Here is a 458,233-nt window from a genome sequence, read left to right on the forward strand (position 1 = left end):
GAGGCCGGGCCGAGCCGCAGTCCGGCCCCGCCCAGGACTGCGCTGAATTCCTGGTCGTGGGTCACGGAAACCACGGAGGTCCCGGCGTCGAGCAGTTCTGAGAGGAACGAGGCGAGCTCGGCCCAGGTGTTGGCATCCTGGCCGAACGTCGGCTCGTCGAGGACCAGCACACGAGGGTGGGCCGCGAGGACAGTGGCCACCGAGAGGCGCCGCTTTTCGCCTCCCGAGAGCGTGTATGGATTGGCGTCCACCAGGTGCGTCAGGCGCAGCCGTTCCAGCAGCTCATCCACCCGCTCCTCGCCATGCCCCAGGTGCCGCGGGCCGAACATCAGCTCGTCCAGCACGCGGCCGGTCACGAACTGGTGCTCAGGCTCCTGGAACACGGTTCCGATGCGGGAAATCAGCTGGTTGGCTTTCCATTTGAAGGGATCGATCCCGGCCCCCTCGGAAAGCTCGACGGCGGCGGACACCTTCCCCGCCACCGGCGCCAGAAGCCCGGCGAGCGTCAGCGCAAACGTTGACTTGCCGGCGCCGTTGGGCCCCGTGACGGTGAGTGCCTGGCCGGAACGGACCTGGGCCGTGATGCCCAGCTGCACCGGTACGGGCGGGATGGTCCGGAAGCCGCGGCGCCGCGGACGCTCGCGGGAGACGGCCAGGTCCTCGGCCGCCAGCAGCAGGTCACCTGAGCCTGCGGACACGCGGCGGCGGGTTGCCGGAACATAGCCCGGCACCCAGACGCCTGCGCCGATCAGCATGTCCCGTGCCTCCGCGAGCACCTGGTCCGGCGGCCCGTCCAGCAGGACTGCGGACGTAGCGGAGGAAGCAGCGGAACCCGCTGCCGAGCCCGGCTGCAGCACCACAATCCGGTCCACCAGGTCCTTCCAGACGGACACGCGGTGTTCCACCACAACGAGGGTGGCACCGGTTTTGTCCAGGCAGCGGCCCACGGCGTCGCGGACTTCCAGCACGCCGGCGGGATCCAGGTTCGCGGTGGGCTCATCCAGCAGGATCAGCCCGGGCCGCATCGCGAGGATCCCGGCCAGCGCCAGACGCTGCTTCTGCCCGCCGGACAGGGCCGACGTCGGGTGGTCCAGCGGGAGCCGGCCCGCACCAGCGCCGCCGTCGGCGTTCAAACCGGAGCCCGCACCAGCGCCGTCGCTGGCGTTCAAACCGCCGCCCCCGGCACTCCGCAGCCCGACGTCGTCGAGCGCTTCATGGACGCGCCGCCAGATCTCGTCCCGTGGAACGGCGAGGTTCTCGGCGCCGAAGGCGACGTCGTCACCCAGGCGCGACAGAACAACCTGCGTTTCCGGATCCTGCTGCATCAGGCCCGAGCGGCCGCGTTGCCCGCGGGGCACCACACCGTCGATCAGCAGCGAACCGGTTTCGTCGGCGTCGTCCTCTTCATCCCCCAGCACCCCTGCGAGCGCGTGCAGCAGCGTTGACTTGCCCGCGCCCGACGGGCCCAGCAGCAGCACCCGCTCGCCGGGAGCGATGTCGAGGTCGAGCCCCCGGACGGCGGGGGCGGAACGTCCGGCATGCCGCCAGCCCCAGGCACGGGCGGACACCGCGGCGGGTCGTACTCCGTAAGCGCCGGCGTCGGAAGCGGTCATCAGTTGAAGACGGGCTCCGACGCTGCCTTCCGGGACGCGAACGAGCTCAGCACACCGGTCCTGGCCAGGCCGCGGGTGGCGATCCAGGACAGCGCGCCCGCAATCACCGCGCCGGAGATGGTGCAGAACACGATGTACGCGAGCTTGTCGCCGGGCTCGTAGGCGATGTTCCAGCCCCACGGCAGGAACGAGTCATTGAGGCCGCAGAACAGGCCCGCGCCGGCACCGGCCAGCAGCGCGGCGATGAGGTTGTACTTCTGGTGCAGGAAGGACTTGAACCGGAAGTTGCCGTACACCAGCAGGAAGAACACCAGCTCGGCGCCCAGGCCCTGGAGGAGTCCGGAGATCAGCACGGTGGCGCCGTACTGCGAGCCCATGATGAGTTCGCCGGTGGCGGCCACCGCTTCGCAGAAGAGCGCCGCGCCGGGTTTGCGGATGATGAGCATGCCCAGCACTGCCGGGATCATCCAGCCGCCGGCGATCAGGCCGGTCAGCGGGGGGTAAACGGCGTTCATGGGGGCGGAGACGATGCCGGCGCCCTGGGACCAGGCCCAGAAGATCACGCCGCCGGTGATGGCGATGAGTGCCGCCACCACGATGTCCACAACGCGCCAGGTATTGCCGGGTTTTTTGATTGCTGCAGTTGTCATTTTGGTCCTCCTGAGGAACAGGAGGGGAAAGTGCCCCGGCGTGCGGCGCTGCCGCCGTTTCCGGACACTTCGAGAACTCGACTCCCTTGCGCCGGTACTAACCGGATCAGGTTCGAGGGTCTGCGGCTGTCCGCACTCTCAGCGCCCACCTGCGGTTCCCTGGCAATGCCAGTGATGTCCGACGGCGGCGCTCCCCTGTCGTAAATAAATCTGCCCTGATGGGCGTGCTCCAGTTTACACCGCGGGCGGGGTAGATTGTGGGCCATGACTGCCAACAACCCGACTGTGACTGCGTTCAATCCTGATTCGACGGTGCCCCAGCCGGCGGGGCTGCTTGAGGCCCTGATTGCCCGGGTCGAAGCCGAGATCAACGAGCTGCAGTTTCCGCATTTCAGCAAGGACGACTCCCTCAACCTCGGGCTGCTCCTGGTGGAGCTGGGCAAATCGCGCCGGCTGCCTATCGCGATCGACATCACCAAGGGCGAGCAGGTCCTTTTCCATGTTGCCCTGGACGGCGCCACCCCCGACAACGAGCACTGGATCCGGGCCAAGCAGCGCACCGCCGCCAGGTATGAGATCCCGTCGCTGCTGGTGGGCCTGCGCGGCAGGCTGCACGGCGGCCGGATCGAGGACCACGGCTGGTTCGACGAGTCCACCTACGCCCCGCACGGCGGCTGCTTCCCGGTCTACGTCGCCGGTGTGGGTGCAGTGGCCACGGTGACGGTCTCGGGCCTGCCACAGCAGCAGGACCACGATCTGGTGGTGGAAGCCCTGCGGGAGATTCTGGAGTCCATGCAGCCGGGTTAGGCTAAAGGAAGTCCCGGATCCGCTCACAAGGAGTTCAACGAATGAACCTGTTCATCAAGCTGCTCGGCACTGCAATCAGCATCGGCGCCGGGTTCGTCGGCACCAAGGTGGTCAATACCGTGTGGGAAAAGTCCACCGGCCGGAAGCCTCCCACCGGCAAGGACGAAGACACTCCCACCACCCTGCGCTCGGCCCTGACGTTCGCGCTCATTTCGGCCTCGGTCAGCACCATCATCCAGGTGCTCGCCAACCGCGGCACCCAGCGGGCCATCACCCGCTTCGCCAAGTCCCAGGACATCGTCTAACCGCACCACCAGCCCCTGAGTTCTTGTCCAGATAATCGGTTCAGACCGGCCGAGATACCCGATTATCTGGACAAAAACTCACACGGGACGCTGGGGCTGCGCGTGTCGCTCAGTCCCGCCGGCCGCCGTCGGACGCTTCATCCCTGGACGATTCATCCCGGGCCGATTGGGCCGCCTTCTGAACCACGGCTTCGAGTTCATCGGAGCTGAGCAGCTCACGGTGCAGGTGTTTGGTCCGGTAACCGGCGCGGCCCACCATATGGGCGGAAACCGGCACCGTCAGCAGCTGGAAAATCCAGGCCACCAGCAGCACCGGCCACACCCACCAGGTGCGCAGCTGCAGGCCGATGGCCGCCAGGAGCAGGAACAGCCCCAGCACCTGCGGCTTGGTGGCCGCGTGCATCCGGCTCAGCAGGTCCGGGAAGCGGAGCAGGCCCACGGCGGCGGCGAGCGACATGAGGGCACCCACCACCAGGAACACCGCCGACACGGCATCGATGACGTTATCAACCACGCTGGCCTCGGGATTCATTGGCTTGCTCCCGCCGGTCGGCCACGTAGCGCGCCACGGTCACCGACCCGATGAAGCCGACCACGGACAGCGCCACCAGCAGCATCAGGTTGTTCAGGTGCCGGTTGACGGCCATGTCGATGCACAGGGCCGCACCGAGGATCGCGAGCAGTACGTCGGAGGCCAGCACCCTGTCCAGCAGCGACGGGCCGCGGGAGATCCTGATGATGGCTCCCGCCGCTGCCAGCGAAAGAATGACTGCGGTGACAGCCAGGACGGTCTGCATCATGCTGCGGCCTCCTGCCGGATTGCTTCGAGTTCCTCGCGGGTGCCCATGATCCTGATCAGGCCCGCTTCGATGGAGCGGACTTCCTTGCGCAGGCTTTCCACTTCTTCCGGGCTGCTGACATTGAGCGCGTGGAGGTACAGGGTGGACGTTGACCGGTCCACTTCCACCACCAGCGAGCCCGGGATCAGCGAAATCACGTGTCCGGTGGCGGTGACCATCAGATCCTGGTGGCTCCGCAACGGCACCGCGACGACGGCGTTGATGACCCGCGGGCCGCGGACAGCCGCCAAGTACATCACCTCAACGCTGGCTGCCGCCACCCTGCCCAGGAAACGCAGGGCAAATGGCACTGCATAAAGAATGTTGAACCTGCCGCTGAGTTCCACCGGCGGCAGGTAGAAGATCCGGGCCACGAGCACGGCCAGCAACGCGCCGAAGAGCAGGTTGCCGGGGCTGAAGTCCTGCCACAGGGCGCCCCAGACAATCACCAGCCATACCAGCAGGGGCAGTTCCTGGCGGAGGGAAATCCGGCGGCGGCTCATTTGCCCCCACCGTCTTTCAGGGCCAGCGGGGGAACGTCCGTGTCCTCGCCCAGCACGGCCTGGATGTAGGCGGACCGGTCCAGCATTTCGTGGGCGGCCTGGTCCGAGACAGTGAACAACGGGCCCGCAAAAACAGTGAGTGACACGCCCAGGACCACCAGGCCCAGGGTTGACCCCACCATGGTGCGGGGCAGCAGCGTGACGTTTTTGCGGCCGGCCCGGCTGCCGGTATCCGAATCCTTGGGCTCGGCCAGCAGGACGGGGTCCGGGTGCTCGGCGTCCGAGGGCTTGCGCCAGAAGGCGCGGTTCCAGACCCTCGCAACGGCCAGCAGCGTCAGGAGGCTGGTGACCACGCCGCCGACCACCAGGGCGTAGGCCAGGGGCGTGCCCAGTTCGATGCCCGCCTGGATGAGCCCCACTTTCCCCAGGAAACCGGAGAACGGCGGGATCCCGGCCAGGTTCATGGCGGGGATAAAGAACAGCAGGGCCAGCATGGGTGACAGCTTGGCGAGGCCTGCCAGCCGGTCCACGGAGGAGCTGCCGCCGCGGCGTTCGATCAGGCCCGTAACCAGGAAGAGGCTGGTCTGGATGGTGATGTGGTGGGCCACGTAGAACACGGCGGCGCCCAGCCCGGCCACCGAGGACATCGCCAGGCCGAACACCATGTAGCCGATGTGGCTGACCAGGGTGAAGGACAACAGACGTTTGATGTCGCTCTGGGCCAAGGCGCCGAGGATTCCCACCACCATCGTCAGCAGCGCCGCCACCATCAGCGGAGTGTTCAGGCTGTCCCCGGGGAAGAGCAGGGTCTCCGTGCGCACCATCGCGTAGACGCCCACTTTGGTCAGCAGGCCGGCGAACACGGCGGTGACCGGCGCGGGCGCCGTGGGGTAGGAGTCAGGCAGCCAGAACGACAGCGGGAACACGGCCGCCTTGATACCGAAGGCCACCAGGAGCAGCACGTGCAGCAGGGTCCGGGTTCCCTCGTCCAGGTCCGCGAGCTTGATGGCGAGGTCGGCCATGTTCACGGTTCCGGTGGCGCCATAGACCATGGCGATGGAGATCAGGAACAGCACCGAAGACACTACGGAGACCACCACGTAGGTGACGCCGGCGCGGATGCGGGGGCCGGTCCCGCCCAGTGTCATCAGCACATAGCTTGCCGTCAGCAGGATCTCGAAGCCGACGTACAGGTTGAACAGGTCCCCGGACAGGAACGCGTTAGAGACCCCGGCCACCAGGATCAGGTAGGTGGGGTGGAAGATCGACACCGGCGCGTCCTGGTCGCCGTCGGCCATGCCCTGCCCCGTGGCGTAGACCAACACAGCGAGGCTAATGGCCGACGACACCACGAGCATGAGGGACGAGAACTGGTCCACCACCATGGTGATGCCCCACGGCGGCAGCCAGCCACCGATGGTCACGGCGGCCGTTCCGCCGTCCCACACGGAGGCCAGCAGCAGGCACTCCAGCAGGAGGGTCAGGGACAGCACGCCGATGCTGACCGCGCGCTGGGCACGGGAGTGCCGGATCAGCAGGAAGGCCAGGGCGGCACCGAGGATGGGAAGTACGACGGCGAGCGGGGCAAAGCTTGCGATGTTCACTTCACACCTCCTTCGGGACCAGGGGTTACGTTCCGCGAGCCGGGTTGCTCTTCGGCGGCGGCATCCGCGGCAGGAATCTTCTTGGCACCGGCCGTGACGGAACCCCCGGCCCCTTCCGGGCCGTCCGCAGCCGCTGGGTGGTCCGAGACCGTGCTCCCGTCGCCGCCAAGCATGGTCAGGGGAAACTCGGAAGTCTCGGCCGGGATCGGGGCGTCGTCCTCCGCGTCGAAGCGGGGGGTCTCGGCGACCCGGAGGTCCTCGACGTCGTCCTGGATCTCGTCCTGGCGGGCCAGGACCCACGTGCGGTAGATGATGCCGAGCATAAAGGCCGTCACGGCGAAGGAGATCACGATCGACGTGAGGATCAGGGCCTGTGGCAGCGGGTCCGCGTACTCATGCGCGCCGGTGTCCTTGTTGTACAGGGGTGCCAGGCCGGCATAGCCGCCGGTGGCCAGGATCAACAGGTTAGTGGCGTTCGCCAGCAGCATCAGCCCGAGCAGGACACGGGTGAGGCTGCGTTCCAGGATCAGGTAGATGCCGCACGCATACAGGGCACCCATCACGGTCAGCAGGGTCAGGTTGACGCTCATCCTCGGCCCCTCGCAGTGGTTTCGGCGGGGACGCCCACGGGTTCCCGCACCTGGGCAGTCGCAGGGGCGTCGTCGTCTGGCGAGTCCTCGGCGGGCGCAGTTCTCTGCTCTTCAAAGTGTTCATCGATCTCGGAGCCCAGGCTGCGGAGGACGTCCAGCACCAGGCCGATCACCACAATGTAGACGCCGATGTCGAAGATGGTGGACGTAACGAACTTGATGTCCCCGAACACCGGCAGCCAGAGTTCGATGATGGCGGTCTGGAATACCTGGCCGCCCAGCAGCAGTGGCACCACACCGGACGCCGCCGCAGTGGCGAGCCCGATCCCCAGCAGCGTTCCGGCGCCGACGGGCGTGGCCTCGCGCAGTTCGAACCGGCCGCCGGCCAGGTAGCGGATGGCCAGGGCAAGTCCGGCAGTCAGGCCGCCGGCGAAGCCGCCGCCGGGCAGGTTGTGGCCGGCCAGGAGGAGGTAGAGCGAGAAGATGATCAGGGAGTGGAAGATCAGCCGCGTGACCACTTCAAAGATGATGGAACGCCGTTCCGGTGCCAGGGTGCGCCCCGCCACGATCCAGGCATCCCGGGCGGAGGCGGCGAATTTGCGGCTGATGGCCAGGGCCGCGGCTTCCCGCGACCCGGGATCCACTGCGACCTGGCGGCCGACGCTGCCCTCGGCAATAGTTGCAGAGACCCTGGTCCGGTCGCCGCGGCCGCGGACGAAGATGAGGCTGGCAACACCTGTGGCGGCCAGTGCAAGGACGGATATTTCACCGAAAGTGTCCCAGGCGCGGATGTCCACCAGAGTCACGTTGACGATGTTCAGCCCGCCGCCGCCTTCATAGGCAAGGCGCGGGAATTCCAGGGACACGGGGACGGCCACCCGGGCGCCCATGGCGTGGATGGCGGCGAAGACCATGGTGACGCCGAACGCCGCCCCGATGATCACGCGGACCACCCGGTACTTGCCGCCGGTGCGGTCACGGAGTTCCGCGGGCAGGCTTCGCATGGCCAGGACAAAGGCCACCAGGATGATGGTTTCCACAAGCATCTGCGTGAGGGCCAGGTCCGGCGCGCCCTGGAGCGCGAACATCAGGGCAATCCCGTATCCGGTGACGGACACCATCAGCACGGCGAGGAACCGTTTGTTGGCCTTGACCGCGGCCAGCGCGCCGATCACAATTCCCGCCCCGACCACGGGCTGCAGCGGCGAGTAGGGATCGATGAAGTACAGGTTGTCCGGCAGCGGCTTGCCCGCCAGCACCATCGCGGTCAGCGGCAGCGCAAACGCCATCGTGAGGATCACGGCGAGGTAGAAGTACAGGGAACCACGCTGCGTGCGGCCCGTAATCCAGACCGCGGTGTCGTCCAGGGCGCCGATGGTGAGCTGGTACATGCGGTCGCCGTCGATCCAGCCGGGAACGCGGGACTGCGCGCGGGCCACCAGGTTCCGTCCGAAGTACATCGCCAGGCCGAGGGCAAACGTGAGGGCGGTCAGTCCCAGGGCGGGGGTGAAACCGTGCCACAGCGCAAGGTGGCCGGCCTGCTCGGCCGGTGTGCCGGCGTCGGACGCGGTGGAGGCGAACAGCGCGGCGTAGGGCTGGACCCAGGCGTCCACTGACGCCGGCCAGAGGCCGTAGACGATGCTGAGGACGCTGAGGACGGCCGGGGCTGCCAGGAAGGAAGGCTTGACCGCCTTGAACGTTGTCCGCTCAATCCCGGGCTTCACCGCGAACGCTCCCCAGATAAAGCGCGCACTGTAGGCGAACGTGAGAACGGACCCGAGGACGATGCCCACGAGCACCACCAGGCTCCAGGCCTCGCCGCCGGAAGCGTGGTGGACAAAGGCTTCCAGCACTGATTCCTTGGCCACAAATCCGGCGAGCAGCGGGACGCCTGCCATCGAGGCGGCACCGATGCCGGCCACTATTCCGAGCGCGCGGGACTGCCCGAACACGCCGGACAGCTGGCGCACATCGCGGGTCCCGGCCTGGTGGTCGATGATGCCCACCACCAGGAACAGGGTGGCCTTGAACAGTCCGTGGGCCAGGAGCATCGCGAGGCCGGCGAGGGCCGCATCCGGAGTGCCCAGCCCCACCACCATGGTCAGGAACCCCAGCTGGCTGACGGTGCCGTAAGCCAGGATGAGTTTGATGTCGGTCTGCCGGAGCGCCCGGTAGCCGCCAACCAGCATGGTGGCAAGTCCCAGCCCCAGCACAATGGACTGCCAGTAGGCGGTGTCGGAAAATCCCGGGGCGAGCCGCGCCACCAGGTAGATCCCGGCCTTCACCATCGCCGCGGCGTGGAGGTACGCGCTCACCGGGGTTGGCGCTGCCATGGCTCCGGGAAGCCAGAAGTGGAAGGGAACCAGCGCGGACTTGCTGATGGCGCCCACCAGGATAAGTACGACGGCGGCGGCGACGATTGCTCCGGAAGGTCCGCTGATCAGCGTGGGAGCCTGAGCCAGGATCGCCGAAATCCTGTACGTGCCGGCGCTGTGGCCCAGCATGATCAGGCCTACCAGCATGGCCAGCCCGCCCGCGGTGGTGACCATCAGTGCCTGCAGCGCCGAACGCCGGGCCGCCAGCCTGGTGCGGGCGAAGCCGATCAGCAGGTAGGACAGGATGGTGGTGAGTTCCCAGAAGATGAACATCAGCAGAAGATCGTCAGCGATCACCAGGCCGAACATTACTCCCGCGAAGGCGAGGAACTGGGCGCCGAAGCCTCCGAGATCCTGGTCCTTGAGGCTGAAGTACCGGGCGCAATAGACGAGCACCAAGGCGCCGACGCCCAGGATCAGGAGCGACATCACCCAGGCAAGGGGATCGAGCCGGAAGGCGAACTCAAGATCCAGCCCGGGAATCCACGGGATAACCTCCGAGACCGCGCCGGCGTCCGAGTACACGGCGCCGTGCTGGAACAGCAGCCAGACAAAGGACGCTGCGGGCGCAGCCGCCAGCGCGTAGAACGCGTTGCGACCCCAGGCCCTGAAGAGAAACGGCGCCACGGCAGCCACCGCAAAGTGCACGGCAAGGACTGTGATCACTGGTATCTCCGCAACGTCAGGGATTCGATTGTCAAAAGTTAGGGCAGGCGGTCATTCGTCAGGTTCGGTGGCCACAGTTTATCAAGGCACCACTGGCACTTTTCCCGCCCCGGATCGCGGTACCTGCAATCTCCCCGGTGTCCGGCGTACTATCACCGCGATGTTCGCCAGGGGCGGATACGATTCAGCCTATGAACACCGCCAGCGCTCCTGAGGCCATGCAGCCGTCATCGGAACTCGCGTCCGGAACCCAGGCCACCGCCAAGGCCCGGGTCCTCGCCTGGGCCGCCTGGGACTGGGGATCTGCGGCCTTCAACGCGGTAATGACCACCTTCGTGTTCACGGTCTACCTCACCTCCAATGCCTTCGGCGGCGAGGATCAGGCTTCGGCCGTTCTTGGCGGTGCACTGGCCATTGCGGGGATCGCCATCGCGCTGCTCGCTCCGGTGACCGGGCAGCGCTCGGACAACGGCGGGCGCCGCAAACTGTGGCTGGGAGTCAATACGGCTGCCGTCGCCATCCTGACGGGCCTGTGCTTCTTTGTGTTCCCGCGGCCTGAGTTCCTGCTGCTGGGCGTTTCCCTGATCGCGCTGGGGAATGTGTTCTTTGAGTTTGCCGGCGTCAACTACAACGCCATGCTGGCCCAGATCTCCACGCCGAAGAACATCGGCAAGGTCAGCGGATTCGGCTGGGGCATGGGCTATCTGGGCGGCATCGTGGCCCTGCTGATTGTGCTGCAGCTGTTTGTGCAGCCGAGCTTCGACTGGTTCGGCGCCTCCACCGAGGACAGCCTGAACATCCGGCTCGTGGCTGTGTTCTCCGCCCTGTGGTTCTTCATCTTCGCCCTGCCGGTGCTGTTCGCGGTCCCGGAACTCCCGCGCCCGGAGCGGGCCCGGCCCTTGGGTTTCCTGGCCTCCTACGGCCTGCTGATCCGCCGGATCAAGGCCATCTATGCCACCAGCCCGCACACCATATACTTCCTCCTGGCCAGCGCAGTGTTCCGGGACGGCCTCGCTGCGGTGTTCACGTTCGGCGGGATCATCGCGGCCGGCACGTTTGGCTTCGAGTTGTCGCAGGTCATCTTCTTCGCCATCTTCGGCAACGTCGTTGCGGCGGTCGGCGCCGTCATCGGCGGGTTCCTGGACGATCGAGTGGGGCCCAAGGCCGTGATTATGGGTTCCCTGGTGGGGCTGCTGGTCGCCGGGACCATGATCCTGGTCCTCGGCAACGAAAACTACATCTTCTTTGGCACGGCGTGGGCCGGCAGCACCACCTTCTGGGTCTTCGGGCTGTTCCTGTGCCTGTTTGTGGGGCCTGCCCAGTCCTCGTCGCGGGCTTACCTGGCCCGGCTGGCACCGCACGGCGAGTCCGGCGAGCTGTTCGGCCTTTACGCCACCACCGGCCGTGCCGTCAGTTTCCTGGCCCCGGCGCTGTTCACCCTGTGCATCACGCTGGCCACTCCGCTGGTGGCCCCTGGCGAGGCACAGCGCTGGGGAATCCTCGGCATCATGGTGGTGCTGCTCGCCGGCCTGCTGGTCCTGCTCCCGGTCAAGTCCCCGGACAAGACCGCCATCGCCGTCGTTCCAGCCTCCTAGCGCGAACGGGCACTTAAGCCCGAAACCGGCCTGCAAAGACTAGGCTGGTGGTATGAACGTGGACGAGACTGACCTCCCCGGCCTGGGCCGTCGGAAGGACTTCATGACGACTTCCGGCCGCCGCATCGGCGTCGTGGAGTTGCGCGAGGGCACGATGGAACTCATCGTTTCCACTTGGGACGATCCCGACACCTGCCAGGCGTCGATTCCCCTGACCGGTGATGAGGCCGCCACCCTGGGTAACCTCCTGGGCGGGCAGCACCTTGCCATGAAGCTGACTGAAGAGCACCGGGAGATCCCGGGCATCGTGACCAGGCAGTTCTCCATCGCCCCGGAATCCCCGTTCCAGAACCAGCCCATGGGGAAGGCCTGCATCCGCACCCGCTGCGGAGTCTCGATCGTGGCGATCATGCGTGAAGGCGAAGTGCTCCCGTCGCCGGGACCCGACGTCGTACTTCACTCCGGTGACCTCCTCGTTGCAGTTGGAACGCAAGAAGGCCTCGATTCGGCGGCCGACATCCTGCGCAACGGCTGAGCGTCATGGACCCGCTGGCCCTGACCCTCATTGAACTGGGGGCCGTTGTGTTCTGCCTTGGCCTCCTGGCCAGGCTGGCCGGACGGATCGGAATGTCACCCATCCCGCTCTACCTCGTTGGCGGACTCGCCTTCGGCGCAGGCGGTGTGGTCAAACTCGAAGGTATGCACGAATTCGCACATCTCTCGGGCGAAATCGGCGTGATCCTGCTGCTGCTTATGCTCGGTTTGGAATATACGGCTGCCGAGCTTTTCACCGGTCTGCGCAGGTCCTGGCAGGCCGGTGTTCTTGACCTGGTGCTGAATTTCCTGCCCGGCGCGGCGCTGGCGCTCCTGCTCGGCTGGGGAACGGTGGGCGCCATGGTTATGGGCGGTGTCACGTACATATCGTCCTCAGGGATCGCCGCTAAAGTCATCACGGACCTGGGCCGGATCGGTAACCGCGAGACCCCCGTGGTGCTGTCCATCCTCGTGTTCGAGGACCTGGCCATGGCTGTGTACCTGCCCATCCTCACCGCCACCCTCGCGGGCGTGAGCTTCCTGGGCGGGCTCACCACGGTAGCAATCTCGCTGGCCGTGGTCACCGTCGTGTTAATGGTGGCGCTGCGGCACGGCCACCGTGTATCAAAAGCGGTGCACAGCGAAAACTCCGAAGTATTCCTGCTCAACCTGCTCGGCGCCGCACTGCTGGTGGCCGGCGTCGCGTCAGCCCTGCAGGTTTCGGCCGCAGTGGGCGCGTTTATGTTGGGTATCGCGATCTCGGGAGCTACCGCCCACAGCGCCACCCGGATCCTGGAACCGCTGCGGGATCTCTTTGCGGCCATCTTCTTTGTGGCCTTCGGGCTCAACACAGACCCGTCGACCATCCCGCCGGTACTCGGCTGGGCTCTGATCCTGGCGGCCATCACTGCCACCACCAAGATGCTCACGGGCATCTGGGCTGCCAAACGGGCCGGAATTGCACGCCGGGGCCGCTTCCGTGCAGGCGCCGCCCTGATTGCCCGCGGCGAGTTCTCCATTGTGATCGCCGGCCTGGCCGTGGCGTCTGGCGTGGTCCCGGACGATCTCGCCGCCCTGGCAACCGCCTACGTGCTGATCATGGCCGTCCTCGGGCCGCTTGCCGCGCGCTATGTGGAACCGGTGCTCAAGGCGTTCGGCGGGCCTGTCCGGTTGGCCGCGAAGGCGTAGGCCACCACGCTCCCCGCACCGAGAGGTTAGATCTCGGCGCTATAGCGCTAAGCCCGGGCCTGAGCGCCGGGATCTCACCCCTCGAAGGAAAAGGCTCAGACCTCGGTGCGGTGGAAGTTCAGGTGGCTTCGGCTGGCCGTCGGCCCGCGCTGGCCCTGGTAGCGGTTGCCGTATTCGCCGGAACCGTACGGGAACTCAGCAGCAGAGGTCAGCCGGAAGAAGCACAGCTGGCCGATCTTCATGCCGGGCCAGAGCTTGATGGGCAGCGTGGCCATGTTGGACAGCTCCAGCGTGACGTGGCCGGAAAATCCCGGATCAATGAACCCGGCCGTGGAGTGCGTCAGCAGGCCCAGACGGCCCAGGGAGGACTTGCCTTCCAACCGCGCAGCAATGTCGTCCGGCAACGTGACGGCCTCGTAGGTGGAACCCAGGACAAACTCGCCGGGGTGCAGGATGAACGGCTCACCGCTCTCCACCTCCACAAGCCGCGTCAGCTCGGGCTGCTCTTCGGCGGGGTCGATGTGCGCGTACTTATGGTTGTCGAAAAGTCGGAAGAACCGGTCGATCCGCACGTCCACCGAGGATGGCTGGACCATCGCGGGATCGTACGGTTCGAGGACGATCCGTTGGGTGTCTAGTTCGGCACGAATATCGCGGTCAGAGATCAGCACGCCTCCCAAAATACCGCATTATCCACAGCCCACAGTTTTTCGTTGTTGCTGTCGCCTAGTGGGGCTAATGTTGCCTCAGCATGTCAGCCGCCGGATGGTCTCCCGGCTGGTACAACTGAACTGATCTGGGGTTGGTTTTGAATAAATTTGCGGCGCCCGCCGTTGTGGCCATGTTGTGCGCGCTCGCCCTCGTGTCCCCGGCCGCCGGCATGTATTCCGGCCCGCCGGCGAATGCGCCGTCCGTCCAGGCAAGTGCCTTTGGACCGCGCACGGTCACGTTGGGACCGTCGGGAACAGCGGACGAAGGCGGCGCACCCGACGTTGAGACCGGCACCGGTTCCCCGCTCGCCCCAGCCGTGGAACCGGTGATCACACCGGCATCACCCGCCGGAGAAGGCACGTCAGGGACGGCGGCGCCGACGACGGCGACGGTGGCTGCGCCCGAGACCACCACGTCCGACCCAATCGCGCCCGAGCCGCCCTCCCTGCCACCCCTCTGGGCCCCCGAATCCGAACTGGCCCACAACAAAACCGCAGCTCCCACCCTGTCGGCTCCCACCGCTCCAGCCCCCGCAACGGAATCACTTACTACCGAATCCCTTGGCACTGAGGCCCTCGTGCCGGACAGCAACACGGCCGCCATCCTCACGGTTTTCAACGAAATCAACAACTACCGGGTGTCCAAGGGCCTGGCCCCGGTCAAGTACCACCCCACGGTGGCCGGCATGGCGCAGGAATGGTCCGACAGCATCGCGTCCCGGGACGTCATTGAGCACCGTGCCAGCTTCTGGACCGACCCCCGCGCCCTGAACCCGAGCAGCGGCGGTGAGGTCATTGCCATCCGCACGGACCGCAACGCGGCCCAGCTAGTCGAGTGGTGGAAAAGCTCCGCCGGCCACAACGCCATGCTGCTGGACCCGCGCTTCAACGTCATGGGCGCCGGGATCTCGTACACGAACAATCTGTACACCATCTGGGGTGTGGTGAACTTCTTCGGCTACACCACTCTCCCTGCCGGCACCGTCACGTCGCCCGGGGGCAGTTCCGCCGGCGGGGGCGCCTTCCCCCCTCCGCCGCCGACCCTGTGCGACCCGGCCGTCAAACACATGCCGCCCACCCTGGATTTGAGCAGCGCGGCGATCAACAGTGCCGCTGATCTGGTGACCATCAACGCCTCGGGCCAGCTCATCAACCGCCCCTCCACAGGGAACAGGACCTTTGGTGCTGCCAAGGTCATCGGCTCCGGTTTCGGGACGGCCAAGGAAGTGTTCACCCCCGACTGGGACCGCGACGGCGTCTATGACCTCCTGACCCAGTGGACCAACGGCAACCTGACCCTGCACCGGGGCATCGCCACCGGCGGGTTCCAGGCGTCGGTCACCCTGGGCGGTGGCGGCTGGGAAACCCTCACGCTGGCCGTCGGCGGCTGGTGCGCCAACAACCGGCTCCCCCAGCTGGTCGCCCTGGATACCGGCGGCAACCTGTATCTCTACCCGAACGTGGGCCTGGCCGACATGTCCTCGCGCACCGTCATGGCGACCGGCGTGACGGCCAGGAAGCTGAGCATGGTGGATTATGACGCCGACGGTTTCCAGGATCTCCTGGCCATTAGGTCCGACGGCGGTGTGCAGCTTTACCGCGGAGCTGGCACTCCGGCGCCACGCGCCGAAGCCCGGCTCACCGTCGCCACTGGCTGGACCGATGTCACCGGGATCCGTCCGCTGCGCGACGTGACAGCCCTGAACTCCACGGGGGTGGCACTGCGCCGGGCCAATGACGTGGTGCAGTACTGGAACCTGAGCACCGGAACCCTGGCGTCGCCGTCGAACATCACCGGAAGCTGGGCGGGCCAGCGGCTGGCGCAGTAGCCCTCAGGCGGCCGTCCGTATTTCCAGGACATCCTTGAGCCGTGCGAGCTGGGACACTTCGGCCCTGATGGTGCGCTGGATGCCGGTGTTCATCAGGCCCAGGAGGCCTTTGGGCTGGTATTCGAGGGCGAACCTGACCCGGGTGCCGGCCGGTTCGGTGCTGAGGTAGTACCCGCCGGTGGGCTGCGAGGGTCCGGAGATCACACGGAACTGGATCTCGGCGCCCGGCCTGGCCTGCGTTATTTCAAAGTCGGCGGGGATTGTCCGTCCTGACCGGCCCGTGGTTGTCTGCCGGTACACAGCGCCCTTGGTTCCGGCGGCACCGGACATCAAGTCGATGCTGCGGATGCCCTTTCGCCATAGGGGAAGGTTCATTCCGTCCACCAGGAACGCGTACACGGTCATTGCGTCGCACCGGATAAGCACCTCGTGCTCTGCAAATACCATGGGAGTCCTTAGTTAGCGGCTGGTCAGGTGGTAGCCCGCCCCACCCCCATGACACCGCAGCTAACGGGTTCAGAGTAGCCACTCGGCCCGCCCCGGACCTAGCCACTGACAGCGCCGTTATTGAAGAGTTACTGGATGACGCGGCCGGTAGCGGCCATCCCGGCGGACACGGGTCCAGTGCGTGGTCACTGTTGCTGGCGCGTGATCGCATCTGCGCTAAGCTAAGTTCTGCCCCGCTCAAAACGGGGCGATGCGGCTGTAGCTCAATGGTAGAGCGCTAGCTTCCCAAGCTTGATACGCGGGTCCGATTCCCGTCAGCCGCTCCAATCTTTCTCACCACCGTTTTTCGCACCACAGCAGCTGGCCCGCCGGCGCGGCGACTCCCACTCCATACGGCCATCACCCGGGGGCTGTTAGGCCCGGCCGTGTATCGTCAGAAGTCAGGAACCTCTTCGGTTCCGCTACAGGAGCAATCATGGCTGACAAGTCCCCGCGTCAAGCAGCATCCAAAAAAGCCGGCAAGTCCATCAAGGAAAAGCGCGCCGACAAGCGGGCCGCCGGAGCGCCGGCCACCTCCCTGGACATCACGTCCAAGGCCGCAAAAAAGAAGTGAGTGGCCAACAGAGCCACCTGACCCTCGGCGTCCTGGCATCCACCCGGAAACCGGACGAACGCCGCCTCCCCATCCACCCCCTGCATTTCGAGCGGATCGCTCCGGAACTGCGCCAGCGCATCATCCTGGAGCAGGGCTATGGTGAGCGCTTCGGCGTCTCGGATGACCAGCTCTCAACCCTCGTGGGCAAAATGGCCACCAAGGAAGCGCTGCTGGCGGAGGCCGACGTCGTACTCCTGCCCAAGCCGCAGCCGGAGGACCTCGCGGAACTGCGCGACGGCCAGATCCTCTGGGGCTGGCCGCACTGCGTCCAGGACCGCGCCATCACCCAGCTGGCCATCGACAAGAAGCTCACGCTCATCGCCTTCGAAGCAATGAACCACTGGGCGAGCGACGGCGGATTCGGGCTTCACGTGTTCCACAAAAACAACGAGCTGGCCGGCTACTGCTCGGTGCTTCATGCGCTCTCGCTCACCGGCTCCACGGGTGACTACGGCCGCCGGCTCAGTGCCGTGGTGATCGGCTTCGGCGCGACCGCCCGCGGCGCAGTGACCGCGCTGAACGCGCATGGCATCCACGACGTTCAGGTGCTGACCAACCGCGGAGTTGCGGCAGTTGGTGCCCCGATCCACTCGGTCAACATCGTCCAGTTTGATCACGACGACAAGGCACCCTTCCTGAGCCAGGTCATCACCGAGCGGGGCCGGGTTCCGCTGGCGCCGTTCCTGGCCGAGAGCGACATCGTGGTCAACTGCACGCTGCAGGATCCGAACAATCCGCTGACGTATTTGCGGACTGAGGACCTCGCGGCGTTCAGCCCGGGCAGCCTGATCGTGGATGTTTCGTGCGACGAGGGAATGGGCTTCAGCTGGGCGCGGTCCACCACGTTCGCAGAACCGATGTTTACCATCGGCGACCACATCAACTATTACGCGGTGGACCACAGCCCGTCCTACCTCTGGAATTCCTCCAGCTGGGAGATCAGCCAGGCCCTGCTGCCGTTCCTTGAGACGGTCATCGGCGGCCCCGCGGAGTGGGATGGGAACGAAACCATTTCCCGCGCCATCGAAATCCGCGAAGGCGTGGTCCTCAACAAGGACGTGCTGGAGTTCCAGCGGCGCGAGGCCGAGTACCCGCACCTGCCGGCTTAGGCTCTGCCGCTGTGGGCCGCGGCGTAGACGCCGCGGCCACCCGTCTGACGATCCGCAGCGGGTGGCGGCGGTCCTTGAGGTCCACCCTGAGCGCCAGCGCGCCTTTTCGGGCCAGGACGACGGCGACAGTCACCGCGGCGAGCGCCGGCACCCCGCCGGACACCATGAGTGCCACGTGCGGGTCCACGTGCTCGGCGATCCACCCGAGCATGGGCCCGCCGATGGCCTGGCCGCCGATCAGCACCATGATGTACAGGCTCATGACCCGGCCGCGGATGCCCATGTTGGAGCTGATCTGGACCAGCTGGTTGGAGCCGGTCAGGAACATCAGGCACCAGAATCCGGACAGGACCATCACCACGCTGAACCAGAGCATGGACGGCGCCAGGGCGGCCAGGCACAGCATCAGGCCATACATTCCCGCGCAGAACACCACGGAGCGGAGCCGCAGGTGGCGGCGCCGTGTGGACGCGACAGCACCGGCCAACGCCCCCAGTGCCACCAGGGCGTTCAGCAGGCCATAGCCGCCGGCGCCGACGTCGAACACGTGGTCCGCGAACGCGGCGAGCAGCACGGGCAGGCTCATGGCGAAGACGGAGATGAAGCCGGCCATCAGCCACGGCCAGTAGATGGTGGGCTTGCTGAGCGCGTACTGCAGTCCTTCCCGCAGCATGCCCTTCTTCTTGGGCGCGGGAGCACTGACGAACAGTTGGTCCTTGCGCAGGAGCAGCAGCATGGCCACGGTGGAGCAGCAGGCCAGCGCATTCGCGGCGAAGGCCCAGCCGGCGCCGACGGCGGTGAGCAGCAGTCCTGCCAGTGCCGGACCGATCAGCCCGCCCAGCTGGAACGTCGTGGAGTTGACGCTGATGGCGTTCCGGAGGTATTTGGGGCCCACTAGTTCGTTGACGAACACCTGGCGCGCGGGCTGGTCCAGCACGGTGACCAGGCCCAGCAGCAGCGCGATGACGTACACGTGCCACACTTCGATGGCGCCGGTCAGGGCAAGTGCCGCGAGCGCTGCGGCGAGGACCGCGGCCAGGCTCTGGCACAGGATGAGGATCCGGCGCTTGGCGAACCGGTCCGCCATCATGCCGCCCCACGGCCCCAACAGCAGCGACGGCATGAACTGCAGCGCCACGGTGATGCCCACGGCGGTGACGGAACCGGACAGTTCCAGCACCAGCCAGTCCTGGGCGATCCGCTGCATCCAGAGGGCGACGACGGCGACAAAGTGCCCGATCGCGAAGATGCGGAAATTGGGGACTTTCAGGGAGATAAACGTTTGCCGCCAGGGGAGGTGTTCACTGACGACGGCGATGGGTTGGGTCTGGGCAGAGGCGGCGGTAGCGGAGTCGATGACGGGCTGGCTGACGGTTGCCGACGTTGGCGGTGGGGGTGCCACAGGGATGTCCTCAGGGAAGCGGGCGGACTGGGATGCTTCCCACGCTAGGCTGGTTCCAGGTGATTATGTAGCCCTATCTCGCCTATAACTACCATTGCAAAGCGTAATAACGCCCACTCTGACGTGGGTGGACAGTCAGCCCGCAGCCAAAGGAGTCCACTGTGTACGAACCCACCCAGCTCCGTTCCTTCCTGGCCGTAGCCGAGACGCTCAGCTTCACCAAGGCCGCGGAGCGCCTGGGCCTGGCACAACCCACCGTCAGCCAGCATGTCCGCAAGCTGGAGACGGCGGCGAAGCGCATCCTCATCAGCAGGGACACCCGCGACGTCCGGCTCACGGACAACGGTGACGCGATGGCCGGCTTCGCCCGCACCATCCTTTCGGCCCACGATGCCGCCACCCGTTACTTCTCCGGCTCGGCCATGCGGGGCCGGCTGCGGTTCGGCACGGCGGACGACCTTGCCATCACCGGCCTCCCCCGGATCCTTCGGGAGTTCCGCCAGGTCTATCCACAGATCAACCTTGAGCTCACCGTTGGCCAGAGCGACCAGCTGTATAAGAAACTCAATGCCGGCCAGCTGGACCTCGTGTTTGTGAAGTGGGTGGCTGGCGTCAAGGACGGCACCGTGGTCCAGCACGACACGTTTTCCTGGGTGGGACTGGAACAGACGTCACTGGAGCCGGGGCATCCCGTACCGCTGATCTCATACCCCTCCCCCAGCCTCAGCCGGAAGCTGGCCATCGATGCACTGGAATCAAGCGGCCGGACCTGGCGGATCACGTGCACTACCCGGCAGATCAGTGGTGTCCTGGCGGCACTCCGGGCAGGCATCGGCGTGGCTGTGATGCCGACGTCGCTGGTTCCCGAAGACCTCAAGATCATCACCCGCCGGTTCGACCTGCCTCCAGTGGGCGATGTGGATTTCACCCTGATCCGGAACCCGCTGGCCAACGCCGAAGTGATCGATGCGCTGACCCAGACCATCGTCGGGCGGACGCTCAAGAAGTCGGTTTGACCGAATTTGCCGCAGGAATCAGGGCTGGAAACGAACCATTGAAGTAAAAGCCCGCCTCGCCTATGCTGGAATATCCATGGGTCAAGCAGTGGCCGGTTCAACACTACGAGTGCGCCATGCAGCCCATGATGCGGCCGCACTCGGGATAGGCAGCCAATGACGACAGCCGAGAACACCCATTTACACACTGTATATACCCAGCGACATAGCACCGTACGGCCGCTGGTCACGCATCATTCCAGCCACAACGCCGGCATTTCGCGGGCTGCCGAGTACATCGGCAAGCCCACGTGCGACAAATGTGGCACGGATGAATTCATCTATCTCGAGTCCTACATTCCACCGGTTTACCGGCGTGACGGGGCGGTCAGGACACTGGGCGAAGTCGCCTACACCTGCACCCGTTGCGAAGATTTCTCAGCCCACAATGTTCCTGCATCGTGGACTCCCCCAGGCTGGTATCTGGGCTAATTTACGCACGGTCTCCCGGCTCGCTCCAGGCTCGCCGAGCGCAGCCACCGGATCACCACTCAACTATTCACTAGCGAAGGCCCGGCACCCGCCACGATGGCGGCCACCGGGCCTTTCGTTTAGTTGGGTTCCGGCCCGCCCTAGATCAGCTCATCGGAGAGGTGGTTCGGGGTGCCGAAGCGGTGGGCCGTGATGCTGATGGCCTGCTCGTGCAGGAACGGCAGAAGCTCTACCCGTCCGGCTTCGGTGACCGCGTGGGCGTAGATCGCCAGGTCAGGACGCCCGTCCGTGGCCTCCGCGAGGGCGGTGGCGTCGCCGCCGATCAGGCGGATTCGCGCGCCGGACAGTTTGCCCGCCGCGGCGAGGCGTGCCGCCGAAGCCAGCCAGCCGGCGTCGGACTCCACAGCGACCGTGATGTCCAGTCCGGTGAGCACGGCGCGCAGCTGTGCGGGAAGTTCGACGGCGGTGGACACCGTCAGTGCCGAACCGGCCAGGACACCGGCCGCCACGGTCCGCACGAGGTGAGCCAGCGGGGCGCCTTCGGAGAGCCGCACGGTGACCGGCAGCGCACGGTAGCGGAAGATGTTCCGTTCCGCGCTCAGGCCGGAAACGTCCTTGGCGGTGCCGAACTCATCGGCCCAGGCCAGGGCATCGGACCCGAGGGAGCGCTGCAGCGACTCAATTTCAGCCGGCTGCAGTTCGCCTGCGGCGGCGTTCTGGATGCGGCCGACACCCGCGTGGGTGACGGCTCGCGTGGCTGAGGCGTCCGCGCTAACCCAGTCGCCGAGGCCGGTGAGGTAGTTGGGTCCGCCGGCTTTGGTTCCGGCGCCGACGGCGGATTTCTTCCAGCCGCCGAAGGGCTGGCGCTGCACGATGGCGCCGGTGATGCCGCGGTTCACGTAGAGGTTGCCGGCCTGGATGGTCTCCAGCCAGGTGCCGAGCTCGTCCGGGTCCAGGGCGTGCAGGCCGGCGGTGAGGCCGTACTCGACCTGGTTCTGGATGGCGATGGCTTCTTCGAGCGTGTCAGCGGTCATGACGCCGAGGACCGGTCCGAAGAATTCGGTGAGGTGGAAGTATGATCCGCGGCGGACGCCGTAGCGCACGCCGGGGCTCCACAGGCGGCCGGTTTCGTCGAGCTTCTTCGGTTCCACCGCCCAGGTTTCGCCTTCGCCCAGGGTGGTGAGGGCGTTCAGGAGCTTGCCGTTGGCGGGCTCGATGATGGGGCCCATCTGGCTGGTGGGGTCCTCCGGGTAGCCCACCTTCAGCGAGGTGACGGCGTCGACGAGCTGGTTGTGGAACCGCCTGGACTTGGCAACGGAGCCCACCAGGATCACCAGTGATGCTGCCGAGCACTTCTGGCCGGCATGGCCGAACGCCGAGTACGCCACGTCCTTGGCCGCCAGGTCGAAGTCGGCGCTGGGGGTAACGATGATGGCGTTCTTGCCGCTGGTTTCGGCCAGCAGCGGCAGGTCCTTGCGGAAGGAGCGGAAGAGTTCCGCGGTCTCGTAGCCGCCGGTGAGGATCACGCGGTCCACGGCGGGGTGGGAGATCAGTTGCTGGCCGAGTTCACGCTCGCCGAGCTGGACCATGGTCAGCACGTCGCGCGGGACGCCGGCTTCCCAGAGTGCTTCGATCATCACGGCACCGCTGCGGCGGGCCTGCTTCGCGGGTTTGATCACGACGGCGGAGCCGGCGGCGAGTGCCGCGAGGGTGGACCCTGCCGGGATGGCGACCGGGAAGTTCCACGGCGGGGTCACCACGGTGAGTTTGGCCGGGACGAACGTGGCGCCGTCGATCTTTTCCAGCTTCCGGGCAGACTCGGCGTAGTAGTGGGCAAAGTCCACGGCTTCGCTGACCTCGGGGTCGCCCTGGTCGATGGTTTTGCCGGTTTCGCTGGCCATGACCTCCAGGAGGTCGGCGCGGCGGGCCTCGAGGACGTCGCCGGCGCGGTGCAGGATCTCGGCGCGCTCGTCGCCGGACAGGGCGCCCCAGGCCTTGCCCTTCTCGACAGCGGTGGCGATGACGGTGTTGAGGGTGTCCGCGTCACTGATGGTGGCGGCGTCGACGGCGGCGTTGCCCAGCGTGGAGGACGGGACACGGTCCAGGATGGCCCGCCCCCAGGTGCGGTTGGCGGGCAGCGACGGGTCGGTGTCCGGGGTGTCCTTGAACGAATCGTGCGGCAGGGGCTGCGGCGGGAGGCTGCGGTTCTGCTGCCGGTTGGCCGGGGGGATCTCGTCGTCGAGCCTGTCCAGGGAGGCGAGGAAGCGCTGCTTCTCGCGCTCGAACAGCACGTCGTTTTCACTGAGCTCAAACACCGCGGACATGAAGTTGTCCTGGCTGGCGCCCTCTTCGAGGCGGCGGATCAGGTAGGCGATGGCGACGTCGAACTCGGCCGGGTGCACCACCGGGGTGTAGAGCAGCAGCGAGCCGACGTCCTTCTTGACCGCTTCAGCCTGGCCTTGCGCCATGCCCAGCAGCATCTCGAATTCGATGCCGGACTCCACACCGCGCTGTTTCGCGAGCAGCCAGGCGAAGGCGATGTCGAAGAGGTTGTGGCCGGCCACGCCGATCCGGACGTTGTTGATCCGGTCCGGGTGCAGCGAGTAGTTGATGACGCGCTTGTAGTTGGTGTCCGAGTCCTGCTTCGTGCCCCAGGTGGCCAGCGGCCAGTCGTGCAGCGAGGACTCCACGTGTTCCATGGGCAGGTTGGCGCCCTTGACCACGCGGACCTTGATGGCGGCGCCGCCGTTGGCGCGGCGTTCGGCAGCCCAGTCCTGCAGGCGGATCATGGCGGCGAGGGCGTCCGGGAGGTAGGCCTGCAGCACGATGCCGGCCTCAAGGTTCTTGAACTCGGGCTTGTCCAGGATCCTGGTGAAGACCGCGATGGTCATGTCCAGGTCCTTGTATTCCTCCATGTCCAGATTGATGAACTTCGCCGCCTGGCCGCCATGGGCGAAGGAGGCGGCGCGTTCGAACAGCGGCGTGAGCTTCTCGACGACGTGCTCCACGGCCTCGTCGAACGCCCACGCGGAGTGCGGGGCCACGGTGGAGGAAACCTTGATGGAGACGTAGTCCACGTCCGGGCGGGCCAGGAGTGTGTGGGTTCCCGCGAGCCGGCGGGATGCCTCGTGCTCGCCCAGGACGGCCTCGCCGAGGAGGTTCACGTTGAGCTTGATGCCGTCCTTGCGGATCTTGGCGATGGCCGGGCCCAGCTTGGCGTCGGTGGCGTCGACGATCAGGTGGCCCACCATTTCGCGGAGCACGCGGCGGGCGATCGGGATGACCACCTGCGGCAGGACCGGTGCCATGGTGCCGCCAAGGCGGACGGCGCTGCGCATGTACCAGGGCAGGAACGCCGGGACCTTGGGCGCCAGGGCGGCGAGGTTGCGGGCAGCGACGTGGAGGTCTTCGGGGCGGACCACGCCGTCCACGAAGCCAACGGTGAAGTCCAGGCCGTTCGGGTCCTTCAGCACACCGGCGAGCTGCTCGGCCGAGGCATCAACGGGAACTTTCGAAGCCTCGGTGAGCCAGCGGCGCACCAGCCCGATTGCTTCCCCGGCCAAGGCCTGGGCTTCGGGCACGTGGGACGTGGCGGCAACGGCCGGTTCGGTGGCCGTCTTCCCGGTGAAGACGCCGGGCTCCGTTGAAATGTTGGTCATATCTAACACTCGTTCTTTCCGTTGGTGAGGTCGCTCTTTCCATCAGTATGATCTTCCGGTCACGTAAGATAAAGCGATGTTTTCTGAGCAATACAGGTTAGAAAACTCAACGATTCAAAATCCCGTCCGAACGGTCAGGAAATCCCCGATTTTTGGCAACGCTCTCTCACTTAATGCGGGTTCTTGGGCAACCCTCTCGCACTCGATCAAAAACGACCAGTAACGGACGAACCCTCCCCCACAGAATGTGAGAGAGGGTTCGTCGTTCGCGCCCCGAAAGGTGAGAGAGCGTTTGGTGAAAACGTGCAGGAAGTGAGAGAGCGTCCGGTGGCGGGCGGGTGGACGCCCGGGAGGCCGGTGTCAGCCGATGGGGCGGTGCATCTCCACGGCTTCCTCGTGGCGCGGGCTGTCCGGGTTCATCAGGGAGTGTTTGCGGCCGTAGAAGAAGTAGATGGCCAGGCCGATGACCAGCCAGATGAGGAAGCGCCACTTGGTGTCCGCCGGAAGCTGCCAGATGAGCAGCGCAGAGGCCAGGACACCGAAGGCCGGGATAAACGGCATCAGGGGCAAGCGGAACGTACGGGGTGCATCAGGCTTCTTGTAGCGGAAGACGATCACGGCGAGGCAGACCACCACGAACGCGGCCAGGATCCCGATATTGGTGAGGTCGGCGACGGCCTTGATCGGGAACACGCCGGCCAGCAGGGCGGAGGAGACGCCGGCGATCCAGGTCACGCGCTGCGGGGTTCCGTGCTTGTCCGTTCCCGCGAACCAACCGGGGAGGAGGCCATCGCGGCTCATGGAGAACCAGACGCGGGTGACGCCGAGCAGGAAGGTCAGCATCACGGTAAGGATGGACAGGACCGCGAACACCGAAATGATGGTGGCAATCACGGGCAGGCCCACGCTGGTGAAGGCGGAGGCGAATCCGGCGGCGGGATCGATGTCCTTGTAGTTCTGCATGCCGGTCAGGACGAGGGTGGCCGCGACGTAGAGCAGCATGGCGATGATCAGGGACAGGACGATGGCCTTGGGCATGTGCTTCTTGCCGTCCGTGGCCTCTTCGGCCGCGGTGCTCATAGCGTCGTACCCGAACACGGCGAAGAACACTGTTGCAGACCCTGCCAGGACCGGGCCGAACCCGCTGGGCATAAACGGGTTGTAGTTGTTGGTGTCGATGTAGAAGACGCCCAGGCCGATGATAAAGAGGATCAGGACAACCTTGATGGCGACGGCCACAAGCTCGAACCGGCCGAATGCCTTGGTTCCGCGGGACAGGATCCAGGTCACCAGCAGGCAGACCAGGATGGCGGGAATGTTGACAATGCCGCCCGTGCCCTCATCCGCCGTCGAGGTCATCCAGACAGGAAGGTGGATGCCGATTCCGGACAGGAACGCCTCAAGGTAACCGGAGATGCCAATGGCCACTACGGCCACGATCGCGATGTATTCGAGTAGCAAGTCCCAGCCGATAAACCAGCCGATCACCTCGCCCAGCGCAACATAGCCGTAGGTGTAGGCAGAGCCTGCCCGTGGAATCATGCCGGCGAATTCCGCGTACGACAGGGCCGCCGCGGCGGATGCCAGGCCGGCAATAAGGAACGAGATCAGCACCGCGGGCCCCACACCCGGGTTTTCTTCACTGCCCGCCGCCACCAGGCCCGCGAGGGAGAAGATCCCGACGCCGATGATGCCGCCGACGCCGATGGCCGTGAGCTGCCACAGCCCCAGGGACTTGAACAGACCGCTGTGCTTGTTCTCTTCTTCGATGTCATCGAGTGGCTTGCGCCGCATGATCGACTGGGACATATCTTTAGGGCTCATCGGGAACTCCTGCGTGGGGTGCGGCCCCATCACGGCGCCCCGGAAGGGGCTGTGACGGGGGTAACTCAGGTACACCAGTATGCAAGCGCAATTGCATTAGATAAAGTGACTACTTCTAACCAATATTCATTAGATTCACCAAGGAATGTGGCCATGCTCGATGTCCGTCGCCTGCGGCTTCTCCGCGAACTGAAGATCCGGGGCACGCTGGCGGAGGTGGCGGAGGCTCTGCAGTACAGCCCGTCGTCGGTCTCCCAGCAGCTTGCGCTGCTGGAAAAGGAAGTGGGAGTGGAGCTACTCCGGAAGACGGGGCGGCGCGTGCAGCTGACGCCCCAGGCCGAAGTCCTGGTGGCGCACACCGCCCAGCTGCTCGAAACCCTGGAGCAGGCGGAGGCGGACCTGGCGGCGTCGCTGACCACCGTCACGGGCACGGTACGGATTGCGGTGTTCCAGTCCGCGGCCCTGGCGCTGATGCCGGACACACTCTCGCGGATGACGGCGGAGTACCCGGAGGTCCGGATCGAAATGATCCAGCGCGAACCCGAAACGGCCCTTCATGAGACGTGGGCACGCGATTTTGACCTGGTCATCGCCGAACAGTATCCGGGCCACGCCGCCCCGCGGTACCCGGAGCTGGACCGCATCAAGCTGACCACTGACGCGATCAGGCTGGCCGTTCCGCCGGCGGATTCCAGCCGGCCGCCCATCACGTCGCTGGAGGACACTGCCGCGCTGCCCTGGGTTATGGAGCCCCGCGGCGCAGCCTCCCGGCACTGGGCGGAGCAGGCCTGCCGGAGTGCAGGATTCGAGCCCGATGTGCGCTTCGAAACAGCGGACCTGCAGGCGCAGATCAGGCTGATCGAGTCCGGAAATGCCGTGGGGCTGATGCCGGACCTCGTCTGGACGGGACGGGGCACCACCGCCCGGCTGCTGGATCTGCCGGGGCATCCGCGAAGGACCGTGTTCACGTCGGTGCGCCGCGCCAGCGCGCAGCGGCCCGCCATCCTCGCCGCCCGCGAGACGCTGGCAGCCACCGCCATCTCGGTAGCAAGGACGGACGACGGCGGCACATCCGGTTAGGTGCCGGATCGCCCGGTCACGTGCGTGTAGGCGGGAAACAGCTTCCGCCTCCATGTTCAGTGCGTCACAGCGCGATCCGGGCGCCAACGCTAGACTGGGCGGGTTATGAATCGCACAATGTTCAAGTCCAAAATCCACCGGGCCACCGTCACGCATGCCGACCTGCACTACGTAGGATCGGTCACCGTTGACCTGGACCTGCTGGACGCTGCCGATATCCTTCCCGGCGAGCTCGTGGCCATCGTGGACGTGACCAACGGTGCGCGCCTGGAGACCTATACCATCGCCGGCGAGCGCGGCTCCGGCGTCATTGGCATCAACGGGGCAGCAGCCCACCTGATGCACGAGAACGACATTGTCATCCTGATCACTTATGCCCAGATGACCACGGAAGAGGCCCATGCCTACACCCCGAAGGTCATCCATGTGGATAAGGACAACAAGATTGTCCAGATCGGAAACGACCCCGCCGAGTGCCACACGCCGGGCCTGATGCGTCCGCCCTTCGCCCTGAACAACGCCGCCCTGTAGCCGGAGCGTGAGTCCGGGCAGACACCGCCGCCGCAGCCTCGGAGGCTTTTCGTGGTAGGTGTGCTGCAGGGCTTCTTTGTTGTCTGGTTCATCATCATGGTGGGCTGGTTCGTCGGCCGCCAACGGATCCTGGGCGACAACGCCCGCCAGGTCCTCAGTGGCCTGACCTTCTTTGTGGCCAGCCCCGCCCTCCTCTTCGAGACGCTCAGCAAGGCAGAGCTGCGGGAAGTCTTCGCGGAACCGTTGCTGGTCACGGCTGTGTCCGCCGTCTGTACCGCCCTTATCTTCTTCAGCATCGTCAAGTTCGTCCTCATGCGCGCTTTGCCGGAAGCACTGATGTCCTCGATGGCCGCTTCCCTGGCCAACTCCGCGAACCTCGGTATTCCCATCGCGGTATATGTCCTGGGCGACGCCAGTTACGTGGCTCCGCTGCTGATCTTCCAGCTGGCGTTCTTCACGCCGATTTTCCTGATGATCCTGGACGCCAGTACCAGCTCACACCGCACCACGCCCTGGGGATTCATTCTGATGATCCTGCGGAACCCGATGATTGTTGGCTCGGGCCTTGGCCTGCTGGTGGCGGGGACCGGTTGGGAGGTTCCGCCGCTGCTCCTGGAGCCGATCCACCTCATTGGCGGCGCCGCGATTCCGGCCATGCTGATCGCCTTCGGCATGAGCCTGAACGGCAGCCGGCCATTGCAGGCCGCCGCCGGCAGGCGCGTGGACACCCTCCTGGCCAGTGCCTTCAAACTGGTGGTCCAGCCGGCCATCGCCTACGTTTTTGCCCGCTTTGCCGTAGGGCTCGACGGCCCGGCCCTGTTCGCTGCCGTCGTAGTGGCGTCCCTCCCCACCGCGCAGAACGTTTTTGTTGCCGCCAGCCGTTACCAGACCGGCCTCACCGTGGCCAAGGACACCGTCCTGATCACCACGGTGGTGGCGGTACCCGCCATGATCGGCGTCGCGCTGCTGCTGAACTGACCAGCGCGAACGAGCAGTTGGGGCCCTCCCGACAGGGCCTCAAGTGTACGTTCGCGCCGGGCTATGTCCTTTTGGCCTCTGGCTTGTGCCGGTCCAGGATCCGGGCGCAGCGGATGAACCCCAGGTGCGAGTACGCCTGCGGGTGGTTCCCCAGGTGCGTCTCCGTGCTGGGATCGTATTCTTCGGGCAGCAGGCCGGTGGGGCCGAAGAGGTTCACCAGCTGGTCGAACAGGTCCCAGGCCTCCTCGATCCTGCCCACCGCAACGTAAGCCTCAATCAGCCAGGTGGTGCAGATGTGGAAGCCGCCCTCCAATCCCGGCAGGCCGTCGTCGTACCTGTACCGGAACACGGTGGGGCCCACCCGCAGTTCCCTTTCCACGGCGGTGACGGTGTCCAGGAACCGCTGGTCCGTGACATCCAGCAGGCCGGAGAGCCCGATGTGGAGGACGGCTGCATCCAGGTCGGGGCTGTCGTAGGCCACGGTGTAGGACGCGGCCGAATCATCCCAGCCTTCGCGCAGGACTTCCTCCCGGATGATCCGGGCCGTGGGTTCCCACGACGGATCCGGCGTCCTGCCGTGCCGGTCGGCGGTCCGCAGTGCGCGGTCCAGCGTCACCCAGCACATCACCTTGGTGTAGACGTGGTGCCGCGGCGGCCGCCGGGCTTCCCAGATGCCGTGGTCAGGCTCATGCCACCGGGCCAGGACGGCGGCCGCCATCTGCACCATCAGGTCCCAGTGGCCGTCCTCGAGGCCACCATTCCGTGAGCTGACGCCGTGGATCAGCTCAGCCACCGGCCCGAAGACATCCAGCTGGACCTGGTGGTCCGCGGCGTTGCCGATCCGGACCGGCCGGGACCCCGCATACCCGGGCAGGCTGTCGATGACGGCCTCCGTGGACAGCGGCGCCCCCGTCACCGAGTACAGCGGATGCAGCCATTCAGGGCCCGGTGCATGTTCGAGGATCCGGCCCAGCCAGCTGAGGAACCCGGCCGCCTCCGCCGTGGAGCCCAGGTCCACCAACGCGTTCACCGTCATGGAGCCGTCCCGCAGCCAGCAGTAGCGGTAATCCCAGTTCCGTGTGCCGCCGATTCCTTCGGGCAGCGACGTGGTGGGCGCGGCCAGCACGGCACCCGTGGGCTCGTGCACGAGGGCGCGGAGGACCAGCGCTGAGCGGCGGACCAGCGATGGCTTCACCGAGGGCAGTTCCAGTTCCTGCACCCAGCGGCGGGAGTGGAGCGCCACGCCCGCCCGCCGGTCCATCTCCCCGCGGGGATCCGCCAACGCAGGCTCGGTGTCGCCGCAGCGCAGGTTGAGGACCACCGGCCCGTCCTGGAGGTTGACCGAAGCGGTGGCGGTGGCATGGAGGCCGTCCGAGGTGATGGTGAAACTGACGCCAGGGGCAAGAAGGAAAATGGGATCGGAGGTTCCCACCACATGGAGTTCATCGCCGCGGGCCTCCATGCTGAACGGCGCGTTGGCGTAATCCGGCCGGGGCGCGAAGACGATCTTGGCGCCGCCGGTGCCGGAGAGCACCCGGACCAGGCTGGTGATCCCTTCCGGTGCCGGCTCCAGGTAGTCCGTGACGGTTACGTCCGCCCAGCGCGTCTCCACGATCATGGTGCTGTCCACGTAGCGCTGGCCCAGAACCGGCGAGGCCTTGAGCGGCTCTACGGAGAAGTGCCCGGCGGCGTCCCCGCCCAGGATGTGGGCGAACAGCGATCCCGAATCCGGGAGCGGGTGGCTCATCCAGCAGACCTTGGCATCCGGAGTGACCAAAGCGGTGGATGATCCGTTGCCGATCATCGTGTGGCGCTCGAGCCCCACTGCGTCCTCGCCGAAAAGCCAGGCCCGCCGCAGCTCGAACAGGAGGGCCAGGACGCGGGCGAAGGATTCCGGGTTCCGCAGCCGGTGGGACGCCCGGGTCTCCCCCGGGCCCACTCGCAACCCCAGGTCCGGGCCGCGGAGCGTGGCGATGGCCAGTTCGTCGCTGTGGGCGTCACCTGCGTACAGCGCAGCACTCGCGCCCAGCCGGGACCGGAGATTTTCCAGGGCGTCCGCCTTGGCCGGTTCCGTTACCGAGAGGTCCAGGACCGAACCGTCCACGATGAAGAACAACCCATGGGCCCTGGCGATCTCCCGGGCCGTTTCCGTCACCACCTGCACCACCGCCGGCGAGGCCGGCCGGGTGTGCACCGACACAGCCACCGGCTTCCGCTCGATCCAGATGCCCTCCTGGAAACCCACGGCCTCAGTCAGCGCCGTGCCTACCTTGTGGAGCGTGGCTTCGGTGGCGAGGTCCTGGACGTGGGCGAAGGCCATGTCCGACTCCGCGCCATGCGATCCGATGAGATGCACCTCCGCGGGCAGCCGGGACACTGCGGCGAGGTCACGCAGCGAGCGCCCCGAGATGACGGCGGCATGGGTGTTGGGCAGGGCGGCCAGGGCGCGGAGCGCGATTGCGGCGCTCCCCAGGGGAAGGGTCTCGGTGGAGATTCCCTCGGCGTCGCACAGTGTTCCGCCGTAGTTGCAGGCCACCAGCAGTCCGGGGACACGGGCGAGGACCTTCAGTTCGGCCAGGAGGGTGGGCGTGAACCCTTCGTCCGCCAGGTCCGACTGGATGAACGTCCGCAGCAGGCCCAGCGGCAGCGATCTGGTCAGCAGGGCGGAATCCGCCACGCTCTGGTTCAACGGCGTAGCCATGCTTGCACTCCTTCAGCAGAGCCTGGCCCGGAAAGGCCGGAGGGGCCGTATCCCATTTTTCCGCCCGGCGGTTTCGCCTGAATGTCCCGGCTATTGCCACCGTGTAACGTCCGACGGCGGGACCCACCCTCCGCCGCCGGCGTCGTGTCGTGTCACGCCGGGCAGGCTTTAACACCCGACGACGGCGCCCCACCGCGCGAATCCGCGGCAGGGCGCCGTCGTGCTTTCCAAAAGGCTGCCGTGCGTGACGCCGGCCCGTTGGAAGTGAATCTCGGCCGGCAGCGCCAAACCTCAGCCGACCTAACCTCAGCCGGCGGTCAGTGTCGCCATCGTGAAGCCGCCCGGGGCCACCGTGACGCGTCCGGACGTGGCGCCGGCGCTGCCGTTGGAGCCCTTGACGGGCTGGCCGGCGGAGTCATACTGGCGCTGGACCAGCACAAACCCTTCCGGCACGCTGACCTGCTGCACGGTAACGGACTTGGCCGCGCTGACGTACAGCGTGGAGTCGCCGCCCGAACCGGAGACGGACACCGTGGAGATCAGCGGCTGGACCAGGAGTGCGTCCAGTGCCGCCTGGCCGTCGGTGCTGGCGGTGACCGCGGTCAGGCCGGCAGCGAGGGCGCGCCGCAGGGTGAACGGGATGAGGATGCCGGGTGCGTCGGTGATGCCCTGCGCCCCTGCCCCGCCGTTGGCCGTGGTGCCGAGCAGGCCCTTGGCCGAGGTCCAGGTGGTGGTGCCCGAGGGCGCAATTGCCTGGTTCACGATGGGGAAGACATTGCTGGGCTGGTCCGCTGCCGGCAGCGGGATGGAAAGACTGCCGCCGGAGTTCAGGTCGACATATGCCCCGCCGGATATATTCGCTTCGCCGGTCCAGGACGACGGCGGCCGCACCACGGTGCCGCTGCCTGTGATTGCCCCGGCCTCGGCTTCCACCACGCTGAGTCCGTTGGTCCCCTCGGTCACGCTGATCCCCAAGGCCTTGGCCCGGAGGGCCGGGTCGGCGTCGAGGGCCAGCATGGTGAGCAGGGCGTGGATGGTGGATTCGGCGCCGGAGTTGGGGTTGATCCGGCCGTCCGTTTCGATCCCGTCGATGGCCGTGCCGGTGGCCGGGTCGTAGGCGGGGGCGCCGTTGGGGTTGGCGCCGAAGAACCAGCCCGCGGCGATGGCGGCCACGTCCAGGAGGCCCGGGGCGTCGGCGGCTTCCGCCGTCGCCACCAGGCTTTGGACGCGGGAGTCCACGCCGTAGGCGATCTGGGCCTCGCCGGGAGCGGGGCTCCAGGCGTTGTCCGGACCGCCGGCTGCGAGCAGTTGCGGCGTGAACTGCGCGGTGTCCTTCACGGCTGCCGTCAGCAGGTCGGGCCGGTCCAGGACAGTGGAAGCGGTGGCAACAGCGGCCGGAGCCATGCCGCCCCACGCATGCCAGAGGCTCTGCGACTTGTTCCACGGCATGATCGCGCCGAACGGCCATTGCGTGGCCGAGCCGGAAGACATCGCGGCCACGCCCTCGCTCAGCCGGGACAGCGCCGTGGTGGCCACGGCATCGGATGGAACGGTCTCCACATAGGCGGCCAGGCCCAGCACGGCCTCCGCGGAGGCATCCGCGCCGCCGGCGATGAGCCAGGCCGGGACCTGGACGCCGTCGGCGGTGTCGAACGTTCCGTACTTGGCGAGGGACTGACGGTTCAGGGCACCCAGGGACAGGTGCAGCCGGTCCTGCAGGAAGGCGGCGAACTCCGGATCGGACTCCGCAAACCCTGCGAAACCTTCGCCCAGGGCCCACACCGTGCGGGCCAGCCAGTAGGACTCCGCGGAGTCGGACGGATCCGGCAGTTCCACGGGAATGGCGCTGGGGTTCAGGCTGCCGTCCGCCTGCTGCCAGAGGATGACGTTGCCGGCGTTCGGGCCGTCCACCGTCTGCAGGTACGTAAGCGTACGGAGGTTCTGGAAGGCGTGCTCCTTGCTCGCCAGGTCCCCGGTCTGCTTCCAGTGCCGCAGGTACACCACGGCGGTGCGGGCAATATCGTCCGCGTTGTAGGCACCCTGGGTCCAGTCACCCGTGGCCGGATCCAGGTCGCCGCCGCCCACTCGGTCGTAGCTGCCGTCGTCGTTCTTGTCGGCGTAGGTCCACGGCGCTTCGGCCTCGGGGTCCTGCTCCTGCTGGTAGGTGGTGTGCCCGGGCACCGGAGCCAGCGGCACCGTGTCCAGCAGGAAGTCCAGGTGGTCCAGGTTGGTGAGGCTCCCGCCGTCGGCCAATGCGGGTTCCAGGACGGGTGCCGCCGATGCAGTGTGCGCAGTGGCGGCCGACGGCGGCGCGGCAGGGGCCGCCGTGACGGCGCCTGCCTGCAGCGAAACAGCCAGCAGGGAAACGGCCACCGCCGTCACCACCGGCCGTGTGGCCTTCGGTGAAGGCAGCACCCTCAGATCCGGTCCAGTTTGGCCACGCCGATTTTGGAGTCGGCCATCCCGTAGAACACAAACAGCTGGTCGCCGATTTTTTCGATCGCGGTGGGGAACACCACGTTCGGCACGATCCCGGAGATCTCGTCCTCGGTTTCCGGCGCCAACAGCGGCTTGTCGCTGCGGGCGATCACCGTGGAGGGATCGTCCGCGGACAGGATCATGGCCGCGGCGGTGTAGTTAACGTTCTGCTGCTGTTCGAAGGCGGAGGCGGCCATCTTTCCGGCCACGCCGTGGTGGATCAGGAGCCAGCCTTCGTCCACGCGGATGGGGGGCGGGCCGCCGCCGATCTTCAGTTCCTCAAAGGGGAACTCGCTGAGGGCCACCAGCCGGTGCTTGCCCATGTGCACCAGGTTGCGCAGGTCGCGTTCGACGTCGGCCACGGCCACGTATGAAATCCAGATGCCGGGGCGGTTGTCCGTGACGCCTGCGGGCAGGTGCTCGCCTTCGCCGGGACGGATCCAGCCCAGGTCCCACATGGGGCGGTGCAGCATGGCGTAGGAGGGCACACCGTCGGGGTCGTTCACCGGCTCCGGGAAGAACACCGCATCCTTGTTGGGAAACAGGTTCAGGTCCATGGAGAGATCGGCCTGGTACTCGAAGAAGCAGGGGCCAAGGCGCTCCCAGTTCCGGAGGTCCTCGGAGTGGGCGAACGCGAGGCGGGGACCCAGCGGGCCGTAGGCCACGTAGGTCATGAGGTGCTTGCCAAGGGCGGCTACCCAGGTGGTGCGCGGATCCTCGGTGCCGGCGTTGTTCATGCCGCGTTCCCAGCCCTCGTCCGGGGCCAGGACCACGCCCTCGCGTTCCACGCCGGTGGGCACGCCGTCGTCGTTGATGACCACTTTGGCAAGGCCCACGCGGGACACGTTGCCAGTGGCCACAAGCCGCGGCAGCAGGTACAGCTCGCCGTCCGGGCCGCGGCCGCTGGCGGGGTTGAGGACGCCCTCGGCCTCGAAGTCGTTGCCGGGTTCGGGGGTCATGATGACGCCGGCGCGGGTGAGGGTGAACGGGACAGTGGGGAGTGCAGAAGTGTGGGGGGAAGTCATTGATTAGCCCTTTACGCTGGAACCGATATTGGTGGAAATGAACTGGCGCTGGAAGAAGATGAACAGCGCGACGGCGGGCGCCGCCAGGACGCAGGCACCGGCAAGGATGGCACCGAACGGGTTGCCGGCCTGGCCGGCGATGTTGGAGATGAAGTTGGCCAGTGACACGGCCAGTGGCTGCAGGGACTGCTCCTTGGTGACCAGGAACGGCCACAGGAACTCGTTCCACGGGCCGATGAAGGTCAGCAGCACGGCAGTGACGATGGCAGGACGGACCAGCGGGATGGCGATCTGCCACAGGATCCGAAGCTCCGAGGCGCCGTCGATCCGGGCGGCCTCAAACAGCGTTGAGGGCAGCTGGAGGAAGTACTGGCGGAACACAAACACCGCCGTGGAGTTGATGGCGAACGGCAGGATCATGCCCAGGAAGCTGTCCGCCAGGCCGTAGTCGCGCACGATCATGACGTAGAGCGGGATGAGCAGGAGCTGGAACGGGATCATCTGCACCAGCAGCATCATGCCAAACACCACGCCGCGGCCACGGAACTTCATCTGCGCCAGGGCGTAGCCCACCAGCAGCCCGAAAATCACCGTGAAGAGGATGACACCGCCGGTGAAGATGCCGGAGTTGAGCAGGCCGCGGAACAGGTTGATGGACTCGTTGATCTGCACATAGTTGGCCCCGGTGATGTTGGCCGGATTGGGGAACGCGCCGAAAATCGAGGTGTCCGGGGCGGTCTGCAGCGAACCGATGAGCATGTAGTAGAACGGGAAGAGGAACACGAAGGCGCCCACGCCCAGCAGGATGAAGCTGCCCACGCCCAGGTTGCGGCGTTTTTCGACGCCCGAGTCGGGACGCAGGACGGGTTCCGCTTGCTCGGGGAGCCGGCTCGCGTCGTCGTCGTTCTTGGCGTTTTGTGCGTTGGTGACGGACATGTCAGTCCTCCTTCCCGCCCACGAGGCGTTTCTGGATCAGGGCGATCAGCAGGACGCCGATCACCAGCACCACGCCCAGCGCGGCCGCGACGTCGGGGTTGCCCTGCAGGAGTCCCCGCTGGTACATGATGAACACCGGGGAGGCCGAGGCCCCGTCCGGCCCGCCGCCGCCGGTCAGCAGGTACGGCTCGGTGAAGAGGTTCGCGCCGGTGATGGTGGCCAGCAGCGTGACCAGGACGCTGGCGGGCCGGACGCCGGGAACGGTGATGTTCCAGAACTGGACCCACTTGTTGCCGCCGTCCACGGACGCTGATTCATAGAGCTCATCGGGGATGTTCTGCAGCGCCGCGAGGTAGAGCAGGATGAAGAATCCCAGCTGTTTCCACGTCACGTACAGGGCCACGGTGGGCATGGCCAGCCACGAATTCACCAGCCAGGAAGGGGCTGGGGCCAGGGGCCCCAGCAGTGTGTTGATCAGCCCGTTTCCCTGGAACAGGAAAAGCCAGACACCCACGACGGCGACGCTCGCCGTCACGTATGGGACGTAGTAGCTGAGGCGGAAGAAGGTCTTGAGCCGGGTCACGCGGTTCAGGGCGTTTGCCAGCAGCAGGGACAGGCCCACCGTGAGCGGGACGTTGATGATGAGGAAGACGCCGATGTTCAGGAAGGAGCGCTGGACGGCGGGGTCTGACAGGACGGTGATGTAGTTTTCGAACCCTACAAACGGCCGGTCCACCTTGACCCGCGGTGCTGTGAAGAAGAAATCGTGGAAGGAAATGTAGACGGCGTAGCCGAGGGGGAACGCCAGGACGGCCAGCACGTAGATGACGTAGGGGGCGCTGAACAGCAGGCCCAGCGGCTGGGGGCCCAGGAAGTTCTTACGCTTCCTGGGCACCAGCCGCCGGTCCGCCGTTCCACCAGCCGGTTTCCCCGTGACGGGGTTCCCACTAGAAGAGCGGAGTGACATTGGGGGTCACGCTACTTCTGGGCTACCAGTTGGTTGATCTTGTCCGCCGCGCCCTTGAACGAGGTGTCGATGCTTTCGTTGCCGAAGATCACGGCCTTGGCGTAGGCGGTGCGGAAGGTCTGCCACACTTCAACCGAGTTGGAGACGTTGGGGACCTCCACGGTCCGCGCAGCCTGATCGGCAAACTGCGTGTAGGCCGGGTTCTTGGCGAAGTAGTCCGCGTAGACCGTGGGAAGGTCCTTGCGCATGGGCATCTGGCCGGTGTCGGTCAACAGCTTGCCGTCCTGCTCCTCGCTGGTGGCGAACTTCATGACCTCCCAGGCGGTGCCCTGGTTCTCGCAGGCCGAGTACATGGCCACGTTCTTGGCGTCGGAGAAGGTTGAGGCATCAGCCTTAGCCGCGGCAGCGGGGACCGGGACTGCGCCCCAGTTCACCTTGTCCTTGTAGGCGGCGATGGCCCACGGACCGGCCATGGACATGGCCGCCTTGCCCTCGGCGAATGAATCGCCCTGGTAGACCTCCTTGGAGGCCAGGTTTTCCTTGTAGAGCGTCTCGAACATCGTGGCGACCTGCTTGCCCTCCTCGCTGTCGAACGTGGCCTTGCCGTCCTTCACCAGCGGGGTGCCGTCGGAGTTGGCTGCATAGAAGGAGTAGAAATCGAACCAGGCCTGGAAGAAGTCACTGGCCGGTGATGGCCACATGGCGTTGGTGGCAGCACCTGAGGACACCAGAGTCCGGGCGGTGTCCAGCAGTTCCTGGTGCGTCCCCAGCTTCGGGTTCTCCGGATCCAGCCCGGCCTTGGCAAACATGTCCTTGTTGTAGAAGAGGACAACGGGATTGGACTTCCACGGCAGCTGGTACATCTTGCCGTCCGCGGACTTGTACTGGTCCGCCAGGTCACCGGTGCGGTCCTTGATGTACTGGAGCCCGTCCGGGAACTCATCCAGGGCCACCAAACCACCCTGCTTCTGGAACTGGGGAACGGCGACAGGCGCGGTGTTGAAGACCAGGCAGGGAGCGTTGCCGGCCGTGATGGCTGCGCCGATGACTTCCTCGGAGCTCTTGCCGGCAGGGATCTCCTGCGCATCGATCTTCTCGTCCGGGTGGGCGGAGTTCCAGGATTCCACCATGGCCTTGCCCCACTTCACCTCGAACTCGTTGTTGGAGTACCAGATCTTGATGGGGCCCTTGGCGGACGTGGCGGAACCGCCATCGCCGCCGCCTCCGCTGCCGCCGCAGGCAGCCAGGCCAGCCCCCATGACGGTCAGGGCGGCCACTGACAATATTCGCGTGGCTTTGGTAAAGCGCTTCATTGCGACTCCTTGATACTGGTCCCGGTGGGGACCTGCTACGGGTTGGTGTGCTTTTTTGCTTGCTCTGGGGATTGCTGGGGGACTGGCTTGCTGGTTGTGGATGGGGCGGGGCCGGTGGAGGCGCGGACCAGCAGGGAAGGTGCCTGCAGGTCCGTATCCTCACCGGAGTGGGTGCCGTTGAGCTGGTCCAGGAGGGCCTGCGCGGCAACTCTGCCCCAGCGCATGGGGTCAGTGGAGATGGTGGTGAGCGGCGGGTTGAGGTATTGGGTGAACTCTGCGTTGTCGTAGCCGGTGACTGACAGGTCACCCGGGACGTTCAGGCCCTGGGACTGGGCGAAGGACTGGCCGGACGTGGCCATGAGGTCGTTCGCATAGACAATCGCGGTGGGGCGGTCCGGCCGGCGGAGCAGTTCCGCGGTGGCGGCCACTCCCCCGGCCGCCGTGAAATCAGCCTCCGCGAACAGATCCGCTGCCAGGCCGGCAGCGGCCATGGCCGCCTCCCAGGCCCGGCGGCGGCTGCGGCCGTGGATGTATTCCTGGGCGCCGCCCACGTGGCCGATCCGGACGTGGCCCAGGGCCAGAAGATGTTCGACGGCGGCCGTGATGCCGTCCGTGTCATCCATGGACACCGCGGGGAAGGGGGAGTCCGAATCCGGCCTGTTGAGCGTTACGGCCGGCAGCTTGAGCTCGCGCAGCAGGCCGATCCGGGAATCATTGTGCCGCACATCGGTCAGGATCACGCCGTCCACGCGGCCGCCGTCGGCCAGTTTGCGGTAGGCCCGCTCTTCGGCGCCGGGGGCGGTGGCAACGCTCAGGACCAGCGTGTAATCGTGCTCGGCGAGGGTGGTCTCGATGCCCGCAATGAACGCCGGGAAGAACGGGTCCGTGCCGAGGAGCTTGGGGTCGCGGGCCACCACAAGGCCCAGCGCGTAGGCCTTCGCGGAGGACAGGCCCTTGGCTCGGAGGCTCGGCTTCCAGCCAAGCTCTTTGGCGACCTGGAGGATCCGGCCCCGGGTGGCGTCGCTAACGCCGGGCTGGTTGTTCAGCGCATACGAGACAGCACCCTTGCTGACGCCGGCCGCATGGGCGACGTCGCTGATGGTTACTGCCATGATGTGGGACCCTTCAGGTTTTGGGTCCCGTGACTCACGCCACTGAACCGGTTCAGTAGACTCTACTTAACCGGTTCAGTTGAGGGATGTCAAGGGCCCGCCGCCGCATTGGTGGGCGCGTCACCGCTTGCTGGCGGCGCCGGACCTAGACCCGGGCCAGCCCGGCAACCTCCGCCAGCAGCTCCACGGAGCGGATCCTGGCCTCGGTGCCGGTGTTCTGGTGCGCCACGATGAGTTCGTCGGCGTCGGAGTGCCTGGCGAACTCCTCGAGGTAGTCGTTCACAACGTCCGGGGTGCCGATGGCCGAGTACGTCATCATCTGCGAGACGTGCTGGCCCTGCGGGGAGTCCAGGATCATGTCCGCTTCGTCGTCGGTGAACTCGCGCCCGCCGCCAAAGAACAGACCGACGCGGGCGCGCAGCGTGGCCCGGAAAGCCGTCTGGGCTTCGGCTGCGGAATCGGCTGCGATCACGTTGACGCCGGCGATCACGTGCGGGGCATCGAGCTGCGCCGACGGCTTGAATTCGCTGCGGTAGAGCGCCACGGCATCCTGCAGGGCGTTGGGAGCGAAGTGCGAAGCGAAGGCGTACGGCAGGCCCAGCTGGGCGGCGAGACGGGCGCCGAACAGGGACGATCCGAGGATGTACAGCGGGACGTTGGTGCCCTTGCCGGGCGTGGCCTCCACGCCCTGGATTCGCGTGGGACCGGTGAGGTAGCCCTGCAGCTCCAGGACGTCTTGGGGGAAAGTGTCCGCGGACATGGGGTCCCGGCGCAGCGCGCGCATGGTGTTCTGGTCGCTGCCGGGGGCGCGGCCCAGGCCAAGGTCCATCCGGCCCGGGTGCAGCGTTTCCAGGGTGCCGAACTGTTCGGCGATGGTCAGCGGCGAGTGGTTGGGCAGCATAACGCCGCCGGCGCCGAGCCTGATGGTCTTGGTGTGGGCGGCCACGTGGGCGATCAGCACGCTGGTGGCCGACGACGCGATGGCGGACATGTTGTGGTGCTCGGCGTACCAGATCCGCCGGTAGCCCAGCTCCTCCGCCCGCTGTGCCATGGCCACGCTGCCGGCGAAACTCTCCGCCGCCGTCTGGCCTTTGCCAATGGTTGCCAGATCAAGGATGGAGAGGGGAAGCGTCACGTCGGTGCCGGCCTTTCAATGCGTTGCGTAGGGTGGCCGGCCGGGTCGCGGCGGGCACACTGTGGACAACGACGGCGGCGTCCGGGTTATTTCTGCGGCCTGCGGTGGGGTGGCCCACAAGCCAACGCGGGGTCACATCGCGCCGGTCCCGGAGGACTTTATGGGCGCGATGTGACCCCGCGTTGGGGTTGATTGTTTGTGTGGGCTACTTCAGCTTGAAGTTGGCCTTGATGGTGCTGCCGTCGGCCGCTGTCATCGCGAGCTGGTAGCAGGTCCCCGCACCGGTGGGCGTCTTCCAGTTGTAGATGAACTGGCCACCGGTGGTGTCGTAGCGGAGGGACGTGCTGCCAGTTGCCGTCGTTTCAATGGCGTCCTGGAGAACAGTCAACGAGCAGGTGATCCTGGCCATACTGAACGACATCAGGCCGGGGTCGGTGATCTCAGTGTCGCCCGCAAACACCTCGAACTTTGCCGGCACCGTGCTGCCGCCCTTGACGGTGTTCAGCACGCCGCCCATGTCGACGGGCTGGTAGAAACCCTTAAGGGTCCAGGCGAGGACCTCGTAATTCTGGGTGATGGTGGTTGAGTTGCCAGCTTGGTCAGTGGCGGTAGCGGTCAGGGTGTGGGGTCCGACCGAGGTGCCGTAGCCGCTGACAACGCACGTTCCGTCAAGCCCGGAAAGGCTGTCCGATGCGACGCACGTGGGCGCCGCTGCGGTGGATCCGAAGTAGCCAGTGGGCACCAAGGAGCTGAAGTTGGCCGTCGGAGGAGTCTTGTCGATCTGGAACGACTCGGTAAGGGCGCCCGCAGGGGTCATGTTTCCAGCGACGTCCTCGAAGGCCGGGCTCTGGACGAGCACTGCGACGCCTTCACCACTGGAGGTGACAGGTTGTGTCGCTGCGGACACCAGGCCCGAGGTCGCGTCGCTGCCACCGAAGGTGGCCACGACGTCGGTTTTGTACCAGCCGTTGGTGTTGGGGGCGGCCGGGTTGGCACCGGTGTAGGAGACGGCCGGAGCCGTCTTGTCGATCTTGAACGTCGGGCTCACGGCACCGGCGGCGGTGGTGTTGCCCGCGTTGTCCGTGAATGCCGGGCTCAGGACGACGACGGCGGATCCCTCACCGCTGGAGGTCACCCAGTCGCTGGCCGAGGCCGGGCCGGAGGTGGCATCCGTCGCGGTAAAGGTGGCCGTGACGTCCGAGGTGTACCAGTCCGCGTTGCCGGCGGTGCCGCTGGCGTCCGTAAGCGCCACGCCCGGAGCGGTTCCGTCCTTCTTGATGGACACGGTGACCGGGCCGGCGCTGCCGCCGCCGCTCGTGGCGGAGCAGCTGTAGTCTCCGGGCAGCTGGTCCAGCGTGATGACCGCGTCCACACAGCCCACAGAGGACAGGGTGGTGGGCGAATCGTTCTCCGTGACCGTCCAGGCCAGATGCACGGCACTCCGGTACCAGCCGTTGAAACCGTCCGGAGTGGCTGGGCTGAGCGTGTAACTGACGCCGGGTGCAGTCGCGTCGGCGATGCTGTAGCTCAGCGAGCTGGCGGCTTCGAGGCCGCCCAAGTCGCTATGGAAACAGCTGGCCTCCTGTGATCCGACGCCGGTGGCTGCGTCGGGACCAGTGATCGCGCCCAGCGTGGCGGGGAAGGTCTTGAGCCCGTCCTCGGCGTCGGTCACGTTGCACACAGCGGGCGGCACGGAGCCCTTGGCATACGTGGCGCCGGCAGCGACGCCGGTGATCGTCAGGACAGGTGCCGTGTTGGACGGCGCGGCTGCGGTCACGTTAACCCGGAAATTCACGGGAGCAACGTCGTAGACATCGCTAGTGGTATTTCCAGTTGGAGTCGCATAAATCAATGTAGTTCCAACGCCCAAGGGGGTCACAGTAACGAGCGTCTCAGCACCACAGTTCACGAAGCTCGCTGTGGCTGGCGTCACGGTGGCCACCGCCGCGTTCGAGGACGACAAACTCAAGGAGACTTGTTCCCCGCCCTGGATGGTGCAGCCGTTGTTGCCATCGTCTTTGATCTTCACGACATACAGATTGGTGGTGCCTGCGGGCCCGCCAAGGTTGAGGGGCATGACCTCCGCCACGAGGTCGACAGTGGTGTCCAATCTGTTGGAGATCGCGTCCGCGTAAACCATCCCCGCGCTTGCCAGTAGAAGGCTCCCCGCCGCCATAGCGGCCGCCGCCTTGAATGCTGCTCGACGAAGCAGTCTCTTGCCCGGCCCCGTGTCCTGGCGTAGCGCTGAATGGTTCATGTCATGCCCCTCCCTCATGGCGCTGCGGCCAGCCGTGGCCGCAACGTAGTTTCACCGTAGATGCCACGTCAGAAGGGCACACGCGTAGTAGGCACCTGTCTTTGCGGCGTGAGTACTCACATTCCCGGAGCCCACATCGAGCACTACTTGGATTGGCCGGGCAGAGCCGCCAAAGCACATCCCGGGTACTCCGAAAGCCTCCAAATGTGACCGCCGGGGACGCCCCGCGAACCGCCGTCACTCCCGGTATCGCACCGTTTCGGCGGCCTTTGATCCCGCACCAGCGGTCCCGGATAGTTGCTGCCAAGAACACCGTTCCGTTCCGAAATTCAGCAACTTGCAGGGGGAAACCATGGCGAAAATCAAGACAAGGCAGGCTGCCGGTGCAGCAGTCACGCTGCTGGCGCTGGCCGCCTGCTCGGACCCGGGCGCGACGGCGGCGACAGCACCGTCGTCGGGCTCTACGGCGAGCGCAGCAGGCAAGACGTTCAACCTGGCCCCGGAAGCAGAACCGCGTCAAGGTGGCCGTGGACGCGAAAGCCGCTGCCCTGGTCCCCGACGCCATCAAGGCGGACGGCAAACTGACCGTGGTCACTACCGGCGGCACGGCCCCGCTGAGCCTGTTCGCCACCGACAACAAAACGCTCATCGGCAGCGAAGTGGACATCGCTTATGCGGTGGGCGAGACACTGGGGCTGACCGTGGAGGTGCTGCCCGTGGCCTGGGCCGACTGGCCGCTGGGCGTTGAATCCGGCAAGTACGAGGCCGTGCCCTCCAACGTCACCGTCACCGAGGCGCGCAAGGAAAAGTTCGACTTCGCCAGCTACCGCAACGACCTCCTGGGCTTCTACGCGAAGACCGATTCCACCATCGGCGACATCAAGGCAGCCAAGGACGTTGCCGGCAAGCGCATCATCGTGGGCTCCGGCACCAACCAGGAAGCGATCCTGGTGCGCTGGGACGAAGAGAACAAGGCCAAGGGCCTGGCGCCGGTTGAGTTCCAGTATTACGACGACGACTCCGCCTCCACGCTGGCACTCCAGCCCGGCCGTGCGGACCTGACGTTCGGCCCGAACGCCGGGGCGGCTTACAAGGCCGCGAAGGACGGCAAGAGCAAGGAGGTGGGCACGCTCAACGGCGGCTGGCCGCTGACCGCCGAAATCGCCTTCACCACGCAGAAGGGCAACGGCCTGGCCGTTGCTGCCCAGGCTGCCCTCAACCAGCTGATCGGGAATGGCAGCTACGCCGAGATCCTGGACCGCTGGGGCCTGTCCTCGGAGGCCATCAAGTCCTCCGAGCTGAACCCGCCCGGCCTGCCCAAGAAGTAGGCCCGCCTATGGGTTAATGGTCCGGTGACTGCCGACTTCTCCCTCCGCCCCAGCCTGGACACCGACGGCCCGTGGATCGCCGAGCTCCGCGCCGTCGTGATGCGTCCGGACCTTGAGCGGCTGGGCCGCTTTGACCCGGTCCGCGTCCGCGAGCGCTTCCTCAACGGGTTCCAGCCGGAGTACACCTTCGTCGTCGAGGTGCCGGGCCAGAATGCGGGCGTAATCGCTGTCCGCCCGGAGCCCGACGCCGTGTGGATCGAACACTTTTACCTGGCCCCTGAGCATCAGGGAAAGGGCCTCGGCGGCGCCGTGCTCCGGCAGGCCATGGACCGGTCCCGGGACCACCGGCCCTTCCGCCTGAACGTCCTCCAGGGAAGTGCCGCCCGGCGGCTGTATGAGCGCCATGGCTTTGAGATCGAATCGGAGGACGCTGTGGACGTTTTTATGGCGGCACCGGTCCCTTGACAGATGCCGCGTTCCTGGAGTTCCGGGACGAGGTGGCCGACGACGTCGTCCGCCTGCTCCGGAAAATGCACTCACGGCGGGTTTGGCAATAGTCTGGCCAGATGGGGACAAATACCGTGAACTCCGGCGAACAGATCGACAGGCAGTCCCGCATTCTCGAAGCGGCACTGGAATTGCTGTCCCGGCACGGTATTTCAGGCGTGAGCATGCGCGCCGTGGCTCGCGAAGCCGGCGTCGCACTGGGCCTGGTGAATTACTACTACGACGACAAGACGAGCCTGATCCGGGCGGCCCTGCACCGGGTGGACGAGCACGACCTCCAACTGGTGGCCCAAGACTCATCGCTGGCCCCGGACGAACAGCTGCGCAAGGCCCTGCGGCGGGTTGCGGGAGCGGAATTGCTGACCACACGGTATCTGTCCCTGCGCCTGCATCTTTGGGCCCTCGCGCAGGCCGACGAAGGCTACGCCGAGATCAATTCTGCTGCCTTCGACCGGTATCTAGACGGGGTCGCCGCACTCGTGTCCAACGCCAAAACCGAGCTCTCCTGGGAGGAATGCCGGGAACGGGCAGCCGACATTGTCGTTATCCAAAACGGCATGTGGCTGACGTCCCTTCTTGGCGTGGACAACGCCTCCATCCAGCGGAGCATTGCCCGCACGGAACAGATCGCTTTCGCCCCGCCACGAGACAACACCAGCCACGGCACCGGGCTTCAGGAGCACTAAAAACAGACGCCGCCAGGCGGCAACGGCTCGCCTGCAACATTGAACGTTTGTTCAAAATTGCATTGAACACTTGTTCAAAGTGCACTACTCTCCTTCGTATGACTTACGCCACACCAGACCATGACACAGCATCCACCCTGTTCATCAACGGCTCGTGGGAGGCGGCCGCCTCCGGCTCGGTGCGCCACATCCACAATCCCGCCGACGGCGAACTGACCGCCACAGTGTCCGAGGCTGGCCGGGAAGATGCCGAGCGTGCCATCGCTGCGGCCCGGGCGGCCTTCGACTCCGGCGTCTGGGCTTCGGTTCCGGCACCCGAGCGCGGCACTTTCCTGCTCAAGGCCGCCGCGGAACTGCGCGAACGCCGGGAAAAATTTGCTCGCGCCGAGTCACTGGACACCGGGAAGCGGATAGCCGAAAGCCGCATCGACATGGACGACATCGCCGGCTGCTTCGAATACTTTGGACGGCTGGCCGGGCAGCAGGCAGGCCGTGTGGTCGACGCCGGGGACCCCGCCGTCGTCAGCAAGATCATTTATGAGCCCGTGGGTGTCTGCGGCCTGATCACGCCGTGGAACTACCCCCTGCTCCAGGCAGCCTGGAAGATCGCACCTGCTCTGGCCGCCGGCTGCACCTTCGTTCTTAAGCCGTCCGAGCTGACGCCGTCCACCGCCATCCTGGCCATGCAGCTGCTGCAGGATCTGGGCCTGCCGGCCGGCGTCGCCAACCTCGTCACCGGGCCCGGCGCGGAGGCGGGCGCACCGCTCTCGGAACACCCCTCCGTCGATCTCGTCTCCTTCACTGGCGGCCTGGAAACCGGAAAGCGCATCGCCGCGGCCGCAGCCGGAACGGTGAAAAAAGTGGCGCTGGAGCTCGGCGGCAAGAACCCCAACGTGGTGTTCGCCGACGCGGACTTCGACGCCGCCGTCGACAATGCCCTGAACGGGGCCTTCGTCCACTCAGGGCAGGTCTGCTCCGCCGGGGCGCGGCTGGTGGTGGAGGAATCAATCGCCGAGCGCTTCGTCGATGAGCTGGTCCGCCGTGCGCGGGAAATCCGTCTCGGAGGGCCGTTTGACGACGACGCCGAAACCGGGCCGCTGATCTCCGGGGCGCACCGGGACAAGGTTGATGCCTACGTCCGGCGCGGCGTCCAGGAGGGGGCGCGGCTGCGGTGCGGCGGCGCCGCCCCTGAAGGGCAGCAGTACGACGCCGGTTTCTACTACCAGCCCACAGTCCTGGACCGCGTGCAGCGGGGGATGTCCGTGGTCATCGACGAGGCGTTCGGCCCGGTGGTGACGGTGGAAACGTTCCGCACAGAGGACGAAGCGGTAGCGACCGCCAACGACACCATCTACGGGCTGGCCGGCGCGGTCTGGACCCAGGACGCCGGCAAGGCGCAGCGCGTGGCTTCCCGGCTGCGGCACGGGACGGTCTGGATCAACGACTACCACCCCTACCTCCCGCAGGCCGAGTGGGGCGGATTCGGCCAGTCCGGCGTCGGCCGCGAGCTGGGCCCCACGGGCCTGGCCGAATACCAGGAAGCCAAGCACATCTACCAGAACACCAGCCCCCAGGTGACCGGCTGGTTCGCCGACCACGGGAAGGAGAACTAGATGCACTTCGACAACATCGACAACCTCACTCAGCGCGGGTTCGACTACATCGTTGTCGGCGGCGGATCCGCGGGGGCCGCAGTCGCCGCTCGGCTGAGCGAGGATCCGGAGGTGTCCGTTGCCTTGGTGGAGGCCGGCCCGGATGACCGGAACCTTCCCGAGATCCTGCAGCTGGACCGCTGGATGGAACTGCTGGAATCCGGCTACGACTGGGACTACCCGGTGGAACCGCAGGAGAACGGCAACTCCTTCATGCGGCACGCCCGGGCGAAGGTCATGGGCGGCTGCTCCAGCCACAACTCCTGCATCGCATTCTGGGCCCCGCGCGAAGACCTGGACGAGTGGGAGTCCAAGTACGGCGCCACCGGCTGGAACGCTGACGCCGCCTGGCCGCTCTACCGGAGGCTGGAAACCAACGAGGACGCCGGCCCGGACGCGCCGCACCATGGTGACTCAGGTCCTGTGCACCTGATGAACGTGCCTCCGGTGGATCCGGCCGGCGTCGCGCTCCTGGACGCGTGCGAACAGGCCGGGATCCCCCGCGCAAAGTTCAACACCGGAACCACTGTGGTCAACGGCGCCAACTTTTTCCAGATCAACCGCCGCGCGGACGGCACCCGTTCCTCCAGCTCGGTGTCCTACATCCACCCCATCGTGGAGCGCGAAAACTTCACACTGCTGACCGGCCTCCGCGCCCGCCAGTTGGTGTTCGACGCGGACAAGCGCTGCACAGGCGTGGACGTGGTGGACTCGGCGTTCGGCCGGACCCACCGGCTCTCCGCGCGCCGCGAGGTCATCCTGTCCACCGGCGCCATCGACTCGCCCAAGCTGCTGATGCTCTCCGGCATCGGCCCGGCAGCGCACCTGGCCGCGCACGGCATCGAGGTCCTGGTGGACTCCCCCGGCGTGGGCGAGCACCTGCAGGACCACCCCGAGGGCGTGGTGCAGTTCGAGGCCAGGCAGCCGATGGTCCAAACTTCGACGCAATGGTGGGAAATCGGCATCTTCACCCCCACCGAGGAGGGCCTGGACCGCCCGGACCTGATGATGCACTACGGTTCCGTCCCGTTCGACATGAACACGCTGCGGCACGGCTACCCCACCACGGAGAACGGCTTCAGCCTCACCCCGAACGTCACGCACGCCCGGTCCCGCGGCACCGTCCGGCTGCGCAGCCGCGACTTCCGCGACAAGCCCATGGTGGACCCGCGCTACTTCACGGACCCGGACGGCCACGACATGCGGGTCATGGTGGCCGGCATCCGCAAAGCCCGTGAAATCGCCGCCCAGCCGGCCATGGCCGAATGGACCGGCCGGGAACTTTCGCCCGGCGTCGAGGCCCAGACTGACGAGGAACTGCGGGACTACATCCGCAAGACGCACAACACCGTGTACCACCCCGTAGGCACCGTCCGCATGGGCCCGGCCGACGACGGGATGTCGCCGCTCGATCCCGAGCTGCGGGTCAAGGGCGTCACCGGCCTCCGCGTCGCGGACGCCTCAGTCATGCCCGAGCATGTCACCGTCAACCCCAACATCACCGTCATGATGATCGGCGAGCGCTGCGCCGAGCTCATCCGCGCCGGACGGTCCGGCAGCATAACGCCGGATGAGGTGCAGCTCAGCGCATCCTTCGCCTAAGCGCCTGCGCACAGTTGCGGGCGGAACGGCCAGCCATTCCCGGGGGTGGCACCAGGCCATTGACCTTCCCTGCCACAGGGGCGGCCGGTCATCACTATCGTGCTTTTCTGATTGAGGAGTCCAAATGATGGAACCCAGCAAGAGTATTGATTCAAGCGGCATGGACGAATTCGGCTATACCCAGACCCTGGACCGGAGCATCGGCAAGTTTGCCAGTTTCGCCGCAGGCGTCAGCTACATCTCCATCCTCACCGGCGTTTTTCAACTGTTCTATTTTGGTTTTTCCATGGCCGGCCCGGCATATGCCTGGTCCTGGCCCATTGTCTTCGTCGGCCAGCTGATGGTGGCGCTGTGTTTTGCCGAGCTGGCCGGCCGCTACCCCGTTGCGGGGTCGGTCTACAACTGGGCCAAACGGCTGGCGTCCGGAACCTCGGCATGGCTGGCCGGCTGGCTGCTGCTGCTGTCCTCCATCATGGCGCTGGGGTCTGTGGCACTGGCGCTGCAGCTCACCCTGCCGCAGCTCTGGTCCGGCTTCCAGTTCGTCGGTGACGGCACCGGCCCGTACGACTTCGCCATGAACGGCGTTGTGCTGGCCACGATCATGATCACCATCTCCACCCTCATCAACGCGTTCGGTGTGAAGCTCATGACCAGGATCAACAGCGTCGGCGTTTTCGTGGAGCTGGTCGCGGCCGTCCTGCTGATCCTCGCCCTGGGCTGGCATGTGGTGCGCGGGCCTGAGGTCTTCTTCGACACCGCCGGTTACGGGGAAGGCCATGACCTGGGCTTCTTCGGTGTCTTCCTGATCGGCGCCATGGCCTCCGGCTATGTCATGTACGGCTTTGACACCGCCAGCTCCCTCGGGGAGGAAACCAAGGACCCCAAACGTACGGCGCCCAAGGCCATCCTGCGGGCCGTCACGGCTTCCTTCCTGCTCGGTGGCCTGATCCTGCTCTTTGGCATCCTGGCCGCGCCGGACCTCACCGATCCCAAAGTGGGCTCTGTCGATGGCGGCCTGCAGTACATCGTGCTTTCCGTCCTCGGCGGACCCTTCGGCAAAGCCTTCCTCGTGTGCATCGTGGTGGCCGTGGTGGTCTGCACCCTGTCCGTCCACGCGGCCGCCATCAGGATGATGTTCGCCATGGCCCGGGACAACAACCTGCCGTTCAGCCGGCAGCTCAGCAAAGTGGATCCGGTCCGCAGAACCCCGACTGTCGCGGCCATCGTCATCGGCGTCCTGGCCATAATGCCACTGCTCATCAACGTCATGCAGCCGGCGATTTTCACGATTTTGTCCAGCATCAGCATCGTGCTGATTTACCTGTCCTACCTCTTGGTCACCGCACCCATGCTGCGCAACCGGCTCCTGGGAACGTGGCCGGGTGATGATTCCGACGCCGGATTCAGCATGGGCAAATGGGGGCTTCCGGTGAACATCCTCGCGGTCCTGTGGGGCGGCGCCATGACGGTGAACCTGGTCTGGCCGCGCCCGGAGATCTACAACTCGGTGCCGCCGTTCGAATGGTACCTGCAGTGGGGCGGGGTGCTGTTCGTTGCCGCCGTCACCGCAGGCGGGGCCCTACTGTACCGCCTGAAGATCCGCCACCAAACGGGCGTGCTGCCCGAGCACGCCGCGTCCGTCGCAGCCCATCCGTCGTCGGGCTCCGCCCAACAAGCAGGCTTCGCCCAACAGGCATCATCGGCCGAAACCGGCGTGGAGGACGCCAAAGTCCCTTAGAGTCGCTGTTCCCACACCGTCAGCTGCAGCTGCACACTCCCCAAGGAAGGGCCTGCCGAACCCGCCGCCGTCGGAAGGGCCTGAAAAATGAACGTGAAAACCAACATTTCCAGCCCGGCTGCACTGAACCAGGGCGCCCCCAAGCAGCCGCCGTGGACCCCGGCAGCACCAAACCCGGCAGCCCTGAACAGGTCGGCACTGGACAGGTCCGCGCTGACCGTCCTCAACCTTCCCATGCACGATCCGCGGGTCCGCCCGCTCCTCGATGAGCTGGCCGTGGAATACGACTCCCGCTACGGCCACCTCTTTGGCCGCGGAGCTGCGGCCGACGAACTCAACCGCTACCCGGCGTCGGAATTCAAGGGACCGGGCGGTGCGCTCCTGGTGGTCCAGGAATACGGCGAGTCCATAGCCGGCGGCGCGTTCCGCCGGTACAACAACGACACCGCCGAGTTCAAGCGGATCTGGACCCACTCGGCGCACCGCCGCCGGGGCCTGGCCCGTTTCGTCCTGGCGGAGCTGGAGGCCCTGGCGGCCCGGCGGGGCTACCGTCGGGTCTTCCCGACCACCGGTCCGCGCCAGCCTGAAGCCAAGCACCTGTACCTCACATCGGGGTATGAACCGCAGTTCGACCTGGACCTGGATCCGGAGATCATCAGGTCGCTCGCGTTCACCAAGAATTTGCCAGTGCCGGTTTCACCAGGTCGGTAGCACCGGCACCGGACCGTCAATATCAACATGTTCGGCGTCCGCGCGTGCCAGCCACTGGAGCAGGCCCTCACGGTCAGACACAACCCGCAATCCGCCGTCGCCGATGACCCACTCGTCACGCTCTTCGGTCACCAGCGTCATGCCGGGAGCGCCCTTGGCGCGCAGCGACCGCACCACGGCTTCGAGGGCATTCAGCAGGGAATCCGGATCGGCCTCCTCGATGGTCCAGGCAGTGTCGAGGTCATGGTGATGCACCACCACCTCGGCAATCCGGAGCGCCACGATGGACGTGGCGGGGACCGCCTTGCCACTGACCTGCACTTCCGTGGCCGCGAGTTCCCCGCTGAGCCGCTGTGCCTGCTCGGCAAAGTTCCGGGCAGACTCCCGCACTTCCGCAATGAGCTCCTCGCGCGGCAGTGCGGCCAAGGTAGCGATCTCTTCGGCGCGGGCCTCCCGTGAGGCGTACAGGGGGCGTTCCTCGCCGGAGGTTGCCCAGTCGATGAGCTTCACCAGAGCACGGCCGCTGGATGCGACGTGGGCAATGACATCGGCCCGGCTCCACCCTTCGCACAGCGAGGCCACGGTCATCTCGTCGTCGGCAAGGGACTCAACGGTGGCCAGGAACATGTCCGTTTCCCTGCCGAGGCGGGACAGGTCCGAGTAAAGGCGTGCAGGGTTGATCATTTTGCCAGCCTACCCATGAGCCAGTTTCCAAACCACTGTTCCAGCCCGCCGTTCCATATCCAGATCGTCTGGACTGAGACGGGCAGAACTGCCGAGGGCCCGTTTCCGCAAAACAGCCGTTTGAGACCAACAGCATATGGATACCCCCCGGGCGGAAAGCCGGGCATTCCCCTCATATGTCGCGCGTCACACCTCTGTCAGGCTGGAAGCACTCGGAGGTCGGCCCCTCGGATTCTCCCGGTGCCGCAGGCCTCCACTTAAGTCAGAGAGGACTTGGGGACCATGTCACAACCGCACGCCGTTACAGCCGAAAATCCACAAAAGGAGGCGCGCACTGCCAACTGGGTGGCCTTCATCATCTGCACAGCCCTCCTGTTCGACGGCTACGATCTCGTCATTTACGGCACCGTCCTGCCAGGGCTGCTCGCAGACCCGGGCCAGATCGGAGCGTTTGATGCAGTCACCGCCGGGCTCCTCGGATCCTGGGCCCTCATCGGGGTACTTGTGGGCTCACTGGTTTGCGGCGCTGTCGGCGACTTCTTCGGCCGGCGCCGGCTGATGCTCCTGGGCATAGCCTGGTTCTCCGTCGGCATGTTCGCCACAGCCTTTGCCACCACCGTTCCGGCCTTCGGCGCCCTGCGGTTTGCGACCGGACTCGGCCTCGGAATAGTTATCGCCAGCGCAGGTGCCACCATGGCCGAATTCGCACCCGCGGGAAAGCGGCAGTTCTACAACGCCATTGTGTATTCGGGCATCCCGGCGGGCGGCGTCCTGGCCTCCATCCTGGGCATTCTTTTCCTCGACAGCATCGGTTGGCGCGGGCTGTTCATCATCGGCTCACTGCCGCTGGTCGTTCTCCTGCCTATTGCCTGGCGCAAGCTCCCTGAATCACCGCGGTGGCTGCTGTCCCGGGGCCGCGAACAGGAGGCCCTCGCCGCCGCACAACGTACCGGAGTTCCGCTCATCGAAGAGCGAGTCATCCTCGAGGTCGGCGCCGCGCCGCAGAAATCAGGGTTTGCAGCCGTATTTTCCCGCCAGTTCGCCGTAGCGTCCATCCTGCTGGGCCTGATGTCCTTCTGCGGTCTGCTGCTGACATACGGACTCAACACATGGTTGCCCAAAATCATGGAGGGCTACGGCTACGGGCGGACATACTCCCTGTTCTTCCCGCTGGCACTGAACCTCGGCGCAGTGGCGGGCGGCCTGCTCGCATCCCGCCTGGCGGACAAGAGCGGCCCCCAGCGGGTCATCGCGGCCACCTTCGCGCTGGCGACCATTTCCCTGGCACTCATGACCTTCAACTTTCCGCTGCCATTGCTTTTTGCTTTCATCGCCCTTGCAGGCGTGGGAACGCTGGGAACCCAGGTATTGATCTACGGGTTCCAGTCCAACTACTTCACCACCAACGCCCGAGCCGCGGGTGTTGCTTGGTGCGCCAGCGTGGGGCGGCTTGGCGGGGTACTCGGTCCCATCATCGGCGGGTGGCTGGCCGCCGCGGGCATCGGCGGATCCACGGCCTTCTACCTTTACGGGGCCGTGGCCCTGGTTGGCGCTCTGGTCACCGTCATGGTGCCCCGCCAGCGCAAGTTGGAGGAGGCAGAGCACAAAGTGGAGGAGATCGCAGAAGGACAGGCAGAAAAAGGCATTCCTGCTGCACAGCTCAAATAGCCCGCCGTCTGCCCACAATCCACCGTCGCGCCGGCAACATTACGCCTGCAAAATATCCTAGTAGGGCTTATTATGGTTATTCTGTGAATCAATTTAGAGTCCCCGGCAGCATCGGGGGCCGGTTAGCCGAAGGACGGGACCATCTTGGACATCCGCCAGCTGAACTATTTCATCGCGGTTGCCGAGGAGCGGCACTTCGGCCGCGCCGCCAAACGCCTGCACATGGCGCAGCCGCCTCTCTCGCAGCAGATCCGGCAGTTGGAAGACCAGCTTGGCGTCAAGCTGTTCAACCGGACCACCCGCAGGGTGGACCTCACCGCGGCCGGCCAGCTCCTGCTGGACCGTGGACGGCAGATCGTCAACGACGTCGCCACCCTCCAGGCCGATGTTTATCAGGTGGGGCGGGGCGCCACGGGTGTCCTGCGGGTGGGCTTCTCAGGGTCTGCAACCTATGGCGTCATGCCCCGGATCGCCCGCCTTGCGAAACAGGTCCTGCCAGGCCTGTCCCTCGCGCTGCACGGCGAAATGCTCACGCCCTCCATGGAAGCGGGGCTGCGGGACGGCACCCTGGACGCGGCGCTGCTGCGCCCGCCGGTCGCTTCGCAGGACATCGACTACAGGACTGTGACACGGGAGCCGCTCGTTGTCGCGCTTCCCTCGTTCAGCGCCCTGGCCGTGGACCGGCCCGTGGCAATGCACGAACTGCAGGACCAGGACTTCATCGCCTACGGGCCCGAGTCCGTGCTTTACCGCACCACCGCAGACCTGTGTCGCCAAGCGGGTTTCCAGCCACGAATCACCCAGGTGGTGGGGGAGACCTCCACGATGCTGGCGTTCGTAGCTGCGGGCGGCGGGGTGGCGGTCATGCCGTCCAGCGTGCAGGCGTTCCAGCTTGAAGGCGTGGCCTACCGGGAGATTGAAAACGTCCCCGAAGTGGAGCTCGCTGTCGCCTGGATGCGCGGGCATCATTCTGCGCTGCTCCACAACTTCCTGGAGGTCGTAGTGACCGCCACTGCGGGAGCCACGGCGCCTGCCCCGGCCCCCGGCACTGCGCCGTTTCCCACTGATGAAAGGCTTAACAACGCATGAAGATCGCAGCCATTGAGGCGATTCCGTACTCGATCCCTTACCTTCATCCACTGCACTTCGCTTCCGGTTCCGCGCACGAGGCAGACCACGTGCTCATCAGGCTGCGAACGGATGACGGCGTGGTGGGCACCGCTGACACGCCGCCGCGCCCGTACACCTATGGCGAGACGCAAAAGTCGATCGTTGCGGTGGTGCAGGACATCTTTGCTCCGCAACTGATCGGCGTCGACATCTTTGACCGCGAAAAGGTCCAGGCAATCCTGTACCGGACGGTGCACAACCAGACCGCCAAGGGCGCTGTGGACATCGCACTCTGGGACGTCGTTGGCAAGACGCTCGGTCAGCCGGTGACAAAACTGCTGGGCGGGTACACGGACTCGCTGCGCGTCTCCCACATGCTCGGTTTCAAGCCCGCAGAGGAACTGCTGGCTTTGGCGTTGGAGTTCCGCGAGACGTACGGCATCAACACGTTCAAGCTCAAGACCGGCCGCCGTCCCCTCCACCTCGACGTTGAGGCCGCCCGGGTATTGCGGGAGGGACTGGGCGAGGACGCCGAGCTCTACATGGACGCCAACCGCGGCTGGTCTGCCAACGAGGCAGCCGAGGTCCTTCGCCGCACGGCGGATCTGGGCCTGCAGTTCCTTGAGGAGCCCGACGACGCCCGCGAAGTCCTGGGCCGCCGCCGCCTGGTGGCGAACTCCCCCATCCCCATCGCCGCAGACGAATCTGCCGCCAACCTTGGTGAGGCCGCACGGGAAATCCTCACCGGCGGCGCCAACTTCCTGGCGGTGAAGACGGCCCGGTCCGGATTCACGGAGGGGGCCAAAATCGTGGGGATGGCCGAGGGCATGGGCATCGACGTTTACATAGGCAATCAGATCGACACCCAGGTCGGCACGGCCGCCTCGGTGACCTTCGGCGCCGCGTTCGCCCACACGGCTAAACGCGCAGCGGAACTTTCCAACTACCTGGACATGGCCGACGACCTGCTGGCTGAGCCTTTGGCCATCACCGGCGGACGCATCCGTGTCCCCGAAGGCCCCGGCGTGGGCACCGCCGTTGACGAAGACAAGCTCTCCCTCTACCGCACCGACAAATAGCAACCGCTTTTACCGAAGGGACACTCATGAAGTACCTGGTCCACATGGACGTCAACCTGCCCACCGATCTGCCGGCCGATGATGCCGCGGAGATCAAGGCCACGGAGAAGACTTACTCGCAGCAACTGCAGCGCTCCGGCAAATGGCCGGAAATCTGGCGGGTAGTGGGCGAATACGCCAATTACTCGATCTTCGACGTCGATTCGAACGACGAACTCCATGAGATCCTGCAGAACCTGCCGCTGTTCCCCTATATGGACATCTCGGTGGTGCCGCTCGCGAAGCACCCCTCAGACGTCAAATAGACACCGGCGTCGAATAGATACCGGCGCAAAAGCCTAAGGCCCGGCCGTGTTCCGGCGTCAGTCCTTGGCCCGGAACACGGCCGCGAGCTCGCTGCGGGAGCGGATTCCCATTTTCCGGTAGAGCCGGGTCAGGTGGTACTGCACGGTCTTCTCCGCCAGGAACAGCGCCCGGGCCGCCTCCTTGTTGGTGGCGCCGCCCGCCACCAGGTCGGCCACCGCCCGTTCCTGCGCCGTGAGCTGCAGGTGGTGGGTGCCGACTGCGGTGAGCACGGGGTCGGCAGGGTCCGGCACGTTCCCGGCGTCGAGCCCTGTTGCTTTGAGTTCCCTGTCGCACCGTTCCACGTAGGTGGCCGCCCCCAGGGTGTCGTATAAGTCGCGGGCCGCGCGCAGGACGGTCGACGCCAGGCGCCGTTTGCCCGCCCGGCGCATGCTCTGGCCGAAGGCAAAGCTAACCCGCGCCCGCAGATACGGCCGGTTGAGCCCCCTCAGGTGGCCCAGGGATGCCTCAAAATGTTCCCTGGCAGTGTCCGGGTCTCCCTGCGCGGCCACGAGCCGGCCCCTCGCCCATGCCATCCGTGCCATGTCCGAGGGTATTTCCCGTTCGCGCGGCACACGCTCGAACGCCGTGAGGAACGAGTCGGCGGCCTCGAGCTGGTCGGTCATGACAAGGGCGTTGACGTAGGTGTCCTGCCAGGGCCAGAAGGACACCCGGTGCTCGGTCCACGGGTCCAGCTCCGTCAGCGGCTGCAGGACAGCCAAAGCGCCTTCATAGTCCGCCCTCGCCTCGTGGAAGCGGGCACGGGCGAGGCTCGCCGGCACCTGCATGGCGCGGTAGGTTCCGGGCTGCACTGCGGCCTGGGAAACGTAGTACCGGGCCCGCTCCCAGTCTCCCCGCATGGACCAGAGCTCCGCCGCGGTCCAGTAGAGCAGTGGGCGGATCAGCGGCATCCGCGAGGTCTCCAGGCGCACGGATGCGCGCGCCACGGTGGCGGCCGCCGCATCCCAATTGCCGAGTACCAGGTGGGTCCGCGCAAGCCATGCCTCGGCCCAGAGGGAAATCCGCATCGAGCCGCCGCGGTCAGTGGGGGCCGCGGACTCGAAGTTCACCAGCGCCGTCTCAACGTTGTCGAGGCGCAGAGCCAGCCAGCCCGCGCCCATCTGGACCCGCTGTTTCTGGGCGTTCTCGTCGGCATGTTCGAAAGCCCGGTGATAGGAGGCCTCAGCCTCCGCAACCCGGCCCTGTGCATACAGGCCCAGGCCGTAGATGGCCTCTGATTCAATGTGGGCGGGGGTTTCCGGCGGCGTAAGTTCCATGGCCCGTTCCGCCCAGGTGGTAATCATCGGGCCGTCCCAGGACGCTACCCCGTGCAGGACGAAGCGCTGCGCCACCTGCGCGGCGGCGGACGGATCATGCTGCGGGTTGGAGGTGCGCCAGGCCATCTCCAACTGCGTCTGCGCGCTGTCGTTCTGTCCCGACGCGGTGGAGAGGTAGCCCAGGACGGAGGAGCGAAGCGGCGACGGCGGCAGGGCGTCCACTGCCGCCGTCCACATCTGGGCCTGGGAAATGTTGCCGGAACCCACCAGGGCATCCACCGCCCGCAGGAGCCTGTCGTTCCGGGAGCGGATGTCCAGGGAAAGCCGGGACGCGGAGAACAAAGCTGTTGAGGCATCCTGCCACGCTCCTACCCTGGCCTGGCGCCGGGCGAACTCCTCCAACTCCTCCGCCAGGGCCTCGTTCGCGCCGGGGGTGGCGGAGACCCGATGGCCCAACCGGTCACCCTCGGGCTGCACCGCTTCAGCGGCCAGCCGATGAAGCGCAATGCGCCGGCTGGGAACGATCTGTTCGTAGATGGCCTCTGAGGTGCCTGGTTCAAAGAACACGACGGCGGAGCGGGCCTGATCAACAGTCAGCCCCAGCAGCCCGGCACGGTGTCCCTCATCGAGTGCCTCCATGACGGACCCCACCCCGCTGACTTCGGAAACCTCTGCCACGCTTGCGGCGCTCCCGAGCACTGACGCGGCCTCCGCCACAGCAACCAACACCGGGGATGCTGCGCCCAGGACACTACGCACCCGGGCGCGCACACGGGAAGTCGGCGGGAGGGAGGGAAACCACGTCTGCCAGGTTTCCGCCGGCAGCTCATGGAGCAGCTCCACGATCGGTTGAGCAAGCCCTCCGGTGTGTTGGACAAGGCCATGGGCCGCCGTCGCGCTCAGTTCGACGCCGAGCGTCCTTCTCGCGAGATCCTGCACCTGCTGCGGGGTGAGCGGATCCAGCGGGATGGTGGCCACCTGGTGGCCTGTCAAGAAGTCCAGCGCACCGGTAGGGACGCGCGCAGCGTCATCGGGGTTGAGGGTGAGCACGAACAGGATTCGTTTTCCGTGCAGCCGGCGCATGACGAAGGTAAGGATGCGCAGGCTCTCCACGTCGAGTCTGTGGACATCATCCACGGCGACAACTACGCTGCCGTGCGACTGCAGCCCTTCCAGGTGGGTACTGAGGGTGGAAGCGTAATTAACAACCTGGGCGGGAGTGAGGGCCGCGACGGGGCCGGCGGGCAGGGCCGGGCCGCCGCCGTAATCCTTTGCCGAACGCAGCGGCGAAGTGAGCATGAGCTGGGAGTAGCCGGCGAGGGGGAACTGCGCCTCCCACTCATCGCCCATGGCGGACAGCACACGGACACCACGGACCCCGGTGCGGCAGTGCTCAAGGAATAAGTCCAGAACCGCGGTCTTCCCGGACCCGGAGGGGCCGGAGATCACCACGGCACCCACTTTGCCTTTGCGGACGGTCCGGAAAATCTCCAACAGTTCCGCAAAGACCGTCCTCCGGCCAACAAGCGGTGAGTCCTCCGCCATTTCACCGTGTATGGAGGCCGCCGTCATGGCGGCAACTCTACCGGAGCCGTCCTGCCGGCCCCGGCGGCGGCCTTCCATCACGGTGTCCTCAGCCCAGGTCCCCGCCGGCGACCGGGAGGATGCTGCCGGTTACGTAGGACGCTTCATCTGATCCGAGGAACACGATGGGTGCAGCCTGTTCGTCCAATGTCCCGTAGCGCTTTATGAAGGACGAGTCCACGGTTTGGTCAACGATCACCTGGTACCAGGCCTTTTCCGTGGCGGATTCTGCCTCGGGTCCGCGCTTGACCCTGCGGGCCGGCGCCTCGGTGCCGCCGGGGGCTGTCGCCACCACGCGGATGCCGCGTCCTCCCACCTCCATCGCCAATGATTGGGTGAGGGCGTTGACTCCACCCTTTGCTGCCGCATACGGCACGCGATGCATGCCGCGGGTAGCCACCGAGGATACGTTGACGATGGTGCCTGAACCCTGTTCCAGCATGGCCGGCAGCACGGCCCGGCAGGTCCAGAGGGTGGGGAAGAGCGAGCGGCGGATCTCCTTCTCGATCTTCTCCTCGTCGTACTCTTCATACGGGCGTGCCCAGATGGTGCCGCCAACATTGTTAACCAGGACGTCCACCCGGCCGTGGGCGGCCAACGCCGCGTCCACGGCCTGCTGCGCACCCGCGAAGGTCTCAAGGTCTGCGGTCACCGAGGTAGCCGAGCCTCCCGAACCGGAAGCCTGCGCGGCCGCCTGGATCCCCTGAGCCACCTCATGGACCAGCTCGGCCCGGTCTACGAGGACGACGGCGCCGCCCTCGGCACCGATGCGCTCGGCCACCTTCTGGCCAATGCCCTGGGCGGAACCGGTCACCAGCGCGACCTTGCCGGCGTACCGGCCGGGAGTAACGAACTGTCCCGCATATGGCCGCGTCATAAGCGGCCCGTCTTGGCGTCGATCGCTCCGGCCATGGTGTCTTTGGCATCGCGTGCGTGGGCCATGATGACCTCCCGCACCCGTACCTTGTCCTGCCGCTCAAAGGCATCAACCACATCAAGATGGTCCTGCGTGACCCGCTCGAAGATGGGGGTTCCGGCTTCGAAGGCCGCGGCCATCTGGGCGTGGACGTCGAGCCGTCGGTAGGACTCAAGCAGCATGGGATTGTCGCAGACCACGAAGAGGTATTCGTGGAACTCTTCGTTGGTCCGTGCGAACTCCTCCGGTTCCCGGACGGTGCCGGCTGCTACTGAGCGGATGGTGGCTTCGGCGAGCCGCCGGAACTGGTGCAGCTGCTCCTCGCTGAGGCGGCCCAGCATCAGCTCGCTTACCGCAAGCTCCAGGCCCATGCGCGCGTCCAGCTGGGCGAAGCTGTCCTCCTTGCGGAAGTCCAGCCAGCCGGTCTCCAGGGAAGAGACCGCCTCGCTGCGGCTCATCGCGTCGCCTTCGGCCTCGATTTTTTCCGCAGGTGCCGGTGCACCCGTTTCCGCGTCACCCCCGGTGGTTTCCTTGGGGGCAAACCGCTCGAAGTAGAAGTTGGCGGGCTTGATGCCCTCAGAATCCAGCCACTTCGACACGGCGTTGACCATGGGAGGCGGACCGCACAAGTAGATGTCGACGTCGCCGTCGTTCAGGTGCTTCGGCTCGATGATCTGGGTGACATAGCCCGTGTGGGGAGCAGATGTGCCCGGCTCGGAGGCAATGTAGTCCCAGGTGAATGCGGGCAGCTTCGCCCCATACTCGCGCAACCAGTCCAGGCCGACGATGTCCGCCTCACGGGTCAGGCCATAAATGAGATGGACCGGTACCGACGGCGGGTTCTCGGAAAGCTTCTCGAGGATGGACAGGAGCGGGGCCAGGCCGGTGCCGCCTGCCAGGAGCAGCAGGGGTCGCTTGGGCTCACGGAGGAAGAACGAGCCGTAGGGGCCGGTGAACTCGATGGTGTCGCCCACCGCTGCCTTGTCCCGCAGGTATTCGGACATCGCACCCTGCGGCGTCACCCGCACCATGAACGACGCATCCTGCACCTCGGGGCCGCTGCTGAACGAATAGGAGCGCTCCGCGTCCGTTCCGGGGACCTTAATGTTGACATACTGGCCCGGGAGGAAGGCCAGGGCGTCCCGGTTTTCCGCCTCCAAGGTGAAGGAAACTGTCGTTTCCGAGTGCTTGTTGAGTTCCTTCATGGTGGAGGTGAAGGTGGTGGCTGAGGTTTTCGCCGATTCCGACGTTGCAGGGATCTGAATGGCCAGGTCCGACTCCGGAACCGCCTGGCAGGTGAGCAGGTATCCCTTTTCGAGCTCCTCCTCCGTCATCGCATCGTCAATGTAATCGCCCGGATCGAAGGAGCCGGAATCGCAGAAGGCCTTGCAGGTGCCGCACGCCCCGTCCCGGCAGTCCGACGGAATGTTGATCCGTGCCTTGTACGCGGCGTCCATCACGGTCTCGTAATCGCCGACCTTGATGACCTTGGTGACGCCATCCTCGAAGCTGAGGGCTACTTTGTGGCCCATTGTTTCCTCCTGGGTGGGGGCGCGTCGACGCGACCCGGGGTAGTGCGGATGTGCCCTACGGGCACGGGTTTTGAAACGGCCAAGGCCGGTGCCGGGCAAATGCCCGGCACCGGCGCGGGGCCGTCAGATCATGTAGACGTCCACTACGTGGTGGATGTAGTCGTTCTTGAGGACAACCTTCTTTTTCATGATGACCGGCTCGGCGCCGGCGAGGTCGATCGTGTAAAAGCTGGTGCCGAAGTACGTGTCCGTGGTGTTGTACCGGAAGTACAGGGTGAACCAGTTGAAGCGCACCTTCACCTGGCCGCCGTCGTGCTCCATGATTTCGACGTCGGTGATGTTGTGCCCGGTGCGGGGCTCCGGCAGGGAGGTGGCCGAGGACCGGTCCGTCTTGATCCGGAAGACGCGGTCCTCAATGCCGCCGCGGTTGTCATAGTAAATGAGCGAAATCTCGTTCTGCGGGTCCCCGGTCAGCCGGTCATCGACGTCCCATGCAGGCATCCAGAACTCCGAGTCCGGGTGATAGCACTGAAGCCACTCATCGAACTGGCGGTCATCCAGCAGGCGGGCCTCCTTGTAGAGGAAGGCGCGGACGGTTTCGAGGGTGGCGATCTCCTCGGCGCTCTTGAGCGCCGCAGCGGGCTGTGTCAGGTTGGTCATGGGTTCTGCGCTCTCTCTGGTTCCACGTGGACGGGGTCAGGCGGTGACTGGAACGGCGTCCAGCGCGGAAGTCTCTTCCTCCGCCAGAGCCCGGTCCATGACTTCTTTCCAGTACCCGTGCTGGATGGGGTAGAGCCCCTCGTCCTCGGTGCGCACCCCGGACGCGATGACCTTGGTCATGCCCAGCGCCTGGGCCTGCTCGTCGGGGCCCGCGATCTCATGGGTGGAACCGCGGGTCATGTCATTCCAGGGCGCCGAGGTGGCCCAGTAAGTCTTGTTGCAGGACCGGAACTCCTCGAGGTCATCGGGAGTGGCCATGCCGGTGGCATTGAAGAAGTCCTCGTACTGGCGGATCCGCTTGGACCTGTTCTCCTGCGATTCGCCCTTGGGCGCGATGCAGTAGATGGTCACCTCGGTCTGGTCCGCCGAGATGGGCCGGAAATGGCGGATCTGCGAGGAGAACTGGTCCATAATGTAGACATTCGGGTACAGACAGAGGTTCCGCGAGATGTTGATCATGAAGTTGGCCATCTCCTCGCCGTACTTCGCAACGAGCTCGTCGCGGCGGTCCCACAGCGGGCGGTCCTCCGGGTTGGTCCATTCCTGCCACAGCAGCAGGTGTCCGTGGTCGTAGGAGTAGAAACCCCCCTTGACCTTGCCCCACTTGCCGGCGTCCATGGCCTTGGTCTTGTTGGCGGAGTCGCCGGCGGTGCGGCGGGCCGTGGTGGCCGCATAGTTCCAGTGCACGGCGGTGACGTGGTAGCCGTCTGCACCGTTCTCGGCCTGCACTTTCCAGTTGCCGTCGTAGGTATAGGTGGACGCCCCGCGCAGCACCTCAAGCCCCTCCGGGGACTGGTCCACGATTGAGTCGATCACCTTGGTGGCATCACCCAGGTGTTCTTCGAGCGGGAGCACGTCAGCCTTCAGGGAACCAAAGAGGAATCCGCGGTATGACTCGAAGCGGGCCACTTTGGTGAGGTCGTGGGAGCCCTCTTTGTTGAAGGTCTCCGGGTAGCCGGCGTTGCGCGAGTCCTTCACCTTCAGCAGTTCACCGGAGTTCTTGAATGTCCATCCGTGGAAGGGGCAGGTGAAGGTGGTGCGGTTGTCCGTCTTGCGGCGGCACAGCATGGCGCCCCGGTGTGAGCAGGCGTTGACGATGCAGTTAAGGTTTTCGTCCTTGTCGCGGGTGATCACCACGGGAGTGCGGCCGATGTTTGTGGTGAAGTAGTCCCCCACGTTGGGGATCTGGGATTCGTGGGCGAGATAGACCCAGTTGCCTTCGAAGATGTGCTTCATCTCCAGTTCGAAGATCTCTTGATCGGTGAAAATTTCGCGCTTCGCACGGATGACGCCGTTCTCACGGTCGTCGATCACGGCGTCGGCAAGGACCTCGCGGACATGGGCCAGGTTCTCGGTCATGGCGTGCTCCTTCATTGGAGGGTGCTGGACGGATAGGCGGGGGGTCCGGGCCAACCCGCGGTGCCCAGGGGGACGTTGTCACGCCAGTCTTCCTTACGGTGACCGCACTCACATCAGGCAAACACCTAGCTTCGGCCAAGGGTGTCTTTATGTCTGGTTAATGACAGAAAACAGGCCAAATCGATATTTGTAGCGTCCTTATTTGAGGCCTACGATGAGACGGTCATCACGCGAGCTGCGTCGCGACAGGTTCAGATCCTGCCCCCACCGGTTCGCACCGGGTTCAGGAGCAGTTCCTGTCCCCTATTCAAAGAGGAGTATGGACATCACCATGACCGAGACCCAAGCAGACACCCGCCTCGAGGACGAGGGCACTGCAGTCGAAGCCGGCTCCAAAGCCACCGAACGCTTCGCCGCCTCAGGCAAGCTCGCCAACCTGGATGTGCCGAAGGAAAGAGTGAGCCTGCTGGCGGGGGCACTCATCAAGGCCGCCAACGACATCGTCGTTGAGCACCAGGTCACCTACGAGGAATACAACGCACTCAAGGCCTGGCTCATCAAGGTTGGAACTGACGGGGAATGGCCGCTGTTCCTCGACGTGTGGCTGGAGCACACCGTGGAGGACACCAACTCCCAGGACCGCCCCGGCACCGTGGGCACCATCGAAGGGCCCTACTATGTGCCGGGCTCGCCGGTGCTCCAAACCCCGGGCACCGTCGAAATGCGTGAGGACGAGGAAGGCACCCCGCTGCACTTCAGCGGCCGTTTCACCGACACGGACGGTAACCCGATCCAGAACGCCCAGGTGGAAATTTGGCATGCGGACAGTGCCGGGTTCTACTCCCAGTACGCGCCGGGCCTGCCCGACTGGCTCTTCCGGGCCACGGTCACGGCAGACGACGACGGCCGCTTCGAAATCAACACGATGCGCCCGGCGCCCTACCAGATTCCCACGGACGGAGCTTGCGGGCAGCTGATCAGTGCGGCAGGCTGGCACGCCTGGCGCCCGGCACACATTCACATCAAGGTTTCCGCGCCCGGCTTCCAGCCCGTAACCCAGCAGCTTTACTTCCCCGGCGACCCGCACAACGCTGACGATATCGCCTCGGCAGTCAAGCCTGAACTGATGCTCGACCCCAAGCCGCGCACGGATGGCGGCACCGGCGAAGCAGTGGTCTATGACTACGTCCTCGCCAAGGAAGGCCAGCACAAGTAAGAACCACCGCTGACAATCCGCGCCGGCGCCTCGGCCCGGCACCGAAGGCGCCCTGGAGTGCAAACTCCAGGGCGTCTGTCTTTTTTGCCGCCGTTGCCAGGAGCCCGAATGCTGCCATCCCGTCAGGACCCACCCGCCACCCCCCTAGTGGAAACTGTTGCGGCCCATGCACGCCAGCCCCTGCTGGAACGCCCGGGTGTCCGCCCCGCCTTCGTGCGCCAGGTCTTCCGTGACCTGGGCCTGCCCTATGTTTCCAACGGGGTGATCGGCCTTATCTTCTCCGCCTCCGGCCCGATAGCTGTAACCCTTGCAGTGGGAGCGGCGGGAGGACTTACCGAAGCCCAACTCGCGTCCTGGGTGTTTGGCATCCTATTTTCGGGCGGGGCAGCCACTCTGGCCATGTCCCTCCTCTACCGACAGCCTCTGGGCTTCGCCTGGTCCATTCCCGGTACGGTGCTCATGGGTCCGTCCCTCCAGCACCTGTCCTTCGCGGAAGTGGTGGGGGCCTTCTTCACGTCCGGAATTCTGGTCCTCGCGCTAGGCGCCACCGGAGTGGTGCGGCGAATCATGGCAGTGGTTCCGATGCCCATCGTCATGTCCATGGTGGCCGCCGTATTCCTAAAATTCGGCACGGACATCGTCGCCTCCACACAGGCGAACCCGGTGGTGGCCGCACCAATGGTGGTCGCATTCCTGGTCCTCACGGCCGTGCCCGTCCTGGGCAGGTTTCTTCCACCAGTGCTCGGCACCCTTGCGGTCGGGTGCCTCGCCGTGGCAGTAAGCGGTCAATTCTCCTTTCAAGGGGGCGGACCGATCCTGGCCACTCCGGTCTTCACCCCTCCCGAGTTCACCTGGGCCGCCCAACTCGAGCTCGTTGTTCCCCTGGCCCTCACCGTGTTGTTCGTTCAGAATGGCCAAGGCATCGCCGTCCTCCGTGCCGCCGGCCACAATCCGCCGGTCAACGTCTTCGCCATCGTGTCTGGCGCATTTTCGTTGCTCAACGCGGGCTGCGGCGCTGTCTCAGCCTGCGTGACTGGCCCTACCAACGCCCTCATGACATCATCAGGAACCAGGCAGCGCCAGTACACTGCTGCCGTGGTGTTCGGCCTCCTGGCCATGACCTGCGCCCTATTGGCTCCCGCCCTCACCCGGCTCATGCTCGCCACACCCACGGAATTCATCCTCGCCCTGGGCGGCATTGCCATGCTGCGGGCTCTCCAGCAAGCCTTCGTGACCGCCTTCGCCACGACCTTCACCTTGGGGTCCCTGGTGACGTTCGTGGTGACCATGTCCGGCATGAGCCTTTTCAACATCCATCCGGCGTTCTGGGGCCTGGTCATCGGCTACACCGTGTCCCGGGTCCTAGAACACGCGGACCATGCCGGGCCAAAAGCCAGGCTGAAAAGCGCGACGTCTGCACCATCTGTGAAGGCGTCGGCCAACTAAGCTAACGGCATGGCCAACAAAACCACTGCCGAAAAACTCGCCACCATCCAGAAGGGCTACACCCTGGAAGGCGCCACCATCGAGTTGGGAGCCGCCATTGTGGACGGCGAACTCCACAAGGAAGCCCAGGTCCGCCTGCCGCTGGCCATGATGAACAGGCACGGCCTGGTAGCCGGCGCCACCGGCACCGGCAAGACCGTCACGCTGCACATGATGGCCGAGCAGCTGTCCGTGGCCGGAGTTCCCGTGTTCCTCGCGGACATCAAGGGCGACCTGTCAGGCCTGGCCACCGCGGCCGCCGGCAGCGAGAAGCTGAAGGCCCGCACCGACAGCATCGGCCAGGCCTGGGCCGGCAAGACGTTCCCCGTGGAGTTCCTGGCCCTGGGCGGCGACGGCAACGGCATTCCCGTCCGTGCCACCATCACCTCGTTTGGCCCCATCCTGCTCTCGCGTGTGATGGAGCTCAACGACACCCAGGAATCCAGCCTGCAGCTGGTCTTCCACTTTGCGGACAAAAACAACCTTGAGCTGATCGACCTCAAGGACCTCCGCGCGGTCATCCAGTTCCTCACCTCGGACGAGGGCAAGGACGAGCTGGAGGAACTGGGCGGCCTGTCCAAGGCCACCGCCGGCGTCATCCTTCGCGAACTGGTGAACCTTGAAGCGCAGGGCCTGGAACGGTTCTTCGGCGAGCCTGAGTTCGACACGGCCGAGCTGCTCCGGACCGCCCCGGACGGGCGCGGTGTCATCACCTGCCTGGAGCTGCCCACGCTGCAGACCAAGCCGATGCTGTTCTCCACCTTCCTGATGTGGCTGCTGGCTGACCTGTTCGAGGACCTCCCCGAGGCCGGCGACCTGGACAAGCCCAAGCTGGTGTTCTTCCTCGATGAGGCCCACCTGCTGTTCAACGGCGCGTCCAAGGCCTTCCTGAACGCCATCACCACCACCGTCCGGCTGATCCGTTCCAAGGGTGTGGGGATCTTCTTCGTCACCCAGACCCCCAAGGACGTCCCCGCCGACGTCCTGGGCCAGCTGGCCAACCGCATCCAGCACGCCCTCCGCGCCTTCACCCCGGAGGACGCCAAGGCCCTGAAAGCCACCGTGTCCACGTTCCCGATGAGCGATTATGACCTCGAGGAGACCCTCACGTCCGCGGGGATCGGCGAGGCCGTCATTACCGTCATGAATGAGAAGGGCGCCCCGACCCCGGTTGCCCACACGCGCCTGCGCGCCCCGGAATCCGTCATGGGCCCCAGCGCTGAGGAGCTCATCAAGAGCACGGTGGGCGGGTCCGCATTGCTCGCCAAGTACGGGACCGCCGTGGACAACGTCTCCGCCTACGAGAAGCTCACCGGCAAGGGCGCTGCGCCTACCGGCGGAGCCGCGCCCGGCGAGCCCCCGGTTCCGGGGACTTCCGGGCAACCACGTTCAGGGCAGGCCGACGTCGACGCCGAGGCCCGCAGGATCGAGGAGGAAATCCTGGGCCGGCCCAGCAGCCGGCCCGCTCCGGCGCCCGACCGTGGTACCGGCTCTGATGCGCCCTCGCGGCGTGCACCGGAACCTGCTGCCCCTGCGGGCGGCGGGATGGTGGGCGACCTCGCCGGAGCACTCGGCGGGGCACTGGGCGGCGGGCTGAAGAGCATGGTCCGGTCCTTGGGCACACAGCTTGGCCGGGAGCTGCTCCGGGGCGTCTTCGGCACCTCGTCCCGGCGGCGCCGGTAGGCAAAACCGGACGATGTCCCGTCCTGGACTTCCCGCCGTCGGGCGTCAGGAAAGCCGCCGCACCCTGCTACACGGGGCGGCGGCGACACCTGTGTTCGGCGGGCTTGCAGGTAACGTAAGGGAAGTGCAGATGAGTCAGGCGTTGGTGAGGATGGCAGCAGGGTGGCTGCTTGGCCTCATGCTTGCCGTGGCCGCGGCCGTAGTTGGGGTCAACGTGGTGAACAATACAGTGGCGAGTCCACAGCAGCCTGTGCGGGAGTATCTGGACGCCCTCCACGAGGGCGACGGCGGCAAGGCGCTGGGTCTGTTGCGGGCCACTGTGCCGCCCAGCAACGCCGCCATGCTCGACGGCACAGCGCTGCAGACGGCCTCTTCCCGGCTGGCGAACGTCAGCATCGGCGATGCCGAGGAACGCTCAGGCAACCAGGTCATGGTGCCCGTGCAGTACACGATCGATGGCAGCAGGCTTCGCACCGAGTTCCTGCTGGAGAGGACCGGCACCGAATGGCTGTTCTTCAACACGTGGGCGTTTGTGCCGTCGCGGCTGCCCACGGTGGGCCTGACAGTGGTGAACGCCAGCGAAGCCAACCTCAACGGCGTCCCGGTGAACATGCCCCAAGGCAGGAATTCGTTCGCCGTGTTCTACCCGGGTGAATACGAAGCCTCCCTGAACGGTGAATACTTTGCCGCGCCCGCCACACGAGCCACGGTGACATCCCGCGATGTCCCGGCGGCTCCGTTGAACCTGCTGACCGAGGCCACCGACCAGCTGCGGAAGGATGTGGGCGCGAAGGTCAAGGAATTTCTGGACACCTGCGCCGCCGAAGCCGTGAAGCAGCAAAAGCTGCAGCCGGACTGCCCCTTCTACTTCGCCAGCACCAACAACGTGGACGACGGCACCATCAAGTGGACCATCACGGAGTACCCGGAGATATCCATCGAGCCCTTTGGCGGCCGCTGGGTGGTTGCACCCCTCGACGGGAAGGCCAAGGTGGAGGCGGTCCAGCAGAGTTCCTTCACGGGCGCCTGGTCCCCGCTCAACGCAGAGGTGGACTTCAGCTTCACCACCCGCCTGGATGTCGCCGGCGACACCATCAGGGTCACCCCGCTCCTGAGCTACTAGCCGTAGCCTCTTGATCTAAACCACGGCGGCGGTGATCAGTCCATTCCGCGCAGGTCCAGGACCAACTCGGTGTCGCCGTCGTCCGTCAGGAGAACCGGGATACCCCAGTCCTGCTGGTAAAGGTGGCAGGCGGCGTGGTCCGGGATCTCGCCGTCCGCATCCTCCGGGCCGTCGCAGGCCGCGGCGCGGGCGGTGATGTGCAGGATGCCCTCGGGAATGTCGGAAGCCAGTTCCAGCGTCCGAAGCAGGCCTACAGAGGTTCCTCCGCCGGCCACAAGCAGCTCCGGCGGGGTGGAGGAGATCTTCAGCTGCGTGGGGTCGCCCCAGCGGTCGTCGAGCTTCTGGCCGGTGGGCGCGGTGAAACGCACGGTGAGCTCGAGCAGCCCGGGGGCTACCGGGCTCTTGGGCCGGTGGGTCTGCGAGGCGCCCTCGTCCACTTGCTGGGCTTCCTTGGGGATGGGCACGTAGACCAGCTGATGCTTGTTGGCCTCCACCACTACCAGCAGCGGTTCGGAGCCTGCGGCGTGCGTGTGGTCCACAATCACGTCGGAGGGTTCCGAGAGCCCGCGGGCCAGCGTGGACACGGTGCCCGCGGCGGGGTCGTAGCGCCGCACGGCACCGTTGTAGGTGTCGGCGATGGCAATGGAGCCGTCAGGCAGGACGGTGACGCCGAGGGGGTGCTGGAGGCGTGCCTCGGACGCGGGGCCGTCGCGGAAGCCGAAGTCGAACAGGCCCTTGCCCACGGCGGTCTCCACGGTGACCGTGCCGCCGTCGTCAATGACCAGCTTGCGGAGGGCGGACGTTTCGGAGTCCGCCACCCAGATGTTGCCGTCGGCGTCCTCGGCCAGGCCGGACGGCTGAGCGAACCAGGCCTCGTGGGCGGGCCCGTCCAGCAAACCCTCCAGGCCGTTGCCGGCAATAATTGCCACCGCGCCTGTGAGGGGCTCGAAGCTGAAGATCTGGTGCGTGCCGGCCATGGCGATCACCACTGCGTTGAGCTTGGTGGACCAGACGACGTCCCACGGCGAGCTGAGGGACACCTCCAGCGGATGCTCGCTGAGCTGGCCCGTGAAACCGGCAGCGTCCTCGTCCACCCGGGCGGGCCCGGTTTCCAGCAGGCGCTGCACGCCGTTGCCAACAATTGTTGTGGCCTTGCCGTCCGTGAGCGAGAGTCCCCGGAGGCGGTGGTTGACTGAGTCTGCAATGACGACGTCGTAGCCCGCCTTCGCTGCCACGTCTTCCGGAAGCAGCACGAGGCCCTGCGGCTCATTGAACCGTGCGGCGGGCTCGACGGAGTCGACGGCGGCGGCCTGGCCGTCAGCGTGGCCTCTGGTCCCGGAGCCGTAGGTGCGCAGCACCGTCTGGAAGTCGTTACCCAGCTCAACGAGACGGTGGTGCCCGGTGTCAGTTACCAGCCAGGAGCCCCCCGTGACGGTATCAGCGGCGGCGTTAGTCCCGCCGTCGGACGTTCCCTGGGCGCCTGAACCCTGCGCGCCTGAACCGGGTCCGGCGGAGCCTCGTCCGGCGGGCAGGAACAGAGCCTTCCCGGGGAAGCGCAGCGTGCCCGAGGTGGCTTCCGGCGCCACGTAAGGGCCGGAACCGCGGTGCAGCGTGCCTTTGGCCTCGTGCTCGGCGATCAGTTCTGGGATGAGCACGGCCAGGCCGTCAGCGTGGCCTTCACCGGACAGGTGCGCCACGATGTAGCCCTCGGGGTCGATGACCACCAGGGTGGGCCAGGCGCGCGCCGTGTAGGCCTTCCAGGTCTCCAGCTCGGGGTCGTCCAGGACGGGGTGGTGGATCTCGTAGCGTTCCACGGCGGCGGCCAGGGCCACGGGATCTGCTTCGTGCTCAAACTTGGGCGAGTGGACGCCCACGGTGACCAGGACGTCCGAGTACTGTTCCTCGAGCGGGCGCAGCTCATCGAGGACGTGCAGGCAGTTGATGCAGCAGAAAGTCCAGAAGTCGAGCAGCACGATCTTGCCGCGCAGGGCTTCGAGGTCCAGCGATTTGCCGCCGGTGTTCAGCCAGTTACGGCCCACCAGTTCGGAAGCGCGGACCCGGAGTTGGGTGCGTACGGTTTCGCTCATCAGCGTCCTTCCAGCTTTGAGTTGCGTTCAGCCAGTCTGGCATCGCGTTCAGCCAATTTGGCAAACATATCGTTGTAAGCAGTGAGATCGGCGTCGTTATTCCTGTCCGCCGCCCGATCGGTGCGCTTGGACTCCCGGGCATCGGACCGGGACCACATGATGGCGACGCCGATGGCCACCAGGAGGGTGGGCACTTCGCCGATGCCCCAGGCCACGGCCCCGCCCATTTGCTGGTCCAGGAGGGCGGACGGCCCCCAGGCCCGGCCAAGGTTGCCGAAGTAGTCGGCCGCCAGCAGGCTGGTGCCGCCCATGATGGCGACGCCGAAGAACGCGTGGAAGCCCATGGTCGCAAGCAGCAGGAGCAGGCGCATGGGATACGGTGCGCGGCGGGGCAACGGGTCCGTGCCGATCATGGTCAGGATGAAGATGTAACCGGTGAGCGTGAAGTGCAGGATCATCAGCTCGTGGCCTACGTGGTCCCGCATGGCGAAACCGAACGCGTCCGAGTAGTAGAACAGCACGATGGAGCCCGCGAAATTGGCCGCCGCGAAGATGGGGTGCGTGACCAGTTGGGAGAACTTGGAGTGGATGAACACGAGCAGCCACTCGCGCGCCCCCCGGGTGCCGTCGCCGCGGGCAGGCAACGCCCGCAGGGCCAGCGTCACCGGGGCGCCGAGCACCAGGAAGATGGGTGCCACCATGGTCAGCGCCATGTGGTCCACCATGTGCGCGGAGAAGAGGATCCTGCCATAGACCGACGGCGGCCCTGACGTGATGAAGGTCAGCACCATCAGGCCGATCACCCAGTTCACGGCGCGGAACCACTGCCACTTGTCGCCGCGCCGGACCACCTTGGCGACGCCCAGGAAGTACGCCACCAGCCCGAAGAGCACCACGGCCACCCAGAGCCAGTCAAAGCGCCACTCCGTCAGCCAGCGTTCCGGCGTCAGTTCAGGCGGCAGCTCGTAGCCCGTGAGGATGAAGGCCGGCGACGCGTCCGGTGCAAACGTGGTGGGCTGCGGCGGTGCCGACCGGCTCAGGGCCACGGCGACGCCGGAGGTGGCTCCCATAACCAGGAGTTCCACGAGCACCAGCTGCCACAGCACGCGGCGTGAGGACATTGCCGAGCCTTTGCGGCCCAGCTGGGGGATGACCCATTGCCGGTGCATCAGGCCGATGCCGCCAAGGACCAGGGTGGCTGCCGATTTCGCGAGGATCAGCTGTCCGTAGGGGGAACCAAATAGGTCACCCCAGCTGGTGATGCGGATGCTGGCATTGATGACGCCGGAGGCAAAGACGAGCACAAACGCAAAGCCGGCCAGCGAAGAGAACCTCCGCAGCGTCGGTTCGGTGATGTCGGCGGCGGCACCGGGCTTCGAGCCGGTCAGGATTCCGGACAGCAGCGCCAGGACGACGATGCCGCCAACCCACGCGCTGACGCCCACAAGGTGCAGGCCCAGGGAGTTGATGGCGCCTTCGTGGTCCGACGAGCTTGAGGAGTGGCCGATCAGGGCGGCGGGAACCAGCCCGGCCAGCGCCAGGATCAGCGTGAGGGCAAGGCCGCCCAAGGATCTGACGCCGAACAGCGCTGTGGTCACCACGGCCGCGATGATGGTCACGCTCAGCCATGCCCGGCCGGTCTCGATGTCCGTCATGAAGTACACCAGGGCGCGGGTGAACTCGGCGTCCCCGCCGACCGCCTGGCCCGCAACGTCTGAGTAGGTGAGGACCAGTACGGCCACCGCCGACAGTGTCCAGGCAACACCCGCAGCGGCAGCAATGGCCAGGGCCCGGGCGAACGCCGGATGTTCTGGAGCGTCGCCGGTGTGGGTCCGGGACCGGGGACCCGGAGTTCTGGGGAGGATGCCGACGGCGAAGATCAGTCCGCCGATCACCGTCGCCAGTGCCACGTTGTGGATGGCCTTGCTGACCGGAAGCCCCCAGCGGACCAGTGCCCCCGGGTCAGAGACCTCACGGGCCGCGGCGGCGCCGGAGAAAAGGAGTGCCGCTGTCAGCCCCAGGAAGAGGGCTGCAAGGCCCGCGAGCTGCCACGGCCGGGAAATCCCCACGACGCCGCCAGCCCTGGCCGGGGCGCCCCTGTCGGGGCCTGGCTGGGGTGCTGCGGGATGGGATTTTGCTGCAGAAGGCACCTATCCATTGTCCGCTACGGGTGCCCGCGCGGCGAATCGGGTTAAAGCAGAATCGGGTTAAAGCAAAGGAGCGGCAACCCTGGGGTTGCCGCTCCTTTGCTGCTGTTGCTGAAGAAGACTACTTCTTCTTGGCGACTGCAGCCTTCAGCTTGGAGCCGGCGGTCAGCTTGACGCTGTGGCCTGCCGCGATCTGGATGGTCTCGCCGGTCTGCGGGTTGCGGCCGGTGCGTGCTGCACGGTCGGTGCGCTCAACTGCGAGCCAGCCCGGGATGGTGATCTTCTCGCCGGCGGCGACGGAAGTCTCGAATACCTCGAACAGTGCATCGAGGACGGAGTTGACGGCTGCCTGGCTGGTGCCGGCCTTGCCTGCTACCTCTGAAACAAGTTCACTACGGTTCTTAGCCATTGATGTCCTCCTGGACGGTCACGATTTCTGGAGCCTGAACGCGGCATGCGTGCAAGCCACTGTTCGAAAACTTACCAGCTTGGGCCCCCGAGGTCCGCAAATTCCGCGTGTTTCCGCCATTTTTTGACTAAAATCACCGGTTTTCCAAGGAATTGCGGGGGAATTGCGCCCTCAGCGGACGCTCTCGCAGTTCCTGCAGTGTTCCGCCGGATGCTCTCTGAGTTCGTGCGACGTTCAGCCGGACGCTCGGTCACTTCGGGTGCCGGGTTGTGTGGTGCACGACGGCGGAGCGTCTGGTGGGTGCGACGGCGGCGGGTGTGTTGGGTGCCGTGTCTTTGGTGGGGTGCGGGTTCGGGGGTGTTTGTGGTGTGGTGGTTAACGTGGGAGAGCCCCCCAACCTGGTGGTTGGGGGGCTCTCGACCATTTAATGATGTTCCGGCGGTGACCTACTCTCCCACACCCTCCCGGGTGCAGTACCATCGGCGCTGTGGGTCTTAGCTTCCGGGTTCGGAATGGGACCGGGCGTTTCCCCCACGCTATGACCGCCGTAACCCTTCTACCCGGCCTCCACGGTTTTGGGCGTGGGGGTGGGAAATCTGTGGTTACAACATGCTCCTGCCGGTTAAGGCAGGTGTGGTGTTGTTATTGTGTTGTGTTTTTTGTTCCCTGTGCAACAAACCTGTGTTGGGTTTGTTGTTTGGGAACCACATAGTGGACGCAAGCAGTCTTGTTTTCTTTTTACCACCCCGTGGTTGCAAACGCTTTTGAACCGTTTGCGGGGGTGGTGTGTGGTGTAAGTTATCGGCCTATTAGTACCGGTCAGCTTCACGAGTCGTTAGTCCTCGCTTCCACATCCGGCCTATCAACCCAGTGGTCTGGCTGGGGGCCTCTCACACACAAGGTGTATGGAAATCTCATCTCGAAGCGAGCTTCCCGCTTAGATGCTTTCAGCGGTTATCCCATCCGAACGTAGCTAATCAGCGGTGCACTTGGCAGTACAACTGACACACCAGAGGTTCGTCCGTCCCGGTCCTCTCGTACTAAGGACAGCCCTTCTCAAATTTCCTGCGCGCGCAGCGGATAGGGACCGAACTGTCTCACGACGTTCTAAACCCAGCTCGCGTACCGCTTTAATGGGCGAACAGCCCAACCCTTGGGACCTACTCCAGCCCCAGGATGCGACGAGCCGACATCGAGGTGCCAAACCATGCCGTCGATATGGACTCTTGGGCAAGATCAGCCTGTTATCCCCGAGGTACCTTTTATCCGTTGAGCGACGGCCATTCCACAATGTACCGCCGGATCACTAGTCCCGACTTTCGTCCCTGCTCGAGATGTCTCTCTCACAGTCAAGCTCCCTTGTGCACTTACACTCGACACCTGATTGCCAACCAGGCTGAGGGAACCTTTGGGCGCCTCCGTTACTTTTTAGGAGGCAACCGCCCCAGTTAAACTACCCATCAGGCACTGTCCCTGACCCGGATTACGGGCCGAAGTTAGATGTCCAAAGTGACCAGAGTGGTATTTCAACGATGACTCCACCCGAACTGGCGTCCGGGCTTCAACGTCTCCCACCTATCCTACACAAGCCACTCCGAACACCAATACCAAACTATAGTAAAGGTCTCGGGGTCTTTCCGTCCTGCTGCGCGTAACGAGCATCTTTACTCGTACTGCAATTTCGCCGAGTTTATGGTTGAGACAGCGGGGAAGTCGTTACTCCATTCGTGCAGGTCGGAACTTACCCGACAAGGAATTTCGCTACCTTAGGATGGTTATAGTTACCACCGCCGTTTACTGGGGCTTGAATTCTCAGCTTCGCCGTAAGGCTAACCGGTCCTCTTAACCTTCCAGCACCGGGCAGGAGTCAGTCCGTATACATCGTCTTGCGACTTCGCACGGACCTGTGTTTTTAGTAAACAGTCGCTTCCCCCTGGTCTCTGCGGCCCCGATCCCCTCCCACCAGCAAGTGGTGTTCAAGGTTGGGGCCCCCCTTCTCCCGAAGTTACGGGGGCATTTTGCCGAGTTCCTTAACCATAATTCTCTCGATCGCCTTAGTATTCTCTACCTGATCACCTGTGTCGGTTTGGGGTACGGGCGGCTAAAACCTCGCGTCGATGCTTTTCTCGGCAGCATAGGATCACCAAATCCCCCCGTGAGGGGGTCCCATCAGATCTCAGGTATCATGAACGGCGGATTTGCCTACCGTTCGCCCTACATCCTTAGACCGGGACAACCATCGCCCGGCTTGGCTACCTTCCTGCGTCACACCTGTTAATACGCTTGCCTCCCAGGATCAGGTCCCGCGCTCCACCAAAACCCTTCCACCACAAGGGCGGTCAGGCAGGTTTCGGGCGGTTAGTATCCCCTGTTCAACATGGACGGTTTTTCGCCGGTACGGGAATATCAACCCGTTGTCCATCGACTACGCCTGTCGGCCTCGCCTTAGGTCCCGACTTACCCAGGGCAGATTAGCTTGACCCTGGAACCCTTGATCATTCGGCGGACGGGTTTCTCACCCGTCTTTCGCTACTCATGCCTGCATTCTCACTCGTGTAGGCTCCACCGCTGGTTTACACCGCGACTTCACTGCCCACACGACGCTCCCCTACCACTCCAGACGCCTGAACCAACCCACAAGGGGCGGCTTAGCTAATATCTGAAATCCACAACTTCGGCGGTGTACTTGAGCCCCGCTACATTGTCGGCGCGGAATCACTTGACCAGTGAGCTATTACGCACTCTTTTAAGGATGGCTGCTTCTAAGCCAACCTCCTGGTTGTCTTCGCAACTCCACATCCTTTCCCACTTAGCACACGCTTAGGGGCCTTAGTTGGTGGTCTGGGCTGTTTCCCTCTCGACTATGAAGCTTATCCCCCACAGTCTCACTGCTGCGCTCTCACTTACCGGCATTCGGAGTTTGGCTGACGTCAGTAACCTTGTAGGGCCCATTAGCCATCCAGTAGCTCTACCTCCAGCAAGAAACACGCAACGCTGCACCTAAATGCATTTCGGGGAGAACCAGCTATCACGAAGTTTGATTGGCCTTTCACCCCTACCCACAGCTCATCCCCTCCATTTTCAACTGAAGTGGGTTCGGTCCTCCACGACGTCTTACCGTCGCTTCAACCTGGCCATGGGTAGATCACTTCGCTTCGGGTCTAGATCACGCCACTGCAACGCCCTATTCAGACTCGCTTTCGCTACGGCTTCCCCACACGGGTTAACCTCGCGACGTAACACTAACTCGCAGGCTCATTCTTCAAAAGGCACGCCGTCACAACTACAAGGCTGCTCCGACGGATTGTAAGCACACGGTTTCAGGTACTGTTTCACTCCCCTCCCGGGGTACTTTTCACCTTTCCCTCACGGTACTGGTCCGCTATCGGTCATTAGGGAGTATTTAGGCTTATCAGGTGGTCCTGACAGATTCACACGGGATTTCTCGGGCCCCGTGCTACTTGGGATACTCTCCAGGCGGCACAAAACATTTCGGTTACGGGGCTCACACCCTCTCTGGCCGGCCTTTCAAGACCGTTCACCTATGCCTGCACATCACACCTCACCAGTCCGGCAGAACTGGTATGGAAAGTCCCACAACCCCGACCATGCAACGCCCGCCGGCTATCACACATGGAACGGTTTAGCCTGATCCGCGTTCGCTCGCCACTACTGACGGAATCACTATTGTTTTCTCTTCCTGCGGGTACTGAGATGTTTCACTTCCCCGCGTTCCCTCCACGCACCCTATGTGTTCAGATGCGGGTCACCAGGCAGCTCGCGCCCCTGGCGGGGTTTCCCCATTCGGACACCCTGGGATCACAGTCCGGTTATCGACTCCCCCAGGCTTATCGCAGATTCCTACGTCCTTCTTCGGCTCCTAATGCCAAGGCATCCACCGTGTGCTCTTAAAAACTTGACCACAAAAGATCAAAAACGCTAATTTTCGAGAGAACCATGAAAACCACCCACACCCAAAAGAGTGCAGACAGATCCAGGTTCATAATTCTTGGAAATTGCTTCTTATAAAAGATGCTCGCGTCCACTATGTAGTTCTCAAACAACAACCCCAAACCACACACCCCACACACAAAAAAGTGCGCGCTCGATGCAGCCAGGAAACCAGAAACAAACAAGTACCGGGAAAACCCGGCCCTGTTGCCTCAGGACCCAACAGTGTGCCAAACACTAAACCACCCACCCCCAACCCACACCGATCCAGGAGAAGCTTCCGAGGAAACCATCCGTACTGGGCGAGGAAAGAAACAAGCGGCCGCTATTCATTGATATTCCACCCTTGAGCACCCGCCGCAGAACAATCGTCTGCGCAACGGGCATATACTCCTGACAACCCCACCACACGGACATTGCATCCGGCAGGGTGGTTGTAGGTGCTCCTTAGAAAGGAGGTGATCCAGCCGCACCTTCCGGTACGGCTACCTTGTTACGACTTAGTCCCAATCGCCAGTCCCACCTTCGACAGCTCCCTCCCACAAGGGGTTAGGCCACCGGCTTCGGGTGTTACCAACTTTCGTGACTTGACGGGCGGTGTGTACAAGGCCCGGGAACGTATTCACCGCAGCGTTGCTGATCTGCGATTACTAGCGACTCCGACTTCATGGGGTCGAGTTGCAGACCCCAATCCGAACTGAGACCGGCTTTTTGGGATTAGCTCCACCTCACAGTATCGCAACCCTTTGTACCGGCCATTGTAGCATGCGTGAAGCCCAAGACATAAGGGGCATGATGATTTGACGTCGTCCCCACCTTCCTCCGAGTTGACCCCGGCAGTCTCCTATGAGTCCCCGCCATAACGCGCTGGCAACATAGAACGAGGGTTGCGCTCGTTGCGGGACTTAACCCAACATCTCACGACACGAGCTGACGACAACCATGCACCACCTGTAAACCGACCGCAAGCGGGGCACCTGTTTCCAGGCATTTCCGGTTCATGTCAAGCCTTGGTAAGGTTCTTCGCGTTGCATCGAATTAATCCGCATGCTCCGCCGCTTGTGCGGGCCCCCGTCAATTCCTTTGAGTTTTAGCCTTGCGGCCGTACTCCCCAGGCGGGGCACTTAATGCGTTAGCTACGGCGCGGAAAACGTGGAATGTCCCCACACCTAGTGCCCAACGTTTACGGCATGGACTACCAGGGTATCTAATCCTGTTCGCTCCCCATGCTTTCGCTCCTCAGCGTCAGTTAATGCCCAGAGACCTGCCTTCGCCATCGGTGTTCCTCCTGATATCTGCGCATTTCACCGCTACACCAGGAATTCCAGTCTCCCCTACATCACTCTAGTCTGCCCGTACCCACCGCAGATCCGGAGTTGAGCCCCGGACTTTCACGGCAGACGCGACAAACCGCCTACGAGCTCTTTACGCCCAATAATTCCGGATAACGCTTGCGCCCTACGTATTACCGCGGCTGCTGGCACGTAGTTAGCCGGCGCTTCTTCTGCAGGTACCGTCACTTTCGCTTCTTCCCTACTGAAAGAGGTTTACAACCCGAAGGCCGTCATCCCTCACGCGGCGTCGCTGCATCAGGCTTTCGCCCATTGTGCAATATTCCCCACTGCTGCCTCCCGTAGGAGTCTGGGCCGTGTCTCAGTCCCAGTGTGGCCGGTCACCCTCTCAGGCCGGCTACCCGTCGTCGCCTTGGTGAGCCATTACCTCACCAACAAGCTGATAGGCCGCGAGTCCATCCAAAACCACAATAAAGCTTTCCACCCCCCACCATGCGATGAGGAGTCATATCCGGTATTAGACCCAGTTTCCCAGGCTTATCCCAGAGTTAAGGGCAGGTTACTCACGTGTTACTCACCCGTTCGCCACTAATCCCCCAGCAAGCTGGGATCATCGTTCGACTTGCATGTGTTAAGCACGCCGCCAGCGTTCATCCTGAGCCAGGATCAAACTCTCCGTTGAAGTAAAACAGACACAACCACCAACCCCGGAAATAACAGGATAAAATGGCTGCACAAAATTTGAAACCAGCTGTAAAAACCAGACCACACCACGGGGTGGCATAATCCAGTCAATTCAACCAATTCAATACAATAAATTGGTATCAACAAACTTGGCACACTATTGAGTTCTCAAACAACAGACACACCCGGCACCACCACAACCATTTCAATCGGCCGTGGATCGCTCCGGAGCAACTTTTCAAAGTTACCCGGTTTCCCGCCCCGATGCAAATCCATATTCCAGGACCCGCACCAGCAGAAAACACATCCCCACCAAACAAAGGCGCTCAAAAGAACAACCAACATTTGGTCTTGAATTAGGGGGTTTGGCCGCCCGCGGTAACCAGCTCTTCGCTGTTCCCCTCGCGGCGACTTAGAAAACAATACACCCACCCAACCCCCACCGCAAATCCACCCCACAACAGGCCCTATGCCCCAAGATCCGCGTCGTGGCGGGGAATCTGAGGGGCTCACCGGAGTCCCGGTGCACTATTCGGCCAGAACGGGTTTCTGTTGACTGGATCACATCACGCAGGGAATGGCCAGCAGCCGAGACGACCAAGGCTGTGGACTCTCCGGTGGCAGCTCGGAACCTCTGCCGTGTCGTAGGTTCGCCCTATCGTGAACCTCTGTGCGCGTCCCTGCCGGCCATGTCGACTAAGAACGGCTCAGGCGTGCAATGATGGCGGCGTGCGGCCGATGACCAGGATCAGTTCTTCTCTGATGGGAGACGGTTTCGAAGCCGGCTGCACTAGGATGCATATCCTTCGGGAACTCCGAGACTCGTGAGGGAGGCGACGCGGAATGGGATGCCGGGGAAGGATGCTTCTGCTTGCTTGATAAACGCCGGCACCAAATCGATTCCTTCGGCCGCCGCCCCTTGGTCCGCGAGGAACCTGGCCCAATGGCCGGGCCGCATCCCACATCCAGCACTGGCCCCACCAGAGGTGCGACCCACTCAGCTACGAGCCTCCATTCAGCCGGATGTGTAGACTCTACAGGCCCAAATCTGGCAATGTACTCGGCGGCTCTCCATGAGTACGCGGTCTCGACCGCTGCATCCGTCATGCAGCCACCCTATGGCGGGCAGCAGGAATCGATGCATCCGGGCAGAGTTGCCTATTCGTTTGGAGTGCCCTCTATAGACCGGTACGGCCGCGGTGGCCACGGATGGCCTGCTGGACCCGACGCCGGCACTCATCGAGTGCCCACCAGGCGGGCGGTTCCGGTGCCCACCCGGATCGGAGTGAGGTCGACGATCACGGTAACGTACTTGTCGCCACTCCTGGTCTGGTGCCACATGTACCCGCAATCGATACACCGGTGCCGGCGGATAGTGACCTTGGAACGACAGCCCACCGGCTCGAGCGATCATGTCGAAGAGATCCATGGCTGCTGTTAACGCCAACCCCTCCCTCGCGGGCGCGCGCTTTAGAGCGTGCTCTCAGACGGTGCCGATCGAGCAGGTTCTGCGGGTCGGCCGAGGCGCAGAACCTTGACCACATGTCGGGCGTCGGAGCCATAATCAGGTTGGGCACTAGCGCGGTGCCGCAGAGAAGAGCCGACGGACGGCGCCGCCGGAGCAGAGGAGTCCTCGAATGACGAAGTACCTGATCTCGTTCCCTGGTGAGGCCATGGTGGTCCCCGAGGAGGATTTCGAGGCGGTGGTCGAAGCCTCGCATGCAGTCATCGAAGAGGCCAAGGCGGCGGGCGTGTACGTCTTCGGCGGCGGGATCGATGAAAACGTACACCCGGTGCTCGTGGCCGGTGACGGCACCGTCACCGAGGGCACATACCCAGGCCATAAGGTACCCAACGGCGGCTACACCGTTCTCGAGCTGCCCTCGCGGGAGGCGGCACTCGGATGGGCTGCGAAGATCGCGGTCGCCTGCCGCTGCTCACAAGAAGTCCGGCAGTTCCACTACGACCCGGCCAGCTGACGAGTGCAACCCCAGTCAGCGCCGTTCGTACGTCGCGCGCCCACAACGAGAGGCGTACACCGGCACATAGGGCGGGTGATTTCGACCGACGGCACCCGCCGGCCAACTGGTCGATCGGAGCCGGTCGGCCTCCGGTGTACGCCAGCCGGCAAACCAACATGCCGCCACCGGTCATTGCTGTGGGGGTGTCCGAATTCACTGCAGGATGAGAGAGGGTCCGGGTTTTCGCTGGATTAAGTGAGAGAGCGTCCCCGGTTCGGGGGTGTTTGTGGTGTGGTGGTTAACGTGGGAGAGCCCCCCAACCTGGTGGTTGGGGGGCTCTCGACCATTTTTTAATGATGTTCCGGCGGTGACCTACTCTCCCACACCCTCCCGGGTGCAGTACCATCGGCGCTGTGGGTCTTAGCTTCCGGGTTCGGAATGGGACCGGGCGTTTCCCCCACGCTATGACCGCCGTAACCCTTCTACCCGGCCCGCCAGTTTTGAGGCTGGGGGTGGGAAATCTGTGGTTACAACATTGTGGTGTTGTTATTGTGTTGTGTTTTTTGTTCCCTGGGCAACAAGCCCGTGTTGGGTTTGTTGTTTGGGAACCACATAGTGGACGCAAGCAGTCTTGTTTTCTTTTTACCACCCCGTGGTTGCAAACGCTTTTGAACCGTTTGCGGGGGTGGTGTGTGGTGTAAGTTATCGGCCTATTAGTACCGGTCAGCTTCACGAGTCGTTAGTCCTCGCTTCCACATCCGGCCTATCAACCCAGTGGTCTGGCTGGGGGCCTCTCACACACAAGGTGTATGGAAATCTCATCTCGAAGCGAGCTTCCCGCTTAGATGCTTTCAGCGGTTATCCCATCCGAACGTAGCTAATCAGCGGTGCACTTGGCAGTACAACTGACACACCAGAGGTTCGTCCGTCCCGGTCCTCTCGTACTAAGGACAGCCCTTCTCAAATTTCCTGCGCGCGCAGCGGATAGGGACCGAACTGTCTCACGACGTTCTAAACCCAGCTCGCGTACCGCTTTAATGGGCGAACAGCCCAACCCTTGGGACCTACTCCAGCCCCAGGATGCGACGAGCCGACATCGAGGTGCCAAACCATGCCGTCGATATGGACTCTTGGGCAAGATCAGCCTGTTATCCCCGAGGTACCTTTTATCCGTTGAGCGACGGCCATTCCACAATGTACCGCCGGATCACTAGTCCCGACTTTCGTCCCTGCTCGAGATGTCTCTCTCACAGTCAAGCTCCCTTGTGCACTTACACTCGACACCTGATTGCCAACCAGGCTGAGGGAACCTTTGGGCGCCTCCGTTACTTTTTAGGAGGCAACCGCCCCAGTTAAACTACCCATCAGGCACTGTCCCTGACCCGGATTACGGGCCGAAGTTAGATGTCCAAAGTGACCAGAGTGGTATTTCAACGATGACTCCACCCGAACTGGCGTCCGGGCTTCAACGTCTCCCACCTATCCTACACAAGCCACTCCGAACACCAATACCAAACTATAGTAAAGGTCTCGGGGTCTTTCCGTCCTGCTGCGCGTAACGAGCATCTTTACTCGTACTGCAATTTCGCCGAGTTTATGGTTGAGACAGCGGGGAAGTCGTTACTCCATTCGTGCAGGTCGGAACTTACCCGACAAGGAATTTCGCTACCTTAGGATGGTTATAGTTACCACCGCCGTTTACTGGGGCTTGAATTCTCAGCTTCGCCGTAAGGCTAACCGGTCCTCTTAACCTTCCAGCACCGGGCAGGAGTCAGTCCGTATACATCGTCTTGCGACTTCGCACGGACCTGTGTTTTTAGTAAACAGTCGCTTCCCCCTGGTCTCTGCGGCCCCGATCCCCTCCCACCAGCAAGTGGTGTTCAAGGTTGGGGCCCCCCTTCTCCCGAAGTTACGGGGGCATTTTGCCGAGTTCCTTAACCATAATTCTCTCGATCGCCTTAGTATTCTCTACCTGATCACCTGTGTCGGTTTGGGGTACGGGCGGCTAAAACCTCGCGTCGATGCTTTTCTCGGCAGCATAGGATCACCAAATCCCCCGTGAGGGGGTCCCATCAGATCTCAGGCATCATGAACGGCGGATTTGCCTACCGTTCGCCCTACATCCTTAGACCGGGACAACCATCGCCCGGCTTGGCTACCTTCCTGCGTCACACCTGTTAATACGCTTGCCTCCCAGGATCAGGTCCCGCGCTCCACCAAAACCCTTCCACCACAAGGGCGGTCAGGCAGGTTTCGGGCGGTTAGTATCCCCTGTTCAACATGGACGGTTTTTCGCCGGTACGGGAATATCAACCCGTTGTCCATCGACTACGCCTGTCGGCCTCGCCTTAGGTCCCGACTTACCCAGGGCAGATTAGCTTGACCCTGGAACCCTTGATCATTCGGCGGACGGGTTTCTCACCCGTCTTTCGCTACTCATGCCTGCATTCTCACTCGTGTAGGCTCCACCGCTGGTTTACACCGCGACTTCACTGCCCACACGACGCTCCCCTACCACTCCAGACGCCTGAACCAACCCACAAGGGGCGGCTTAGCTAATATCTGAAATCCACAACTTCGGCGGTGTACTTGAGCCCCGCTACATTGTCGGCGCGGAATCACTTGACCAGTGAGCTATTACGCACTCTTTTAAGGATGGCTGCTTCTAAGCCAACCTCCTGGTTGTCTTCGCAACTCCACATCCTTTCCCACTTAGCACACGCTTAGGGGCCTTAGTTGGTGGTCTGGGCTGTTTCCCTCTCGACTATGAAGCTTATCCCCCACAGTCTCACTGCTGCGCTCTCACTTACCGGCATTCGGAGTTTGGCTGACGTCAGTAACCTTGTAGGGCCCATTAGCCATCCAGTAGCTCTACCTCCAGCAAGAAACACGCAACGCTGCACCTAAATGCATTTCGGGGAGAACCAGCTATCACGAAGTTTGATTGGCCTTTCACCCCTACCCACAGCTCATCCCCTCCATTTTCAACTGAAGTGGGTTCGGTCCTCCACGACGTCTTACCGTCGCTTCAACCTGGCCATGGGTAGATCACTTCGCTTCGGGTCTAGATCACGCCACTGCAACGCCCTATTCAGACTCGCTTTCGCTACGGCTTCCCCACACGGGTTAACCTCGCGACGTAACACTAACTCGCAGGCTCATTCTTCAAAAGGCACGCCGTCACAACTACAAGGCTGCTCCGACGGATTGTAAGCACACGGTTTCAGGTACTGTTTCACTCCCCTCCCGGGGTACTTTTCACCTTTCCCTCACGGTACTGGTCCGCTATCGGTCATTAGGGAGTATTTAGGCTTATCAGGTGGTCCTGACAGATTCACACGGGATTTCTCGGGCCCCGTGCTACTTGGGATACTCTCCAGGCGGCACAAAACATTTCGGTTACGGGGCTCACACCCTCTCTGGCCGGCCTTTCAAGACCGTTCACCTATGCCTGCACATCACACCTCACCAGTCCGGCAGAACTGGTATGGAAAGTCCCACAACCCCGACCATGCAACGCCCGCCGGCTATCACACATGGAACGGTTTAGCCTGATCCGCGTTCGCTCGCCACTACTGACGGAATCACTATTGTTTTCTCTTCCTGCGGGTACTGAGATGTTTCACTTCCCCGCGTTCCCTCCACGCACCCTATGTGTTCAGATGCGGGTCACCAGGCAGCTCGCGCCCCTGGCGGGGTTTCCCCATTCGGACACCCTGGGATCACAGTCCGGTTATCGACTCCCCCAGGCTTATCGCAGATTCCTACGTCCTTCTTCGGCTCCTAATGCCAAGGCATCCACCGTGTGCTCTTAAAAACTTGACCACAAAAGATCAAAAACGCTAATTTTCGAGAGAACCATGAAAACCACCCACACCCAAAAGAGTGCAGACAGATCCAGGTTCATAATTCTTGGAAATTGCTTCTTATAAAAGATGCTCGCGTCCACTATGTAGTTCTCAAACAACAACCCCAAACCACACACCCCACACACAAAAAAGTGCGCGCTCGATGCAGCCAGGAAACCAGAAACAAACAAGTACCGGGAAAACCCGGCCCTGTTGCCTCAGGACCCAACAGTGTGCCAAACACTAAACCACCCACCCCCAACCCACACCGATCCAGGAGAAGCTTCCGAGGAAACCATCCGTACTGGGCGAGGAAAGAAACAAGCGGCCGCTATTCATTGATATTCCACCCTTGAGCACCCGCCGCAGAACAATCGTCTGCGCAACGGGCATATACTCCTGACAACCCCACCACACGGACATTGCATCCGGCAGGGTGGTTGTAGGTGCTCCTTAGAAAGGAGGTGATCCAGCCGCACCTTCCGGTACGGCTACCTTGTTACGACTTAGTCCCAATCGCCAGTCCCACCTTCGACAGCTCCCTCCCACAAGGGGTTAGGCCACCGGCTTCGGGTGTTACCAACTTTCGTGACTTGACGGGCGGTGTGTACAAGGCCCGGGAACGTATTCACCGCAGCGTTGCTGATCTGCGATTACTAGCGACTCCGACTTCATGGGGTCGAGTTGCAGACCCCAATCCGAACTGAGACCGGCTTTTTGGGATTAGCTCCACCTCACAGTATCGCAACCCTTTGTACCGGCCATTGTAGCATGCGTGAAGCCCAAGACATAAGGGGCATGATGATTTGACGTCGTCCCCACCTTCCTCCGAGTTGACCCCGGCAGTCTCCTATGAGTCCCCGCCATAACGCGCTGGCAACATAGAACGAGGGTTGCGCTCGTTGCGGGACTTAACCCAACATCTCACGACACGAGCTGACGACAACCATGCACCACCTGTAAACCGACCGCAAGCGGGGCACCTGTTTCCAGGCATTTCCGGTTCATGTCAAGCCTTGGTAAGGTTCTTCGCGTTGCATCGAATTAATCCGCATGCTCCGCCGCTTGTGCGGGCCCCCGTCAATTCCTTTGAGTTTTAGCCTTGCGGCCGTACTCCCCAGGCGGGGCACTTAATGCGTTAGCTACGGCGCGGAAAACGTGGAATGTCCCCCACACCTAGTGCCCAACGTTTACGGCATGGACTACCAGGGTATCTAATCCTGTTCGCTCCCCATGCTTTCGCTCCTCAGCGTCAGTTAATGCCCAGAGACCTGCCTTCGCCATCGGTGTTCCTCCTGATATCTGCGCATTTCACCGCTACACCAGGAATTCCAGTCTCCCCTACATCACTCTAGTCTGCCCGTACCCACCGCAGATCCGGAGTTGAGCCCCGGACTTTCACGGCAGACGCGACAAACCGCCTACGAGCTCTTTACGCCCAATAATTCCGGATAACGCTTGCGCCCTACGTATTACCGCGGCTGCTGGCACGTAGTTAGCCGGCGCTTCTTCTGCAGGTACCGTCACTTTCGCTTCTTCCCTACTGAAAGAGGTTTACAACCCGAAGGCCGTCATCCCTCACGCGGCGTCGCTGCATCAGGCTTTCGCCCATTGTGCAATATTCCCCACTGCTGCCTCCCGTAGGAGTCTGGGCCGTGTCTCAGTCCCAGTGTGGCCGGTCACCCTCTCAGGCCGGCTACCCGTCGTCGCCTTGGTGAGCCATTACCTCACCAACAAGCTGATAGGCCGCGAGTCCATCCAAAACCACAATAAAGCTTTCCACCCCCCACCATGCGATGAGGAGTCATATCCGGTATTAGACCCAGTTTCCCAGGCTTATCCCAGAGTTAAGGGCAGGTTACTCACGTGTTACTCACCCGTTCGCCACTAATCCCCCAGCAAGCTGGGATCATCGTTCGACTTGCATGTGTTAAGCACGCCGCCAGCGTTCATCCTGAGCCAGGATCAAACTCTCCGTTGAAGTAAAACAGACACAACCACCAACCCCGGAAATAACAGGATAAAATGGCTGCACAAAATTTGAAACCAGCTGTAAAAACCAGACCACACCACGGGGTGGCATAATCCAGTCAATTCAACCAATTCAATACAATAAATTGGTATCAACAAACTTGGCACACTATTGAGTTCTCAAACAACAGACACACCCGGCACCACCACAACCATTTCAATGGCCGTGGATCGCTCCGGAGCAACTTTTCAAACTTACCCGGTTTCCCGCCCCGATGCAAATCCATATTCCAGGACCCGCACCAGCAGAAAACACATCCCCACCAAACAAAGGCGCTCAAAAGAACAACCAACATTTGGTCTTGAATTAGGGGGTTTGGCCGCCCGCGGTAACCAGCTCTTCGCTGTTCCCCTCGCGGCGACTTAGAAAACAATACACCCACCCAACCCCCACCGCAAATCCACCCCCACAACGGGCCCTAACCCCGCCATTCCGGGCCCAAAGCCGATATCGGCACCCAAATTCGGGCGCCGCCGTCGTAAGTGAGTTCTGTGTGCTGCGGCACAACGGCCGACGCCTCTCACGGATCTCGACACGCTCGATCACCGGAGGCCCGATCGCCGGAGGCCTTAAACGCAGAAGGGCCGGCAACCAAACGGTTGCCGGCCCTTCTCAAGCAGCTGGAATCAGCGGTGCTGGATTACCAGGAAGACTTGGTGATGCCCGGGAGCTCACCGCGGTGAGCCATGTCGCGGAAGCGAACACGGGAGATACCGAACTTCTGGAAGGTACCGCGGGGACGGCCGTCGATGATGTCGCGGTTACGCAGACGGACGGGCGACGCGTTGCGGGGAAGCTTCTGCAGGCCGAGGCGTGCTGCTTCGCGAACTTCGTCGGTCGAGTTGGGGTCAACCAGAGCCTTCTTCAGTTCGAGGCGCTTTGCAGCGTAACGCTCAACGATGACTTTACGCTGTTCGTTCTTTGCGATCATTGACTTCTTAGCCATGTGTTTAGCGCTCCTCTCGGAATTCGACGTGCTGACGGATCTTGGGATCGTACTTCTTCAGAACCATACGGTCCGGGTCGTTACGACGGTTCTTCCGCGTCACGTAAGTGTAACCCGTGCCCGCAGTCGACTTGAGCTTGATGATCGGACGTACGTCCTTGTCCTTAGCCATTAGAGCTTCACTCCCCGAGCAAGGATGGCGGCGACGACTACGTCGATGCCGCGCACGTCGATGGTCTTGATGCCCTTTGCAGAAAGCTGCAGAGTGACGTTACGGCGCAGGGACGGAACCCAGTAGCGCTTCTTCTGGATGTTCGGATCGAACCGACGCTTGTTGCGACGGTGCGAGTGCGAAATGCTGTGCCCAAAGCCCGGCTCGGCTCCGGTCACTTGGCAGTGTGCTGCCATGACTTCTCCTCAAGAATTGAATGTAATGATCCGCATATCTGCTGCAGGATCATGCGGCTAAGTGCGACCCAAAGTGATCAGGGTGAACGGTTAGTCACGCAACTTGAGCCCCTAACTACCGGCTACCCTGGAGAAAATTACCGGGCCACCGGAGCAATTGCGCACGCTCCGCGCACTTAGCGCTCACCAAGTCTACGAGTTCGCGCAATTAAAGACCAATCCGGGCTCGGACTGTGGATAAGACGGTGTATAAGGGGGGCTGCCTCAGAGGCGGGTGAGCTGGGCGTACTTGGGCTCCAGTCCGTCACCCGAGGACTTGCCGGTGACGCGGCGGACCACCCACGGGCCGGCGAATTCGCGGACCCAGCGGGCGTTGGCGCGGATGGCTTCGGCCCGGTTCAGTTCCGGCACCGGGGTCATGGGCGGGACTTCAATCGAGTGGTCGTGCTCCAGGACGGTAAGGACCCGCTTGGCCATGTTGGCGTGCCCGGCGGCAGACATGTGCATCCGGTCCTGGGCCCACATGCCCCAGTCGTAGTACTCGTTGAAGCGCCAGTAATCCACCAGCAACGCCCCATGGTCCCCGGCAATGCCGCGGACCAGCTCGTTATAGATGGCGGTGCGGCCGCGCATGGTGCTAAAAACCTTGGAGCCGCGCGCGTCGAAGCCGGTGAACATCACCACGGTGGCGCCGGTCGCCGCCAGCTTGCGGATGCCGGCGTCGTATTCCGCCAGCAGATCGTCGATGTCGATCTTGGGCCGCAGAATGTCGTTGGCGCCTGCGTAAATAGTCACCAAAGTGGGGTTAAGGTCGACGGCGGCGTCCACCTGTTCTGCCATGATCTGGCGGAGCTTCCTGCCGCGGATGGCCAGGTTGGCGTAGCCGAAGCCGGGATCCGCCGCGCCCAGTTGCTCCGCCACACGGTCCGCCCAGCCGCGGACACCGTTGGGACGGCCGGGATCGTCATCCCCGACGCCCTCCGTGAAGGAGTCGCCGAGCGCTACATACCGTGCGGAAAAGTCCATGGCGTCAGTCTTTCACCTGTTGCCGGGAGCAACCAAGACGGAGCCCGTCCGGAGGGTGTCCGTCAGAGCTGCGGCCTACGGCCGGCTTTCGGTCTCGCGCAGGATCCAGTGGTCATCGTCCAGCCGGGCCACGATCTTTTCGCCGATGCGGGCGAGGTCATTGACGTCGCGTTCCGTCAGGGCGTCCAGGAACTTGGTACGCACTGCCTCCACGTGCCCCGGTGCGAGCGCCTCCAAAGTGGCCATCCCGACGTCGGACAGGTGTGCGGTGGTGACCCGGGCATCGCGGGGGTGCGGACGCCGCTCCAGCCATCCGCGCTTCTCCAGTTTGGCAACCACGTGCGAGAGCCGGGACAGCGAGGAACTGGTGCGGGCCGCCAGCTGGCTCATCGGCAGGAAACGGCCTTCGGCCTCGGACAGCATGGCCATGACGTTGTAATCAAACAGGGACACCTTGCCGGCGGTGTGGAGCTGGTTGTCCAGGGCAGCAGGCAGCAGCGTGTTGATGCTCAGGAGTGCCAGCCAGGCACGTCGTTCGTCGGCATTGAGCCAGCGCGGTTCGGTCATGCGTCCATTCTAGAAGCAGAGCGTGGTTGAGCGTTCAAGTGACGCACCAGTTCCCCTGGACCCATCCGAGTAGGCTGGCCCTATGTTTGTTGTATCGCTGACCTACAAGGTGCCCGAAGACATTGTGGACTATCACCGCCCCGCGCATATGGCCTGGGTTAAGCAGGCGTTCGACGACGGCGTGTTCCTGGCGTCCGGACGCCAGGTTCCCGCGGTGGGCGGTGTGCTGTTGTCCAAGGCCGACCGAACCACACTGGATGCTGCATTGGCCAAGGACCCCTTCTACAGCAACGGTGTGGCCGAGTTCGAGGTCATCGAATTCACTGCCACGACCGTGGCGGAGGGCTACGAAAACCTGCTTGACACCTAGACCCCTGGCCCTGCGGCGGCAGGCTCCGGGGAACTGCCCGGCATCCCCGGCAGCTCCCCGGGCGGACCTACTGCTCCAGAACCAGCAGCTGGGCCTTGTCCGGCTCCCAGGTCACGAACAGCTCCGCGCCTGGCGCGGGCCGACCCGTCGCATCTGAACTGAGTTCGCGCACCTGCAGCTCGTGGCCGCCGGCCGTGAGGCGGTGGCGCACGGTGGCGCCCAGGTTGGTCGAGGAAACCAGCGCCGCCCTGCCGCAGTTATCCGTGCCTGCTTCGGAGCTGAACTTGAGGTGTTCGGGACGGATGGACACGGCGTAGTTCTCGCCGGTGACGCCGCGGTCGCGAACCCTGCCCAGGCCCAGACCGCCGAGGTCAACCAGCGCCTCGCCGTCCTTGCGTTCCAGGACGGTGCACGGGATGAGGTTGGTGTCGCCCAGGAAGCTGGCCACCCAGTCCGTGAGCGGGTGGTTGTAGACCTCTTCGGGCGGGCCCGACTGGACGATCCTGCCGTCCTTCATCACCACGATCCGGTCGGACATGGCCATCGCCTCGTCCTGGTCGTGCGTGACGAAAAGGACGGAGATGCCCAGGCTCTTCTGCAGCGTCTTGATCTCTTCCTGCATGTGTTCGCGGAGCCGCTTGTCGAGGGCGGCCATGGGCTCGTCCAGGAGCAGCGCGGCCGGGTTGAACACCAGCGCGCGGGCCAGGGCGACGCGCTGCTGCTGTCCGCCGGAGAGCTGACGGGGCTTGCGGTCGCCCATCTTGCCCAGGCCCACTCGTTCCAGCGCGCTATCGGCGCGTTGACGCCGTTCGGTCTTGGGCACCTTGCGCATCCGGAGCGCGAACTCCACGTTTTCGCGGGCGCTCATGTGCGGGAAGAGGGCGTAGTTCTGGAACACGACGCCCAGGTTCCGGTCCCGGGGCGGGAGCGAATCCACGGGCTTGCCGTCGATCAGGACGCTCCCGGACGTGTGCTCCTCGAAGCCGGCCACCATCATCATGGTGGTGGTCTTGCCGGATCCGCTCGGTCCCAGCAGGGTGACGAATTCGCCGGGTTCCACCACCAGGTCCAGCTCGTCGACGGCTACGACGTCGCCGTACGTCTTGCGGACCTGCCGGAGTTCAATGGAACCCTGCGCGGACGCCGTCGTCCGGGTGCTTGCTGCTGCGGAAATCACTGAAGTAGTCATGGGCCTTCCTTAGTTTGGTGCGGACACGGCCAGCGGCAGCATCCTGGCGGTGGAACGCCGTTTGAGAACGAACATGACCTGGAACAACAGCCCCAGGGTGGCCACAGTGACCAACAGGGCCGAGGACACCGCGATCTTGGGGGTCAGGTTGAACTGGATGTCGGTGAACATCTTCACGGGCAGGGTGGTGGCGCTGGGCGACTGCATGAACAGCGACATCACGGTCTCGTCGATGGAGACCGAGAAGGCGAACAGCGCCCCGGAAACCAGCCCGGGCAGGATGACCGGCAGGTAGACGTGCCGGAACACGGACAGCCATCCGGCGCCCAGGCTCTGCGCCGAATTGACCAGCGCCGGGTTCAGTCCGGCAAGGCTGGCACGCGTGGTCAAGTACACGTAAGGGGTGGCGATGACGGCATGCGCCAGGCCGATGGGGAGGATGCTGCCCAGCACACCGAGCGAGATGAAGAACTGGTAGAACGCCAGCGCCAGCACCACGGTGGGGACGATCATCGGCGCCAGGATCAGCCCGACGACAGCCTGCTGGCCCGGGAACTTGCGTCCGTGCAGGCCGATCGCCGCGGTCGCGCCGAGAATCACACCGATCACGACGGCGATCGCTGCAGATTGGAGGCTGGCTGTCAGGGCCGAGGTCCATGCCTTGTCAGCGAAAAAGCCGGCGACGGCGGCGAATGAGATTCCTTCGGGCGGGAACGTGATGTAGCGGCTGTCATTAAGGGCAACAGGCACCACGATCGCCGTCGGGACCACCAGGAACAGGAACACCGGGATGGAAAGCAGCGTCAGCAGCCGCTGCCGGGGATTAGTTGTCTGCATGTTGGCCTCCCGCCCTGAGCACTCGCTGGTAGATGGCAACGAGGATGCTGACCAGCACTGTCAGAATCACGGCCAGGGCCGCGGCCCCGGAGAAGTCGGTGAGCTGGCGCGCGTAGTAGTCGATCTGGTTGGCGATCATCATGTCGCCGGGTCCGCCCATGACCACCGGGGTGATGAAGAAGCCGGTGCTGATGATGAACACGAGCAAACCTGCCGCGGAGATGCCCGGCATGCTGAGCGGCAGGGTGATCCGGCGGAAGATTGAGGCTTCCTTGGCCCCGAGCGAACGCGCCGCCAGGGCAAGCCGGTCATCGATCGAGGTCAGCGAGGAGAAAATCGGGAACACCGCATACGGGAGCAGGCAGTGAACCATGCCGATGATCACGGCCAGCCGGTTGTGCAGCAGCTCAATGGGAGCATCGGTGAGGCCCGCCGCCTGGAGGAAGGAGTTCACGATGCCGTTGTCCTGCAGGAGCACGGCCCACGCGAAGTTCTTCACCAGGATGCCGGTCCAGAAGGGCAGCAGCACCACGGCGAACAGGATCACGCGGGTCACCGTGCCGGAGCGCCACAGCACCAGGGCAATGACGTAGCCCAGGACCACGGTGACGACGGTGGATGCCAGGCTGATGCTCAGGGTGTTGATCAGGGAACGGACTACCAGCGGGTCTTCGAGGACGCGCTGGTAGGCGTTGCCGGTGAAGCTCGAGCCCACCAGTTTGCCCAGCGGGCTGAGGAACAGTACGACGTCGAAGGCCAGGATCGGGGCCAGCAGCAGCCACCAGGTGGTGCGCCGCCGTCGGGGTTTCTCCGGCTCCGGTGCCGGGGCACGTCCCTCCGGACGCGCGCGTTGCAAGGTTGCGTTGCTCATGTCAGCTGGCCTGCCACAGCTTGAACTGCTGCTCGGTCTTCTTCAGGTTCTCCGACCACCATTTGTCGTCACGGACCAGGATCTTGTCGGCCAGGCGCGGGCTGGTGGGCAGGGTGTCTGCGACCTCCTTGGGCAGCTTGGACAGCGCCGCGGTGTTGGCCAGGGTCAGGTTGGTGACCGTGTCGAAGGCAGCGCCGGCCTCGGCGTCGTTGGACATGAAGTTCATCAGTTTGAAGGCGGCTTCCTTGTTCTTGGCCCCCTTCGGCACCACGAAGTAGTCGCCGGCCAGGACTGCGTTTTCCGCGCTGAAGTTCAGCTTGGCGCCGTCATTGCGGGCCGCGTTGATGCGGTTGTTGAAGCTCGTGGACAGCGAGACCTCGCCCGAGGTGAGCTGCTGGATGGGCTCCTGGTTGGCCGCGTGGTAAAGCAGGCGGTCCTTGCCGGGGTGGTGGCCCAGCACGCGCAGGGCCCGGTCGACGTCGAGCGGGTAGATCCGGTCGAACGGCACGCCGTCGGCCAGTAGTGCGGCCTCAAGCACGGAGCTGTCCGAGAGCTGGTTGTAGACCGAGCGCTTGGTATCGTACTTGCCCTGGTCGAAAAACTGCGCCCAGTCCTTGGGGGCCTGCGCATCGGGGATGGCCTTCTGGTCCCAGGCCATCACGAACAGGAAGCTCAGGTACTTGATGCCGTACTCCGCCTTGGCGTAGCCGGGCAGGCCCTTGTCGCTGATGATGTCGTAGTCGAACGGCTCCAGGAGGCCTTCTGCCACGGCCGTTTCGTACTCCGGGGCGGTGATTTCCACGAGGTCCCACTGCACGTCCCCGGACTGCACCTGGGCCTTGAGCGCGGCCAGGCTGGTGTTGGCCAGCAGCGTGGTTTGGATCCCCGACTGCTTGGAGAAGGGGTCCAGAATCGTCTGGGTCAGCTGGTCATTGTAGGAGCCGCCGTAGGAGGTGACCGTGACTGTCTTGTTGGCTGCCGCGCTATCGGCGGGCTTTGCCCCGCAGCCGGACAGTGCCAGGCCTGCAAATGGGGTCAACGCTGCTGCTTTCAGGAGTTTCCTGCGGTCAAAATGAAGGGAACTGTCAGTCATCGCGGTGGTGCCTCTCAAGGCTGGGGCCCTCCCGGCGCACGCCAAAGGGCGCCGTGTGCCGAAGGGGCAGGTTGGGGATTCCGCGTTCACGCTGGCATCCCGACGGCGGCGGTTCACGCCCCGAACGGCCCACACAGCGCTGAGCGGACTAGAGCTGACGCGTTGAGTCGTCGTCAGTGCCGCAACAGTATCTGTGATGTTGCACACAAGTCAACAGCTGTTTACAAACCACTTGCTTTCGGACTGTTCTTGAGCACCGCGTCCCGGTCCATCAGCTTCTTCAGCCCGCGCTTCCGCGGCACCCTGACGGGTTCCGGCCAGCGCGGCGCCAGTGCATCCCCGAGGGTGACGCCCCTGATTTTGCGGCCAAAAAGCGGCAGCACCCAGTCGTTAACCCAACGCCGCTGCCGCTGTTCCCACTCCCGGAGGCTGAGCCGCTCCGGTGGGTCCCAGTCCTTGAGCCGGATTTTGTGGGGCACCCCGAGCTGGTCCAGCACCTGTCCGGCCAGGTACTTGTGGCCCGCTTTGGACATGTGGAGGCGGTCCGAGTCCCACATCCGCCGGTCATGGAAGGCATCCAGGCACCAGTAATCCACCAGGACCGTCCCGTATTTCACAGAGATCTCGCGGACGCGCTGGTTGTAGACCGTGTTCCGCTTCTTCAGCAGCTCCAGAACGGCCGAGACTTTGACGTCGAAGCCGGTGAAAAGGACCACCGTGGCCCCGGTCCCGGCCAGTCGCGCCACGAGGTCCTCGTACTCGTCCATCAGGGCAGCCATGTCCGTGCCGATGTCCAGGATGTCGTTTCCGCCGGCGTACAGCGTGATCAGCGTGGGCTTCATGGCCAGCGCCGGTTCCAGCTGCTCGATGATGACGTGACGCAGGCGCTTGCTCCTGATGGCAAGGTTGGCATATTCCCACCCCGGCTCAGCCTTGGCCAGTTTCTCCGCCACCCGGTCAGCCCACCCCCGGACGCCGTTGGGCAGCCGCTCATCCCGGTCCCCAACACCTTCTGTAAACGAGTCCCCCAAAGCAACAAACACCCGCCGGCCCTCACGGTCCGAGAGTAAAGGATTAGAACCCATCCACTGAAAGTAACCGGCCAAAGAAACGCCAAGGTAAACGGACAGCAACAGGACGTGCAGAAAGGTTGCGACCCAGGGGCAGAGTGCGGGGGCGCGATTGCAGCGCCGCGTGCTAGGCGTGTCCATCAAGCCGCCGCCTCTGATCATCGGCAGTTGCTCAGCCTTTGTCACATTTTTGCGACCTATGGTCACGATCAGGTAACGTTGGCGGCTGGCCCCAATGCAGGGCCCCGGGCGCCCGATCACTGGACCCCCGATGCGCCCCTTCGGCGCCTGCTAGCTCCGGCCCTGCCAAGGGGCCCAAGGATGCTTTCCGCACTCGTCATCGTCTCAAGTGCATCAGTAGTTTCTTCCAGTCCTAGCCCGGAGGTATCTTGTTCAAGAAAATAGCCATCATAACGACCATGGGTGCTTTGTCCCTGACAGGTTGCAGCCTAGCCCCTACGACCAATGGAGCGTCTGCCCCATCCTCGGCTGGCCGCGCGTCCGCACCTGCCACTCCAGCCCCAACTGCCGCAGCCACGGCGTCTTCAGCCGCAGCGTCTCCGGCGCCCACAGCTTCGAGCAGCGGCCAGACCCCCGCTTCGGCGGAGGCAGCCCCGGCGGCAGCCGTCACTCCGGCGCCTGCGCTGGCCGCGGCCCCGGCCCCGGCCCAGCCGGGGCCCGCAGCCGGCCAGGCTCTCGCCACGACGGGTGACGGTGCGCAGGCAGCTACCGCCTTCGGTTGGGGCCCGGTCCTGACGGGCGACGAATTCTCCAACACCGGCGCACCGGACCGGACAAAATGGAGTGTCTATAACAGTGCAGGGCATGCCGGCAAAGGCCTGCGCAGTCCCCAGGCTTGGTCGGTTGCCAACGGCGTGGCCACCGTCAGCGGAGACGCAGCCGGCACCACTGGCGGCATGTCGGCAAAGTTCGCGGAACAAAGGTATGGCCGCTGGGAAACGCGCATGAAAACCAATTCACGGGACCCGAAATACCACCCGGTCCTGATCCTTAACAACAACGCTGCCCCGAACTGTGCCGAGATCGATTATGCCGAGGGCAGCTCAGTCACCTCCGTAATGAGGTTCTTCCTGCACTACGCCTGTGGTGGAGCGGATTTCCAGACCACAGCGGCGACGCCCGTCGATGGCACACAGTGGCACAACTACGCGGTGGAGTGGACCCCGGCCGGCATCAGCGGATACGTCGACGGAGTAAAGACCTTCACTGACACGAACCCGGCGCACCAGCCCTCTGTCGCCATGAAGCAGACATTGCAGCTGGATTGGTTCCCGGACGGCTCCGCCACCAAGCCGTCGCAGATGCAGGTCGACTGGGTCCGCGTCTACAAGTAAGAAAAACCCACCAGGCCTGGCGAGTTCCAGCGGTCGTTGCGACACCCTGACTTTCGGGAGTGGCAACGACCGTGGTTCGTTAAGGTGATGATTCATCAAGATCCCGGTGGCAGGGGAAGGCCCAGAAGCGCTCGGCTAGACCTCGGCCTTACCCTGGCGCCAGTACCCCATGAAGGCAACCTGCTTCCGGTCGATCCCCACGTCCCGCACCAGGTACCGCCGCATGTCCTTGATGACGGCAGCCTCACCGGCGATCCAGGCGTAGAAAGGCATGGCGCCGGCAGGCATGGCGGGGTTCTTGGTGGCCTCGATTTCGGCTGTCTCCATCCGCGCGGGGGTCTCCCAGAGGATGTCCACGTCCACATTGACGTCTTCGGGCTCCGGGCCCGCGCCGGCGTCGGACGCTTTGATGCCCACCCAGCCGGGAACGGGAACTGCAGTGCGCACTGCATGCTGCAGCAGCTCGCCGTGCGGGCGTGAGCGGCCAATGGCGGCGCCGCGGGCAAGCCAGGTGATGTCGATGTCGGCGTCCGTCTTGAGATCGAGGAAGTCGCCGGCTTCCGGTACTTCCAGGAGGGCGTGGCCGGTCATGTAGGACGGCAGGCTTTCGAGGATGGCGGAGATAGCGGGGATGGCGGTTTCATCGCCGGCGAGCAGGACACGCTGGGCCATTCCGGGCCGCCACTCGATGCCACCGTAAACCTCGGCGGTGTAGCACTGGGCGGCTCGGCTGTTGGGGCCGATGATAGTGATGGCGTCGCCCGGCTGGGCGTTCTGGGCCCAGTTCGCGGCGGGACCGCCGTGGCCGTCGGCGTCGAAGTGCATCACAAAGTCGACGTCAATTTCCGGATAAACGGCATCAAGCCGGGACTGGCGGACCGTGTACGTGCGCATGGAGCCGCGTACGGCGGGGTCCATGGCCAGCCATTCCCGGTACCAGCCCGCCTGCTCCATTTCGAAGACCGGCAGGGGCAGTTGCGTGCCGTCGGACGCCAGGGAAGGGATCATCAGTTTGATCCGCAGGTCGAGCGTATCTCCGTTAACGCCGAAGTCACGCAGCGAGTAGCCGCCGAAGGTGATCCGGCGGAAGTTGGGGCTCAGCTCCTGCACCGAGGAAACGGTCACCTCGAAAGCCAAGGTCATGGGCTCGGTGGCGGCGATGTCGCGGGTCTTCATGAAACGAGCTCCAGTTCGGTTGCGGCGGTGTGGTGGCGGCCGATGGGGATGATCAGGGGTGTGCCCGAGACGGGATCGGGAATCACTCGGGACTCAAGGCCGAAAACGTCGCGGACCAGCTTTTCGGTGACAACAGTTATGGGGTCACCCAGGGCCACGATCTCGCCGCCCTTCATGGCGATGACATGGTCCGCGTAGCGTGCCGCGAGGTTCAGGTCGTGCAGGACGATGGCCACGGTAGTGCCGCGCTTGCGGTTCAGGTCCATGACCAGGTCCAGGACTTCCACCTGGTGCGCCAGATCCAGGTAGGTGGTGGGTTCGTCCAGCAGGAGCACGTCGGTTTCCTGGGCCAGTGCCATGGCGATCCAGACGCGCTGGCGCTGGCCGCCAGACAGTTCATCGACGTTCCGCTCAGCGAGTTCCAGCGTTTCCGTGGCTTCCAGCGCACGCTGCACCGCGGCGTCGTCACCCGTGCTCCAGCTGCGGAAGAAGCCCTGGTGCGGATACCGCCCACGGCCCACGAGGTCGCGGACAGCGATGCCGTCCGGCGCGGTGGGGTGCTGCGGGAGGAGCCCCAGGGTGCGCGCCAGTTCACGGGCCGGCCGGGCGTGGATGTCCTTGCCGTCCAGGGTCACCGTCCCGGAGGCGGGTTTGAGGAGCCGGGACAGGCCGCGGAGCAGCGTGGATTTACCGCAGGCGTTGGCGCCCACAATCATGGTCACCTTGCCCTCGGGGATTTCCGCCGTGAGGCCGTCCACCACGCAGCGCTGGTCGTATTTGAGGGTGAGGTCCTGGGCGCTGAGAACGGGCATGTCAGGCATCCTTTCGGTTGGCCGTGACCAGAAGCCACAGCAGGAACGGGGCACCGAGCGCGCCGGTGATAACACCGACGGGCAGCACGGTGCCGTCCAGCAGCAAGGGGGCGAGGTTGGCCGCGACGTAATCGGCCGTGAGGACAATCAGCGCACCCACCAGGGCCGACGCCGGGAGGCTGGCTTTGCGGGTCAAGCGCCGCGCGATGGGACCGGCCAGGAAGGCGACGAACGAGACCGGCCCGGCGGCCGCCGTCGCCACTGCGGCGAGTGCGACGGCGGTGACCACCACGGCGAGGCGGGTGAACCCGACGCGGATGCCCAGCCCGGCCGCGGCGTCGTCGCCGAGTTCCAGGATGCGCAGCGGCCCGGCAAGGGCCATGACGGCGGGGACCAGGACCAGCAGCGCCAAGGAGAGCATGCCCGCCCGGTCCCAGTTGGCGGAGTTGAGGGAGCCGTTGAGCCAGATAAGTGCGTCGGCTGCCGTGCGGATGTCCGCACGGGTCATCATGAAGTTGACCACCGCGTGCAGTGCCGCGGCGATGCCCACGCCGGCCAGAATCAGCCGGTTGCCCGCGGCGTTCCCCCGGGTGCCGCCGCCGGAGCCCAGTGACGGTCCGCGGGAGATGGCATAGATCAGCGCTGCGATGCCCAGCGCGCCGCCAAGTGCCGCCCCGGACACGGCGGGACCGGTGGCGCCGAAGATCACGATGGCGGTGACCGCGGCCGCGCTGGCTCCGTAGCTGATGCCGATCACGTCCGGGCTGGCCAGCGGGTTGCGGAGCATGGTCTGGAACAGGCCGCCGGAGAGGCCGAACGCGGCGCCGATCATCACGCCGATGACGGCCCGGGGCAGCTTGTTCTCCATAACAATGAAACTTGCGCCCGGGATTCTCTCGCCGCCGGTCAGGTGTCCGATGAGGATCTTGAAAAAGTCCGGGACGGTCACGGTGTAGCTGCCCAGCAGCACATAGGTGGCGAACATAACCACGACGCCGAGGGCGAGGAAGGCGGTCCGCCAGTGTTGCGCTATCAGTTTTGGTCGCTTAGACCCTGTTTTGGCAACCGGAAGTGATAGGTCAACGGGGGGTTTGGTTTCGACGAGGTTCACAATCCGGCTCCCTTGCCACGGCGGATGAGCCAGACGAAGACGGGCGCACCCACGAGTGCGGTCATGATGCCGGCCGGGACCTCGCCGGGAAGCAGCACAACGCGGCCGATAATGTCCGCGCCAAGCAAAAGTGCCGGCGCGAGGACCAGGGAGAACGGCAGGATCCAGCGGTAGTCGGGGCCGGTGAGTGAGCGGACCGCGTGCGGAATGACCAGGCCAACAAAGCCGATGGGCCCTGCCAATGCAGTCGCGGAGCCGCACAGCAGCACGATGCCCAAAGCTGTCACTGCACGCGTCAGGCCCACACGCTGGCCGAGGCCGCGGGCGATGTCATCGCCGAGCGCCAGGCTGTTGAGGATGCGGCCGGTGCCAAGAATAATGAGCGCACCTACGGCCAGGAACGGCAGGCCGGGGAGCACCACGGCCCAGTCGCGGCCGGAGATTCCGCCCACCTGCCAGAAACGGAAGCGGTCCAGGGTGTCCTGGCTGGAGACGAGGATGACGCTCATCAGGGAATAGAGCCCGGCGCTGAGCGCGGCGCCGGCGAGGGCGAGCTTGACCGGCGTCGCACCGTCCCTGCCCATCGAAGCGATGAGGTAAACCACGACGGCGGCAGCTCCGGCGCCGATGAATGCGAACCAGATGTAGCCGCTCAGGGAGGTGACGCCGAAAAGGTAGATGCCAGTGACCACGGCCAGCGCGGCGCCGGCGTTAACACCCATGATGCCCGGATCTGCCAGCGGGTTGCGGGCAACGCCCTGCATGGCGGCGCCGGCCAGGCCCAAGGCACCGCCCACGAGGATTCCCAGGACGGTGCGCGGGATGCGCGCGTGGACCACGGCGTGGTCGCCGTTGGCGGGATCAAACTGCGTGAGGGCCTGCCACACGGTGGCCAGGGAAAGGCCGCGGGCGCCGATGGCCAGGGAAGCGGCGGCTAACAAGGAAAGTACGACGACGGCAGCCAGCAGCCAGGCGGCCTGCCTGGTTCTGGCCTTCCCGCCGGCGATAGCCCATCGACCGGCGCGAACGGACACTTGGGGCCCTCGTTGCGACCCGACCGGGGCCCCAACTGTCCGTTCGCGCTGTCCGGCGGGTGCCGTAGTCGTACTTTCCGTCATGGAGCGGTGCTTACTTCACTGCATCCGCGGCGGTGGCGAGCTGCGGGAGGAAGGTGTCCAGCGCCCACGGCAGGCTCAGCGGCGAGGAGGCCGAGATTGCCAGGACCAGGCTCTTGTCCGCGTCGGCAACGAACGCACCGTCCTTGATGGCCGGAATCTGGCCCAGCAGGGGGTCGCTCTTGACGGCCTCGGCGGTGGCGGCATCCTCAACCGAGCTCAGGAAGATATCGGCGTCAAGTTCGTTGGCCTTCTCGGCGGCCCACGTCACGAAGAAGTCCTTGGAGCCGGCTGAAGCCTTCTCGGCGACCGGGGCCAGCTTCATCCCGATGGCTGAGAGGAACTTCGGACGGTTGTCATTGGCGGTGTAGAAGCCCGTGGCAGTGAGGTCTGCGGGATCGGTGTAACCGTAGACGAAGCTCTTGCCGGCGATCTGCGGGTACTTGGCAGCTTCCGTCTTGACGGTGGCCTCGGTGTCGGCGATGAGCTTGGTAGCTTCAGCCTCCTTGCCCAGGGCCTTGCCGATGATGGAGGTTGAATCCTGCCATGAGGTTCCGTAGGCAACCTCGGGGTGCGCCACCACGGGGGCGATCTCGCTGAGCTTCTTGTAGTCCTCGTCGGTCAGGCCGGAGTAGGCGGCCAGGATGACGTCCGGGGTGAGCTTGGCGATCTCGGTGAAGTTGATGCCGTCGGCCTCGGAGAACTGGACCGGAGCCTTGTCGGAACCGAAGCTCGCGCCGAGTTCCTTCAGCGCCGCGTCCTTCCACGGCGTGGAGCCCTGCTCGTTGCCGCCCCATTCGTTCTTGGGGACGCCCACCGGGACCACGCCGAGGGCAAGGGCAACGTCGTCGTTGACCCAGGAAACGGTGACTACGCGCTTGGGCTGTTCCTTGACGGTGGTTTCACCGAAGGCGTGCTTGATGGTGACAGGGAACTGCGAGCTGCTGGAGCTGGAGCTGCTGGCGTCCGAGGTGGAGGACGCGGGGCCGGTGGAGCAGGCGGACAGTGTGAGTGCCGCGGCGGCCAGAACGGCCGTTGCCTTGCCGGCTGACTTGAACAGCGTGCGGCGGGTGGCTCTCGGGCCGGAGAAGAGGGGGGAAGTCACGGAGCTCCTTAGGTGAATGATGCGAACCTAAGTAAGGGTAGCCTAGCCTGCTCGTAATTAGAAAAGCTTTGTATTGCGTAATTGATCATGTGACGCAATATATAGCGCCAGGTCATTGCCGGCACGGGGTGAACGATGGTTCACTCTTAAGGGGTAAACACGCGTTCACCGTGCCGCGTGACCCATCCCAATCCACACTTGAAAGCACCTGATGCCGCGTTCCAAAGCCCTGAACACCAACCGAGGCCCGTCCCCGTCCGCCATCACCGCCGTACTTGCCCTCAGCGGCACGGTGGTGGCCCTCATGCAAACACTCGTTGTGCCGCTCCTTCCGGATTTCCCCCGGATCCTGGGTATCACCGCCGACGACGCCTCCTGGCTGGTGACCGCCACCCTGCTCGCGAGCGCCGTGGCAACACCCATCGTGTCCCGCAGCGCGGACATGTACGGCAAGCGCAAGATGATGGTGGTTTGCCTGGCAATCATGGTGGCCGGTTCGGTCATTGCCGCGGTTGGCGGATCCTTCCTGTGGCTGGTCATCGGCAGGACGCTCCAGGGCTTCGCATCTGCCCTGATTCCGGTGGGCATCAGCATCATGCGCGATGAGCTGCCCAAGGAGAAGATGGGCTCCGCCGTTGCCTTGATGAGTGCCACCCTGGGAATCGGCAGCGCCATGGGCCTGCCCCTGGCCGGGGTGCTGTACGAGAGCCTGGGGTGGGCCTCGATCTTCTGGGTGTCCGCTGCGGCCGGCGCACTGCTGCTTATTGCCGTGGCCCTGGTGGTCCCGGAATCCAAGGTCCGCACACCCGGGCGCTTCGATTACGCGGGGGCGCTGGTGCTCTCCGCAGCCCTGGCTGCCCTGCTGCTGGCGATCTCCAAGGGTGGCGCGTGGGGCTGGGGCTCGGAGCCGGTGCTGCTGCTGTTCCTCACGGCCGCAATACTCCTGGCTGCTTGGGTCCCGTACGAGCTGAAAGTCAGCCAGCCGATGGTTGACCTGCGGACATCGGGCCGCAGGCCGGTGCTCATGACCAACGTGGCCTCGCTGCTCATCGGCTTCGCCATGTTCGCCAACATGCTCCTCACCACCCAGCAGCTCCAGCTGCCTACCGCCACGGGCTACGGTTTCGGGCTGAACGTCATCACCGCAGGGCTGTGTATGGTCCCCTCCGGGCTCGCGATGGTGATTTTCGCGCCTGTTTCCGGACGTATCATCCGCGTCTTCGGCGGCAAGTCTGCGCTGATCGCCGGCGCCGTCGTGATGACTGTGGGCTACGTGAGCCGCGTCTTCTTCTACGACTCCATCGCATGGGTGATCATCGGTTCAACCGTTGTCAGCGTGGGCACCGCAATCGCCTACGCGGCCATGCCCACACTGATCATGGGCGTGGTGCCGATCACCGAGACAGCCTCGGCCAACGGGCTGAACAGCCTGGTCCGGTCCATCGGCACCTCGACGTCGAGCGCCGCGGTTGCCGCGGTCCTGACCTCGGTCAGCATGACGGTGGGGGCCGTGCAGCTTCCGTCCTTCGATGCCTTCAAGGACGTGTTCTGGCTGGCCGCGCTGGCAGCGGCCGCATCGGTGGCGGCCACGGTCATCATCCCGAAGGCCACGGCAGCCCGCCGGCCATCCGCAGCTGACACCGCCGCCTCCGTCAATACGGCCGAAATCGTGGTGCAGGGCCGCGTCCTTGCACCGGACAACCGCCCAGTCACTCCCGCAGTCGTGACCGTACTTCAGACCGCCGGCGAGCCGGTGGACTGGAGCCGGGTGGATACGGAAGGCAACTATTCGGTGGCCCTCCCCGGCGCCGGGAAGTACCTCATGGTGACCAATGCGGCAGGCTGGGCGCCGATGGCCGAGGTCTTCGACTTCGACGGCCGCACCCGGCACCAGAACTTCCTGCTTCGGGACCGGCTGGAGATCAGCGGACTGGTCACGGCCGGAAGCGCGGCTGTGGCCGGCGCCGTGGTGACGCTCCTTGAGGCAAGCGGGGGTTACGTGCACACCACCCTTTCGGACGACGACGGCGCGTATGCGTTTCCGCTGCCCCTCGCCGGCCGCTACATCGTGACCATGGTTGATCCGGCGACGCACCAGGCCATGGCGCGGAAGCTCGCGGTGGACAACCGCTCCGTCACCGTTGATCTCGCCGCGCCGCGTGTGGAGGAAAAGTCCATGGCGCCGGTGGGCGCATGAGCAGCCGCAGCCACGACGCGATCTTCAGCGCCGCCGGACGGCTTTTCGGGGAACGCGGCTACCGCGCCGTCACGGTGCGGGACATAGCCGCCGACGCGGGCGTTTCGGCGGCCCTGGTCATGAAACTCTTCGTCTCCAAGGAAAAGCTCTATGCCGCCGTCCGGCCCGACGAATCGCAGCTCGCCGAACTTGAGGTCCCGACGTCGGAACTCGGCAGGGCCCTCGTCTTCCGTGTGTTGATGCGCCGGGAACGCGGAACGCAGGAGCCGTGGGCCATCATCCCGTTCGCCGTGCTGGACTCCCCCGACCCCGAGGCAGCCCGGACGGATGTCCGCGAAAGGTACCTCGCCGCCATCGCGAGCCTGATCGGGGACACAACACCGGAGCGGCGGTTCGCCTCCACCGTGGTGGCCCTGATGACCGGATTCGGCGAGTCCGTCCGCACCCTGGGCCTCTTCGACGGCTGGAACTTTGACGAGCTGGTGGGACACTACGGCGCAATCGTCCAGGCCCAGATCGACGCGTGCACGGCTGCCCTCAATCAATAGCAACGCGGGGTCACATATGGCCCTTCCCGGCGGGAATTTTGGGCGTAATGTGACCCCGCGTTGGGGTATTGAAGACTGGTCAGCGGAGCACGATGTCCACGGGGTTCGCCTCGGACCGCCACTGGCCTTCCGCGCCGGGCCTGGGCCGGATCACCGGGGCGGTGAGCACGCCGGAGCGGTTGGTGCGCTTGTCCCGCAGGATCTCCGTCACCGAGCCCAGGTGCCGGGACAGGTCGATCACGTTCTCCGGAGCGGCCAGCAGCAGCTGGAAACCGAACTCGTGCAGCGCCTTGATCCCGGCGCCGGCAAACTCCTCCGACGCCAGCACAAACGCCTCGTCCATCATCACGGTGCCGTAAGTGGTGAACCCCTGCTCGGCGATGCCCAGCTGGTAGCTCAGCGCCGCGGCCATGATGAACGCGGTGAAGCGCTGCCGCTCGCCGCCGGACATGGAGCCGGTGTCGGCGTGCATGTAAACGTCGGTCCGCTTGCCGCCGCCCTTCCTGCCCGACGCCGGCCCTGTCACCTCACGGTGCTCCTTGCACTGGATAAACAGGTGCCCGCGGACATCCAGCACTTCGGCGCGCCAGCGCCGGTCCTCGGGGGTGGGCGAGCCGAGCCGCTTTACGAGCGTTTCGAGGGTCTTGTACCGGGCGGTGAGCTCGGCGTCGTCGCCTCCCCCGCTTTCCGGGCCGGAACCCGGGCCGGATCCGGCGCGGGCGGGTCGCGTGTGCCGGGCCTTCAGCGCGTTCTGGATGGCGTCCTTGAACTGCTTGGCCGTGGCCGGCAGGGTCTGCTTGATGTCCAGTTCCAGGAAGCTGCCTTCGTGGAAGTTGACCTCCGACAGGATGCCGTTGAGCGGCAGGATGCGGCTGGTGATGGACCGCCGCTCCTCGTCCAGCAGGTGTAGCAGCGTGCTGAAGGATTCGTGCGTGCGCTGGTTGAAGAACTGCCGGAACTCGGACTCCTGGGCGGGCAGGCCGTCGCTGATGATGGCGTGGTAGCGGCCTTCGAACTCCCCGGCCGCACCGATGGAAGTGCCGTGGTCCGCGGAGATCGCGGAGCCCCACTCGCGCACAAAACCCTCGAAGATCCGGGTCAGCCGCTCGGAGGTTGCCTGACCCCGCGTCTCGGCGGCGTGCAGCTCCCCCAACAGCGCCGTCCGGACGCGGTTGGCCAGGTTGTCCAGCTCATGCATCTCGCTGACGTCGCCGAAGTCGGTGAAGTACGGTTCCAGCGCTGTCACTGTGGCGTCCGACGGCGGCGCTTGCTCCAGGCGGGCACGCGCGGCTTCCAGCAGCGAATCGGCGGCGCTCATTTGCCGGTCCAGTGCCTTGTATTCGCTTTGCAGGACTGCTGCGGCTTCGGTGCTGGCCTGGTGTTTCTGGCGGGCCGTCTCGATGTTGGCCCGCAGCGGTTCCAGGTCGGCCTGGGCCGCGAGGGCATCCTTGAGCCGCTGTTCAATCCGGGTAAGTTCATCGGCGGCGACGGCAGCGGACACCTGTTCCCAGGGCCGGTGGTCCTCTGCGATCCGGCGGAGGGCATCGAGCTGCCGGCTCATGCCCTGGTGCGACTCTTCACGGCTCTGCGCCAGCTCGGCGGCCTTGGCGAGTTCCTGCTGCAGGTCCTCCACCTGGGCGGCCACGAGTTCCAGCTTGGCGGCGTTGTCGAACCCGAGCACGTAGTCCTGGCGGCTCGTGAAACGGTCGTCCTTCTCTACCGTGTGCCGGTTGCGTTTGACCACACCGCCCAGGCTCAGGCCCTTGTCCAGTGTGGCCAGCTCGTTGGGGTCCTCGACGCACGGGTAGGCGAAATCGAGGGCGATCCGCTCCCGGATCCATTCCCCGGCGTCGGCCACCGCGCCGCTGGCGAGGATGTCCAGCTTGGTGAGCAGGTCGCCGTCGCGCGCGTCCTCCACAGCGAGGGCGCCGCCCGCGAGCGGCTTGGATACGTCCACCGCGCGCAGGGCGCCGCGTACTTTGTTGTCGTTCAGGTAGCGGGTCACCGCGGCGAAATGTTCGCCGGGGACCAGCAACGTGGTGGCGAGGTTCCGGAGGGCACGCTCCGCGGCCGGCCGCCAGCGTTCCTCCCCCTCGGCGAGGTCCATCAGCTCGCCGCCGAACGGCATCCGGTCCTCAGGAACGCCGGTGGCGGCGGCGATGGCCGCACGGTTTTCAATGCTCGACGGCGGCAGCAGGGACTTGCGCGTCTTCAGTGACAGCAGCTCCTGCTGGGCTGCCGCCAGCTCACGCTTCTTGGTGGCGTGGCCGTCGAAGGCTTCGAAGCGGAGCTCCTGCAGGGCCTGCGAGTCGTCTTTGAGCTCGGCCGACCTGGCGGCAGCCTGCTCGTGGGCCTGTTCCCAACCGTCAGCGGTCCACTCCAGCTGCAGGCCGGCGTCGGACAGGGCCTTGCGGGCCGCTTCCTCCACCTGCTCGCGCAGCCGCAGACCCACCTTGGCGTTGTCCAGCGATTGCTCGATCGCGGAGATAGCGTTGCCGCCCTGGTTGTTGTAATCGGTCTCCAGCTGGCGCAGATCCTTGGCCAGCCCGTCGCGGACCGAGCGTTCCGCGCCCAGCTCCTTGGCTTTCGCCTGGGCCAGCTCCTTGAACCGGGCCAGCGTTTTCTGGTGCACGGTGACGGCGAGCTGCTGCTTGTACGCTTCGAACTCCTCGCCGGACAGCTCACGGAGCCGGTTTGCGTCCAGGAGCGACTGCGCGTATTCCTTGTTCAGGCCGGGCACGGGGGCCAGCTGGTCCCGCTGCTGCCGCACGTCCTCCAGCCGCTGCCGGATGGACATGAGGTTGCTGAATTCCTCCACCACGTCATCGGCCGCGGCGAGGGTGGCAGGGGCGTCCAGGACCTGGTCGCGGAAGAACGTATTGACGCTGCCGCCCAGGCCCTTGCCGGCCTGGATCACGCGAAGCAGCGGCAGAGCCTGGTCCGAACTGATGCCGAGGAGGCGGCGGAAACGCTCCGCAAAGGCCTTGTGGACATCGAAGATCTGGGCGTCCGGGAAGATCGTCTCCAGCGCAGCCTTGGTGAAGCGCTTGTCCGCGATGTCCTCGATGGCCGGCAGGTCCAGCGGCTTGCTGTCGATCACGTAGAAACGCCCAACGCTGGACTCCGCGCCGTTTTTGGGCAGGTCGAACAGTGCGGACACCGTGATCCGGGTGCCCGCGGCGTTATCAAACGTCAGGGCGACGGCGGACCAGGTGGCACCGGGGCGCTGGAACGCACTGGCCGAGCCTTCGCCAACGGCCTTGTCGCCCACTTTGCCGCGCATGTAAGTAAACGTGGTCCTCTTGTCCTCCACAGCGCCGCCGGCACGCTGGGCCGCGGCCTCGTTGGAGCGCGGCCGGGCATCGAACACCCGCAGCATGGCATCAAACAGCGTGGACTTGCCCACACCCGAGTTGCCCGTCAGCAGGGTTCCTTTCCGGTCCACGTGCATCGTGTGCGCCCCATGGAACGTGCCCCAGTTGACCACCTGCACCAACGCCAGGCGCATCTGGCCCGGGTTCGTGAGATCGCCCATCGGCAGCATGGTTGCGATGCTCACTTGGCTTCCTCCGTTTCGGTGGCCGAGGCTACCGCGGCGTCGTCGTCCTCGTCATCCTCGGTTTCGACAGGCTCAACCACCGGGGTGTCGAGCTCTATCAGTGCTTCCGTGCCTGTGGGGTCTGTGGTGGCTGCTACCAGGGCTTCGATTTGGGCGGGGATGTCGCCGATGTTTTCGAAGGGGAGGGCCAGCGGGAGGGCGTTGGAGATGGTGTAGACGTCATCCAGGCCCGTGGTGAGGAGCAGCTGGCGGGCCAGGAGCTTGGTGATGGCCCGGGTGACCACGTCCGAATCCCGCAGCGCGTCCTGCTGGCCGGCGGGCTGGTAGTGGGCCACGAGGTCGGCGATTTCCTCCCGGGTGATGGTGGCATCGGTCTGGGCCGTGACGTGGCGGTCCAAGAGCATCCGCAGGCGGAGCAGCACGATGGTCTCCACCCGGCTCAGCGCACGCTGTTGGCGCAGGATGCTCGACCGGCTGCTGCCCCCGATGGCCTCCGGATCCACCGGGCGCAGGACGGCGATCTTGCGCTCGTGGTCCAGCTGCAGGGTCAGGAACAGCTCGGACAGGCGGCTGCGCAGGATGATCTGGTTGTCCAGCAGCGTAGTCCACAGCTTCTCGTCGCGGCCGCCGTCAACGTACGGGCCTTTGAGCAGCTTGACCAGCGCCTGGCGCACCTTCATCGAGAGGACGCCGGTGTCGCCGGGAAACAGCGCCGCGCCGTCCACAAACGTGTCCCGGGGCGTGACTCCGGCGACCCTGGTGATTGAGCCTGCCGAAATCCCTTGGATCTCGGGCTCGACCGCCGGTGCGGCCTCCTCAACGGGGGGTGCCGCCGTCGTAATTTCTTCAGTCATCGTCAATCCTTCTTGAGGGTGACCACCGGCAGGTACGCCGTGCGGGTGGTGCCGTCGATCTGTTCGTAGTCCAGGCCGTCCCAGGCGTCGCGGTGAAAGGCCGCGCCATCCTGGAGGGCGTGCGAGAGGAGTGCGCGGATGGAGTTGATGTGCTGTTCCTCCGGCGGCAGCTGCCCCCAGGCCTCGGCGAGGGTGGACGCGCCGGCCACGGCGGCCCGGATGGCGTCGGGACGTGCTTTGCCCGTCCTCGGCGAGCGCACCCGGTCCGAGTCGCTGAAGGCGATGGGGTCGGCCAGCTTGGGCGGAACGGCGAACTCGTCCGGGTCGTAGAGCTTGACCATGGCCAGCGATTCGAACCCGGCGTTGAACAGCACCGGACCGCGGACCAGTCCCGGCCGATCGCGTTCATACGGCAGGGACCTGATGGCCTGCTCGGCCTCGCGCAGGACCTTCCGGAGGCGGACGGACTGGCGGAAGTCGTCGCTCTGGACGTAGGTGTTGAGGCTTTCGCTGAGCTTGCCGTAGATCCGCTGGATCTGGCTGTGCTGGTGGCGGAGCTCGGCCACCAGGTTCTTGAGCGTCTCGCGGTCCTCCGGCGAAAGGTCGTCGGCGAACTGCCGGCTGAGGACCTCACCGATGGCCGACCGGAACCGGAGCTGCTGCTGCGGGTCTTCCAGGAATGCGGTGAAGGAGCGGAAGGTCCTGCCCTCGGGGCTCTGCCGCAGCCGCTTGTCCGCGTCGAGCACCTGCGCCATGGTGGCGCCTTTGCTCAGCGACTCCTCGATGATCTGGTTGCGCAGCTCGCCCACCAGTTCCTCGATGCGGTCGCGCATCTTTTTGTAGTCGGCGGGCAGGCTGGCAGCGAGGTCCAGGATGTTCCCGGCAGCTTCCACCGCTTCGTCGTCGTCCAGCAGGCCGTCAAAGTCGCCTGAGCTGATGTCCTGGATCAGCTGCTGCCGTTCCCCGATCTCGTCCTCCAGGGATTCCAGCCGGGCACTCTGGTCCGGATTGGTCTCGTTGGCCAGCTTCTCCACGTCGCCCAGGAGGGTGCCCAGCCGGGAACCGTTCAGCGTGGACCGCTCGCTGGAAAGGCTGTCCAGGAACGCGAGCACGCGGGCGGCCGGCTCGGTGACCTCGTAAACGATCTGCCCCGACTGGTTGCGGCGGGTCAGGAAATGCTTGCGTGTCCACTCATCCGCATAGTTCCTGCCGGACGACGTGCCGATGGCGGCACCACCCGGCCCGGGCTCCTGGCGCCGGAGCTGCTCAAGGAAGGAGTCGACGTCGGCGTGGAACTCCTCGAGCGGAAGCTGCGGACGGGTGCGGGTAAAGGATGCCTGCAGCACCGCGATCACCCAGGGCGCCGAGCGCGTCAGGGCCCAGGCGGGTCCCTTTGTGAGGAGTTCGAGGTCCCGGAGCCGGGCACTGATCGCGTCAGCGGATGACCTGGCGGAGCGGGGCACGCACTCTCCTTCAGCTGCTGGGGGATGGTTGGGCAGCGCGGATCGCGAAAACTGCCAACTACAAGGTTAACGCAGGCCCCGCGACCGAAAAGTCGTTGTACCTTGCTGGCCGCGGGAGCACACTATTTAGATCACCTGAGAGGAGTCTGTCATGCGTGAAAAAGCTGCACTGATCACCGGCCTGGCGGCTGCGGCTGTCATTCTGGGTGGCGCGACAGTGGCGGTCGCCGCGAGCACCGGGACCAGCGGAGATCAGCCCTTGAGCAAGATCGGGGTCAACGTCGACCGGTCAGTGCCGGTGTCCACCGTCCCGGGGCCCGAGCGGGACGACGATTCCAATCTGGCACCACTTAACACTGCGGACCATGACCAGGCCGCGAACGCCGCATTGGCCAGGGTGGGCCAGGGCAGTGTCATCGAGGTGGAACGGGAAAACGACGGGAACGTCGCGTACGAGGTTGAAGTCAGGCTGGACAACGGTTCCCAGGTTGAAGTGGGGCTCGGCACCGACTTCGCGGTCCTGAACCAGGCCGCCCCGGAGTTCGACGACGACTGAAGGCAACCGCGGACAGTGACTTCCGCGACCGCTCCGTGACCTACGTCCCGGTAGCATTGCGATCCCGCATCAACCCGCCATGACGGCGGGGCAGGTCTGGCTGGGACGCCTAAGCACCCCCTACGCTCATGCTACTGATCTCAACCGAAGCAACGGCGCAGCAGGGGGAACAATGCAGTTCGACTTAAGTGCAGTGGAGACGGCCACCATGGTGTTCATCGGAACCCTGGTGTTTGGCCTGGTCCTGGTGGCCTTCGTCCTGACAGCGGGCTTCCTGGCCCTGGTCATGGTTGGGGTAGGCAAGTTCGCCTGGTTCCTCGCCTCCACCGCGCTGCTGACGGTGGTCCACGGGATCAACAGCGGCTGGGACAGACTGGTCCACCACGCCTCCACCGGATCTCCGGGGGACTTCCAGGGCCAGCCATCCCCTAGCACTGGAAGCTACCCGCGGGTAATGTTGAGAGACAGCTGAAGGGTTCTCCAACCCGGCGGATCCATGGCTTGAGCCGGCCATCCCGGTCAGAGGAGATACCCCATGAGCTTCGCCACTGACACTCCCGCCACGAACCCACCTGCCACCGAAGTTCCTGCCACGGATGCCCCGGACGCCGAAGTTCCCGTCGCCGCGGCCAATATCGGGCCCGAAGCCACCGCGGCGGACGCCCGGGCACTTGCTGAAGCCTCCCGCGAACTCGACTGGGACCGGCCCAGCTTCGCCAAGGGACTCTACCTGGGGAATTTCGACCTCAGCCTCATCCACCCCTGGCCGAAGGCAAAAGCCGATGACGTGGAACGCGGTGAGGCCTTCATGGAGCGCCTCACCGCGTACGCCCGCACCATGTCCGGGCGCGTGATCGAACGCGAGGCCCGGATCCCGGACGAGTACCTCCAGGGCCTGGCAGGCCTGGGCGTCTTTGGCATGAAAATCCCGCAGGAGTACGGCGGACTCGGCTTGTCCCTGGTCTACTACGGCCGGGCCCTGGCGCTGCTCGGCAGCGTCCACCCGAGCATTGGCGCCCTGATCTCCGCGCACCAGTCCATCGGCGTCCCCGAGCCCGTGAAGGTCTTTGGCACGCCGGACCAGAAACGCGAGTACCTGCCGCGCTGCGCCGCCGGCGCCATCACGGCTTTCCTCCTGACGGAACCGGACGTGGGCAGCGATCCCGCCCGGATGGGCAGCACCGCCGTTCCCACGGACGACGGCGGGAGTTACGTCCTGGACGGCGTGAAACTTTGGACCACCAACGGTGTGATCGCCGAGCTGGTGGTGGTGATGGCCGTGGTGCCGGCCCACACCGATGCGGACGGCACCGAACATAAGGGCGGCATCAGCGCCTTTGTGGTGGAAATGGACTCCCCCGGCATCACTGTGGAGAACCGCAACACGTTTATGGGGCTGCGTGGGATCGAAAACGGCGTCACCCGCTTCCACAATGTGAGGGTGCCTGCGGCCAACAGGCTGGGCCGCGAGGGCCAGGGCCTGAAGATCGCACTCACCACGCTGAACACGGGCCGGCTTTCCCTGCCGGCGTTGTGCGTAGCGTCCGGCCGCTGGAGCCTGAAGATCGCCCGGGAATGGTCCAACGCCCGCACCCAGTGGGGCCAGCCGGTGGGCAAGCACGAGGCCGTGGGCAAGAAGATCGCCTTTATCGCCGCGACCGCCTTCGCCCTGGACGCCGTCTTCGAACTGTCCGCGGAACTCGCCGACGCCGGGCAGAAGGACGTGCGGATCGAGGCTGCCCTGGCCAAGCTGTGGTCCTCCGAGATCAGCTACCGGATCGCCGACGAACTGGTCCAGATCCGCGGCGGCCGTGGCTTCGAGACGGCGGAGTCCCTGGAAGCCCGGGGAGAACGCGCGGTTCCGGCCGAACAGCAGCTGCGCGACCTCCGGATCAACCGGATCTTCGAAGGCTCCTCGGAGATCATGAAACTCCTCATCGCCCGGGAAGCCGTGGATGCCCACCTGGCCGCCGCGGGCGACCTTGCGTCCGTGGACGCGAGCCTCCAGGACAAGGCGAGGGCCGCCGTCGGGGCTTCAGGTTTTTATGCCCGCTGGCTGCCCAAACTGGTGGCCGGCGCCGGAATGGACCCCCGGTCCTACAGCGACTTCGGCAGGCTGGCCAAGCAGCTGCGCTTCGTGGAGCGGTCCTCGCGCCGGCTGGCCCGCCAGACGTTCTACGGCATGGGGCGCTGGCAGGCGAAGCTGGAGTACAAGCAGGCGTTCCTGGGCCGGGTGGTGGACATCGGCGCCGAGCTGTTCGCCATGGCCGCCTGCTGTTCCCGGGCCGAAATGATCCTTCGCACCACGCCCGAACATGCCGCCAGTGCCTACGAACTGGCAGAGGCATATTGCGAGCAGGCCCGCGTCCGGATTGACGAGTACTTTGACCAGCTGTGGCGGAACACCGACGACGGCGACCATATCCTCTCCCGCAAGGTCCTGGCCGGGGATTACACGTGGCTTGAGGCGGGCGTACTGGATCAGTCGGAGGGCACCGGTCCGTGGATCGCCGATGCCACGCCGGGGGCGTCCACCAAGGAGAACCTGCACCGAAAGTACCGCTAGCAACTCATAAGCAGGCTTGTTATCGCTGGTCACCAATGGTTGAGTTGACCCATGAGCAACCAAACAGACCCAGAGGACAGGCTTCCGCCGACGACGCGGAACGCGAATCTACGGAATGAAACTGCTCGTGATCAATCCTTCGCCAGCGGCGAGCCCACGCGCGCCTTCGATCAGACGCCCGCGCCCTATGCCGAGCAGGGCCACGCCCCGGCAGCCGAAGCGCCGGTGGCCGACGCTTCGGTGCTGGATCCCCGCCTGACGGATCCGCGCCTGACCGACCAGCAGACGGCCGCAGCCAGGGAGAAGGAACAGTTCGGCGGCATCAAGGTGGGCTCGGCCTTTTTCGGCTGGCTCGCTGCCACCGGCATGGCCGTCCTCCTCACAGCCTTTGTGGCCGCAGCCGGCACCGCGGTGGGCCTGGCGAACAACACCGACGTGAACGAGGCCGTCAACCAGGTGACGACGAACGGCGCCGTCGGGCTGGTGGGCATCATTGTCCTGCTGGTGGTGCTGTTCGTCTCCTACTACTCCGGCGGCTACGTCGCCGGCCGGATGGCCCGGTTCAACGGCGCCCGGCAGGGTTTTATGGTGTGGATCTGGGCGCTGATCGCTGCGATTGTGATTGCCCTGCTGGGCATCATCGCCGGCCAGCAGTTCAACGTCCTTGCCAACCTGAACAGCTTCCCCCGGATCCCCATCAATGAAGGCGAACTGACGCTCACCAGCATCATTGCCGCCGTTGTGGTGGCCCTGGTCGCGCTGGTGGGTGCCGTGCTCGGCGGCCTCGCGGGCATGCACTTCCACCGCAAGGTGGACCGGGCCGGCTTCACGCCGGACGAAACGTACAACGGGGGCTAGGCGAGCATCACGGCGTCGACGTAGTACCAGCGGCGGTTCTCGCGGACAAAACGGCTGGTTTCGTGGTGGACTCCGCGTTCGCCGTCGTGCCGGAAGTGGGCCTTGAACTCCACGGTCCCTTCAGTATCCAGCGGGCCGCCGCGGCTCGTGGACAGGATGTCCAGGCGGCGCCACTCCATGGCCGGGTCCAGTTCCAGATCCGACGGCGCGGTGTCCGGGTGCCAGGTTTTCCGGAGGTATTCGGTGTCCAGCAGGACAAACGCGCTGTAGCGGGAGCGCATCAGCTGCTCCGCCGTGGCGGCTTCGGCCCCGCCATTATGGAACCGTCCGCAGCAATCCGCGTAGGCCTCGCCGGACAGGCAAACGCACGGGCCGGCGTGGATCGGGTTCTCGGTCATGGTGCTCCTGTCGCGGTTGCCTGGACCGCTTTCCGGCGGCCTCGTGGGTCCCTTCCGACTATAGGCCGCAGCCGGTGTTGTCATATCCGGTAACAGCTTCGAAACAACCTCGGACGAACCCCGCCCGGAGCCCGCAGGACCGAAAAATAGTCCGTAAGGTGGAGGAGGGCTGTTGCCCGTGGTGATGAGTGCCGGGACGGACTCCGCCGCCGGCAGAGAGGAGAGATGACGTGGGAGATTCAACGACGATCGCTCTCAACCTGACTTTTTTCGGCACACTCGGCCTGGCGCTCCTGATGTTCCTGGGCCTGTTCCTGCTGGTGGTCATCACCTTGCTGCTTGCCGGCGCCGGACGGCTGTTTGTGCTGACCGCAATGGCCCTCTTTGGGCGGCTCCCCAAACACGAAACCCTCCCCCTGGTCCGCCTGACCGGGGAGTCCATGCCGCCGCCGTCGGGCGCCCCCGACGGAACGCACGACGACGGCGCTGCCGCCCCGCCTGCCGGCAGGATTGCGCCGCGCGACTGGCGCAAAGCCCTTCAAGACGCCCGCACCTTCCTGAAACCCTCCGAACTCCGGCCTCGCTTCCACCATGCGGTGGAGCATCACCCGCTGCTCACCGCGGCCCGCATGGAACCCCCGGTGCTCGCCGAGGACTGGGCTGCCGCGGTAGCCGAAGCGGATGCCCGGGCCATGGCGCGCGCCCGGGCCGCCGCCCCCGAAATCAAGATCTCCGTCCGCGATCTTCCCGGTCCCTCCGTTCCCGCAGCGAAGGTGGAAGCCGTGGCTCCGTTGGTGGAGTCGGCGCTGCACCAGGACAACCCTGCGCGGGACAATTCCGACCGCGACCCCAGCCGTGAGAGCGCCGGCCTTGGGGCCGCCCGCTCCTTCACGAAGCCGCCCGCCCCCGCGCCCCTGTCCCTGCTGGACACCGGCTCGCTGGTGTCATTGTCCGGCCACGCGAACGTCCTCAAGGCCAAGCTGCCTGCCGACCGGAGCTGAGGACGCGCGGCTCCCGGGCCGTCACAAACCGTCACTGCCCCGGCCCGCGTTACCCCGTGCTACGAAAAGCGAAGCACCATGGCGCTTTCCTGCGGCACAGCGCCGAATTTGTGTAGCGTCGTGACGATCCACAGCAATCCGCGTGGGAAATCGATGGTGAGGAGCCGGGGATGAGCCTCAGCGAACTTCGTGTGTTCGGGCGGTCCGGCACGCCCATCAGCCCGCTCACACTGGGCACCATGAACTTTGGCGAAGGGCCGGGCGGCGCAGCCGGCGGCGCCCAGGCAGGCGGCGCCCCCACCGGCGCGGATGAAAGCATCCGCATCATCCAGGCCGCCGTCGACTCCGGCATCACCGCGGTGGACACCGCCGACGTGTACTCCCAGGGTGAGTCCGAACAGGTGGTGGGCCGGGCGCTCCGCGGCCGCCGCGACGACGTCTTCCTGGCCACCAAGTTCCACGGCCAGATGAGCGCCAACCCGGCCCACTCGGGGAACTCCCGGCGCTGGATCATGCAGGCGGTGGAGGGCAGCCTCCGGCGGCTGCAGACGGACCGGATCGATCTGTACCAGGCGCACCGGCCGGACTACAACACCGACGTGCTCGAGACCATCACCGCCCTGAACGACCTCATCCGGCAGGGAAAGATCCTCTATTACGGCACCTCGGTGTTCACCCCGGCGCAGCTCGTGGAGGCCCAGTGGCTGGCCACCACCAACCACCTGATCCCGCCCGTAGCCAACCAGGTCCCCCATTCGATGCTTGTCCGCGGCAACGAACGTGATGTCCTGCCCATCGCGCAACAGTACGGCCTGGGCGTGCTGGCGTACGGTCCGCTGGCCGGGGGCTGGCTGTCAGGCGAGTTCGTCCTCGATGCCGGGAAACCGCCAACCCGAGTGCACTCACTTCCGGGCCGCTACGACATTTCCGGGCCGTCCAGCGAGCGGAAGCTGCTGGCTGCGGACGCGCTGGCCCGGCTGGCCGACAAGCTGGAGATCTCGCTCGTGGAACTGTCCATCGGGTTTGCGCTGAACCACCCCGCCGTCAGCAGCGTGATCATCGGCCCCCGCACCGAAGACCATCTCAAGGCCTATCTCAAGGCCGCGGACACCCTCCTGGGCGAGTCCGTGCTGGATGCGATCGACGAATTGGTGCCGCCCGGGACCAACTTCGTGGAGCGCGACGCCGGGGCGATAGTGCCGTCCCTGGAGTACGCGGAACTCCGCCGCCGCTGATCGCGGGGGCGGCCGCACCTCCGTCGCCCGTTTGCGGAAAGCCCTTTCCCTCAATAGCTATCTCCGCTAGCGTGGAAACCATGGAATTCAGATACCTCGGAAACAGCGGCCTTAAAGTCTCGGAAATCACGTTCGGCAACTGGCTGACGCACGGCTCGCAGGTGGAGAACGACGTCGCCACCCAGTGCGTACGCGCAGCGCTCGACGCCGGCATCAGCACGTTCGACACGGCGGATGTCTACGCGAACACCGCCGCGGAAACCGTCCTCGGCGAGGCGCTGAAGGGCGAACGCCGCGAGTCACTGGAAATCTTCACCAAGGTCTACGGCCCCACCGGCCCCAAGGGCAAAAACGATGTGGGCCTGTCCCGCAAGCACATCATGGAGTCGATCAACGGCTCACTCAGCCGGCTCCAGACGGACTATGTGGACCTCTACCAGGCCCACCGGTACGACTTCGAGACGCCGCTGGAAGAAACCATGCAGGCGTTCGCGGACATCGTCCGGCAGGGCAAGGCGCTGTACATCGGCGTCAGCGAGTGGACCGCGGACCAGCTCCGCGAGGGCCATGCCCTGTCCAGGGAACTGGGTTTCCAGCTGATCTCCAACCAGCCGCAGTACTCCATGCTGTGGCGCGTCATCGAGGCCGAGGTTGTGCCGGCGTCGGAGGAGCTGGGCGTGTCCCAGATCGTCTGGTCCCCCATGGCGCAGGGCGTGCTGAGCGGCAAGTACCTGCCCGGCCAGCCTGCGCCCGAAGGCAGCCGCGCCACGGATGACAAGGGCGGCGCCAAGATGATCCAGCGCTGGATGCGTGACGACGTCCTCGCCGGTGTCCAGGACCTCAAGCCGATCGCCGCGGAAGCCGGGCTCTCCATGCCGCAGCTTGCGGTGGCCTGGGTCCTGCAGAACCCGAACGTTGCCTCCGCCATCGTGGGCGCGTCACGCCCCGAGCAGATCGCTGACAGTGTGGCCGCCGCGGGTGTGGTCCTGGAGCCTGAGGTCCTGAAGAAGATCGACGACGCCATCGGATCACTCGCGGAACGCGATCCGGCGCAGACCAAGTCCCCCGCCACCCGCGAAGCCTAGGAGCGCCGCGCCCCTGGAGTTTTTGTCCAGATAATGGCCGGAAAACGCACCAATGGCCCCATTATCTGGACAAACACTCCGGGCTGGGGCGGGGCTTGGCTCCTGCCCGGGGCCACCCATCCCGCAGCGTTACCCGCGTCCGCCAGGGTGTCGGCGCAGTGCGTTCCGAGAACGCGACGCCGTATACTCGGTGCCAGCCATGACCATCCTTCCGTCCTCCCCCGCCAGCGTCCGCATTGATGCGTGGCTGTGGGCGATCCGCGCCTACAAGACACGCTCTGCCGCCACCGCGTCGTGCCGGGCCGGGCACGTGCGGCTGAACGGAAGCCCGGCCAAAGCCTCGGCCACTCTGGTCACAGGCGACACCGTCACCGTGCGGATGTCCGGCTTCGAACGCACCCTCGAAGTCCGCCGCCTGATCGCCAAACGCGTCGGCGCAGAGGTGGCTTCGCACTGCTTCACCGACCACACACCGCCACGGCCGGTGGCGCCGGCCTTGGGCCTCCCGCAGCGCGACCGTGGCGCGGGACGTCCCACCAAGAAGGACCGCCGCGAGATGGAACGGCTCAAGGGCCCCGCAACCTAGGCCCCCGCCTTCGACTCGGAGTCCTGCTCCGCGACTGAGCTACCAGAATTGGAACTGTGAACAACATCGTCCTGACCTCCGCCAGACAGCCCGGCGAGGACACCGTCTCGGACTTGCACATCGTTGACGGCATGGTGACCCGGATCAATGCCGGCGCCGGGATCCCGGGCGACGCCCGCGTGGTCAGCCTGGACGGGCGTTACGTCATTCCGGGGCTCTGGGACGAGCACGTCCACATGACCCAGTGGGCGCTGCACTCAAACAGGCTGGACCTGACCTCCGCCGCGTCCGCGCGAGAGGCGTCCGCCGCCGTCGGACTTGATGTTCACGACGCCGATCCTTCGGTCACCACCGTAGGGGTGGGCTTCCGCGACGTCCTGTGGCCGGACGTCCCCACTCTGGAAATGCTCGATGCCGCCACCGGCAACCAGCCCACCGCCCTGATCAGCCACGACCTGCATTGTGTCTGGCTGAACAGCGCCGCAGCCCGGCGGTACGGAGTGGAGGTTGATGACGGCGGCCTGCTCCGGGAGGAACCTGCCTTTGCACTGACCCGTGAGCTGGGCCAACTTCCGGACTCAGTGGTGGACGGCTGGGTCCGCGATGCCGCAGAAGCAGCATCCGCCCGGGGCATTGTGGGCGTCGTTGATTTTGAAATGACCTGGAACCGTGACGTCTGGCTGCGCCGCTTTGCCGGTGGATTCAACAGCCTGAGGGTGGACGCCGGTGTCTACCCGGAGGACCTGGAGCGGGCCCGCCAGGACGGTATGCGCACGGGCCTGGAGCTCGACGGCGGCAAGGGGCTCCTGCGCGCCGGCCCGCTGAAGGTCCTCATTGACGGTTCGCTGAACACCCGGACGGCGTTTTGTGTGGATCCCTACCCCGACGGCGGCTACGGGCTGCTGACTGTCAACGTTGATGACTTGTTGTCCCTGCTTAGCCGGGCGCGGGAGTACGGCTTTGTCCCGGCGGTCCATGCGATCGGGGATGGCGCCAACCAGGTGGCGCTGGATGCCTTCGAGCGAGCAGGGATCGGCGGCCGGATTGAACACGCGCAGTTTGTCCGGACGGAGGATTTGGCCCGCTTTGGGCGTCTGGGGGTTACGGCAAGCGTGCAGCCGGTGCATGCACTGGATGACCGCGACGCCGTGGAGGCCAACTGGGGCGGCCGCACGCAGCGGGCGTTTCCGCTGAGGTCGCTCCTCAACGCCGGAGCCACGTTGGCGCTGGGTTCGGACGCGCCGGTTTCACCGCTGGACCCGTGGGCTGCGATGTCCGCGGCCAGCACCCGGTCCCGGCAGGACACCCGCGGGCCGTGGCATCCCCAGGAATGCATCAGCCGGCGGCAGGCACTTGCCGCTTCAGCTAGGGGCCGGAGCCGGCTCCGGGCCGGGGACCCGGCGGACCTGGTGGTGCTCGACGCCGATCCGCTGGCCTCGCCGGACCCGGAATTCGCCGCCATGCCGGTCGCGGCAACGCTGGTGGCCGGCCGCTTCACGTACGACGGCGGCCTGGCTTAGTTCCGCACCTTGGCCTGCACGAGATTCGCGAACGGCAGCTTGCCGTGGTCCGCGAGGAAGGCAGCGTGGTACGCGGCCTCGGCTTGGCTTACTTCTTCGGCGGGCAGCTCTTTCCACGCCATGATGAGTTCATCCGTGTGGGTCAGCTGCCAGATGAGGCGGCCGTCCCAATGCCCCGGCGGCCTGCCCCGCCCAAAATCCAGGAACTCCTTGATCTGGTTCCGGAGGCCGCGGTTGCCCTTGCTGCCAGGCCCTGCCTTGCCGATGTAGAGAATGTCCGCGCCGTCCACCCATTCAGCCCATATGGCGTCCGCCGGCAGGGTGGGATTCTTTTTCTTGAAGGTACCGGCGGTGCTGATCTTCAGGAAGTGCGGCTCGAACTCATTCGGCCGAAGAACGGCGAACACCCCGGTGCCCTGCGGAACCCTGATGATCTCAAGGCTGTCGAAGCTCCGGAAGCCGGCAAAGCCGTCGGACTTGAGCGTTTTCCTGTTCATCATCATGACGTTACCCGGCCAGGCGCCGGTCCGGAGCAAACTTGCACTGCGCACCCCTACGCCCAAAAGCGTAGAGTGGGTTAAGACGCCTGTTTCTGGACGCCGTGCTGCTGAGGGAGAGATCGTGACGATTGACTGGGACGAAAAAAAGGCCCTGCTACAGGAACCAAACATCGCGGCGGTAACGCAGCTCTGCGATGAACTGATGGAAAAGAAGCCAGGGTCCGTCGTCCCGTACATCGACCCCGTGCACGACGAGGACGAATGCCGGATCGTCAGCCTCCACGTCAGTCCGGGCAAGGGCACCGAATCGGGGTTCGTCTCCCATTTCAACGACGACGAAGCCGCCCGCCGCGCCACCCAGATTTACGAACTTGCCGAGCTTGATCCGCGCTATGTGATGCCGTGGAATGCGTACCCGTGGGTGCGGGATCCGGAGCTTCCATCGGCGCTGAACGTCCAGGAGAAGACTGACGGCCTGCGGCCCTTCCGGCAGTTCCTGAAGATCAACCGCCGTGTCTCCGCAGTCATCGCCCACGGCACGGACGCTTCCACGTTCCTCACCCTCTTCGAGAAGACCTACCATTCTTCCCTGAAGAACAGCGGCATCAAGATCTACAAGGCCAGCGCGCTCGGCGGGCGGGCCTTTGCTGTTTCCGAAGCAAAACAGGAGGATCTCCTCGCCAAGAGCGTGGACGTCTACAAGGACGCCATGCAGCGGGCAGGCATCCAGCACCTCTAACCACGCACGACGGCGGCAGTCACCGCGGGTGCCTCAGCCTTCCAGCAGGCGCCTCCGGTGCTTGAGCTCCTTCACCCACGCCCTGGTGACCATGTCCGGGAACGGCGAGCCGTCGTCGTCGTTCTTCTCCGGACCTCCGAGCCCGGCGAACGCAGTGCCTGCCTCCAGGTCGGCGATCAGCGGACCTGACGCCTTCAGGGCAAGCTCCAGCACCTGGGCTGCTGTACGGTCACTCAGTCCCAGGTCCTTGGCCCAGCCAAGAAAGTGCCGGCGCGAGATCCCGCTCCGCTTCCCGTTCAGGGTCAGCGCAAGGGTCTTGTCCCCGTAGACCACGGTGGAGGGAATGTCGTAGACCGGGGCGATGGTCCACTCGCCATGCGGCTGCTGGACCATGGAAACGTTCTTGGCGTGCAGGTCCCCGTTGCCGCTCAGCCACGCAAACGCCCCCTGGACCGCCAGGTTCCGGAGGGCCGGGAGGGGCGCCGAGCAATAGTCGGCCAGAGCATGGCAGACCTGCGCATAAGCCACGTTGTACTTGTCCGCCGGGTAGAGCTTCAGGACCTGGGCCCCGTCCTCCACCGCCAGCCGCCGGACGTCGTCCGGCCCGCCGCCGGAGATGGGCACCCGGTCGAAGCGTTCCACCAGGAGCCCGGGCCGGCCCGCGACATCCCGGATCAGCCGGACCCGGCTCAGCGGAATCCGCAGCTTGGCCGCATACCGGAACATCACCAGCTCGTTCTCCACCACATGCGGGAATTCGGGGGCGTTGAGTTTAAGGATGAACCGCCTGCCGGCGCTGGCCACAGGGAGCGAGATCATGCCGGCAGACAGCTTGTCCTGCACCCCGGCCAGCGCAACGGGGTCGATCAGGTCCGGATCGCCGAGCAACTTGTCGAAGTCCACCGGCAGCTTGGGATCCAGCTGGACAGCGTGCTCGTCCGGATCCAGCGGCTCACCGTGGCCCACGATCTGGACGTCGCCCACCGGGTTCCCGCCGGCGGCGATCAGCAGGGACAGGTCATCGTCGGCGCTGGTCTTGATGGACCGCCGCAGCGCGTTGAGCCGGCGGCCCTCCGGCAGGAGCCCGGTGAAATAGGGCGGTGCCGCACCCGCCGCTGAATCGACGGAGGCGGCGGTGAGCGGCAGGGAACTGGCGACGGCGGGTCCCCCGGACGCGAGGTAGGCCGGCACGTAGCTGAACCGGGTGCCGCCGTCGTGCCTTTCAAGCCGCGCGGCGAGCACGCCGGCCTTGTAGATGTCGGCGATGCGGTGCTTCATCGCTGTGGTTCCTGACCGCTGGCGTGGCCTGCGAGCGCGCGGGCACCCTTGCCCGTCCTGGTGGTGATCCGCAGTTCGAGGCCCAACGTGTCCAGGACGGCCAGTAGGGAATCCAGCTGGACGCTTGGCTTGCCCTGCTCGACGAACCTCACGAAGCGTACCGAGACCCCAGCCATGTCGGCGAGGTCCTGTTGGGTCAGGCCCAGCGCTAGGCGGCGCGAGCGGACCTCTGAAGGCAACTGATCCCCAAATGCGTCGGCCAAGAGCAACTCCAATAGGTACGATCGTTCCGAATTCAGCGTGCAGCAAGCTTATGACTTCGCAACTGCTCATGTAAAGGGCAGATCGGCACGTTCGTGCCGGAGGGTTAAAAGGTAGCGGAGGGGTAGAACCATAACTGCGACCATCTTGATGCACTCTTGCCCAAAACCTGAGGCCGGACGTCCAGCATCAGTGGATACAACTGTCAGGGTTCTTCCAGATGGCGGGGCGCCCCCACCTTGGAGTAACCGGCCACAAGTTCAGAGAGAGCCTGAAGTGAAGAACCTAATCATTGCCTCGGTAGCCGCGGCCACCCTGATCGCCGGCTCTTTGGTAGTGGCCGCAGCTGCCAATGCCGACTCCGGAACTGTGGTCCGTATCGTCGATGGCGATACGTTGGTGGTATCAATCAACAACGGCGACCACACGATCCGGCTGCTCAATATCGACACGCCTGAAACGAAGGACCCCGACCTGCCGGTTGAATGCCTTGGCCCGCAGGCCACGGAATACCTCGAGGGGCTGCTGCCGAAAGGCACCCAGGTCAAGCTTGAATTCGATAAGGAACGGCACGACCAATACGGCCGGACCCTCGCCGGAGTCTTCGCTCCGAACGGCTCCCTGGTGAATGCCGAGATCGCGCGGGAAGGGCTGGGGATCCCCGTGCAGTACGGCGAAAACCGTAAGTTCCTGCCGCCGGTCGAAGCAGCCTACGCGGAAGCCAGGTCGGCCAAGAGTGGCCTGTTTTCCGATCAGGTCGACTGCACTGTACCTGCCCAAGTTGCGAAAACGACCAAGGCGCTTGAAACCGCAACGGCAGCTGAGCCCGCAACCACCTCAGCTGCTGCAGGCGTAGCGGCGGCAGTACTTGTCACCCAACTGGCGGCAGCAAAGGCCCTCAGAACTGTTCTTGCTGCCAGCAAGGACACACAGAGGGCAATCTACTGGGCCGGCCTGACGGCCACCGTCGCGGCGGCATACCTTTCGACGCTGGACAACAAGGTCGCCGCGGCGGAGAAGAAGCGGGACGAAACGAAGGCCTTGCAGGGCACACTCGCCGCGGCAGAGAAGAAGGCACACGAGGACCGCTTGGCCGCCGAAGCACAGGCTGCAGCGGAAAAGAAGGCTGCAGAGGAGCGCGCGGCAGCTGAAAAGAAGGCGGCTGACGAGGCAGCCGCAGCAGAAGCGGCCCGTCAGGCCGAGGCCGAGCGCCTACGAAGGTTGCCTGCACCCGCACCCTACATACCGCCGGCACCCCAACCGTACATTCCGCCTGCTCCCGCCCCTTATGTACCACCGACTACCAAGTACACGGGTCCACGCTGCTATGCACCGGGCGGGGGGTCCTGGAGCCCCTGCTGAGAGAGGCGGATGGCACCGGGTCCCAAGCGCTCTTGGGGCTCGCTGTTGTAGCCCCGATCCGAGGCCGGACTATTCGTCGACCTCGGAACTCTTTCGGCGTTCTTCTATGCTTTGGGCAACGTGCAGAATAGTGTCTTCTACGCCGCCAGCGATGGCTTTTGGAGCCGCAGCAACGGTGCCGGCAGCAGTGCCAACCACTCCGGCGACTGTAGTTCCAGCGGCGTGGCCCAGGTCGAGCAGGGACGCATGCCATTCCTTCCGCTCGAATGCGGGCACGGCCGGCATACCGTATCCCTCAGAAAACACAGTCGGTAACCGCTGGATCTCCGTGATGGCGTCGTAAAGCCTTGGCATCTGTTCGGCATTCTGCGCTCGATTGAGGACCGGGCCCGCGTGGGCCGAGCAGGTTCCAAAGTTGTGCCACCCACAGCCAAAGCAGTGGCGCAACACGCAGAACGGCGGGAGAATCTAAGTATCAGGATCAAAGAATCTGAAGGAGCCAGCAGGCATGCATGCTCCGGCGTTTCCGCGCCCGGTGGAGCGTCTCGACGGGTATCTGCCCATCGAGGATCACGGCCTCATCGGCGACGGTTCCACCTGCGCCCTGGTGGGGCGGGACGGCGGAATCTCCTGGCTTTGCCTGCCCGAATTCGACAGCCCGCCCTTCCTGGCAGGCATTCTGGACACGGATGCTGGCGGCCTCCTTGAGATCACGCCGCTGCCGCTCGTGTCCTCCACCCAGCGGTACACAGAAGATTCCGGGGTGCTGGTCACCTCGCTGCTATCTGACCACGGCATGCTCAAGGTGACGGACTGCATGTCCCTCCGTTCCGGCGCTAACCTCGGCGAACCTGTTCCGGCCGGCCGACATGAACTACTCCGGTACGCGGAGGCAGTTGGCGGCGATATCCGGGTGCGCGTGCGCCTGGCGCCGAAGGTTGGCACTACCTTTGACCAGCTTGCATCCGGGTGGAGGTTCGACTGGCCGGTGAACGGCACAGCGGAGGTCTACCTGTGGTCATCGGTGGAGCTCCGGCCCGACGGGCGTGGACTCAGTACGGAGCTGACGCTGCGCGCCGGCGAAACACTGACAGTCTCCCTGCACTGGTCGGGCCGCTTCCGGCTGCGGCAACGGCCGGACGCGAGGAAGCTCATCGACCAGACCGTGCGGGCGTGGCGGGAGTGGTCCTCGAGCCTGGATTGCGAGGGCTCCCAGGCAGACCTCATGAAGCGCTCGGCCCTGACCCTGAAGCTGCTCGACCATGCGGAGACCGGCGCCATCATGGCAGCGGCCACATCTTCCCTGCCCGAATGGCCAGGCTCGCCACGCAATTGGGACTACCGCTACACCTGGGTCCGGGACGCGTCCTTCTCCAACTACGTCTTCCGGCGGATCGGCGACCCCAGCGACGCGGATGTGTTCCTCGCGTGGGTGCTGACCAATGTAGAGCGCGACGGCGTCCCGCACATTATGTACGCACTGGACGGTTCGCAACCGCCGGAGGAAGTGGAGGATCCGGTGCTGCGGGGCTACCGCGGTTCCGCACCGGTGCGCTGGGGTAACGGCGCAATCCACCAACGGCAGCATGATGTCTACGGTGAAATCGTGGACATCGCCTACCAGTGGTCCAACAGCGGCCAGCCAGTGGATAAGCATCTATGGGCGGCACTGACCCCCATTGTGGAAGCAGCCATCACCAGCTGGAAAACACCCGACAGCGGCCCCTGGGAGGTACGCAGCGCCGGGCGACCGTTCACATACTCGGCAGCCATGTGCCACGTGGCCTTGGACCGGGCAATCCAGATCGCCCGCAAGCACAGGTTGCCGTATCCGAAGAGGCGGTGGGAGGCGGCAGCCCGGGAGATACATGACGCCACACTCCGCCTCTCTTGGAATCCGGAACGGCGCACTTTCACCGAACAGCTGGGAGGTTCCGGCGGTGTGGACGCCGCGCTGCTGTCCCTCCCTATCCGGAATGTCATTTCATTCAATGATCCGAGGATGGTCTCCACAACCAAGGCCATCGCGGCAAACCTGGACGCCGGCAACGGGCTGCTGTTCCGCTACCTGCCACAGGTATCGCCGGACGGACTACCCGGCGCCGAAGGCGCCTTCCTGCTGTGCAGCTTCTGGCTGGTGGACAACCTGGCCGGGCAAGGGCGGCTGGACGAGGCGCACGAACTGTACGAATCCCTGTGCAGCCGCGCGAATCCCCTGGGGCTCCTCCCCGAACAGATCCATCCGGACACCGGGGAATTCCTCGGAAACTTCCCCCAGGCCTTCAGCCATGTGGGCGTGCTGGCCAGCGGGTTGCGGCTCCTGAAGGCCCAGCGCCGCAACGCCGCGCACTCGTGAACAGCGCCGTCACAAACATTGACACGCACTATGGCCCGTGCCATATTTGTGGCGTGAACCTGTCGGACAGCCGGACAGCAGAACACCCTGCGACGGCTTGTCCGCAGCTCCAGGGACTTCCCAGCCCCTAACACCTGGCCAACCTCAGAAAATAGGCCCCAACCGCCCGTCCCTCCGATCACCATCTGATCCGGGGCACATCGTTGTGCCCAAAATCCCCGCCGGGTTCAGAGACTCAAAGACGAGGTCCCTTCCGGGGGCTGAATCCCGGCACTTAGCCAAGGACTGACTTTGAACATCAAATCAACGAAATGGATTCTGGCCTCGCTCCTGATGGGAATCATCAGTGGCCTGGTGTTCCACTGGCCCGACCCGCCACGCCCGACGCCACCGGCCTCGCGGCTGAGGACGCAGAAGAGACCCGCGTCCCCGCTCCAGCAATGCGCTGATCGAGTCACGCACTGAAAGGCATGCGAAAAATGATTCATTCACTCACGGTCCCCGAAGACGCGGACCGTCGCCGCGACGTCCGGTCAAGGATCATCGAGCATCTCGCCCGTAACGGAGCGAGCAAGGTGTCAGACATCAGCAGCGCCATCAATTCCTCCAGGGAAAACGTCCGCTACCACCTTGCGACGCTTGAGGCCGCTTCGCTGGTCCGCTCCAACATTTCCCCCGGGACAAGAGGCGGCTGCACCCCCTTCTACGCGCTCATCCCCGCGATTGCACGGTCCCGGCAACCAGTTCCCTGAGCGGCGGCCCGCATTCTGCAAGTCCTTGTGCGAACCTGACGGCTTGTCCCGACCCTGACGGCCGGCGGACCCTGGTCCGGGGATTCAACTTCCTCGGGCCAGGGCCCGCAGGTCCCTCGGGTACCCGCATTGACACACACTGTGACCCGTGCCATATTTGAGGCGTGAACCTGTCAGACAGCCGGACAGCAGGGCATCCTGCGAAGCCCTCCGGACACCAGTCCCCCGGAGCCCAGCGGCTCGACGCCCAACCGCTGGCCCGTCTCAGCGCGGCGGAAGCTGTCTTCAACGCCATCCGCACCGATATCGAATCCGGCACCGTGGCCGTGGGCGGCAAGCTCAGCTCCGAGGCGATGCTCTCGCAGCAGTACGGGGTCAGCCGCTCGGTCATCCGCGAGGCGCTACGCTCCTGCACCGCCCTGGGCCTGACTGTCACCAAGACCGGGAAGGGCACGTTTGTGGTCGCCAACAAGGTGGCCAATGACCTGACCCTGGGGCATTACTCTGCGCGGGACCTCACCGAGGCCCGCCCGCACATCGAGGTTCCGGCAGCAGGACTGGCCGCCCAGCGCAGGACGGACGAGGAACTCGAGACGCTGCGGCATATCGTCGCCGCCATGACGACGGAAACAGACCCGGAATCCTGGGTTGCCCTGGACTCCAGTTTCCACGCCGCCATCGCCCGCGCCAGCGGCAACAAGGTGTTCGCCAGCGTGGTGGCAGATATCCGGGGAGCCCTGGCCTTCCAGTCGGAAACCCTGAACATGGTGGCCGACCGCCAGAACGCGTCGGACACCGAGCACCAGCAGATCCTCGCGGCCATCGAAGCCGGTTCCGCCGAGGCCGCAAGCCTAGCCATGGCCGAACACCTGCGCGCTGTGGGCGTCGCCCTCGACTCCATCCTCAACAAGTAACTCCCCTAACAAAGACCTAGGACTCCATGCCTGCCCCTGCCCTTCCTGCTGCCCAAACCGCTGTCCCCGGTACGGCCGCACACGCATTTTTGACCGGCACCGAAGCCGGGACGCTCGCCCGGCACGCACCCCTGGTGGTCGCCACCCGCGACGGCCTCGTGGAAAGCGTCCACTACGGCTCGGCCATCGCCACCGCAGCCGACGGCTCGATCCTGGCGACGGCAGGCGACCCGCTGGCGCCGTTCTACCCGCGCTCTTCCCTCAAGCCTCTGCAGGCCGTGGCCATGGTCCGCGCCGGCCTGAACCTCCCTGCCGATCTGCTCGCCCTGACCGCAGCCAGCCACTCCGGCGGAGCCAAACACCGCGGCGGCACCCAGCGCATCCTCGCCATGCACGGGCTTGCTGTGGGCGACCTCGAGAACAGCACCGACCTGCCCTACGGAACCGGCGAGCGTGAGGACTGGCTGCGCACCGGCTTCCGCGCCACGCAGCTGACCCAGAACTGCTCCGGCAAGCACGCCGCCATGGCCGCCACGTGCGTCATCAACGGCTGGCCGGTCAAGGGTTACATCGATCCGTCCCACCCGCTGCAGCAGCTGATCGCCGCCACCGTCACCGAGCTGACCGGCGAGGAGCCCTTCGCCCGCAGCACGGACGGCTGCGGGACGCCCCTCTTCGCCCTCACCCTCCACGGCATGGCCCGCGCGTTCGGCGCCATCGCGGCGGCCGCCACCGCGATTACCGTCGTCAGCACCTCCGACGACGGCGGGACCGCCCCGCTGCTTGCGGAAGCCGCCGTCGGGCTCGCCATGCGGCAGCACCCTGACATGGTGGCCGGCGATCGCCGGGACGTCACGGAACTGATGCGACTGCTGCCCGGCTCTGTGGCGAAGGACGGTTTTGAAGGTGTGCAGCTCGTCGGCCTGCCGGATGGCCGCGCAGTTGCCGTCAAGATTTCCGACGGCGGGGACCGCGCCCGGATGCCCGCCACCGTCCACGTTCTTGAATCCCTCGGCGTGGACATTGCGCCGCTCGCCGGCATCGGCACAGCCCCTGTCCTGGGCGGCGGCCACAAAGTGGGCCTGCTGCGGCCCACAGATTTCCTGCCTGCACCTATCCTGTCCGCGCCCGCCAACGAAGCCCTGTGAGGACCCCCATGATCAACCTGACCACCAACCTGAGTGCCGTGGATGCCGTCCCCGAAACCCGGTCCGAGCATGACCTTCTGGGTGACCGCGACGTCCCAGGCAACGCCTACTGGGGCGTCCACACGCTCCGCGCCGTCGAAAACTTCCCCATCACCGGGCAGCCGCTATCCTCCAACATGCACCTGGTCCGGGGACTGGCCGCCGTGAAACTCGCCGCCGCCCGCACCAACCGCGAACTGGGACTGCTGGACGCCGAACGCGGCCACGCGATCGAACAGGCGTGCACCGACGTGATGAACGGCCAGCTCAGCGACCAGTTTGTGGTGGACGTGATCCAGGGCGGCGCCGGGACGTCGTCGAACATGAACGCGAACGAGGTCATCGCCAACCGCGCCCTCGAAATCCTCGGCCACCCCAAGGGCGACTACACCCGCCTGCACCCCAACGACCACGTGAACCTCAGCCAGTCCACCAACGACGTGTACCCCACCGCCGTGAAGCTGGGCACCATCTTCGCCGGCCGGGAACTGCTGGACGCACTGGCAGAACTCGAAGAGGCCTTCGCCGCCAAAGCACTGGAATTCCGCACCGTGGTGAAGATGGGCCGCACCCAACTCCAGGACGCCGTCCCCATGACGCTGGGCCAGGAGTTCGGCACGTACGCCATCACCATCGGCGAGGACCGGCTGCGCCTGGCCGAGGCGGAACTGCTCATCCACGAAATCAACCTCGGCGCCACCGCCATCGGCACCGGCCTGAATGCCCCCGCCGGCTACACCGAGGCAGCCTGCCGGCACCTGGCCGAGGTCACCGGGCTCCCCCTGGTCACCGCCGTCGACCTCATCGAAGCCACCCAGGACGTGGGCGCCTTTGTGCACCTGTCCGGCGTGCTCAAGCGCGTGGCCGTGAAGCTGTCCAAGATCTGCAACGACCTCCGCCTGCTCTCCTCCGGCCCGCGCGCCGGCTTCGGCGAGATCAACCTGCCGGCCGTCCAGTCCGGCTCCTCCATCATGCCCGGCAAGATCAACCCGGTGATCCCGGAAGTGGTCAGCCAGGTGGCCTACGAGGTCATCGGCAACGACGTCACCATCACCATGGCCGCCGAAGCCGGCCAGCTCCAGCTCAACGCCTTCGAACCCATCATCGTTCACAGCCTCCACAAGAGCATCTCCCACCTCGAAGCAGCCTGCCGCACCCTCACGGCACGCTGCGTCCGGGGCATCACCGCCAACACCGAGCACCTCCGGCTCACCGTGGAACAGTCAATCGGCCTGGTCACCGCCCTTAATCCCCACCTTGGGTACGCCACGGCCACCGCCATCGCCCAGGAGGCTCTCGCTACCGGCAAGGGTGTAGCCGAGCTCGTGCTCGAACACGGCCTGCTCACCGCCGCCCAGCTCCAGGAACTCCTCAGTCCCGAGCGCCTGGCGAACCTCAGCAAACAGCCCTAAAGGACACCCCATGACACATTCCCCCATCACGGACCACACCGTCCCGCCCCAGGCGCACGCCTCTGAGAGTGCCCTGCACGCGGAGGACAAGGGCTACCACAAGAACCTCAAACCGCGGCAGATCCAGATGATCGCCATCGGCGGCGCCATCGGCACCGGCCTGTTCCTCGGCGCCGGCGGCCGGCTCAACGCCGCCGGCCCGTCGCTGGTCATCGCCTACGCCGTCTGCGGCTTCTTCGCGTTCCTGATCCTGCGGGCCCTGGGCGAACTGGTCCTGCACCGGCCCTCATCAGGCTCGTTTGTCTCCTACGCCCGCGAATTCTTCGGCGAGAAAGCCGCGTTCGTCTCCGGCTGGTTCTACTGGATCAACTGGGCCACCACCACCATCGTGGACATCACCGCCGCCGCCCTGTACATGAACTTCTTCGGCAACTACATCCCCTGGATGGCCGAGGTCCCGCAGTGGGCCTGGGCCCTGATCGCCCTCATCGTGGTCCTCGCCCTGAACCTCGTCTCCGTCAAGGTCTTCGGCGAACTCGAATTCTGGTTCGCCCTGATCAAGGTCGCCGCCCTCGTCGTCTTCCTCGTCGTCGGCACCTACTTCGTCATCTTCGGCACCCCCGTCGACGGCCAGCCCGTGGGCCTGAGCCTCCTCTCGGACAACGGCGGAATCTTCCCCAACGGCCTGCTCCCCATGATCATCCTCATGCAGGGCGTCCTGTTCGCCTACGCCTCCATCGAACTCGTCGGCACCGCCGCCGGCGAAACCGAAAACCCCGAAAAGATCATGCCCAAGGCCATCAACTCCGTGGTCTTCCGCATCGCGGTCTTCTACGTCGGCTCCGTCATCCTCCTCGCCCTCCTGCTGCCCTACACCTCCTACGAAAAGGGCGTCAGCCCGTTCGTGACATTCTTCGGATCCATCGGCATCCAGGGCGTGGACGTCATCATGAACCTCGTGGTCCTCACCGCCGCGCTCTCCTCCCTGAACGCCGGCCTATATTCCACCGGCCGCATACTCCGCTCGATGTCCGTGAACGGTTCGGCCCCGAAGTTCGCCGGCCGGATGAACAAAGCCGGCGTCCCCTACGGCGGCATCGCCATCACCGCCGGAGTATCCCTCCTCGGCGTCCCGCTGAACTACCTCGTGCCCGCCCAGGCCTTCGAGATCGTGCTGAACGTCGCGTCCGTGGGCATCGTCATGACCTGGGCAACCATTGTGCTCTGCCAGATCCAGCTCCACCGCTGGGCCGACAAAGGCTGGCTCAAACGCCCCTCCTTCCGGATGTTCGGCGCCCCCTACACCGGCTACCTCTCCCTGCTCTTCCTCGCCAGCGTCCTGGTCATGGTCTTCATCGACTCCCCACTCACCATGCTCGTCACCGCCATCGCCTCCGTGCTGATGGTGTTCGGCTGGTACGCCTGCCGCCAACGGATCCGTGAAATCGCCGAAACCCGCGACGGCTTCACCGGCACAGCCCCCGTCATCGCCAACCTGCCGGCGGAGACCTTCAAGAGGTAACGCCCTGCCCGGCCAAAGCGGCCGTGACGCCCGACGGCGGCACCTGGGTTCCGTGGACACGGAACCCAGGTGCCGCCGTCGTACGTTCCCAGAATCCTCTTGACGGCCCACGGGCGCAGGTCTAACGTCAGCCGCATCCTGCTGTTTCAACGCCGAAACCTAGTTAAGGAGCATCATCATGCCGGAATTCATGGACGTTCATCACAACATGGTTGGAATAACCCAGGAAGCACTTCGCGAGGCACATAACGCCGATCTTGCTATCCAGAGCGACGAGAAGGTTGACTTCAAATCTGCTTGGGCCGATCCCGAGTCGGGCTTGGTTTACTGCCTGTCGGAGGCCCCGTCTGCGGACGCTGTTCGGCGTATCCATGAGCGCGCAGGCCACCCCGCCGACGAGATCCACCCCGTTCCGGTCAAGGTCTGATCAGGCGGCAGCGTCCGACGGCGGCACCTGGTTTCCGTGGACACGGAACCCAGGTGCCGCCGTCGTACGTTCCGTAATGCAACGCTCCCGCAACCCTTCGCCGCGGGCTGATCGCCTATGCTCAGCAGAGCGCGTCACAGCGCTTTTTGCAGTTCAACGACGAAGCTCACTGACCCGTTCAATGACGAACCACCCGGGAGACACGGCATGACCAACTGGCGCATCAGGGATTTCCATTCCGCAGACCTGGACGGGATCCTGCACCTCTGGGAGTCGCTCAAGGCCTCTGATGTGGAGCCCGTCTATGCCCTCTCCGAGGTGCTGGCATCCTGCGAGAAGGACCACGCAGTGGTGGCGGTGCAGGGCGATCAGGTGGTGGGCGCCGCCGTCGGCCGCGCCGCGCATGACCAGGGCTGGATCGTCTTCCTGGCTACACTCCCTGAATACCGCGGGCGCGGGATCGGCACGTCGCTGCTTGCCGCCGTCGAAAACCGCATGGCCCCTCATGGCCTCAACAAGCTCTCCGCGCTGATGCCGGAAGCGGAGACCCGGGTGGAGGCGTTCCTCAGCCGCGGCTTCGCACTCAAGAAGAACCTGCGCTATTTCGAGCGGACCATCCCCGTGCAGCGGCAGGAGCTGGGCGCGCTGGGCCAGCTGGGCGGCCGGATCCTGGCCCGCGACCTGTGGGAGAACGTGGCCGGCATGCGCAAGGAAAAGGAACTCCTGGAGCGCCGGCTTGTCCTGCCCCTCGCGGAGGCTGACCTCGCCGATGAATACGGCGTGGTGCCGCCGCGCGCCGTGGTGCTGTTCGGTCCTCCCGGGACCGGCAAAACCACGTTTGCGAAGGCCATCGCGTCCCGTCTTGAGTGGCCGTTCGTGGAGGTTTTCCCGTCCCGGCTGGCCTCCGATCCCAAGGGCCTCGCCGGGGCCCTCCGCGAAACGTTCCTGGAGATCGCAGAGCTGGAGCACTGCGTGGTGTTCATCGACGAGGTGGAGGAGATCGCCTCCCAGCGTTCCGGGGAACCGCCGTCCCCCTTGCAGGGCGTCACCAACGAGCTCCTGAAGATCATCCCGGCGTTCCGCGAACAGCCCGGCCGCCTGCTGGTATGCGCCACCAACTTCATCCGCGCACTGGATTCGGCGTTCCTGCGCCATGGCCGGTTCGACTACGTCATCCCCATCGGTCTCCCTGACCGCCAGGCCCGCGAAGCCATGTGGCAGCGCTTCATCCCCGCCACCGTGGTGGACGATGTGGACGTGGAGCTCCTGGTGGAGCGGACCGAAGGCTTCTCCCCCGCGGACATTGAGTACGCCGCCCGCAGCGCCTCCCAGCGGGCGCTGGAAAAGGCAGTGTACGACGACGGCGGCGCGGCTTCCGGAGGCAATTCTTCAGTTCGCGAGGCGGTCCGGAAGGGGCCCTGCACCGAGGACTACCTCGACGCGATCGGCGATACCCGGACCACCGTCAGCCAGGACGTCCACGAGCTGTTCCTTGAGGACATCGACTCGCTGGGGCGGGTCTAAAACCTCCGGCCCAGGGCGCGAACGGACACTTAAGCCCCCGCGCACGAACGGCTCTGCACTGCCGCGGCGCCCCTTGCGGTCGAGTCCTTGCGGGTTGCTCCTGGCCGCTGAGTTATGCACATAGGCATTCATCCTCGCGGTCATTGTCAGACCTTGCTGGGATGCTTTGAGTATGGATAGCAGAGCGGCTGTGGCGACGGCGGAGGCCCTTTCGGTGTCCTTCGCTGAGCTGGCTGTGGTGCTCCGGGACGGGACCGATTCCGGCTGTTCCGGCGACGCTGATCCTATGCGTCGGAGAGCAGATGGTTTCCTGGACGGGCTGGCCGAAATCTCACGGCTGGACGCCAAAAGTGCCGCCCTGAAGGCCTGGCTGGCCGCCGGTTACAACAGCGCTGCCGAGGCTCTAGCGGGCCCTGCAACGTCACCCGAGGACAACACAGGGCAAGAGATGGCCGTAGTCGCGGAGGTCGCGTGCGTGCTGACGGTCAGCGAACGCGCCGCCGGTGCCCTCCTCGCCGAAGCGCACTCCCTGACCACTGCCCTGCCACTGACATTCTCCGCGCTGCAGGCGGGGACGATCTCGTGGCAGCACGCCCGGATCATGGTCGACGAAACCGTGAACTTGGACCCTGCCGGCGCCCAAGCCCTCGAAGCGCATTTCCTGGACCCCCACGCGGTGAATCCGGCACGCGGCTTCGCCGGTGAGCTCATCCCCGGAAGGTTCCGGCACAAGGCACGGACCTGGCGGGAACGCCACCACCCGGTCAGCATCGAAAAACGCCACATCAAGAGCGCAGCGGACAGGCGCCTGGAGTACGCCCCGGACCGGGACGGTATGGCCTGGCTCAGCGCGTACCTCCCCGCGGACCAGGCGGCCGCGATCTGGGACCGCGCCACCACCGCAGCCCGTGCCCTCCAAGGACCGGACGAGGACCGGAACCTCAGCCAGCTCCGCGCCGACACCCTTGCCACCTGTCTCCTGACCAACAACATCACCGGCGGCGGAACCGGCGATGAGGGTAGGGAAAAGAGCAGCGGCGCGACCGGCGAAACGAGCGACGAAGAGACCGGGGGCATCGCCGTGAGCGGCGGCGTTCCATCGCCGCGGGCGCAGGTCCTTGTCACCGTCCCGGTCATGGCGCTGCTGGGCCTCACGGACGAGCCGGCCATGTTGGATGGGTACGGGCCGATCCCGCCGTCCATGGCCCGCCAGCTCATCGCCGACGGCGCCGAAGCCTTCCACCGCGTCCTGATCGACCCCCGCGACGGAGCACCCTTGGAAATCGGCAGAACCAGCTACCGCGTGACGAAAGCCCAACGCCAATGGCTACGCCTACGGGACGGGAAGTGTCCGTTCCCGGGCTGCAGCAACCACTCCCTCGACAACGAGGCCGACCACCTCCTCGCCTGGGCCAAAGGAGGCAGCACCGGCATATCGAATCTCGGCCAACCCTGCCGCAAACACCACCGACTCAGACACACCAGCGCCTGGAAACCCACCACCGCCACCAAGAACGAACCACCAAGCTGGATATCACCCACCGGACGGCAATACGCCAGCGAACACCCCGACTGGGAACCACCGACCTGGCCACCTGAGATCCTTGAAGTGACGGGCCACCAAGAACCTGTCCGTCCACTATCTGACGACACTCTGCCCGAAAGCACCCCGCCCTCAAGCACCCTGTCCGGAAGTCTGCTCGCTGAAGATCGCTCGCCAGCGTGGGCCCAGTTGGGGTCAGCCCTCCAGGATCCGGAGCCCTCTCCGGGCTGGAGCCGGCCACGGACCTGGCGGTAATCTTTGAGCCATGTCCAACAATCCCATCCGGCATGCCATGGCCCGCATGGGCGGCCGGGATCCGCATGAGAAGCACCGGGCCGCCACCCCGCTGGAACTGTTTTTCGACCTGACCTTTGTCATTGCCTTCGGTGTGGCCGGCAGCCGGTTCGCACACGAGATTGCGGAGGCCCACTTCGGCGCCGGGCTGCTGGGATTCTCCTTCGCGATGTTCGCCGTGATCTGGGCCTGGATCAACTTCACCTGGTTCGCCAGCGCCTATGACACCGACGACTGGGTGTTCCGCGTGGTCACCATGGTCCAGCTTCTCGGGGTCCTGATCCTGGCAATGGGCATTGAGCCGATGTTCCGCTCGCTCGTGGAGGGCGACCACGTGGACAACGCCGTGATGGTGGGCGGCTACGTGATCATGCGCCTGGCCCTGGTCTTCCAGTGGCTGCGCGCGGCACGGCAGGATCCGGCACGCCGGCAGACCTGCCGGCGGTACGCGGCGTACCTTGGCGTGGTTCAGCTCGGCTGGATCGCGGTGCTCATCATTGAGGCGGATATCCTGACCACGTTCCTCGTGGCTGCGCCCCTGTTCATCCTGGAAATGGCCATACCCTACGCCGCGGAGCGCGGCATGCGGACCCCGTGGCATGCGCACCACATCGCCGAGCGCTACGGGCTGCTCGCCATCATCGCCCTTGGCGAATGCCTGATCGGGGCGATCGAAACCCTCCGTGCCATTGTGGCCCACCATGGCTGGAGCGTCGACGCGGCGCTGGTGGGATTCGGCGGAACGGCCCTCGCGTTCAGCATGTGGTGGATCTACTTCATCCTGCCCGCCGGCCCGGCCCTACATTTCCAGCGCCACCGCTCATTCTTCTTCGGCTACGGGCATATGCCCATCTTTGCGGCCATCGCCGCAACTGGCGCGGGGTTGCACGTGGCGGCCTACTATGTCGACCATGAGGCCCACATCAGCGCCGCCGTGGCCGTGGCCAGCATCGCGGTACCCGTGGCGCTGTTCAAACTCTCCCTGACCTGGCTCTTCAGCGTCATGATCTGCGTGGACCGGACGGTCCTTGCCGTGGCGGCTGGCGTCGTGGTCGCGCTGGCGGGCAGCGTGGGACTTGCCGCCGCCGGGGTCTCGGTGCCGGTCTGCCTGCTGGTGGTTGTGCTGGCGCTGGGCGTGTCGATTGTCATTGATGAGAAGCGCGGCACCGAACGGATGAACGCAGCCCTGGAGCAGATGAAAGCAGGGGCCTAAGAGGCTCCGTCCCGCCGGCTGTCCGCCGTTTCCAAGGTCTCGACAGGCTCGACCACCGGGGCCGGCTCCGCGGCTGGAGCCTCGTCGTACGTCAGGTTCTCGTAATCTGTGTCGTCTTCGTCGTCGAGCCTGTCGTCCAACTCCTTCAGCAGCCAGGGATTAACCCGTGCAAGGATCTTGCGGACTTCCTCTACGTCGACGGCGGCATACAGCACCGGGCGGGCATCCTGGTACTTGGTGACCGGCGGCTTGTCCGGCCACTTCGCGGCCAGAGCCCTGACCCGCTCGGGGAGGGAATTGTGGGCGTTGTCCGCGATCTTCACGAGTGCCGCGTCGTGGTCCTCGGCAATGAAGTGCATCCCCGCCTGATAGTCATCGGGATTATCGTGCAGCCGGTTGGTGACGCGTTCAATGATGTCCGCTGCCCGCTCGGAAACGCCCATGTCCAGCAGCGCCTGCCGCGTGATGGGAGTGTCCTCGGCAATGTCATGAAGGTAACCGGCAATCCGGATATCGTCGTCGAAATCTGCAAGGGCATCACCCACGGCAATCACGTGGTCACGGTAGGGCCTCTTGAGCTTGTCCTTCTGCCGGTTGTGGGCCACCTCGGCCAGGACTCGCGCCGTCTCGACAGTGAATCGCGGTTGAGGGATTTGTGCTTCAGTGAATTCGGGTGCCGACATAGCTCCAGCCTACGCGTAGGGCAGCAAGTGACGTCGCGGCGGCGGGGCCGCAAGCGTCCGTTCGCGCGCTGCCTAGGGGCCGGTCCAGACCCACGGTTCCCGCGGGAGGTCCGCCGGGCGGAAGTCCGCGAGTGCGTTTTCGAGCGTCCCGGCCGGCAGCCGCAGGGACTGCAGGATGAGGTTCCGCACGTCAGCGGCGGAAACGCCGGTACGGGCGAGATCGGCCAGCGTCACGGCGCCGTCGCGCTTGGCCAGCCGGACGCCGTCGGAATTCACCACCAGCGGTACATGCGCATATTCCGGGACAGGAATATTCAACAGTGACGCAAGGTATGCCTGCCTCGGCGTGGACGGCAGCAGGTCATCGCCCCGCACCACCTGGTCGACCCCCTGTGCGGCGTCGTCCACCACGACGGCCAGGTTGTAGGCGGTCACGCCGTCGTTGCGGCGCAGGACAAAATCGTCCACCACGCCGGTGAAATCACCGTGCAACACATCCCGTACGCTGTACTCCGTTACTTCGGCGCGGAGCCGGATGGCCGCAGGCCGGGTGGAGCGTTTGAACTCCAGCTCGGCAGGATCGAGGTCCCGGCAGGTGCCCGGATACGCGCCCTGCGGCGCGTGCGGCGCGGACGGCGCCTCCTGGATTTCGCGGCGCGTGCAGAAGCATTCGTAGGTGAGGCCTGCGGCAGCCAGCCGCCCGATCGCTTCGGCGTAGACGGCGCCGCGGTCCGTCTGGCGCACGACGGCGCCGTCCCACGTCAGGCCCACGGCCTCCAGATCGCGGAGCTGCTCCGCCTCCGCGCCGGCCCGTGCCCGGTCAAGGTCCTCGACGCGCAGCAGGAAGTCGCGGCCGGAGGACCGGGCGAACAGCCAGGCGAGCATCGCGGTGCGGAGATTTCCTACATGCAGTTCGCCGGAAGGGCTGGGGGCAAAGCGGCCGGCTGGGGTCATGGACCAACCCTAGCCCGGGGCAGCACAAGAGCCCCTCAGCTACCGATGACTTCGGGGATCCGACGTCGGTGGCTCAGGGGCTCTTGCCGTGTGTGCAGAATGACCGTGGTGTGAACAAGTGTCAATCAGCGGCGTCCTCCTTGCGGGAGGCGGTGTCCAGTTGCCGGGTGGTGTGCCGGGTTCCTATAGCCTGCGGGATTCGGCGGTAGCCTCAGCCCTTGTTGCCACAATTTGAGCAGACGCCATACAGTTGGCACAACCAGCAAGCATTTTGTTGGTCAGTCTGACCAATATGGACCACAAACTCCGACAGGAACTGATCAGATTGCAGCAATTGGACGCCACGGACAAGCGCATCCTTAATGCCCTGGACGAGGACCCGCGCGTCCCCATCATGGTGCTGGCCCAGCGGCTGGGCCTGGCGCGCGGGACCGTCCAGTCGCGCCTGGAGCGGATGACGGCGTCGGGCGCTCTCCGCCCCAACAGCAGCCGGGTGCTCCCCTCCGCCCTGGGCCGGGGTGTAGCGGCGGCCGTCAGCGCCGAACTGGACCAGAGCCACCTCAACGAAGCCATCGCGGCCCTGCGAGAAATCCCCGAGGTCCTCGAATGCCATGCCCCTGCCGGCGACACCGACCTGCTGATCCGCGTGGTGGCCACCAGCCCGGACGACCTCTACCGAGTGTCCGAGGAGATCAGACTCTGCCCCGGCATTGTCCGGACGTCCACCAGCATGTTCCTGCGGGAAGTCATCCCGTACCGCACCACCGGACTGCTGCGGGACTGAGTTCCGCCTCTCCGGGCCCGCACTCGACCCCCACGGGGAGCTCTCCCCATCGCCCTCGCGGACGCCTCGCAGCTAGGCTGGCACGGGAATCCATTCGGGGGGAAACATGGCGGGAAACTTTTACGGCGGCGACGTTGCCCAGTTGCGGCAGCTCGCCAAGGACCTGGCAGGCGGCGCCACCAGGTTGAGCCTGCTCGGCCAGCAGCTGAGCAGCGTTATCGGTACAGGCGCCTGGAAGGGGCACGACGGCGAGCGCTTCCGCAGCGACTGGACGTCATCGTTCATGTTGCTGCTGAAGTCCGCAACGGCCGCGCTGGAGACGGCCTCCAAGACGGTGCTCGCCAACGCCGACGAGCAGGAAAAGGCCAGCGACGGGGCCGGTTCCGGAAGCAGGGGCCCCGCCGGTGGCTCCGGGAGTGGTGGCAGCGGTTCCGGGAACGGCGCTGCCCAGGACCTGACGGACCGGCTGAACGGCATGACCCCCGAAGAACGCCGGGACTACCTCGGCAGCGAGGAATTCAGGCAGTGGGCGCTCGAAAACCCCGAGGCTGCAAAGGCCGCCATGGATGCTGCCGCCGATTCCGGGCTGATCGACAAAAGCTCCGAGGAATACGCGGATTTCCTCAGCGACTACTGGAACAACCAGGCAATGCTGGACATGGGCATCGACCCCGCCAGCTGGGACACCTCCAAAGGCACCGAACACAACTGGGAGACCATCAAGAAGGTCTACGACTTCTACGGCCAGGCGTACCTGTCCAACCCGGATCTGCAGTGGGCCGGCATGGCCAACATGATCGGCCCTTCCTTCGCGGGCGGTTTTAAGGACATGGCCATGCTGCGGGACCTCGCCCAGCAGATCGCGGACAATCCGGCTTCGGACATCCCGCTCCCCATCCTTGACCAGATCGAACAGCTCGCCGGCATGACCGACCAGGAGATCCGCTATTACGAGACCAGCATGTTGGACATGAACAAGGAGATCTTCCTGGACCAGGCCCGCCAGCACGAGGCCTACATGAACGGCGGCATCGAGGAAATCAACAGATTGCGGGACTCGGGCGCCATCGATACCGGTACCGCCGAGGAATGGGCCAAGATCGATTCCGGTGACCCGGACCTGATCCAGGAGGGCAACACCGCCCTGCTGTACCGCGAGCAGAACGAGATCATCGCGGACGATTACGACGACATGCGGAACCACCCTGGCGGAGAAGCCGTAACGTACCTGGTCACGCTGGCCGGCGAGCCATCCATCCCGGGCGCAAAGAGCTACCCGGAAGTCTTTCCCTACACCTTCAGCGTGGAAAGCCCCGGCCCGGAAAGCCTGCCCTTCACCAACTGGGACAACCCCACCCAGTTCCGCACGGATTTCACCACCGGTTTCCCCGACGGGAACATCTCCCTCGCGGACCAGCGGTGGGAGCTCATCCGGCAGGACACCCTCCCGGCCTACCAGGACCTCCTGGCGACGGATCCGGGACGGGCAGAGCAGATCATCGGCTCGGACTTCAACGACCGGGTGGAGCAGCACCGCCCCACCAACAACATCCCCGGCATCATGGACCGCTTTGTGGATGGCTTCGGCGCGGAGGTCCACCAGTGAAGACCACATGCCCAACCGCACCTCGGCGCCAGAGGCGGCGGCCCGCCGTCGTATTCCTTGCCCTTTCCGCTGGCCTCGCCCTGACGGGCTGCCAGATCAGTGGCACCACGAACGAACCGACCTCTCAAGGGAGCACCATGAGCACCTCGGAATTTTCCACCCTCGACGCTGCCGGCGTGGAGCAGATCCGCGACTCCAAGTCCGCGCGGCTGGACATGAGTTCGGGAAAGCTGGAAAAGGCTGCTGTCCGGGTCACGGAAGACAGCTACGGGCCCGAGATCAACACCAGGGACTCGGGCAAGATCAAGCTCACCATCGTTGCTCCGAGCGGCGAGATCAGTGGGGAAACGGACCGCATCCGCTTGAACACCACGGACAAGCGGCCGGACTTCAGCGAGGTCACCTACTTCCTCACCGCTGGCTCTCCTGACGAGTATTTTGAGCTCATCCGGGACGGTGTGGCGCGGTACGGGATCGACGCCGACTCCGCCGAACGCTGGATCGCCGGTGCCCAGCGGGACCCGGAACGAAAGACCGATTTCTCCATCACGTCCGGCACCTCCACGGGATTGGACGTGAACTACGACCTCCGGTACGACGGCGGCAAGGACACCCAGGTGATCATCGTCCACGTCCGCCCCACGGACTGAGGCAACGCAGGATGGACGCAACGCAGGGACGCAACGCAGAACAACGCCCAAGCGCTACAGCGGCGGGCCCGCATTGGATTTGATGTTCTTCATCACCAGCGTGGACGTCAGCCGCTCAACCCCGGGCAGTGACGTGAGTTCGGCGTCGTAGAAGCGCTGGTAACCCGGCAGGTCCTCGGCGATGACCTTCAGCAGGTAGTCCGGGGAGCCGAACAGCCGCTGGGCCTCCACAATGTTGGGATTGTCCGCCACCCGGTTCTCGAAGATCTCCATGGTGGAGCGGTCCACCTGTCGCAAAGTGACAAACACGATGGCCTCGAAACCCAGCCCGACGGCGGCCGGATCGATGTCCGCCTTGTAGCCGCGGATCACGCCCGATGCCTCCAGATCCCGGAGCCTCCGGTGGCATGGCGCCACCGTGAGCCCGACCTTCGCGGCAAGTGCTGTGGCGGTCATCCGGCCATCTTCCTTGAGGTGGCGCAAAATGTTTCTGTCAATGTGGTCAATCACGCAAATATCTTACCAATTCGGACTCAAACCGGGCGAAAAGGGTAAGCACTTATGGCCTGAAACTTCATAAGGTTTGTCCTGTACCCATCGGACAGGAGCCCGTCATGAATCCCCAGCTGTTTTTCGCCTTTGTGCTGGTGGCTGTCGCCCTCGCCTGCACCCCCGGCGTGGACTGGGCGTACTCCATCACGGCCGGTCTGCGGCAGCGCAGCTTCGTCCCGGCCGTGGCGGGACTGTGCGGCGGCTACGTCCTGCATACGCTGCTGATGGTGGCAGGCCTCGCGGCCCTGCTGTCCGGCCTGCCGGGCGTCCTGGGCTGGCTTACGGTGGCGGGCGCGGGCTACCTGCTGTGGCTGGGCATCAGCACCCTCCGCTCCTGGCGCGGGGCCTCCTTCAGTGCGGCAGACGCCGTCGGGAAGCCCGCCAACCAGCTCCGCACGTTCCTTCAGGGCATGGGCACCAGCGGCATCAATCCCAAGGGGCTGCTGTTCTATGTGGCGCTGGTGCCGCAGTTCGTCAGCCCGGAGGCCTCCCTCCCGGTCCCCGTCCAGTCCGGCCTGCTGGGCCTGACGTTTGTCCTGTTGGCCGGGACCGTCTACACGTGCGTGGCGCTGCTGGCCCGCAAGCTCCTGCAGTCCCGGCCTGGCGCCGCGCGGACAGTCACCCTGGCCAGCGGCATCATCATGGTTGCCCTCGGCGTGGTGCTCCTCTCAGAGCAGCTGGTTCCGCTGGTTGCAGGGCTCACGCAGCAAGCCTAGGCCTTGCGCTCCATAAACCATTCCGTGAACTCCGACGCCCGTCCGTCCGGTTCAAGGCGGATGACCCACAGGTTGTCGTAGCTGGGACCATCACCAAGGTAGTCCGTGAAACCCTGCACAAAGGCCAGCCCGCCGTCGGTCCCCAGCCCGCTATCCGCCCCCAACAGCGTCCAGTCAAAGGTCCAGTTCCCGGGGTCGTCCCGCGCCTCCAGCCAGCGGTCCACGATCTGTTCGCGCCCCCGCCAGGCATCGGGATCATGCGGCCGGGTGGCGTAGACGGCTTCCTCGGTGAACAGCGCCCTGATGTCCTCCGGGTCGTTGGAAGTCCACGCCGCGATGTACTTTTCCATCCAGGACCGCACTGCGTCGCTCATGCCTCCGTTGTACTCCGGGGCGGCCTGGTCCACAAGGCAAGTCCCCAGGGACTCGCCCGAAGCCTATTTCCCGTCCAGGTTTTCCCACTCCTGCTCCCACAGCCGGCGCTCATCAATGTCCTTGCGGATGACTTCGAACGTTTCCAGCTCCGCCGGCCGGCCGCGGAGCCAGTCCCGCGGGTTGAGGGATTTGCGGCCGTTGTCGAGCACCAGCAGGGCACGGTCGGTGAGGGCGTCGTTGCGGAGCACCACGTCTGTTTTCCGACGGCGGAGTACCTCCTTCAGGGCTTCGTGCGCCTTTGCGTGGGCGCCGAGCCGCCGGAGCGCGCGCCCGCGGAGCAGCAGCAGGGCCGCCGAGAGGTCGTCGGAGTTCAGCAGCCCCTCGGTCCAGATCACCACTTCCTTGTCGCGTCCCAGCGCCAACGCCAGTGCGCAGCGGGCCAAGGCTGAGGGCAACGACGGCGGCAGCCCGGCCACCGTCTGCAGCGCGGCTTCCAGCTGGCCCGTCTCCCGCAGGGAGTGCGACAGGGCCAGGAAGACCGCTTCCTGGCTAAACAGCACGGGGACTTCGATGCGCTCGGCAACCTCCACCCGGGTGACCACGCGCGTGAGATAGGTGGCCGCATACTGGTTGGCGTCGTCGTCGTTCCTGATGGACAGTCCGCGCTGGAGGAGTTCGGATGCGCGCAGGTAGCCGCCGTGCTGGTACGCGAGGAGGCCGGCCATGACGGAGCAGAGCCCCGCCCAGCCCGGATACATGCGGCCCACGGCGATGAGCCGCTCAGGTTCCCTGCTGGTGAAGATGGCATCGTGGACGGCTTTGGGCGCCTTGCCCGGCATCCGCTTGAGCCTGGGAACCTCGCCGTCCACGGCAATCAGCGCGGCGTCGCGGCCGCCCAGCACACCGTGGATCAGCCCGCCCACACTGCCGGCGAGTTCCCGGACAGGGGTCTGCAGGTGGGCGTTCCCGAACGGCGTCAGGTCACGAGTGTCCCGGTAGATCGGTCCTCTGGCATCCCCCGCGGTCATCTCTCCATGCTACGTGGCAGACCTCCGTGCGCAGCCTACGTGGCACACCTACGTGGCCGCCGCGACCCAGAGCCCGATCACCCAGGTGCTGGCCGCCAGGCACGCGAGCCCGAACTCGGCCAGCATGCCCAGCCCGGTGGCCTTCAGGGCGGCCCAGCTGGTGGTGGTTGCGGTGCCGAAGTTCCGGGTGCGTAGGAACTCGCTGAGCAGCAGTCCCACGGCGAAACCCACAAAAAGCCCCACCACCGGGATGACGAACATGCCGGCCACACCGGCTGCCAGGCCAATCACCACACTGCGGTTGGGAATGTTGTGCTCCCTGAGCTTTCGTCCGGTCAGCACGGCGCTGGCAGCCATGCCGGCCAGCACAAACACCATTCCCACCGCGAAGACCACCCAGCCCGTGGCCCCGGCACCGCCCCAGATGGCCCACGCCAGCAGGCTGAGCCCGATCAGGAAGCTGCCGGGCAGGACCGGGATGATGGTGCCGGCCACGCCCACCAGGATCGCCAGGCCGCACAGGATGCTCACCACGGTTTCGGAGTTCATGAGCCCCAGTTTAGGGCGGCACGGCGGTCAGCTTCGCCGCTTAACGCCCGACGGCGGTGCGTCCCCTGCGCGGGGAGGCACCGCCGTCGGGCGTTGTGGCAGTGTGTGGCGGCGGAGGTTACTCGGCTTCCACTGCGGCGGCTACGGCGGCCGTCACTGCCGGGGCAACGCGCGGATCCAGCGGGCTGGGCACGATGTAGTCCACCGAAAGGTCGGCTTCCGCGAGTTCGGCAATGGCGCGGGCCGCGGCGAGTTTCATGGCGGGCGTGATCCGGCGGGCGCCGGCGTCCAGCGCGCCGCGGAAGATTCCGGGGAAGGCCAGGACGTTGTTGATCTGGTTGGGGAAGTCGCTGCGGCCGGTTGCCACCACGGCAGCGTACTTGGCGGCCACCTCGGGCAGGACTTCGGGGTCCGGGTTGGAGAGGGCGAACACGATGGAATCGGCGTTCATCAGCTTCAGGTGCGCCTCGTCCAGCTTCGAGGAGGAAACCCCGATGAACACGTCAGCGCCCAGCAGCGCTTCGCCGGGGCCGCCCGTGACGCTGCGGGGGTTGCTGCGCTCTGCCATCTGGGACTTCTTGCTCTGCGGGTCGGCGGCGATGTCCGCCCGCTCCCGGTTGATGACGCCCTTGGAGTCGAGCAGGACAACATCCGTGATGCCGGCGGCGAGCAGGATTTCGGCGACGGCGATGCCTGCGGCTCCGGCGCCCGAAACCACCACGCGGAGGTCAGCGAGTTCGCGGCCGGTGACCTTGGCGGCGTTCGTCAGGGCGGCGAGGGCCACCACCGCGGTGCCGTGCTGGTCATCGTGCATGACCGGGCAGTCCAGCGCCTCGATCAGCTTCTCCTCCAGCTCGAAGCACCGGGGGGCCGAGATGTCCTCAAGGTTGACCGCGCCGAAGCTGGGGCGGAGGCGGACCAGGGTTTCCACGATCTCATCAACGTCCGTGGTGTTCAGGACCAGCGGAATGGAATCCAGCTCGCCGAAGGTCTTGAACAGGGCAGACTTGCCCTCCATCACGGGCAGGGAGGCGGCGGCCCCGATGTTGCCCAGGCCCAGCACCGCGGTGCCGTCGCTGACCACAACCACCAGGCGCTGCGCCCAGGTGAGGGTCTTGGCGAGTTCCGGGTTGTTGTGGATGGCGCGGCTGACCTCGGCCACACCGGGGGTGTAGGCGATGGACAGGTCGCGCTTGTTGGACAGCGGGACCGTGCTGGTGACCGAGAGCTTGCCGCCCTGGTGGGCATCGAAGATCTCGGCCTCTGTCAGGGCGGTGGCTGCTGAATTGTCTGTAGGTGCGATTACGTCAATGGACACGTCGTTGTCTCCTGGGGCTAGCCGTGGGCGCACGGCGCAGAATGGCTCAAGCACAGGGAGGCTCAAGGTGGAATTCGTTGCTTCTTGGGCCCAGAGGTGGCGGGCCCGGGGTGAAGCCCTTGCAGATGCGGGTTGCCAGCCACTCCGGTCCTGCCATAATAATCAGCGCGGACGGCCGAAAAAGTGCACTCGACCCTCCGGGAGCGTGCCAAATCGTTTAATCAGGCCATTTTGTGAGCCACGTCACGGCATAAAGACGTATTTATTGGCTTTCTGGTCTAGACCAGTTACGCCGATCGGTGGGCAGCGCGGGCCCCGGAAGCTACCGGAGCAAGCAGGGTGCAGGCCTTTTTGAGGTCTTCTTCGGCCTCAAAGAGCGAGAGCCGGCGGTTGCGGACTGACTGGACCAGACCAGTGACGGTCAGCAGGAGCACGCGGGCCGCCACGGCGTCGTCGGAGGCGGTGGCTACAGCCGTTTCGCTCAGGGCATCGATTTCATGCAGGAGCGCCGTGGTGTCCTTGTCTTTGAGGTACACGCAGCGGGTCAGGCACTGCTCGACGGCGGGCTGCATCACGCGCATATGGAAGATCTCCATCACCACGCCGGTGAGGGCCCGGCCACCGAAGCTGGCCGCCGACGTGCGGGCCCTGCCCTGAAGCTCGTCCAGCTGCTGGCGGTAGAGGGACAGCATCAGGTGGTTGGCGGTGGGGAAATAGCGGTAGACGGTGCCCGACGGCACGCCGGACTTCTCCGAAATTTCCGCGAGGTCCACAGACTCCAGCCCCTTGCGGGCAAACCCTGCGGCAGACTCAAGGACGCGCGTGTAGCGCAGCCGTTGGCGCGGCGTGGAGGGCCGGGCGGCCATGGACGGATGGGCTGAAAGTGTCTCGGGCATCAGGATTCCGGGGTTGTGTTCCTATGGTGCAGCGGCTGGCGGATCCCCATCCCGGCCGCCCTGCAGTCTGCCTCAACAATACGCCACGCGGCGTTGGCGCCTCAGTCCACGCCCTTGATCTTGACCACGAACACAGCGCCGAGCAGCCCAATGACGGCCGCAGTGGTGAACAGAGTGACGTACCCGCCGAACTGCGTCACCGCGAGGAAAGCGAGGCCTGTCGCGAACACCTGCGGCAACGAGGCGGCCACGTTAATGACTCCCATATCCTTGCCGCGGTCCGCGGCCTGCGGCAGCACCTGCGTCAGCAGCGCAAAGTCAACGGCTTGGTAGGCGCCGTAGCCGATACCCAGGATGGCGGCCCCAACCAGGGCGCCGGTCCACACGGGGAAGAACGCCATAGTGAGGCCCGCCATGGCAATCATGACGGAGGAAGCGATCACGAAGGGCTTGCGCTTGCCCACCCGGTCGCTCCACGGCCCCGCAATCACCGCAGTAACCATGACCAGCGCCGCATAGATCCCGGTCAGGGTCAGGACTCCCAGCGCCGGGTTCTCATGCTTGAGGACGTCTCCGAGGAAAAAGATCAGGTACACAATGGTCAGCTGGTTGCAGACGTTGACCAGGAAGCGGGTGAGCCAGGCCCAGGCGAAGTCCGGGTGGCGGGCCGGGCTGATCCAGAAGCCGCGGAGGAAACTGCCCCACGAGAACGGCGGCCGGAGCTCCCTGGGCAGCGGCGGGTCATTCCGGTGGAACAGGTAGGGCACCACGGAGAACAGCAGGGCGGCCGCACACATGGTGTACCCCACCATGAAGTTTCCCGAAACCACCGCCCCGAAGACTGCGCCCAGGAGGATGCCCGCCGTTTGGCCCAGGGCCGCCAGTCCCCCCACTCCGCCGCGCTGCAGCACCGGCACCCGGTCCGGAATGGCGGCAGTGATGGCGGCATAGGCCGCGTTGGCGCCCAGCTGGACCAGGCACCAGAACAGGACCATCAGGGCAACGGCCGTGGCTCCGGACATCGCCAGCAAGGCGGCGGTGGCCAGGACGGCGCCGGCCAGGACCCAGGGGGAACGACGGCCGAAACCGGAGACCGTCCGGTCGGACAGCGCCCCGAAGAGTGGATTGGCCACCAGGGATACGGCGGCGCCGCACCCAAGTACGAGGGAAGCGATGGCTTCCTTGTTTGTTTCGTCGATGCCAATGGCCTGCTGGGCGATGAAGATGTTGATGGGTCCGAAGAACGCGGCGTTGATGCCAACATTGACCAGTACCAGACCGGTGACCCAGCGCGCGGTGACCCTCTGCGTCGGCTCGGCGAGTGCCGCCGTCGGGCCCCCCGCTCCCGCTTCGGGAGCCGATGCGGCGCTGGGATCCGGTACTGCGGGCGTGTCGGACAGGCTCATGGCTGGTTCCCCCTGGAACGGTTGGTGATGCTGAAAATCAGACTATCGTGGGCTGCATCGCCCCGCTTTGTTATTCGGAGCCCAACCTGTGCGGCTAAGGAAACCGCGGAGCCCGCCACGACAACACCTGGAGATCCAATGACCGCATCTGCTGGCAACACCAACAGCCCCGTCAACACCGCCGATCTGTACGATGAGCGCGGCGAGGCCCTGGCGTCCGTTTCACTCCAGTTCCAGTCCCTCGGCGGCCGTTCGCACTTCAGCGGCCCGGTGCGGACCATCCGCTGCTTCCAGGACAACGCCCTGGTCAAGTCCACCCTGGCCACCCCCGGCCATGGCGCCGTGCTGGTGGTGGACGGCGGCGGCTCGCTGGGCACAGCCCTGATGGGGGACATGATCGCCGAGAGCGCCGTGGCGAACGGCTGGGCCGGCGTCGTAATTAACGGCGCCATCCGCGACCGCGAGGCGATCGCCCAACTGGATCTGGGCGTCAAGGCGCTGGGCAGCAACCCGCGCAAGAGCGCCAAGGCCGGCGCCGGTGAGGTTGACGTTGATGTAGTGCTCGACGGCGTGACCTTCCGTCCCGGCGTCACCGTCTGGTGCGATCCGGACGGCATCCTCGTGGAGCGCTGATCGAGGTCCTCCAGCTTGGGGGAGTCCGCGGCGGGGCTGAGCTTCCGGAAGAAATCTCTGGCAGCGGGAATGAAACGCGAACTAACATAGTTACTGAAAGCAACTATCGAGCGCGATCCCTCATTCTTTCCTGGAGAAGCCATGTCCAAAACAACCGCTGTGCGTGCCGCCGGCGAAACCCTGACACAGCGTCAGATCGTCACCGTGATGGTGGGGCTCATGCTGGGCATGTTCCTGGCATCCCTGGACCAGACCATCGTGTCCACCTCCATCTACACCATCGCCAATGACCTGGACGGGCTGTCCCTCCAGGCGTGGGCCACCACCGCCTACCTCATCACGTCCACCGTCAGCACGCCGCTGTACGGCAAGCTGAGCGACATTTTCGGCCGCCGTCCGCTGTACCTGATCGCCATCGTCATCTTCCTGATCGGCTCGCTCTACGCCGGCTCAGTGCACTCCATGACCGAACTGGCCATCGCCCGCGGCGTCCAGGGCCTGGGCGCCGGCGGCCTGCTGGCCCTCGCGCTGACCATCATCGGCGACATCGTGTCCCTCAAGGACCGGGCCAAGTACCAGGGCTACTTTATGTCGGTGTTCGGCATCTCCTCCGTGCTCGGCCCGGTGGTGGGCGGCGCGTTCGCAGGGTCGGCCAACATCCTGGGCTTTGACGGCTGGCGCTGGGTGTTCTTCATCAACCTGCCCATCGGCCTGGCGGCCCTGGCCGTGGTGTTTATGTTCCTGCACCTGCCGGCCAAGCACGTGAAGCAGAAGATCGACTACTTCGGCGCGGCCGCCATCACGCTCGCCATCGTCCCGCTGCTGCTCGTGGCGGAACAGGGCCGCAGCTGGGGCTTTATGTCGCTGAACTCCTTCCTTTGCTACGGCCTGGGCGCTGTAGGCATCATCTGGTTCCTGCTGGCTGAAAAGCGCGCCGGAGACTACGCCCTGATCCCGCTCCGGCTCTTCCGGAACGCTACTTTTGGCCTGTCCTCGCTGCTGAACTTCATCATCGGCATCGGCATGTTCGGCGCCATCGCCATGCTGCCCATGTACCTGCAGCTGGTCAAAGGGCTCACACCCACCGAAGCCGGCCTGATGATGATCACCTTCACCCTGGGCATCCTGACCGGTTCCATCACGGCGGGCCGCACCATTTCGGCGTCGGGCACATACCGGATCTTCCCCATCGTGGGTACTGGCATCCTCACCGTCGCCGCGCTGGTCATGGGACTGTCCCTGGGCGTGGACACGGGCCTCTGGGTTCCCGGCGTGATCGCCGTGTTCTTCGGCATGGGCCTGGGTTTCTGCATGCAGCCGCTTACGCTGGCCATGCAGGTCTCCGTTCCCCCGAAGGACATGGGTGTTGGCACCTCCTCCGCGGCGTTCTTCCGGTCCATGGGCGGCGCGGTGGGCACGGCCGTGTTCATCTCCATGCTGTTCAGCCTGGCCGCGAGCCGGATCGCCGACACCATGAAGTCAGCCATGGCCAGCTCCGACTACCAGGCCGTGCTGCGCGACCCGGCGGTGGCCGCGGACCCGGCCAACGCCAAGCTCTACGAGTTCTTCCAGAACGGCGCGTCGGACGAATCGCTCAATGACACCAGCTGGCTCCACTCCGCCAACAGCGTGCTCACCCGGCCCATTACGGAGGGCTTCGCGTACGCGATCGACACCGTGATGATCACCGCAGCCGTCCTCACCGGGATCGCGTTCCTGATCAGCTTCGCCCTGCCTAACAAGAAGCTGACGGATCCGAAGTTGGCCCCGCAGGGAAACGCAGCTGCCGTGGCGGCCCACTAAGCCGCCTCCCCTGAAACAGACAGACGACGACGGCGGCACACCCCGCCGTCGTCGTCTTTCTGTTTCGGAGGGTACAAGTCGCAAGTGGAACGGCGGGCGGTGACGTGCCACACTGTTTAGCGCGTGTGCGCCGGCCATCCGAGCCGGTACCGCAGCCGACGACGTCCGCACCGCATCCACCCGACCCCCAAACCCAGGGAGCACCATGTCCACCGCCAAGGAGCAGACCACCGCCAAGATCCCGCAGCGGGTGATCTGGCTGGCACTCGCAGGCGCGGTGGGCGGATTCCTGTTCGGCTTCGACTCCTCCGTGGTCAACGGTGCAGTGGATGCCATCAAGGATGAGTTCGCGCTTTCCGAGGCCGTGACCGGCTTCGCCGTGGCCATCGCCCTGCTGGGCTGCGCGGCAGGCGCCTTCCTCGCTGGCAAAGTCGCCGACCGCTACGGCCGCATCCCCGCCATGAAGCTGGGCGCGGTGCTGTTCCTGGTCAGCGCCATCGGAACCGGCTTCGCCTTCGGCGTCTGGGACCTGATCTTCTGGCGTCTGGTGGGCGGCCTGGGCATCGGCCTCGCGTCGGTGATTGCGCCGGCCTACATTTCCGAGATTTCCCCGCGGCAGGTCCGTGGCCGGCTGGCGTCGCTGCAGCAGCTGGCCATCACCACCGGTATCTTCGCCGCACTCCTGTCCGACGCGCTCTTCGCCACCACCGCCGGCGGCGCGGACCAGGCCTTCTGGCTCGGACTGGAAGCCTGGCGCTGGATGTTCCTCGCCGCTGCGGTTCCCGCCGTGGTCTACGGCTGGATCGCCTACACCCTCCCGGAATCCCCGCGGTTCCTGGTGTTCCAGGGCAAGGAAGACGAAGCCCGCAAGGTGTTCGACTCCATCGCCCCGTCCGAGGACACCGACCGGCACATCCGCGAGATCCAGGACGCCATCGAAGAGGACAAGCTGTCCGGCCAGAAGGGCTCGCTCCGCGGCAAGACGTTCGGCCTGCAGGCAGTGGTCTGGGTGGGCATCGTCCTCTCGGTCCTGCAGCAGTTCGTTGGCATCAACGTGATCTTCTACTACTCCACCACGCTGTGGAAGGCCGTCGGTTTCCAGGAGAAGGACTCGCTCACCATCTCGGTGGCAACCTCCATCACCAACATCCTGGTGACACTCGTGGCCATCGCACTGGTGGACCGGATCGGCCGCCGCCCCATTCTCCTGGCCGGGTCCATCGGCATGGCGGTCTCACTGGGCACCATGGCGCTGGCATTCTCCGCCGCCGTGGGTTCAGGCTCCGAGATCTCCTTGCCGGGCGCCTGGGGTCCGGTGGCCCTCGTGGCGGCCAACATCTTTGTGGTCAGCTTCGGCGCTTCCTGGGGCCCGCTGGTCTGGGTCCTCCTTGGTGAGATCTTCCCGTCCCGGATCCGTGCCCGCGCCTTGGGCCTGGCCGCCGCAGCGCAGTGGGTGGCCAACTTTGCCATCACGCTCAGCTTCCCCGTGATGGCCGCTGCTTCCCTGCCGCTGACCTACGCCATGTACGCGCTGTTCGCGGCGGCGTCATTCTTCTTTGTGATGTTCAAGGTGCCGGAGACCAACGGCATGTCCCTGGAGCAGGCCGAGACCCTGTTTGTGCCCAAGGGTTCCAAGAAGGCCTGACGCCGGGTCAGAGAGTGAGCTTCATGCCCTCATGGCTGGCGTCAAAGCCGAGCCGCTCGTAGAACCGATGGGCGGCTGTCCGCGACTTGTGCGTGGTCAGCTGCATCAGCGTGCAGCCGCGGCGCCTCGATTCCTCGATCGCCCACCCCACCATCAGGTTTCCCAGGCCCTGGCCACGAAGGCTGCCCGCCACACGGACCGCCTCAAGCTGCGAGCGCCAGGAGCCCTGCCGCGAAATGCCGGGCAGGAAGCTCAGCTGGAAGGTGCCCACGACGCGGCCGTCAGCCGCCCCAGCCGGCACGTGCTCGCCCACCACCAGCAAATGGCACGGGTCGGCGTCGATCGCTTCGAAGGCCCGCTCGTACGGCGCCATGTCGTGGCCCAGTTCTCGGCTGGCGCCGAGGGAATCGTCGGCCAGCAGCGCCACAATGGCGGGCAGGTCCCCGGACACGGCGTGCCTGAGGCGGAAGGTCCCGCCGTCGACGTCGGCAGTCAGCAAGGCGGTCAGGGCACCGGGGTTCGTGGTCATCTCCCCAGCATTCCACAAGGCTTGCGAACCTATCCCTCCGAGACCCTCTCTCACTTTCGGTGCCTTAAACGCCAACGCTCTCTCATCCAGGTGAGAGAGCGTTGGCCAAAAACCGCATTATCTGCGAGAGGGTTGCTCGAAAACCCACTTTAAGTGAGAGAGCGTCCTGGGGGTGGGTGCGTGCGGTGGGGGTCAGGCCGTCGGAGGTCAGGCCGGCGCCTTCGCCCCTTCCGCCTGGCGTTCCTCCACCAGCGTGGACACCGCCGCAAACAGCGGGTGCTCCGGTGCCAGCCCGGTAATCCTGGCTGTGGCGTCGGCAGGCGACGACGAAGCCAGGATCTGCGCGAGTTCGGTGGCCTCGGCGTCGGCGGGGTCTGTGAAGCGCAGGGCCGCGGCGATGGCACCCAGGAGCGCCTCGGGCACGATCCCGCGTTCGGCGAGTTCAGCCGCGGGGCCGATGAACCGTTCATGCCGGCTGAGCTTGCGCATGGGGGCGCGGCCCACCCGGTTCACGGTGTCCGGCAGGTGCGGGTTGGAGAAACGGACCAGGATCTTCTGGACGTAGGCTTCCTGCTCGTCGTTGTTGAAGCCGTGCTTGGCCACAAGGAGTTGCTTGGTTTCCTCTAGGACGGCCCGCACATCTTCCGCCACGTCCTGATCGGCCATGGCCTCGGAGATCTTTTCCAGCCCGGCCTCAAAGCCGAAGTACGCAGCGGCCGCGTGCCCCGTATTCACGGTGAAGAGCTTCCGCTCGATGTAGGGCGAGAGCTCGTCCACAAACGTTGCGCCCGGGATGACCGGGGCCGCATCGCCAAACGCTGTCCGGTCGATGACCCACTCATAGAACGTTTCCACGGTCACGTCCAGGCCCTGGCCCGGCTCCTGGTTGGGCACAATCCGGTCCACGGCAGTGTTCGCAAACACCGCCGCGGCGTCCAGGGACCCGGCGGCGTCGTCCCAGAGGGCGGCGACTTCGGCCCGCAGGACGTCGGTGGCGTTGATGGCGTTCTCGCAGGCCATGACTTGCAGCGGCGCCAGCCCGGCAGCCCGCGCGGCGATGCCCTTGGTGATGGCGGGCGCGACGAACTTCAGGATGTGCGGCCCCACGGCGGTGGTGACGATGTCCGCCGTCGCGATTTCCCGCACCAGCGCCGCTTCCTGCGTGCCGGAGTTCAGCGCGCGGAAGTTGTCCACCGTCCGGACCGTGGGGTTCTCCCCCACCTCGTGGACGTTGTAGCTGTCTGCTGCCACGAGCTGGTCGATGAGTGCGTCCGCGACATCCGCGAATACCACCTCATAACCGGCCTGGTGCAGCAGCAGCCCCACAAAGCCGCGGCCGATGTTCCCGGCTCCGAAATGTACCGCCTTCACTATGCGTTCACCTTTCCGAATAGCTCCAGGACTTCCTCAACGGACGTGGCCGCTTCCAGCTGGGCCACCTGGGCCTTGCTGGTGAAGACCTTCGCGATGGAGGACAGGATGTGGAGGTGTTCGTTGTTGATGCCGGCCACGCCCACCACGAACTTGACCTGTTTGCCGTTCCAGTCGATGCCGTCCGGGTAGCGGATCACGGACACAGCGGACTTCAGGATATGGTCCTTGGCGGCGTTGGTGCCGTGCGGGATGGCCAGGAAGCTGCCCATGTAGGTGGACACGGATTCCTCGCGCTCGTGCATGGCCGCGAGGTAGCCCTCGTCCACAGCGCCGCGGGCCAGGAGCAGCTGGCCTGCTTCGTCGATGGCGGCATCGCGGGTGGTGGCTGTGCCGTTAAGGATCACGCTGTCGGCCACGAGGATGTCCGACGGCGCCGCCGTCTCCGCAGCCTCGGTGGGTTCTGCACCGCCGGGTGCCGCTTCCACCGGGGCACTGGCTACGTGCGCGCCGTGGCCGGCGGCAGTTGCGGCGGCGGCAGCACCGGCGTCGGGCGTTGCGCCTTCAGTGTTGTGCTCCTTGACCAGCTCCACAATCTCGTCGTACCGCGGGCTGTTCATGAAGTTATCCACCGAGAAGTGCGCTGCGCTGGACGTGACGGGCTTGGCGCGTTCGGTCAGGTCCTGGTGGGTGATCACCACGTCGTAGGTGTCACTGAGGTTGGCGATCGCCGCATTGGTGACCTTGACGTCCGGGAACCCGGCCGCCTTGATCTTGTTCCGCAGCACCGAGGCGCCCATGGCACTGGAGCCCATGCCGGCGTCGCACGCGAACACGATGTTCTTGATGGGGCCGGCCAGGACGGCCGTACCCACGCCTGCGCCCGCACCGGTCAGCATGGAGGAGACGGAGCTCTTTTTGCCCTTCATCGCTTCCATCTTGGACGTGGCGTCGCTGAGGTCCACCTCGTCGCTGTGCTTGGTGGTTTTCAGGATCACCGAGGCCACCAGGAACGAGACCGTCATGGCGAGCAACACCGCGAGGATCACCCCGACGTAGCTGTCACGGGACGTCTGGGCGAGCACCGCGATGATCGAGCCAGGCGCCGCCGGAGCGACGAGTCCGGAGCCGGTGATGGCCAGGGTTGCGATGCCCGTCATGCCGCCGGCGATCGCGGCCAGGATCAGCAGCGGGCGCATCAGGACGTACGGGAAGTAGATTTCGTGGATGCCGCCGAAGAAGTGGATGATCGCTGCGCCGGAGGCCGAACCCTTGGCAATGCCCTTCCCGAAGAACATGTAGGCCAGCAGGATGCCCATGCCGGGGCCGGGGTTGGCCTCCAGCAGGAACAGGATGGACTTGCCCTGCTCCAGCGACTGCTGGATGCCGAGCGGGGTCAGCACGCCGTGGTTGATGGCGTTGTTCAGGAACAGCACCTTGGCGGGCTCGATGAAAATGCTGGTGAGCGGCAGCAGGCCGTTGTTGACCAGGAACTGCACGACGTTGCCGGCGGCCGTGCTGAAGGCCTGGACCAGCGGCGAGATGCCGTAGAAGCCCAGCATCGCCAGCAGCGCGCCCCAGATACCGGCCGAGAAGTTGTTGACCAGCATCTCGAAGCCGGGGCGGATCTTGCCCTCCCACAGGAGGTCGATCTTCTTCATGGTCCAGCCGCCGAGCGGGCCCATGATCATGGCGCCGATGAACATCGGGATGCCGGCGCCCACAATGACGCCCATGGTGCCGATGGCTCCGACCACGCCGCCGCGGACGTCGTAGACCATCCGGCCGCCGGTGTAGGCGATCAGGAGCGGCAGCAGGTAGGTGATCATGGGGCCAACCAGGCCCACGTTGGGCGTTCCGTCGGCGTTGGTGTCGAAGCCGCCCAAGGCCGGGACCGGGATCCAGCCCTTCTCAATAAAGAGGGCCGTGATGAGGCCCCACGCGATGAACGCGCCAATGTTGGGCATGATCATGCCGGACAGGAACGTCCCGAACTTCTGGACGTGAACCCGCAGGCTGGTGCGGGATTTCGCAACTGTCTCTGTTGCCATGTGCTTTCCTAACCGTCATTCCTGCTGCAGCGCAGGATGGGTCCGATACTTACGACGAAGTGCTGGTGGAGATTCGGTGAAGCCATTCGAGGAACAGTTTGAGTTCCGAGCTTGAAAGCTGGTCTGAGTGCGAAGCCTGAAGTGCGGCATTCAGGGCAATCGCTGCCACCACTACCGAGGACTTGCCGGAGTCTTCCGGCGCGGCCCCTTCGGCCTGTGCCGCAGACACCGCAAAGATCATGGCGTCCCGGGTCATAGTGGACAGTTCAAGGTTCCGTTCGGCGGCGGGTTCCGCAATCAGCATCAGGGTCACACCCACGTTGGCGGCCAGGATGGACCTGGCTGCTTCGCGCGGCTGGACGTTCAGCTGGCCCGCTGCCGCTGCCTTGTTCAGCATCTCCTCCATGAGCGCCTCGGCATCGGCAACGATGGCGGGGCGGCTTTCGGGGCGGATATTGCCGAACATCACCAGGTACAGTTCCGGCTGCTTGAGCCCGAACTGGACGTGGTTATCCCACATCCGCCGGATGTCCTCCAGCGGCTTTCCGGACGGGGCGAAGTCCCTCTCGCCCGCAACATACTCTTCAAAACCTGCGGCGACGACGGCGTCGAAAAGACCTTCCTTGTCACCGAAGTGGTGGTACAGGGTGGGCGCCGTGACCCCTGCCAGCTGCGTGATCTGGCGGGTGGAGACGGCTGATCCCGCGGACTTTGCCAGCAATTCGGCCGCTGCACGCAACAGACGCATTTTGGGGGGAAGCTGGCCATCCAAACTCATAGCCGCTACCCTATCACCTATAGCATTGCTATATGAACTGAATCACATACAATTTTTTCAGGCACGTTTCCGCCCTCGCACATAGTGGTCGCGGCGGCCCCGGCATGGCGCCGGGATAACCTAGGCGGGCCTGGCTACCGGCAGAGAATGAGGACCTTCAGTGCAGACCTTCCCAGGAGTTGGCGTCAGCCCCGGCCGCATCATCGGAACCGTCCGGCAGATGCCCAAACCGATCAGCGAACCCCCTGCAGGTGAGCAGCTGGCCGGCGGTACGTCCGCCGAAGAAGCCACGGCCGGGCTCAAGGCAGCCTCTCAGTCCGTCCACGACGAACTTAAGGCCCGGGCCGCGCACGCCACCGGAGATGGCAAGGCCGTCCTGGAGGCCACGGCGCTGATGGCCAAGGACACCATGCTGATCAAGGGCGCGGCCAAGCTCATTGCCCGCGGCCTCTCGAGCGAACGCGCCATCTGGGAATCCGGTTCCTCCGTCGCGGAGATGCTCCATAACCTTGGCGGCTACATGGCCGAACGCGCCACCGACGTCCTGGACGTCCGCGCCCGGATCGTGGCGGAACTCCGCGGCGTCCCTGCGCCCGGCATCCCTACCTCCAGCACGCCCTTCATCCTGGTTGCCGAGGACCTGGCACCGGCCGACACCGCAACCCTGGACCCGAACAAGGTCCTGGCACTCGTAACAGCCGGCGGCGGCCCACAGTCCCACACCGCCATCATTGCGCGTTCGCTTGGCCTGCCGGCCGTCGTGGCTGCTATAGGGGTGGACGAACTCCCTGACGGCACGGAAGTCTATGTTGACGGCGCCGCAGGCAGCATCACCGCCGATCCCGATGCCTCGCTGCGTGCCGCAGCGGATGCGTGGGCGGCCACGGCTTCCCTGCTGGCCGAGTTCAGTGGCACGGGCACGACGGCGGACGGCCACCTGGTGCCGCTCCTCGCCAACGTGGGCGGCGGCAAGGACGCCGAGGCGGCAGCCAAGCTGGGCGCCCAGGGCGTGGGCCTTTTCCGCACCGAATTCTGCTTCCTGGAACGCGATACCGAACCCTCCGTGGAAGAGCAGGCAGCCGCGTACAAGAGCGTGTTTGATGCGTTCCCGGGCAAAAAAGTGGTTCTGCGTACGCTCGACGCCGGCGCCGACAAGCCGCTTCCGTTCCTGACCGACTCCACGGAGCCCAACCCCGCCCTGGGCGTCCGCGGCTACCGCACGGACTTCACCACACCGGGCGTGCTGGACCGCCAGCTGGAAGCCATTGCCCTGGCCGAGAAGCAGTCCGAAGCGGACGTGTGGGTCATGGCCCCAATGATCTCGACGGCGGAAGAGGCGGCCCGCTTCGCCTCTATGTGCGCCGACGCCGGCATCAAGACGCCCGGCGTGATGGTTGAAGTCCCCTCCGCCGCACTCACCGCCGAGGCCATCCTGCGCGAGGTGGGCTTCGCGAGCCTGGGCACCAACGACCTCACCCAGTACGCCATGGCGGCCGACCGCCAGCTGGGCCCCCTGGCAAACCTCAACACCCCGTGGCAGCCTGCCGTGCTGCGCCTGGTGGGTTTGACCGTGGAAGGCTCCCGCGCGGAAGGCCACAACAAGCCCGTGGGCGTCTGCGGTGAGGCGGCCGCTGACCCGGCCCTCGCCGTCGTGCTTACAGGGCTGGGCGTCAACACGCTGTCCATGACCGCGCGGTCCCTGGCCGCCGTGGCCGCGGTGCTGAAGACCGTCACGCTGGCCGAGGCGCAGCAGTTGGCCAAGCTGGCCCTGTCCGCGCCCAGCGCCACCGAAGCCAAGGCCTGGGTGCGGGAAAAACTGCCCGTCCTCGAAGAACTCGGCCTCTGACCGGCCGGTTCGGACCAACCGCCCGCCTTCGACCCACCGCCCGCCGCTAGCCACAAAGAAGCACCCACCAGGAGGAACAATGCCCGAACGCATCGCCACCATCGCCAGCCGCTCCGGCCTGCACGCGCGCCCCGCCGCGCTGTTTGCGGAAGCCGCCGGAGACGTGGGAGTTGAGGTCACCATTGCCATGCAGGGCGACCCGGAGGACGACGCACTGGACGCTTCGAGCATCCTGTCGCTGATGACCTTGGGCGCCGCCAAGGGCGATGTTGTGGTGCTCCGGGCTGAAGGTGACGGCGCCGACGCGGCACTGGATTCGCTGGTCAAGCTCCTGGAAACGGACCTCGACGCCGAATAGCTTCTTCTTCGCCGTTTCGATGGTTCCCTGCCGGATCGACGCTCGCAAACATCTGGTGGGCAGGGAACCATCGAAACGGGCGACGGCCAGGGCCCTGGACACCGTCGGCGCCCTGGAACTCGACCCCGCGGCACGGCAGGCGCTTGCCTCCGAGCTGGCCAACGCCGACGAGCCCCGCCGCGGACTCCAAACGTGAGATCTCGGCCCTGCGAGGACCCAATAACGCCGAGATCTCGCCTCTGGAACGTGCCGGCCGTGGCTGGAGTGCGGTGCGGGCGTCGGATTCTGCTCCATCATTCGCGCGTCCCGAAGCGGCTCGGCCGCGGAAGTGCTCGGGTTAGGCTTCTGGCATGGCACTGATAGCTCCACGCGTCACGGCCGGCCTGCCCGCCGACGACGCCCGGAACCTCGCGCGTTCCCTCCGGGACAGCAACGACATCACCGTGTTCGTGGACGGCACGGTCCACCGCCTGACGCCCCAGGCGAGGGACGCCGTCGTGGACCTGCTCGCTCGGCTGGGCCGCGGCGAAGCGGTGACCGTCAGCAGCGTGGAAGAAATGCTCACCACCTCCCAGGCGGCCGAACTCGCCGGGATTTCCCACACGTACCTGCGCAACTTGACCGATCGCGGCGAGATCCCCGTGGAATACCGCGGCACGCACCGCCGGATCAGGCTGGCCGCCATCATGGCCTGGCTGGACCGGCAGAAGAAGCCTGACGGGCCAGAGCAGGCAGAGCAGGCCTAGCCCCGTCGTGAGCTGGGTCAGGGGCGGACGGGTCCCGGGTGTTGAGTCCCGGGTGTTGGATCCCGGCGCGCGAGCCTAAATCCGCGGGCGCGCCGCCCAGCGCCGCATTTTCAGTGCCGCATGGAGTTCCAGCCGCGGCATCCCCTTCAGCGGGTCCACGCCCAGGAGCTGCCGGATGCGGCCCAGCCGGTTGTAGATGCTGCTGCGGTGCAGGTGGAGTTTGGTGGCCACGTCCTGGACTGAGCCGTCGTTGTCATAAATGAGCTCAAGTACGGGGAGAAGTTCATCGTTGCGGTCGTGGTCCTCCAGCATCCGCACATAAACGGACCCCGAGTCAGCCCAGGCACCGGCTCCCCCGCCCGCCGAGGCCAGCAGCTGGTACACCCCGGTGGCACGGCAGTCCACCAGTTCGCCCAGCTGGGGGTCCACAGCCGCCGCCTGCGCCGCCAGCCGGGACTGCCGGTATGCCTCGGCTAGCTCGCGTGGCTTGGCGAAACCCTCGCTGATGCCAAGGATGATGCGGTGCACCGGTCGGCCCGAACGTTTGGCCAGCTCCAGCTGGTAGTGGACCAGCACCTGGGCATGGTTGGCCCGGCCTACCGACTCACGGAACAGCACCACCGAATGGGTTTCCGTGCCGGCACTGAACAGCGCCACGTCCACCCCCACCGTGGCCTGCAGGGCGGCTGAGCGGTGGATCAGCGTGGAAGCTATGGGATCCGGGCCGCCGGCCCAGCCATCGGCGTCGAGCACAGTGACCATCTGCCACGGCCCCTTGCCCTGGATTTCCTTCCAGCCCGCCACGGCGGCCACCGCGTTGGCCTCGCCGGAACAGGCGGCCAGGAACTCGCGTTCGCGGCCCCGCCGGAACTCGGACTCGGCGGTGTTGGAGTCCAGCAGCAGGCCGGAAAGCAGCTCGATCTCCGGGGTCACGAGCGGCAACTGGGAGAGGATCGCCTTCGGACTTTCCTCTGCCGAGTCCTGCTGCACCCAGAGGTAGCCGACGCGGAAACCGCGCACCATCAACGGGACACACACCCGGCCCAGCATCCCCAGCTCCTGGTTGGCGGGAATCGCCACCGGGCGGACCGCCGTGGCGATGCCGTGGGAAAGCTGCCAGGCGCTGACATCGGCCGGGACCCGCTTGCTCAACAGGAAGTTCACCCGGACCCTGTCCGCGTGGGACTGGTTGGAGCTGTAAGCGAGCAGCAGTCCGTCCAGGTCCTCCAGCGACAGTCCCCGGCCAAGCTTCTGCGCCACCTGCTCCACCAGTTGTTCCACGTCCTGCTGCATGGGGTAACCCTACTGCTCCGGCAGGCATCCAGGCGAACGAACAGCAGGCGACACCTGACGCCCTGACGCTGAACATTTGTCGACCCACGAAAGCAGAAATTCCCGGAATCACGGGGAGCCTGCACGCCCCGAACCCTGCTTTCCTGTCAGTTGGGTCACAACCGGATTTATTCTGGAATCACAACTTCCCCCGCAATTTCGGGCCTACACGGCCTGAGAATATGGAGCCCCAAATGATCATCGGTGTCCCCAAAGAGATCAAGAACAACGAATTCCGCGTCGCCATCACCGCTGCTGGCGTTCACGAGTTCCGGACCCACGGCCACACGGTCCTGGTAGAGCGCGGCGCAGGCTTGGGCTCAGGGATCACGGATGAGGAATACGCGATCGCCGGCGCCGAAATCGTTGCCGAGGCCGACGACGTCTGGGGCCGGGCCGACATGGTCATGAAGGTCAAGGAACCCATCAAGGCCGAGTACCACCGCTTCCGCAAGGGCATGATCCTCTTCACGTACCTCCACCTCGCCGCAGAGCCGGAACTCACGCAGGAACTCATCAACTCCGGCGTCACCGCCATCGCCTACGAGACCGTGCAGGAAGGCCGCACGCTGCCGCTGCTGGCCCCCATGTCCGAGGTTGCCGGCCGGCTGTCCGTGCAGGTCGGCGCCACCTCCCTGATGGCACCCGCCGGCGGCAAAGGCGTCCTCCTGGGCGGCGTACCTGGTGTCCGCCCGGCGAAGGTGGTTGTCCTGGGCGCCGGCGTCGCCGGCACCAACGCCGCCGCCATGGCCCTGGGTCTGGGCGCCGACGTCACCATCCTGGACATCAACATCAACCGCCTCCGCGAGCTCGACGCCCAGTACCAGGGCAGGCTCAAGACGGTGGCGTCCAACAAGTACGAGATCGAAAAGTCAGTGGTGGACGCGGACCTGGTGATCGGTTCCGTCCTGATCCCCGGCGCCAAGGCCCCCAAGCTGGTCAGCAACGAACTCGTGGCCCGCATGAAGCCCGGCTCCGTGCTCGTGGATATCGCCGTGGACCAGGGCGGCTGCTTCGAGGACACCCACCCCACCACGCACCAGGAACCGACGTACAAGGTCCACAACACGATCTTCTACTGCGTGGCCAACATGCCGGGCGCCGTACCCAACACGTCCACCTACGCGCTGACCAACGTCACCCTGCGCTACGCCGTGGCCCTGGCCAACCTGGGCGTCCGGGCCGCCTTCGACCGCGACCCGGCCCTCGCCGCCGGCCTCAACATCGCCGCCGGCCACGTGGCACACCACTCCGTCTCCGAGGCGCACAACCTGCCCCTCGTGGCGGACTGGCACGAGCTGGTTTCCGCCTAGTCCTCTAGGTCGCCGCCTTCAGCCGCCGACCGCGCGGAGGGCGTTCACCTGGCCGTGGCCGTTGAACCCGTTGTAGCCGGCACCGCCCTGGCACACCTGGGGTGCACCGTTGTCCGTTGCAGGGAACGGGGCGTACACACTCATGTCAGCCGGGCAGTCCATCGTGTCGGCGGTGGTGTTGATCCGCGATGCCACGGTGCCCGGGTTGCTGACTCCGGTGCTGACCACCAGCGCCGCGACACCGGCAACGTGAGGTCCGGCCATCGATGTGCCTTGCAGGTAGCAGTACGTGGCACCCGAGTCCACCACCGGACGGGCGCACGGTGCAGCGGACGGCCACGCGGACAGCACGCGGCCGTTAGTGGCGGCCGCCGTCTGCTGCAGGATCGAGTCGCCGCCAGGCGCGATCACGCTGACGGCGCCCACACCGTAGCTGGAGTAGAACGACTTGATCAGCTTGTTGCCGTTGGCGCTCACGCCGATCACGCCGGGAACTTCCACCGGAACCACGGCGCAGGCGTTGGTGATGTCGCGCGTGAACGGGGTGGTGTTATCCGGGCTGGTGACATCCTGGGTGGGATGAGCCAGGTCGTCTGACTGGTTGCCTGCCGAGGCGACAACTGTGGTGCCGTTTTGCTGGGCAAACTTGATGGCCCGGCGCTCGGCTTCCCAGATGGCCCGCTGGGTGGGGTCATTCTTGCAGTTGAAGAGCCAGGGATCGGCAAAGTAGCTGTTGTTGGTGACCTGGATACCGTTCGATCCTGCCCACATGAAGGCGCAGACCACGGCTTCGGGGTAGAAGAATCCGTCGTCATCGCCGGCCTTGATTCCGGCAATCTTCACGTTCGGCGCCACGCCCACCATGCCGATGCCGTTCTTCGCGGCGGCGATGGTTCCTGCCGTGTGCGTGCCGTGGCCGTTGTTGTCCATCCAGGCCGCCGGATCCGTGTTCGGGACGCCGCCAACGCAGGAAACGCTCCTGGAGAAATCAACGTTCGGGGCAAGGTCCGGGTGCGTGTGGTCCAGTCCGGTGTCGATGTCGCCCACCACCACCGAGGCGCTGCCGCCATTGATCGCCCGGGCGGCCGGGGCCTGGATCTGGTCCATATCCCATTGGAGTGCGGCCAGGTTGTCATCGCCGGGCGCCGGGGCGCCGGGTGCTATGGCCGCCACAGCCGCACCGGAGTTGTCGTCTTCGACAGCCACGGCGAAGCCTGCTGTGGAAGCGGCCCCCTGAACGGAAGAATCTGCCGCGCGCAGGGCCGCATCAAAGCCGCCGCGGTCCGACTTTACGATCGCCACACCGATCTGCGGATAAGCCTGCACCACCGTGCCCCCGGCGGCCCGCACGGCCGCAAGCGAAGTGCGGGAAACGCCGTTGGCCTTGTACAGGACAATGTAGGTTTGGCTTCCGGCTTGGGCATTTGCCTGCATTACGGTTTTGGCAGGCTGCCCACTGGCCGACAACGCCGCAGGAGCCGCGGCGGTCGAAAGGCCAATGGCGAGGGCTAGTGCCCCGATTGGCGCCACAAGCTTGGTGAATCTTTGCATGGTGTTGCTCCAATTCCGCCGGCGGGCACCACGCGATCGCAGGTGCCGCTGGCAAGAGTCAATCGATCACGACCCTGACGGCTGTTTGCCTCGGATCCTTCCGGGCTACACCTGCCCAACAATTCGGTATCACCCGCAACAGAGACCTTAGTGACTCACATCACGCAATTTCAATAGGCGGCGGTTCCGTAAGCCCGGGCTGATTCGATAATCTTCAGCACCTCGACGGCGTCTGCCGGGTCTACCGGGAGGGGCAGGTTGGAGGAGGCGCCGCCGTCGTCGATCTTGGCTGCCAGGAGCCGGTAGAACTCGGGGTAGGCACCTCGTTCCGTGGGCAGAGGATCGAGGTGGCCGTCGCGGCCCAGGGCTCCTGCCCATTCCGGCTCCTCAACGCCGTATTCAGTGTCCAGCGGGCTGCCGCCGGCAACGATGTACGGTTCCTGCGGGTCGATCCCGTGCTTGGTGAACGCGCCAGTGGATCCGAGAATGCGGAAGCGCGGGCCCTGCTGGGCGCAAAGCATGTTCATGCTCAGGTGGCTGGTCACCCCGGACTCGTGGTTGAGCACCAGGAAAACGTCATCGTCCACCTTCTCGTGCGGACGCCGCGCCTGCAGTTCCGCGTGGGCCACGGCGGCTGGACCGAAAAGCAAAAGCGTCTGGTCGATAAGGTGGGTGCCCAGGTCGAACAGCACGCCGCCGCCGTCCGCCGCCGTGGCGCTGGCTTTCCACGCCTTCGAGATGTCCGGGGACCAGCGCTCGAAGCTGGACTCAAAGCGGGTCACGCTGCCCAGCGCTTCGCCGGCCAGCAACTTCTGCACGGTCAGGAAATCGCCGTCCCAGCGCCGGTTCTGGAAAACCGACAGCACGCGGCCCAGCCGCTCCGCGAGGGCGATCAGCTCCTGCCCCTCGGCGCTGCTGACGGCGAACGGCTTGTCGACGACGACGTCGACCCCGGCCTCCAGGGCGGCCTTCGCCAGCGGAAAGTGAGTGGCCGGTGGGGTCCCCAGCACCACAAGATCAAGGTCACCGGCGAGCGCAAGGACAGCAACGCCGTCGGGCACTGTCTTGGCGCCGGGGTACCGCTGTGTCGCGGCAGCCTGCCGGCCGGCGTCGGACGTGGCGATAACGTCCAGCGAGTAGCGGGGATCCGCCGCGATGAGCGGCGCGTGGAAAACGCTCCCTGAGAGTCCATAGCCGACGACGGCGGTGCGGATAGTGCGTTCAGCTTCAGTCCCGGTCATAAGGGCTAGGCTACCGCGCCGGCACTTGTGAGAGAGCGATCCGGAAAAACCTGCGAAAGGTGAGAGCGCGTCCGGGGGCGGGAACGACGAAGGCCGGCACTTCCCGGTTTGCGGGTTGTGCCGGCCTTCGCCGCATAGCGCTGATTCAGTCAGGAAATGTTACTTCTTGATCCAGCCCAGGGTGGACCAGTCCGGAACCTGCGAGAGGCTCTGGAACAGGGACGGGCCGTAGTTGGCCAGGCCGGTGCGGACGAAGGAGATCTGCGGGCCGTTCATCACAACACCCATGGAGAAGTACTTGGCCATGTGCTCCTTTTCAACCTCCATGGCTGCCTTGTTGCGCTCGGCGTTGTCCTCGATGGAGGCGAGATCGGCGATCTTCTTGTCCAGCTCGGCATCGCCAAGACCGTTTTCGTTGACCGTGGAGTCGTAGTACTGCTTGACGGCATCGGTGGCATCCGGGCCAACGGTGTAGCCGGAGACGCTCATGTCGAAGTCGCGGCCGCCGATGACCTTGCCGAAGTCGGCGGAGGCACGCTGGTCAATACCAACATCCATGCCGCCGGCCTGGAGCTGCTTCTGCAGGGTCTGGGTGAAGGCGAGGGTGGTGGGGTCGTCACCAAAGTTGCTGATCTTGAAGGCGGCGGGCTTGCCGTCCTTCTCCATGATTCCGGCGGCGTTGGGCGCGTAGCCGGCGTCGGTCAGGACCTTCTTGGCAACGTCCGCGCCGGTTTCCTTCACCGGGTAGTTGTCCTGGTAGTAGTCCGAGAACGGCAGGACCATCATGGAACCGGAGCTGGGCTCTTCCCAGTTCAGGCCATTGAAGCGGACCTTGCGGAGGGCTTCGCGGTCAACAGCGGCGAAGATGGCCTCGCGGACGGCGACGTCGGTGATCTTCTGGGCGTTGATGTTCATGCCACCGGCGAAGAGGCGCTGGCCACGGCGGACCTCGGAGTCCTTGGTGCCCTCAAGCTGCTTGTACAGGGCGATGGTGTTGGCGGACATGGCATCGATCTCGCCATTCTTGAAAGCAGCGATCTGTGCGCTGGTTTCCAGCTGGCGGAAGACGACGCTTTCCAGGACCGGCTTGGTGCCCCACCAGTTGTCGTTGGGGACCATGGTGACGGTTTTGGCTGCGGCGTCGTACTGGTCCACCTTGAAGGGGCCGGCCATCCATTCCGGATGCATTTCGCCCACGAAGCCTTCGTTGAAGATCGCAGGCGTGTTCACGGCCGGGTGGATCAGGCCGAAGAAGAGCGAATCCACGGGGTAAACCGGCTGGGTGGTCTTGACGATGATTTCTTTGTCGCTGCTGCCAGCCTCGACGGACTCAACGAATTCATAGGCCCCCGAGCTCACAATGTCGTAGCCGGCATCCGGGCTCTTCAGGATGTTCCAGGTGTTCTGGAAGGCCTTGATGTCGATCGGGGTGCCGTCGTTGTACGTGGCCTTGTCATTGACCTTGATGGTGACGGTCTGCTTGCCGTCCACAACCTTGCTCTCCACCGACTCGCAGAAGTCCTTGTTAGGCGTTGCCTTGCCGACGAAGTCGACCTTCCAGCAACCGCCGATGCCGCCACTGTTCACGGCCACCGGGTTGATCGGGGCCATCATCGCGGAGTTGTCCGAGCTGTTGCCGTTGTTGGAGAACCCGTTGAAATCCGGCCCGATGCTGCCCAGCGGCAGGGTGACCTTGCCACCAGGCTCAAGATCAGCGGCCGGCTTCTCGTTGATGCTGATGAGCTTGGCCAGGTCACTGCCCGTTCCCTGCCCCTTGGCGGTTTCCGGTCCGGTGGGTGTTCCGCCACCGCCGCAGGCCGTCAGCGCCAGGGCTGCGGCAATGGCCGCTGCGCCGCCGATCTTGGTCAGATTCCTCATGGTTTTCCCTTCATAGGTGCGGGTGGTGCTTGTGATGGGTCGAAAAAATCTAGGGTGCATGGGGTTCCGCCGTTTCGTGGACCACCAGCATGTGCTCGTCCAGTTCACCATCCGGGAAGAAGCAGGCGAACTGCTGATCCGGTGTAGGCGCCGGGCCGGCCTCCAAAATCTCCACGGCAGCGGAAGGCTGCACGGCCACGAGCGGAGGCTCCAGGGTCAGGCAATGCTCCTGTTTCGCAGCGGGAAGCGCCGCGAAGACGGGGCAGCGGGTGGCGAAGTTGCAGCCCTTCGGGGCATCCAGCGGAGACGGCAGGTCCCCTTGCAGGATGATCCGCTCCCGAGTGCGCTCGAACTGCGGGTCTGGGACAGGGATCGCGGACAGCAGCGCGCGGGTATACGGGTGGCGGGGGTTGTCGAAAACCCGGTCCACCTCCCCGATCTCCACGATCTTCCCCAGGTACATCACCGCCACCCGGTTGGAGATGTGGCGGACCACGGACAGATCGTGGGCCACCATCAGGTAGCTCAGGCCCAGCTCGGCGCGGAGCTTGTCCAGGAGGTTGATGACGCCGGCCTGGACCGAGACATCCAGTGCGGACACGGGCTCGTCCAAGACCACCAATTTGGGGTTCACGGCCAGTGCCCGGGCGATGCCCACGCGCTGCCGCTGGCCGCCGGAGAACTGGTTGGGGAACCGGTTGACATGGTCCGGCTGCAGGCCCACCAGATTCATCAGTTCCATGATGCGTTTCTTGATGGCCCTCTTATCCAGGCCGGCGTTCTGGAGCGGTTCGGCCAGGACCTCGTAGACGGTGAAGCGGGGGTCCAGGGCGCCGGTGGGATCCTGGAAAACCATCTGCATTTCCTTGCGCATGGCGCTTTTGGTCTTGGCGTCGGCGGCCTGCTTGTTGCTGATGCCGCCGATGATCACCTCGCCGTCCTGGTCTTTATGGAACTCCATGATTTCCAGCAGGGTGGTGGTTTTGCCCGAACCGGACTCGCCCACAATGGAGAAGCACTCGCCTTCGCGGATGTCGAAGCTCAGGCCGTCCACGGCCTTCACGGTGCCGATGCGCCGCTTGAGCAGGGCACCCTTGGTCAGCGGAAAGTGTTTGCGGACATCCTTGAGTTCCAGCACGGTTGAGCGGTCCCCGCGGGGGATGAGGTCAAAGCGCGAGACCGGGACCGGCGGGGCGGAAAAGATCTCGTGGACATCCACGTCCCCGCCGAGGGAACCGGACTTGATGCAGGCCGCCTGGTGGTAGCCAGTCCCCGGAACCGGACTCAAAGCGGGCTCGCCGTCCAGGCAGGCATCGGTCACCAGCGGGCACCGCGGCGCGAAGGAGCAGCCGGTGGGGGTGTGCAGGAGGTTCGGCGGGATGCCGTCGATGGGGACCAGCGAGGATTTCTCCGCGACGTCCACGCGTGGCACCGCCCCGAGCAGGCCCATCGTGTAGGGCATCCGGGGATCGTAATAGATGTCATCCACGCTGCCGGTTTCCACCGGCTTGCCGGCGTACATCACCATGATGTCGTCGGCGATGCCCGCCACCACGCCCAGATCGTGCGTGATCATCACGACGGCGGCGCCCGTTTCCTCCTGCGCCGTATGCAGCACCTCCAGCACCTGGGCCTGGATGGTGACGTCCAGTGCCGTCGTCGGCTCATCCGCGATCAGCACGCGCGGGTTGTTGGCGATGGCGATGGCGATCATCACGCGCTGGCGCATGCCGCCGGAGAACTCGTGCGGAAAAGCCCTAAGCCTGTTCCGGGGGCTGGGAATGCCCACCATTGCCAGGAGTTCGACGGCGCGGGTTTCCTTCGCCGCCTTGCTCATGCCCGGGTTGTGGATGGTGAGGGCCTCGGTGATCTGGGTTCCGACCGTGTACACCGGCGTGAGGGAGGACAGCGGGTCCTGGAACACCATGGCGATGTCGTTGCCGCGGTACGCACACATGGCCTTGTCGCTGAGGCCCAGCAGTTCCTTGCCCTTGAGCCTGACCGAGCCGGAGATCTCGGCAGTGGCGGGCAGCAGGCCCATGATGGCCAGCGATGTCACCGACTTGCCGGACCCGGACTCCCCCACGATTCCCAGCGTTTTGCCGGGCATGAGGTCGAAGTTGACGCCCCGGACGGCATGCACAGCTCCGTTTTCGGAGTTGAAGCTGATGTTCAGGTCCCGGACGGACAGGACAGCGTCCGACGGCGAGTGGAGACCGGCGATGTGGAGCCGCTCGGCCGCTGTGGGGGCCGGGTCAGCCGGCTCAAGGAAGGTGCTCATTTGCTCATCTTCTCTGCGCTGTTCTTTTTGGCCCGGCCAACCGAACTGGAGCTCGGGTCGAAGGCGTCGCGCAGGCCATCGTTCATCATGGCCAGGGACCCCGTAAGCAGGAACATCACGGTGAGCGGGACCCAGAACATCCAGGGGAAGGTCTGGACCTGGGACGTGGCGCCGCCAATCAGCACGCCGAGGCTCACATCCGGCACCTTGATGCCGATGCCGATGAAGGAGAACGCCACTTCGGCCAGGATGGCCCCGGTGACGCCGCGGGTGATGTCCAGGACCAGCAGCGACCCAATGTTGGGGACCAGGTGCCGCCACACGATGCGCCGCGGCGGGACGCCCATGTACTGGGCCGCTTTGACGAAGTCCCGCTGCATCAGCGACATGGACATCGAGCGGATAAGCCGCGCGGTCCCCATCCAGCTGAACACGAGGAGCACGATGATCAGCAGGAGCCAGCTGGGGAGGTTCTTCTTCAGGCCGTCCCCTCCGCCGCTGGTGGCCACTGCCACCACCAGCAGGGCGGGCATCATAATGAGGGCCTCCAGGACGAAGAGCATCACCTTGTCCACTTTGCCGCCGAAATAGGCCATGGTGCAGCCATAGACCGCGGCAACCAGGACGGATACGAGGCCCACAATCAGGCCGATCATGATGGAGATCCTGGTGCCCTCAACAGTCATGGCGTAGAGATCGATGCCGGCCTGCGAGGTGCCGAGGAAGTGGTCGCCGGAAGGCGGCATGCCGATATTGAAGGGGTCTATGGTCTCCTTGTCCCAAGGACTGAAGAACCCGCCGACAAAGGAGAAGATGGTCAGGCCCAGGAAAACCGCCAGCCCGGCGACGGCAGTTTTGTTCCGCATAAAGCGGCGGAAAATGATGGTGGATTTGGCGATCACCACATCGGCATTTTCGAGGTGCGCGTCCTGCGCCACTGCTGCCGGATCCACGGCATTGAGGTTGGTCATGGCTACTGCACCCTCACTCTCGGGTCAACAAGCGTGGTGGCGAAGTCGGCGAGGATGGCGCCCAGGGCGAAGATGACCGAGCCGTAGGCGAGGGTGGCCGTGGCCGCATTCACATCCTGCAGCGAGATGGCGTCAATGCTCCAGGACCCCACTCCTGGCCAGGCGAAGATCTTCTCGGCGAAGAAACCGCCGGCGAAGATGGCCGGGATGGTGAAGGCGATGCTTTGGGCGACCGGGATGAAGGAAACCCGGAGGGCGTGCCTGGTGATGGCCTGGTTCCGGGTGAGCCCCTTGGCCCGTGCCGTCCGGACGAAGTCCGCATTGACGTTGTCCAGCAGGTACTGGCGCTGCGCGATCTGGTACGAACCCCAGCCGACGAGCGTGATGGCGATCGTCGGAACCGCATAGTGGGCCACCATGTCCACAAACTGCGCCCACCCGGGTTGCATGCCCGGCGTGGAGATGCCTGTCACGAAGAAGATGCGCTTTCCGACGGTTTCGTTGATGTTGATGGCACCGAGCTGCACCAGGAAGTAGGCAATGGGGGCGGGCACGATGTACGCGAGGTAGCTGTAGGACGTGATCACCCGGTCCTGGAACTTGTACTGCCGGGCCGCCGAGTAGACCCCGAGGGCGACGCCGATGACGAGGGTCAGGACGATGGATGCGAGGAAGAGCCGGGTGGAGATCCAGACGCGGTCCCCGAATTCAGCGTTGATGAAGGCGCCGTTGGGGCTGCGTCCCCAGTCCCAGCGGGTCACGATCCCGGTGAGCCACTCAACGTAGCGCTCCCATGGGCTGAGGTCCGGATCCAGGCCTTTCAGGCGCATGGAATTGGCGACCTGCTCGGGGGTGGGGCGGGGAATCCGCTCCTGTTCGAGGAGGGCTGGCTTGAGGGAGCTGACGGCCAGGAAATAGCCGGCTGACGTGGTCAGGAAAATCATGAAGACGTAGGTGATGCCGCGCTTGGCGAGGTACCTGATCATGTGGCAGCTACTTCGGGTTCGTTGCCGCCGGGATTCTGGACGAACACTCCAAGGGATGCCCTTGGGCCGGCATCGGAGTTCCTGCCTTCACTACATCCACGTTCCAGATCCTTCCGATTTCCCGGCCAGCAACGGGTCTCGCCGCCACCGGGTCCCCACCAGCGTGTAGCCGGCCTCCCGCGACCAGCGCAGAGCAAGTCCGGGTGGACTATGTTGCGGGTCACATTCCAGAGGAAACTACCACAGAGTAGCGTCCGAAATGCGGGCACCTGAGCGGAATCCGCGCGCTCCGTATCAGATTGTTATGAATAATTCAGTGGAATTGATATGACTGGACGAGCCGCTGGATTCAGGCGTAGTCTACCGCCCGCGGACCACCCGCGTGACAAGTTCCCGCCAGGAGTCCGTCAGCCGCTCGGGCGCCAGGCCGTGGACGCGGACGGCGTGCAGGAGCCGGTCCGGATCCAGTGTTGCGGTCAGGGACATGGCCATCAGCAGCGGGTCCGCGTCCATGCCCTCCTCCCGGAGGAGGAGCTCGATGTGGCGCTGCCACAGCTTGACTGCCGGGACCTCATAGCGGCTGTGGGCCGAAGCCTCGGCCGCCCTCGCCAGGTCCCCGTGCTCCATCACATAGGCGATCCGCTCCGCACCGAAGGCGATCAGCCGCTCCAGGCCCGGGGCGCCCGGCCCCAAGGGCGGCGGGCCGAACATAAAGCGGGCCTGGAAGGCGGCCTCGGAATCGCTCAGCAGCGTCATCATCAGCCCGGCGCGGCTGCCGAACCGGCGGAAGACGGTGCCCTTGCCCACGCCGGCGCGCTCGGCCAGCCGGTCCATGGTCAGGGCGTCCGGGCCACACTCGGCAATCAGCTCCCGCGCCGCGCCCAACAGCCGCTCACGATTCCGGGCAGCATCACTGCGCTCAGCGGGCGGGCCGGAGAGCGAACCGGGCAGCAGCGGGATAAAGCTCACAGTCCATATCCTAGACCCGGGAATAATAATCGGACTACGGTCCGTTTAGTCCATGAAGGCACCAAGCCTCCACCCTTCCATCGGCCAGCGGTCCCACCGCGGCCCACTAAAGGAGTCCGTTATGTCGAAGAGCACCGTCCTTACCCTTGTTGGCAGCCTCCGCGCCGAATCCACCAACCAGAAGCTCGCCGAAGCTATCCAGCTGAACGCTCCCGAGCAGGTTGACGTGGTCATCCACGAAAGCCTGGGCAACATCCCGTTCTATAACGAGGACATCGACGTCGAGGGCCAGGTTCCCGCCGCGGCCGCCGCCCTCCGCGCAGCCGCCAACGATGCCGACACCATTCTCCTGGTGACCCCGGAGCACAACGGCACCGTGCCCGCATCGCTGAAGAACGCCATCGACTGGCTGTCCCGCCCCTTCGGTGCCGGCGCCCTCTCCGGCAAGCCCACCGCCGTCGTCGGTACCGCATTTGGCCAGTTCGGTGGCGTGTGGGCACAGGACGAGGCCCGCAAGGCAGTGGGCATTGCCGGCGCCCAGGTGCTCGAGGACGTCAAGCTGGCCGTCCCGGGCTCCATGGTCCGCTTTGCCGAGCTGCACCCGAAGGACGATGCCGAGGTAGTGGAGCAGATCAAGGGCGTCTTCGACGCACTCGCCGCCGCAAAGCCGGCAGCGTAAGGCAGCCGCACGCAGCAGCGCCAAGCAACCAAATGCCCCGGGCACCGCAAGGTGGCCGGGGCATTTGTTATCGCACCGTGAGCGGACCGGCGCTGACGCCCGTACGTGTGACCAAGTCTTGTTCCAACCGGTACCTCGCGGGCATTTTCAGGGCTGAGGGACCGCCGTAACGTTTAATGCACGGAGAGCATTCGGGGATGGAACGCGGTGCGGACATGGCAGGCAGGCGGAGCGCCGGAAAGCTGATGGCGACGGCGGCAGCACTTACGCTTCCGCTGTGGCTGGGATGCTGCGCCCCCACCTCCAACCCGTCTGCCGGGAGCAGCGTCGCACCCGGCGCAACCACCATTGAACACTCGGACCGCGTCCAGCCGCCGTTGGTTCCAGTTCCCCAGCCGCAGGCACCCCCGCCGGTCACCGCTGTGCCCGCCGAAACCACCGGCCCGTCCGCCGCTTCGTCCCCCGAGCCCTCGGGCCACGCCTCCGGCGGGACGCCCGGAACACCCGGGCAGGGCTCCGGCACCACTCCCTCGTCCGGAACGGCTTCGCCCGGAACTGCCGCGCCGGGAGCCGCCGCGGCACCCGGTACAACTACTGCCTTGGGAGCGAGCCCCTCGCCGGCCCCCGAGTCCTCGGCCCCGCCCCCGGTCCAGCCGGCCCCTGGCCAGTCCGGCGGATCCCAGACGGTGACCGCCTACTACGTGCTGCTCGACGACGGCGGGGCGGGAGGTGTGCGCTTTGGCTGCAACGACAGCCTGGCCGGCGTCCGCCGCACCATGGCGGGCTCCACGGAACCGTTGGCCAACGCCATGCGCGCCCTGCTCGACAACGCCACAGAACCGGCCCCTGGCCTGTACAACTCCCTGTCCGGCTCAACCCTCACGTTCCTGTCCGGCACCTTCGACGGCACGGCCGTGACAGTCTACCTGTCCGGCTCGATCCGCCCGGCGGGGGTGTGCGACGTCCCGCGCATCGAGGCCCAACTCACGCAGACTGCCGTCGCGTCGGTGGGCGCCATCCGCGCCGAGGTCTACGTCAACGGCGTGAGGCTCGCCGAGGCACTACGCCTCCAGTAGCGCAACTGATCAACAGATGTTGCCTTATCGGCAACTGCCGGCTGTATCCTGAAGGTGTGAGCCACGAAACACTTGATGCCGGCGCAGTGCAGCTACCGGCCGAAGCCATTGATGCCATCGAGCGCGCGGCCACGTCCGCCCACCGCGCCGCCCATCCCCACGAGGCGCTGTTTTCGGAGCGCGCAGCCAACATTAAGCAGTCAGCGGTGCGGGACGTTTTCGACATTTCGATGCGCCCCGGACTGGTGTCCCTTGCCGGGGGCAGTCCGTACCTGCAATCCCTTCCGCTTGAGCGGCTGGCCGCCACGGCGGCAAGCATCATCGCCAACGAAGGGCTCACGGCCCTGCAGTACGGCGGCGGGCAGGGCACGGAAGAACTGCGCACCCAGATCTGCGAGGTGATGGCGGCAGAAGGAATCCTGGACGCGGTCCCGGAGAATGTGGTGATCACCGCAGGCTCCCAGTCGGCCCAGGATGTGGCCACCAAGGTCTTCTGCAACCCGGGCGACGTGGTGCTGGTCGAGAACCCCACCTACGTGGGTGCCCTCAATACGTTTGAGGCATACCAGGTGGAGGTGGCCACCGTGGAAATGGACGACGACGGCCTGGTGCCTGAGCTGCTGGAGGCCCGGATCGCCGCCCTCCAGACAGCCGGGAAGAACATTAAGTTCCTCTACACCATCCCCAACTTCAACAACCCCTCAGGAATCACCCTGGCCGGGGAACGCCGCCAGCGGGTTGTTGATATATGCCGGAACGCGAATATTCTCGTGCTGGAAGACAACCCGTATGGGCTCCTCCGGTACAACGGGACACCGCTGGAACCGCTCCGCGCGGCCAACCCCGCCGATGTCATCTACATGGGATCGTTCTCCAAGATCTTCGCCCCTGGTCTCCGCATCGGCTGGGCATTGGTCCCGGAGCACCTCCAGCGGCGCTACTACCTGGCATCCGAATCTGTGACGCTGTGCCCGCCGACGCTGAACCAGATGCTGGTGTCCGCCTACCTCAGGGACTATGACTGGAAGGGCCAGATCGAGACCTACCGGGATCTGTACGCCGAACGATGCACGGCGATGTTGGCCGCCCTGGACGAATACATGCCAGCCGGCACCAGCTGGACAAGCCCGGAAGGCGGCTTCTTCGTCTGGGTCACGCTGCCGGCAGGCGTGGATACCTATCCCCTGCTGCAGAAGGCGATCGAAGCCGGTGTTGTCTTTATCCCCGGGGCTGCCTTCACTCCGTCCGATTCGCCGTCCAATAAGCTGCGGCTGGCGTTCAGCGCGGTGCCGCCCAACGCCATCAAGGAAGGCGTCCGCCGTTTGGCCCCGGTACTGCGCGAAGCCCTTGCAGCGCTGTAACGTTGGCCGGACTGAGTGTGGCCACGATTGATACTGAACAAGGAGTACAAAGCATGAGCGGAATTATTGTTGTCGGCGTTGACGGCAGCGGCACCGCCAAGAAGGCCGCCGAATCGGCGCGGGATCTCGCCGCCGCCCTGGGCGCCTCGCTGCACGTCGTCTCAGCCTTCGACAGCGACCGCACCGAGGTCTTCGGCACGGGCAGCGACCAGTGGATCGTTTCCGACGCCGACGGTGCCGAGCATGTTGCCAAGACAGTGGCCGAGGCCCTGGCCGGCTCCACCAAGGTGACCTACTCGGCCGCCCGCGGCAAGCCTGCCGAAGCGCTCATCAAGGAAGCCGAGCGCCTGGACGCCAAGATGATCGTGGTGGGCAACCGGCGGATGCGCGGCATTGGCCGGGTCCTGGGAAGCGTGGCCAACAGCGTGGCCCACAACGCCACCTGCGACGTCTATATCGCCAACACCTACGACGCCGACTAGCTGACAACGGGACACCATGCACCACCCGCGGCGGGCGCGGTGCATGGTGTCCGTTCTCACCCCCGCCACGGCAACCACATCGCGCCGGGGCTGCTCTTGCCGGAAACCCTGGAGAGCGTGCTGCGCGGCGACTGGAAATTCTTCGCGGCCCTCTCAGGCATTGCCCTGGTTCTGGGCGGCCTGATGTTCGCCACGTTGCCTGCCTTGACTGACGGCATGGCGGGTAATCCCGAGATGGTCGAGATGATGACGGCCTACTCCGCCTACGGCTACTGACGCCAGGCTTCCGCTAAAGGAGCCAGCCGCGCAAAAGCCACCACAGGCCGGCTATCACCAGGCCGCCGAACAGCGACCCGGCCACCACCTGCGCCAGGGTGTGCGCGCGGAGCACCACCCGGGACCAGCCGACGGCGGGAACCAGCAGGAGTAACGGCAGCCAGGCCGGACCGAGCATCAGGACGGAAATAACTGCGGCCGACGACACCGCCGCCGCGTGGCCGCTGATCTTCCAGAAGGGGCTCACGGCGGCCAGCACAACGATGCCGCCGACGATGGCCAGCACCATGACCATCACGCTTCGCGGCGCACCGGCGGCTTGCAGCACCACCAGGCCGGCGGTCACGGACGCCAGTGCCATGAGCAGTACGGGTGCCCGCTGTTTGCGGTTGCTGACGTGGTGGTCCGTGACCTTGCCCAGCCTTACGAGCCCCAGGAGCACAACGAGCGGCAGTACGCACACAAACAGCGCGGCCAAGGCTCCATAGCCGATGGTGCCTGGGAATCCGGCCTCCACCACAGGGCTGACCAGGAGCTGAAGCGTCACCACCACCGGCGGCTGGAACACCTCTGTCAGCCATCGGGCGGCCAGGTTCCTGGACTGAATGGCGGTTTGGTCCACGGTGTTGATGTTCGTAGTCCCGGCGTCCTAGTCCAGCAGGAGCGCTGGCTCCTCAAGGATCGCGGCGACGTCGGCCATAAAGCGGGCGGACAGGTCCCCGTCCACCACCCGGTGGTCAAAGGAGCCGCCGAGGGTGGTGATCCAGCGCGGGATGACCTCTCCGTCCAGGACCCAGGGCTTCTGCTTGATGGTTCCGAAGGCAACAATGGCCACTTCACCCGGGTTGATGATCGGCGTTCCGGTATCAATGCCAAGCGCCCCGATGTTGGTGATGGTGAGCGTTCCGCCTTGCATTTCGGCGGGCTGGGTCTTGCCCGCCCGGGCCGTGGTGGCCAGGTTGTTCAGCGCCAGCGCCAGCTCCTTGAGCGACAGGTCCTGCGCATCCTTGATGTTCGGCACCATCAGCCCGCGCGGGGTGGCTGCGGCGATGCCGAGGTTCATGTAGTGCTTGACCTGAATCTCCGCGGCGTCGGTCCCGTCCACGTTGTCCACCCAGGTGGCGTTGACGCTGGGGTTCCGGGCGGCAGCCCAGATGACGGCCTTGGCAAGGATCAGCAGCGGGGAGACCTTGATTCCCTCAAAGTCTCGTGAAGCCTTCAGCCGCTTGACGAATTCCATGGTGCGGCTGGCATCAACATCAACAAAGATGCTCACGTGCGGCGCGGAGAAAGCCGACTCCACCATCGCCTTGGCCGTCGCCTTGCGGACGCCCTTGACCGGAATCCGTTCAATCCGCTGGTCCTGGGGCTTGCCAGCCTTGCCCCAGAAGCCCTCGGCCTGGTCCAGCTCTGCATCGCGCTGGGACTGGTAGCTGACCAGGTCCTCGCGCGTGACTTCGCCGCGGGAGCCGGTGGCCACCACATCGGCGAGATCGATCCCCAGATCCCGGGCGATCTTGCGGACGGGAGGCTTGGCCAGAACGCGGTTCACGAGGCCTGTGATGGTTCCGCCGAGGGTGGGCCGGTTATCGACGGCTTCGGTGATTGACTGGGTCTCGACAGGCCTGACCGCCGGGTTTTCGGTGATTGAGCTTGTCGAAATCGCCGGGACCGCGGCTGACCCGGCCTGGGCGGCGGGTGCCGCCTTCCGGGGACGGCGCTTGACGGCGTCGGCCTTGGGGCCCGATCCCACCAGCGGACCGCCGGCCAGGGCACTGCCTGAAGTGCCGCCGTCGTCCGCGGGAAGCTTGCCGTACAGGGGCTGGACGGGAGTTTCAGGGGCCGGGACATCGGCCGGCGTCGGGTCACCGGCGACGGCGTCAGAGACGCTGATGATGGCGGTTCCGACGTCGATGGTCACGCCCTCGGGGACCAGCAGTTCGGTGACGGTGCCGGCGAAGGGGGACGGCAGCTCAACGAGCGACTTGGCGGTCTCGATCTCGCACAGGACGTCGTTGATGGCCACGGTGTCCCCTGGCTTGACCTTCCAGGCGACGATTTCCGCCTCGGTGAGGCCTTCGCCCACGTCGGGCAGGTTGAACTTGTTCAGAGTCATGGTGTCCTCTTTCGCGGCAAGCGTGAGCGGGAAGCGTGAGCGGGAAGGTGCCTGCGCCTAGTAGGCCAGGGCGCGGTCCAGCGCCTCGAGGATGCGGTCGATGTCGGGGAGGTAGTCTTCCTCGACCTTGGCCACCGGGTACGGCATGTGGAAGCCGCCCACACGGATCACGGGAGCCTCCAGTGAGAGGAATGCACGTTCGCTGATCCGGGCAGCAATCTCGCCGCCGATGCCGCCGAAGGTCGGTGCCTCATGCGCCACCACGAGCCGGCCTGTCTTCTTGGCGGACGCCGTGACGGTGTCGAAGTCGATCGGCGAAATGGAGCGCAGGTCGATGACCTCAATGCTGTGGCCGTCCTCGGCAGCGGCGTCAGCAGCGGCAAGGGCCACCGGCACGAGCGGTCCGTAGGCCACCACTGTGGCGTCCGTACCCTCGCGGAGCACGTGCGCCTTGAAGGGGTCGGCCGACGCGCCGGGGTTCTGCGTGTCGACCTCGCCCTTGAGCCAGTAGCGGCGTTTCGGTTCGAAGACGATTACGGGGTCCTGGCACTCCACTGCCTGCCGGGTCATCCAGTACGCGTCGTGGGCGTTGGACGGTGTGATGATGCGCAGGCCTGCGGTGTGGGCGAACAGCGCCTCCGGTGATTCCGAATGGTGCTCAATGGAGCCGATACCGCCGCCGTAAGGGATCCGCACAACGACGGGAACGGTGAGGTTGCCGTTGCTACGGGCGTGCAACTTGGCCAGCTGGGTGGTGATCTGGTTGAAACCGGGGAACACAAACCCGTCGAACTGGATCTCGCAGACGGGCAGGTAGCCGCGCAGGGCCAGGCCGATGGCCGTGCCGATGATGCCGGACTCGGCGAGCGGTGTGTCCACCACGCGGTCCGGGCCGAACTCCGCGAGGAGTCCGTCGGTGACGCGGTAGACGCCGCCCAGGGCCCCGATGTCCTCGCCCATGAGCAGGGTCCGCGGGTTGTTGTCCAAGGTGGCGCGCAGGCCCTCGTTAATGGCCTTGGCTATGGTCATGGTGGTCATCAGCGGGCCACTCCTGTCGCTGCGTCATCCGGATCGGGGCTGCCGGGCTCAGCGCTGTTGTGCTCCGGCGTTCCGGCGAAGCCTGCGCTGTATTCCTCAAACCAGGCCAGTTCCTCGGCCACCAGGGGGTGGGCCTCGACATAGGTGTTGGCGAAGGCGGTCCGGATGTCCGGGGTTTCGAGGTCGTAGGTGGTCTTGCGGACGTAGGCGGCGAGTTCGTCGCCGTCGGCCTTGACCTGGTCAAAGAAGGCGTCATCTGCCAGCCCCTGCGCCCGAAGGTACTTTTCCAGGCGGTCAAGCGGATCCTTGGCCCGCCATAGGGTTTCCTCGGCGGATTCCCGGTACTTCGTGGGGTCATCAGCCGTGGTGTGTGCACCAACGCGGTAGGTGAACGCCTCGATCAGCACCGGCCCCTTGCCCTCGCGGGCATGTTCGAGCGCCCACTCGGTCACGGCGTGGACGGCGATCGCATCATTGCCGTCCACCCGGATTCCCGGGAATCCGTAACCCTTGGCACGGTTGGACAGCGGAATGCGGGTCTGCACCGAGCTGGGAACGGAGATGGCCCAGTGGTTGTTCTGGCAGAAGAACACCACCGGCGCGTTGTAGGAGGCGGCGAACACCATGGATTCGTGGACATCGCCCTCGGAACTGGCCCCGTCACCGAAGTAGACCATCACCGCGGCCTTGGGCTCGGCCGGACGGTCCGGCGCCCCATCCGCGGCGACTGCGGCGGCCGCCTTCTGGTCCCGCTGGATCCCCATGGCGTAGCCGACGGCATGCGGCGTCTGCGCGGCGAGGACCAGGGTGTAGAGATGGAAGTTGGTGTCCTTCGGGTTCCAGCCGCCGTTCGAAACCCCGCGGAACTGGCGTAGGAGCTCAGCAAGGTCCACATTGCGGGTCAGCGCCACGCCATGCTCGCGGTAGGTGGGGAAGATGTAGTCCTGCGGCTGGCTGGCCCGCCCGGAGCCGATCTGCGCGGCCTCCTGGCCGGTCAGCGGGACCCACAGGGCCAGCTGGCCCTGGCGCTGGAGTGCGGTTGCCTCAACATCAAACCGGCGGATCTTGGCCATGTCAGCGTAGAAGCCACGCAGCTTTTCACCGTCCAGCCGATCCGCATACGCGGAGAAGACCGGATCCGTCCCCAGGGTCCCGTCAGGCGCCAGCAGTTGCACCATAGGCTCGGCCGGACTGCCCAGTTGGGCCTCGGCCTCAGCCTCAAGCTGGTCGTCTGCCGCTGTCTCATCGAACTCGGTGGAGGGCAGATGTGTGGCGCCCATACCGTCTCCTTGCTTGCCGCATGCGGATGCATTGCAATGTCGCTGGGATATATGCCGCTAGAGGAATGCATTCCCGCGTTGGCATATATATTGGCTTACTGGTCCTTACTTTATCTTCAGTAGGTGCCGCTCCTGATGCATGTTAAGCGCTAGGAACGTCGTGGCGCCTTTGTATAGTTTGCACAGAGAGCGAGGAACCGGCTGTTGGCCTCTGCCTCGCCGATGCTGACCCGCACGCCTTCGCCGCCGAAGGCTCGCACCGAAAGCGCCTGCGTGCCCGCCAGTTCGGCAAATTCCGAGCTGTTTTCGCCAAGGTTCAACCAGACGAAGTTGCCCTCCGCCTCGGGTACGAACCAGCCGAGTTCACGCAGTCCGGAGGTTACGCGGGTTCGTTCGTCCACGATGCTTTGTACCCTTTCTACAACCAAGGGGTAATTCTGCAGCGACACTATGGCTGCATTTTCAGCGATCTGTGACACGGCGAACGGCGTGGCCGCCACACGCAAGTACTGGGTCAGCACAGGGTTCGAGACGCTGTAGCCCACCCGCAGGCCCGCCAGTCCATGTGCCTTGGAGAACGTCCGGAGCACCACAACGTTCGGGTATTTGCGGTACATCGCGATGCCGTCCACAGCACCGCTGGCGCGGACGAACTCTTGGTAGGCCTCATCAATCACCACCACGACGTCGGACGGGACCGCCTGGATGAACCGCTCCGTTTCCGCAGTGGTCAGGACGGGGCCCGTGGGGTTATTCGGGGTGCAGAGCAGGATGACTTTGGTGCGGACCGTTACGGCCGCAGCCATCGCATCCAGGTCGTGGCGTCCCTCGGCCGTCAGCGGAATGCGGACGCTCTCTGCGCCCACGAGGCCCACGCTGATGGGATACGCCTCGAAGGACCGCCACGCATAAATCACCTCGTCCGCTTTGCCGTCGTCGTTCTGGCCGGCGAACGTGGACAGCAGCTGGTTGAGGGCGCCGAGGCTTCCGGCGCCGGTGACCACATCCTCGGCCGGCACTGCCAGGAATTCGGCGAGCGCCGCACGAAGCTTGCTGCTGAGGGGATCGGGGTAACGGTTGAAGTCCGTCTGGTTGGAAATTGCCTCCAGCACTGCCGGAAGAGGGGGCAGGGGGTTCTCGTTGGACGACAGCTTGTAGCTGGCCAGCCCATCCACGGCGACGGGAGGCTTTCCTGCGGCGTACCGGGGTAGCCGGCTAACCACGGGGCGCGGCCGGATTTCGCCAGGCAGGATCTCTGAAGTCATGCAAACTAGCCTACTTCGCCTGACCGGCACGGGCCGGGTGGGCGCCCAGGCGGGGCTCAGGGCAGTGTGACAGCATGGGCCTATGCGCTCTTTTATTGTTCGAGTCCTTATCAACGGGCTGGCCCTCTGGATTGCCAGCTGGATACTGCCGGGCCTGGATATCTCTACTTCGGCCACTACCGAGGCGGTGGCCAACACGGGCGTATCGCAGGGCACCGAGACGATTGGCATCGTTCTCGCGTATCTGTTCATCGGGTTGATCTTCGGCGTGGTGAATGCGTTTGTCCGCCCCCTGGTCAGCTTTCTGTCCCTGCCCATCACCATCCTCACGCTGGGCCTGTTCACCATCGTTATCAACGCCGCCATGCTGTATCTGACGTCCTGGCTCAGCAGTTACACGCCGGTGAACTTCACCATCGATTCGTTCTTCTGGACGGCCGTCCTCGCGGCCATCATCATCACGCTCATTTCACTGGTTGCCGGGCGGCTGACAGGCGCCGGCAGGCGCTGACGGGCGCTGACGGCGGATCACTTCGCCCGGTCAATCTCAGACGCCCGCTGAGGAGGGTCTGGCATCGGCTTCGGTACAGGTTCGGGAGGCTTCGAACGGGACAGCGCGAAGCGGGTGGCCGTTGCCGTGCCGCCTGCCCCCAGGACGCCGCCAAGAACCGCGGTTGACGCCATCAGAGAGGGATCGTCGCTTGCTGCGACGAGCCGCGCGGCTCCCTGGTAGTTGTTGAGATTGTGGCCGGGCCCAATACCGAATGCACCACCTTCTGGCGTGGTTACTGGGCTGTTGAGGGTCACCGTAACCCGGTTTCGGGCGTCCGGGTTCGGTGTACCGTCGCTGCCGGGCACCCAATCCTGCCGGTGCTCCAGGTGAAGGGCGGTGACGTCGGCGTCCGGAACAATGCCACCCACGGGAGACCCTGCGGTGAGGACATATTTCATGTCGTACTCGTTAAGGAAGAGATCGTCGGCCGCCAGGTTCATTGCGTGGATTCCACCTTGGCTGTAACCCACGGCCACGACGGGCGCCCCCTTTTCCGCGCCGGCAGCCTGCAGGGCCCGTAGCACCGCAGCGTTGACTTCTGCGGAGCTGTGGCCCAGCCCTTCAACGATGCCGGCTTCGTCGAACGGATTAACGCCGCCCATTTCACCTCCGGCCTGCGTTCCTGGAATGACCACCACGTAGGCCTTCTGTCCCCCGTTATCCACTTCGACGACTTCGATGTAGCCTTCACCGCGGTCATCGATGATCCGTGCCCGTTCCAACAACGCAGCCGGAGAACCGTCGAATTCAATGGGCAGCGTCTCCTTCTTTTCCACGGTGACCGAACGCGGCTGAAGGATTCGGTTTGAACGCCCGGACACACCGGCGAGCAAAGGTACCGCCGCCGCAATATGCCTGCCCGCCGCCATGTCTGCCGCGAGCGCTACCCAAAAGCGCTCCGGGGAGACTGCCAGCAAGGCAGCCATCGCAAGAGGTCCCACGGCGAGTTCCGTGACTTCCCTGTTGGGAACCGGACCCAAGCCGAGGTCCACCGCCAGCCTGCCAAGGGTTTCGGGGCTCGTCAGGCCGCCGCCAATTCCGCGCGAGAATCCCGCCCACGCTTCCGCCGTTTCGTAGTCCCTTTTGCAGTCCCGCACCTGGCTGCTGATTCCCTGCAGCTCCGCACGGACCGCCTGGACACTCCACTGCGCCTCCCCGACGTCCATCAGGGCCGCCGTTCCGGTGGGACGCGCTTCATCCTGGTACGGACACAGGTCTTCCCAGATGCGGCGCACCTCCACTTCGACGGCAGCCAGCTCGCCCGCAGCAGCGTCGAGCTTCTCCGCGCCGCCTACGAGCTCCTCCAACTGAAAACTGATCCCTCCGATGCCGCCCCTGATTTCCATGCCCCCGTCCACGGCAGGCCCTGTCAGCTGGATAGGGCCGCCGCTGCCGGATGGCGTCACCTCGGCCATCAGTACCGCCCCGCCGGGTTGCCGGCGGACGTTCCCACCGACTGCGCGTGGCGTTTCACGGAAGCCAGCGCGTCCTCGAGCCGTACCCTCGCCCTCCCAAGGGCCACTTCCTGCAGAGCCACCGAATTCCGGTATGCCCGCCCGGCAGGTGACTGCCAGTCCAAAAGCTGGATCTCGCGAAAGCCGCCGAGGACCTTTTCCACCCTCCCCAAGCAAAGGTCAACCCGGGCCGCCAACTGCTGAACCTCATAACCTCGGGACATGCATGCCGCCATGTCGGCTGCCGTCACGTCACTGCCCATGCCCGTTCCCCCTCCCGGATACCGCCCGAACTTTTCGTCCGTCAAGGCCCAACTCCTGAACGCCGACGCTACGGAAGGCAGACCACACGACGGAAGCACCGCCGTCGGCTATGTGGACAAGTCACGCCGTTGTTCACATGCGACGGACCGCTTCAGCGGCGGTGAGGAGTTCATGAAAGAATCAGCACATGCCTGAAACTGCCGCCACAGCTGATACCCGCACGCCCTCCGGACGCCTGGCCCTCGCCGCGTCACCGGACCAGATCGCCCTGGGTCCGCTGGACGGCCGTTACCAGTCCGCCGTTGCGCCCCTCGTTGACTACCTGTCCGAGGCAGCCCTGAACCGTGACCGCGTGGCCGTGGAAGTCGAATGGCTCATCCACCTGACCAGCAACAATGTCCTTCCCGGCGCAGGCGCGCTCACCGCGGAACAGCAGGAAAAGCTCCGCGCGATTGTCACCGAATTCAACTCCGCCTCGGTGTCCGAGCTCGCCGAAATCGAAGCCGTTACGGTCCATGACGTGAAGGCCGTGGAGTACTACATCGGCCGCCGGCTGCCCGCCATCGGTATCGAGAACCTGACCGCCATGGTCCACTTCGGCTGCACGTCCGAGGACATCAACAACCTCTCCTACGCCCTGGGCGTCAAGGGTGCTGTGGAGGACGTGTGGCTGCCCGCCGCACGCGCCCTCGTGGCCCAGATCAGCAAGATGGCCGAGGACAACCGCGCAGTCCCCATGCTGTCCCGCACGCACGGCCAGCCCGCAACGCCCACCACCCTGGGCAAGGAACTGGCAGTCATCGCGCACCGCCTGACCCGCCAGCTGGACCGGATCGCGAAGACCGAATACCTGGGCAAGATCAACGGCGCCACCGGAACCTACGCAGCCCATGTGGCCTCTGTCCCCGGCGCTGACTGGCAGCAGGTGGCCAAGTCCTTCGTCGAGGGCCTGGGCCTGACCTGGAACCCGCTGACCACCCAGATCGAAAGCCACGACTGGCAGGCCGAGCTCTACGCCGACGTCGCCCGGTTCAACCGGATCCTGCACAACGTCTGCACGGACATGTGGAGCTATATCTCCATCGGCTACTTCGCCCAGATCCCCGTGGCCGGCGCCACCGGATCCTCCACCATGCCGCACAAGGTCAACCCCATCCGGTTCGAGAACGCCGAGGCCAACCTGGAAATCTCCTCCGGCCTCCTGGACGTGCTGGGCTCCACGCTGGTGACCTCCCGCTGGCAGCGCGACCTCACCGACTCCTCCAGCCAGCGCAACATCGGTGTGGCGTTCGGCCACTCCCTCCTGGCGATCTCCAACGTGGCCAAAGGCCTTGACCGCCTCGATGTTGCCGAAGACGTCCTCGCCGACGACCTCGACACCAACTGGGAAGTCCTGGGCGAGGCCATCCAGATGGTCATGCGCGCCGAGGCGATTGCCGGCGTCGAAGGCATGGAAAACCCGTACGAGCGGCTCAAGGACCTCACCCGCGGACAGCGCGTTGACGCCGCCCGGATGCAGGAATTCGTCCAGTCCCTGGGCTCTCCCCGAGGCCGAGGCCCGGCTGCTCGCCCTCACGCCGGGCAAGTACACTGGCATCGCGGACCAGCTGGTGGACCACCTCAAGTAGGACGCCGCAGGCACAAGAAGTACAACGGCGGCGCCGGGTCCCTGGCGGGCCCGGCGCCTTCCGTGGTTGAGCCTGCCCAAACCGGTTGCGGTGGGCGCGCCCGACGTCGGCCCGGCAGCCAGACGCCGGATCCCGCCGCCGGATGCGAAACTGGAGTCATGAAGCTGCTCCTCATCCGCCACGGACAGACCCCCGGCAACGTACTCGGCCAGCTGGACACCGCCCACCCGGGGCCGGGGCTGACCGAGCTGGGAGAACGCCAGGCCGAGGCCATGGCACGGTCCCTGGCCAACGAGCAGATAGGCGCAGTGTACGCATCCACACTTCTGCGGACCCAGATCACGGCCGCCCCGCTGTCCCGGCTCCACGGGCTTGAGGTTGAAGTCCTGGATGGGCTGCACGAGATCGAAGCAGGGGCGCTGGAGAAACTGACCGACCACGAGTCGCACATGCGCTACATGGGGACAGTGTTCGCATGGGCAGCCGGTGACCTGGACCGCCGGATGCCGGCGGGCCCGGACGGCCACGAGTTTTTCGAACGGTACGACGCCGCCATCAACCGGATTGCCGAGCGCGCGGCCAGCAATGGTGGCTCCGCCGTCGCGGCCGTGGTGAGTCACGGCGCGGCCATCCGCACCTGGACCGGGCTCCGCGCCGCCGGCGCCGACCATGAGTTCGCGGCCCGCCATGTCCTGTCCAACACGGGCATCGTGGCCCTGGAAGGGGACCCCGGCGCAGGCTGGAAGCTGATCCACTGGGACGGGAGCCCGGTGGGCGGCCTCGCTCTCGCGGATCCGACCGCCGAGGACCCTATGGGCGGCGCCGCGTAGCCGCTGGGAAACACTGGACGCCATGTGGCGGGGCGTCCATGATGAAGTCAGGCATGAGGCTTCCCCAAGGGACCACGGCCAGTGGTGCCAGCCCTTGCCGTGGAGGCGCAGTGGAATGTCACGCGAAACCGCACCGGCTGCCCAGGGAGGGGCTGCCGGTCCGTTCGAGGCCAACGATTCCTTCTTCGCGGACTACTACGAGCACGTCGCGGCAGAGGACCTCCTGGACTACAGTCCGGAGACCCTGGGCCGGCGGGCCCGGTACCACGCGGAATTAGCGGGCATCCGCGCTCCCGGACAGTCCGTCGTCGGGGTCCTGAATGAAACCGATGCGAGCATCGTGATGGTGGTCGCCAATGACATGCCCCATCTGGTTCACTCGGTGACAGCCGAGCTGACCAGGGAGAGCGCGTCGATCCGGCTGCTCGTGCACCCCACGTTCCGGGTGCGGCGGGACCCTGAAACGCATGCGTTGCTGGACGTCGCGCATGGGCCATCGCGGGCCGGACTGACAGCGGCGAACGCCGGCCACGCGGAAATCCCGGACGTCCGCCCGGACGAGTTGGACGGCATCCAGGATGGGACCACAGAGACTTGGGTGGCCGTGGAAATCGGCCGGCTGCCTGGGGACTCGGGCGCCGAGGAAGTCATCGCGAACCTCCACGGGGTGCTGGCCGATGTTCAGGCAGTCGCCGAAGACCTCCCAGCCATCCATGCCCAGGTGACAGCCGCCGTCGGCTCCGTTGACGGATTCCCCAGCGCCACGGACCCGGCCCCGGATCAGCTCCGGGAACTGCTGCTCTGGCTGGACAACGGCAACTTCGTGTTCCTCGGGTACAGCGAATATGAGCGCACGACGGCGGGCGGCCGGGATGCCCTGCGCGTGCGGGCGGGCGCGGGGCTGGGGCTGCTCCGGGAGGACCGTCCGGAAGGCGGGACTGGTCCGGCCTCCGGCGCACCGCACACAGCGGGGTCCGCGGAGGCAAGCCTCCTCAGCCCGCGGGCACTCACGCTCGCTACCTCGGATCTGCGTTCCTCGGTCCCCCGGCCCGCCTACCTGGACGAGATCCGTCTTCGGATCTTCGACGATGGCGGAGCCGTGGCCGGAGAGCGGCGCTTTGTGGGCCTGCTCGCTCCGGGCGCCACCGGCCAGTCCGTACGCCGCATTCCGGTGGTCCGGGACAAGGTCCTGGCCGTGCAGGAGCACCTTGGTTTCAAGACTGCCTCGCACCAGGGCAAGGAACTGCTGGCGGTGCTGGAGTCGTTCCCACTCGACGAACTGTTCCATATGGAACAGCTCGATCTGGCCCAGCTGGCCACGGAGATCCTGCGCCTGCAGCAGCGCCGCCAAACGCGGCTTTTCCTGCGGCCGGACAGCATCGGCCGCTTCATGTCCGCCCTGGTTTTCCTTCCCCGGCGCCGCTACAACACTGCGGTCCGGCTCAGGATCGAGCAGGAACTCAGGCACGCCTTCAAATCCCCGTCCATCGAGTTCGAGGTCCGGCTAGGCGACTCCCCTATGGCCCGGGTGTTCTTCCGGATCCTGCTGGGCCCCGGGACGCCAGCGCCCGACGTCGACCCCCTGGAGCTGGAGCGGCGTGTAGTGGCGGCAAGCCGCTCGTGGACGGAGGGCCTGGACGAGTCCCTCCGTGACCGATTCACCGCAGAGGAGGCGGCGCGGCTCTCGACACTGTGGCAGGGCTCGTTTCCGCCCGGCTACCGTGCGGACCATGACGCCGAGGACACGGTCCGCGACATCGCCGCCTTCGAGGAATTCGACCTTGACGGGACGGGCGGGCGGGCGCTGGACAACCCTTTGTTGACTGTCTATGTCCGGCCGGAAGCCACGCGGCCGCCGGCAGAGGACGCGCGGATGCGCCTCTACCTGACCAGCGCCCAGAGCCTTACCCGGTTCCTGCCATTCCTCCACAACCTGGGGCTTGAGGTGCTGGACCAACGTCCCTTTGAGCTTCGGCGCGCCAACGGACAGGACCTCTTCCTCTACGACCTCGGGCTGAAGTACCCGCCCGGCATCGATCCCCTGGAAACCAGCATGCTGTTGGCGGATTCGTTCTGCGCGGCCATGCGCGGAGACATCGAGTCGGACGGCTTCGATGCCCTGGTGATCAGGGAGAAGGTCAGCTGGCGCCAGGCCGTGGTCCTCCGCAGCTACGCCAAATACCTGCAGCAACTGGGCACCCTGAATTCCTACGGCTTCATGGCGGACACCCTGCTGTCCAACACCCGGGCCACGCACGCACTGCTCGCGCTGTTCCACGCCAAATTCGTTCCCGGCATTGACTGGACCCGGCGCCTCCGCGACACGGCCGCCGCCAGGAAGGAACTGATGGCCGCGATCGAGGAAATCCCCAGCCTCGACGCCGACCGGCTGCTCCGAATGTTCATGAACCTGATCGAGGCCACACTCAGAACCAACTACTTCCTGGACAGGCCCCATGTGAGCTTCAAGCTCAGCCCGGCCGCCATCCCCAACGCACCGCTTCCGAGGCCCAAGTTCGAAATCTGGGTGTACTCGCCGCGAGTGGAAGGGGTTCACCTGCGGTTCGGCATGTTGGCCCGCGGCGGCCTGCGCTGGTCGAACCGCAGCGAGGACTTCCGCACCGAAGTCCTGGGGCTGGTCAAGGCCCAGAACGTCAAGAACTCGGTCATTGTGCCCACCGGGGCCAAAGGCGGCTTCTACGCCAAACGGCTTCCGGATCCTGCGATTGACCGGGCCGCCTGGATGGCCGAGGGGCAGGAAAGCTACCGGATCTTCATCAGGGGAATGCTCGATCTCACGGACAACCTGCTTGGTTCCGGAAACGGCGGCACGGTGGTGGCCCCCAAGAATGTGGTCCGTCACGACGGCGACGATTACTACCTGGTGGTGGCCGCAGACAAGGGGACGGCTGCTTTTTCGGACACCGCCAACGAGGTGGCCCACGCGTACGGCTTCTGGCTCGACGATGCCTTCGCCTCCGGCGGGTCCGTAGGCTACGACCACAAGGAAATGGGCATCACGGCCCGCGGCGTGTGGGCGTCGGTGAAGCAGCACTTCAGCGAGCTGGGCCTGGACACGCAGCGGGAGGATTTCACGGTCGCGGGCATCGGCGACATGAGCGGCGACGTCTTCGGCAACGGGATGCTGCTCTCCCGCCATATCGTGCTGGTGGCGGCCTTCGACCACCGGCACATCTTCCTGGACCCAAACCCCGATCCGGACACCTCCTATGCGGAACGCCGGCGGCTTTTCGGGCTGCCCCGGTCCTCCTGGGCCGACTATGACGCCCGGGCCATCAGCGCGGGCGGCGGCGTCTACGCCCGGTCCGCAAAGACCGTCCCAATCAGCGATCCGGTCCGGATCGCGCTGGGCCTCGAAAGTGGCCGGAGCAGCATGGCGCCGCAGGAACTCCTGCAGGCCATCCTCCGCGCGCCGGTGGATCTGATCTACAACGGCGGCATCGGCACGTACATCAAGGCCTCCAGCGAAACCCAGGCCGAGGTGGGAGACAAAGCCAACGACGCCATCCGCATCAACGGACACGAACTGCGGGCCCGGGTCATCGCCGAAGGCGGGAACCTTGGCGTCACCCAGCGGGGCCGGATCGAAGCCGCGCTGCACGGAGTCCTCCTGAACACCGACGCAATCGACAACTCGGCCGGCGTCGACTGTTCCGACCACGAGGTCAACATCAAGATCTTCGTCGATGCGATGATCGCGGCAGGACTGATGCGCCGGGAGGAGCGGACCGGGTTCCTGCATTCGCTCACCGATGAGGTGGCCAGGCTCGTCCTGAAGGACAACACCGAGCAAAACGCGCTCCTCGTGGCCGAGCGGCAGCTGGTGCTGAACTGGAGCCCCGGCTTCGAACGGACCATGGACTGGCTGGAATCCACCACGGACCTGGACCGGAACCTTGAGGGACTGCCAAGCACGGAGGCGCTGCATGCCCGCCTGCAGCGCGGGGAAGGGCTGACCTCCCCGGAACTCTCCGTGCTGGCCGCCTACGCCAAGATCGAACTGGCCCGGGAACTGAATGCCAGCGACCTGGCCGATGACCCCTGGTTCAGGCAGACGCTGCGCAGCTACTTCCCGCGCCAGATCGTGGAACGCTTCGGCGACGAGCTGGACAGGCATCCACTGCGCCGCGAGATCGTGGGCACCGTCATGGCCAACGACATCGTCAATATCGGCGGAATTACTTTCGCGTTCCGCGCCATCGAGGAAACCACGGCCAGCGCCGCCGCCGTTGCCAGGGCCTTCGTGGTCCTGCGGGAGGCTTACGATCTGGATTCGATAGTCGCGGCCCTGGCCGCACTTCCCCCGGAATTCCCCAGCAAGGAAAGCGCCGGGGTGGCCCTGCACATGCGCAGGCTTTTGGACCGCGCCACCCGCTGGTATGTGACCCATGACCACAGGGACCAGCCGATCTCCGAAGCCCTGGCCCGGATCAAGCCGACGCTCGACATCCTGCGAACCAAGACCTCGCACTACTTGCGCGGGGCCGATCTTGACCTTGTGGAGGACCGCCTGGCGCACTGGGACAGCGTCGGTCTGCCCGCGGAGCTCGGCAAGCGGGCGTCTGATTTGCTGGAAAGCTTCGGTCTCCTGGACATCTCGCTCATCTCGGAACAAGTCCGGGAGCCCGTCACCGCGATCATCGACGTCCACTACGCAATCTTCGAGCGCATTGGCGTGGTCAGGTTGTTGCTTCGCATCACGGACCTCCCCAGGGCGAACCGCTGGGAAGCCCTTGCCCGGGCGGCGCTGCGTGACGATGCCTATTCGGCCGGCGCCGACATGACCACGTCCGTCATGAAGTCCACTCCGCCACAAGCTGCAGGAGTCGATGCCGTGGAACGGATCGTGGCATGGGAGCGCGGGTACCAGGAGCAGCTGGCCCGGATCAAGGACACGTTTGCCGAAGTGACCAAACCAGGGGATGTGGACATCGCTTCGATCTCCGTCGCCCTGAAGCTGCTGCGAACCCTGGTCCGCCGGTAGCCCGTAGTTCTCCGGACGCTTACGCCAAGGAAACACCACGGTAACCGCGGCTTCGTAGGCTTGATGTGCATAACCCCTTCGGCGAAAGAGGCTCGCGATGCAGACCAACCCACGGCTCAACATCAGGCAGGTCACCTGGGCCAACCCTGTGGGTGCCGATCTGCGCAGGGCCCAGCAGGCGGAACTGGACGCCCGCTTCGGTACCCCTGACCACGAACCGGGGACCCCGCCGTCGGGCGCTGACTGTGCCGTGTTCCTGGTGGCGTACGACAAAGGCTCGGGACAGCCCGTGGGCTGCGGCGGACTCAGGCTGCTGGACAGCGCCACGGCCGAAATCAAGCGGCTCTACGTGCTCCCGTATACGCGCGGCTCTGGCGTTGCCAGCTCCATCCTGGCTGCCCTCGAAGCGGAGGCGCACAAGCAGGGCATCACGCGCATCAAGGCCGAAGCAGGCTCGGCGCAGCCGGACGGCCGGAACTTCTACGAGAACTCCGGCTTCGATTCCGTCCCCAACTTCGGCGCTTACGTGGGCGTGGAGCACTCTTACTGCTACGCCAAGTCGATTGACTCGCACAGCGCCGCCCACACTGCCATGGCCTGAGCCAAATCCGGGCGGCGGTCCGTTAACAACAACTGCCACCACGTAACCTGCGCCGCTGCACGCTAACCTCGCCATATGGAATCCACTGACATCACCTTCCGCACCCGCAAATGGATCCGGCCGGAGGACCTGAACGCCAACGGGACCCTCTTCGGCGGAAGCCTGCTGAAATGGATCGATGAGGAAGCCGCAATCTACGCCATCCTCCAGCTTGGCAACGGCCGTGCGGTCACGAAGTACATCTCGGAGATCAACTTCGTGAGCTCCGCGGTTCAGGGAGACCTGGTGGAAATGGGCCTGACGGCGACGCGCTTCGGACGGACGTCATTGACTATGCGCGCCGAAGTCCGCAACATGATAACGCGCCAAAGCATCCTCACCATCGAAGAGATCGTCTTTGTGAACCTCAGCCCGGCCGGCAAGCCCGAGCCCCACGGCTACACCGAAATCACCTATGAGCGGGACCGGATTCCCACGCATCACCTGACGGAAACCCTCATTCAGGACTGACGACGGCGGGACGCGCCCCGCGCGGGCTGGGCGGGGCGGGTGAGACCTGAGCGGGCGTGCCGGCAGTCGGGGCGCCGGCCGTTTGCGATGGATCCCTGGGACGTACGGCATAGGATCGATAGCCGGACCCATTGAAAGGACCCTCTTGGCCAAGCTCTACTTCCGCTACGGCGCCATGAACTCAGGAAAGTCCACCGGGCTCCTGCAGGCCGCCTTCAACTACGAGGAGCGGGGCCAGCGTGTCCTTCTCGCCAAGCCCGACGTGGACACCAAAGGCGATACGGACATTGTGTCCCGTCTGGGCATGACCCGGTCCGTGGACTTCCTGATCTCCGCCACCACCCCCGTGCGCGAGCTCTTTGCCGCCCATGCGGCCGGCGATGACCCCGATGCCCTGCTGGAGCACGTGGACCAGAAGCCGGTAGCCTGCCTGCTGGTGGACGAGGCCCAGTTCCTGACCCCGGACCAGGTGGATGACCTGTTCCGCATCGCCGTCCTGGACAACGTGCCGGTTCTCGCCTACGGCATCAGGACAGACTTCCTGACCCGCGCCTTCCCGGGATCGCGCCGGCTTATGGAGGTCGCCCACACGCTGGAAGAGCTCAAGACCATTTGCCGGTGCGGGCGCAAAGCCATCTTCAACACCCGGCGCGTTGGCAACGAGGTGGTGTTCGACGGCGACCAGGTCGCCATCGACGGCCAGGACGTCTGGTACGAATCCCTGTGCGGCTCCTGCTACCTCGAGGAGTCCGGCGGCCGCCTGGGCTCGTGAGTTTGCCCCCGCCACCTGTTCCCACAATCGGAACGGCAGGGCAACGCCGCCGAAACACCCCGCTGTGATCCTTGAGGCATGAAGCCCAACGCAAGGAACCCTGCCGCGGCTGATTTGAGCTGCGAAGTCTGCGGCCTGATGCCGGAACCCACCAAGACCCGCCTGACCTTGGCCAACGTGGCCGTTATGCTCCCGATCGAACTGCTGGTCCACGCCCTCGTGGTGGGAACGCACCTGCCGTATCTTGCCAAGGTGCTGGTCCTCACGCTCACGGCCACAGTGCTGGTGATCTGGGTGGCGGAGCCGTCCGCCGCCCGGCTGCTCCGCGGCTGGCTGCACGCGCCGACGCTGCGGCACCACAGGAAGCTGGGCAGCGCACCGTCGTTGTGGCGGGCGCGCACGGTGCTCCAGGACCACCCGGGTTCGCTGCAGAAAATCACCCGGGCGCTGGCCCGCCTGGACACCAACATCCTCAGCATCCACGTCCACCCCGTTGAAGGGGGCGTGCTGGACGAGTTTGTGCTCTCGGCGCCGGGGAACCTCAGTGAACGGCACCTGCTGGAGGCACTGCACGACGGCGGCGGCTCGAGTTCGCGGGTCTGGCCCACCACCGCGCTGGCCATGGCGGACGGCCAGACGAAGGCGCTGAGCCTGGCGGCACGGATCGCCGACGCCCCGGACGAGCTGCCGCTGGCGGTGGCCGAGCTGCTTCGCGCCCGCATCCTCACCCCCGCAGAGGCCACCCTGGAAGCGGACGACGCCGGGACCCGCCTGAAGATCCCCACCGCCTGGCACGGCCCCATCACCTTCGCCCGTCCCGGCGAACCCTTCACGCCCGCCGAGTCAGCCCGCGCGCACCGGCTCGCCGAGCTCGCCGAAATCCTGGCCCACCGGCCGGCGCCTGCCCAAGTGACCGGCACTTAACATTGTCATCTCCGCGTTTGACGACGTTAACTGCGAGCTAGTTGGGCCGGTTACATCCGGATGGTGAGCGCGCCGGGCTCAATGGTCATCAGGACGTGCTTGCCGTCGCCTTCGTGGTCGCCGTCGAGCTGATAGTCATCGTTGTGCTCAAGTGTGACCTCTACGGTTTTGCCCTGGTAGTACTCCACGGACGTGTCCTTGCCGCGGCCCTTGCCGATCATGCCGGCCACCACGGAGAACCACCCGAATTTCCCCCTCGGTGCCAGCACGGCCACGTCCAGCAGGCCGTCATCCATCTTGGCTTCCGGGAAGATCTCCAGTCCGCCCTGGACCTTGCCGCAGTTTCCCACCATCACGCTGCGGACACCGCGGTGAACCACTGTTTTGCCGTCGAGGACGATGGTTGCCTTCACCGGTTTGCCGGGCAGGTTCCGGATGCCGGCGTCCACGTAGGCCAGCCAGCCCACCTTTTCCTTGAGGTCCTCATTGGTGTCCGCCATGATGGTGGCGTCGTAGCCCACTCCGGCCATGACCAGGAAGACCTGTTCCTTGTCCGGATCATTGCGGGCGGCCCGGACCACGTCGATCTTCCGCTCCGTGCCCGCCAGGGCCCCGGCCATGGCGCCGTCAAAGTCGGTAACGTCCATCCCCAGGTTCCGGGCCAGTAGGTTTCCGGTGCCGAACGGAAGCAACCCCATGGGCACGTCCCCGCCGGAAAGGACCTCGGCCACACACCGCACGGTGCCGTCGCCGCCGGCAGCAATAACGACGTCGGCCCCTTGCTTGAGTGCCTCCTTCGCCTGGCCGACGCCGGGGTCCTCCTTGGTGGTCTCCAGCCAGATGGGATCGCCCCAGCCGTTCTCCGAGCAATGCTTGGCCACCAGGGCACGGACGTCGATGTCCACCGGCTTGGCAGGATTGATGATGATGGCCGGGCGCTTGGGGGAAGTGGAGCTGTTGGCTGTCATGGTGTCCTTCGCTGACATGGGAATTGGGCCTTGGGGACAGCGTACTTCGCTACAACGCCTTCACCGCGCCCAGCACCTTGGCCAGGGAATCCTTGGCGTCGCCGAAGAGCAGCGAGGTCTGCGGTTCGTACAGGAGCTCGTTCTCAATTCCCGCGAATCCGGGCCGCATGGACCGTTTCAGGAAGATCACCTGGCGGGCGTCGGCCACTTCCAGGATGGGCATGCCGTAGATCGGCGAGCCGGAGGACGTCTTCGCCGCCGGGTTCACCACGTCGTTGGCGCCCACCACCAAAGCGACGTCGGCCATGCGGAACTCGGAGTTGATCTCGCCCATTTCCTTGAGCGATTCGTACGGCACGTTCGCCTCGGCCAGGAGCACGTTCATGTGCCCCGGCATGCGGCCCGCCACGGGATGGATGGCGAAGTCCACCTCGATGCCGCGGGCTTCGAGGGCCAAGGCCAGCTCGGCGGCTGTGTGCTGGCCCTGCGCCACCGCCAGTCCGTAGCCGGGGACGATGATCACCCGCTGCGCGTAGCCCAGGAGCACCGCCACGTCCTCCGCGCTGGAGGACCTGACGGGACGTTCGCTCACGGCGGTGGACCCCGCCGTCGAACCTCCCTTGAAGGCGCCGAACAGGATGCCGGCCACGCTGCGGCCCATCGCGGCCGCCATGGCCCGGGTGAGGATGGTACCGGAGGCGCCCACCAGCGTGCCGGCCACCACCAGCAGCACGTTGCCGAGCACCACGCCGGACGCCGCCACGGCCAGGCCGGTGAACGCGTTCAGGAGCGAGATGACGATAGGCACGTCCGCGCCGCCCACCGGCAGCACCAGCAGCGCACCGGCGGCCAGGCCCAGGACCATCAGCAGCACCGCGAGCGCCAGGGAACCGGACAGGACGACGGCGACGGCGGTGCCCACGGCGGCAAGCAGCACTGCCGCCATCACCACGGGAAGGCCCGGAAAAACGATGGGCCGGGTGGTCATGAGTTCCTGGAGTTTGGCGAAAGTGACCCCGGAGCCCGCGAAGGACACGGCCCCCACCAGCAGGGTGAACACGATGGCGACGCGGACCCAGGGGTCGGCGGTGTGGCTGAGTTCCAGCAGCGCCACCAGGGCTGCGGCGCCGCCGCCCACGCCGTTGAACAGTGCCACGAGCTGCGGCATCTGGGTCATCTGCACCCGCCGGGCCACCGGCGCGGCCACGGCGGACCCCACCGCGATGGCACCGATGATCCAGGGGATGTTGTCCAGCCGGGCGGAAAGGAAGACCGTGACGACGGCGAGGAGCGCACCGAAGGCACCGATCAGGTTGCCGCGCCGGGCAGTCCGGGGCGAGCTGAGGCCGCGAAGGGCCAAGATAAAGAACACCGCGGCGGCGAGGTAAAGCAGCGAGGTCCAGACGGGGTCGAGGAGGGTCACTTTGCTTCCTCCCTGCCGGTGGATTCCTTGAGCGTGGCTTCCTGGCGGACCACGTCTTTCCGGGCACGGAACATGTGCAGCATCCGGTCCGTCACCACAAAGCCGCCCACGAGGTTGGCGGTGGCCAGCACTACCGCGAGCAGCGCCACGGCCAGGATCCACGGGTCCGCCGCCTGGCCGGCCACGATGATCGCGCCCACCAGGATGATGCCGTGGATGGCGTTGGCTCCGGACATCAGCGGCGTGTGCAGGGTGCTGGAGACCTTGGAAACCACTTCGAAGCCCACAAACACCGCCAGCACGGTGACCGTCAGAAGGCTCATGCCGTCCATCAGATTCCCCCTTCGTTCTGGACCGTGTCGTTCTGGACCCGGGGCGCATGGTCGGGCAGGGCGGGGACGAGTGCCGCCAGGGCCTCGGCCGTGGGCAGGTGCCGCACCTCGCCGTCGTGCGTGAGGCACGCGCCGGCGATCACGTCGTCGTCGAAATCGGGGGCAACGGTGCCGTCCCGGACCATCAGGGCGAGCAGGTTGGCCACGTTCTTGGCATACAGGCGGGACGCGTCCTGCGCCATCGCGGACGGTGCGTCCTTCAGCCCCACCAGCGTGACGTGGCCCTGCCCGTCGGCGGTCGGAACCAGGATGTCCTCGCCGGGAACAACGCCCTCCACGTTGCCGCCGGACTCAGCGGCGAGGTCGACGACGACGGAGCCGGGGCGCATGCCCTGCACCATTTGGCGGCTCACGAGGAGCGGTGCGCGCCTGCCCGGGACGGCCGCCGTCGTGATCAGGACATCCGCCACGGCGACGTGCGGGGCGAGGAGTTCACGCTGGAGGGCGCCGCGGTCGGCACTGAGTTCGCGGGCGTAGCCACCCGATGCCTCCGCCGTTTCCAGGTCCAGCTTGATGAACGTGCCGCCCATCGACGCGACCTCGTCAGCGGAGGCGGGCCGGATGTCGTTGGCGGAGACCCGGGCGCCCAGCCGTTTTGCGGTGCCGATGGCCTGCAGCCCGGCAACCCCGGCGCCGAGCACCAGCACGCGGGCCGGCGGGACGGTGCCGGCGGCGGTCATGTACAGCGGGAAAAAGCGCGGGAGCCGGATGGCGGCTTCGAGCACGCAGCGGTAGCCGGCCACCAGGGCCTGGGAGCTGAGCGCGTCCATGGACTGGGCGCGCGAGATGCGGGGCACCAGTTCCAGGGCGAAGGCGCTGACGCCGGCCTCCACGAGCGCCTGCACGGTGGCGAGTTCGGACGACGGCGAGGCCAGGCCAATGGTGACGGCGCCCCTCTTCAGGGCTGCCGCCGTCGGGGGTTCCAGCGGGCGGACGTGGACCAGGACGTTCAGTTCGCCGGGATCCAGGTCCTGGACGATGCGGGCGCCGGCATCGGCGTAATCGTGGTCCGAGTGGCCGGCGGCGGCCCCTGCTCCTGCCTCGATCAGGACGTCCAGGCCAAGCCCCGCCAGCTGCTTGACCGTTTCCGGCGTGGCGGCCACACGCCGCTCACCCTCATGACGTTCCCGCGGTATGCCCAGTTTCAAACCGCCAACTCCCTTACGGACGAGTGCGGCAGTACCTCTGGCGTTGGCTCCCAGCCGTGGTCCGGCTGTTTCAGGGCGGGGCTTCGAGTAGCGGCACTGCTGCACGTAGTTGGCTAGAGTCTATGGCGCTTTGATGGGATGCGGTGGCTATGTTGCTGCGGGTCAACCGGTTGGCTGTCTTTTGGGGCGTGTCTGCGGCTGCCCCGGGCATCGGTCCGAAGCTTAAAACGCCAGCGAGTGTTTGAATATCCGCACATCCGACGATGTTGGTATATTCAAACAATGCGCAATGTTGTAATATTCATACACTTGACAGTGTTGCCATAATCAATCATGAGGAGTGGTATGCCCGCCTTCGAAGCCCGCAGCCCCAAGGAATTCGGCGCCGCAGTAAAGCACGCGCGCACTGGACGCGGATTGACGCAGGAACAGCTGGCGGAGGAACTCGGTATCCCCCGCCTGTATCTTGCGAGCCTTGAGTCCGGTACCCCGACCCTATGGGCCACACGCATGTTCCGGACTCTTCGTCGCCTTGGAATCAGGGTGACCATCAGCTACGACGTTCCCGCAGGATCCACTGGTGCCTGACCACTTGGACGCCTATCTCTACGATGATCACATTGGCACGGTAACGCCCACGCGGCGGGACCGGCGGCAGGTGACATTCACGGTGAACCCTTCATTCGCCGGAGCGCCAGGGCTTCTCAGTGAGGGTTTCTCACTCGTCCCGGGGACAACTGTCGACACCCGGCAGGTCTCCAATTTTCTCGGCGGTTACGCCCCCGAAGGAAACCACCGCATCCAGCTTGCACGTAAGGCCCGCATTGATGAGAGTGACCTGTTCGCATTCCTCAAGAAATACGGCCTAACCATGGCCGGGGCCCTCTCCTTCCGAACCGATTCGCCCGGCGACCATGCCCCTGGAGCTTACCGGCCTCTCAACACGCGAGAAGTGATCCGTAAGCTCGAAACAGCCCAGCGGGACTTTGACCTGGGAAATGAGCCAGACAGCGGCCGCTCGATGCTCCCGGGGTTCCAGCCAAAAGTTCTCCTGGCGAAATTCGCTGATGAGTGGGCCTACCCGGAGAATCGGGCGCATTCGACTCACATTCTTAAGCCGCCGCCACCACACCGCCCTGCCACAATCTTCGATGAGTACTACTCCCACGAACTGTCACGACACATGGGTCTGACCAGGTTCCAGAGTGAGCTGGTCACCTACAACCAAGTCACGTTCCTTGCCATCCAGCGATACGACCGCATCGTCGAGGGAGAAGCCGTCCGTCCCATCCATCAGGAGGACGCTGCACAGGCCCTCGGACTCGATTGGACTGACTCCGCCGTCAAGTTTCAGAATCCCGAGCAGCCCCACTCGCCGCTAAGGCCCACGGCCCGGAGGATCGCGGAACTCTTTGGATCCTTCGGCGACGGGACAGATCTTGAGATTTGGTTGCAGCACCTGGTCTACAACGTGATCATCGGCAATCATGACGCGCACGCGAAAAACGCGTCCATAGTTCATGAACCGAAGGGGGATTCACGGATCGCCGACCTCTACGACGCCGTCCCCATTCTGCACATTAACGACGATCCGTCGCGGATCGGTTCTCGGAAGATTGGCGACGAGCTGTCGTTGGCGATCGGCGGTGAGTTCAACCACCACCGGATCACCCTTGATCATTTCTACGCCGAAGCCGCCAGCTGGGGTGGAATTGGAAAACGACGCATCGAGTCGGTCATTCGCGACACGCTTGCCCGCCTGGCTGTTGCCCTGAACGATACTCCGGTCATTTCCGGCGGTAGCCCCGCTCTCCGGGACAGGATCGGCTATAACCTCGATCGGATTGAATCCGGAAAGTCGATCGGAAAGCCAAAAAGGCCGATCGCCGCCTGGTCGAAACGCGCCTGACCTTACGGAGGCTACCGACGGGCCGTCAGGTCCGCCGAGACGAGCTTCGCGGTAGCCACGATTTCCCGGGCCACTGCGGCCAGATACGCTTCCGGATCCGGCTGGGCCGCCACCGACTGGGCCTGGAGGGACACGTTCACCGCGGCCACCACCTTGGTTGGCCCATCGAACACGGGAGCGGCAACGGACATCAGCCCGAGCTCAAGCTCCTGGTCAAGCAGGCACCAGCCCTGGGCGCGGACGGTATCCAGCACTGCCAGCAACTCCGGGATAGTGCCAAGCCCGCGCGGCGTCAGCGGTTTGATGTCCGCCGCTGCCAGGTAGTCCTTGAGTCCGGCGGGCGGCAGGGCCGCGAGCAGCACCCTGCCCATGGACGTGGCATAGGCCGGGAAGCGTGTGCCCACGGTGATGCCGACATTCATGATGCGGCGCGTGGTCACCCTTGCGATGTAGGCGATGTCGGTGCCGTCCAGCACTGCCGCCGACGTCGACTCGCCCAATTTGAGCGACAGTTCCTCCAGGTGGGGCTGGGCCAGCTGCGGCAGGGACAGCCCGCTGAGGTAGGCGTAGCCGAGCTGCAGGACCTTGGCCGTGAGCGCAAACGTCTTGCCGTCAGTCCTGACGTAGTCCAGCTCAACAAGGGTGTGCAGGAAGCGCCGGGCCGTGGCTCGGGTCAGGTCTGTCCTGGCCGCCACCTCGGTGAGGGTCATGACCGGGTGGTCGGTATCAAAAGCCCGGATCACCGCCAGCCCGCGCGCCAGCGACTGCACGTACTGGTCGCTCGCCTGCGGGGCGGCCCGTGAGTCTGCGGGTGCGTTGGTCATGGTTACCAATCCTATTCGGCGCGAAGGGACAGTTGCGGCCCTCCCGACCGGCGCGAAGGGACAGTTGCGGCCCTGGAAACGCCAGGGCTCGGGGGCTTAAGTGTCCGTTCGCGCCGGGGTGGGGTTTCGACAGGCTCAACCAACGACGGCGGCGGCTGGCTTGAGCGGGACGGGCACGAGGTCCTGGAGTTCCTCGAAGGTGCAGCCGAACGTCTCGCGGACCTGGACGCCGTCGGGCCCGGTGAGGAAGACGGCCTTGTCCGTGTACACGCGCGTCACGCAGCCGACGCCGGTGAGCGGGTACGTGCACGCGTCCACGATCTTCGAGGCGCCTTCACGGGTCAGGAGCGTCATCATCACAAACACGTCCTTGGCGCCGGTGGCGAGGTCCATGGCGCCGCCCACCGCGGGGATGGCGTCCGGGGCGCCGGTGTGCCAGTTGGCGAGGTCTCCGGTTGCCGAGACCTGGAACGCGCCGAGCACGCAGATGTCCAGGTGGCCGCCGCGCATGATCGCGAACGAGTCCGCGTGGTGGAAGTAGGACGCCCCGGGCAGCTCCGTGACCGGGATCTTGCCGGCGTTGATGAGGTCGCCGTCGATGTCGTCGCCCTCGGCTGCGGGACCCATGCCCAGCATGCCGTTCTCCGTGTGGAGCGTGATGTTCTGCTCCGGCCTGAGGTAGTTGGAGACCAGGGTGGGCTGGCCGATGCCGAGGTTCACGAAGGAACCCGGCGCGATGTCGCGGGCCACGAGCTCGGCGAGTTCGTCGCGGCCCAGCGGCTTGTCGGACGTCTGGATGCTGGCCTGGCTGTTGGTCTGTGCGCTCATGTTCAGGCCACCTTCACGATGCTGTTGACGTAGATGCCGGGGGTTACGACGTTTTCGGGATCAAGCCCGCCGGTGGGGACGATCTCGGACACCTGGACCACCGTGTGCTTGGCCGCGGCGGCCATGATGGGACCGAAGTTCCGGGCGGTCTTGCGGTACACGAGGTTCCCCACGCCGTCGGCCTTCAGGGCCTTGATCAACGCCACGTCTGCATGGATGGGGGTTTCGAACACCTGGCCGCGGCCGTCGATGATGCGGGTTTCCTTGCCCTCGGCCAGCATGGTGCCGTAGCCGGTGGGCGTGAAGAACCCGCCGATACCGGCTCCGGCGGCGCGGATCCGCTCGGCCAGGTTGCCCTGCGGCACCAGTTCCAGCTCGATCTCGCCGGCGTGATATTTGGCGTCGAAGTGCCAGGAATCGGACTGCCGCGGGAAGGAGCAGATCATCTTCCTGACCCGGCCCTCCTTGATCAGCAGCGCGAGGCCCTGGTCGCCCTGGCCGGCGTTGTTGTTCACCACGGTCAGGTCCGTGGCGCCGCAGTCCATCAGCGCGTCGATCAGTTCGAACGGCTGCCCGGCATTGCCGAAACCGCCGATCATCACGGTGGAGCCGTCCTTGATACCGGACACGGCGTCGGCAACGGTATCTACAAAAGTCAGCATCTCTTAGCCCTTCACTGGTTTTGCCGGCGGGGCGGCGGTGACGTTTTCGAGGACAACGGCCAGACCCTGGCCCACGCCGATGCAGATCGCGGCGACGCCCCAGCGCTCACCGGAGGCCTGCAGGGACCGGGCTAGGGTGCCCAGGATCCGTGTGCCGGACGCGCCGAGGGGGTGGCCCATGGCGAGTGCGCCGCCGTGGCGGTTCACGATCGAAGGATCGATGCCCCAGGCGTTGATGCAGGCCAGGGACTGTGCGGCGAACGCTTCGTTAAGTTCGACGGCGCCCACCTGGTCCCAGCCGATGCCCGCCTTCGCGAGGGCCTTGTTCGCGGCCTCCACCGGAGCGTAGCCGAAGAACTGGGGATCGTTGGCGTGCGCGCCGCGGCCGGCGATGCGGGCCAGCGGTTCCAGCCCCAGCAGCCCGGCGGCCGCTTCGCTTCCGATCCAGGCCGCGGAGGCGCCGTCGGACAGCGGGGATGAGTTTCCGGCGGTGACGGTGCCGTTCTCGGTGCGGAACACGGTCTTGAGACCGGCGAGCTTCTCCGCGGAGGAGCCGGCACGGATGCCTTCATCGCGGACCAGGTCCGTGCCCGGCACCGGGGCGACGAGGTTGTCGTAGAAGCCCTCGTCCCACGCTGCGGCGGAAAGGTTGTGCGAGTTCGCGGCGAACTCGTCCTGGTCCTCGCGGGTCACGCCGTACTTCTCGCGCAGCCGCTCGGTGGCCTCGCCCAGGGAGATGATCCAGTCCTTCGGCATCGCCTTGTTCACCAGGCGCCAGCCCAGCGTGGTGGAGGCCAGGGTCATGTCCCCGGCCGGGTAGGGCTTCTCCGTCTTGGGCAGCACCCAGGGGGCCCGGGACATCGATTCGGCACCGCCCACGAGCATCAGCTCGGCGTCGCCGGCGTTGATCTGGCGCGAGGCGATGATCGCCGCGTCCAGCGACGAACCGCACAGCCGGTTCACCGTAGTGCCGGGGATCGAGACCGGAAGGCCGGCCAGCAGGGTGCCCATCCTGGCGATGTTGCGGTTCTCTTCACCGGCGCCGTTGGCGTTGCCGAAGACGACCTCGTCGATCCGCTCAGGATCCAGCCCGGGGGCGCGCTTCACGGATTCGGTGATCACGTGCGCGGCAAGGTCATCCGGGCGGACACCGGCGAGGCCGGAGCCGAACTTACCGAACGGCGTGCGCACGGCGTCGTACAAAAAAGCCTGGTTCATAACTTTTCCTTTAATTCCGTCTGAGAGTCCCCTAGGTAGGGGGCTAGTTGGGTGGGGTGGGCGCGTTATCCGGGGTGGCGGCCGCGTCCATGTCCGTGCTGTCCAAGACTTGGAAGACCTGCTGGGCGGTCTTGAAGGCTGTGTTGGCGGCGGGAACTCCGCAGTAGATGGCGGTCTGCAGCAGGATTTCCTTGATTTCGTCCCTGCTCAGGCCGTTGGTGATGGCCGCGCGGATGTGCATCGCCAGCTCTTCCCAGTGCCCGTGCGCCACCATCGCGGTGATGGTCACGGCCGAGCGCATCTGCCGTGAGAGGCCCGGCCGGGTCCAGATGCCACCCCACGCGATCCGCGTGATCATGTCCTGGAAATCGTCGGTGAATTCGTCCTTGTTGGCGTTGGCCCGGTCCACGTGCGCGGCGCCCAGCACTTCGCGGCGGACCACCATGCCGCCGTCGTAAATTTCCTGGCTGGTGGCGTCCGGCTGGACCACGCCGTTCCGCTCTCCCCTGTTCGGGGCTGCGCCGCTCATTTGGCTGCCCCCTGGGATTCGCTCCAGGTGATGAGGGTCCGCAGCAGTTCGGCAACGTGGGCGGGGGCTTCGGCCGGGGCCAGGTGCGCCACTCCCTCCAGCGTCACAGAATTTGCCGTACCGCCGCCGGCGGTAATGCCCTCAACGGTTTCCTGAGCCATCGACGGCGGTGCAACAGTGTCCGCCGCGCCGGCAACTGCCTGGGTGGGGACGGTGATTCTACCGAGGTCGGCACGGACGTCGAAGCCTGCCAGGGCTTCGCAGCAGAAGGCGTAGCTGAAGCGGTCGGTGTCGCGGAGGGAGTGCAGGAGCCGGCTGCTCCGCTCGGGCTCACGGTCCATAAATCCCGGCGCGAACCAGCGCTGCGCGGAACCCTGGATCATCACGGGAGTGCCCTGGCTGCGTACGGTTTCGGCGCGTTCCAACCAGGCTTCGGGGGTGCCGATCTTGGCGCCGGTGCACTGGACGGACAGGCTCTTGAGGCGTTCGCCGTGCTTGATGCCCAGCTGCAGGCCGGTGGCGCCGCCGAGCGAAACCCCGGCATAGTGGAAGGCTCCGCCCGGCGCGATCGAGTCCACCAGCTCCACCACTGAATCTGCCAGCGCGGCGACGTCGAACGTCTCCGTGGCGGCGGGTGAGACGCCGTGGCCGGGCAGGTCCCAGGCCACCACGTCGTAGTCGTTTCCGAGCAGGGAGGCCGCCTCGGACCACAGGACGGTGGACGTACCCAGGGAGGGTCCAACCACCAGCAGGGGCCGGTCCCCCAGCGGGCGCTGGGGTGAAAGCAGAACTGCTTTCAGGGTCGGTTTAGCCACGGTTGGCTCCGTTCTGGGTGGGTGTTGAAAAGTCGGGGTACGCGGCCAGAATGCGGCGCGAGATCTCGGCTGCCTGGCCCAGGTAGCTGGCCGGCTCAAGGAGTTCTGCCATCTGCCCGTGAGGAAGCGTCTCCGCCGGCACGGCTTCGCGGAGCAGCCGCCGGTAGGTGGCGCCCTGGTCGGCTACGGGCGCCTCTAGGGTCCGGTCCACCACGGCCAGCAGCTGCTCCTTGCCGCTGCGGCCACCCTGGTCGTCGAGCAGCGGGGCGACGGCGGCGCCCACCCCTTCGGCCAGGAGCAGCGGTCCGGCGAGGTCCAGGTTGCGGCGCATGGCGTCGGGGAAAACCTGCAGGCCTTCGGCGAGCTCCCGGAGGTGCCCGGCCGCGCCGAGTGCCAGGCGGAGGAGCTGGCGCAGGGCCGGCCATTCCGTGTGCCAGGCGGCGTCGGGGCGTTCGTCGTTGAAGTTGGCGGCGGCCAGGTGCAGCTGGGCCACCAGCTGGGGCGCCTGGAGTGCGGCGCTGCGGATGAGGACCGACAATACGGGGTTCTGCTTCTGGGGCATGGCCGAGGAGACGCCGCGTCCGGCGGCGCGCGGTTCGGCGAGTTCGGCCACCTCGGGCCGGCTCAGGAACAGGACGTCCGTGGCGATTTTGCCGGTGGCATCCAGCACCGAGGCCAAGGCATTTCCGAGGGATGTGACGGCCAGCCGGTTCGTGTGCCACGGTGCCGGTGCCGCGGCCAGGCCCAGTTGCCGGGCCAGGGAATCGGCCAGGTCAAAGGGGCTGGTGGCCGAGCCGGAAGTCAGCACCGTTCCAGCAGCCAATGTTCCGGCCGCCCCGCCGAACTGCACCGGGAACTGCACCGTGCCCAGCTGCCGGCCCGCGGCGGCCAGCCCGTGGAACCACTGCGCCGCCCGCAGCCCGAACGTATACGGAAGCGAGTGCTGGGTCAGGCTCCTGCCCACGCCCAGCGTGTCCGCATGCTGTTCCGCCAAGGAAGCGAGCGCCGCCGTCGTGCATTTCAGGTCAGCCAGCACCGCCTCCACGGTGTTGCGCGCGAGCAGCATCAGGGCCGTGTCCAGAACGTCCTGGCTGGTCAGCGAGGTGTGGACCGCCTTCACTGCGCCGATGCGGGCGCCGTCCAGCGCCGTGACATGCGTCCGCAGGTCTGCCAGCAGCGGGATGACGGGGTTGCCGCCGCCCTGGGCCCGGAGCGCGATGTCTGCTGCGTCGTAGCGTCCCGCCTCGGCGGCGGAGGCCACGACGGCGGCGGAACCGACAGGCGCCAGGCCAGCCTTCTCCAGCACGGCGGCCCAGCCGGACTCGACGGCGAGGATCGCCGCCAGCACCGCGCGGTCACCGGTCAGCGCCGTAACCAGGGGCGACGCCGAGACAGGACTCAGCAGGCCCACGTCACCGTCCGCAGCGTTTCCGAAGTGGCCGGTACCTTCCATGCCGGCGACGTAAGTCACTGGAAGTCCAGGAAGACTGTTTCGCCCTCGCCCTGCAGGCGGATGTCCCAGGTGAGTCCGCCGTCGGCATCGCGCCGTGCAATGAGGGTCTTGCGGCGCTCCGGGTCCAGGGAGCTGAGCAGCGGGTCTTTGGCGAGGGCTTCCTCGTTTTCCGGCAGGTATACGCGGGTGAAAAGCCGGTTCATCAGGCCGCGGGCAAACACGGCCACGGAGATGAAGGGGGCGGCACCGGGTCCGGTAGGGCCCGGGTTCACGGTGGTGAAGGTGTACACGCCGGAGTGGCCCACGGAAGCGCGGCCCCAGCCGGTGAAGGTGTAGCCGTCGCGAACCAGGGAGCCGGTCTGCTGCACGATCCTGCCGTCGGCATCGGGCTGCCAGATCTCGAGGATGGCGTCCGGGATGGTCTCCCCGGCGCCGTCATATACAGTGCCCTGGAGGCGGATGGAGCCGGGCGAGCCGGGCGCCAGGAGTTCGTTGTCCTTCACGAACGGCAGGGCGTAACCGTAGAACGGGCCGACGGTCTGGCCGGGGGTGGGAACAAGATTGGTGGTTGTACTCACGTTATTCCTCGTCTCCTGCTGCGCCGAGCGCCTCGTTTTCGGTCCAGGTCCGCTTGGAACCGGTGAGGACGATGTCCCAGTTGTAGCCCAGTGCCCACTCGGGTTCAGTGAGATCGTGGTCGTAGCTGGCCACCAGCCGGTCGCGGGCGTCCTGGTCCACGATGGACTGGTAGATGGGGTCCAGTGGGAAGAGCTGATCGCCGGGGAAGTACATCTGCGTGACGATCCGTTGGGTGAACTCCGTGCCGAACATGGAGAAGTGGATGTGGGCCGGCCGCCAGGCGTTGATGTGGTTCTTCCACGGGTAGGCGCCGGGCTTGATGGTGGTGAACCGGTACGAGCCGTCGGGGCCGGTGATGCAGCGGCCCACACCGGTGAAGTTGGGGTCCAGCGGCGCCGGGTGCTGGTCGCGTTTGTGGATGTAGCGGCCGGCCGCGTTGGCCTGCCAGATTTCCACGAGCTGCCCGGCCACGGGGCGGCCGTCGCCGTCCAGGACCTTGCCGGCCACGATGATCCGCTCGCCCTGGGGTTCGCCGTTGTGCTGGATGGTCAGGTCCGCTTCCAGGGCGTGCACGTCCTGGTGGCCGAACGCCGGCGAGTACAGCTCGATGGTTTCCGGGTCCGCGTGGTGCAGGCTTTTGGTGGGGTGCCGCAGGATGCTGCTGCGGTATGGCGCGTAGTCCAGCCGGGGCTGCGTTTCGGCCGCGGCACCGTCCTTGAGCGCCCGGGCGTAGGCATCGCCCATGGCGTTAATCTCGGCACTGAGATCCTGCTGTGTCTCCACTGCGGCCTCCTTTTCTCTGGTTGTTGCTGCTGAGTGGTGGTGGTGCTGTCTTACCGGTGCTGCAGGTGGTCGTACTGGACTGCGTGGCGCACGGGGGCGTTGGGGGCGCCGTAGCCGTCGTAGGCCCCGCGGCGTTCCACCATTTCGAAGAACACACTGCCCACGGTGGCCGTGTAGAAGTGGAGGAATTCGCCATCCGCGTCCCGGTCGTAGAGCAGGTTCAGTTCCTGCAGCGTGTCCAGGAAGCCCGGTTCCAGTCCGAAACGTGCGTCCAGGTCCTCGTAGTAGTTGGCCGGAACCTGTAGGAATTCCAGGCCGCGGGCCTTGCAGTCCCTGGCGGTGGCCACCAGGTCATCCACGGCGAAGGCGATGTGTTCCTGGTAGGTCCTGCGCTGCTGGTTCAGCGGCGCCAGGTTCAGCACCAGCCGCACGGCGCGGTCCCCGGTGGCCATGACCTGCGAGCGGACCAGGCCGGTGGGGCTGGGCACCTCCGCGAACGGCTGGGGCTCCAGGGCCAGGGCGCTGGTGTAGAAGAGGACGGCCTCGTCGAAATGCTGCCACGGCTGCGCCAGGTTGACGTGGTCGATCACGGCGGAGGGTCCGGCGGCGGGCTTTTCCAGCCCCTCCCCGAATTCGCTGGTCCAGGCCGCGGTGCCGTCGGACGTGCCCTGGCACAGGAAGATCTCCGTGGAATCCGGGGCGGCGAAGCCCTGGAACACTTCCTCGTTGGCCTGGCTCTTGCGCGGGACCGCGGGGGCCTTCAGCTGCTGGGCGCGGGCAGCGGCAATCACCGGGGAGGCGACGTCAAAGCCAAGGGCGGCGATGGCGGGCGACGCATCCCCCGCTGACGTGTCCCCCGTTGAATCGTCCCCATATGCCGGTGCGGCCTCGTTGATGATCACCCGGGCGTGGCCCAGGCTCCAGAGCTGCACGTCCTTGGTGCGGTGCCGGCCGGTGAACTCGAAGCCCAGCCGCCCAAGGACCGTTTCCAGCCCTTTGGTGTCCGCGGCCCTGACTTCGGCGAAGTTGTAGCCTGCCGGTTCGGCTACCTGCGGGAGCGTGGCCAGTTCCATGGGATAACGACGGCGGCCAGGAGCTTGGGTGCCGCCGGCACCAGTGCCCGTCCCACGGTCGGAAGCGGCGTCCAGCCACTTGGCGCTCTGTTCCTCCAGCCAGATGAGCGAGCGCATGGCGTCGACGGCGGTTCGCTCCACATCCGACTGGCGGAAGACGTCGTTGAAGATTTCCAGCGACACCGGGCCGCTGTACCCCGCCCGGACCACGTGGCCCATGAACTTGGCGAGCTCGAACTGGCCCTCGCCCGGGAAAACCCGGTAGTGCCGGCTCCAGGAGAGGACGTCCATGGAGAGCTTGGGGGCGTCCGCCACCTGGACGAAGAAGATCTTTTCCGGGTTGAAGGCCTCGATGGGGGCGGTGTCCCAGTTGCGGGACAGGATGTGGAAGGAATCCAGGCAGGTGCCCAGGTTGGGGTGGTCCACGGCTTCCACCAGCTTGTGGGCGTGCTCGTAGTCGTTGACGTACTTGCCCCAGGCCAGGGCCTCGTAGGCCACCTTGACGCCATGGTCCCCGGCCAGCGCAGCCAGCTGGCCGAGCTGCTCCACCCGGAGGTCGTCGCTGTCGATGCTGGCGGTGGCCACATTGGAGCAGACCAGGACGGTGTCCATGCCCAGCCGCGCCATGAGCTTGAATTTGGCTTCGGCACGCCGGAGGTTGGCGGCCAGGAGGTCTTCGGACACGCTGTCGAAGTCGCGGAACGGCTGGTAAAGATCCAGCGTGAGGCCAAGGTCGGCCGCCATCTTGCGGACGTCCTCGGGCGTGAGCGGCGACGTGACCAGGTCCTGCTCGAAGATTTCGATCCCGTCAAAGCCGGCGATGGCGCAGGCCTGCATCTTTTCCTTGAGGGTGCCGGAGAGGCACACCGTAGCGATTCCGGTGCGCATCAGGCAGCCACCTCTTCCTTGGCCACGAGCTCCAGGAAATGGCTGCGCATGCGTTCCGCGTCGGCTTCCAGCCCGGTGAAGATCCGGAAGGAATCCGCCGCCTGCCCTACTGCCATGCGGCCACCGTCCAGTACCTCGCAGCCTTTGGCGCGGGCGCCGCGGACCAGTTCCGTATCGATCGGGCGGTAGACGATGTCCGCCACCCAGTGCCGCGTTTCCAGCAGGTCCAGGTCCAGCGGGACGCCGGGATGGGCGGCCATGCCTACGGGGGTGCAGTGCACCAGACCGTCGGCCAGCGGCATCAGCTGCGGCAGCTCCGCCGTCGTACGCGCTGTGACGGTGCTGCTCGGGAAGAAACCGGCCAGCTCTGCTGCGCGTGCCGCGCAGCGGGCGGGGTCCACGTCCACCAGGTCCAGCGCCTTAACGCCGGCGGTGAGCAGCGCGTAGGCGACGGCGGAACCGGCACCTCCCGCGCCAAGCTGGACGACGCGGTCCAGCCGCGCGCCCGGTAGGCCGGAGGCAAGCGCGGCGGCGAAGCCGGAGAAGTCGGTGTTGTGCCCAATGAAGCGGCCGTCCTCGATGACTACGGTGTTGACGGCACCGAGCCTAAGGGCGTCCGGTGAGACCTCGTCCAGGTGCGCCAGCACAAGCTGCTTGCACGGATGGGTGATGTTCAGTCCGTTGAAGCCCAGGCTGCGGGCACTCTTGAGCAGATCCCCCACGGCATCGCCGGACAGTCCGAGCTCCAGCAGGTCGATGGGGCGGTAGAGGTAGCGCAGGCCCAGCACATCGCCTTCGCGTTCGTGCATGGGGGAGTGAGTGACGGCATCACGCCGTCGCCGACCAGTCCCACGAGGTAGGACTCAGTTCGATTGCTCATCCGGGCAGCTCCTTTGAATACGGCATCCGGCGGGCGGCGGCGCTCGAGGCGGCCGCGGCGGGTCGGGTGGTAGGGATTACAGTACAACACTTGTTCACTTCTCGCACGCTTGTTCTACATACGAACAAATGCGTGCGGTTTACCGCTGCGGCAAGCGTGCGGCCAGCTCCGCCGCGGCATCCTGCAGCAGGGGCACATGGGCCAACAGGGCTTCCATGCTGAGGCGGAAGACGGGAACGGCGGTTGCCAGGGAGGCGAAGGCATGGCCCTGGGAATTGAGCAGCGGCACGGCCACGGCGCGCATGCCGTTCTCGTTCTCCTCGTCCATCACGGCATATCCCTGCCGGCGCACCTTCTCGATCTCGGCACGGAAGGCGCCCCGGTCGGTGATGGTGTGCTCGGTGAGGGGTTCCAGTTCGAGCTCCTCGAGCAGCGCTTCACGCTCCGCGTCCTCGGCAAAAGCCACCAGCGCCTTGCCCACGGCCGTCGCGTGCAGGGCGCCCAGATGCCCGGGGTCGCTGGTGACGCGGAAGGTTTGCGGGCCGTCCACCTTGTTGACTGTCAGGTGGTGGTGGCCGTCGCGGACGCTGAGGATGGTGGCCTCCCCGGTCTGCTCGGTCACGCGGCGCAGGACCGGCAGCGCGGTGCCGGCAAATCCGTGATGGTTGGAGACCCGCTGGCCCAGCTGGAAGATCCGCAGGCCCAGATGGTAGCGGCGGCCGTCCGGCTCATAGTCCACAAATCCGTCCCGCGTCAGGGATCCCAGCAGGCGGTAGGTGGTGCTGAAGGGGAGGTCGGCGCGGCGCGAGATCTCCGCGGCGCTGGCGCCACGCGGCTCGTCTCCCAGGAGGACCAGCAGGCCCAGGGCCTTGCCCACCATGTCCGTGCGGTCGCCCTTGGGCGTCTTTGGCTCAGCGGCGACGTCATCGGGCGCTGTGGTTTGATTCACACTCATACGTTGATGTTGCCACATCGTGGGAACTATTTCTAGATGGTGATTATTTTCTTGACAAGTGACTGCGCTCACAGCCATCATTGCTGTATCGCACAAGTAGCTCCCACCATGTGGCTACTGCTCCGGGTCTTTCAACGGACTCCAGCCGCACCGCACCAGCTCCACTCAGGCCGCTGCGGCTGCGACCTTCCGATCCATCCGCGACAACGTCGTCACATCAAAGGAACTCCATGAGCCAGACACTTCCGTCCGCGGGGCAGGGCACCGTTGCCCCGGCCGGGACGCCAAAGAAGGCAGCCCTCGCCAGCTTCCTGGGCAGCGCCGTCGAATACTACGACTTCTTCATCTTCGGCTCCGCCGCCGCCCTGATCTTCCCCACAGTGTTCTTCCCGGACGCCGGAGCCAACGCTGCCGTCATGTCCTTCGCCACCTTCGGCTTCGCCTATGTGGCACGGCCGGTGGGCGCCGTCATCCTGGGCCACTTCGGTGACCGCGTGGGCCGGCGGAAGGTCCTGATGTTCACGCTGCTGCTGATGGGCGCCTCGACGTTCCTGATCGGCTGCCTGCCCGACTTCAACACCGTGGGCTGGTGGGCTCCGGCCCTGCTGGTGCTGGCGCGGCTTTGCCAGGGCCTCTCCGCAGCGGGCGAGCAGGCCGGCGCATCCTCCATGACGCTGGAACACGCACCGGACAACCGCCGCTCCTTCTTCACTTCCTGGACCCTCACCGGCACCCAGGGCGGCCAGATCCTCGCCGCCCTCGTCTTCATCCCCGTCCTCGCCCTTCCGGACGAGATCAAGTACGGCATCGGCTGGCGCGTCCCGTTCTGGCTCAGCGCCGTCGTCGTTCTTGTTGCGTTCTTTATCCGCCGCACACTGCATGAGCCCCCGGCGTTCGAAGAAGCCCAGAAAACCGCCCAGATCTCCAAGCTTCCGGTCGCCGATCTCCTCAAGGACCACTGGCGCGACGTGCTCCGCGTAGTCTGCTGTGCCTTCATCGCCGCCGTCTCCACGGTGTTCGGCACGCTCGCCATCAGCTACGCCAAGACCGTTGCCGGTGTTGACGGCACCACCACACTCTGGCTGGTGGTCGGCGCCAACCTGGTCGCTTTGGGCACCCAGCCGCTGTTCGGCAAGCTCGCGGACCGGATCGGCCGCAAGCCGGTCTTCATCTACGGTGCCGTGGCCAGCGCCATCCTGACTCCGGTGTTCCTGCTCAGCCTGGAATCCGGCAGCATCCCGCTGATGTTCCTCGCGGCCATCGGCTTCTTCTCCTGCGGCTACGCGGCCTCCAACGCAGTCTGGCCGTCCTTCTACGCCGAGATGTTCAGCACCAAGGTCCGCTTCTCCGGCCTGGCGATCGGTACGCAGCTGGGCTTCCTGATGGCAGGCTTCGCCCCGGCCATCGTGGCAGCCATGGGCGGCATCAAGCCCGGCGGCTGGGTCCAGATCAGCGTCTTCACCGCCATCATCTGCGGCATCTCGGCCATCTCCGCCCTGACGGCCAAGGAGACTTTCAACGTCCCCACCAAGCAGCTCGGCCTGAAGTAGGGCCAGAAACCTTGGGGCAAGAACGTACGACGGCGGGCGGCGGGTTGGGTGCCTACTGCGAACTGGGTGCCTACGGCCGGCCGGTCTCCAGGACCGACGCCAGGTCAAAGTTCACCGGCTCCTCCAACTGTTCGTATGTGCAGGATTCGGGGTCCCGGTCCGGCCGCCAGCGGTTGAACTGGGCGGTATGCCGGAAGCGCTCACCTTCCATGTGGTCGTACCGGACCTCCACCACCAGTTCGGGCCGGAGCGGCACAAAAGACAGATCCTTGCCCGCGCTCCACCGGCTGCCCTCCGCGTTGCGCGGCGTCCGTTCGCCGTCCGCCTGCTTAGCCCAGGCCCAAGGGTGACCGTCGAAGTCCGTGACCAGCGTCTGGAGTTCCTCGAACAGCTCCTGCCGTCGCTTCATGGGGAAGGCGCCGATCACGCCCACGCTCGCCAGGCCGCCGTCGTCCTTGTACAGGCCCAGCAGCAATGAGCCGATAGCGTTCGGTCCGCTCTTGTGCACGCGGTAGCCGGCCACCACACAATCGGCCGTGCGTTCGTGCTTGACCTTGAACATCACGCGTTTGTCCGGCTGGTAGCTCCCCTCCAGCGGCTTGGCCACAATCCCGTCCAGGCCTGCACCTTCGAACTGCTGGAACCATTGCTCGGCGGTGGCCTTGTCCTGGGTCGCCGCCGTGAGGTGGACGGGAGCCTTGCTGCCCGCGAGCGCCTTTTCCAGCGCTGCCCGCCGTTCGGCGAAGGGCCGGCCGGTGTAGTCGTCGTCGCCCAGGGCCAGCAGGTCAAAGGCCACAAACTTGGCGGGGGTCTGTTCGGCGAGGAGCTTGACCCGGCTGGCGGCAGGATGGATGCGCTGCTGCAGGGCATCGAAATCGAGCCGGTCACCGGAGGCCCCCACCAGGACAATCTCGCCGTCCAGCACACAGCGGGGCGGCAGGTTTTCCTTCAGGGCTTCCACGAGCTCAGGAAAATACCTGGTCATGGGCTTTTCGTTGCGGCTGCCGATCTCCAGCTCATCGCCGTCGCGGAAAATAATGGACCGGAACCCGTCCCACTTGGGCTCATAGCTGAGGGCCCCGTCGGGCATTCCGCTGACGGCCTTGGCGAGCATGGGCGGGACGGGAGGCATCACGGGAAGGTGCATAGTGCCCATTCTTGCCCGGGAGGCCCGCCGGCGGTAGGCCTGAACTGGCACGATGCCCAACTGAAGGCCGCAGCGGGGTTTGACGTGCGGGATTCGCCGAATCCTGCAGTGCCGGCGGAAACGAATCGATCGCGGAGAACTAACCGGCTCCTAACGTTGAGGAAACCAGGGCGCAACATTGCCCAGCCACACTGGAAGTGCCGGCAAGCGCAGGCACCAGCTCCAGCCAGGAGGCCCCCATGTTGAAGGAAGCCAAAGCCCATGTAACAAGAGTCCGCGCCCTGGACCAGCTCCACCGCGGCGACGAAATCGAGGCCCGCCTCTCCGTAGGCCCCAGCTACGACGACGTGGTCATCCGCCGTGGCCGTGTCCAGGAGACAGCACCGGGAATCGGCGTTGTCTGGATCATGGACCATCACACCGGCTCGCGGAAAGCGATCAATACGGACGAATGCAGCGTCTGGCGGATTGCCTGACCGCGTGTTGGGCCGCTGGCGCAGCACCACTTGCGGAATCTTGCACCCTTGAATCTTGTACTCCGGAGTCTTGCACGACGACGGCGGGCGCAGTCAGTCAGGACTGCCCGCCGGACCGCCCGAGAGATACTTCGGCCCTAACCTCCGGCCACCGACTGGATGACCAGTACCTCCTGGCCGGGCGACACCTCAGTTTCCAGGCCCTGGAGCCGACGCACCTCGTCACCGGCAACGTAAATATTCACGTACCGGCGAAGCGCCCCCGTTTCGTCCCGCAGCCGCCTGGCCAGCACCGGGTAATCCCCGGTCACCGAATCCAGCAGGCTTCCCACCGTCACCGTCCCGTCGGCGGGCGCAGTCAGGATGGACTGGCCACCGGCCAGCGGCTGGAGGATGCTGGGTAGTACCACGCTGATGTCAGGCACCGCGGACGGCCGCCGTTTCCGGAACCGGCAGTTCAGCCGTAGAGACTACGGCGGCGCGGACACACAGGACGTCGGGGAGATGGCTGACAACCTCAGCAAACGTCTCCCCTTCATCCGCGCTGGCGTACACGGTGCCGCCGCGCGTTCCGAAGTAGACACCGGCCGGCTCGGATGAATCCACGCCCGCGGCGTCGCGGAGGACGCTGTTGTACTCCCCCTTGGGCAGGCCCGTATCCAGGCGCTTCCAGGTGGCCCCGGCATCGTCCGTTCGGTGCACGGCAAGCTTCCCTTCGGGCGGGATCCGCTCGCCGTCGGCCTTGAGCGGCACAACCCAGGCGGTTCCTTCCCGGCGCGGGTGCGTCAGCATCACAAAACCGAAGTCGGCCGGAAGTCCCTCGGCGATGGAGTTCCAGTTTTCGCCGTTATCATCCGTGCGGTAGACGCCGTGATGGTTCTGCGCGTACAGCCGTCCTTCCACCGCAGCATCCGCCGCGATCTTGTGGACGCACTGGCCGAACTCAGGATTGGGGTCCGGCATGAAGTAGGCCGAAATACCCTTGTTGCGGGGTTCCCAGGACTCACCGCCGTCGAGCGAGCGGTACACACCGCCGGTGCTCATGGCGACGTGGACGTTGTCCCCGGCCGGATTCACCACGATGGAGTGGGCGGCGGCGCCGCCGTAGCCCGCACCCCAGTCGCTGCGGTGCGGGTGATCCCATAGTCCGCGGTTAAGTTCGAAATGCTCGCCACCATCGGTGGATTTCCAGACCGAAATCGGTTCGGCACCTGCCCATACCACGCCTGGCCGCGACTCTGCGTCCGGGTAGATCTGCCAGATGCGCTCCACGGCCGCGCCGGTGTCTTCGGGAAACGTGATGGCGCCCTGTTCAGGTTCGGTCCAGGTGGCGCCGAGGTCATCCGAATGGGCCACAGTGGGACCCCAGTGCTCGGACCTGACCCCCACCATGATCCGGGTACGGCCGTCCCGTGTGTCGATCCCGATGCTGGGGATTTCGCTCATCAGGAAATGCGGGCCGGAGAAGGACCATTGCTTCCGGTCCTGGCTGGTGGCCAGCCAGAGGCCCTTTTTGGTCCCGATCGCTAAGACAAAGTTCTCTGCGGTTGCCATGCACCCATGCAACCACCCCGGCCGGAGGGCCGCAACGCTTTTCTTCGCTATGTGGACTGGTCCGAGGGGACTGCTCCGGGTGTACTGGTCCGGCGTGGCCGTGACGGCGGCGCCAGGTGCGTCCGGTCAGTCGACGAATTCGGACTGCGTCTCGATGAAATCCCAGTCGGCTTCGGTGAGGACAGCCACCGGGGTATCCGGATGCGGCCCGCCGGCTTCGGCGATGCCCTGCAGCACCGGCAGCGGCAGTTCCGCCGCACGGAGATTTTCCCTCAGCCATTCCTTGGTTTGCAGGTCCAGATCCAGCCACCACATGTAGATTTCCATGCCGGTCACGCACCTTTCGTATGCTCCAACGTTAGGCTCCGCCCAGTCCACGTTCAAGGGTAGCCACAACCTGGCAATGCTCCCGATTCCGCGTACATGCAGGTAACGCCGCAGGTCAAAGGCGGAAAAAGACGAGTACCCGCTACTGGCGACTGCACCTTGCCGCCGCCCCTAGCCTGAAGTCACTAAAGCTGACCATGCTGTTGGGGCATTGGGATCTCCGCTACTCCCTCCCCGCGTGGTCCGTTTCAAACAGACTGGGGAGAACACCATGAAACGCACCTTCGCAACTTTGGGGGTCCTGGGGCTGGCCATGCTCAGCGTCACGGCCCCGGCCTACGCCGCCTCTGACTTCACGCTCTGCCACAACGGAAGTGAGCTGACGATCGACATCAGTGGATCAGGCGCACTGGCCGGCCACACACGACACTCCGATGACATCATCCCGCCCAATGCGGTACTGCCGGACGGATTCAACTGGCCCGCGGGTGGGGATCCCGCCCATCCCTGCCTTGCTGTGGTGGTGGTGCCGCCGGTCGTCGTGCCGCCAGTCGTCGTGCCGCCAGTCGTCGTACCGCCGGTCGTTGACCCGCCAGTCGTCGTACCGCCGGTCGTTGACCCGCCGGCTGTGGTGCAGCAGGCACCGGTGGCTGGGGCCGCCGGCGCGGTCACACCGGCTGCGCAGACACCCGCACCGAAGGCAGCTGCTGCCAAGGCGCCCGCCGCAGCAGCAGCCGCTGTCAGCCAGGGCACCAACGAGGGCTTCAACGCGCAAACCGCCATCGGCGGATCAGAGGAAAGTACTACCTGGCTGGCCGGTCTGGGCGTCCTGCTAGGTGCGGGCGCTGTGGTTGCAGTGCGCCGCAAGTCCCGGACGGAATCGCCGACGGCGGGCTGACGCCCACCAGAGCCTCCGGGGTCTGTTACCGAGGGCGTCCCGCCAAAACCCGGCGGGACGCCCTCGGCGCAATTTCAAAGCGGGTCCACCCTCCACCTGCTGAACGCAAGGCGTTTGAAAGCAAAGGAACATCATGTCCAAGCACTCCAGCATTCGCGTCGCCCGCCGTGGCGTTCTGCGGGTCCTGGAAGTCCTGCGCGTCCGTGGATGGAACCGTGGAGATCTGGCAATCCTGCTGTGCGGAGTCCTGGGTTTCCTGTCCCTCACCTTCGGTGCACCCCTGCTCAAGCACGGGGAAGTCGCCGTCCCCAGAGCGGAACTGTCGGCACCATTCCGGGCCACGCCGTCGTCCGCTCCTTGGCCGCTGTCCGGCACTGGCGAAGCTCCGGGGGCAGCTCCAAAGACGGCAACAGCCCCGGCCGCAGACGCCACCACCCCCGGCCCGGCCTTGCCGGAAGCCTCCGCACCCCTGCGTATCCTCTATCCCGCTGCGGCAATCGACACGGCCGTCCATCCCCTTGAACCGGACACCTCGGCCGTCGCCACCCGGACAGTGGAGCCGCCCACCACCATGGACGGGTATTGGCTGACACCGTTCGGGACTCCCGGCAACGGGTCGGGCAACACCACGTACATCATCGGACACAGCTGGGAGGGGCGGGACGCCCCGTTCAACCACCTCAGCTCCGCTGCAGTCGTTGGTGACACCTTCGACGTCGTCACCGCGACCGGCACCATCCCTTACCGGGTGGACAGCGTCACCACGTACCTCAAGGACAGCCTCAAGGACAGCCCCATCTGGGACATGGTGCCCAGCCGTGTGGTCCTGATCAGCTGCTACACGGAAGACCCGTGGGGCAAGAACGTGGTTGTCTCGGCGTCGCCCGCTGCCGCCTGACACGTCCACGCGCCGTCGGCCCTGTTCAAGTCGGCCCTGTTCAAGTGGCTCCGCGCAGGCACAGAATGGTCCTATGAGTCCCGAACGATTCAGTGGTCCGCCTCCGTTGCTGGTGGGTGTGTTGCCCCATCAGCACTCGGAAGTGCTGAAGACCGCCACCTCCCTGGCGGCCAAACTGGCCGTGCCGTTGCTGTGTGCCTATGTCGACGAGGCCAGCTACCTGGTGGAATGGGATCCCACCAGATCCGCACACCGGCTGTCGCTGCACCCGGACAAGGACGACGACGACATCCGCTCGGTCACCACGGAACTCAAGGGGGTGATCGCGGAAGCCGTGGCCGACGCCGCGACGCGGGCCACCCCCGTGGACTGGACGCTGCGGACCCTGGCGGGGGATCCGGGCCGCGCCCTCGCCCGGCTCGCCGCGGAAAGCAACTCCCCCATAATCATTGTGGGAACGTCGGAGCGCGGCCTGACCCACCGGATCTCCGAGATGCTCAACGGATCTGTGGGACTCTGGCTGACGCACCATCAAAGCCGGCCGGTGCTGGTGGTTCCCTACCGGAGGCCGGCGCATCAGGACGATGCCTGAGCCGTTACCTGAGCCGGCGGCCTCGCCCCACCCGGGGCGGTTTCGGGTGACCGAAATAATAAAGCGAAAGTAGTTATTCGAGGTGGTAGCGGAGGGCTGTACCGGCAAGTAAGCTAATTCAAGCAGAACGATCCGGCCGCAGTGGCCGGGTGAATCTGCCCAAATGCTGCTCCGGAGTGCGTATCCCCCAATAACGCACTCCGGAGCTTTTTTGTGCCCTCCCAGAGCCGCACCCACCCAACCTCGTGGCGCTCATCTCCGAATGGATACCCCCAGGGGGTACTTGCCATATACCCCTGCGGGGTATATGTTGGCAGTATGGAAGCTTCGCTGGAAACCTTGACCACACACGCCGGCGCTGATCCGGCGCCTCCGCATGGCTACACCGCCAACAAGGAGGCATACCTGCGCAGGCTCAAGCGCATCGAGGGCCAGGTCCGCGGGATCGCCCGGATGGTGGATGAGGACAAATACTGCATCGACATCCTGACCCAGGTCGCCGCGGCCACCAAGGCCCTGCACGCCGTGAGCCTGGGACTTGTGGAAGAGCACATCGGCCACTGCGTGGTGGGCGCCGCCGGGGAGCCCGATCCGGCCCTTCGCGCTGAGGCCATAGACGCCAAAGTCAGGGAAGCCACAGCGGCCATCGGCCGCCTCCTGCGCTGACCAACTACCACTAACCACCCATTCACGGCCGGCCACCGCCGGCCCCTTCGAAGGAGCCAGCCATGAGCACCGCCTCCACCACCGTCAACGTGTCCGGCATGACCTGCGGCCACTGCGTTTCGTCCGTCAGCGAGGAACTTGAATCGCTCGCAGGGGTTGAAACGGTCGACGTCGAACTCAACGCCGGCGGCATTTCCACCGTCACCATCACCTCAACCCAGGAACTGTCGCCGTCCGAGATCGGCGAGGCAGTAGCCGAAGCCGGCTACCTGGTTGTTGCCAACGACGCGTAACGCTGTCCGATCGGGGGATCCCACATGAGTACAGACCATCTCCATCACCAGCCCCAAAGCAGGGTAGTTGAACTGGACATTGAGGGCATGACCTGTGCCTCCTGTGTGAACCGCGTGGAAAAGAAGCTGGGCAAGCTCGACGGCGTCGAAGCCTCCGTCAACCTCCCGCTGGAGTCCGCCCACGTCACGGTCCCGGCCGGCATCACGGACCAGCAAATAGTGGACACAGTCAACGCCACAGGCTACAAAGCAACGGTCCGCCTCCCGCGCTACCCGAGCCAAAGCCACCCCCACGCCGACGAGCACCACGCCGACGAGCTCGACGTGCCGCCCGCAAGCGGCGACGTCGGGGGCATGCGGCAGCATGCGTCTAAGCGAGGCACGAGCGAGCATGCAGAGCATGTGGCCGGTGGCGGCGCGGAAGGTGACCACGCGACCCACGAAGGCACCGCTGGCACCCACGACCACATGAAGCACGGCGGAACCTCGGCCCAGCTGCGCCCGCGCCTGATCGTGGCCGCGATACTGACGCTCCCGGTCCTCGCGATTTCGATGGTTCCGGCCGCGCAGTTTCCCAACTGGGGCTGGGTAGCCGGGGCCTTGGCGCTTCCAGTGGTCAGCTGGGCGGCCTGGCCCTTCCACCGCGCGGCGGCCGTCAATGCGCGCCACCTGGCGTCCACCATGGACACACTGGTGTCGATCGGCGTCGCCGCCGCCTACCTGTTCAGCCTCTGGCAACTGGTCCTGGATCCCCGGATGACCGAGCACCTGGCCATGGAGGGGATGGAGTCCGGCGGCCTCTACTTCGAAGTGGCCGCCGTGGTCACCACTTTCCTGCTCCTGGGCAGGTTCCTCGAAGCCAACGCCAAGCAGAAAGCCGGCGACGCCCTCAAGGCGTTGCTGAACCTCGGCGCCAAGGACGCCACCATCCTGCACCACGGATCCGAACATAAAGTCCCCGCCGATCAGCTCCGCGTGGGAGACGTCGTGGTGGTCCGCCCCGGCGAAAAAATCGCCACGGACGGAGAGGTGATCGACGGCGTTTCAGCCGTGGACGCGTCCCTGCTGACCGGCGAATCCGTTCCGGTGGAAGTGGAGCCCGGGAGCAAGGTCACCGGCGCCACCATCAACACTTCCGGCCGGCTGCTGGTCCGGGCAACCCGCGTGGGCGCCGAGACCACGCTGGCCCAGATGGCCCGGCTGGTCTCGCAGGCACAGACCGGCAAAGCCCCCATCGCCCGCCTCGCCGACCGGATCAGCGCCGTCTTTGTCCCGATTGTGCTGGCCATCGCTGTGCTCACGTTTGGGCTGTGGCTCGTGTTCAGCGGCCCGGTGATTGAGCCTGCCGAGCTCAGGGCTGCCTTTACCGCCGCGGTCACCGTCCTGGTCATCGCGTGCCCGTGCGCCCTGGGCCTCGCCACTCCGGTGGGGCTGCTCACCGGAACCGGCCGGGGAGCCCAGCTGGGCATCCTGATCAAGGGCCCGCAGGTCCTCGAAGACACCCGCACGGTGGACACCATACTGCTCGACAAGACCGGCACCGTCACCACCGGAAAACTCGCCGTGGGCAACACTCTCGCGTTTGACGGTTACCAGGGCACCGACGTGCTGCGGCTCGCCGGCGCCGTGGAGGCGGCATCGGAGCACCCGATCGCCCACGCCATCGCGGCCGCGGCGGTTGAGGCGCAAACCGGGAACGACGACGGCGGGCGGCTTCCCGCCGTCGAACACTTCCGTTCGGCACCCGGCGGCGGAGTGGTGGGAACCGTTGAAGGGCGCGTGGTCCTGGCTGGCAGGACCGGCTGGCTCACGGAGAACAGCGTCCGCCCTTCCGGCGCGCAACTGGAGGCGCTGGCCGCCGCGGAAGCCACCGGTGCCACGGCCATCTGGATAACGGTGGACGGCAGTCCTGCCGGCATCATCAGTCTCCGCGACACCGTGAAGCCGGGATCTGCGGAGGCTGTGGCAAAGCTGAAGAGGCTCGGGCTGCGCCCCATCCTGCTGACCGGGGACAACGCCGCGGTGGCCGCGCAGGTCGCTGCCGCCGTCGGCATTTCCCCTGACGATGTTTATGCAGGTGTCCTGCCTGCCGGGAAGGTGGACGCCGTCCGCCGGCTCCAGGCGGGCGGGGCGATTGTGGCCATGGCCGGCGACGGCGTGAATGACGCCGCCGCGCTGGCGCAGGCTGACCTGGGCATCGCCATGGGATCCGGTACGGATGTGGCCATCGAGGCGGCGGACCTCACCGTCATGGGAAACGATCTGGGACAGGTGGCACAGGCCATCGAATTGTCCCGGCGTACGCTGGCCACCATCAAGACCAACCTGTTCTGGGCGTTCTTCTATAACGCGGTCGGCATTCCCGTGGCCGCCCTGGGCCTCTTGAACCCGATGATTGCCGGAGCCGCGATGGCGGCGAGTTCAGTCCTGGTGGTGGCAAACTCGCTCCGGCTGCGCAGCTTCGGCAAGCAGCCCTCAGGCGGTTAGGTCCTCAGGCGGTGCCGAAGCGCACGGCCGCGCGGGCCCTTGCCTTGGCGGCCTCTTCGTCCCGGTGCTTGGCGGGAGCGTGGGTGACCAGCGAATCCAGCAGGTGCTGGGTGATGTGGGCGATCTCGTGCACCGCCGCTTCGAAGGCGTCCTCGTTGGCCTTGGACGGCTTGGTGCTGCCGCTGACCTTGCGCACATACTGCAGCGCGGCGGCATGCACTTCCTCAGAGGTGGCATGGGGTTCGAAATTGTGGAGGGTTCGGATGTTCCGGCACATATGCCCATGCTAGGCTCTGGAACGCCTCGGATCGACCCCCAGGACACCGGTGATCGAGCTTGTCGAGATTCAACCGCGGGAGCTGTGGCCCATGGGGAGTGGTGCATGGGCAGCGGTGCCCATCGACAGTGATTTGGGGCCGGGATAGGTTCTAGGTAATGGATCTTCCGGATGAGCCGGGGGCCGCTGGGGATGCCGATCTGGATCGGATCCAAGACTAACGAGGAGAAAAACTGATGGCTATGTGGGGCGCAGATGTAGAACAGCTCAGGACTCTTGGCAGCAAGCTGCAGGCCGGTGCCGGTGAGATCGAGCAGCAGAGGTCCAACCTGACGCGCGTGCTGGACAGCACCGACTGGAAGGGCCCGGACGCCGACCACTTCCGCGGCGAATGGTCCGGCACGCACACCGCGGCGCTGAACCAGGTCATCCAGGCGCTGAAGGACGCGGGCCAGAAGGCCACCAAAAACGCCAGCGAGCAGGACCAGGCTTCACGCTAACCGCCGAAGCCTTACTGCGAGGGCCGGGACACTGCACAGTGTCCGGGCCCTCGCTGCATTTAACGGCAGCCGGCACTCAGGGCACGGGTTCGACGTCGTTCGCGTGGTCCAGCGGCGCGGGCGCACCGACAGTTGCAGCGGCCGTGCCGGAGCGCAGCTCGTCCAGCCGGACCAGAACCACCCCGCCAACAATGAGGACGCCGCCCAGGAGTTGGATGGCGCCGGGCAGCTCACCCAGCAGCAGCCAGGCCCAGGTCACGGCGAACAGCACCTCGGTCAGCGAGACGAAGGACGCAACCTTGGAGCCAAGGGCGCGGGCAGCGACAACGCCCGAAACGTATGCCAGGACTGTTGCCAGGATGACCAGGCCACCCAGGGAGACCCACCAGGGTGTGATCCAGGGGCCGAGCCTGGTATCCGCGGTGCTGAAGGCCATGGGAAGCAGTCCCGTGGCGGCCGCCAGCCACATAACGGCGGCCCCCACGAGCAGCCCGGCGGACGCCAGGACGATGGGCGGCAGGGAATCATTCTCCTTGGCCGTGATGAAGAAGTAGATGGCAAGGCATACGGCAGCGGCCACCCCCCACAGGACCCCGATGATGTCGATCTTGACCGTTCCGGTGAGGTCCAGGACGAGGACCAGGCCGCCGAGCGACAGCACTGTTCCGCCGAAGGTCAGCGCCCGTGGCCGCTTCTTGCTGGCTCCCCATAGCCAAAGGACGATGAGGACGGGAGCCAGGTATTCAAGCAACAGCGCCACACCCACGGACAGGCGGGCTACCGCGTTGAAGTAGAACAGCTGGCATGCGGCCACGCCGATCAGGCCGAAAAGCCCGATGGTGACCCAGTTGTCGCGCAGCCGGTACCACCGTCCGCGCAAAGCCAGAACGGCGGGAACGGCGAGAATCAGCGCGGCACCGGTCAGGCGGGCCGTTACGGCAGCGCCCGGGGACCAGCCGGTTTCCAGGAGCGCTTTGGCGAAGGAACCGGAGAGCCCGAAGACGGCAGAAGAGAACAACGCGATTCCAAGGCCGGAGCCAAGGAATCCGCCCGCGGCTGCGGGGTTAGGGGCGGCAGTCACCGACGCCTCCTGTCAGGAGTAAAGTGGGGTAATGGTCCTGACATTACGCCCGACCCCAGTAAGGAGTCAAGATGGTCTTTGCACCTGACACCGAAATAGCCCTGCGCACCGTCGTCAACCTGATCAACACCGCCGCCAACGGACGCGAATCGCTCGCCACGGTGGCGGACCTGGATCATTTCCTTCAGTCCGAGGGGTTCAGTGGAGCCCGCGCCCGCGATGCGGCGGAACTGTCGAGTGTCCACGAACTGCGCGGGCGGCTTGCCGCCCTCTGGACTGCAGACGAAGACTCTGCTGTGGCGGGCGTCAACCGCCTGCTGCGCGAGGCCAACGCACTCCCCCAGCTGATGAAGCACGATGAGTGGGACTGGCATCTGCACGCCACTGCCAGGGACGCGCCGCTGGCAGAGCGCATGGGCACCGAAGCCGCCATGGCCCTGGCGGACGTCATCCGGAGCAAGGAGATGGACCGCATGCTCGTGTGCGAGGCCGAGGACTGCGATGCCGTGGTCCTGGACCTCAGCCGCAACCGGTCGAAACGGTATTGCGATACCGGCAACTGCGCCAACCGCGCGCACGTGGCAGCGTACCGCGCGCGGCAGGCTACTGTTCGCTAGGAGTGGCTGGTGCCGGTACCGTCAGCGTCCGGAGCCTCAGGGGCGCCGCCGGCCTGGCTGGGGCCGTGTCCCCCGAATCCGTGCGACGGTTTCCGGGCTGAACTCAGGTTGACGCCGGACCCCTTGCCCAGGTGTTCGGAGTTCTCCTTGTGGCTCATGGCCAGCATGGCCGCGATCACCAGCGTGACGATGAACGCGATGCCGGCGCCCGTGAAGGCGAGGTCGAACCGCGGGGTCTTCGAGCTGCCGCCGGAGGCGAAGATCAGCACCGTAACAAAGGCGAGGACGGCCCAGAACGCAGAGAACATCAGCGGCCCCTTCACCGAGGTCCGCAGCTTGCGCGGTTTTCCTGGTTTCTGGTCTGCCAAGGTAGTTCCTCTCCTACAGCCATGCCGAAGGGCGTGCTGGTTCGAATGTGTGTGGGGTTGTTCCGGGCGCGTTTTCTACGCCGGGTAGAACCTTTCGCTTCTAGTTTACGGCTTCGTGGAGGCGGGCCGGGAATCGTGCCTTAGAGTCAGCCCCGACAGGACCCAGAGCACACCGGAGATGATAGCTCCGCCGCCGGCGACGCCCAGCAGGGCATGGGCTCCGAGGCTGATGAAGAAGGGCAGGATCGCCGCGGTACCAAGCCCGATGATGCCCGAGGCCAGCCAGTCGCGGGCCAGCACGTGCCGGCGGCGATACTTGAGGCCGCAGTACAGCTCCACGGCTCCGGCCAGGCCAAGTCCCACTGCCGCAACGACGCCGAAGACGCGGTCCCCGTGAAGCAATGCCAAGGCAACACCAGCGCCTGCCAGGGTGGCCCCTGCGGCGGAGAGGATCTTGCCGGGCATGCCGTCACGCGCGTAGCCGGTCTTCGGGATGGCCCAGAGGACCAGCAGGCCCGTGGCCAGCAGGTACAACCCGCCCGCCCAGCCCATGACCTGGACCGACGGTCCGGCCCAGAAAATGGTCGCGGCGCCGAACAACAGTGCGGCCACGGCCCGGAGCAGAACCGGCTTCCACAGGTCTGCCTGCTGGGCGGCGCCGGCGGGAGCATCTGTGGGTGTCAGTGGTTGGTTCACCGGTCCAGTTTAGTGGCCGCCGGCCCTATGGCGAACCCAGCACCATCCAGCGGTCCGACCGGGCGCGCAGGCCCAGCGTCAGCGCCCGGGCGGCCATGTAGCCCAGCGCAAACGCGGCCCACAGCCAAACGAGGCCTGCGGCGGCGGACATGCCGGAGACGGCAACGGCCACAAGCATGGGGACGTAGACAGCGAGGTTGACCACGCCCGCCAGCGCCAGGTACCTGGCGTCTCCGGCGCCGATCAGCACGCCGTCCAGGACAAAAACATACCCGGCAAGAGGCTGACCGGCTGCCAGGATCCACAGGGCGTAGGTCAGCACGGACTGGACGCCGGCGTCGGAAGTGAACAGCACCCCCGCCCAAGGCGCCGCGACGGCCAGCAGGGCTCCCGTGACCAAACCGAATCCGATGCCCCAGCGGATCATGGTCCGGGTCAGGTGCCGCGCCCTGACGGGATTGGATGCGCCCAGTTCCTTGCCGATCAGGGCCTGAGCGGCGATGGCAAGGGCATCGAGGGCAAAGGCGAGGAACGAGAAGATGGTCATGGCCAGCTGGTGGGCCGCCAGGTTGACGGCACCTTGCCCCGTGACCACAAATACCGTGGCCAGGATGGCGATGCGCAGGCTCAGCGTGCGGAGCATAAGCCACGAACCGACCCGGGTCATTGCGCGGATGCCGCTCCAGTCGGGCCACAGGCTGATGCCGTGCCGGGCGGCATTGCGCTGGACCATCACCAGATAGACGGCCGCCATGGCCCATTGCGCCACGCTGGTGCCTGCCGCCGAGCCCGCAACGGACCAGTCCAGCCCGTAGACCAGCCACAGGTTGAGGACAATATTCAAGGCAAAGCCTGCGGTGGCCACGAGCAGCGGCGTCCTGGTGTCCTGCAATCCGCGCAGGACGCCGGTGCCCGCGAAGATGAGCAGCATGGCAACCAGGCCGGGCATGGACCAGCGGAGATAGTCAACGGCGAACGAGCGAACGTCACCCTCCGCCCCCATCAGGGCCACCAGCGGTTCAGCGGCCCAGAAGCCGGCCACGGCCAGGACCACGCCGAGCAGAAGTGCCAGCCAGACGCCGTCGCGCCCTGCGGCGAGTGCCTTGCCCAGCTGGCCGTGTCCCATCGCGCGGGCCACCGCCGGGGTAGTGGAGTAGGCGAGGAAAACCATCAGGCCGACGGCGGTGTGCAGCACGGCGGAGGCGAGCCCCACCCCGGCCAGCTGGGCCACGCCAAGATGGCCCACAATGGCCGAATCCGCGAGCAGGAACAGCGGTTCGGCGATCAGTGCGCCGAACGCCGGCACGGCGAGCCGCAGGATTTCCCGGGCATGGCTGGCGGGACGCTGGACGGCAGCGGGGGCGGATTGGTTGGGCACGGTTTCAGCCTAACGGCCGGCACCGCCCACCTGGCTGCTCCGCTTCCGTGACGCAGGAAGTCATGACAAAGGACACAATGGCGATCCATTAGTTGACACTTCAACTAATGGTCAGAGAGACTCGATTTATGAATCAGTCACGCCTCACCACCACTGCCATCACCGTCCTGCGCGTCGCCCTCGGCTTCCTCTTCGCCGCCCACGGCTGGCAGAAGTTCAACGAATGGACCATCGCCGGCACCCAGGCGGCGTTCACCCAGATGGGCGTTCCGGCAGCCAACGTGTCAGCGCCCTTCGTCGCTGGCCTCGAATTGGCTGGCGGCATTGCCCTCATCTTGGGCGTACTCACCCGCGTGGTGGCCGCCCTGCTGGCCGTAAACATGATCGGCGCCTTCTTCCTGGTGCATGCCTCGGCAGGAGTCTTCGCCGACAAGGGCGGGTACGAACTGGTGCTGCTCCTGGGCGCTGCCGCCCTGGCACTCGCACTCACCGGAGCCGGCCGCGTCTCTGTGGACCGCGTCCTGTTCGGCCGCAAGGGCTCCAAACTGGCAGTCCTCGCCTAAGCGGACTCCTCCTCCTCGAGCAGCGCCCGACGGCGGACAGGCACCCAGGTGCCCGTCCGCCGTCGGGCTTTTAACGTCTTTGCAGTGGCAGGAGCGTCAGCCGGTCACCCCGGTCAATTCGTTGGGCACGTGGTCCAGGTCCGTGCTGTTGACGATTTTCCCGGATTTTAGATCCACGGCATGGATCCTGGAAGCCGCCGGCTCCGTGATGAAGGCCGTTGAGCCCTGGACAAACAGGGTAGGGCGGGGATCCTGCCAGGCATCCGGCTCCGTCCAGGCGCCAACCACGGAAATGGCAGCGGTCTCCTCGCCCGTCGTCGGATCAATCACATGAAGCGCCCCGTCCGTGCCCAGCACCAGAGCCTCCCCGCCCGGACCGCGGCCCAGGGAACGGAAGGAATAGCTGGCGCCCAGGTCCACCAGCTGGAGCGTCCCGGTGTCCGTGCTGACCAGCGAGATCCGGGTGGGCCGCTCCAGGTCGGCGTCCCTGTCCACCTTGTAATCGCCGAGGATCACGGGAGATTCATGGCTTCCGGCCTGGTTGCCCATGCGGCCGTACGGGTCAGGGCTTGCAACCTTGGTGAAGGCGCCGTCGCGGTAGACCAGCATGCCGTCCTCACAGCCCACCACCACGGTTTCATGGCCCGCCACTGCCTCTCCATGCACACCGGGGCACTCCTCGTTGCGGAGCAGTTCACCTCGTCCCTGCCCGCCGGCATTTCCCGGCGCACTCAGCAGCGCCAGGCCAGTGCGGCCCTCCTCGTTCCCGAGGGTGACCAGCAGCTTCCCATCCTCCAGCGCGATGGCGACGCCGTGGTGGGCTTCGGGTGCGGTGTAGGTGCTGGTCTCGGGCAGGCCGGCCTTGAGTGCGTCGGTCAGCGCGGCCGGATCAAAGACCTCCACCTTCCCTGAACCGTCATTGAACAGCACTGTCTTCCCGGCATGGTTGACCACGTGGCCGGCCTTGCTGGCGCTAAAGGCCCGGTCCGTCAGCCGAGGCGCGGCGGCATAGGAGTGCCCATGGTCGCCGTGCGCCTCGGTCCACACACCGGCATCGAAGACGCGGAAGGAATCTCCGGTGGCCACCAGAACGTGGCGGCCGTCGCCCGCCGGGCTGAGGCGGTTGAAGCCTTCCAGCGGCACTTCCTCCACGGGCTTCAGAGTCTTCGCGTCAAGAACCGTGATGCCCGCGTCGTGGGTCAGGACCAGCCGCGGGGTGGGGGCCTGGCTTTCCTTCGCCTGCCCTGCTGTGGCAGAAGCGGAAGTGCCGGCCGAGTCAGGGCCTGCGCCCTGCGACGGTCCGGAGCCCGCGCCCGGAGCAGCCCCGCACGCCGTGAGGAGTAGTGCCGAAACCGCGAGAACTGCCGGGAGGGCCTGCGGATAAGTGTGCATATGGCCGGGATGTGGGTGAGTTTTTATCATATCGCTAACGATAGTCATTATCAATAGTGATGCAAATTTGGATGACCTCGGCCGCGTCATGGCGGGACGCTCAAGGCGTCGCATTTTCACCCAAGACAACACACTTGACATCAAAAACTCCCAGAAATCCACCAGGAAACCCTTGACCTCTATAACGTTGTACAGGAACGCCCAGCATTGCCAAGTGGAACTGGGAAACCGGGTCCAGCGACCGCGTCCTGACGGCGGCCGGAACGAAGTCAACAACAGCACCAAGGGCACCCCGGCCGCACCCAGCTTCTTCATCGGAGTGGGCATGGAACTGCCCGTACAGCCGGATATCACCTATACCGGCGCAAAGTAGCCTCCTGTAGTCCACAGGAAGAACTGCCCTGTCCGCCCCAAAAGGGCGGGCGGGGCAGTTCCTGTTGCAGGCATGTGTCGGCCCCGACCCTCCGGTAACACGGCGCCTCAGTAAGATCGCAGCATGACTGAGACCGCGGCCAATTCCGTAACCCTCCGCTTCCTGGCTGCCCCCACGGATGTGGGCCACAGCGGCTCGGTGGATGCGGGGACCGTCCTCGAATGGGTGGACAAGGCTGCGTACGCTGCCGCCGTGGGCTGGGCCAAGTCCTACTGCGTCACCGCCTACGTGGGCAACATCCACTTCGCGGACCCCGTGAACAGCGGCGACATGGTGGAGGTGGAGGCCACCATCGTCTACACCGGACGCTCCTCCATGCACATCCGGACCGTCGTCTCGTCAAGCGACCCCAAGGGCGGGCCTGCCACGATGCGCAGCCAGTGCATGGTGATCTTTGTGGCGGTCGGCGACGACGGCAAGCCCATACCCGTCAAACAGTTCGAACCGGTCACGGCCGCGGAGATCGAACAGCGGGACCACGCCCTGGCGCGGATCAAGGTCCGTGAACGGATTGTCGAAGCCATGAACGCCCAGGAATATACCGACGCCGGGACCGCCGAACGCGTGACGCTGAGGTTCATGGCGGCCCCCACGGACGTGAACTGGGGCGGGAAAGTGCACGGCGGCATCGTGATGAAGTGGATCGACGAAGCCGCCTACGTCTGCGCGTCCCGCTACTGCGGCATGGACACCGTGGCGGTCTTCTCCGGCGGCGTGCGCTTCTACCGGCCCCTGCTGATCGGCCATCTGGTGGAGGTAGAGGCCAGGCTGGTCTACACCGGGACCAAAGGCATGCACATCGCCGTACATGTGCGCTCCGGAGATCCGAAGGGCAAGGAACTGAACCTCACCACGTATTGCCTCACGGTGATGGTGGCGCGCGACGCCGACGGCAACTCGGTGCCAGTCCCCGGCTGGGTGCCGGTCTCGGCGGAGGACAAACGCCTGCATGCCCACGCCCGCGAACTGCTCGAGATCCGCGGGACCGCCCCGGGGAACCGGCTGCCCAACCACCTGCTGGGGCAGGGCTAAACCAGCCAGCCAGCTCCGGCAGGAACGGTCCTAGAAGCCGCTGCCGCCGGCGTCGGCCGCCATGTTGGCGAAGCGCGAGTAGTGACCCTGGAATGCCACCACGATGTCCTTGGTGGGGCCGTTACGGTGCTTGGCGATCAGGATGTCCGCCTCGCCCGCACGCGGGGATTCCTTGTCGTAGACGTCCTCACGGTGGAGCAGGATGACCATGTCCGCATCCTGCTCGATGGAGCCGGATTCGCGGAGGTCAGAGACCATGGGCCGCTTGTCCTGGCGCTGCTCGGAGCCACGGTTGAGCTGCGACAGGGCGATGACCGGAACCTGGAGTTCCTTGGCCAGCAGCTTCAGCGCACGGGAGAACTCGGAGACTTCCTGCTGGCGTGACTCCACCTTCTTGCCGGAGCTCATGAGCTGCAGGTAATCCAGGATCACGAGCTTCAGGTCATGCTGCTGCTTGAGGCGGCGGCACTTGGCCCTGATTTCCATCAGCGACATGTTCGGGCTGTCATCGATGAAGAGCGGGGCATCATTCATCCGGCCCATGGTAGTGGCGATCTTGGACCATTGCTCGTCCTTGATGGTGCCCTTGCGAAGGTCCTGCAGGCCGATGGTTGCCTCTGCCGACAACAGGCGCATGGCGATTTCGTTCCGGCCCATTTCGAGCGAGAACATCACGGTTGCCAGGTTGTTCTTGATGGCGGCCGAGCGGGCGAAGTCCAGGGCAAACGTGGACTTGCCAACTGCCGGACGGGCGGCAATAACGATCATCTGCCCCGGGTGCAATCCATGGGTGAGTTCATCGAGTTCGTAGAACCCCGTTGGCACACCGGTCATGCCTTCCCCGCGGTGTCCGGACGCTTCGATCTCGTCCACCGTGGCTTCCATGACGTCCTTGAGGACCACATAGTCCTCTGCTGTGCGCCGCTCCGCGACGGCGTAAACCTCGGCCTGTGCCTGGTTGACCAGGTCCTCCACCTCACCGTCCGAACCGTATCCCAGCTGGACGATTTTGGTGCCTGCGTTGACGAGCCGGCGCAGAATGGCGCGCTCTGCCACGATTTCGGCGTAGTAGCCGGCATTGGCGGCCGTAGGGACAGTCTGGATGAGCTCGTGCAGGTAGGCGGGTCCGCCGATCCGGTTGATCTCTGCGCGCTTGGTCAGTTCGTCCGAGACCGTAACCGCATCCGCCGGCTCGCCGCGGCCGTAGAGGTCGATGATCGCCTCGTAGATGGTCTCGTGTGCAGGCCGGTAGAAGTCCTGTCCGCGGAGGATTTCCACAACGTCAGCGATGGCGTCCTTGGACAGCATCATGCCGCCGAGGACGGACTGCTCAGCGGGAATGTCCTGTGGTGGCTTACGGCTGCCTTCTGATCCGCGGGTACCCTCGATCGAGTCCAGGTGCGTTACTGACAAAGCTGCCGTCCTCCATAGTGTGCCGCGACTTGATGCGGCGAGTAAGTCATTCACCTGCCGGGATGCCCTCCTGCGGGACCTCCACGGGACGGCATACGTTCAGGTCTATCAGCGGCCTCCGACAATGAAGCCCGGCGGGCCCGATTGAAGCCTCCGCAACGTTGAGTCTGCGCAACGCGCGTGGGAGTTATCCCCATGTTCCGCAAGTTATCCACAGAAAGCGCCGCAGCAGCCGGACCGAAGTCCTCCACTGCTGCGACAGCACATGTGCGCGACGGCGTCACAGCACCCCAAAAGCAGGTATCCCGCAACGGTAGCCGCCACCGCCTCAGCGTCCAAGCCCACCAACCCCGAGGGCTGTGGATAACCTGTGCACTAAGGGGCATAGCTTGTGCACAGCCTGTGGGTGAACCTGTGGAAACAAAAAAACTTTTGCCGTATATAGGCGTCTGACCTGCGAAAACGTTCGTCGAGCATGTGGACTAAATTCTTTTTTTCGCAACCTTCATCCACAGCTTGCGGCGCGGCGCTGTTGAAAGATCCGGATATCCGGGCACCTCCACCGGCGATTCATACCCGTTTAGTGATGCATCGCACACCTGCCGGCATCTTTTGACGCCACAGCGAATCGGCTGTATGCAACGGCCGGAATGTGCTGTGGATAACGGGCATCTGGCATAAGCTCTGACTATGGGCGATGTACTGATGGTGTTTCTGCCGGCCGGCGTGTTGGCGGCAATAATCTGGGCATTTACGACGGCCCTCAGACCCCGTAATTCCGGGACGTCCGACGCCGAGAAGTACCAGCAGGACCTGGCCCGGCGCTCCGCGGAGCACTATGCCGAGCAGGTACGCGTGGCAACAGCCGTGCGTGCCCGCCTGGAAGCCAACACCCGGCCCAGCCAGAACGAACAACAGCAATCGCAGCAGGAAGACCACGCCCGGGCAGCACGGCGCGGGCAGTCCGGAGCGGGTGCCGGCCAGTATGGCTATGCGGCGCTCCCCGGCGGGATTCTGGACCCTCAGCTGGCCATGCAGTTGCAGACAATGGTGCACGACGGGCACAAGATCCAGGCCATCAAACTCCTCCGCCAGGCAACCCAAACGGACCTGGCGACAGCCAAAAAGTATGTAGATCGGCTTTAGAAATGGAATCGCTCGTGATCCCCGTTATCATCCTCGCGGTCGTGGCCGCCGGTGTCGCATTGGCTGCCCGGGCGGTCAGCAGGCGGCAGGCGGCCGTCAAGCAGGCCGGCACGGCCCCTGCGCCGGATCCGGTTGAGGTGGCCCGCCGCGCCGCCGCCAAGCTCTCTGAGGACCAGCACCGCAGGTTGTACGCGCTGATTGCCCAGGGACAGGCGATGGCGGCCATCAAGCTGTACTACGAGGCCACAGGAGAAGGACTGCGGGCATCCCGGGACGCGGTGGGGGCGTTGGCCGCCCACCCGCAGGCCTACCGCAGCCCTGCCGCCGAAGCGGCGGAGGCGGAGCCCGACGATGACGACACGCCCCAGCGGTTCCCCTACCGCTACCGCGCCATTGCCAGCAAGGGAGATGTGACGCGTGAGGTCAGCAGCAATATGCTCAACGACGAGATCTACGGCCGCATCCGCACGTTGGCGCGCAGTGGCGATACCGAAGGCGCCGCCACTGCGCTGACCAAGCACTCGGACATCTCCATGAAGCAGGCACGCGAGTTCATCGCCCTCCTGGACGACTAGGGCTCCTGGGCGGCTACGCTCCCGGACCCCAGGGCTCCCAGCCGCGGCACAGTGCACCGTCCGGCCGTCAGAAGTCGAAGATGTCTCCCAGCCAGCCTTCCTTCTTTTTGGGCCGCCGGCGGTCGTGGTCGAGGTCATACGCCGGCTTGTCGTACTTCCGGTCGTCGTAGCGCGGCTGGTCGTAACGGGGCTGCTCGTACCGCGGCTGCTCGCGGCGGGGTTCAAAGTTCGGATACAGCGGGGGCGGAACCGGAGCAGCGACAGGCGCCGCGGCCGCCGGGCGCGCCGGCGTAGGAGCGCGGCCGTTCATAGCTTCGTTGGCGCGGTCGATGATCTTGTCCAGCTCACCGCGGTCCAGCCAGACGCCGCGGCACTGCGGGCAGTAGTCGATCTCGACGCCGCTGCGTTCGCTCATTATCAGGTCAATTGAATCCACAGGACATTTCATGTTCCGGTCAACGACCGGGAACACCGAATAGTTCAGACGCCGGGATCCCGGGCGCTGACGGGGGAGCTTTGCGGACGGGCGCGGACTTTGCGGACCGGCGCCTTAGCGTCCGCCGGAAATGCCTGCCAGGAGCTGTGCGAACGGCAGGGACTCCAGTGCCGCCGGCTTGCGGCCGGGCTGATCCTCCGCGAGGAGGGCGGCAAACTCAGCCGCCGCCCGGTCGATCCGCGATGAGAGGGGCGAGCCGCCGTCGTCCGTGTTTCCCCAGTCCTGGGGGCCGGCGAAAACGGCCGTAGCGGCCATCCTGGTGCGCAGGTAGCTGAACAGCGGGCGCATCGCGTACTCGAGGACCATCTGGTGGCGGTCCGTGCCGCCAGTGGCACCCAGAAGGACAGCCTTCCCGTCCAGGGACTTGGGGTCCAGGACGTCAATGAAGGACTTGAACAGGCCGCTGTAGGAAGCGCTGAACACCGGGCTAACGGCAATGATGCCGTCGGTTGCCTCCACGCCGGCAATGACATCCGCCAGGCGAGGGGCCGCATAGCCGGTGACAAAGTTGTTGGCGATGTCCACCGCGAGGTCCCGGAGCTCAACGACCTCAACCTTCACCTCGAAACCCGCATCGGCGAGGCGGTGCTCTGCTGCAGCGGCGAGCTGGTCGGCGAGCAGCCTGCTCGAGGACGGCACGCCCAGGCCGGCGGACAGTACGGTGATGCGGCGGGTTTCCACTTGGACTCCTGAGGTTCGGTACAGCCTATGCTACATGTGTTTGCATGTATCGAGATAACCGATGCCTGTCCGCGTTTATTCCAGCGGTGCCAGGTCACCGGCGGTTGCACTCCGGGCGGCATGAAACGAGTATTTGCGTTTTCCGGGATTCGCGGGAGGGGCACCCCGGCTACCTAAGCGCTTACGCGATAAGTCCCCAATGCACCTAACAGATCACTTGGCGCTGCCCCTCCACACCTAGCTCTGGCGGGAGCACGAAATTCCCTATGTAGGACGCGATACAAAAAGCGAGTACTCAATACTGGTGTTTACCTGGCCGGGCTGGTCATATGCTCAATTTACGGGCAGAGTCACTCGGCCGGGGGTTTCGAATTCCTCTAGAGGCACTGGCTGGATTAGTCGCCGGGGCCGAGACACCAACCGACCGAGACCACCCAGACAGGAGACGACCATGCGCACCTGGCAGAGCAAGGCACTGCACTTCGACATTCACGGCCGCATCACGATCCGCGTCGACGCAAAGGCGCCGTCAGCGACCCAGCTCCAGAGCATGTTGGCGTGTTTCGCCACCGACACCGAACGGCCGGCCGACATCGTCGTCGACGCCGGGCCGGAGCCAATGCCGGATGCGGGTCTGCTCGAGCACGAGCTCGCGTACACGGGGAACAGCGTGCGCTTCCAAGCCGATCGGGTCCAGATCGTGAGGGACGCAGAGCAGTGGCGCATTCACGGGCCGGGCGAGCTGTTGACCTCCGTGGTCCCTGTTCTCGATGTCGCCATGGTCGGTCGAGGAGCCGGCATGATCCACGCGGCAACGATGGCGTACCGGGGTCACGCGATTGCGCTTCCGGCCGCCGGAGGGACCGGTAAGACGAGCACCGCTGCCAAGCTGATGCGGCGCGAGGGGTGGTCGTTCATGGGTGACGACTGGGCCTTCCTCGCCGAGGACGCCACACTGCTCGGCTACGCGAAGCCGATGTTCATCAAGCCGCACCACCGGGCCATCTACCCGCACCTTTTCGAAGGTGTCCGGAAACCCCTCGTCCCGTCACAGCTCTCGAAGAGCGTCGGCCGTCTCACGACGGTGGTGCATCCATACGTCATCCGTTATCCGCGCCTCGCGGACTTCTCCAGGCGATGGTCGCCGGAGCACCGCATGGTCGAGGCGGGGACCGCGTTCCCGGGGCGAGAAGTGACGACCTCGGCCCCGCTCGCGGCTGCCATCTACATCGAGCGCTTCGAGGGCGCCCGGTCTCGGATCGTCGAGCGGACGAGCGACTGGATGGTCGACCGCATGATCGGCAACTTCCACATCGAGATGGCGGGCTTTTCGCAGCGGGTCGTGACTGGCCTGGCGGCCACGTCCGTCCTCCCGTGGCGCGAGCACTTCGCGGCGAAGGGGGTCGTGCTGAGCAAGGCACTCGACGGACGTCCCTGCCACCTGCTGCAGGTGCCCTCCGCGTACACGGCGGACGAAGCGTCGGACGACATCGTCCGGTACCTCGAGGAGCTGCTGCCGTCGGTCCTCGACCAGGAGGCCTGAGGTGCGGGACACAGAGAGTCACAGCCTTGCCGAGGTCACCGCGGTCGTTCCGGCCCGCAACGCGGAGCACCTGCTCCCGCGCTGTCTGGGGGCCCTGCGTCAGTCAGGTGTAGCCGAGATCATCGTGGTGGACGGATGCTCCACCGACCGCACCGTCGAGCTCGCCCTCGCGGCCGGTGCCCGGGTCCTGAGTGACGAGGGGCGCGGCCTGCCATGGGCTCGAACGCTCGGTGTGCAGAGCAGCAGCACCCGTTGGGTCCTGCTCGTCGACGCCGACGTCGTGTTCGGGCCCGCAGGGGTTGCCGACCTGCTCGCGGAGCTGGTCGAGGGCGGCTACGACGCCCTCCAGGCCGGTCTGGAAAGTGTCGCCGGACCGGGCTACTGGGGGCAGGCGCTGGCACATCACCATCGCACCGGCCGCAGCCGCAACTGGTTCGGGCTCGTGGCGACGGTCGTGGACCGGGACCTGATGCTGGGCGTGGGTTTCGACGACTCGTTCAAGTCGGGAGAGGACATCGAGCTGCGTTGGCGGATGCGGGAGTCAGGGCTGCGAACGGCGGTGTCACGCCGGGTCGTCGTCGAACATCGTTTCGCCGCAGACGACTTCGACTTCGCGCTCGACCAGTTCCTCATGGACGGAACGGGTCTGGGACGTATGGTCCGCAAGCACGGCTGGCGCGGTGCGAGGTTGGCGCTGCTGCCCTTCGCCGCGGCAGTCCGGGGCAGCGCCTTGAGCCTCGCCGCGGGCCAGCCTCGGTGGCTGCGCTACTACTTCGCCTTCTGCTGGTATAACTACGCAGGCCTGGCGAAGGGGTTGCGTCGTGAGCGCTGAGCGGGGGACCACTGTCAGGGACGGCTCGACCGCCCGGCACTCCGCCTTGCGCAGCTCGCTCGGCCTCATCGTGGGCAAGGCCGCCCAGACAGGCGCGGGTTTCGCCTTCTGGGTAGTGGCCGCGCGCGCGACGTCCGACCGTGAAGTCGGGCTCACCATGGCCGCCGTCGCGGCGGTGATGATCTGCACGCAGCTCGCGGTGCTGGGCGCCGGGTCGGCCGTGATCGTCGCGGTGGGGCGAGGGGAGCCGCCCGCGCGGGTGCTGGACGCCGCGTTCGCCATCGTGGGGGTCGCCGGCACCGTGCTGGCCCTCGGCTACCTCGTGCTGCAGTCGGCCGTGACGCCGGACACGGCCTCGCTATCGGTTCTCTTCTGGCTCACGTTCCTCGTGGCTGCCGTCACCGGCACCCTGGTCATCGTGCTGGACCAGGCGCTCGTGGCGTTGGGACGCGGTGCCAGCGCGAGCTTAAGATACGCGTTGGGCGGCGGGGTCTCACTCGGGGCTGCAGCGCTCGTGGCCTGGAGGGCGCATGGCGCCTCCGCCGACGTGCTGATGGCCTGCTGGACCCTCGGGACGACCGTGGCGTGCGTGGTCGGCGCAGTCCAGCTGCGAAGACTGGTCGGCTACCGGCCGCGGTTGTCCTTGCGCCCGGCGCGCGGCCGTCCACTGCTGGCGGTGGGCCTTCCGTACCAGCTCCTCACCCTCACCGAGCGCGCTCCGGGGCTGGTGCTGCCGCTCCTGCTCGCGCACATGGTGGCGCCGGAGGCAGCTGCCTACTGGTATCCCGCATGGATGATGGCCTGGGCCGCCTACTCCGCTCCGATGCTGATGGGCATCGTCCAGTTCTCCGAGGGTGTCCGGGACCCGGCCCGCCTGGTGTCGACCACCTGGGCGAGTCTCCGTTGGTCACTCGTCGTAGGAGGTCTGACTGCCGCCGTCCTCGTCCTCCTCGCTCACCCGCTGCTCAGCCTGCTGGGGGAGCGGTACGCCGACTCGTCCGCCGGAGCTCTGCGGTGGTTGGCGGCCGGACTGGTGCCGTACGCGGTGCTGCAGGCCTACAACGCCGTGTGCCGGGCCCTCGGTCGCTACACGGAGGCCATCGTGGTCGGCGTGATGCTCGGAGTCGCCCTCTGCGCCGCAGCGCTGTGGACCGCCGACAGGGGCCCCACCGCCATGGCCCTTGCGTGGCTGGTGGTGCTCTCCATTGTGGCCGCGGCGGTCGGACTCCGGCTGGTCGCCGTCCTCCGACGCATAAGGAAGGACGCACGATGAGACACTCGGTGACCGGCACGGTCGATGCGACCAGCCGCACGGAGGGACGCTGGAAGCCCCGCGACGTGTGGTGCGCACTGGCGGGCGTCGTGTCGCTGGCGCTTGCCGCGGGGGCCGCCTCCACGGTGGCCGTACCCGTGAACAGCGACCTGGGGCTCGTCGCCGTGCTGCCCTACCCGTTCTGGGCGGGGGTTCTGCTTCTGAACGTCGCCTTCGTCGTGGCGCTGCGGGGGGATGCCGCGGGCCCGGCGCGCCGCCCGGTCATGGTGTGGCTCGTCGTGGTGCTCGTGCTCGTGCTCTTCGGGACCGCAGCCTTCGTGACGGACGTACCGCGGGGTGAGGTCGCGTTCCGTCATCTCGGCATCGCCGACGCCCTCTCGGGCACCCAGGGGATCGCGCCGGACACCGACGCGTACTTCAACTGGCCGGGTTTCTTCGCCCTCCTGGCGGCGGTGCTCGAGGCGACCGGTCTCGACCCGGTGGCCGTTGCCCTGTGGGCACCGGTGCTCAACATGGGTCTGTGGCTCGCTGCCCTGGGCGTGCTGACGGGCTACCTGACGCGCGATCCGCGACGGCGCTGGCTCGTGCTCTGGATCTTCTGTCTCGGCAACTGGCAGGACCAGGACTACCTGTCTCCCCAGGCTTTCGGCTTCTTCCTGTACCTCGTCGTGGTCGCGCTGCTCATCGGCCCGTTGGCCGCGCGGACCCCCGAGTTCCACGGCTACCGACGCGCCGACCTGGCGGCATGGTGGCGAGGGCGGTCGCCCGCCGAGCCCCGGCCGGGGCACCGTGTGAGCGCCCTCGTGGTGACCCTATTGCTCGTCACTGTCATCTGCGCGAGCCATCAGCTGACGCCGTTCATCGTGCTCATCGCCATCACCGCTCTCACCCTGAGCGGACGTGTCTGGCCCAGCCGGCTGCCCCTGATCACCGCCGTCGTGCTGACGCTCTGGCTCGTCTACCCCGCGAGTGCATACCTCATCGGGAACCCACCCCTGGCGGAAGCAGGACTGCTGGCCGCGACCGAGGCGAACGTCATCGACCGCCTGAGCGGGACCGCTGGTCACGTGCTCGTGGTGCAGGTCCGGATCGTTCTCACCCTCGTGTTGTGGGCACTCGCCGCGGCGGGGGCGGTGCGCGACCGGCGCAGAGGACGTCTCGACATTCGGGTAGTCCTCCTGGCCGTCGCCCCACTGCTGCTCTTCCCCGCGCAGCTGTACGGCGGGGAGATGCTCATCCGCGTCTCGCTGTTCGCGCTGCCCTTCATCGCCTTGCAGGCGTGCTCGGTCCTCCTTCCCACGGACGGCAGCACACGCCCCTCCTCCCGCGCCGCGGGGGGCCTCGTCCTCACCTGCTTCCTGCTGGCCGTGCTGACCGTGACGGGCCGTTTCGGGAACGCCCAGTATGACGTCTTCACCGACCCTGAGATCGCCGCCGTCGCCGCCGTGCAGCGTCTCGCGCCCCCCGGCTCGACGATCATCTCGGCTGCCCACCCGACGCCGTGGCGCAGCGAGGCCTACCTCGACCACCGGGCCCGGACGATCGACGACATGTGCCGGTCCGACTTGTCGACGGCGACGTGCGGCCCACTCGTCTACGACTACGCCCGGCACAGCCCTGGCGGTGCCGTCGTATTGCTCACGCGCTCGTCGGAGGCGAGTCTCGTGCTCCAGGGCTCCAGCAGCACGGGCGGCTTCGCCGAGCTGGAGAAGTGGCTGAGCACGCAGGACGGCGTGGAGCTCGCGTTCAGCAACGTCGACGCACGCGTGTACCGGGTGACGCCATGAACGGCGTCAGCGTCAGCCGGCACACCTTGGTGCTCGGTCTCGCGGCCGTCGCGCTGTCGGTGGTGACGCTCGTCGGGCTGCCCACACCGCTGCAGGCGGTCGCCGCGATAGCGGTCCTGATCCTGCTCCCGGGGCAGGCACTGGCCCGACTCCTGCAGGTGACCGACCTCGCGCTCAGCGCTTTGCTCGTCCTGGCGCTCGGCCTCGCCACGCTCACGGCGGTCTCCACGGCGATGTTTTACCTCGCTGTGTGGTCCTGGCAGGCGTGCGTCGTCACGATGGGCGTCATTACCGTCCTCGCGTGCCTGGCACGCGCACGACAGGAGGCCGCGTCATGATCGACGTCATTATCAACCTGGCGGGACTGCTCGCGGCTGCCGCCCTGCTCATCACCCTCATCGCGCTCGAGGTCCGACGCGCCGGACCAGATGCCGGGCAGCCCACTCGCCTGCGGCTCCTTGGCCTAACGGTGGGCCCCATGGTCGTCGCCGTCATGTGGACGTTGTACGTGCTCCTCTTCCTTCCGCGATTGCTGGGACTGCTCACGTGAGCCTCGCGGCGAGGTGGTGGCTCCTCAGCGACCTCCACCTGGGCGTGTCGGACGACGACCCCCGCTCCCCCGGCAGCGTGCTGCCCGAGTTCCTGCGCCGCGAGGTGCTCGCAGCCTCCGGTCCGCAGCAGCACGTCGCCTTCGTCGGTGACACGTTCGAGCTGGCCGGGTTCACCGAGGACGAGAGCCTGGCCCGGCTTGAGTCCATCCTCGCCCGCCACCCAGAGACGTTCCGGGCGCTGGCGGCGTGTGCCGCGCGCGGCGTGCAGCTGCACTTCGTGTGCGGCAACCACGACGTGGAGCTGGCCCGGCCCTCGGTTGCCGCCCGACTGTCGGCGCTGCTGTCACCCGCCGAGCCCACGCGGGTCCGGGTGCACCCGTGGTTCCTGCACGTGCCCCACGTGCTCGTGGCCGAGCACGGGCACCAGCACCACGCGCTGCACCGGATGCCCGAGGTACTCCGCGCGGCGGTCAACGGCACCGACGAGCTGAACCTACCCCCGCTCGCCGCCTGGAACGCCCATCCGTCGAGGTCGCGCCTGAGCCGTGCCGGGGCCGTTGCCCGGGCCTGCCTGGCGTCCGAGCGGGCGGAACGCCGAGTCCGGGAGCTTGCGTACGACGAGCTGTTGCAGACCGAGTCACTGCGGCTCGCGCTCGACGGGGTGGCCGTCCGGGACCTGGCGCGCCTGTCCCGGTTCCGGACGGTGTCGGCGCTCCCGGTCGCCGCGACTCGCATGGTGCTCGCGGCCGCCGGGCACAGAGTCGCCGGCGAGGAGGCTCCTGCAGCAGCGGGCCGGTTCGCACGTACGCTCGAGGAGCACGGTTCCGGGGTGGCCTGGTACGTCTCGGGCCACACCCACCGGGCCCTCGAGGCGGCGATCGAAGCGTCTCCCACCCGGTACGTCAACACCGGCACGTGGTGTTCGGACGTCCGTGGTCGCGGACCTGACCAGTCGGACCGTCGGGCGTTCCCGTACGCCGTGGTCGACGTCGCCGGCGACGGCACCACCAGCGGCGGGCTGCGGTACTGGCGTCCGGACGGTGGCTGAGCCGTACCGGTGTCAGCGCATCGCCGGCGGCGAGCGGGGGAAGTATTCTGGCTCACCGCCGCAGGTCATTACCCGGACCGGCGTGGCTGACAAGTGACCTGGGCTCTGCCAGACTTCCGTCATGGCTGAAAACAAGACCCAGGCAACCGGCGCCTCAGTGGACGAATTCCTGGCCGCAGTGGAGGACCCTGTCAGGCGCCGTGATGGCCTGCGGCTGCTGGCGCTCATGAGGGAGATCACCGGCAAAGAGCCCGAGATGTGGGGGCCGACCATCGTGGGCTTTGGGCGGTACCACTACAAATACGAGAGCGGCAGGGAAGGGGACGCGGCGGCGGTGGGCTTTTCACCCCGGAAGGCAAGCCTCTCGCTCTACGGGCTGATGTACGGGCCCGATGCTGCGGAACTGCTGCCCCGGCTCGGGAAGCACAAGACCGGTGCGGGGTGCCTGTACGTGAACAGGCTCGACGATGTGGACCAGGCGGTGCTGGCCGAGCTGATCAAGGCTGGCTACAGGCACGTGACCACAGCCCTTCACAGCCCCTGACTTCCCGCCTCCTGGCCAAAGCAACGCGGGGTCATTTAATGCCCCTCAAGAGGCTTTTTTCGGGCACTAAGTGACTTCGCGTTGCCTATGGAAGAGGGCACCAAAAACCCCCGCCGCCGGTGACGGCAACGGGGGTTTTTGTGCAGTTTGAGGCTGCGTAACCGGAAAAGGCTACTTGCCTGCGACTACGTTGAGTTCGATCACAGCGGCAACGTCAGCGTGAAGGCGGACGTTGGCCTGGTAGGAACCAACCGACTTAATGTGTGCCGGCAGTTCAACCTTGCGCTTGTCGATTTTGCCAAGGCCAGCGGCCTCAACAGCGTCGGCTACGTCGGCCTGCTTGACGGTGCCGAACAGGCGTCCGGTCTCGCCAGCCTTGACGACGAGCTTGACCGGCTTGGCGGAGAGTGCAGCGGCCTGCTTCTGAGCGTCTTCCAGGGAAGCGTGCTCGCGGGCGGCGCGGGCAGTCTTGATGGACTCAACCTGCTTCTCGCCACCCTTCGACCAGGTCAGGGCGAAGTTGCGGGGCAGCAGGTAGTTACGTGCGTAACCGTCCTTGACCTCGACAACGTCGCCAGCGGCACCGAGACCGGTTACTTCGTGGGTCAGAATGAGCTTTGCCATGTTAGTCAGTCCCTTCCTTAGCCGCGGCCAGCGCCGGAGTAGGGCAGCAGTGCAACTTCGCGGGCGTTCTTGATTGCCTGGGCGATCTTGCGCTGTTCCTGCACCGTGACGCCAGTGACGCGACGGGCGCGGATCTTTCCGCGGTCGGAGATGAACTTGCGCAGCAATGCTACGTCCTTGTAGTCGATGACAGTGATGTCAGCGGCCTTCAAGGGGTTGGACTTTGGTTTGGGCTTACGGAGTTCAGCCTTAGCCATCGTGGAGCTCCTATTCTATGGAGCCCGTGGATGTTGATCCACGGGATGGTGGTGGTCCGACAGCGGCAGCCGCATCAGGTGCCTTGCGGCACTATCGGCGGTCCCGGCGTCGGGCCTAAATGATTGGTTTAGAAGGGAGGTTCGGAATCGGGGCCGTTGCCCCAGCCGCCACCTGCATTGGAGACACCGGGCGTCGCCCAGGGATCCTCCTGTGCAGCCGGCTGGTTGCCGCCACCGAAGCTTCCACCGGAGTTGCCGCCCTGGTTTCCACCAGTGTTGCCGCCTCCGAAGCCACCGCCGCTGTTGCCGCCGCCGAAGCCACCCTGACCACCCTGACCGCCGGAGCGCTGGGTGCGGTTGACCTTGGCATTGGCGTAACGCAGGCTCGGGCCGATTTCATCGACTTCGAGCTCGATAACGGTGCGCTTTTCGCCTTCTTTTGTTTCGTAGGAACGGCTCTTCAAACGGCCGGAAACGATCACGCGCATGCCCTTGGTAAGGGACTCGGCGACGTTCTCGGCTGCTTCACGCCAAACCGCTGCGCGGAGGAACAGGGTTTCCCCGTCCTTCCACTCATTGGACTGGCGGTCAAAGGTGCGCGGGGTGGAAGCGATGGTGAAGTTCGCGACTGCCGAACCTGACGGTGTGAACCGCAATTCCGGGTCACTGGTGAGATTACCGATGACCGTAATAGTGGTTTCGCCTGCCATCTACTGCCTCCTTGTTCGATCCTGGGTGAAGAATTCGATCCTGCGGGTAAAGAATGAAAATCGGAGCTGAAATTACTCAGCAACAACCTTCTGCTCTTCGGGGCGGGTGATCTTGGTGCGCATGATGGTCTCGTTAAGAGACAGCTGGCGGTCAAGTTCCTTGGCGGTGTCCGGCTTGGCGGTGAAGTTCACCACGGCGTAGATACCTTCGGACTTCTTCTTGATTTCGTAAGCCAGTCGACGACGGCCCCAGATGTCAACCTTTTCGATGGTTCCACCATCGTTGGTGATGACGTTCAGGAACTTCTGAAGCGACGGCTCAACGGTACGCTCTTCGACCTCGGGGTCGATGATTACCATCAATTCGTAAGGACGCATATGTGAACCCACCTCCTTTGGGCTAAGCGGTTACGGCATTTCCGTAACAGGAGGTTCATTTGCGATGCCGTGCGATGCCCGGCCAACAGAACGGAGGCAGGGCGCAGCACAGACTTCAATATCTTAGTGCATTTGGACCGGATAGGCGATTCGCGCTTGACTCAAGGCTACGCGTAGCGCGCGCGTCGCCGGAAGCGTCCGGCGGCTTATGTGGATAACCCGGAAAACAAGCTCCGCGCCTGAGGCAAAAAGTCTCTGGTGCACGCCGCGGAACAGGGCTATATTTGCAAGAACGGCTGGGTACCGTGCTGGACGCAATGACGCGGCCAGGATAGCCGGTCCGCGTGTCGCGCAAGCGGCTGGATGGACCCAGGATTTTGGATAGAGCAAGCAGTTCGGTCTCCTTCTTCGATGGATGGGGACCACATGTCGTTAATTGGCAGAAGCAGGGAATTGGACCGGATACTCTCCGTAATCAGGGGTCCTAAAGATTCAGCCCTCAAGGTGGTGGGCCGGCGTGGGATGGGCAAATCCGCCCTCCTGTCCGAGATTCCCCGCCTTTCCGACTTCCGGACCGTTTTTCTCACCGCGAGCGTGTCCGAGTCCGACTGGCCGCTCTCCGGCCTTACCGCGCTCCTCACCGGCATCGATGACCCCGTCCTTAACCGCTTCGCCGATGAACTGCTCCGCGATTCCAGCGGCGCCATGAACGTCCCCACTGTCTCCACCATGCTGCTCAACGGGCTGCACCAGCGCTCGTCGTCCCGGACGGTCATCGTCATCGATGATGCCGACCAGCTGGACCCCAGCAGCCAGGCCGTGATCGGCTACCTGGCACGCCGGCTGACCGGGACGGACATGGCACTGTTTATGAGCGTGCGGGAAGAGACTGCCGACAGTCCCTTCGCCTCCCTGCCGGCCCTCCAGCTGGCGCCGCTGAGCTACAACGACACGGTCCGCATGTTGGAGTCCATTCCGGCTCGGCAGACCGCGACTGCGGCGGTCCACGCAGTTGCCGCGGCCACCCAGGGGAACCCGCTCGCCGCCGTCGAGCTTTTTGGGCTGCTGCTGGATCGCCAAGCCGAGGGAAAATACGCACTCCCCGTCCCGCTCCCCGGCAAAGGCAGCTTCGAGGCCGAGTTCGCCGCCACCGTGGGCGGGCTCTCGCCAGGTGCGAGGCAGGTCCTGGACCTCCTCTCGCTGTCCTGCCGCAGCGATATCGCCACCTTGGAACGGGCATGCGACCAACTGTGGGGCGGGATCGACGAACTGCTGGCAAATGGCATGGTCAACAGGTCCGGACCACACCTGAGGATCCAGGACCAGCTGCTCCGGGGCTACGTCTATGCTGCCATGACACCGGCAACGCGGACCGCCAGCCACCGTGCCATGGCGGCCGCGGCGGAGCCCGCGGATCCCTATGCCCACCGCTGGCATCTGAGTTTTACCGCTTTGGAGCGGCAGACTCCGTTTGGCCTGCTCCGGTTTGCCGTTGACCTGATCCGAAGCGGCGAGGTGCCCTTCGCCGTCGAGTACATTGAACGGGCCCTGACGATCAACCCCTGGGAAGCGGAGACGACCGCCAGGCTCACCACGGTGGCCGAACTGCTGTTGAACAGGGGTGAGTTCGTCTACGCCAAGCGCTACCTGGACTGGGCCCAGCGGGTGACGCGGAACCCTGCCTTGGTCCTTCGACTGACAGGCCTCGCCTTCGAGATCCAGTTCATCCAGGGCGGCGCCGTGCGGTCCAGCATGGTGCTCCGGCTGGTGAAGGAACTCGGACAGCATGATCCGGCATTTGCAGCCCGCCTGCTCGTGGCCGGTGCGCTGTACTACGCGGACCGTTGGGAGCTTGAGGACGCCACCGGCCTGGTGCAGTACGCCGAGAAGTACATGGACCATGCCTCCCCCGACTGCCTGGCGCTGGCGGAGAGCGCCCGGCGACTCATCGAGGTGATCGGCGGGAAGTCCGGACAGTTCAGCCGCAAGCCCGACGGCGGGAACGAAACGGTGGCGGCCCTTCTGGTACAGGGCCGCGCGCTGGCCTATGCCGAACACCATGCTGCCGCCCAGGAGGCCTTTGCCCGGGTGCGGAACGTCCTGGAGGCCAGTACCGTCAATTGGCGGGAGACCGCCAATTTCTTTGCTGTGGACAACGAAATCCGTGCCGGCAACGTCCGTAAAGCCGTGAAACTGATCGAGGACCTTGAACTGGCCGAACCGGAAACCAAATACCACCGTGGAATGCGGCACGTCTTCCGGGTCTGGCGGGCCAATGCACTCGGAAACGAGGAACTCGCCCACGCCTACGCAACAGACGCACAGCACTTCTCCGGGGCGGAAAGCCACCCGGCCATCACGGCGCAACTGGCCGCGTGCCAGGGGCACTTTGCCCTCATGCGCGGAAATCTCGCCGAGTCCTTCGCGCAGCTGTCCCGGGCCGCGGAGATCGGCCAGGCCTTCAGCAACCCGACTCTGCTGCGCTGTGAGGCCGATCTGGTGGAAGTCCTGGTCAGGCTGGGCAGGCACAGGGAAGCCGCCCAGGCACTGTGGCACTTGGAAAGCCGGGCGGTGGGCCTGCGTTCGCCCTGGCTCATGATGGCGGTTGCCCGAAGCCGGGCGATGCTGGCTGACGGCGAGCAGTCCCTCCAGATGTTCAACGATGCACTTGCAAACAGGAACGCCCAGGAGTCCCTGCTGGAACGCGCCAGGACACTGCTCTGCTACTCCGAACGCCTCAACGCCTTCGGCCGCATTCGGAGCGCCCGGGACGGTCTGCTTCGTGCCAAAGTGATGTTCGACGAAGCGGGTGCCCATGCCTGGGCCCAGCACGTTGACTCGCTGCTGCTCGACGAGCGGGTGGAACCAGCCGGCACGCCCGACAATCCGGCGATGCTGATGCTTGCAGACCACGAACGCGTGCTGGCCCGAATGGTGGCCCGCGGGATGCGGAACAAGGAAATCGCGGCCACCCTCTATGTGTCCGTCCGTACCGTGGAGGTGCGCCTGACTGCGATTTACAGGAAGCTCGGAGTCGAATCACGAGCCCAGCTGACGGCCCTTGCGGCCGGCAAGGCAGCCGCCCTGGCTAAGGAGCCGTTCGTCCTTCCTGCCGTCTAGGACAGTGGCCGGGCGGCGTGCCCCCGGATGGGTGCGCCCCGCCGCCGGGCCCCGGCTGAGGCGCCGGCGTTGCAGGTACCCGCAGTTCCCGCATTGTTCCCGGCCAGCGCCCGCAGTACCGCCTCCGTTCCGCACCGGAACGGGACGGAACGGACTAATTTTGCAATAGGCAATGCACATCCCGGAACTGCACGTGGGAAGGACTCGGACATGAGAACGGCCACCAGGAAGGCCGGTGCACGGTGACTGCGGAAACCGTCCTTGCGCGCATCAACGTCATGGAACCCTGGCTCGGCGACAAAGAAGCGCGGGCCGTGGCGGACGTCCTGGCCTCCGGTCTGCTCTCGCAAGGGCCCAAGGTCAGGGAGTTCGAGGCGAGGTTCAGCGTTTCTCAAGAAGTGCGCCACGCCGTCGCAACCTCCAGCAGTACCACCGCCCTGCACTTGGCGCTGATAGTGGCCGGCATCGGTCCCGGCGATGACGTGGTGGTGCCGTCGCTGGCCTTCATCGCCACGGCGAATGCGGTGACGTATATCGGGGCACGGCCGGTTTTCTGCGACGTGGACCCCGCCACCGGGACTGTGACGGCGGCAACGGTCCGGGCGGCATTGACCCTGGACACGCGGGCCGTGATCGTGGTGGACCAGTCCGGCGTCCCCGTTGACCTGGACCCCGTCCGCGAGTTGTGCGACCGTCACGAAATCACTGTGATCGAAGACGCCGGCTGCGCCGTTGGCTCGAAATACAAGGGCAGGCCCGTGGGCACGGGGGCCGACATTTCCGTGTGGTCGTTCCACCAGGACAATGTGCTGACCACTGGCGAGGGCGGGATGCTGACAACCCACCGGGCGGACTGGGCGGCACGGGCCCGGAGCCTCCGCGGCCACTCCCTGAACGTGCCGGCGGCGGACCGTCGCGGACCCCGCATTGCCGCGCCGGAGGTGTACGTCGAGATCGGCTTCGACTACCAGATGACGGATCTGCAGGCCACCGTCGGCATCGTGCAGCTCGGCCGGCTGGGCGAGATAGTGGCTCGCCGCCGGGAGATCGCCGCGAAGTATGAGGCAGGGCTTTCCGGCCTGGCTGGTCTGCGGTTCGTGGCCGACCCACCGTACGGGACGGCCAACTTCCAGTCCTTTTGGGTCGAAGTCCTCCCGAATTTCGCCATTGACCGCGAAGGGCTCCTGGCCCGCCTGGCCGACGCCGGAATTTCGGCGCGCCGCGGCGCCATGGCGGCTCACCGGCAGCCTGCCTACCGGTGGCGCCAAACTGGCAACGCAGGGCTCCAGAACACCGAACGGTTGACGGACCGGACCCTGGTTCTCCCGATTTTCCACGGCCTGGACAACGTGGGCCTGAACCGGGTCATGAACACCGTACGGGCGGCCGCCGGTGTACGCCGGTGAGCGAACTCGTGCTGATCGCAGCAAGCGGGCTGGCCCGGGAGGTCCTGACCATGGTCCGCGCCAGCGGGCAGTACGACGTCGTCGGGCTGCTCGACGACGACAAGGAAATGGCAGGCGTCACCGTGGACGGCGCGCCGGTGCTGGGGACCATTGACGACGCCTCCAAGTTCACGCACGCCCTGGTGCTGGTCTGCCTGGCCTCGGGAAAATCCCGGGAAACCGTGGTGGAACGGCTCGCGGCCCAGGGCGTGCGCGATGCCCGGTACGCCACCGCGATCGACCCCACCGTTGAGTGTCCCGAGGGTTGCCGGATCGGCCGGGGCAGCATCATGCTGCGGAATGTGACGCTGACGGCTTCGGTCACGCTTGGGGCTCATGTTGTGGCCATGCCGTCCGTGACTTTCACGCACGACGACGACGTGGCGGACTTCGCGACGTTCGCGGCCGGTGTGTCGCTGGGCGGCGGAGTCCGGATCGGCCGGGCGGCCTACCTGGGACTGAATTCCAGCGTACGTGCACGGACTTCAGTGGGGTCCTACGCGACCGTTGGAAATGGGGCGGCAGTGTTGAGCAACGTACCCGACGGCGAAACATGGGTCGGCGTCCCAGCCCACCCTATCGATCAGGAATGAGGCAGGGAAAGCACTCCGGTGGCAAGGCGCACTCCATGGCGGGGGCCAGCTTCAGTGCAGCCCGCTCCTCGACGGGGCTAAGTTCGTCGACGCGTTCGCTCACTGGACCTCCCTCCATGGTGTGCCTATGAGCGCTGTCCCGGCCGACGCGCGGCCCTCGATATGCGCGATCCGGCGCCCTCGCAGATAGCCGGCGGCAGTGCACGCCAGAACGGCCATCACCGCACCAGCGCGGCCCAAGCCGTGAGGGTCTGATCCCCGGCCCCAATCACGAATCCCGGAAAATACGGCCCGCGGCAGTACGCTCCGGACGTAGCGCCGTTCAGGGCCGAGTGCCCGCTTGTGGCCAACGATCTGGCTGACCTGGGCTTTGGAGATACCTTCGGACCAGGAACGCGACAGCATGTAGGGGATGGTTCCCCTGTCCGCCGGCACATGGTGACGGACCAAAGCGGCGGGTTCGTAGACGATCCGTGACCCAGGCGTGCCCATCTTGGAGCGGATGCAAATTTCGGTCTCCTCGCACCCGAGCGGTTTCGTGCCCTGCCGGCCGAGGGAGACATTGAAGCCGCCCACCTGGCGGAGGACTTCGAGCCTGAAGGACATGTTTGCGCCGATGACGTTCCGGACCTCGGAGGCCACCTTGGGCATTCCGCGGTGGCTGCATCCTACGATCCAGTCGAGCTCTTCACCGAAGTAGCCCGGACGGCCCGCTTCCCACACCGGTTCCACGCGGCCGCCGACGGCCAGGACATCAGGATCGTCATAAAGGGCAAGCAGGCGCTCCAGCCAGTCCGGCGCGGCTTCGGCGTCGTCGTCCAAGAAAGCCACGACGTCGGCGTCTGCCAGGCCCACCCCGGTATTTCGTGCGCCTGAGAGCCCCGGAGGGCCGGAGCTCTCAACTACTGTCACGTTGTCCACGATTTCGATGAGCCGCTCGTACAGAGCCTCGTTGTGGTCAATCACCACCAGGACCTCCTGGGGCGCGACCGTTTGGGCCCGGACGGACTCGATGACATCCAGTAGCAGGTCCCAACGCTTCGCGGTGTAGGTACAAATGACAATAGAGGCGGTCGGCGGCGGGTTAAGGCTAAACATGCTGGCCTCCCCGAGCCGCGGAGAGGACTGTTTGGGGATCCATAGGCGTCCGCGGGACGCTGACATTTGCGTAGGTATATTTCACCCGGCGGAGGGCTTCAGGTCTGGCGCCTGCGGTGGGCGCCTCCCACATGGTGCATTCGCGCGCCAGCGTTCCCAGTACCCGCCAGCCGTCACGGAACGTCTGCAGGTTCGACGCGCCGGAGATCCGGTCCAGCTCCAGGCTGGGGACTTCGGCAATGCGCAGACCGGCCTTTGCCGCCCGGACAATCAGCTCGGTCTCAATTTCAAAGCCGTCCGATTCCAGCTGAAGGATCTCCAGGCATTCCCTCCGAAACGCAATATATCCATAGCAAAGGTCAGAGTAGTTGCTATGCAGGACCGCATTGGCCAATCCGGTCAGAGCGCGGTTGCCGGCCTTCCTCAGCCGGGTCAGGTCTTCGGATCCTCCGCCCGTGACATGGCGCGAGCCCTTAACGAAGTCGAAATCGTGCTGAAGCGGGGCAACGAACCAGCCGATCTCCTGGGGATCCATGCTGCCATCCGCGTCCAGCATGACAATGATGTCCCCTGAGGCTGCGGCAAAACCCGACCGGAGGGCCACGCCCTTGCCCTTGCGCTGCTCATCGACGATGACAAGGTTCTCGCGGATAGCGCGGGCTACTCCCACCGTGTTGTCCGTGGAACGGCCGTCCACGATGACAACCTCGTCCACATACGAGGGAATCCGGCGAAGAACCCACGGGATATTCCTCGCCTCGTTCAGGGTGGGAATAACGACACTGACTGACGCCCTCGGAGCTTCGAAGGCCAGCGTCGGGAATGTTATTGGGAGCTGGGTTGAAATAGACAAATGCCTCACCACTTCATGACGCTTGCGGATTTAGTCAACTCCGCACTCGGCTCGGAAGTCGGGCGCGGCACTAGCGCTTCATCCGGTCATGGGTCTGGTCTCTGGCCCAGCTCTCATTCATTGCCATTGACTCTGGCCGTGCAAAGAGCCTACGTGGCGCTCCATGAGCTATCACGAGTAGTCAGTACTCGCTTTTAAGAGCACTCCCGCCGGCCGTTCGTAAGTACAGGGATTTACCAACGGGTGAATTCTTTAGGTATGGGGTATTAGGAACCCAGTAATTATTAGGTACAGGGCTGTCATTGTGCGGCCTCATTGGGCGCTCCTACGCTGGGTGCCTAGGGCTTCTGCCGTCGTTTCTGTCGACGTATATGCGGAGCTCAGGCGTGACATCCAAGAACCCAGGAGATCAGCCATGAAGATAAACAGGCCCGTCAAGTGGCTAAGCCAGGCACTCGTCCTTAGCACCCTAGGCGTAAGGCGGGGAGGTGGTCGCTCGGCTGGTCTTCGCCTACGCGGGTCGCGGAAATTGCGGCTCCCTGCACTGCTGACAGCGCTGCTGCTTGCGCTGTGTGGTGTTCTGGTGGTGCCGGTTACGGCGTCGGCTGCTCCGGGTGATGTTGGGGTTGAGGGCCCGTCGCATTCGGGGACGGGGACGCCGACGGGTACGAAGCGGGCGGAGAGCGCGTTGTGGTTCAACGACGGGCTCTGGTGGGGGAACCTGTGGGACACTGCCAGCTCGGATTTTCATATCTTCCGGTTCAATGCCGCGACGAGCTCGTGGGTCAATACGGGCGTGGCGACGGAGACGCGGGCGAACACCCATCATGACGTGTTGTGGGACGGGACGACGCTGTATGTGGCGAGCCATCAGTTCGTCAACGACGGTCTGCCTGCTGAGCCGAACTTCCCGACTTTGATGCGGCGTTACAGCTACAACTCGAGTACGAAGACGTACTCGCTGCTGGCGCAGAGTTCCACAATCATCAACAACTACAAGGTTGAGACCCTGACCATCGATAAGGACTCGACGGGTCGGGTGTGGGCCACGTGGCAGCAGGGGAACCGGATCTATCTGAACGTCACCGGCACGGATGGCAAGACCTGGGGGACGCCGTTCCAGCATCCTGCGTCGTTGAGCAACGTGTCTGTGGACGACACGTCGGCTCTGATCGCGTTCGGACCCGGCAAGATGGGTCTGATGTGGAGCCGGCAGGTCGGTGGCTCCACCGACGGCATGTACTGGAGCTACCACGTCGACGGAGCGTCGAACACCGCCTGGACCACTCCTGTGGCGGCGGTGTCGGGGCAGGGCAGCAGCGATGACCATATGAACTTGAAGTGGCTGGACTCCTCGGGTGACCGGGTTTTCGCCGCTATTAAGACGTCGTTCACGTCGGCGCCTCAGCCGCTGATCCAGCTGTTGGCATTGAGTGGTACGACGTGGTCGGCGCACCAGATCGCGCCTGTGTCGGAGTGCCCGAACCGGGTGATCGTCCTGATTGATGAGAGCACGCAGAGGCTGCGTACCTTCGCTACCTATCCGAAGCCGAGTGGCACGACGAACGCTGGTGTCTGCACTAGCTCGGGGGGTGCGATCTACGAGAAGTCCTCGCCGCTGAATAACATTAGCTTCACCACCGCGAAAACGGCTCGTATCGTGGACGCCGACCAGTATGTCCACAACGTGACGTCAACGAAGCAGAACCTCAACAGTGCGGCGTGGGGCACGGCCAACAGCGGTCTGCTGGTGCTCGCCGATGTGAACGCCACAAGCCGGTACTGGCACTATCACGACCCCAGCGGTGGTGGTGGTGATACTACGGCTCCGACGGTGACGGGTACGTCTCCGACTGATGGGGCGACTGGTGTGGCAGTGACGGCGAATGTGACGGGCACGTTCTCGGAGGCGATGAATGCCTCGACCGTCACCTCGAGCACATTCACGCTGAAGGCGGGGACAACGACCGTGCCGGCCGCTGTGACGTACAGCAGCACGGGCAACGTTGCGACGTTGAACCCGACTGCTGACCTGACCGCAAACACGACGTACACGGCCACGATCGAGAGCGGCCCCACTGGGGTGAAGGATGTTGCCGGCAACGCGCTGGCGACGGACAAGACCTGGACCTTCACCACGGCTCCCGCGGGTGGCGGTGATACTACGCCTCCGACCGTGACGGGAACCTCTCCGACTGATGGGGCGACTGGTGTGGCGGTGACGGCGAATGTGACGGGCACGTTCTCGGAGGCGATGGATGCCTCGACGGTCACCTCGAGCACGTTCACGCTGAAGGCGGGGACAACGACCGTGCCGGCCGCTGTGACGTACAGCAGCACGGGCAACGTTGCGACGTTGAACCCGACTGCTGACCTGACGGCAAACACGACGTACACGGCGACGATCGAGAGCGGCCCCACTGGGGTGAAGGATGTTGCCGGCAACGCACTGGCGACGGACAAGACCTGGACCTTCACCACGGCTTCCGCGGGCGGCGGCACGCCCGAGACCGTCACGCTCACGGCTACCGCTGACAGCTATGTGACGAGCGCGGCGCCGGGGACGAACAACGGCACAAGTACCTTGCTGGGTGTGGACAACAGCCCGGTGGAGATCACGTACCTGAAGTTCGACCTGTCAGCGTATGCGGGCAGGACCATCCAGAGCGCAACGTTGCAGCTGCGCAGCGCCGGGAGCGGGTCAACGGGCACGCAGAACATCAAGCTGGTCGCCGATGACAGCTGGACCGAGACTGGGATCACGTACAGCCTCCGCCCGGCGCTCGGCACCAGCATCGGCACCCTCGGCCCGACAACCACCAACACCAACTACAACATTCCGCTGACGGTCAGCGGACTGACCGGTGAGCTCGGCCAACAACTCTCCCTGGGAATGGACACCACCAGCGGTGACGGCCTGGACCTCAACTCCAAGGAGGCCGGCAGCACCTTCGCACCCAAGCTCGTCCTCACCTTGAGCGGCAGCGGTGGTGGTGGTGATACTACGGCTCCGACGGTGACGGGTACGTCTCCGACTGATGGGGCGACTGGTGTGGCAGTGACGGCGAATGTGACGGGCACGTTCTCGGAGGCGATGAATGCCTCGACCGTCACCTCGAGCACATTCACGCTGAAGGCGGGGACAACGACCGTGCCGGCCGCTGTGACGTACAGCAGCACGGGCAACGTTGCGACGTTGAACCCGACTGCTGACCTGACCGCAAACACGACGTACACGGCCACGATCGAGAGCGGCCCCACTGGGGTGAAGGATGTTGCCGGCAACGCGCTGGCGACGGACAAGACCTGGACCTTCACCACGGCTCCCGCGGGTGGCGGTGATACTACGCCTCCGACCGTGACGGGAACCTCTCCGACTGATGGGGCGACTGGTGTGGCGGTGACGGCGAATGTGACGGGCACGTTCTCGGAGGCGATGGATGCCTCGACGGTCACCTCGAGCACGTTCACGCTGAAGGCGGGGACAACGACCGTGCCGGCCGCTGTGACGTACAGCAGCACGGGCAACGTTGCGACGTTGAACCCGACTGCTGACCTGACGGCAAACACGACGTACACGGCGACGATCGAGAGCGGCCCCACTGGGGTGAAGGATGTTGCCGGCAACGCACTGGCGACGGACAAGACCTGGACCTTCACCACGGCTTCCGCGGGCGGCGGCACGCCCGAGACCGTCACGCTCACGGCTACCGCTGACAGCTATGTGACGAGCGCGGCGCCGGGGACGAACAACGGCACAAGTACCTTGCTGGGTGTGGACAACAGCCCGGTGGAGATCACGTACCTGAAGTTCGACCTGTCAGCGTATGCGGGCAGGACCATCCAGAGCGCAACGTTGCAGCTGCGCAGCGCCGGGAGCGGGTCAACGGGCACGCAGAACATCAAGCTGGTCGCCGATGACAGCTGGACCGAGACTGGGATCACGTACAGCCTCCGCCCGGCGCTCGGCACCAGCATCGGCACCCTCGGCCCGACAACCACCAACACCAACTACAACATTCCGCTGACGGTCAGCGGACTGACCGGTGAGCTCGGCCAACAACTCTCCCTGGGAATGGACACCACCAGCGGTGACGGCCTGGACCTCAACTCCAAGGAGACCGGCAGCACCTTCGCACCCAAGCTCATCCTCACCCTGAGCTAGGCCACAGGAAGAGGACTAAACATGGCCGGGACTCCATCCTTAAGGATGGGGTCCCGGCCATGTTTTGCGACGCGCCCGTCGCAGGTCAGATGGGGTGTTCGCTCACTGGACCTCGCTCCACGGTGCGCGCGCAATGACGGTCCCGGACAGCGGGCTGCCCTCCACGTGCGCCATCCGGCGGCCGCGTACGTACCCGGCGGCCGTCCAAGCCAGGACTGCGATGACGGCTCCCGCCCGGCCCAGCCCCTGCGGGTTGTCGCCCCGGCCCCAATCACGAATCCCGGAAAAAACTGCCCGTGGCAGTACGCTGCGCACGTAGCGCCGTTCAGGGCCGAGAGCCCGTTTTTGGCCTACCACCCGGCTGACCTGGGCTTTGGAGATACCTTCGGACCAGGAACGCGACAGCATGTAGCGCAATGTCCCCCTGTCCGCCGGCACGTGGTGGCGGACCAAAGCCGCCGGTTCGTAGACGATCCGCGATCCGGGTGAGCCTATCTTCGAACGGATGCAGATCTCGGTCTCCTCACAGCCAAGGGGCAAGGTGCCCTGGCGCCCCAGCGAAAGGTTGAAGCCGCCCACCTGGCGGAGGACTTCGCGCCTGAAGGACATGTTTGCGCCGATGACGTTCCGGACCTCGGAGGCCACCTTGGGCATTCCGCGGTGGCTGCATCCTACGATCCAGTCGAGCTCTTCACCGAAGTAGCCCGGACGGCCCGTTTCCCACACCGGTTCCACGCGGCCGCCGACGGCCAGGACATCAGGATCGTCATAAAGGGCAAGCAGCCGTTGAAGCCAGTCCGGGGCTGCCTCGGCGTCGTCGTCGAGGAAGGCCACAATGTCCGAGTCGGCAAGTCCGACGCCGGTGTTCCGCGCTCCGGACAACCCGCGTGGACCACTGCTCTCCACCACCGTCACGTCATCTACAATTTCGGTGAGCCGCTCGTAGAGGTCCGCGTTATGGTCAATCACCACCAGGACCTCCTGGGGTGCAACTGATTGGGCCCGGACGGACTCTATGACGTCCAGCAACCGGTCCCAACGCCTTTCGGTATAAGCACAAATGACGATCGTTACGCTCGGACGTGCACCACGATCCAGCATGCTACGCACCCCGAACGAGGGAGAGAACCGTTTGGGGATCCATAGGCGTCCGCGGGACGCTGACATTTGCGTAGGTATATTTCACCCGGCGGAGGGCTTCAGGTCTGGCGCCTGCGGTGGGCGCCTCCCACATGGTGCATTCGCGCGCCAGCGTTCCCAGTACCCGCCAGCCGTCACGGAACGTCTGCAGGTTCGACGCGCCGGAGATCCGGTCCAGCTCCAGGCTGGGGACTTCGGCAATGCGCAGACCGGCCTTTGCCGCCCGGACAATCAGCTCGGTCTCAATTTCAAAGCCGTCCGATTCCAGCTGAAGGATCTCCAGGCATTCCCTCCGAAACGCAATATATCCATAGCAAAGGTCAGAGTAGTTGCTATGCAGGACCGCATTGGCCAATCCGGTCAGAGCGCGGTTGCCGGCCTTCCTCAGCCTGGTCAGGTCTTCGGATCCTCCGCCCGTGACATGGCGCGAGCCCTTAACGAAGTCGAAATCGTGCTGAAGCGGGGCAACGAACCAGCCGATCTCCTGGGGATCCATGCTGCCATCCGCGTCCAGCATGACAATGATGTCCCCTGAGGCTGCGGCAAAACCCGACCGGAGGGCCACGCCCTTGCCCTTGCGCTGCTCATCGACGATGACAAGGTTCTCGCGGATAGCGCGGGCTACTCCCACCGTGTTGTCCGTGGAACGGCCGTCCACGATGACAACCTCGTCCACATACGAGGGAATCCGGCGAAGAACCCACGGGATATTCCTCGCCTCGTTCAGGGTGGGGATGACGACACTGACTGACGCCTTCGGAGCTTCGAAGGCCAGCATAGGGAATGTTATCGGGAGCTGGGTTGAAATAGACAAATACCTCACCACTTCATGACGCTTGCGGATTTCGTCAACTCCGCACTCGACTCAGAAGTCGGGCGCAGATTTATCGCTTTATCCGGTCATGGGTCTGGTCTCTGGCCCCAGCTCTCATTTAGCCTTCGACTCTGGCCGTGAAGATGAGCCTATGGCTGGCCTGAGGAGCCTGTCACCAGTGGCAGGTACTCACTTTTGAGAGCCGGATATACGTTCCCTACTCAAGTACACCGCCGACATCCGTCAGCGGGCGGACCAAACGCTGGGAGGCCCCTTCCGGCCAGATAGCCGAATTGGCTGACCGCCCTCAGGCCACGCCTACACCGCCGTCCGGAAGAAAAGCTCCGTGACCGTTGCCAGCCAGTGCGGGTCATCCACGCCGCAGAGCTCGCGGGCTGAATGCATCGACAGCAGGGGCACGCCGACGTCGACAGTCCGGATCCCCAGGCGAGTGGCGGTCAGGGGGCCAATGGTGGAGCCGCAGGGCATTACGTTGTTGGACACAAATTCCTGGTACGGCACTTTCGCCTCCCCGCACAGCCTGGCCCAGAATGCCGCGCCCGGCGCGTCGGTCGCGTACCGCTGGTTGGCGTTGATCTTCAGCAGCGGGCCGCCGTTCAGGACCGGGTGGTTGGCCGGATCGTGCCGCTCCGGGTAGTTGGGGTGGACGGCGTGGCCGGCGTCTGCGGAAACGCAGAACGACGCCGCCAGCGCCTGCCGCCGTTGGCTCACCGTGGCGCCGAGGCCGTCGGAGACGCGCACGAGCACGTCTTCGAGGATGGGCCCGCACGCGCCGGATCGGGAGTTGGAACCGATTTCCTCGTGGTCGAACGCCGCGAGGACGGCGATCGGGGCGCCGGCGATCGGCCCACCGGCCGCGCCGCCGGACGCAGCAGAAGAATGCGCGATCAGCGCCGCCAGCCCTGCGTGCGTCGCGGAAAGGTTGTCCAGGCGCCCGGAGGCGAAGAACTCACTGTTGGCCCCGAAAACCGCGGGTGGCTGCGTGTCCGCAATAACGACGTCGTACCCGCCAATCCGCGCAGGATCAACGGAAGCGCCGGCAGGCACGTGGGACGCCAAGACGCCCAGCAGGTCGAAATCGGAAGGGCTACCGAGGCCCCACACGGGGTTCATGTGCCGCTGCTTGTCCAGCGTCAGACCGTCGTTCACGGCACGGTCAAGATGGATGGCCAGCTGCGGGAAGCGGAGCATGGGGCCGGTGGCGGTGAGGTGCTCTGTGCCGTCCAGCATGACCAGCCGGCCCGCCAGCCGAAGTTCGCGGTCCAGCCAGGAGTTGAGCAGCGGACCGCCGTAGACCTCCACTCCGGCCTGCAGCCAGCCGAAAGCCCCGGTGGTGGGCTTGGGCTTGAGCTTGAAGGACGGGGAGTCCGTGTGGGCGCCAAGGATGTTGAACCCGGTGGTGGGTCCGGCATTTTCCGGGACCACCCAGGCGATCAGCGCGCCGTCGCGGACCAGGTAGAACGAACCGGCCCCGCCGGCCCAGGGCCCACGCTCGTCCAGGCCCGTGAACCCTGCGGCGTCCAGGCGCCGGGCGGCCTCGTGGACGGCATGGAAGCTCGACGGCGATGCGCTGACGTACGCGCCCAGGTCCTGGATGTGGTCAACGGCTTTGGAGGCGGCGGCAGCGGAAGGCGAAGGCATGGTTCCGAGTCTAGATGGTCACATTGAGCCCGGCGGTGTAGCCGGCCGAAGCCGATCCGGTCATGGTGGCCAGCTGGTAGATGCCGCCGTCGTCCCCGAAGACGTTGTCCGACTGCAGGGTGGTCCGCTTCATGTTCGCAATGCTGTCCTCATAGCCGGGAGTGGCGTAGACGTCGTCGCAGGCGGCCTTCGTCAGGGCGATCTGCGATACCGCCAGCACCTGCCCGGCGGCGGTGGCGTTGCTCATGGACTCGAACACCTCGAAGTGGATGTGCGGCCAGCGGCCGGGATAGGCGCCGGGGAAAATCGACGTGAAGGTGACCTGGCCGCTGGCGTCCGCTTCCTGGACGCCGCGGAGGTAGTTTTCGTTCGCCAGTCCGGAATCGTACATGGAGTACCTGCCGTCCCGGTCGCAGTGCCACGCGTACACGGCCGCACCGGCCAGCGGCACGCAGCCGTTGGCGTTGTCCAGCAGGGTCAGGGTGAACGTCAGCGGCACGCCTTCAGCCGACGCAGACCCGGTTCCGAAGCTTGAGGTGATGTCCTGCCGCACCACCCCGGAGGCTGCCAGGACGTTGGGGCCGTTGGACCCGTCACCCGGGTAGGGACCTGCAGTTTCCTGCGGAATCTCCATGCCGCACTCCGCGATCGCCCGGGTGAGCGTGGGGCTGGCGGTGGGTGTCGCCGTCGTACTGGCGGCGCTTGCGGTGGCTGAGGCAGTGGCGGCCGACGTCGACGTGCTGGCTGTGGTGCCTGACCCGCTCGGGGTGCACGCTGCCAAGGCCGCTGCCGCACCGCCGGCGCCGAGGAACATTCCGAGGGAACGGCGGCTGATCATGGTGGACAGATCAAACTCAAGGCCGCGGTCGTGGTTGGGGTGGGGAAGGTGGTTGCTCATGGCTCCATCCAACGCGCCCCGCCTATCCCCTGCATAGGCCCTTCCTGTGCGGAACCTGTGCGTCAATAGGACGCGCCAGCGTCAGTCGTCCGCGCCAGCGTCAGTCGTCCGCGCCAGCGTCAGTAATCAGGATTGCTGGGGACCACCAGGCCTGTCTCGTAGGCGTAAACCACTGCCTGGACCCGGTCCCGCAGGTGGAGCTTGGTCAGGATCCGGCGGACGTGGGTCTTCACCGTTGCTTCGGAGAGGAAATACCGGTGCGCGATCTCGGCATTGGAGAGACCCTCCGCCATGGCCCCAAGCATCTCGGTTTCGCGCGGGGTCAGGTCTTCAAGCAAGGGATCCCGCGGCGCGGCGGAGGGGGCCGGGACGGCTGCACCGCGGACATAGGTCTCCAGCAGCCGCTGCGTGACACGCGGGGCCACCACTGCATCCCCGCTGGCCACCACCCGGACGGCGCTGACCAGCTCCGACGGCGCCACGTCCTTGAGGAGGAACGCGGACGCGCCTGCCTGGAGCCCGGCGAACGCGTATTCGTCCACATCGAAGGTGGTGAGGATGATGATCCGGGCGCCGGATCCGGTGGCGGTTATGGCGCGGGTTGACTCGATGCCGTCCAGCACGGGCATCCGGACGTCCATCAGGACCACGTCGGGGTTGAGCTCCCGGACCAGCCGCACCGCTTCGGCACCGTCGGAGGCCTCGCCCACAATATGCAGGTCTTCCTCGCCCTCGAGGATGAGGCGGAAGCCCATCCGCAGGAGCGGCTGGTCATCAACCAGCAGGACGGTTATGGGTTGGGTTTCAGTCACGTGTGCCTTGCAGTTGGGGTGGACGGTTGTGGGGTTTCCGCGGGCTCGTCGGCCGGCCAGGTCAGGACGGCACACACGCGCCAGCCGCGGCCGCGCCGCCCGGCCACGACGGTGCCGGCGTAGATACGCGCCCGTTCGGCCATCCCCGCCAGCCCCTGGCCGGAACCGGGCCCGACGCCGGAGCCTGGGAGTACTGGACCCGGCCCGCCGCCGTCGGAGGTGCCTGCGCCAGGGACTCCCGCGCCGTCGTCGAGCACTTCAATGGTGACCGAGGAGCCGGCCCGGATGATGCCCACGTCCACGCGGCCCAGCGACCGGCCGTAGCGGAGCACATTGGTCAGTGACTCCTGCACAATCCTGTAGACCGTCAGCTGGAAGGCCGCGTCGTCGGGCAGCGCCGGGCCCGTGTGTGAGTAGTGCAGCGGCAGGCCCGCGGTCCGGAAGCCCTCCAGGAGCTTGGCCAGGCTGTCGCCGGAAGCGAGGGGCTGCCGTGGCGCCGTCCCGCCGGCGTCGTCCCGGAGTACGCCCAGGACACGCCGCATGTCCGCCAGCGCGGTCCGGCCGGTCCGCGACAGTTCACCAAGCACCTCGCTGGCGCGGTCGGGACTTTTCCGGACCACGACCGCGGCGCCATCGGAGAGGCTGACCATCACCGTCAGTGAGTGAGCCACGACGTCGTGCATTTCGCGGGCGATCCGGTTGCGTTCGTTAACGGACGCCAGGCTGGCCGTCCGCGCCGCCCACGCGGCGATCTCCTGCTCATGTTCCCGCCGCTGCCGCACCGAGATGCCGATCCCCGTGGCGATGACGTTGGACAGGGCGATGGTGGCGCCGGTGGCGATGCTGGTCAGGAGGTGGAAGTCGCCGGGATTGCCGCCGGCATCATGGACGAAGGAATTCTCCATGGGACCAACGGCGGCCAGCAGGTACAGCAGGGCCAGCGGCGCCGTGGCGGCGGCCATGGCCACCAGCGCAAACCGCCGCGTGTGAACCACGGCCACGGCGTACAGCGAGAACCACAGGCCCGCCGAAACATTGGAGCCCCACGGATGAAGGAGCGTGACGGCCACTTCCATCACCGCGACGAAGGCAGCCAACGCCACGGGGTGGGAGCGCCGGAAGAACAGGGCCCCGGCGACCACGAAGAGGAGCGCCGCCGCCAGCCAGGCGCCGGACATGATCGCGTCCACCACGGTCGGCGCCACCAGAAGCGCATAGCTGAACACCACCACACCGTCCATCACCCGGGGATGCTGGTAAAGGTAGCGCCGGAGCAGGCCGCGGCGCTTGGCCGTGATCTCGGCAAGGGACGCGTCGGCCTGGCTGGCCGGCACGTCCCTCACGAGTGCCGCTTCATTCATGCTCTGAGCCTAGTGTCCGCCTAGACGTCGCGTTTCTTGAGCACAATCATGGCCGGAACCAGGAACAGCAGAACGTAGCCCAGGAAAATCAGGCCGCCATGCCAGGGATCGATGATGCCGTCGATGTGGCCAATGGAGAGGAACCGTCCGCCGGCATCGCTGGGGAGGTACTGGGGCACGTACTTCCAGAAGTCACCGGGGATGAAAGTCATAAAGCTCGCCGCAATGGACAGGACGAAGAACAGGCCCACCAGCACGGTAATGCCGCCCGCGGAGTTGCGGAGCAGTGCGCCGAGCGACAGGCCGATCAGGGCCACCCCGGCAACGTAGAGGCCGCCCGTGAAGACGCTGTACAGCACGCCCTCCGTGGACCAGTCCAGATCCAAGCCCAGTCCCTGGAAGACCGGCATGGCAATCAGGAACGTGGCCACGGCGGCGATGGTGGTGATGACGTAGGAGATCACCGCGAGCAGGATCGCCTTGGCCACGAAGGCCGGTGTGCGGCGCGGGACGGCGTTCATGGTGGAACGGATCATTCCCGTGGCGTACTCGGAGGAGATAAACAGGACAGCCAGCGAGCCCAGCACCAGGATGCCGATCTGCAGGCCTGCATTGGGCAGGTTGTACAGGTCAAAACCTGATCCTGGCGGGAAGGTCTGCGACATCATTTCCGGCGTCAGGGTCTGGCCCTGGTCCCGGGCCTGCCGGGCCATTTCGTCCAGGAAGGAGAACCGGATCAGGACCGCGAGGGCCCCGACGCCGATAATCGCCACCAGGGTCAGGAGCAGCAGGATGCGGGTGGACATCAGGGAGAACAGCTTGATCCATTCGGACCGCAGCACACCGGCGAACGTCACGCCCTTGGTACCAGCGGTGGAACGGACCCGGGAAGTTTGGGTTTCAGTCATGGTGGTCATCGTCCTTACTTTCCTGCCGTTGCCGAGGCGGTTTCCGGGGCGAACTCGCCGGCGGGTCCACCGGTCAGGTGTGAGTGGTATTCCACTTCGTCCTTGGTGAGGTCGAAGTAGGCGTCTTCCAGAGACGATTGCTGCGGGGTGAGTTCGTAGACGAGCACGCGGTTGTCCAGTGCCACTTGGGCGATCTGGCGTGCGTCCAGGCCTGTCACTTCCAGGGTTTCGGGCTGGCCCTGGTTCACGGTCACGCCATCGCCGGACAGCAGGGCGGACAGCTGGGTGGCGGCGGACGTGCGGACCAGGGTTTTGACCTGACGGGTGCCCGCAATGATGTCCTGCACGGGGGCGTCCGCGATGATTTTGCCGCGGCCGATCACGATCAGGTGGTCTGCCGTCTGGGCCATTTCGCTCATGAGGTGTGAGGACAGGAAGACGGTTTTGCCCTGCCCGGCGAGGTAGCGGACCAGGTTGCGGACCCACAACACACCTTCCGGATCGAGGCCGTTGACCGGCTCGTCCAGGATCAGGGTCTGCGGGTCGCCAAGGAGCGCGTTGGCAATGCCCAGGCGCTGCCCCATGCCCAGCGAGAAGCCGCCTGCCTTCTTCCTGGCCACTGCCTCCAGGCCGGTCATTTCGATGACTTCATGCACCCGGGACGTGGGAATGTTGTGCGTCGCCGCCATGGCCCGCAGGTGGTTGTAGGCGCTGCGGCTGGTGTGGACGGCTTTGGCGTCCAGCAGCGCCCCCACCTGGTGCAGGGGGGCCTTGTGATCGGCGTAGTGCAGGCCGTTGACGGTGACCGTGCCCGACGTCGGCCGGTCCAGTCCCATGATCATGCGCATGGTGGTGGATTTGCCGGCACCGTTCGGGCCCAGGAAGCCCGTTACCTGTCCTGCTTTGACGGTGAAGCTGACGCCGTCAACCGCCGTTTTGCTGCCGTAGACCTTTGACAGGCCTGTTGCCTCAATCATGGAAAGGTTCCTTAGAACAGCAGCCTGGTGGCTGCGGGATGCGGGGGAGTTTTCGTGTGTACGCTCCACGCTACCGACGGCTCGGCGGGATTTCGCCTGTCTCAGGGATGATTCAGGGTCGAATCAGGGTAGTCCGCACGGATGATCAGGGGCCCCTCGGGGGGCAGCCTTAGGTGCGGGGCGAGTAGTAGGTCAAGGCACGCGGTTCCACCCGGATCCGGACGCTGCGCACGCCCGCCAGCGCCTCGCCGTCGACCGCCAGTGCCATGGGGGAGCCCTCCGACTCAATCCGGACCTCGGTAGCCTCCCGCAGATGGGTGATCCGGGACGTAGCCACCGTGCCGGTCAACACCGACCACAGGAGCCGGAGCCGGGCAAAGGATTCGTCGGCGGTGATCATGCGGACATCCAGGACGCCATCGTCCAGCACGGGCCGCGACAGGGGCGCGTGGTCCCGGGGGTAGTAGCGCCCGCGTCCGATGTACGCGATCCAGAGTTTGTGCCGGACGCCGTCCACGGTCAGGGTGGTGGGTGTTCCCGCGGCGAAGGTCCGGAACATTGCCACCACGCCGGCCAGCGGTTTGCCGAGGGCCGGCTGCAGCTGCTCCCTCCGCCGGACCAGGTTGGGGTACAGGCCGATGCTGGCCGTGTTCAGCATGACCAGGTCAGCTGTTTCCGGGTTAACCGCCAGCCCGCGCTCCACGGTCACAATGCCGACGTCGGCCCGCGCGGCCTCACCGGCGGCCGCGGCTTCCACAGCGTCCTTCAGGGTGGCAGTCCCTGTGTCCCGCGCGAAGTGGTTGAGCGTTCCGCCCGGGAGCACCAGCAGCGGCAGGGAATGTTCGACGGCGGCTGCGGCGGCGGTGCCAACGGTACCGTCGCCGCCCCAGACGCCCAGGGCACGGGTGTCCGGGTGGGAAGCGGTGGCCTGGATGGCATCCTCCAGGCTCTCTCCCAGCTCGACTGTTTTTATATACGCCTCGGGGAATACTTCCTGGAGCGCGCCTGCCGTTTGTTCCGTGAAGGAGCCGCCGAGGGTATTCACCACGATGCTGAGGCCTTCACCGCCCGGCAGCTCCGGCGCCTGGGTTGCGGTGCGCGATACTCCGGGAAACGGTGGGCGGACGGGCCACCACTTCCGGGTCATCAGCGCCGCCCCTGCGCCGATCGCCGAACCGAAGAACACATCCGAGGGCCAGTGGGCCCCCGTGTGGACGCGGGAGTAGGCCACCCCCAGCGCCGCTGGCGCAAGTGCAGCACCGACAACCGGCTTGACCAGCCCCGCGCCGAGCGCGAAGGCGATAGCTGAGGCCGAATGCCCCGAGGGCATGGACGAACTGGTGGGCTGGGGATGGACGAACCGGAAAATCGGCAGATGTTCAGGGAGCGGGCGTGCCCGCGGCAACAGGGTCTTGAACACCACGTTGGTCACCGCCGATGCCACCGCTTGGGCGATCAGCCCGTGCAGGGCAGCCCGGCGGGGCTTGCCGGGGAAGGCAGCCATGATCGCCGCAGCCCCGATCCACAGTTTGCCGTGGGTGGCGGAGGCGGAGAGGCGCCGGAAAAACTCATCGTGGTTTCCACCCGGGAACGACGACACGCCGCGAACAAGGTGCCGGTCAAAGCGGCTGATCCAGCCCGGTCCCTTGCGCCACACTCTGTACATCTCCCCACCCTAATACCGGTGGGGTTCCCCTACTCGGAGGGCAGGGCCTTGGAGGACTGGGGCGCGGAGGCCAATGGCCTCGCGGCCCCGGCGAGGAGCAGTGCCACCAGGATCGGGGCCAGGATCGCGAGGAGCGCCAGGTGGATTCCCGTGAGGTCGCCCAGGTAGCCCAGCAACGGCGGGCCGGCGAGGAAGGAAACATACCCCAGGGTGGATACAACCGAAACCCTCGCGGCCGCATGCTTCGGGTCGTCGGCGGCCGCTGACATTCCCATGGGGAAGGCCAGCGCGGAGCCCACGCCCCACAGCGCAGCACCAACCCCGGCCAGCCAGATGTTCCCCGCGAGCACAAACAGGCACAGACCGGCCGTGGCCGCGGCCATGCTGGCCCGGAGCACTACGACGCGGCCGTAGATGTCGATCACGCGGCCGCCGAAGAGTCGCATCGCCGTCATTGCCAGGACAAACAAGGCGAACATCAGGGCACCTGTGGATTCCGAACTGCCCAGGCCGTCAACAGTGGCCTTGGCGATCCAGTCGTTTCCGGCGCCTTCGGTGAGGGTTGCACCCAGGACCACCACGCCGATCAGCAGGGTGCGGCCGTCACGCCAGGCCGATGGCCCCTTCACCGCCGTCGGTTCACCCTCCACCGGAGCGGCCTGGGCGGCGTGGGGGAGGAAATAGCGGGGCGCCACGAGGGCTACCACCACTACTACGCCGGCGATGACCAGCAGGTGCAGCGGGAGGCCAATACCGAGTGTCGAGAGGCCCGCACCGATCAGCGCCCCCACAAAGGCCCCGCCGCTGAAGGCCGCATGGAACTGCGGCATGATGGTGCGCCGAAGCTTGTGCTCGACGTCGGCTCCTTCAATATTTTGGGAAACGTCCCACAGCCCGACGCCAATGCCGAAGAAGAACAGCGAAACGGCAGTGCCCGGGATCGATTCCGCCGACAGGGAAAGGGCAATGCCCACGCCGGCCAGGGCTGACAGCAGGCCGCCTGTGCGCACGGCATTGGCCGTGCCGATCTTCCCCACCACAAGTCCCGCCGTCGGAAGGGCGAGCAGGGAGCCGACGGCGATGCACAGCAGAAGCGTGCCCATCTGGCCGGAGGTCAGGTGCAGCGTCTCAGTGACGGCGGGGATCCTGGCGGCCCAGCTGGCAAAAACGAAGCCGTTGATCCCGAAGACCACAAAAGTGGCGGCGGCTGCTGCCCTGAGGGACGGTCCGGCCGTCGTGCTGGTGTTGATGCTCATGCTTTGACTACTTCCACCGAGAGCTTGTTGAGGTGTGCGAGTTCGTCCGCACTCAGGTCTTTGTCCGTAACTATCACGTGCACTGCGTCCAAGGGGGCAACCAGGGCCATCGCGGTGGCATTCCATTTGGCGCCGGCGCAGGCAACAATCACCCGCGCCGCGGATTCGAGGCCGGCCCGCTTCACTGCAGCGTCTTCCAGATCATGGGCCAGGAGACCGTCCCTGAGGTTCAGGGCGCAGGGCGTGACCACCGCCGTGTCGAAGCGCAGGGACCGGATGTTGGCTTCCGCGAGCGGGCCGCGGAAGGAGAGCTCGCCGGGAACCAGGCTTCCGCCGGGGAGCAGCAGGGCAGGACGCTGGCCGGCATGCGGGTCGTCGTCGGTGACCGTCGTCAGGGAGCGCATGGACATGGGCATCAGCGTCAGTTCGCGCCCGCGGAGGACGCGGGCAATTTCCGTGGCTGTGGTGCCGCTGTCCAGCCACACGAGTTCGCGCTCTCCCAGCAGGCCTGCCACGGCGGCGGCGATCCTGGCCTTCACGGCCTGGTCTTCAAGTTCGCGCTGGCCGTAGCCGGGGTTTTCGCCGCCGGCAATCAGGCTCCTGGCACCGCCGTGGACCCTGCGCAGCACACCATGCGATGCGAGCAGCTCAAGGTCCCGCCGGATGGTGGCGCCCGATGCGTCGCACGCGTGGGTCAGCTCTTCAACGGAGACCTCGGCCTGGTGGCGAAGCAGCTCCCCGATCAGGCGGTGCCGCTCTTCAGTCTTCATGCTCATATGATAGCAATTTTTGATCATATGAGCAGATCACCGCCAGACGCTCTCTCACTTAACGCAGGAAAATCACCAACGCTCTCTCACTTTCCTCAAGGAAGTGAGAGAGCGACGGCCGAAAACCCGCAGGAAGTGAGAGAGCGTCAGCGGGCGCGCTCAACCCGCTTTTCGTCCCACACAGGCTCGGGGGATTCGTAGACGCGGCCGTCGGAACCGAACACCAGGAACCGGTCGAAGGTGCGGGCGAACCAGCGGTCATGGGTGACTGCCAGGACGGTACCCTCGAAGTGGTCGATGGCCTTCTCCAGCGCCTCGGCCGAATGTAGGTCCAGGTTGTCCGTGGGCTCATCCAGCAGCAGGAGCGTGGCGCCGGAGAGCTGCAGCAGCAGGATCTGGAACCGTGCCTGCTGGCCGCCGGAGAGGGACTCGTACTTCTGCTCCGACTGCGACGCCAGGCCGTAGCCGTCCAATGCGCCGGCGGCTGCCTCCCGGCCCAGGCCGGACCGGTGCTCGTCGCCGCGGTGCAGGATCTCCAGCAGGGTCTTGCCCAAGAGGTCGGGCCGGACATGGGTCTGGGCGAAGAAGCCGGGCCGGATACGGGCGCCGAGTTTCACGGTCCCCTCGTGCGGCACTTCGGCAATATCGACGTCGGACACGGGAAGGTGCTCCCGTTCCGGGTCCGTCCCGCCCGTGGCGAGCAGGCGCAGGAAGTGGCTCTTGCCGGAGCCGTTGGAGCCGAGCACACCCACGCGGTCCCCGAACCACACCTCGGTGGAGAACGGCTTCATCAGCCCGGTCAGTTCCAGTTTCTCGGCCACAACGGCCCGCTTGGCGGTCCGACCACCCTTCAGGCGCATGCGCACGTTCTGCTCGATCGGCAGTGCTTCCGGCGGGCCGGCCTCGAGGAACTTGGCGAGGCGCGTCTGGGCGGCCTGGTAGCGGTTGGCCATGTCGGAGCGGAAGGCGGCCTTGTTTTTGTACATGTTGACGAGTTCCTTGAGCTTCACGTGCTCCTCGTCCCAGCGCTTGCGGAGCTCCTCGAAGCGGGCGTTCCGGTCAGCGCGGGCGTCAACGTAGGAGCCGAAGCCGCCGCCGTGCACCCAGGCGCCGGCTCCGTTGATGCCCGGCTCAAGGGTCACGATGCGGCCGGCAGCATTGTTGAGCAGCTCGCGGTCGTGGCTGATGAAGAAGACAGTCTTTTTGGACTCGTTCAGCTTGTCCTCAAGCCAGCGCTTGCCGGGCACATCGAGGTAGTTGTCCGGTTCGTCCAGGAGCAGGAGCTGGTCGGGTCCGGCAAACAGGGCCTCCAGCACCAGCCGCTTCTGCTCGCCGCCGGAAAGGCTCGACGCCGGGCGGTGCTGTGCGCGGTCAAAGGGCAGTCCCAGCGCGGCCATGCAGACCTCGTCCCAGACAGTCTCCACGTCATAACCGCCGGCATCTCCCCAGTCCACGATGGCCTGCGCGTACCGCATCTGGCTGGGCTCGTCGTCGTGCTCCACCATCGCGATCTCGGCCTCGTCCACCTCCCTGGCCGCGGCGGCCAGGGCCGGCGGAGCGGCGGATACCAGCAGATCCCGGACGGTGGAATCGTCCCTGACCTGGCCCACGAACTGGCGCATTATGCCCATGTTTCCGGAGCGCCCGATCACACCTTCGTCCGGTACGAGGTCGCCGGAAATGATCCGGAAGAGGGTGGTCTTGCCCGTGCCGTTGGGGCCGATCAGGGCGGTTTTGGTACCGTCCGGGACCTTGAAAGTCACGCCGTTGAGCAGCTGGGTGCCATCGGAGAGGAAGTAGTCAATGCCGGAAATGTCTATGTGGGCCACGCCAACAATCTTCCCACGCCCGCCCTACCCGGGTTTTTGTCCAGATAATCTGCCTTCGAGGCATTCCTGCGCGCACTATCTGGACAAAAAGTCGGGGGCGCTAGCCGGCGGCGGTCAGGAACTGCTTGAGCAGCGGCCCGGACGTGGTGGCTCCGAGTCCGCCGTCCTCGACGAACACGGCCACGGCCAGGTCACCGTGGACGGCCACAATCCAGGCGTGCGTCTTGGGCGGGGTCTCCTTGCCGAACTCCGCCGTGCCGGTCTTGGCCCCCACCGGCGCGCCGGGAACTGTCGTCAGGAAGCCCGCGTGGCCGGACGTGACTACCGCCCGCATCATGTCGGACAGTGCCGCGGCCTCGGCGGCAGTGATGGGCTGGCCGGACGCCTTGGCCGGCGCTTCCGGCGTAACGGTCGACGGCGGCGACCCGCCCTCCGCGGTCGTCCCACCGGCGGTGTCTGCCGCGGCAGCGCCGGCGTCGGGGTTCAGGACCAGCTGCGGTGAGACGGGGGATCCCTTGCCCACGGAACCGGCCATGATGGCCGCTGCCAGCGGGGACAGGAGCACCTTGCCCTGACCGATCATCGAGGCGGCATGTTCGGTGCCCGCAGCCTCGCCCGGAACGGACCCCAGGAAAGCCGCGGCGCCCAGCGCGGGGGCCTCCACCGCCACGCCCATGGCGACGGCGGCGGCCTCAAGCTGGGCCTGTGTGACTGTGTCGCGCGCAGCGATGAACGCCGTGTTGCACGAGTGGGCAAAGGCATCGCGGAGTGCTACGGACCCCAGCGACGTTTCCGGGTAACCTTCCGCGTTCTTGAACGTCCGGCCGTCCACGGTAAGGGTGGGTGTGCATTCCACCTTCGAATCGGGCGTCAGGCCGTTGCGGAGCATGGCAAGCGAATCGACGATCTTGAAGGTTGACCCGGGCGCGTACTGGCCCAGCATGGCGGTGTTGTAGCCGTTGCTTCCCGGGCCTGAGGCCGCGGCGAGGACGGCCCCCGTGGAGGGGCGGAGCGCCACGATGGCCGACGCCGGGCCTACACCGGCAAGGGTGCTCTCGGCGAGTGACTGGAGGTTCGGATCAAGGGTGGTTTTCAGTGGCGTGCCCGGTGTCGGGGCCATCTCGAAGACCACCCTGCGCGGATCCGTTCCGGCGGCCTGGATCTGTTCGCGGGTCAGGTCGGCCCGCTGGGCACGGATCACCACGGCGTCGGTGCCGCGGAGCTGCGCGTCGTACTGCTGCTGGAGCCCGCCGATGCCAGTGACGTCGCCAGCCGTCAGGACGCCGTCGGACGCCTCGATCTGCTCGGCCGTGGCCTCGCCGACGGTGCCGAGGACTGCCCTTGCGAATGTGCGGCTGGGTGCCAGCGGCTGGGCTTCCGGGATGGCGCGGGCACCGGGAATGGCCGTGATCTGCGCGTCCGTGACGGTGCGGCCCTCATCACGGAGAGTGATGGCCCGGACGAACGCCTCGGCACCGGAGGCCGCTACCTGTTGGGCGTAGCCGGCGGGATCCACACCCACCAGTTCGGCCAGTTTGGTGGCTGACGCGGCGGCGTCCGCGGATCCCAGAAGCAGTCTGTCGATCCCCACGTTGACCACGGGACGGTACGTGACCAGCTTCGCGTCACCCGCGCCCAGGATGTCGGCGCGTTGCGGCGACTGGGTGCCCTTGCTGAGGATTTCGCTGTCGGCGAGTCCGGGGACCAGGACTGCCGGGTTCCAGACCGCCAGCCATTTGTCCCCTGACTTCGTGAAATCTGCGGAGACCGTGTATTTCCACTCGCCGGTGCCGATTTTCCAGGTGTAGTCCAGCGGAACTGTTGCAGTGTCGCCGTCCAGGGTGAGATCGCCGGCCGACACGGTGGGCTTGTCCGGCTCCAGGGCCTTGAAAACGTCCTGGACCTGTTGCTTGGCCACCCCGGAGTCCTTGCCATCAAAGGCGACCGAGCCGACGTCGAGCGTGGAAAGAGCGGACGCAAACTGCTTGGCCGCGCTTTCGGCACCCCCTCTGCCGTCGTCGCAGGCAACCAAGGAGGCGCCGAGAATGAGTGCAGCTATGGCAAGCGATAGTTTCTTTGAGTTCCCCACGGCGCTATTATGCCCCGATTTGGAACGCGCTTGTTGTCACGCATTCCGCGCGAACGGACACTTGGCGCCCCAATGATTTGCGCGAAAGAACACTCGAGGACCGCTGCCAGGGGCTTAAGTGTCCGTTCGCGCCGGCGTAGAGGCGGGGTTCAGAGGCCGAGCGAAGGGACCCCAAGACCAAATATGTCCTTCAGGGCATGTTTCGCGGCGAAGAACCCTGGCATGCCCGTTACGCCGGGGCCGGGCGGCGTAGAGGAGGAACAGAGATACACGCCGGGCACGGGCGTCCGCCATGGAACGCGGGAGACCACAGGGCGCTGGATAAGTCCGCGCACATCCATGATGCCGGCACTGAAGTCCCCGCCCACGTAGTTCCGGTTGTAGCTGGCCAGTTCCGCCGCAGTGGTCACCCGGGTCTGCATCACCACATCCCGGAACCCGGGCGCGAAGCGCTCGAGCTGCGCGGTGACGGCCTCGCCCATGTCGCGGGTTGATCCGGCAGGCACATGGCAGTATGCCCACAGGATCTGCCGGCCGGCCGGCGCCCGGCCCGTGTCGAACCGTGATGGCTGGGCCACCAGGACGTAAGGGCGTTCCGGGTGTTTCCCGGCGGATACTTCGTTCTCGGCACGGGCAAGTTCAGCACGCGTGCCGCCGACGTGCACCGTTCCGGCGTCCCCCAGTTCCTTTGCTGCCCACGGAACAGGTCCGGACAGAATGAAGTCCACTTTGCAGGAACCATTCCCATAGCGGAACGCCTCCAGGGCTTGCCGGTACCTGGCCGGGAGGCTGTCGCCTGCAATGTTCAGCAGGCCCCGTGGGGCCACGTCCAGGAGAGTGGCCCGCGCGCCGCGGAGTTGTTGGAGGCTCTCGATCGTCGCCCCCGTACGGATCACCCCGCCGTGGGCACGGATGTCGGCCTCCAGCGCCGCCGCAATGGAGGCCGATCCCCCCAGCGGAATCGGCCAGCCTTGGGCGTGGGCCAGTGCGGTGAGCATGAGACCGGCGCCTGCAGAGGCCAGCGAGGGCAGCTGCGAAACCGCATGGGCGGCCACGCCGCTGAGCAGTGCGGGCGCAAGGTCCTTGTGGAACCGCGCGTTCCACAGCCGCGATCCCTGCTCCAGTGTCCGCAGCCCGAACAGCGCCGCCGCCAGGGGATCCCGGGGGATCCTCAGCAGCTGGTGCTGCGTCAGATCCATCACGCCGTCAATGCGGTCAACCAGCGGTCCAATAAGCCGGCGGTACGCGTCGCCGTCCCGGCCCAGGCCTTGGACCGTCCGTTCGAGGCTGTGATATCCGAGGGCCGCCCGTCCGCCGTCGAGCGGTGATCCGAACGAAAGCTCCGGGACCACCAGGTCTATCCGGCGTGCCAGCTCGAAGTCGCGGAAGAAGGGTGATGCCAGCGCCATGGGGTGCACGGCCGAGCAGATGTCATGGAGGTGCCCGGGCTGCATCAGTTCGGCGGTGCGTGTACCGCCTCCGATGGTGTCCGCCGCCTCGTGGACTTCGACGGAGAGGCCGGCGCGCGCCATTACGGCGGCTGCAGCCAGCCCGTTGGGTCCGGACCCGACGACGGCGACGTCAGGCATGGTGTTTCGCCCGCCAAGGGAGCACCGCGTGCGAGGGATGGCGGGGGCTGAACCGCAACCAGTCCGGGAGCCCGTCGAACGGCCCTCCCTGTGGATCATCGAGGTGATGGCGGCGGACGGGATCGTAGTCCGGATCGTAGATGTCCCATACAACCCGGAACATCAAATATGCCGTTGCAAGCATATGTGCTGCCACGGCCAGAACGTAGTAGGGCATGTCAATATTGTGCTGGGTCGGGCCCTGGCTGGCCACCTGGCCCAGGTACATCCAGACGGCTGCCCAGTGCAGGCCTTCAACGCCCTGCCAAATGAGAAAATCCCGCCACCGCGGCCGGGCCAGCGCCAACAGCGGGATAAGCCACAGGACGTGCTGCGGCGAATAGACCTTGCTGGTCAGGATAAAAGCACCCACGATGAGGAACGCCAACTGGGCCAGCCGCGGCCGGCGTGCTGCTGTCAGCGCCACCGCGGCAATCATGGTGCAGGCCAGCAGGAACACGGCCAGCGCCAGCCAGTTGATGGTTGCGGGATCCAGCACCGGCCAGCGCAGCCGCCGGGCCACCAGGTTGTAGGCGAACCATAGGGACCCGTAGCCGGCTTCCCTCGTCTCGGTGAACCTGAAGAAGTACCCCCAGCCTGACGGATTGGCCGCCGCAACAGGCACGTTAATGGCCAGCCAGGCCGCTGCGCTGGCGCCTGCAGTGACCAGGAAACCGCGGATCCGCCCGGTCCGCAGGGCCAGCAGCAGAACGGCTCCGAGAATCAGGGCGGCATAGGGCTTCGTCGCTGTGGCGAAGCCGATCAGGGTGCCGGCGAGGACCAGCTTTTCCCGCGAAAAACACAGCATGCCCAGCGCCAACAACGCCACGGCCCACATGTCCCAGTTGATGGTTCCGGCCAGCACGATGCCAGGTGCCAGCGCCACCATGGCCGCATCCCAGGGGCGCCGCTGTGACATCCGGGCCGTAGCCAGCACGGTGACAATCCATACGGCTGCAACCAGAGTGGCATTAACGTCGAAGTAGCCAAGAATCCGCGCGTCACTGATGCCCTGGCCCGGGACCATCCAGGCAGTCACCCCGGCAATGAGTCCCATCAGGACGGGGTCTTCAAAGAGAGATCCCGGGCTCAGGACCGGGAACGTGCCGTCCCCCAGGCCCCGGTTGCGGAAGAATTCCGGGAAGTCAGAATAGCAAGTGGAATAGAACTGGCCGGGGCTCGCCCAGCCGTTGGCCCGGCAGTAGCCCTTGATGGCGAGGCCGGCCAGCGCCGCGACGACGGTCAAGATGATCAGGACACGTTCCACGGTAAAAACGCCGGGGGAGACGAGGCCGGGCGCCGACCGGGCACCCATCGGCCCGCCGATCAGTTCCGTGAAGTTCTTCAGCAGCAGGTCGCTGCGGCTCGGAACAACCAAGCGGGCGCGCCGTGGGTGCGCCGGTGGCTTCGTCTCCTGCATGTCTGAGAGCTTACCCGGGACCTGCCTGCCGGACCCCGGACCGGATCCGTCCCTCGGATCAGTTCATGCCGCTCATCTGCTGGTGCAACAGGACGAAAACGTCTTCGCGTTGCCGGTCCAGGAGCTCCCCGTTGAATTCCCGGCGGTTATCGCGGACAGACCGGTCATCCCGGACAGACCTCCGCAGGAAGAATAGTGCGTTCTTCATTCGTTTGATCATGGTGGTCACCTCCTTTCGGCGTGTAATTGGGCATGACAAATAGAGCCATTTAATGTCGAAGTAATAACGGCATAATTTAGGCAGGGAAAATGCCCGGCGGTTATGAATTGTTCGCAAATGCGAAGAAGGACCCCTGTTGCAGCGGCCGTGCAGACCCCAACGAGGAAGCTTGAGTTCCGAACTATGGGGATGCCGCGTCGCCGCGAGGACCAGCCTTGAAGCTGCGCCGACAGGAGACTTCCAGCAGGCGTCGCCTGAAGCGAGCCACTAGCGCGAACCAGCCGAGAAGGAAGTGGCCTGGATATACCTCATTGCAAGTGACGCCGCCGCGGGGGCGGGATCAGTTGCAGGAAGGTTAGGAGGCAGACACTCCATTAAGACGGCGCGTAAAAGCAGCAGAGGCCGGGTTCGCGGTGATGGTCATCTTCCATCCGCTAGTCAAAGTAATCATTTTTCCCAACCTCCTTTTCCGTTATGCCGCTGCCTCGGCTGACTAGCCGGACAACGCGCGCCGCGACCCCGGCAAAGACGCTCTGGGGTCAGGAATAAAATTACCCTACGAATAGAGCAATGCGCCACTTAATTCGCAAAGTTTTTCAAGAAAGTTTATGAATGCGCCTTTAGAGTCCCCAGCGGACAATGGCCGGGGTCCGCTTATCCCAGCCGAGCGTGCAGACTTTCGCGGTTCCCAGGATGAAATGGCGGCCCTCGGCAGGCGGGAGTTCCAGCCAGCGCGCGGTGAGGATCCGGGAGAAGTGCCCGTGCGCCACGATCAGCACGTTGTCCAGGCCGGATTCAAGCACACTGGCCACAATCTTGTCGGCGCGGGCTGCCACTTCGTCCAGGGTCTCGCCGTTGGGCACACCATGGGTCCAGATCAGGTAATCCGGGTTGTCCTTGCGGATCAGGTCCGAACTGATGCCCTCATAGTCGCCGTAGTTCCATTCCACCGCCAGCGGCTCATGCTGCGCGTCAGGGTAACCAGCCAGCTCCGCGGTCCGCCGGGCGCGGCGCAGCGGAGACGTCAGGACCAGGTCGAAGTCCACCTGGTCCAGCACCTTCCGGGCCTCCACGGCCTGCTGCTCGCCTTCCACGGTCAGGGGCAGGTCGGTGAGCCCGGTGTACTGCCCGCTCTTGGACCACTCGGTCTCACCGTGGCGCAGGATCCAGAGCTGGGGGCGGGGCGCGGTCATCGGGTCAGTCATTTGGACTCCTCATTCGGGGAAGGTTCGACGGCGGCGGGAGCGTCTGGTGACTCAGGAACCGGGGGTGCTGCCTCGGGCTGCTCTGACCACCAGGCGAGCAGCCTCGCTTCGGCGTCGTCCGGTTGCAGCGGTCCGTGTTCCATCCGTTCCTCGAGCAGGAACTTGTAGGCACGGCCCACCACGGGACCAGGTTTGAGGTTCAGGATGGACATGATTTTGGCGCCGTCCAGATCGGGCCGGACCGCATCCAGGGACTCCTGCTCGCGCAGGACGGCGATCCGGTCTTCCAGGTCGTCGTAGGCGAAGGCGAGCCGTTCAGCCTTCCGCTGGTTGCGGGTGGTGACGTCCGAGCGGGTCAGCCGGTGCAGCCGTTCCAGGAGCGGGCCGGCGTCCGTGACGTAGCGGCGGACGGCCGAGTCGCTCCAGCCGGCATCGCCGTAGCCGTAGAACCGCATGTGCAGCTCCACCAGCCGGGCCACAGCCTTGATGGTGTCGTTATCGAACCGCAGGGTCTTCATCCGCTTGGCCGTGAGCTTGGACCCCACCATGTCGTGGTGGCGGAAGCTGACCGCGCCGCCCGGTTCGAAACGCCGCGTAGCCGGCTTGCCGACGTCGTGCATCAGCGCTGCGAACCGCAGCACAAAATCGGGGGCCGGCACGGCGCCGTCGGCATCCGTTTCCAGGGCGGCGGCCTGTTCCAAAACCTGAAGGGAGTGCTGGTAGACGTCCTTGTGGCGGTGGTGCTCGTCGGATTCCAGCCGGAGCGCGGACACCTCAGGCAGCATAAACTCGGCGAGGCCGGTGTCCACCAGCAGGTCCACACCGACCCGGGGGTTCGCACCGCAGATGAGCTTGACCAGCTCATCACGGACCCGTTCAGCCGAGATGATCTTGATCCGCTCGGCCATCTGGGTCATCGCCAGCCGCACGTCGTCGTGCACGGAAATACCCAGCTGCGATGCGAACCGGGCAGCGCGCATCATGCGAAGGGGATCATCGGAGAAGGAGGCCTCGGGTGAACCGGGCGTCGCCAGGACAGAGGCGCTGAGGTCCCGGACGCCGCCGAACGGATCAATAAGTTCAAGGGAGGGCAGCCGCAGCGCCATGGCGTTGATGGTGAAGTCGCGGCGCAGGAGATCGTCGGTGAGTGACGTGCCGAATGCCACCACGGGTTTGCGCGACTCCGGATCGTATGCCTCGGCCCGGTAAGTGGTGATCTCGATCTGGAAGCCGGCTTTCCGCATGCCGATCGTCCCGAACGCGCGGCCGATCTCCCAGAAGTTGTCCGCCCATTTCTTGATCAGGGCAACTGTCTGGTCCGGGCTGGCGTCGGTGGTGAAGTCCAGGTCCGGCGAGGTGCGTCCCAGGAAGAGATCCCGTACCGGACCGCCCACCAGGGACAGCTCGTGGCCGGCGTCGACAAAGCGCTGCCCGAGCTCCAGGACCACCGGGTCCACCTGGAAATCGACGGTGTTGGAATCAATCTTGTGATGTGCGTGCGCCATAGTTACTTAAGCTTGTCAGAAACCAGCGGCTTGGCAGGCCAAAATCTCCTCAAGATCGCTCCTATTCGCCTACAGCCCCTCAAAGTGCGTCATACGCAGTCCACTTTGATGTCATGTTCCGGTCATCATGATCGGACAAGAGTCGTTAGAGTGGACTCCATGGCCCATCCCGTACCGAGCGCTCCCGGCAGGAGGACAAACGCACCGTTGCCGTCGGCAATTGGTGCCCACGTCGCGCCTGCCTTGCACTCGGCCCCGGCCTCGCTCCCTACGGTGGAGGAAATTTCCGCCGGCGGCGTTGTGGTGGACACGTCCGACGGCGAACTAAGGGTTGCGATCATCGCCCGCCTCAACAGGGGCGGACGGCTGGAGTGGTGCCTGCCCAAGGGCCACCCGGAAGGCAAAGAAGACAACGAGCAGGCAGCTGTCCGCGAGATTGCCGAGGAAACCGGCATCGAGGGCGACATCCTGGCGCCGCTGGGCAGTATCGACTACTGGTTCACTGTCAGCGGGCACCGCGTCCACAAGACCGTGCACCACTATCTGCTGCGCGCCACCGGCGGCGAACTCACTATCGAAAACGATCCGGACCACGAAGCCGTGGACGTGGCATGGGTCCCCATCAAGGAACTCGCACGGAAGCTCTCGTTCCCCAATGAGCGGCGCATCGCGGATCTGGCCCGGGACGTCCTGCCCGAACACCTCTAAGGCCGTCTCCGCCGGAGCAGCGTGTATGCCTGTACGGGCATATAGCCTGTCCGTTGCGGTACAAACAGCGTCCGGGTGAGACGATGAACTCGATGTCAGCTACCAATCCCCCCTCCGATAAGGCCGGCCGCGCCGCCCCAAGCGGAACCGCGAGTGAAACCCGGTCCAGCGCCATCATGGCTGCTGGCACCCTGGTATCCCGGTTCCTGGGCTTCGGCAAGACCTGGATGCTGGGTGCCGCACTGGGCCTCGGCTCTACGGTTAACGACACGTTCATCAACGCCAACAACCTGCCCAACCTGATCTTCCTGCTGGTGGCCGGTGGTGTCTTCAACGCCGTGCTGGTGCCGCAGATCATCAAGGCGAGCAAGGCCCCGGACAGGGGAGCGGACTACATCAGCCGGCTGCTGACGCTGGCCGTGCTCCTGCTACTGGGCCTAACCGCGCTGGTCACGCTGGCTGCTCCGTGGGTCATCGAATTGACCACCCAGGGTTATTCGCCGCAGCAGAAGGCCCTGGCAGTCGCGTTCGCCTTCTGGTGCCTGCCCCAGATCTTCTTCTACGGCCTCTACGCGCTGCTGACACAAGTCCTCAACGCCAACGGCGCGTTCGGGCCTGCCATGTGGGCCCCCATCATGAACAACCTGGTGGCCATTGGCGGCCTGGGCATGTTCATCTGGATCTTCGGCGAGAACCGCATGAACCCGCACACGCTGGACAACTGGGGCCCGTCCCAGACCCTGCTTGTGGCCGGCTTCTCAACCATAGGCGTGGTGGCCCAGACAGCCATCCTGCTGATCCCGGTGATCCGCCTGCGGCTGGGTCTCCGGCCCCGGTTTGGCTGGCGCGGAGTGGGCCTTGGCCAGGCCGCTAGGCTGAGCGTTTGGACGCTCCTGACGGCCGCCGTGGGGCAGTTGGCGTTCCTGTATGTCATGCGCATCGCCACAATTCCCGGTGCTGAGCGCCTGCGACTGAAGGAAGCGGGGGATCCGGCGGCAGAGATGCTGCCCGGCAACGCCGTTCTGGAGGTGGCCAGCCAGCTGTATCTGCTGCCGCACTCGATCATCGCGCTCTCCCTCGCCACGGTCCTCTTTAACCGGATGACCCGTGCCTCGCAGGATGGCAACCGCGCGGAACTCCGCGACGCCCTCTCGCACGGCCTCCGCACCATGGCTGTGGCCACCGTCTTTGGCGCGCTGGCGCTCTTTGCGCTGGCCGGGCCGCTGGGTATGTTCTTCTCCGGTGGCCTGAGCCAGGACGGCGTGATGCTGGCCCAGACTCTCACCATCCTCGCGCTGAGTACCCCGTTCATGAGCGCCAACTTCATGATGTCGCGGGTTTTCTACGCCAACGAAGACGCCCGCACGCCCTTCAATATCCAGCTGCTGCTTGCCCTGGTCTACGTGGCCGGTGCTTTTGGGATCCAGTTCCTGCCGGTGGGCCAGATCATTTACGCCATCGCCCTGCTGTACATGGTGGGCAACATCCTCTCGGTGATCATCAGCGCCTTCTTCCTGCGCCGGCTGCTGGGCCACCTCGACGGGCCGCGGATCGCCAACTCGTATATCCGAATGGGCTATGCGGCGCTCGGTTCCGCGATCGCGGGCGCCGGGGCCTTGTGGCTGATGGGCAGCTACAGCGCGGACGGGTTCGCCTGGAGGGACCGGCTCGCCGCCCTGGTGACCGTTATCGTCGTCGGACCCATCATGCTGGTTGCCTATGTCTTCCTGCTGAAGGTCTTCCACGTCGCCGAACTCCGGGACCTCATGCGCCCCCTGTTGGGACGGCTGGGACGCGGCACGGGACCGTCCGGCGGCGGGGGAACGCCGTCGTCGGCTGCGGGTGCCGACGTTTCCGGAACGGAACGTCCGACGCCGGAACGCGCCACAGTCTCTGTGGACACCGGCCTGATTCCCCGGATCTCCGGCGAATTCGACGCCGCCTCCTTCCGCGCAGGTCCCGTACCGGAACGCCAGGCAGCGCCTACGGCGCCAGCTGACGGCGCACAAGGGGAAACTGAGGCAGTGGCTAACGGGGGCACAGAAACCGCCGCGGGATACCTTCCCGCAGAGGACGTGCCCGGCACAGCACGGGGCGGGCTGCTGCGCGACGAAATTCCCCTCCCCGGCCGGCGCACGTTCCAGGGCCAGGCCGGACAGAACCCCCATTTCAGGCCACGCCGGCCTCGAAAAAAGTGATCTTTGCGCGGTTTTTGGTTGCCTGTCGACCACGGCGGCCATAGCCGATCGGCTAGGATCGACAGTGAACAGGGGTAGTTGCAGGCAAGCGCAGACCGGCTCGCCGGCTGGCTTTTGGCCGGTTTCTGACCGGCGGTGGCATCATCTACGCCGGCATTCCCGGACAGTCTAGGAGGAACACGTGTCCCACCCGATCGACGTTGGATCAGTACTCGGCGGCCGCTACAAGGTCACAGCCACGGTATTGACCTCACACGACCAGGATCTGGTGCTGGACGGGGTGGACCAGGTTCTCAACCGACCGGTCAGCATTCTGGTCGCCGGCCCGGACAACACCGAACAGGTGGCCCAGAGCGCCCGCGAGGTGGCTACCGGTGAGCGCCCGGGTAACGTCCAGGTCCTGGACCTTGGTGTCACTGAGGCCACCACGTACCTCATCACCAACCACACGTCCGCGGCAGACCTGTTGGACCTCGTGGTTGCCTCCGACGCGCCTTACGTCGAGCCGTTCTTCACGGATACCCTGGGCAGCGAAATTTTCGGCCAGGTGCGTTCACACGAACCTGAACCGTACGACGACGAAGAGAACGTCGACGCCGGATATATCAACTATTCGGACAATCACCCCCACCAGGTTGACCCACACCGGTCGGCCGCACCGGTTGCTCCGCCGTTTGTACCCCCGGTTGTTCCGGCCCGTCCGCCGCTCCGCCCGGCGGTCCGTCCCGCGTCGGGGCCTGCCAAGGCCGGAGCCGTTGGAGCAGGAGCCATTGGAGCAGGCGCCGCCGCTGCTGGCGCCACTGCCGCACATCAGCACGTCACTGCGCCGCAACCGGTGCAGGCTGCGGAGAACCGGCCAGTTTCCGGTCCGGCCGAGCCCAGGGCCGGCGCGGGTTCCGATTCGCCCAAGGTTTCCCTGTGGTCTGAGGACGACTATTCCAACGGCTCCCAGGACGCAGCCTACGACGAACCGGTGGTCTCCCGAGCGCCGGAACGCTCCGATCGCGCAGCGGGCGCCTTCCCGTCGCTTGCCCGGAAAGGTGCTCCGGCGGCCGCAGTACCGCCTTCCGGCGGGACGGATGACTATTACGACGACGACGAGCCCGAGCGTGAGCCCCGCTCCATGCGCTGGCTGGTGGGCGGGCTGCTTGCCGTGGTGCTGATTGCCGGGCTGGTCTTTGCGGTCACCAACCTGGGCAGTCTATTCAAATCTAGCCCCCAGGCCGCCCCATCCTCCACGTCGACGGGCTCCACGTTGCCAAACTCCGGGTCGGCTTCCCCGAACCCGAGCTCCGCACCTCCCGCGGCACCGCCTGCCATCGACAGCATCACCCGCCAGGGGGATTTTGACTTCGCAGGCACCTACGACGTGGATCTTGTGAAGGCGTTTGACGGCAACGCAGCCAGCTACTGGTCAGACATGGAATTTGCCACCGAGGGCTGGGGCGGCCTCGCAACCGATGGCGTGCCCTTGTTCGTCAAGCTGAAGAATCCTGCGAAGGTTTCATCCATCACCCTGACTCAGCTCGGGGCCTCGGGCGGCAATCTCAGTGTCTTCACCAATGACCGCCCGTCACTGGACGGAGCCAAACTGGTGGGGACCAACAGCTTCACGTCAACAGATCTGACCATGCCACTGGCCGAGCCGGTGGAGGCACAGTACGTGATCGTGTCCATCAAGACGCTTCCCAAGCTGGCCGCCCCGAAGACCCGCTATGGCTTTGGCATCCGCCTGGCGGAGATCAAGATCCAGTAGGACCACGCCTGCGTGGTTCCCGTTGAGCCGCGGCTGTTCTGCCCGGAGCATTGCTCCGCAGTAACAGACGCGGCTCAGCTGTTTTCAGACGGTAATCTGGTAGGGCGTCCCGTCCACGTGACGGGGTTATGGCCGCTGATGCTTCCTCCGTTCGCGCGGCGCCCGGAATATTCACCACCTAGATTCAGTTGTGCCATGTGGCCGGCCGCAATAGCCGGCGCATCGACTAAGGAAGAGGTTCACCGTTCAGTGAGCAACGCAGAAAACACCGCGTCCGAAGTACGTGATGTCATCATCGTCGGCTCGGGCCCGGCCGGGTACACGGCCGCTGTCTACACGGCGCGCGCCAACCTGAAGCCCTTGCTTCTGGCCGGATCAGTTACCGCCGGCGGCGAACTGATGAACACCACCGACGTCGAAAACTACCCTGGCTTCCCCGAAGGCATCATGGGGCCGGACCTCATGGAGAACTTCGAGAAGCAGGCAGCCCGGTTCGGAACGGAAATCCAGTTCGAGGACGTCACAGCACTGGACCTCGACGGCGACATCAAGACTGTCACCATCGGTACAGGCGAGACCTTCCGTGCGCGGGCCATCATCCTGTCCACCGGGTCCGCTTACCGTGAGCTGGGCCTCCCGAACGAAAAGCGCCTCTCCGGCCACGGCGTAAGCTGGTGTGCAACCTGCGATGGTTTCTTTTTCAAGGACCAGGACATTGCGGTCATCGGCGGGGGAGACTCGGCCATGGAAGAAGCCCTCTTCCTGACCAAGTTCGCCAAGTCCGTCACCGTTGTGCACCGCCGCGACGCACTCAAAGCTTCCAAGATCATGGCAGACCGCGCCCTGGCCCACGACAAAATTTCGTTCATCTGGAACAGCTCCGTTGACGACGTCATCGGAACGGACAAAGTCACCGGGCTTAAGATCAAGAACCTGAAGGACGGCACCGTGTCCGACCTCTCCGTCACCGGCGTCTTCGTCGCCATCGGAAACGACCCCCGCACCGAACTGGTCAAGGACTCCCTGGAGATCACGGCGGCCGGTACCATCGCCGTCGAGGGCCGGAGTTCCAAGACCAGCATCCCTGGCGTCTTCGCCGCCGGAGATGTTGTTGATCCCACCTACCGTCAGGCCATCACGGCCTCCGGTTCCGGATGTGTAGCCGCGATCGACGTGGAACACTACCTCGCAGACCTTCACGCGTAACTCCGCGTACCGCCGTTCGAAGAGAGAGACAAGGTTATGAGCAACGCTAAAGACGTAACAGATGCAAGTTTTGCTGCGGACGTACTGTCGGCCGACAAGCCAGTAATTGTGGACTTCTGGGCTGAGTGGTGCGGCCCCTGCCGCAAGCTGGGACCCATCCTCGACGAGATCTCGGTCGAATACAGCGAGAAGGTTAATGTCGTCAAGCTCAACGTCGACGACAACCCCGCCATCGCCGCCGAGTACGGAATCACGTCCATCCCCGCCGTTTACCTGTTCCAGGACGGCCAGGTGAAGAGCACTGTTATCGGTGCGAGGCCGAAGCAGTTCTTCGAAAAGGAATTTGCGGACGTCCTGTCCTAATCAGGTAGGGGACTTCTGTCCCATATGACCAGTGACACCGGCCTGTGGCCACTGCTTCCATGAAGCGGTGGCCACGCGTCTTTAAGACCGAGCCCGTCGAAGCACAACCACATTGCATCAACCTTGATTCGTTTCCTAACTTCAGTGATTGCTCAGAGTCGCTCCTGGGGATCCAATGCAGGGATGGGGTTCGTACCTATGAGGGCGAGCGGTTGTAAATTCCAGTCAGACGTCGCCGTCACCATCCTGGAGTTGGCCTTTCAGGATTCGGATTCTTGTTTCACGTGAAACATTGGCGATCGAGATGCAGAGCCTAGTGGGCCTGGCCTCGCTCACGTGAGGAATCGGCGTACGACAATGTGGGACACTCGCAGGATGGCCGGTCTTCGTCGGCTTCGACCCCCGAGTTGCGGTCAGAAGGCATAGGTTCGCCGGCGGCAGGCAGAGCGTTCCCGGATTCCAGCTCACTACGGAATTCGTATCCCCGCCGACGCAAGCCTGAGTGCACTGTTTCACGTGAAACATTGGCGATCGCGAAGCATGGATTCATGTGCAACATCGGCGATTCGCCAATCCAACGGGCGTATGGTGCGGCCACGCTCGCGGGTCGAGCGAAATTTCTTGGTCGTCAGTGCATGCTGATCCTTACATCCGAGTGCCCTTGCCGCACGACAATGCCGCAGCGATTCAGTTCGACATACTTGAATTCAGTTGAGTTCAGCTCGGCTCGGCTCGGCTCGGCTCGATAAATCAATCAACCCAGGCTTCCACTTTCGTGACGGTCCTACTCTGCAAACTGATGCGTACCCCGCGCTATGTTTCACGTGAAACACGGCCGAAGCCTGCGACAGTCTGCTCCCTCCAGTCCTACTGGCCTGCCCGACGGCATTCGAGCCAGTCCCCAAGGATCGGGTTCACGCGATGTGGCCGTATTGCGTCCCCTCCATTCGCTGAGGAGAATATCCGCGGCGCACTCAAAGACTAGATCGAACAATGAGCAGCGAATGCCAATTGGATTAGGTGGCCTAGTGGCCTTCACGCCCCGTTTCACCTCGCGGAGGACAATGTGGGACCGGAGCATGAGACTACCGGAAGAACCCTGACCAGACCAGCGTTCCAGTCTCGCTCGCCGTCCATGGTCTAAAATCAAACGCCGATTCATACAGTTGACTCCTAGAAGCTCCGGGTTCCAAGGGTTGGTCAGACTCAACACCTGGTCGGGGGAATCGGGGCTGGTCGGGGGAGTCGTCGCTGGCAAGAGAAGCCAGGGAACGCCGGGGGACACCAGGTGACTGCTATTGGTTAGGATCCGAGCAATTGGAATGGATTTCCGACATCATATGGCACCGGCCCGTCGTAAGTGACTGGCCTCTCTCGAATTGACTGCCAGATCGGAAATGGGCACAAGTCGAATCGCCAAACCGCAGCCCGTCGGTAATCTGCCGCGACAGTATCCAGTTCAGTGACAGCCTGACCAGTTGCAGCAGTCCATTCTTGTCCACAGCATGTCGACGACACACCAGCGCGCAACTCAAGATTCAGCGACCCCCGGGAACATACTCACACAGCGTTGGGAACCCGCAAGCACAGACAAGGTGCCTGCGCACGAATTCGAGACCGTCGGCTTGGAGACTCACTAAGCCCCTCCGCCGATACCTGCAGTCTTGGGTGGTGATTCAGGATACGCACGGAGTGGGCACGCGTCGTGCATTCGGTCTCTACTCGCTGCGCTGGTGGGTCCATTAGGACCATCGCTCGTATTGTCCGAGATGTCCATGACGCCGATGGCCCGAAGAGGAAGCACATGCGGAGATTGTCCAAGCCAGATATTCCCCTCAGCCGCAGCCCGCGACGGTCTCGACACACACTTGTTGGCGCCTCACCCCTTCACAACGCCGTGCTCGTCTCCGCGGGGCCACACCAAGAGACGGGCCATACCAGGAGGCCTCCTGCGCGCCGCGCGTGCGGGCCGGCAAAGACGGCACGAGGACACGAGGACACGAGGACGCGGTTAGTCTTCCACGTCCGACTGTTTCACGTGAAACATTCCGGCCCCGGTGACGGCTTCGTGAATGACAAGATCTCGAGCGTACTGTTTCACGTGAAACGAACTAGGCGCGCTGTTTCACGTGAAACAAACTGAATGAAATCCCCGTCCAAGCCTTCCCGGGATGGGATGCTAAGAACGCCGGCTTCGCGCGTGCTGGATGCTATCTCCTGAGGCCAACTCCCAGATGGCCGCAACCCCACGTCAAGCTAGTTGGGCCACGACCGAAAATTCGAAGAGACCCGGGCCACCCGTACACACCCCAGCCACACGAGGAATACACTTCTCACCCCGGGAATGCTCAATACTGCCGGGCGCCCTCGATCCTGCCACTGGGCCCTGTGGACGATTGCGTGACAGCTGAGCCTTCGCCCACGCCCTGCGGTCCGCTGCGTCGATGGGGGACCGTCAGTCTGAACCAGGACAGGAAGACCGTGATCGCCGTGTACCTGCCCGTGGCCAAAATAGGCGCTGTGGCTTCTCCGCCACGCACACGTCCGTTCGCAAGACCGCTGCGGCTGCCGTCCGGTCAGCGAAGGACGGTACCAGAGCCACCTTGCTCGGTCATCAGCGCAGGACGGCATCGGAACCACCTGCTCGGTCTCCATCACGTCAGTCCGCACTGCTGCTCCCGACCGGAGCGACACGCGTCGGCATGTGCCGTTAGGATGCGCGTCTGATCAAGGCACCAGGCACCCAGCTGCGAACGCATCCTAAGGCAGGTCATGAGTCATCTGGCCAATGCCGACTTTCATGCTCGAACGGCGGAGCCTAGGTGCCCGACCAACTCCACACCAAAGACCTGGAGCAGGTGATGAATGCCAGCGGAGGACTGAATCGTATCCATCCGAAGTGTGACTATTCGGTTCGACTGGAGGGTTCCATCGCGCTGATGTCCACCGACTTCGAAGTTATCCCCAAATGTTATCCACACCGATATCCACAGGCTTATCCACCGGCCTTCAAACCGTGGACACGGTACCCCTGGTGCCGGACTTTGGATCAGCCGACACCCTCAAGCCGGAGTTGCTCCCAGGACAACTACCACGGCCGAAGCGCATGCGCACGTCGGACTGTAAATATCGGCGAAAATCCAACTATTGAAGTCGCTTTCCGCCCGGAGAGAGAGTCCCGATCGGGCCTTGGTAATGTTTCACGTGAAACGGGACTGCAGACGATATCCAATGCTCGTGCGGACCGCTCGTTGCCGGATCCGATGGTGTGGGCCGAATCTCTTCGTGATCCCTGCCACCAAGGAACCTATCCACAAAGTTATCCACAGTGATATCCACCATGTTATCCACCGCGCAGTTCACACCTTCGGGCCCAAGGCTGACTTGGCCCCATCTGTTGTTGTGGCAAGTTTGCCGCACACGATGATGAAGAGTGGGCCGAGGAATCATAGTTCCCCGAGCATTCTCTTTCCCATAAAACAGGCTGTTGCCCGTCTGGCTAGCCGATTCATTCTCGGCAGGGCCATGATCCGACGTGACTGCAATTGTGGCCGCTTCCCGATGTCGAGTCCGAACCTCTCCGAACAGTCGCGTCTGTTTCAAACTGCTGAACAACAAGACGACTCGGCTTCCACCAATTCCTTCCCGTCCCGGACACTCCAAGACTGGGGCTATTCTGTGCACCCCGCGGCCACGTCCTAGAGGGGCGAAGCCAAGTCGCGGAGCTGGTTCAGAGACGCACTATGGCGAGCTACCCAGCGTCATGCTGTAACGACTTAGAGTGTCGCAGTCCTGCCCAGGGCGGTGGTCCCGTATGACGCAGCCGGCGACACTGTTGGCCAAGCCAGGGGGACCGAGGCACCCTCCTGACATTCGTGTGTATCGAGGCACCCTGCAGATTCAGTTCCGTCCACATCCCGTCTCCACAAAAGGCTATTAGACGAAAGGCCCCGGGGCCGAGGTCGTACGTGCCTGCCTACCTGCCTACCTGCCTACCTGCCTACCTGCCTACCTGCCTACCTCAGCCGATGCTACCGGTGCGCCGGCGTGCGCCAACAGCCCGGCCCTAGCCCGAATATCCGGAGATGCCTCAACCTCAGGCATCGACACTGCCTGCCAGCTAAGAAGTCCTCGGATGCGCCAGGAAGTCATCTGTTCAGGCTAACTGCCCGGCGAGTGGAACTCAGGCGTCAGGGTTGGGGCCACCACGCACGGGACATGCTGGACCCTGACCATCGCTCTCTCCACCCGACTACGAACCCTCCGGACGGCTTACCAAGGTCCCAGAGCCCTGGGCAGGTGCGCTGGGTCCGCAGGATGTCGCCAGCGGCGGGCCGTCACTGCCGGCCGGGGGATTGTGGGCGGAATCTTCCTCGAGGCGAGAAGAGGCCAACGTGGGCTCTAAGCCGTCAACTCCACAGTCCGTGAATTGTCTCTGTTCCAGCGGCGATCGATGTGGGAGGGCGCCTGCGCTGCATGTTTACAATCCGAGTCGCAGCCCGCTCGACGACGCCGCGAGGGCGACGGGGCGACCGGTTGTCGGGGTCCTGGGGTGCCGGGGTGCTGGGGTGCTGGGGTGCTGGGGTGCCTGGGTGCCGGGGCCATGGGGGAGATGCCGGCACGGTGCGCTGGACTCGCCACTATGTTTCACGTGAAACCATTTGGAAGACGGCTGGGCGTAGGCCGAGCCTGCTCAGCAATCTCGGCTACCTCACGAAGCTTGGTGAATTGCTTCTGCAGGAGTGTTTCTGCCCCGGCTTTGGCTGCGGGCGAAGTCCCTCGGATGCTGCAAAGCCGAATTCACTTCACCAGCCGCATCCGCAGCGCAGGTAACTCGCTGGCATCACTCGCCGAGGGCTTTAGACCCTACCACCTTCATGTTTGTTCTCGATGGCGCCGACGCCTAGATCGCGCGCATACCTGTTGATGTTTCACGTGAAACAGCCACCGCGAGGCGCCTTCCCATCCGAACCCGGATGTTGCCGAACCAGACTGAAGGTCGGAAGACTATCTGGCGACGTGTCTCCGGGGGAGACGTCCACCCTGGCGCATCCTCTCAGTCACCGTGCCAGCCACAGGCTGAGGCCAACAGCTGCACGGGTGCGTACGCTGCGCACCAGATCTCTGGAATAGGACGGGGCAAGAGCATTCGAACACGGTGTTTCCGCCGCCCTGCAGGATGACCACCGCACCCGACTGATTGGAAATTGCGCGAACCGACGCATTCTTTACTGCCTCGGAGCAACGGAACCCATTGCATGCCCAGTATCAAGAGTCGCATCGGAATGTCCAGCGATCCGTCGAGTCCTCCACTCCTGCCTGATCTCCGTCTCGAGAGTTCGCAGCCCCGCCATCTGCATCGCCCTCAGGCCCACCTCCAGTGCGTCAGCAAACCCGAAGCCACAGAAGTCCACCACTGCCGTGGGAACACAAGCAGAGACGACAGTCGTTGGAAGAGACCAGTCTCTAGGGGAATCCAGGCAGCAGACAGTGCAAAACTCGCGTCCCCACAACGGAACTATCCCATCGGGACCAGCGTGTTCCGCCATGCGAACCACGGGCTCGATCCCGGGGGCGCGTCACAACCACGATGGCCACGCCAGTATCAGCTCCGGAGTGCAAAGATGGCGTCGATTCAGACGAAAGAAGGGCCTGTTTCACGTGAAACAGGCCCTTCTTTGAACGGAGAACGCTAGTTTTCAGATCCTGGCGCAAGAACTTCCATGATGCGGTTCAGGTCTTCAACACTGGCGAATTCAATGCTGACACGCCCCTTGCGGACACCCAGGGAAATCTTGACGTTGGTGTCCAAGCGGTCGGACAGCGAGGATGCCAGATAGTCCAGGCGCTCATGGCGGGCTCCCGGACGAGGGATATTGTTCTTTGCAGGCTTCGCAGGATCCTGGTAGAGAGTGACGGCCTCTTCGGTTGCCCGAACAGACATGCCTTCAGCCACGATCTTCTGGGCGAGGCGTTCCATGGCTGCTGCATCCGGCAGGGCGAGCAGCGCGCGCGCGTGGCCAGCGGAAATAACGCTGGCCGCCACACGACGCTGAACCAGGGGTGGAAGTTTGAGGAGACGCAGCGTGTTCGAAACCTGGGGACGTGACCGGCCAATGCGGTCCGCAAGCTGCTCGTGAGTGGTTCCGAAGTCTTCAAGCAGCTGCTGGTAGGCCGCAGCCTCTTCGAGCGGGTTCAACTGGCTGCGGTGCAGGTTCTCCAGCAGTGCATCCCTGAGGAGGTCATCATCAGTGGTGTCCCGGACAATGGCTGGGATGGTCGCCATCCCGGCCGCCTGTACTGCCCTCCAGCGACGCTCACCCATCACCAGCTCGTACGGTTCTCCACCTTCTTCGGTTGAGGTACGAACCACAATTGGCTGGAGGACGCCGATTTCGCGCACGGAGTGGATTAGCTCCGCCATGTCATCGTCATCGAAGACTGAGCGGGGCTGTTTGCGGTTCGGATGGATGTCGGTGACCGGAATCTCGGCAAACCGCACGCCGGGGACTTCCACGAGGTCAACACCGTTATCCGGCGTACTGCTCTGGGACTCAGACACCTCGGACACAGACTCGCCAGTCGCGCCTTCAACTGGCGTGGGCGAACCATCCACCGTTGATGTAGTTGCACCGCCCTTTGCAGGAGCTTTCGCGGGAGCCTTGGCGGGAGCATTTGCGGCCGGCAGCTTCTCTGCTGCCTTGGCCGACGGATTCGCGGGGGAGGCCGTTCTCGGCGCGGCTGCCTTCTTGGTTACCGATGCGTCGTTGGCCTGGGTCGGCGCGATCGACTCGGAAACAACCGACTCCGAAGATGCAGCATCTGAAGCTGCCCCACCATTCCCTGAAGCGTCGTCAGGGGACCCGACTTTCTTACGGCCTTCGGGGAAGAAGAGATCCACGGGCCGCGACGCAGCGCCGCCGTTGCCCGACGCACTACCGGCGGAACTTGGAATGAGTGCGCCAAGACCGCGGCCTAGGCCACGTCGCTTTTCGCTCATGGATAAATCCCTCCGATGGAAGAGTCAGATCTTGCCGGACTCCGGTTGTTGCAGTTCTTGAAGATTCTAGCGTTCAGCGATTTCGGCTGCAGCTTCCAGGTAAGACAGGGCTCCACTGGAGGAAGGATCGTACGTCATGACGGTTTGCTGGTAGCTCGGAGCTTCTGAAATCCGCACGGAGCGGGGGACTACAGCACCAAGGACCTGCTCGGGGAAGTGGAGGCGAACTTCCGCTGCCACCTGGGCTGCAAGATTGGTCCGTCCGTCATACATCGTGAGGAGAATAGTGGAGACCACCAGATCCGCATTCAGGTGCTTCTGGATCATCTCAATGTTCTTGAGGAGCTGACTGAGGCCTTCCAGTGCGTAGTACTCACACTGGATGGGGATAAGGACCTCACCGGCAGCACAGAAGGCATTAACCGTAAGCAACCCGAGGCTGGGCGGGCAGTCAATGAAGATGTAGTCGAGGCGTTTTTCGCCGTTCTTTGCCCGGGTCTTGGCATAGACATCGATCGCCCGGCGGAGCCGCTGTTCACGGGCCACAAGCGAAACAAGCTCAATCTCCGCTCCGGCCAGGTGAATGGTGGCAGGAGCACAAATCAGGTTGCTGATGTCCGGGCAGGGTGCCACGACGTCAGCAAGAGGGAAATCGTTGATGAGGACGTCGTAGATGCTGTCCACATCGGCATGGTGCTCGACGCCGAGGGCGGTGGAGGCGTTGCCCTGGGGATCGATGTCAATGACCAGGACGTTCAGGCCGGCTGCGGCCAGGGCAGCAGCGATGTTCACGGTGGTGGTGGTCTTGCCCACGCCGCCTTTTTGGTTGGACACCGTGAAGATACGGGTCTTCTCCGGCTTGGGAAGTTTCCGGCCAACCAGCCGTTCGCGGCGCCTGGTCTCGTGCGCGAGTTCCCGGGCGATAGGACTGGAATCGTCCATGGTGTCCATGACGTTGATCCTGCCTCCCGTTGTTGTTTCACGTGAAACAGAGGCAAGGATTGCCATTTCAGCAACCGGATTAGGGTGACTTTCCCCTCGTCCGGGCACGGAACCCATACCCATGCCAGCAACTGATCGTGCTGACCCCAAAGACACGAACGGGGGTATCCGTTGTGTGGAGGCTTCGCTACTGGTCACTGGGACACACTCACTCTCGTTCGGCTTTTGCTGCCGTTGTCTAGCCTAACCGCTTCGCCCTGCAGACCAAGGCTACCGGGCCAGGACTAGGAGATCTTTCGGGACTTGTTAACGACGATCCGTACCACCGTGGTGGGTTCCTCCAGGAGGTTTTCACCGACAGTCACTACAGAGGTCTGGACGCCACCGAGTTTCCGGATGACCTTCGCTGCTTTTTCGATTTCCTCGCCTGCGCTGCGTCCCTTAATGGCCACAACCTCGCCCTTGCCGGCGAGCAAGGGGATGGTCAGGCCGGCGAGGTTGCTCAGCGCGGAAACAGCCCGGGCAGTCACAACATCAGCGTCCACCATGCCAACCGCAAGCTCCGCCCGGGTCCGCATCACCGTGACATTTGTCAGGCCGAGATCGTCCACCACTTCCTGGAGCCAGATCACCCGGCGTTCCAGCGGCTCGATCAGTGTCAGCTGGAGGTCCGGACGCGCGATGGCGAGGCAAAGTCCGGGAAGTCCGGCTCCGCTTCCGACGTCGGCAACATGGCTGCCGTGCGCGATCTCGCTTTCGATAACGGCACAGTTAAGGACGTGCCGGCTCCACAACCGTGGGATCTCACGCGGCCCGATCAGCCCGCGTTCGGTTCCCGACGTGGCCAGGTGCTCCACGTAGCGTTTGGCCAGGTCCAGGCGGTCACCGAAAATCTTCTCGGCCGCCAGCAATTCTGCTGCCGTGATGTCAACCATGATTAGCGGTTCAGCATTCTCTAGTCTGCGGATACTACGATGTGGCGCCCGGCGCCTTCGCCCTCGGACTCGCTGACGAGTCCCAGGTCAGCCACGGCGTCATGAACGATTTTGCGTTCGTACGCACTCATCGGCTCCAGTGCCACGGCTTTGCCGGACTCCTTGACCGAAGCTGCTGCATCCTCCGCAATCTTCTGGAGGTGGCCGGCGCGCTGCTCACGGTAGCCGTTGATGTCCAGCACCAGGCGAGAGCGGTTCTCCGTCGCGGAGAGGACAGCGAGCCGGGTCAGTTCCTGAAGGGCTTCCAGGACTTCGCCGTCTTCGCCGACGAGGCTGTCGAGGCTATCGGTTTCTTCCTCGGCAACGATGGAAATGTAAGTGCGGCCGTTCCGGACTTCGATGTCGATGTCACCGTCGATGTCCGCGATATCCAGGAGCTCCTCGAGGTAATCGGCAGCAACGTCTCCTTCCTCTTCGAGGCGGCTGGCAGCGGATCCCTTGGGGGAAGCATCGGCGTCAGTCGCTGATTCGTCCTGATCGTCAATGATCTCGTCGGAAAGGGCGTGTTCGGTGCTCTCGGCTGACATTACTTCTTCTTCCTGTTCTTACGCTGGGGCTGGACGCGCTGTCCCTTTTGCTCGATGATCGCAGCTGCGGCAGCTGCCTCCGCTTCGGCGTCGGCCTTCTTCCCGCCCAGAATGGGCAGGGCCGGCAGGCCCTTGGCCGCACGGCGTTCGGCGAGTGCCTTGGCGGCGGGGGATCCCGGCGTCGGCATGCGGCGGATGACGAAGAACTGCTGCGCCATGGTCCAGAGGTTGGTGGTGGTCCAGTAGATGAGGACACCGATGGGGAAGTTGATGCCACCCACACCGAACACGACGGGCAGGATGTAGAGCATCATCTTCTGCTGGCGCATGAACGGGCTGGCCATGGCCTCTTCAGACATGTTCTTGGCCATGATCTGCTTCTGCGTGATGAACTGCGACGCTGTCATGGCCAGGATCATCACGATCGACAGGATCCACACGGCGGTCTGGTTGCCGGCGCCGCCATGCAACAGGGAAGCGGAAAGCGTAGCCCCGAAGATGCTGGAATCGTCGAACTGCACCACTTGCTCGTGGCTCATGGCACCGATGCCGGCGCCCTTGGTTCGGGCCGCTGTGATGCCGGACAGAACCTGGAAGAGCGCGAAGAAGAACGGCATCTGGATCAGCATCGGCAAGCAGGCAGAGAACGGGTTGGTTCCGTGCTTCTTGTACATGGCCATCTGTTCCTGCGCCATTGCCTGGCGGGAGAGCTGGTCGGTCTTGCCTTTGTACTTGTCCTGGAGTTTCTTCAGGTCCGGCTGCAGCAGCTGCATGCCACGCTGCGCCTTGATCTGCTTGACGAATACGGGGATCAGGGCGGCACGGATCACCAGCACCAGCCCGATGATGGACAGCGTCCACGTCCAGCCCGAAGCCTCAGGCAGCCCGATGCTGCTCAGGCCCTCGTGGAAGCCCACCATGATGATGGAAACCAGCCACTTGAACGGAAACATGATTGTTTCAAAGAAGTCCATACGATATCCCTATTCGTCAGGCCGCAAGGCGGCCTTCTCCATCAGTCTGAGCAGCCAGGTACTTGTCCGGGTTGTTCAGCACAACAATTGTGGGGGTCCGGTGATCGGGCCAGTGGCGGTGGCCGGCGGGGACATGGTCCACACCGCCGGCATTCCACGGATGGCAGCGCACAAGGCGACGGGCCGCAAGCCAGCTGCCCTTCACCGCCCCGTGGACAGTGATCGCCTCAAGGGCGTACGCGGAGCAGGAAGGAAAGAAACGGCAGACCTGGCCATACAAGGGAGAAATCACCTTGCGGTAGGCCATCAGCAGCAGAATAAGAATGTTTCTGGGCAGGTTCCAGAGGAAGGTGCCCACGGTGGCAGCAACAGGATGAAGGTAGTGGACGACGGCGGCAGTTACCTTACGCACGCTGTGTCCCTTCCTGTGTTGTACCGGTTGAACCGTTTACAGCAGCCCGCGGAAGGCGGCTGCCCAACCGGCTCATGGTTGATTCCAGTGCGGCGTTGTAGTCCGCCAGCAGTTGATCCCAGCTGGCGGCAGCGGACGCAGGCAGCGCCCGGACCACTATGGCGAACCCGGTACCGTACTCGCGCAGCGAGGCAGCACCGGCTTCTCTCAGTCTCCTCTTAACGAGGTTCCTGACCACAGCGTTCCCGACACCTTTGGAAACGATGAACCCGATCCGGCTGGGTTCGTCGGCAGCAATAGCTGCCGCATATAACACTACGTTCCGGCGTCCATTGCGGACACCGGAACGTACAGTTGTTGAAAAATCGGTTGCAGTCCTCAAACGGTTACGGGTGGCCAGCACCTTAAACTCGCAAAGAAAAGTTAAACCGACGAGTCAGTTATCTAGGCCGACAGTTCGGTGCGGCCCTTGCCACGACGGGCTGCCAGGATGGCACGGCCGGCACGGGTACGCATACGAAGGCGGAAGCCGTGCTTCTTGGCTCGACGGCGGTTATTCGGCTGAAAAGTCCGCTTGCTCACGTTAGTTACTCCAGTGGATCAAAGGTGCGCCCACCCGATCAGTAAAAGGGGAAGAACTGGCCGACGCTAAGTTTTGTATATGCACGCTTCCCCCGGCTGCTCCAACGCGGTGCGTCAGAGAGATTCAGAAGGGGCCAAAAAGCGTACACAAAGGACTTCACAACGTTAGGGCAAAATGCCTGCCAGAGTCAAACCGGGGTACCCCTGCGTCCCTGTCCCCGGCTGTGGTTAACCTGGCCCCACAGCCTGTGGATGAAGTGGCTCACAAGGCCTGTTTTCGAACCACAACGGTGTAATTATCCACAAGCTACTTCCCAGCTATCTTCTGGCCTTTTGTTCCCCTAGAGTGGCTCAGTAGCCGATTATCCACGGACTGTGCATAACCCTGTGGATGAAGCTGAACCAGCATCCTGGTTCGGGACTTGGGGCTGCACGTAATGCAGGCACGCAAGTTTTGAGGAACTGATTGATGACAGTAGACGAAGCCAACCACGCCAATACTGTCGGAAGTTCCTGGCGTCGGGTTGTGAGCCTGCTCGAGCAGGACGACCGCGTATCTCCACGGCAGCGGGGCTTTGTCATCCTGGCCCAGGCCCAGGGCCTGATCGGATCCACCCTCCTGGTGGCCGTTCCCAACGAACTGACCCGTGAAGTCCTTCAGACCCAGGTCAAGGACGCCCTGGATGACGCCCTGCATAACGTTTTCTCCGAGGACATCCGCTGCGCGATCGACGTGGACACCGATCTGGTGCCGCTCCACACGGAGCCGGAACCCGTCGTCGAACCTTCCTACTCGCCGGACCAGCTGATCGAACAGAAGCCGCAGCCGATGCTGCCGAGCACTTCCCACGAGTTCGGCCGGCTGAACCCCAAGTACGTCTTCGATACCTTTGTGATCGGTTCGTCCAACCGCTTTGCCCATGCAGCTGCCGTGGCCGTGGCCGAAGCGCCCGCCAAGGCCTACAACCCGCTGTTCATCTACGGTGATTCCGGGCTGGGCAAGACCCACCTCCTGCACGCGATCGGCCACTATGCCCGCCGCCTGTACAGCGGAATCCGGGTCCGGTACGTGAACTCCGAAGAGTTCACCAACGACTTCATCAACTCCATCCGCGATGACGAGGGCGCCAGCTTCAAGACCACGTACCGCAACGTGGACGTGCTGCTGATCGATGACATCCAGTTCCTGGCCGGCAAGGACCGGACGCTGGAGGAGTTCTTCCACACGTTCAACTCCCTGCACAACAACAACAAGCAGGTGGTCATCACCTCGGATCTGCCGCCCAAGCAGCTGGCAGGTTTCGAGGACCGGATGAAGTCCCGCTTCGAGTGGGGCCTCCTCACCGACATCCAGCCGCCCGAGCTCGAAACCCGCATCGCAATCCTGCGGAAGAAGGCCCTCAGCGAAGGCCTCTCCGCCCCGGACGATGCCCTGGAATACATCGCTTCCAAGATCTCCAGTAACATCCGCGAACTCGAAGGCGCACTGATCCGGGTGACGGCATTCGCCAGCCTGAACCGCCAGCCGGTCGATGTTGCGTTGGCTGAGATGGTCCTGAAGGACCTCATCACGGACGACGGCGCCCAGGAAATCACGTCGAGCCAGATCCTGATCCAGACGGCGGAGTACTTCAAGCTCACCATGGAGGAACTCTGCAGCAAGTCCCGGACCCGCACGCTGGTGACCGCCCGGCAGATCGCCATGTACCTCTGCCGCGAGCTCACGGATATGTCCCTGCCGAAGATCGGCCAGGAACTCGGCGGCCGCGACCACACCACGGTGATCCACGCGGACCGCAAAATCCGTGAGCTGATGGCTGAGCGTCGTGTGATCTACAACCAGGTCACCGAACTCACCAACAGGATCAAGCAGCAGCAGCGCAACTCCTGAGCCGTCGCCTCTATACCTTATTAACAGGTGCGTGTGGATAACCCTGTGGATACTTAAGGGGACAACCGAGCTTAATGGGCTTAAAACCCTTAAGCCGCCTGTGGATCAGCGAAAACCCAAAAATTGTTATCCCCATCCACAGCCTGTTTAAAACCTGCGTCACCCACAATCCATGAACAGGGCTTAACCGCTGGATCCTGCGGCCGGATCGAGTTATCCACAGTATCCACAGCAGTTATTAACACTACTAATCCCAAGAAATTGATTTCCCTCAAATAACAATCTCGATCCGCACCCCGAACCGGCCCAGGCCCAAGGGCCTCCGGACCCCAGGCGTCCTGACCGGGGATGGGTTAATCAGCCGTCTTCCGGCTAAGCTGTCAGCAGCGCTCCCATCCTCGGGTTTCTTTGTGGTTCAGCACTCGATGAACCATGCAGGTTCCGTTGTTGGGGCGCCACTACTTTTGGGCTCCCTGTGGGAGTTTCCGGTTCAGACAAGGCAGCAGCAATGAAAGGCGGCACCCTTCCGTGAAGTTCAGAGTCGAACGGGACGTCCTGGCAGAAGCCGTCACCTGGACAGCCCGGTCGTTGTCTCCGCGGCCGCCGGTTCCAGTACTGTCGGGCCTGCTGCTGAAGGCTGAGGCCGGTACGGTCAGCCTCTCAAGCTTTGACTACGAGACCTCCGCACGGCTGGACATCCCCGCGGACATCACCACTGAGGGAACCATCCTCGTTTCCGGACGCCTCCTCGCAGACATTTGTCGCAGCCTTCCTTCCGCTCCGGTGGTCGTGGAGACCGATGGCAACAAGGTGACGCTGACCTGCCGCCGCAGCAGCTTCCACCTGGCCACCATGCCCGAGGCCGAATACCCGCCGCTGCCTGCGTTGCCCGCCATCAGCGGCACCGTCCCGGGTGACGCATTCGCCCAGGCTGTGTCCCAGGTGATCATTGCGGCCAGTAAGGATGACACGCTCCCCATCCTGACCGGCGTCCGGATGGAGATCGAGGACGACCTCATCACGCTTCTGGCCACCGACCGCTACCGTCTGGCCATGCGCGAAGTGCCGTGGAAGCCCACCACACCGGGAATTTCCACCAGTGCGCTGGTGAAGGCTAAAACCCTCAACGAGGTGGCTAAGACCCTTGGCAACAGCGGCGACATCAACCTCGCCCTTGCTGACGATGACAGCCGGCTCATCGGTTTCGAAAGCGGCGGCCGAACCACCACGTCGCTGCTCGTGGATGGCGATTACCCCAAGATCCGCTCGCTGTTCCCGGATTCCACCCCCATCCACGCAACTGTCCAGACGCAGGAACTTGTGGAAGCCGTCCGCCGTGTGTCGCTGGTGGCCGAACGCAACACCCCGGTACGCCTCGCCTTCACCGAAGGACTGCTGCACCTGGACGCCGGCACCGGCGAAGATGCCCAGGCCTCCGAAGAACTCGAAGCCCAGCTCTCCGGTGACGACATCACCGTCGCCTTCAACCCGCACTACCTGGTGGAGGGCCTGAGCGTCATCGAAACGAAGTACGTCAGGTTCTCCTTCACCACGGCGCCGAAGCCCGCGATGATCACGGCCCAGGCAGACGCCGACGGCGAGGACCAGGACGACTACCGTTACCTGGTCATGCCCGTCCGCCTTCCCAACTAGTCCCCACCGCCACCCTCGCCTCGCAAGCTCGGCCAGGGAACCCTGGCGGCGTGGGCCCAGACAGTTGATGTCGTTCTGGGCCCCAAAACGACAGCCAACCCCGCGCAGAAAAGAGACCCACGTGCATATTGGACTGATCGGCCTTGGCAAGATGGGTTTCAACATGCGCGAACGCCTGCGCAAGGGCGGCATTGAGGTCACCGGTTTTGACCGCAACCCCGAGGTCACCGATGTTGCCTCCGTGGATGAGCTCATTGCGGCCGTTCCGGCCCCGCGGCTGATCTGGGTCATGGTCCCGTCAGGCGACATCACCGATGCGGTCGTCACCGAACTCGGGGACAAGCTCGACGCCGGCGACCTGGTGATCGACGGCGGCAACTCCCGCTTCACCGAGGACCAGAAACATGGTGCCGCGCTGGCCGAGAAGGGGATCCGTTTCGCCGACTGCGGCGTTTCCGGCGGAGTGTGGGGCCTCCAGAACGGGTACGGGCTCATGGCTGGCGGCGATGCTGCCGATATTGAGCGGGCACTGCCGGTTTTTGATGTACTCCGTCCCGAAGGCGAGCGGGCGGACAGCTTTGTCCACGTCGGCGGAATCGGCGCCGGGCACTACGCCAAGATGGTCCACAACGGCATCGAGTACGGCCTGATGCAGGCTTATGCCGAAGGCTACGAACTGCTTGCCGCCAAGGACATTGTCGACGACCTGCCCGGTACGTTCCGCGCCTGGCAAAAGGGCACCGTCGTCCGGTCCTGGCTGCTGGACCTCATGGTCAAGGCGCTGGACGAGGACCCGGGACTGGAATCCATCGATGACTACGTCGAAGACTCGGGCGAAGGCCGCTGGACCGTTGAGGAAGCCATTGCCAACGCTGTCCCGGCACCGGCCATCACGGCCGCACTCTTCGCGCGCTTTTCTTCCCGCGAGGAAAACTCGCCCGCCATGAAGATGGTTTCCGCACTGCGCCACCAGTTCGGCGGGCATGCCACCCGTCCCGCCAAGTAACATCCACCCCGGGACCCGCGGGTTCCGAGAATTGTCGAACACCGCGTGTACCTAGAACACCTTTCGCTCACTGACTTCCGCAGCTACGCCCAGGTTGACCTTCCCCTCGAACCGGGGGTTACCGTGCTCGTCGGGGCAAACGGCATCGGCAAAACCAACCTCATGGAGGCCATCGGGTACCTGGCCACCCTCAGCTCGCACCGGGTCAGCTCCGACGCCCCGCTGCTCCGGTTCGGCACGGACCGCGCGCTGGTCCGTGCCCGCCTGGTCCGCGGTGGCCAGACCACGGTCCTGGAACTTGAGATCAACGCCAGCCGCGCCAACAGGGGCCGAATCAACCGCAGCAATCCCGTCCGTGCCAGGGATCTCCTGGGGATCTGCCAGACAGTGCTTTTCGCCCCTGAGGACCTGGCGCTCGTCAAGGGAGATCCGTCCAACCGCCGCCGGTTCCTGGACGAGCTGCTGGTCAGCCTCATGCCCCGGCATTCGGCGACGCGCACGGACTATGACCGTGTCCTGAAGCAGCGCAACGCCCTGCTCAAATCCGCCCGGGCTGGAAAATTCACTGCCGGGCACGAGGCCACCCTCGATGTTTGGGACCAGCACATGGCCCGGGCGGGCGCTGAGCTGCTGCACGCGCGGCTGGAACTGGTGGAACTGTTGAGCCCGCACCTGGCCAAGGCGTATGCCCAGCTCACGGATGGGTCCAAGGAAGCCAACGCCGTCTACCGGTCCACCCTCCAAAACCTGATGGACGACGACGGCGGCGCGGCACCGGGTGCCGGTGGCGCTTCGTTGACGGATGGGTCCGCCGCTGCCGAAGATCTGCGGGACCTCACCGTTGAGGACCTCACCGGCCGCTATGTCCAGGCCTTTGCAGCCTCTCGCCGCAAGGAACTTGAACGCGGAATCTCCTTGGTGGGGCCGCACCGGGATGAGCTCGAACTGATCCTCGGCGAAGCGCCCGCCAAGGGGTACGCCTCGCACGGCGAAACCTGGTCGATGTGCCTCTCCCTCCGGCTCGCCTCGTATTACGTCATGCTCGATGACGCGAGGACCGGCGGGTCTGCACCGATCCTCATCCTCGACGACGTTTTCGCCGAGCTGGATGTGGGGCGCCGGCGTAAACTGGCGGCAATAGTCTCCGGCGCGGAACAGGTCCTGGTGACCGCCGCCGTCGACGCCGATATCCCGGAGGAACTCTCCGGCCGGCGGGTGAAGGTCATCCCGGGAGGAATCGATGAATAAGGATGAAAAGGGCGGGCTGCAGCCCGGCCGGGATCCTGACAACATCGACGCGCCGCAGGCTGCGCTGAACCGCATGCGTGAGGCCGCGGCCGCACGCGGCGAAATCCGCCGGAAGGCACCCCCCAAGGCCGGCGCCGCCAAGACAAAGGGTGGGATCCGGGATACCCGCGGTTTCAGCCAGTTCCATTCCACCGGCCGTGATCCGCTGGGGCTTGGCAAAGTGGTGGGACGCCTCGTGGCCGAACGCGGCTGGAGCTCGCCGGTAGCGGTGGGATCGGTCATGGCAGAGTGGGCCACGCTGGTTGGCCCGGAGATCTCAGCGCACTGCACCCCGGAGAGCTTCACCGATACCACCCTTCACGTGCGCTGCGACTCGACGGCCTGGTCTACGCAGCTGCGGCTGCTGAGCAACAGCCTGCTGGAGAAGTTCCGCACGGAACTGGGCGATGGCGTGGTCACCAGCATCCAGGTGCTCGGCCCGTCAGCACCCAGCTGGCGCAAGGGCGGACGCACCGTCAACGGCCGCGGGCCGCGCGATACCTACGGTTAGCCGCCGCCGTCGACTCTTGAATATTCGTCCGGCGGCGTGTAGGGCGGGCTAACGCCCTTGGGGCGTATAGGCACCCGGAGACGGGACTTCGAGGGCGCCCTAGGCGGGGTCAACGGCCTCGCATCGGCACATCAAGGTCCCGCGACGCCCGCCGGAATGCGGGTTTGCAGCCCATTTCACGATAGAATCACAGCAGATAACTGGGCGCCGGTGAAACGTTGACTGAGTCCGTTTTCCGCACGCTCTCCGCAGGCGGACTTCGGTCCTGCACGTCGACGTATCCGTCAGCGCCATCAGCTTGTGCCTGTTGGCGGATGCTTTCCCTTGGAAGGCCGCCGCCGGCCATCATCGAAAAAGAGGAGTCGACAGCACCTGTGGCTAACGACAATACAGATACCCAGGCCTTGGAACGCGCAACGGAGGACGTCCCTACCCCCGATACGCCGGCGGCGGCCGTGACACCCCGGGAATACGGCGCAAGCGACATCACCGTACTTGAGGGCCTCGAAGCCGTCCGGAAACGCCCGGGCATGTATATCGGCTCCACCGGGCCGCGCGGCCTGCACCACCTGGTCTATGAAGTGGTGGACAACTCTGTTGACGAGGCACTGGCCGGGTACTGCACGCACATCGAAATAGTCCTGCAGGCCGACGGCGGCGTCAAAGTTGTAGATGATGGCCGCGGCATCCCCGTGGACATGCATCCCACCGAGCACAAACCCACCGTGGAAGTGGTTATGACCATCCTGCACGCCGGCGGCAAGTTCGGCGGCGGCGGTTACGCAGTCTCGGGCGGCCTCCATGGCGTGGGTATCTCCGTGGTGAACGCGCTCTCCAGCAGGGTGGACACTGAAGTCCGGCGGCAGGGCAACGTCTGGCGGATGTCCTTCGCCGACGGCGGCAAGCCCCAGGGCGGGCTGGTTAAGGGCGAAGAAAGCGCCACCACCGGCACCACCCAGACCTTCTACCCGGACGCGGGAATCTTCGAATCCACGGAATTTGATTTCGAGACGCTCCGCGCCCGCTTCCAGCAGATGGCCTTCCTGAACAAGGGCCTGCGGATCACGCTCACGGACGAGCGCACAGCAGCATCGAACGCGGACGCCAATGAGGACCTCAACCTTGACGTCGTGGTCACAGAAGGCGAAGTCACCGCTGAGCACCGCACCGTGGTGTACCAGTACGACGACGGCCTGCTGGACTATGTGAAGCACCTGAACTCGGGAAAAAAGGTTGATGTTGTCCACGAGGACGTCATTTCCTTCGAAACCGAGGACACGGAACGGCACATCGCGCTGGAAATGGCGATGCAGTGGACCAACGCGTATTCCGAGAGCGTCCACACCTACGCCAACACCATCAACACCCACGAGGGCGGCACCCACGAAGAGGGTTTCCGCGCCGCGATGACCTCCCTCATCAACCGCTACGCGCGGGAGAAGAGCATCATCAAGGAAAAGGACGACAACCTCACCGGTGACGATATCCGTGAAGGCCTCACGGCGGTCATCTCGGTGAAGCTGGCCGAACCGCAGTTCGAGGGCCAGACCAAAACCAAGCTCGGCAACTCCGAGGTCAAGGGCTTCGTCCAGCGCGTGGTCACCGACGGCCTGGGCGACTGGCTGGAACGCAACCCCGGCCCCGCCCGGGATGTCATCCGCAAGGCCATTTCCGCGGCCCAGGCCCGGATGGCCGCCCGGAAGGCCCGTGACAATGCGCGCCGCAAGAGCCCGCTGGAATCCTTCGGGATGCCCGGCAAGCTGTCCGACTGTTCCTCGAAGGATCCCGCCCGCTGCGAGGTGTACATCGTGGAGGGCGACTCCGCCGGCGGTTCCGCCAAACGCGGCCGCAACCCTGAAACCCAGGCCATCCTGCCGCTGCGCGGCAAGATCCTGAACGTGGAGCGGGCCCGGCTGGACAAGGCCCTGGGCAACACCGAGGTCCAGTCCATGATCACCGCGTTCGGCACCGGCATCGGCGAGGACTTCGACCTCAGCAAGCTCCGGTACCACAAGATCGTGCTGATGGCCGATGCCGACGTTGACGGCCAGCACATCACCACGCTGCTCATGACGCTGCTGTTCCGCTACATGCGCCCGCTGATCGAAAACGGCTACGTGTACCTGGCGCAGCCCCCGCTGTACCGGATCAAGTGGTCCAACGCGCCGCACGACTACGTCTTCAGCGACAAGCAGCGCGATGCCAAGCTCCTGTCCGGGCAGGCCGCCGGCCGCCGTATTCCGAAGGACAACGGCATCCAGCGCTACAAGGGCCTGGGCGAGATGGACTACACCGAGCTGTGGGACACCACCATGGACCCGGACCACCGGACCCTCCTGCAGGTCACCATGGACGATGCCCTGGCAGCGGACCAGACCTTCTCCACACTGATGGGCGAAGACGTGGAGTCCCGCCGAAACTTCATCCAGCAGAACGCCAAGGACGTCAGGTTCCTGGATATCTGACCGGTTCACCGAGTAGATATTCCAAGTCCGACATATACCTGAAACGGAAAATATAAACGATGAGTGACGAGACACCCGAGAACCCGGCGGAATCCGCCGATCTTCCGGAAACCGTTCTTGAAGGCGACGTGCTGGTTGACCGCGTGGAGCAGGTGGACCTGCAGACGGAAATGCAGCGCTCGTACCTGGACTACGCCATGGCCGTTATTGTGGGCCGTGCCCTTCCCGACGTGCGCGATGGCCTCAAGCCCGTGCACCGCCGCGTGCTGTACGCAATGTTCGACGGCGGTTACCGGCCGGAACGGTCCTTCAACAAGTGCGCCCGTGTGGTGGGCGAGGTCATGGGCCAGTACCACCCCCACGGCGACACCGCGATCTACGATGCGCTGGTCCGCCTGATCCAGGACTGGACCATGCGGTACCCGCTGGCCCTGGGCCAGGGCAACTTCGGTTCGCCGGGCAATGACGGTGCCGCCGCCCCGCGGTACACCGAAACGAAAATGTCCCAGCTGGCCATGGAGATGGTCCGGGACATCGACGAGGAAACCGTCGACTTCCAGGACAACTACGACGGCAAGAACCAGGAACCCACCATCCTGCCGGCCCGTTTCCCCAACCTGCTGGTCAACGGCTCCTCCGGCATTGCCGTGGGCATGGCCACCAACATTCCGCCGCACAACCTCCGCGAAGTGGCTGACGGCGTCCAGTGGTACCTGGCAAATCCGACGGCCAGCCGCGAGGAACTGCTCGAAGAGCTGCTGCTCCGTATCAAGGGACCCGATTTCCCCACCGGCGCGACCATTCTTGGCCACAGAGGCATTGAGGACGCGTACCGGACGGGCCGCGGCTCCGTGACCATGCGCGCCGTGGTCAACGTCGAGGAACTCCAGGGCCGTACGTGCCTGGTTGTCACCGAACTGCCCTACCAGGCCAACCCGGACAACCTGGCCATCAAGATCGCCGAACTGGTCAAGGACGGGAAGATCTCCGGCATTGCGGACCTCCGCGACGAGACCTCCGGCCGCACCGGCCAGCGGCTGGTCATTGTGCTCAAGCGCGACGCCGTGGCCAAGGTGGTGCTGAACAACCTGTACAAGCACACCGACCTGCAGAGCAACTTTTCCGCCAACATGCTGGCCATCGTGGACGGGGTGCCGCGCACGCTGAGCCTGGACGCCTTCATCCGCCATTGGGTAACGCACCAGCTGGACGTCATTGCGCGCCGTACCCGCTACCGCCTGCGCAAAGCCGAGGAAGAGGCGCACATCCTGCGTGCCCTCCTGAAGGCATTGGACGCGTTGGACGAAGTCATTGCGCTCATCCGTGCGTCCAACACCACCGAAGCCGCGCGCGACGGACTGATGCAGCTGCTGGACATCGACGAACTGCAGGCCCGGGCCATCCTGGACATGCAGCTGCGCCGCCTGGCAGCCCTGGAACGCCAGAAGATCCAGGACCGCCATTCCGAACTTGAGGCCCTGATCGCCGAGTACAACTCGATCCTTGCCTCCGAGGAACGCCAGCGCGAAATCATCAGCACCGAGCTGGGCGAGATCGTGGCCAAGCACGGCGATGACCGCCGCACCAAGATCCTGATGGGCTTCGACGGCGACATGTCCATGGAGGACCTGATCCCCGAAGAGGAAATGGTTGTCACCATTACCCGCGGCGGTTACGTCAAGCGCACGCGAAGCGACAACTACCGGTCGCAGCAGCGCGGCGGCAAGGGCATCAAGGGCGCCCAGCTCCGCGGCGACGATGTGGTGGAGCACTTCTTCGTGACCACTACCCACCACTGGCTGCTCTTCTTCACCAACCTCGGCCGGGTCTACCGGGCGAAGGCGTACGAACTGGTGGAGGCCGGCCGCGATGCCAAGGGCCAGCATGTCGCCAACCTGATGGCCTTCCAGCCGGACGAGCACATCGCCCAGGTCCTGGACATCAGGGACTACCAGCAGGCCCCTTACCTGGTGCTGGCCACCAAGCGCGGCCTGGTCAAGAAGACCCGTCTGGAGGACTACGACACCAACCGCTCCGCCGGCGTCATCGCAATCAACCTGCGCGACGAGGACGAACTGGTATCAGCCCAGCTGGTCTCCGAAACGGATGACCTCATGCTGGTGTCCCGCATGGGCCAGTCCATCCGCTTCACCGCCACGGACGATGCGCTGCGTCCCATGGGTCGGGCCACGTCCGGTGTCACCGGCATGAAGTTCCGCGAGGACGATGAACTGCTGGCGGCCGACGTCGTCACGGACGGTTCGTTCGTCTTTGTGGTCACCGAAGGCGGGTACGCCAAGCGCACCGCGGTGGAGGAATACCGCCTGCAGGGCCGCGGCGGCCTGGGCATCAAGGTGGGCAAGTACCAGGAGGAACGGGGCCACCTTGTGGGCGCCCTGATTGTCCAGGAAGAAGACGAGGTTCTGGTGGTCATGGAAGGCGGCAAGGTTGTCCGTTCATCCGTGGCCGGCGTACCTGCCAAGGGCCGCGACACCATGGGTGTTATCTTCGCGAAGCCGGACAAGAATGACCGCATCATTGAGGTGGCCAGGAACAGCGAACGCGGCCTCGAGGGCGAAGAATCCGTGGACGATGACGTAACGTTGGCTGAAGAGGCCGGGTCCCCCGAGGGATCCGCAGGGTCAGTAACAACGGCAGAAACACCGGCTGTTGAGTCAGAGGACGCCTCCGGCGACGCTGAGCCGAACGAAGACTACACCGGAGGTAACGAGTGAGTAATCCCGACTCATATCCCAAGCCGAGCAGCAATGTCCCCGGCGGAACGCCGCCGCCCGCGGCCGCACCCCGGGTGAACGCCCCCGTCCGTCCGCAGCAGCGCCCACCGGCCCCTGCGGGCGCGCCGGGGCAGCGGCCGGCCGTTCCCGGCCAGCGCCCTGCGCAGGATCGGGTTCCGGCAGGCCAGACGGGCCAGATGGGCCAGCGTGCCGGCCAGGGCAGGCAGGCGGCAGCACAGGCCAGCCAGCGCCCAGTGCAGGGCCGGTCTCCGCGGGCCCAGCCCGGCCTGGTCAAGCCTGCACCCAAGGCCAAGGTCAGGCGTGCACGGCTGCTGGTCAGCAAGGTGGATCCCTGGTCCGTCCTGAAGATGGCGTTCCTGCTGTCGGTGGCGCTGGGAATCGTCACCGTCGTGGCCGCAATCGTCCTCTGGACTGTCCTGGACCTCACCGGAATCTTTGACCAGGTGGACAGCCTCCTAGGTACCCTGTCAGGCTCCGAAGGCGGCGGGTTCGAACTGAAGAAGGTCGCATCCCTGGGCCAGGTGGCTTCCTTTGCCACGATTATCGCCGTGGTGAACGTTGTCCTGCTGACGGCACTGTCCATGCTGTCAGCGGTGCTTTACAACATCTCCGCAACGCTTGTTGGCGGCATCGGCGTCACCCTAACGGACGACTGAAAACCCATAATTTCACCGGAAATTCTCCGGCGAAATGCCTCGATTTGAGATCGGGCCGGGATGTGCTGTAAAGTCATGTCTCGGCCCGATGAGGCATCGGGGCGTATAGCTCAGGCGGTTAGAGCGCTTCGCTGATAACGAAGAGGTCCCAGGTTCAAGTCCTGGTACGCCCACGGAACCTGTGCAGGTTCGAAGGAAGGTTCGGTTTGCTTCACGGCAGGCAGGATCGGAACGGGGAGCATGTGAAGAAGTTGCTGGTACTTGCAGCTGCGATCGCAGGCGTCCTGCTCTACAGGAAAGCACAGGAATCCGAGGCCCGGAAAACAGTCTGGAGCCAGTCGACCGACAAGGTCGAATAGGACGGATTCCCGGACCGGAAGCCTGCAAAAGGCTCCACGGTTCTAGGGTATGATTGACGGGTTGCTTCTTATGGGGGCATGGCGCAATTGGTAGCGCACCTGCTTTGCAAGCAGGGGGTTCGGGGTTCGAGTCCCCGTGCCTCCACCATAAGGAAAGTCCCGGACAGCTGAAAAGCTGTCCGGGACTTTGTCGTTAAGGCGGCACAGTGTTAATCCAGAACAGTAGGGTTGAACGGTGAACTTTCTTATTGCGGCCGTGGGCGTCCTTGGTGTGGCGTCGTCCGGGCCGTTGATCGCCGCGACCCTCGGCGCCACCACCGTCAGTGCCCTCGCCATCGCCTTCTGGCGCAACGCCATCGGGGCCGCCGTCATGGCCACTCCCACCGTGGTCCGCGAACCCCGGCAGTTCGGCCGGATCACCGGCCCTGAGTTCCGCTGGTCGCTGCTCGCCGCCGTCGCCCTGGCCCTGCACTTTGCCTGCTTCATCACGTCCCTCCAGCTGACGTCCGTGGCTGCCGCCACCGCCCTGGTCTGCCTGCAGTCGGCCTGGATCGCGGTCTTCCAGCTCCTCCGTGGCACCAGGCACCGCTGGCAGGTGCTGGCAGGGCTGGGGATCGCCTTTGGTGGTGTTGTCACCATCACCGGGTTTGACATGGGATCCTCGCCGGACGCGCTCCTGGGTGACCTGCTGGCTGTCGCCGGTGGGGCCCTGGCCGGCCTGTACACGCTCGCCGGCGGCAAGGCCCGCCAGACCATGACCACGGGAACCTACACCACGCTCTGCTACGGGATGTGCGCTGCCTTTGTGGCGGTGCTGGCACTCTTCAGCGGCCAGCCGCTGGTGGGGTTCGACGCCGTTGGCTGGGTGGGGATCCTGGCCATCACCGTGTGTGCCCAACTGGTGGGCCACACAGCCTTCAATCACCTGCTGGCCACCATGAGCCCGCTGCTGGTGTCGATGATCATCCTGTTGGAGATCCCCGGCGCAGCCGTGCTGGCCGCGGTCTTCCTGCACGAGACACTGCCCGCAGGCACCTACGGCGGGCTGGGGCTCATCCTCGTGGGCCTCGCCGTCGTGGTTCTGGGACAGCGGTCAGGCTTCAGGAAACGGCGCGAAGGTTCCGCCGTGCGTGGGGATGAACCGCCGTCGGATCGTCTGGCTGAACTAGGAACGGACTGAGGCCGCGCAACAGCCGGAAACCGGGCCTATTGTCCGCCGCGGCGGACAGACTGGGCGGTGTTGACCGTGTGGATGGCCCGCAGGAGCTTCGCCGGGAAGTAGACCGAGAAGAACACCACCATGGGTGCCTTGAGGGCCATTTTCTTGACGTTGTGCGCCTTGTACGTGCGGTCGAAGCGGGTCACGTAGTACCGGTAGTCCCGCGGTGAATCCTCGAGCCGGCGGGCGGACATCCCGGACACCATCTGGGGCCAGTACTGGACCTTGAGTTCGTGGTCGGCGAGGTGCAGGGAGAGGTCGATGTCCTCGTGCATTTCGTCCTTCTCGTCCCGGCAGGTTTCGTCCCGGATGGTTTCCCATGCCGTAGCCCGCAGGGCCATGTTGGAGCCGAACAGGAAGTGGTATTGGTGCTTGGCGAGCTTGAGCATCAGCTGACGCATCTTGTCGTCTGCCTTGAGCCCGAACCGCCGCATCGGCATGTCGTAGTAGACCACGGGTCCGGTGGCTGCCTGGACTGACGGATCAAAAAAGGCGTTCTGGACCTGCTCCACCCAGTCCGGCTCGACAACGGAGTCGGCGTCAATGCGACCCAGGACGTCGCCGGTGGCATGGTTTAGGCCAAAATTTCGGGTGGGAATCAGGCCCTGGTCCCGGTCCTGGCTGAGCAGGATGATGGGACTTTCCGGATACTCCAGCTGCATCTGCGCCACGATGGTGGCGGTGCGGTCAGTGGAGAGGTTGTCCACCACGATGATTTCGTGGGCCGGCACCGACTGGTACACCGCAGCGATGAGACACTGCCGGATGACACTTTCCTCGTTGTAAGCCGGGATGACAATGGACACGAGCGGCAGCTGTGCTGCGTCGTTCAAGGCATCCCCAGGGGATTTATCGGCTGACATCAGTTCAAATTTAGCACCGATCAGGGTTCGTCCCGCCAGCGACTGGGTCCAGCCCGGACAAACACTGGGAAAACACTGAAGGGGCCCCGCACCAGGCGGAGCCCCTTCAGTGGGCGCCGCGAGGGCGCCGGAAGTGCTAGTTGCTGCTCTTGTCCGCGGAACCGTTCATGTTGGCCGCAATGTTCTTGATGGCGGTCTTGGCATCGGTGGACGCCTTAGCTGCTGCGTCTGCCGATTCATCGGCGACGTGCTTGGCCTTCTCGTCCTCGGCGTCCGCGGCAACATCCTCTGCCTGGCCGGCCACGGCGTCAGCGGCTGAACCGGTGGCGGCCGCAGCCTTGCTGGCTGCGTCCCCGGCCGCTTCCTTGGCGTCGTTCACGGTGATGGCAGGCACCGGCGCCGGAGTAGGGGTGACCGGAGAAGGGGTCTTCCACGGGTCTTCCACGGGCTTGGAGGCCTTCCAGGCGGCGACGCCGGCGGCGACGGCTGCGGCGATGATGCCGAACACCAGCCAGCCGCGCTTCTTGGGCTTCTGCGGCTGGGCGATCTGGACCCCTACGGCCTTACCGGCTTCGTGCGCGGCGGCCTTGAGCTGCGTGCCGGCCGTCTGGGCCTGCTCCTGGAGGGAATGCACGACGCCGGAATCGGCAAGCCGCTGGGCGACGGCGTCCACGTGGGACGGCGCGCTTTCCAAGGTGCGGTGCACGGCGTCGGAGGCGTGGCCGATCTGGTCCGAAAGGCGCGGCAGGTATTCCACCACCACACGGTCCCGGGCGTTCTGGATAACGGGAGTGGCCTTGTCCAGCGCTTCGTACAGGCGCGGAGTGGCGACCTCAACGGCGTCGTGGATTTTCGGGGCGAGCTGGGCGAGCCCCTCCTGGATGCGCGGCGTCACTGTTGCGACGCCGTCGGCAAGGTTGTGGGCCGCGGTCTTGAGCCCCTCCTGGATTTTGGGAGATGCGGTGTCCAGGCCATGCTGCAGGCGGGGAACTGCCCAATCCACTGCTGCTTCCACGCGGGGGGATGCCCAGTCCTTGGCGCTCTCAACTGCGCTGTTGACTGACTGTTCAAGGTCACGGGCAATACGATCCGATTTCTTCACAACTACCTCCCGATTAATGTGACGGTTCTGTTGTTAGCCTACGTGCCTTGACCTGCACGGGCTATTCTTCCCGCGGATTTACACCTGATTTCACCCAGCGCGGAACTGCCCGTCCAGCCCCTTCCACGTTGACCTGCCGTGAAAGAATAGGCGGCATGACTGCAATCGCAACTGCAAAAGCAACCATCCACACGAGCCTCGGCGACATCGTCGTTAATCTCTTCGGCAACCATGCCCCGAAGACGGTCAAGAACTTCGTTGGCCTGGCCACCGGGGAGCAGGCCTGGACCCACCCGGAGACCGGTGAGGACAAGACGGGCACGCCGCTGTATGACGGCACCATCTTCCACCGCATCATCAAGGACTTCATGATCCAGGCCGGCGATCCGCTGGGCCGCGGCGTGGGCGGACCCGGCTACAAGTTCGACGACGAAATCCACCCCGAACTCAGCTTCAACGCCCCCTACAAACTGGCCATGGCCAACGCCGGCATCCAGGCGGGCAAGGGCACCAACGGTTCGCAGTTCTTCATCACCACCATCCCCACCGACTGGCTTCAGGGCAAGCACAGCATCTTCGGCGAGGTTGCTGACGAGGACTCCAAGAAGGTCGTCGACGCCATCGAGGGCGTCCGCACCGGAATGGGCGACCGCCCGGTTGAAGACGTCACCATCAACAGCATCGACATCGAGCAGCTCTAACCCATCACATGAGCTACGGAATTCCGGCGGCCGAGCCGTCCGCGCAGGTTCCGGTGTGCCCCAGGCACCCGGACCGGCCCTCCTATGTGCGCTGCCAGCGCTGCGGCCGCCCAGCGTGCCCGGACTGCCAGCGGGCGGCCGCCGTCGGATTCCAGTGTGTTGACTGCGTCAACGAAACAAAGCGCACGACGCCGGCGGTCAAGACTGTCTACGGCGGCGCCGTGGCAACCGGCAAACCCATAGTGACGTTTGGAATCATCGCCCTGTGCGCGGTGATGTACGTTCTGCAATGGGTGGTCCCCGGTGAGTGGATCTACCAGAACCTGGCGTTCGCGAATGTTTTTGCCACTCCCGAATTCGGTGAGTTCGAACCGTGGCGGATGCTGACGGCGGCGTTCCTGCACTCCCAGGGATTCATCCTCCATATTGTGCTGAACATGTACATGCTGTGGATTTTCGGCCAGGCACTCGAACCGCTTCTGGGCCGGGTCCGCTTCCTGGCGTTGTATCTCATCTCTGCCATCGGAGGGTCTGTCGGCTATCTCTTGCTGACCCCCGGCTACGTGCCCGGCGTGCCTCTTGCCGGAGTGGTGGGTGCCTCGGGGGCGATCTTTGGACTCTTCGGGGCGATGCTGCTGGTACAGCGACACCGCGGCGGGGATACGCGGCAGCTGTGGATCCTGATCGCCATCAACGGCGTGATCGGATTTGTGGTCCCCCAGATCGCCTGGCAGGCCCACCTGGGCGGGCTCGTCACAGGAGCCCTGTGCGCTGCCGTCATTGCGTACGCGCCCCGGGGCCCGCGGCAGCGTCTGCTGCACGCCGCCGGACTGGCCGGAGTGGTTCTCCTGCTGGCCCTGGCGAGCTGGCTCCGCGTCACGGCCGGTTGACCGTCCGGGTCCTCAGGCCCAGCTCCAACAGACCACTTAGACCCCGGCGTCCCAACGGACCCCGGGGTCTTTTCTGTGCCGGGTGAGGCTTCCGCATCGCGCTGCCCGTTCACTTGCTGCGTGCGTCCCGGCGTGCGAGCAGCCGGTGGTCCGCGTCAAGCCACGACGACGGCGCCGAAGTTATCCACAGTGGTTATCCACACTGTTGGTAACTTACACGGGTGTAGTTCAGGATTTCGATGTGCCCCTGCTCCCGGGTGTCCGCCCTTTTGCCGGATTGGATCATCCGGTTGTCCACAATTGTGGACAACACCCGGGGATGCGCCTGTGGTTAAGTGGAAAAACACGCCATTTGAGCCCGACCTGTGGATATCCTGGCCATTTTCCGCGCCGGGGGCCCATACGAGGGGATCCGGCCTGCCCGTATCAACAGGGTTATTCACAGTGTTAACAACTTACAGACATGTAGTTAACCATCAGTGTTTCCCCGACTGGGGCAGCTGAGGCGTCCGCTCGGGCCGTCCTGTGGATTGTTGTCCACAACTGTGGATAACTTGTGGGTAGTCCAGTGTTAGTAAGTGGATAACACGGTGTGTGCGAGGGTGTTCCTACGCAGCATCGGACCCAGCAAGCTTCCAGCCAGGAGGACCGCCTTGAGCGCCACCGCAACAACCCAGCACATCTACCTCGACAAGCAGCACCCCGCGGTATGGCGCGCTCTCAACGGTCTGGGGCTGAAAGTGCGCGAAGCCGCCGACGCGGCCGGGATTGACCGCAAGACCATAGAGCTGCTCAACGTGCGGATCTCCCAGATCAACGGCTGTGCCTATTGCCTCGACATGCATGTACGGGACGCCATGGAGGCCGGGGAGAGCCAGCAGCGGCTTGCTGTCCTGCCGGCGTGGCGCGAGACGGCCCTGTTCACGGACAAGGAGCGGGCTGCCCTTGCCTTGGCAGAATGCATCACCGAACTGCCGGACCACCGGACCACCGAGCTTGAGGAAGGATATGCGCGTCAGCACCTCAGCGCCGACGAATTTTCGGCGGTCAGCTGGCTGGTGATCACCATGAATGCCTTTAACCGGGTGTCCATCACCAGCCACCATCCGGTCCGCCGGGATCGCTGACGGGCCCAGAACCGGTAACGGACCACGCAGGACACGGGCAGGGCAACTGAGATTGCCCCGGGCCTTTAGCGGACTCCCGGATGTGCCTCCGGGTGGTGACACCAAGGATCGCCGTGGTCGGGTCAGTGTGAATTATCCACAGCCAATCCACAATGTTAATAACTGTCCGTCCGAGCGCTTTGGATCCGGTCCCGTGCGCCATGGCCTGCACGGGCGGCTATCGGTTCCGGCGCCGGGAAAAGTTATACACATTGTGGATAACTTTCCCAACAGCTGTGGACAACAGACGCCGGCGGGGCATCCGGTCAGCGCCCCGCGGAGCGGCAGGTCAGCCGGTCCAGACGCCTGAGGATCCGCGCCGGTGGCTGTCCAGAAGATGGGTGTCCACCATTCCGATGGCTTCCATCAGCGCGAACATGGTGGTGGGGCCAACGAACGAGAATCCCTGCGTCCGCAGCGCCTTGGAGAGCGCCACCGATTCCGGTGACTGCGTGGGGATCTCCGCGTGCGTGACCGGCTGGGGAGTGGCCCGGGGCTGGAACTGCCACACGAAGTCAACCAGGCCTTCCCGCTCGCGCAACGCGATGGTGGCCCGGGCATTGGTGATGGCGGCACGGATCTTGAGCCGGTTGCGGACGATGCCGGGATCCTGGAGCAGGCGCTCAACATCCGCTTCCGTAAAAGCGGCAACTGCGTCCGGCTGGAAGTCGAGGAAAGCCTGACGGAAGGCGGGGCGCTTCCGGAGGATCGTTGCCCACGAGAGACCTGCCTGGAAGCCCTCAAGGCAGATGCGCTCGTACAGGCCTTGTTCGTCCCGGACGGGCAGGCCCCATTCGGAGTCGTAGTACTCGCGCAATAGCGGATCCGCGGCGGCCCACGGCGGACGGGCGAGGCCGTCGTCGCCCAGGACAGTTCCGTCCACACTCTCGTTTAGGGGCCGGGCGGCGGCAGCGGGAGTCATGCGGGTCCTGCGGTCAGGTCAGGAACGCCAGCGCGTGGTCATCAGGAAGCCGATGATGGCAATGCCGAAGCCGGCCACGATATTCCACGACTCCCAGGCCTGGACAGGAAACCGGCCCTCGCTGATGTAGAACGTGATGATCCAGAAGAGCCCGATGATCATCAGGCCGAACATCACCGGCTTGAACCAAACAGCGTTGGGCTTATACGCCTGCGCCCCGGAAGCGGGCTGCGCGGCGGTGGAAGTCTTCTTGCGAGGCTTTGACTCGGGCACGGGCTCTCCTTGGCGGACTGGAGCAAGCTCGGCGCCGCGGGCTTGATATCCTGCAAGAAGGAAGTTGCCAGCGGTCTGCGCGATCTTGGTCAAATCTGGATTCTTACTAGCAGTCAATTCTAGCCGTAGTTCAGGGCATTCAAACGCCCATCGCGGCCACCCCGGAGGAGAACGCGTGGTAGTGCAGGAGAAGGCGAGGCGCGCCGCTACGCGGCCCGCCCGTGCGGCGCCCGTCCGCGCTTCCCTTCTGCGTGGCACAGTGCAGGTGCTCGGCGAGCTGCTCATCACGGCCGGCATTATCCTCCTGCTCTTTGTGGGCTGGCAGCTGTGGTGGACCAACATCGAATCCGACGCCAAGCAGAGTGCCGTCATCAAGGAGTTCGCCCAAGGGCTGGGCGGCGCGGTGCCTGCAAGCCCGGAACCGGATCCATCGGCAGCGCCCGTGGATTACGGCACCCCGGCCGTTGCCGCGGCACCAGGCCATGCCGGCACCATCGGCATCATGTATATCCCCCGCTTTGGCCCCAGCTACACCCGGCCCATCGTGCAGGGAACCACCGGGGATGTCCTGGATACGCTGGGGCTTGGCCATTACGCCAACACCGCCATGCCCGGCGCCGTCGGTAACTTCGCGGTGGCCGGCCACAGGCAGACGCACGGTGCCGTCCTAGACAATATCCACACTCTTGTCCCGGGGGACAAAATCTACGTCCAGACCAAGGACGGCTACTACATCTATGTCTTCCGAAACAACCAGATTGTGATGCCGTCCCGGACCGATGTCCTGGAACCGGTCCCCACCCGACCCGGCGCCACTCCCACCGAAAGCTTCCTCACCATGACCAGTTGCAATCCGCGCTTCGGCGCCGAAGAACGCATCATCGCGTACGCGCTGCTGGACAGCTGGCAGCCTGCCGCGGCGGGCCCGCCGGCCGAGATCGCCGCCCAGGTGGCCGCAGCCGTGGGAGGAAACTGAGTATGTACGGCTGGATTTTCCGCCACCTGCCCGGCCCCCTCTGGCTGCGGATCCTCACGTCGCTGGTGCTCATCGCCGGCGCACTGATCCTGATGGTTCAGTTCCTGTTCCCATGGATGTCCGGGTTCACCGCATTCACCGACTCAACGATTGGTTCTGCAAGCCAGCCATGACCACAACCAAAATCCTGGTCGTAGACAACTACGACAGCTTCGTTTACACCTTGGTGGGCTACCTCCAGGAACTCGGCGCCGAGACCACCGTTGTCCGCAACGACGACGTGACCCTCGCTGAGGCCATCGAGATGGCACAAACGCGCGACGGCGTCCTCATCTCACCCGGTCCGGGAAACCCCGCCGAGGCGGGCGTGTGCATTGAGCTGATCAAGTGGTGCGGGGCGAACAACAAGCCGATGTTCGGTGTGTGCCTGGGCCATCAGGCCCTGGCCGAAGCCTATGGCGGCACGGTGACCCACGCGCCGGAGCTGATGCACGGCAAGACCTCGCTGGTGGAGCACAACGGCACCAGCGTCTTCGCCGGGCTCCCCTCCCCCGTGACAGCGACGCGCTACCACTCGCTGGCAGCGGTAAGGGACACCATCCCCGACGTCCTGGAGATCACCGCCGAGACCGCAACCGGCGTCGTGATGGGCCTCCAGCACCGCACTGCCCCGCTGTGCGGCGTGCAGTTCCACCCGGAGTCGGTCCTGACCGAAGGCGGCTACCAGATGCTGGGCAACTGGCTCGAGTCCCTGGGAATGGCGGGAGCCGCCGCCCGTGCCGCCACGCTGAGCCCGCTCATCCAGCACTGACGGGCACACGAACAACGCGGGGTCACTTCGCGCCCATGTTCCCCTTCGGGATGGGCGCGAAGTGACCCCGCGTTGCTTTAAGGAGCGGGTGGAGGCTTAGCCCTTTTTAGTGGCTGTGGGCGTGGCCGTGGGCGTTGGCGATGGCGGCGGGGCCGGTTCCTTGGCCACAACAATATTGATCGTCTTGCCCTGGTCGACGGCGGCGTTCACCGGGTCACTTTGATCCGTGACCCGGCCCGCCTCCACCTGGGAATTCTCCACTTCCTGGACGTTGGGGACCAGGCCAAGTTCCTTCAGCGCCGTTTCCGCCTCGGCACGCGTGCGGCCCCGCAGTTCAGGCATGGACACCTTGCCGGTGGAAATCACGATCTCCACCGTGGTGCCCGGGCCCACCATCTGGCCCGGTGCCGGGCTGGTGGTAATCACCCTGCCGCCGGGAACGGTGGAGCTGTTGGCTGTGGTGGTGGAAGGGGCTCCCACGAGTCCTGCCTGGCGAAGGATGTCCCGCGCCGCTGCCTCTGTCTGGCCCGGAAGGTTCTCCGGAATCTTGACGGCGCTTGGGCCTTCAGAGATATTCAGGATCACCTCCGCATTGGGGTCAAGCGAGGTTCCGGCCACTGGGTCAGTGCCGATGGCCGTTCCGCTGGGTATGGTCTCGTGCTTGTTCCGTTTGATCTGCGGGCGCAGGTTGGCACCATAAAGTTCCTGCAGGGCCGCCGACTCCGTCAGGGACGCGACCGCCGGGACCGCCACCTTGGGCGGCGGAGGCGCGGGCCGGTTCACCGTGCTGTACAGCCAGAGACCGCCGCCGCCAAGAACCAGCAGGGTGAAGATCACCAGTGTGGCAATCCACGTACGACGACGGGACTTCTGCCGGGCGGACCGCTCACGTTCCGGAGCGAAGCCCAAGGGCAGTTCGTCGACATCCGACTGTCCCAGGGTTGCTGCCGCCATGACCGGTACGCCGTCAGTCCGGGTGTCGTCCGCGTTGCGCTGCCGTCCCGTGGGGGCATCGTCCAGGAAGCCGGCTCCGGTGAGCCCGAACGCCTCTGTCACGGGCGGGCGTTCCGGCGTCGGGACGTGGTCGTTGGGATCGGTGGGGGCTTCGGTCGGGGCCAGCGCGGGCACGGACACGCCCGCCCGGGCGGCGCGCAGCGCACGCCGGAAGGCGGCGGCGTCCTGGAAACGGTCCGCCCGGTTCTTCTGCAGAGCCTTGGCCAGGACACTGTCCAGGGCGGCCGAGACCTCCGGGTTCACGCTGCTCGCGGGCTCCGGGATTTCCCTGACGTGCTGGTAGGCCACGGACACGGGGCTATCACCAATAAAGGGCGGGCGGGCGGTAAGCATTTCGTACAGCAGGCACGCTGCGGAATAGAGGTCGCTGCGCGCATCCACTGTTTCGCCCCGGGCCTGCTCGGGCGAGAGGTACTGGGCAGTGCCCACCACGGCCTGGGTCTGCGTCATGGTGGCGGATGAATCGGCGATGGCCCGGGCAATCCCGAAGTCCATGACCTTCACGGAATTGGAGCCTTCGCAGTACATCACGTTGGCGGGTTTGATGTCCCGGTGGACGATGCCAGCCTTGTGGCTGTATTCAAGGGCAGAAAGCACGCCCAGGCAGAAGTCGATGGCCTGGTCAATGCTGACTTCCTTGGCCCGGATCAGGTCGCGGATGGTCCGGCCCTCAACAAACTCCATCACGATATAGGGCACCCGGACACTGTCCTCCGAGCCATCCGGAACCGTGTGTTCGCCAGTGTCGTAAATGGCGACGATGGACGGATGGTTCAGCGCCGCCACGGACTGCGCTTCCCGTTTGAAGCGCGCCTGGAACTGCGGATCACGGGCCATATCCGGGCGGAGAAGCTTGATGGCAACGGTCCGGCCAAGCCGGGTATCCACTCCGCGGTGGACATCCGCCATTCCCCCGCGGCCGATGATTCCGCCGAGTTCGTAGCGGCCGCTCAGGACACGCTGGTTATCCACCGGGAGGCTGTCCTCCCGGTGGAGCGGGGTGCGGGCCGAATCACTCACCGTCAATCCTGACCGCTACGGCGCGCAGGTTGGGGGCAATCCGGGCAGTTGGCCGGGGTTGCATTTGGGGAGGGTGGACGTTGGTGCAGCGGAGGCCGGCGTGGACGGCGGAGCGGTCGGCGTGCTGGCCGGGACCGGGACGGCGTAGGTCACAGTCACTTCAGCCCCCTTGGGCACGGTGCCCGTGGGGTTGACCTGCAACACCGTTCCGGCAACGGAGGTACTCTGCTGCGGGATGACCCGGACGGACAGGCCCATGGTTTCCAGCGTCCCCTGGACCTGACGGTAGTCCTTCCCGAGGTAGGCAGCAGAAATGATGTCCACCGTGCTGGGCGTGGGCGTTGGAGTGGGCGCATCGGTGGTCCGGCTGGGCGTAGGTGTAGCGGATGCCGAGGTCTTTGTCGGGCTGGCGCTGGTGGACGGCGGGTTGCTGGATGCCGAGTTCGTGACGGTGGTGGCCGGGTTAAAAATTCCCTGCTGTGTCAGGAAGAAACCCACCAGCGCGAACAGGACCAGCACGATCAGGGCGACCAGTGGCCACGTCCAGGGGCTGCGGCCGCGACGGTCGGGCTCGTCGGCCGGTTCGTCGTCGTACTTCTCTTCCTCCTGCACCCAGCTGCGCTCCGCGGCCAGGGCGTCCGCACGCGAAAGCGTGCTCCCGGCTCCTGCGGCCGCGGCGCCGACTGCAGCGCCGCCGGCAGCGGCACCCAGCACGGGCAGGGCGGACGTCGATGTCGTGTTGCTGTCCTTCTGGGCGATGACGCCGGTGGGTGCCGTGGCAATGTCCACCGGAGCGGTAATGGGGCCCGTGGTTGCCTCAAAGAGCAGCATGCCGGGAACCGCAGCATGCGCGGCGTCAATATCGCCGTTGCGGATGGCCTCGGCGGCTTCGGACAGCTTGATGGCGTTGGCCGGGCGGTTTTTGGGGTCCTTGGCAAGCATGGACATCAGCAGCGCGCGGACCGGCTTGGGGAGAGTTTCCGGAAGCGGTGGCGGGGCGTCGTTGACCTGGGCCAGGGCAATGGCGATCTGGGATTCGCCGGAGAAGGGCCGGTGCCCGGTGAGGCACTCGTAACCGATCACGCCGAGTGAGTAGATGTCCGAGGCGCCGGTAGCGGTCTGGCCGGTGGCCTGCTCGGGGGCGAGGTACTGGGCGGTGCCCATCACCTGCCCTGTCTGCGTCAGCGGGACCTGGTCGGCCAGGCGGGCGATGCCGAAGTCGGTGACCTTGACGCGGCCGTCGGGGGTGATCAGCAGGTTGCCTGGCTTGATGTCGCGGTGGACCAGTCCCTGGGCGTGCGCGACGGAAAGGGCGCGGGCAGTCTGCGCCATCATGGACAGCGTCCGGTCCGGGGACAGCACCTGCTCGTGCTCGATGATGCTGCTCAGCGGCTGGCCCGGAACGAGCTCCATGACCAGGTAGGCGGAGCCATCCTCTTCGCCGTAGTCAAATACATTGGCGATGCCCACGTGGTTCAACAGGGCGGTGTGGCGTGCCTCGGCGCGGAACCTCTGGAGGAAACCGGGGTCACCGGTGTACTCCTCCTTGAGCACCTTGATGGCGACAATCCGGCCCAGGACCTGGTCCTTGGCCTTCCAGACCTCTCCCATCCCGCCGATCGCAATCCGCGTGGTCAGCTGGAATCTGCCGCCGAGGGTGATTCCCGTTGTAGGCCTCACTTATTCAACACCGCCTCAAAAATCTTCTTCGCGTTCGGACTGGTTAGCTGTGCGCCGGTGGTGATGTCTACGCCTTCCATGACGATGGTGACACTCACCTCCGGGTTGTTCGCCGGGGCAAACCCGGTGAACCAGGAGTTGTTCAGGCCGTTGCCCAGTTCAGCGGTTCCGGTTTTGCCGGCCACCTGCACACCGGGGACAGCCGCGCCGCGGGCTATGCCCTGGCTCACCGCACTGGTCATCCACTCATTGATCTGCCGGGAAATCTCCGGCGTGGTGGACGTCCGGAGCGCTTGAGGCTTGGGTTCTTCAATGACCCGGAGGTCCGGGGACCGCACGGTCTTGACCAGGCTGGGGCTCATCTGGACGCCGTTGTTGGCGATGGCCGCAGTCATCATTGCGATCTGCAGCGGCGTGGCGCGCACGTCCTTCTGGCCGATGGCGGACTGGGCCAGACCTGGCCCGTCCAGGTCATCGGGGAAGCCGTTGCCCCTGGCGTAGGCGAGCTTGAGCTGATCACCCACAGCCTCGCCGAAGCCGAATCTTGCCGCCTGCTCGGCGATGGCGTCGCGTCCCAGGTCGAGGGCAATGCTGGCGAACGGCGTATTGCAGGATTGCTGCAGGGCGAAGGCAAAGCTGGCCTTGTCCTGGGTGTAGCAGTTGCCTCCGGCGTAGTTCGGGAGTTTGTACTGGATCCCCGGGAACGGCATTTCGGCCGGGTTGGGGAGCACGCTGTCCTTGTTGTACTTCCCGGAGGCGAGGGCCGCCGCGGTATCTACCAGCTTGAAGACTGATCCCGGAGCGAGCAGCTCGCCCGTGGGTCCGCTGACATTCTGGTTCAGGTTGATGCCGGGTACCTTGACCAGCTCGTTGATGTTGGTGGTTTCGGCTTTCGGGTCCTGGGTGGCGATCAGGTTGGGGTCATAGGAAGGCTTGGACACCATGGCCAGGATGGCCCCGGTCTTGGGGTTGGTGACCACAATGGAACCCCGCTGGCCGTCCGGGATGAGGTCGTAGGCGAGCTTCTGGATGGCGGGATCGATGGTGAGTTCCACCGAAGCGCCCTTCGGCTGGTTGCCCAGGAATAGCTGGCCGATCCGGTCGAAGAACTGCTGGTCCGAGCTGCCGGCCAACTGGGCGTTCATCGCAACTTCCAGGCCGGTGGCACCGTAGTTCTTCGAGAAGTAGCCCGTAATGCCTGCATACAATGCCGGCTGCGCGTACGTTCGCCGGAACTGGCAGACCTCGGACGTGCCTTCCACCGATTCGGCCACGGGGTTCCCGCCAACGATGATGGCGCCGCGGTCGTTGCAGTAATTCTGCAGAATGGCGCGCTGGTTCAGGGGGTTTGCCTTGAGGTCATCGGCACCCACCACCTGGACGAAGCTGATCGCGCCGAAGATCAAGGCGAACATGGCGATCGCTGCCACCCAGGAACTGCGGATTGCTTGGTTCACGCTTGTTTCACCGCCTCGGTGGGAGTATCAATTCCTGCAGGTTCCGCGGCGCCGCCGGGAGGAAGTGGTGTTGTGTCCACCGGCCCCCGCGCCGTATGGGAGATCAGCAGGAGCAGGCCAACGATGATCCAGTTGGCCAGCAGCGACGAACCGCCGGCGGCAAGGAACGGCGTGGTCAAGCCGGTCAGCGGGATCAACCGTGTGACTCCGCCGATCACCACGAAGCACTGAAGGGCGATGGCGAAGGAAAGTCCGCAGGCCAGCAATTTCCCAAAGGCATCCCGCGTGCCCAGTGCCGCCCGGAACCCTCGCGTGAACAGCATGACGTACATCAGCACCACGGCGAACAGCCCGATCAGGCCCAGCTCCTCGCCGATGGACGCGATGATCATGTCGCTGTTGGCGAAGGGCACCAGGTCCGGTCGGCCCTGGCCCAGCCCGGTACCCACCAGGCCGCCGTTGGCCATGCCGAAGAGTCCCTCGATGACCTGCCGGCTGCCCGTCTCGTAAACTTCCGGGCTGAAGGCGTTCAGCCAGCCGTAGATGCGGACTTCGACATGGGAAAACACCTGGGCTGCCACGAAGCCGCCGCCCAGGATGAGGCCCAAGCCGATCACCACCCAGCTGATACGGCTGGTGGCCACGTAGATCATAACGATGAACAGGCCGAAGAACAGCACGGAAGACCCGAGGTCGCGCTGGAAGATCAGCACGCCGATGCTCACCAGCCAGGCGGTGATCATGGGGCCCATGTCCTTGAACCGGGGGAACTGCAGCGGGCCAACCTTGCGGCCGGCCAGCAGAATGAGGTCGCGGTTGGAGGAAAGATACCCGGCGAAGAATATAGCCAGAGTGATTTTGGCGATCTCACCCGGCTGGAACGTCATGGGACCCACCCGGATCCAGACCCGGGCGCCCAGGATTTCGCCGGCCGAGATGCCGGGCACCAGCGGGAGAATCAGCAGGAGCGCGCTCACAGCCAGCGAGATATAGGTGAAGCGGCGGAGCACCCGGTGGTCCTTGAGGAACCAGATCACGCCGATGGCCACGGCCATCGCGATCAGCGTCCAGCGCAGCTGGTTGTTGCCGGTGTCCTCTCCGGGGGCGTCAAGGCGGTGGATCATGGCAAGACCCAGACCATTGAGTGCCACCACTAAAGGAAGTATTACCGGATCCGCATATTTTGCGCGGACCCGCAGGACCACGTGGAAGACCAGGGCGGCCACCGCGAGGAGGCTGGACTGGAACCAGAAATCGGAGTCGAACGCCTTCGCTTGGTCAACGCCCACCAGCATGTTGGCGCCGATGCCCACAGACAGGGCGAGCACCAGCAGCAACAGTTCCACGTTGCGCCGGGGCTTGGGGATGGTGCTGAGCTGGCTCACCGGCCCCCCTCACAGACGGTAGTGGCGGTGGGTGAGGCGGCCGGGGCAGGTGCTGCCGCGGGAGCGGCTGGGTCCGGCGGTGGGGCAGGCGCGGTGGGTGTTGCAGCGGGCGCCGTTCCTGGCGCCGGAGTGGGCGAGGGGGTCAGACACTCATCCGGCGGAGCTATGGTGCCGGTGCCTTCGAGGTTCTTCACGATCCGCTGGGCGTCGTAGAGGTCACGCGCGGGCACTGTCTGCCGGACGCGCTGCTGGGAGAACTGGGGCAAGGAATCCATCCGGATCTCTGTTACGGCTTCAAGGGTTGAAAGCTGGATAGGGCCAAGCCGCTGCGATACGCCGTTGAAGATGGCCACGCGGGAATCGTATTCCCCGATGTAGTAGCGGGTCTGGGTCCAGGCATAGCCGAGCCAGAGGCCCAATGTCAGGACCAGCAGCACGGACGCCGCGATGGACATGGTGACCCAGCGGCGGGGTTTGGGCCGGCCCAGGACGTCATCTACCTCCGCAACGGGCGCGTCGGCCTTGTGCGTCAGAACGGTGGCGGCCCGCCGGGCCACTGTGCGGCCGGCGATGGTGGGAATGGAGCCGGACTCGGCCGCGGTGGCCGCAGCACCGACGAGTTCGTGCGGGCGCGATGCGAGTTCCTGCCGCAGCACTTCGGCCGAAAGGTGCTCGCCGAGATGGGGGTCGGTGGAGGGCGGCGGTTCCGCGGCAGCTGGCTTTTCGGGAGCTTTGTCGGCGGCGGGCTTTTTGTCGTCGGCCGCCTCGGGGTCCGGTGAAGCGCTGGCGGCGTCGCTGGCCGCGGCGTGGGCTTCGGTGAGCAGCTGCGAAGGGATGATGTCGACGGCGGCGGTACTGACGTCGTCGGGCGTTTCCTCAGTAATTTCCACCATGACCACGGTGACGTTGTCCGGTGAGCCGGCTTCCAGCGTCAGGTTGACCAGGGTTTCGACGCACTCACGCAGATCTTTTGTCTCGCGGACGGTCCGCTCCACCACATGTCCGGCCACATAGTTGAGCCCGTCCGAGCACAGCAACCAGCGCTCCCCGGGCTTGACGTCCAGGGTGTCCAGATCCAGTTCGGGGCTGGCATCGACGTCGCCCAGGACGCGCATGAGGACGTTTTTGTGCGGGTGGGTTTCGGCCTCTTCGGGACGGAGCCGGCCCTCATCGATCAGCCGCTGGACGAACGTGTGGTCCACGCTAACCTGTTCAAACTCGCCATCACGCAGGCGGTACGCCCGGGAGTCGCCGATGTGCGCGAAGTGCAGCTTGCCCTCGGCGAGCAGCAGGGAGGTGACGGTGGTGCCCATGCCGGCGAGCTTGGGGTTGATGTGCACAAGCTCGGATAGCAGGGAGTTGGCCGTCTGGATCTCGTCGGCGAGGACCGTGCCGGCGTCGCCGTCGTAGTCGCCGTGGTCCAGGTGCAGCATGTCCAGCACTGTGGCGGCGGAGGCAACATCGCCGCCCGCGTGGCCACCCATGCCGTCCGCGACCACTGCCAAATGGCGGCCGACGTACGCCGAGTCATCATTCTTGGCCCGGATGCGTCCCACATCCGAGCGCGCGGCATAGCGCATGATGAGGGGCCGCTGGACGGGTGTGGCCCCGCCGGCGGGAATGTCAGCGGCCATGGCTACGGCCTCAATTCGATGACCGTCTTGCCGATCCTCACGGGTACACCAAGCTCAACGGGCAGGGCCCGGGTAAGTTGCTGGTCGGCCAGGTAGGTGCCGTTGGTGGAGCCAAGGTCCTCGATGAACCATCGACTGCCTTGCGGGAACAACCGCGCGTGGCGGCCGGAGGCGTAGTCGTCCTCCAGTACCAGTGTGGCTTCCTGAGCGCGGCCCAACAGGATGGGGCTGGCGGCCAGGGGGATGGTGGTTCCCTTGAGCGGGCCTTCGGTGACCACCAGTTGGTGGGCCTGCTGCTTGAGTGGCTGCGGCGGAGCCTCGGCCAGTTCCGGGTTTTTGCGGACCTGACGGGCGGTGGGGGTGCCGGCGGCGGCTTTGCGGCCCACCATCAGGTCCCTGCGCATGGCCGAAACGATGCTGAAGATGAGGACCCAGAGCAGGATCAGGAACCCAAACCGCAGGGCAGTGATGGTCAGGTCGCTCATGGGCGGCCCCCAGGGCTGGCGGGAAGCAGGCGGAAGATGATCTTTGTCCGTCCCATCGTGATGGTGGAGCCGTCGGTCAGTTCGGTGCTGCCTGCCAGTTTATGGCCGTTGACGTAGCTGCCGTTAGTGGAGCCGAGGTCCACAGCGCTGGTGACGCCGCTGGCGGTGCGGATCTCGAGGTGGCGGCGTGAGACGCCGGTGTCGTCAATCAGGATGTCGGCCTCGGAGGACCGGCCCAGGACGATGGAGGGGGCATTGAGGGAGTAGCGCTGGCCGTCGATGTCCAGGACGGGCTGCAGGCGTATGGGCGGCCGGCTGGGGGCTGCCGGCATGTTGGGCCTGGCCGAGGAGACTCCGGGGCCGGCTTTGGACTTCTCAGTGGAGGAGACGATCTCGAAATTGCCGGCGCGAAGATCCTCGGACCGGCGGAAGGAGATCCGCACCGAGCCCTGCAGGGTGTAGCCCTGGCTCCGGACGTGGTTGATGACGACGTCGCAGAGTTCTTCGGCCAGCGGCGTGCCCCAGTCCTGTGCCCTCCTGAAGTCGTCGTCACTGAGTTGGACGTCGAAGACATTGGGGGCCAGGGTGCGGCCGGCGGCGATGGTGAGGGCTTTGTTGTCAACCTCGCGGCGGAGCCGGCTGGCGATTTCCACAGGTTCAACCTGGGCGCGCGAACCGGTGGAGAAGACACCGCGGACGGCTTTTTCGATGCCGCGCTCGACCTTGTCCAGCAATCCCATGGTCCTTCTCCTTTCCCCCCGGCTGAGGGGCAGTTTTCGTTCCGGAACTCAGCCAACAATGCAGTTCAGAACCCAGCGGCCTGCCTGGCAGTGGCAGGCACTACTACATCAGATACTACTGGGCAGGCCTGTGAATGACCTTAATCCACAACGGCCGGGCCCCCGGAAAAGTTCACTGGTGGTTCCCGGCTGGCCCCCTCCCGGTGGGGAATTTGACCCCTCCCGAGGCTCAATTGGTGTTTTGCCGCCGATGTCCGTTATGCTTGATCTCGCTGCTTTTACAAGGTTGCGGATCCGGGAAACCGGCCGTAATTCATGGAAAAGAAGTTGCGCGCGAGTGGCGGAACGGCAGACGCGCTGGCTTCAGGTGCCAGTGTCCGAAAGGGCGTGGGGGTTCAAATCCCCCCTCGCGCACGCAATCAAGGGAACCCCGGTCTTCGGACCGGGGTTCCCTTCTTTAACGCTGGGGCGGTCCTTAACGCTGGGCCCCGAATCCGGCATGCCGCGGGCGTAACTGTGGGTATAGCATGCGAGTGACACCCGCTGGATGATGCGGCCGGAGGACTGCTCATGCTGACATTGGGCGCAATTGATATGGAATCGTTCATCGCCGATGTGCAGGATGAACGCGCCAAGGACCTGCTCTGGCGCGCAATAGACGGCAAGGGAGCGTTCCGGCGTTTCAGGAACACGCTCGCAGAGTTCCCCGGGCTTGAGACCCGATGGTTCTCATTCCATGACCGAGCCATGCGGCGGCGCGCCATAGAGTGGCTGGCGGCATCTGGTGCAGTGGAACAGGTAGAGGCTGAGAACGCCCTGCTTACTCCCGTAACGCCCCGAGGCCCGCAATTAGGGCCTCAAGCCCCAGGCTGAACGCCACGTCTGCAGGTTTCTCGTGCCCCTGCGCGGCCAAGCTCCGGACTGCACCCGTGAAGCTCGGCGTCGACTCCGCCATGCTGCCGGAATCGAAAATGTCGGCTGGAGCCGTGACGTCGTAAGCGGATCCGAAAATGAAGGATTCCAGGGCCACGATGGCGGACACGATCCGCTCCTCCGGGAATCCGGCCGCCCGGAATCCGGCGCTGACGGTCTCATACATGGCGAGGGTCTGCGGTGCGTCAGTCACGGGAAGTACTGCGATGACGGGAATCAGGGGTGTGTGCTCCGCGAAGACGTCCCGGTAACTCCAGGCCCATTTCCGCACCGCGGACTCCCAGGGTTCCGCCGCGAATGGGGTCACGTCCACCAGTGCGGTCAAGTGGTCTTCCACGAGCAGGAGCACGTCCCGCTTGGATTCCACATGGTTATAAAGGGCCGACGGCGCCACTTGCAGTGAGCGGGCCAGTGCGGCCATGGTGAGACCGTCGTAGCCGTTCTTGCCGATGAGCCGCAGGGCCGCGGCCGTGATTCCCGCTTTGTCCAGGACAGCCGCGGCGGGCCGCCCCACGCGGCGCCGTGCCGCACCGGTTTTCGCCACGGGTTCGCGCTCCGTGGTACTTCGTGAAGCGGCTGGTGATGCCGGCATTGCTGGCCTTTCTGCGGGCAGTATCCCCAGCATTATTCCACCGGCCTCTTCCTCGGGGGCCGCGAAACAGCTATAGTTCTACTAAATGAATGGCATTCATTTAGTGGTTCGCGTCACTCGACCGGCCATAGAGAGGACATCATGCTGAATCTTGACCGCGACGTTGTGATCGTTGGCGCCGGGCCGTCCGGGCTCACCGCTGCCCGCGAGCTGAAGAAGGCCGGCCTAGGCGTGGCAGTGCTGGAAGCACGCGACCGCGTGGGCGGCCGGACCTGGACCGACACCATTGACGGGGCCATGCTGGAAATCGGCGGCCAGTGGGTCTCCCCGGACCAGACCGTACTGCTGGAACTCCTGGACGAGCTCGGCCTGAAGACATACTCCCGCTACCGGGAGGGCGAGTCGGTCTACGTCGGCGCCGACGGCAAGAAAACCCGCTACACCGGTGATTCCTTCCCGGTGAGCGCAGCCACCGGGGCGGAAATGGACAAGCTGATCGGCATTCTGGACGGCCTCGCCGCGGAAATCGGCGCCACCGAGCCGTGGGCGCACCCCAAGGCCCGTGAACTGGACACCATCTCCTTCCACCACTGGCTGCGCCGGAACTCGAAGGACGAGGAGGCCTGCAACAACATTGGACTGTTCATCGCCGGCGGCATGCTCACCAAGCCCGCGCACGCGTTTTCGGCACTGCAGGCGGTCCTGATGGCAGCCTCCGCCGGGTCCTTCAGCCACCTCACCGACGAGGACTTCATCCTGGACAAGCGGGTCATCGGAGGGATGCAGCAGGTGTCCCTGCTGCAGGCAGCGGAACTGGGTGCCGACGTCGTACTTAACAGTCCGGTACGCACTGTCCGCTGGGAGGACGCCGGGGAAGGCGGGCACCGCGTCAGCGTTGTCTCGGAGCGCGCCACCGTGAATGCGCGCTTTGTGATCATGGCTGTGCCACCGAACCTTTACTCCCGCGTCTCATTTGATCCGCCGCTTCCACGGCGGCAGCACCAGATGCACCAGCACCAGTCGCTGGGCCTGGTGATCAAGGTCCACGCCGTCTACCGCACGCCGTTCTGGCGTGAAGACGGACTCTCCGGAACGGGTTTTGGTGCCGGTTCGCTGGTCCAGGAGGTCTACGACAACACCAACCACGGTGATTCACGGGGAACCCTGGTGGGCTTTGTCTCGGATGAAAAGGCCGACGGCGTCTTCGAGCTGAGTGCCGAGGACCGCCGCCGCGCCATCCTGGAATCGATTGCCGGGTTCCTGGGGGACAAGGCCCTGGAACCCGAGGTCTACTACGAATCCGACTGGGGCTCCGAGGAATGGACCCGGGGCGCGTACGCGGCCAGCTACGATCTGGGCGGCCTGCACCGTTACGGCAAGGACCAGCACGCCCCCGTGGGCCCGATCTACTGGTGCTCCTCGGACCTCGCCGCCGAAGGCTACCAGCACGTTGACGGAGCCGTCCGTATGGGCCAGCGCACTGCGGCGCGCATCGTGGACGCGGCGGGCGTTGCAGCCAAAGCGGACGCTTTCCGCGCGGCAAACGAGGCCGCGGCCGTCGTCGGCTGAGCGCACCAGCTCCAACCCATTCAGCGTCGAATGAAAGAGAGGCACGGCCATGAGTCCCAAGGAAGTGACAGCACAGCCACCCAGCGCCCCGGGCAATGGCCTGGCTGAAAAGGGCCTGAGCGGGAAGGGCTTGAAGGCGGGCGCGGTGGGATTGCTGGGCGCCGTGGTGATCGGTGTCTCCTGCATCGCGCCTGCGTACACACTGACCGCGGCGCTGGGGCCAACGGTTTCGGAAGTGGGGGTCCAGCTGCCGGCGATCTTCCTGGTGGGCTTTATCCCCATGATCCTGGTGGCGTTCGGGTACCGCGAACTGAACAATGCCATGCCCGACGCCGGCACGTCGTTTACATGGGCATCGCGCGCCTTTGGTCCGTGGATCGGCTGGATGGGTGGCTGGGGGCTGATTGCGGCCACCATCATTGTGCTGTCCAACCTGGCGGCGGTCGCCGTCGACTTCTTCTACCTCATGCTGGCCCAGCTGTTCGGAAACCCGGAACTGGGCGAGCTGAGCAAGAACCTGCCGCTGAACATCGCCACGACCCTGGTGTTCATCGCCCTGGCTTGCTGGATTTCCTTTCGGGGCATGGAAGCCACCAAAGGCGTGCAGTATGTACTGGTGGCGTTCCAGCTGCTGGTGTTGGGCTGGTTTGCCGTAGCTGCCTTCACTCACGTGGCCAACGGCTCGGCGTTTGATGCGACCGCCATTTCGCCGGACTGGTTTAACCCGTTCGCGGTCGGATCCTTCTCAGCCTTTGCTGCCGGGGTTTCCCTCTCCATCTTCATCTACTGGGGCTGGGACGTCACGCTGACCATGAACGAGGAAACCAAGAATCCGGAGAAGACTCCGGGACGGGCGGCAACCGTCACCGTGGTGGTGATTGTCGCGATCTACATGACCGTTGCGCTGGCAACTTTGTCCTTCGCAGGCGTGGGCGAAACCGGCCTTGGCGCCGGGAATCCGGATAACCAGTCGAGCATCTTCGCCGTCCTCTCCGGGCCGGTGATGGGACCGTTCGCCATCCTGATGTCCCTTGCCATCCTGAGCGGTTCGGCCGCCTCGCTGCAGTCCACGTTTGTGTCGCCGGCGCGGACCATGCTCTCGATGGGCCACTACAAGGCATTCCCGGGCCGCTTCGGCAAGGTCAGCCCGCGCTTCAAGTCCCCGAGCTACGCCACGATCGCCGCGGGCGTTGCTGCCGCAGCCTTCTACGTCATCACGCGGACCACCTCGGAGAACGCGCTCTGGGACACCATCACGGCGCTGGGCATGATGATCTGCTTCTACTACGGCGTCACAGCCCTGGCATGCGTCTGGTTCTTCCGGGCTCAGGCGTTCAGCAATGGCCGCGCGTTCTTCTTCAGGTTCCTGGCGCCGCTGCTGGGCGGAGTCATCCTGCTGGTGATGTTCTTCAAGACCGCCGCCGATTCCATGGACCCCGAGTACGGCTCCGGATCATCGTTGGGCGGGCTGGGGATGGTGTTTATCCTGGGCATGGGCGTGATCCTGCTGGGCGTGGTGATCATGCTGGTGATGTCCACGCTGCGGCCCGAGTTCTTCAAGGGGCAGGTGCTGGCCCGCGGGAACTGAGCGTCCGCCAAGGCCGGCGGGCGATTTCTCCCCTCCGGACGGACTAATCCCCGTGTAACGCGGCGGGGAAAAGACCGCAATGCGGGGAAGAGCTGCGCCGGCGTTGGTGTGTTGCGCTGAGTGCGGGAGGCGCCTAGGCCGGCGGGCGTACCGAAGCCTTGAACCGCCGTCGGGAATTTGCGAGGTGGCTGCGCATGGCGGCAGAGGCGGCGGACTCATCGCCGTCGGCGATGGCGGCAGCGATGGACCGGTGCTCGTGCACCACCTGGTCAAAGTGGTCCCGGGCGTAATGTTCGACGCCGGTGAGCAGCCGGGTGCGGGGCATCGCGATCATCGTCTGGCCCAGGGCGGCGAGGCAATCGGAGTAGAAAGGGTTGCCAGAGGCGGCCGCGATGGCGCGGTGGAACTCGAAGTCCGCCTTCATGGCGTGGCCGGGGTGGTCAGCGCTGGCGGCGAACTGTTCCAGGGCAGCATTGACCGCCCGGAGCTGGCGGTCGGAGTGGTTGCGGGCGGCCAGGGCAGCAGCTTCGGTCTCGACGCCCAGCCGGAATTCCAGCAGGTGGAGGCGGTCTTCGATGCTGGCGACGGGGCGGCTGCCCGGGACAGGCTGGGGGCCGTCGTCGGGCGGGGTCAACGCGAAGCTGCCCCGCCCGCGTTCGGTTTCCACCAGCCCTTCGGCCTGGAGGCGCGTCAGTGCCGAGCGCACCACGGTGCGGCTGACGCCGAAGTCGACCATCAGCGCGTTTTCGCTGGGAAGCTTGTCGCCGGGCTGGATGACGCCGTCCACGATGCGGGTGCGAAGGTCGGCGGCGAGGTCCGCGGTCAGGTTCCGGCTCATGCGTTCAAGGTTACGCGCCGAACTCCACGGACTCGGTGGTCCAGGCATGGGCCTGGTCACTGAGGGTCACGCCCAGGCCAGGACGGTCCGGGACCAGCATGCGGCCGTTCTTCGTTTCGAGGCGTTCATTGAACAGCGGGTCCAGCCAGTCGAAGTGCTCCACCCACGGCTCCCGCGGGTACGCCGCGGCGAGGTGCAGGTGGATCTCCATGGCGAAGTGCGGCGCCAGCCCCAGTCCGCGCTCGTCCGCGAGGGCGGCGAGGCGAAGGAACTGGGTGATGCCGCCGACGCGGGGCGCGTCCGGCTGGATGATGTCGCAGCCGTTGGCGTTGATGAGGCCCTTGTGCTCGGCCACGGACGCCAGCATCTCGCCGGTGGCGATGGGCGTGTCCAGGACGTTGGCGAGGTGCGCGTGGCCCTCAAAGTCGTAGGCATCGAGCGGCTCTTCGATCCAGATGAGGTTGTATTGCTCCAGCTGGCGGCCCATACGCAGGGCGGTGGCCCGGTCCCACTGCTGGTTGGCGTCCACCATCAGGGGAACGTCCCAGCCGATGTGTTCGCGGATGCCGGCCACGCGGCGGAGGTCCTCGGCGGAATCGGGCAGGCCTACCTTGATCTTGATGCCGCCGATGCCTTCCTCCAGGAGAACCGTGGCGCGGTCCTTGACTTCTTCGAGGGAGGCGTTGAGGAAGCCGCCGGAGGTGTTGTACGTCTGGACGGAGTCCCGGTAGGCGCCCAGGAACTTGGCCAGGGAGAGGCCGGCGCGCTTGGCCTTGAGGTCGTAGAGCGCGATGTCGATCGCGGCCAGGGCCTGGGTGGCCACACCCGAGCGGCCCACGGAAGCGCCGGCCCAAAGCAGCTTGGTGTAGATCTTGCCGATATCGTTGGGGTCCTCGCCGATGAGTCCCTGCGCGACTTCCTTGGCGTGGGCGTACTGGGCGGGGCCGCCGGCGCGCTTGGAGTAACTGAAGCCGATACCGCTGTGGCCTAGTTCCGTGGTGATCTCAGCGAACAGGAACACCACTTCGGTCATGGGCTTCTGGCGGCCGGTGAAAACCTTGGCGTCACTGATGGGGACGGCCAGTGGCAGCCGGGCGGTGGAAAGCTTGACGTGCCGGATGGCGTCGACGGTACTCATGGTTGCTCCTCGAAAGCAGGCTGGCCGGGCTGCATTGCCCTGCTACTTAGCGTACAAGTATCCAACTTGTATCACAAGTAGGCACGCTCAACCCACCAGCCAGGCGACGGCCAGGAGTGCGCCCACACTGAGAACCGTGGTGCACAGGATGACGTCGCGGGCCACCGTCATGCCGCGGCCGTAAGGGGAGGCAAAGAGGAACACATTCTGCGCCGTGGGAAGTGCCGCCATGATCACGCTGGCGAGGAGATGCTGTCCTTCCAGCCCGAAGACAAAGCGGCCAAGAACCCACACAATCAGCGGCATCCCTCCGATCTTGAGGAACGTCGCTACGAGGGTTTCGGTCCGGCCGTCGTCCTTCTGCAGGGGCGCGCGGCCGGCGAGGGACAGGCCGAAGGCCAGCAGGACCATGGGCACGGCCCCGCCGGCCAGCATGTCAATTGGCTTCTGCAGCAGGTCGGGCGCGGTCCAGCCCGTCAGGGCGACGGCCACACCCAGCGCCGAGGCGATGATCATGGGATTGCTCAACGGCTGCAGCAGCATCTTCTTCCACGAGATTTTCGTGCCGGAGACCAGCCCCAGGACCGTCAGGTAGAACGGTGCCATCACCAGGAGTTGGACCAGGAGCACGGGCGCCACGTGCTGCGCCGTCCCCACGGCGTACAGGGACACCGGGATACCAATGTTGTTGGCGTTTGCGTAGCTGCTGGCCATGGCGCCGACGGCGGTCTCAGCAGCAGGGCGCCGGAAGAACAGGAAACTCGCCAGCCAATAGAGAAGCCCCACTATCGCTGCGGAGAGCAGCGCGAGCGGGGCATCGGTTCCCAGGGCGGCGCGGATATCGCTGCCGGCAACCACCGTGAACAGCAGTGCCGGGTTGGTGACGTAGTAGGCGGTGCGGGTCAGCGCGCCCTGGACATCCGGCCCCAGGATCCGCAACCGGGCAGCGAAATAGCCCACGCCAATGACGACGGAGACGATCAGGATTCCGGAAACAACGCCGCCCACAGGCCGCCCTTCTATTTAGCTGTTGGAAGTTCCGCACGGCCGACCCCTGCGCTCACGCCGGAGACTCCGACTACTAAGTACCGTAGGCTACGGCGCCACTGTCAGCGCGGCGAGGACGGCGGGGAGCAGTAGGTCATTCCGTCCCCAGACCGGATCCAGGATCTCCACATACCAGGAGTCGGCGAGCAGGAGCGCCAGCGTTTCGTTGGTTTCCTCCGCCCAGTCCTGGATCTGCTCTTCCTGCACCGGAGTCTCGCTGGAGCCGAGGACCGTAACTACCTCGCCGCCGTCGAGCGTTACCGGGATGGCGGCGCTGCTGGCCTCGCCCGGGGCGTGCGCCACCGTCACCAGCTCGGACCGGGTGGAGAGGGCCAGGAGTTCCACGGCCGCCTCTGCACTGCAGAAGCCGGTGACGTACTGCCGCTGGGCGGAGCTGCCGGTCCGCAGGCCGGGCTGGGACTCCTTGGTGAACAGCCCGTTCCTGTTGAGGGCGGCAAGCTCGGTGGCGATCGGTTCTGTTTCGGCGTCGTAGCGGACCGTAAAGGTGGCGGCCTGGTATTCGCTATGGCCCTCCAGCCACCGTGCAGTCAGTTCCCCGGCAGCTTCCAGGGTGGTGGCCTGCCGCCAGGCCCCCTTATCCTCCAGGCGCCTGCCGAACTGGTCACGGACTTCCGCTTCTGTGGGTTCCATCCTCGGATGCTACGGCGCCCCGCGGCCGGACTCCAGCGGTGGCGACACAGCAGTTAATGTCCGACGGCGGTGATTCCGGCGGGGATCCCGGCAGCACGTTCCGCCGCGGCAAGGGCAGCGCCAAAGCGGACGACGGCGGGAGCGTACCCTTGGTGCGGCACGGCCCGCAGCTGCTCTGCCTCCTTCATGGCGCGGATCAGCGCGGACGTTTCGGGCAGCCGGACATCCGTCATGGCGGGGTAGTCGATGCAGCTGGCAGGGTCCAGTTCGTAGCGGCTCCACCGGGCCAGGAGTGCGTCATGTTCGGCCTGCGCCGCGGTGTTTACGGGCCGGTCCAGCCGCAGCTGCCGGCGGCGTTCCTGCCACGCCAGGATCTGAGGGCTGCCCCGGTAGGCGGCCACGCCCGCCCCTGCGCCCAGCGCGGCGAGGACCACCCCAAACCACGGTGACGCGAGCGTGGGAATAAGGATGGCCGGAAGCGCCACGGCAGAGCCCATAAACACATCCCAGAACACGGGGTCCGGAGCGCGGACGGCAGGGTCCGGCGTCGAATGCCGGCGGACAGCCAGGACGGTGGCAGCCACCGCGCACACCAGCACTGCACCCCAGAAACTCAGCTGCAATGCTCCAAACAGGACGGATTCTGCAAATGCCGGCACTGCGGCACCTCCCCGTGTCAGGCCCGGCCCAGGATTCCGGGTTGCTCCTTCCATTCCAGCCCCTCCGGGCACCGGGGTCAATGGGCGGGCAGGCTATGTGGATATTGCACGATCCTGAGGCTGATCAGGGAGGCCCCCAGGCATTTGACTTGGCTCCTGGTTCCGCCTGCCAAACACGAAGTTCGCCCAACGCGACGATGTCTGCATCACGAGCGGAGCGCAGCAGTTCGGCCAGTTGAGGCCTGAGGGTACAGATGCCGGAAGCCTTGTCGCTGAAAATCTAACCCCAGGCTTGGCCGCCGAGCTTGCGCTGTTCATTCTGGTCCAGCGTGGTAACCCTCGTATACCGGATTCCTTGACCTGCCGCCGTAGTCACCCCTGCCGAAGCTGTCAGGATGGAACCTATGACTTTCCAAAAGGCATGTCCGGAAACGCTATTTCAGATCCTATTCTGACACCCGTCCGAGTGGGATGGACGTCAGGTTGGGGTGTACCGCAGCAAGGCGGTCCTTGACGGGAACCGTTATGAGTAGCCAATACGATCAAAAGCAGGGGTGATTTAGTCTCCTCTGCTTTATGGCACCGCCGCGTCGTAATCAGCGACGGGAGCATACCCGCCCTTGAGTTGCAGTGACATCAGCGCTGATGAAAAAACGCGTTGCATAGATTTTCGCCTGCTCGGTGACCCAGCGGTCTCGCACGACGATAATCCAAAAACCCATGGCTAGGAGGTCAAGGACTGCGATGCTGCCTCCATTCAGCAACGCCCCTTTCGCGGCCATTAGATAAAGGTTCGCAAGTCCTGCCACGGCGAGAATCACTAGCGCGATCGCTTTGAGAGCACGGGTGTTCCGGCGAAAGCCGTACGATACGTTCTCCGAATTAAGTCGTTCAATGTCGACGCCGCCCTCGCGCAGCAAAGCAATGGCAGCGTACACCGCGTGTTCATAACGCTCGTCCGCAGCGTTTGGCTTTGAGCGTTCCTCCGATTTCGTTGGAAGGTTATGGCCGCTGACCATCTCGACATGCCGCCGACGTTGTTTTCGAAGCTGTTGATGCGTCCCATTAGCGAAACGCAAAGCTTGCGTGGTCGGAAATCCGCCCCAGCCCTCAATTAGCCGTTCCTGGGTCCTTCGTCTTAGCGGGCGGACACACTCCGCCAAAGCAATCGTCAGTCCGAAGGAGACAGCAAGTGATACTCCTGTACCAACCCAAACAAAACTTGGAACCCAATAGGCCGAGAGGATAACCGCGGGGATGATTGCGATCCCGGCGAAACCCGATAGCGCCTTTCGGGCATAGGGATCCCAGCCGGAAAACACATTCTTGCTTTCAAAATGCCGAAAAATGCGGGGGATAAGGGCTGGAGGCGGCCGTTTTGGCGGCCGGCGATGTGATGACCGGAGGCCGGGCGGAACATCAAGTGCGGAACAAGGCTGGTGCACAATGCCCAGGGCAAGCCCGCGGACGGCCCGGCGCAGGCCGGGTTTGGCCAGACCATTTGACCAGACCAAAACCCCGCCAACCAAAACGGTTAGCGGGGTCCTCCTGGCTGGCTGGGTTACGGCTTGCCAGCGCCGTTCTTAGTGGGATCAAGAGGAACGTATGACCGGCCCAAGTTGACGGGTCGGCGGAACGGTCTTACCGCGCCCGGCGGTAGGTTCCTCACCCGCGCCCTCAGCTGCGCGCACTGGTGAGTGCACTGGTGAGTGCATGGTTGCTCTTGAGGTCTGCTGCGTCTTCGATGTCCTGCAGGGTCATCTTGGCGGTTTCCCTAGCGGTGGAGGCGGCGACGGCGGCGATGACGCAGGCAATGAGCGTCATGGCCGCGACAGGGACCCAACCACTTATGCCGGGCCCGGCGATGGCGGCGGCGATGCTGGGGGCGAAGCCGGCGATGGCGAATCCGATCTGGGTGCCGATCGCCATGCCGGAGAGGCGGACGCCGGTGGGGAACATTTCGGAGTAGAAGGCCGGGAAGATGCCGTTCTGGGCCTGGTAGACGATGCCGGACATCAGGATTGCGACGATGAAGATCAGGAAGAAGTTCCCGCCGGATAGCACGGCGAGGTAGAGGAACATCAGCATGCCGCTGCCCAAGACACCGAAGATGTAGACGGGCTTGCGGCCGATGCGGTCGGCGAGCATAGCCCAGAGCGGGATGGAAGCCAGGGCGACGAGGTTGGTGGCGACGCCGACCCACAGCATCATTGACCGGTCGAGATGCACGGTGTTGACCGCGAAGGACAGGGCGTAAACACCGAAGATGGTGCTGACGGTGGAGACCAGGGCCGAGAGGGCCACCCGCAGGACGCTGACCTTATGGTCCCGGAACAGCACGGCCAGGGGCATCTTGGGTCCTTCATGGTGCGCTGCCTCCTGCTTGAAGGCAGGGGTTTCATCCAGCTTGCGGCGGATGATCAGACCGGCGACGACAACGATGAAGCTGAGCCAGAACGGTACACGCCAGCCCCAGCTGAGCAGTTGGTCCTCGGGAAGGGCTGCGATCGGCAAGAAAGCGGCCGTCGCCAGGACTGATCCGAACTGGGTACCGGAGAGCGTGAAGCTGGTGAAGAAGGCCCGGCGGTTATCCGGCGAGTGTTCCAAGGACATGGATGTCGCGCCGGATTGCTCACCGGAGGCCGAGAGGCCTTGGAGCAGCCGGAGTACCACCAGGAGGATCGGCGCCCACACGCCGACTTGGTCGTAGGTGGGCAAGCAACCGACCAGGAACGTCGCGATGCCCATCAGCATGACGGTACCGATGAGGACCTTCTTGCGGCCGTACCGGTCACCGATGTGGCCCATGACGAAGGCGCCAACTGGACGGGCCACGTAGCCCACGCCGAACGTTCCCAGCGCCAGCAGGGTGCCGGTGGCCGGATCGTTTGTCGGGAAAAAGACCTTGCTGAAGACCAGCGCTGCCGCGGTGCCGTAGATGAAGAAGTCGTAGTACTCCAAGGCGCTGCCGATCCAGCTGGCCAGCGCCGCCCGCCGCGGCGTCTTGACTGGCGCGGGCGCTGCCGTGTTGATATTCGGTGTCTCTGTCATGATTTTTCCTTAGGTGACGTCGTTGTCGGATGATGCTGTAGTTCGTCAGGCCGGGAAGGATTCGACGGCGACTGTGCCGCCGGTGGCGGCCGCTTCGGCGATGGCCATCGTGACGCGCAGGGATTGCATGCCGTCGTAGCCGGTGACCAGGGGCGGAGTCACACCGCGGATGACGGCGATGAAATGCTCCAGCTGCCGCACCAAGGGGTCGGCACGCTCTACCTCGGCCGTCGAGACGTCGAAAGGCTCCCACCAGGACGGTGTGCCGGCGTAGGTTTTCAGACGCATGGTGGGGACGGCCAGGGACCCCTTGGTCCCGGCAACGACGTAGCAGTCCTCATCGCCGTACGTCGGATAGCTCTTGTTCTCCTGCGAGGTCAGTTCCCAGGATCTGGCCGAGGCGGCGGCGTCCGAGAGCAGAAAGGAACCCAAGGCGCCGCTGGTGAACCGCAGAGTGATCGCGACGGTGTCCTCGACCGCAAAGCCGCGGGTCCGGTTGGAAGACGTGGCCTGGACGCTGTCGATCTCGCCGCACAGTGCGCGGAGGTTATCAACTTCGTGGACCATGTTAATCAGGATCGGGCCGCCCCCGGCCTCGCGGCGCCATGGTGCGGCGTCGAAGTAGTCGTCGGGTTTGTAGAACATGGCGGTTCCCATCACTGCGACGAGCTGCCCGAGCGTGCCGTCGTCGATGAGCCTGCTGGCAGCGGCCAGCAGCGGGCTGTGGCGTCGGTGGTGGCCCACCAGTAGCGGGACGCCGTGACTCTCAACGGCATCGACCAAGCGCTTGGCATCTTCCACCGAATCCGCGATGGGCTTTTCCACCAGGACGGGAACTCCTGCCTCCAGGCACGCCAGGCCACCGGAGACGTGCAAGCGGTTGGGGGTGGCCAGAACGACCGCATCAGGGCGGTCCGCGGCGAACAGGTCTTCAAGAGAGGCGTAGAGTTCCACTCCTCTCTCCCGGGCCAGATCGGCAGCTGCCGGTGACGGATCGACGATGGCCGAGAGTTTCGCGTCCCTGCTTTGGGTGATGATCTCGATGTGCCGCCGGCCAATCAGGCCGGCGCCAGCGACGGCAATACGGACTGCGCTCATGTATTCCTCCAGAAAAACTTCGAGTAAAAGGGGCGCCGGCGGGTTCGCCACGCTTGCCTGTGCCGGAACGGAACGACAGGCACAGGCAGAAGTGCTACTGGCCGATGAGCCAGCGGGATCCGCGTTCGTACAGGTTTTCGACGGCGGGTCCGGTCAGGCCCGGCATGTCCTTTTTGACGGGGTAGCCGATGCGTGACTGGGCGTAGGCCAGGTGCCGGTATCCGGTGGGGAACTCGGCAAGCAACTCTGGATCCAGCTCGGGAGTCTCCCCTGGTGCAACGGTGAGGATGCGGTCGGCTTCGTAGACAGGTTGGCGCAGGACGACTTTCCATTCGCCGTTCTGTTTTTCCATGAAGTCGTAGAACCTGCCGGTGCAGATGATGTCGCATGTGACACCTTCGACGTCGGCGCGCTGGGTAATGGTCATCTTGGTTTGGGCAATGGCCCGGTGGGCTGTTATGTCGATGGAGCTGCCACCGAGGAAGTGCAGGATGCTAACGCCTTTGTTCCAGCCGTCGATGCTGGCCAGAATGAAGTCCTCGGCCGGTCCCTGCATCCACGTCGCCATCATCTCGCCTTCGGGCGCCCACACCGTTCGGAACCGATCCCAATCTCCGGAGTCACGCCAAAGCGCCCAGTTTTCGATGACTTCCCTGATGCGCAGCTTTTCGAGCAGTTGTTCCTCCACGGCAGTACTCCCTTGTCTCTTGGATCGTTTTTACGTATGTCAGAATGCGTGCAGACCCGGAGGACGGATTCCCAGAGTTCACTCAGAACCTTGGGAATCAGGACCGCGCCAAGGGGCGAATTACTGCCCGTGTATCGCCTCCGGACGAGCCTCTGAGGGACAAGTTCCTGGTTGGCCACCGCCCCTGCCAGATCATCTACGGAGAGGCTCGCGTCGGTGTCTGCACCGGCGACTCCGCCACTCGTGCCAGTATGCGGGCATCAGAAGAACGTAACCAGCGATCGTTTCCGCTCAGCGGAAAGCGCTGAATGACCTGCTGAGTCAGTTCCCGGCCTGGGGGGCTACGCGCGCCTTAGCAGTCCGCAGCGTGCTTGTGTCGAAACCGTCCAGGGCCCGGATGAACAGCCGCGCTAACGGGGCAGCGGCGTTGTCGCCGCAGGTTACTTCGGTTAGCACCTATTGATGGAAGTCACTTCGCCTTTAGAATCAGCTACGATCGAGGCGATTTTTCCGGTGAGCGGAAATAGAGGGTGAGCAGCCATTATGAGCGGAAGTTCCGAGCCGGGGCGCAGCACGGCGAGCCGGATCGTGGCGCTGCTTGATGCCTTCACCAGGGAGCAGCCGGCCCCTAGCTTGAGCGAAATTTCCCGGTCCAGCGGGCTGGCCGTGGCAACAACCCACCGGCTGCTGGCCGAACTCGTGCAAAGTGGAATCCTGCAGCGTCGCGCGGACTCTCGCTATCAGGTGGGTCTGAAGCTGTGGCAGATCGGTGCCTTGGCGCCTGGCTATCGTGATCTGCGGACGCTCGCGCTGCCGTTCATGGAGGATCTCTATGCGGCCACACGTCAGAACGTGCAGCTGGCTGTTCGCGACGATAACAAGGCGCTGTATCTCGAGAAACTGAGCGGTGCTGGTTCCGTCAGCTCGATCACCGAAGTCGCCGGCAGGTTACCGCTGCACGCCACGGGCGTCGGGAAGGTCATTCTTGCATTCTCCGAACCGGAGCTCCTGGACCGAATCATCGAGGAAGGGCTGACGCGCTACACCTCCCACACCATGACGGATCCAAAAATCCTCGCCAGGAGCCTGAAACAAGTGCGGACAACACAATTGGGTTATTCACGGGAAGAGATGACTGTCGGTGCGGCGTCCGTCGCTGCACCGATCTTCGGCCCTGACATGGGCCTGGAAGGATCGCTCGCCGTCGTTGTTCCGTCCTCCACAAGTCTTCCGCATCTCGCCAGTGCCGTTCGGACAGCCGCAAACGGCATCACCAGGCAACTCACTCAGTAGACTTCCGCGATTTTCCGCTCAGCGGAAATGGTCACTAGATAGGTATTTCCGAAGACCGCATACTGGGACACATGGCAGAGCCGCCGAGAATCGAGGCGGCTGCGGCCGGGGCTGACCACCGCCCCTAGTCTCGATATCTTCAGAAAGTGAGGGACATGAAAACTGTCCTTGTGCTCAATGGCCCCAACCTGAATCTCCTGGGGACACGCAAGCCGGAAGTGTACGGAACGACCACCCTCGCCGAGGTTGAGGACCTGTGCCGCGCAGAAGCGGAAACAGTCGGGCTGGATGTAATCTTTCGCCAGTCAAATCATGAGGGCGAACTTATCGACTGGCTGCACGAATGCGGCGCCGCCGTGAAGTCAGGGACATCCATCGGGGCCGTCTTCAACCCAGGCGCCTACACCCACACGTCGATAGCGCTCCACGATGCAATCGAAGGAGCCAGCGTCCCGGTAGTGGAACTCCACATCGCCAACGTACACAGCCGCGAAGAATACCGGCATCACTCATTCATCTCAACGGTAGCGCGAACGGTCATCATCGGTGCCGGAGTCACGGGGTACGCACTTGCCATTAACGGACTAAACCGCCTTTCCATGCTCCACTGATCCAAGAATCACGCGGTGGACCTCTGGCCCGTCAAACGGGGACCACACGCGGGGCTGATCCCCAGTCAGAAAACATCATTGGCGGCCAGGGCTGCCTATCAACATCAAAGGGACATCCATGCCATCCGATACAACCACCCCAGCATCTGAACAGGCACTCAACACGAGCCGCATCCTGTCGCTGGCCCACCTGTCTGTCGTCGATGCCCACCCGCTGGAGCTTATCGACGCCGCCGCGGCAGGCGGATTCAACGCCATCGGGCTGCGGATCGTGCCTCCCATGCCTACCGACAGCATCATCCCCGTCGTGGGCGACGAGCAGCTCATCCGTGACATCATCCGGAAAACTGAGGACAGCGGTATCCGCGTCCTGGACACTGAAGCGATCTGGCTCACTCCCGATACCATCCCGGCGGCCCTGGAGGAAGTCTTCGAGGTCTCTGCGCGGCTGGGCGCCACCAACGTGCTGATCGTGGGCAATGACCCGGAGGAAGGCAGGCAACTGGAGAACTACATCAGTCTCTGCGACATGGCAGCGCGGTTCGGGTTGACCGCGGCCCTTGAGTTCATCCCCTATTGCGTCACTGGCACCCTCGAGGCCGCCCAGAGGCTGGTCCTGGGCACCGAACGTAGCAACGCGAAGTTCCTCATCGACGTCCTGCACCTGATGAGGTCCGGCGGGGGCCCTGACAACCTCCGGACCCTCGTCCCGGAAGCGTTCGCCTACTGCCAATTGGCGGACCTGTCCGGACCCCGGCCCGCAGACACCGCAGCCCTGCGACAGGAAGCACGTACCGACCGCCTTTGCCCTGGCCAAGGCGATGCTCCGCTTGCCGCGATCCTGGATGCGCTCCCTGCCGGCCTGCCGCTGGGCGTGGAAGCGCCCGTTCGTGCACATGCCCATCTCCCGGTGGTCGAACGCGGCCGCCTCCTGGGCGAAGCCACGCGGGCGTTCCTGGACAGTTACGACAATTCGACCGCCCCCTCCAACCGCTAACCCGACTCAGGAAGACGAGACCATGGCAACGAACGTTGACGCCGACATCCTCACGTCGGAAGTGCTGCAAAGCTTTTCCTCAACCCCTGATGACCGGTTGAAGCAACTACTGGGTAGCCTGACGACCCACCTACACGCGTTCGTCCAGGACGTCGCCCCGTCCATTCAGGAGTGGGAGCAGGCGATCGACTTCCTCACCCGGACCGGAAAGACCTGCACCGACGTGAGACAGGAATTCATCCTGCTCTCCGATGTCCTCGGCGTCTCCATGCTCGTTGAGACCATCAACGGGCAGGAGACCCCCGAAGCAACCGACTCGACCGTTCTGGGGCCCTTCCACATGGTTGAATCCCCGGCCCGGGAACTCGGGGACGACGTCTCCCCCGAAAGCGAGGGACCAGGCTGTGTCGTCAGCGGCAGGATCGTCTCGATCAACGGAACCCCCATCCCGAACGCGGAGATCGACATCTGGCAGGCCGATACCAAAGGCTTCTACGACGTTCAACAGCCGGGCATTCAGAGCGTCGGCAACGGCCGGGCACTGCTGCACTCAGACTCCGAAGGCCGGTTCCACTTCCGCAGCGTCGTGCCGATGTACTACCCGATCCCCACAGACGGGCCCGCCGGCGAACTGCTCAGGGCGACCGGCCGCCATCCTTACCGTCCGGCCCACATCCATTTTCTCGTCGCGGCACCCGGCCACCGGGAACTGACCACGCACATCTTCATCGGAGACAGCGACTACATCGATTCCGATGCAGTCTTCGCCGTCAAAGGGTCCCTGATCAAGGACTTCACCGATAACCCGAACCCCGATGAAGCGGCCCGATACGGGGTCCAAAGCCCCTTCCGGCACGGCCGCTTCGATATTGTCCTGCACCCCGAAGCTTAGGAGCCCGCCATGTCCACCCCGTTTTTCTATGAAGCGCTGCCGATGCGTGTCAGCTTCGGCGCCGGCTACCGGTCAAAGCTGGCCGATGAAGTGAACAAACTGGGCCTCAAAAGGGTCCTTGTCCTCGCCACGGAATTCCAGGCCGACCTCGCACGCGAGATCTCCGACTCCCTGGGCGAGCTCAGCGTGGGCGTCTACGCCAAGGCCGAAATGCACGTCCCCATCGAAACCGCCCGAGATGCCCAGCGGATCGCCACCGAAGCCGGAGCCGACGGCTGTGTCGCCGTCGGCGGCGGCTCCACCACCGGCCTCGGCAAGGCCATCGCGTTGGAATACGGCACCCCGATCATCGCCCTGCCCACCACCTACGCCGGTTCCGAAATGACGCCGATCTGGGGACTGACGGCCGACAGTGTGAAGAAAACCGGCCGCGACCCTCGAGTTCTGCCCACCAGCGTGATCTACGACCCGGAACTGACCCTCTCCCTTCCGGTCGGCATGTCAGTCACCAGCGGATTCAATGCCATTGCCCATGCAGTTGAGGCCCTCTACGCCCCTGACGGTTCGCCCGTCATCTCCCTGATGGCAGAGGAGGGCATCCGAGCCCTGATCACGGCGCTGCCGAACATCGTCGAGGATCCCCAAAACATCAAGCACCGCAGCGACGCACTCTACGGCGCGTGGCTTTGCGGAGCGACGCTTGGTGCCACGACCATGTCCCTGCACCACAAGCTCTGCCACACCTTGGGCGGTACGTTCAACCTTCCCCACGCCGAAACCCATACCGTCGTTCTGCCCTATGCCCTCGCCTACAACGCCCCCTCAGCTCCCGGTGCCATTGAGGCGCTCCGGCGGGCCACCGGAGCTGAAGACCCGGCAACCCACTTGCGCGAACTCAGCCTCAAACTGGGCGCCCCCGCCTCACTGCGGGAGCTCGGGCTCACCGAAGAGAGTGTGGAAACTGCCGTCGATCTCGCCACCCGGAACCCTTACGCCAACCCGCGCGAAATCAACCCCGAAGGCATCCGCAGGCTGCTCACTGCCGCGCTGAACGGCGACCCCGTCACCGCATAACCAAACCACTGACACCCGAGGGGTCAGCGGGGGCAAGGCCATGCAATGTCTTCCCCCGCTGCCCTGACTGCATCAAGAATCACCAAGGAGCATCACACGTTGACTCAGACAACCAGCCCGGACCAGGCCGTGATTCAAGAACTCGAAGACAAACGGTATGCCGCTGTCCTCAACCAGGACTACGACACTTTCGAAGACCTGTGCCACGCCGACCTCGTGTACGGGCACACAGGCGGAAACCGCGATTCCCTGGAAACCTACCTCTCCAAACTCCGCAGCGGCGCCCTGCGCTACCACCGAATAGACCACCCCGTGGAAAACATCGTGCTGGTCGGGGACGCTGCTCTTGTCACAGGCCAGATGAGCGCCGACCTCACCATCAACGGCTCCAACAAAACGCTCAACAACAGCGCCCTCGCCGTCTGGACCAAAGACGCCGGGGAATGGAAATTCGTCGCGTACCAGCCGACACCGCAGGGCCTATCCGCTTAGCTGACTTCACAACGCCAGCCTGTCCTTACCGCGGGTTGCCCAGCGACACCTCGAGGCTCGAACCGGTTTTATCCGGTTTTGCTGGAGGGCTTGGGAATGGGGCCGATCCAGCATAAGATTGGTTCACCGGTCTGCCATTAGGCTGTGGACCGCCGGCTGAGGAGTATGCATGAGTTTTTCACTTGCCGAAAAAGGCGCGGGCAGGGATGTCCCGGTCCGTCAGCCTCCGAGCCAGGAAATAGTCAAGCGCCTCCTGGATGCTTTGCTTTCCGGTGACGTTGCCCCCGGTTCGCGTATTCCGTCGGAGCGGACTCTGGCTGAGGAACTTAAGGTCGGGCGGGGGATGATCCGCGAGGCGATCAAGTCGTTGAGTCTGCTGGGCCTGCTCGATCAGCGGGTCGGGGACGGTACGTACTTGAGCAAGTCCAGTTCGGACCTTTTGCCTCAGGTTATTGAATGGGGTCTTCTCCTCGGGGAGAAGCGTTTTGATGATCTGCTGGAAGCGCGGTACATCCTTGAGGTCCAGCTGGCGGGGCTCGCGGCCAGTCGCAGGACTCCCGAGCAGCTGGCAACCATCCAGGCGCTGGCCGAAACCATGCGCCTAGCCGAGGATGACATTGACGCCTATGTCCAGGCGGACATCGCATTTCACATGGAGATAGCCCGTGCCAGTCACAACACCGTTCTCTGCGGGGTTCTGGAGAACATCCGGTCGCTCCTGCAGGCCTGGGCCTCGCGGGTGCTGAGGACCGCGGGGGAGACCCGGACCTCGTATGCCGTGCACGAGCCGATTCTGCGGGCCATTGAGGCCTCGGACCCGGCCGCGGCCGCTGCAGCCATGACTGCCCATATGGAACGGGCGACCCAGCGCCTGAAGGCCAGCTTCCCGGCGTAGAAATAGCAGAAAGCGGTGGAGGACCAACAGGTCCTCCACCGCTTTTCTATGCTTTGAATGCGATGGGGAGTGTGCGCCGTTCCTTAGCTGAGCGTTCGATGGTGTCGACGATTTCGGCAACCCGGTAGCCGTCTTCAAAGGTGGCTGCGACGGAGTCTGTGAGGTGACCGCTGGCGAGCCCGAGCATGTCGTGGGCCTGGTGGGCGAAGCATTCGTTCCATCCGAGCGGGTGGGAGCCCTGGACGCCGCCCGGAAGCCAGAATCCTTCCATCGGGTGTCCCGGACGGGTCACCATCTGTGTCATCGGTCCCTGGCCGGGACGGCGGATGGTGAGCTCGTTGAGCCGCTCCATGTTCCAGGAGATCGAGCCTTTGGTGCCGTCGATCTCAAATTCACCGGTCAGGGCGTGGGAGGCGACGACCCGTGATGCCTCGAATGATGCTGTTGCCCCGTTTTCGAGCCGGCCGATGGCGATGAATGAGTCATCGTTTACGTCGGTGATCAGCTGTGCCGGATCAACGGTCCAGGTTCCCGTGAGGGCGGCGATTTCCTGGACCTCACCGACCAGGAACCGGGCCAGGTCGATGTGGTGCGAGCCCAGATCGCCGATGGCGCCGGCTCCCGAGCGGCCGCGGTCAAAGCGCCAGCTGACTGATCCGTCCGGGGCGAGCATGTTCATCAGGAAGCGCGAGCGGAAATGCCGGATTTCGCCCAGCTCGCCCGAAGCGATGAGTTCCCGGGCGAACTGGACGGCCGGAATGAACCGGTGCATGAATGCGCACCGGTGTTCGACGCCGGCGGCGGCCACGGCTTTCCACAGCTTGTAGGCAACGTCGCCGGAGGACGCGAGAGGCTTCTCACAGAAAACGGGGATTCCGGCCTGCGCCGCGGCGATGGTGGGCGCCGAGTGCAGGTCGTTTGGCCCGGCGTTGACGAACAGGCCGAGATCCTCGCCAAGGAGGCCGTTCCAGTCGTTGTGGGTGGCGGTCCATCCGTAGCGCTCGGCAATGTCTGCGGCCGCGGCCTGGTTCACGTCGGCGATGGCTACGAGATCGGCGCGCACTTCCGGCTGCAGCCGGGAGAATCCGGCGTTGCTGAAAGCGAGGGAGTGCATCTGTCCAATGAAGCCGGCACCGAGCTGCCCGACCCGCACAGTGGTCTTAGTCATGTTCAGTTCTCCAATGAGGCGAGCGGCTGGGTATTGAAGGTCACGGGGACCTGTTCGTCGTTGGATCGGACCGCAGCGTCAATGAGTCGCATGGTGCTGAGCCCGTCCTGCGCAGTGGGCAGCGTCTGGAGGGCAGTGCTCGGGTCTTCGCCGAGCAGTTTCAGCAGGACTGCGCTGAAGAAGTCGCGGTAAATGTTCGCGAAGGCCATCAAGTAGCCTTCCGGGTGTCCGGGGCGGATACGGGTGGCCGCCCGCGACTGCTCGCTGGTGCTGTCCAGGGCGCGCGCGATACGCGTCGCCGCCTGACCCGGGCGGTATAGCCACAGGTACTCCGGCGATTCCTGCTCCCACTTCAGGGCTCCCTCGTCCCCGTAGATACTGAAGGCCAGGCCGTGGTCATTGCCGGCGGCGACGAAGCTTGCCCACAGCCGGCCGACGGCGCCGCCTCCGAAGCGCAGCGTCAGATAGGCGTTGTCATAGATTTCGCGGCGCTCGGCGACGGTCGTGAGCTGGGCTGTGACTTCGGTGACGCGCTGGCCGGTAACGTACTCGACAATGTTGTGGGCGTGCGATCCCACTTCCCCGAGCACCACGGCCTTGCCCATGGAGGATGGCTTGAAATGCCAGTGGCGTTTGGTCGGGTCCTCGGGCTCCCGCAGGACCCCGGGGTCCCCGGCGGCAAACTGGCCTTCAATGAGCGTGATGCGTCCGAGGGCGCCGGAACGGACGAGTTCGCGGGCCTCCCGGACCATCGGGTAGCCGGTGTAGCAGTGCGTGACCGTGAACATCGCGTCGGATTCCTCCGCAACGCGGGCAAGGTTTTCGGCCTGCTCCAGGGTCGAGGTCAGGGGCTTTTCGCAAAGAACGTGGATCCCGGCTTCCAGGAACGCCGCGGAAATTTCGGCATGGAACTGGGGTGGAGTGATGACCACGACGGCGTCGACGCCGTCCTCGCGCGCCGGTTCCGCCGCCAGCATGTCCTGCCAGGTGGGATAGCGGCGCGAAGTGTCGATGAGCAGCGCAGCGGCCGACGCATCTGCAACTTGCGGATCGATGCTCATCGCACCGGCGACGATGTCAGCCAGACCATCCACGCGCAGGGCCAAGAGGTGGGTTTCACCAATGACGGAGTCCAGCCCGCCTCCGATGATGCCGAACCGGACGCGGCGTCCGAGACGTGAAACAAGCGATTCGTGGGACATGGGTCTGCCTCTTCGTCGAGTGATCATGCCGGGCGACTGCCCGTACACGCTTTCATGCTAGGCCGATCCGGGCCAATGGGCAACCGGTCGACCATTGATTCCGCAATGGCTAACCAATTTTGAGCAAATGGTAGACCGGTGAACCATTGAGGCGTAGGCTGTGATTTATGCCACGAAAAACAACTTTCCCCTTGTTGGAACCATTAACTCGGGCCAAGGACACTGTAGGAGCGTCATGAGTAATGCCACAGCGGTATCCCCGCCACGGGTCACACGGCCCAGCGGGGGCAGTTCGGCCATTTCAGCAGCCTTGTGGCTGATGAAACTGGGTCCGGTCCTGATCCTGGTGGTCCTGGCCATCGGAATGACCATCGCCAACCCCGTCTTCGCATCGGCGCGGAACCTGCAGAATCTCTCGATGCAGTCCGCCTCCATCGCCATTCTCGCCCTGGGAATGTTGCTGGTGATCCTGACCGGCGGCATCGACCTCTCAGTCGGCTCGATCCTCTCCCTAAGCAGCGTCGTCGGGGCCACTGCCTTCGTCACCGGCCTCGGTAACGGCCTGCTGGTGATGGGCGTGATGATCCTGGTGGGCGCGGCGGCCGGGTGGATTAACGGTGCGGTGTTCGTGCTGGGCAAGATACCCAGCCCGTTCATCGTGACCCTGGCCATGCTCAGCGTCGCCAGCGGCCTGGCCTTGTCCATCTCCCGCGGACAGCCGATCATCGGCGTACCGGACGAGGTGAACTGGCTCGGAAGTGCTTTCATCGGCCCCATTCCGGTGTCCCTGCTGTTCGTCGCCGTGCTGGCTGTCGCCGTGTACGTTCTGACCCGCAAAATGACCTGGGGCCGGTGGATCTACGCAATCGGCAGCAACGAGGAAGCGGCCCGCCGGGTCGGAATCCCCGTCCGAAAAGTACTCATCTCGGTCTATGTCTTCGCCGGAATATCCGCGGCACTGGCAGCGATAATCGTCTCCGGACGCACCAACTCCGGCTACCCGACGGCAGGATCCCTGGCCGAACTTGACGCCATCGCAGCCGTCATCATCGGCGGGGCCAGCTTCACCGGCGGCCGCGGCGGAATCAGCAACGCCCTCATCGGCGCACTCACCCTCGCGGTCATCCGCAACGGGCTGAACCTCCTCGGCGTCGATCCCTTCCTGCAGATCGTCATCATCGGCGTCACCATCGTCCTGGCCGTCCTGCTCGATGTCTACCGCACACGAGCCGAGGGACGGTTCCGGGCCATGCTGGCCGAAAAATCGATCCTCGCCGAGAACGGAGTCAGCGCATGAATACCTCGGAAGTCCCAGTTCTTGAAGTGCGAGGCGCCGTCAAGCGCTTCGGCAACGTCGTAGCCCTTGACGGAGCCTCGCTCACCCTGGGCCGCGGCGAAATCCTGGCGCTGCTGGGCGACAACGGGGCGGGCAAATCCACCCTGGTCAAGAGCATCAGCGGCACGCACCAGATCGACGGCGGTGAAATCCTCATCAACGGCGAGCCCGCGTCCTTCCGCAGCAGCGCCGACGCCCGGGCAGCCGGGATCGAAACCGTCTACCAGGATCTGGCCCTCTTCGACAACCTTCCCGCAGCGGCGAACTTCTACGCCGGCCGGGAACTCGTCGGCCCCGGCAGGTCCTCCCGCAGCTGGGGGTTCCTGAAGAACCGCGGCATGCAAACCGAAACCACCAAGCTGCTCGAGGAACTGAAAGTCAGGATCCCCAGCATGACCATGCCGGTCGGGCTCATGTCCGGCGGCCAGCGCCAGGCGATCGCCGTGGCACGGGCCGTGGCCTTCGCCAAACAGGTTGTCCTGCTCGACGAGCCCACCGCCGCACTGGGCCTACGCGAAACCCGCCAGGTGCTCGATCTGATCAAGACCCTTCCCGCGCGTGGTATCTCCGTCATCCTCATCTCCCACCAGCTCGACGACGTCATCGAAGTCGCCGACCGCGCCATCGTCCTGCGCCGGGGACGCGTCGTCGGCGAAGAAATACCCAGCGCCGCAACCCACGAACGGCTTGTCTCCCTCATCGTCGGCGGCGCTGATGCAACAGCCGCCCGCGAAAAATCAGACTCAACCACGTAATCACCAGGAGAATCACATGAAACCACTTAAATGGCTTGCCGCCAGTGTGCTTGCCGGATCCCTCGCCCTCTCAATGACCGCCTGCGGCGGAAGTCCCGCAAGCCCCGGTGCTGAGAGCAAACCCAAAGTCGGGGTCATCCTCAAGACCGCCAACGCGTACTTCAACGCCATGAAGGACGGCATCAACGGCATGCCCAAGGACGGCATCGATTTCCTGGGCGTGGAGGCTCCCGGCGACGGCAAGGACGCGCAGCCCCAGATCACCGCCATTGAAGGCATGGTCACCCGCGGAGCCAACGCCATCGCCATCGCTCCCATCGGGCCCCAGGTCCAGCCGGCCCTGGACCGTGCCATCTCGCAGGGAGTGAAGATCGTCCTGATCGACAACGACCTCCCGGGCTGGACGGGCGCCTCCAGCTACATCGGAACCGATAACCTGGCCGGCGGCACCAAAGCTGGCAACTACATCAACGAACAGCTCAAGGGCAAGGGCACGGTTGCCATCATGTCCGGGGTCCCCGGTGTACCGGCACTCGACGCCCGTGTCAACGGGGTCCTGGACGTCCTCAAGACCACCGGGATCAAAGTCGTCAACACGCTGGCAACCAACTGTGACCAGACCAAGGGCGTTGACGTGATGCAGGCCTTCGGAGCAGCCAATCCGGAGGTGGATGCGGTCTACAGTGCCTGTGGCCCGCCCGTCCTGGGCGCCATCGAGGCGCGCAAAAAGTCCGACCCGTTCAAGACGAACCTGCTCCTGGTCGGTTTCGACGCACTTCCCGATGAGGCAAAAGCCATTCTGGAAGGCACACAGACTGCCAGCATCGCCCAGTTCCCCCAGAAGATGGGCACCACCGCTGTGAACACAGCCGCTGCTGCCGCGCGCGGGGACAAGGTCGAGGCCCGGATCGACACCGGAACCGAAGTCGTCACCAAAGACAACGCCCAAAAGTTCACCACCTTCCAGTAACCCGGAAATGGAGTATGCGCAGTGCCGGGTCCTCGATGTGAGCGGCCCGGCACTGCGAGCACAGCCAGGACGGGCCCCAACTGCGGCATCCGGAGCCCGTGACACCTTCGGAAAAACCATCTCCATCCCCACGTAAATGCATCACAACGGCGCCCCAGCGCGCTGAAGAAACGAAGGATCATGACAGCCGACCATTCCCTCCGGGACAGAATTGCCGCCGGAGACTGCCTCTACGGGCTCATCGTAAAAATGCCGAATCAGCCCATGGTTGAAATGGCCGGTTATACCGGCTTCGACCTGGTCATGATCGACACCGAACACGGCATGGCCGATGACTCGGCGCTGGAAAACCACCTGCGTTCGGCCAGACTGGCCGGGGTATCAACGCTTGTCCGCCTCGGCCACAACGATCCGCTCCTGATCCTGCGCGCCCTCGATGCCGGCGCCACCGGCGTCGTCATTCCCCACGTATCCACCGCCGGGGAGGCCGCCGCTGCAGTGTCTGCCGCGCACTACCCGCCCATAGGCACCCGGGGCCTGGCCGTGAGTACCATCGCCGGCCACCACGGAACGGTGCCATTGAAAGCCCACCTCGACGCTGCGGCGGCGACCACCTTCGTCGTAGCCCAGGCAGAAGACAAAGAAGCCTCCGCCAACAGTGCCGCTATCGCCGCGGTCCCCGGCCTGGACGCCGTCTGGATCGGCCCCAGCGATCTGTCCATGTCCCTCGGACAGCCGGGCCAGACCTCCCACCCGGCCGTCGCGGCAGCAATCGATCGCATAGCCGACAACGTCACCAGCTCAGCGGGCTGCGCCTTGTGCGTCATCGCGGACTCCACCGAAGATGCAGCCGTGTGGGCGCAACGCGGAGCTCGGATCATTCTCTTCAACTCCACTAAACTCCTCGCAGACGCATTCCGCGGCGCCGTGAGCAGCGCCAGAGACGCTGTTCAGGCGGCGGATGCCGGCCCGGGGATGACCACAAGTTCGCTCACTTAATTGATCGCATTGGCACGAACAAAAATACGAAGTCTGGAGTATCCCATGGCAGTTTCGGTACCTTTCGATGAGCAGTACCTCGAGGACCTTATGGAGGGCGCGGGCATTGATGCCCTGCTCGCCACGACAAAACACAACGTGCAGCACCTGCTGGGCGGATACCGGTTCTTCTTCTTCGCTCATGCTGACGCCACCGGAGTCAGCCGCTACCTTCCCGCCGTCGGAATCGTGCGGGGAAAACTCGATGACTCCTTCTACATCGGCGCAGGCAACGAGGACTGGGGAACCGCGGGCGGAGCAATCTGGGTATCCGATATCCAGAACATCAGCTGGACCAGTATCGACACGGCCCGGGCCGCAGCGGCGGCTCTGGAGAAGCGCGGGCTCGCCCGCGCCACAATCGGGGTTGAGAAGTCGTTCATCCCCGCGGACGCCCTCGACACGCTGCGCGAGCTCCTCCCCGAAGCGACATTCGTAGAGGTCCACCCTGTTCTGGAATCCCTTCGCGGGGTCAAATCCGAGAGAGAACTTGAGCTGGTTCGTACCGCGTCCCATGGCATCATCGATTCAATGCAGGCCTCATTCGGCCTGGTCCAACCCGGAATGACCAAACACGACATCGCCGAGATCTTCCGCCTCGAGCAGACCAAGAGAGGCCTGTTCTACGAATACGCCCTGGTGACGCTCGGCGGAGGATCTATGAACCGGTCCCCGTCCTCCGACGTGTGGCGCTCCGGCACCAGCTTGTCGATCGATTCCGGGGGCATGTACGAGGGATACATCGGTGACCTGTCCAGGATGGCAATCGACACCGAGCCCACCGCACGACAGACCGATCTGCTGGCACAAATCGAAACCGTGCAGCAGGAGGCACGGACCGCCGTCGCGGCAGGCAAACGCGGCGGCGACATCTTCGTCACAGCGCTCGACACGATCTCGAAGCTGCCTGATGGCGCCAACATGAAATTCGTCGCCCATGGAATGGGCCTGATCACCCACGAAGTCCCCCGGCTGACCTCAACCGGACCCGTTCCCTACTTCGGGGCCCATGCAAATGATCCGCTGAAGTCCGGCATGGTCCTCTCCATCGAGTCGTGGTTCGAAGACCACGACTCCGGATTCATCAAGCTCGAGGACACACTGATCGTGACCGACGACGGCTGGGAAGCCCCCGGCGACTCCGCCCGCGGATGGAACCGCACCGGCGCAAGCCTCTAACCCAACCGGCGGTCCGTCCGACACACACCGGACGACCCGCCGGACGATTAGCCCTCAACCGGTCTTGGGGCGCATGTAGCGACGGATAACCGCTCTGGGCGGGCCAGTTGTTCTTCAGGCGTTTCTGGGCCTGGCCGGAATGCGCGCAGGTTGGCCCTGTTCCGGCGGCGTCGCGGAAGATCCTAGCGCACGAGATTTCGGGACGTGCCAAATCCAAGCGGACCAGCTGAAATGCCTGGCAGAGGTGCGCTGCCTTTCGGGTGTCCCAGTTCCAGGGAAACGGGACACTGTATTTCTGGTGTTGGGTGCCACGTTTTTTCTTGGTGACAAGTAAAGGGAGTCCCGGGAGAAGGCGAAAGCGCTACGGTGTCGTCGGGAGGAAATTCGGTCGTTGGGCTTCGAATGACTCGATGTCGGCCCCGGCTAGTTCTGTCAGGTCGATATCATCGAGTCCTTCCAAGAGTCGCCACTTCACATAGTTGTCGATGTCAAAGATGTACTCGTGTTCCGCGCAGACAATGCTTTGGTCGGCAAGGTTGAGGGTGATTTCAAGTCCTGGATCGGCTTCGATGGCTCTCCAGATTTCATCGATCTCTTCTTGGTTTAGCTTGGCGGCTACCAGACCCGATTTTCCGCAGTTTCCCCGAAAGATATCGGCGAATTTTGGTGAGATGACGACTTTGAAACCATAGTCCATCAGTGCCCAGACGGCGTGTTCCCGTGATGATCCTGTGCCGAAGTCCGCTCCGGTAACCAGAATTGATGCACCGGAAAACTGGGGATTGTCGAGAGGAAATTTTGCGTCTTCGCGCAGGTCAGCAAAGAGGGCATCTGCAAAACCGGTCCGGCTGATCCTTTTCAGGAACTTGGACGGGATGATTTGGTCGGTGTCGACGTTGGTCTGGTTCAGCGGCATGGCCACGCCTGTGTGAACAGTGAATCTCTGCATGCTAGTTTCCTGTTCCGGCTTTCACCAGGTCGGATGGCGTTGAGATGGTTCCCCTGATCGCGGTCGCGGCGGCTACCGGGGGTGAGACTAGGTGCGTCATGCTGCCTCGCCCCTGGCGTCCTTCGAAGTTCCGGTTGGACGTTGACACGCAGCGTTTGCCGACGGGTACTTGGTCTGGGTTCATGCCCAGGCACATCGAGCAGCCGGCGAAGCGCCATTCCGCTCCCGCATCAAGGAAGATCTGGTCGAGACCTTCTTTTTCTGCCTGGGCTTTGACCTGCATGGAACCAGGAACTACCAGCATCTGCAGGCCTTCTTTGATGCGCTGTCCGGCTAGTACGGATGCTGCAGCCCGCAGATCCTCGATGCGCCCGTTGGTGCAGGATCCAAGGAAGACCATGTCAACGGGGATGTCTCTCATGGCTGTCCCGGGTGTCAGATCCATGTAGGCCATTGATTTCTTGGCGGCGGACCTGTCGCGTTCTTCCGGAAAGTGATCAGGGTCGGGGACGCTGCCGGAGATGGGCACAGCCTGTCCGGGGTTCGTTCCCCATGTGACGAACGGTGAGATCTGTGCAGCATCCAGGGTCACCTCGGCGTCGTATACGGCGTCCGCGTCGCTCGGCAGCGAGAGCCAGTACTGGGCGGCTGACGCCCATGCCGCCTCATCAGGTGCGTGGGGTTTGCCCCTGAGGTAGTCAATGGTCTTCTCGTCGGGAGCGATCAGCCCTGCGCGCGCGCCCGCTTCCACGGACATATTGCAGACCGTCATCCGTGCCTCCATGGACATCTCTTTGATGGCCTCACCGCGGTATTCGAGAACGTATCCTTGGCCCCCGCTGATGCCTATTTGGGCGATGAGGGCCAAAATGACGTCTTTGGATGTGACTCCGGGGGCCAGTTTGCCTTCAAGGTTGACGGCCATGGTTTTGAACCGTTGCAGGGGCAGGGTCTGTGTGGCGAGGACATGTTCTGCTTCACTGGTGCCAATTCCGAAGGCCAAGGCTCCGAAGGCACCGTGAGTGGATGTGTGCGAATCGCCGCAGACGATCGTCATCCCCGGCTGGGTGAGGCCAAGCTGGGGGCCGACGACGTGGACGATGCCCTGGTCCTTGCTGCCCATGTTGAAGAGTTTGATACCGAAAGCCGCGCAGTTTTCACGCAGCGTCTGAACCTGGAGACGCGACGTGAGGTCAACGATCGGCTTGTCGACCCCGATCGTGGGGACGTTATGGTCTTCCATGGCCAAAGTCAGATCGGGTCGACGAACGGTGCGGCTGGCAAGCCGTAAGCCTTCGAAGGCCTGGGGGCTGGTCACCTCGTTGACGAGATGCAGGTCGATGTAGAGCAGGTCGGGTTTGCCGTCCTCGTGGCGGACGGTGTGGGAATTCCACACTTTTTCGGCAAGGGTGTAGCCCATGAATGGGTCTCGATTCAGTAGATTCCGGGCGGAAAGTCGTTATGGGTCGAATCAGGCGTGGCACCGCGGCGTTTTGCCCGGAGGGCATGCATTTCGTTTAGATGAGGAAAGAAGGAGAAACCGGGACGGAAACACAGGAACCGGAGTCATAACGGAAGGATCGACCGGACCATGCGACGTCGGCCGAGACGTCCAGTAAGACCGGTCCCACAAGAGTCAGCCGCACGGGTCCCGTGTCTTTGCTGGACCTGTCAAGGACGCGCTGGCTGATTTCCTCCGGCACCTTCGGGCGCCGACCAACCTTTGCGGATGGGTTTGTTGAGTGGACTACGATCCGCAGCGGGTCCCCGAAAGGCACCCCGGCCACCACGGCTGAGGGCTGAGCGAGGAACCGATGACGGCATCGAACACGACATCGATACCCGTTGCAAGGCCAATGTCCATCTCCGAACCGTGCCGAAAACTATGTTGCGGACGGCGTTATGAAGCGGCAGTTTTGGGAGAAATCATTTAGGGTCGCGTTACGCGGGTATTAGCGGTTTCTGAAACACGCAGACGTGGTGTGCACTGTCCGGAATTTAGCAAAACGTTCTAGTGTCCGCTGTCCGCAGCCGCGACTGTCTGAACCGCTGGAGTGTGCTCGACAGCGACCTCAATCGCCTTCAGGGGATCCCCTGATAGAACTGCCTCCACCAGCCGCCGGTGCAAGTCGAGGGTGGAGCGCTTACGCTCGTGGAAGCTCTCATCCACCGCGATATCTTCGAGCGATTCCGCGATGAGATCGGAAAGCGCGATGTACACGCTCGTCAACACAGGGTTTCCGCTGCTTTCGGCCATCCTTCGGTGGAGAGCCCAGTTCGACCTGACGAAGGCTGTGGGATCGTCGAGCTGATCCTCCATGTCCGCCAGGATGGACCACAGCGCGGCCGCGTCTTTGGCCTGATGATGGCGACTCGCCTCTTCAGCCACTAGCGGGTCGAGGGCGTGACGGACTGCAAGTGCCTGTTCCATCGTGACCTCGTCCCGACGGAGAATCATCACCGCATTGCGCATGCGTACGCTCGGGCGGCCAGATGCGACGAACACGCCACCAGTGGGCGGAGGTCCGGATTTGATCTCGATCAACTGCTGTGTCTGGAGGATCCGAACGGCCTCATTGAGCGTGCCGGCGGCAACTTTGAACCGAGTGCGGAGCTCCGCTTTCGTGCCGATCCGCTCTCCCTCCTGTAATTCTTCGCTCAGGATCGAGGATGCGAGACGGCGCGCGAGGGTCTCGCCCCGGGACATCCACGGGATCTCAGTGGTCTCGGCCTCGATAGTCACGTCAGCGCGTATCTCGGTGGTCATGGTTGCTCCTCATTGAAGTCACCTTCTCGTCAGTACCGGCCCGTGGACGCCCCCGTGCGCTGATCGCGCGTAACAGGGTCCAGTAGAACTGAAGGCCTGCAAACCAGAATATCAGTACGGTGGGAACAGGGGATATAACCACTATATTAGATACGCTTAACCCTTGACCACTGTATTAGATATAGATATTGTGGAGTGAGCGGTGGAAGTCACGCCGAGCAAGAACTCGAACTCCTTGCCACCGCTTCTACCAGCCACGTGGATGTCCCTTCGTACCGCGCGACCGGCTCGTTAGCAACGCGATCGTCAACCGGTTACTGACCGGACTATCCAGAAAGCGCCTCGTCGGGGGTTGATACTTCCCTGCGACGCGCGGCACCTGCTCTATCAGGACAGAAGCTTGAACCGCCAAGAGACAGAGGAGTCTCATGAATAACGGCAGTAAACCCACCGTGCAGGACCTTGCGGCGCCGAAGAAGACGCCCAAGAAGGCGGCAGCAGCCGCGGCCATCGGAAGTGCCCTTGAGTACTACGATTTCTTCATCTACGGCTTCGCCTCGGCCCTGGTCTTCAACAAGGTGTTCTTCCCCGAGGCCACCGCGGCCACTGGCACACTCTTGGCCCTGGCAACGTTCGGAGTGGCCTATATCGCCCGTCCGATTGGCGCGTTCGTGCTGGGGCACATCGGCGACAAATATGGGCGCAAGAGAATCTTGATCTTCACTGTGCTGCTGATGGGCGCGTCAACCTTTTTGATTGGCTGCCTGCCCAGTTACGACACGATCGGTCCGTGGGCCCCGATTCTGCTTGTGATATTGCGTCTCATGCAGGGTTTCGCGGCCTCCGGCGAGCAGGCTGGCGCGAATTCGATGACGCTGGAGCACTCCCCGGAGCACCGGCGTGGGTTCTACACCAGCTTTACCCTCACCGGCACGCAGTTTGGCCTGATCCTTGCCACCGCTTCATTCCTGCCCATCTCGGCGCTGCCCAATGACCAGCTCCTGTCCTGGGGATGGCGGGTCCCGTTCCTGCTTAGCGCCGTCGTCGTCATCGTCGGCCTCATCCTCCGTCGAACGCTGGCCGAGACGCCGACATTCGTCCAGGAGGCCGAAGCTGGCGCCACGCCGCAGTGGCCGCTGAAGATCCTTCTTCGGTATCACTGGAGGTCGGTGCTGCGTATCGTCATGACCGCCCTGGTTTCCACCGTCAGCACGATCTTCAGCGTGTTCGCCCTGTCCTTTGCGGTAAATACCGTCGGACTCGAACGAACCCCCATGCTTTGGGTCGGAATCGTCACCCAGGTCGTTGCGGTTGCGTCCATCCCGCTGTGGGCGATGCTTTCGGACCGGGTCGGCCGCAAACCGATCTTCATTATTGGCACGATCGGCCCGGGCGTGATGATGTTTGCCTACCTAGGCGCCGTCGCCAGCGGCAACCTGCCGCTGATCTTCGCCGCGGCCGTCCTGATGTCGGGCGTTCTCTATAGTGCCTCGACCGGCGTCTTCCCCGCATTCTATGGCGAGATGTTCCCGGCAAGCGTCCGCCTGTCAGGCATGGCAATTGGCACCCAGATCGGCTTCGCGATCGCCGGTTTCGGTCCCTCGATCGCCGCGGCCATCGCCGGTCCCGGCACCTCCGGGTGGGTTCCGGTCGCGGTTATGGTCCTCGTGGGCTGCGTGATCGCATCGATCGCCGCCGCCACCGCCAAAGAAACCTACAAGATTCCGTTGGCGGAACTGGACCAAATACACACCCCGGAAACCGTGTCCCGGTAGCAGAGGCAGGTCCCTGGACCCAGCACTGCATCGAGGCAATCCCTGTCATCAGTTCGGTCCCAGCAGGTCGGTCACGACCTGCTGGGACCCATAAATTAGGAGGTACAGCATGGAGCGGAATGCGCTCATAACCGGCGGAGCCGGCGGTGTTGGAAAGCTACTCGCGGCAAGGATGGTGCTGGAAGGATACTCGGTCACCATCGCGGACGTTGATGCGGCCCGAACGGAAGCCGTTGCCCAGGAGATTAAGGCCGAGCGCAGCATCGCGGTGGATCTCACAACCGAAGAAGGCGCCGCCGCTGCAGTTGAAGTGGCCTCAGGCGAAACGGGCAAATTGCATGCCATCGTCAACTGCATTGGCCTCTCGCCAAAAGCCAATGGCAAGAAGCGCCCGATCAAGGACATTGATCTCGCGGAATGGAACCTGGTCCTCGGAGTCAATCTGACGGCACCGTTCCTTGTCATGAAGCACGCCTGGTCCCGCCTCGAAGACAACGCAGGGTCGAGCATCGTGAATTTCCTGTCGCTCGTGGCCAAGACAGGTTCATCCGGACCGGATGAATATGACTTCGGCATACCCTCGCCGGCCGGTGCGCACTACTCGGCATCCAAGGCAGCTCTTCACAACCTGACGATGTCTGCAGCTCGCGAACTTGGGCCCAGAGGAATTCGATGCAACGGCGTCGCTCCGGGCCAGATCGGGTTCGGGATGCAAGGGTCCATGAACAAGAGCGCGGTCGCGAGGATCGTTTCGCAGATTCCGCTGGGCCGCCCTGCGGACCCCGAGGAGCTTGTCGAAGTTGTCCTCTTCCTGCTCAGCAACAAAGCCTCGTACGTGACCGGTGAAACGATCGACGTCGACGGCGGCTGGATACCCGACTGAGGCATGCACTATTTGGCTTGGTACCCCCACAACGTCCAAAGCCTTGGATGCAGACCCAAGCATTCATCGAGCACATCCGAGCAGCCAGCGCTTCGCAGGCACTTTGAACCGACCAAGGAATAGCCGATTTCCATGAAGATACTCATCATGCAGGGCCCCAATCTAAACCGACTGGGACAGCGTCTACCCGAGAAGTACGGCCGGATGACTCTGGCCGAGATCGAGACCAAGATCAAGAACCACGCCGATGAGATCGGCGTGGAGGTTCAGCAGTTTCAATCGAACCATGAAGGCGCCCTCATCGATTGGCTCCAATCCCACCAGGACGACAGCTCGGGGATCATTTTCAACCCGGCCGGCCTAACGACCCAAGGTCACGCCATCTACGACGCCATATCGGACGCCGACATGCCCACAGCCATCGTGCACCTGGCCGCCCGCGAAAAGTACGAGGGAGGCCGCAGGCCGGACCTCTTCACTTCAATCGCCGACCTATACATCGCAGGCATGGGATGGCGGGGCTACATCGCGGCTATGTCGGAAATCCGGGACGGGCTGCACAAGATTACTCCGTCCAAATAAACGCCCCCAGGGAACGCTAAAGATCCCACCAGCGAGGAGAACAGCAATGATCAAAATCGGCTTAATCGGCACTGACAGCCACCACAGCGCGTACTTTCCGCGAGAGGTAAACCTCCCGTATTCAGAACACTACGAGTCCGCCCGATTCACGAAGGTCTGGGGCGAAGATTCTGCTATTACCAAAGACAAGGCAGAGCAGTTTCTGATACCCGAAGTGGTCGGTTCCGCGGAGGAAGCCCTGACCGACGTGGACGCAGTCATGATCTTGAACCGGTACGGCGATGCGCACTACAAGTACGGCCGGCTCGCTATTGAGGCAGGGATTCCCGTCTTCATTGACAAGCCGCTCTCAAACAGCCTGAGAGAGGCCTGCGAACTCGTCTCGTTGGCCAAGGCCAAGGGTGTGCCATTGATGTCATGTTCTCATTTCAGGTACGACCCTTGCCTGGCAGATCTGCCGATCCAGCGTCCGCTGCGTACGGGGTTCGTCGGGGGACCAAGGACCGGACCCTTCCCGGACGAAAAATCCCTGAACCCCTACTACTACGCCATCCACCCGGTTGAAATCTTCCATGCCCTCATGGGACCCGGCATCGCCCAGGTCGAGGCTCATCGCACAGAGGAGCTGGACAACGTCATTGTCCAGCTCAGCGACGGACGCCGGGGGATGATCGCCCTGCTCAACGATAAGCAATACCAGTGGCGCGCCCAGATGGTGGGAGAAAGAGTCTGGGCCAACCTGGACTTCAGGGTCCAGCCCGCGAACTACCGGGGCCTGATGCGTCAGTTCCTGGCAATGGTCAGGCAAGGGCGCGAACTGCTCCCAACGGCATGGACCCTGGAGACGATCGCAACAGTTGAAGCCATCGAGCTCTCCGTGGAAAAGGGCGGACAACCGGTGACCTTACGTGACGTGTGGCCCAGCGATTATCTGGACCTGTGCCCGCCCTTGGTGTGAACCCACACTGACACTCCTTACCTCAACGGTCTCCTGATCCTCACCGAAGGAACATCATCATGAAACTAGCCGTCCTTAACGGCGATCGCGCCGCGATTGTCACCGACACGGTCATCTACGACGTCACCGATCTCCTGCCCACCCGCGCCGGCCGCCACGGCGGGCCGTGGCTCCCCTGGCTGGAACAAGGGGGAACCGCTGCAGAACTCCGGCAGCTTGATCTCACCGCCTGCCCGCAGCAGCCCTTGAACAACACCCGGCTGGGGGCCCCGTTGTCACGCCCAGGCAAGATCATCGCCGCCCCCGTGAACTACCTTGACCACAAGGAGGAGATGGCAGAGCAGAAGACCATCGCCGAATACGGCGTTTTCCTCAAGGCCAACAGCTCCGTAATCGGGCCAGGGGACGAGATCGAGCTTCCCTACACTGACAAACGAACTGATCAGGAGGGCGAACTTGCCATCGTGATCGGCCGTACTGCCCGGAACGTCGGAGCGGAAGAAGCACTGGATTACGTCTTTGGCTATACCGGCCTGTTGGACATCACAGTGCGCTCCACCGAGGACCGATCAACCAGGAAATCATTCGACACCTTCACACCAATGGGACCGTGGATAGTCACCGCTGATGAGGTTGGAGACGCGGACAGCCTTTCACTTCAATGCTGGGTGGACGACAAACTGCGCCAGGACACAAACACTTCGGAACTCATTTTTGGTATCGCTGAGCTGGTCTCGTACGCGAGCTCGGTCATGACCCTGCATCCAGGTGACGTCATTGCCACCGGCACCCCGGCAGGTGTCGGGCCCCTGACTGACGGCTCAAAGGTTCGGTTGACGATTGAGAAAATCGGCGCCCTCGAGGTGCAGACCACCGCCCGCATCGCCGTCGCGTACGCCGACCGTCCCGGAGCGCGCCATCAAGTGCATGCTCTCCCACGGCAATAGAGGAACATCCCGTATCGACGCAGTGGCCATGAAGCAGGTCAGCATTTGCCCCCGGCTGACGTGCTGTCCCATTTGAACTGCACGGGGCATCGCGGACGGTTCCCGCCGGCCCCCAGGCCTACCCGATCCCGCACTGCATATCGTTCCGGAAGGAAGAAGACCATGACTGACCCAAACCTGACCGAGGCGCCCCCCATTGCCGAGGGACAACCGGAGCCCAGCGAAGCCCTCGAACAGCTCTATGCCGACTTTGCCCGCAACTCGACGTCACCGCTGTGGACGCAAACCAATGACCTGATGCCCCTGGCGCCAAAACCGGCCGCCGTGCCGTTCGTGTGGAAGTGGTCGGAGTTGGTGGACATCGCTGAACGAGCCGGCGATCTCGTGCCCGTGGGGCGGGGCGGGGAACGCCGGGCGATCGGGCTGACCAACCCCGGGCTCGCCCCTACCGCCTACGCCACACCCACCTTATGGTGCGCCATCCAGTGGCTCGGACCTCACGAGACGGCCCCCGAACACCGCCATGCCCAAAACGCATTCCGATTCGTCGTCGAAGGCGAGGGCGTCTGGACCGTCGTCAACGGCGACCCGGTCGCCATGCGTCGGGGAGATCTGCTGATGACCCCGGGTTGGAACTTCCACGGCCACCACAACGACACGGACCAACCCATGGCCTGGATCGACGGACTGGACGTGCCCTTCGCCCACGACATGGACCTCGGGTTCTTCGAATTCGGCTCCGAAAGGGTCACTGATGAGGCCACCCCGGAGATCTCCCGTTCGGAACGAATGTGGGCCCACCCCGGCCTGACACCGTTGGTGTCACAACAGGAACAGGTCTCAACCCCGATAGCCGCCTACCGGTGGGAGTACACAGACCGCGCACTGGCGGAACAGCTGGCTCTTGAGGACGAAGGCCACCCCGCCACGGTGGAACCAGGACACGCTGCAATCAAATACACGAATCCCACCAACGGCGGAGATGTCCTGCCAACGATCCGCTGCGAGTTCCACCGTCTTCGGACGGGTACCAAGACGGCGACCCGTCAAGAGGTCGGTTCCTCCATCTGGCAGGTATTCGAAGGCTCGGGCAGGGTCATCCTCAACGGGGACGCCACCGAACTTGTCCGGGGAGACATATTCGTTGTTCCCTCCTGGGTGGCATGGTCCCTGGAGGCCGATGAACAGTTCGACCTGTTCCGATTCTCGGACGCGCCGATCGTCGAACGCCTTCATTTCCAGCGCACCTACTTCCCGGAGGCCGGCCGGTTCCTGCCCGGTAGCCGCGGCTGAAGGAGCGACATGGTTGCCCGGTACGACCTGGTCGAAGACCCGCAGATAAAGGAGTCGTTGTTGCTGGCCCGGCGTGGAACGGCTTACTTTTCCCGCCAACTGGCTCAGCTAACGGCCCAGGACATTGGCGGACCGTCCTTGCTCTCCGGCTGGAGCCGGGGACACGTGGTGGCCCACGTCGGTTACAACGCCCGCTACCTGGCCCATCTTCTCGAAGAAGTGCGCCGCAGCGAGACCGAAGTGAAAGCAGCGAACCACGACGATGCCCACGATATCGACTACGGTGCAACCCTGCCCGACGCCGCTCTACGCAACCTTCACGCCCACGCAGCCGTCCACCTGAATGTCGAATGGCGAGATCTTCCGGACGACAAATGGGATACGTCACTGGAACAAGAAGGCCAACGGCCACTCCACGTGGCCGACACAGTGTGGGGACGAGCCTTTGAAGTGTGGGTTCATGCAGTCGACCTCAACACCGGTGCAAGGTTCGAGGACCTTCCGCCGCAGCTCCTGGACCGCCTCTTCCGCAATGTGATGGACGACTGGGATGACAGATCCGATGAGGCGAACGAACAACCCCAACTGCTATTGCAAACCACAGAACGTGCCGATATCTACCGTCTAACCTGCCCCGCGGAAAAGCTAACAGCCGTGTTCGAAAAAGGGGCCATGCCGCGTCGGACCCTGACTGTAGAAGGCACTCTTGCCGCACTTACCCGGTGGGGTTTAGGCAGGGGAACCCTGGACGTCAGGAGTCCCGCAGGAAGTGTTCCGGGCGTCCGGCCACGGAAACATGACGAAAAGAATTGCCCATTCCTGGCTCTCGCCTCACTGGTCAAGGCCTGACCGTTCTTGATGTTGTCCACCAGCCTCGGACCCCGAACCTAAGGATCTGGCTCAGCTTTTTGAATTTCTGCTATTCGTTGCCAACAAACGCCCGGCAGCAAGCAGGAGCCAGGCCTGGAAAACGTCGAGACTTGCGGGCCCGAGCGGGACTCGTGGCGTAAACGAATTGGGAATCAACTTGTCCATCCCATTGTGGGCAGATAATCCTCTGGCTAGACCAAGGCAATCTTGAGTTGACGTCCTCCGATGAGCCATTCAGTCAGATATATGTCCCCCGCGGGGGACGTTGCTATTCCATGGGGGCTGTTCAGGATGCCGGTATGGAGGTGGGGCCTCCGGACTTTGTTGTCTAGCTCTAGATTCGGCCATCCCCGCCGTGAGAAATGCTCATCCTCGCTTTGAAGGAGGTCCGAGGCCCTGTCCTTTTCGTCAAGGACTGTGATTGCGCCGTGGAGCTCGGTGATCAGGATTTTGGTGCCCCACCGGGCGAGGCTGGAAGGGCTGGTGAAACTTGCGTCTGTGATTGACCGGCGATAGTGACCGGCCGTTGAGAAAACCACGATTCGTTGATTTGTCCTGTCGGCGATGTACAATTCTGAATCGTGATTGCGGGCATCAATGAGGATTCCGTGAGGTGTGTTGAACCGGGTGCCGGACTCCGTTCCGTCCAGGCTGAACAGGTGTTCCCCGAAGGGATCGAAGCAGTGTACGAGACTGGCGCCGTAGCCGTCGGCGACCCAGATCCGCCCGGCCTGGGAGGATTTTCCGGGTTCGACGGATATTGATGTGGGCCCCCACCCCTCGCGCGTGTATTCCTTGAGTGCCGGGGTCTTCAGTTCCTGCACGATTTCGCCCAGAAGATTTACTTTGACCGCGCGGCCCGGGGCGAGGTGGCCGGCGTAGCTGTCACCGGTGGGTATGAACTTGTGTCCGTTGTCCGCGATCCAGAGCACCTCTTCTCCATCTTCTGTGATCGGAGTAATGGAGTGCATCTCGGTGAGTTCGGTTTGAACTGTCCTGGTGGTGCCTGACTTCTCGTCGAGAAATACGAGCCGCCGTCCTTCCGGGTGGGCGAACACGACTGTGCCGTCCTGAAGAACAGCTATGCCGGAGTGGGACCATCCGGGGCTGGCTGCGCTGTCTGGCCACAGTTCCGTCCAGGAAAGCTCTTGTTTCCGTGTCGTCGTCGAATTCACGTTTAATGTCCAATGCTGGTTGTGGGCATGCTAAGCGGAAGCTGTAGATCATCATGCGGGTGTTCTTTGCTTTTCCTCTGAGGTGAGCACCGGCTCACGGCGGCCGGTTCTCCCTCGATGACCGGCCGCCGGTGCGCGTCAGATGCCTGGCTGCAGACGCGAAGGTTGTCGCTCAGACCATGTACGTCCCGGACTCGACGACAAAGACTGGAACACTTGTAATGAAGGCGGCACCCACGGAACGGGCTGCCTGGGCATAGTGCGCCGCTGCCTCCCCGGGCCGCCCCCGATGATGCCGAACCGGCCACGGCGTCCGAGCATGAACAAGCGATTCGGGGGACATTCGTTCCTCTTCGCGTGTGATCTCGCCAGGCGAGAGTGCCCGTACAAGCTCTCATGCTAGGCCGATCCGCACTAATGGGCAACCGGTCAGCCATTAATTCTAGGAATGGTTAGCCAATTTGAGTAAATGGTAGACCGGTGCACCATTTGCGCCTACAGTGTGATTCATGCCACCCAAAAACGACTTTCCCTTTGTGGGAAACGACAACACGGCCACCGTAGGAGCGTCATGAGCGACACCACCACCCGCACGGGATATGAAATGAGGAATTGCTAGTGAGCACCCAACCGGACATGTCCGAGCCGCTCTGGTACCGCGTGAAGCTCGAAAAGAAAACAATGAAAAAACTACAGGGCAGAACCAACTGGCAGGGTCTGGTCTGGTTCGGTACCTACGCCGGCGCGCTCGGGTTCTTTGCTACCTTTGCCGTGCTTGACGTGCTGCCGGTGTGGGCGAGGGTCGTGTCATTTCTGGCTTATTCCACTGTGTACTGCTTCAGTGAAGCCATACTGCACGAGACTCACCACCGCACAGCGTTCCGCAGCTCTTGGCTGAACGAGACGGTGCACTACATTGCCGGCCTGTTGGCCTTCAAGGAGCCCATCCGTGACCGCTGGCTCCACGCCGGCCACCACACTTACACCAATTACCCGAACATCGATCCGGAGATCGTGCTCGAACCGCCGCCCCACTTCCGCTTCCTGGCTATGGACCTGCTACGGCTGCGTTTTGTTCCCAGCTGGCTGTGGGACAGCGTTCGGAACATGTTTGGCCCTGACGTCCTAGCCAAGCGATTCGTCCCGGTCAGCGAACACGCGACCATCCGGCGGTCCGCTACGGCCTGCGTAGCTGTCTACGTCGCCGTCATCGCCGCAGCAGTGATTTTCCAGACATGGTGGCCGATCCTGTTCGTCTTCGCCGCCCGTTTCGTCGGATCGGGGTTGCACGCATGGATTACGCTCCCCCAGCATGTGGGTTTGGCGACGGAAGTCCCTGACTGGCGCCAGAACACGAGAACCATACTCACCAATCCCATCAACAGGTTTCTCGCTTGGAACATGACCTATCACGTCGAGCACCACATGAATCCCACCGTTCCGTTCCACGCGCTTCCAGCCCTGTACGGAAAGATCGAACATGACTGCCCCCGGCCTACACATCCACATGGGCAGCGTGGAGGGAAATGCTTCCGGCTCTATGGCGGCAAAAAAAAGACCCGAGCTATTTCATCATGCGACCCCTTCCCATCTCCCCGGAGGAAGCCGTGAAGGCTGCAACGGAGGCTGGAAAAGAACTGGCGGCTGAGAAAAAATGAGCACTGAAAACAACTGGATCGCCGTTGCCTCGACTGATGAGCTCGAGGAAGACGACGTGATCGAAGCGGAAGTCGACGGGCAGCCCGTCGCCGTTTATCAGACGAAAGCCGGCTACTTCGCCAGCCATGGAATTTGCTCTCACGAATATGCGCGCCTGTGCGAAGGCTTTGTCTTCGGGAACGTCATTGAGTGCCCCAAACATCAGGGCCGATTCGACGTTCGCAACGGAGCTGCCAAGGGAGCCCCCGCCCACGAACCCATTGCCACCTATCCCGTGCGCGTGACCGGGGAAACCATCGAAGTCCAATTCCCGGGAACTCAGTCATGAACGTTCAACAGGAAGCCGACCACTATGTAATCGTGGGCGGAGGGCCGGCTGCCGCTGCCGCAGTGGAAACTCTCCTCGGCGACCCGGGCAGCGGGCAAGTCACGCTCATAACCGAAGAAGAAATCGCCCCCTACGACCGCACCACGCTGTCAAAAGCCGTGCTGCGGGGAACCGGATACGCTCTGCCGCAGCTCCTCGGTCACGTCGAGGACTTGGAACGCTTTCGCGTCCTTCTCGGCAGAAAGGTCACCGGCTTGGACCCGGACACCCAGAAAATTACCACAGCCACTGGCGAGATTGTGTCATTCAACAAGCTGTTGTTGGCTACCGGGGCAGAACCTCGCCGCCTGACGCTTCCCGGCAGCACCGCCCGGGGGATCCACTACCTGCGCGATATGGTCGATGCCCGCGAAATCAAAGCGTCCCTGGACGCTTCGCACCATCTCGTCATCATCGGAGGCGGCGTAATTGGGCTGGAGGTGGCGGCAAGCTCGCGCTCGCTCGGACACGATGTCACTGTCATCGAGGTCGGGCCCCGGATACTGGGCCGCAACGTCCCGGAGGTCATAGCTGAGGCCATCGCGGACGAACACCGGAAGCACGGAGTCAGAATACTGACTTCGGTTGTTCCGGTCGAGTACACGGTCGAAGACGACCACGTCACTGGTGTCCGTCTGAGCAATGGCGAGACGCTGGCAGCTGACACCGTAGTCGTGGGGATCGGCGTAAGCCCACGCGATTCTCTAGCCTCAGAGGCGGGCTTGCTCGTGGATGACGGAATCCTCGTGGACGCCCAAGGGCAGACATCCAATCCCCATGTTTATGCTGCGGGTGATGCCGTACGAATGAGACTGTTACCGGAACAACGTGGCCACAGACTGGAATGCTGGAAAGCCGCCGGTGAACAAGGTGCGGTGGCGGCTGCCAACATGATTGGAACTGCATCGTCCTACACGAGCCAACCTTGGAACTGGTCCGACCAGTACGACCTCAGCATGCAATCCACTGGATACGTTGGACTCAACTCTGAGGAACTCGTATTCGGACAACTTGACCAGCCGGGCGGCTTGCTTGTTCTGAATATTGAAAACGGAAACCTAGTCGGCGGATGCGGAGTTTCCCAAGGCGTGTCTATCGCAAAAGTCATCAGAGCCACCCAGCGTGTTCTCGAGAACGGTGCGGCCGTCGATGTCCCCTCCCTCCAGGAAGTGGCTGGCGACATGAAAGCCCTAACGAAGCTAATGACATCGGTGGCTCGTGGCACGTCGCTTGCTGTCTGAGTCCCACGGCCAGCGGTCACGAAAACACAGCGGCGCAATGCCATCGCAGTGGCCGGACCGTTGCGTTCGCCAAGCAGGTCGTCCTGCTCGACGAGCCCACCGCGGCACTGGGCCTCCGTGAGACACGGCAGGTGCTTGACCTAATCAAGACCCTTCCCAGCAGGGTGTCTCCGTCATCTTCCCCCCAGTTCGACGGCGTCATCGAAGTCGCCGACGGGCCATCGTCCTGCGCTGAGGGAGGGTCGTTGGCGAGAGATCTCCAGCGCCGAAACCCACGAACGCATTGTCTCACTCATCCTCCGGGGGCGCTGATGCAACAGCGGCGGCCTCCGAAAAATCAGACTCATCCACTTAACCACCAGGAGAATCACATGAAACAAGCTAAATGGCTTGCGGCCGGCGTGCTGGTCGGATCTCTTGCCTTGTCCATGACCGCATGCGGCGGCGGAAGTTCCGCGGCCACGGACGGGCAGAGCAAACCCAAAGTCGGGGTCATCCTCAAGACCACCAACGCCTACTTCAACGCCATGAGCGAGGGCATCGCCGCCATGCCCAAGGACGACATCGAATTCCTGGGCGTCGATGCCCCCGGCAACGGAGTCGACGCACAGCCGCAGATCACCGCGATCGAAGGCATGGTCACCCGCGGCGCCGACGCCATCGTGGTCGCACCCATCGGCCCGCAGGTCCAGCCGGCCCTGGACCGCGCAGTCAGCCAGGGCGTCAAAATCGTATTGGTCAACGACGACCTGGGCGGCTGGAAGGGAGCCTCCAGCTACGTCGGAACCGACAACTACGCCGGAGCCAGCCAGGCCGGCAAATACCTTGCCGAACAGCTCAAAAACAAGGGAACGCTGGCCATCATGTCCGGCATCCCCGGTGTCCCGGCCCTGGACGCACGAGTCAATGGCGTCCTGGACGCACTCAAAGGCACGGACATCAAGGTCGTCAACACTCTGGCCACCGAATGCGACCAGACCAAGGGCGTAAACGTCATGCAGGCCTTCGCCGCCTCCAACCCCGACGTGGACGCGATCTACAGCGCCTGCGGACCGCCCGTCCTGGGCGCCATCGAAGCCCGCAAGAAGTCTGATCCGTTCAAGCCGGGCCTGCTGCTCGTGGGCTTCGACGCACTTCCGGATGAGGCCAATGCCATCCTGGCCGGCACGGAAACAGCCAGCATCGCCCAGTTCCCGAAAAAAATGGGCACCACCGCGGTGACCACGGCCGCCGCAGCCGCGCGCGGAGACAAGTTTGAGCCCCGGATCGATACCGGCACCGAAGTCGTTACAAAAGACACCGCCCAGAAATTCACGACCTTTCAATAAATCCGGAAACGGAGCACGCACAGTGCCGGGCACTCGATGTGAGCGGCCCGGCACTGCGTGTCAGCCAGGCGGCATCCGGAGCATGTCCCAGAGCCGGAGCCAAGATTAGGTTTTCCAGTTTTGACGTAGGCTCCGCCGCACACATTTCCTGCCGGCGGCGCTGGGGATTTGGTGCGTTCCGAAGCCACCCGACCATCGCCGTCTCGGCCATTGGAGCCCGGTTCCACGGGATATCAAGCATCCACAGAACACTCAACTAGGTCAGACTCGCAGAGCAGTAGGAGCGCAGCGTGCGAAGGCGACGGGGTGCTTCAGCGGCTGCCAGACGTAAGATTTGGGTGTGCTCTATTCGGATGCAGGATGTTTGAAGGTCAAGGCAAGTGAAACAGGAGGCAATAGCCCGACACCAGGTCAGCTGGACCTTCATTCGAGCCAGATATCTGGAAGGAAGAGCGCTTCCTAAGGGCGAGTGATCCAAGCCCTGCCTCACTCCGAATTAGGAAAGCGTCACCAAGAGCCACGGCCGAGTTGAATCAGGCTGCCTGTGCCGCTTTGAGGACCTGCATCACGCGGTCAGTCACTTCGTCGATCGGGCCGATGCCGTCCACCTGGGTGAGGATGTCGCGCTCGGCGTATCTGGCCACGACGACTTCGGTTTGCTCGTGGTACAGGTCCAGGCGGTGGCGGATGACGGCTTCGTTGTCGTCGCTCCGGCCCGTTTCCTTGGCCCGGCCCAGGAGGCGGTGGACCAGTTCCTCGTCGTCGGCCGTCAGCTGCAGGACGACGTCCAGCTTCTCGTCGCCCTTGGCGAGGATCTCGTCCAGGTAATCCACCTGCGCGGTGGTGCGGGGGTAGCCGTCGAGCACAAAGCCGCTTTCGACGTCGGCCTCGCTCAGGCGGTCGCGGACCATCTTGTTGGTGACGCTGTCCGGAACGAAGTCGCCGTTGTCCATGTACTTCTTGGCCTCGATGCCAAGCGGAGTTTCGCCCTTCACGTTGGCGCGGAAGATATCTCCGGTGGAGATCGCCACAACGCCGAGGCGCCCCGAGATCCGCTCCGCCTGGGTTCCTTTTCCGGAACCGGGAGGTCCAATAATCAGCATTCTCGTCATCGCAAAAGCCCTTTCTGGCCTAGATCCACTTCGGGGCAGCAGGAACTGCGCCGTTGGCGCCAGGACCTTCCACTGTCACACCGTTGGCGCCTCTGCCTGCTGCCCATTCAGTGATGGCGGGCAAAGAGCCGGCGATGACCGTTGCGTGGGCTGCGCCGGTGTCCCCGAAGGTCATTGTTTGGGGCTGGCCGGAGACCTCTACGATGAGGCCCGTGTCGGTGCCGCGGGTTTTCCAGGCGCCGGTGATGTCCCGGAGGAGGCGCTCGAGGACGGGTGCGGGGATGTCGTTGAAGGTGGCCCCGTTGTTCAGATCGACTGCGTGGATCCAGACTTCCCTAGTGCGCATCCATGCCGTTTCGGAGACGGGAACGGCACGTCCCTGCGCAGTGCGGACTTCGTGCTGCCATGCCGGGTCCGGCAGGTCACGCCACTCGACGGACAGATGTACCGCGGAGTGATCGAAAAGGTTCCGCAGCGCGATGGGGGAGAGGGTGGCGCCAAAGTTGATCTCGTGGTTGCGCGCCTCGGGGGAGGGGTACATCGGTGTTTCGACTCCGGTGGCTGCCCATTCGACCAGACGTGCGATCGCGCGGGCGTTGTACCCTACGTGCGCCACGATATGCCGGCGGGTCCAGTCGGGCAGCAGCGAGTCGCCGTCCAGTTCTGCGTCGGTGAGCTCGTTGAGCTTGCGGGCGAAAAAGGCGGTGCCCCGCCGCGCCTGCAGGAGTTGTTCCTGCAGGCGCGGGTCGGTGGCTTGGTCGTGGCGGGCGACCATCAGGCTTCCTTGACCACGCGGTTGGTCAGCTGGCCGAGTCCTTCGATGGTGGTGACCAGGACCTGGCCTTCCTGCAGGTACCTCTTGGGGTCCTGGGCGTGGCCCACGCCGCCGGGGGTGCCGGTGGCGATCACGTCGCCCGGGTTCAGGGTGATGATGGTGGAGATGTAGGAGACCAGGAATTCGGGGGTGAACACCAGGTCGCCGGTGGGGGTGCTCTGCTGCACCTCACCGTCCACGGCCGAGGTCATCAGCGGCCCGGCACTGAATTCGTCCTTGGTGACCAGGGCGGGGCCGAACGGGGTGGACTTTTCCCAGGTCTTTCCCTGCAGCCACTGTATGGTGCGGAACTGGTAATCGCGCATGGACACGTCGTTCAGGACGGCGTAGCCGGCGATGTGGTCCGCGGCGTCGGCTTCGCTGATGCGGCGGCCGGGCTTGCCGATGACGACGGCGAGTTCGGCTTCCCAGTCCACTGCGTCGGATTCCTGGGGCAGGGCGAGGTCATCGTTGGGCCCGATGAGGGATTCGGCGTACTTGGCGAACAGGGTGGGGTACTCGGGGACTTCCCGGCCCATTTCCTTGATGTGGTTGCGGTAGTTGTGGCCCACGCAGATGATCTTGCCGGGGGAGGGGACGACGGCGGCGAGGTCGGCGCCGTCCAGGGCGTGCGTTGCGCCGCTGGCCGCCGCAGCGGTGGTTTCCCAGTTCGGGTCCTGCAGGAGAGCGCCGACGTCGGCGAACCCTGGGATCTCGGTGAGGGCGTCGCCGTCCTGGCGCACCGCTTTGGTGCCGTCTTCGGTGCGGAGGGTAAGGAGTCTCATTACTTGGTGCGTCCTTCGATGTAGGTTCGGTTGAAATTCAGGCGTTCGAAGATGGGAGCGTCGCTGAAGCGGAAGAGGTCGAACTCCGTCCCGGCTTCCAGGGACCATTGCTGCCAGGACGGGACGACGAACAGGTCGCCCTTGGCCAGTTGCTTGGTTTCGCCGTTCAGGACCACGGATCCGGTGCCTTCGAAGACCTGCCAGACACTGGAGCCCACCTCGCGGAGGGGTTCGGTGGTGGCGCCGGCGCGGAGGCGGTGGAACTCGGCCCGGATGGTGGGCATCACATCCCCGCCTGTGGTCGGGTTGGTGTAGCGGACCGCGGCGTGGCCCTGGGCGACCGTGGCGGGGTGGCCTTCGTCCTCCAACAGGAGCTGTTCGCGGAGCGCTGCGTCGGTGTACTTCCAGCGGTAGGCGGCGATGGGGGAGTTGGTGGTGTCGTCGAGGCCGGAGAGCGGGCGGAGGCCGGGGTGGGCCCAGAGGCGTTCGGAGCGGGAGATGTCCGGGGTGGCTTCGTCGGTGACGCGTTCGGTGCCGAACTCGAAGAAGCCGGCGTCGGCGTAGTGCACGAACGGGATGTCCAGCCCGTCGATCCAGGCCATCGGCTCGTCGGTGTCGTTGTGGTGGCCGTGGAAGTTCCAGCCCGGGGTGAGCAGGAAGTCGCCGCGGGACATCCGCACGGGGTCCCCGTTCACCACGGTCCACACCCCCTCGCCCTCGACGACGAAGCGGAACGCGTTCTGGGAGTGGCGGTGTTCCGGTGCCGTTTCCCGGCCGCCGAGATACTGGATTGCCGCCCACAGCGTAGGTGTGGCGTATGGGGTGCCGGCAAGGCCGGGGTTCGCCAGGGCAATAGCGCGGCGTTCTCCGCCGCGGCCCACGGGCACCAGGTCACCGGCGCGGGCGGCCAGCGGATACAGATCATCCCAGCGCCACACATGCGGCACGGCCTTGGGGGTTGGGACCATCGGCATCAGGTCCCCGATCTCCGTCCACAAGGGGATCAGGTTTTCCTTATCGAAGTCCTTGTAGAGCTGTTCAAGCTGGGCCGCTTCCTCAGGTGTCGGCTCCGGAGCGACCACACCGGCCGCAACAGACTCATGGGTAATGTTTTCCATCATTGTCTTCCTTTCACTTCGCGGGGGAGGTGGAAGCCAAGCGCTCGGCGATGTCGGCGCGAAGGTCCTTTTTGTTGATCTTTCCGACTTTTGTCGTGGGCAGCTCATCCACCACCACCAGGTGCTCGGGGATCTTGAAGGCGGCCACTCCGGTCCGCCGAAGCAGGTCCTGGATCTGTTCCAGCGTTACTTCTGTTCCTGGTTTGACGGTGATGTAGAGGCAGAGCTTTTCGCCCAGCACCGGATCCGGCATGGCGATGGCGGCCGCCATGGTGACGTCCTCAATCCGGTACACCAGGCTTTCAATTTCCTCCGCGGAGATTTTTTCTCCGCCGCGGTTGATCATGTCCTTGTCGCGTCCCTGGACGATGAGGTTTCCGTCCGGGCGGCGTTCCACGATGTCCCCGCTGGCGTACCAGCCATCAGGGGTGAATGCCCGGGCGTTGGCCTCCGGCGCGCGGTAGTAGCCGCGAGGGGTGTAGGGGCCGCGCGTGAGGATGGCTCCGGCAGTCCCATCGGGCACGTCATTGCCTGCCTCATCCACAATACGAATTTCGTCAGCATCGGATACAGGCCGGCCCTGCGTGGTGCAGATAACGTCCTCGGGGTCGTCCAGTCGGGTGGTGTTGATGAGACCCTCGGCCATGCCAAAGACCTGCTGCAAGGTTGCACCCAACACGGGCTTCACCTTGTAGGCGATCTCGTCCGGGAGTCTGGAACCGCCAACCTGGATGACCTGCAGGCTCGCCAGCTCGTTGCCGCCCACTTCCTCTTGGTGTTCAATCCAGCGCTGCGCCACTGCGGGGACCGCGGTGGAGAGTGTGACGCCTTCGCGTTCAATGGCGGCAAAGGCTTTGCGTGGCTCGGGGCTGGGCAGCATGATCACTCGGCCGCCGGCGAACAGTATGCCCAGGATCCCCGGGCAGGCGAGGGGAAAGTTATGGCTCGCCGGCAGGGTACCGAGGTAAACGGTGTCCTCAGTAACGGCCGTTGGCAGGGACGTCGCCTTGATGTTGTAGGCGTAATCGTTATGGGTGCGGGTGATGAGCTTGGGCAGCCCGGTAGTGCCCCCGGAGAGCAGGAACAGGGCCGGTGCATCCGGAGAGGGCGCCGATGCATCCAGCCGGGCCCGGGTGCCGGCAGCGTCCGTCCCGGGGGCAAGGACCTCGTCCAGGCGAATGTTGAGGGGGTTCGCGGCGCCCGATACGAGGATCAGATCAAGGGACGGAATGGACGCAGCGAGTTCCTCGGCCAGGGCCTGGTGATCGAAATCCTTGATCACGTCCGGTACTGCGATGGCGCGGGACTCGGAGAGTTCTGTCAGGAAGGACAGCTCGTATTTTCTGTGCGCAGGCAACGCCATGACAGGGATGATGCCTGCCCGGAAACAAGCCAGCGTGAGGATGGTGAACTGCCATCCGTTCGGCAGCTGGAGCATGATGCGGTCATCTGCCTTGAGTCCGAGCTGGAGGAGGCGCTCGGCTGCGGCGTCCATCCGGTTGGCAAGCTCGGAATAGGTGATGCGAACATCGCCCTCTACCAACGCCACCTTGTCGGGCAAGCGGTCGGCGGTGTCCAGGACGTAGCTGCCCAGGGCCCGGTCCTCCCAGTAGCCCTTCCGGCGGAATTCTGCAGCAAGTTCTGCTGGCCAGGGGACAGTGCCTTCACTGGTGTGGCTGGTCATTGAATGTCCTCCTCGACATTGATAACTACTGCATCCAACGCCAAGAGCCCGTTGTGGGTCAGGCGGAGGGGATTAATTTCGATTTCAGCGACAGCCTCGTTGGAGACGAGTGCATCGCCGAGTCTGACCAAGAGGCCGGCCAGTTCAGACGTATCCAGCATCGGACCGGAACGGAAGCCATACAAGAGTTCGCGTGCCTGCAGCTCGGCGGGCATGCTTTCGGCTGCCCGCAGTGCAAGCGGCGCGGTTCGTATGGAGATGTCCGCGAAGACTTCGGCCGCGGTGCCGCCCAGCCCCAGAACCACGATCGGTCCGAAAACGGGATCACGTCGGACGCCCACGACAAGGTCGACGCCGGACGGCGCCATCGCCTCTACCAGGAACTCGCGGGCGCCGACGGCTTCGAGACCTGCCAGGGCCCGGTCCATCTCTTCCGCGGTCTTGACGCCAAGGTGTACGCCACCAATTTCCGTTTTGTGCAGGACGGTTGCGTCGAGCAGCTTCACTGCTACGGGACCGCCAAGCTCCGCCAGCGCTTCCTGGGCAGCGTCACGGGTGCTGCACACGCGCCGTTCGGGCGTGGCAATGCCAAGTGCACCGAGAAGTTCCTTGGAGCGGTTCTCATCCCACGGACCTTCCACATCCGGCCACGCTGGGGAGCCCTCAGCAGCCTGGGCCCTCTGGAATTGACCCCGGGCATCGTTCACCACGGCGGCGATACCGTGAGCCAACGAGGTTGGCCCCGTAATCAGCGGAAGGTTATGCTGTCGCGCCGACTTGCGGGCTCGCTCCAGGTCACCGTCGGGGCCGTCCACGCCAATGAGGAACGGCATCGTCTCCGCCGCGCCCGAATTGGCTACGGCCAGCGGGAGGTCGGTCACCGGTTCTGTCAGGCCGTAAAGCGCCACGAGGTCGATTGCCGGGTCCTGTGACACGGCGGCCACTATTTGCTCATAGCCGGGCCCGGGTCGGCCGGTGTCTACCGGATTTGCTTGGAACGTCAGCGGCGGGAGCAACGCGCCGATGGTGTCCTGGCTGCTCTGCGCGAGTCTCGGAAGCGTCACACCAGCGCTGTGCAGGGCATCGGCGATCAACAGGCCCGGTCCGGCCTGGCCGGTGATGAGGCCTACTCCGGGGTCCGCGGCCGGTTGCAGCCGGCGACCGGCCAGGGCGGTCACTGCGGCGACCAGTTGGTTCTCGTCATCGACGATTACCGCGCCCGCCTGCTGGAGTACCGATCGTGTGGTGCGCCAGGAGGTAGCCAAGGCGCCGGTGTGTGATTGGGCGAATTCGGACACATCGTTTCGGCCGACGACCAATGCAACGACGGGCTTGACCGCGCTCAGGCGTGAGACGGCGTCCACGAGGGCAGGTCCGTCCGAAACAGTTTCCAGATGCAGGGCTACTGCCTTGGTCTGATCATCGGTGATGAGGTAGTCCAGCACGTCCGGTGCGGTGATGTCAGTTCCTGCTCCGATACCAGCGGCAAGGCTGACCCCTGCTCCGGAGCGCTGCAGATGAAATGCCAGTACGTGATTAACTCCTCCGCTGGCTGCGACGACCGCTACCGAACCCGGCTCCAGTTCAGCGACACCCGGGACGAAGCTGGCGCGGAGGTTGCGGTGGGGAACGAAGAACCCGGACGTGTTGGGGCCAAGCAGCCTGATGCCGGTTTCCCGGACAGCGTACTCGACCTGGGACGCGAATTCGATGCCTGGACCGCCTGCTTCTGCGAAACCGCCGGCGCAGACCAGCGCTGCTTTGGCGCCGTTCGCGGCGCTGTCCCGCAGAGCCTGTGCCGTGGCAGCAGCGGGCACACACAGCACGGCGAGATCCGGGCCGCCGGGAATTGCTGCAGCAGCCTCGGCGATGCTGGTGTGCATTCCGTTTTCACCGCGGCTGTTAACCAGTTCCACTGGCGCCGGGTAGCTGGACAGTGATTGCGCCATGACGGCGCCGAGCTTTTCGGGGCTGGACGATGCCCCAACCACGATGATGCCGCGAGGGGCAAAGAGAGAGGACAGGCTATGCATGGGAAACCTCCACGGTGGCTGGAACAACGGCGTCCGCACGGCCGGACAGTACCAGCGTCAGGTTCGACGCCGGACCCCGGTCATCGACAATGACGCTGGTGAGGCCGCGGCCCAGGCGGACTTCTTCCGAGAGCAGGATCCGGGTAAAGGGGTTTCCGCCCTGGATCACCACAGCGGCTGCTTCGGCGGGGATTTGCCCGAAGACATCTTTCAAGCCTTCTTCGTGGTTCGGTGCCGTGAGCAGCAGGCCGGTGCTTGCATCGGCCTGGGCCGGGTCGGTCACCAGGGCGAGGCTAGCGCCGTCGTTCTGCAACTCGACCTTGCCACTTTCGTGGGTCAGGGACAGCAGGCGGCCGTTGAACCGGGCAGGACCGGCAGACAACGGAGTTTCCAGCGGGGCCTTTCCGTGGCGGGTGAGCCAGTCCCGTTCTGCGGATTCAACCAGTTCCGGATCCCGCAGGCGGATCTTGTCGATGTCGATGCTGCGGGAGAAGAAATGGAAAGTGAACTGGGTGGGCTCGAAGGAGTCGTAATACCTGCCGAAATGTTCCCACCAGCTCAGTCCGCCGCGGGCCTGGTTCTGGATTTTGGCGACCTGGGGCTGGCGTTCGGCTTCGTAATTCGTGAACGCAGTCTCGAGGTCGTCCTGATGTGCAGCGACTTCACGGACCAGCGTGATGGCGTCTTCCATGGCCATCTTGGTGCCGGAGCCGACAGAGAAGTGTGCCGTGTGGACGGCATCGCCCAGCAGAACGACGTTGCCCTTGTGCCAGGAACGGGTCCGGCGGGTCCGGAAGTTCGCCCAGCGCGAGCTGTTTGCCACGAGCGGCTGGCCGGCGATGTCCTCAGCGAACAGCTTTTCCAGGAACCGCTGCGTCTTCAGGTCAGAAGGTCCCGGGGGCTGGCTGACATCGAACTCGTCGAGTCCGGCTTTGCGCCAGGTCTCCTCGTCGGTTTCAACGATGAAGGTGCTCAGGTTCTCGCTGATCGGGTAACCATGGATCGCGAAGTTGCCGAATTCGCTCTTGCGGTGGAGAAAGGTCATGCCCTTGAAAAGGTGCGTGGTGCCGAACCAGATGAACTTGGCGGTGGCAGTTTCTGCCGTGTGGCCAAGGCTCTCGCCCAGCTGTTCGCGTGTTGATGAGTTGGCGCCGTCGGCCCCGACGATCAGGTCAAAACCGTCAAGCTGGGACAGGTCCGGCACGTACTGTCCGAACCGCATGTCGACGCCGGCTTCCGCGGCGCGTTCCTGCATCAGCTGCAGGAGCGTCTTCCGATAAATGGCTGCCATGCCGTTTCCGGAAAACGACTTTTTTTCACCTTTGAGCCAGACTTCGATGTCGTCCCAATGCGTCCCGTGATCGCGCAGTCCGTCCCGGACCACAGGGTCCGCGTCATTGATCCGGTTCAGGGTCGCATCCGAGAAGACCACACCGAAGCCAAAGGCATCGGTGGCCTGGTTGCGTTCGAACAGCACAACCTCGGCGTCCGGAACGGTCTGCTTGAACAAGGTTGAGAAGAACAGTCCACCAGGACCGCCGCCAATGCAGGCTACGCGAAGTGCCATCGATGCCACCTTCTAGGGATTGGGAATCATTGAGAGAGGTCTCGTAAACCATTATGAAACTAATCCATGTAAGGCGTCAAGATTTTGTTACATATCAGCCGGTTCTAAGTTCCTCTGCAACCTCTTCACCGGGGCCGACGGGTTCGCCGAGGATACTAGAGACGTAGTCAGTGGCCGCCCGGCCCAGTTGGCGGTGCACGGCGCCGAAAAGACGGTACGCTTCGTCGCTTGGCCAGCCGCGGGGCTGCAAATCCTTGGGCAGGTACGGATCGCGGAAGAGAAAGCGGCGGAAGTCGCCGATGATGCGCATGCGTTCCATGAGGGCCGTCCGCCCGTCCTTGGCGGCGTTGGAGGACTCATTGTCAAGGGCGGCGTAGGTCCGGATGAAGTGCTCGTAATCCTTTCCGAGCTGCTCTAAATCCCAGCACCGCGCGGCGAGGTCTCTGTCCTCCTCGCGGTCTCCCGTTCCGCACCATAGGGCGTCGACTTTTGCCTGGGGGTTCTCATCGGCAATCTGACGGACCTCCGCCAGGAGGCTGTGGGGACTGAGCCAGGTGGAGGGCGAGAGTTGACCAAAGCCATGCCATGCGAGCTGCTTGCGCAATTGCTCACGGACTGCCCGTTCGGATTCGGGGACCTGGTAAATAGCCATCGTCCATTTGCCGTCCCATTCCTCATCCCGGCGGCGGAAGATTCGCTCACGCCCCTCATCAAGTATTTCCAGCATGTGTGGAGTGAGGGAGTAGACGGTCTCCCTGCCGACGCGCCGGGTGGTGAACCACCCTTCCTTGCGCAGCCTTGAGAGGTTGACGCGCACGGTAGCGGCCTCAATGTCAAAGACAGCGAGTAGTGCGGTGATGTCCGCGAGTTTTACCTCGCTGCCCGCGTACCGGAGATAGTCCCCGAAAAGGTCAAGGATGAGCGCTCTGGGTTTCCACTGCACGGGACCCCTCCAAATCTGTCTGCCGCCCCCATTGGGGCCAGCTTGAGCGATGTGCAACAAGTATAAGTACGAGCAACACACTTCCGTTACGTCCGCGGGCCAGGGCATCCAGATATATGCAACACATCTATTGACGGGCAACGAGTTAATGTTACATTTGATTGTGGGTCAGCTCACAACAGCTCCCCAAAATCTCTGGACCAACCACAATGCCGTGTATCTCACCTGGAGTCCCAATGGCTTTTCAATCGCCAGCCTCATCGCCGGCACGCCCCCGCAAATCTGCGGCCGCTGTCATTTTCCTTTGCTTCCTCGCCATCGTTTTCGACGGCTACGACCTGGTCGTCTACGGCGCCATCGTTCCCAAGCTCCTGGCTTACGAGCCCTGGGGCCTCACCCCCGTACAAACCGGAGCCATCGGCAGCTACGCCCTGGCCGGGATGTTCATTGGGGCCATCCTCATCGGTTACCTCACGGACATCGTCGGGCGCCGGAAGATCATGATGGTATCCATCGCCGCCTTCTCGCTTCTGATGTTGCTGACCGCCTGGGCGCCGACTCCGGGACTGTTTGGACTTTTCCGGTTCCTGGCAGGTTTGGGCCTGGGCGGCGTTATTCCCACGGCCATCGCTTTGACAGTCGAATTCTCGAAATCGAACCGCCGCAACTTCAACAACGCCCTCATGTTCTCCGGGTATGCCGTGGGAGGCATCCTGGCCGCCCTGCTGTCGCTGGCCTTCCTGTCCTCCCTGGGATTCCAAGGAATGCTTGCCCTCGGCGGCATCCCCCTGGTGGCAGTCGTCCCTTTGCTCTTCAAATTTCTTCCGGAGTCCCCGGCGTACCTCGCAGCGAAAGGTGACAGGGAGGGCGCCCAGCGGATCATCTCCGATTACGGCCTTGACCAACTCCCGCCCGCCCGCATCGAAGGAGACGCCCCGGAAAAGGGCCGATTCCGCACACTCCTCACCGGAAGACTGCTTGGGGCCATGATCCTCTTCTGCCTCGCCGGCATCTGCGGCCAGACACTGGTCTACGGCCTGAACACGTGGCTTCCCCAGCTGATGGTCATCGCCAAATACTCCCTGGCCTCGTCCCTATCTTTCCTTCTCACGGTCAACATCGGAGCCGTCGTGGGCGTCCTTGTCTCCTCCCGCCTGGCCGATAAATTCGGTCCCCGCAAGGTCACCGCCACCGCGTTCGCATGTTCAGGTATAGCCCTTGTACTCATGGGAACCGGAATAATGCCCCTGCCCGCCATGTACTTCCTCGTCGGCGTGGTGGGCTTCGGCTCCGTGGGAGCCCAGATCCTCGTCAACGGGTTCGTAGCGACCTACTTCTCCGGAGCTACACGGGCCACAGCCCTGGGAATCACGCTGGGAATCGGACGCATCGGCGCCGTTCTCGCCATCTCAGGCGGCGGAGTGCTGGTAGCAGCGAATCTGGGCAACTTCATCAACTTCTCCGTGTGGGCCATAGCAGCAGCCGTCGGCGTGATCGCGGTCATGACCGTACCTGGCCTTCCAACCGCTGTACCGACAAATGCAGAGGACAGAGGTGCTGCGAACAGTGTCGCCACCGACGCTACGCCCCACTGATCACATGCCGGTTCATAAGTCTCCGCAAGGAATGCAAGCTTCGCCGTACCATCATCAAACCCGTGACAAAGGAGTCCCCCCAAGTGAAAACCCAAGAAATCAGTAACCACACGCTGGAATCGGCCGACGGCACGAGGATCGGATACCGCAGGCTCGGGACAGGCACTCCGATTGTCCTTGTCCACGGAAGCATCTCCACCGGAGAACAGTGGCTGGCCGTGGCAGAGCAACTGGCCAGTAGCCACACCGTGTACGTCATGGATCGACGCGGCCGTGGCCTCAGCGCCGACGCCGACGACTACTCACTGCAAACGGAATCCGACGACATCAAGGCTATGCTCGCCGTGGCCGGTAAAGGCTCCGCCTTACTGGGGCACTCGTACGGAGCAATTTGCACGCTCGAAGCGGTGCGCACCGGAGCATCCGTCTCCTCACTGGTGCTCTACGAGCCCCCGTTGCCCGTGGATGCACCTACGGCCGGGGCTGCGCTGGGCGATTATGCGGCAGCTGTGGAGGCTGGGGACGGAGATGCAGCGATGCGGGTGGCCGCCAAGCATTTCCTGCGCATCACGCCCGAGGAAACCGAGGGTCTGGCTGCATCACCACTGTGGCCAGGCATGGTCGAACTCAGCCCAACGTGGACCCGCGAACTCACCGAAATCGATAAGACTGATGTCCTCATCGAGGAGTACAGCCAGCTCGACGTTCCGACACTATTGCTCGTCGGCGAGGTCAGTCCCACGCATCTGGTCGGTGCATCACGGCACCTCCAGCAGCGGCTGGCGAACGTGACGCACAAGATATTTCCTGGCCAGAACCACTTCGCCCACGTTATGGACCCCACCAGCGTCGCTGAGACAATCAACGCCTTCCTGGCTCGGTAAGGCAATCACTGCGCTGATGAGAGCTCCCGTTCAGAAAGGACGAACGTTTCCGCACGCTGGAGTCGCGTCGTCATGTCCCGCTTCCCGGACCTGCAGCCTCGATGGCGCTGAGCTGGCAGGTCCTGGGCAGGGCCTCAATTGCTGAAGGACACTGGTGGCTGGACCTCCAGCTTCTCCCCGAGGCGGCAACCGAGTTCTCTGTAATCGACCGCCTCATGGGTGGCAGTCTGCTGCAGGGCCGTGACGGGAGCGAATACGGCGCCGGTTCCGCATATCCCCGCGGGACTCGAATGTCCGGGAGTGCAGCGACCCGGGGTGGCTGCCACTTTTCTGTCTCCCATGAACACCGTTTGCCGGGCACTCCCGCTTGTTTTCGGAAGCCGATAACCGGCCTTTCGTCAACCTAGGCAGGGGAGTGGGGCGTCTGGGCGCTATGTGGTCTGAAAGACTGAGGACCAGCGTTTATCGCTTTGGTCCAGGAACTTCGGGGCATCCCGGGTGGCGCAGCACTGACGGACGCCAGACCCAGGCAACGGACCCATGCCATCGCAGAGTCTGTCGCGGGAACCTGTGTCGTCAACTGCTGGCCCGGGACCCATCGGTCACGCTCGCCGCTCTTCTCTTTGAAGCCATACAGCTGTTGGAGACGGCGCGTGCCCGCTTTCCGGTGGTCACAGAAAATAACAGCCGCACCGACGACGTGGCCTTGATGGAAACAAGGCTGGCCGGGCTGTCGGACCTAGGACATCTGGCGAACAACGCACCAGTTGCCGGGTACTGTTTGCCTCAGATGGTGCAGCGAAGCGCCTGAAATTGGGGGATTTATGAAATCGATACTTTCGGCTGCCTTCGGGCTAGCCACCTCGCTGGTTCTGGCCGGCTGCGCCTCGGGCGCTCCTCAGGCCTCCACGACGACATCGCCAACACCAACCAAGTCCGCTTCGGCCAGTCCCAAACCTTCGCCGACCAAAACAGTGACGCCTACGCCCACCCCGACTCCGTCCGGACTCAGGTACTCGCTGAGCTGCCGGACCGGCTCGGATGCCCCATCGGTGGCCATCACCAACTACAGGACCGCTTGGGCCCAGCCCTTCGACTCATGCACAGTCTCCTCCGCTGCGGGGAATCCGTCGCCGGAAGAAAAAGCCGCAGGCACCGCCTCGGGCAGCACCTCGCCTGATGGCGCGAAGTACCTCTACAGTATTTGCAGCGAAACCACGGGGCACTACTTCGGTGGCACCGTCAGCGAAGGGCAGGCCAAGGAAATCGCCGCCGCCCTGATGCTGTGCCCTGACCACCCCAAACGTGCTGCGCTCGAGGCCAGTGCCGGGGCGGGTGTGTCCCTTGAAGCGGACCGCGCCAACGGAAAGCTGGTCTATTCGGGGAAGTATCTGGTCGGCAAGACTGCACAGCCGGGAACCTGGCAATCCCAAGGCGAATCGGTCGAGGACTGCTACTGGGAGGTCTCCGATGCCCAAGGAAACATCTTGGCCAACAACTTCATCAGCATCGCCCCGCAGTTCACGATTTACGTCCCGGCCACGGCTGCCGGATTCACGGTAGAAGGCTGCGGCTTCCGGTGGATCGGCGGATAGCCGCCATGGCAACGACTGGGACTTCGCCCGACTCCGCCGTCGAGCATTTCGGGGAGCTCATCCGGCCAGGCAAGTACGGGCACCATCTGACCCGCGACATGTACGCGATGATGAACAAAAAGTCGTCGACCCGGATCCCGGAGTACCTGCTCACCGATGAGTTGCGAGCACTCCTGTCCAAGCATTACGAGGACGCCGAGATGACCATTCATACTGACGAGTTCTGCAGCCGCCACCGGGAAATGGCCCTGGAGAACTTCGACCTGAACATGGCCTTCTTCGCCCAGCTACCGCATGAGTCCTTCGATGATGCCCTGGGCGAAATGCTGAGGAAGAACAAGCGTCTACGTCCGATCACCGACCTGAAAACCCTCGACGAAGAATGGGGCGTTTACGTGTTGGTGCTGGACGAGTACCGGCAGGCATATATCGGTCAGGCCTCCTGGGACATGCGTAAACGCATCAAGGCACACTGGAGCGGGACCAAGCAGTTCGACCGTTTGCTGTGGGGCGGCGTCGAGGAATCGGTCATGTCGATCGATTCGTTCCGCGCCCTGGACACGACACGCATCTTCGCTTCGCGCACCATCAACTACGACGCCCTGGAGACCAGGCTAGTGAACACTTTTCCGCCCGACTTTTTGCTGAACCGCATCGGCGGCGGAGAGGTCACCGGTCTGCGCGGGCTGTTCCTCTCTACCGAGATGAAGCGGCGCCAACTGATCGCGGACGAGGCTGCCGACAACCTCTGAGGGGTCGGACGGGGCAGAGGGTGCGGCTGACGATTAGCTTGTGGCTTGCAGGGCATGGCATCCAAAGCGGCCTTAGCCTCTTCGGAGCCTCTTCTGCGGGCCCTCCCCCATCCAATTTCAAACGCCGATAATGAAGATTATGTAAGGTTGTCAGTATGTAAGGACAATTAGAAAGCGTGTAAGTAGGATATCAGTTGCCCCCCCCTTTTTGCAGTCTCCAACCGTACGACTTTGAACTGCGACTGAGTTCAAGGTCCTCGACGGTAAGGAAACGTATGGCCTGACTGCACTGTTGCGGAGATTCAACTGATGAATCACGGGTTAGTTCTTTCGTGTGAGAAACTCAAAGCGCGAAAGGAGGCCTACGTGCGGCCAGTTAATGACGACGGTGTTCTCCTGGTGCCCGTACCTCCGCCTTCCGCGCTGGATGGCGCGCCGTTCGTACCTGCAGTTCCCAGCCATCTGGCTTTGACTCCAGAAAAATACATCTGGCTCTACAACGACGTTGAGTGGGAAGAGTTTGTCTTGGAGTGGGCAACGAGCCTGACGCCAAAATATGAGCAAGTGATGCGCAGCGGAGGGGCCAACGACCACGGAGTAGACGTTGCCGGATTCGCATCATCCGCGGGCTTTGACGGCGCGTGGGACTGCTATCAGTGCAAACACTATGGTGCGCATCTGGTTCCCAGCGACGCCTATCCCGAAATCTTGAAAATCGTCCTCGGCGTTTTGGCCGGCCACTACACATGGCCACGTCAATATCGGTTTGCCGCCCCGAAAGGTTACGGCACCAACCTAGCGAATCTGATTCATTCCCCTAGCAAACTCAAAGCCGGGATCGTAAAGGAGCTCACCAAGGCCAAGAGCGTTCTAGTCAAACATCTCGGGTCGGTGTCCTTGCAGTCCGTACTCGAATACATCGACGCGGCTGACTTTTCGATATTCGGAATGGTAGAACTCCATGAACTGGTAGAGCAGCACGCAGGAACTCGCTGGCACTCTGCACGGTTCGGAGTTTCGCTACCGCTTCGCCCTGGTTCCACGCAACCAACAGTGGAGCCCGGAGAACACGAGCAAACCTACATCGAAAAATTGATAGCGGCCTACAATGAGCAACACCCCGATTCCTTAATCACGCCGGCGAATGCGGTCAGTCACGACAAGGTCAACCAGCACTATTCGCGGCAGCGTGTGTCCTTCTATAGTGCCGAATCACTCCGGCTCTTCGCACGCGATTCAGTCCCGGAGGGAACATTCGACAAGCTCCAGAACGAGATTTTCGACGGCGTCGTTGATACACACGACCGGGAGCACAAGAACGGACTCGAACGCCTTCACCGAGTAGCGGAAGCAGCACGCCAGCTATCTATCACGGCAAACAGCCTCCTGCCAGTAGTAGAGGTGCGCGATCGAACCGGAATCTGTCATCAGCTTGCCAACGACGACCGGCTGAGCTGGTGCAATGCAAGCGCTGAATAGCCCCATTGAGCTAGGTGTTCGATCACTCATCGTACTGACCGCGGCATTTCCCAAAGCCCTGGATCTGAGCCGACTAGTGCTCATGGACCACTGCCTTTTGCACAGCGCCGATCTGGGCGGACCAGAGAGCATCCTCCCGCCGCTACCAGCCCGCACGGGAGAGCTGGGAATGAAACGCACGGTCATCGAACACGGGATACATGTAATGGTCCGGGCCGGCATGATCGACGCGTTAGCGACGCCAGACGGACTTTTCTATAGGGCCAGCGATGATGCCCGACCCTTCCTCCAATTGCTTCGATCCCCGCACACTACGTCACTCGCGGCCGTTGCCGATTGGATAGCCCATGAGTTCAGTGAACTCAGCGAAGACCAGATCCGAGATCGGATGAACAGCGTCACCGCCCGGTGGAGTGAAGAGTTTGAATGGTCCCGGGCACTGGCAGATGACACAGGAAGCGAAGGCATTGAAGCATGAGGCTTATCCATCTCACGGCCGTCGGCCCTGATCATCCCGCCGCGTCTCTAAACTTTGCGCCTCGCCTCACGGTCATCTATGGAGCCTCGGAAACCGGCAAATCGTACATCATCGATGCACTGGACTTCATGTTCGGCGGTCAGTCACTGCGGGACATCCCGCAGGCCAAACCATACCGAACAATGCTTTTGGGCCTTGAACTGGCAGATGGAACAGCTGTAACGCTTGCCCGTGCCGTGCGCGGGGGAAAAATCTACGTCTACGAAGAGGACCTGCGGACGTTGCCGGACCGCGTTCCAGATCGAACGCTTCTTGCACAGCACAACAAAGTCAACGACGAGAACATCTCGCACTTCCTGCTATCCGATTTAGGAATCGCCGGCGCACAGTTGCGAAAGAACCAGCGCAATGTGCTCCAAACCATGGGTCTTCGAAACTTGGCTCATCTTTGCCTGATTGACGAGACCCGGGTGCAAGCCAAAACCTCCCCAGTCGAGTCGGGCATTCCCACTGCGCGTACTGCGGAGCGGTCCGCCCTCAAGCTGTTGCTCGAAGGTGTCGACGACTCCGGCCTCACGACTGGCGAGGATCCAGTGCAGTTCCGGCGTGTCAACCGTGGCCAAGTCGAAGTTCTCGACCGGGTCATGCTTCAACTGCGAGAGCAGATCGGCACTGCCCCCGAGCGACAGTCGCTGCTCGAACAACTGGCCCGGGTGAACATCGCCATCTCCGCTGCCTCGGCCTCCATAGAGGAAGGCCTCGCAAAACGAGACAGCTTGACAGCCAGACGAGAACAAGTGCAGGCCAAGTCCCGTAGCCTGCGCGGGGCCCTCTCAGACACGCAAACCCTGATTTCTCGCTTCTCCCTCTTGGATCAGCAATACGCATCTGATCTGGAACGATTGAACATGGTCCAAGAGGCTGGCACCTTCCTCGGATACTTCAATTCAAGCGTGTGTATGTTCTGCGGGGCGGACCCCCAACACCACAACTCCGCCCACGCGGTCTACGAAACGACTGCCCTCTCGAAATCCGTGGATGCCGAAGTGTCGAAGACCCAGGCCCTGAAACAGGACCTGGCACAAACAATCGGTGGTCTCGTGAATGACCGGATGCGAGATGAGACAGCGCTGGAAGGCCTGTCGGCGGAATTAACTCTGGTCGGGACGTCCATCCACAATCTGGAGAGCGACCTTCAACCCGCCCGCGACGACATGAAGCTTCTACTCGACCAACGATCCAAGCTGGAGCGGCTGATAGGCCTTTGGGATCGAATCGGCGATCTCACCACCCTCACCGCTGCTGTTGCTCAGGAGACTCCCACAAAGACGGACCCCGTGGCGGACGGTGTGTCCAGCGCGACGCAAGACGATTTCTCCCGGACCCTCAACAGCGTATTGACGGCTTGGCAAGTGCCAGGTGCTAAGGATGCAACGTTTACTTTCGAGGGTTCACCCGATGTGATGCTGGGCCAACGACGGAGAGCAGGTAGAGGCAAGGGGATGCGCTCGGTCCTTCATGCAGGATTTACGATTGCGCTAAGCGAATACTGTCTGGAACATGAGCTACCGCATCCCGGTTTCGTTGCCCTGGATACTCCCGTCTTAACGTACCGGGATGCCGAAAAAGACGGCGTTCCAGACCAAGACGACGAATTGGTGAGTCAATCGGTCGCCGACGCGTTTTACGAATACATTTCCACTCGTCACACCGGGCAGGTCATCGTGCTGGAGAACCAGACTCCGCCCTCGGTGACTGGAGAGGGCTGCTCGATCGTCTATTTCTCAGGCACTCCCGGGGCTAACCGTTCGGGCTTCTACCCTGAGTAACACTGCTTGCGGCCCAGGAGAAGTGCACTGCTCGCCCGAGACATGTCGATTGGGTCATCGGTGACTCTGAACATAGGTTGAAGTTCTTCAAGAAATCGCTCGGGTACTCCGCGGATCAGGACTCCGGCATCCAGTACCTACGTCCGAATCACGGTCCAAATCTTCCCCCGTCTTCCAAGTCGAAGGCGATAGGGATTCGGGGGCAATCGGAGAACCCTTGGAACAGGCCTCGGTTTAAGGACTGGTGCCAGGAAAGGGAACCGATTGCCGACAACTCAATGTCCCGCAATCCCTGCCAAGCCATTGACGTTGAGGGATCCCTACCATGGCTTTTCTGCCCTGGCGTAGGGACTGCCGTGGCGGGTCAGGATGCCGGTGTAACCACTGCAGACAGTGACCCACTCGACGATAAATGCGATAAACAAAAGCCGGTGCTCCCGGGGTCAGGATGCTGGCTTCCACAAGTCCAAGTCCAACCAGTCAGCCGGGAAGCCCATGCTGACGTTGGGAGATAGGAGCTCGGTCCCGTCCGGGGCTTGAAGCTTGATGTCGAGCTTTTTGATCTGTGTCTTGAAAGTCAGATGCCAGTTGGAGCCACTGCTGTGTGACCTGAGCATGAACGCCAAAACAGCGCCGTAGATGTAGAGCCTTTGACGTGGTTTGGGTGTGTTCGTGAAGTCGGAGCCGACCAGGTGAGCCAGAAGGTCGCCGTCGGTGTCGTGTTGCCCGAGCGCGACCGGTCGTTTGAAGGCGCGGTTGAAAAGGCGGGACCCATGCGCGCACGCGTTGCGGAAGTCGACCATCATGCGGAGCATCGCGCCAAACCGGCTGGGATGGGCGAACCCGAACATTCGCGCTACTTCGCGGGCGTCCGGGGTCTGCATGAGCTCAAAGAGATAGGGCAGGTTTCCGAAGCTCAGGACCTCGGTTACGGCCCAAATAGGGACGTCCTGATGTGGATATTTCAACAGGTGATGCCTAATGAAGTCTTCGTCTTCGGCGCCGGACTTAACCGCGTCCCGCCAGGTCGTGGTCCACGCATCGAACTTTGTACGCTTGCGAAGGGTTTGATCCCCACTGAGCTGGTCGCAGCTGTGCGCATCGAGGAATTTCTTGTCCGCGTGGGCTGCAACGTTCTTCGCCGCGAGCGTGTGGGCCATGGCAGCCCGCAAACGAACTTCGAAGTCCAGCAGGCCTTCCTGGCAGACCCGGGCCAGCTTAAAGTCGAAAGCCTCGAGCTTCAGGACGTGCTCAATGCTCGCCCCTGCTATGTAGTCATCGGAACGGTATTGGTGCAGGCGGGCATCGATCTTTTCAGGTGGAAGCAACTGCCGGAAAACGTACCGGTATGCGCCAGAGCGGAAGTAACCAACACGGGTGAGGAAGCTAAGCGCTACGGTGGGATCAGGAATGGCGAGGCCACGGTCTGCGAGTTGTCCAAGCAGTTCGTCGCGCTCTTTGAATTCCTTCGTATACTCCACGCATCACCGTATGTCGCTTAATGAAAATTGCCCCCTTGAGCCGGAGCTCAGAGGGGGGCAATGTCTGATGGCAAAAATGTAACACATTTGCTCGGGTAGCGGGTAACGCCCTCAGCAAGGGTAGTCGCGGGCGCACGGTCGAGGTCGGTCGGGTGACGCCTCAACTTGTCCCAAGGTCCAATATCGGCTGCAGGAATGACAGCGGAACCAACAGATGACGTAGGTACGCAGCTGAAAGCAAAACAACAATGCCGACCATGCAACAGCTGCCCAGGGCTCGCGGTCATAGCTGGTCCATGGTGAACTCGGAGGCACACAACTATGTGAGGCTGTCCCATAGGGCAGTATGGACAAATGGTCACCCGTGTAGAAACCGAGACGTTTATTCGTTTCCAGTTGGATCAGCTGGGCGCACAGAATCGGCACCACGAGTTCGAGAACATTTGCTTTCGCATCGCTCAACGGAGAATTAGCAGCAACATTCTTCCGGCAACTGGACCGGTGAGCAGCGGCGGAGATCAGGGCCGAGACGGGGAGACCTTCTTTTCGTCACTGCCTGAGGAGCTTCCAAGAGCTGGCGGTTTCGTTGGACGGGCCACTACGGAACCACTCGTCATGGCCTGCACGATTCAGCGGACTGACCTCGGGTCCAAGGTCAAGGTCGATCTTAAGAAGATCACCTCTCAGGGACAACCTGTCGCCAGGATCGCCTACTTTCTGGCCCAAAACATGCCTGTAGGCACGCGACATGACCTTCAAGAGTTTGCGCGTCAAGAGCATGAAGTTGATCTTGAAATCTTTGACGCCATGGCAATCGCAACGTTTCTGGCCGAGCCCGACCTGGTATGGGTAGCCGAAAAGATGCTCGACCTGCCATCAAACCTGGTGCCGGCAAATGAGCCGTCGCTCCCGCAGTGGTATCAGGACCTGCAGCGACGCATAAGAACATCTGACGGTCTACTAACCACCGCTGGGGACTTCGCCGCGGTGAGAGCTGGGCTCCGCCACGCTACACATGATCCTGATGCCCAGAATGATCTGGCGGAGTGGCTTCAGTACGCGCAGTCTTTGGTCCATCCACGTTCTAAGGATGCTGTCCCCGAAGACGTGCAGATGAAAGCGCGCTACGAAATTGTTGTTGCAACTCTGCGCGGTATGGAAACTTTGGCGAATGTGGAAGGGTACATCGACGAGTTCGTCGCATACGCGGCCACGACCTCCGTCGCAGGTGACTTGCAGGATGCCAGCGCGCTCATTTCATACTGGCAGGGGGCGTGGGCCGCTGGGCTCGCCACCACCACTTCGGATCACTTGATGGCCCAATTGCAGCTCATCTTGCAGCGTGTTGATGAACTTCTAGCTGATACTGACCGTGAAGTTTATCCGAATGCTACTGCGCACCTTCTTGCAGCTCGAGCGCACATTCTGTTCCATCCCGACGTCACCGGCATGGTGCGAACACCCGGAGCCCCGGTACGCAAAACGGACACATCGGACATGAGCTTTCAAGAGATCCTTAGCAGGGCTAAGTCTGCTGAAGAACTAAAGATCAGGCTCGACCCACTGATGGCCACGCTCTCTGACCTCGCTGAGCTCTTGCCCCGCGCACGCATGTTCCCTGTCCAAACAACGTGCGATCTCTTTGAGGCCTTCAGCCCCGTTCTCGCAGCACATGGGAACTACGAAATGATCAGGAACGCCCTGGATGACGCAATCGGTTCAGTGGAAGGCGACAACGCCGTCGCGGAACGGTGTAGAAACCGTGCTCTAAGCCTGTTCAAGTCCGACAAACCCCTCCTGGCTCTCCGGGAGTTTCATAAGGCCAAGATCAACTGGTTTCACGGCGACACTCTTCGTGGCTCAGTTCTGGCCATGCTCACCATCTCCAGCGTCTACTCGGATTTGAAGCTCCCTCACGCCGCTAAGAAATATGCACTTACAGCTGCCTCCATTGCAGTGTCGTCTCAAGATCCAGACGTCATCGATTTGGTCAGTGACAGCCTGATCCGGGCGTTCTCCACCTGCTACGCCGCCGGTGCATGGCTAGACGCTACGGCGTTTAGTCAACTGGCACTTCGAGCACATGGAACATACGTGGAGGATGCCTTCGATCATGAGCAACATCCGGAACTGGTCGGCCTGGACTTCCACCAGACCATGATCTGTATGGCCGCCAGAAAGTTCAGACCAGAACTGGCGGAGACCCTCACAAACCTCTTGTCGGCTACGGATTACGACAAGCTGATCTGGCCATACGTCGACGAGTTGGAGAGTACTTTCGCATACGACGAAGCGAGCTTTGCAGAAACTTCCCTCGTGGAACTAGGTGCTCGGCCGTTCAGCGACACGGGCTTGACTCGTTCTTTGACATTCTCTGCCCTCGGCACGCATTGGAATATCACCTGTGCCAATGACAGAGCCACGGTGCTTGCCGCAGAAAGGTTCGCAGCCGCCGCCCAAATTCTTCTGTGCGAACTTGCAACGGAGGATCCGGTCCTGCTGGATGAAAGCGTCCTGGTAGAGATCCGCTTGGCCGGCCCGCAGTATCGGGAGAGAGTGGATCTCAGGCCTGACAACAACCAGCTCAGCGCTTTGGTCACCCTCCTGCCATACACAGAAAACACCGATGCGGACGAGCTGGAACAGGAAATCCTCCACGCTGTTGGTGTCCTCCTAATCCGGCTAAGCGCCTTATCCCAAGAACAAGTCCTTGACATGCTTGGCGATGCTTTCTCACGCGGCTTCCTCACTCAGCTATCGTTCGGGCGACCATATGACGAAACAGCAGGACTCCTCGACGAGGCCCACTACCTCCACGCGTCCCAGGTCGGTCGCCAGATTTTCGATGCTGGAAACACCACGCCGAAGCCGGCCAGCTCCCTGGAACAGCCGTCGTTCTTCGGTCCCAGCTTCTCTGAAACTGAGTGGCACGACATGATCAAAGAGCGCTACGAAGTTTCGAAGGTAATGGGCTTCACGCTGGCTCGACTCCTTCGAAACGCAACATGTCTCAGGATTCTGGAGGAACTTCGAGCTGAGGGTTGGTTGGATTGGCACCTGCTGCTGGCCGTCTTCAATGTCGCTACCAATTACCGCATCAGCCAGGAACTCGGCGACAGGAGCCGGTCACGTGAGCGGGTACAACAGGTCTCGCAGGAGCTCGTGAACAGAGTGGAAACACCGTATACCCCAAACATTCCCCTCCACCATTTTTCAAGGGAATCCCTACAACAAGCATTTGAGCTCGCGACGCTCACGATCGCCGTACGCCTAGGACTCCATATAGATCGTGCAACTCCAAACTTCCACGGGGTCCGTCGACTGCTGGATCGCAGATATGGCTTCACGCAAGACGTCCCGCACGATGATCTCTTAGCGGGTCAGTGACTATGGCATCGAAGTGACGGGCCTACCTGCATTTCCCGCTCTTGCCGGGTGATCCTCAGTTCAACAGTGTCACTTGGTACAGCACAAGGCAGTTGAAGTCTTCATCAAAGCCGCAGGTTCGGCTGGTGCCCAGTCCAATTGGATCGGCAAGGCCCGCCGTACCCATCGTGCAGGCCTTCGCTGTGCGCAGGCGCTAGGTAGACCAAGGCATCAGGCGATGATGAGCCGTTGCTCCTCTGATGGGATGGTGACGCTCCTGATGTGTTGGTGGGCCTTTCTAGAGGTCCCAGGCAGCGTCAGGATGTTCTACACCCCAACCTGACGAACAGGACGCGTATGTCTTGACGTTCTTCTGGCCCGGGCCTAGAACTCAACCTGACAGAACAGACTGGGGAGGTCTTGACTTTCAGCTGGAGCGGGCCTAGAGGTCATTCTGACAAAACGAAGGTTGGAGGAAATCGTGGCTGGCCAGCGGATCGGATACGTGCGGGTGAGCACTCTGGATCAGAACGAGAAGCGCCAGCTCGAAGGCCAGGTTCTGGACCGGGTCTTCATGGACAAGGCCTCCGGCAGGGACACCGCCAGACCACAGCTCACAGAGCTGCTGCGGTTCGCCCGTGATGGGGACACCCTGGTTGTGCACAGCATGGACCGGCTCGCACGCAACCTCGATGACCTTCGCGCCCTGGTTCACGTCCTAACCCGCATGGGCGTGCGGGTGGAGTTCGCCAAAGAAGGCCTCGTCTTCACCGGCGAGGACTCGCCCATGGCCAACCTCATGCTCTCCGTCATGGGCGCCTTCGCCGAATTCGAACGCTCCCTCATCAGGGAACGCCAAAGGGAAGGCATCGCTCTGGCCAAGCAGCGCGGCGCCTATAAAGGACGAAAAAAGACTCTCACACCGGAACGGGCCGCCGAACTGGTCCAGCGCGCCAGCAGCGTTGTACCTAAAGCCCTCCTTGCCCGTGACTACGGGATCAGTCGGGAGACCGTCTACCAGTACCTGCGCCACGCCAAGCTGGACTGAACCTCTTGCCCGCCGGCGCGGCTGTTACTGCTAGGGAACGCAATTTGCTTGATGGAAGGTCCCTTATCGGCCAGTTTCGAAGAGGGCCGGAATGCGCAGCTCTCGTGTCCGGTTTCAGTTTTGTTGGCAAGAATCTCAATAGCCCTGGCAATCTACGGACTGTCGGGATCTGCCTCGCCGTACTTGGCAAACGCAGCTGGCGGACTCGATTGGCGTTACCTTGCCAGGGGCATCGGCAGTTGGCGCGCGCCACTGGTGAAAGGAGATGGTGTCCAGCTCACGGGACTTCGGCTCCGCCTACGATGTCACCGAAAGACATCTTCGAATCCGGATCCACGGCCGAGTCCACGCCACATTCACCGCGGCCTGCGCAGCGATGCGGTTGCGGAGGCCAGCTGCCTGGCGGATGTGCCTTCAGTCTGGGCCCTGGAGACTGCTAATCTCCGGGCTGGCAGCTCTGATGGACACGTAGGACGGCTCTTCTCCGCTGAAGGTTCGCACGCCTGCTGCGGGCCGGTAGCTTGGGACCATGAGACTGAAAATGTGCAGCATCCATGTCCAGGATCCGGCCGCCGCCCACACGTTCTACACCGGGACCCTTGGGTTCGAGACACTCATGGCGATGCCCGAGTACAACCTCTTCATCATCAAGGATCCAGGCTCCGACGCCGGGTCGGTAGGGCTGCTGCTGGAGCCCAGCGACAACCCGATCGGTGCGAACTACATGAACGCACTGCACGACGCCGGGATCGCGGCCATCACCTTCGGCGTTCCGAATGTGCAGGCCGAGTACGACCGGCTGGTGGCTGCCGGCGTGAAATTCCAGGGCGAGCCGTCAGAGGATCCGTCCGGGATCAGTGCGGTCTTCGACGACGGCTGCGGCAACTTCGTGCAGCTGCACCAGGACTGATTAGCCGGCCTTCGGCACGGCGAGGAATGTGCTTTCCTGAAGTTCACACGTGGTATCGATGCTGCCTGGCAGGTGGTACCAGCGGGGTGCGGGGCCGAAGGTGAAGACCCTGATGAGGTGGAAGACCTCAGCCTGCTCTTGGGAAAGCTGTAATTCGTTGCGGGACACGAAGAACGGCGTCTCGGCGCGCGACTTTGTGGTTTTGACCTCCGGGAGCCGTTCTTTTCCGCTCTCTTCGAAGGACAGGATGTCGTACCCGAGCCATCGCCGCGGGTCTTGGACACATGCTCAACCGACTCCACCTGGCCCGGAATGGGTTGGATTGTCAGTCCCGCACTCAGTCGCCTGCCTCCAGGATCTCCACCACATCTTCGACCCACTCGAAGTCCCTGGCGTTGCGGGTCATCAACGGGATGCCAAGAGAGTGGGCTTGCGCGGCGATCATTATGTCCTTACTCCTGGCATGTTGGGGCCTCAGGCGCTTGACCCGCGCAGCCAGCTCGCCATAACTCTCGGCGGCATGCTCGTCAAAGAGAATCCAGTCCATCAGTTCCCGCCAGACGGCAAGGCGGTGCACCCGGTTCCGGCGGATCTCCTCGGACGCTGACGATCGGATTCCGTGTTGGAGTTCCGCCAGCGAGATGATGCTCGAGCCGAGTACCGCGCCGGCCGGCCATACGGCCGGTGGTGCGATCAGGACATTCGTGTCAAGGAGGATCACGGGGTAGTCCACGGATCACCAAGGGGATCGGCATCTCTGGATTCTTCATGTTCCGTGAGCCACCCGGTCTGGTCTGCGCCGAGCTGGGCGAGCTTCAGGGCAGTTGCCACTTCAGCGGCAGAAGTCCACTTCTTGCGATGCGTTACAGGTGAGATCACTGCGACCGCACGACCTTGGAGGGTTATCTCAAGAGTGGCTCCGTGCTCAACCCGCTCAATGACAGCCCTTGGATTTTGCTTGAGTTCCCGAACCCCTACCTTGTCCATGGCTGCATTCTACGCTTGATGTAGCCCTTGTTCTACGATTGGCAATGAAAGGAACAGCAGAGGCCTGTCCGCGGATCCGAATCGTGAAGGTTCGGATCCGCGGACAAGCCTAGGAAAAGCGCTGGTGACTCAGAAAGCGGAGGCTACTCGGCCTGGGCGCGGGCTTTCTTGGCGTCCTTTTTGGCGGCTTCGTCCTTGACGCGCTGGGCTTCGGTGCGGACGGCGGCGTGGGTGGAGCGCTCGGCGACCAGCCAGGCCGGGGGAGCCTGCAGCAGCGCGGTGATTTCCGCCGTCGTCAGCGCTTCCTCAACACCGCCGCGGGCCAGGCCGCTGATGGAGACGTTCAGCTTCTGGGCCACCACCGGGCGGGGGTGCGGGCCGTTACGGCGGAGCTCCGCGAGCCACTCCGGCGGGTTGGCCTGTAGTTCGGCGAAATCGGCGCGGCTGATGGTTGAATCCTGGAACTCCTGCGGTGTTGCCGGCAGGTAGATGCCAAGCTTCTTGGCAACGGTGGCCGGCTTCATGGACTGGGAGTTTGCAGAGGTCATGGTTCAAGGGTATCCGGCTGCCCGGCTGAAAGGCACCAGCTCCGGCAGTGCGGGGCCGCGCGGGCGGTACTGTGAAGACGTGCCCGCAGACAATGAATCCCCCCAGAACGCCAGCCCCGACGAATCGCCGGAGCAGGAGGCGCCCCGTGTGCTCCGCTTCGCCTATGTGGCCGGCGTAACCCCGGGCAAGTGGATCCGCCGCTGGGAAGAGCGCGTGCTGGACATCCCGCTGGAGTCGTTTATGTCCGACGACGGCGCCCAGCTTTCCGTATTGCGTGACGGTTCCGCGGACCTCAGCTTTGTCCGGCTTCCGGTGGAGCGGGAAGGCCTCAACGTGATCCCGCTGTATGAGGAGCAGCCCGTGGTGGTGGCGCCCAAGGGGCACGAGATTTCAGTGTTTGAGGAAGTGGCCCTGGCCGACCTCTCGGCAGAGACTTTCCTGGACGTCGCCGAAATGGGTGGCCCGGAAGCGGCCATGCAGGTGGTGGCGTCCGGTGCGGGCCTGGTGATTTTGCCCATGTCCGTGGCCAGGCATTTCAACGTCAAGGACACCGTGGCCCGCCGGCTGACGGGTGCCCCGGTCACGGAGATCGCGCTGGCCTGGCCCAGCGACTCCTCGGACGACATCATTGAGGAGTTCATCGGGATTGTCCGCGGCCGCACCGCGGCAAGCTCCCGGCAGCCGTCGGCCCAGCAGGAGAAGCCCAAGAAGGAGCCGAAGCCGGACCGGCGCGGCCCCGCGGTCAAGAAGCCGAAGGTGGCCCAGCGTTACGCGCCGAATCCGGACAAGGGCCGCGGCAAAGGCTCACGCAAAAAGGGCAAGCGCTAAGCCGAGCAGGCTTCCGTCAGTGCTGTGACTGACTCAGCCGGCACCTGGTCTCCGGCTTCGGCGATCTGGCCCAGCGGCGTCGTAATTTCCGCAGGCACCCCGGCAGTGTCCGCGGCGGACACCAGCCCGCCCAGCAATGCCTTGTCCTGGACGCTGACCAGCCCGTCCTCCACCACGGTGCAGACCTGCTTCCTGACCTCGTCCGAGGCTGCGGTTGCCACCTTGGAGGCGGCATCGTTCGCGGTGGTTTCAGCGACTTCCTGGACCGATCCGCAGGCGGAGAGGAGGAGCATCAGGGGGACGGCGGACAGGGCTGCAAGGCGGCGTTTCATTCGTCCAGCCTAACGGCTCAGTCTGTTCCGGCCTCGCCGTGCACCTCGCTCAGGTTGTCTTCGGAGCGGTCCAGGTACGCCAGGAGAAGGTCGGCCGCGCGGTCCAGTTCCCCGGCTTCCAGGGCCAGGCAGATCGCTTCGTTGTCCGGCAGGTAGTGCTGGTAGAACTGCGCGTCCACGGTGGCTTTGTGGAAAAACAGGCGCATTTCGGCCAGGACCTGGCCCATGATGCTGTTCAGCCGCGGGCTTCCGGCCATGGCCACAATGGCGCCGTGGAAGTGCTGGTTGGCGGTGCCCAGGGCTTCGTCGTCACCGGCTGCCGCAGCTCGTTTGCCTTCGTCAACGGCGGCCCGGACGGCGGCCACGTCCTCCGGGCTGCCTCCGGCACGCAGGGCGGCGACCTCGATGGCGCGCCGGACGGTATAGACGTCGTGGACGTCCCCCGCCTCCAGGCTTGCCACGAAGACGCCGCGGTTGGGATGGCGGACCACCAGGCGTTCGCTGGCAAGTTCCACGAAGGCCTCGCGCACCGTGTTGCGGGAGACGCCCAGGTCCTCGGCGATGGTGGATTCGGTGAGCCGCGTTCCGGGAAGCAATGCTCCCTCCGCCAGCTGCAGGCGGAGTTCATCCGCCACCCGCTCAGCCACGGACGGAACGGCCACTCGCAGGCGGCCTGAGGCGGTCCGGGTCGCCGTTGCAGTCGTCGAAATGCGGGAAGAGGGGACGAGCGGGTCTGAAGAGGCCATACACGAGAATTTACACGATCGTCACATTGTGGAATCGAAGGATTGTTGAACAATCTGTAAATTTAGTGCATCCTAGTAGGACCACTCAATGAGACGGGGATCACAAATGGCAACGATTGACCTGAACAGCGACGTCGGCGAGTCCTTCGGACGATGGAGCCTCGGCGATGACCTGGCGATGTTCGGCTCGGTTTCGAGCGCGAACGTGGCCTGCGGATTCCACGCCGGCGATCCCAGCGTCATCCGCAGGACCTGCCGCGAGGCTGCTGCTGCCGGCGTCGCTATTGGTGCCCACGTCGGCTACCGGGACCTCGCCGGTTTCGGACGCCGATTCATGGACATCAGCCCCACAGAACTGGCCGACGACGTGGTGTACCAGATCGGTGCCCTGCAGGCCCTGGCCGCCGTTGAAGGAACCCAAGTCCGGTATGTGAAGCCGCACGGCGGACTGTACAACGCCATCGTGACGCACACAGCGCAGGCCCAGGCCGTCGTCGACGCCGTGAAATCGGTTGACCCCAACCTTCCGATCCTCGGCCTCCCCGGTTCGGAAGTCCTGCGGCTTGCAGAGAAAGCCGGCTTGCGCGCCGTGACCGAAGCGTTCGCGGACAGGGCCTACAACCCGGACGGCACCCTGGTGTCGCGCTCCCTCCCCGGAGCAGTCCTTGAGGATCCGGAACAAGTGGCGGAACATGTCCTACGGATGGCCACGGAATCCTCCGTCCGCACAATTGACGGGTCCACCCTCAAAATCCGCGCGGAAAGCATCTGCGTGCATGGTGACTCACCGGGGGCCGTAGCGATGGCCACCGCAGTGAAGTCCGCTCTCGGCGACGCCGGCGTGAGCATCGGCTCGTTCCGCTAGCCCCATCCCAGGCCGCACCAAGGCCCCCGCACCACCCCTCATCCCCCCGGAGGAAACCATGACCAGCACAAACAAGGCCGCAAAGGCCTCGGCAAGGAAGCCGCCGCCCGGCGCGCTCAAGGCGTACGTCGCCAGCCTCACCGGCACCTCGCTTGAGTACTACGACTTCGCGATCTACTCGGTGGCGTCAGCCCTCGTCTTCCCCAAGATTTTCTTCCCCTCGGATGATGAATTCGTAGGCCTCCTGCTGTCCTTCTCCGCCTTTGCGGTGGGCTACCTCGCCCGCCCCATCGGCGGCATCGTGTTCGGGCGGCTCGGCGACAAGGTGGGCCGCAAGTACGTACTGGTCTTCACCCTGGTGCTGATCGGTATCGCCACCGTCCTCATCGGTGCGCTGCCTGACTACTCTGCGATCGGCATCTGGGCCCCCATCCTCCTGGTGCTCCTGCGCCTGGCCCAGGGCATCGGCGTCGGCGGTGAATGGGGCGGCGCTGTGCTGCTATCCAGCGAATTCGGCGACCCCAACAAGCGCGGATTCTGGTCCTCCGCAGCCCAGATCGGCCCGCCCGCCGGCAACCTGATGGCCAACGGCGTACTTGCGATCCTGGCAGCCTCGCTGAGCACCGAAGCGTTCCTCTCCTGGGGCTGGCGGGTAGCCTTCCTGGCCTCCGCCCTGCTGGTGGTCTTCGGCCTAATCATCCGCCTCAAGCTCGAGGAAACCCCGGTCTTCAAGGCCATCGCGGCCCACGGCGACCAGCCGAAGGCGCCCATCAAGGAAGTCTTCACCACCCAGCCCCGCGCGCTGATCGCCGCAGCCCTCTCCCGCGTCTGCCCGGACGTGCTCTACGCACTGTTTACCGTTTTTGTGGCCGTTTACGCCACCAAGGAACTGGGCATGACCACCGGCAACGTGCTGGCCGCCATCCTGATCGGCTCCGCGTTCCAGCTCTTCCTCATCCCGCTCGCCGGCGCCCTGACCGACCGGTTCAACCGCCGCTGGGTTTACGGCATTGCCGCTGCCGCCACCGCCGTCTACATTCCCCTGTTCTTCCTGATGATCGCGGGCAAGTCCGTGGTGATGCTGATCATCGGTGTGGTGATCGGACTGGCCCTGCACGCCTTTATGTACGGCCCGCAGGCAGCGTTCATCACCGAGCAGTTCCCGGCCCGCCTCCGCTACGCCGGCAGCTCCCTGGCCTACACGCTTGCCGGTGTAATCGGCGGCGCTGTGGCTCCCTTGATCTTCACCGCCCTTTACGGCGCAGCATCCGGCGGCTGGTACCTGATCGCCGGGTACATCCTCCTGACGGCCATCATCACCATCGTGGGTATGCGCCTGGGCCGCGACCCGCAGCCGGAAGAGGACCTCCGCCTGCTGCACCGCGACGACTCGCAGGAGAGCCGCGCCTGAGCGGCGCGGCCTGATCCCCATGGAAACAGTCAGCAAGCCCACTGCCGCGGCCCGCGTGCTCACCGTCCGGCCGGTAGGTACGACGGCGGTGCTCGCCGAACTCTCCGGGCTCCACGACGTCCTTGCCCTCCAGGCCCTCCTGCTCGAGCAGCCGCTGCCCGGCCAGGTGGACGTCCTGGCCGCCGCCGAAACCGTGATGATCAAGGCGGATTCACCCGCTGCGGCGCGCAGGATGGCGGCCCGGCTGCTGGAGATGGACCTGACGGTCCAGTCCCACGCCGAAGGCAAACTGGTGCAGATTGAGACCGTGTACGACGGCGACGACCTCGCCGAAGTGGGTCGGCTCACCGGGCTGGGCGCTGACGGCGTCATTGCAGCCCACACCGGGCAGGTCTGGACGGTTGCGTTCGGTGGCTTCGCGCCGGGCTTCAGCTACATGGTGGGGGAGAACCAGGTACTTGAAGTCCCGCGCCGGAGTTCGCCCCGGACCGCCGTCCCCGCAGGTTCCGTGGCCCTGGCCGGTAACTATTCGGCCGTGTACCCGCGGAAATCCCCGGGCGGCTGGCAGCTGATCGGCCGCACCGCAGCCCACATGTGGGACCTCAGCCGGGAGCAGCCGGCCCTGGCCGCGCCCGGTGACCGCGTGCGGTTCAGCGCGGTACGCGAGCTCATTGAAGTCGCGGTGCCGCACGCTGCCGTGGATGCCGCCGCCCTTGCTGCCCATGAACCGGACGTCCACTCCGGCCTGCTGATCCTGTCGCCGGGGCTCCAGAGCCTGATCCAGGACCTCGGCCGCCCCGGTCACGCCGGGCTCGGCGTGTCCTCAGCCGGGGCACTGGACCGTTCCTCCCTGCGCCGCGCCAACCGGATCGTGGGCAACGACCCGTCGGCCGCCGTCGTCGAATCCGTTGCCGGCGGGCTGCGCGTCCAGGCCGTGGGGGACCAGGTGCTGGCAGTGGCCGGCGCGCCCTCGGCACTGACTGTAGTGACGCCGTCGGACGTTCCCGACCCGGACGCTTCGGACGACGAAGATGGCCAGTCCGAGTTTGTCCAGTCCGAGCGGGTGCGCGAAGTGCCCATGGCCACCGCGTTTGCCCTGCTGGACGGCGAGATCCTGACCATCGGCGCACCCGAGCGCGGCTTCCGCAGCTACCTGGCCATCCGCGGCGGCGCAGCAGTCGATGCGGTGCTCGGGAGCCGGTCCACGGACACCATGTCCGGGATCGGACCTGCACCGCTGGCCGCCGGGCAGCTGCTGGGAGCCGGCGCCGCCACGTCCTCCAACGTGGTGGGCAACCCCGAACTGCAGCCCGACTTTCCGGACATCGGCGTCACGGTCCTGGACATCGTTCCCGGACCCCGCGATGACTGGTTCGACGCCGCAGCATTGGAATCGCTCTGCGCCCAGGAGTGGGCGGTGACGCCCCGCTCCAACCGAGTGGGCATGCGGCTGGACGGCCAGCCGCTCAGCCGAAGCCGGGACGGTGAACTGCCCAGCGAGGGAACCATGGCTGGCGCGCTCCAGATCCCGCCGGAAGGACAGCCCGTACTCTTCCTGGCCGACCACCCCATCACCGGTGGCTACCCCGTGATCGGCGTGGTGGTTGACCACCAGCTGGACCTGGCCGCCCAGGTTCCCATCGGCGGGTCCATCCGGTTCCGCTGGGCTCCCGGCTACGGACTACCCACCGGCTTTTCCCATTCTTCCCCTGACATTTCCCAGACAAAAGATTCCCAGACAAAGTGAGCAACTGATGCGCAAGGTCCTGATCGCCAACCGCGGAGAAATCGCCGTCCGCATCGCCCGCGCCTGCGAGGACGCCGGACTGGAGTCCGTGGCTGTCTACGCGGACGTGGATGCCGACGCCATGCACGTGGGCGCCGCCACCGAGGCGTACAGCCTGGGCGGCAACGCGCCCTCGGAAACGTACCTCGATATCCCCAACCTGCTGCGCGTGGCCGCGGAGTCCGGAGCGGACGCGGTGCACCCGGGATACGGCTTCCTGTCCGAGAACGCCGGCTTTGCCCAGGCGGTCCTGGACGCCGGCCTGACCTGGATCGGGCCTAACCCGGAGGCCATCCGGCAGCTCGGCAACAAGATCACGGCCCGCGAGATCGCCGTCCGCGCCGGTGCCCCCTTGGTGGCCGGCACCGACGGTCCGGTGGCTTCGGCCGCGGAAGTCCGTGAGTTTGCCGAACAGCACGGCCTGCCGATCGCCATCAAGGCGGCGTTCGGCGGCGGCGGACGCGGGCTGAAAGTGGTCCGCGAGATGGACCAGATCGAGGAGTCCTTCGATTCCGCGGTCCGCGAAGCAGTGGTGGCCTTCGGCCGTGGCGAGTGCTTTGTGGAGCGTTACCTTGACCGGCCCCGGCATGTGGAGGCCCAGGTCCTGGCGGACCAGCACGGCAACGTGGTGGTGGTGGGCACCCGCGACTGCTCGCTGCAGCGCCGGCACCAGAAACTGGTGGAAGAGGCCCCCGCACCCTTCCTGACCGATCAGCAGACCCAGCTGATTTACGACGCCGCCAAGGCAGTGTGCCGCGAAGCCTCCTATTCCGGGGCCGGGACGGTGGAGTTCCTGGTCGCCGCCGACGGCACCGTCGCGTTCCTCGAAGTGAACACGCGCCTGCAGGTGGAGCACCCCATCACCGAGGAGACCACCGGCGTGGACCTGGTCCAGGAGCAGCTCCGGATCGCCGCGGGAGAGCCGCTGCGCTTCACCGCCGATCCCGCACCGCACGGCCACTCCTTCGAGTTCCGGCTCAACGCGGAGGACGTGGGCCGCGGCTTCCTGCCGTCGCCGGGAACCATCGCGACCTTCAGCGGCCCCACGGGACCGGGCATCCGGCTTGACTCCGGCGTCCGCTCCGGCTCCATCGTGGCGCCGCAGTTTGATTCCCTGCTGGCCAAGCTGATCGTCACCGGCGCCGACCGCCAGCAGGCGCTCCGCCGGGCCCGCCGTGCCCTCGCCGAAATGGAAATCACCGGCGTGGCCACGGTCCTGCCGTTCCACCGGGCCGTTGTCCAGGCACCGGACTTCAAGTCGGAGACCGCGCTCGGCATCCACACCCGCTGGATCGAAACTGACTTTGCGGATTCCATCGCGGCGGATCCGGAGTTCGGCACGTCCGTTCCGGACGGTGAGCGGCGCACCATTACCGTTGACGTCGACGGCCGGCGCCTCGCCGTCGGCCTGCCCGCTGACCTGCTGAATGGCTGGGCGCGCTCCGGTGCCGCCGTTCCGGCGGGGGTCTCCCTTGACGGGGCTGGTTTGGACGGAGCTGCCGACGGCGGTGCTGCGGCAGGTGCCGCTGATCCCGGCGAGCTGCGGGCAGACATGGCTGGGACCGTGGTCAAGTGGCTCGTGGAGCCGGGCGCCGAGGTTTCGGCGGGGGACGCCGTCGTCGTTCTTGAGGCGATGAAGATGGAGACCCAGGTGACCGCCCACCGCGCCGGAATGCTGTCCGGGATCCGCACAGAAGCCGGCGGCGTTGTGAACGCCGGGGCCGTGCTGGCGCTGATCGGCTGAGCCGTCCGGGCATGCCCGGCTCCAGCGAAAAGGTCCGGCCGGTGTTCCCACCCGGCCGGACCTTTCCTGGCTTGTGGCGCCGCCTGGATCCGCACCGGTGGGGACGGCAGACGGACGTGTTTGACTATGCTTCATGACACTAAATCGAAACCCGGTGGTTGATTCGTTTCTTGAGTCATTGGACCACCCGTTGAAGCCTGTGATTGAGCGCCTTCGGCTGGCTGTCCTGGACGCGGATGACGCCATAACGGAGCGTATTAAGTGGAAGGCGCCGAGCTTCTGTTTCGAATCTGTTGACCGGGTCACCTTTAACTTGAGGCCCCTGCATCACGTGCAGCTGATTTTTCACCGCGGCGCAAAGGCCCTCGAGGATGACTTTCCTTTTGACGCCTCCAAATGGAGCGGGCTGTTGGAAATGATCGGGCGGGACCGCGGCCAGGTGATTTTTCCAAGCGCGGAGGCGGCGGAAGCCCGGCAGGAAGAATTCGTGGCGCTCGTGCGGGAGTGGGTTCGAGCCTGACCTGCGGGTTGACTCTGATAGTCTTCAGTCATCCACGGGCCTCCCGGGCGCTTCTTTGGCCGGTTGTAGATAACGAGTGGGAACTCGCGATTTATCGCGAATGATGAGGAGGCTTTTATGCATCTGACGCCACGCGAAAATGAAAAACTGATGATCGTGGTTGCTGCCGATCTTGCACGACGGCGGCAGAAGCGCGGACTTAAGCTCAACCATCCGGAATCCGTCGCGATTCTTACGTATGAGCTGGTCGAGGGCGCCCGTGACGGACGCCGGGTCGCGGACCTCATGAGCTACGGCACCACCATCCTGACCAGGGACGATGTTATGGAAGGTGTCGCCGACATGATCCATGACGTCCAGGTCGAAGCGACGTTCCCGGACGGCACCAAGCTCGTCACCGTGCACAATCCCATTCGCTAGGCGTAGGAGAACCCATGAAACCCGGCGAATACATCCTTCGGACAGAGCCCGTCACGTGCAATGCGGGCCTCATTCCCCGCGCCCTCGCCGTGATCAATCGCGGTGACCGCCCCATCCAGGTGGGGTCGCATTACCATTTCTTCGAGGTGAACGACGCCCTCGAATTCGACCGGGACGCGGCCCACGGCTTCCGGCTGGACATCCCGGCGGGAACCGCGGTGCGGTTCGAGCCCGGAGATGCAAAGACGGTCAACCTGCTCGCTCTCTCGGGCGAGCGGGCGGTCTACGGGTTCCGGGACCGCATCAACGGCCCGCTCGAGCCGAGCCGCGGCCTGATCTCCCTCCAGGACGACACCAAATGAGCTTCGAACTGAGCCGCAAACAGTACTCGGACCTTTACGGCCCCACCACGGGCGACGCCGTCCGCCTGGCCGACACTGATCTGTTCCTCGAGATTGAGCACGACCACACCAACTACGGTGAAGAAGTCGTGTTTGGCGGCGGCAAGGTCATCCGTGACGGCATGGGCCAGAACGGGCAGCTGGTCCGTGACAAGGACATCCCGGACACCGTGATCACGAACGTGATCGTGTTTGACTACACCGGCATCTACAAGGCCGATGTGGCCCTCCGGGACGGGCACATCTTCAAGATCGGCAAGGCCGGAAACCCCCAGATTTCCCGGGGCGTGAACATCACCATCGGCGTCGCCACCGACATCATCGCGGGCGAGGGCAAGATCCTCACCGCGGGCGGCATAGACACCCACGTGCACTTCGTGAGCCCCGACCAGGTGCCGGTGGCGCTGGCCTCGGGAGTCACCACCCTGATCGGCGGCGGCACTGGACCGAGCGATGCAAGCAAGGCCACCACCGTGACGCCGGGCGCCTGGCACATTTCACGCATGCTTCAGGCCGTGGAGAACCTGCCGATCAATGTAGGCCTGCTCGGCAAAGGCCACGCCAGCGCCATCGAGCCCCTCGCGGAGCAGATCCGGGCGGGTGCCATCGGGCTGAAGGTGCACGAGGACTGGGGCGCCACCACGTCCTCGATCGACATGTCGCTGCGCGTGGCCGACGAGTACGACGTGCAGGTGGCCATCCACTCCGACACCCTCAACGAGTGCGGCTTCGTCGAAGACACCATCGGGGCCATCGGCGGCCGCGTCATCCACACGTTCCACACCGAAGGCGCCGGCGGCGGGCATGCCCCGGACATCATCAAGATCGCGGCGCTGCCCAACGTCCTGCCGGCGTCGACCAATCCCACCCTGCCGTACACGGTCAACACCATCGACGAACACCTCGACATGCTGATGGTCTGCCACCACCTGAGCCCGGACATCCCCGAGGATGTGGCCTTCGCCGATTCGCGGATCCGCAAGGAGACCATCGCAGCGGAGGACGTGCTGCATGACATGGGCATCTTCTCCATCACCAGCTCCGATTCCCAGGCCATGGGCCGGGTCGGCGAGGTGGTCCTGCGCACCTGGCAGGTAGCGGACGCCATGAAGCGCCAACGCGGAAAGCTCGACGGCGACCCCGAGGTGGGGGACAACTTCAGGCTCAAGCGCTACGTGGCCAAATACACGATTAACCCGGCGATCGCCCACGGCATCGCGGACTCGGTCGGAAGCATCGAGGAGGGCAAATTCGCCGACCTCGTGCTCTGGGACCCGATGTTCTTCGGCGTCAAGCCCGAGCTCGTGCTCAAAGGCGGGCAAGCGGTCATGAGCGTTATGGGAGATCCCAACGCCTCGATCACCACCCCGCAGCCGCGCACCCTCCGCGGCAACTTCGGGGCGCTCGGCACCGCGGTACATGCCTCCTCGATCACGTTTCTTTCCAAGGCCGCCATAGCCGCCGGAGTGCCCGAGCAGCTGGGCCTGCGCCGCGTGATCCGCCCGGTGAGCGGGATCCGCACCCTCACCAAGGCCGACATGAAACACAACGGCGCGACACCGGACATCGGGGTCGACCCGGAAACCTATTCGGTGACTGTCGACGGCGAGCCCATCACGGCGGAGCCCTCGACGGTGCTGCCCATGGCGCAGCGCTACTTCCTCTTCTAGACACATATCCCTAAGGGGGCATATATGATCATCGACCACGTCATCGCCAACCGGCATGATCTCCCCGACGGCGAGCTGGCCGGCCTCCACGAGGAGCAGGTCCTCCTGCCGAGTGCGGAACTCGTCAAAAAAATCCAGCGGGTGACCACCGACCACGGCCGTGAGCTGGGCATCCGGCTCAGCGATGCCGCGGGCCCGGTGCGGGATCTCCGCGACGGCGACATCCTGTTCCGCGACGACAAAACGGTCATCGTGGTGACGGCGCTGGCAACCGACGTCCTTGTTATTGCCGCGCGCAGCATCCGTGAAATGGGGGTCGTGGCGCACAACCTCGGCAACCGGCACATGCAGGCGCAGTTTTTCGAGGCCGACAGTGAATATGCCGCCGAGGTGATGGTGGTGCAGTACGACCACACGATCGAGGACTACCTGATCCACGTTGGCGTGCCGTACTCGCGCCAGGAGCGTGTGGTGCCCGTGCCGTTCCGCCATGCCGAACACACCCACTGAGCGCGTGAACGAGCCGCCGTCGTACCTGCTGCCGCTGCTGCAGCTCTCTGACTCCGCGCTCCCCACCGGCGGGTTCAGCCATTCCTTCGGGATGGAGACGTTCCTGGAACGTGGCCTCATCGACGGCGAAGTGAGCTTCGCCAGCTGGCTGAGCCAGTTTGTGAGCATCCAGCTGACCTACAGTGACGGCTTCGCTCTGCGCCTGGCGTACGAGGCGTCCTCGGCGGATGACATTGTGCGGGTCGACCGGATGATCGCCGCGGCGGCGCTGCCCCGTGAGGTCCGCGAGGCGGGGACCAAAATGGGCGCACGGATGCTGGCCATCGCCGGCACGGTGGCGCCGGGCGCCCGGCTCGCGGGCTACGCGGCCGACGTCGGAAATGGGCGGTGCGTCGGGCATCCGGCGGTCGCGTTCGGCGTCGCCGGCCGGCAGTTGGGCGTTCCGCTGGAGGAATTGCTCGCGAGCTATCTCTTCACGGCGGTCACGTCCCTGACCCAAAATGCCATCCGGGCCATCCCCATCGGGCAGGACGCCGGTCAACGTGTGCTGCTGGGAACGCATCCCGGGATCATGGATGCCGTCCGCCGGATCCAGGCACTCGAAGCCGACGACTTCGGGATCACGGCCCCGGGCCTCGAAATCGCCCAGATGCGCCACGAACGCCAGCGCGTCCGCATGTTTATGTCTTAGCAGCCGCGGTCCGCCGCACCCCATACGTAGCAAGGAGCACCATGAAACTCATCAAAATCGGCGTCGGCGGTCCGGTCGGCGCAGGCAAGACCCAGCTCGTGGAACGCCTGACCCGCCACCTCAGCGCCGAGATTTCGATGGCCGCGATCACCAACGACATCTACACCATCGAGGACGCCAAGATCCTCGCCGCCAACGGGATCCTGCCACTGGACCGCATCATCGGCATCGAAACCGGCGGCTGCCCGCACACGGCCATCAGGGAGGACACGTCGATGAACTCGGCCGCTGTGGAGGAGCTGCGGCTGCGCCACCCCGGCCTCGAAGTCGTCTTCATCGAAAGCGGGGGAGACAACCTTTCGGCCACGTTCAGCCCGGAGCTTGTGGACTTCTCGATCTACATCATCGACGTGGCGCAGGGCGAGAAGATCCCGCGCAAGGCCGGCCAGGGCATGATCAAGTCCGACTTCTTCATCATCAACAAAAAGGACCTGGCCCCGTATGTGGGCGCTGACCTCTCCGTGATGGAGGCGGACACGCTCGAGTTCCGCGGCAACAAGCCGTACTGCTTCACCAACCTCAAGACCGACGAAGGCCTGGAGCACGTTATCAACTGGATCAGGCGCGACGTGCTCATGCTTGATCTCCGCCAGTGACGGGTGCGCCGGCGCCCGAACTCCCGGTGCGCCGCGCCGCCGTCGAACGCGCCGCCGTCGAACTTGCCGGTACGCTCGCCCTCACTGTGGGTGTGCGGGGCGACCGCTGCATCGCCACGAGCCAGTACCACCAGGGCGCGCTGCGTATCCTGCGCCCGCACTACCTCGATGACACCGGCCAGGTCTGCTACGTGGTGGTCAATCCCGGGGGCGGGTACGTCGGTGGCGACGAGTATGAAATCAACATCGCCGTGGAAACAGATGCCCGGCTCCTGCTGACCACACAGTCAGCGACGAAGGTCTACCGCACTCCCGGGACCCGCGCCGAACAGCGGACGCACATCCGGCTCGGCCCCAACGCGAGCCTGGAATCCGTGCCGGACCCGCTGATCGCCTACCGCGGGGCGACCTACCGGCAGGCCACGGTGGTTGAGATGCACGGCAGCGCCTCGCTGGTGATGGCCGAGATCGTCACCCCGGGCTGGTCACCGGACGGCGCCCTGTTCGGCTACGACGAGATCCGCCTGCGGAACGAGATCTCGGTGGACGGGCGCCTGGCGGTGCTCGACAACCTGCTGATCCGCCCGCTGACCGGCGCCGCCCCGATAGACGGCATGGCCTTCCTCGAGGACTACACCCATGTGGGTTCCCTCCTGGTCATGGATGCCCGCGTGGACGCCGCGCTGCTGAACGAGCTGCATGAGGAGCTGCTGCCGCTTGCCGGCGCGTGCAACCTGGGCTTGTCACTGCTCGACGGCGGCCTGGCCGTCCGGGCCCTGTCGCACGCCACCGAGCCGCTGGACGCCGTTATCCGCGCCGGCATCGATTTTCTGCGGTTCCGCTGGCACGGCCAGCCCCGTCTCAACCTGCGAAAGTACTAAATGAAGGCCCTCTTGAACCACCACGACCGGGAAGCCCTCCCGACGGCCCGCCGCTTGGCTGCCACCTTCGCGGCAGTCGCCGCGCTCCACGTGGTGATGCTTGCGCTGCTGGCCGATTCGCTGCGGACAAACCACAACCCCGTGGTGCCCGGCCTGCTCATCACTGCTTACCTGGCCGGTGTGAAGCACAGCTACGACTGGGACCACATTGCGGCGATCGACAACTCCACCCGCCGCTTCGCGGCCCAGGGCCGCAGCCCCGTCAGCGTGGGCTTCGCCTTCAGCACGGGACACAGCATGGTGGTTGTGCTTGCCGGGGTGCTTGTGGTCAGTGGTGCCGGTATCATTCAGGACGCACTTAATGACGGCTCGTCCGCGAACATGGTTTTGAGCATTACCGGGGCATCTGTCTCGGGGCTGTTCCTGCTGATCATCGGTGTTTACAACGCCGCCGCGTTCCGGCGCACTGCCCTGTTGTACCGCCGGGTCAAGGACGGCGCCACAGTCACCCGCGAGGCGCTGGCACCGACGGGTCTGGTGGCCCGCCTGCTCGACAAACCGCTCTCCCGCGTTAATCGCCCACGCGACATCTTTGTCCTGGGATTCCTCTTCGGCCTCGGCTTCGACACGGCCTCGACCATCGCGTTCCTGCTCCTCACCGCGACGGCCGCCCTCGCCGGCATCTCCCCGGTCGCGCTGATGGCCCTGCCCTTCGGCTTCATGGCGGCGATGACCCTCTGCGACACGGTGAACGGCGTCGCGATGATGAAGATGTACCGAAGCGCGGTTGTGGACCCCAAGCGCCGTATCGGTTTCAACATGGTCATCACAGGTGTGTCCGCCGCGTCCGCCCTGTTCATCTCTGTCATCACCATCGCCGGCGTGCTGCACGCGATGCTCGGACTCACCGACCCGGTGACCACGTTCCTTGCCGAACTCGACCTCGGCCACGCCGGGCTGGTCCTTGTGGCGCTGCTGCTGTTTATCTGGGGTGCCCATACCTGGGTGCGCCGCGCCGGCGAAGCCGCCTCAGCCACAACCGGCGGAAACCCGCAGGGATAGGGCTCGACGGCGGGACCGCCGCTTGGTCCCGACGGCGCCAGTCCCGCCGGTGCCAGTCCGGGCGGCGCTACTCGGCGGACGGCCGCTGCCGTTGCCGCTTCGTCGCCGACCTCTGTTCTTTGGCGGCGAGGCGACGGCGGTTCGAACCCCGGGTGGGTTTGGTCGCCCGACGACGGGGGCCTTCGGGTGCCAGACCTTCCGCCACAAGCTCGGCGAGCTTCGCCAGGGCGGTCTCTCGGTTTCGCAGCTGGGAGCGCTGCTCGGAGGAGGCCACGGTGATCACCCCGGCGATGAGGTGTGGTCCAAGCCGCCTGAGCAGCATCAGCCGCTGGTCATCCGTGAGCACGGCGGAGCCGGCGATGTTCCACGAGACTTCCGCACGGCTGTCCGTGGTGTTGACGTGCTGACCGCCTGGCCCGGACGAGCGCGAGAACCGCCAGCGCAGTTCCGACGCGGGAATCGTGAGCGCGGGCGACACCTCAAGATCCATGCCACCAGCCTAGTGCTCGTAGATGTCGCGCCGGTGGCCCATGGCGACAACCAGGACGATCAGCTGTGCGTCCCGGATCTCGTAGATGATCCGGTAATCGCCGGTACGGACACGCCAGTCGCCGCTGCTTCCGGAGAGTTTCTTGGCTCCTGGGGGACGCGGTGTCTCGGCGAGCAGTTCGATGGCGGCTTGGATGCGTCGGCGCGCGTCGGGCGGAAGTTTGCGCAACTGCCGGACAGCCGCCGGAGCGAGCTGCACGGCATAGCTCACGCCAGACCCAGTTCGGCCTTGACTTCTTCCCAGGGCACCGGGCCTGTGCCCGTGTCGGCCATTTCGGTCCGCGCCGCGCTCGCTGCGCGGAGATCCTCCAGGTCCTCCGCGGCCGCAATCAGAGTGGCGAGATCCTCCGCATCGATCAGAGCGGCCACGCGTCGGCCCCGCCGCAAAAGATAGACCGGTTCATGGTTCACTCGTGCGGTATCGACGGCCTCCGCGAGTCGGCTCCGCGCGTCGGTCACACTCATCTCACTCATGGCCATATTTTAGCCCGACTCCGCTGAAACGTACATAAGCGCCATAAGAGCGGAAACGGCACCCCCGCTGTCCTGCCCGGCGCAGCGGAGGGAGTACTGGAAGACCCCTGTTGGGCAGAGCACTCGCTAGGGCCGGCGTGATCGCGGGTTGCACACTCGGCCGCCTTCGCCTAGTTGAGCGGGACGACATACATTCTCCAAGGCTGCATAGCGTCTCCCCGCAGGGTTACTCGTTCGCTTTCGGCGGGGTTGCGGTGACCAGCCCGCCGGCCACGTCGCTTGCACTCAAGGATTATCCCGATATCGCCGGGACGGCCTCCTCATTGTTGGGGCTGGCCCGGTACGCCTTCGGAGGGATCGCCGCACCCTTGGTGGGCATCGGCGGCGCCAACGACGCCGTCCCCTTCGGCATCGTCGCGGCCGCTTCCGCGGCAGCGGCCGGGCTTTGCCTTGGGCTGGTCAGGAGGCGGCGTGGTCCAAGTGTTTTCGGCAGGACTTAAGCCATACTTCCAGCGTAATGCCGTCCGTTCCACCGCCACCAGGATTGCCTGGTCCAGCTCCACATTTTGGTGAACTAGGGCCAATGGCCGGTGGGAAGGTCCACGTAAAGTCTTCGATAGCGCTCTCGTTGGATAACTGGCATGCCGATAACCTGCCATATGTCGGCCCGGCCGGGCTGACGGGCCGACGGGGGAGTGGTAGCCGCATCTGCTCCCACTCGTCTTTCAACATGAGGCTTGCAAGACGACCCGACCCGGTGCGATGACTGCCGACTGACGTTCCGGCGTGTCAAGAGGGACGCCTCAGAAAGTGTCGCGGTGGGGGGACCGGTTTACGGGGCGCTCAGCCAGCAACCCAAACTGCGGTTTATCCTGTAACTTTCGGCGCAAAATGGCCGGTTTTTCGCAGCGTTATTTATCTCGCTTTCGCAGGACGAGCCGTGGAAGCAGGCAACCAATCACTCGACGTCACTGTCGAAGCGTCCCGTTGAAGACCCTATGGTCGCCAATCAGCTCTCCGGATCCGTGCGCAGCCACCGGGCTAAATTTTAAATGACAGAAGAGAACCCTTGCTCGTCGAATACATGCGCGTTTCGAAGGCCGACAGGTCCCAGACCACGGACCTGCAGCGCGATGCGCTCCTGGCCGAAGGGCTGGATCCGGCCTCGGTGTACGAGGAGAAGGCCTCCGGCAAGAAGGAAGACCGCCCCCAGCTGGCCGCCTGCCTCAACGCCGTGCGCCACGGCGACACCCTTGTTGTTTGGAAGCTGGATCGGCTGGGCCGGGATCTGCGCCACCTGGTCAACATCGTCCCCGACCTGACCGAACGCGGCATCGGGCTGAAAGTTCTCACCGACCAGGGAGCGGCCATCGACACCACCACGGCCTCCGGGAAGATGGTCTTCGGGACCTTCGCCGCCCTGGCCGAATTTGAACGCGACCCGATCTCCGAGCGCACCATCGCCGACCTCGTCTCCGCGCGCGCCCGTTCAAAATGCCCCCCCGCGAAACTCCGGCTCGCCATGGCCTCCAGGGGTCAGCCAGAGACCAAGGTCGGCGGCCTCCGCGAAGAGCTGGGAATCACCCGGCAAACAAGCGACTGGCTATGGGCGTCGTGGCTATAGGGGTGGGCGGTCAGGTCCACGCTTGGGATGATCATCGGCAATTCTTTCTATCCCCGGTCCTTTGTGGACGGCGGGAGGGTCTTTTGCGGTGGGCAACAGCGGCGGTGCAGGGAACAGCCGCGCGGCAGTGGGGACTCCGGGGGTGGTGACGCCACAGCCTTGCGGCCGTCGATGTGCGTCAGCCGACGCGTTGTCCTTCGAGGGCGCCTTCGACGTCGGCGAGCAGTTCCTTCCAGCTGGCGGCAAACTTGCCCAGGCCTTCGGATTCCAGCAGCGCCACAACGTCGTTGTAAGAGATGCCCAGTGCATCGAGGGCCATCAGCGTGGCGTTGGCGTCCTCGTAACCGCCGGTGACGGTGTCGCCCGTGACGACGCCGTGGTCGAACGTCGCGTCGAGGGTCTTCTCCGGCATGGTGTTGACGACGCCTGGTGCTGCGAGTTCCGTGACGTAGAGGGTGTCCGGGTAGGCCGGGTCCTTCACGCCGGTGGAGGCCCACAGCGGACGCTGGGGGCGTGCTCCGGCTTCGGCGAGGAGGGCCCAGCGTTCGGTGGAGAACAGCTCTTCGTAGACCTGGTAGGCAAGGCGGGCGTTGGCAATGCCGGCCATCCCCTTGAGCGACAAGGCCAGGAGGGTGCCGATGGCGTTGAGGCGCTTGTCGATTTCGGCGTCGACGCGGGACACGAAGAAAGACGCCACGGAGTGGATCGTGGACAGGTCGTGGCCGTTCTCCGTGGCCTGCTCCAGGCCGTTCTGAAAAGCGTTGATCACGGCGCGGTAGCGGTCCAGGGAGAAGATCAGGGTCACGTTGACGCTGATGCCTTCGCCCAGGGTTGCCGTGATGGCTTCGAGCCCTTCCAAGGTTGCCGGGATCTTGATCAGGACGTTGTCCTTGTTGACCTTGGCGTACAGGTGCTTCGCTTCGGCGATCGTGCCGGCTGTGTCCCAGGCGAGGCGGGGATCCACCTCGATGGAGACCCGGCCGTCAACACCCTTGGTCGCCGCGGCAACCGGGGCGAACAGGTCGCAGGCGTCGGCAACATCGGTGGTGGTGATTTCGAAGATGGTCTCTTCAACGGTGGCGCCCTTGGCTGCCTCTTCGGCAATCACGGCGTCGTAGACGCTGCCCGCAGTGATGGCGGCGTGGAAGATGCTCGGGTTCGTGGTGACACCGACGACGTTCTTCTCTTCGATCAGTTTCTGCAGGGTGCCGCTGGCAAGGCGTTCGCGGGAAAGGTCATCCAGCCAGATGGAGACGCCGGCGTCGGAGAGCTGCTGGGTTGGGGTGGTGGTCATGTGATAACTCCTGGAAATCTGGGTCCTTGAAAACGGGGGGTGGATCAAGACGAAAGGCTGGAGAGGGAAACCTTGGCCGCGGCGGCGACTGCCTCCGCGGTGATGCCGAACTCCTGGAAGAGGCGCCTGCCGTCGGCCGAGGCGCCGTAGTGCTCGAGGGAGATGGAGCGGCCGGCGTCGCCGACGAATTCCTTCCAGCCCAGTGCCAGGCCTGCCTCGACCGAGATGCGGGCCTTGACCGTGGCGGGCAGGACGGCTTCGCGGTAGGCGGCGTCCTGCTTGGTGAACCACTCCACGCAGGGCATGGACACGACACGGGCCGCGATGCCGTCGGCCTGCAGGGCCGCACGGGCCTGCACGGCGAGCTGGACCTCGGAGCCGGTGCCGATCAGGATCACGTCGGCCGGGACCGTGGCGCCGTCCCGGGAGGCTTCGGCCAGGACGTAGCCGCCCTTCGCGACGCCGGACACGGCACCGAAGGTGTCGCCTTCTGCGTCGCCTTCACCGCGGGCGTAGGTGGGGATGTTCTGCCGGGTCAGGACAATGCCGGCCGGGTTCTCGTGGTTCTCCAGCATGGTCTTCCACGCCACAGAGACCTCGTTGGCGTCGCCCGGGCGGACCACGTCCAGGCCCGGGATGGCCCGCAGCGTGGACAGCTGCTCCACCGGCTGGTGGGTGGGGCCGTCCTCGCCCAGGCCGATCGAGTCATGCGTCCAGACGTACAGCGAGGGGACACCCATAAGTGCGCCGAGTCGGATCGCGGGGCGCTGGTAGTCGGAGAAGATCAGGAACGTGCCCGAGAACGCCCGGGTCCGCCCGTGCAGGGAGATGCCGTTCACGATCGAGGCGGCGGCGTGCTCCCGGATGCCGAAGTGCAGGACCCGCCCGTACGGGTTGCCCTTCCAGGCCCCGGTGGAGCGTGAGGCCGGGATGAACGACGCGGAACCCTCGATGGTGGTGTTGTTGGACTCGGCGAGGTCGGCGGAGCCGCCCCAGAGTTCGGGCAGGACCGGTCCGATCGCGTTAAGGACCATGCCCGACGCGGCGCGGGTGGAGACGTCCTTGCCGGCTTCGAAGACCGGCAGGGCCGCGTCCAGCTCCACGGGCAGCTTCTTGGCCTCGATCCGCTCCAGCAGGGCAGCGTTTTCGGGGTTGGTGGCCTTCCAGGCCTCGAACCAGAACTGCCATTGGGTGCGGGCGGCGGCGCCGCGCTCCACCACGGTGCGGGCGTGGGCCAGGACGTCCTCGTCGACCTGGAAGGTCCGGGCTGGGTCGAAGCCCAGGACCTGCTTCAGGGCCGCGACTTCCTCGCTGCCCAGGGCCGAACCGTGGATCTTGCCGGTGTTCTGCTTCTTGGGCGCCGGGTAGCCGATGATGGTCCGCAGCGAAATGATCGAGGGCCTGGTGGTCTCGGCCTTCGCGGCGAGCAGCGCGGAGTAGAGTTCCTGGACGTCTTCGACGTATTCGCCGGTCTTGGTCCAGTCGACCCGCTGGGTGTGCCAGCCGTAGGCCTCGTAGCGCTTGAGCACGTCCTCGGTGAACGCGATGTCGGTGTCATCTTCGATCGAGATGTGGTTCTCATCGTAGACAACGACAAGGTTGCCCAGTTCCTGGTGCCCGGCGAGCGAGGACGCCTCGGAGGTCACCCCTTCCTGCAGGTCCCCGTCGGAGGCGATGACCCAGATCGTGTGATCGAACGGGGAGGTGCCTGCCGCGGCCTGCGGGTCGAACAGGCCGCGCATGCGGCGCTGGGAGTAGGCGAAACCGACCGAGGAGGCCAGGCCCTGGCCTAGCGGGCCGGTGGTGATCTCCACCCCGGCGGTGTGCCGGTATTCCGGGTGCCCCGGCGTCAGCGACCCCCAGGTCCGCAGCGCCTGCAGGTCCTTCAGCTCCAGCCCGTAGCCGGAGAGGAACAGCTGGATGTAAAGGGTCAGCGACGTGTGGCCCGGGGACAGGACGAACCGGTCCCGGCCGATCCAGTCCGGGTTCGCCGGGTCGTGGCGCATCAGCTTCTGGAAGAGAAGGTATGCGGCCGGGGCAAGGCTCATAGCGGTGCCGGGGTGGCCGTTGCCTACTTTTTCGACGGCGTCAGCGGCCAGGACCCGGACAGTGTCCACGGCCTTCTGGTCCAAACTGGTCCATGACAGGACGTCATCGACCTCATGGGTGCCTGGCAGTTCTAGTTCTTCCAGCTGAGACATATGCCGGATCCTTTCTTTGGGCGCATCGGCGCTGTGATTGTTGGTTGTGCGATGACACTGTGGCGTCAGAAGGAGACGCCGCAACGCAATATGACGTTGGCGTACGGTGTCGCCTCTCCGGATCGGACGACGAGTTTGGCCGTCCCGACCAGTTGCTTGAGTTCTTCATGGGGGATGTATTCGACCGCGGGGAACCTGTCCGATATCCATTCGTTGGCTTTGCTCGCCGCTGATTCCGATGCCGCGATGCAGCCTTCGAAGATGACATCGTTGCGCAGTGCGTCGAGCACCTGGATGAAGCCGGGGGTGCCCTGGACCAAGGCCAGGTCCACGCTTGGGGTGCCAAGGGGGATGGGGAGGCCGCAGTCAGCGACCACGACCAGATCCCCGTGGCCCAGGGTGGAAATCGCAGCGTTGAGGGCCCCGTTGAGGATGCCGTTCTTTTTCACATCATCACCCCGGGCAGTTCATCCCTGGACGTGGGGTAGGACGGCTGCGTTCCGAATCGCTGTACCGAGTACGCACCAACGCGAACAGCAAATTCCACGGCTTCACTCAAGCTTGTTCCTGCAGCCAGGCTGGCGCTTAAGACACCCACGAAGGCGTCTCCGGCCCCCGAGGTGTCTGCCACATCCACCTTGGGGGAGGAAACGGAGTGAATGCCGTGCCCCTCCGAGAACATGGCACCGCGGGCCCCTCGTGTCAGAACCACTGACACCGGGCCGGAGGCCGCAAGTGCCTCCGTGAGGTCTGCGTGCCCGGTCGGAACCGGCATCTCCGGCTTCAGCTGGCGCAGGACAAGTGCTGCTTCGTGTTCGTTCACCACGAGGGGGTCTGCTGCCCGGATTGCATCCGGCGAGAGGCTGATAACGGGTGCCAGGTTCAGGACAACCCGTCCTGTGGCAATTGCGATGGCGGTTTCGGTGGTGCTTGGCGGAATTTCGCCTTGAACCACGAGAATCGCGGCACCGGCGATGGTATCCCTGCACTTAAGGACTGCTTCGGCGTCCATCTGTGCGTTGGCTCCGGTAGTGTTCTCACCGCTATCGTCCACGGTCACTATGGCCATGCCGGTCGCCGTTCCGCACCCGAGCACGCCGTCCAGGTCCACCCCGGCGGACCTGAGACTTTCCAAGGCCACGGCAGCATTGGCATCCTGGCCAACCGAGCCGATAAGCCTTGTTTTCGCGCCCAGCCGGGCGGCGGCGAGAGCCTGGTTTGCTCCTTTGCCGCCAGGCAGGATGCGCATTTCCTTTCCCTGTACTGTCTCGCCGGGACTGGGGTGTCTGGAGACGGTCGTCATCATGTCCACGTTGACCGATCCAACGACTACCACCTCCCTTTCGACCAGGGACGGCTTCGTTCCATTCATGTGTTGTTTCATCACATTCTTCCCAGAGTCTTGCTCGGAGTGGAGGGTAAAGACAGTGGTTGACAGTGAGCAAACTCACAGCTATGTTTTATTTATAACATGGTTCAGCCACAAAATCACAGAGATTTAACAAACTGAGCCGCCGATCAACTTTTCTTCAAGGGAGTCCTTGGTGGAAAGAAGCGAACCGCCCCGGCCTCGCAGCCGAGTCGGAGCACCCTTCCGATAGGAGCGTCAAAGCAGATGCGCGCAATAGTTTTTGAAAGCCCAGGTCAGCTCGCACTCGGAGAAGTGCCGGATCCGGTCCCGGGACCCAAAGAAGTAGTCATCAAAGTAGCGGCAGTCGGTATCTGCGGCACGGATACCCATGTTCTCGACGGCGAATTCGAAGGCACCGTTTTCCCGCTCATCCCGGGCCACGAAGCATCCGGAACGGTCGAGGCAGTCGGAGAGGCCGTCACGAGCCTCGTGGTCGGCGACCATGTCGCCGTCAACCCCAGCACGACCTGCGGTGAATGCGAATACTGCCTGACAGGCAGGGGTAATCTGTGCCGCAACTGGAACGGCCTGGGAGTCGTGGCGAGCGACGGTGCAGCGGCCCAGTTCCTGAAAGCGCCGGTCAGTAACGTCTTCAAGCTCAGGCCTGAGACAGACCTGTATCAGGCAGCCCTGATCGAACCGCTGGCCTGCGCGATCCGCGGATTCGACATTCTGCCCCGCAAAATGGGCGAGCATTACCTCGTATACGGCGCCGGCACGATGGGTCTGCTGATGGCCCAGCTCGCGCCGCGGGCCGGTGCGGCCTCCGTGACTATCGTCGATCTGAACGAGAGCCGGCTGCAGGCCGCCCGGGACGTCGGAATCAAAAACGTATATGCGAACGCAGACGAAGCCGGCCGGGAGCAGTGGGACGTCGTGATCGACTGCACCGGCGTCATCCGTGCCATCGAGGACGGACTGCCGCGCGTGAAGGCAGGCGGAACCTTCCAGCACTTCGGTGTCGCCCCGGCAGAAGCGAAGACCGGCTACTCCCCGTTCCGCGTCTATCGCGACGAACTGAACATCGTCGGCACCATGGCGGTGCTCAACACCTTTGGCAGGGCAGTGGAAATGTTCGAAGCCGGGGCCATCAAGAGTGTGCCGATGATCAGCCACTCATTCACGCTTGAGGACTACAGCGACGCCCTGGACATGTTCCGCAAGGGCACCGGCCGCAAGCTGCAAATCCGGCCCAACGACTCGACGTCACAGGTCCTCTAATGCCCATGCCGGCAGACATCCGCCCAGAATCAAACACAGCAAAGATTGAGCCCATGAACACTCGCAAGTCAACGGCCGTCAGACCAGGCCGTCTTATCGGCATCGGCGCGATCCTCGTTCTCCTGATCCTGATGTTCTTCAGCACCAGAATATTCACGGGTTCCGAAGCTAACCAGACGGCGCCCGGCACCTTCAGCCCCCAGTCGTTTGCGCAGGAAAAATATGAATCGGAGATCGCACCCGACATCGTAAAGCGCGCGACCGACATCGCCACCGTCAGCCAGGCCATCGGGGCCGATCCTGCTGCAGCCGCAAAACAGTACGGCGTTGTCAGCGGTACGTCACCGGCTGTGTATTCGGTCAAAGTGACGGGAATCGCCGGCGCGCCCGATGCCAACGGTCTCGTGCCCGTGAAGGTCGACGGCGTTCCGGCCGACATCAAGGTTCTCGTGCAAATGGGCCCCGCCGTCAACGGCACCGCCGTTCGCGATGCCACGGGAAAAGTCGAATATGTCCAGTTCAAAAACCAGATCGATTATCAGAATGTCGGCGCTGAACTGAACAACCAGGTCAAGAAACTGGTACTCGCCAAGGTGGACGCGAAGGCGATGGAGGGCAAGACCGTTTCGGTAGTGGGGGCCTTCCAGCTGATCAATCCCGCCGCGTACATCGTGACCCCCGTAAAGGTTGACGTGACGAAATGACTGCCAACGTGATACTTCGCGCAAAAAATGTCACCAAGCGCTACGGCGGCACACACGCCCTCAAAGGCGTCGACTTTGAGGTCACCGAGGGTAAAGTGACCGCGCTTTTTGGAGAAAACGGTGCAGGAAAATCCACCCTGATGAAGATTCTGTCGGGGATTGAAATGCCAACGTCCGGCAGCCTTGAGCTTCGGGGTGAGACGGCTGAATTTTCATCAACCGTTGATGCCCGGGACCAGGGGATCTCGATTATTCACCAGGAGCTGAGTCTCTGCCCGAACCTGAGTGTGCGGGACAACATCTTCATGGGCCGGGAAATTACCCGCAAATCAGGCGCAGTGGACTACCCGGCGGAACGCAGCATCGTCAAAGAACTGATGGAGCGGCTCGAAGAACCCATCGACCCGGATACCCTGGTGGCCGACCTGCGCCTTGGCCAGCAGCAGATCGTGGAGATTGCACGTGCCCTGTCAGTAAACGCGCGGATTCTGATCATGGACGAACCAACGTCGGCCCTGAGCGCTTCCGAAGTCGAGGTTCTCTTCAAGGTCATCCGGGATCTCACCGATTCCGGTGTCTCGATCGTCTACATCTCACACCACCTCGAGGAAGCCATCGAGATTGCCGATTACGCGGTGGTACTGCGGGACGGCTCGATGGTGGCCGCGGAGGACATGGACGATGTCGACCTCGACTGGATCGTCGGAAACATGGTAGGCCGCAACTTCGATCTCGGTCAGCCGCCGACCGCCGACTTCGGCGAAGTCGCCCTGGAAATCGATGACGTGAAAGTAGCCGATCCCTCGAACCCGGAGCGCCTGTCCGTGAACGGGGTCTCCATCGACGTGCGGGCCGGGGAAATAGTCTGCATCTACGGTCTTATGGGTGCAGGCAGGACGGAAATGCTTGAAGCACTTGCAGGGCGCGTTCCGCTGGCCGGCGGCCGCGTCGTCGTTGACGGCCGGGACCTGGCCGGACTTTCCATCGCCGGGCGCATCGCCTGGGGGCTGGGCCTGGTGCCGGAGGACCGGCAGCGGGACGGGCTCGTACAGACGATGTCGGTCGGCCGGAATCTCTCCCTGGCCAGCCTCGGGTCCTTCGCTAAAGGACTGCTGCTCTCAGGCCCGGCCGAGGACACATTGGTTGCGCAGGGAATCAAGGACGTCAGAGTCAAGACGGCGGGGCCTTCGGCCGCGATAGGTTCCCTCAGCGGCGGCAACCAGCAGAAGGTGGTCATCGGCAAGATGCTCGCCACCAAGCCCAAGGTGATTCTTCTGGATGAACCAAGCCGGGGAATCGACATCGGAGCAAAGGCGGAGGTCTTCGGACTGCTCAGTGAACTGGCCGGAAACGGCTTGGCGGTCCTTTATTCGACGTCCGAGGTGGGCGAGTGCCTGAGCATTGCCCACAGGGTGATCGTGATGAGTAAAGGCCGCATTTCCGCCGAATTCGACGCATCGGCCACAACAAAAGAGCAAATTATGGCAGCCTCGGGCGAGGCCGCCACCACATCGAAGACGAATGGACACGAGAAATGAGCTCACCACGGACCCCGATCGGAGCATCCAGGCCAGAATGGCTGTCCGGCGGCCTCGACGTCCCCCGGTTACTGCTGGAAGGACGGGCATTCATCGCCCTCCTCATCATCACCGTGACCTTCTCCTTCCTGTCACCGAATTACTTCAGCGTTGAGAACCTCCTCACAATGTCAGCGCACGTCGCCGTCTACGCCATTTTGGCGATCGGCATGCTGCTGGTGATCCTCAACGGCGGCATTGACCTTTCGGTCGGCTCAACCGTCGGGCTTTCGGGCGTCGTGGCGGGTTTCCTCATGCAGGGAATCCAGATCCCCGCCCTGGGAATCGCCCTGTACCCTTCCGTCTGGGTAACCGTCGTGATAGCGGTGGCGGTCGGCGCATTCGTTGGCTGGATCAACGGCATGCTCGTTTCCAGATTCGGCGTCGCTGCGTTCGTTGCCACGTTGGGCACGCTCTATGTCGTCCGCGGCGCCGCACTGCTGATTACGGGCGGGCTGACCTACCCCAACCTGCGCGGCGACGAAGCCCTGGGCAACACGGGATTCGACTTGCTCGGGTTCAACCGGATCCTCGGCGTCCCCACCGGCGTGCTGGTCATGGCTGTCATCGCGGTCCTGGGCAGCGTGCTGCTGACAAAGACACCTTTCGGACGGTGGCTGTTCGCCTCCGGCGGCAACGAGCGTGCAGCCGAACTGTCCGGCATCCCGGTCAAAAAAGTCAAGGTCCGTATCTACGTCATATCGGGCGTCTGTGCCGCCATCGCCGGGGTCATCATCGCATCCGAACTCACCTCGGCAAACCCGACAGCGGGCAATTCGTTTGAACTGACAGCGATCGCCGCGGTCGTCATCGGCGGTGCGGCTCTCTCGGGAGGACGAGGCACCATCCGGGGCACGCTGCTCGGCGCCTTCGTGATCGGTTTCCTCTCCGACGGGCTCGTCATCATCGGAGTCTCCGAGTACTGGCAAATGGTCTTCAAGGGTGCCGTCATTGTCGCCGCCGTGATGCTGAACCGCGTCGAATACCGCTCCAAGAGCGTCAAACCGACCCCCGTCCAAGCCCCACGGGACCCGGCTACCAAGCCCAGCGGTCCGGTCCTGAGCTCGAAGGAACCGGTGACGTAGCGGTGAAGATCAATCCTTTTCCCAACCTGAACAAACCACTGAAAGGCAAGTCCATGAATCGAAAAGCTGCTGCCGTCTTTGCTGCCGGCGTCACGCTCCTTACCCTGGCCGGCTGCGGATCCTCTGCGGGATCAGGTTCACCATCGCCGGCCGGTTCCGGCGAGGCGGGCGGGGCCGGCAAGGTCATTACGGTGATCGTCAATGATCCGGCCAACCCATACTGGGCAACAGAGGGCAACGCAGCGAAGGCTGAAGGTGAAAAGCTCGGCTATAAGGTCAACGTCAACGCGCACAAGGGAGACACGAAGACTGAAAGCGACCTCATCGACGCCGCCATAACGAACAAATCGGCTGCCATCCTGCTGGATCCGGCCAACGCAGACGGATCAATCGGAGCCGTGCAGAAAGCAACCAGCGCCGGCATCCCCGTGATACTGGTCAACGCTGAGATCAACAAACAGGGTCTGGCCAAGGCGCAGCTGGTCTCCAACAACGCACAGGGCGCGGCATTGGGTGCCCAGGAGTTCGTCAAGGCAATGGGCGGCAAAGGCACCTACGTTGAGCTCAAGGGCGCCCCGTCGGACAACAATGCAGCGACCCGGTCCAACGGGTATGCAACCGTGCTGTCGCAGTACCCGGACCTGAAGCTTCTGGACGCCCAGGTCGCGAACTGGGATCAGAAGCAGGGCCACGACAAGATGCAGTCAATGCTCCAGGCACATCCTGACATTCAGGGCGTGCTCGCCGGCAACGACCCGATGGCCCTCGGAGCGATCGCAGCATTGAAAGAAGCAGGCAAGCTTGCCACGGTCAAGGTTGGCGGCTTCGATGGAGCACCCGATGCCGTTGATGCTGTCAAGGCCGGTTCCCTGAGCTACTCGGTCCTTCAGCCGGTTGCAGAGTTCTCCGCAAAGGCGATCAACTACGCGGACCAGTTCATTAAGACCGGAAAAACCGGAGCCAGCGACGAGAAGCAGGCCTTCGACTGCACACTGATCACCAAGGACAACGTCGCTTCATACACCTCCGCATTCACCCTCTCAAAGTAGGACTCAAGTAGTCGGGCCGGCCGCAGGCAAAATCCTGCCAACGCGGCCGGCCCGACGACCACGGATCTACCGGCTTCCCGGGTCAAGGAAACAAGGAACTCATGGCTTATCTCTTCAACAATCCGACTGACTTCGCAGACCAGCTCACCGACGGATTCGCCGCCGCATATCCCCAGTGGATCCGAAAGGTCCCCGGCGGCGTGGTCCGCAGCAACGGAACCGCCCCGGGCAGCGTCGTTGTCATCGCCGGCGGCGGATCCGGCCACTACCCTGCCTTCGCCGGCCTCGTCGGCCCCGGCCTGGTTCACGGCGCAGCAATGGGAAACATCTTCGCGTCCCCGTCTGCGCAGCAGATCTACTCCGTGGCCAAGTCAGCCCACGCCGGTGGTGGAGTCCTGTTGACCTACGGAAACTATGCCGGAGACGTACTGAACTTCACGCTGGCACAGGACCGCCTGAACGCCGAAGGCATCCGGACGCTGATGGTCGCCGTCACCGACGATATTTCGAGTGCTTCGGTCGACGAGATCGACAAAAGGCGGGGAATCGCCGGCGATCTGGCCGTGTTCAAGGCAGCCGGCGCCTGCGCAGACGCAGGAGGTGACCTGGATGAGGTTTTCCGGGTCGCCACCCGGGCCAATGAACGAACCCGTTCTTTCGGGATCGCCTTTTCGGGGTGCACACTCCCCGGAGCATCGGCGCCGCTCTTCAGCGTCCCTGCCGGACGCATGGCAGTCGGCATGGGCATACATGGCGAACCGGGCATCAGCGAACAGGATCTTCCGACGGCGGACGACGCCGCCGAACTGATGGTCCGTTCCCTGCTCGCCGAGGTGCCGGAGGACCTGAACGGCCGCCGGGTCGGCGTCATACTCAACGGTCTCGGGTCTGTGAAATCCGAAGAACTCTTCGTCGTTTACCGAAAAATCGCACAGCTGCTGGACTTCGCCGGGATCATTGTGGTGGATCCTGAAGTCGGCGAGCTGGTGACCAGCTTCGAAATGGCCGGCGTATCCCTGACCCTTTTTTGGCTTGACGACGAACTTGAAAAGTACTGGACGGCTCCCGCGAGTACCCCGGCCTTCCGGAAAGGCGCAGCAAGCGGCGCTGGCCCCCGGTACGCCTCGGAAACCCCGGACGAATCGGCAAAGACCGAGCTGCCGGACGCTTCAGTAGTCTCCCGCGAGGCTGCCGCTCAGGTGCAGAAACTTCTGGAATCCGTGCAGGCCGTGATAGACGAAAATGTGGACGAGCTGGGACGACTGGACTCCATTGCAGGCGACGGTGACCACGGGATCGGCATGCAGCGGGGCACTGCCGCAGCCGCGGCCGCCGGCCGGGCGGCCCTCGCCGGCGGCGCAGGCGCCGGAACCCTATTGTCAGTGGCCGCCGACGCCTGGGCCGACCGCGCGGGCGGAACATCCGGTGTGCTGTGGGGGATGATCATCAAGTCCATAGGCCAGAGCCTGGGCGACAACGAACCGCCCACCGCCTCGAGTATCTCCCAGGGCGTCGCCGAGGCCGGGAAGCAGGTCATGCAGTTCGGCAAGGCCGAGCCCGGCGACAAGACTCTGGTCGACGTTCTGATTCCGTTCAGCCGTGCCTTGACTGCGGGGATCCGTTCCGGGAACCCGCCGGAGAAGGCCTGGCACGCCGCGGCGGACGTGGCCGATGCGGCCGCCACATCAACGGCCTCCCTCCTCCCTAGGATGGGGCGCGCCCGGCCACACGCAGAAAAGAGCGTGGGAACCCCGGACCCGGGTGCGGTTTCCATGGCAATGATCATCAGAACGGTCGAACGCGGCCTGGCCCGAAAAGGAGAGAGCAATGACTGACAAGTTTCGAATCGTCATCGGCTGCGACAACGCCGGATACGCATATAAAGAGGCGCTCAAGGCCGACCTCGAAAAAAGCGAACTCGTGGCGTCCGTCCGTGACGTCGGTGTCGACGAGACCGGCCAGACCGCTTACCCCACGATTGCCATCGCCGCGGCAGAAATGATCGCCGCCGGAACGGCTGACCGGGCGCTGCTGGTCTGCGGTACCGGCCTGGGTGTCGCCATCGCAGCCAACAAGGTCGAAGGCATCCGCGCCGTGACGGCCCACGACAGCTATTCCGTCGAACGTTCCGTCCTCAGCAACAATGCCCAGGTGCTCACATTCGGGCAGCGGGTGGTGGGTCTGGAACTCGCACGGAGACTGGCGCGTGAATGGCTCACCTACCGATTCGATGAAACCTCAGCTTCGGCCGAAAAAGTCCAGCTGATGAATGACTACGAGGCAGACCGCGGTGCCTGACCCCGGTCCGTCCTCCACTACCTGTCGGGCTGCCCCGTGACGGGCCGCCCGAAACCCGCACTTCTTGGAGTCAGCCTCAAGATGTACTTCGGTCATGACGAAACACTGGAATGGTGCCGCCAGGTGGCTGCGATGGCCAGGCGTCACCAGGCCCTGCAGAACGGAGACGTGAAACTCTTCGTACTCCCAAGCTTCCAGGCACTGGTTCCCGCCCGGCAAATTCTTGCTGACACCCCGGTGGCAATCGGCGCCCAGAACCTGCACTGGGAAGACCGGGGGGCCTTCACCGGAGAAACCAGCGGCCTGGCGCTGGCGGAGACGGGTTGCCGTTACGTCGAGGTCGGGCACGCAGAGCGCCGCAGGCTTTTCGGCGAGGACGACGCGATCGTGACGGCCAAGACCGCCGCCGCGCTGAGAAACGGACTCATTCCCGTGATCTGTGTGGGCGAGCCCGAGGAAGGTACGGCGGAAGAGGCCGCCGCGGTCTGCCTTGCCCAACTCAGCTCGGCACTTCAGCCGGAGCAGGGCAACCGGCCTGGTTCTGCCGCCGTCGTGGCCTACGAACCCGTCTGGGCCATTGGTTCCACGAGCCCCGCATCTTCGAGGCACATCAGCGAAGTGTGTGCCCGCCTCAGGGAGTGGCTCACCAGCCAGAAAAACTTTGCCCAATGGTCCGTCATTTACGGAGGAAGCGCTGGACCAGGCCTGCTGACGCAGCTCGGCTCCGGCGTTGACGGACTGTTCCTGGGCCGGTTCGCGCACAGGATCGAGGCGTTGTCGGACATCATCGACGAAGCTTCCCGCCTCCGAGACGACTATGTCATGGCGGGCGGATAGTACGGTGAGAAGCCCGGTAATGCTGTCAGGACAGAAAGTTTTCAGGAGCACAAATGAAATTTGATGGGGACCACCAGACATCGCGACTTTCGCGCCAAGGCGAAAGACAGCGCGCAATATCGGAAATGGTCATGGCCGAAGGGGCCGTGCGCATCGAACAGCTGGCAGAGCGCTTCGGGACCAGCCAGATGACGATCCACCGCGACCTTGACGAGCTGGAGGCCCGTGGCCTGCTGCGGAAGTCGAGGGGTGTGGCAACCGCATTGTCCTCGAGCCTCGTTGAATCCAGCGACGTCTTCCGGACCGGGCAGCAGCAGCAGGAAAAGCGCGAGATCGCCCATGCTGCCGTGGAGCTCATCGAGACGGGGCAGGCAATATTCCTGGACGACTCCACCACGGTGCTTCAAATGGCAAGGCTCATCCCTTCACACACGCCGCTGACAGTCATCACCAACGTGCTTACCCTCATCAACGAGCTGAAGGACACACGGGGAATTTCCCTTGTGGCACTAGGGGGAAACTACTACAACTGGTGCAGTTCATTCATGGGCGGAACGACAATCGAAGCGATCAACAAGATCCGCGCCGATGCATTCATCATGTCAACGGCAGCGATCACGGATGACATCTGCTTCTTCCAAAGCCAGGCGACGGTGGACATAAAGCGTGCCATGTTCCACTCCGCAGCGAAAAGGATCCTGCTGGTAGATCACACAAAATTCGAGAAACGGGCTCTCCACGCACTCGCACCTCTTTCCGACTTCGACGTCGTCGTGGTGGACTCCAAAACCAAACCCGAGGACATCAGCCGGCTGAGGTCCCACAACGTGCACGTTGTCGTCGCGGATCGCCAGACCGGCCATGCCGAAGATTCCCGCTATGGATAAGTCGGCCCGCTGTACCAGCCGGCCGACATGACACGGCCCATCAGACACGTGCGCGGGTCCAGAGCACTGCCTGCGCAAGGATTCCCGCCGGAGGAAGTCGTCGGCCAGCCCTACAACGGGAATCCACCGGCGTCCCGCGCAGACCGAAGGCCTTTAGGAAATACTCAAAAACCCGCTCCACAACAGCAACACGGAGGACTGAATATCATGACCACGCAGAGCACCACGCCAACCGCCCCGACCATGCGGGCCAGCGTGCTCACCCGCCCGGGCACCGTTGAGGTCCAGGACGTGCCCGTCCCGACGCTGACCGATAACCAGGTCCTGGTCCGAATCTCCGCCGTCGGTGTCTGCGGATCTGATACCCACTTCTTTCATGAAGGCCACATCGGGGACATGGTCGTGAAGGAACCCCTGATCCTCGGCCACGAATCAGCGGGCAGAATTGTTGCTATAGGAGCCGACGTTTCCCCCGACCGCATCGGTGAGCGGGTCTCCATCGAGCCGCAAAAGCCTTGCCGGGTCTGTGAATACTGCAAGGGCGGTCAATACAACCTGTGTCCGGACATTGAGTTTTATGCGGCGCCTCCCATCCACGGCGCGTTCGCCGAATTCGCCGCAATTGACTCCGACTTCGCCTATCCCGTTCCGGATCATGTAAGCGATGCGGCGGCTGCGCTGATCGAGCCGTTGTCGGTCGCGATCGCCACCTGCCGCAAAGCCGCCGTACAACCCGGGTCCCGTGTGCTCATCGCCGGGGCCGGGCCTATAGGGATTCTCGTGGCAAAGGTCGCCGGGATCTACGGTGCTGCGGACATCACGGTATCGGATCCGGCCCCGCACCGGCGCGAGTTTGTCCTCGGAGCCGGTGCCACACGGGCGGTGGACCCCCGAAGCGATGACCTCGCCGGCGCCGGCACCCTGTTTGACGTCTTTGTGGATGCCTCAGGGGCTCCGGCTGCGATCCAGGCCGGCATACGTGCTGTAAAGCCTGGCGGAAAAGTCGTACTCGTAGGGATGGGAGCCGACACCGTGGAGTTGCCTGTATCGCTCATCCAGAACCGGGAAATCGAGTTAACGGGAATCTTCCGCTACACGAACACCTGGCCCATGGCCATTGACCTGGTGGCGTCCGGTTTGGTGGACCTTGATGCTCTGATCACACACCGCTTCGGACTCGAGGACGTCAAAACAGCCCTGCTGACCGGAGGCCAGGATCCTCACGCCATCAAGTCCATCATCGTTCCCTGACGATTCTTCCGACCCGGGGCACGCCAGATGTGCCCGGCTTCCCCAATCCGTCCAGAATCCGGAAGTTCCACACTCCGGCCCACGGACGGGCAATGGTCCATCCAAAAACGAAAAAGGAGATCCAAAATGACTGAAAACGCCATCCTCAACAAGACGCTGATCATCCATGTGCCCGAAAACCAGCAAACAGTTACTCTTCATCTGGAACTGGATGCCAAGTGCAACTGCGGCTCCGGGCCGAACCTGCGCCCCGGCGCCTATACAGACACCGACACGTCCCATTAATGCCAACAAGCCCGTTGGCCCCTTGAGAAGCGGAACCGGGGGCCATATGCGCTGGCGCCGCCTTCCCGACTTTGACGTTGTCATCGTGGACACCAGGACGAAGCGCGAAGACGTCAACCGCCTCGCTGCCGAGAACGTTCGCGTTGTCATCGCCCGCGGGACGCGGGATAAAGCAATGGCCCGAAGCCCCGTCGGCTGGACTTCCGGGCGGACAGCGAGGATGGAAACTTCCGCCGCCGGGATGAATTCTGCAGAACCTGACTGTGGAGTTCCCCGGCAGGTCCACCCTGCATACACGGGCGACGCCGACCCGGCCGACCGACATTCCTCTGACAGATAGCACGCGCTATCATCCGACCATCCTGTCCCAGACAAGGAGTACTAATATGTCCAACGATCCCGCACCCGGCACCAGGGCTGCCCGCCCGGCCCAGCCTCTTCCCCTCAAGGTCGACGTTCTCGTCGTGGGCGGCGGTATCAACGGAACAGCAATCGCCCGGGAGGCCGCCCTGCGCGGGTTACAGGTTGCCCTCATCGAACGCCACGATCTTGCCGTCGGAGCATCCGCGTGGAACAGCCGCATGATTCACGGCGGCATCCGGTACCTCGAACACGCGGAGTTCCGCCTCGTATACGAATCCCTCCATGAACGGGAGCGCCTCCTCAGGACGGCTCCCCATCTGGTCAAGCCGTACCCTCTCATGATCCCTTTCTACAGGCACAACAACCGCCCGGCCTGGCTGTTGAATCTGGGAATGACCCTCTACGATCTGCTTTCCATGGGCAAGAGCACCCCGAACCGGCAAATACTGTCCCTGGACAAACTCCGCAGCGAGTGGCCCGGAATTACCGCAGACGGACTGGTGGGCGGGGGTGTGTACTACGACACGCAGGTTCGGTGGGCGGAACGGCTCTGTGTCGAAAACGCGTTGGCCGCCAAAGCCGCCGGCGCCACGATCCATACGCACGTGTCGGCCCTGAGGGTGCTCCACTCCGGCGGCACCGTCACAGGAGTCCTTGTCCGGGACGAGATGACCGGCCAGGAATCAGAAATCAGGGCAGACGTCGTCATTAACGCTGCCGGGGCGAATATCGACGACATTCCCGGAATCGGCAGCGGCCAGCCGCTCATCGGCGGCACCAAGGGAACGCATGTCCTGGTTGAACCCTTCGAAGGGGCACCAAAGACCGCTGTGCACTATGAAGCTGTGTCAGACGGCAGAGCCGTGCTGGTACTGCCGTGGAACGGCAAATATCTGATCGGCGCCACGGACATTTTCGTCGAAGGCGACCCTGCCCTGGCACGCACCGACGCCGAAGAAATCGACTATCTGCTTGAGGAAACAAACCGCCTGATTCCCAGCGCCGGCCTGTCACGGGAGAGCGTGGTGTTCAGCTACGTCGGAGTGCGGCCGCTGCCTCGCGCTTCCAAACCCGGATCCTCAGCCAACGTCAGCCGTGACCACGTCATCCACGACCACGCACCGCAGACGGCCGGTCTGTGGTCGATCATCGGGGGAAAGCTCACGACCCACCGCAGCCTCGCGGAACAGACCCTCGCGAAAATCCTGAAATACCTTCACGTCCGGAGCAGGACCCGTAAAAGCGTTACCCGGGTGCTTCCCCTGCCCGGCGGCAACACCAGTGACTGGGCGAAGTTCAGAGCCGGCTACCAGGCCGTCTCAACCTTCCCTTCCGGACATGTTGACCGTCTCTTGGACATCTACGGCACCCGGGTAACCGTCCTTGAACACCTGGCCGCGTTGCGTCCTGAACTCCGCGCCGAAGTCACCCCCGGGGTCCTTGGAGCGGAAATCGCCAACGCCTTTGAGGAAGAGTTCGCCAGGAGCATTTCCGATGTTCTGCTCCGGCGTACGATGACGGGTCTCACCCGTGCCGACTACGGCGACCACGGGGGAGCCGTGGCAGAGGCCTCGGCTAAACTAGGCTACCTCAGCAACGAGGAGGCCGAGCGGCAGATGCAGGAATACGTGGCGGAGGCCCGACGCCTTCTTCCCCCGGGCTCAGAAACCTTCGCCAGGCAATAACAGCGGCTCGCACCAAATCCTAAGGAACGATGACGTGACTTATGTAATCGGCCTCGACTGCGGGCTAACAGTGACCAAGGCCGTTGTTTTCGACGCGGCGGGAAGCGTCATTTCCCAGGCCACGGTGGCAAGTCCCCATGCGACGCCCAGGGCACACTGGGTGGAGCGGGACGCCGAGCAGCTCTGGGCAGCAGCATGCACGGCAATCCAGAGCGCCATCGCAGGCGCCGAACTAGGACCCGCCGACATCTCGGCAGTTGCCGTCACAGGCCACGGTGACGGGCTGTATCTGCTTTCCGCGGACGGACAGCCCAGCAGGGCGGCCATATCATCAATGGATTCACGTGCGCAGCCCATCGTCGAGAGGTGGCGGGCGGCCGGGGTTCACGAGAAAGCCCTCCAACTTTCCGGACAGGTACCTTTTGCGGCTTCGCCGGCCTCCGTCCTGAAATGGCTGACCGAAAACGAGCCGGAGGTCCTTGCACGGACCCGATGGGCAGTTTCCTGCAAGGACTACATCAACGCGCGGCTAACCGGCGTTGCCGCAACGGATTTCACCGAGGCCAGCGAATCGTTCACCAACAAGGCAACCCAGCGGTATGACGACGATATTCTCAACCTCTACGGGTTGGCAGACTACGGCCATCTGAGACCGCCCATCCACGCTTCCGATGACATCATCGGCACAGTCACCACCGCTGCAGCCGAGCTCACCGGCCTGTCTCCACTCACACCGGTCGTCGCAGGATTGCATGACGTCGATGCTTCAGCACTCGGCAGCGGAGCCCTCAGACCGGGTCAACTCGTGATGGTCGCCGGGACCTACAGCATCAACGAGATTTTCGCCGGTGCCCCCGTCACGGACCCGGACTGGTTCGTCCGCAACGCGCCAGTGGCTGGCCGGTGGCTTAACATGGCCATCTCGCCCGCTTCCACAACCTGCCTGGAATGGTTCCTCAAAACCGGTGCGCTGAACTACGGAACCGATGCCCTCGCATCGGGCCGCTCCGTCTACGACCACGTCTCGGATGCCTACGCGAGTGTTCGCGACGACAAAGACGCACCTGTATTCCTGCCCTACCTCTACGGCAGCCCCATCGACGTCAGCGGCGACGGGGCCTTTCTCGGGCTAAAGGGCTGGCACGTGCAGGCACACCTCGTGCGGGCTGTCCTCGAAGGCATCGTCTTCAACCACCGCCATCACGTCGATGCCCTACGCAGCCGACTGACGCCCACGGAAATCCGGCTCACCGGAGGCGCCGCCCGGGCACCCTATTGGGTCCAACTCTTCGCAGATGCTCTAAACGCCCCCGTGCTCGGCGTCCAGACCGAACAGACAGGCGCCCTCGGGGCAGCCCTCTGTGCCCTCAGCGGCATTGGGATCTTCCCGTCGCTGGAATCAGCCATGGACTCCATCACGACCGAATGCGTCCCCTATGAACCGGATCCGGGACGCGCGGATCGGCTTGAAACACAGTACAACCGGTACAGGAAGTATGCACTCACCTTGAGTAGCCGCTGAAATACAACCACAGGACAGGACTAGCAGGACCTATCCCGCGTTCAAGGCTTCCGTCATCTGCCCGGGATTGAGGCACAGCAGCAACGTATTCCTTCGCACTCAGGGCCGGATGCGCCATCGATCCCTGAAATGTAAGTCATATAGAAAATGGTTCATGTCCCAGATCTCCCCCTCCGGCGCGAAGGAGCCCGCCGTCGTCATCAAGGGCCTCGAAGATCCGTAGCTTCGGGCCGTATCGACATGATCGCCACGGACGGCAGCGTCCTCTGGCTCAGCCAGGACGGAGGACACGGACGCGCCCTATTTCTTCACGGGTTCCCGTCTGAAGTATGGGACAGCGATCTGCATTACGGCAAGTCGCGCCGCGTCTGCCGGGGTTCACGGATGCACAACGCGAGGATGACTCCGGCGGCGACGCCAACGAGAGTTTCCAGAGCACGGTCTGCTATGAGCCTGGCGGGGTCCGAAGGGTTGGCGAGGAGTGTCATCATCAGGATCAGGGGAGTGAAGAAGACCAGCGCGAGGCCGTATTGCCGTGCCATGAACAATTCAGTGGGAAACTGCAGCACGATCACCACGAGGGCCAGCACCGTGACGGAGGGTTGCAGCAGCAGGATCAGGGCGGTGCCCCCGACACCCGCTAGTGTTCCGATGACGCCGTGGACGCCGCGTTGGATGCGTCCCCTGAGCGTCTCGGCGGCCAGCGGAACGGCGGCCGCGGCCATCGCCCAATAGTGGTGGCCTATCCCCATCAGAAGTCCCGCGCTACCGGCGGCGCCGACAGCCAGGAGATAGCGGAGCGCGTGGATTCGGGCGGCGGGGGAATCAGCGGGGGCGACGGCACGGGAGGCTCCTGGCTGCCAGGCACGGACCCCAATCCAGCCTGCGAAACCGATCAGTACGGAGAAGCCGGCAGAACCGAGGCAGATCAACGTGGCGCACCACCAAGGAACGGCCAGCGGCACAGAGGCGCAGGCGCCGAGGGCGAAAATTGCGAAGAAGGGACCCGCGGGTTTGAGCCGGATTTTGTCGGCGACGACGGACCCCGCGGCTGCGAGGACAGCCGCGGTGGCAACCAGCGCCCACGGTCGGACGTCTATGGCGGCGAGGCTGATGCCTATCGTGACTCCGGCCACGAGCATAGCGGCGGCCTGGGCCTGGTGAATCACCCGTAGCTGGTGAGGTTCGTCCCTTCCATACCTGCCGGCGAAGGCTCCGAAGGCAGCGTAGATGATCAGGTCCGGCCGGCCACCGACCAGAAGTGCCAGGGCCGGGACCCCGCCACTGATCGCGAGGCGCAATGCGGCCCGATGGTCGCTTCGTGCCGGGCCGAGCGTCAACAGTGCGCGGAATGCGCGGGGAACGAGGGGCATGTCGTTATCACCGCCGGTGGTTGAGGGGTCGTGGGTCTGGCAGCGATGGCAGCAGCACCGACGTTAAGGCCGGATCGACTCCGCGACCATGGCCGTGCCACGGAGACGGGGCACACCGACCTTCGATGCGGGTCGGTGCCGAATAACGGGTAGGAAGATATCGATCTTCATTGGATCGTGCAGATGACCGGTCCAGGACTTCGTCGATCCGCCTCGGGAGCTCCGCCGCAGAAGCAGATGTCCGGCTCCCTGCAGGCCCAGCGGAACATTCCCGCGTCGGCCCTTGCCGCCTGCTGATGTTGCTGCGGCGCTTGGACGGGCTCGATTCGGGCGCCGCGCCGGTTGGTGCGCTGTGGTGTCTGCGACCCTGTTGGGGCCATCTTCCCAGCCCCGGCAGTTGCATTGTGGCGCCTTGGCGGGGAGCGTCCTGCCGGTGTTTTAGCGGCCGCCGCGGTCTGTGTTTGTGTAGCTGCCGGGACGCCCGAAGCCGGGGACCCTGCCCAGGGGAGCATCGATGTCGGTGTAGCTGCCAGGACGGACGGTGGCGGTCTGTGGACGGGTGAGGGTATCCGCGTCGGTGTAGCGGCCAGGTCGGACGGCGTGGCTAGCCCCACTTCGTGTGAGCGTATCAATGTCGGTGTAGCTGCCGACGGCTGCGTAGCGGGCTGTCTGCGGAGTTTCAGCCGTCCAGCCAGTGGTGGAATGGCTCCGGTTGGTCGTGCGATTGCGGTTCTGGGTTGTCATGAGGTCTCCAACGGTAGGAGGGGTGGTTGGCGGGCCGGGACGCTGGCGCCCCGGCCCGTCACTGTCGGGTAGATGTCAGGAGTTGCCGGCGTCTTGGCTGGCGGTGTAGGCGACAGCGCCGGCTCCGGCGAGCTTGCCGCCGTCAACGATGAGGTATTCGTCGCGGATCGGTTTCCCGTCCAGCCAAGCCTCCAAGATTTCCCGGGTTCCGGCGGCATAGCGGGCCTGCGCCGAGAGGGTGGTGCCGGAGACGTGCGGGGTCATGCCGTTATAGGGCATGGTCCGCCACGGGTGATCGGCTGCCGGGGGCTGCGGGTACCAGACGTCGCCCGCATAGCCGGCCAGCTGGCCCGATTCCAGGGCGGCCACGACAGCGTCGCGGTCGACGATCTGGGCACGGGCGGTGTTGACGATGTAGGAGCCCCTGCGCATGCTACCGATGAGTTCTTCGTTGAAGAGGTTCCGGGTTTCCGGGTGCAGCGGTGCGTGGATCGAGACAACGTCCACTGCCCGGGCCAGTGAGCGGGCGTCCGGGTGGAAGGTCAATCCCAGTTCCTGCTCCAGCTCCGGGGATAGCCGGCGTTTGTCGGTGTAGTGCAGCCTGACATCGAACGGCGCCAGACGGCGCAGTACTGCCTGTCCGATGCGGCCGGCAGCGATGACGCCAACGTCCATGCCCTCAATGTCGTAGGCGTGGGAGACACAGTCGGCGATGTTCCAGCCTCCCTGGGCCGCCCACTGGTGGGAGGGAAGGTAGTTCCGGACCAGTGCCAGGATCTGCATGACGGCATGCTCGGCGACGCTGATGCTGTTGCTGTAGGTCTCTTCGGCGACGGTGATGTCGCGGGCGATAGCGGCGTCCAGGTCGACGTGGTCCGAGCCGATGCCGGCGGTGAGCGCGAGCTTTAGCTTGGGTGCGCGGGCAATGCGCTCGGCGGTCAGGTAGGCGGGCCAGAACGGCTGCGAGATCACCACGTCTGCATCGGCAAGTTCACGGTCGAAGATGGAGTCGGGGCCCTCTTTGTCCGAGGTGACGACCAGGGTGTGGCCGCGTTCCTCCAAGAATTTGCGCAGCCCCAGCTCACCGGAAACGCAGCCGACCAGGTCGCCGGGACGGAAGTCCAGGCTGCTGGGGGTGGGCAGCGTCTGGCCGCCGGGATAGGAATTCAGGACGGGGATAGTGTCCCGGGCGTACTCCGGCGGGAAGCCGTCGATGGGATCCGGGTACAGAACGCAAACGATCTTTGCCATTTTTCCTCCTATGGATGGACGCCGTGCTCCGGGCTTTACCGGATCATCTGCGCCTGATATCCACTTTCCGCCTCATGCGTCATAGGCGTCAAAGAAGGAAAAACGATGAAGCAATAGGTAGCGCCTATTGCTCCTGCTCGCGGGGGAGATGCTCGAGGAAAGTGAGGTCTGTTAATTCGTTGGCGGCGGCAAGGGCGCGGGCCATGACGGAGCCCGGTTCCCGGGCCAGGGTGACAAGCCCGACCGGTACAGCGCGCTCCGGCTCCGTCAGTGGCATCGCACGCATCCCTGCTGGGACGCCGAAGACGTGAAGCCAAGCGGACGGCACGATGGTCGCCCAGGACCCCGTCTTCACCTGCGCGAAGAGTGATGACACCGAGTCCGTTTCTACCCTCGGTGAAGGCATCACACCTACTTCGGCAAACACGTCATCGAGACGTCGCCTGCCCTGCATCACTGGATCCAGCAAGCAGAGCGGAAGGGCAGCAGCAGCCGCCCACGTTGCCGACTGGGCCACAGTCCCCGCGCCGGCGGCCGTCAGCAGGACGTACTTCTCCATGTAAAGGTGGGCCACCTGGAAGTCCTCGGGGATGGGATCCTGGATGTAAGTGATGCCGGCATCGATCTCGTAATTCTGCAACTGCCGGAGAACGTCCTCGGATTTCAGGTCAGACACTACGTGCACCTGCGCCATGGGGTGCATCGCGCAGAACGGAGCTGTGAGCAGGGACACCGCGATCGAGGCCGTGGGCACGGAGCCAAAGCGAAGCCGCCCGCTGAGCCCGGCGCGCATCGCGCCGATCTCCTCTCTCAGTCCGTCACGGTCCGCGAGGATCCTTCGTGCCCAGACCACAATCTGCTGCCCTTCGGCTGTGAGGCCCTCAAACTTGTTGCCCCTATGGATCAAGGGAACGTCCAGCTCGGCCTCCAGCTTCCGGATCCCTTCCGACAACGCCGGCTGGGAAACCGAACAGGACTGGGCGGCGCGCACGAAGTGACGCTCGCGGGCCAGAGCGACCATGTACTCAAGTTGACGGAAGAACATAAGATCGGTTTACAGCACCCTCCCGCGAGGGCGCCAATCGTCTTTGAGACGTGGCGCGCGAAGTACCGGGCTCACCGCAGCCGTCATAAGGCAAAACGCCAAGGCCGCGGCTAAACATCAACCGAGTCGGCCCCACGGACGAGCTGCCGGGAATGGACCTTCGGCCTCCGGGAGTGCTCCGACGTGGCGGCTGCGGATGGCGACCACGTCGCCCACCTTGGGTGAACCCCTGTCCCCGTTGGTCCCGGTCCGGGGTGAGTGCGAACAGTGTGCCCGTGAAGAGTGCGAACCCGTCCGGTACTGATGGTGCTTGTCCGAAGATCGCCGCCACCAGCCTTTTGCAAAGAGGCGGCTGATTCTTGCCTTGAACTGGATTGATGGTGAAAGGTGGTCGCGCGTATGTGGCGTCGGGCGCGAAGGCAGCAGCTGTTGCCGTTGTGAAACCTCAGGGCGGGACTCCATACCTGCGTACCCACGCCGATGGTATGTGGAATAACAACCTCCTCTCATTGCCGCGCTTCTGATTAGCGTTCAACAAATCCGTGGTCACGGAAACCCTGCAGGGCATTCGTGACCACGATTTGGACGTAGCAACGTGCCGCGCCATGCCTAGCCCCTCGGTCGGTCGACAAAGTCATCATTATTGGCTAAAAGTCAGGCTAGTGACTAGCCGAGTTTCAGGCTATATTTGAACCATGAGAACGGTACCGCTCAGCGAAGCCAAGGACAAGCTTTCCGCGCTTGTAGAGGAAGCGGACAAGACGCATGAGATCATCCAGATCACGCGTCATGGGCACCCCTCGGCCGTGTTGATGTCCGCCGACGACCTGGAGTCCCTGCAGGAAACGGTCCACTGGCTGTCGCAGCCTGGCATCCGCGAAGACCTGGACCAGGCGCGACGCGATATCGCCGAAGGCAACACGGTCAGCGGCGATGACCTGCGCCGTGAATTCGGACTGCCGCCGAGGTGACCGAGGATCCATCCAACGAGCAAAGGCCCTGGAAGATCGAAGTCACCAGCCCTGCACTGAAGGGATTTCGTCGGCTGCCGGAGAAGGCCGCCGCCGCAATCGTCGAATTCATCACCGGTGTCCTGGCCGATAATCCCCGCCGGCTCAGCAAGCCCCTCACCAATGAACTCCTCGGCCTGCGCACGGCACGCCGAGGTGACTACCGCGTGTTGTTCACCCTCGATATCGAAGGGCACACCTTATACGTCCATCGCATCGAACACCGTGCGGACGTCTACAAGCGGCGTTAGCCGATTTCTTCGAAGTTGTGCCATTTGGGCGCCTCTCCCCCAGCTCAGGCTGACGAAACGTCCGTTATCGTTCGAAAGGGCTTGCGTTAGGTGAGCAGAGCGTGCTGTCCGTTCGATGGCGGGACCATGGGACTCGTTGCCAGGTCACTGTGGACATCGACGTGTCCATCAGAGTCGGATCAACGTTGACAGAAGGCCGGCAGATCAGCTGGTGTCGCTCCTTAGGACAGGCGCTTACCCCGTCCGCTCCACCGCCGCCAGGATCGCCTGGCCCAACTCCACAGGTTTGGTGAACTGGGGCCAATGGCCGGTGGGGAGGTCCACGTACTCGACGTCGCGGATGCGGGCCAGTTCGGCGGTGAAGGGATGGCCGGCGTCGATCCATTCGGTGAGGAGCGACGACGGGAACTGGCACGCGATCACAGTCGCCGGAACGTCGTACCTGCGGACGTCATGCAGCCGTTGCCGGCCATGCGCAACGCCCCTGGGCTCGGGGATGGCGCGCGCCCGGAACGACGCGCGCAACTCATCGGTGAGGTCCACCAGATCGGCGTCATCGAAGCCATCCCACGGCGGCAGCGGCACGTCGTCGCCCTCGGTGGGCAGCCCGTCATTGATGACGCCGCCCTCGCCCAGGGGTCCGCTGTCCACGTAAATATTCCGGGCGACGCGGTCCGGCCGTGCGTCCGCCACCCCGTGGATCACCGCGCCACCACCGGAGTGCCCCACCAGCACCACCTTCCCCTCGAGGCCATCTACAAAATTTACGACGGCGGCGATGTGGTCTTTCAGAGTGATGCCGCCACGCCGTGCGTCCACAGATTCCAGGCCGGGAAGAGTCAGGGGATGGGTTGTGTGCCCCGCCGCCTCCAGGGCAGGCGTCACCTTCTCCCACGACGACGCGTCCAACCAGAAACCGGGTACCAGGATGATGTCCATGACGGAACCCTACTCCGCGTCCCCGGCGCTAAGTAAGGGACTACGTACGGCGCCGGGCAACACCGGGGCGGTCAGGCCGCCGTCGCGCATTACAGCGACGGCGTCGGTCAGCGGGACGAATTCGGTATCGTGCGTGACCATCACTGTGGCCACCTGGAACTCGTCCGTCACCTGGCGCAGCAGCCCCACGATCGACGCGCTGCGCGCGTGGTCCAGCGCCGCCGTCGGCTCGTCCACCAGCAGCACCTTCGGGCTGCCCATCAGGGCCCGGGCGATGTTCACCCGCTGCCTTTGCCCGCCCGAGAGCTGGTGCGGCCGCTTGTCCGCGGACGCGGCCAGCCCCACCAGATCCAGGAGTTCCGCGGCGTGCGAACGCGCGGCCTTCAGGGACTTGCCGCGCAGGTGATGGCCAATCATCAACTGCTCGACGGCGGTCAGGGAAGCCAAGAGGTTGGGCTGCTGGAAGATGATGCCCACCTTCTCCCGCCGCAGCGCGGTCAGTTCCTTGTCCTTCAGCCCCGCGGTGTTGACCCCGTCGATCATTACGTCCCCGTTGGTGGGGCGGACCAGGGTGGCGGCGACGGCCAGGAGGCTGGATTTGCCCGAGCCGGACGGGCCCACCAGCGAGACCATCCTGCCCGCTGCGACCTCCAGGCTGGCGCTGTTCAGAGCCTTGATGGTTCCGCCCCCGTCCGGGTATTCGAGGGTGACGTTGGTGAGGGTCAGCGGGTGGGTGAGAGCGGAACCGGCGGTTGGTGTGGAGACGAGTACAGGGGTAACAGACATGGGAAGTACCTTTCGGGAGTTTCAGGGAGAGGAGTTAGTTGCCGCCGAGGGCAATCAGCGGATCGACGGCGGTCACCCGGCGGACTGCCAGCGCGGCGCCCGCCATGCCCAGGGCCACAATTCCCAGCACGGGCAGCAGCGTGGTGGCCGGCGTAACCAGGAACGGCGCCGCATGGGCTGCGGCGAACCCGCCCAGAATTCCGACCGCCCCGCCCAGGCCCGCACCGGCTAGCAGCACAATCGCAGCCTGGGTCATGGCATCGCGCAGCACGTAGCCGCCGGACGCGCCCATGGCCTTGAGGACGGCGATATCACGGGTCCGCTGCACGGTCCAGACCGTCAGGAACGCCACGATCACCAGCGCCGAAATCCCGTAGAGGAAGGCCTGCATCAGCATCAGCGAGCCGTTTTCGCTCTTGAAGGACCCCAGAGCCTGGAACGAACCGGTGCGGCTGGTGCTGACTGTCCGCGCCATCGCATTGGCCGCTGCCTCGTCCACCACGGCCCCGTCCTGGTAGGTGACGGCGACGACGGTCGCCACCGGCATCGTGCCCGGCGCGCGGCCAGCCGTCGGGGCCAAGTGCGCCACCTCGGCCCAGGTGGGAAGTGTCGTCCACACCACGCCGGTGTGCGAATACCACTGGTCAGCCACGACGGCGGTGACGGTCAATTCAGTGCCACCCACCGTGGCCGCGTCTCCGACGTCGAGCGAGAGATCTGCGGCGACGGTCGCGCCGATCACCACCGACCCCGCCCCGACCGGCGACGGCGCCAGCTGCCCGTCCTCGGCTACGCCGAAGACTGCCACATTGGTGGTGCCGCCGTCGCCGCCCTGGAGGCGGGACTGGCTGATGCCCAGGGCCTCTGCGCTTGCCACGCCCGTCACGTGCTTCCAGCTGTCCACCTGCGCGGCCGTCACTTCGCTTTCTGTGAAGGAGGCCGTGGGCTGGTTGGTGCCCGGGGCGCCAAACACGATGCTGTCCACCGGCCTGGCCTCAATACCGGAGCCAGCACCAGACCCAGACCCGAGCTTCTCGATGGCGGACGTCGACTGGTCGCCCAGGCCGGCGGTGAGACCGGATAGCAGCACCAGCAGCAGCGTCACCAGGGCCACCACGCCGCCCATCAAGGCAAACCTGCCCTTGGCGAACCGGATATCGCGAATAGCGAGAAACACGTTGTACTTCCTTCAATCGGGGTGGAGTTCCTTCTCAATCCACTCTCCGGCGAATCTGCCAAGCCCACATCGGGGACTTGGTTGAGCCGGGCGGGATAAACGGTTGAAGGGGCGGTCAACCTTTTGATTGATCCGTGCGCCCCCATCGGCGCATAAGCTGATGAAATGCCTGCCGCCGACCCACAGCCCACCTCGTCGGGGGCAGCCATCCTGCGGTTCCTGCGGGTGACGCTTCATGTCGGGTTTGCGGTGCTGCTGCTGGTCGCCATCCTGCGTCTCCACTTCGCTGACGGAGCCGTCGGCATGGACGGCGCCACCGAAGCGGCCGGGCCCGCCACACCAGACGGCACGGCAGCCGGTCAGCGCCTCGTCTGGTCCGCACTCGCCCTTGCCTTGGCAGCCGCGTATCTCGCCGGCACCGTCCTGGAAAAGCGCTTCGCCGCCGGACGCTCCAGCTTCGACCCGCACCGCTACGCCGCCCCGTGGCTGGGCCTTATCACGGCACTGTGGGGCGTCCTCCTCGCGGGCAGCGCCGAATTTTCCTGGGTGGCCTTTCCGCTCTTTTTCCTCCACCTGCACGTCCTGCCGCGCCGGATTGCCCTGTTTACCATCGCCGCGATGACGGCTGCCGTCGTGGCTTCGCAGTGGGTAGCCAGCGGGCTGCCGTCGCCCACCCTGCCCATGGTCCTGGGGCCGGGGCTGGGTGCCGTTTTCGCCGTGGTCACCGGGCTGGCTTACCGGGCGCTCTACCAGGAGAGTGAAGCCCAGCGGCTGGCGGCGGACGAACTCCGGCGCACCCGCGCAGAACTTGCCAGAACCCAGCATGAGGCCGGCGTCGCAGCTGAGCGTGAGCGCCTCGCCCGCGAAATCCACGACACCTTGGCGCAGGGCCTGTCCAGCATCGTCCTGGTGGCGCGGGCGGCAGAGAAGTCCCTGGCCAGCGGCGACCTTGCCACCGCCGCCGAGCGGTTCGCGCTGGTGCAGCAGACGGCGTCGGAAAACCTCGCGGAGGCCCGCAGCTTTGTCCGCGGCCTCACCTCGCCGCAGCTCCAGGAGTCGTCGCTCCCGGAAAGCCTGCAGCGGCTCTGCGGCGAAACCGAAACGCTCGCCGCCGCGCGCGGTGACGGGCTCCGCTGCCGCTTCGAACTGGTGGGCGACCCCGCGGAGCTGCCGCCGCAGTACAGCGTCACCCTGCTCCGGGCCGCCCAGGCCAGCCTTGCCAACGTCAGGCTCCACGCCAAGGCAAGCACCGCCGTCGTCACCCTCGCGTTCCTCGGGGACGAGGTCACCCTGGACGTGTACGACGACGGCACGGGCTTTGTGCCGGAAGCGCCCGGTTCCGGCGTGGCCGGCCGAGCGGACGGCAGCGGGTTCGGGCTGCGTTCGCTGGCTGCCCGGGTGGCTGAGCTGAACGGCTCCCTGGACGTCGAAACGGCACCCGGCGAGGGGACCGTCGTCGCCCTCCGGCTGCCGCTCACCGGCGGGGACACCAGCCCGGAAGGGGAGCGGCACTGATGGGGGAGCTCCGTATTCTCCTCGTGGATGACCATCCCGTGGTCCGCGCGGGCCTGCGCGCCATGCTCACCGAATTCGCTGACTTCAGCGTGGCTGCCGAAGCCGCCGACGGGGACGCGGCGTTGCGCGAACTCGCGCGGCTGCGGACGCTGGGGGAGCGCGTGGATGTGGTGCTGATGGATATTCAGATGGGCGCCGGCATGGATGGTGTTACCGCGACAGCCGCGATCCGGCGGCTGGACTCCCCGCCGCCGGTCCTGATCCTGACCACCTATGACACCGAGGCGGACATCCTGGCCGCCGTCGAGGCAGGCGCCAGCGGCTACATGCTCAAGGACGCGCCGCCGGAACAGATCCGCCAGGCCGTACTGTCGGCGGCGGCCGGCCAGACGGCGCTCGCGCCCAAAGTCGCGGCACTGCTGATGTCGCGGATCAGCAGCCCCGAAACAGCCCTTACAACCCGCGAGGTCCAGCTGCTTGAACTGCTGGCCACCGGCCTGACCAACCGCGCCATCGCCCGGCAGCTCTTCATTTCGGAGGCCACGGTCAAGACCCACCTGGTGCACATCTACGGCAAGCTCGGCGTGGACAACCGGACCTCCGCCATCGCCTTGGCCACACAACGACGAATCATCCGCCCGCCGGGCCAGTAACGGTGCCATACTGGGCGTTCATCACCTCATCGTCAGGGGAACTTCGGAAATGGTCCTGGATACCGCCACGCTGAGGGTCGCCTTCGGCCTGATGGCTTTGGTCCTGGTGCTGCTGTTCTACTTTTCGGCCTACCGCTACACGCGCTCGCCGTACAGCGGCTGGTGGTGCCTCGCCCTGGTGTTCTTCCTTGCCGGATCCGCCGCCTTCCTGCTCAACGGAACCCCACACCAGTGGTGGGCCAACCCTCTGGGCAACGTCCTGCTGGTCCTCGGCGGTGTAGCCGTCTGGGCCGGCGCACGCTCGCTCCGGGACCTGCGGCCGCTCCGGTGGCTCTTCACGGGGCTGCCGGTGGTCACGCTGGTGGCATCCGCCATCGACCATCCTGGCACCAACACCTGGTCCGGTGGCCCAGTCTTCCTCGCCGCGATGTGCCTGACTGTGGGGCTTGCTTCCCGGGAACTCTGGCGCCTGGAACCGGGGTATTCGCGCGTCCGGGTCCCCATGGCTGCCGCGGCGGCAGGGTTGTCCGCGTTTTATTTCGGCCGGCTGGTGTACTTCCTTCTGGAGGGCCCGAACGGACCCACGTTCGTCACGTACTTCGGATCCGCGGTGACCACGTTGGTGACCATGGTGCTGCTGGTAGTGGTGTCCTTCAGCATGGCTGCCTTGAGCACCGAACAGCAGACCCGGGCCCTGCGCATGGTGGCCACCCGGGACGATCTCACCGGCCTACTCAACCGCAAAGCCTTCCTGGACCTGGCAACAGAGCTGATGAGCGACAGGTCCGTTACGCCGGGAACGGGCGCTCTGATCCTCGCAGACCTGGACAATTTCAAAGCAGTCAACGACACCCACGGCCATGCCGTCGGGGATGTCGCGCTGCAGGCCTTCGCCGGAGCGTGCCGGGACACCGTCAGGTCCACGGATCTGGCGGGCAGGTACGGCGGGGAAGAGTTCTTTCTCCTCATCCCGGGGGCCACTGCCGGACGGGCGGAGAAGATCGCGGAGGAGATCAGCCGGCGCCTCGCCGAGGTCCCCACCGCCGAAGGACTGCAAATGCCCACCGTCAGTTACGGCGTGGCACTATACGATGCCGGGACCTCCGATCTGGAGGACCTCATCGCCTCTGCTGACCGGGCCCTCTACGCGGCCAAGTCACTGGGCCGGAACCGCACCGTTCACAGCGACCCGCGGGGCTAGCCCGTCAGTTGAGCTTTCCTGCCAGCCGTTCCCGCATGGCAACGCTGGCGGCATTCAGCCCGATCAGCTCCACGTCCCGCCCGTGCCGGCGGTACTTCTCGGTCACCGCGTCCAGCACCGCGACGGTAGAGGCGTCCCAGAGGTGCGAAGCGTGCAGGTCCACAATCACCCGGCTGATGTCCGGCCCGGCGTCCAGGGCGTACTCGAACTGCGTGTAGAGGTCGTTCGACGAGGCAAAAAACAGCTCGCCGTCCACCGTGTAGGTGGCCACTTTCTCGCCGTTAAGTTCGACGACGGTCCGTTCCACAGTGACGACGTGCGCCACCCGCCGGGCGAACAGCGCCGTGGCCGCCAGCACGCCCGCCCCGACGCCGATGGCCAGGTTATGTGTGGCCGATACGACCGCCACCGTGATCACCATAACGGCGGTCTCGGACTTGGGCATCCGGCGCAGGGTCCGCGGAGCGATGGAGTGCCAGTCGAAGGTAATGGCGGACACGAAGATCATTACGGCCACCAGCGCGGCCATCGGAATCAGGCCCACAACGTCACCGAGCACCACCACTAGAACCAGGAGGAAGACGCCGGCCAGGAACGTGGACACCCGGCTCCGCGCCCCGGATCCCTTGACGTTGATCATGGTCTGGCCGATCACGGCGCAGCCGCCCATGCCGCCGAAGAAGCCGGTGACGATGTTCGCCACGCCCTGGCCCCAGGACTCGCGGGTCTTGTTGGAGCGGGTGTCCGTGATGTCGTCCACCAGCTTGGCGGTCATCAGCGATTCGAGCAGCCCCACCAAGGCCATGGACAGCGAGAACGGCGCCAGGATCTGGAAAGTCTCCCAGGTCAGCGGGACGTTGGGGATAAACATCGACGGCAGGCTCTCGGGCAGCTGGCCCTTGTCCTGGACAGTGGGGACGTCCACGCCGGCCAGCACGGCAAACAGGGTGAGCACCACGATGGCCACCAAAGGTGAGGGCACCGCCGTCGTAATTCTTGGCAGTCCCACCACGATCACCAAGCCGATCGCCACCAGCGGATAGACCATCCACGGCACGCCGATCAGTTCGGGAATCTGGGCCATAAACACCAGGATGGCCAGCGCGTTCACAAAGCCCACCATCACCGAACGCGGGATGAACCGCATCAGCCGGGTGACGCCGAGGACCGCCAGGAGGATCTGGAAAACGCCGGCCAGGATCACCGCCGCGATCAGGTGGTCCAGGCCATGGCTGCGCATCAGCGGGGCGATGACCAGGGCGACGGCGCCGGTGGCGGCGGAAATCATGGCGGGCCGGCCGCCCACAAAGGAGATCGTGACAGCCATGGTGAACGATGCGAACAGGCCGATCCGCGGATCCACGCCCGCGATCACCGAGAAGGCGATCGCCTCCGGGATCAGCGCCAGCGCCACCACCAGACCCGCCAGTGCCTCGGTCTTCAGCCGCCGCGGCGAGCGAAGCGTGGCGCGGACTGATTGGAGCTGCTGAGGCGTGCTGGTCCGGGCATCGGGGACGCGTGGTACGGCCATGGCTGGGTCCAATCGTGCTGGTGAAGCCGGCAGTGGGGGCTTCATTCTGAGGCGGGGTTGGGGCGGCGGGACGCCTCATTGCGAAATAGGGGGCACGTCCGCCCCTACCAGTCTGGGGTACGCGCTAAGCCAACTGCTAAAATAACTGGGTTGTAGACCGGCCTATAGCTAGTCCAGCCAGCGCCGTAACGTAAGTAGGGGACCACACAAGACATGACGGCAGGCGGTTCACACATCAGCACTTCGGAGAGCGTCCCCGGTCCGTCGAAAAAGACAGCGGCCGGCACGGAGCTTCCGAAGTCTGCCGCGCCCGCCGTAGCTCCCCCCACCAAGCGCCGGGTGTACATCGCCACCTGGCAGGGGTTCCTCGGCGCCCTCATGATGTTTGTGGGCTCGATCGGAACGGGCTGGATCGCGAACGGCTCACCCATGATCCGCCAGCCGGTGGTCATCGCGCTGCGGACCGAGGGCTGGGGCGTGACGCTGTCCACCGTTCTCCTGACGGTGGGGGCGATGCTCCTGATGCGGTCCTGGCTCCGGCTGGGCCAGCGGCTGGACGACTGGGGCGAACACTCACTGCGGTCGGTGGTCATAGCCATCTCCGCCTGGTCAGTGCCGCTCCTGCTGGCCGTCCCCATCTTCTCCCGCGACGTCTACGCCTATACCGGCCAGGGCCGCCTGGTCATGGAAGGCCAGAACCCGTACGCCGTGGGCATTTCCACCCTCAACAACTGGTTTGCCCTCGGCGCGGATCCGGCCTGGGCCGAGAACCGGACCCCCTACGGGCCCTACTTCCTGTGGCTCGCCCGCGGCGTGGTGGAGCTGACAGGGGCGCAGCCCGACGTATCCGTCCTGCTGTTCCGCCTGATCGCCGGCGTCGGGGTTCTGCTCTGCGTCATTTACGTGCCCAAGCTGGCCGAACTGCACGGCATTAACGGCGCCCGGGCACTGTGGATTGCGGTGGCCAACCCGCTGTTCCTGATCAGCTTCGTGGCCAGCGCCCACAACGACGCGCTGATGGTGGGCCTCGCCGTCGCCGGTGTCTACTTCGCCGCGACGAAGCGCTACCTGGCCGGAATCCTGCTGGTCACCGCCTCCATCGGGATCAAACCGATCACCGTGCTGCTCCTGCCGTTCATCGGGGTGATGTGGGCGGGGCCGGCCGCCTCGTGGACGCGGAAGTTCCTGATTTGGGGCGCGACGGCGGGAATCAGTTTCGCCGTGCTGGCCGTCAGCGGGATCCCCTACAACCTCGGGTTGGGCTGGGTGTGGGCCATCATGGACCCGACGCCGGGGTACACAGGCTATTCGCCGTCAGGGTTCCTGGGGCAGCAGGTCGAGTTCCTCGGCAACGTGCTGGGGCTGCCGGGCGGCACCGTCGCGGACCTGCTGCGGACGGGCATGAAGTGGGCGGCGATCGGGCTCGTCCTGCTGCTGATGTTCCGCGGCGACTACTCGCGGGCGGTGCGCCGGCTGGCCCTGGCGTTCACCGCCGTCGTGATGCTTTCGCCCATCATCCAGCCCTGGTACATTCTCTGGTTCCTGCCGTTCCTGGCTGTGACGGGCATCCGGAACGATTGGCAGATCCGGTGCCTCTACGTGGGCGTGACGTTCTTTGTGGTGTTCGGCGCGCAGGACCAGCTTTCGGTCTGGTCCTTTGTGGAGCTGCCCATTGACGCGTCGTCGCTGGCGTTCGTGACGGCGCTGCTGTTCACGTTCTATCTGCTGGTCCTGGACATCCACACGCGGAAGCTGCTGATTGAGGGCAAACCCTTGGACTGGGCCCGGCGTGGTTGGCGCTGGGTCCTGGACCAGCGCCGCACCGCCCGCTGAAGCGGCTGCCCGTTCGTCAATAAGCTCTGACCACACTCCGCCCGGCCCACTGCCTGGTCAGCCTGCTGCAGTCAGTGCTGCGGAGTGGACGCGGACAGTTTAACTGTGCTCCGGACGAGGTCCACGGACTCCTCCACCGACAGCTCGGCCGGAACCCGGATATGCGCATTTGAGGGCGGAGCATGCAGTAACACTCGGATGGCCTCGCCGACGCGGCCGGCAATTGTTGACCCAACCACCCGCAGCCAAGGGATTCTGTCCGCAAATAGGGACAATCCTCAGAGGTCATACACGGCGGCTAGGGGATTTCATCGCACCGCAGTAAAGAATCTCGTACGGCTCAGATTCAGCGATCTACTCCCGTGGTGGCGGCCTTGGCGGTCAGGTAGTAGAAAGGGGTGAATCCAGCTCTTTCGCCTGCCGGGATATTGCACCGAACGATTGATGCGTCCTCCAGCCTCTGCAAGTGATACTGCACGCTTGCCCGGGGCGAGCCTACGGCGTCGCTGATATCCGCTAAACGGCTTGCTCCGCGCATTGCCAGATGTTCCATGATTTGGGTTCGGACAAGATTGAGCCGGAGCTCGATTGTTCCCGTGCCACTGGTGATGGGAGCCGCAATTCTTGTGCCACTAAGGGTGCCGTACATTTCCTGCCTTTCAAAGCTGAATCGCAATTACACCCCAGAACTGTTGCAGGCACATTTCATCCGGGTTATGGTGCCATCCAAAATGAGGATCCTTTCCAAGGACTGCCACCGTGTCCAGATCCCAAATTGGCGGACTCGAACGACACTCTGGCTCAGGTCCCGCCAGTACGAGCGCCGATCACGTAGAGCGATCGCGGCGGTCAGGACATTGTCGCCGCCTGCGTCGACCATCGCCGCACTTGGTGCAATCACCGAGAAGTACCGCCTCCACGGCAAAGACGTGAACATCATCGACTCGACGAGGCCAGAACCATGATGGGCGAACGCCTCGGTGGGAAAACTCGGCGGAGGTCATTAGGGTGTGTTGCTAAACCGCTGATTTGATCCAGATCAGGGCCGAGGCGAGGGTGACGCCGGCGAGGTAGCTACGCGCTGTTTTGTCGCTTCTGGTCGCGATGCCACGCCATTGCTTGAGCCGGTTGAAGCAGCGTTCAACGACGTTTCGGCCTTTGCAGGCTTCCTTGTCGAAGGATCGGGGCCGTCCGCCTTTGGAGCCGCGCCGGGCCCGTCCTGCGATCTGGTCGGAACGCTCCGGAATCGTGATTTTGATTCCTCTGCCGGCCAGGTAGGCGCGGTTGGCGCTGGAGGTATAGGCCTTGTCTGCCAGCACCCTGTCGGACCGCGTGCGTGGCCGTCCCCGGGATCCGCCGGTGACTGAGATGTTCGCCAGTACGGTCTGGAAAAACGAAGTGTCAGCGGCCTGACCGGCTGTGAGGACCAGGCCCAGCGGCCGTCCCTTCCCGTCCGTGGCAAGGTGGATTTTGCACGTCATTCCGCCCCTGGACTTGCCGATCGCGTGGTCCGCGGGCTCTTCATCGCCGAGTTTCCTGTAATTTGGCGGGGCCCACTGTGACGCGGGGAAGGGTGGCACCATGCTGGTGCACGCGGGTGATCGTCGCGTCCACGGATACTGTCCAGTCAACATCACCGGCACGCTGGCCGGCAGCCTGCGCGGCCGCGAGAACGTTCGCCCACGTTCCGTCCCTGGACCAGTCCGCGAAACGACCATAGATCGAGTTCCAGTTCCCGAACCTCGCAGGAACATCACGCCAGGGCGCCCCGGTACGGAACCGCCACACGATAGGTTCGACCTTCCGCCGCATATCCATGATCGGACGCCCGTTACCCTTCCATACCAGGAAATGCGGTGCCATCACGGCCCATGCCTCGTCGGAATCTCCTGCCTTGCTGCCATGAATCCAGCCTGCCGGAAACTAACCCCACAACGGTTTAACAACACACCCTAGTTCCAGCCCAGAAAGAGCCATTACCAGTGCGAGAGCCCGATCCACCCCTTACTACTACCTGACAGCCAGGGCCGCCATGTGATGCGACCGCGAATTCTGCATCAGGCACATTCGGGATGACGCCGACTTCATCTCCTGGGGAGGCTCATGCGCCGATTCCCGAGGCTCCCTGGGGCGCGGGCATGCCTGCGACCATTCCCGCCCACAACAGGTCGGTTGTCGCAACGGTCAGAGAGTCGATGGAGGTTCCATCCAGGAGGTTACCCGCGGCCAGCACAGCGGCTCCGTGCAGGCTCACGAAGCATATGAGCGCTAGCATCTCGCAGTCTCCTGGAGCCAACTCCCCGGCGCCCTGGGCTTCAGCGATGAGCGCCCTGGCTACCCTTAGTCCGTCTTCGCCGATGCTGCGGAGTTCATCGCTGGCATCAGGATGGTGCTTCGTGGAGTGCATCACGGCCAACAGGACCGGGTGGGAGACCGCGAAGTCCACGTAGGCCCTCGCGATCCGGACAAAGCGTGAACGGTGGTCGCCGGCAGCTTCCGACGCTTCCATTATCCGGACGTTCATGCCACGGAAGCCGTCAAGAGCTAGGGCATCGAGAAGCGCCAGTTTGTCACGGAAATGCTTTCCGGGCGCCGCGTGGCTTACGCCCAGGTCACGTGCGAGTTGCCGCAAGGAAAGTCCCCCGACTCCTGCTTCTTCGATAATTTCCGTCGCACGGGCGAGCAACGCCTCGCGAAGCTTGCCGTGATGGTAAGGCTGATCGGTCATGCGATCAGTATAGCCAGTATGTAGTCGTTGACAACAATGGTGTCAGTGCCTACTATGTTGACATTGGCTACATAAGTAGCCGCGACACGGATCGGATTCGAGATGACCATGACCTATAGCGGAACTACCGCACTCATCACTGGAGCAAGCTCCGGACTTGGCGCTGAGTTCGCCACGCGATTTGCAGCGCGCGGAGCCAACCTCGTGCTGGTCGCACGACGGACCGACAGGCTTGAGGATCTCGCCCGGAAGCTCCGCGCCACCCACGGCATTTCAGTTACTACGCTCTCGAAGGACCTGAGCCGTCAGGGAGCCGGAACAGAGGTCCGCGACGAGCTCACCGGCCGGGGCATCCGCATCGACACCCTGATCAACAACGCGGGCTTCGCCACGCGCGGCCCGTTGGTCGAGGAAGACCCGGCCGTCATCGCCTCCGAGATCTCCCTCAACGTGGCTTCCCTCGTCGACACCACGCGGGCATTCCTTCCCGAGATGCTCTCCACAGGGAAGGGCGCACTCATCAACGTGGCCAGCACTGCAGCATTTCAGCCGGTGCCTGGAATGGCGGTTTACGGAGCAAGCAAGGCCTTCGTCCTGAGCTTCACGGAAGCCCTGGCACACGAGACGAAGGAATCGGGCCTTCGGGTGCTTGCGCTCTGCCCGGGAGCCACGCGTACCGAGTTCTTTGATGTCCTCGGGAGCGAGGCCGCAGCGGTCGGCCGCATGCAAAGCGCCAGCGAGGTCATCGACACTGCCCTGCGCGCTCTCGATCGCCGCACTACACCGGTAAGCGTCGTCTCAGGCTTGGGAAATCGCATGCTTGCCGGAATGGCCCAGCGCCTCCCGCGACACATCTCCCTTGCCATGGCAGGCAGAGCCGTACAGGACTAGTGCTACAGTCGCATTTCGCTTCGCCCTGTTGGTCTTCACCACGCCCGTATTTTCACCCCACCGAGGATGTATTAGTGAATCAGACTTCCGTTGTACTTCGTTATGCCGCCTTTGCAACGACCCCTGGCGGAGGAAATCCGGCCGGAGTGGTACTGGATGCCACCCATCTCGACGACGCACAGATGCAGGTCATGGCGGCCGATGTCGGATATGCCGAAACGGTATTTATCACCGAGGCTGCCGTTGACGGAGACTCGCGTCGAAACCGTGTGCGGTACTTCTCCCCTATTGCCGAGGTGCCGTTTTGCGGCCATGCCACAATTGCCCTGGCTGTGGCGCTGTCGAGGCTTCACGGTACGGGAACCTTTATGTTCGATACGTCGGTGGGGCCGGTCGCGATCGAATCTGCAGGCCAGGGAGCTGACCTGACGGCATCCTTCACGAGTGTGGAGCCTCGCGTGGCCGAGTTCCCGACAGGTGTTCTGGAGACTCTGCTCGGGTTGCTCGGCGTGGGTCGGGACGAATTGCACCCCACCTACCCGCCGCTGCTCGCCTTTGCCGGAAACTGGCATCCAATACTGGTCTTCGCTGATCGAAGGACCTTTGACTCATTCGTGTTCGACCCGGAGCCTATGCGCACACTGATGGACGCCCAGGGCTGGGCCGGTACCGTCACGACGCTCTGCGAGATCAAAGCGGGCCAGTTTGACTCGCGCAATCTCTTCCCGGTGGGCGCCATCACTGAAGATCCGGCGACAGGTTCGGCTGCCGCCGCTTTCGGCGGATACCTCCGCCTGCTTTCGCTTGTGGAACCACCCAGCCGGGTGGTGGTGCTCCAAGGCAGCCACGTCGGCAGCCCGAGCAGACTCACCATTGATATTCCACCGCTCGGCGGGATCATAGTGCGCGGAGGAGCCGTCGAAATCGCTTGAGCCGCACGGGACTCTTTACTGCGGGCCGATGAACCGGACCTGAACAGCCACGAACGGCTACTTTTCGTGCCCGGAAAAGTCTGAAATCTCTCATAATGTGCAGGGTAGAAACGACCACAACCTCTAAATACCAGGCAGCGAGACGCTGCACACCCAAATTTCCTTGTTAAGCGCGTCGATGGTGGTGGTCGCCGTTGCGTATTCCCTGGTGGCCCTTGCAATCGACACCGATTCTGAGGAGGGTCACGGCGATTCGTTGGGGGATTCGCTGTAAGCCGTCAGCCCCTTTGCCCAGCAGGAGCGGACCATGGGCCGGTTCCATGAGTGCACCATCGGCCTTGAGGAAGCGGCCGCATAGATGTCCTATGGCACCCTGAGCGGCCATCTGTTCCAGCTCCTTGTGGGGACGGGGCTGTAGAGTCCCATCCCGTCAAAGCGCTGCATTGACCCGACGCCCACGAGCGCCAGGTCGCAGTTGGGACCGAGCTCCAACGAGCCCCGGACCACAGCAGAGCCCAGGGCGGCGTCGCGCGAGGCCTCGGACCTGTGCACGAATTGTGCGGGGACCGGCCGGAAAGAGGCATCGAGCCGTACAGCCATGAGTTCGGCGGTGTTGGGACCGGCCCCTTCCGCGGATATCTGGCGGTCGGTCTTTCCGCCCTCCAGACGACGCCCGCCATTGCCCTTTTCGTGAGCGGGCCTTGGCCCGCCGTGCCGCCGGGAGGGCAACCGAGCAAGTCAACAACTGTCAGATCGGGCCTGTGTCCGACCGCCATTGAGTCCGGAAGCGAGGACAGCGAGCGGCTCGATGCCACACCAAACAGGGCAACCTGCTGGAGCTGGGCTTCAAGGTAGCGGGCCGCGACATAGCCCAATCTGTTGGAGTTCCCGTACAGGGCGCGGGGCTTGTTGGTGGCCACCACGCACCGGCGCTGGCGCATGGATCTGTTAGCCGCTGGGGATTCGCCAGGGACACCATCGCAGCCCTGCTACAGCACGCGGACCGGGCGCTGGAATGGATCAAGAATTACGGTGACAAGGACGGTGATGGGTTCGTCGAATATGAGCGTCTCAACCCCCGGGGGCTCCTCAATCAGGGCTGGAAGGACTCCTGGGACGGAATCAACTTCGCCGACGGCCGCCTGGCCGAGCCGCCCATTGCGCTTTGCGAGGTGCAAGGCTACGTCTATGCCGCATACACAGCGCGCGCATGGATGGCCTACGACGCTGGTGATGTGGCTCTGGCGCATGATTACGCCGACCAGGCAGCGCAGTTGAAGCAAAGGTTCAATGAGCAGTTCTGGATGCCTGACCGCGGGGACTACGCCATCGCATTGGACGGCAAGAAGCGGCAGGTCGACGCCTGCGCCTCAAACATGGGCCACTGCCTGGTCTGCGGCCTCATCGACGAGGACAAAGCACCGCTTGTCGTGGAACGGCTGATGTCTCCGGAGATGTTCAGTGGCTGGGGCGTGCGGACCCTCGCGAGCGACATGGGCGCCTACAACCCAGCGAGCTACCACAACGGCTCGGTCTGGCCTGCTCATCGCAAGCGG

401 protein-coding genes, 4 tRNA genes, 6 rRNA genes, 5 pseudogenes and 1 riboswitch (2 of these 417 running past the window's edge) are annotated in these 458,233 nt (G+C 64.6%); of the genes and pseudogenes, 207 read left to right on the plus strand and 209 right to left on the minus strand.

The window, feature by feature from the left end:
• Together NIBR502772_RS00875 and NIBR502772_RS00880 are read right to left on the minus strand one after the other, a co-directional pair.
• Positions 1–1,613 carry the 5' portion of an ABC transporter ATP-binding protein gene (locus tag NIBR502772_RS00875; RefSeq protein WP_141138689.1) on the minus strand. Its footprint begins 37 nt before the window's first position, so 1,613 of the gene's 1,650 nt are visible here — the first part of the coding sequence; its start codon is at positions 1,611–1,613; its stop codon lies beyond the left edge, outside the window.
• Entirely contained in the window at positions 1,613–2,263 is a 651-nt protein-coding gene (locus NIBR502772_RS00880) for an ECF transporter S component (protein ID WP_141138690.1), read from the minus strand. The genes NIBR502772_RS00875 and NIBR502772_RS00880 overlap by 1 nt, the downstream gene beginning before the upstream one ends.
• A 65-nt stretch (positions 2,264–2,328) precedes the next feature.
• Positions 2,329–2,470, minus strand: a riboswitch (TPP riboswitch).
• A 57-nt stretch (positions 2,471–2,527) separates the two neighbouring features.
• Here NIBR502772_RS00880 and NIBR502772_RS00885 point away from each other — a divergent pair.
• Positions 2,528–3,070: a heme-degrading domain-containing protein gene (locus NIBR502772_RS00885; protein ID WP_141138691.1), complete on the plus strand. Its 543-nt coding sequence runs from the start codon at positions 2,528–2,530 to the stop codon at positions 3,068–3,070.
• A gap of 41 nt (positions 3,071–3,111) precedes the next feature.
• Complete coding sequence (locus tag NIBR502772_RS00890) at positions 3,112–3,375, plus strand: DUF4235 domain-containing protein (protein ID WP_104063261.1); 264 nt, start codon at positions 3,112–3,114, stop codon at positions 3,373–3,375.
• A gap of 109 nt (positions 3,376–3,484) precedes the next feature.
• Here NIBR502772_RS00890 and mnhG read toward each other — a convergent pair whose 3' ends face one another.
• The 6 genes from mnhG to NIBR502772_RS00920 are packed head-to-tail and all read right to left on the minus strand — an operon-like array spanning position 3,485 to position 9,952.
• Complete coding sequence (mnhG, locus tag NIBR502772_RS00895; protein WP_141138692.1) at positions 3,485–3,907, minus strand: monovalent cation/H(+) antiporter subunit G; 423 nt, start codon at positions 3,905–3,907, stop codon at positions 3,485–3,487.
• Positions 3,882–4,175: a monovalent cation/H+ antiporter complex subunit F gene (locus NIBR502772_RS00900; protein WP_141138693.1), complete on the minus strand. Its 294-nt coding sequence runs from the start codon at positions 4,173–4,175 to the stop codon at positions 3,882–3,884. Before NIBR502772_RS00900 ends, mnhG begins: the two co-directional genes overlap by 26 nt.
• Complete coding sequence (locus NIBR502772_RS00905) at positions 4,172–4,717, minus strand: Na+/H+ antiporter subunit E (protein ID WP_141138694.1); 546 nt, start codon at positions 4,715–4,717, stop codon at positions 4,172–4,174. Before NIBR502772_RS00905 ends, NIBR502772_RS00900 begins: the two co-directional genes overlap by 4 nt.
• Positions 4,714–6,321 (minus strand): Na+/H+ antiporter subunit D, encoded by a 1,608-nt coding sequence (locus tag NIBR502772_RS00910; protein WP_141138695.1) that lies wholly within the window; start codon positions 6,319–6,321, stop codon positions 4,714–4,716. Before NIBR502772_RS00910 ends, NIBR502772_RS00905 begins: the two co-directional genes overlap by 4 nt.
• A complete protein-coding gene (locus NIBR502772_RS00915; protein ID WP_141138696.1) occupies positions 6,318–6,911 on the minus strand; it encodes a Na(+)/H(+) antiporter subunit C in 594 nt (197 codons plus the stop codon). Before NIBR502772_RS00915 ends, NIBR502772_RS00910 begins: the two co-directional genes overlap by 4 nt.
• Positions 6,908–9,952 (minus strand): Na+/H+ antiporter subunit A, encoded by a 3,045-nt coding sequence (locus tag NIBR502772_RS00920; protein ID WP_141138697.1) that lies wholly within the window; start codon positions 9,950–9,952, stop codon positions 6,908–6,910. Before NIBR502772_RS00920 ends, NIBR502772_RS00915 begins: the two co-directional genes overlap by 4 nt.
• A gap of 191 nt (positions 9,953–10,143) precedes the next feature.
• Between NIBR502772_RS00920 and NIBR502772_RS00925 the strand changes: the two genes are divergently transcribed.
• Genes NIBR502772_RS00925 through NIBR502772_RS00935 form a run of 3 tightly spaced genes read left to right on the plus strand, consistent with a single transcriptional unit; the run spans position 10,144 to position 13,269 of the window.
• Positions 10,144–11,547: an MFS transporter gene (locus NIBR502772_RS00925; protein ID WP_141138698.1), complete on the plus strand. Its 1,404-nt coding sequence runs from the start codon at positions 10,144–10,146 to the stop codon at positions 11,545–11,547.
• 52 nt (positions 11,548–11,599) lie between these two features.
• The gene (locus tag NIBR502772_RS00930) at positions 11,600–12,082 is read left to right on the plus strand and encodes a cation:proton antiporter regulatory subunit (protein ID WP_056341364.1); all 483 of its coding nucleotides are present in this window, start codon (positions 11,600–11,602) and stop codon (positions 12,080–12,082) included.
• A 5-nt stretch (positions 12,083–12,087) separates the two neighbouring features.
• On the plus strand, positions 12,088–13,269 hold the full coding sequence (locus tag NIBR502772_RS00935; protein ID WP_141138699.1) for a cation:proton antiporter: 1,182 nt from the start codon (positions 12,088–12,090) through the stop codon (positions 13,267–13,269).
• Positions 13,270–13,364: 95 nt separating this feature from the next.
• Here NIBR502772_RS00935 and dcd read toward each other — a convergent pair whose 3' ends face one another.
• Positions 13,365–13,940 (minus strand): dCTP deaminase, encoded by a 576-nt coding sequence (gene dcd, locus NIBR502772_RS00940; protein WP_104063269.1) that lies wholly within the window; start codon positions 13,938–13,940, stop codon positions 13,365–13,367.
• Positions 13,941–14,077: 137 nt separating this feature from the next.
• Here dcd and NIBR502772_RS00945 point away from each other — a divergent pair, with 137 nt between their 5' ends.
• Positions 14,078–15,808, plus strand: coding sequence for a CAP domain-containing protein (locus NIBR502772_RS00945; protein ID WP_371706747.1), 1,731 nt, complete (start codon positions 14,078–14,080; stop codon positions 15,806–15,808).
• A 3-nt stretch (positions 15,809–15,811) separates the two neighbouring features.
• Here NIBR502772_RS00945 and NIBR502772_RS00950 read toward each other — a convergent pair whose 3' ends face one another.
• Entirely contained in the window at positions 15,812–16,255 is a 444-nt protein-coding gene (locus NIBR502772_RS00950) for an SRPBCC family protein (RefSeq protein ID WP_141138700.1), read from the minus strand.
• A 252-nt stretch (positions 16,256–16,507) separates the two neighbouring features.
• Here NIBR502772_RS00950 and NIBR502772_RS00955 point away from each other — a divergent pair.
• The 3 genes from NIBR502772_RS00955 to NIBR502772_RS00960 all read left to right on the plus strand — a co-directional run bounded on the left by NIBR502772_RS00955 (position 16,508) and on the right by NIBR502772_RS00960 (position 18,019).
• A tRNA-Gly gene (locus NIBR502772_RS00955) sits at positions 16,508–16,581 on the plus strand.
• A gap of 149 nt (positions 16,582–16,730) precedes the next feature.
• Positions 16,731–16,868, plus strand: coding sequence for a hypothetical protein (locus NIBR502772_RS22260; RefSeq protein WP_167349828.1), 138 nt, complete (start codon positions 16,731–16,733; stop codon positions 16,866–16,868).
• Entirely contained in the window at positions 16,865–18,019 is a 1,155-nt protein-coding gene (locus tag NIBR502772_RS00960; RefSeq protein ID WP_056341373.1) for a N(5)-(carboxyethyl)ornithine synthase, read from the plus strand. Before NIBR502772_RS22260 ends, NIBR502772_RS00960 begins: the two co-directional genes overlap by 4 nt.
• Here the strand turns inward: NIBR502772_RS00960 and NIBR502772_RS00965 are convergent.
• Positions 17,958–19,421, minus strand: a complete 1,464-nt coding sequence (locus NIBR502772_RS00965) for an MFS transporter (protein ID WP_141138701.1) — start codon at positions 19,419–19,421, stop codon at positions 17,958–17,960. The two genes, NIBR502772_RS00960 and NIBR502772_RS00965, sit on opposite strands and share 62 nt — an antisense overlap.
• Before the next feature lie 161 nt (positions 19,422–19,582).
• Between NIBR502772_RS00965 and NIBR502772_RS00970 the strand changes: the two genes are divergently transcribed.
• The gene (locus tag NIBR502772_RS00970) at positions 19,583–20,437 is read left to right on the plus strand and encodes a LysR family transcriptional regulator (RefSeq protein ID WP_056341377.1); all 855 of its coding nucleotides are present in this window, start codon (positions 19,583–19,585) and stop codon (positions 20,435–20,437) included.
• Between the two features lie 611 nt (positions 20,438–21,048).
• Here the strand turns inward: NIBR502772_RS00970 and NIBR502772_RS00980 are convergent.
• Together NIBR502772_RS00980 and NIBR502772_RS00985 are read right to left on the minus strand one after the other, a co-directional pair.
• Positions 21,049–24,567 (minus strand): bifunctional proline dehydrogenase/L-glutamate gamma-semialdehyde dehydrogenase, encoded by a 3,519-nt coding sequence (locus NIBR502772_RS00980; RefSeq protein WP_141138702.1) that lies wholly within the window; start codon positions 24,565–24,567, stop codon positions 21,049–21,051.
• Between the two features lie 360 nt (positions 24,568–24,927).
• Positions 24,928–26,391 (minus strand): amino acid permease, encoded by a 1,464-nt coding sequence (locus NIBR502772_RS00985; RefSeq protein WP_141138703.1) that lies wholly within the window; start codon positions 26,389–26,391, stop codon positions 24,928–24,930.
• Positions 26,392–26,544: 153 nt separating this feature from the next.
• Here NIBR502772_RS00985 and NIBR502772_RS00990 point away from each other — a divergent pair, with 153 nt between their 5' ends.
• The 3 genes from NIBR502772_RS00990 to NIBR502772_RS01000 all read left to right on the plus strand — a co-directional run bounded on the left by NIBR502772_RS00990 (position 26,545) and on the right by NIBR502772_RS01000 (position 28,980).
• Positions 26,545–27,471 (plus strand): LysR substrate-binding domain-containing protein, encoded by a 927-nt coding sequence (locus tag NIBR502772_RS00990; RefSeq protein ID WP_141138704.1) that lies wholly within the window; start codon positions 26,545–26,547, stop codon positions 27,469–27,471.
• 105 nt (positions 27,472–27,576) lie between these two features.
• A complete protein-coding gene (panD, locus tag NIBR502772_RS00995; protein WP_181037322.1) occupies positions 27,577–28,002 on the plus strand; it encodes an aspartate 1-decarboxylase in 426 nt (141 codons plus the stop codon).
• A 51-nt stretch (positions 28,003–28,053) separates the two neighbouring features.
• Positions 28,054–28,980: an AEC family transporter gene (locus NIBR502772_RS01000; protein WP_141138705.1), complete on the plus strand. Its 927-nt coding sequence runs from the start codon at positions 28,054–28,056 to the stop codon at positions 28,978–28,980.
• 61 nt (positions 28,981–29,041) lie between these two features.
• Here the strand turns inward: NIBR502772_RS01000 and NIBR502772_RS01005 are convergent, their stop codons facing one another.
• The 9 genes from NIBR502772_RS01005 to NIBR502772_RS01045 all read right to left on the minus strand — a co-directional run bounded on the left by NIBR502772_RS01005 (position 29,042) and on the right by NIBR502772_RS01045 (position 42,904).
• The gene (locus NIBR502772_RS01005; RefSeq protein WP_141138706.1) at positions 29,042–31,681 is read right to left on the minus strand and encodes a trehalase-like domain-containing protein; all 2,640 of its coding nucleotides are present in this window, start codon (positions 31,679–31,681) and stop codon (positions 29,042–29,044) included.
• A gap of 306 nt (positions 31,682–31,987) precedes the next feature.
• On the minus strand, positions 31,988–34,096 hold the full coding sequence (locus NIBR502772_RS01010; RefSeq protein ID WP_246848650.1) for a hypothetical protein: 2,109 nt from the start codon (positions 34,094–34,096) through the stop codon (positions 31,988–31,990).
• Positions 34,097–34,098: 2 nt separating this feature from the next.
• The gene (locus NIBR502772_RS01015; protein ID WP_141138708.1) at positions 34,099–35,184 is read right to left on the minus strand and encodes a glycosidase; all 1,086 of its coding nucleotides are present in this window, start codon (positions 35,182–35,184) and stop codon (positions 34,099–34,101) included.
• 3 nt (positions 35,185–35,187) lie between these two features.
• Complete coding sequence (locus tag NIBR502772_RS01020; RefSeq protein ID WP_141138709.1) at positions 35,188–36,120, minus strand: carbohydrate ABC transporter permease; 933 nt, start codon at positions 36,118–36,120, stop codon at positions 35,188–35,190.
• Position 36,121: 1 nt separating this feature from the next.
• On the minus strand, positions 36,122–37,087 hold the full coding sequence (locus tag NIBR502772_RS01025) for a carbohydrate ABC transporter permease (RefSeq protein ID WP_104063771.1): 966 nt from the start codon (positions 37,085–37,087) through the stop codon (positions 36,122–36,124).
• An 11-nt stretch (positions 37,088–37,098) separates the two neighbouring features.
• Positions 37,099–38,400 (minus strand): extracellular solute-binding protein, encoded by a 1,302-nt coding sequence (locus NIBR502772_RS01030; protein WP_141138710.1) that lies wholly within the window; start codon positions 38,398–38,400, stop codon positions 37,099–37,101.
• 35 nt (positions 38,401–38,435) lie between these two features.
• Positions 38,436–39,512: a LacI family DNA-binding transcriptional regulator gene (locus NIBR502772_RS01035; protein WP_141138711.1), complete on the minus strand. Its 1,077-nt coding sequence runs from the start codon at positions 39,510–39,512 to the stop codon at positions 38,436–38,438.
• 145 nt (positions 39,513–39,657) lie between these two features.
• Entirely contained in the window at positions 39,658–40,647 is a 990-nt protein-coding gene (locus NIBR502772_RS01040) for an LLM class flavin-dependent oxidoreductase (RefSeq protein ID WP_141138712.1), read from the minus strand.
• A gap of 205 nt (positions 40,648–40,852) precedes the next feature.
• A complete protein-coding gene (locus tag NIBR502772_RS01045) occupies positions 40,853–42,904 on the minus strand; it encodes a PxKF domain-containing protein (protein ID WP_141138713.1) in 2,052 nt (683 codons plus the stop codon).
• 352 nt (positions 42,905–43,256) lie between these two features.
• Here NIBR502772_RS01045 and NIBR502772_RS01050 point away from each other — a divergent pair.
• The 7 genes and pseudogenes from NIBR502772_RS01050 (at position 43,257) to NIBR502772_RS01080 (ending at position 51,128) form a co-directional block, all read left to right on the plus strand.
• Positions 43,257–44,232, plus strand: a pseudogene (locus NIBR502772_RS01050) (ABC transporter substrate-binding protein).
• Between the two features lie 24 nt (positions 44,233–44,256).
• On the plus strand, positions 44,257–44,697 hold the full coding sequence (locus NIBR502772_RS01055; RefSeq protein WP_246848651.1) for a GNAT family N-acetyltransferase: 441 nt from the start codon (positions 44,257–44,259) through the stop codon (positions 44,695–44,697).
• A 101-nt stretch (positions 44,698–44,798) separates the two neighbouring features.
• Positions 44,799–45,425 (plus strand): TetR/AcrR family transcriptional regulator, encoded by a 627-nt coding sequence (locus NIBR502772_RS01060; RefSeq protein WP_141138714.1) that lies wholly within the window; start codon positions 44,799–44,801, stop codon positions 45,423–45,425.
• A 98-nt stretch (positions 45,426–45,523) separates the two neighbouring features.
• Entirely contained in the window at positions 45,524–47,038 is a 1,515-nt protein-coding gene (locus tag NIBR502772_RS01065; protein ID WP_141138715.1) for an aldehyde dehydrogenase family protein, read from the plus strand.
• Positions 47,039–48,679: a GMC family oxidoreductase gene (locus tag NIBR502772_RS01070; RefSeq protein WP_141138716.1), complete on the plus strand. Its 1,641-nt coding sequence runs from the start codon at positions 47,039–47,041 to the stop codon at positions 48,677–48,679.
• A gap of 124 nt (positions 48,680–48,803) precedes the next feature.
• Positions 48,804–50,417 carry an APC family permease gene (locus NIBR502772_RS01075; RefSeq protein WP_246848652.1) on the plus strand — a complete coding sequence of 538 codons (1,614 nt, stop codon included), beginning with the start codon at positions 48,804–48,806 and terminating at the stop codon, positions 50,415–50,417.
• 234 nt (positions 50,418–50,651) lie between these two features.
• Positions 50,652–51,128, plus strand: coding sequence for a GNAT family N-acetyltransferase (locus NIBR502772_RS01080; protein WP_246848763.1), 477 nt, complete (start codon positions 50,652–50,654; stop codon positions 51,126–51,128).
• Here NIBR502772_RS01080 and NIBR502772_RS01085 read toward each other — a convergent pair.
• A complete protein-coding gene (locus tag NIBR502772_RS01085; protein WP_141138718.1) occupies positions 51,114–51,812 on the minus strand; it encodes a maleylpyruvate isomerase family mycothiol-dependent enzyme in 699 nt (232 codons plus the stop codon). The two genes, NIBR502772_RS01080 and NIBR502772_RS01085, sit on opposite strands and share 15 nt — an antisense overlap.
• Positions 51,813–52,094: 282 nt before the next feature.
• Here NIBR502772_RS01085 and NIBR502772_RS01090 point away from each other — a divergent pair, with 282 nt between their 5' ends.
• The 4 genes from NIBR502772_RS01090 (at position 52,095) to catC (ending at position 55,974) form a co-directional block, all read left to right on the plus strand.
• Entirely contained in the window at positions 52,095–53,480 is a 1,386-nt protein-coding gene (locus NIBR502772_RS01090) for an aromatic acid/H+ symport family MFS transporter (RefSeq protein WP_141138719.1), read from the plus strand.
• Between the two features lie 144 nt (positions 53,481–53,624).
• Positions 53,625–54,569 carry a LysR substrate-binding domain-containing protein gene (locus tag NIBR502772_RS01095; protein WP_141138720.1) on the plus strand — a complete coding sequence of 315 codons (945 nt, stop codon included), beginning with the start codon at positions 53,625–53,627 and terminating at the stop codon, positions 54,567–54,569.
• Complete coding sequence (locus tag NIBR502772_RS01100) at positions 54,566–55,669, plus strand: mandelate racemase/muconate lactonizing enzyme family protein (protein WP_141138721.1); 1,104 nt, start codon at positions 54,566–54,568, stop codon at positions 55,667–55,669. Before NIBR502772_RS01095 ends, NIBR502772_RS01100 begins: the two co-directional genes overlap by 4 nt.
• Positions 55,670–55,695: 26 nt before the next feature.
• Positions 55,696–55,974: a muconolactone Delta-isomerase gene (gene catC, locus NIBR502772_RS01105; RefSeq protein WP_141138722.1), complete on the plus strand. Its 279-nt coding sequence runs from the start codon at positions 55,696–55,698 to the stop codon at positions 55,972–55,974.
• Between the two features lie 57 nt (positions 55,975–56,031).
• On the opposite strand, the gene NIBR502772_RS01110 is transcribed toward catC, so the two are convergent.
• The 5 genes from NIBR502772_RS01110 to benA all read right to left on the minus strand — a co-directional run bounded on the left by NIBR502772_RS01110 (position 56,032) and on the right by benA (position 63,399).
• A complete protein-coding gene (locus NIBR502772_RS01110) occupies positions 56,032–58,911 on the minus strand; it encodes a LuxR family transcriptional regulator (RefSeq protein ID WP_246848653.1) in 2,880 nt (959 codons plus the stop codon).
• A 10-nt stretch (positions 58,912–58,921) separates the two neighbouring features.
• Entirely contained in the window at positions 58,922–59,749 is an 828-nt protein-coding gene (locus NIBR502772_RS01115) for a 1,6-dihydroxycyclohexa-2,4-diene-1-carboxylate dehydrogenase (protein ID WP_141138724.1), read from the minus strand.
• Complete coding sequence (gene benC, locus NIBR502772_RS01120) at positions 59,746–61,320, minus strand: benzoate 1,2-dioxygenase electron transfer component BenC (RefSeq protein ID WP_141138725.1); 1,575 nt, start codon at positions 61,318–61,320, stop codon at positions 59,746–59,748. Before benC ends, NIBR502772_RS01115 begins: the two co-directional genes overlap by 4 nt.
• Positions 61,321–61,443: 123 nt before the next feature.
• On the minus strand, positions 61,444–61,980 hold the full coding sequence (gene benB / locus NIBR502772_RS01125) for a benzoate 1,2-dioxygenase small subunit (RefSeq protein WP_141138726.1): 537 nt from the start codon (positions 61,978–61,980) through the stop codon (positions 61,444–61,446).
• Between the two features lie 36 nt (positions 61,981–62,016).
• The gene (gene benA, locus NIBR502772_RS01130) at positions 62,017–63,399 is read right to left on the minus strand and encodes a benzoate 1,2-dioxygenase large subunit (RefSeq protein ID WP_141138727.1); all 1,383 of its coding nucleotides are present in this window, start codon (positions 63,397–63,399) and stop codon (positions 62,017–62,019) included.
• A gap of 319 nt (positions 63,400–63,718) precedes the next feature.
• Between benA and catA the strand changes: the two genes are divergently transcribed.
• The 4 genes from catA to NIBR502772_RS01150 all read left to right on the plus strand — a co-directional run bounded on the left by catA (position 63,719) and on the right by NIBR502772_RS01150 (position 68,906).
• The gene (catA, locus tag NIBR502772_RS01135) at positions 63,719–64,615 is read left to right on the plus strand and encodes a catechol 1,2-dioxygenase (protein WP_141138728.1); all 897 of its coding nucleotides are present in this window, start codon (positions 63,719–63,721) and stop codon (positions 64,613–64,615) included.
• A gap of 108 nt (positions 64,616–64,723) precedes the next feature.
• Complete coding sequence (locus NIBR502772_RS01140) at positions 64,724–66,061, plus strand: benzoate/H(+) symporter BenE family transporter (protein WP_141138729.1); 1,338 nt, start codon at positions 64,724–64,726, stop codon at positions 66,059–66,061.
• Between the two features lie 9 nt (positions 66,062–66,070).
• Entirely contained in the window at positions 66,071–67,783 is a 1,713-nt protein-coding gene (locus NIBR502772_RS01145) for a helicase HerA-like domain-containing protein (protein ID WP_141138730.1), read from the plus strand.
• A 130-nt stretch (positions 67,784–67,913) separates the two neighbouring features.
• Positions 67,914–68,906, plus strand: coding sequence for a hypothetical protein (locus NIBR502772_RS01150; protein WP_210412364.1), 993 nt, complete (start codon positions 67,914–67,916; stop codon positions 68,904–68,906).
• A 35-nt stretch (positions 68,907–68,941) separates the two neighbouring features.
• Here the strand turns inward: NIBR502772_RS01150 and NIBR502772_RS01155 are convergent, their stop codons facing one another.
• The 6 genes from NIBR502772_RS01155 to NIBR502772_RS01180 all read right to left on the minus strand — a co-directional run bounded on the left by NIBR502772_RS01155 (position 68,942) and on the right by NIBR502772_RS01180 (position 79,474).
• The gene (locus NIBR502772_RS01155) at positions 68,942–70,993 is read right to left on the minus strand and encodes an NHL domain-containing thioredoxin family protein (RefSeq protein ID WP_141138731.1); all 2,052 of its coding nucleotides are present in this window, start codon (positions 70,991–70,993) and stop codon (positions 68,942–68,944) included.
• Positions 70,993–73,143 (minus strand): cytochrome c oxidase assembly protein, encoded by a 2,151-nt coding sequence (locus NIBR502772_RS01160; protein WP_141138732.1) that lies wholly within the window; start codon positions 73,141–73,143, stop codon positions 70,993–70,995. Before NIBR502772_RS01160 ends, NIBR502772_RS01155 begins: the two co-directional genes overlap by 1 nt.
• Before the next feature lie 118 nt (positions 73,144–73,261).
• Complete coding sequence (locus NIBR502772_RS01165) at positions 73,262–73,549, minus strand: HU family DNA-binding protein (RefSeq protein ID WP_056341443.1); 288 nt, start codon at positions 73,547–73,549, stop codon at positions 73,262–73,264.
• Between the two features lie 433 nt (positions 73,550–73,982).
• Positions 73,983–74,099: ribosomal RNA gene (gene rrf, locus NIBR502772_RS01170) — 5S ribosomal RNA — on the minus strand.
• Between the two features lie 238 nt (positions 74,100–74,337).
• Positions 74,338–77,471, minus strand: a 23S ribosomal RNA gene (locus NIBR502772_RS01175).
• Positions 77,472–77,951: 480 nt separating this feature from the next.
• Positions 77,952–79,474: ribosomal RNA gene (locus NIBR502772_RS01180) — 16S ribosomal RNA — on the minus strand.
• The 16S, 23S and 5S rRNA genes sit together here, the layout of an rRNA operon.
• A gap of 1,639 nt (positions 79,475–81,113) precedes the next feature.
• Here NIBR502772_RS01180 and NIBR502772_RS01185 point away from each other — a divergent pair.
• Entirely contained in the window at positions 81,114–81,455 is a 342-nt protein-coding gene (locus NIBR502772_RS01185) for a YciI family protein (protein WP_141138733.1), read from the plus strand.
• A gap of 341 nt (positions 81,456–81,796) precedes the next feature.
• On the opposite strand, the gene rrf (NIBR502772_RS01190) is transcribed toward NIBR502772_RS01185, so the two are convergent.
• From rrf (NIBR502772_RS01190) to NIBR502772_RS01225, 8 genes are all read right to left on the minus strand, one after another.
• Positions 81,797–81,913, minus strand: a 5S ribosomal RNA gene (rrf, locus tag NIBR502772_RS01190).
• Between the two features lie 216 nt (positions 81,914–82,129).
• Positions 82,130–85,262, minus strand: a 23S ribosomal RNA gene (locus tag NIBR502772_RS01195).
• Between the two features lie 480 nt (positions 85,263–85,742).
• Positions 85,743–87,266 (minus strand): 16S ribosomal RNA (locus NIBR502772_RS01200).
• Positions 87,267–87,957: 691 nt separating this feature from the next.
• A complete protein-coding gene (gene rpsN, locus NIBR502772_RS01205) occupies positions 87,958–88,263 on the minus strand; it encodes a 30S ribosomal protein S14 (protein ID WP_026266887.1) in 306 nt (101 codons plus the stop codon).
• Positions 88,264–88,267: 4 nt separating this feature from the next.
• Complete coding sequence (rpmG, locus tag NIBR502772_RS01210) at positions 88,268–88,435, minus strand: 50S ribosomal protein L33 (RefSeq protein ID WP_013602737.1); 168 nt, start codon at positions 88,433–88,435, stop codon at positions 88,268–88,270.
• Positions 88,435–88,671: a 50S ribosomal protein L28 gene (gene rpmB, locus NIBR502772_RS01215; RefSeq protein WP_056342125.1), complete on the minus strand. Its 237-nt coding sequence runs from the start codon at positions 88,669–88,671 to the stop codon at positions 88,435–88,437. Before rpmB ends, rpmG begins: the two co-directional genes overlap by 1 nt.
• 264 nt (positions 88,672–88,935) lie before the next feature.
• A complete protein-coding gene (locus tag NIBR502772_RS01220; protein WP_141138734.1) occupies positions 88,936–89,697 on the minus strand; it encodes an SGNH/GDSL hydrolase family protein in 762 nt (253 codons plus the stop codon).
• 75 nt (positions 89,698–89,772) lie between these two features.
• Positions 89,773–90,264 carry a MarR family winged helix-turn-helix transcriptional regulator gene (locus NIBR502772_RS01225; protein ID WP_056342119.1) on the minus strand — a complete coding sequence of 164 codons (492 nt, stop codon included), beginning with the start codon at positions 90,262–90,264 and terminating at the stop codon, positions 89,773–89,775.
• 82 nt (positions 90,265–90,346) lie between these two features.
• On the opposite strand from NIBR502772_RS01225, the gene NIBR502772_RS01230 reads away from it, so the two are divergent.
• Entirely contained in the window at positions 90,347–90,634 is a 288-nt protein-coding gene (locus NIBR502772_RS01230; RefSeq protein WP_104063680.1) for a YciI family protein, read from the plus strand.
• A gap of 67 nt (positions 90,635–90,701) precedes the next feature.
• Here NIBR502772_RS01230 and NIBR502772_RS01235 read toward each other — a convergent pair whose 3' ends face one another.
• From NIBR502772_RS01235 to NIBR502772_RS01255, 5 genes are all read right to left on the minus strand, one after another.
• On the minus strand, positions 90,702–91,823 hold the full coding sequence (locus tag NIBR502772_RS01235) for an ABC transporter ATP-binding protein (protein WP_141138735.1): 1,122 nt from the start codon (positions 91,821–91,823) through the stop codon (positions 90,702–90,704).
• A 9-nt stretch (positions 91,824–91,832) separates the two neighbouring features.
• Positions 91,833–92,660 (minus strand): ABC transporter permease, encoded by an 828-nt coding sequence (locus NIBR502772_RS01240; RefSeq protein WP_056342111.1) that lies wholly within the window; start codon positions 92,658–92,660, stop codon positions 91,833–91,835.
• Positions 92,647–93,531, minus strand: coding sequence for an ABC transporter permease (locus NIBR502772_RS01245; RefSeq protein WP_141138736.1), 885 nt, complete (start codon positions 93,529–93,531; stop codon positions 92,647–92,649). The genes NIBR502772_RS01240 and NIBR502772_RS01245 overlap by 14 nt, the downstream gene beginning before the upstream one ends.
• 1 nt (position 93,532) lies before the next feature.
• Entirely contained in the window at positions 93,533–94,624 is a 1,092-nt protein-coding gene (locus NIBR502772_RS01250; RefSeq protein WP_141138737.1) for an extracellular solute-binding protein, read from the minus strand.
• A 221-nt stretch (positions 94,625–94,845) separates the two neighbouring features.
• Entirely contained in the window at positions 94,846–95,709 is an 864-nt protein-coding gene (locus NIBR502772_RS01255) for an SGNH/GDSL hydrolase family protein (RefSeq protein WP_141138738.1), read from the minus strand.
• 404 nt (positions 95,710–96,113) lie between these two features.
• Between NIBR502772_RS01255 and NIBR502772_RS01260 the strand changes: the two genes are divergently transcribed.
• Positions 96,114–97,049, plus strand: a complete 936-nt coding sequence (locus NIBR502772_RS01260; protein WP_210412365.1) for a glycoside hydrolase family 16 protein — start codon at positions 96,114–96,116, stop codon at positions 97,047–97,049.
• A 135-nt stretch (positions 97,050–97,184) separates the two neighbouring features.
• On the opposite strand, the gene NIBR502772_RS01265 is transcribed toward NIBR502772_RS01260, so the two are convergent.
• From NIBR502772_RS01265 to NIBR502772_RS01285, 5 genes are all read right to left on the minus strand, one after another.
• Complete coding sequence (locus tag NIBR502772_RS01265; protein WP_141138739.1) at positions 97,185–98,225, minus strand: siderophore-interacting protein; 1,041 nt, start codon at positions 98,223–98,225, stop codon at positions 97,185–97,187.
• A complete protein-coding gene (locus tag NIBR502772_RS01270) occupies positions 98,222–99,037 on the minus strand; it encodes an ABC transporter ATP-binding protein (protein WP_141138740.1) in 816 nt (271 codons plus the stop codon). Before NIBR502772_RS01270 ends, NIBR502772_RS01265 begins: the two co-directional genes overlap by 4 nt.
• A gap of 1 nt (position 99,038) precedes the next feature.
• Positions 99,039–100,022 (minus strand): iron chelate uptake ABC transporter family permease subunit, encoded by a 984-nt coding sequence (locus NIBR502772_RS01275; protein ID WP_141141881.1) that lies wholly within the window; start codon positions 100,020–100,022, stop codon positions 99,039–99,041.
• A gap of 122 nt (positions 100,023–100,144) precedes the next feature.
• Positions 100,145–101,266: an iron ABC transporter permease gene (locus NIBR502772_RS01280; RefSeq protein ID WP_141138741.1), complete on the minus strand. Its 1,122-nt coding sequence runs from the start codon at positions 101,264–101,266 to the stop codon at positions 100,145–100,147.
• Positions 101,267–101,276: 10 nt separating this feature from the next.
• Complete coding sequence (locus NIBR502772_RS01285) at positions 101,277–102,368, minus strand: iron-siderophore ABC transporter substrate-binding protein (RefSeq protein WP_141138742.1); 1,092 nt, start codon at positions 102,366–102,368, stop codon at positions 101,277–101,279.
• A gap of 211 nt (positions 102,369–102,579) precedes the next feature.
• Here NIBR502772_RS01285 and NIBR502772_RS01290 point away from each other — a divergent pair, with 211 nt between their 5' ends.
• Together NIBR502772_RS01290 and NIBR502772_RS01295 are read left to right on the plus strand one after the other, a co-directional pair.
• Positions 102,580–104,565, plus strand: coding sequence for an MFS transporter (locus NIBR502772_RS01290; protein WP_141138743.1), 1,986 nt, complete (start codon positions 102,580–102,582; stop codon positions 104,563–104,565).
• Complete coding sequence (locus NIBR502772_RS01295) at positions 104,562–105,113, plus strand: TetR/AcrR family transcriptional regulator (protein ID WP_141138744.1); 552 nt, start codon at positions 104,562–104,564, stop codon at positions 105,111–105,113. The genes NIBR502772_RS01290 and NIBR502772_RS01295 overlap by 4 nt, the downstream gene beginning before the upstream one ends.
• Positions 105,114–105,192: 79 nt before the next feature.
• On the opposite strand, the gene NIBR502772_RS01300 is transcribed toward NIBR502772_RS01295, so the two are convergent.
• From NIBR502772_RS01300 to NIBR502772_RS01310, 3 genes are read right to left on the minus strand one after another with little or no spacing between them, the layout of a single operon-like run.
• Complete coding sequence (locus NIBR502772_RS01300) at positions 105,193–108,672, minus strand: ATP-binding protein (protein WP_141138745.1); 3,480 nt, start codon at positions 108,670–108,672, stop codon at positions 105,193–105,195.
• Entirely contained in the window at positions 108,669–109,526 is an 858-nt protein-coding gene (locus NIBR502772_RS01305) for a DUF4194 domain-containing protein (protein WP_141138746.1), read from the minus strand. The genes NIBR502772_RS01300 and NIBR502772_RS01305 overlap by 4 nt, the downstream gene beginning before the upstream one ends.
• Before the next feature lie 2 nt (positions 109,527–109,528).
• Positions 109,529–110,989, minus strand: a complete 1,461-nt coding sequence (locus NIBR502772_RS01310; protein WP_141138747.1) for a DUF3375 family protein — start codon at positions 110,987–110,989, stop codon at positions 109,529–109,531.
• 151 nt (positions 110,990–111,140) lie between these two features.
• Between NIBR502772_RS01310 and NIBR502772_RS01315 the strand changes: the two genes are divergently transcribed.
• The 4 genes from NIBR502772_RS01315 to NIBR502772_RS01330 all read left to right on the plus strand — a co-directional run bounded on the left by NIBR502772_RS01315 (position 111,141) and on the right by NIBR502772_RS01330 (position 114,969).
• A complete protein-coding gene (locus NIBR502772_RS01315; RefSeq protein ID WP_141138748.1) occupies positions 111,141–111,545 on the plus strand; it encodes a PepSY domain-containing protein in 405 nt (134 codons plus the stop codon).
• A gap of 172 nt (positions 111,546–111,717) precedes the next feature.
• Complete coding sequence (locus tag NIBR502772_RS01320) at positions 111,718–112,017, plus strand: hypothetical protein (RefSeq protein WP_141138749.1); 300 nt, start codon at positions 111,718–111,720, stop codon at positions 112,015–112,017.
• A gap of 63 nt (positions 112,018–112,080) precedes the next feature.
• A complete protein-coding gene (locus tag NIBR502772_RS01325) occupies positions 112,081–114,111 on the plus strand; it encodes an acyl-CoA dehydrogenase family protein (RefSeq protein ID WP_141138750.1) in 2,031 nt (676 codons plus the stop codon).
• A 51-nt stretch (positions 114,112–114,162) separates the two neighbouring features.
• A complete protein-coding gene (locus NIBR502772_RS01330; RefSeq protein ID WP_141138751.1) occupies positions 114,163–114,969 on the plus strand; it encodes a hypothetical protein in 807 nt (268 codons plus the stop codon).
• On the opposite strand, the gene NIBR502772_RS01335 is transcribed toward NIBR502772_RS01330, so the two are convergent.
• Positions 114,966–115,367: a YchJ family protein gene (locus NIBR502772_RS01335; RefSeq protein ID WP_141138752.1), complete on the minus strand. Its 402-nt coding sequence runs from the start codon at positions 115,365–115,367 to the stop codon at positions 114,966–114,968. The genes NIBR502772_RS01330 and NIBR502772_RS01335 overlap by 4 nt on opposite strands.
• Positions 115,368–115,597: 230 nt before the next feature.
• On the opposite strand from NIBR502772_RS01335, the gene NIBR502772_RS01340 reads away from it, so the two are divergent.
• From NIBR502772_RS01340 to NIBR502772_RS01360, 5 genes are all read left to right on the plus strand, one after another.
• A complete protein-coding gene (locus tag NIBR502772_RS01340) occupies positions 115,598–116,368 on the plus strand; it encodes a hypothetical protein (protein WP_141138753.1) in 771 nt (256 codons plus the stop codon).
• A 170-nt stretch (positions 116,369–116,538) separates the two neighbouring features.
• Entirely contained in the window at positions 116,539–117,603 is a 1,065-nt protein-coding gene (locus NIBR502772_RS01345) for an aldo/keto reductase (RefSeq protein WP_141138754.1), read from the plus strand.
• An 80-nt stretch (positions 117,604–117,683) separates the two neighbouring features.
• The gene (locus tag NIBR502772_RS01350; RefSeq protein WP_141138755.1) at positions 117,684–118,688 is read left to right on the plus strand and encodes an aldo/keto reductase family protein; all 1,005 of its coding nucleotides are present in this window, start codon (positions 117,684–117,686) and stop codon (positions 118,686–118,688) included.
• A gap of 199 nt (positions 118,689–118,887) precedes the next feature.
• On the plus strand, positions 118,888–119,274 hold the full coding sequence (locus NIBR502772_RS01355; protein WP_056342031.1) for an RNA-binding S4 domain-containing protein: 387 nt from the start codon (positions 118,888–118,890) through the stop codon (positions 119,272–119,274).
• Between the two features lie 131 nt (positions 119,275–119,405).
• Positions 119,406–120,794 (plus strand): amidohydrolase, encoded by a 1,389-nt coding sequence (locus NIBR502772_RS01360; protein WP_141141882.1) that lies wholly within the window; start codon positions 119,406–119,408, stop codon positions 120,792–120,794.
• Here the strand turns inward: NIBR502772_RS01360 and NIBR502772_RS01365 are convergent.
• Positions 120,791–121,297 carry a hypothetical protein gene (locus NIBR502772_RS01365; RefSeq protein ID WP_141138756.1) on the minus strand — a complete coding sequence of 169 codons (507 nt, stop codon included), beginning with the start codon at positions 121,295–121,297 and terminating at the stop codon, positions 120,791–120,793. The genes NIBR502772_RS01360 and NIBR502772_RS01365 overlap by 4 nt on opposite strands.
• A 118-nt stretch (positions 121,298–121,415) precedes the next feature.
• On the opposite strand from NIBR502772_RS01365, the gene NIBR502772_RS01370 reads away from it, so the two are divergent.
• Positions 121,416–122,033 carry a uracil-DNA glycosylase gene (locus NIBR502772_RS01370; RefSeq protein WP_056342023.1) on the plus strand — a complete coding sequence of 206 codons (618 nt, stop codon included), beginning with the start codon at positions 121,416–121,418 and terminating at the stop codon, positions 122,031–122,033.
• 33 nt (positions 122,034–122,066) lie between these two features.
• Here the strand turns inward: NIBR502772_RS01370 and NIBR502772_RS01375 are convergent, their stop codons facing one another.
• Positions 122,067–123,311: a type II toxin-antitoxin system HipA family toxin gene (locus NIBR502772_RS01375; RefSeq protein WP_141138757.1), complete on the minus strand. Its 1,245-nt coding sequence runs from the start codon at positions 123,309–123,311 to the stop codon at positions 122,067–122,069.
• Entirely contained in the window at positions 123,308–123,574 is a 267-nt protein-coding gene (locus NIBR502772_RS01380; RefSeq protein WP_141138758.1) for a helix-turn-helix transcriptional regulator, read from the minus strand. The genes NIBR502772_RS01375 and NIBR502772_RS01380 overlap by 4 nt, the downstream gene beginning before the upstream one ends.
• A 274-nt stretch (positions 123,575–123,848) precedes the next feature.
• Here NIBR502772_RS01380 and NIBR502772_RS01385 point away from each other — a divergent pair, with 274 nt between their 5' ends.
• A complete protein-coding gene (locus NIBR502772_RS01385; RefSeq protein ID WP_246848655.1) occupies positions 123,849–124,934 on the plus strand; it encodes a thermonuclease family protein in 1,086 nt (361 codons plus the stop codon).
• Positions 124,935–125,003: 69 nt separating this feature from the next.
• Here the strand turns inward: NIBR502772_RS01385 and NIBR502772_RS01390 are convergent, their stop codons facing one another.
• Positions 125,004–125,219: a hypothetical protein gene (locus tag NIBR502772_RS01390; RefSeq protein ID WP_141138760.1), complete on the minus strand. Its 216-nt coding sequence runs from the start codon at positions 125,217–125,219 to the stop codon at positions 125,004–125,006.
• Between the two features lie 223 nt (positions 125,220–125,442).
• On the opposite strand from NIBR502772_RS01390, the gene NIBR502772_RS01395 reads away from it, so the two are divergent.
• The 10 genes from NIBR502772_RS01395 (at position 125,443) to NIBR502772_RS01440 (ending at position 138,078) form a co-directional block, all read left to right on the plus strand.
• On the plus strand, positions 125,443–127,290 hold the full coding sequence (locus tag NIBR502772_RS01395; RefSeq protein ID WP_141138761.1) for a glycoside hydrolase family 15 protein: 1,848 nt from the start codon (positions 125,443–125,445) through the stop codon (positions 127,288–127,290).
• A 479-nt stretch (positions 127,291–127,769) separates the two neighbouring features.
• Positions 127,770–128,042 (plus strand): winged helix-turn-helix domain-containing protein, encoded by a 273-nt coding sequence (locus tag NIBR502772_RS01400; protein WP_168223466.1) that lies wholly within the window; start codon positions 127,770–127,772, stop codon positions 128,040–128,042.
• Positions 128,043–128,206: 164 nt separating this feature from the next.
• Positions 128,207–128,956, plus strand: a complete 750-nt coding sequence (locus NIBR502772_RS01405; RefSeq protein WP_371706749.1) for a FadR/GntR family transcriptional regulator — start codon at positions 128,207–128,209, stop codon at positions 128,954–128,956.
• Positions 128,957–128,982: 26 nt separating this feature from the next.
• Positions 128,983–130,104, plus strand: a complete 1,122-nt coding sequence (locus tag NIBR502772_RS01410; RefSeq protein WP_141138763.1) for an asparaginase — start codon at positions 128,983–128,985, stop codon at positions 130,102–130,104.
• Between the two features lie 8 nt (positions 130,105–130,112).
• Entirely contained in the window at positions 130,113–131,555 is a 1,443-nt protein-coding gene (locus NIBR502772_RS01415; RefSeq protein ID WP_141138764.1) for an aspartate ammonia-lyase, read from the plus strand.
• Positions 131,556–131,565: 10 nt separating this feature from the next.
• Positions 131,566–133,077, plus strand: a complete 1,512-nt coding sequence (locus tag NIBR502772_RS01420) for an amino acid permease (protein ID WP_141138765.1) — start codon at positions 131,566–131,568, stop codon at positions 133,075–133,077.
• Positions 133,078–133,255: 178 nt separating this feature from the next.
• On the plus strand, positions 133,256–133,504 hold the full coding sequence (locus tag NIBR502772_RS01425) for an SCO4226 family nickel-binding protein (RefSeq protein WP_141138766.1): 249 nt from the start codon (positions 133,256–133,258) through the stop codon (positions 133,502–133,504).
• Between the two features lie 207 nt (positions 133,505–133,711).
• Positions 133,712–135,028 (plus strand): ATP-binding protein, encoded by a 1,317-nt coding sequence (locus NIBR502772_RS01430; RefSeq protein ID WP_104063650.1) that lies wholly within the window; start codon positions 133,712–133,714, stop codon positions 135,026–135,028.
• Between the two features lie 172 nt (positions 135,029–135,200).
• Positions 135,201–136,826 (plus strand): HNH endonuclease signature motif containing protein, encoded by a 1,626-nt coding sequence (locus NIBR502772_RS01435; RefSeq protein ID WP_141138767.1) that lies wholly within the window; start codon positions 135,201–135,203, stop codon positions 136,824–136,826.
• A gap of 10 nt (positions 136,827–136,836) precedes the next feature.
• A complete protein-coding gene (locus NIBR502772_RS01440; protein ID WP_141138768.1) occupies positions 136,837–138,078 on the plus strand; it encodes a low temperature requirement protein A in 1,242 nt (413 codons plus the stop codon).
• Here NIBR502772_RS01440 and NIBR502772_RS01445 read toward each other — a convergent pair.
• Together NIBR502772_RS01445 and gluQRS are read right to left on the minus strand one after the other, a co-directional pair.
• Positions 138,075–138,761, minus strand: coding sequence for a phosphohydrolase (locus tag NIBR502772_RS01445; RefSeq protein ID WP_246848656.1), 687 nt, complete (start codon positions 138,759–138,761; stop codon positions 138,075–138,077). The two genes, NIBR502772_RS01440 and NIBR502772_RS01445, sit on opposite strands and share 4 nt — an antisense overlap.
• A gap of 72 nt (positions 138,762–138,833) precedes the next feature.
• A complete protein-coding gene (gene gluQRS, locus NIBR502772_RS01450; protein WP_141138769.1) occupies positions 138,834–139,715 on the minus strand; it encodes a tRNA glutamyl-Q(34) synthetase GluQRS in 882 nt (293 codons plus the stop codon).
• A gap of 292 nt (positions 139,716–140,007) precedes the next feature.
• On the opposite strand from gluQRS, the gene NIBR502772_RS01455 reads away from it, so the two are divergent.
• From NIBR502772_RS01455 to NIBR502772_RS01465, 3 genes are all read left to right on the plus strand, one after another.
• A complete protein-coding gene (locus NIBR502772_RS01455) occupies positions 140,008–140,499 on the plus strand; it encodes an Lrp/AsnC family transcriptional regulator (RefSeq protein WP_210412366.1) in 492 nt (163 codons plus the stop codon).
• A gap of 106 nt (positions 140,500–140,605) precedes the next feature.
• Positions 140,606–142,105, plus strand: coding sequence for a WXG100 family type VII secretion target (locus NIBR502772_RS01460; RefSeq protein ID WP_141138770.1), 1,500 nt, complete (start codon positions 140,606–140,608; stop codon positions 142,103–142,105).
• A 137-nt stretch (positions 142,106–142,242) separates the two neighbouring features.
• Positions 142,243–142,755 carry a hypothetical protein gene (locus NIBR502772_RS01465; protein WP_371706750.1) on the plus strand — a complete coding sequence of 171 codons (513 nt, stop codon included), beginning with the start codon at positions 142,243–142,245 and terminating at the stop codon, positions 142,753–142,755.
• 54 nt (positions 142,756–142,809) lie between these two features.
• Here the strand turns inward: NIBR502772_RS01465 and NIBR502772_RS01470 are convergent, their stop codons facing one another.
• Positions 142,810–143,265 (minus strand): Lrp/AsnC family transcriptional regulator, encoded by a 456-nt coding sequence (locus NIBR502772_RS01470; RefSeq protein ID WP_141138772.1) that lies wholly within the window; start codon positions 143,263–143,265, stop codon positions 142,810–142,812.
• Positions 143,266–143,369: 104 nt separating this feature from the next.
• On the opposite strand from NIBR502772_RS01470, the gene NIBR502772_RS01475 reads away from it, so the two are divergent.
• Positions 143,370–144,023 carry a LysE family translocator gene (locus NIBR502772_RS01475; protein WP_104062856.1) on the plus strand — a complete coding sequence of 218 codons (654 nt, stop codon included), beginning with the start codon at positions 143,370–143,372 and terminating at the stop codon, positions 144,021–144,023.
• Here the strand turns inward: NIBR502772_RS01475 and NIBR502772_RS01480 are convergent.
• The 6 genes from NIBR502772_RS01480 to NIBR502772_RS01505 form a co-directional block, all read right to left on the minus strand.
• Complete coding sequence (locus NIBR502772_RS01480) at positions 144,020–144,397, minus strand: nuclear transport factor 2 family protein (RefSeq protein ID WP_141138773.1); 378 nt, start codon at positions 144,395–144,397, stop codon at positions 144,020–144,022. The two genes, NIBR502772_RS01475 and NIBR502772_RS01480, sit on opposite strands and share 4 nt — an antisense overlap.
• A 63-nt stretch (positions 144,398–144,460) precedes the next feature.
• A complete protein-coding gene (locus NIBR502772_RS01485; protein WP_141138774.1) occupies positions 144,461–145,426 on the minus strand; it encodes a hypothetical protein in 966 nt (321 codons plus the stop codon).
• 48 nt (positions 145,427–145,474) lie between these two features.
• Positions 145,475–145,975, minus strand: a complete 501-nt coding sequence (locus NIBR502772_RS01490; protein WP_141138775.1) for a DUF456 domain-containing protein — start codon at positions 145,973–145,975, stop codon at positions 145,475–145,477.
• 118 nt (positions 145,976–146,093) lie between these two features.
• On the minus strand, positions 146,094–147,293 hold the full coding sequence (locus NIBR502772_RS01495) for an NADP-dependent malic enzyme (RefSeq protein WP_141138776.1): 1,200 nt from the start codon (positions 147,291–147,293) through the stop codon (positions 146,094–146,096).
• 287 nt (positions 147,294–147,580) lie between these two features.
• Positions 147,581–148,189, minus strand: coding sequence for a TetR/AcrR family transcriptional regulator (locus NIBR502772_RS01500; protein WP_141138777.1), 609 nt, complete (start codon positions 148,187–148,189; stop codon positions 147,581–147,583).
• Between the two features lie 101 nt (positions 148,190–148,290).
• Positions 148,291–149,595, minus strand: coding sequence for an MFS transporter (locus tag NIBR502772_RS01505; RefSeq protein WP_141138778.1), 1,305 nt, complete (start codon positions 149,593–149,595; stop codon positions 148,291–148,293).
• A gap of 138 nt (positions 149,596–149,733) precedes the next feature.
• Between NIBR502772_RS01505 and rraA the strand changes: the two genes are divergently transcribed.
• From rraA to NIBR502772_RS01520, 3 genes are all read left to right on the plus strand, one after another.
• Complete coding sequence (gene rraA / locus NIBR502772_RS01510) at positions 149,734–150,228, plus strand: ribonuclease E activity regulator RraA (RefSeq protein ID WP_141138779.1); 495 nt, start codon at positions 149,734–149,736, stop codon at positions 150,226–150,228.
• A gap of 141 nt (positions 150,229–150,369) precedes the next feature.
• Complete coding sequence (locus tag NIBR502772_RS01515) at positions 150,370–152,031, plus strand: MDR family MFS transporter (RefSeq protein WP_141138780.1); 1,662 nt, start codon at positions 150,370–150,372, stop codon at positions 152,029–152,031.
• A gap of 205 nt (positions 152,032–152,236) precedes the next feature.
• A complete protein-coding gene (locus NIBR502772_RS01520; protein WP_141138781.1) occupies positions 152,237–153,676 on the plus strand; it encodes a sugar porter family MFS transporter in 1,440 nt (479 codons plus the stop codon).
• Positions 153,677–153,683: 7 nt separating this feature from the next.
• Here NIBR502772_RS01520 and NIBR502772_RS01525 read toward each other — a convergent pair whose 3' ends face one another.
• From NIBR502772_RS01525 to NIBR502772_RS01540, 4 genes are all read right to left on the minus strand, one after another.
• Positions 153,684–154,205 carry a GNAT family N-acetyltransferase gene (locus NIBR502772_RS01525; RefSeq protein WP_141138782.1) on the minus strand — a complete coding sequence of 174 codons (522 nt, stop codon included), beginning with the start codon at positions 154,203–154,205 and terminating at the stop codon, positions 153,684–153,686.
• A 207-nt stretch (positions 154,206–154,412) separates the two neighbouring features.
• A complete protein-coding gene (locus tag NIBR502772_RS01530) occupies positions 154,413–155,576 on the minus strand; it encodes a mannitol-1-phosphate 5-dehydrogenase (protein WP_141138783.1) in 1,164 nt (387 codons plus the stop codon).
• Entirely contained in the window at positions 155,576–157,627 is a 2,052-nt protein-coding gene (locus NIBR502772_RS01535) for a PTS mannitol transporter subunit IICBA (protein WP_141138784.1), read from the minus strand. Before NIBR502772_RS01535 ends, NIBR502772_RS01530 begins: the two co-directional genes overlap by 1 nt.
• Positions 157,628–157,676: 49 nt before the next feature.
• Positions 157,677–158,405: a TetR/AcrR family transcriptional regulator gene (locus tag NIBR502772_RS01540; RefSeq protein WP_104062868.1), complete on the minus strand. Its 729-nt coding sequence runs from the start codon at positions 158,403–158,405 to the stop codon at positions 157,677–157,679.
• A 160-nt stretch (positions 158,406–158,565) separates the two neighbouring features.
• Between NIBR502772_RS01540 and ptsP the strand changes: the two genes are divergently transcribed.
• The 4 genes from ptsP to NIBR502772_RS01555 all read left to right on the plus strand — a co-directional run bounded on the left by ptsP (position 158,566) and on the right by NIBR502772_RS01555 (position 161,355).
• A complete protein-coding gene (ptsP, locus tag NIBR502772_RS01545; RefSeq protein ID WP_104062869.1) occupies positions 158,566–160,251 on the plus strand; it encodes a phosphoenolpyruvate--protein phosphotransferase in 1,686 nt (561 codons plus the stop codon).
• A gap of 79 nt (positions 160,252–160,330) precedes the next feature.
• Positions 160,331–160,609 carry an HPr family phosphocarrier protein gene (locus tag NIBR502772_RS01550; protein ID WP_056341927.1) on the plus strand — a complete coding sequence of 93 codons (279 nt, stop codon included), beginning with the start codon at positions 160,331–160,333 and terminating at the stop codon, positions 160,607–160,609.
• A 55-nt stretch (positions 160,610–160,664) separates the two neighbouring features.
• The gene (locus NIBR502772_RS22265) at positions 160,665–160,805 is read left to right on the plus strand and encodes a hypothetical protein (RefSeq protein WP_168223467.1); all 141 of its coding nucleotides are present in this window, start codon (positions 160,665–160,667) and stop codon (positions 160,803–160,805) included.
• A 154-nt stretch (positions 160,806–160,959) separates the two neighbouring features.
• Positions 160,960–161,355: a helix-turn-helix domain-containing protein gene (locus NIBR502772_RS01555; RefSeq protein ID WP_141138785.1), complete on the plus strand. Its 396-nt coding sequence runs from the start codon at positions 160,960–160,962 to the stop codon at positions 161,353–161,355.
• Between the two features lie 75 nt (positions 161,356–161,430).
• On the opposite strand, the gene NIBR502772_RS01560 is transcribed toward NIBR502772_RS01555, so the two are convergent.
• On the minus strand, positions 161,431–162,648 hold the full coding sequence (locus NIBR502772_RS01560) for a CdaR family transcriptional regulator (protein ID WP_141138786.1): 1,218 nt from the start codon (positions 162,646–162,648) through the stop codon (positions 161,431–161,433).
• 233 nt (positions 162,649–162,881) lie between these two features.
• Between NIBR502772_RS01560 and ald the strand changes: the two genes are divergently transcribed.
• Entirely contained in the window at positions 162,882–164,000 is a 1,119-nt protein-coding gene (ald, locus tag NIBR502772_RS01565) for an alanine dehydrogenase (protein WP_141138787.1), read from the plus strand.
• 18 nt (positions 164,001–164,018) lie between these two features.
• On the opposite strand, the gene NIBR502772_RS01570 is transcribed toward ald, so the two are convergent.
• The 7 genes from NIBR502772_RS01570 to NIBR502772_RS01600 all read right to left on the minus strand — a co-directional run bounded on the left by NIBR502772_RS01570 (position 164,019) and on the right by NIBR502772_RS01600 (position 173,877).
• Positions 164,019–165,551 (minus strand): S8 family serine peptidase, encoded by a 1,533-nt coding sequence (locus NIBR502772_RS01570; protein ID WP_141138788.1) that lies wholly within the window; start codon positions 165,549–165,551, stop codon positions 164,019–164,021.
• 170 nt (positions 165,552–165,721) lie between these two features.
• Complete coding sequence (locus NIBR502772_RS01575; protein WP_141138789.1) at positions 165,722–166,792, minus strand: Gfo/Idh/MocA family oxidoreductase; 1,071 nt, start codon at positions 166,790–166,792, stop codon at positions 165,722–165,724.
• Positions 166,793–166,951: 159 nt separating this feature from the next.
• Positions 166,952–168,670 carry an ABC transporter family substrate-binding protein gene (locus tag NIBR502772_RS01580; protein WP_141138790.1) on the minus strand — a complete coding sequence of 573 codons (1,719 nt, stop codon included), beginning with the start codon at positions 168,668–168,670 and terminating at the stop codon, positions 166,952–166,954.
• 49 nt (positions 168,671–168,719) lie between these two features.
• The gene (locus NIBR502772_RS01585) at positions 168,720–170,951 is read right to left on the minus strand and encodes an ABC transporter ATP-binding protein (protein WP_141138791.1); all 2,232 of its coding nucleotides are present in this window, start codon (positions 170,949–170,951) and stop codon (positions 168,720–168,722) included.
• Complete coding sequence (locus tag NIBR502772_RS01590) at positions 170,948–171,922, minus strand: ABC transporter permease (protein WP_141138792.1); 975 nt, start codon at positions 171,920–171,922, stop codon at positions 170,948–170,950. Before NIBR502772_RS01590 ends, NIBR502772_RS01585 begins: the two co-directional genes overlap by 4 nt.
• A 2-nt stretch (positions 171,923–171,924) precedes the next feature.
• Positions 171,925–172,908, minus strand: coding sequence for an ABC transporter permease (locus NIBR502772_RS01595; protein ID WP_141138793.1), 984 nt, complete (start codon positions 172,906–172,908; stop codon positions 171,925–171,927).
• A gap of 360 nt (positions 172,909–173,268) precedes the next feature.
• On the minus strand, positions 173,269–173,877 hold the full coding sequence (locus tag NIBR502772_RS01600) for a TetR/AcrR family transcriptional regulator (RefSeq protein ID WP_141138794.1): 609 nt from the start codon (positions 173,875–173,877) through the stop codon (positions 173,269–173,271).
• Between the two features lie 121 nt (positions 173,878–173,998).
• Here NIBR502772_RS01600 and NIBR502772_RS01605 point away from each other — a divergent pair, with 121 nt between their 5' ends.
• From NIBR502772_RS01605 to NIBR502772_RS01625, 5 genes are all read left to right on the plus strand, one after another.
• A complete protein-coding gene (locus NIBR502772_RS01605) occupies positions 173,999–174,556 on the plus strand; it encodes an NAD(P)H-dependent oxidoreductase (RefSeq protein ID WP_104062881.1) in 558 nt (185 codons plus the stop codon).
• Between the two features lie 197 nt (positions 174,557–174,753).
• The gene (locus NIBR502772_RS22670) at positions 174,754–175,632 is read left to right on the plus strand and encodes a GerMN domain-containing protein (protein WP_246848657.1); all 879 of its coding nucleotides are present in this window, start codon (positions 174,754–174,756) and stop codon (positions 175,630–175,632) included.
• Positions 175,633–175,688: 56 nt separating this feature from the next.
• Positions 175,689–176,993, plus strand: a complete 1,305-nt coding sequence (locus NIBR502772_RS01615; RefSeq protein WP_141138795.1) for a PLP-dependent aminotransferase family protein — start codon at positions 175,689–175,691, stop codon at positions 176,991–176,993.
• A gap of 53 nt (positions 176,994–177,046) precedes the next feature.
• A complete protein-coding gene (locus NIBR502772_RS01620) occupies positions 177,047–177,475 on the plus strand; it encodes a universal stress protein (RefSeq protein WP_141138796.1) in 429 nt (142 codons plus the stop codon).
• Positions 177,476–177,571: 96 nt separating this feature from the next.
• Entirely contained in the window at positions 177,572–177,751 is a 180-nt protein-coding gene (locus tag NIBR502772_RS01625) for a hypothetical protein (protein WP_141138797.1), read from the plus strand.
• A 13-nt stretch (positions 177,752–177,764) separates the two neighbouring features.
• Here the strand turns inward: NIBR502772_RS01625 and NIBR502772_RS01630 are convergent, their stop codons facing one another.
• From NIBR502772_RS01630 to NIBR502772_RS01650, 5 genes are all read right to left on the minus strand, one after another.
• The gene (locus NIBR502772_RS01630; RefSeq protein ID WP_246848658.1) at positions 177,765–178,373 is read right to left on the minus strand and encodes a phosphatase PAP2 family protein; all 609 of its coding nucleotides are present in this window, start codon (positions 178,371–178,373) and stop codon (positions 177,765–177,767) included.
• A 27-nt stretch (positions 178,374–178,400) separates the two neighbouring features.
• Complete coding sequence (locus tag NIBR502772_RS01635) at positions 178,401–179,867, minus strand: dihydrolipoamide acetyltransferase family protein (RefSeq protein WP_141138798.1); 1,467 nt, start codon at positions 179,865–179,867, stop codon at positions 178,401–178,403.
• A gap of 57 nt (positions 179,868–179,924) precedes the next feature.
• Positions 179,925–180,905 carry an alpha-ketoacid dehydrogenase subunit beta gene (locus NIBR502772_RS01640; RefSeq protein WP_141138799.1) on the minus strand — a complete coding sequence of 327 codons (981 nt, stop codon included), beginning with the start codon at positions 180,903–180,905 and terminating at the stop codon, positions 179,925–179,927.
• The gene (locus NIBR502772_RS01645) at positions 180,905–182,185 is read right to left on the minus strand and encodes a thiamine pyrophosphate-dependent dehydrogenase E1 component subunit alpha (protein WP_246848659.1); all 1,281 of its coding nucleotides are present in this window, start codon (positions 182,183–182,185) and stop codon (positions 180,905–180,907) included. Before NIBR502772_RS01645 ends, NIBR502772_RS01640 begins: the two co-directional genes overlap by 1 nt.
• A 149-nt stretch (positions 182,186–182,334) precedes the next feature.
• Positions 182,335–183,450, minus strand: coding sequence for a histidinol-phosphate transaminase (locus NIBR502772_RS01650; protein WP_141138800.1), 1,116 nt, complete (start codon positions 183,448–183,450; stop codon positions 182,335–182,337).
• Positions 183,451–183,532: 82 nt separating this feature from the next.
• On the opposite strand from NIBR502772_RS01650, the gene NIBR502772_RS01655 reads away from it, so the two are divergent.
• Entirely contained in the window at positions 183,533–183,961 is a 429-nt protein-coding gene (locus NIBR502772_RS01655; protein ID WP_141138801.1) for a phage holin family protein, read from the plus strand.
• Positions 183,962–183,978: 17 nt separating this feature from the next.
• Here NIBR502772_RS01655 and NIBR502772_RS01660 read toward each other — a convergent pair whose 3' ends face one another.
• Positions 183,979–185,349 (minus strand): hypothetical protein, encoded by a 1,371-nt coding sequence (locus tag NIBR502772_RS01660; RefSeq protein ID WP_246848660.1) that lies wholly within the window; start codon positions 185,347–185,349, stop codon positions 183,979–183,981.
• A 68-nt stretch (positions 185,350–185,417) separates the two neighbouring features.
• A complete protein-coding gene (locus NIBR502772_RS01665; protein ID WP_246848661.1) occupies positions 185,418–185,765 on the minus strand; it encodes a hypothetical protein in 348 nt (115 codons plus the stop codon).
• 143 nt (positions 185,766–185,908) lie between these two features.
• On the opposite strand from NIBR502772_RS01665, the pseudogene purB reads away from it, so the two are divergent.
• From purB to NIBR502772_RS01700, 7 genes and pseudogenes are all read left to right on the plus strand, one after another.
• Positions 185,909–187,349 (plus strand): annotated as a pseudogene (gene purB, locus NIBR502772_RS01670) (adenylosuccinate lyase).
• 158 nt (positions 187,350–187,507) lie between these two features.
• Positions 187,508–188,179 carry a histidine phosphatase family protein gene (locus tag NIBR502772_RS01675; RefSeq protein WP_141138803.1) on the plus strand — a complete coding sequence of 224 codons (672 nt, stop codon included), beginning with the start codon at positions 187,508–187,510 and terminating at the stop codon, positions 188,177–188,179.
• Positions 188,180–188,294: 115 nt separating this feature from the next.
• Positions 188,295–193,184, plus strand: coding sequence for an NAD-glutamate dehydrogenase (locus NIBR502772_RS01680; protein WP_141138804.1), 4,890 nt, complete (start codon positions 188,295–188,297; stop codon positions 193,182–193,184).
• Between the two features lie 97 nt (positions 193,185–193,281).
• Positions 193,282–193,785 (plus strand): GNAT family N-acetyltransferase, encoded by a 504-nt coding sequence (locus NIBR502772_RS01685; RefSeq protein ID WP_056341852.1) that lies wholly within the window; start codon positions 193,282–193,284, stop codon positions 193,783–193,785.
• Positions 193,786–193,860: 75 nt separating this feature from the next.
• A complete protein-coding gene (locus NIBR502772_RS01690; protein ID WP_082575848.1) occupies positions 193,861–194,295 on the plus strand; it encodes an acyl-CoA thioesterase in 435 nt (144 codons plus the stop codon).
• Positions 194,296–194,440: 145 nt separating this feature from the next.
• A complete protein-coding gene (locus tag NIBR502772_RS01695; RefSeq protein WP_141138805.1) occupies positions 194,441–195,067 on the plus strand; it encodes a thymidine kinase in 627 nt (208 codons plus the stop codon).
• A 78-nt stretch (positions 195,068–195,145) separates the two neighbouring features.
• Complete coding sequence (locus tag NIBR502772_RS01700) at positions 195,146–195,991, plus strand: ACT domain-containing protein (protein WP_141138806.1); 846 nt, start codon at positions 195,146–195,148, stop codon at positions 195,989–195,991.
• A 50-nt stretch (positions 195,992–196,041) separates the two neighbouring features.
• Here NIBR502772_RS01700 and NIBR502772_RS01705 read toward each other — a convergent pair whose 3' ends face one another.
• From NIBR502772_RS01705 to NIBR502772_RS01720, 4 genes are read right to left on the minus strand one after another with little or no spacing between them, the layout of a single operon-like run.
• Entirely contained in the window at positions 196,042–196,959 is a 918-nt protein-coding gene (locus NIBR502772_RS01705; RefSeq protein WP_141138807.1) for a diacylglycerol kinase family protein, read from the minus strand.
• Between the two features lie 49 nt (positions 196,960–197,008).
• On the minus strand, positions 197,009–198,382 hold the full coding sequence (locus NIBR502772_RS01710) for an NAD(P)(+) transhydrogenase (Re/Si-specific) subunit beta (protein ID WP_141138808.1): 1,374 nt from the start codon (positions 198,380–198,382) through the stop codon (positions 197,009–197,011).
• A complete protein-coding gene (locus NIBR502772_RS01715) occupies positions 198,379–198,714 on the minus strand; it encodes an NAD(P) transhydrogenase subunit alpha (protein WP_141138809.1) in 336 nt (111 codons plus the stop codon). Before NIBR502772_RS01715 ends, NIBR502772_RS01710 begins: the two co-directional genes overlap by 4 nt.
• Positions 198,714–199,922: a Re/Si-specific NAD(P)(+) transhydrogenase subunit alpha gene (locus NIBR502772_RS01720; RefSeq protein WP_141138810.1), complete on the minus strand. Its 1,209-nt coding sequence runs from the start codon at positions 199,920–199,922 to the stop codon at positions 198,714–198,716. The genes NIBR502772_RS01715 and NIBR502772_RS01720 overlap by 1 nt, the downstream gene beginning before the upstream one ends.
• Before the next feature lie 345 nt (positions 199,923–200,267).
• Between NIBR502772_RS01720 and NIBR502772_RS01725 the strand changes: the two genes are divergently transcribed.
• Entirely contained in the window at positions 200,268–200,510 is a 243-nt protein-coding gene (locus NIBR502772_RS01725; protein WP_168223468.1) for a helix-turn-helix transcriptional regulator, read from the plus strand.
• A 4-nt stretch (positions 200,511–200,514) separates the two neighbouring features.
• Positions 200,515–201,831: a type II toxin-antitoxin system HipA family toxin gene (locus NIBR502772_RS01730; protein ID WP_141138812.1), complete on the plus strand. Its 1,317-nt coding sequence runs from the start codon at positions 200,515–200,517 to the stop codon at positions 201,829–201,831.
• A gap of 11 nt (positions 201,832–201,842) precedes the next feature.
• On the opposite strand, the gene NIBR502772_RS01735 is transcribed toward NIBR502772_RS01730, so the two are convergent.
• The 12 genes and pseudogenes from NIBR502772_RS01735 to NIBR502772_RS01785 all read right to left on the minus strand — a co-directional run bounded on the left by NIBR502772_RS01735 (position 201,843) and on the right by NIBR502772_RS01785 (position 213,318).
• On the minus strand, positions 201,843–202,655 hold the full coding sequence (locus tag NIBR502772_RS01735; RefSeq protein ID WP_141138813.1) for an IclR family transcriptional regulator C-terminal domain-containing protein: 813 nt from the start codon (positions 202,653–202,655) through the stop codon (positions 201,843–201,845).
• 135 nt (positions 202,656–202,790) lie between these two features.
• Positions 202,791–203,483 (minus strand): 3-oxoacid CoA-transferase subunit B, encoded by a 693-nt coding sequence (locus NIBR502772_RS01740; RefSeq protein WP_141138814.1) that lies wholly within the window; start codon positions 203,481–203,483, stop codon positions 202,791–202,793.
• A 2-nt stretch (positions 203,484–203,485) separates the two neighbouring features.
• A complete protein-coding gene (locus NIBR502772_RS01745; protein ID WP_141138815.1) occupies positions 203,486–204,145 on the minus strand; it encodes a 3-oxoacid CoA-transferase subunit A in 660 nt (219 codons plus the stop codon).
• 3 nt (positions 204,146–204,148) lie between these two features.
• Positions 204,149–205,363, minus strand: coding sequence for a thiolase family protein (locus NIBR502772_RS01750; RefSeq protein WP_141138816.1), 1,215 nt, complete (start codon positions 205,361–205,363; stop codon positions 204,149–204,151).
• Between the two features lie 43 nt (positions 205,364–205,406).
• Positions 205,407–205,892, minus strand: a complete 486-nt coding sequence (gene pcaC, locus NIBR502772_RS22270) for a 4-carboxymuconolactone decarboxylase (protein WP_168223469.1) — start codon at positions 205,890–205,892, stop codon at positions 205,407–205,409.
• Positions 205,889–206,707 carry an alpha/beta fold hydrolase gene (locus NIBR502772_RS22275; protein ID WP_210412367.1) on the minus strand — a complete coding sequence of 273 codons (819 nt, stop codon included), beginning with the start codon at positions 206,705–206,707 and terminating at the stop codon, positions 205,889–205,891. The genes pcaC and NIBR502772_RS22275 overlap by 4 nt, the downstream gene beginning before the upstream one ends.
• Positions 206,700–208,160 (minus strand): lyase family protein, encoded by a 1,461-nt coding sequence (locus NIBR502772_RS01760; RefSeq protein ID WP_141141888.1) that lies wholly within the window; start codon positions 208,158–208,160, stop codon positions 206,700–206,702. Before NIBR502772_RS01760 ends, NIBR502772_RS22275 begins: the two co-directional genes overlap by 8 nt.
• A 14-nt stretch (positions 208,161–208,174) precedes the next feature.
• Positions 208,175–208,738: a protocatechuate 3,4-dioxygenase subunit alpha gene (gene pcaG / locus NIBR502772_RS01765; RefSeq protein ID WP_141138817.1), complete on the minus strand. Its 564-nt coding sequence runs from the start codon at positions 208,736–208,738 to the stop codon at positions 208,175–208,177.
• Between the two features lies 1 nt (position 208,739).
• Positions 208,740–209,522: a protocatechuate 3,4-dioxygenase subunit beta gene (gene pcaH / locus NIBR502772_RS01770; protein WP_141138818.1), complete on the minus strand. Its 783-nt coding sequence runs from the start codon at positions 209,520–209,522 to the stop codon at positions 208,740–208,742.
• Between the two features lie 50 nt (positions 209,523–209,572).
• Positions 209,573–211,483 (minus strand): bifunctional sugar phosphate isomerase/epimerase/4-hydroxyphenylpyruvate dioxygenase family protein, encoded by a 1,911-nt coding sequence (locus tag NIBR502772_RS01775; RefSeq protein WP_141138819.1) that lies wholly within the window; start codon positions 211,481–211,483, stop codon positions 209,573–209,575.
• A pseudogene (locus NIBR502772_RS01780) lies at positions 211,483–212,363 on the minus strand (shikimate dehydrogenase). The gene NIBR502772_RS01775 and the pseudogene NIBR502772_RS01780 overlap by 1 nt, the downstream one beginning before the upstream one ends.
• A 139-nt stretch (positions 212,364–212,502) precedes the next feature.
• Positions 212,503–213,318 carry an IclR family transcriptional regulator gene (locus NIBR502772_RS01785; protein WP_141138821.1) on the minus strand — a complete coding sequence of 272 codons (816 nt, stop codon included), beginning with the start codon at positions 213,316–213,318 and terminating at the stop codon, positions 212,503–212,505.
• Between the two features lie 230 nt (positions 213,319–213,548).
• Between NIBR502772_RS01785 and NIBR502772_RS01790 the strand changes: the two genes are divergently transcribed.
• Positions 213,549–214,868, plus strand: a complete 1,320-nt coding sequence (locus NIBR502772_RS01790; RefSeq protein WP_141138822.1) for an MFS transporter — start codon at positions 213,549–213,551, stop codon at positions 214,866–214,868.
• 70 nt (positions 214,869–214,938) lie between these two features.
• On the opposite strand, the gene NIBR502772_RS01795 is transcribed toward NIBR502772_RS01790, so the two are convergent.
• Positions 214,939–216,015 carry an ATP-dependent DNA ligase gene (locus tag NIBR502772_RS01795; protein ID WP_141138823.1) on the minus strand — a complete coding sequence of 359 codons (1,077 nt, stop codon included), beginning with the start codon at positions 216,013–216,015 and terminating at the stop codon, positions 214,939–214,941.
• Positions 216,016–216,254: 239 nt separating this feature from the next.
• Here NIBR502772_RS01795 and NIBR502772_RS01800 point away from each other — a divergent pair, with 239 nt between their 5' ends.
• Positions 216,255–216,491, plus strand: a complete 237-nt coding sequence (locus tag NIBR502772_RS01800; RefSeq protein WP_056341782.1) for a hypothetical protein — start codon at positions 216,255–216,257, stop codon at positions 216,489–216,491.
• Between the two features lie 137 nt (positions 216,492–216,628).
• On the opposite strand, the gene NIBR502772_RS01805 is transcribed toward NIBR502772_RS01800, so the two are convergent.
• From NIBR502772_RS01805 to NIBR502772_RS01815, 3 genes are all read right to left on the minus strand, one after another.
• Positions 216,629–216,916: a MoaD/ThiS family protein gene (locus NIBR502772_RS01805; RefSeq protein ID WP_058930693.1), complete on the minus strand. Its 288-nt coding sequence runs from the start codon at positions 216,914–216,916 to the stop codon at positions 216,629–216,631.
• Entirely contained in the window at positions 216,909–218,045 is a 1,137-nt protein-coding gene (locus NIBR502772_RS01810; protein ID WP_210412368.1) for a sialidase family protein, read from the minus strand. Before NIBR502772_RS01810 ends, NIBR502772_RS01805 begins: the two co-directional genes overlap by 8 nt.
• Before the next feature lie 126 nt (positions 218,046–218,171).
• Positions 218,172–218,372 carry a hypothetical protein gene (locus tag NIBR502772_RS01815; RefSeq protein ID WP_056342139.1) on the minus strand — a complete coding sequence of 67 codons (201 nt, stop codon included), beginning with the start codon at positions 218,370–218,372 and terminating at the stop codon, positions 218,172–218,174.
• 271 nt (positions 218,373–218,643) lie between these two features.
• Here NIBR502772_RS01815 and NIBR502772_RS01820 point away from each other — a divergent pair, with 271 nt between their 5' ends.
• The 6 genes from NIBR502772_RS01820 to NIBR502772_RS01845 all read left to right on the plus strand — a co-directional run bounded on the left by NIBR502772_RS01820 (position 218,644) and on the right by NIBR502772_RS01845 (position 224,206).
• Positions 218,644–219,270 carry an LPXTG cell wall anchor domain-containing protein gene (locus NIBR502772_RS01820; RefSeq protein WP_210412369.1) on the plus strand — a complete coding sequence of 209 codons (627 nt, stop codon included), beginning with the start codon at positions 218,644–218,646 and terminating at the stop codon, positions 219,268–219,270.
• 133 nt (positions 219,271–219,403) lie between these two features.
• On the plus strand, positions 219,404–220,168 hold the full coding sequence (locus NIBR502772_RS01825) for a class F sortase (protein WP_246848662.1): 765 nt from the start codon (positions 219,404–219,406) through the stop codon (positions 220,166–220,168).
• Between the two features lie 73 nt (positions 220,169–220,241).
• Complete coding sequence (locus NIBR502772_RS01830) at positions 220,242–220,760, plus strand: universal stress protein (protein ID WP_141138825.1); 519 nt, start codon at positions 220,242–220,244, stop codon at positions 220,758–220,760.
• A gap of 318 nt (positions 220,761–221,078) precedes the next feature.
• Complete coding sequence (locus NIBR502772_RS01835; protein ID WP_141138826.1) at positions 221,079–221,426, plus strand: metal-sensitive transcriptional regulator; 348 nt, start codon at positions 221,079–221,081, stop codon at positions 221,424–221,426.
• Between the two features lie 62 nt (positions 221,427–221,488).
• Entirely contained in the window at positions 221,489–221,719 is a 231-nt protein-coding gene (locus NIBR502772_RS01840) for a heavy-metal-associated domain-containing protein (RefSeq protein WP_141138827.1), read from the plus strand.
• A gap of 24 nt (positions 221,720–221,743) precedes the next feature.
• Positions 221,744–224,206, plus strand: a complete 2,463-nt coding sequence (locus tag NIBR502772_RS01845; protein ID WP_141138828.1) for a cation-translocating P-type ATPase — start codon at positions 221,744–221,746, stop codon at positions 224,204–224,206.
• 4 nt (positions 224,207–224,210) lie between these two features.
• On the opposite strand, the gene NIBR502772_RS01850 is transcribed toward NIBR502772_RS01845, so the two are convergent.
• Positions 224,211–224,483 carry a DUF2277 domain-containing protein gene (locus NIBR502772_RS01850; RefSeq protein ID WP_104062916.1) on the minus strand — a complete coding sequence of 91 codons (273 nt, stop codon included), beginning with the start codon at positions 224,481–224,483 and terminating at the stop codon, positions 224,211–224,213.
• A gap of 236 nt (positions 224,484–224,719) precedes the next feature.
• On the opposite strand from NIBR502772_RS01850, the gene NIBR502772_RS01855 reads away from it, so the two are divergent.
• The gene (locus NIBR502772_RS01855; RefSeq protein ID WP_141138829.1) at positions 224,720–224,983 is read left to right on the plus strand and encodes a WXG100 family type VII secretion target; all 264 of its coding nucleotides are present in this window, start codon (positions 224,720–224,722) and stop codon (positions 224,981–224,983) included.
• 76 nt (positions 224,984–225,059) lie between these two features.
• Here the strand turns inward: NIBR502772_RS01855 and NIBR502772_RS01860 are convergent, their stop codons facing one another.
• Positions 225,060–226,064, minus strand: coding sequence for a DMT family transporter (locus NIBR502772_RS01860; protein WP_141138830.1), 1,005 nt, complete (start codon positions 226,062–226,064; stop codon positions 225,060–225,062).
• Positions 226,065–226,135: 71 nt separating this feature from the next.
• Between NIBR502772_RS01860 and NIBR502772_RS01865 the strand changes: the two genes are divergently transcribed.
• Entirely contained in the window at positions 226,136–226,681 is a 546-nt protein-coding gene (locus NIBR502772_RS01865) for a CGNR zinc finger domain-containing protein (RefSeq protein WP_141138831.1), read from the plus strand.
• Here the strand turns inward: NIBR502772_RS01865 and NIBR502772_RS01870 are convergent.
• The 3 genes from NIBR502772_RS01870 to NIBR502772_RS01880 form a co-directional block, all read right to left on the minus strand.
• On the minus strand, positions 226,678–227,049 hold the full coding sequence (locus NIBR502772_RS01870; protein ID WP_141138832.1) for a nicotinamide mononucleotide transporter: 372 nt from the start codon (positions 227,047–227,049) through the stop codon (positions 226,678–226,680). The genes NIBR502772_RS01865 and NIBR502772_RS01870 overlap by 4 nt on opposite strands.
• A gap of 105 nt (positions 227,050–227,154) precedes the next feature.
• Positions 227,155–227,745 (minus strand): hypothetical protein, encoded by a 591-nt coding sequence (locus NIBR502772_RS01875; RefSeq protein ID WP_141138833.1) that lies wholly within the window; start codon positions 227,743–227,745, stop codon positions 227,155–227,157.
• A 25-nt stretch (positions 227,746–227,770) separates the two neighbouring features.
• On the minus strand, positions 227,771–229,123 hold the full coding sequence (locus NIBR502772_RS01880; protein ID WP_141138834.1) for an MATE family efflux transporter: 1,353 nt from the start codon (positions 229,121–229,123) through the stop codon (positions 227,771–227,773).
• A gap of 128 nt (positions 229,124–229,251) precedes the next feature.
• Here NIBR502772_RS01880 and NIBR502772_RS01885 point away from each other — a divergent pair, with 128 nt between their 5' ends.
• On the plus strand, positions 229,252–229,686 hold the full coding sequence (locus tag NIBR502772_RS01885; protein ID WP_141138835.1) for a DoxX family protein: 435 nt from the start codon (positions 229,252–229,254) through the stop codon (positions 229,684–229,686).
• A 96-nt stretch (positions 229,687–229,782) separates the two neighbouring features.
• On the opposite strand, the gene aztD is transcribed toward NIBR502772_RS01885, so the two are convergent.
• Positions 229,783–231,078: a zinc metallochaperone AztD gene (gene aztD / locus NIBR502772_RS01890; RefSeq protein WP_141138836.1), complete on the minus strand. Its 1,296-nt coding sequence runs from the start codon at positions 231,076–231,078 to the stop codon at positions 229,783–229,785.
• 214 nt (positions 231,079–231,292) lie between these two features.
• Between aztD and NIBR502772_RS22280 the strand changes: the two genes are divergently transcribed.
• Positions 231,293–231,451: a hypothetical protein gene (locus tag NIBR502772_RS22280; RefSeq protein ID WP_168223470.1), complete on the plus strand. Its 159-nt coding sequence runs from the start codon at positions 231,293–231,295 to the stop codon at positions 231,449–231,451.
• 123 nt (positions 231,452–231,574) lie between these two features.
• Positions 231,575–232,543: an acyl-CoA thioesterase gene (locus NIBR502772_RS01895; RefSeq protein WP_141138837.1), complete on the plus strand. Its 969-nt coding sequence runs from the start codon at positions 231,575–231,577 to the stop codon at positions 232,541–232,543.
• Between the two features lie 30 nt (positions 232,544–232,573).
• Here the strand turns inward: NIBR502772_RS01895 and dnaB are convergent, their stop codons facing one another.
• Positions 232,574–233,956: a replicative DNA helicase gene (gene dnaB, locus NIBR502772_RS01900; protein WP_058930676.1), complete on the minus strand. Its 1,383-nt coding sequence runs from the start codon at positions 233,954–233,956 to the stop codon at positions 232,574–232,576.
• Positions 233,957–234,646: 690 nt separating this feature from the next.
• On the opposite strand from dnaB, the gene NIBR502772_RS01905 reads away from it, so the two are divergent.
• Both NIBR502772_RS01905 and NIBR502772_RS01910 read left to right on the plus strand, forming a co-directional pair.
• Complete coding sequence (locus NIBR502772_RS01905; protein WP_210412370.1) at positions 234,647–235,102, plus strand: hypothetical protein; 456 nt, start codon at positions 234,647–234,649, stop codon at positions 235,100–235,102.
• A gap of 2 nt (positions 235,103–235,104) precedes the next feature.
• A complete protein-coding gene (locus NIBR502772_RS01910; protein ID WP_141138839.1) occupies positions 235,105–235,677 on the plus strand; it encodes a hypothetical protein in 573 nt (190 codons plus the stop codon).
• Between the two features lie 67 nt (positions 235,678–235,744).
• On the opposite strand, the gene NIBR502772_RS01915 is transcribed toward NIBR502772_RS01910, so the two are convergent.
• Together NIBR502772_RS01915 and NIBR502772_RS01920 are read right to left on the minus strand one after the other, a co-directional pair.
• Positions 235,745–236,125: a zf-TFIIB domain-containing protein gene (locus tag NIBR502772_RS01915; RefSeq protein ID WP_141138840.1), complete on the minus strand. Its 381-nt coding sequence runs from the start codon at positions 236,123–236,125 to the stop codon at positions 235,745–235,747.
• 102 nt (positions 236,126–236,227) lie between these two features.
• A complete protein-coding gene (locus NIBR502772_RS01920; RefSeq protein WP_056341725.1) occupies positions 236,228–236,854 on the minus strand; it encodes a CE1759 family FMN reductase in 627 nt (208 codons plus the stop codon).
• Between the two features lie 451 nt (positions 236,855–237,305).
• Here NIBR502772_RS01920 and NIBR502772_RS01925 point away from each other — a divergent pair, with 451 nt between their 5' ends.
• The 8 genes from NIBR502772_RS01925 (at position 237,306) to NIBR502772_RS01960 (ending at position 244,432) form a co-directional block, all read left to right on the plus strand.
• Positions 237,306–238,397, plus strand: a complete 1,092-nt coding sequence (locus NIBR502772_RS01925; protein ID WP_141138841.1) for a hypothetical protein — start codon at positions 237,306–237,308, stop codon at positions 238,395–238,397.
• 1 nt (position 238,398) lies between these two features.
• Positions 238,399–239,229 carry a glycosyltransferase gene (locus NIBR502772_RS01930; protein ID WP_141138842.1) on the plus strand — a complete coding sequence of 277 codons (831 nt, stop codon included), beginning with the start codon at positions 238,399–238,401 and terminating at the stop codon, positions 239,227–239,229.
• Positions 239,219–240,502, plus strand: a complete 1,284-nt coding sequence (locus tag NIBR502772_RS01935) for a lipopolysaccharide biosynthesis protein (RefSeq protein WP_141138843.1) — start codon at positions 239,219–239,221, stop codon at positions 240,500–240,502. The genes NIBR502772_RS01930 and NIBR502772_RS01935 overlap by 11 nt, the downstream gene beginning before the upstream one ends.
• A gap of 8 nt (positions 240,503–240,510) precedes the next feature.
• Complete coding sequence (locus NIBR502772_RS01940) at positions 240,511–242,289, plus strand: glycosyltransferase (protein WP_141138844.1); 1,779 nt, start codon at positions 240,511–240,513, stop codon at positions 242,287–242,289.
• Positions 242,286–242,627, plus strand: coding sequence for a hypothetical protein (locus tag NIBR502772_RS01945; RefSeq protein WP_141138845.1), 342 nt, complete (start codon positions 242,286–242,288; stop codon positions 242,625–242,627). Before NIBR502772_RS01940 ends, NIBR502772_RS01945 begins: the two co-directional genes overlap by 4 nt.
• A complete protein-coding gene (locus NIBR502772_RS01950; protein ID WP_141138846.1) occupies positions 242,624–242,839 on the plus strand; it encodes a hypothetical protein in 216 nt (71 codons plus the stop codon). Before NIBR502772_RS01945 ends, NIBR502772_RS01950 begins: the two co-directional genes overlap by 4 nt.
• The gene (locus tag NIBR502772_RS01955) at positions 242,836–243,888 is read left to right on the plus strand and encodes a hypothetical protein (RefSeq protein WP_141138847.1); all 1,053 of its coding nucleotides are present in this window, start codon (positions 242,836–242,838) and stop codon (positions 243,886–243,888) included. The genes NIBR502772_RS01950 and NIBR502772_RS01955 overlap by 4 nt, the downstream gene beginning before the upstream one ends.
• 121 nt (positions 243,889–244,009) lie before the next feature.
• Positions 244,010–244,432 (plus strand): DUF1801 domain-containing protein, encoded by a 423-nt coding sequence (locus NIBR502772_RS01960; RefSeq protein ID WP_141138848.1) that lies wholly within the window; start codon positions 244,010–244,012, stop codon positions 244,430–244,432.
• Positions 244,433–244,603: 171 nt separating this feature from the next.
• Here NIBR502772_RS01960 and rplI read toward each other — a convergent pair whose 3' ends face one another.
• The 4 genes from rplI to rpsF all read right to left on the minus strand — a co-directional run bounded on the left by rplI (position 244,604) and on the right by rpsF (position 246,401).
• Entirely contained in the window at positions 244,604–245,056 is a 453-nt protein-coding gene (rplI, locus tag NIBR502772_RS01965; protein WP_056341694.1) for a 50S ribosomal protein L9, read from the minus strand.
• 17 nt (positions 245,057–245,073) lie between these two features.
• Entirely contained in the window at positions 245,074–245,313 is a 240-nt protein-coding gene (gene rpsR, locus NIBR502772_RS01970) for a 30S ribosomal protein S18 (RefSeq protein WP_003800144.1), read from the minus strand.
• A 128-nt stretch (positions 245,314–245,441) separates the two neighbouring features.
• Complete coding sequence (locus NIBR502772_RS01975; protein ID WP_056341689.1) at positions 245,442–246,023, minus strand: single-stranded DNA-binding protein; 582 nt, start codon at positions 246,021–246,023, stop codon at positions 245,442–245,444.
• A gap of 72 nt (positions 246,024–246,095) precedes the next feature.
• The gene (gene rpsF, locus NIBR502772_RS01980; protein ID WP_011693941.1) at positions 246,096–246,401 is read right to left on the minus strand and encodes a 30S ribosomal protein S6; all 306 of its coding nucleotides are present in this window, start codon (positions 246,399–246,401) and stop codon (positions 246,096–246,098) included.
• Between the two features lie 426 nt (positions 246,402–246,827).
• On the opposite strand from rpsF, the gene NIBR502772_RS01985 reads away from it, so the two are divergent.
• From NIBR502772_RS01985 to NIBR502772_RS01995, 3 genes are all read left to right on the plus strand, one after another.
• Positions 246,828–249,521 carry a LuxR family transcriptional regulator gene (locus NIBR502772_RS01985; protein ID WP_141138849.1) on the plus strand — a complete coding sequence of 898 codons (2,694 nt, stop codon included), beginning with the start codon at positions 246,828–246,830 and terminating at the stop codon, positions 249,519–249,521.
• Positions 249,522–249,763: 242 nt separating this feature from the next.
• Entirely contained in the window at positions 249,764–250,927 is a 1,164-nt protein-coding gene (locus NIBR502772_RS01990) for a DegT/DnrJ/EryC1/StrS aminotransferase family protein (protein ID WP_246848663.1), read from the plus strand.
• On the plus strand, positions 250,924–251,559 hold the full coding sequence (locus NIBR502772_RS01995) for a NeuD/PglB/VioB family sugar acetyltransferase (protein ID WP_056341684.1): 636 nt from the start codon (positions 250,924–250,926) through the stop codon (positions 251,557–251,559). The genes NIBR502772_RS01990 and NIBR502772_RS01995 overlap by 4 nt, the downstream gene beginning before the upstream one ends.
• A gap of 99 nt (positions 251,560–251,658) precedes the next feature.
• On the opposite strand, the gene NIBR502772_RS02000 is transcribed toward NIBR502772_RS01995, so the two are convergent.
• The gene (locus NIBR502772_RS02000) at positions 251,659–252,657 is read right to left on the minus strand and encodes a glycosyltransferase family 2 protein (protein ID WP_141138850.1); all 999 of its coding nucleotides are present in this window, start codon (positions 252,655–252,657) and stop codon (positions 251,659–251,661) included.
• On the minus strand, positions 252,650–253,510 hold the full coding sequence (locus NIBR502772_RS02005) for a glycosyltransferase family 2 protein (protein WP_168223471.1): 861 nt from the start codon (positions 253,508–253,510) through the stop codon (positions 252,650–252,652). Before NIBR502772_RS02005 ends, NIBR502772_RS02000 begins: the two co-directional genes overlap by 8 nt.
• A 529-nt stretch (positions 253,511–254,039) precedes the next feature.
• On the opposite strand from NIBR502772_RS02005, the gene NIBR502772_RS02010 reads away from it, so the two are divergent.
• Positions 254,040–257,675, plus strand: coding sequence for an Ig-like domain-containing protein (locus NIBR502772_RS02010; RefSeq protein WP_210412371.1), 3,636 nt, complete (start codon positions 254,040–254,042; stop codon positions 257,673–257,675).
• Positions 257,676–257,777: 102 nt separating this feature from the next.
• On the opposite strand, the gene NIBR502772_RS02015 is transcribed toward NIBR502772_RS02010, so the two are convergent.
• From NIBR502772_RS02015 to NIBR502772_RS02095, 18 genes are all read right to left on the minus strand, one after another.
• Positions 257,778–258,776: a glycosyltransferase family 2 protein gene (locus NIBR502772_RS02015; protein WP_141138852.1), complete on the minus strand. Its 999-nt coding sequence runs from the start codon at positions 258,774–258,776 to the stop codon at positions 257,778–257,780.
• A gap of 1 nt (position 258,777) precedes the next feature.
• On the minus strand, positions 258,778–259,593 hold the full coding sequence (locus tag NIBR502772_RS02020; RefSeq protein ID WP_141138853.1) for a glycosyltransferase family 2 protein: 816 nt from the start codon (positions 259,591–259,593) through the stop codon (positions 258,778–258,780).
• A gap of 354 nt (positions 259,594–259,947) precedes the next feature.
• Complete coding sequence (locus NIBR502772_RS02025) at positions 259,948–261,291, minus strand: M18 family aminopeptidase (RefSeq protein ID WP_141138854.1); 1,344 nt, start codon at positions 261,289–261,291, stop codon at positions 259,948–259,950.
• A 10-nt stretch (positions 261,292–261,301) separates the two neighbouring features.
• On the minus strand, positions 261,302–262,189 hold the full coding sequence (locus NIBR502772_RS02030; RefSeq protein WP_141138855.1) for an intradiol ring-cleavage dioxygenase: 888 nt from the start codon (positions 262,187–262,189) through the stop codon (positions 261,302–261,304).
• 119 nt (positions 262,190–262,308) lie between these two features.
• On the minus strand, positions 262,309–262,944 hold the full coding sequence (locus NIBR502772_RS02035) for a response regulator (protein ID WP_371706850.1): 636 nt from the start codon (positions 262,942–262,944) through the stop codon (positions 262,309–262,311).
• A 53-nt stretch (positions 262,945–262,997) separates the two neighbouring features.
• On the minus strand, positions 262,998–264,362 hold the full coding sequence (locus NIBR502772_RS02040) for a sensor histidine kinase (RefSeq protein ID WP_141138857.1): 1,365 nt from the start codon (positions 264,360–264,362) through the stop codon (positions 262,998–263,000).
• A 20-nt stretch (positions 264,363–264,382) separates the two neighbouring features.
• Positions 264,383–265,270, minus strand: a complete 888-nt coding sequence (locus tag NIBR502772_RS02045; protein WP_246848664.1) for an ABC transporter permease — start codon at positions 265,268–265,270, stop codon at positions 264,383–264,385.
• Positions 265,271–265,284: 14 nt separating this feature from the next.
• Positions 265,285–266,247, minus strand: a complete 963-nt coding sequence (locus tag NIBR502772_RS02050) for an ABC transporter ATP-binding protein (RefSeq protein WP_141138858.1) — start codon at positions 266,245–266,247, stop codon at positions 265,285–265,287.
• 169 nt (positions 266,248–266,416) lie between these two features.
• Positions 266,417–267,913, minus strand: a complete 1,497-nt coding sequence (locus tag NIBR502772_RS02055; protein WP_141138859.1) for a bifunctional phosphatase PAP2/diacylglycerol kinase family protein — start codon at positions 267,911–267,913, stop codon at positions 266,417–266,419.
• Positions 267,914–267,942: 29 nt separating this feature from the next.
• On the minus strand, positions 267,943–269,169 hold the full coding sequence (locus tag NIBR502772_RS02060; RefSeq protein WP_210412372.1) for an MFS transporter: 1,227 nt from the start codon (positions 269,167–269,169) through the stop codon (positions 267,943–267,945).
• Positions 269,166–269,939: a DeoR/GlpR family DNA-binding transcription regulator gene (locus NIBR502772_RS02065; protein WP_141138860.1), complete on the minus strand. Its 774-nt coding sequence runs from the start codon at positions 269,937–269,939 to the stop codon at positions 269,166–269,168. Before NIBR502772_RS02065 ends, NIBR502772_RS02060 begins: the two co-directional genes overlap by 4 nt.
• A gap of 146 nt (positions 269,940–270,085) precedes the next feature.
• The gene (locus NIBR502772_RS02070; protein WP_141138861.1) at positions 270,086–271,768 is read right to left on the minus strand and encodes an ABC-F family ATP-binding cassette domain-containing protein; all 1,683 of its coding nucleotides are present in this window, start codon (positions 271,766–271,768) and stop codon (positions 270,086–270,088) included.
• A 100-nt stretch (positions 271,769–271,868) separates the two neighbouring features.
• Positions 271,869–273,857, minus strand: a complete 1,989-nt coding sequence (locus NIBR502772_RS02075) for a penicillin-binding transpeptidase domain-containing protein (protein WP_141138862.1) — start codon at positions 273,855–273,857, stop codon at positions 271,869–271,871.
• A 149-nt stretch (positions 273,858–274,006) separates the two neighbouring features.
• Positions 274,007–275,446, minus strand: a complete 1,440-nt coding sequence (locus tag NIBR502772_RS02080; protein ID WP_141138863.1) for an NAD(P)/FAD-dependent oxidoreductase — start codon at positions 275,444–275,446, stop codon at positions 274,007–274,009.
• On the minus strand, positions 275,439–276,905 hold the full coding sequence (locus NIBR502772_RS02085) for a glycosyltransferase family 87 protein (RefSeq protein WP_141138864.1): 1,467 nt from the start codon (positions 276,903–276,905) through the stop codon (positions 275,439–275,441). Before NIBR502772_RS02085 ends, NIBR502772_RS02080 begins: the two co-directional genes overlap by 8 nt.
• 58 nt (positions 276,906–276,963) lie before the next feature.
• Positions 276,964–277,113 carry a hypothetical protein gene (locus NIBR502772_RS22285; RefSeq protein WP_168223456.1) on the minus strand — a complete coding sequence of 50 codons (150 nt, stop codon included), beginning with the start codon at positions 277,111–277,113 and terminating at the stop codon, positions 276,964–276,966.
• Between the two features lie 632 nt (positions 277,114–277,745).
• A complete protein-coding gene (locus NIBR502772_RS02090; RefSeq protein ID WP_141138865.1) occupies positions 277,746–278,330 on the minus strand; it encodes a histidine phosphatase family protein in 585 nt (194 codons plus the stop codon).
• Complete coding sequence (locus NIBR502772_RS02095) at positions 278,327–279,835, minus strand: CCA tRNA nucleotidyltransferase (RefSeq protein WP_141138866.1); 1,509 nt, start codon at positions 279,833–279,835, stop codon at positions 278,327–278,329. The genes NIBR502772_RS02090 and NIBR502772_RS02095 overlap by 4 nt, the downstream gene beginning before the upstream one ends.
• 207 nt (positions 279,836–280,042) lie before the next feature.
• Here NIBR502772_RS02095 and NIBR502772_RS02100 point away from each other — a divergent pair, with 207 nt between their 5' ends.
• From NIBR502772_RS02100 to trxA, 5 genes are all read left to right on the plus strand, one after another.
• Entirely contained in the window at positions 280,043–280,543 is a 501-nt protein-coding gene (locus tag NIBR502772_RS02100; RefSeq protein WP_141141894.1) for an NUDIX hydrolase, read from the plus strand.
• A 92-nt stretch (positions 280,544–280,635) separates the two neighbouring features.
• Positions 280,636–282,741, plus strand: a complete 2,106-nt coding sequence (gene murJ / locus NIBR502772_RS02105) for a murein biosynthesis integral membrane protein MurJ (RefSeq protein ID WP_141138867.1) — start codon at positions 280,636–280,638, stop codon at positions 282,739–282,741.
• 181 nt (positions 282,742–282,922) lie between these two features.
• Positions 282,923–284,497 (plus strand): ABC transporter substrate-binding protein, encoded by a 1,575-nt coding sequence (locus NIBR502772_RS02110; RefSeq protein ID WP_141138868.1) that lies wholly within the window; start codon positions 282,923–282,925, stop codon positions 284,495–284,497.
• A gap of 249 nt (positions 284,498–284,746) precedes the next feature.
• Entirely contained in the window at positions 284,747–285,703 is a 957-nt protein-coding gene (gene trxB / locus NIBR502772_RS02115; RefSeq protein WP_141138869.1) for a thioredoxin-disulfide reductase, read from the plus strand.
• Between the two features lie 36 nt (positions 285,704–285,739).
• Positions 285,740–286,066, plus strand: a complete 327-nt coding sequence (trxA, locus tag NIBR502772_RS02120) for a thioredoxin (protein WP_058930642.1) — start codon at positions 285,740–285,742, stop codon at positions 286,064–286,066.
• Positions 286,067–291,758: 5,692 nt separating this feature from the next.
• Here trxA and NIBR502772_RS02130 read toward each other — a convergent pair.
• The 8 genes from NIBR502772_RS02130 to rpmH all read right to left on the minus strand — a co-directional run bounded on the left by NIBR502772_RS02130 (position 291,759) and on the right by rpmH (position 297,498).
• Positions 291,759–293,066 (minus strand): ParB/RepB/Spo0J family partition protein, encoded by a 1,308-nt coding sequence (locus NIBR502772_RS02130; RefSeq protein ID WP_141138871.1) that lies wholly within the window; start codon positions 293,064–293,066, stop codon positions 291,759–291,761.
• A 66-nt stretch (positions 293,067–293,132) separates the two neighbouring features.
• Entirely contained in the window at positions 293,133–294,206 is a 1,074-nt protein-coding gene (locus NIBR502772_RS02135; RefSeq protein WP_305775668.1) for a ParA family protein, read from the minus strand.
• Positions 294,207–294,292: 86 nt separating this feature from the next.
• A complete protein-coding gene (rsmG, locus tag NIBR502772_RS02140) occupies positions 294,293–294,943 on the minus strand; it encodes a 16S rRNA (guanine(527)-N(7))-methyltransferase RsmG (RefSeq protein ID WP_104060348.1) in 651 nt (216 codons plus the stop codon).
• Between the two features lie 20 nt (positions 294,944–294,963).
• The gene (locus NIBR502772_RS02145) at positions 294,964–295,530 is read right to left on the minus strand and encodes a R3H domain-containing nucleic acid-binding protein (RefSeq protein WP_104060347.1); all 567 of its coding nucleotides are present in this window, start codon (positions 295,528–295,530) and stop codon (positions 294,964–294,966) included.
• Positions 295,530–296,504 carry a membrane protein insertase YidC gene (gene yidC, locus NIBR502772_RS02150; RefSeq protein WP_141138872.1) on the minus strand — a complete coding sequence of 325 codons (975 nt, stop codon included), beginning with the start codon at positions 296,502–296,504 and terminating at the stop codon, positions 295,530–295,532. The genes NIBR502772_RS02145 and yidC overlap by 1 nt, the downstream gene beginning before the upstream one ends.
• Positions 296,505–296,520: 16 nt before the next feature.
• Complete coding sequence (gene yidD, locus NIBR502772_RS02155; RefSeq protein ID WP_141138873.1) at positions 296,521–296,916, minus strand: membrane protein insertion efficiency factor YidD; 396 nt, start codon at positions 296,914–296,916, stop codon at positions 296,521–296,523.
• Positions 296,909–297,319, minus strand: coding sequence for a ribonuclease P protein component (gene rnpA, locus NIBR502772_RS02160; protein WP_056342732.1), 411 nt, complete (start codon positions 297,317–297,319; stop codon positions 296,909–296,911). Before rnpA ends, yidD begins: the two co-directional genes overlap by 8 nt.
• A 41-nt stretch (positions 297,320–297,360) precedes the next feature.
• Positions 297,361–297,498 carry a 50S ribosomal protein L34 gene (gene rpmH, locus NIBR502772_RS02165; protein WP_003800212.1) on the minus strand — a complete coding sequence of 46 codons (138 nt, stop codon included), beginning with the start codon at positions 297,496–297,498 and terminating at the stop codon, positions 297,361–297,363.
• Positions 297,499–297,967: 469 nt separating this feature from the next.
• On the opposite strand from rpmH, the gene dnaA reads away from it, so the two are divergent.
• From dnaA to NIBR502772_RS02220, 12 genes are all read left to right on the plus strand, one after another.
• Positions 297,968–299,389, plus strand: coding sequence for a chromosomal replication initiator protein DnaA (dnaA, locus tag NIBR502772_RS02170; protein WP_056342735.1), 1,422 nt, complete (start codon positions 297,968–297,970; stop codon positions 299,387–299,389).
• A 528-nt stretch (positions 299,390–299,917) separates the two neighbouring features.
• Complete coding sequence (gene dnaN / locus NIBR502772_RS02175; RefSeq protein WP_141138874.1) at positions 299,918–301,042, plus strand: DNA polymerase III subunit beta; 1,125 nt, start codon at positions 299,918–299,920, stop codon at positions 301,040–301,042.
• A 121-nt stretch (positions 301,043–301,163) separates the two neighbouring features.
• Positions 301,164–302,048, plus strand: coding sequence for a phosphogluconate dehydrogenase (NAD(+)-dependent, decarboxylating) (gene gnd, locus NIBR502772_RS02180; protein ID WP_141138875.1), 885 nt, complete (start codon positions 301,164–301,166; stop codon positions 302,046–302,048).
• 45 nt (positions 302,049–302,093) lie between these two features.
• Positions 302,094–303,296, plus strand: coding sequence for a DNA replication/repair protein RecF (gene recF, locus NIBR502772_RS02185; RefSeq protein ID WP_141138876.1), 1,203 nt, complete (start codon positions 302,094–302,096; stop codon positions 303,294–303,296).
• Positions 303,289–303,846: a DUF721 domain-containing protein gene (locus NIBR502772_RS02190; RefSeq protein ID WP_056342749.1), complete on the plus strand. Its 558-nt coding sequence runs from the start codon at positions 303,289–303,291 to the stop codon at positions 303,844–303,846. Before recF ends, NIBR502772_RS02190 begins: the two co-directional genes overlap by 8 nt.
• 374 nt (positions 303,847–304,220) lie before the next feature.
• Positions 304,221–306,311, plus strand: coding sequence for a DNA topoisomerase (ATP-hydrolyzing) subunit B (gene gyrB, locus NIBR502772_RS02195; protein WP_141138877.1), 2,091 nt, complete (start codon positions 304,221–304,223; stop codon positions 306,309–306,311).
• Between the two features lie 59 nt (positions 306,312–306,370).
• Positions 306,371–309,046 carry a DNA gyrase subunit A gene (gene gyrA, locus NIBR502772_RS02200; protein WP_141138878.1) on the plus strand — a complete coding sequence of 892 codons (2,676 nt, stop codon included), beginning with the start codon at positions 306,371–306,373 and terminating at the stop codon, positions 309,044–309,046.
• Positions 309,043–309,723, plus strand: coding sequence for a DUF3566 domain-containing protein (locus NIBR502772_RS02205; RefSeq protein ID WP_141138879.1), 681 nt, complete (start codon positions 309,043–309,045; stop codon positions 309,721–309,723). Before gyrA ends, NIBR502772_RS02205 begins: the two co-directional genes overlap by 4 nt.
• Before the next feature lie 99 nt (positions 309,724–309,822).
• Positions 309,823–309,896: transfer RNA gene (locus tag NIBR502772_RS02210), tRNA-Ile, on the plus strand.
• 69 nt (positions 309,897–309,965) lie between these two features.
• On the plus strand, positions 309,966–310,082 hold the full coding sequence (locus tag NIBR502772_RS22575; RefSeq protein ID WP_210412373.1) for a DLW-39 family protein: 117 nt from the start codon (positions 309,966–309,968) through the stop codon (positions 310,080–310,082).
• Positions 310,083–310,154: 72 nt separating this feature from the next.
• Positions 310,155–310,230, plus strand: a tRNA-Ala gene (locus NIBR502772_RS02215).
• 87 nt (positions 310,231–310,317) lie between these two features.
• Positions 310,318–311,262 carry a DMT family transporter gene (locus tag NIBR502772_RS02220; RefSeq protein ID WP_141138880.1) on the plus strand — a complete coding sequence of 315 codons (945 nt, stop codon included), beginning with the start codon at positions 310,318–310,320 and terminating at the stop codon, positions 311,260–311,262.
• A gap of 26 nt (positions 311,263–311,288) precedes the next feature.
• Here the strand turns inward: NIBR502772_RS02220 and NIBR502772_RS02225 are convergent, their stop codons facing one another.
• Complete coding sequence (locus tag NIBR502772_RS02225; RefSeq protein WP_141138881.1) at positions 311,289–312,164, minus strand: glycosyltransferase family 2 protein; 876 nt, start codon at positions 312,162–312,164, stop codon at positions 311,289–311,291.
• A gap of 136 nt (positions 312,165–312,300) precedes the next feature.
• Positions 312,301–313,266 (minus strand): hypothetical protein, encoded by a 966-nt coding sequence (locus NIBR502772_RS02230; RefSeq protein ID WP_141138882.1) that lies wholly within the window; start codon positions 313,264–313,266, stop codon positions 312,301–312,303.
• A 155-nt stretch (positions 313,267–313,421) separates the two neighbouring features.
• On the opposite strand from NIBR502772_RS02230, the gene NIBR502772_RS02235 reads away from it, so the two are divergent.
• The 3 genes from NIBR502772_RS02235 to NIBR502772_RS02245 all read left to right on the plus strand — a co-directional run bounded on the left by NIBR502772_RS02235 (position 313,422) and on the right by NIBR502772_RS02245 (position 315,984).
• Positions 313,422–313,967 carry a peptidylprolyl isomerase gene (locus NIBR502772_RS02235; protein WP_141138883.1) on the plus strand — a complete coding sequence of 182 codons (546 nt, stop codon included), beginning with the start codon at positions 313,422–313,424 and terminating at the stop codon, positions 313,965–313,967.
• An 8-nt stretch (positions 313,968–313,975) separates the two neighbouring features.
• A complete protein-coding gene (locus tag NIBR502772_RS02240; protein WP_104060334.1) occupies positions 313,976–314,857 on the plus strand; it encodes a rhomboid family intramembrane serine protease in 882 nt (293 codons plus the stop codon).
• A gap of 653 nt (positions 314,858–315,510) precedes the next feature.
• A complete protein-coding gene (locus tag NIBR502772_RS02245; protein WP_056342773.1) occupies positions 315,511–315,984 on the plus strand; it encodes a carboxymuconolactone decarboxylase family protein in 474 nt (157 codons plus the stop codon).
• A gap of 328 nt (positions 315,985–316,312) precedes the next feature.
• On the opposite strand, the gene NIBR502772_RS02250 is transcribed toward NIBR502772_RS02245, so the two are convergent.
• Both NIBR502772_RS02250 and NIBR502772_RS02255 read right to left on the minus strand, forming a co-directional pair.
• Complete coding sequence (locus NIBR502772_RS02250; RefSeq protein WP_141138884.1) at positions 316,313–316,945, minus strand: DNA-3-methyladenine glycosylase I; 633 nt, start codon at positions 316,943–316,945, stop codon at positions 316,313–316,315.
• Positions 316,946–316,963: 18 nt separating this feature from the next.
• Positions 316,964–317,218: a cell division protein CrgA gene (locus tag NIBR502772_RS02255; protein ID WP_104060389.1), complete on the minus strand. Its 255-nt coding sequence runs from the start codon at positions 317,216–317,218 to the stop codon at positions 316,964–316,966.
• Between the two features lie 175 nt (positions 317,219–317,393).
• On the opposite strand from NIBR502772_RS02255, the gene NIBR502772_RS02260 reads away from it, so the two are divergent.
• From NIBR502772_RS02260 to NIBR502772_RS02265, 3 genes are read left to right on the plus strand one after another with little or no spacing between them, the layout of a single operon-like run.
• The gene (locus tag NIBR502772_RS02260) at positions 317,394–318,194 is read left to right on the plus strand and encodes a class E sortase (RefSeq protein WP_141138885.1); all 801 of its coding nucleotides are present in this window, start codon (positions 317,394–317,396) and stop codon (positions 318,192–318,194) included.
• Positions 318,195–318,196: 2 nt separating this feature from the next.
• Positions 318,197–318,367: a hypothetical protein gene (locus NIBR502772_RS22290; RefSeq protein ID WP_167349826.1), complete on the plus strand. Its 171-nt coding sequence runs from the start codon at positions 318,197–318,199 to the stop codon at positions 318,365–318,367.
• The gene (locus tag NIBR502772_RS02265) at positions 318,364–319,005 is read left to right on the plus strand and encodes an aminodeoxychorismate/anthranilate synthase component II (protein ID WP_056342783.1); all 642 of its coding nucleotides are present in this window, start codon (positions 318,364–318,366) and stop codon (positions 319,003–319,005) included. The genes NIBR502772_RS22290 and NIBR502772_RS02265 overlap by 4 nt, the downstream gene beginning before the upstream one ends.
• Before the next feature lie 96 nt (positions 319,006–319,101).
• Here NIBR502772_RS02265 and pknB read toward each other — a convergent pair whose 3' ends face one another.
• From pknB to NIBR502772_RS02300, 7 genes are read right to left on the minus strand one after another with little or no spacing between them, the layout of a single operon-like run.
• The gene (gene pknB / locus NIBR502772_RS02270; RefSeq protein WP_141138886.1) at positions 319,102–321,039 is read right to left on the minus strand and encodes a Stk1 family PASTA domain-containing Ser/Thr kinase; all 1,938 of its coding nucleotides are present in this window, start codon (positions 321,037–321,039) and stop codon (positions 319,102–319,104) included.
• Positions 321,040–321,054: 15 nt separating this feature from the next.
• Positions 321,055–322,719, minus strand: a complete 1,665-nt coding sequence (locus tag NIBR502772_RS02275; RefSeq protein WP_141138887.1) for a protein kinase — start codon at positions 322,717–322,719, stop codon at positions 321,055–321,057.
• Complete coding sequence (locus tag NIBR502772_RS02280; protein ID WP_141138888.1) at positions 322,716–324,176, minus strand: penicillin-binding protein 2; 1,461 nt, start codon at positions 324,174–324,176, stop codon at positions 322,716–322,718. Before NIBR502772_RS02280 ends, NIBR502772_RS02275 begins: the two co-directional genes overlap by 4 nt.
• A complete protein-coding gene (locus tag NIBR502772_RS02285; protein WP_141138889.1) occupies positions 324,173–325,561 on the minus strand; it encodes an FtsW/RodA/SpoVE family cell cycle protein in 1,389 nt (462 codons plus the stop codon). The genes NIBR502772_RS02280 and NIBR502772_RS02285 overlap by 4 nt, the downstream gene beginning before the upstream one ends.
• Positions 325,558–327,195: a PP2C family serine/threonine-protein phosphatase gene (locus NIBR502772_RS02290; protein WP_141138890.1), complete on the minus strand. Its 1,638-nt coding sequence runs from the start codon at positions 327,193–327,195 to the stop codon at positions 325,558–325,560. The genes NIBR502772_RS02285 and NIBR502772_RS02290 overlap by 4 nt, the downstream gene beginning before the upstream one ends.
• Positions 327,196–327,197: 2 nt before the next feature.
• Positions 327,198–327,680, minus strand: coding sequence for an FHA domain-containing protein (locus NIBR502772_RS02295; protein WP_056342800.1), 483 nt, complete (start codon positions 327,678–327,680; stop codon positions 327,198–327,200).
• Positions 327,677–328,420 (minus strand): DUF3662 and FHA domain-containing protein, encoded by a 744-nt coding sequence (locus tag NIBR502772_RS02300; protein ID WP_141138891.1) that lies wholly within the window; start codon positions 328,418–328,420, stop codon positions 327,677–327,679. The genes NIBR502772_RS02295 and NIBR502772_RS02300 overlap by 4 nt, the downstream gene beginning before the upstream one ends.
• A gap of 331 nt (positions 328,421–328,751) precedes the next feature.
• On the opposite strand from NIBR502772_RS02300, the gene NIBR502772_RS02305 reads away from it, so the two are divergent.
• Together NIBR502772_RS02305 and NIBR502772_RS22990 are read left to right on the plus strand one after the other, a co-directional pair.
• Positions 328,752–328,834: transfer RNA gene (locus tag NIBR502772_RS02305), tRNA-Leu, on the plus strand.
• A 180-nt stretch (positions 328,835–329,014) separates the two neighbouring features.
• On the plus strand, positions 329,015–329,293 hold the full coding sequence (locus tag NIBR502772_RS22990) for a UPF0158 family protein (protein WP_371706853.1): 279 nt from the start codon (positions 329,015–329,017) through the stop codon (positions 329,291–329,293).
• Here the strand turns inward: NIBR502772_RS22990 and NIBR502772_RS02315 are convergent.
• The gene (locus tag NIBR502772_RS02315) at positions 329,241–329,978 is read right to left on the minus strand and encodes a TetR family transcriptional regulator (RefSeq protein ID WP_141138893.1); all 738 of its coding nucleotides are present in this window, start codon (positions 329,976–329,978) and stop codon (positions 329,241–329,243) included. The genes NIBR502772_RS22990 and NIBR502772_RS02315 overlap by 53 nt on opposite strands.
• Before the next feature lie 108 nt (positions 329,979–330,086).
• On the opposite strand from NIBR502772_RS02315, the gene NIBR502772_RS02320 reads away from it, so the two are divergent.
• Both NIBR502772_RS02320 and NIBR502772_RS02325 read left to right on the plus strand, forming a co-directional pair.
• Positions 330,087–331,514 carry an NAD(P)/FAD-dependent oxidoreductase gene (locus tag NIBR502772_RS02320; RefSeq protein ID WP_141138894.1) on the plus strand — a complete coding sequence of 476 codons (1,428 nt, stop codon included), beginning with the start codon at positions 330,087–330,089 and terminating at the stop codon, positions 331,512–331,514.
• A gap of 49 nt (positions 331,515–331,563) precedes the next feature.
• Complete coding sequence (locus tag NIBR502772_RS02325; protein WP_246848667.1) at positions 331,564–333,102, plus strand: APC family permease; 1,539 nt, start codon at positions 331,564–331,566, stop codon at positions 333,100–333,102.
• Between the two features lie 133 nt (positions 333,103–333,235).
• On the opposite strand, the gene NIBR502772_RS02330 is transcribed toward NIBR502772_RS02325, so the two are convergent.
• The 9 genes from NIBR502772_RS02330 to NIBR502772_RS02370 all read right to left on the minus strand — a co-directional run bounded on the left by NIBR502772_RS02330 (position 333,236) and on the right by NIBR502772_RS02370 (position 342,272).
• Positions 333,236–333,940 (minus strand): FadR/GntR family transcriptional regulator, encoded by a 705-nt coding sequence (locus NIBR502772_RS02330; RefSeq protein WP_141138895.1) that lies wholly within the window; start codon positions 333,938–333,940, stop codon positions 333,236–333,238.
• A gap of 10 nt (positions 333,941–333,950) precedes the next feature.
• Positions 333,951–335,078 carry a mandelate racemase/muconate lactonizing enzyme family protein gene (locus NIBR502772_RS02335; protein ID WP_141138896.1) on the minus strand — a complete coding sequence of 376 codons (1,128 nt, stop codon included), beginning with the start codon at positions 335,076–335,078 and terminating at the stop codon, positions 333,951–333,953.
• 87 nt (positions 335,079–335,165) lie between these two features.
• Complete coding sequence (locus tag NIBR502772_RS02340) at positions 335,166–336,086, minus strand: AEC family transporter (protein ID WP_141138897.1); 921 nt, start codon at positions 336,084–336,086, stop codon at positions 335,166–335,168.
• Between the two features lie 87 nt (positions 336,087–336,173).
• Positions 336,174–336,776, minus strand: a complete 603-nt coding sequence (locus tag NIBR502772_RS02345) for a hypothetical protein (protein WP_141138898.1) — start codon at positions 336,774–336,776, stop codon at positions 336,174–336,176.
• A gap of 53 nt (positions 336,777–336,829) precedes the next feature.
• The gene (locus NIBR502772_RS02350) at positions 336,830–337,435 is read right to left on the minus strand and encodes a hypothetical protein (protein WP_246848668.1); all 606 of its coding nucleotides are present in this window, start codon (positions 337,433–337,435) and stop codon (positions 336,830–336,832) included.
• Between the two features lie 596 nt (positions 337,436–338,031).
• Positions 338,032–338,949 carry a hypothetical protein gene (locus NIBR502772_RS02355; RefSeq protein WP_141138899.1) on the minus strand — a complete coding sequence of 306 codons (918 nt, stop codon included), beginning with the start codon at positions 338,947–338,949 and terminating at the stop codon, positions 338,032–338,034.
• 163 nt (positions 338,950–339,112) lie between these two features.
• Complete coding sequence (locus NIBR502772_RS02360; protein WP_141138900.1) at positions 339,113–340,486, minus strand: MFS transporter; 1,374 nt, start codon at positions 340,484–340,486, stop codon at positions 339,113–339,115.
• 45 nt (positions 340,487–340,531) lie between these two features.
• Complete coding sequence (locus tag NIBR502772_RS02365) at positions 340,532–341,584, minus strand: Gfo/Idh/MocA family protein (RefSeq protein ID WP_141138901.1); 1,053 nt, start codon at positions 341,582–341,584, stop codon at positions 340,532–340,534.
• A 94-nt stretch (positions 341,585–341,678) separates the two neighbouring features.
• Positions 341,679–342,272 carry a nuclear transport factor 2 family protein gene (locus tag NIBR502772_RS02370; protein ID WP_141138902.1) on the minus strand — a complete coding sequence of 198 codons (594 nt, stop codon included), beginning with the start codon at positions 342,270–342,272 and terminating at the stop codon, positions 341,679–341,681.
• A 543-nt stretch (positions 342,273–342,815) separates the two neighbouring features.
• Here NIBR502772_RS02370 and NIBR502772_RS02375 point away from each other — a divergent pair.
• The 7 genes from NIBR502772_RS02375 to NIBR502772_RS02405 all read left to right on the plus strand — a co-directional run bounded on the left by NIBR502772_RS02375 (position 342,816) and on the right by NIBR502772_RS02405 (position 348,526).
• Entirely contained in the window at positions 342,816–343,565 is a 750-nt protein-coding gene (locus NIBR502772_RS02375) for an IclR family transcriptional regulator (RefSeq protein WP_141138903.1), read from the plus strand.
• Between the two features lie 155 nt (positions 343,566–343,720).
• The gene (aroQ, locus tag NIBR502772_RS02380) at positions 343,721–344,176 is read left to right on the plus strand and encodes a type II 3-dehydroquinate dehydratase (protein WP_141138904.1); all 456 of its coding nucleotides are present in this window, start codon (positions 343,721–343,723) and stop codon (positions 344,174–344,176) included.
• Positions 344,177–344,294: 118 nt separating this feature from the next.
• Entirely contained in the window at positions 344,295–345,173 is an 879-nt protein-coding gene (locus tag NIBR502772_RS02385) for a sugar phosphate isomerase/epimerase (RefSeq protein WP_141138905.1), read from the plus strand.
• A gap of 22 nt (positions 345,174–345,195) precedes the next feature.
• Complete coding sequence (locus NIBR502772_RS02390; RefSeq protein WP_141138906.1) at positions 345,196–346,065, plus strand: dioxygenase; 870 nt, start codon at positions 345,196–345,198, stop codon at positions 346,063–346,065.
• 9 nt (positions 346,066–346,074) lie between these two features.
• On the plus strand, positions 346,075–347,139 hold the full coding sequence (locus tag NIBR502772_RS02395; RefSeq protein WP_141138907.1) for a maleylacetate reductase: 1,065 nt from the start codon (positions 346,075–346,077) through the stop codon (positions 347,137–347,139).
• 99 nt (positions 347,140–347,238) lie between these two features.
• Complete coding sequence (locus tag NIBR502772_RS02400; RefSeq protein ID WP_210412374.1) at positions 347,239–347,631, plus strand: nuclear transport factor 2 family protein; 393 nt, start codon at positions 347,239–347,241, stop codon at positions 347,629–347,631.
• 169 nt (positions 347,632–347,800) lie between these two features.
• Positions 347,801–348,526, plus strand: coding sequence for a FadR/GntR family transcriptional regulator (locus NIBR502772_RS02405; protein ID WP_141138909.1), 726 nt, complete (start codon positions 347,801–347,803; stop codon positions 348,524–348,526).
• A 46-nt stretch (positions 348,527–348,572) separates the two neighbouring features.
• Here NIBR502772_RS02405 and NIBR502772_RS02410 read toward each other — a convergent pair whose 3' ends face one another.
• The gene (locus NIBR502772_RS02410; protein WP_141138910.1) at positions 348,573–349,694 is read right to left on the minus strand and encodes a Gfo/Idh/MocA family protein; all 1,122 of its coding nucleotides are present in this window, start codon (positions 349,692–349,694) and stop codon (positions 348,573–348,575) included.
• A gap of 2 nt (positions 349,695–349,696) precedes the next feature.
• On the minus strand, positions 349,697–350,896 hold the full coding sequence (locus tag NIBR502772_RS02415) for a Gfo/Idh/MocA family protein (RefSeq protein ID WP_168223472.1): 1,200 nt from the start codon (positions 350,894–350,896) through the stop codon (positions 349,697–349,699).
• Positions 350,897–351,131: 235 nt separating this feature from the next.
• On the opposite strand from NIBR502772_RS02415, the gene NIBR502772_RS02420 reads away from it, so the two are divergent.
• The 5 genes from NIBR502772_RS02420 (at position 351,132) to NIBR502772_RS02440 (ending at position 356,174) form a co-directional block, all read left to right on the plus strand.
• The gene (locus tag NIBR502772_RS02420; RefSeq protein ID WP_141138912.1) at positions 351,132–352,193 is read left to right on the plus strand and encodes an ABC transporter permease; all 1,062 of its coding nucleotides are present in this window, start codon (positions 351,132–351,134) and stop codon (positions 352,191–352,193) included.
• Positions 352,190–352,987: an ATP-binding cassette domain-containing protein gene (locus tag NIBR502772_RS02425; protein ID WP_141138913.1), complete on the plus strand. Its 798-nt coding sequence runs from the start codon at positions 352,190–352,192 to the stop codon at positions 352,985–352,987. Before NIBR502772_RS02420 ends, NIBR502772_RS02425 begins: the two co-directional genes overlap by 4 nt.
• 16 nt (positions 352,988–353,003) lie before the next feature.
• Positions 353,004–353,957, plus strand: a complete 954-nt coding sequence (locus NIBR502772_RS02430) for a sugar ABC transporter substrate-binding protein (protein ID WP_168223473.1) — start codon at positions 353,004–353,006, stop codon at positions 353,955–353,957.
• Positions 353,958–354,137: 180 nt separating this feature from the next.
• Entirely contained in the window at positions 354,138–354,956 is an 819-nt protein-coding gene (locus NIBR502772_RS02435; RefSeq protein ID WP_141138915.1) for an HpcH/HpaI aldolase/citrate lyase family protein, read from the plus strand.
• 45 nt (positions 354,957–355,001) lie between these two features.
• Positions 355,002–356,174: a Xaa-Pro peptidase family protein gene (locus NIBR502772_RS02440; RefSeq protein ID WP_210412375.1), complete on the plus strand. Its 1,173-nt coding sequence runs from the start codon at positions 355,002–355,004 to the stop codon at positions 356,172–356,174.
• A 361-nt stretch (positions 356,175–356,535) separates the two neighbouring features.
• Here NIBR502772_RS02440 and leuD read toward each other — a convergent pair whose 3' ends face one another.
• From leuD to NIBR502772_RS02455, 3 genes are all read right to left on the minus strand, one after another.
• Positions 356,536–357,123, minus strand: a complete 588-nt coding sequence (leuD, locus tag NIBR502772_RS02445) for a 3-isopropylmalate dehydratase small subunit (protein ID WP_141138916.1) — start codon at positions 357,121–357,123, stop codon at positions 356,536–356,538.
• 1 nt (position 357,124) lies between these two features.
• A complete protein-coding gene (gene leuC / locus NIBR502772_RS02450) occupies positions 357,125–358,543 on the minus strand; it encodes a 3-isopropylmalate dehydratase large subunit (protein ID WP_141138917.1) in 1,419 nt (472 codons plus the stop codon).
• 591 nt (positions 358,544–359,134) lie between these two features.
• Positions 359,135–359,890, minus strand: coding sequence for a FadR/GntR family transcriptional regulator (locus tag NIBR502772_RS02455; protein ID WP_141138918.1), 756 nt, complete (start codon positions 359,888–359,890; stop codon positions 359,135–359,137).
• Positions 359,891–360,342: 452 nt separating this feature from the next.
• On the opposite strand from NIBR502772_RS02455, the gene NIBR502772_RS02460 reads away from it, so the two are divergent.
• From NIBR502772_RS02460 to NIBR502772_RS02490, 7 genes are all read left to right on the plus strand, one after another.
• Complete coding sequence (locus NIBR502772_RS02460) at positions 360,343–361,665, plus strand: MFS transporter (RefSeq protein WP_246848669.1); 1,323 nt, start codon at positions 360,343–360,345, stop codon at positions 361,663–361,665.
• Between the two features lie 109 nt (positions 361,666–361,774).
• Positions 361,775–362,548 carry an SDR family NAD(P)-dependent oxidoreductase gene (locus NIBR502772_RS02465; protein WP_141138920.1) on the plus strand — a complete coding sequence of 258 codons (774 nt, stop codon included), beginning with the start codon at positions 361,775–361,777 and terminating at the stop codon, positions 362,546–362,548.
• 132 nt (positions 362,549–362,680) lie between these two features.
• Positions 362,681–363,130 (plus strand): type II 3-dehydroquinate dehydratase, encoded by a 450-nt coding sequence (locus NIBR502772_RS02470; protein ID WP_141138921.1) that lies wholly within the window; start codon positions 362,681–362,683, stop codon positions 363,128–363,130.
• A gap of 46 nt (positions 363,131–363,176) precedes the next feature.
• Positions 363,177–364,088, plus strand: coding sequence for a Gfo/Idh/MocA family protein (locus NIBR502772_RS02475; RefSeq protein WP_141138922.1), 912 nt, complete (start codon positions 363,177–363,179; stop codon positions 364,086–364,088).
• Positions 364,089–364,147: 59 nt separating this feature from the next.
• Complete coding sequence (locus NIBR502772_RS02480; protein ID WP_141138923.1) at positions 364,148–365,035, plus strand: fumarylacetoacetate hydrolase family protein; 888 nt, start codon at positions 364,148–364,150, stop codon at positions 365,033–365,035.
• A 162-nt stretch (positions 365,036–365,197) separates the two neighbouring features.
• Positions 365,198–366,328, plus strand: coding sequence for a cupin domain-containing protein (locus tag NIBR502772_RS02485; protein WP_141138924.1), 1,131 nt, complete (start codon positions 365,198–365,200; stop codon positions 366,326–366,328).
• A 9-nt stretch (positions 366,329–366,337) separates the two neighbouring features.
• On the plus strand, positions 366,338–367,177 hold the full coding sequence (locus tag NIBR502772_RS02490) for a maleylpyruvate isomerase family mycothiol-dependent enzyme (protein WP_141138925.1): 840 nt from the start codon (positions 366,338–366,340) through the stop codon (positions 367,175–367,177).
• A gap of 212 nt (positions 367,178–367,389) precedes the next feature.
• Here NIBR502772_RS02490 and NIBR502772_RS02495 read toward each other — a convergent pair whose 3' ends face one another.
• Positions 367,390–368,256 carry a hypothetical protein gene (locus NIBR502772_RS02495; protein ID WP_141138926.1) on the minus strand — a complete coding sequence of 289 codons (867 nt, stop codon included), beginning with the start codon at positions 368,254–368,256 and terminating at the stop codon, positions 367,390–367,392.
• Positions 368,257–368,991: 735 nt separating this feature from the next.
• Here NIBR502772_RS02495 and NIBR502772_RS02500 point away from each other — a divergent pair.
• The 4 genes from NIBR502772_RS02500 to NIBR502772_RS02515 all read left to right on the plus strand — a co-directional run bounded on the left by NIBR502772_RS02500 (position 368,992) and on the right by NIBR502772_RS02515 (position 372,968).
• Positions 368,992–369,984 carry a fatty acid desaturase gene (locus NIBR502772_RS02500; RefSeq protein ID WP_141138927.1) on the plus strand — a complete coding sequence of 331 codons (993 nt, stop codon included), beginning with the start codon at positions 368,992–368,994 and terminating at the stop codon, positions 369,982–369,984.
• A gap of 43 nt (positions 369,985–370,027) precedes the next feature.
• Entirely contained in the window at positions 370,028–370,360 is a 333-nt protein-coding gene (locus NIBR502772_RS02505) for a non-heme iron oxygenase ferredoxin subunit (protein WP_141138928.1), read from the plus strand.
• On the plus strand, positions 370,357–371,640 hold the full coding sequence (locus NIBR502772_RS02510) for an NAD(P)/FAD-dependent oxidoreductase (protein WP_141138929.1): 1,284 nt from the start codon (positions 370,357–370,359) through the stop codon (positions 371,638–371,640). Before NIBR502772_RS02505 ends, NIBR502772_RS02510 begins: the two co-directional genes overlap by 4 nt.
• A gap of 371 nt (positions 371,641–372,011) precedes the next feature.
• On the plus strand, positions 372,012–372,968 hold the full coding sequence (locus tag NIBR502772_RS02515) for a sugar ABC transporter substrate-binding protein (protein ID WP_168223474.1): 957 nt from the start codon (positions 372,012–372,014) through the stop codon (positions 372,966–372,968).
• 533 nt (positions 372,969–373,501) lie between these two features.
• Here NIBR502772_RS02515 and NIBR502772_RS02520 read toward each other — a convergent pair.
• The 8 genes from NIBR502772_RS02520 to NIBR502772_RS02555 all read right to left on the minus strand — a co-directional run bounded on the left by NIBR502772_RS02520 (position 373,502) and on the right by NIBR502772_RS02555 (position 383,024).
• On the minus strand, positions 373,502–374,071 hold the full coding sequence (locus tag NIBR502772_RS02520) for an adenylate kinase (protein ID WP_210412434.1): 570 nt from the start codon (positions 374,069–374,071) through the stop codon (positions 373,502–373,504).
• 28 nt (positions 374,072–374,099) lie between these two features.
• Positions 374,100–374,855: a maleylpyruvate isomerase family mycothiol-dependent enzyme gene (locus NIBR502772_RS02525; protein WP_141138932.1), complete on the minus strand. Its 756-nt coding sequence runs from the start codon at positions 374,853–374,855 to the stop codon at positions 374,100–374,102.
• Complete coding sequence (locus tag NIBR502772_RS02530) at positions 374,855–375,679, minus strand: fumarylacetoacetate hydrolase family protein (RefSeq protein WP_141138933.1); 825 nt, start codon at positions 375,677–375,679, stop codon at positions 374,855–374,857. Before NIBR502772_RS02530 ends, NIBR502772_RS02525 begins: the two co-directional genes overlap by 1 nt.
• Positions 375,679–376,800, minus strand: coding sequence for a cupin domain-containing protein (locus NIBR502772_RS02535; protein ID WP_210412376.1), 1,122 nt, complete (start codon positions 376,798–376,800; stop codon positions 375,679–375,681). The genes NIBR502772_RS02530 and NIBR502772_RS02535 overlap by 1 nt, the downstream gene beginning before the upstream one ends.
• A 10-nt stretch (positions 376,801–376,810) precedes the next feature.
• Complete coding sequence (locus NIBR502772_RS02540) at positions 376,811–378,481, minus strand: (2,3-dihydroxybenzoyl)adenylate synthase (RefSeq protein ID WP_141138934.1); 1,671 nt, start codon at positions 378,479–378,481, stop codon at positions 376,811–376,813.
• Positions 378,478–380,514, minus strand: coding sequence for an acetate--CoA ligase family protein (locus NIBR502772_RS02545; protein WP_141138935.1), 2,037 nt, complete (start codon positions 380,512–380,514; stop codon positions 378,478–378,480). The genes NIBR502772_RS02540 and NIBR502772_RS02545 overlap by 4 nt, the downstream gene beginning before the upstream one ends.
• Entirely contained in the window at positions 380,507–382,081 is a 1,575-nt protein-coding gene (locus tag NIBR502772_RS02550; RefSeq protein WP_141138936.1) for an FAD-dependent monooxygenase, read from the minus strand. Before NIBR502772_RS02550 ends, NIBR502772_RS02545 begins: the two co-directional genes overlap by 8 nt.
• Before the next feature lie 94 nt (positions 382,082–382,175).
• Positions 382,176–383,024: a PaaX family transcriptional regulator C-terminal domain-containing protein gene (locus tag NIBR502772_RS02555; protein WP_141138937.1), complete on the minus strand. Its 849-nt coding sequence runs from the start codon at positions 383,022–383,024 to the stop codon at positions 382,176–382,178.
• Positions 383,025–383,260: 236 nt separating this feature from the next.
• On the opposite strand from NIBR502772_RS02555, the gene NIBR502772_RS02560 reads away from it, so the two are divergent.
• The 7 genes from NIBR502772_RS02560 to NIBR502772_RS02590 all read left to right on the plus strand — a co-directional run bounded on the left by NIBR502772_RS02560 (position 383,261) and on the right by NIBR502772_RS02590 (position 391,636).
• Positions 383,261–384,619, plus strand: a complete 1,359-nt coding sequence (locus tag NIBR502772_RS02560) for an MFS transporter (protein WP_141138938.1) — start codon at positions 383,261–383,263, stop codon at positions 384,617–384,619.
• An 83-nt stretch (positions 384,620–384,702) separates the two neighbouring features.
• Positions 384,703–385,503 (plus strand): alpha/beta fold hydrolase, encoded by an 801-nt coding sequence (locus tag NIBR502772_RS02565; RefSeq protein WP_141138939.1) that lies wholly within the window; start codon positions 384,703–384,705, stop codon positions 385,501–385,503.
• A gap of 824 nt (positions 385,504–386,327) precedes the next feature.
• Positions 386,328–387,098: a hypothetical protein gene (locus NIBR502772_RS02570; protein WP_141138940.1), complete on the plus strand. Its 771-nt coding sequence runs from the start codon at positions 386,328–386,330 to the stop codon at positions 387,096–387,098.
• A gap of 5 nt (positions 387,099–387,103) precedes the next feature.
• On the plus strand, positions 387,104–387,850 hold the full coding sequence (locus tag NIBR502772_RS02575; RefSeq protein ID WP_141138941.1) for a GIY-YIG nuclease family protein: 747 nt from the start codon (positions 387,104–387,106) through the stop codon (positions 387,848–387,850).
• A gap of 366 nt (positions 387,851–388,216) precedes the next feature.
• Positions 388,217–389,329 (plus strand): ABC-three component system protein, encoded by a 1,113-nt coding sequence (locus NIBR502772_RS02580; protein WP_141138942.1) that lies wholly within the window; start codon positions 388,217–388,219, stop codon positions 389,327–389,329.
• Positions 389,313–389,807, plus strand: coding sequence for an ABC-three component system middle component 2 (locus tag NIBR502772_RS22995; protein ID WP_141138943.1), 495 nt, complete (start codon positions 389,313–389,315; stop codon positions 389,805–389,807). The genes NIBR502772_RS02580 and NIBR502772_RS22995 overlap by 17 nt, the downstream gene beginning before the upstream one ends.
• Entirely contained in the window at positions 389,804–391,636 is a 1,833-nt protein-coding gene (locus NIBR502772_RS02590; protein ID WP_141138944.1) for an AAA family ATPase, read from the plus strand. The genes NIBR502772_RS22995 and NIBR502772_RS02590 overlap by 4 nt, the downstream gene beginning before the upstream one ends.
• Before the next feature lie 443 nt (positions 391,637–392,079).
• On the opposite strand, the gene NIBR502772_RS02595 is transcribed toward NIBR502772_RS02590, so the two are convergent.
• The gene (locus NIBR502772_RS02595; protein WP_141138945.1) at positions 392,080–393,117 is read right to left on the minus strand and encodes an Abi family protein; all 1,038 of its coding nucleotides are present in this window, start codon (positions 393,115–393,117) and stop codon (positions 392,080–392,082) included.
• A 354-nt stretch (positions 393,118–393,471) separates the two neighbouring features.
• Here NIBR502772_RS02595 and NIBR502772_RS02600 point away from each other — a divergent pair, with 354 nt between their 5' ends.
• The 3 genes from NIBR502772_RS02600 to NIBR502772_RS02610 all read left to right on the plus strand — a co-directional run bounded on the left by NIBR502772_RS02600 (position 393,472) and on the right by NIBR502772_RS02610 (position 398,441).
• Positions 393,472–396,504, plus strand: coding sequence for a hypothetical protein (locus NIBR502772_RS02600; RefSeq protein WP_141138946.1), 3,033 nt, complete (start codon positions 393,472–393,474; stop codon positions 396,502–396,504).
• Positions 396,505–396,964: 460 nt separating this feature from the next.
• Positions 396,965–397,531: a recombinase family protein gene (locus NIBR502772_RS02605; protein WP_141138947.1), complete on the plus strand. Its 567-nt coding sequence runs from the start codon at positions 396,965–396,967 to the stop codon at positions 397,529–397,531.
• A gap of 529 nt (positions 397,532–398,060) precedes the next feature.
• Positions 398,061–398,441, plus strand: a complete 381-nt coding sequence (locus NIBR502772_RS02610; RefSeq protein WP_141138948.1) for a VOC family protein — start codon at positions 398,061–398,063, stop codon at positions 398,439–398,441.
• Here NIBR502772_RS02610 and NIBR502772_RS02615 read toward each other — a convergent pair whose 3' ends face one another.
• The 4 genes from NIBR502772_RS02615 to NIBR502772_RS02630 form a co-directional block, all read right to left on the minus strand.
• Positions 398,442–398,690, minus strand: coding sequence for a DUF3883 domain-containing protein (locus NIBR502772_RS02615; protein ID WP_141138949.1), 249 nt, complete (start codon positions 398,688–398,690; stop codon positions 398,442–398,444).
• Between the two features lie 88 nt (positions 398,691–398,778).
• The gene (locus NIBR502772_RS02620; protein ID WP_168223476.1) at positions 398,779–399,162 is read right to left on the minus strand and encodes a PIN domain-containing protein; all 384 of its coding nucleotides are present in this window, start codon (positions 399,160–399,162) and stop codon (positions 398,779–398,781) included.
• On the minus strand, positions 399,159–399,428 hold the full coding sequence (locus NIBR502772_RS02625) for a type II toxin-antitoxin system Phd/YefM family antitoxin (RefSeq protein WP_141138951.1): 270 nt from the start codon (positions 399,426–399,428) through the stop codon (positions 399,159–399,161). The genes NIBR502772_RS02620 and NIBR502772_RS02625 overlap by 4 nt, the downstream gene beginning before the upstream one ends.
• A 143-nt stretch (positions 399,429–399,571) precedes the next feature.
• Positions 399,572–399,976, minus strand: coding sequence for a DUF5997 family protein (locus NIBR502772_RS02630; RefSeq protein ID WP_056347429.1), 405 nt, complete (start codon positions 399,974–399,976; stop codon positions 399,572–399,574).
• 79 nt (positions 399,977–400,055) lie between these two features.
• On the opposite strand from NIBR502772_RS02630, the gene NIBR502772_RS02635 reads away from it, so the two are divergent.
• Positions 400,056–400,805 carry a LysR family transcriptional regulator substrate-binding protein gene (locus NIBR502772_RS02635; protein ID WP_210412377.1) on the plus strand — a complete coding sequence of 250 codons (750 nt, stop codon included), beginning with the start codon at positions 400,056–400,058 and terminating at the stop codon, positions 400,803–400,805.
• Here NIBR502772_RS02635 and NIBR502772_RS02640 read toward each other — a convergent pair.
• Entirely contained in the window at positions 400,802–401,137 is a 336-nt protein-coding gene (locus NIBR502772_RS02640; protein WP_141138952.1) for a hypothetical protein, read from the minus strand. The two genes, NIBR502772_RS02635 and NIBR502772_RS02640, sit on opposite strands and share 4 nt — an antisense overlap.
• A 17-nt stretch (positions 401,138–401,154) precedes the next feature.
• On the minus strand, positions 401,155–401,883 hold the full coding sequence (locus tag NIBR502772_RS02645; RefSeq protein ID WP_141138953.1) for a GntR family transcriptional regulator: 729 nt from the start codon (positions 401,881–401,883) through the stop codon (positions 401,155–401,157).
• 106 nt (positions 401,884–401,989) lie between these two features.
• On the opposite strand from NIBR502772_RS02645, the gene NIBR502772_RS02650 reads away from it, so the two are divergent.
• The 13 genes from NIBR502772_RS02650 to NIBR502772_RS02710 all read left to right on the plus strand — a co-directional run bounded on the left by NIBR502772_RS02650 (position 401,990) and on the right by NIBR502772_RS02710 (position 414,500).
• Positions 401,990–402,748 carry a LamB/YcsF family protein gene (locus tag NIBR502772_RS02650; protein ID WP_141138954.1) on the plus strand — a complete coding sequence of 253 codons (759 nt, stop codon included), beginning with the start codon at positions 401,990–401,992 and terminating at the stop codon, positions 402,746–402,748.
• Positions 402,749–402,806: 58 nt separating this feature from the next.
• Positions 402,807–404,159 carry an MFS transporter gene (locus NIBR502772_RS02655; protein ID WP_141138955.1) on the plus strand — a complete coding sequence of 451 codons (1,353 nt, stop codon included), beginning with the start codon at positions 402,807–402,809 and terminating at the stop codon, positions 404,157–404,159.
• Positions 404,160–404,178: 19 nt separating this feature from the next.
• Positions 404,179–405,906: a carboxyltransferase domain-containing protein gene (locus tag NIBR502772_RS02660; RefSeq protein WP_141138956.1), complete on the plus strand. Its 1,728-nt coding sequence runs from the start codon at positions 404,179–404,181 to the stop codon at positions 405,904–405,906.
• A gap of 7 nt (positions 405,907–405,913) precedes the next feature.
• Positions 405,914–407,689, plus strand: a complete 1,776-nt coding sequence (locus NIBR502772_RS02665; RefSeq protein ID WP_141138957.1) for a biotin carboxylase N-terminal domain-containing protein — start codon at positions 405,914–405,916, stop codon at positions 407,687–407,689.
• 154 nt (positions 407,690–407,843) lie between these two features.
• Positions 407,844–408,209 carry a DUF1801 domain-containing protein gene (locus NIBR502772_RS02670; RefSeq protein WP_168223477.1) on the plus strand — a complete coding sequence of 122 codons (366 nt, stop codon included), beginning with the start codon at positions 407,844–407,846 and terminating at the stop codon, positions 408,207–408,209.
• Positions 408,210–408,326: 117 nt separating this feature from the next.
• A complete protein-coding gene (locus NIBR502772_RS02675; RefSeq protein WP_141138959.1) occupies positions 408,327–408,629 on the plus strand; it encodes an urease subunit gamma in 303 nt (100 codons plus the stop codon).
• Between the two features lie 14 nt (positions 408,630–408,643).
• On the plus strand, positions 408,644–408,991 hold the full coding sequence (locus NIBR502772_RS02680; protein ID WP_141138960.1) for an urease subunit beta: 348 nt from the start codon (positions 408,644–408,646) through the stop codon (positions 408,989–408,991).
• Positions 408,988–410,700: an urease subunit alpha gene (gene ureC, locus NIBR502772_RS02685; RefSeq protein WP_141138961.1), complete on the plus strand. Its 1,713-nt coding sequence runs from the start codon at positions 408,988–408,990 to the stop codon at positions 410,698–410,700. The genes NIBR502772_RS02680 and ureC overlap by 4 nt, the downstream gene beginning before the upstream one ends.
• 24 nt (positions 410,701–410,724) lie before the next feature.
• A complete protein-coding gene (gene ureE, locus NIBR502772_RS02690) occupies positions 410,725–411,210 on the plus strand; it encodes an urease accessory protein UreE (protein WP_141138962.1) in 486 nt (161 codons plus the stop codon).
• Entirely contained in the window at positions 411,191–411,901 is a 711-nt protein-coding gene (locus tag NIBR502772_RS02695) for an urease accessory protein UreF (RefSeq protein ID WP_141138963.1), read from the plus strand. Before ureE ends, NIBR502772_RS02695 begins: the two co-directional genes overlap by 20 nt.
• Positions 411,902–411,942: 41 nt before the next feature.
• Positions 411,943–412,557 (plus strand): urease accessory protein UreG, encoded by a 615-nt coding sequence (gene ureG, locus NIBR502772_RS02700; RefSeq protein WP_141138964.1) that lies wholly within the window; start codon positions 411,943–411,945, stop codon positions 412,555–412,557.
• Positions 412,554–413,438, plus strand: a complete 885-nt coding sequence (locus NIBR502772_RS02705) for an urease accessory protein UreD (protein WP_371706753.1) — start codon at positions 412,554–412,556, stop codon at positions 413,436–413,438. The genes ureG and NIBR502772_RS02705 overlap by 4 nt, the downstream gene beginning before the upstream one ends.
• Positions 413,439–414,500 carry a HoxN/HupN/NixA family nickel/cobalt transporter gene (locus tag NIBR502772_RS02710; RefSeq protein ID WP_141138965.1) on the plus strand — a complete coding sequence of 354 codons (1,062 nt, stop codon included), beginning with the start codon at positions 413,439–413,441 and terminating at the stop codon, positions 414,498–414,500. It begins immediately after the preceding gene.
• 67 nt (positions 414,501–414,567) lie between these two features.
• On the opposite strand, the gene arfB is transcribed toward NIBR502772_RS02710, so the two are convergent.
• Genes arfB through NIBR502772_RS02725 form a run of 3 tightly spaced genes read right to left on the minus strand, consistent with a single transcriptional unit; the run spans position 414,568 to position 415,523 of the window.
• The gene (arfB, locus tag NIBR502772_RS02715) at positions 414,568–414,990 is read right to left on the minus strand and encodes an alternative ribosome rescue aminoacyl-tRNA hydrolase ArfB (RefSeq protein WP_141138966.1); all 423 of its coding nucleotides are present in this window, start codon (positions 414,988–414,990) and stop codon (positions 414,568–414,570) included.
• 9 nt (positions 414,991–414,999) lie between these two features.
• Entirely contained in the window at positions 415,000–415,260 is a 261-nt protein-coding gene (locus NIBR502772_RS02720) for a type II toxin-antitoxin system RelE/ParE family toxin (RefSeq protein WP_141138967.1), read from the minus strand.
• On the minus strand, positions 415,257–415,523 hold the full coding sequence (locus tag NIBR502772_RS02725; protein ID WP_141138968.1) for a type II toxin-antitoxin system Phd/YefM family antitoxin: 267 nt from the start codon (positions 415,521–415,523) through the stop codon (positions 415,257–415,259). The genes NIBR502772_RS02720 and NIBR502772_RS02725 overlap by 4 nt, the downstream gene beginning before the upstream one ends.
• A 254-nt stretch (positions 415,524–415,777) precedes the next feature.
• Between NIBR502772_RS02725 and NIBR502772_RS02730 the strand changes: the two genes are divergently transcribed.
• Positions 415,778–416,023 (plus strand): hypothetical protein, encoded by a 246-nt coding sequence (locus tag NIBR502772_RS02730; protein ID WP_246848670.1) that lies wholly within the window; start codon positions 415,778–415,780, stop codon positions 416,021–416,023.
• Between the two features lie 569 nt (positions 416,024–416,592).
• Positions 416,593–417,147 (plus strand): recombinase family protein, encoded by a 555-nt coding sequence (locus NIBR502772_RS02735; RefSeq protein ID WP_141138969.1) that lies wholly within the window; start codon positions 416,593–416,595, stop codon positions 417,145–417,147.
• 178 nt (positions 417,148–417,325) lie between these two features.
• On the opposite strand, the gene tal is transcribed toward NIBR502772_RS02735, so the two are convergent.
• The 4 genes from tal to NIBR502772_RS02755 form a co-directional block, all read right to left on the minus strand.
• Complete coding sequence (gene tal / locus NIBR502772_RS02740) at positions 417,326–418,441, minus strand: transaldolase (RefSeq protein ID WP_141138970.1); 1,116 nt, start codon at positions 418,439–418,441, stop codon at positions 417,326–417,328.
• Between the two features lie 44 nt (positions 418,442–418,485).
• Positions 418,486–420,642 (minus strand): transketolase, encoded by a 2,157-nt coding sequence (tkt, locus tag NIBR502772_RS02745; protein WP_141138971.1) that lies wholly within the window; start codon positions 420,640–420,642, stop codon positions 418,486–418,488.
• 65 nt (positions 420,643–420,707) lie between these two features.
• Complete coding sequence (rbsD, locus tag NIBR502772_RS02750; protein ID WP_141138972.1) at positions 420,708–421,091, minus strand: D-ribose pyranase; 384 nt, start codon at positions 421,089–421,091, stop codon at positions 420,708–420,710.
• Complete coding sequence (locus NIBR502772_RS02755) at positions 421,088–422,026, minus strand: ribokinase (protein ID WP_371706754.1); 939 nt, start codon at positions 422,024–422,026, stop codon at positions 421,088–421,090. Before NIBR502772_RS02755 ends, rbsD begins: the two co-directional genes overlap by 4 nt.
• A 231-nt stretch (positions 422,027–422,257) precedes the next feature.
• On the opposite strand from NIBR502772_RS02755, the gene NIBR502772_RS02760 reads away from it, so the two are divergent.
• The 13 genes from NIBR502772_RS02760 to NIBR502772_RS02815 all read left to right on the plus strand — a co-directional run bounded on the left by NIBR502772_RS02760 (position 422,258) and on the right by NIBR502772_RS02815 (position 436,817).
• Positions 422,258–423,274 (plus strand): zinc-dependent alcohol dehydrogenase family protein, encoded by a 1,017-nt coding sequence (locus NIBR502772_RS02760; RefSeq protein ID WP_141138974.1) that lies wholly within the window; start codon positions 422,258–422,260, stop codon positions 423,272–423,274.
• 5 nt (positions 423,275–423,279) lie between these two features.
• Positions 423,280–423,978, plus strand: coding sequence for a DUF2291 family protein (locus NIBR502772_RS02765; protein ID WP_168223478.1), 699 nt, complete (start codon positions 423,280–423,282; stop codon positions 423,976–423,978).
• A complete protein-coding gene (locus tag NIBR502772_RS02770; protein WP_141138976.1) occupies positions 423,975–425,516 on the plus strand; it encodes a sugar ABC transporter ATP-binding protein in 1,542 nt (513 codons plus the stop codon). Before NIBR502772_RS02765 ends, NIBR502772_RS02770 begins: the two co-directional genes overlap by 4 nt.
• On the plus strand, positions 425,513–426,640 hold the full coding sequence (locus NIBR502772_RS02775) for an ABC transporter permease (RefSeq protein WP_141138977.1): 1,128 nt from the start codon (positions 425,513–425,515) through the stop codon (positions 426,638–426,640). Before NIBR502772_RS02770 ends, NIBR502772_RS02775 begins: the two co-directional genes overlap by 4 nt.
• A gap of 53 nt (positions 426,641–426,693) precedes the next feature.
• A complete protein-coding gene (locus NIBR502772_RS02780; protein ID WP_141138978.1) occupies positions 426,694–427,689 on the plus strand; it encodes a D-ribose ABC transporter substrate-binding protein in 996 nt (331 codons plus the stop codon).
• Positions 427,690–427,790: 101 nt separating this feature from the next.
• The gene (locus NIBR502772_RS02785) at positions 427,791–429,524 is read left to right on the plus strand and encodes a dihydroxyacetone kinase family protein (RefSeq protein WP_141138979.1); all 1,734 of its coding nucleotides are present in this window, start codon (positions 427,791–427,793) and stop codon (positions 429,522–429,524) included.
• A complete protein-coding gene (locus tag NIBR502772_RS02790) occupies positions 429,517–429,987 on the plus strand; it encodes a ribose-5-phosphate isomerase (protein WP_141138980.1) in 471 nt (156 codons plus the stop codon). The genes NIBR502772_RS02785 and NIBR502772_RS02790 overlap by 8 nt, the downstream gene beginning before the upstream one ends.
• An 81-nt stretch (positions 429,988–430,068) precedes the next feature.
• Entirely contained in the window at positions 430,069–430,824 is a 756-nt protein-coding gene (locus NIBR502772_RS02795; protein ID WP_141141902.1) for a triose-phosphate isomerase family protein, read from the plus strand.
• Between the two features lie 131 nt (positions 430,825–430,955).
• Positions 430,956–431,711, plus strand: a complete 756-nt coding sequence (locus tag NIBR502772_RS02800) for a DeoR/GlpR family DNA-binding transcription regulator (protein ID WP_246848671.1) — start codon at positions 430,956–430,958, stop codon at positions 431,709–431,711.
• Between the two features lie 207 nt (positions 431,712–431,918).
• Positions 431,919–432,962, plus strand: a complete 1,044-nt coding sequence (locus NIBR502772_RS02805) for an NAD(P)-dependent alcohol dehydrogenase (RefSeq protein WP_141138982.1) — start codon at positions 431,919–431,921, stop codon at positions 432,960–432,962.
• A gap of 126 nt (positions 432,963–433,088) precedes the next feature.
• Positions 433,089–433,247, plus strand: a complete 159-nt coding sequence (locus NIBR502772_RS22300; protein ID WP_168223479.1) for a hypothetical protein — start codon at positions 433,089–433,091, stop codon at positions 433,245–433,247.
• Positions 433,248–433,633: 386 nt separating this feature from the next.
• Positions 433,634–435,295 (plus strand): glycerol-3-phosphate dehydrogenase/oxidase, encoded by a 1,662-nt coding sequence (locus NIBR502772_RS02810; protein ID WP_141138983.1) that lies wholly within the window; start codon positions 433,634–433,636, stop codon positions 435,293–435,295.
• Positions 435,296–435,329: 34 nt separating this feature from the next.
• Positions 435,330–436,817 carry an FGGY-family carbohydrate kinase gene (locus NIBR502772_RS02815; protein WP_141138984.1) on the plus strand — a complete coding sequence of 496 codons (1,488 nt, stop codon included), beginning with the start codon at positions 435,330–435,332 and terminating at the stop codon, positions 436,815–436,817.
• A 347-nt stretch (positions 436,818–437,164) separates the two neighbouring features.
• On the opposite strand, the gene NIBR502772_RS02820 is transcribed toward NIBR502772_RS02815, so the two are convergent.
• From NIBR502772_RS02820 to NIBR502772_RS02835, 4 genes are all read right to left on the minus strand, one after another.
• A complete protein-coding gene (locus NIBR502772_RS02820) occupies positions 437,165–438,190 on the minus strand; it encodes an FUSC family protein (protein WP_141138985.1) in 1,026 nt (341 codons plus the stop codon).
• Between the two features lie 438 nt (positions 438,191–438,628).
• Positions 438,629–438,934, minus strand: a complete 306-nt coding sequence (locus NIBR502772_RS02825) for a hypothetical protein (RefSeq protein WP_141138986.1) — start codon at positions 438,932–438,934, stop codon at positions 438,629–438,631.
• A 75-nt stretch (positions 438,935–439,009) separates the two neighbouring features.
• Positions 439,010–440,185: an NAD-dependent formate dehydrogenase gene (locus NIBR502772_RS02830; RefSeq protein ID WP_141138987.1), complete on the minus strand. Its 1,176-nt coding sequence runs from the start codon at positions 440,183–440,185 to the stop codon at positions 439,010–439,012.
• Between the two features lie 124 nt (positions 440,186–440,309).
• Entirely contained in the window at positions 440,310–441,206 is an 897-nt protein-coding gene (locus NIBR502772_RS02835; protein WP_210412378.1) for a LysR family transcriptional regulator, read from the minus strand.
• A 401-nt stretch (positions 441,207–441,607) separates the two neighbouring features.
• Here NIBR502772_RS02835 and NIBR502772_RS02845 point away from each other — a divergent pair, with 401 nt between their 5' ends.
• The 3 genes from NIBR502772_RS02845 to NIBR502772_RS02855 all read left to right on the plus strand — a co-directional run bounded on the left by NIBR502772_RS02845 (position 441,608) and on the right by NIBR502772_RS02855 (position 442,491).
• Complete coding sequence (locus NIBR502772_RS02845) at positions 441,608–441,754, plus strand: DUF3892 domain-containing protein (RefSeq protein ID WP_141138989.1); 147 nt, start codon at positions 441,608–441,610, stop codon at positions 441,752–441,754.
• A gap of 171 nt (positions 441,755–441,925) precedes the next feature.
• Positions 441,926–442,201 carry a type II toxin-antitoxin system Phd/YefM family antitoxin gene (locus NIBR502772_RS02850; RefSeq protein WP_141138990.1) on the plus strand — a complete coding sequence of 92 codons (276 nt, stop codon included), beginning with the start codon at positions 441,926–441,928 and terminating at the stop codon, positions 442,199–442,201.
• Complete coding sequence (locus NIBR502772_RS02855) at positions 442,198–442,491, plus strand: type II toxin-antitoxin system RelE/ParE family toxin (RefSeq protein WP_141138991.1); 294 nt, start codon at positions 442,198–442,200, stop codon at positions 442,489–442,491. Before NIBR502772_RS02850 ends, NIBR502772_RS02855 begins: the two co-directional genes overlap by 4 nt.
• Positions 442,492–442,725: 234 nt before the next feature.
• Here NIBR502772_RS02855 and NIBR502772_RS02860 read toward each other — a convergent pair whose 3' ends face one another.
• Genes NIBR502772_RS02860 through NIBR502772_RS02870 form a run of 3 tightly spaced genes read right to left on the minus strand, consistent with a single transcriptional unit; the run spans position 442,726 to position 445,393 of the window.
• The gene (locus tag NIBR502772_RS02860) at positions 442,726–443,430 is read right to left on the minus strand and encodes an alpha/beta fold hydrolase (protein ID WP_141138992.1); all 705 of its coding nucleotides are present in this window, start codon (positions 443,428–443,430) and stop codon (positions 442,726–442,728) included.
• A 9-nt stretch (positions 443,431–443,439) separates the two neighbouring features.
• A complete protein-coding gene (locus NIBR502772_RS02865) occupies positions 443,440–444,216 on the minus strand; it encodes an ABC transporter ATP-binding protein (protein ID WP_141138993.1) in 777 nt (258 codons plus the stop codon).
• A gap of 34 nt (positions 444,217–444,250) precedes the next feature.
• Complete coding sequence (locus NIBR502772_RS02870) at positions 444,251–445,393, minus strand: ABC transporter permease (protein WP_141138994.1); 1,143 nt, start codon at positions 445,391–445,393, stop codon at positions 444,251–444,253.
• A 165-nt stretch (positions 445,394–445,558) separates the two neighbouring features.
• On the opposite strand from NIBR502772_RS02870, the gene NIBR502772_RS02875 reads away from it, so the two are divergent.
• The 3 genes from NIBR502772_RS02875 to NIBR502772_RS02885 are packed head-to-tail and all read left to right on the plus strand — an operon-like array spanning position 445,559 to position 448,762.
• The gene (locus NIBR502772_RS02875; protein ID WP_141138995.1) at positions 445,559–446,908 is read left to right on the plus strand and encodes a sensor histidine kinase; all 1,350 of its coding nucleotides are present in this window, start codon (positions 445,559–445,561) and stop codon (positions 446,906–446,908) included.
• Positions 446,908–447,561, plus strand: coding sequence for a response regulator transcription factor (locus NIBR502772_RS02880; RefSeq protein WP_141138996.1), 654 nt, complete (start codon positions 446,908–446,910; stop codon positions 447,559–447,561). Before NIBR502772_RS02875 ends, NIBR502772_RS02880 begins: the two co-directional genes overlap by 1 nt.
• A 49-nt stretch (positions 447,562–447,610) precedes the next feature.
• Entirely contained in the window at positions 447,611–448,762 is a 1,152-nt protein-coding gene (locus NIBR502772_RS02885) for a diguanylate cyclase (RefSeq protein WP_141138997.1), read from the plus strand.
• Between the two features lie 4 nt (positions 448,763–448,766).
• Here NIBR502772_RS02885 and NIBR502772_RS02890 read toward each other — a convergent pair whose 3' ends face one another.
• Positions 448,767–450,293 (minus strand): SulP family inorganic anion transporter, encoded by a 1,527-nt coding sequence (locus tag NIBR502772_RS02890; RefSeq protein WP_141138998.1) that lies wholly within the window; start codon positions 450,291–450,293, stop codon positions 448,767–448,769.
• A 213-nt stretch (positions 450,294–450,506) separates the two neighbouring features.
• Here NIBR502772_RS02890 and mptB point away from each other — a divergent pair, with 213 nt between their 5' ends.
• Positions 450,507–452,126 (plus strand): polyprenol phosphomannose-dependent alpha 1,6 mannosyltransferase MptB, encoded by a 1,620-nt coding sequence (gene mptB, locus NIBR502772_RS02895; protein ID WP_141138999.1) that lies wholly within the window; start codon positions 450,507–450,509, stop codon positions 452,124–452,126.
• 346 nt (positions 452,127–452,472) lie between these two features.
• On the opposite strand, the gene NIBR502772_RS23000 is transcribed toward mptB, so the two are convergent.
• The 3 genes and pseudogenes from NIBR502772_RS23000 to NIBR502772_RS02910 form a co-directional block, all read right to left on the minus strand.
• Positions 452,473–452,775, minus strand: a complete 303-nt coding sequence (locus NIBR502772_RS23000) for a winged helix-turn-helix domain-containing protein (protein WP_141139000.1) — start codon at positions 452,773–452,775, stop codon at positions 452,473–452,475.
• A gap of 367 nt (positions 452,776–453,142) precedes the next feature.
• Positions 453,143–453,989 (minus strand): annotated as a pseudogene (locus NIBR502772_RS02905) (IS5 family transposase).
• 238 nt (positions 453,990–454,227) lie between these two features.
• A complete protein-coding gene (locus NIBR502772_RS02910) occupies positions 454,228–454,854 on the minus strand; it encodes a TetR/AcrR family transcriptional regulator (RefSeq protein WP_141139001.1) in 627 nt (208 codons plus the stop codon).
• 102 nt (positions 454,855–454,956) lie between these two features.
• On the opposite strand from NIBR502772_RS02910, the gene NIBR502772_RS02915 reads away from it, so the two are divergent.
• From NIBR502772_RS02915 to NIBR502772_RS02935, 3 genes and pseudogenes are all read left to right on the plus strand, one after another.
• The gene (locus tag NIBR502772_RS02915; protein ID WP_141139002.1) at positions 454,957–455,745 is read left to right on the plus strand and encodes an SDR family oxidoreductase; all 789 of its coding nucleotides are present in this window, start codon (positions 454,957–454,959) and stop codon (positions 455,743–455,745) included.
• 74 nt (positions 455,746–455,819) lie between these two features.
• Entirely contained in the window at positions 455,820–456,677 is an 858-nt protein-coding gene (locus tag NIBR502772_RS02920) for a PhzF family phenazine biosynthesis protein (RefSeq protein ID WP_141139003.1), read from the plus strand.
• 941 nt (positions 456,678–457,618) lie between these two features.
• A pseudogene (locus NIBR502772_RS02935) lies at positions 457,619–458,233 on the plus strand (amylo-alpha-1,6-glucosidase); its annotated part runs 448 nt beyond the window's last position; the annotation flags it as partial.

Source organism: Pseudarthrobacter sp. NIBRBAC000502772 (genome assembly GCF_006517235.1).
In the GTDB taxonomy this organism is placed as follows: domain Bacteria; phylum Actinomycetota; class Actinomycetes; order Actinomycetales; family Micrococcaceae; genus Arthrobacter.

What these genes read in the sequence shown, in the direction of transcription:
- NIBR502772_RS01840 (WP_141138827.1), top strand. Translation starts at nt 221,489, where the DNA reads ATGAGCACCGCCTCCACCACCGTCAACGTGTCCGGCATGACCTGCGGC.
- rpsR (WP_003800144.1), bottom strand. Translation starts at nt 245,313, where the DNA reads ATGGCTAAGGCTGAACTCCGTAAGCCCAAACCAAAGTCCAACCCCTTG.
- NIBR502772_RS01140 (WP_141138729.1), top strand. Translation starts at nt 64,724, where the DNA reads ATGCTGCCATCCCGTCAGGACCCACCCGCCACCCCCCTAGTGGAAACT.
- NIBR502772_RS01725 (WP_168223468.1), top strand. Translation starts at nt 200,268, where the DNA reads ATGCCCGCCTTCGAAGCCCGCAGCCCCAAGGAATTCGGCGCCGCAGTA.
- NIBR502772_RS02360 (WP_141138900.1), bottom strand. Translation starts at nt 340,486, where the DNA reads ATGACAGAGACACCGAATATCAACACGGCAGCGCCCGCGCCAGTCAAG.
- NIBR502772_RS02805 (WP_141138982.1), top strand. Translation starts at nt 431,919, where the DNA reads ATGACCACGCAGAGCACCACGCCAACCGCCCCGACCATGCGGGCCAGC.
- NIBR502772_RS02820 (WP_141138985.1), bottom strand. Translation starts at nt 438,190, where the DNA reads ATGCCCCTCGTTCCCCGCGCATTCCGCGCACTGTTGACGCTCGGCCCG.
- NIBR502772_RS01835 (WP_141138826.1), top strand. Translation starts at nt 221,079, where the DNA reads ATGGAAGCTTCGCTGGAAACCTTGACCACACACGCCGGCGCTGATCCG.
- NIBR502772_RS02335 (WP_141138896.1), bottom strand. Translation starts at nt 335,078, where the DNA reads ATGAGTACCGTCGACGCCATCCGGCACGTCAAGCTTTCCACCGCCCGG.
- NIBR502772_RS02300 (WP_141138891.1), bottom strand. Translation starts at nt 328,420, where the DNA reads ATGGGATTGCTGGACAAGGTCGAGCGCGGCATCGAAAAAGCCGTCCGC.
- NIBR502772_RS02315 (WP_141138893.1), bottom strand. Translation starts at nt 329,978, where the DNA reads ATGCTGGGGATACTGCCCGCAGAAAGGCCAGCAATGCCGGCATCACCA.
- NIBR502772_RS01575 (WP_141138789.1), bottom strand. Translation starts at nt 166,792, where the DNA reads ATGACCGGGACTGAAGCTGAACGCACTATCCGCACCGCCGTCGTCGGC.
- NIBR502772_RS02295 (WP_056342800.1), bottom strand. Translation starts at nt 327,680, where the DNA reads ATGAGCGACCTGACCATCACTGCCCTGCGGTTTGGGTTCCTGATCCTG.
- NIBR502772_RS01365 (WP_141138756.1), bottom strand. Translation starts at nt 121,297, where the DNA reads ATGATGATGAACAGGAAAACGCTCAAGTCCGACGGCTTTGCCGGCTTC.
- NIBR502772_RS01815 (WP_056342139.1), bottom strand. Translation starts at nt 218,372, where the DNA reads ATGGAAATCTACATGTGGTGGCTGGATCTGGACCTGCAAACCAAGGAA.
- NIBR502772_RS02680 (WP_141138960.1), top strand. Translation starts at nt 408,644, where the DNA reads ATGAAACCCGGCGAATACATCCTTCGGACAGAGCCCGTCACGTGCAAT.
- NIBR502772_RS01350 (WP_141138755.1), top strand. Translation starts at nt 117,684, where the DNA reads ATGGAATTCAGATACCTCGGAAACAGCGGCCTTAAAGTCTCGGAAATC.
- rpmG (WP_013602737.1), bottom strand. Translation starts at nt 88,435, where the DNA reads ATGGCTAAGGACAAGGACGTACGTCCGATCATCAAGCTCAAGTCGACT.
- NIBR502772_RS01110 (WP_246848653.1), bottom strand. Translation starts at nt 58,911, where the DNA reads ATGGAAGGCCGCCGCCGGGGCCGGCAGGACGGCTCCGGTAGAGTTGCC.
- NIBR502772_RS02385 (WP_141138905.1), top strand. Translation starts at nt 344,295, where the DNA reads ATGCCATCCGATACAACCACCCCAGCATCTGAACAGGCACTCAACACG.
- NIBR502772_RS01775 (WP_141138819.1), bottom strand. Translation starts at nt 211,483, where the DNA reads ATGCGCACCGGAATCGCTACGGTGTGCCTCTCCGGCACCCTCAAGGAA.
- NIBR502772_RS02025 (WP_141138854.1), bottom strand. Translation starts at nt 261,291, where the DNA reads ATGCCTTCGCCTTCCGCTGCCGCCGCCTCCAAAGCCGTTGACCACATC.
- ald (WP_141138787.1), top strand. Translation starts at nt 162,882, where the DNA reads ATGATCATCGGTGTCCCCAAAGAGATCAAGAACAACGAATTCCGCGTC.
- NIBR502772_RS01225 (WP_056342119.1), bottom strand. Translation starts at nt 90,264, where the DNA reads ATGACCGAACCGCGCTGGCTCAATGCCGACGAACGACGTGCCTGGCTG.
- NIBR502772_RS02860 (WP_141138992.1), bottom strand. Translation starts at nt 443,430, where the DNA reads ATGGACATCATCCTGGTACCCGGTTTCTGGTTGGACGCGTCGTCGTGG.
- NIBR502772_RS02240 (WP_104060334.1), top strand. Translation starts at nt 313,976, where the DNA reads ATGAGCTACGGAATTCCGGCGGCCGAGCCGTCCGCGCAGGTTCCGGTG.
- NIBR502772_RS01295 (WP_141138744.1), top strand. Translation starts at nt 104,562, where the DNA reads ATGAGCAGCCGCAGCCACGACGCGATCTTCAGCGCCGCCGGACGGCTT.
- NIBR502772_RS02675 (WP_141138959.1), top strand. Translation starts at nt 408,327, where the DNA reads ATGCATCTGACGCCACGCGAAAATGAAAAACTGATGATCGTGGTTGCT.
- NIBR502772_RS01305 (WP_141138746.1), bottom strand. Translation starts at nt 109,526, where the DNA reads ATGACTGAAGAAATTACGACGGCGGCACCCCCCGTTGAGGAGGCCGCA.
- NIBR502772_RS01620 (WP_141138796.1), top strand. Translation starts at nt 177,047, where the DNA reads ATGAGCGGAATTATTGTTGTCGGCGTTGACGGCAGCGGCACCGCCAAG.
- NIBR502772_RS01275 (WP_141141881.1), bottom strand. Translation starts at nt 100,022, where the DNA reads ATGTTCGCCACCTATGTGCTGCTGGGCAGCTACACCGTGACCGTCCCG.
- NIBR502772_RS01235 (WP_141138735.1), bottom strand. Translation starts at nt 91,823, where the DNA reads ATGACTACTTCAGTGATTTCCGCAGCAGCAAGCACCCGGACGACGGCG.
- tal (WP_141138970.1), bottom strand. Translation starts at nt 418,441, where the DNA reads ATGACCACCACCCCAACCCAGCAGCTCTCCGACGCCGGCGTCTCCATC.
- NIBR502772_RS02085 (WP_141138864.1), bottom strand. Translation starts at nt 276,905, where the DNA reads ATGCAGGAGACGAAGCCACCGGCGCACCCACGGCGCGCCCGCTTGGTT.
- NIBR502772_RS22285 (WP_168223456.1), bottom strand. Translation starts at nt 277,113, where the DNA reads ATGAAGAACGCACTATTCTTCCTGCGGAGGTCTGTCCGGGATGACCGG.
- NIBR502772_RS01800 (WP_056341782.1), top strand. Translation starts at nt 216,255, where the DNA reads ATGTTGAAGGAAGCCAAAGCCCATGTAACAAGAGTCCGCGCCCTGGAC.
- NIBR502772_RS01415 (WP_141138764.1), top strand. Translation starts at nt 130,113, where the DNA reads ATGATCAACCTGACCACCAACCTGAGTGCCGTGGATGCCGTCCCCGAA.
- NIBR502772_RS01905 (WP_210412370.1), top strand. Translation starts at nt 234,647, where the DNA reads ATGGGCGATGTACTGATGGTGTTTCTGCCGGCCGGCGTGTTGGCGGCA.
- aroQ (WP_141138904.1), top strand. Translation starts at nt 343,721, where the DNA reads ATGAAAACTGTCCTTGTGCTCAATGGCCCCAACCTGAATCTCCTGGGG.
- NIBR502772_RS02650 (WP_141138954.1), top strand. Translation starts at nt 401,990, where the DNA reads ATGGCAACGATTGACCTGAACAGCGACGTCGGCGAGTCCTTCGGACGA.
- benB (WP_141138726.1), bottom strand. Translation starts at nt 61,980, where the DNA reads ATGACCAACCTGACACAGCCCGCTGCGGCGCTCAAGAGCGCCGAGGAG.
- NIBR502772_RS02695 (WP_141138963.1), top strand. Translation starts at nt 411,191, where the DNA reads ATGCCGAACACACCCACTGAGCGCGTGAACGAGCCGCCGTCGTACCTG.
- NIBR502772_RS01745 (WP_141138815.1), bottom strand. Translation starts at nt 204,145, where the DNA reads ATGCTGACTTTTGTAGATACCGTTGCCGACGCCGTGTCCGGTATCAAG.
- NIBR502772_RS01660 (WP_246848660.1), bottom strand. Translation starts at nt 185,349, where the DNA reads ATGGAAATCAGGGGCGGCATCGGAGGGATCAGTTTTCAGTTGGAGGAG.
- NIBR502772_RS01580 (WP_141138790.1), bottom strand. Translation starts at nt 168,670, where the DNA reads ATGAGGAATCTGACCAAGATCGGCGGCGCAGCGGCCATTGCCGCAGCC.
- panD (WP_181037322.1), top strand. Translation starts at nt 27,577, where the DNA reads ATGAATCGCACAATGTTCAAGTCCAAAATCCACCGGGCCACCGTCACG.
- NIBR502772_RS22260 (WP_167349828.1), top strand. Translation starts at nt 16,731, where the DNA reads ATGGCTGACAAGTCCCCGCGTCAAGCAGCATCCAAAAAAGCCGGCAAG.
- NIBR502772_RS01220 (WP_141138734.1), bottom strand. Translation starts at nt 89,697, where the DNA reads ATGGACTTTTCCGCACGGTATGTAGCGCTCGGCGACTCCTTCACGGAG.
- NIBR502772_RS01270 (WP_141138740.1), bottom strand. Translation starts at nt 99,037, where the DNA reads ATGCCCGTTCTCAGCGCCCAGGACCTCACCCTCAAATACGACCAGCGC.
- NIBR502772_RS01850 (WP_104062916.1), bottom strand. Translation starts at nt 224,483, where the DNA reads ATGTGCCGGAACATCCGAACCCTCCACAATTTCGAACCCCATGCCACC.
- leuD (WP_141138916.1), bottom strand. Translation starts at nt 357,123, where the DNA reads ATGCAGAGATTCACTGTTCACACAGGCGTGGCCATGCCGCTGAACCAG.
- NIBR502772_RS01680 (WP_141138804.1), top strand. Translation starts at nt 188,295, where the DNA reads ATGTCACGCGAAACCGCACCGGCTGCCCAGGGAGGGGCTGCCGGTCCG.
- NIBR502772_RS01335 (WP_141138752.1), bottom strand. Translation starts at nt 115,367, where the DNA reads ATGACCGAGAACCCGATCCACGCCGGCCCGTGCGTTTGCCTGTCCGGC.
- NIBR502772_RS02885 (WP_141138997.1), top strand. Translation starts at nt 447,611, where the DNA reads ATGGTCCTGGATACCGCCACGCTGAGGGTCGCCTTCGGCCTGATGGCT.
- NIBR502772_RS01240 (WP_056342111.1), bottom strand. Translation starts at nt 92,660, where the DNA reads ATGCAGACAACTAATCCCCGGCAGCGGCTGCTGACGCTGCTTTCCATC.
- NIBR502772_RS01525 (WP_141138782.1), bottom strand. Translation starts at nt 154,205, where the DNA reads ATGACCACGAACCCCGGTGCCCTGACCGCCTTGCTGACTGCCGACGTC.
- NIBR502772_RS01005 (WP_141138706.1), bottom strand. Translation starts at nt 31,681, where the DNA reads ATGGCTACGCCGTTGAACCAGAGCGTGGCGGATTCCGCCCTGCTGACC.
- NIBR502772_RS01465 (WP_371706750.1), top strand. Translation starts at nt 142,243, where the DNA reads ATGAGCACCTCGGAATTTTCCACCCTCGACGCTGCCGGCGTGGAGCAG.
- NIBR502772_RS01355 (WP_056342031.1), top strand. Translation starts at nt 118,888, where the DNA reads ATGACCATCCTTCCGTCCTCCCCCGCCAGCGTCCGCATTGATGCGTGG.
- NIBR502772_RS01705 (WP_141138807.1), bottom strand. Translation starts at nt 196,959, where the DNA reads ATGACAGCCAACAGCTCCACTTCCCCCAAGCGCCCGGCCATCATCATC.
- NIBR502772_RS00930 (WP_056341364.1), top strand. Translation starts at nt 11,600, where the DNA reads ATGAACGTGGACGAGACTGACCTCCCCGGCCTGGGCCGTCGGAAGGAC.
- pcaC (WP_168223469.1), bottom strand. Translation starts at nt 205,892, where the DNA reads ATGAGCGGCGCAGCCCCGAACAGGGGAGAGCGGAACGGCGTGGTCCAG.
- NIBR502772_RS01820 (WP_210412369.1), top strand. Translation starts at nt 218,644, where the DNA reads ATGAAACGCACCTTCGCAACTTTGGGGGTCCTGGGGCTGGCCATGCTC.
- NIBR502772_RS02065 (WP_141138860.1), bottom strand. Translation starts at nt 269,939, where the DNA reads ATGAAGACTGAAGAGCGGCACCGCCTGATCGGGGAGCTGCTTCGCCAC.
- NIBR502772_RS01045 (WP_141138713.1), bottom strand. Translation starts at nt 42,904, where the DNA reads ATGAACCATTCAGCGCTACGCCAGGACACGGGGCCGGGCAAGAGACTG.
- rraA (WP_141138779.1), top strand. Translation starts at nt 149,734, where the DNA reads ATGACCGCATCTGCTGGCAACACCAACAGCCCCGTCAACACCGCCGAT.
- dnaA (WP_056342735.1), top strand. Translation starts at nt 297,968, where the DNA reads ATGACAGTAGACGAAGCCAACCACGCCAATACTGTCGGAAGTTCCTGG.
- NIBR502772_RS02910 (WP_141139001.1), bottom strand. Translation starts at nt 454,854, where the DNA reads ATGACCGATCAGCCTTACCATCACGGCAAGCTTCGCGAGGCGTTGCTC.
- NIBR502772_RS02725 (WP_141138968.1), bottom strand. Translation starts at nt 415,523, where the DNA reads ATGAGTGAGATGAGTGTGACCGACGCGCGGAGCCGACTCGCGGAGGCC.
- NIBR502772_RS01560 (WP_141138786.1), bottom strand. Translation starts at nt 162,648, where the DNA reads ATGCAGCAGGACGTGGAACAACTGGTGGAGCAGGTGGCGCAGAAGCTT.
- rsmG (WP_104060348.1), bottom strand. Translation starts at nt 294,943, where the DNA reads ATGGTTGACATCACGGCAGCAGAATTGCTGGCGGCCGAGAAGATTTTC.
- NIBR502772_RS01030 (WP_141138710.1), bottom strand. Translation starts at nt 38,400, where the DNA reads ATGAAGCGCTTTACCAAAGCCACGCGAATATTGTCAGTGGCCGCCCTG.
- NIBR502772_RS02665 (WP_141138957.1), top strand. Translation starts at nt 405,914, where the DNA reads ATGCGCAAGGTCCTGATCGCCAACCGCGGAGAAATCGCCGTCCGCATC.
- NIBR502772_RS01425 (WP_141138766.1), top strand. Translation starts at nt 133,256, where the DNA reads ATGCCGGAATTCATGGACGTTCATCACAACATGGTTGGAATAACCCAG.
- NIBR502772_RS01740 (WP_141138814.1), bottom strand. Translation starts at nt 203,483, where the DNA reads ATGAGCGCACAGACCAACAGCCAGGCCAGCATCCAGACGTCCGACAAG.
- NIBR502772_RS02395 (WP_141138907.1), top strand. Translation starts at nt 346,075, where the DNA reads ATGTCCACCCCGTTTTTCTATGAAGCGCTGCCGATGCGTGTCAGCTTC.
- NIBR502772_RS02405 (WP_141138909.1), top strand. Translation starts at nt 347,801, where the DNA reads ATGAGTTTTTCACTTGCCGAAAAAGGCGCGGGCAGGGATGTCCCGGTC.
- NIBR502772_RS02570 (WP_141138940.1), top strand. Translation starts at nt 386,328, where the DNA reads ATGAAATCGATACTTTCGGCTGCCTTCGGGCTAGCCACCTCGCTGGTT.
- rpsF (WP_011693941.1), bottom strand. Translation starts at nt 246,401, where the DNA reads ATGCGTCCTTACGAATTGATGGTAATCATCGACCCCGAGGTCGAAGAG.
- NIBR502772_RS02430 (WP_168223473.1), top strand. Translation starts at nt 353,004, where the DNA reads ATGAAACCACTTAAATGGCTTGCCGCCAGTGTGCTTGCCGGATCCCTC.
- NIBR502772_RS01445 (WP_246848656.1), bottom strand. Translation starts at nt 138,761, where the DNA reads ATGTCGGCACCCGAATTCACTGAAGCACAAATCCCTCAACCGCGATTC.
- NIBR502772_RS02645 (WP_141138953.1), bottom strand. Translation starts at nt 401,883, where the DNA reads ATGGCCTCTTCAGACCCGCTCGTCCCCTCTTCCCGCATTTCGACGACT.
- NIBR502772_RS01475 (WP_104062856.1), top strand. Translation starts at nt 143,370, where the DNA reads ATGAATCCCCAGCTGTTTTTCGCCTTTGTGCTGGTGGCTGTCGCCCTC.
- NIBR502772_RS02880 (WP_141138996.1), top strand. Translation starts at nt 446,908, where the DNA reads ATGGGGGAGCTCCGTATTCTCCTCGTGGATGACCATCCCGTGGTCCGC.
- tkt (WP_141138971.1), bottom strand. Translation starts at nt 420,642, where the DNA reads ATGTCTCAGCTGGAAGAACTAGAACTGCCAGGCACCCATGAGGTCGAT.
- gluQRS (WP_141138769.1), bottom strand. Translation starts at nt 139,715, where the DNA reads ATGACCCCAGCCGGCCGCTTTGCCCCCAGCCCTTCCGGCGAACTGCAT.
- NIBR502772_RS22995 (WP_141138943.1), top strand. Translation starts at nt 389,313, where the DNA reads ATGCAAGCGCTGAATAGCCCCATTGAGCTAGGTGTTCGATCACTCATC.
- NIBR502772_RS02035 (WP_371706850.1), bottom strand. Translation starts at nt 262,944, where the DNA reads ATGGGCTTCCGCCTCATCCTCGAGGGCGAGGAAGACCTGCATATTGTG.
- NIBR502772_RS01155 (WP_141138731.1), bottom strand. Translation starts at nt 70,993, where the DNA reads ATGAGCGAAACCGTACGCACCCAACTCCGGGTCCGCGCTTCCGAACTG.
- catC (WP_141138722.1), top strand. Translation starts at nt 55,696, where the DNA reads ATGAAGTACCTGGTCCACATGGACGTCAACCTGCCCACCGATCTGCCG.
- NIBR502772_RS01145 (WP_141138730.1), top strand. Translation starts at nt 66,071, where the DNA reads ATGGCCAACAAAACCACTGCCGAAAAACTCGCCACCATCCAGAAGGGC.
- NIBR502772_RS02475 (WP_141138922.1), top strand. Translation starts at nt 363,177, where the DNA reads ATGATCAAAATCGGCTTAATCGGCACTGACAGCCACCACAGCGCGTAC.
- NIBR502772_RS02050 (WP_141138858.1), bottom strand. Translation starts at nt 266,247, where the DNA reads ATGATTGAGGCAACAGGCCTGTCAAAGGTCTACGGCAGCAAAACGGCG.
- benC (WP_141138725.1), bottom strand. Translation starts at nt 61,320, where the DNA reads ATGGGCCACAAAGTAGCCCTCAGCTTCGAGGATGGCGTCACCAAGGTC.
- NIBR502772_RS02710 (WP_141138965.1), top strand. Translation starts at nt 413,439, where the DNA reads ATGAAGGCCCTCTTGAACCACCACGACCGGGAAGCCCTCCCGACGGCC.
- NIBR502772_RS02480 (WP_141138923.1), top strand. Translation starts at nt 364,148, where the DNA reads ATGAAACTAGCCGTCCTTAACGGCGATCGCGCCGCGATTGTCACCGAC.
- NIBR502772_RS01440 (WP_141138768.1), top strand. Translation starts at nt 136,837, where the DNA reads ATGTCCAACAATCCCATCCGGCATGCCATGGCCCGCATGGGCGGCCGG.
- NIBR502772_RS02440 (WP_210412375.1), top strand. Translation starts at nt 355,002, where the DNA reads ATGGCAGTTTCGGTACCTTTCGATGAGCAGTACCTCGAGGACCTTATG.
- NIBR502772_RS01065 (WP_141138715.1), top strand. Translation starts at nt 45,524, where the DNA reads ATGACTTACGCCACACCAGACCATGACACAGCATCCACCCTGTTCATC.
- ureC (WP_141138961.1), top strand. Translation starts at nt 408,988, where the DNA reads ATGAGCTTCGAACTGAGCCGCAAACAGTACTCGGACCTTTACGGCCCC.
- NIBR502772_RS02810 (WP_141138983.1), top strand. Translation starts at nt 433,634, where the DNA reads ATGTCCAACGATCCCGCACCCGGCACCAGGGCTGCCCGCCCGGCCCAG.
- NIBR502772_RS01290 (WP_141138743.1), top strand. Translation starts at nt 102,580, where the DNA reads ATGCCGCGTTCCAAAGCCCTGAACACCAACCGAGGCCCGTCCCCGTCC.
- NIBR502772_RS01230 (WP_104063680.1), top strand. Translation starts at nt 90,347, where the DNA reads ATGTTTGTTGTATCGCTGACCTACAAGGTGCCCGAAGACATTGTGGAC.
- NIBR502772_RS02020 (WP_141138853.1), bottom strand. Translation starts at nt 259,593, where the DNA reads ATGCTGGCCTTCGAAGCTCCGAAGGCGTCAGTCAGTGTCGTCATCCCC.
- NIBR502772_RS01490 (WP_141138775.1), bottom strand. Translation starts at nt 145,975, where the DNA reads ATGAACTCCGAAACCGTGGTGAGCATCCTGTGCGGCCTGGCGATCCTG.
- NIBR502772_RS02505 (WP_141138928.1), top strand. Translation starts at nt 370,028, where the DNA reads ATGAGCACTGAAAACAACTGGATCGCCGTTGCCTCGACTGATGAGCTC.
- NIBR502772_RS01555 (WP_141138785.1), top strand. Translation starts at nt 160,960, where the DNA reads ATGGCACTGATAGCTCCACGCGTCACGGCCGGCCTGCCCGCCGACGAC.
- NIBR502772_RS01700 (WP_141138806.1), top strand. Translation starts at nt 195,146, where the DNA reads ATGAAGCCCAACGCAAGGAACCCTGCCGCGGCTGATTTGAGCTGCGAA.
- NIBR502772_RS02575 (WP_141138941.1), top strand. Translation starts at nt 387,104, where the DNA reads ATGGCAACGACTGGGACTTCGCCCGACTCCGCCGTCGAGCATTTCGGG.
- NIBR502772_RS02130 (WP_141138871.1), bottom strand. Translation starts at nt 293,066, where the DNA reads ATGAGCGAAAAGCGACGTGGCCTAGGCCGCGGTCTTGGCGCACTCATT.
- NIBR502772_RS01885 (WP_141138835.1), top strand. Translation starts at nt 229,252, where the DNA reads ATGAATCAGTCACGCCTCACCACCACTGCCATCACCGTCCTGCGCGTC.
- NIBR502772_RS01455 (WP_210412366.1), top strand. Translation starts at nt 140,008, where the DNA reads ATGGACCACAAACTCCGACAGGAACTGATCAGATTGCAGCAATTGGAC.
- NIBR502772_RS01255 (WP_141138738.1), bottom strand. Translation starts at nt 95,709, where the DNA reads ATGGGTTCTAATCCTTTACTCTCGGACCGTGAGGGCCGGCGGGTGTTT.
- NIBR502772_RS02660 (WP_141138956.1), top strand. Translation starts at nt 404,179, where the DNA reads ATGGAAACAGTCAGCAAGCCCACTGCCGCGGCCCGCGTGCTCACCGTC.
- NIBR502772_RS02845 (WP_141138989.1), top strand. Translation starts at nt 441,608, where the DNA reads ATGGTGAAAGGTGGTCGCGCGTATGTGGCGTCGGGCGCGAAGGCAGCA.
- NIBR502772_RS01500 (WP_141138777.1), bottom strand. Translation starts at nt 148,189, where the DNA reads ATGCCCGAGACACTTTCAGCCCATCCGTCCATGGCCGCCCGGCCCTCC.
- NIBR502772_RS02515 (WP_168223474.1), top strand. Translation starts at nt 372,012, where the DNA reads ATGAAACAAGCTAAATGGCTTGCGGCCGGCGTGCTGGTCGGATCTCTT.
- NIBR502772_RS22990 (WP_371706853.1), top strand. Translation starts at nt 329,015, where the DNA reads ATGGAATCGTTCATCGCCGATGTGCAGGATGAACGCGCCAAGGACCTG.
- mnhG (WP_141138692.1), bottom strand. Translation starts at nt 3,907, where the DNA reads ATGAATCCCGAGGCCAGCGTGGTTGATAACGTCATCGATGCCGTGTCG.
- NIBR502772_RS01165 (WP_056341443.1), bottom strand. Translation starts at nt 73,549, where the DNA reads ATGGCTAAGAACCGTAGTGAACTTGTTTCAGAGGTAGCAGGCAAGGCC.
- NIBR502772_RS22290 (WP_167349826.1), top strand. Translation starts at nt 318,197, where the DNA reads ATGTACGGCTGGATTTTCCGCCACCTGCCCGGCCCCCTCTGGCTGCGG.
- NIBR502772_RS02630 (WP_056347429.1), bottom strand. Translation starts at nt 399,976, where the DNA reads ATGACCTCTGCAAACTCCCAGTCCATGAAGCCGGCCACCGTTGCCAAG.
- NIBR502772_RS01505 (WP_141138778.1), bottom strand. Translation starts at nt 149,595, where the DNA reads ATGAGCCTGTCCGACACGCCCGCAGTACCGGATCCCAGCGCCGCATCG.
- NIBR502772_RS01715 (WP_141138809.1), bottom strand. Translation starts at nt 198,714, where the DNA reads ATGGACGGCATGAGCCTTCTGACGGTCACCGTGCTGGCGGTGTTTGTG.
- ureE (WP_141138962.1), top strand. Translation starts at nt 410,725, where the DNA reads ATGATCATCGACCACGTCATCGCCAACCGGCATGATCTCCCCGACGGC.
- NIBR502772_RS01690 (WP_082575848.1), top strand. Translation starts at nt 193,861, where the DNA reads ATGGAATCCACTGACATCACCTTCCGCACCCGCAAATGGATCCGGCCG.
- NIBR502772_RS01825 (WP_246848662.1), top strand. Translation starts at nt 219,404, where the DNA reads ATGTCCAAGCACTCCAGCATTCGCGTCGCCCGCCGTGGCGTTCTGCGG.
- NIBR502772_RS02290 (WP_141138890.1), bottom strand. Translation starts at nt 327,195, where the DNA reads ATGGCCGCTGACATTCCCGCCGGCGGGGCCACACCCGTCCAGCGGCCC.
- NIBR502772_RS01185 (WP_141138733.1), top strand. Translation starts at nt 81,114, where the DNA reads ATGACGAAGTACCTGATCTCGTTCCCTGGTGAGGCCATGGTGGTCCCC.
- NIBR502772_RS02785 (WP_141138979.1), top strand. Translation starts at nt 427,791, where the DNA reads ATGGCTTATCTCTTCAACAATCCGACTGACTTCGCAGACCAGCTCACC.
- NIBR502772_RS01585 (WP_141138791.1), bottom strand. Translation starts at nt 170,951, where the DNA reads ATGAGCACCTTCCTTGAGCCGGCTGACCCGGCCCCCACAGCGGCCGAG.
- ureG (WP_141138964.1), top strand. Translation starts at nt 411,943, where the DNA reads ATGAAACTCATCAAAATCGGCGTCGGCGGTCCGGTCGGCGCAGGCAAG.
- NIBR502772_RS01605 (WP_104062881.1), top strand. Translation starts at nt 173,999, where the DNA reads ATGTCGAAGAGCACCGTCCTTACCCTTGTTGGCAGCCTCCGCGCCGAA.
- NIBR502772_RS01485 (WP_141138774.1), bottom strand. Translation starts at nt 145,426, where the DNA reads ATGACCGCGGGGGATGCCAGAGGACCGATCTACCGGGACACTCGTGAC.
- NIBR502772_RS01320 (WP_141138749.1), top strand. Translation starts at nt 111,718, where the DNA reads ATGCAGTTCGACTTAAGTGCAGTGGAGACGGCCACCATGGTGTTCATC.
- NIBR502772_RS02755 (WP_371706754.1), bottom strand. Translation starts at nt 422,026, where the DNA reads ATGAAACAACACATGAATGGAACGAAGCCGTCCCTGGTCGAAAGGGAG.
- NIBR502772_RS01985 (WP_141138849.1), top strand. Translation starts at nt 246,828, where the DNA reads ATGTCGTTAATTGGCAGAAGCAGGGAATTGGACCGGATACTCTCCGTA.
- NIBR502772_RS01360 (WP_141141882.1), top strand. Translation starts at nt 119,406, where the DNA reads ATGGTGACCCGGATCAATGCCGGCGCCGGGATCCCGGGCGACGCCCGC.
- NIBR502772_RS02420 (WP_141138912.1), top strand. Translation starts at nt 351,132, where the DNA reads ATGAGTAATGCCACAGCGGTATCCCCGCCACGGGTCACACGGCCCAGC.
- NIBR502772_RS01635 (WP_141138798.1), bottom strand. Translation starts at nt 179,867, where the DNA reads ATGACTCTGAACAAGTTCAACCTGCCCGACGTGGGCGAAGGCCTCACC.
- NIBR502772_RS01280 (WP_141138741.1), bottom strand. Translation starts at nt 101,266, where the DNA reads ATGACGGAAAGTACGACTACGGCACCCGCCGGACAGCGCGAACGGACA.
- NIBR502772_RS01735 (WP_141138813.1), bottom strand. Translation starts at nt 202,655, where the DNA reads ATGACCAACGCACCCGCAGACTCACGGGCCGCCCCGCAGGCGAGCGAC.
- NIBR502772_RS02095 (WP_141138866.1), bottom strand. Translation starts at nt 279,835, where the DNA reads ATGGCGCACGCACATCACAAGATTGATTCCAACACCGTCGATTTCCAG.
- NIBR502772_RS00915 (WP_141138696.1), bottom strand. Translation starts at nt 6,911, where the DNA reads ATGAGCGTCAACCTGACCCTGCTGACCGTGATGGGTGCCCTGTATGCG.
- NIBR502772_RS02325 (WP_246848667.1), top strand. Translation starts at nt 331,564, where the DNA reads ATGAGTCCCAAGGAAGTGACAGCACAGCCACCCAGCGCCCCGGGCAAT.
- NIBR502772_RS01265 (WP_141138739.1), bottom strand. Translation starts at nt 98,225, where the DNA reads ATGAAGACCCGCGACATCGCCGCCACCGAGCCCATGACCTTGGCTTTC.
- NIBR502772_RS23000 (WP_141139000.1), bottom strand. Translation starts at nt 452,775, where the DNA reads ATGTACGGCACCCTTAGTGGCACAAGAATTGCGGCTCCCATCACCAGT.
- NIBR502772_RS02835 (WP_210412378.1), bottom strand. Translation starts at nt 441,206, where the DNA reads ATGGTCGCTCTGGCCCGCGAGCGTCACTTCGTGCGCGCCGCCCAGTCC.
- NIBR502772_RS00900 (WP_141138693.1), bottom strand. Translation starts at nt 4,175, where the DNA reads ATGATGCAGACCGTCCTGGCTGTCACCGCAGTCATTCTTTCGCTGGCA.
- NIBR502772_RS01925 (WP_141138841.1), top strand. Translation starts at nt 237,306, where the DNA reads ATGCGCACCTGGCAGAGCAAGGCACTGCACTTCGACATTCACGGCCGC.
- NIBR502772_RS01650 (WP_141138800.1), bottom strand. Translation starts at nt 183,450, where the DNA reads ATGACTTCAGAGATCCTGCCTGGCGAAATCCGGCCGCGCCCCGTGGTT.
- NIBR502772_RS01260 (WP_210412365.1), top strand. Translation starts at nt 96,114, where the DNA reads ATGGGTGCTTTGTCCCTGACAGGTTGCAGCCTAGCCCCTACGACCAAT.
- NIBR502772_RS02250 (WP_141138884.1), bottom strand. Translation starts at nt 316,945, where the DNA reads ATGACTCCCGCTGCCGCCGCCCGGCCCCTAAACGAGAGTGTGGACGGA.
- NIBR502772_RS02090 (WP_141138865.1), bottom strand. Translation starts at nt 278,330, where the DNA reads ATGACTGACCCGATGACCGCGCCCCGCCCCCAGCTCTGGATCCTGCGC.
- NIBR502772_RS00880 (WP_141138690.1), bottom strand. Translation starts at nt 2,263, where the DNA reads ATGACAACTGCAGCAATCAAAAAACCCGGCAATACCTGGCGCGTTGTG.
- NIBR502772_RS01790 (WP_141138822.1), top strand. Translation starts at nt 213,549, where the DNA reads ATGAGCCAGACACTTCCGTCCGCGGGGCAGGGCACCGTTGCCCCGGCC.
- NIBR502772_RS02390 (WP_141138906.1), top strand. Translation starts at nt 345,196, where the DNA reads ATGGCAACGAACGTTGACGCCGACATCCTCACGTCGGAAGTGCTGCAA.
- NIBR502772_RS01015 (WP_141138708.1), bottom strand. Translation starts at nt 35,184, where the DNA reads ATGACTTCCCCCCACACTTCTGCACTCCCCACTGTCCCGTTCACCCTC.
- mptB (WP_141138999.1), top strand. Translation starts at nt 450,507, where the DNA reads ATGACGGCAGGCGGTTCACACATCAGCACTTCGGAGAGCGTCCCCGGT.
- NIBR502772_RS01895 (WP_141138837.1), top strand. Translation starts at nt 231,575, where the DNA reads ATGACTGAGACCGCGGCCAATTCCGTAACCCTCCGCTTCCTGGCTGCC.
- NIBR502772_RS02790 (WP_141138980.1), top strand. Translation starts at nt 429,517, where the DNA reads ATGACTGACAAGTTTCGAATCGTCATCGGCTGCGACAACGCCGGATAC.
- NIBR502772_RS01245 (WP_141138736.1), bottom strand. Translation starts at nt 93,531, where the DNA reads ATGAGCAACGCAACCTTGCAACGCGCGCGTCCGGAGGGACGTGCCCCG.
- NIBR502772_RS02775 (WP_141138977.1), top strand. Translation starts at nt 425,513, where the DNA reads ATGAGCTCACCACGGACCCCGATCGGAGCATCCAGGCCAGAATGGCTG.
- NIBR502772_RS02535 (WP_210412376.1), bottom strand. Translation starts at nt 376,800, where the DNA reads ATGATGGAAAACATTACCCATGAGTCTGTTGCGGCCGGTGTGGTCGCT.
- NIBR502772_RS02610 (WP_141138948.1), top strand. Translation starts at nt 398,061, where the DNA reads ATGAGACTGAAAATGTGCAGCATCCATGTCCAGGATCCGGCCGCCGCC.
- NIBR502772_RS02000 (WP_141138850.1), bottom strand. Translation starts at nt 252,657, where the DNA reads ATGTTTAGCCTTAACCCGCCGCCGACCGCCTCTATTGTCATTTGTACC.
- gyrA (WP_141138878.1), top strand. Translation starts at nt 306,371, where the DNA reads ATGAGTGACGAGACACCCGAGAACCCGGCGGAATCCGCCGATCTTCCG.
- NIBR502772_RS02655 (WP_141138955.1), top strand. Translation starts at nt 402,807, where the DNA reads ATGACCAGCACAAACAAGGCCGCAAAGGCCTCGGCAAGGAAGCCGCCG.
- NIBR502772_RS02455 (WP_141138918.1), bottom strand. Translation starts at nt 359,890, where the DNA reads ATGACCACCGAGATACGCGCTGACGTGACTATCGAGGCCGAGACCACT.
- NIBR502772_RS02850 (WP_141138990.1), top strand. Translation starts at nt 441,926, where the DNA reads ATGAGAACGGTACCGCTCAGCGAAGCCAAGGACAAGCTTTCCGCGCTT.
- NIBR502772_RS02825 (WP_141138986.1), bottom strand. Translation starts at nt 438,934, where the DNA reads ATGACAACCCAGAACCGCAATCGCACGACCAACCGGAGCCATTCCACC.
- NIBR502772_RS02365 (WP_141138901.1), bottom strand. Translation starts at nt 341,584, where the DNA reads ATGAGCGCAGTCCGTATTGCCGTCGCTGGCGCCGGCCTGATTGGCCGG.
- NIBR502772_RS02485 (WP_141138924.1), top strand. Translation starts at nt 365,198, where the DNA reads ATGACTGACCCAAACCTGACCGAGGCGCCCCCCATTGCCGAGGGACAA.
- NIBR502772_RS01345 (WP_141138754.1), top strand. Translation starts at nt 116,539, where the DNA reads ATGAGCCTCAGCGAACTTCGTGTGTTCGGGCGGTCCGGCACGCCCATC.
- NIBR502772_RS02225 (WP_141138881.1), bottom strand. Translation starts at nt 312,164, where the DNA reads ATGTCAGCCGATAAATCCCCTGGGGATGCCTTGAACGACGCAGCACAG.
- NIBR502772_RS02415 (WP_168223472.1), bottom strand. Translation starts at nt 350,896, where the DNA reads ATGTCCCACGAATCGCTTGTTTCACGTCTCGGACGCCGCGTCCGGTTC.
- NIBR502772_RS01515 (WP_141138780.1), top strand. Translation starts at nt 150,370, where the DNA reads ATGTCCAAAACAACCGCTGTGCGTGCCGCCGGCGAAACCCTGACACAG.
- NIBR502772_RS02560 (WP_141138938.1), top strand. Translation starts at nt 383,261, where the DNA reads ATGGCTTTTCAATCGCCAGCCTCATCGCCGGCACGCCCCCGCAAATCT.
- NIBR502772_RS01090 (WP_141138719.1), top strand. Translation starts at nt 52,095, where the DNA reads ATGTCACAACCGCACGCCGTTACAGCCGAAAATCCACAAAAGGAGGCG.
- NIBR502772_RS02625 (WP_141138951.1), bottom strand. Translation starts at nt 399,428, where the DNA reads ATGGACAAGGTAGGGGTTCGGGAACTCAAGCAAAATCCAAGGGCTGTC.
- NIBR502772_RS01400 (WP_168223466.1), top strand. Translation starts at nt 127,770, where the DNA reads ATGATTCATTCACTCACGGTCCCCGAAGACGCGGACCGTCGCCGCGAC.
- NIBR502772_RS02510 (WP_141138929.1), top strand. Translation starts at nt 370,357, where the DNA reads ATGAACGTTCAACAGGAAGCCGACCACTATGTAATCGTGGGCGGAGGG.
- murJ (WP_141138867.1), top strand. Translation starts at nt 280,636, where the DNA reads ATGTCAGCTACCAATCCCCCCTCCGATAAGGCCGGCCGCGCCGCCCCA.
- NIBR502772_RS01435 (WP_141138767.1), top strand. Translation starts at nt 135,201, where the DNA reads ATGGATAGCAGAGCGGCTGTGGCGACGGCGGAGGCCCTTTCGGTGTCC.
- arfB (WP_141138966.1), bottom strand. Translation starts at nt 414,990, where the DNA reads ATGGATCTTGAGGTGTCGCCCGCGCTCACGATTCCCGCGTCGGAACTG.
- NIBR502772_RS01640 (WP_141138799.1), bottom strand. Translation starts at nt 180,905, where the DNA reads ATGACCACCATGACCATAGCCAAGGCCATTAACGAGGGCCTGCGCGCC.
- NIBR502772_RS01070 (WP_141138716.1), top strand. Translation starts at nt 47,039, where the DNA reads ATGCACTTCGACAACATCGACAACCTCACTCAGCGCGGGTTCGACTAC.
- NIBR502772_RS01655 (WP_141138801.1), top strand. Translation starts at nt 183,533, where the DNA reads ATGCGCTCTTTTATTGTTCGAGTCCTTATCAACGGGCTGGCCCTCTGG.
- NIBR502772_RS02030 (WP_141138855.1), bottom strand. Translation starts at nt 262,189, where the DNA reads ATGAGCAACCACCTTCCCCACCCCAACCACGACCGCGGCCTTGAGTTT.
- NIBR502772_RS01595 (WP_141138793.1), bottom strand. Translation starts at nt 172,908, where the DNA reads ATGATCAGGTACCTCGCCAAGCGCGGCATCACCTACGTCTTCATGATT.
- NIBR502772_RS01375 (WP_141138757.1), bottom strand. Translation starts at nt 123,311, where the DNA reads ATGAAGCACCGCATCGCCGACATCTACAAGGCCGGCGTGCTCGCCGCG.
- NIBR502772_RS02865 (WP_141138993.1), bottom strand. Translation starts at nt 444,216, where the DNA reads ATGTCTGTTACCCCTGTACTCGTCTCCACACCAACCGCCGGTTCCGCT.
- NIBR502772_RS01080 (WP_246848763.1), top strand. Translation starts at nt 50,652, where the DNA reads ATGCACGATCCGCGGGTCCGCCCGCTCCTCGATGAGCTGGCCGTGGAA.
- NIBR502772_RS02425 (WP_141138913.1), top strand. Translation starts at nt 352,190, where the DNA reads ATGAATACCTCGGAAGTCCCAGTTCTTGAAGTGCGAGGCGCCGTCAAG.
- NIBR502772_RS02490 (WP_141138925.1), top strand. Translation starts at nt 366,338, where the DNA reads ATGGTTGCCCGGTACGACCTGGTCGAAGACCCGCAGATAAAGGAGTCG.
- NIBR502772_RS00890 (WP_104063261.1), top strand. Translation starts at nt 3,112, where the DNA reads ATGAACCTGTTCATCAAGCTGCTCGGCACTGCAATCAGCATCGGCGCC.
- NIBR502772_RS01315 (WP_141138748.1), top strand. Translation starts at nt 111,141, where the DNA reads ATGCGTGAAAAAGCTGCACTGATCACCGGCCTGGCGGCTGCGGCTGTC.
- NIBR502772_RS01020 (WP_141138709.1), bottom strand. Translation starts at nt 36,120, where the DNA reads ATGTCCGTCACCAACGCACAAAACGCCAAGAACGACGACGACGCGAGC.
- NIBR502772_RS02550 (WP_141138936.1), bottom strand. Translation starts at nt 382,081, where the DNA reads ATGGCACTTCGCGTAGCCTGCATTGGCGGCGGTCCTGGTGGACTGTTC.
- NIBR502772_RS01330 (WP_141138751.1), top strand. Translation starts at nt 114,163, where the DNA reads ATGAGCAACCAAACAGACCCAGAGGACAGGCTTCCGCCGACGACGCGG.
- NIBR502772_RS02190 (WP_056342749.1), top strand. Translation starts at nt 303,289, where the DNA reads ATGAATAAGGATGAAAAGGGCGGGCTGCAGCCCGGCCGGGATCCTGAC.
- NIBR502772_RS02600 (WP_141138946.1), top strand. Translation starts at nt 393,472, where the DNA reads ATGGTCACCCGTGTAGAAACCGAGACGTTTATTCGTTTCCAGTTGGAT.
- NIBR502772_RS01910 (WP_141138839.1), top strand. Translation starts at nt 235,105, where the DNA reads ATGGAATCGCTCGTGATCCCCGTTATCATCCTCGCGGTCGTGGCCGCC.
- NIBR502772_RS02830 (WP_141138987.1), bottom strand. Translation starts at nt 440,185, where the DNA reads ATGGCAAAGATCGTTTGCGTTCTGTACCCGGATCCCATCGACGGCTTC.
- NIBR502772_RS01570 (WP_141138788.1), bottom strand. Translation starts at nt 165,551, where the DNA reads ATGCAAAGATTCACCAAGCTTGTGGCGCCAATCGGGGCACTAGCCCTC.
- NIBR502772_RS01075 (WP_246848652.1), top strand. Translation starts at nt 48,804, where the DNA reads ATGATGGAACCCAGCAAGAGTATTGATTCAAGCGGCATGGACGAATTC.
- NIBR502772_RS02015 (WP_141138852.1), bottom strand. Translation starts at nt 258,776, where the DNA reads ATGCTGGATCGTGGTGCACGTCCGAGCGTAACGATCGTCATTTGTGCT.
- NIBR502772_RS01420 (WP_141138765.1), top strand. Translation starts at nt 131,566, where the DNA reads ATGACACATTCCCCCATCACGGACCACACCGTCCCGCCCCAGGCGCAC.
- NIBR502772_RS02265 (WP_056342783.1), top strand. Translation starts at nt 318,364, where the DNA reads ATGACCACAACCAAAATCCTGGTCGTAGACAACTACGACAGCTTCGTT.
- NIBR502772_RS01845 (WP_141138828.1), top strand. Translation starts at nt 221,744, where the DNA reads ATGAGTACAGACCATCTCCATCACCAGCCCCAAAGCAGGGTAGTTGAA.
- NIBR502772_RS02545 (WP_141138935.1), bottom strand. Translation starts at nt 380,514, where the DNA reads ATGCATAGCCTGTCCTCTCTCTTTGCCCCTCGCGGCATCATCGTGGTT.
- NIBR502772_RS01760 (WP_141141888.1), bottom strand. Translation starts at nt 208,160, where the DNA reads ATGGAAGGTACCGGCCACTTCGGAAACGCTGCGGACGGTGACGTGGGC.
- NIBR502772_RS01100 (WP_141138721.1), top strand. Translation starts at nt 54,566, where the DNA reads ATGAAGATCGCAGCCATTGAGGCGATTCCGTACTCGATCCCTTACCTT.
- NIBR502772_RS02525 (WP_141138932.1), bottom strand. Translation starts at nt 374,855, where the DNA reads ATGGTCGCCCGCCACGACCAAGCCACCGACCCGCGCCTGCAGGAACAA.
- NIBR502772_RS02375 (WP_141138903.1), top strand. Translation starts at nt 342,816, where the DNA reads ATGAGCGGAAGTTCCGAGCCGGGGCGCAGCACGGCGAGCCGGATCGTG.
- NIBR502772_RS01645 (WP_246848659.1), bottom strand. Translation starts at nt 182,185, where the DNA reads ATGGGCGCCACACATCTGCCCTCCACCGAGTTCGATGAGACAGCGGCA.
- NIBR502772_RS01675 (WP_141138803.1), top strand. Translation starts at nt 187,508, where the DNA reads ATGAAGCTGCTCCTCATCCGCCACGGACAGACCCCCGGCAACGTACTC.
- NIBR502772_RS02765 (WP_168223478.1), top strand. Translation starts at nt 423,280, where the DNA reads ATGCCGGCAGACATCCGCCCAGAATCAAACACAGCAAAGATTGAGCCC.
- NIBR502772_RS01535 (WP_141138784.1), bottom strand. Translation starts at nt 157,627, where the DNA reads ATGGCAACAGAGACAGTTGCGAAATCCCGCACCAGCCTGCGGGTTCAC.
- NIBR502772_RS01685 (WP_056341852.1), top strand. Translation starts at nt 193,282, where the DNA reads ATGCAGACCAACCCACGGCTCAACATCAGGCAGGTCACCTGGGCCAAC.
- NIBR502772_RS01785 (WP_141138821.1), bottom strand. Translation starts at nt 213,318, where the DNA reads ATGAGTGTGAATCAAACCACAGCGCCCGATGACGTCGCCGCTGAGCCA.
- NIBR502772_RS01410 (WP_141138763.1), top strand. Translation starts at nt 128,983, where the DNA reads ATGCCTGCCCCTGCCCTTCCTGCTGCCCAAACCGCTGTCCCCGGTACG.
- NIBR502772_RS00950 (WP_141138700.1), bottom strand. Translation starts at nt 16,255, where the DNA reads ATGGTATTTGCAGAGCACGAGGTGCTTATCCGGTGCGACGCAATGACC.
- NIBR502772_RS02145 (WP_104060347.1), bottom strand. Translation starts at nt 295,530, where the DNA reads ATGTCAGCCGAGAGCACCGAACACGCCCTTTCCGACGAGATCATTGAC.
- NIBR502772_RS01550 (WP_056341927.1), top strand. Translation starts at nt 160,331, where the DNA reads ATGCCCGAACGCATCGCCACCATCGCCAGCCGCTCCGGCCTGCACGCG.
- NIBR502772_RS01810 (WP_210412368.1), bottom strand. Translation starts at nt 218,045, where the DNA reads ATGGCAACCGCAGAGAACTTTGTCTTAGCGATCGGGACCAAAAAGGGC.
- benA (WP_141138727.1), bottom strand. Translation starts at nt 63,399, where the DNA reads ATGACCGAGAACCTGGCCCATGTCCGCGAGGTCCTTGCCGACGCCGTG.
- NIBR502772_RS02520 (WP_210412434.1), bottom strand. Translation starts at nt 374,071, where the DNA reads ATGCTGATTATTGGACCTCCCGGTTCCGGAAAAGGAACCCAGGCGGAG.
- NIBR502772_RS01390 (WP_141138760.1), bottom strand. Translation starts at nt 125,219, where the DNA reads ATGCCGGCCGTGCCCGCATTCGAGCGGAAGGAATGGCATGCGTCCCTG.
- NIBR502772_RS02040 (WP_141138857.1), bottom strand. Translation starts at nt 264,362, where the DNA reads ATGAATGAAGCGGCACTCGTGAGGGACGTGCCGGCCAGCCAGGCCGAC.
- NIBR502772_RS02410 (WP_141138910.1), bottom strand. Translation starts at nt 349,694, where the DNA reads ATGACTAAGACCACTGTGCGGGTCGGGCAGCTCGGTGCCGGCTTCATT.
- NIBR502772_RS01750 (WP_141138816.1), bottom strand. Translation starts at nt 205,363, where the DNA reads ATGAACCAGGCTTTTTTGTACGACGCCGTGCGCACGCCGTTCGGTAAG.
- NIBR502772_RS01250 (WP_141138737.1), bottom strand. Translation starts at nt 94,624, where the DNA reads ATGACTGACAGTTCCCTTCATTTTGACCGCAGGAAACTCCTGAAAGCA.
- NIBR502772_RS22300 (WP_168223479.1), top strand. Translation starts at nt 433,089, where the DNA reads ATGACTGAAAACGCCATCCTCAACAAGACGCTGATCATCCATGTGCCC.
- NIBR502772_RS01950 (WP_141138846.1), top strand. Translation starts at nt 242,624, where the DNA reads ATGATCGACGTCATTATCAACCTGGCGGGACTGCTCGCGGCTGCCGCC.
- NIBR502772_RS01430 (WP_104063650.1), top strand. Translation starts at nt 133,712, where the DNA reads ATGACCAACTGGCGCATCAGGGATTTCCATTCCGCAGACCTGGACGGG.
- trxA (WP_058930642.1), top strand. Translation starts at nt 285,740, where the DNA reads ATGAGCAACGCTAAAGACGTAACAGATGCAAGTTTTGCTGCGGACGTA.
- NIBR502772_RS00980 (WP_141138702.1), bottom strand. Translation starts at nt 24,567, where the DNA reads ATGACCAACATTTCAACGGAGCCCGGCGTCTTCACCGGGAAGACGGCC.
- NIBR502772_RS02760 (WP_141138974.1), top strand. Translation starts at nt 422,258, where the DNA reads ATGCGCGCAATAGTTTTTGAAAGCCCAGGTCAGCTCGCACTCGGAGAA.
- catA (WP_141138728.1), top strand. Translation starts at nt 63,719, where the DNA reads ATGGACATCACCATGACCGAGACCCAAGCAGACACCCGCCTCGAGGAC.
- NIBR502772_RS00905 (WP_141138694.1), bottom strand. Translation starts at nt 4,717, where the DNA reads ATGAGCCGCCGCCGGATTTCCCTCCGCCAGGAACTGCCCCTGCTGGTA.
- NIBR502772_RS00985 (WP_141138703.1), bottom strand. Translation starts at nt 26,391, where the DNA reads ATGAGCCCTAAAGATATGTCCCAGTCGATCATGCGGCGCAAGCCACTC.
- NIBR502772_RS01035 (WP_141138711.1), bottom strand. Translation starts at nt 39,512, where the DNA reads ATGGCAGTAACCATCAGCGACGTCGCCCATGCGGCCGGCGTCAGCAAG.
- rplI (WP_056341694.1), bottom strand. Translation starts at nt 245,056, where the DNA reads ATGGCAAAGCTCATTCTGACCCACGAAGTAACCGGTCTCGGTGCCGCT.
- NIBR502772_RS02640 (WP_141138952.1), bottom strand. Translation starts at nt 401,137, where the DNA reads ATGAAACGCCGCCTTGCAGCCCTGTCCGCCGTCCCCCTGATGCTCCTC.
- NIBR502772_RS02330 (WP_141138895.1), bottom strand. Translation starts at nt 333,940, where the DNA reads ATGAGCCGGAACCTGACCGCGGACCTCGCCGCCGACCTTCGCACCCGC.
- NIBR502772_RS01395 (WP_141138761.1), top strand. Translation starts at nt 125,443, where the DNA reads ATGCATGCTCCGGCGTTTCCGCGCCCGGTGGAGCGTCTCGACGGGTAT.
- yidC (WP_141138872.1), bottom strand. Translation starts at nt 296,504, where the DNA reads ATGGACTTCTTTGAAACAATCATGTTTCCGTTCAAGTGGCTGGTTTCC.
- NIBR502772_RS00885 (WP_141138691.1), top strand. Translation starts at nt 2,528, where the DNA reads ATGACTGCCAACAACCCGACTGTGACTGCGTTCAATCCTGATTCGACG.
- NIBR502772_RS01115 (WP_141138724.1), bottom strand. Translation starts at nt 59,749, where the DNA reads ATGACGCGGCCATATGCGGGACAGTTCGTTACTCCCGGCCGGTACGCC.
- NIBR502772_RS02590 (WP_141138944.1), top strand. Translation starts at nt 389,804, where the DNA reads ATGAGGCTTATCCATCTCACGGCCGTCGGCCCTGATCATCCCGCCGCG.
- NIBR502772_RS02435 (WP_141138915.1), top strand. Translation starts at nt 354,138, where the DNA reads ATGACAGCCGACCATTCCCTCCGGGACAGAATTGCCGCCGGAGACTGC.
- NIBR502772_RS01975 (WP_056341689.1), bottom strand. Translation starts at nt 246,023, where the DNA reads ATGGCAGGCGAAACCACTATTACGGTCATCGGTAATCTCACCAGTGAC.
- rpmB (WP_056342125.1), bottom strand. Translation starts at nt 88,671, where the DNA reads ATGGCAGCACACTGCCAAGTGACCGGAGCCGAGCCGGGCTTTGGGCAC.
- NIBR502772_RS01915 (WP_141138840.1), bottom strand. Translation starts at nt 236,125, where the DNA reads ATGAAATGTCCTGTGGATTCAATTGACCTGATAATGAGCGAACGCAGC.
- NIBR502772_RS02540 (WP_141138934.1), bottom strand. Translation starts at nt 378,481, where the DNA reads ATGACCAGCCACACCAGTGAAGGCACTGTCCCCTGGCCAGCAGAACTT.
- NIBR502772_RS01520 (WP_141138781.1), top strand. Translation starts at nt 152,237, where the DNA reads ATGTCCACCGCCAAGGAGCAGACCACCGCCAAGATCCCGCAGCGGGTG.
- NIBR502772_RS00990 (WP_141138704.1), top strand. Translation starts at nt 26,545, where the DNA reads ATGCTCGATGTCCGTCGCCTGCGGCTTCTCCGCGAACTGAAGATCCGG.
- NIBR502772_RS01590 (WP_141138792.1), bottom strand. Translation starts at nt 171,922, where the DNA reads ATGACCAACCTCAATGCCGTGGATCCGGCAGCAGTGGCGCAGGACGCG.
- NIBR502772_RS01085 (WP_141138718.1), bottom strand. Translation starts at nt 51,812, where the DNA reads ATGATCAACCCTGCACGCCTTTACTCGGACCTGTCCCGCCTCGGCAGG.
- NIBR502772_RS01150 (WP_210412364.1), top strand. Translation starts at nt 67,914, where the DNA reads ATGAGTCAGGCGTTGGTGAGGATGGCAGCAGGGTGGCTGCTTGGCCTC.
- NIBR502772_RS01865 (WP_141138831.1), top strand. Translation starts at nt 226,136, where the DNA reads ATGGTCTTTGCACCTGACACCGAAATAGCCCTGCGCACCGTCGTCAAC.
- NIBR502772_RS01540 (WP_104062868.1), bottom strand. Translation starts at nt 158,405, where the DNA reads ATGAGTTTGGATGGCCAGCTTCCCCCCAAAATGCGTCTGTTGCGTGCA.
- NIBR502772_RS02800 (WP_246848671.1), top strand. Translation starts at nt 430,956, where the DNA reads ATGGCCGAAGGGGCCGTGCGCATCGAACAGCTGGCAGAGCGCTTCGGG.
- NIBR502772_RS02795 (WP_141141902.1), top strand. Translation starts at nt 430,069, where the DNA reads ATGTACTTCGGTCATGACGAAACACTGGAATGGTGCCGCCAGGTGGCT.
- NIBR502772_RS02890 (WP_141138998.1), bottom strand. Translation starts at nt 450,293, where the DNA reads ATGGCCGTACCACGCGTCCCCGATGCCCGGACCAGCACGCCTCAGCAG.
- NIBR502772_RS02780 (WP_141138978.1), top strand. Translation starts at nt 426,694, where the DNA reads ATGAATCGAAAAGCTGCTGCCGTCTTTGCTGCCGGCGTCACGCTCCTT.
- NIBR502772_RS01960 (WP_141138848.1), top strand. Translation starts at nt 244,010, where the DNA reads ATGGCTGAAAACAAGACCCAGGCAACCGGCGCCTCAGTGGACGAATTC.
- NIBR502772_RS02320 (WP_141138894.1), top strand. Translation starts at nt 330,087, where the DNA reads ATGCTGAATCTTGACCGCGACGTTGTGATCGTTGGCGCCGGGCCGTCC.
- NIBR502772_RS01830 (WP_141138825.1), top strand. Translation starts at nt 220,242, where the DNA reads ATGAGTCCCGAACGATTCAGTGGTCCGCCTCCGTTGCTGGTGGGTGTG.
- rpsN (WP_026266887.1), bottom strand. Translation starts at nt 88,263, where the DNA reads ATGGCTAAGAAGTCAATGATCGCAAAGAACGAACAGCGTAAAGTCATC.
- NIBR502772_RS02345 (WP_141138898.1), bottom strand. Translation starts at nt 336,776, where the DNA reads ATGGAACCCACAGAAGCGGAAGTCCGTGACCAGTTCGGCAGGCGCCTG.
- NIBR502772_RS02770 (WP_141138976.1), top strand. Translation starts at nt 423,975, where the DNA reads ATGACTGCCAACGTGATACTTCGCGCAAAAAATGTCACCAAGCGCTAC.
- leuC (WP_141138917.1), bottom strand. Translation starts at nt 358,543, where the DNA reads ATGGGCTACACCCTTGCCGAAAAAGTGTGGAATTCCCACACCGTCCGC.
- NIBR502772_RS02465 (WP_141138920.1), top strand. Translation starts at nt 361,775, where the DNA reads ATGGAGCGGAATGCGCTCATAACCGGCGGAGCCGGCGGTGTTGGAAAG.
- NIBR502772_RS02875 (WP_141138995.1), top strand. Translation starts at nt 445,559, where the DNA reads ATGCCTGCCGCCGACCCACAGCCCACCTCGTCGGGGGCAGCCATCCTG.
- aztD (WP_141138836.1), bottom strand. Translation starts at nt 231,078, where the DNA reads ATGCACACTTATCCGCAGGCCCTCCCGGCAGTTCTCGCGGTTTCGGCA.
- NIBR502772_RS02235 (WP_141138883.1), top strand. Translation starts at nt 313,422, where the DNA reads ATGACTGCAATCGCAACTGCAAAAGCAACCATCCACACGAGCCTCGGC.
- NIBR502772_RS01025 (WP_104063771.1), bottom strand. Translation starts at nt 37,087, where the DNA reads ATGTCACTCCGCTCTTCTAGTGGGAACCCCGTCACGGGGAAACCGGCT.
- NIBR502772_RS01480 (WP_141138773.1), bottom strand. Translation starts at nt 144,397, where the DNA reads ATGAGCGACGCAGTGCGGTCCTGGATGGAAAAGTACATCGCGGCGTGG.
- NIBR502772_RS02055 (WP_141138859.1), bottom strand. Translation starts at nt 267,913, where the DNA reads ATGTACAGAGTGTGGCGCAAGGGACCGGGCTGGATCAGCCGCTTTGAC.
- NIBR502772_RS02915 (WP_141139002.1), top strand. Translation starts at nt 454,957, where the DNA reads ATGACCATGACCTATAGCGGAACTACCGCACTCATCACTGGAGCAAGC.
- NIBR502772_RS01460 (WP_141138770.1), top strand. Translation starts at nt 140,606, where the DNA reads ATGGCGGGAAACTTTTACGGCGGCGACGTTGCCCAGTTGCGGCAGCTC.
- NIBR502772_RS01795 (WP_141138823.1), bottom strand. Translation starts at nt 216,015, where the DNA reads ATGCACCTTCCCGTGATGCCTCCCGTCCCGCCCATGCTCGCCAAGGCC.
- NIBR502772_RS01945 (WP_141138845.1), top strand. Translation starts at nt 242,286, where the DNA reads ATGAACGGCGTCAGCGTCAGCCGGCACACCTTGGTGCTCGGTCTCGCG.
- NIBR502772_RS01855 (WP_141138829.1), top strand. Translation starts at nt 224,720, where the DNA reads ATGGCTATGTGGGGCGCAGATGTAGAACAGCTCAGGACTCTTGGCAGC.
- NIBR502772_RS01060 (WP_141138714.1), top strand. Translation starts at nt 44,799, where the DNA reads ATGGGGACAAATACCGTGAACTCCGGCGAACAGATCGACAGGCAGTCC.
- NIBR502772_RS02080 (WP_141138863.1), bottom strand. Translation starts at nt 275,446, where the DNA reads ATGCCTGACGTCGCCGTCGTCGGGTCCGGACCCAACGGGCTGGCTGCA.
- NIBR502772_RS00935 (WP_141138699.1), top strand. Translation starts at nt 12,088, where the DNA reads ATGGACCCGCTGGCCCTGACCCTCATTGAACTGGGGGCCGTTGTGTTC.
- NIBR502772_RS00925 (WP_141138698.1), top strand. Translation starts at nt 10,144, where the DNA reads ATGAACACCGCCAGCGCTCCTGAGGCCATGCAGCCGTCATCGGAACTC.
- NIBR502772_RS02530 (WP_141138933.1), bottom strand. Translation starts at nt 375,679, where the DNA reads ATGAGACTCCTTACCCTCCGCACCGAAGACGGCACCAAAGCGGTGCGC.
- NIBR502772_RS01325 (WP_141138750.1), top strand. Translation starts at nt 112,081, where the DNA reads ATGAGCTTCGCCACTGACACTCCCGCCACGAACCCACCTGCCACCGAA.
- NIBR502772_RS22670 (WP_246848657.1), top strand. Translation starts at nt 174,754, where the DNA reads ATGGAACGCGGTGCGGACATGGCAGGCAGGCGGAGCGCCGGAAAGCTG.
- NIBR502772_RS02045 (WP_246848664.1), bottom strand. Translation starts at nt 265,270, where the DNA reads ATGACTGAAACCCAAACTTCCCGGGTCCGTTCCACCGCTGGTACCAAG.
- NIBR502772_RS02470 (WP_141138921.1), top strand. Translation starts at nt 362,681, where the DNA reads ATGAAGATACTCATCATGCAGGGCCCCAATCTAAACCGACTGGGACAG.
- NIBR502772_RS02060 (WP_210412372.1), bottom strand. Translation starts at nt 269,169, where the DNA reads ATGAGCATCAACACCAGCACGACGGCCGGACCGTCCCTCAGGGCAGCA.